The organism is [Clostridium] saccharolyticum WM1 (assembly GCF_000144625.1).
Taxonomy (GTDB): domain Bacteria; phylum Bacillota; class Clostridia; order Lachnospirales; family Lachnospiraceae; genus Lacrimispora; species Lacrimispora saccharolytica.
In genome coordinates this window covers 4,316,886-4,662,871 of the sequence record NC_014376.1, presented here as the reverse complement: position 1 = coordinate 4,662,871, position 345,986 = coordinate 4,316,886, and the positions used below count along the sequence as shown (strand labels likewise).

The window sequence follows — 345,986 nt, the reverse complement described above, 5'->3', positions numbered from 1 at the left end:
TTTCAATGATAATAGAAAAAAATTGTGGATAAGTATGTGCAGAGGATGTGTATTGCATGTGAATCATGTGTTGATAATCATCCGGAGAGAGAGTTGTCCACAAAAAAGGTTATTTTTATAAGTTTGGTTATTCACATCCCAGAAAAGTGGATTTATTTGGACTTTCAGGACAGGCCTGTGAATAAAACGACGTTTATCAAGATAATATCCATAGAGTTTTCCACAAGTTATCCCCATAATGTTGATAAGTTTATGTAAATTAACAAAATGGGCGTAAATTTCCTGACGCGGATTGACGGATCAAAGCTTTCTATAATATAATGCACATGTAACCAGATGCATTGTATCTTTATAAAAGAACAGTAGCACAGGAGGAAAAAAAATGAATATTGAAAACAAAACCCGTAGCCTGGTACTGGCAGCCGTATTTGTTGCCATTATCGTCATCCTGGCGTTTACGCCCTTAGGGTACATACCTTTGGGATTTATGAACGCCACCATCATTCACGTTCCGGTCATAATTGGAGCCATTATTCTTGGACCAAAATATGGCGGATTTTTGGGAATGGTATTCGGATTCACCAGTTTGTGGAAAAATACCAACATGCCCAATCCTACATCCTTTGTGTTTTCCCCGTTTATCAAAGTGGGAGAGTACGGAGGAAATATCGGAAGCCTGATCATTTGCATGGTACCCAGGATCCTTATCGGAATTGTGGCCTATTATGTATTTCGGGCGGTGTTAAAAGCTTTGGGTGGAAAAAGCGGTAAGAGGACCATTGCTTTGGCGGCTGCAGGGGTGGCCGGATCATTAACCAATACTCTTTTGGTAATGAATCTGATTTATTTATTTTTTGGTAAAGAATACGGTCAGGCGGCGAAAGGATTGACGGAAGGTATTTATTCCGTAATTATAGGAATTATATGCATCAACGGAATTCCTGAGGCCATTGTGGCTGGGATTCTTACGGTAGCGGTCACACAGGCTTTATTTAAGGCCATGAAAGGGTAATACTGGGCAGGGAAGCCTGTTATATCTCTGATCCGGTATCCGGAATGCTCCGCAAAAAAGCCGGGAGAGCATTGGTTTCAAAAGAAAAAATACAATTTTGTAGGTTTGTCAATCATGTGTTACACTCACCGCCAAATAATTCATGAGTACTTGCCGCGGAGTTTTCCATCCCAAAGGACGCATGGGAAAGCAGTTATAGCTCCTGCTGTTGTATAGCTTTAGTTGCTTAGCGAAATCTTGAAAGCTATAAAACGTATGGGTGGCATAGAAACGCTCATTGTCCTTGCGATGACTCCGTTCTACCTTGCCATTGTGCCGGGGAGTAAACGGCCGGATCAGCTTATGCTTTATGCCATACCGTTCCAGATGAACCTGAAATAGAGTTGGTTTCTCCCTGTGAGTGGTAAAGCGGTTCGTAAATTCCGTACCATTGTCAGTCTGAATGCATTCAATCTGAGCAGGGAAGGCCTTTACCAGATGATCCAGAAACTGGGCGGAGGAATAGGTGTTGTGTTCCTCAAAGGCTTCTACAAAACGCCACCTGGAATACTCATCAATGGCTGTATATTGAAAAAAATGCTTCCCAATAACCTGACTGTCTTTAAGCAGGCAGAGGGAACGAATTTTACATCTACTTGCAGCCGCTGGCCGGGATAATTCATTTGTTCGTACGGCTTTGGGATATACTTAGGGTTAGGAGGCTTAACAGCCATAATACCCTGCTTTTTGAGGAATCGGTATAAGCCTGGAATTGAGCGTGAATACCCCCGCTGCATAAGTTTCACCCAGAAAACAACCAGGCCAGCATGAGGATTGCGCTTACGCATATCCAGAATCAACTTGATTTCCTCAGAGGAATGCTGGTTGGGATGGTGAAGAGGTCGCCTGGATCGCTCCCTGAGGGATTCAATAGAGCCGTCAAAGCGCCGTTTCCAGCGGTAGATATACTGCCGGTTGGTCTTGTACTTGATGGCAGCTTTAGAGACACCATGTTTTTGGGCATAATTAAGGAGTGATAGACGAAACCTCATATCTTGTGTTATACTAGCCATGCGGAGATACCTCTTTCTGTTTGTGTTTTGGTTTGGCGATTAAAATATAACACAGAAATGGTATTTCCGTCTTTTTAATTATTCAGTTGTAACACATGTATTGTAATCCTACAGGTTTCAAAAGAAAAAATACAATTTTCCCTTGACGAACCATCTTTTGTTCTATATAATTGAAACGATGTTTAATTAAAATAGTCTCAATATGTTTCATCATATTGCCTATGATAAGCTATTGTAACAAGAGGAGGTGTCCGTAGATTATGAAGATGACGTTTCAGCCAAAGAAGAGACAGAGATCCAAAGTTCATGGTTTCAGAGCCAGAATGAGCACTCCAGGCGGAAGAAAAGTTTTAGCCGCAAGAAGAGCAAAAGGAAGAGCAAAATTATCAGCTTAATGGACCAGGCCGCAAGTAATTGTGGCCTTTTCTTTTCTCAAATTCCGGGAAACAGGAAAATACCTTTACACCCGGTAAGACGGTGTGGCTCTGTCCTAAAAACGTGGACAGGAGATAGGAAAAAAGTTTCATGAAACATTTTAATTCAATTAAAAAAAACAGGGATTTTCAGGAAGTTTATCAAAACGGAAGATCCCTTGCCAACAAGCTTCTTGTGATGTACATCAAAAAAACGGACCGGCCGGAAACCAGAATCGGGATATCCGTCAGCAGGAAGGTAGGCAACAGCGTTGTAAGACATCGCATAACCAGATTAATCAGAGAAAGCTTCAGGCTTCATGAGGACATGGTGGAGACGGGATTAGACATCGTAGTCGTTGTAAGAGCAGCGGCAAAGGAAGAAAATTACAAAACAATCGAAAGTGCATATCTGCACTTGTGCGGACTTCATAACATTTTAAAAAAAGAATCGAAGTGATCTTATGGTAAAGAAAGTCATGATATTGTTGATCAGAGGATATCAGAAATATCTTTCTCCTCTGAAAATAAGAACTCACTGCATTTACACGCCTACGTGTTCTCAATACGCCATTGAGGCACTTACAAAGTACGGTGTGTTGAAAGGTACATTTTTGGCTTGCAAAAGGATACTTCGGTGTAATCCATTTGCAAAAGGCGGTTATGATCCAGTTCCGTAACAGATGAGGAGGTAGTTCATTGGAATTCTTAGTACTGACTAAGGTAGGAGGCATCCTGGGGCCGTTTGCAACCGTTCTGGGTGTTATTATGGATTGGCTGTTTAAGCTGACCAGCACGTTCGGCATTCAGAATATTGGTTTATGTATTATTTTATTTACTCTTGTAACAAAGCTTCTTATGTTTCCGCTGACGTTAAAGCAGCAGAAGTCATCAAAGCTTATGAGCGTCATGCAGCCGGAAATTTCAGCGATCCAGGCGAAGTATAAAGGAAAAACTGACCAGGAATCCATGAGAAGGCAGAATGTGGAGGTTCAGGCAGTTTATGAGAAATACGGAACTTCCATGACAGGAGGCTGTGTGCAGCTTGTCATACAGATGCCGATTCTTTTTGCCCTGTATCAGGTCATTTATCATATTCCTGCCTATGTACAAAGTGTTAAGGCAGTATATGAAAATGTGGTGACTGCGATTAATTCCCTTGGGGTGGACCATGTGGGGATGCTGACACAGTTTGCCGCAGATAATAAAATCAATCTTTCAAGAATTGGAAGTCTTTCAAGCAGCAATGGGATGGTAGATTACCTTTATCAGTTAAATCCCAGCCAGTGGAGTTCTTTGCAGGTATTATTTCCTTCCATTAAGGAAACGATTGCTGTTAATGCAGCTCAGATCTCCCATATGAATTCGTTCCTGGGAATCAATCTGGCCTCTACGCCATCAAGCGTATTGTTTCCGCCGGGAGGAGGCTTCCATTTCAGCCTTGCCATTCTCATTCCAATTCTGGCCGGTCTCAGCCAGTGGTTCAGTACCAGGCTGATGACAGTGAATCAGCCGCAACATGGAAATGATGAGAATAATACTATGGCTCAATCCATGAAGAGCATGAATACGATCATGCCTCTGATGTCTGTATTTTTCTGTTTTACTTTTGCATCAGGTATTGGTATTTACTGGATTGCTTCCAGCGTGTTCCAGATCATCCAGCAGGTTGCTGTAAACCGTCATTTAAACCAGATTGATATGGATGAGATGATCAAAAAGAACGTGGAAAAAGCCAATAAAAAGCGTGCCAAGAAGGGACTTCCTCCTCAGCGAGTTGCCCAGAATGCCACAGCCAACTTAAAGAATCTTCAGGCTTCCAATGAAAAGGCGGAGGCTGAGATGAATGCCAAGGCTGAAAAGACAAAGGAACAGGTTAAGGCTTCCAACGATTATTATAACAACGGAACCTCAAATCCGGGCAGCATTGCATCAAAGGCGAGGATGGTTGAGAAGTACAACGAAAAGCACAATAATAAATAGGAGGGGTGACCTATGGATATGATTACAGTTTCAGCAAAAACCGTAGATGAAGCGATTACAAAGGCATTAATCGAATTAGGGACAACCAGTGATAAGCTGGAGTATGAGATTGTTGATAAGGGAAGTAATGGTATTCTGGGAATTATCGGTTCAAAACCGGCTATCATCCGTGCAAAGAAGAAAGAGACCTTGGAAGATAAGGCGGTGACATTTCTTTCCGATGTGTTCGGCGCTATGGATTTAGGGGTCCATATGGAAGCAGCCTATCATGAAAAGGAAAAAGAGCTATCCATTAACATGTCAGGAGATGACATGGGAATTTTAATAGGCAAGAGAGGACAGACCTTAGATTCTCTGCAGTATCTGGTCAGCCTTGTATTAAACAAGGAAAATGAAGATTATATCAGGGTAAAGCTTGATACGGAAAATTACAGGGAGCGGAGAAAAGAGACTCTGGAAACCCTGGCAAAAAACATTGCTTATAAGGTAAAGCGGACAAGACGTTCCGTTTCTCTGGAACCAATGAATCCTTATGAAAGAAGGATCATTCATTCCGCACTTCAGAATGATAAGTTTGTTGTTACTAGAAGTGACGGAGAAGAGCCATTCAGGCATGTTGTTATTTCCTTAAAAAAGGATTATTCCAAAAAGGACCGGAATCAGGATAAAGATAAATAAACAAACAATCATGAGGGGTTGGGGCTGTCGGAAGGCACCTCGCCCCTTTTCTTTAGAATGCGGCTATTTACGGATCGACGTTTGTATGATAGAAAAACGTCTTCCAATCTTTAATTTGTGAATCAACGGGAAATGCAGATATAACCGGATGATTCATTAGGAGACAAACAATGAAAATGAATACAATAGCGGCCATCGCCACGGCTATGTCCAGTTCCGGGATCGGGATCGTAAGGATCAGCGGCGAAGAGTCATTTCAAATAATAGATCGAATTTTTAAGGCAAAGGGAAATGGAGAGAAAAAGCTTTCCTTAGAGCCGTCTCACACCATTCATTACGGATGCATTTATGATGGGGATGAGATCATTGATGAGGTACTGGTTCTTATTATGAAAGGACCCCGCAGCTATACGGCAGAAGATACGGTTGAGATCGACTGCCATGGAGGAGTCCTTGTGACCAAAAGGATTCTGGAGACAGTGTTAAAATACGGAGCCAGGCCCGCAGAGCCTGGAGAATTTACCAAAAGGGCGTTTTTAAACGGCAGGGTGGATCTGTCTCAGGCAGAGGCCGTCATTGATGTCATCCATGCGAAAAACAATTATGCCTTAAAATCTTCGGTCAGTCAGCTGGAGGGAGCTGTATCCAGGAAAATAAAGGATATGAGAGAGAAAATCATCTATCAAATTGCCTTTATCGAATCTGCTCTTGATGATCCTGAGCACATTTCCCTGGATGGGTACCAGGAGCTTCTTTTGAAAACATTGGAACCTATTAAGGAGGAGCTGAACCTTCTTATTAAGTCCTCGGATAACGGAAGAGTTTTATCAGAGGGTATTGAAACTGTTATTTTAGGAAAGCCAAATGCGGGAAAATCTTCTCTTTTAAATGTTCTTGTGGGTGAGGAACGGGCGATTGTAACAGATATTGCTGGGACCACCAGAGATACTTTAAAGGAGCAGATCCGGCTGGAGGATCTAAGCCTTAATATCATAGATACGGCAGGAATCCGGGATACTCAGGATGTGGTAGAGAAAATCGGCGTTGAAAAGGCTAGAAGTGCAGCTCAGGAAGCAGATTTGATCATTTATGTGGTGGATGGTTCCTGTCCTCTTGATGAAAATGATGAGGAGATTTTAACATTCATAGAAAGCAGGAAAGCAGTGGTACTTTTAAATAAGACAGATCTTATTCCTGTGGTAACGGAGGATATGTTAAAAATGAGGACCAGACATCAGGTGATTCCTATTTCTGCAAAGGAACGGCTGGGGATCGGGAACCTGGAGAATGAGATTAAGGCCATGTTTTATCATGGTGAGATTGATTTTAATGATCAGGTTTATATCACCAATGTAAGACATAAAAATGCCCTTCTGGAAGCGCTTAAGAGTCTTTCCATGGTGGAACAAAGCGTAAGAAATGAGATGCCTGAGGATTTTTATTCCATTGATTTAATGGATGCCTATGAGCAGTTAGGAACCATCCTGGGAGAATCGGTGGAAGATGATCTGGTAAATGAAATATTCCGTAAGTTTTGTATGGGTAAATAAATATACGGGCTGAAATTCATACCTTACTGTCCGGAAAAGGGTGGACCAGGATGGATAAGGTCTAATAAGTATGCAGGAACGTTTAAAATACTGGCAGAAGATGTTCTGGATTAAGAGAACATGGGTGAAAATAGGAGAGGAGTACAAAATGCAGCATTTAGAAGAGTTTTATGATGTAGTCATAGTGGGTGCGGGCCATGCGGGCTGTGAAGCGGCTCTGGCCTGTGCAAGGCTGGGGCTTGAAACCATTATGTTTACTGTCAGCGTGGACAGCATAGCGCTGATGCCATGCAACCCCAATATAGGCGGAAGCTCCAAGGGCCATCTGGTAAGGGAACTGGATGCCTTAGGAGGGGAAATGGGAAAAAATATCGATAAAACCTTTATCCAGTCCAAAATGTTAAACCAGTCCAAAGGGCCGGCTGTTCATTCCTTAAGGGCTCAGGCGGACAAGCAGGAATATTCCAGAGCCATGAGAATGACTCTGGAGAATACAGACCATCTGACCATAAGGCAGGCAGAGGTTTCCGAAATCATAGTAGAGGATGGGACTCTTACGGGAGTTAAGACCATTTCCGGAGCAGTTTATCATTGCAAGGCGGCAGTTCTGGCAACAGGTACTTATTTAAAAGCAAGGTGCATTTACGGGGATGTAAGTGAGTATACAGGGCCTAACGGCCTTAAGGCAGCCAATCATCTCACGGATTCCTTAAAGGAACATGGGATCGAAATGCTGCGTTTTAAGACAGGAACTCCAGCCCGGGTGGACAAGAGAAGCATAGATTTTTCCAGGATGGAAGAGCAGTTTGGAGATGAGAAAGTGGTGCCCTTCTCCTTTTCCACAGACAGGAAAGCCTTGCAAAAAGATCAGGTTTCCTGCTGGCTTACTTATACCAATGAAAATACCCATCAGATCATTCGGGAAAATATAGACCGTTCACCCTTATATTCCGGAGCCATCGAAGGCACCGGGCCTAGATATTGTCCATCCATTGAAGATAAGGTCGTAAAATTTTCTGATAAGGAACGTCATCAGGTCTTTGTAGAGCCGGAGGGGCTTTTTACCAATGAAATGTATTTAGCCGGTATGTCCAGCTCCTTGCCTGAAGATGTCCAGTATGCCATGTACCGGACTGTTCCAGGGCTGGAGAATGTGAGGATTGTCAGAAATGCATATGCCATAGAATACGACTGCATCAATTCCAGACAACTGAAGTCAACCCTGGAACTTATGTCCATCAGAGGATTGTTTTGCGGCGGCCAGTTTAATGGAAGCTCGGGATATGAGGAGGCGGCGGTTCAGGGCTTTATGGCAGGAGTAAATGCTGCCATGAAATTATTGGGCAGAGAACAGGTGGTACTGGATCGTTCTCAGGCTTATATCGGCGTACTCATCGATGACCTTGTCACTAAGGAAAACCATGAGCCGTACCGTATGATGACCTCCAGAGCGGAATACAGACTTTTGCTGCGTCAGGATAATGCGGATCTCCGCTTGATGAAAATCGGTCATGATATTGGACTCATAAGCCATGAGCAATATGAAAAACTTCTGGAAAAGGAACGGTTGATTGAGGAAGAAATCCGGCGTCTGGAATCAACTAATATAGGAGCATCCAGAGAAGTCCAGGCGTTTTTGGAAGAAAACGGGAGCACTCCTCTTAAGACCGGAACGACCTTGGCAGAACTGGTAAGAAGACCGGAATTGGATTATATTATGTTAACTAATATTGACAATCAAAGACCTTTGCTTCCGGAAGATGTTATCGAGCAGGTCAATATTAACATTAAGTATGATGGATATATCCGCAGGCAGAAACAGCAGGTAATCCAGTACAAAAAGCTGGAGAATAAAAGGCTGGATGTGGAATTTGACTATTCTTCCGTAAAGGGCCTTAGAAGAGAAGCCATCCAGAAGCTGAATCTGTATAAGCCCATGTCCATTGGACAAGCATCCAGAATATCCGGCGTATCACCGGCAGATATATCTGTTTTACTTGTTTTTCTGGAGCAGCTTCGTTATCAGAAGAGTCTGGAAAAGAAAGAATGAGGAATCATGATGACAGGTGCATTTGAAGAAAAGTTTCAGAATGAATTGAATTTATTATCTATCGAATTAAAAAATTACCAAATAAATCAATTTTATGATTATTTCCAATTATTAATTGAATGGAATAAATTTATGAATTTAACTGCAATTACTGAAATGGATGAAGTGATCACAAAGCACTTTGTTGATAGCTTGTCCCTGGTAAAGGCAGTGAAAGAGATGAGAACAAAAAATTATAGGATCATTGATGTAGGAACAGGAGCAGGTTTTCCAGGAATCCCTTTAAAAATTGCATTTCCTGATTTAAAAATTACCTTGATGGATTCCTTAAATAAGAGAATCAATTTCTTAAATGAAGCAATTAACCGTCTGGAACTGAAAGAAATCGAAGCCATTCATGGAAGAGCAGAAGATCTTGGAAGAGATCCTCTTCACCGGGAACAGTATGATCTTTGTCTTTCCAGGGCGGTTGCAAACCTTAGTACATTATCTGAATATTGCATGCCATTTGTAAAACCAGGCGGTTATTTTATTCCATATAAATCCGGAAAGATAGAGGAAGAATTGGGAGCAGCAAAGCATGCCATCTTTTTACTGGGAGGAAATGTGGAAGAGGTAAAAACATTTTTACTTCCTGGAACAGAGGTTGAAAGATCCTTGGTAAAGATCGTTAAGAATCATGGCACTTCTAAAAAGTATCCAAGAAAAGCCGGATTGCCGTCAAAAGAACCATTAAAATAAAATGTTTCACGTGAAACATCCATCAGCTGTCAACTTAAACAAAATACAATGGATGTTTCACGTGAAACATTATTTTTACGACTATGAATATTTTTAAACAAAGAACATTTGAATGACATGATATAGTTCAGAAGGATTTTCTAATTGAGGAAGTAATTTGGAATTACTGATCAGGGAACTTTCTATGGCTGGATTGTAAATCTGATATTCACGAATCATTTCACTGATGTTTTCTATTTCACATCCCCCAATGATGTAAATGCTGTTGTTGATTTTCTTTAGAGCATTTACTATGTTACACTTGGTATAATTGCATTTTACACTGGCATATAAAGATTTAGGGGAATCTCCTAAATGGGCTGATTCATAGTATGCATCCACCAGAGAGGTTTTTACAGAATATGGATTGTAGTAATAATTAGTAGCAAATTCTTCCATAATTGCCTGTTTGCTGGTAGCAATATGGTAGAGCAGTGTTCCCAATACAGGTAAGTCCAAAATAAACTTGTAGACTTTTCCATGTTTATTTGGAATCTGGCTGCATGCAAGTAATGTGTCAGGGTTGATCAGCATCATTTGATCAAAAAGTTCCGGAGATTGATTGCAGGCCATGACAACCAGGGCGGAAGATGATCCTGATGCGATCACATTGGTTCGATGTCCTATTTCCGACTTAATAAAATCTGATATCATTTGAACATAGAGATAATTGGTATAGGTCAGATCCGGTTTTTCAGATCGTCCGCATCCCAGCAGATCCACCGTGTATACGGTATATTGTTCCTTTAAATGACTTATCATCTGATTCCATTCGTATCCGCTGGAACAGGTTGTCAAATCATGAATAAGTAAAAGTGGTTTTCCGGTACCTGCTTTTGTATAATGAATGTTACCGAAACGCCATTTATAACACAGAGATTTGGAATCTGATAATATGTTTTTCGATGTGGCGGAATATTTAATACATTTATTAATGACAGCAGTAGCAGCAGCTGTGCTGGCAGATAAAATAAGCAAGGTCAATAATTTGTTCTTTGTTTTCATACTCTACCTCCTGAAATAGGTTGATCTTTTCTTATTATAATATAATCAATATAGACTTACAACGCCTAACATATTAATTTATTCTTAAAACTTGGCCATATAAGATCGAAAGCCAGGGATGAGAACGAAAAAATGTTTCACGTGAAACATTTTTTGTAATTTATAGATTTTTTTTACAGGAAACCATAGGAAAAAAAAATAAAGTATGCTATACTCTACTTTGAACTGCAATTTCCGGATGTAGTAACAGGAGAAAACTAAAATGGGAAGAATCATTGCGATAGCAAACCAGAAAGGCGGAGTCGGTAAAACGACGACTGCAATCAATCTATCAGCTTGTCTTGCGGAATCAAGACAGCGGGTATTGGCTGTGGATTTTGATCCACAAGGAAACGAAACCAGCGGATTGGGGATCGAGAAGAGTTCCATTGAACGAACCGTATACGATCTGTTGGTAGGAGAGTGTGAAATTGAAGAATGTCTGATTACCAATGTTCAGGAAAATTTAGATTTGCTTCCATCTAATGTGGATTTGGCGGGCGCAGAGATAGAATTATTGGAAATCGAAAACAAGGAAACACTCCTCAAAACATATCTTGAAAAAATCAAGAAGCACTATGATTTTATTATCATAGATTGTCCTCCGTCATTGAATCTATTGACAATTAATGCCTTAACAGCTGCGAATACCGTATTAGTGCCAATTCAATGTGAATATTATGCGTTAGAAGGATTAAGTCAGGTATTAAAGACCGTAAATCTGGTGAAAAAGAAACTGAATCCTGCTCTTGAAATGGAGGGAGTGGTTTTCACCATGTACGATGCCAGGACAAATCTATCTCTGGAAGTTGTAGAAAGTGTAAAGAACAATTTAAACCAGAATATCTATAAAACCATTATACCCAGAAATGTCAGACTGGCAGAGGCTCCCAGCCATGGAATGCCGATTAATTTATATGATTCCAGATCAGCAGGAGCGGAAAGCTACCGGTTACTGGCGGCTGAAGTAATAAGCAGAGGAGAAGATTTATAATTATGGCAAAGAGAACGGGTTTAGGAAAAGGCCTTGGTGCAATATTCGGAGATGAAGTAATGGAATCTGTTGCAGAGGATCAGGAGCTGAAAAGCCATCCAAAGCAGGAACAAGCCGTGGTAAAAACAGTAAATGGAGAAGAGGAGCAGGAAACAGGAAAAGGACTGTTCCTTAAATTATCTTCCATTGAACCAAATCACCATCAGCCAAGAACAGAGTTTCGGGAGGAATCCCTCATGGAATTAGCAGAATCCATGAAGGAATATGGTGTTTTACAGCCTCTTTTGGTACAGAGAAAAGGAGATTTCTACGAAATTATAGCCGGAGAACGAAGATGGAGAGCAGCTAAGCTGGCAGGTCTGAAGGAAGTGCCTGTGGTGATCCGGGAATATACAAAGCAGCAGTCAATGGAAATTGCACTGATTGAAAATGTACAAAGAGAGGATCTAAATCCCATAGAAGAAGCCAAGGCATATCAGAGACTGATGCAGGAATTTGGATTAAAGCAGGAAGAAATCGCAGCAAGGGTGGCAAAAAACAGAGTAACCATCACGAACAGCATGCGTTTATTAAAGCTGGACAACAGAGTTCAGGATATGCTTATTGAAAACCAGATAACAGGTGGCCACGCAAGGGCTCTGCTGGCTGTTGATGAACCGGAGCTACAATTTCAGATCGCAGGAAAAATTGTTTCAGAAAATTTAAGCGTTCGTGAAGTGGAAAAATTAGTTAAGTCCATGTCAAAGAAAAGGGAACCAAAGGAAAAAAAGGATGAGGATGAGAGCATTTCCCTGATCTTCAGAGAATTGGAAGACCGGATGAAAACTGCTATGGGAACAAAGGTAAGCATAAACCGGAAGGATAGAAATAAAGGAAGAGTGGAAATTGAGTACTATTCTGAGGCAGAATTGGAAAGAATAGTAGAGTTGATAGAATCCATAAGATAACATCATGGAAGCGAGGACGAAAGAATGGACAACAGTATATTGAATCAGTTATCGGTTGATCCTGCTTTTTTAATCATTGGATTAGCCGTACTAACCATAATATTACTGATCGTCGTAATCATATGTCTGGTTCAGATGAGAAAGCTGTACCGCAGATACGACTATTTTATGAGGGGAAAAGATGCGGAAACCCTGGAAGAGATTATTATGGAGCAAATGGAGGATATTGCGGAATTAAAAGCAGAAGACCGGGCCAATAAGGATTCCCTTCGTAATACCAACAAAAATTACAGAAGCGCTTTCCAGAAGTTCGGACTTATAAAATATAATGCGTTCAAAGGGATGGGCGGAAATTTAAGCTTTGCTATGGCGATTCTTGATTATACAAATTCTGGTTTTGTTTTAAATTCCGTACACAGCAGGGAAGGCTGCTATGTTTATATTAAGGAAGTGGAACGAGGAGAAACAGATGTCCTGTTGGGAAGCGAGGAAAAAGATGCTTTGGAGCAGGCATTGGGATATCATTCATAAAAGGAAGGTGCAGCGTCTGCTGCACCTTCCTTTTATGAATTTAGTTTACAATAATTCTACGAAGGTGTGGCCTCCGGGGATGGAATCTGCCTCATTTCCATGTGTCGTTCCTCAGTTAGGGCAGCACCGATGGCAGTACCATATTCCGCATGGTCCGGTATGATAAAATGGACGTGGAACATGGTTTCCAAAGATTGGAATATTTCTTTGCACTGGGGGAACTTTGCAAGGTTTCCGGTCATGACAAAATTGGTGATATTGCTGTTCAGGGAAGATAAAATAGCAGATTTACCAATGACCTGAAGCACCATATTGATGATTCCCATGGCGATGTCCTCATCTGATACAAGGCTACGTACCTTGCCAAAGTTAGAGGCTGTAGCAGAAAGAGGGAGGCCGGGAAGAGGCGTTTTTGAGATATCCTGTATCTGCAAATCAATGTTACTTAAATTTCCTCGGCTTGCCAGCTCCATGATCTGAGAGATATCCTGGGTTTTCAGTAAAAGACTTGAAAGTCCAAGAATGGTTCCTCCCCCAATACCAATTCCTCCGGTATGAATGATTTTATCCCCGTTTACCTGCACCAGGGAGGTTCCGGTCCCCATGCTTACAACAATCAGGTCATTCAGACCCGTAAAGTATTGTCCCCCCAAACCGTTGCAGGTAAATTCATCTACCTTATAAGTAGGAATCCCGTACAAGGGCTGTTCTACGTAAGCGCTGCCTACCCCGGTGATCATGATTTTTTCAATTTCATTTAACTGGATGCTGTTTTCATAAATAAATTTTCCAAGAGCCCCAAAGAGAGAAGCAATGGGATTGTCAGCTTTGACAAAAGTAGGAATTTTTAATTTATTATCCTGAAATCCTACAATTTTCGTGGTACTCCCTCCAAGATCAATTCCAATGGTAATTTTCATCATTCCAAAATCCCCTTATCCTTTTATAAAAATAATCTCATCTGACCCATATAAGATGAGAATGAGGTAACATAATTTTATTTCCATCATAATCCTTTGATTCTAAGGCTTACTATATCATACATGATAAGGATTGCCAAGTTTTTAAATCCGATCAATGGACCTGTTAATACCGGAAGAAGAAAAGAATCCTTGTATTTATTTTAAAAATATGAGTTTTGAATAAAAAAAAACAGGAACCATGTATATTTTTGTGAAATATAATATTGACAAAAAAATAACAATAACATATAATGATATCACAGCAGATCGTTAAAAATATATCGATATAAAAATACCTATTTAACTTATTTAAAAATGGAGGAAAGTTATTATGGCAAAGAAAGAAGAACAGGTAAAGGTTCCCCAGATCATAGATAATGTAGATGCATTGATCGCCAAGATGGAAGCTATGAGGGAAGCCCAGAGAGTATTTGCTACCTTCACTCAGGAGCAGGTAGATAAGATTTTTTATGAAGCAGCAAGTGCTGCCAATAAACTGAGAATTCCTCTGGCAAAAATGGCTGTCCAGGAAACCGGCATGGGCGTAGTGGAGGACAAGGTTATTAAGAACAACTATGCGGCTGAATATATTTATAATACATTTAAGGATACTAAAACTTGCGGTGTGATTGAAGAAGATAAGGCATACGGTATTAAGAAGATTGCAGAGCCCATTGGTCTGGTTGCGGCGGTAATTCCAACCACCAATCCCACATCAACGGCTATTTTCAAAACTCTTATCAGCTTAAAGACCAGAAACGCCATTATGATCTCCCCCCATCCCCGTGCAAAGAATTCCACGATTGCGGCTGCAAAAGTAGTTCTCGATGCTGCAGTTAAAGCAGGTGCACCTGAGGGAATCATTGGCTGGATTGATGTACCGTCCCTGGAACTGACCAATGAGGTCATGAGAAGTGCGGATATTATCCTGGCGACCGGAGGCCCTGGAATGGTAAAGGCCGCTTATTCTTCCGGTAAACCTGCTCTTGGTGTTGGTGCAGGTAATACCCCTGTCATTATTGATGATACGGCGGATATAAAGATGGCTGTCAGCTCGATCATTCATTCCAAGACCTTTGATAATGGTATGATCTGCGCTTCTGAGCAGTCTGTGACAGTACTTGAAAGTATTTATGATGCGGTTAAAAAAGAATTCGGAGCCAGAGGTTGTTATTTCTTAAAGGGCAATGAGATTGATAAGGTTCGTAAGACCATTATCATCAATGGCGCCTTAAACGCCAAGATCGTAGGGCAGAAGGCCGCAACCATTGCAAAGCTTGCAGGGGTTGAAGTACCGGAAGACACAAAAATCCTGATCGGTGAGGTTGAGAGCGTTCATATTGAAGAAGAATTTGCACATGAAAAGCTGTCTCCGGTGCTGGCAATGTATAAGGCAAAGACATTTGATGAGGCCATTGAGAAGGCAGAACAGCTGGTTGCTGACGGCGGTTACGGACATACCTCTTCTCTCTATGTAAATGTAAATGAAAAAGAAAAAATGGAGAAGCACGCAGCGGCTATGAAAACCTGCCGTATTCTGGTGAACACTCCTTCTTCCCACGGCGGCATCGGTGATATTTATAACTTCAAGCTTCAGCCATCCCTGACCTTAGGCTGCGGTTCCTGGGGCGGAAACTCTGTTTCTGAAAACGTTGGGGTAAAGCATTTGCTGAATATTAAGACCGTTGCTGAGAGGAGAGAGAACATGCTGTGGTTCAGAAATCCGGAAAAGGTTTACTTTAAAAAAGGATGTATGCCTGTCGCACTTAGCGAATTAAAGGATGTCTATAATAAAAAGAGAGCATTCGTAGTAACTGACTCCTTCCTTTACATGAATGGCTATACAAAACCGATTACAGATAAATTAGATGAAATGGGCATCGTTTATACCGTATTTTCCGATGTTCAGCCTGATCCGACCCTGGCAAATGCCCAGGCAGGCGCGGCAGCCATGAAGGCATTCCAGCCGGATACCATTATCGCATTGGGAGGCGGTTCTGCCATGGACGCAGCCAAGATCATGTGGGTTATGTATGAACATCCGGAGGTGGATTTCCAGGATATGGCGATGCGTTTTATGGATATCCGTAAGAGAGTCTACACATTCCCAAAAATGGGAGAAAAAGCTTACTTTGTGGCCATCCCCACATCTTCCGGTACCGGCTCTGAGGTAACTTCCTTCGCGGTTATTACTGACCAGGAAACAGGAGTGAAATATCCTCTTGCAGATTATGAATTAATGCCGGATATGGCGATTGTTGATGCAGACAATATGATGAGCCAGCCCAGAGGTCTTACAAGCGCTTCCGGTATCGACGTTATGACTCATGCATTGGAGGCTTATGCATCTGTAATGGCTTCCGATTATACGGATGGCCTTGCACTGAAGGCAATGAAAAATGTATTTGACTACCTGCCCACAGCATACAAGGACGGAACCAACGTAGAAGCGAGATGTAAGATGGCAGATGCTTCCTGCATGGCAGGTATGGCATTTAACAATGCATTCTTAGGTGTATGCCATTCCATGGCTCATAAATTAGGTGCTTACCATCACCTTCCTCATGGTGTTGCAAATGCCTTGCTGATCACCTTGGTCATGGAGTTCAATGCTTGTGAAGTTCCGGCTAAAATGGGAACCTTCCCACAGTATGAGTATCCTCATACCCTTGCAAGATATGCTGAGTGTGCACGCTTCTGCGGCTTAGAAGGCAAGGATGATGCCGAACTGCTTAAGAAACTCATTGCAAAGATTGAAGAATTAAAGAAGGCAGTGGGGATCAAATCAAGCATTAAGGAATATGGCATTGATGAAAAGAACTTCCTGGATACTTTGGATGAAATGGTTGAAAATGCATTTGATGACCAGTGTACAGGAGCAAACCCAAGATATCCTCTCATGAGTGAGATCAAGGAAATGTATTTAAAAGCTTATTACGGTAAATAAGGATAAATAGGTGGCAAAAGGCCGCCCCCGAATCGCGGGGGCGGCCTTTTTTTATATCACTTTTCCGTGTTTGAAAAGAAGGATCATTTCATGGGTCAGGCTTAAATTGGTGAAATCATCAGGGATATCCTCAGGAGCCATCCAGTCGGCTGTGGATAACTCTGTTTCATCCAGCCGGACTTGTGGAGAACCATCCAGCTCGGCCCAGTATCCTACTAAAATAGAATCGCTGAAGCCCCAAGGCTGGTTTTTATAATAGCGGATGTTTTTGACCCGCAGTCCTACCTCTTCCATGACCTCCCTGTTTACTGTCTCCTCCAGAGTCTCACCGAATTCCGTATAACCGGCGATCAGGGCATACCGGGTGTATTCCCTTCCGGCATATTTGGTCAGAAGAAGCTTTCCATTGTGAATAACAGCTACAATGACAGCAGGAGAGATCCTGGGGTAAACGGTGTTTCCACAGGAAGTGCACACCATAGACCGTTCTTTTTTGCTTTTCATCATGGGAGAGCCGCAGCAGCCGCAATACCGGCTGGAGCTGTAGAATCTGTGAAGCTGCATGGCGGAAACGGCAGCAAAGGATACCCACATGGGTTTTAGATCTCTTATGATACCGGTTTGATAAAAAAACAGAGAATCTGTTTCTGTCAGGGAAATCCTGGTTTCATCTACAAGAAAAAAATCCATCTGATCAATGGAAAAAAGGTAGTCAGAGCTTGCCATGGCTTTCTCACCAAAGCCTTTTAAGGCTTCAAATTGAGGGATTTTTCTCGATTTTTTATGATCCAGAAGGAGGCGGCCATCCTGGAAGTATAGAAAATAGCTGTCTGGTTTCGGCGTTTTTATTTCAAATTCATTATGGAACACGTGTGGAAAAATATCCTGAATCATATGTGGAAAACCTTCTTTTTGATTATTTGATTACAGTCCCGCCATTCATAAGCTGTAACTTCATTGTTATTCATTTTAAATTCCAAAGGCTTTTCTGTCAAGCCATATGGAAAGGATTAAAAATAATACGGCCGGTGCTTATTAAAGCAACGGCCGGGAATGTTCTGTTATTGCCGGAAAACTGCTTTCCGGATGGGAATACCGGTGATGACTGCGATTACCGTAAGGATGATGTCCTTGGGCACGAATGCCACGATGGAATAGGAGAATACGCCGAGGACTGACATATCCCCGGATAATGCCGCCCATTGGAGTCCACCCATGGTTTCATCCAACAAGGTACCGAGAATGGGGAGCAGGAACATAAGAATTGTGTTTAAGAACTTATTGCCGGTTTTCGGCCTGATGCCACAGAGAAGGACCATAATGAGCCAACCCCATATATAACCGCCTGTAAGTCCCAGAAGGAATTGGAAGCCTCCCCGGAAGTTGGAAAAAACCGGCAGGCCCACGGCTCCTAAAAGGATATAAATAAAAGTAGCTAATAATCCAAGCCTCCAACCCAGTACAGTTCCTATCAGAGCGACTCCAAAGATCTGGATCGTAATGGGAACTCCGGTGGGCAAGGGGATGGATATTTGGGAAATCACGGCAAGGACAGCTGCAAACATTCCTGCCAGCACCAGATCCTTCGTTGAAATCCGCCGTTTGGCAGCGGATGAGGCCTTTGATTGAAAGGTATTTGCTGTATTCATAAGATCATGCTCCCTTTTAGTAAGATTCATTCTAATGGAATGGTAACACATGCAAAAATGATTGTCAACCAATAATTAATATGTAGTTAACAATTAGAAATTGGTTTCAAGACAAAATAGATAAATGTATGAAAAAATAACCAATCTGTAACCACCGGTATATATACTGAATTATAAGAAAATAAAGCTTTTTTGCTTATTAATGGATATAACCTTAAGATGGATTAAATAAAGGAGGATAAAGTATGAAAGGTGCAGTGAAGAAAGTGCATCGCTTAAGAAGGGCCATTGCCTGGTTATTGACGGCTGCAATCGTTGCAGGAAACCTATCACAGCTATCTGTAACCACCGCATATGCTTCAGAAACTGCAGGCAGCAGGAGCGAATCTTCTTCCAATGCTGGGAAGGCATCTCCGTCAGAGGCATCTCCGTCAGAGGCGTCTCCGACAGGGGCGGCGAGGATAATTGATGTTTATGTCACCCAGTCAGCCATAGAGAAGGTTCTTAAAAAGGATTCTGACAGCAGACCGGAATTAAATGAGGATCAGATTCCTTTTGAAGGGGATCAAAAGGATCTGGTCTTAGGAAAATTGTATGAGGAGCTGGAGGGAAAGACCCTGGTGATACAGAAGAAAGTGGGAAAAGCCATGTATCTGGTAGTGGTATCCGATACTTTGGCTGGAGAACCTTTTTTTGAAGCCGACCGGTCCGAGCGGATCATGCAGGAATCTGTTCTTAAAAATATCCAGGTCATAGGTGTCAATGGCTATAAGGATCGGGATTGTGAATTCCGGCTGCGGATCAAGGGCGATGATCTGATGATTACAGATGCCCATATGGAAGAATTTGCAGTTAAGGGTGAAAATTCTCAGGAAGAAAAAACGGTACCGCCATCCTCTGCCGGAAATCAATCCGGAAGTTCCGGAAGCTCCGGAACAGCCGGAAGTCAGCAATCAGCAGTTGCCACAGAAGAAGAAACCAAAATCCAGGAGACGGATGCCCAGGGGACGGATATGGAAGAAACCCAGGACCAGGATAACGGTGAGACTGATCCGAATCCTACAGAAACGGCAGATGGTATAGATAACCGTACAGGAGAAGAGACTGGGAATCAGAAGGATGAGAAATCCGGAGAAGCCGCGGAAGAATCAAAGGCCAAGGATGGGGAAGCGGAAAAAGAAGACCAGGATCATGGAGTCCGGGAGGAAAACAACGGGGATTCCGGTATTGATTCCGGAGAAGCCCTTTCTGTAAGCAGTTCCGGGAGTAACGGAATATCTGTAAGAAGACATGAGGTCCCGGTGCTTTTCAGTTCTGAGGATCCTTTGGCAACTGCTTCTGAGGCAGAGGACGGTTCCTTTGCAGAGGCCGTTTCTTTTGCAGGGGAGGAAGCAGATCTTGTTTCAATAGGAGATGCAAAGGTTCTCTCAGAGGAGGAACGGGCTGCCCTTATGGGAACGGATGTGGCTGCCCTGAGAGGAGAGGAGACAAAAACAAGTCTGTTTTCATTTCTCAGTCAGCCATCCTTTGGCATGGTGGTGCGCAGCTATGGAATGACTCTGTTAAATACAGAGGTGGACAGTGAAGGAAAGCTTTCTCCTTATGAGACAGCATTGACCTATTACGGAACTGATGCATCGGATGAGAAGGAAACGGCTGAAGTGAGTCTGTTTCAGAGCCAAACAGGTTCCATAAAGGCAGGAATTATATATAACTATACCATCACCTATACCATGCAGGCGTCTCCGCTTTACGAGTATGCTGCAGGCGGAAAGCTTTCTCTGTTTGACGAATATGAGAATGCGAAAATCCTTTTTACTGTCCCTGCCGGTATTGCCATAGAGGAGCAGCCAGGAAAGGTTAAACTGGTCTCCTCTGACGATGATGGCAAGGTTTATGAAATCAGGGTGGGAGATAAAAATAATGTGATCTGTCCGAGCAAATCAGACAGTATAACCATGAACGCCTATATTGACGGAAACGGAGAAAGAGCGGTGGGAGAGAGCTTTTCGCTGTCAAAGAACAGCATTGCTTTCTATGCCGATGTCAAAGTGGCGGATAAGACAGATAAGGATCATGTGACTTATCCGGGAAATATTAAAACAATTACATATGCACAACAACCGGAGGATACCACACTGACTCTGGTGTCTGATGATGCATGGCATATTAAAAAGCGGGTTTACCCAACGGATGATTCTTATACGGTGGTAAATGACAGTGCAGGAAATCCGGAGTTTGTGGACATTACCTATCTGATTGAAATGGGAATGTATGCAAGTTCAGGGGTCATATCCCGCCAGCCAAGCGGAACCATATACCAGACCTATGGAAGGACCGGATTTAAGGAGAATACCTTTAAAATTACAGACTCTCTTAAAATACTCACGGAAAATGCCCCTGAAGCCATGAAACCCATATCTGTAACGGCCAGATGGGAGGATGGACCCGCCATCCAGGTGACTCAAAAAGACGATCAATCCATAATTATTGATGAATTCAAGACGCAGGGTCAAAACGGGGCGGACCATATTTACGTATCGGATCAGGCGCCTACTTACAGTGCCTATCTGGTAACCGCCCGGTATCCATATGCCCCCTTTTTATTAAAATATAACGATGAACGTGCCGGGAAAAATGAAGTGTTCACGGTTCATAATAAGGCTCATCTGGAATATATAAAGCTGGGAACGAAACAGCTGGTGACAGAAGATTCTGAAGCAAATATAGCAATTCATCAGGTTAATCAGCCGGCAGTCATTAAGATCAGGAAGGAAATTGAGGAGGGCCTTGGAGTAACCCAAAAATATGGATTGACTATGGAAAAGGAATATCCTGGGATGGCCGGGTTTGAGATCTATTCCCTGGATGCAGACAACAAGCAGGTGCCCTATGACAATTATACGGTCATAGACAGTGCCGGACAAAAAATTAACTATAAAAACATTATAGTAAATCCCTCAAACAATGAGTCAGAAAGCGGATTCTATGAAACCGGGGATCATGGTTACATTCAAATTCAGGTTGATCCGGGAACCTATGTGATCAAGGAAACCATAAACCCAGTTGGGACCCAATTCAACTCCGCAAAGGTGGGAACTAATCCAGTTGCCATCGGGGATGATCTTAAGGTCACTGTAAAGGCAGGAGAGAATGCAGAAGTTACGGTAGTAAACGAAGTGATAGGAAAAGGAGCCATTGAGTTTTATAAAAAGGCCCGTACATGGAACACCGTAACCACTGCTGATGCAGATTTAAATGCACTGGAAGGTGCAGAGTTTACTCTTTATCAGAAGAAGGGTGATGGCAGTCTTACAGAGGTAAAAACTGTAACATCAGACAGCAAAGGATGTGTGCTGTTTAAGCCGCTTTCACCGGATCAATACGTTGTGAGAGAAAAAAGCGCCAATGGCTATATTCTAGACAATCATGATTATGAGGTAACCGTACGTGCGGATGTGACGTCCCCAATAAAAGCCGGGGATAACGTTCTTGTTAATAAGTTAAATGAAGCAAAAGTAAGTGTAATGAAGCTGATGCAGGATGATCAGGGCGGTTACAGGAAGGTCCCGGCAGCTTACAGAGATGATTTTAAAGAGAAATTCTGGATTGAAAAGAATGCAGGCGGTACCTGGATCAATGTGAGTGCTGTTCCTGAAGTTACTTACTCTCTGGACAGTGAAAGCCAGTTTACGGTGACACTTCCTGTTTATGACGGAAACAGCCAGAAGATCCAGTATCGGGTCGCCGAGGAAGTACCGGAAGGATATTCAGACGGAAATGGAAGCGAAGCCGGTTTTTCACAGGAAAAAAGGGGGAATAAGACTTACATTTATAAAACCTTTTCCCTGGAACCTTTAACAACCACTCAGGTTGAGTTAAAAAATAATAAGGGAGGCACCTTAAAGCTTCAAAAGGAAGCATGGTCCATCAGCAGCGGCAGTCTGAATAAAAATGCATCGAAAAGCGGGTATCAGTTTAAGCTTTATGAAAAGTCTGGGGATACCTATAACGAAGTATTGCCTGGAACCATATATACAACAGACAGCCGCGGAGAAATTGTGGCAAAAGGACTTGATGTAACAAGGGAATACTACTGGTCCGAGATCAACAGCACCGGAAGGCTGGAAGCAGAGGACTCCTCAAAGACGGTTGTTTTGGGAGATCAGGTGTTTATCGGTCCTTACAGAGTAAAGAGAGAAAGCGATGCTTGGGCAAAGGCCTATAACATTCCTCAAAAAATTCCTTACTGGCTATATAAGGTGGATATTACAGATAAAAGTAAGCCCTTATCAGCGAAGTTCCAGATAACAAAAGATAGGGGAACTACTGTAGTTTATGACAATTTAACCGTATCCAATACGGGAACCTTTGTGATTCTTGATCCCGGTACGGAATACACCATAAAAGAAACCATACCCCCATCCAAATATGAAAATGGCCCTGACATCACGGTTAAAACTCCGGATAAACCTGTGACAAAAACTCAGTTGGAAGATTGGTTTGCACCAAGCAGCACATGGAACCGTCTGACTTTTGAAAACAAGCCATATCAATCGGTTGCCATTCAAAAGACACAGTATGACGCGGACGGAAAAGCAAATACCGGCATCAATACAATCACATTTCGGGCTTATGCAAAGGAAGAAGGCCGTTTTAAAGAAAAAGGCATCTTAAAATCCAATACAGCCGCCCAGCTCGCTCCTAATACCTATTACTTTAAGGAAGATGTTCCAGGCGGAAATATTAAACCCTATTTCTTGCTTTCTGATGGGGACAGAACCCAGGGGGCCCATACTGGATACGAAGTCTCAGGAACCGATATCTATTACGGACCCATAGACATAACTGCAGCGTCATCCAGCAATGAAAAGAGCCGGGATCTCTTTCTGGCGGAATCTAAAACTCCCTTATTGAATTATAAGGATAATGGTAAAGTAACAGTAACCAAAAAGGATGCGTTGAGGGATACCACGGTAAACGGAGCAGTTTTCGGAATATTTAAAGCCAGCGAGTTTAATGTCAATGATTGGGCAGCAAGTATCGCCAAGCCCATTCAGAAGCTGACCACCAACAACAATGGCCAGGTAACCTTTAACAGCACAAACCTTAAGATTTTTGACTCCAATGGCAATAGGATTTCCTATGTCATTGCTGAAATAACACCTCCATCCAACTATCTGCCGTCTTATGAAATCCTGACCACCACATTAAAGGAAGGCAAGGTCATTACTACGGTCAATGGAGAGGAAAACGGAACCCCTCTTGTGATTAAGAATGAACCCAAACTGACCATCCGTACCCAGAAGGTTTGGAGAGATGAATGGAATGATCATTTTTATAAAGTGGATCATGTTCTTGGAAATGTAAAGCTGGCTCTCTATAAAGGAAATGCAGACGGCATAACGGCAGACTACGTAAAAACAGAAACCACCAATGCCTATGACGGAATTGCTACCTTCTATGAGATTGACCGGAGAGATACCTACTATGTGGTTGAGGTCCGGGTACCAACCAGGGAAGAAACCGGTTTTGGTTTTGACCTGAATATGAAGGATAAGACCCCTTTGGTTCAGGGGAACGAAGCACCTCCCAGTACCCTTTCCATCTCAGATTTAAGAGCCGGTAAGTACAATGCTGTGGAATATACGGGGAAGGATCTTCCTCAAAATGCGTCTTTATACCAGAATACCGGTGCTCTTTATAATTATAAGCCATGGGTTCAGTTTCATGTAATAAAAACCTGTGACGGGAAGGCATTAAATGGAGAGAGCCATCCCGAGGAAACTATCAATGGAGCAAAATTTACCCTTTACAAGATGAAGGGAGAAGAGAGGAACCTGTCAGGGATCCAGTTGTCAGACCTGGCTGATGAGGGCCGGTTTGAAAGGGTAGACGGCTATGAAAGCGGCACCCGGGTGGATCCAAAAACAGGAGGCAGGGCAAACGGGGAGTTTGATACCGCTATTCTGGAAACCGGTAAGGTATACTGGCTGGTGGAAGAAGAAGCGGCACCAGGGTATCAGCTTCCTGGCGGGCGCCAGATCGTAGCAGTATTTGTACCTGAAGAATCCGGGTACACTGGTTACGGTGATATGCTTCATCCCTATAAGAGCGGACGCAAAGAAGAGATCACGGTAGTGAAAAACCAGCATGGGGATGGCCCGGGAGGTCTTGATGCGTACTATTTCCAGATTAAATTAAACAAGTGGCTGAAGGATGCTGTAAGGCCAACGGCGGAGCCAACCCTTTTAGGGGGAGCGAAATTCCAGATTTGGCTGCTGGATCCGGACAGTGAAGAAAAACTGCTTCCGGTTGAAGTGGTGGAAACCGGTCTGGAATCTGATAACGACAACAAAACAGGATATGCCCTTTCCAAGATGATCAACATGGGTAAGCTTAAGGAGTCTCTTGCAGGCAAGGGATTTGAGGAAGCCAGCATAAACCGGATCCTTAAGCTTGAGAACGAAAATGTAACTGCTCTCTTTGGACTGGAAGAAGTATATGCGCCTTCCAAGGTTCAGATGGATCCCGCCCTTCACGTTCTGAAAGCAACGATTCCAAGAAACCAGGACTTCGTTCAAGATCAGTATTTCTGGGAACCGGGAGATCCTCAGAAGTACCGCCTGATGAATACGGTATTGGAGCAATATCCGGTCACACTTGCTAAATACGGATATATACCGGATTCCAGTACCTTTGATAAAACGGATGAGGAACTGGATGCCTTAAACATTAATAAAACTCCTTTAAGCGGCGTGAAGTTTGAAATCTACCAGAATCAGTGGGCAAATGGAACGTACAGTTATAAAAGCATCGGAACTTATACCACAGACAGCTATGGCCGGATTAAGTTGCCAATGGGCTTAAAAGCCGGGCGGTACCGGTTAAAGGAAACCCTGACAAGTGCCCAGCAGCAGAAATACATTACCATGTATAACGGGAAGGACGATCTTTGGAGATATTTTACCGTAGGAAGCTATCCATCCACTGTAAACGTATATAACCCGGAAAAGCCGGATCTGGTTATTGAGAAAACCACCTGGGCCGGAGTTCCTACCGTAAGTCTTGGGGGGATCACCTTTGCCATTCAGAAATCAGGAGGCAGCGAAATTTCGAAGGTTACTGCAAAACTGGAGGATGGCAGATACGCTGCCAGCTTTACGAATCTGGAAAGCGGAGTTTATACCGTAAAGGCGGAATCCTTAGGAAGCGAAGCAGCTAAAACAGTGACCAGCAGTTATTTTGAACCAACGGCAGTAAATGTAGGATATGAAGCCAAAGCCGTGGGAGAAAGAGTAACCCTGGTTCCTATAGGAAACGCAACAGGAAAGGTGGCAACTACCACAGTTAAAAACCCCCGTCTTGCGGATCTGGTGATTCATAAAGTGGATGCGGAAACCAAGGAAAGCGGTTCTAATATGGCAGGTGCGTCCTTTCAGGTAGAATACTTAAAGTTCCGTTCCGGCACGGATCTGATCGGAGGGGTCCTGCAGAATGTAACGGATGAAGGCTATACAAAACCGGAGCATGGCTTTACTGTCTCAGGAACACTGACGGATAACAAGGACGGCTCCTATGTGATGAAGAACTGTGAACCTGGCTGGTACCGGATCACGGAACAAAAAGCCCCGGCAGGCTATACCATTGATGCCCGGCCCATGATAGTGGCTGTGGCGGCAGATATGGCTGGAGAATACGAAGAGATCCATTCAGTGACCTTTGAAAACAGGAAGAAGGCGGAACTGACCGTAACCAAGAAGCTGTTCTTTGGCGATGGATTCATAAACGATGAAAACATTGCTGATAAGCTTCCGGCTGAAATCGTATTTGATATTTACACCTATTCCAATAATGCCTATAAGCAGGTATTAGATGAAGGCAGCAGGCCGGTACAGGTAAAAATCCGGAATTTTGAGGTTCAGGATGGGTATTATACAGCAGGCGGAACTGCTCTACTTCCTCAGATGCCGGAGGGCGGCGCCTATTATCTGAAGGAGCAGGAGAATCCGGATTGGATGCTTACGGCTTTCGGTGGGGAACAAAATGGGACCCTTCAGGAAGACGGATATATTAAGGTGGGCGGAGAGAATGACTTTAACTCACGAAACCCCGTATTCATTACGGTGAACAACCAATATGCGAAATCCAGAATCCGCCTGAACAAGATCGATGGAACGGATCATACGAAAAAGCTGACGGGAGCAGCCTTTAAGCTGTATTCCGATCCCCAATTGACCAAAGAGGTGGGAAATTTTACTGAAATCGGTCAGAGCGGTGTATATGATATCGTATTTTCCACCAAGATCAACAGTCCGGGAACCTACTATATCAAAGAAGTAAATGCTCCGGCAGGTTATATGGCAATTACAACGGCCATACCGGCGGAAGGCCTGACTGCAGAAACAGGAAAAACAACAGAAATTACCGTGGAGAATCAGGGCGGAATTGATTTACAGATTACCAAATACAGCGGAAACGGAAGTGCGGAATCTCTTAGATCAGGAATCTGCTTTGAGCTTTACAGAAGGTCACCGGGAGGTATCTGGAATTATGTAACAGAAGGTATCACCGATTCCCAGGGAAGTCTTTCCTTCCGGGGGCTGGAGCTTCCGGCAGGTGATTCCTATGGAGTTCATGAGGTGATGAAGACGGAAAACGGCTTTGATACATTCCGCATGGATTCCTTTAAAGGGGCCAAAGGGACCATTCTTCCCACAACAGCGGATGCAATCAAGAATGGAGAGACCAAATCCGGCATTGGCCTTTATGTACTGACTGGAAGCAATACTGTGACTCCGGGAGTTTATGGCTTTGAGGCCCACAACCAGGAAGCACTGCCTTTAAAACTCATTAAAAATGATGTGAACAAACAGGATAATCCAGGAAACTCCATTGCCGTTACCATGAAGATTATGAATAAGGAGACAGGAAGCCAGGTTGGTAATACGGTGACCGTACCATATGGGGAGGCCGGAACAACGGTGGCTCTGTTGCCAGGAATTTATGTCATTGAAGAGACGGCGGTGACCCGGAATAACCAGGGCTATGTTATCAATAAGGATGATTCCAGAACCGTTTACAGAAAAGAAGTGGAAGTTAAAAAGGGAGTGATTCCGGATCCCTGTGAGTTTACAAATGTAAAACAAAAGACAGGAGTGACCTTAAATAAGACTTCTGCCACAACCTCATTCAAGGACTTATGGTGGCATGAAGGTCAGACTGTGACCTATACGTTAACCCCTCAGGGGATCAACAGCATACCTCTGGATGGATTTGCAGTAACGGATACAGGATTAAGGATGCTGGATGCCGGAAAAAATCCCCTTTCAGAAGCAGAGTACACCAATGAAGCATACACCATTACCGGGGTGAAGCCAGGGAAAGCCACAGAGCAGAACCGCATACATGGTGCAAAAACCGGAACCATTATGGCAGATGTGACTTTCTACGATTTTAACGGCAGCCAGGCGGGAGAGGTGCAAAGCGTTGCAGTGTCTGGTGACGGGGAGATCGGAGCTGTAAAACCGGTGACCGGAATAATGGTGAAATCCTTCCGGATCAGCTATCGGGATGATACATTGAAAGCATCTACGGAAAACCGATATGTGCTTGGAAATGATTTTGTTCCGGGAAGCATAGATGTGACCGTAAAGCTGAACCGCCAGAATGCGAAGCTGCCCGACGGAAGCTTTAAGAAAGATATTAAGTTTATCCGCAATGAGGCCGAAGTGGTCATGGACTATAGAATGTGGGATATGAATGGAAACCTGGTTCCGGGCCAGGAAAAGAGCCAGGCAAAACAGGTATGTGATATTCCGGTGGTTCAAAGCCAGGCCCCCGCTATTTCGGTGAAAAAGGAAGTGGATCCCATAAATGGCATACAGCCACGCGATGTTCTGACATATTCCCTTTATGTAAAGAACGAAACCACAAACAATGATCCGGATATCGCAAAGCTGCAAAAGCCCATCCTCATTGATTATGTGCCTCTTGGCGTCACGGTGTCAGGGGAGTCCGACGGTGAAAGCCGCCTGTTAAAGGCAGTTACCTTAAAGGAAGCTCCCAAAGGCGTCGTCATAGAAAAAACCATAAAAAAGGTTGATCCGCAAACAGGACGGGAATCCCTGTTCATCCAGCTTAACGGAGCATTGGATCAGGGCGAATCCGTTACGGTTGAAGTCAAGGCGCAGATCGCCGGAAGCATTATTAATTACGGAAAGAACATTCTTAATGAACTTTATGTGACCAGTGATGTTTTGCAGCCTGCGTTTTCATTAAACCAGACGGGTGCTTCCTTTATGATCAAAACAGATTCGGGAAGCAAATGGCCCAGCGCAGATTTACCAAAGGATGTACAGCTGCCGGATGAAAAGTACCGTAGCTATGGATACGCTTCGGATTCTGCGCAAAATACCATGAGCACCGGATCCGGTCTGCTTCTCCATAAGGCGGTGAAAGGAAATCTGGACACCAGATTTGTTTCAGGAACAACGGTAGGAAAGGTGGCTAAGAGCGCGGAAGATACAGGCCTTACCAAACATGACGGCTCAGTTTTATACCGGCTTACGGTAAACAATGCTTCCGCCAACGATTATATCACCCAGCTGCAGTTAATGGATATCCTTCCGGCGCCAGGAGATTATAGCACTGGTAATTTTAACCGGATCAGTGATTACCGCCTGAAGTTTGAAGACATTGTATCCATTGTCATTGAGAACAGATCAGACAGCACAGTAGGCAGAAAAGTGGATAATTTCATTTATCAGGTGACCTATTCTGATGAGACGTTTCATAATAAAGCAACGGCTCAGCAGGGAAAAGAAGCTATGCTGAATGACAATCAGGATGGATTCTGGTCCGGAAGATCCAGTGATCCCACAGCTATCCGCATAAAGATCACGGACGATAAATTCTACTTAGCTCCGGGAGAAAACCTGGTGGTGACCTATAAGACCGTTGTACCTTATACCACCATGAAGGAGCTGGATGAAGTAGCTTATGGATATGCGGTCAATGATTTTGCAACCTCCTTCAGCTATAAGAAGAGCTTGACAGATACTTCTGAGATAAAGTTCACCCAGGCACAGACCAGCAATGCAGTTCAGGTAGTTCTGGTTCCGGGAAATGTAAAGGTATCAGGACGGGTATGGATTGATGATAACAACAATGGAATACAGGATGAGAGCATTGAACAGGATCATCTTTTAACGGATCTGCTTCCTGTGCTTCAGTCAGAGTATTTTAAGGCAAACCTGTTAAAGTACAGCAAGTACGGCGATGATGAGGTGTCAGGTACGGTGGGTCTAAGCGATGCCAGATTCCTGTTTGACGGACTGACCCCGGCAAAGCCCTTTGGAATCACAGGATCGGAATTTGCACCGGATCAGGAAAACGGCTGGTACACCAATCAGTCCCTGATCGTATCAAAGTTAAAAGGCGAAGATCCTGCTCACTACCGGATCATTGTAACAACAGGAACCATGCCCCAGGGCTATGAGGATCTGGTACTGAAGCTGGCGGAACCTACGATGCTTGTCTCAGGGGAGAATGCAGAAGCCGGTAGATCAAGGCTCCCTGGAACCCTGGCAGAGGGAGGAAGGAACTTCGGGGAGAGCCGTGACAGCAACTTTAAGGAGTCAAAGGGTGCATACGCATCGGAAGATTTCTTCTTATGGTCTGCAGGAGAGGATTATGACAAGACAAAAGATATTGGTTTTGTACCATTTAGAAATGTAACGATTAAGAAGATAAATGAAGCCGGAAATCCGGTGGAAGGCGCCCATTTCAGCGTATATGGTCCTTATACCAACGAAGAGATGGCAGCGTTCCGGCAAAACGGTATCAGGAGTCAGGCAGACCTTGGAAGCCCGGCTGCTCAGGGAAGAACGGCTCTGGCCGGCGATGAGGCTGTCTGGAATGCAGGAGAGCTGCTCTATTACCGGAATTATATTGTTATAGAGGATGAAGCGCCTGCGGGATATGAGATTGCCAATGCAAAGACCGGTGATATGGTTCCTATGGCTTCCTATAAGGGGAAGGGCCAAAAGGCCTGGGAGCTTCTCAGCAAGGAATTTAAGACCAATGGAAATCCCATTACAAGTGCCGTCACAGTTACAAACAGTTATGTAACAGGAAGTCTGGAATTCACAAAGCTGGACGGATTGACAAAAAAGGAGCTTGGCGGAGCAGCATTTAGGATTCAGAAAAAGGATGAAGTGGTAGAGGATGCCTGGAAGGCATTTACAGAGGCCATGAAGAAAGATCCGGTATCCATGGGAGTAACAAAGGTAATTGCAACAGATGATGAGGTAGAATTTGAAGTTGTATCCGGAAAAGCCGCCCTCACCGGAATCCCATATGGAACCTATACTCTGTCAGAGATCCGGGTTCCTGATGGATATGATATTACAAAGAAGCAGGGGGATGTGGAATTCCGGATCGAAACAAACGGGCAGAAGGCAGTGCTATCAGGCCTTGAAGGGAACCTCATTCAGAATTCCAGAACAGAATACAGCTTAAGCCTTAAGAAGACAGACAATGCCGGCAATGATAAGGTAGCAGGAATCCGTTTTGCCATAACCGGTCCGGGGAAATATGAAAGCAGTTCCTGGATCCCGTTCAGCAAAGCCAGCTTTAAGCAGAATGATCCGTCGGTAAGCGGTTATGAAGTAAAACAGACCGATGAAAACGGCCTTATTCAGTGGAACCTGCCTTATGGAGATTACAGGCTGGAGGAACTGGAGGGAGCTGGCTATGAACCGGTGGAGCCATTCTACGTAAGAATTTCCGGGAATGGAGCGGTTTCTCTTCTGAATGGAGAGGGGCGCAGTGAGCTTACCTTAAACAGCTCAGAGCAGAACCAGATAAATCTGATCATAAAGAATGTGATCAAAACAGGTTCCCTTACGGTAGAAAAGGTGGATGGAGAAACGAAAGAAGCCATCACAGGGGCGATGTTTGAGTTAAGCGGCACTTCTGTAATCAACGGGGCATTTGAAGCATACCAGAATCATGTGACAGGACTTGGCGTTTCCGGAGTATTAGCAGGAAACGAGGACGGAAGGCTGTGGATCAGATTCCAGGTGGACGGTACCGAAGCTTCCAAAACAGGTCTTTTGACACAGATCCCTTACGGAAGCTACACCTTAAAGGAGATCAAGGCACCGGATGGATATTTGTTTAGCAGCGGAAGGGAATGGACCAAAGATTTTACCATTAATAGTTCCGAAGGTGTGAGCCTGACAGGAGATCATGGAGTAGTTAATACGCCTCATGAGCTGAACATCGAAAAACGGGACCAGATAACAGATGAGGTACTGCCGGATGCGGTATTTATGCTTATGACCGCAGACGGAAAATACGTGTCCCTGGATGAAAATAACTCCTATACCGGATTAAAGCAAAGCCAGGAAGAAGGTTCCAGCTTTAGCACCGGCAGTGACGGAAGAGTATTTGTAAAGCGCCTTCCTGCAGGAAGTTATAGGTTAAAGGAAATCCAGGCACCCGCCAACTACGGCGTTGCCGCCGATACGGAAATAACGGTGCTTCAATCCGGCAATACAGAGACCGTTAAGGTATATGATGTGAGGAATAAGGCCAGAATACGTATTAACAAGGCTGCATCCCACAACCATGAGATGAGGCTTGACGGAGCTATATTTGAAATTTACTCCGACAAAGACTTAACAGCTCTTGCCGGTACCATGACAACTGGATATGACGGCATTGGGGAATCGGAAATGCTTCCTTTGGGAACCTATTATGTGAAGGAGCAGAAAGCCCCTGCCGGCTATGAATTAAGCGGCAGAGTATATGAAGTGACCCTATTAAATGAAAGAGAGTCCTATCCGGTCCTTGCGGACGGCAATGATTTTGTTACCAACGATTATGGAACCGGATATCTGGCATTTGACAAGGTTGACGGCTCAACGGGTGAGGACATTGCTTCCGCCCGGTTCTCCCTGACCAGGAAGGAAACCAGGGTCGACGGGGCCTTTGAACATTTTGCAGAGGCACTGGGGAATATGGGCCAGAGATCTCTGGAGGCAATGGGAATCAGCGATGTTGAGACAGAAAGCGGCATCATTCGCTTTACATCGGTAAACGGCCATGTTGATATGAAGGGAATCCCATACGGTACCTATACTCTTAAAGAAGAAATGGCACCAAAGGGCTATTTAAGCCTCAATGGAAAAGCGGAGTTTGAATTTACCGTGACGGAGGAACAAAGAGAAGCAGACCTTGGAAACAGCAATAAGGTAGTGAATGAGCGGGCACAGTTTGAGCTTCAGCTTAAAAAGGTGGATCATCTGGGAAACAGCGTCAGCGGCATACAATTTGAGATTTTAGGACCGGGGCGGTATGAAGAAAATGGAGTATTATCAATGTTTGGTGCAAACCGGTTTACCACTGACGCGGATTCTGATACAGGGTTGTTTACCACCGGAGATAACGGCATCATTTCCCTGGGTCTGAAACACGGAGATTACCGGATCAGGGAAATTGCCTCCCACCGGTACGATGCCATTGAACCCTTCTACATCAGAATCGACCGGGAAGGCAAGGGAAGCATCTTAAAGGATAACAGCAATGCAGCGGCCATTTCAAATGATGCCCTTGTGACCGTCACCGTGACCAATAAGGTCAGCACCGGATATCTGGAAATGGAAAAAGTAGACGGTGAAAACAATGGAAAGAGACTTGAGGGAGCAGAATTTGAGCTGACCAATCTTTCTACCCTGGTCCCGGGAGCCTGGGAAAGTTACCGCCATCAGGCGGCGGCAGAAGGTGCTTCCTGGACAGCAGATCAGGTGGTGGGAAATACCATAACCTTTGTGCTAAACGGGAAAGGGGCAATCACAAATCTGCCATACGGAACTTACCGCCTGACTGAGAAAAAGGCACCGGATGGATATCTCCTTGGAACGACACCATGGACCGCAGAATTTTCTGTCAATGACGCCAACAAGGAAATCCGGTATACCACTCCAGGGCTGTTTGAAAAAACCAAGGGTGCCATAGTGAATATGCCGTCGAAGATCCTTGTGGTAAAAACCAATGGGGTCTATGCGGATGTAAAGTTAAACGGTGCAGAGTTCATTTTAAAGGCTTCTGACGGACGTTATGTGAAACTGGATAACGGCTCCTTTGCCGGATATACGGACGACAAGGCGGCTGCAGGAACCTTTGTGACCGATAACGACGGACAGTTTGTATTAAAGAGGCTGCCAAAGGATACCTACACATTTCTAGAGACAAAGGCGCCAGCCGGGTATTATATCAACAATCATATTCCGCCGTTAACCCTGGATGGTGTCAACAGCTTTACCATTACCATTCAGGATGAAAGGATCAGAGGCGGGGGAGGCTCGTCAGGCGGACCTTCCGGAAGAGATAATCCAGGCGGTCCAGGTGCGGCGGTGACGATCCTGCCGGATCAGATCCCACTTGCCAACCTGCCGGCAGACGGATCCGTGGATCTGTTAACCATTGACGACGGAAACGTACCTCTTGCCAACCTGCCTAAAACCGGAGACCGGCAAAAAGCTGCCGGTAAGGTGATGGTGGCCCTGTCCGGATTCATGATGGCTCTTTATGCAGCATTTAGCAAAAAGAAAAAGGAAAATTAAGAAAATTAAGGAAATCTGTTTATTGACTTTATGAAATGAACTTGTTATAATTTTTTAGAAGTTATGACAAGGCAAAGGGGCCGGAACTCACAAAAAGTTCTGGCCCCTTTTTGCCCATTTTTAGGAACTTAGTTATGTATGGGAAGTATGTATAAACCAATCCAAGGAGGAAAAAATTATGTCATATGTGGATGAAGTCTATGACAGAGTAGTGAACCAGAACCCAGGGGAAGCCGAATTTCATCAGGCCGTAAAAGAGGTCCTTGATTCCTTAAGGCTTGTCATTGATGCCAATGAGGAGAAATACCGCAAGATGGGTCTTTTAGAGCGCCTTGTGGAGCCGGAGAGAATCATTTCCTTCCGTGTACCGTGGGTGGATGATAAAGGGCAGGTACAGGTGAACAAAGGATTCCGAGTGCAGTTTAACAGTGCCATCGGACCGTATAAGGGAGGTCTGCGCCTTCATCCTTCCGTAAACCAGGGAATATTAAAATTCCTGGGCTTTGAGCAGGTATTCAAAAATTCCCTCACAGGCCTTCCCATCGGAGGCGGTAAGGGAGGTTCCAACTTTGATCCCAAGGGAAAATCTGACAGAGAGGTCATGGCATTCTGCCAGAGCTTTATGACTGAGCTGTCCAAATACATTGGGGCCGACCAGGACGTTCCTGCCGGAGACATCGGGGTAGGAGCAAGGGAAATCGGGTTTTTATATGGCCAGTATAAGCGGCTGACCGGCTTATATGAGGGAGTTCTTACAGGAAAGGGCTTAACCTATGGAGGTTCCCTGGCACGTACCCAGGCTACCGGATATGGTCTTGTATATATTCTTGATGAGATGTTAAAGCATAACGGCAGGGCGCTGGCTGGTAAGAATGTGGTCATTTCCGGTTCCGGAAATGTTGCCATTTATGCCACAGAAAAGGTGCAGCAGTTAGGCGGTAAGGTCATTGCATTAAGTGATTCCAATGGTTATATTTATGATAAGGATGGAATTGATCTTTCCCTGGTTCAGGAAATCAAGGAAGTACGCCGTGGACGGATCAAAGAATATGCGGATGCTCATCCAACCGCCGTTTATACAGAAGGAAAAGGGATCTGGAGCATTCCATGTGACATTGCCCTTCCATGTGCAACACAGAACGAATTAAACCTGGATGATGCAAAAATGCTGAAAGCAAACGGCTGCTATGCTGTTGCCGAGGGCGCCAACATGCCATCTACCAGAGAAGCAACGGATTTCTTCTTAGCAAACGGAATGCTCTTTATGCCGGGTAAGGCAGCCAATGCAGGCGGGGTTGCAACTTCTGCACTGGAGATGAGCCAGAACAGCCAGAGGCTTTCCTGGACCTTTGAAGAGGTGGATAATAGGCTTCACAGGATCATGGTGGATATTTACGCAAAGACCGCTTCTGCAGCCGAGCGTTACGGCGTAAAGGGAAATTATGTGGCTGGTGCAAACATCGCCGGATTTGAAAAGGTGGTTGAAGCCATGACGGCACAGGGAATCGTATAGGTAAATCAGGGGTCTGTGCCTTTACAAAAAGGAACCGGCCCCATTATTTAATTTAAGAAAATTATACTGGCATTCTTATCATTTATGGTATATAATAATCGATAAGGCTTGAGGCGGAGTGTTCTTCGCCTTATTGTTTTCCTGAAAAACATCTAGAAAAACAGAAAGCAGGTGATGATCCTATGCATAAATTCTTAAGAACCATTGGTTTCAGCCTTTATCAAAAAGACAAGGAAATAGAAAAGTTATTGGATAAGCTCTGTGAAGATTTGTCCGGCATGAAACGGATTCAGATTGATGAGGAATCCAATCTTTGCGAGCTTCGCAGGGAAGTGGCTCCGGGTATGGGGATTGCGATTTTTGGAGAGATGGACCGGGAGGGAAACTTTCAAAGAAGCTATTATTATCCTTATATGAAGAGTAATGATATCACATCTGATGTAGCCTGTTCCATTCAGCGCCATACAGAACGTGAGACTTACGCCGGCCTAATGGATGAATTTAAGGTAGGGATCTCTCTCATCTTTTATATAGATAATTCTTTTGAATGCAGGGAACGGATCATTGACCACCATCCTGTGGAGACCAGGGATGTCTGCCTCACCGGTCTTGCAGTAAGCGGAAAGATCCTTCTTCCCATACAGAAAACAGAAATACAGAGGGAAAAGGCCAGAGTGGCGGCAAAAGACCGTAATACGCTTTTAGAGGCGGCAAAGAACGGCGATGAAGATGCTATGGAGACCCTTACCATTGAAGATATTGATTTATATTCCCAGGCTTCCAGAAGAGTGATGAAGGAGGATTTATACTCGATTATTGATTCCTGCTTTATGCCCTGCGGCGTGGAATGCGATCAGTATTCCATTATAGGAGAGATCTTAAAGATTGATGAAAAGAAAAACCAGATCACACAGGAAGAGGTTTACGATTTTACATTGGAGTGCAGTGATCTTATTTTCCATGTGGGAATTGCAAAAAAAGATCTCACGGGGACTCCGGAGATCGGGCGTAGATTTAAGGGTCAGATCTGGATGCAGGGAACTGTGAATTTTGCAGAGCAGGTGGAATAAGTATAAAATTGTCTTGACGAAACGTCGGAATATGAATATAATAGTAGACGGACCGTAAAGGAGAGCAGAAGAAAAACCCGATTCTGTTCGTTTCTTTGCAGTTTCATATAGGAGTTTCCGTAGCTCAGCAGGATAGAGCGTCCGCCTCCTAAGCGGAAGGCCAGCGGTTCAAATCCGCTCGGGAACATCATAAGAAATGGTAGTAGAAGATGTCATCGGCATAAATGCCGATGACATCGCCATTTATGTTTAAGCTACTTTACGGTGCCTTGAAAAAAAGGGCGCCACTCATAACAATCGAATATAATATAAGTAAGGCCCTGATTTCAATAATAAGAAATCAGGGCCTTTTTTGCGTTTTAGAAGAAAGGACGAAAAACAGATGAACGCACCATAAAACATTGCCATTTTAGTACCAACTACAAGTAGTGCCCTTTTTATTTGGTACATTTTTTAATAGTTTCAAAAGGACGCTACCTCTCTACAGAACAATTAAGGGGCTGTCGCAATTCACCGGCCGCATGTAAAAAATTCACCAGTTGATAGAACAATCCTTCAATGGCAGATAGGGCATAAATTGGCGGAAGCGATCGATTGTGGAAGGATCAGGAGCCTTAGCGTCGGCAAACCCGCCTTTTACTGTTTTTAGGCATAAAAATGGAGCCATTGCTCCATAACTGATACTCAGTTATTTTGCAACAGCCCCCTGTTCTTTCGATCAGATACCAAACAATTGCCCTTTGTTAAACAAAGCTGGTCAATATGGATACCGCTTGCCCTGACCATACCTCTCCAAATTTGTATCTCCAATACTATTCTTTTGTATACACCGTCATTGCTCCTTTGGCAGTAATATCCTAAAGCTTTATTTGACGTCAGAGATACTGCACATATTATTAATGCTGTATTTCTTCGTGATGTCATCGGATACCCCATTCATGTTAGTCAGGTTAAACTCCCTTTGCGTGTCATCGGATATCCCATTCATGTTGGTCAAGCTAAACTTCTTTTGCGTGTCATCGGATACCCCATTCATGTTGGTAATGCTTAAATTATTTGTCATCACAAAAACCTCCTTATTTAATTTGTGGATATATTGTTACTCCGCTTTAGGCAGAGGAAACCAATGAAACCACATAGAAAATAGTGCAGCAATTCCATATTTCCATATATGGTAAACGGCTTTATCAACCAGTTTGTTACCCAAGTTACAAACAGTCCTTTTGGGTTTTTGCTTACATTTTTATGCTTTGAAAATCGACCTTCATCATCATGGGGTAAATCATAAGCCAAATCAGAATTGCATCGTCTTTCATAACAGTCACCTCATTATTTATTTATTTTGCATCTGCATAGGTTAAGCTGCTTGCATTTCGTGTATTTTTCGCAGTCCGTTTGATAGCAGGGAATATTGGTTGGTTTTCTCTGCAAATAAGCATATAGCTCTGCATTTTCTTCTATAAACAGTGGGTTCATCTTGTAATATGCCCATTGCGCTGTTTTATAACTCTCCAAGACTCCTGCTTTTTTCAGAATGGTCAGATGCCTTGAGGCGTTTGACTGTGTGAGCCCCAAGCTGGCCTCAATTTACTTAAAATTGACTTCTGCTACCTCAAAGTGATATGCTATGAAAAATCAATTCATGCAAAATCAAATACCAATGTTACTACTAACATAGAGAATCGTGAACGGCCGAATAATTGATGGGTTTATCCATATAATGACCTCATTCTGATGATGAAAGGTTTTGAGTGTGTGATAGTTCAAATCCCCCTATAAAAATAGGCTCACATCTACAATTACCAGACCACTCAATAATAAAAGGAATTGTAGATATATTGGTTTCAAAGCCAGTAAATCTGTGCCTTTCGAGGGCTTCCACTGTGAAAAGTGGAAGCCTTTTTTTGCTTTATAGAAAAGTTCGATTTTAGTAGAACTCCTAAATAAAATAACCCGCACAGAGGCGGGCACAACAAATAGACGGTGGTTAAAATAGACCGATATAAGAGCCTTTTTCAAATTCATCGCCATCATAAGGAAAGAAAACTACGCACTGATTATATTTGGAATCTTTCTTTTGGTTAAGGAAGTTTTACTTCTGAAATAAGATTTACTCTTGTTCCGACGCAAATAGACAAACACAACGCTACAATCTTATTTTCGTGATAAATAAAAGTTGAAATTAATAAAAGATTGTCATCACTGGTAATTTGCAGCAGTTCTTTTATATGTTCATCAGGTAAATCCGCATCATCATAAATTCGGATAGTTTGACTAAAATATATATTTTCCGGTATATCTCTCGTATTCGGAAATTCCGGTAAAAGATTTTTCGAATCAGAGCTTTGGAATGTATACATTAGACTAATAGGCGTCTCATCTACAATCTCAGAGAATTGCCCGGTTATCATATCGTTCAGACAGATTGGTGCAAATATATTTTTTGCAATTATTAAAATTGGAGTAGGCATATAATCCACAGGCCCAAGGTAATAGTTTCGTTGTTGAAGGACTGTGTCTTTGTAAGGAAAACAATAGTGGATCAATTCCCGGTTCACTTTTGGTGGGCAGATATAATAGCCGCTTCCATGTACCCGAAGAACCATACCTTGACTAGTGAGGATTTCCAGCCCATGCCGCAATGTTACTCGAGTGACATTTAATGAAGCTGATAGTTCACGTTCAGAAGGGAGTTTGTCCCCAGGTTGAAGCTGATGTTGTTCTATATATTGTTCGAGATACTCAGCAATATCTAGGCTGAGTAAATTATACATTTTGGGCATAAGACGCCTGCTTTCATTCATTCATAGTATTTGTGAAGAAAGATGGAATTCTCCATGACGAACAACTCCATCCGTGTAATATTTAGCAAATTCAGGAACTACCATAACCTCTGTGTATTCTGCAATCTGTCCTTCCTTGGTAGAGGATGTGATTTGGATGGAAATAACAGGGCTAGCCTCCTGGCAGGAAAGTAATTTTGCGATGGTATTATGCACTTTGGTTGCAGAAAAAACATGTCGGATATCGTGAATCTTAATTTTATTAATTGTCAGCATATCATACAGTGAATACACTTGGAAATCTATCTTATCAATATCTTTGATGCTGTTAAAGGGCAAATAAGTATTTTCGATGGATATCGGTTGATCATTACCTTTCCGGAGACGAATAATCTGAAAAATATTATCTTCTTCTGGAACATGAAATATCTTTGAAAATTTATAGCCCGCATCTCGTGTTTGGGTTTTTAAAACTTTGGAAGTAGGCTCATATCCGGCTTCCTGTAAAAGTTCAGTCATACCTTTAAAGTGAATGGATGAATCATCAATGTCTGTTTTGATGATAAAAGTTCCCTTTCCATGTATACGCTTTACCAACTGCTCGTTCACAAGCTCTTTAATGGCCATTCGTATAATATTCCTATTTACAGCAAACATTTCTGCTAGTTCTCGTTCTGATGGAAGAGGATTCCTATAGTTATAGGTTTTGTTATATATTTTGTCTTTGATTTGCTTTGAAATTTGAAACGCATATTCTTCATTTGTCAATATCATCACCAACTCATACTTGTTTTTCTTATTATAGCAAATAAAAACAAAAAAATAAAGGCATAAAGTAAAATTGGTATAATAAAAACAAATAGAGGTTGACACAGAAAAAAGCAAGTGGTATATTAAAAATATAAAGTGGTTATCATCAATGCGCACAGAATAAAAAGCAGGAGGAAAGAAAGATGTATGGATTTGAAAATGAGACTTATTTAAAGGTATTACATGGAGCGGCAGACAATATTGAACAAATTAAGAGGATAGTAGCGGAGATTGAGGAAAAGGGTTATGACCATGTATTCCTTGTAGGAACCGGTGGAACTTACTCCATGGTAAGCCCTCTGGCTTATATGTTAAAAACTAATTCAACTTTGGAATGGTATTATGAAATTGCAGCTGAACTGGTAAGGGCAAAACCGAAGAAGCTTGGAAAAAAATCTATTCTGATAACAGCCTCTTTGACCGGTACAACAAAAGAAACAATAGAAGCCGCAGAATATGGGGCTAGTGTAGGAGCAACTGTTATATCTCTTGTTGGAGAAACAAACAGCCCCTTAGGAAAGGCATCTACATATGCGATTGGTAATGCAGCTTCCAATGATAACTTATGTGAAGAGATTTATCTTCAATTATTTGCTATTGGTGCACTTCTTATGAAGGGAAACGGAGAATTTCCGGAATGTGAACGCTTCCTTGATAATCTCCGCCGGATGCCAGAAGTCCTTCTGAAGGTTAGAGAAGAAAATGATGAAAAAGCCCTGGCATTTGCAGAGAAACATAAAGACACAAATTTTCATATGTGTATTGGCGCAGGCAATACATGGGGAGAAACATATTGCTTTGCCATGTGTGTACTTGAGGAAATGCAGTGGATTCCGACAAAATCGATCCATGCGGCTGAATTCTTCCATGGTACAATAGAAATGACAGAAAAAAATATGAGTTTTATGCTTTTTAAAGGAGAAGACGAGACCAGACCGCTGGTTGACAGAGTTGAAAAGTTCGTTAGAAAATATTCAGATGTTGTTCAGGTATGGGATACAAAGGATTATGCGCTGGAAGGAATTGATGAGGATATGAGAAAGCTTGTTGCCCCAATGGTAATGTCTTCCCAGCTGGAGCGTGTAAGTTCTCATTTTGAACATGTAAGAAATCATAATTTGGATATCAGAAGATATTACAGAACGGTAGAATATTAAAAGGAGGCACAAAAGTGAGAAAGATATTAGTCGCAACGCATGGGAGATTTGCAGAAGGTATTAAGGAGACACTGCAGTTTATCATGGGTGATAGTTGTAAAGTTGAGATAATTAGTGCATATGTGAGCAGTGATTTTGATATGGAAGGTGAGGCACGCAAGCGCATAGATGAGCTTGGTCAAGATGAGGAACTGATTGTTGCTGCAGACTTGTTTGGGGGAAGTGTGGCTAATATCTTTACTGAGTATGTGCAGACCGGTAAAGTTCATATTCTTACCGGTGTAAATTTACCTATGTTGATTGTACTGGCAACGTCCGCTGACTGTGAGTGCTCTACGGAAGAATTAATTCATAATGCTCAGCAGTCAGCAAAAGAAGGTATTATCTATATCAATCGGGTATTATCTGAAAGTGATGAAGCAGAAGAGGAGATTTTTTAATGGTTAAATTGATGAGAATAGATGAGCGGTTAATTCATGGACAGGTAGCATTTGCCTGGACTAATTCTTTATCAGCAGACTGCATTTTGGTTGTAAATGATGCGGTGGCAAAAGATAAATTACGTGCGACTTCTTTAAAACTTGCGGCACCGGCAGAAGTAAAATTCGTAGTCAAGTCAGTTTCAGATGCTATTACAGCACTCAATGGACATAAAACAGACAAGTACAAACTTTTTATTCTTGTTGACAATACAAAAGATGCATTGGCACTGGTATCGGCGGTGGAAGAGGTGAACCATGTAAACCTTGGAAATATGAAAGTAAAGGAAGGTACAAAGGTTCTTACAAATTCTATCGCTGTCACGGAGGATGATATAAATAATATTAAAGAAATGGTTGCGAAAGGTGCAGAAGTAGAGTGTCGTGCAGTACCGACAGATAAAAAGGTAATGGCAGAAACATTCGTATAATCTGATATTTATGATAAGAGAGGAGAATTTGATATGTTACAAGCATTATTAGTAGCAGCTGTAGCATTTCTTGCTTCAATTGATGAGCAGACGTTTGGGGCATCTATGATGTCAAGGCCGCTATTTACCGGCCCGATTATTGGTCTGATTATGGGGGATATGACGACAGGAATTATTATTGGTGCGTCTTTGGAAGCTATGTTTATGGGATCTATTATGGTAGGAAGTGCTGTTCCTCCAGAAGTTTATGCATCCAGCGTGCTGAGTATTGCAGTAGCGATACAGTCAGGAGCAGGAGTAGGAGCAGCAGTTGCATTGGCATTACCACTGTCAGTATTTCTGCAGATGTGGAGGAATTTCTGCTATGCAATTCCGGGAAGCTGGGCTGGAAAACAGATTGAAAAAGCACTGGAGCAGAGAAATCTTAAAAGAGCAAATTTATTACACCTGACAGTAGTGCCGCTGTCAATTGGAATTCCATCAGCGTTGCTTGTATTTATCGCCGTTGCCTTTGGCGCAAATACGATTAATACTGTTTTAAATGCAATTCCGTCGGTCGTTATGGATGGATTTAATGTTGCAGCAGGTGTGCTTTCTTGTGTGGGACTTGCGCTTTTAATTAAAATGATGGCAAACAAAAAAGTGATTCCATACCTGTTTCTGGGATTTATCTGTGTTACATATCTTCGAATGGATGTAATCGGAGTTGCGGTAGCAGGTCTTTGTATTGCATTTATTGCAGTAAACAGCATGAAATTTGATGTTGCAGAAGAGGAGGATTTCTAAGATGGGTAACAATGAGAATAGAGCAAAAGATGATGGAATTATGTCTGCAAAAGATTACAGAAGCATTTTCTGGCGATCTTTTACAATACAAAGCTCGTGGTCTTTTGATAAAATGATGGCATATGGGTATATGTATGCAATAGAAAGACCTCTTCGTAAAATATACCCCAATGACGATGATTTTTATGCAGCACTTAAACGTCATACGGAAACTTTTAACCTGACGCCACATGTATCACCTTTTGTGATGAGTCTTGGCGTTGCAATGGAAGAACAGAATGCAAAATCAGAAGAATTTGAAACGGATTCCATTAATAACGTAAAGGTCGGTTTGATGGGACCATTGTCAGGAATTGGTGATTCTTTCTTTTGGGGAACATTTCGTGTCATTACAGCAGGTATTGGCATTGGAATAGCACAGAGTGGCAATATTCTGGGGGCTATTATTTACTTCTTGCTTTATACTGCAATTCATTTTGTTACGAAAATACTTGCTGGAAAGTATGGATATAAACTGGGAACAAGCTTTCTGGAAAATACATCGGAAAACCATACAATGGAAAAGCTGTCATATGGTGCATCAATCTTAGGTATGACCGTAATCGGTGCAATGATTGCGACAATGGTATCATTACAAACTACCCTAAGTTTTACTTTGGCAGAGGCAGAAACAACCCTGCAATCAATCTTTGATCAGATTTTTCCGGGACTACTTCCACTTGGGGTGACGTTCCTATGTGTATGGTTATATCATAAAAATGTAAAAACAATCTATATTATATTAGGCATTTTTGTCGGATGTATTTTGGGGTGTTCAATTGGAATCTTCTAAACTTGTTATTTTTGATGTAGATGGTACCTTAAATCAGACAGAACGTTATGCCATAGATGCATATCGCAAAGCACTTACCGAAATCGGAAAAACGAACTATACAGATGCAGAATTAAGAGCAAGAATAGGGGCACCTTTTGAGGAAGATATCCTCTATTTTCTAGGGGATCAAAAAGAAACACTGGGAAATCAGTTCCTCGATAGTATTACAAAATACTGGATCGAAGGAATCAAAAGAAAAGCGACAACGTATCCGGGAGTCACGGTAATGCTGGAGACCTTGAAACAAAAAGGTTATCAGTTGGCAATTTGCTCCAATGCTTATCCACAGGAACTTGAGACAATACTAGATACTCTAAAGATTGGCGATCAGTTCTGTTATATTCAGGGGCTCACAGAGGAAGGAACAAAAAAAGACAGTTTACGGGTTCTTCTGAAAACCTGTAAACCTAAATGGGCGGTTATGGTAGGAGACCGAAACTATGACTGTGAAGCGGCAGAAGCAAATAATATTGGATTTATCGGTTGTCTATATGGATACTGTATGCCGGGAGAGTTGAATCATTGCAAATATTTGACTAGTTCAGCTTATGAAATTCCTGATTTAACAGTAAGACTTGAACAAAACGGTTAGGACATTGTATGTTGTCCTAACCGTTTTTCTTGTAGAATAGGAACGTTCGACCTTGGTTGAACTCCTAAATAAAATAGCCCGCACAGAGGCGGGCATAACAAATAGACGGTGGCTGGAACAGATCAATATAAAAACCTTCTTCAAACTCATCGACATCAAGATCATATCCTTGATAAGGAAGTAATGCATATCCAGCAAATCAGAGTCAGTCATGTTTTTGAAGAATAAGAGCCACATGCAGGAACTTTATGGAGTCGATATTTCAGACAGCACCATCAGCCGGATTACAGATAAAATACTCCCTATCGTAAAAGAATGGCAGGAACGGCCATTGGAAGAAATATATTAAAGCTGTCTTTCCGGAAGCGGAAATCCAGCAGGCCTCCTACTTCCCCTCACCCGCCTCCATAAATTTAGCAGGAGAGCAGCCGATATATTTCTTAAACACCTTAATAAAATACTTATATTCAGAAAATCCCACCATCTCTGCGATTTCATAAACCTTATACTGATCTGATTTTAAAAGCTCCACGGCCTTCTGCATCCGGTAGCGGTTTAAAAAATCATTGAAGGTGTAGCCGGTCTCGCCTTTGAATTTCGTATTCAGGTAGGTACAGGATAGTTTATATTTTTCGCTTAAATCAGTTAGGGAAAGGCGGGAAGAGTAATGGTCTTCTATGTATTTTATCATGGCGCTCACATATTTATTTTTGAAGGTGACTGTTTCAGAAATATCTGTTTCTAAAATGCCCAGCTTTTTCTTTTCCATATCAATTTGGCGGATATATCCTTTTATCCGTGTATTGGCCTCCAGCTTTTCGGTTATCTTGTGAATTGCGTCATAAAGTTCTGTAAAATCCACAGGTTTTAATAAATACTCTGTTACGCCAAGGCGAATCGCTTTTTTGGCAAATTCAAATTCCCCGTATCCGGACACGATAATGGCTTCATAGCCATATTCTTTTATGCTTTCTTCCAACATCTGCAGACCATTCATGATGGGCATGTTAATATCTACAATAACGATGTGGGGTTCTGTGTCTTTGATCTTTTGTATGCCATCGGCTCCGTCTATGGCTTCGCCTGCGACCACACAATTAAGCTCCTGCCAATTCACCATGAACATCAGCCCTTTTCTGATGATGTCTTCGTCTTCTACAAGTAAAACCTTATACATAATCCTCCTCCATATCTGCCGGCATGGTTACTATGACCCGCGTGCCGGAACCTGGCTGGCTTTCGATGGAAAGACCATATCCGGGACCATATAACAGCCGTACGACACGATGGGAATTGTAGAGACCGATATGCTCCTTATATTCATCCTCCGACTCCAGCCCGGCCCGCAGACTGGCAAGGCGTTCCCCATCAATGCCGCTTCCGTCATCCTCCACACACAGCTCCAGCAGCTCTTCATGCACACGACCGGTAATCGCAATGGAGATGGAGTGGGTGTTTTTCATACCGTGAACCAGGGAATTCTCTACAACCGGCTGAAGCAGCAGCTTGGGTATCCGGTATTCCAGCAGCTCCTCCGGAATATCAATATGATAGTTTAAACGCCGGTTATAGCGCATTTTTTGTAACAGAAGATAATCATTGATATATTCGATATCCGTTCTCAGTGAGACAATGGTGCTGCCATAATGGATGCTGTAGCGCATGAGGCTGGCGAAAGACTGAACCATATCAGAAGCTTTTGCTGCATCAATCATTATTTCATACCGGAGAGTCTCCATAACATTAAAAATAAAATGAGGGTTAAATTGCTCTTCTAGTTGTTTGATTTCCATGATCCGCTTACGTTCCGACAGTTCACTGTTATACGTCAGCAGCTCTTCCCGCTGCATTACCATGTGCCGGTATGCATCATCCAGCTTCTGGAATTCATCGAAAACCTGGGAACGGAGCCGGTAGTTCATATTGCCCTTTCCCATCTGTTCGATGGAGTTCTGCAGCTCGTTGATGGCCAGAAGGTTTTTCTGGGTAATGTGTTCGGTAACAGGCAGCGAAATGATCACCAGCAGAATTGCTACGGTAAGCATGAAGAAAAAGCCGTAAAACAGCAGATTCTTCTGATATTCCGTGGAAACCAGAGAATATAAGATCAGAGAACTCCCGGGAAGGGAACTTTTTTGAATGTGATAATGTTTTCCGTTGACCTTTACCACATTTCCTTCCTGCCAGTCCATGCGGTATTTTCCGGATGGGTATTTATCCATAGGGTCAGTCTGCTGGCGGCTGATAGAAAAAATGAGATTATCATATCGGTCTGTAATGATAACATCATCCAGCGGATATCTGCGGATGATTTCATAAAGATTGGAGTCCAGCAGGTCAAAAAACAGATAGCCGGCAGGGACGCCCTCCTTTACTACGGCTTTGCCAAGAATGAAATCTCCGGCCTGTCCATGGGCATAGTTTAGCCGGCTTGGCAGTGCGAAGATTTTTTCTGGCTGCTCCTGCATCTGACTGGTCATGCGGTGAAAGATATCGCTGTCAAGAAAAATTTCCTGGTTGCCGGCAAACAGATTGCTGCTGACTATGCGGCCATTCTGGTTCAAGAGTACAAAGGAGGAACGGATTGTCTGGGCATTGGCAAACTCATAAAGAAGCCGGTTGTTTGCAGTGATGACGGCAGAGTCTGTACTGTCCAGTGCGGTCAGAAGATCCGGACTTTGGGAAAGCTGAGTCAGGCCTTGTTGATAGAGAAGGAACTGTTGATCCAGGATACCGGATAACTGTATATGGTTTCTTTTATTAAAACCGGAGATCAGCCATTGTACATTGATCAATAGAAATAAGAGCACCAGCACAAACAGCAGTGAGATGATGGAAAGGGCGTATTTGATAAAGGATTTTTTGATGTAGTCCTTGTATTGGTTACTTTTCATAGGGGAGGCCTCCAATGGTATCGGTGTATGGCGAATCGCCGTTTGTGTTTATTATACCATAAGTCCGCTGATCAGCTTATAAAACCTGCGGTTTTATGAGCTGACGGGCATTCGCCTTATGAAATAAGTCATAAAGAGATTTTCTTATGTGCAGGCACAACAAAAATCTTTTTATGACTTATTTCCTACGGCTCATTGCTTCCGCTAAATGCTGATATCATTGCTGCCGGTTAGTTTGAAGAATAAAAGCAGCGATAGGATGCTGGTCAGGGTTAAGATGGCAGAATAAGCAGCTGCATTACCGAAGTTGCTTCTGATGACCTCCGCATAAATCGCTACGGTCAGTGTCTGGGTCTTGCTGGTATAGAGGATGATGGAAGAGCTCAGCTCACTGATTAAGGTGATCCAGCTCATAATGGCGCCGGATAATACACCGGACATCATCATGGGAACTGTAATTTTTGCAAATGATTTCGTCTCAGAACAGCCCAGACTGATGGCAGCCTCCTCCACACTGGGGCTGATCTGTCCAATGATGGCAGTACTGGAACGGATGGTGTAGGGCATGCGACGTATGGACAGTGAGATGACGATAATGAGGGCGGTGCCACTTAAGAGAAACGGTTTTGAATTAAAGGCATATAAAAATGAGATACCAAGAACAGAGCCTGGTATGATATAAGGGAACATGGTGACCGTATCAAGGATATTCGTTAAAATTGATTTTTTTCGTACCGTCAGATACGAGATCAGAACTCCCAGCACCACAACCACAGCTATGGCACAAAGACCGAATAAATAAGTGTTGAAAATAGCACCGTTGTTATTCTTTGAAAACAGTGTATTCCGATAGTTATCAAGTGAGAAACCGCCGGTATATACGCTTCCCCCTCCGGTAGCCAGGAAGGAAGTAAAAATAACGGTAAGCTGGGGCAAGATGGCGATGAGGACAACCAGGTATACAAATAAGTGGGATAATACATTCTTAAGGCCAGTACAATGTTCTGCTTCCATAGGCTTCAATGCGGTCATGGAATAGGTAAACCGGTTTCCCAGATAGCGCTGAAAGAAGAACAACACCAGGGTGATGCCGATGATAATGACACAGAGTGCAGCCGCAAAATGGTCATCCGTACTCACCTCACCCATAAACTGGCTGTACATCAATACCGGAAATGTCTTATAACCTTCGCCGATCAGCATGGGGGTACCAAAATCGGAGAACACTCTCATAAATACCAGTAAGGAGCTGGCAAGCATGGTGGGCATGACAAGCGGCACGATCACCTGAAACACTCTCTGTACGGCACTGCAGCCCAGGCTTTCGGCGGCTTCATTTAAGGAGTTATCCAGATTTTTAAGAGCACCTGAGATATACATATAAACCAGCGGAAAGGATTGCAATGAGAAGACCAGAACAATTCCGGCAAACCCATAAATGCCGTTTAGCTTCACTTGAAACAGGTTGTTTAAGATCCTGGTGATAAAGCCATTGCGCCCAAGCAACTGGATCCAGGCATAAGCTCCGATAAACGGAGGAGAAAGATAGGACATGACAATCAGGATATTTAAATACTTACTTCCTCTGATTCGTACACTTCGCAGAACATATGCCATAACCAGACCCAGAGCAGCCGCCAGCAGGGTGGAAACGATGGTGACTTTAAAACTGTTTACCAGAGTACTCCAGTAATATTTTCTGGCAAAGAATTTACCGAAATATGCAAGACTGAGGGAACCATCCTGGGTCAGTACACTCTTATATAGTATCAGAACTAAGGGATAGACGACAAAGATAAGAAAAAGGCTGAGAATCCCCAGTGCCATGGCGACCCAAATATTGCATTTCTTTTCACCGGCATATCTCATACCTGATCCCTCCTGACCACAAGATTTTTATTTCCGTCTTCTGTATAGATGTTGATCTTTTGAGGCTGCACAGCAAGACGGATGCCAGAGCCATCCGGGATGATATCCCAGATATCGGAATTCTGAATGACTTCGATTTCCTGACCGTCTGCCAGTGCAACAAAATAATGGGTGGTTATACCAAGAAATACGCTGCTTTTTACTGTTGCAGGGATGCCGGCACCATCTGCCTGGTTGATGATGAATTCTTCCGGTCGGATGGATACCTTGATCCTCTGTCCGTCCTTCACTTCCTGGCTTAACTGGCTCATGGGTACGGTATAATCCTGTATCTGAATGGAGGTCTCTCCGTTTTTCACCGATATTTTACCGGACAGGATATTGGACAAGCCGATAAAGGTGGATACAAATAAGTTTGCGGGACGCTGATAGATGTTCTTAGGCGTATCAATCTGTTGGATCACACCGCCGTTCATGACAGCGATCCGGTCTGATACGGCCAGGGCCTCTTCCTGGTCATGAGTTACATAAACGGTGGTAATTCCGATCTGCTGCTGGATCCGCTTAATGGCATTTCTCATCTCCACCCGGAGTTTCGCGTCCAGGTTTGACAGCGGTTCATCCATCAAAAGAACTTCGGGATGAATGACGATGGCCCGTGCCAGGGCAACACGCTGCTGCTGGCCGCCTGACAGTTTGGCTGGCATACGGTTTTTTAAATGGTCGATTTTGACGATCTTCAGGATTTCATCTACCTGGGCTTCGATTTGTGATGCAGGTATTTTCCTGTTTTTCAGCCCGAAAGCTACATTATCCCTGACTGACATATGAGGGAAAATGGCATAGTTCTGGAAGACCATACCCATGTTTCGCTTGTTGGTTGGGATGTTGTTGATTACTTTCTGGTCTACCTTGATTTCGCCGCCCTCAATGCTGTTAAAGCCGATGACCATTCGAAGCAGGGTTGTCTTGCCGCAGCCGGAGGGTCCCAGCAGGGTAAAGAACTCTCCAGGTTTAATATCCAGGGATAAACCATTGATAATGGTATCTTTACCAAAGCGTTTTACTGCGTTTTCTATACTGATTGCTACTCCCATTGTTCCTGTCTCCTAACATACTTCATAATTTTTTGTACAAAAAGACTGCCCCTGACTGAGTCTCAGGCAGTCTTTCTTTGAATGGATGCGGTTTATTAATCCATGGATGTTTCCAGGTGCTCACTGAACCGATTGGTGATTTCTAATTTGTGCTCTGCTACCCATCCCTCATCATAATTATCAAATAATTTAATCTCATTTTGAGGTTTCATATAATCAGCCAGAGTGGTGTCTTTCCTTAAAGGCCGTACGGTCAGTGTGGAACCGACAGCATTCTGGATCTTCTCTGACAGCATATAATCTACAAATTTCTTTGCATTTTCCGGGTGTTTGCAGTCTTTTAGAATCTGGACAGATTCTCCGGGGAAGATGGCTCCTTCCGCCGGGAATACAACTTCTACTGCGGCACCCTCCTTAACATAGTTGGCAGCAGGATCTTCCCAGGTTAAACCAACCACATATTCGCCCTCAGCCACGCCTTTATACACCTGGCTGGAGCTGTTGCACATTTTACCGTCTAAGTTGGCAATGAACTTGTCAACAAAAGCCCAAGCTTCGTCTGAAAGGGGATCCCCGTCTTTGCCCATGCCATAAAGCATAGCCAGCAATGACTGGAACGCGGAACTGGAGTTTACTGGATCGCCAAATGCGATTTTTCCCTTTAACTCCGGATTTAATAAATCCTCAAATCCATCGATCTTCGTATCGCCTTTTAAGTCTTTGTTTACGATCATAACCGTAGGATCTGCAAATGCAGGGGTAAAGTAACCGGTGGTATTCTTGAAGGCATCGATCATGTTGTCATTTTCAGAGGATACGTATTCCAGGAACAGGTCTTTGGATGCGGATAACATGGTCTGGTCAGCCACCCAGAAGATATCGCCAAGAGGATTGGCTTTTTCTGACTGAGCTCTTTTTAACAGCTCGCCGGTGCCGGCGACTACCACCTCGACTTTAATGCCGGTGTCCTTTTCAAATTCCGGAATCACGGCATTGTTTAAAGATTCGCCGCGGGCGGTATAGACTACCAAAACCGGATCTTCCTCTCCTGGTGTCTGAGCGGCAGCCTGAGTTTTTCCCGTGTCAGCCGCTGTGTTATTATCAGCCGGTTTTCCAGAGCTGCAGCCGGTGGCTGCCAGTGCCATGGCTAATAAGACTGCTGATATTTTTGCTGTTTTCTTCATGCGATTCTTTCCTCCCTATGGTTGTTTCACTGTTTATCTGATAGTACCATTTTAGCTGTGGGGACTGGAAATGTAAATCCGACAATATCACACAAAGGTGTAAAATACACAACATAAGTATTTTTGCCGGCAATCATATTACTTCAGAGTGGCCATACTTCTGGGAAGATCTCAATAAATCTGAAATATCTGGAAGAATTGATTGTACAGGAAAGGACTTAACTGATTCCATGGTCCGGATGTTAAGCACTGTATTAATGGATGCCAGAGAGATTGCATCTGGCATCGGAGAGATCCAGTCAGCCTCAGAGGAGCAAAGCCGTTCTGTCTCCCACATCACCGACAGTGTGGTGAAAATTACGGCAGTGGTGCAGTCCAATTCGGCTACCGCCCAGGCAAAGGTGCTCAGCACCCTGGCGAATCAGTTTACCTAAAAGAAAAACAGAATATAAACCGCTCCTGTCTCTATGGGTAAGCGGCAAAAGGCAAGGGGACTGGCATCTGCCAGTCCCCTTGCCTTTGATCTTATTCGCCCATCAAATTCATTCCCTGCAGTAGTGCTCTTTGATAGACCCGATCAGTAAGATCACCCGCTGGTCCTGAATGCTGTATACCACGTTCATACCCAGTTTTTCAGAAGACAGGATACCCGCTGTCTTCATTTGGTTCAAATGCTGTGAGAGCGCGGAAGAGGTAATGTTGGGAGTATATTTGTGGATTTCTCCTACCGCAAGGGGCCCTTGGATCAGTGCGCACAATATCAGCAGGCGGTGCTCATTGGCCAATATTTTAAGCAGCTCCGCTATCTTTTTTGCTTGTTCTTCCACAGTCGGTACCCTCCTTTCCCAGTTTCAGCCGGCAGATTCCCTGGGTCATGGTCCCCATGGGGCAGTAGACGCACCAGGAACGGGGACGGAACAGAACCATGGTACCAAGGCCCAGGATCGTGGAGGTCAGCATTACGCCGAAAAAGCCGAAGGCAAACTGCGCCACCCAGGGAGCTGTCATGGAGACGTCTGCCCATTGCCAGGGAAGCTTAAATACCCACAGAAGAGTTACTGCTTCTTTCAGTGGTGCGCCGGCAAAAACCTTATAAGTACTAAAAAGCATCAGGCTGAACATGGTCATAAAAAAAGCCAGAAACCCGTACCGGAACCAGCGGCTGCGCAAAAATTTGGGGGGCGGCACATTGCGGGAGAGCTTCCATCTGCCTCCCAGCAGGCCAAGTAATTGCCCCCGCCCGCAAAAATGGTTGCAATATATCTTGTTTCCTCCCATAATGGCAGCCAGCAGGGGAATAGTAAAAAACACCATGCCAAGCCATGCGAAGAGAATATTACACAGACCCAGGATGAAATAAATGAGTTCCACAATCCAGAGAAATTCATACCAATTCTTTTTCATACGGCGGCTCTCCGTTCTTCAATTGTGATTACATCAGCAGGACATATCCTGGCGCATTTGCCGCAGCCAATACACCTATCCTTGTCAATCCGGGCAGTAACGCCGGAAGCAATGGCGATGGCTCCCTTCGGGCAGGTTGTTACACAGCTCCCGCAGGCCACACATTCCTTGCCGATGCGGGCGATCCTTTTTGGTTTGTTCATAGACACCTCCAAATAAGTAATTAAGATATTACTAATATACTTTATTTAATTAGCATTGTCAAGGTGTCAATTTATTTTATAGCCAGGGAAGTTACCTTGCCCATTTGCACAATGCCCACTGAATCCCATCCAATGCCCAGAACAATGCTGCACCTACCACCGACATGACAACAATGCCTCCGTACATTTGAATATAATTGATTCTGGACCAGGCGTCCAGGATGTAGTAGCCCAGCCCCCATCGGGTTCCGTAAGCCTCCACAATCAAAAGAATGGCCAGGGAGGTTCCCATTCCGATCCGTATGCTGGTGAACAGCTCCGGAAGCACTGCCGGAAGAGTGATATCTTTTAGTATGTTTTTCTTATGGGCGCCGGCGCTTCTTGCCATATAGTAAATGTCTTCATCAATATGCTCTGCCGAATCCCGGACCGCCACTATGATCTGGAATACCGTAGTCAGGACGATGATGAGGATCTTAGATCCATTGCCTAGGCCTAAAAGAAGCATGGAGACCGGAAGGAGAGCTGTTTTGGGAACCGGATAGGAGAAATAGACCAGAGGGTGGAGAAGGCGGTTGGCCATAGGAGAAGAAGCCATGATAATTCCAGCAGGAATGCCTATGATAAGGGCAATGGACAAGCCCGCTCCAACACGGCCTAAGCTGGCTCCGATATGGAGCAATAGCTTTCCATTTGCCACCTGGTCAAATCTGCTGTAGACTGTAATCGGTCCAGGCAGCACCGAAGTTGCCATCAATTCGGCGAGCAGGAACCATAACAAATTCACAAGCAAAAATCCCTTTAAAAAGACCCATAATTTTTTCTTCATATTTTGTCTCCTAATGAATCAAACGTTTCTTTCCGCCCTCATCCGCCTTTATAACTTTTTCTGTTATCTGCTGTTCCAGCTCCCTGTATGCTGCTTCAAAAGGATGCGGTACTCCCTGCCAAGGGTTGCGGAAGGTATAAAGGCCCCCGCCCCGTTCCATAACCGCGATTTTGTGGGCAAGGGAAAGGGCATCTTCTACCCGGTGGGTCACAATGACTGTGGTGGGCTTTTTTTCGTTCCAGATCCTAAGAAATAAATCCCTTGCTGCCAATGCAGCTCCAATATCCAGGGCTGCGAAGGGTTCATCCATAAGAAGCAGTTCCGGATCCATAAGAAATGCTCTGGCTAGGGCGGCACGCTGTGCCTGGCCGCCGCTTAACGTACCAGGATAACGGTCCAAAAGACCATGAATCCCAAGTTCTCTGCAAAGGTTGGTAAGCCGTATTTCCAAATCCCCGGTATTTCCTCTGATCCTGGCGGCAAAAAGGCAGTTTTCTCTGACGGTTTTCCAGGGCAGAAGCCCGTAGTTCTGGGGGATCAGCCCGATGGAACATATTTCCGGTTTAAGCAAGGTTCCATCCAGGGTGATGGAACCCTTATAAGGAAGGAGTCCGGCCAGGGCGTGGATCATGGTGGATTTACCACAGCCGGAGGGACCGGCCAGGGCCAGGACCGTCCCTGTCTCCAGCTGCCAGGACATACGGTCAATGACCTTATGTATCCCGCCTTTTTCATATGTAACGGAAACGTCATTTACTTCCAGCATCTGGTTCCCTCCTTTCATCCTGATTTTTTATTTCAGTTTTCCCATCAATTCTTCGGGCTTTAAATCTGGGCTGCATAACCCTTTCTCTGATGCCCATTCCACGGCAGCCTGCAGGTCAGCAGTCTTTGGCAGCTCATTTTTCCGGAATACAGGAAGCTTGATGCTTCCGGTAAGTTCCTCCGGGTAACCTGCACCCTTGATGACAACGGCTTCATATTCCTTAAGAGGTGTGCTGTTAAGGTAGTCAACGGCTTCATCGTATGCCTGATACATCTTTTGAAGGGGGGCGGATTTTTCTTCAATGGCTTTCTGTGTGAATGCAGATACTGCGGGATACAGCCCGTCCGTGTTGGCGCTTCCCAGGATGACGGCGCCATCCTTAATGGCAAGAGTGGAAAAGGGCTCCGGCAGAAGAACCAGATCTACTTTGCCGTTTCGCAGCATTTCAAGTCTGTCAGGGATCCTCGGCACCACCTGCTTGTCCAGATATGTATCATCCAATCCGGCATTATTTAAAATATAATCAAGAGAATATTCAATCAGAGTATTTTCTGATATTGCAATGCTTTTTCCGGCTCCAGCTTCCAGAGAAGTGATCCCGGTATCTTTTCCGGCCAGCAGTACATAATCCCCATCCGTACATCCGGTAGCCTTTACGTCCAGTCCGGCATTCTGATACATGCACAGACCGATAAAATCAGTAAACACTCCGTCCAGCTTTCCGGCCTGAAGGGCCGCATCCCGGTCTTTGGCCGAAGAAAATACCTGCATATCCAGCTGAAACCCGTACTTTTTATCAAGTCCCTGTTCTGTAATGATGGTAAGGGGTACGATATCGGAAGAATACATGACTCCCAAATGAATAGTGGTATCCACCGGGGGAGCGGCCTTGCCGGTACAACCGCTTAAAAGGGCGGCCGCTGCGCCCCACAGCAGCAGAGGGAGGATTTTTCTGCCTCTTAAGAGGCGTTGTTTCATTGTTTTCTTTCCTGAATTTTCCATATATTTTCTTATAATCCTTTTTAGTTATTTGATATATATTATTTTATACTTCTTCTTTCCACCTGGCATACCGGTGGTTTTCCACTCCCAGGCAGTCCAATACCCGGCCTGCCATGAAATCTGCCATGTCATCAAGGCTTTTTGGCTTTTGATAGAAGGCGGGCATGGCGGGTACGATAAAGGCTCCGCACTCTGCCAGTGCCAGCATATTTTTCAGATGGATCTGGGACAGGGGGGTTTCCCTTGGCATCAGCACCAGAGGTCGGCGCTGCTTCAGTGCCACATCCGCAGCCCGTGTCATCAGATCCGGTGTAATGCCTGCCGAAATGTGGGCCAGTTTTGACATGGAGCAAGGGGCAATAATCATTCCATCCGCCAGATGGGAACCGCTGGCAGACGCAGAAAACAGATCACTGTTATCTTCCGGAATAAGCTGATCCGGGAATCGTTTCTTAAAGCCGGCGATCCACTCACCGGCTTCCTGTCCGGTCTCGTAGGCAACCACCTTTTCCCCGGTTCCGGTCAGTATGAGCCGCACTCTGGCTCCGGCCTCAAGCAGGGCCTCCGTTGTCCGCAGGCCGTAAATACTGCCGCTTGCGCCTGTTATTCCAACTACATATTGTTTCATTGTCCGTCTCTTTCCTTTGCTTTAAAAGTATACATCCAAAGTCCCGAAAACCAGAAGCACGATGCTGGTGATCTGGCTGATGCTGTATGATGCAATATTAACATTTTCCAGGTGGTCCGGTGATACCAGCCGGTGCTGGATCACCATCAGGACTGCAATGATTCCCAGACCTGTTCCGTAAAGCAAACCAAACTGAGGATAAAGTAGAACACCGGCAAAGCACAGGCAAAAAAGTGCCGCCCCATGGAACAGGGTGCTGATGATTAATCCGCCTTTTATGCCGTACCGGACCGGAATGGAATGAAGGCCGTTTGCCTTATCAAATTCATAATCCTGAGAGCCGTAGATAATATCAAATCCCCCGGTCCAGAGGCAGTTTGCCGCGCCAAAGAAAAGCGGTATCAGGGAGAAATGCCCCGTTACCGCCAGCCACGCCCCTACGGGAGCGCAGGCGCACGTAATTCCCAGAACCAGATGGCACATCCAGGTAAATCGCTTTGTGTAGGAGTAAATCGTCATCAGGAACAAAGCAATGGGAGACAGGAGGAGGCACAATAAGTTTAACCGGGAAGCGCTGAACACCATAACCAGAAAGCAGACAGCCACCAGGGCCAGGGTCTCCCTTATTCCAATATCCCCCCGGGGAATCTGGCGGCTGGCTGTCCTGGGGTTTTTTGCGTCGATCCTGGCATCCACCACCCGGTTTAGGGCATTGGCCCCTGTTCTGGCACTTAAAAAGGCAAGGGCAGCCCAGAACACCACCTTTGGATCCGGCCGGCCCCCGGAAGCTGCAAGGAGGGCTACCGCAGCGAAGGCCAGGGAAAAGATGGTATGGCTGAACATGACCAGTTTCCCGTATTCATTCAGTTTATTAACTATTTTTATCATGATCGATCCCATAAGTACTCCATTTCTCTGATACCTTTTTTCTGACCTCATCCGTCATCACAATGTCTTCGGGCCAGGGACGGGAAAGTCCTTCCTCCAGTCTTTTTCTTGTGGCGTCAAAAGCTGCCCGCCGGCCTGCAGTAAACATGTCTCTGGTAACGTCAATATTGTTGAACACCCGCCACATGACGGTGGAATGATCCGAGGGGTCCACATCCTCGTCTACAACTACTATGAGGGAAGCCTTTTTCTCTTCCAATAAAGCAAGGGCTTTTTGCCTTCCTTCCCAGGGCTGTTCCTTATGGAGGGGCAGAACGAAAATGGAGCCCTGGGGGAATGCTTCTTTCCCTTTGCTGGTGGCATCAATGCCAAGCCGTCCGCCGTACAAGGGGTAATCAGAGGAGTGATCTAAGGCATCCAATGGCCCTTTGCTGACCACAAAGTCCTCTCCGGGATGGGCATAGCGCAACACCTCCCGCCAGACTGCCGCCGTATCACTGGGATCAATGGTTTCATCAACTGCCACGATCATCTTGGCGGTCCTCATCTGTCCCATACCCCAGATAGCGTTCATAACGGTCCTGGCAGCGCCAGGATAGGAAGGTTTTACGGATACCACTGCGCAGTTATGGAAGACTCCTTCAAAGGGTAGATGGATATCCCGCAGCTCAGGAATTACCATTTTTAAAATAGGAAGGAAAATTCGTTCCGTAGCCTTTGCCATATAGCAGTCTTCCATAGGTGGCTTACCAACCACAGTGGCAGGATAAACCGGATGCTTTTTGCGGGTGATGGTTGTGACATGAAATTTAGGATACCAGTCCGCCAGGGAATAATAACCCGTATGATCCCCAAAAGGTCCTTCCCAAACCAGATCTTCCTGGGGATCCACATAGCCTTCCAGCACAAATTCCGCATCCTCAGGCACGTAGAGATCGTTGGTAATGCATTTTACCATTTTCACCGGCCGTTTCCTGAGAAATCCAGCCAGCATCATCTCATCCAGTTTTGGCGGAAGAGGTGCCGTGGAAGCATAGGTGATGGCCGGGTCCCCTCCCAGTACAACGGATACGGGCATTGGACAGCCTTTTTTACGGTATGCCTCGTAAATGCCGGCTCCGTCCTTGTGCTTCTGCCAGTGCATGGCCGTGGTCCTGGAATCCAGTACCTGCATCCGGTACATGCCGATGTTCTGAAGCTTTGTGTCAGGGTATTTTGTAAAGACAAGAGGAAGAGTAAAGAAACGGCCTCCGTCCAGTGGCCAGCACTGGAGTACCGGCAGTTTCCCCAGATCCGGTTCTCTCTCGATCACCTGCTGGCAGCTTGGACGCCGCAGGTGAATACTGCTTCGGATAGGGAAACAGCACAACAGGCGCAGCAGCTTTGGTGCAAAGGAAATCAGCTTTGAAACAGACGTATAGTTTCCAAAATCCAAATAGGCATCGATGTCTGCTGCAATATCCTCCAGGCTGTCTGCTCCAAGGGAAAGGGCCATTCTGCCATCCGTGCCGAAGGCGTTCATCAGCACCGGATAGGGGGAGCCTTCCACATGTTCAAAAAGAAGCGCTTTGCCGCCGGGATTTTCTGATTTGCAGACCCTGTCAGTGATCTCCGTTATTTCAAAGAGAGGGGATACCTTTGCCCTTACACGGGTCAGCTCCCCTCTCGTTTCCAATGTTTGAATAAAATCCTGCAGTCCTCTATATGACATATATCCACCTTTCCTCTAATCTGCCCATGATCTTCGGGCATCCAGGGATACCCGCAGGGTGCTTGTAAAATCAGCGGTCATGGCTGCGGTATGCCTCATAGCCGCTGCTTGTCCGGATGCTGTCATCCGGCATGACCCACATTGCTTCCACATCATCCATGCGTTCAACCAGCGCCAGCCCCTTTTCATAGGGAAGGTTAAATATGGCGGTAGAAAGGGCATCCGCCCAGCCGGAATCCCTGCAAACGATAGAGACCGCCCGGAAGTATGCCGCAGGCATCAGTGTATCTGCATCAATGATATGATGGTATTTTACCCCGTCTACCACATAGTATCTTTCATAATCACCGCTGCTGACAAGTGAAAGCCCGTCCAGACCCAACGTGTCGATGGCGGTTTTTTCGCTGTCAGTATCCGGGTTCTGAATATCCAGTTTCCAAGGCTTTCCGTCTGCACGCTTCCCAATGGCGCGGATATTGCCTCCTACGCTGAGAAGAATATGATCGGTCCCTTTTGCTTCCAGAAATTCTGCAACCTGCTCTGTGGCATAGCCTTTTGCTATGGATCCCACGTCCAGCCTCATATCAGGGTCTTCCAGATATACGGTAGAAGCTTCTTCATCGATAATTACCTTTGAAAAATCCGTATGCAGGGCGGCCGCTTTCAGCTCATCCATAGGGGGAACCTGAGCTGTTTCCGGAGTTTCTAAGCCTGCGGTACGGTAGTCATGCCAGATGGAAAGAACACTTCCCATGGCCACATTCACCTTACCGTCTGTTTTTTCATAGGCTTCCCTGGCCAGGCTCAGCATTTGTATGATCTTCGGGTCCACCTTTACAGGGCCTTTGCCGGCATTATCATTGATGGTCTTAATATTGGGTATCCCTTCATAATCATGATAGATGTCATACAGTTTGTGGTACGTTTCCAGCTCGTCATGTACTTCCGTAGCAAGTTCAGTAAATTCCTCTTTATTTTTGGCATATCCTACAATCTGTGTGACGGTATCGAAGAGATTCAAAAATTCGGCGTGGTATTTTTGTTCCTTTTTTGCTCCTATGGCGGCGGTATTCACCGCCGCCATAGTAAGCGCTGCCAGAGTTCCGGCAATTATAATAAATTTTGCTGCTTTTTTATTTTGCATTTGCTTCTGCCTTGGAGATACCAGTCTGGAAATCACCAATACCAACGGTAACGCTGGCCTTTAAATCGGCATCTGTTGGTGCACCTTCTTTTTCATCAATTGCAAGTCCTGTAATCTCACTGGCGGTCTTGCCAACTGCATAATCTGCGAAGCTGGCAGCCTGCTCATTCCATTCTTTTCCGATACCGGAAGCTTTTTTCATGCCATAGGCATCACCCAGCTGATCCTTGGTCTTAAAATCAGTGGACTTTAAGTCGCTGGTGATCTTGCCGGCAGCATTGAAGTTTACATTGACCTGAGAAGCGTCCAGAACACAGCTTGTGATTTTTCCGTCTGCGCCAAAGGTGGCAATGGTGTAGGTAGAATAAGCCTGTGCGACACCGTCAGCATCTGCGGCTGCATCTTTGGACTTTCTGATACCGGTTACGATGCCATAGCCCAGTTTGTCGCCTTCTGCAGCGCCAGCGCTCTTGGCATTAGCAACAGCCTGATCAACAACATTAATAAAGTCTCCGATATGAACGGTGATGGTAGCCTTTAAGTCTGCATCGTCTGCAAGGCCCTCAGAAGAAACAGCGATTCCCTTAACTTCATCAGCTGTTTTTCCGATGACATACTTGGCAAAGCCGGCAGCCTGCTCATTCCATTCCTTGCTGATACCGGAAGCTTTTTTCATGCCGTATTTCTCTCCCAGTTCATTTTTGGATTCAACGACAGTACCAAGATCTGTAAGTAGTTTCCCTTCCTTGGAGAAGTTTACCTTGGTCTGAATGGAATCAATCTTACAGTCTACGATCTTTCCGCTTTCGTCGACCAGTACGGCTGCAAACATGGTATCTACTTCAGCAAGGCCATCTTTTTCGCCTGCATCCGTAGATTTACCGATGGAAGAAAGTACTGCATAACCCGTAGACAGGGCGCCGCCTGCAGCCTCAGCCTTTGCAGCTTCTGTGGTGGTTTCTGCCTGAGTGTCCGGTGCGGCAGTAGTTGCAGCTTCTGTCGGTGCTGCAGTTGTCGGTGTCTGCTTTAAATTGGAAGAACACCCTGCCAGAATGGAGGCTGCTGCCATGAGGCCGCATCCTAAAGCTAATACTCGTTTTTTCATAGAAATTACTCCTCCTTATGTTGCTTTCTATTGTATTATTTTTTAATACCATAATAAGATTTATCCACCACGGTCATGATTCGAGCCTTTTTGGCTTCGGATAATCCCAGATTGCCGATGGTGTTTGAAGCTTTTCCATAGTATCTGCCGGCAACGGCTTTTGTATAAGCAGTTCCTCCGGCTTCTAAAACTTTGGTATAAAGCTCCTTGGCGGAAACAAGGCCATTTTTAACCTGGCCGGAAAAACTCTCATCCTGATTCATCGCATGGATGAGAGGAAGGGTAACGACTCCTTCTTCATAATCGGAGCGGACATTTTTCTTGGCTTCCGTCTCCTCCATCTCATAATCGATGCAGTCATCCATAAGCTGGAAAATCATGCCCACATCGTTTCCAGCCTTCCGGTACATGCGGAGTTTTCTCTCATCTTTTGTGGAAAGCATGGCGCCGCCGTGAAAAGAGGCTTCAAAAAGAGCCGCAGTCTTTCCCTTGATGATGCTTAAATACCGGTAAACCGACAAATCCAGGTTCCCGTTGTTAATTTCCTGACGTAGTTCACCCATGCAGATCCTGCACAGGTAATTTGGCATATCCAATGCCTCATATTGGTTTTTCTGAGGAATGGAAGACGCCAGTTTCAACGCCAGAGACAACAGGTAATCTCCGCAGATGACAGCAGCTTTTTTTCCGAATCTCTTTTGAAGCGTTTCAATTCCCCGCCTTGTATCAGCGTCATCGATCACATCGTCATGAACCAGGGTAGCCAGATGCAGCAGTTCTACCGCAGATGCCAAAGTGACGGCGTCCGCCGGGACTTTATCTTCCTCATCCATGGAACAGGCCATCAGACCGTAGGCACGGATGAATTTGCCTGTGGATTTCGCCAGATGGGCCGTGTAGTTCCTGATGACTGGAGGGGCGGAAGCTAAATGCTTCTCCACAGTCACTGCCATCAAATGAAATGCCTCTTCAAAATCATACCGCAGCCCGACGGAATCCTCCAACAATTCTCTATTAGTCATTGTATAAATACCACTTCCTTATAAAGGGAAGTTTTCTCCATTTTTTCTTAAGCCAGGGCATGACATAATAATCAAGACCAAAGGTTCTGCCGCCGCCGATTAAGACTGCAATGCCGGCGAAAATCATCCAGAACGTGTTTAAGTAAAGACCGGTGGTACAGACGAACATAAACTGAAGCACCAGGGACACACCGGAGGAAAGGAAATTGAATAAACCTGCCATCAAAGCAAGGCCGATGAGGATCTCTGCAATCACGATCCCCCGCTGCATGAAAAGCTGCAGTCCGCCGTTAGGCAGGATGACATTGTTTACAAACCAGTTCATAGGTGCAAAGTCCAGTTTAAAGGCATAATCAGACAAAGTAGCATGGGATAAGCCTACAGAGCTGACAAGGGTAGCGTCAATGATTCCTAAAATATGATAGGAGAAAACAGGCACACCCGCAGATACTGCACCGGCTGCAGCTCCGGTGGCACTGGAAACCGCGTCAGCCGCAGCAGAGGTTGCGCTGGCAACTGCATCTGCAGAAGGAGCAGCTCCGCCGATGCCTGTGATTCCGTAGGGAGCCAGGATGCTGTTGAAAAACTGATTGGCGCCTCCAAAGAATCCGCTGAGCATAGGCTGGCCCATCCAGCCTTCCACAATCTTCATAACACCTTCAAACACCCATACAGCACCCAGCCACACCCGAAGAGGGGCCAGCAGGAAGCTTGGGGTCCTGTTGGAGAAATGCCCGCCCAGAAAGCTTCTGCGGTTGCGAATGGTAAAGAATTCATGGCATACATAGCTCCAAACCTTATTCCAGCCCAGTACCTGGATAAAATAAACCACATTAATAAAATGCTTTGATAACATGGCAAAGAAGGAACAAAGATTGAACATATGGCTGGGAAGGCCTACCCTTGCGACTCCATAACGGCCGCCTACAGAAACCATAACACCGTGGAAGGATGGATGATACTCCTCCATAGCACCTGTACCCGTAATGGCGCATACCATATTGCGGGCAGCGGTATCCGCGCTCTGCTCACAGTTTTCCACCATCTGGGGAACAGGATCTTTCTCCCCCTGGGGAACATACATCATGTTGTCGCCTACCACATAAACTTCTTCATGATCCTTGGCCCGAAGGTAAGAATCAACCTGGATTCTTCCGCGTCCGACGGATTCCAGGGTTTTTGCCGCTTCCCCGGTGATATCTGCGCTTTCGATACCGGCTGTCCAGATCACCGTCCCGGCCGGATACTGGTTCTTCCTGCCGTTTTGATTCAACTCGATGTAATCCTTGCCAATAGCCGTCACGCCGGTTTCCATCATTACCGTTACGCCCATCTTTTCCAGGCGCCGTTCTACTTTACCGGACAGCTTCTCCGGAAGAATGGGTACTGTTCTCTTTAATATATCCACGTCATGCATGGAAACAAGAGACGGATCTATTTCATACTCTTCGCACAGGAAGGGTACATATTCTGCCAGTTCTCCCGCCATCTCCACACCGGTAAAACCGGCTCCAACTACATAAAAAGTCAAAAGGCGGCGTTTTTCCTTCTCATCCGGCTCACAGGCTGCGTTGCGGAACATTTCATGGATCCGTTCCTTTAATAACATAGCATCTTCATAGGACCAAAGCTTATAAGAATATTCCTCTGCGCCTTCCACACCGAAAAAGGTAGGTTTGGACCCGGCGGCCAGAACCAGATAGTCATAATCATATTCGCCCTGGCTTCCCGTCAGTTTTTTCTCCTCAATGGATATCTGGCTGATGGTGTCTGTGATGATCTCCACATTCCTGCCTGCAAATACTTTCTTTAAGCTGATGCGGATACTGTCTTCCTCAACTCTTCCAGCGGCCACCTCGTGAAGTTCAGTGAGCATGGTATGGAATGGATGCCTGTCGATGATGGAGATGCTTACTTCATGGTCCATCTTCAATTTACGGAATTTTTTTTCCAGTTTTTTGGCAGTTAAAATACCGGCATAACCGGCACCTAGCACTACTATTTTCTTCAAGTCTTCCCCTCCTTGTATGATAGCGGCTCACAAATTGCCACTTTGACATTATTATAACATATTAGCATTGTTTTTACCAGAATTTTATCTAAAAACGATAATTTTTCCTATTCTTAATAATTTTACCTATGAGTCTTCTAGGTTTTTCCATATTTTTCATATTTTCCTTTATTTCTGACCCGCATGAAAGCATATTCCTTATGAACATCTATTTCCAGTTTCTTATTTTATAAACAGGACCGCCATGTTATAATAAAGGTTCAGGAAACTTAAGAGAAATATGAGGTGGCGGAATTGGAACATTTAAAAAAATTAACTGTCAAGCAAAGAAGAGAGCTGATTCTCATTGCCGCTATCCTGGTGACGGCAGGTCTGCTTTCCGCAGTATTTTATGCCGGAAACAGAAAAGCACCGGAGCAGGTGGTGGTCACCGTAGACGGAAAGACTGTGGCAGCACTGGATCTTTATAAGGACACAGACATGATCATTGATGGGCTTGGGGGTACGGACCACCTGGTCATAAAGGATGGCTATGCCAGCATTACGGAGGCTTCCTGTCCGGATAAGGTATGTGTCCGCACTGGAAGGATCCATAAGAGCGGAGAACTGATTGTCTGCCTGCCAAACCGTGTGGTGGTGACAATCGAAGGCGGCGAATAAGAAAGCACAGAGAGGGTGGAATCCTTTTTGATTCTCTGAATATATTCCTTCATTTGGAGTATAATTATTCAATATCGGAACAAAATGTACCATTACTTGAAAAGTATTTGTATCATTCAAGAGTTATGCTATACTGTAGTCAGAAAAGGGGTTGATGGAACGATGGTTCAGAATACGGTTCGCATAAGTGAAATTGAATTAAGCGGATTTAAGAATACCCAATACGGAAAAATTGTAATGCCGTCTGCCGGAAAACGGGATTATTTTTCAAAAACTGCTGATATTCTGGGCATATATGGCCAGAATGGTTCGGGAAAAACAGCCGTGATCGAGGCAATGGGGTTAGTCCAGGTTTTGCTGACGGGGCGGCCTTTGTCACGGGAAGCGGTCCACTACATTTCCAAAGAGGCAGATGTCTGTACGATTATGGTCCGGTTTATTATCCAGACAGACAGCAAAAAGACCATGACAGAATATTCTGTTCAATTAAAGAGAGTGACCGGCACCGAGTTTGAAATTACCCGGGAGATCCTAAGGGGGGCCGCCTGGAACGGAGAAAAATTTGAAAGCAAAAAGACCTTGATCGATTATGAACTGCATTCTGAGGGGGGGATCTTTACTCCAAAATACCGGCTGGAAGATTTAATACGGGAAAATGATGAAAATAAGGTCAATTTGACCGTTGCAAAAAAGATGGCCCGGAAAGACCTGGTTTCTTTTATCTTCGGCCCGGAGGGCAGGGGGGTATTTCTGTCAGCCGCTAAGGGTGCATCGGAGGAATATGCCTTCCTCATTGAAGCGCTTCATCAATATGCAGGCATGAATTTATTTGTCATTTCCAATGCCCATGCCGGGGCAATCAGCATGAATTTCATGATCCCTTTTACTTTCCGCCTGGACCTTGGGGAAAGGGTTGCAAAGGGAGATTTGCTCATCAGGCTGGATGAGCCTTCCGTCATCAGCAAAGAGCATTTTACAATAGCCCGGCAGATCATTGAGGAAATGAATGTGGTCCTTGACACCATAATCCCCGGCCTTTCCATAGGGATCCATGATTTTGGAGAGCAGCTTTCTGAGCGGGGAGAAACCGGGTACAGAGTGGAATTGATTTCTAAGAGGGGAGAGACCATAATCCCCTTAAACTATGAGTCAGAAGGGATTCTTAAGATCATTTCTGTTTTAAATGCCCTTATGTGTGTTTATAACAACGCTTCCATGTGTCTGATTATTGATGAACTGGATTCGGGTGTTTATGAATACCTTTTAGGGGAACTTCTTTCCGTGTTTGAAAAAGGGGCAAGGGGACAGTTGATTTTCACATCACATAACCTGCGTGCGCTGGAAATGATCAACAAAAACAGCATTGTTTTTTCCACAGCCAATTCCTCCAACCGGTATATCCGTCTGCAGAATATAAAGAGCAATCATAATTTACGGGATATGTACCTTAGGAGCATCACTTTAGGAGGTCAGAAAGAAACTGTTTATGAGGAAACCGACAGCGTGGAAATCGGCCGGGCGTTCCGCCGTGCCGGAAAGGCGGTAAAGGATGGGAACCAAAACTAAAAAGGTAATCCTGTACCTTGTGGAAGGGCCTACGGATGAGGATGCATTAAGTCCGGTACTTAAAAAAGTATTTCATAGGGAAGAGGTCCGCTTCCATGTGGTTCATGGGGATATGACAAGCAACTGGCGGATATCAGGGGCCAATGCCGTTAAAACCGTTTATGAGCATATGGAGTTGGAAAGAAAACGGTATGGCTTTGAAAAAAGAGATATTATAAAGGTAATTCACCTTGTAGATATTGACGGAGCCTTTATACCGGAGGACCGGGTCCTAAAAGGCAGAGATAGAACCCTACGCTATTATGACGACAGGATTGAAGCACCAGATCCTGAAAGGATCATTGAACGGAACAGAAGAAAGTCTAAAATCCTGCAGCGGCTTTGTACGGCTGATGCGGTTGGTAAGGTACCTTACTTCGTTTATTATTTTTCACGGAATCTGGAGCATGTGCTTCATAATAATGAGGAAGACCTGTCCGATGATAAAAAAATCAGGTATGCAGATTCTTTTGCAGACAAGTATGGCCTGGATCAGAAGGGGTTCCAGGACTTTATGTCATCCGGGGATTTTGCTGTGCCAGGGGAATTTCATGAAACCTGGAACTTTATTATGCAGGACCTGAATTCATTGCACAGGCACTGCAATTTTCACCTTCTTTTTCAGAATAAAGAGCCGGAAGCTGCAGCAGGTAACAGGAGATAACAGGAGGAATCTTATGAGCGAATATGAAAAGGCAATGGAGGTTATGAATGAACTGTTTTCTAAGATTGTGCCTTTGCCCTTGCAACGGCAAAGGAAAACAGGCTTTTAAACATAATGATGATAATCATAAGGCCATGTGCTATGTGAAAATTGATGTGGAGAATGGTTTTTTCTATCAAGACGGTACTGGATATAAGGTTGATTATGTTAATCGGACGGCAGAGACGTTCCCTTTTGTTTTTGATATCGTGCTTCCCTAAAAACCAGCGGTCCCGGGCATAATGCTTTTGGTGATTTCAGGCGGTATCTGTTTCAAATATTTGGGCGGAACCCCTGCTTTAATGAAAAGATGGAATCATAGGCGGCAAGAAGGAATAGCATAGATTAAACATATTGTGCAGAGTGGGATCATGGGATACTATATAACCGTTGAAAAAAATGTAAACATATACGTTGAAGATCTGAATCCGGACTGCAAAAAGACAATTTTATTTCTTCACGGCTGGCCGGGAAGCCATAAGCTGTTTGAATATCAGTTTGATGTCCTTCCGAAAATGGGCTTTCGCTGCATTGGCATTGATACAAGGGGATTCGGGAATTCTGATAAGCCGTTTTACGGATATGATTATGACCGTCTGGCCGATGATGTGAGAGCGGTCATGAATGTGCTGAAGCTAAAGGATATTACTCTGGCAGGTCATTCTACGGGAGGGGCCATTGCCGTCAGATACATGGCAAGGCACAGAGGCTACGGGGTATCAAGGCTTGCTTTGTTTGCGGCAGCAGCGCCAAGCCTGATAAAGCGTCCCAATTTCCCTTATGGGCTTGACAAGGAGGCAGTGCTTCAGATCATTGACGGGACCTATGCCGACCGCCCAAACATGTTAAATGATTTTGGCAATATATTCTTCTTCCAGCATATTTCTGAGCCGTTTTCCCAATGGTTTCTCCAATTGGGTCTGCAGGCAGCAGGCTGGGCAACAGCGGCCATTGCAAATACCTGGATCCAGGAGGTATTGTTTTCCGATCTGGAATCAATCCAGGTTCCGACCCTGATCATCCACGGAATCCATGATAAGGTAGTGCCTTATCCTCTTGGAGAAATCCAGCATCAAAGCATCAGAAATTCCAGGCTGGTATCCTTGGAATTCAGCGGACATGGGGCTTTTTATGACCAAAAGGATGAATTCAATAAGGTTTTGGCTGAATTTGCCGGCGGAGGGTGTTAGAACCTAAGAAAAGGAGCTGCCCGGGACAGATAAACTGCATCTGTCCCGGGCAGCTCCTGATTATATCATGGCATATGTGCGTGCCTGTATGTTTCCCGGTGATTTTTAATATTTTTGACAGACAGGGTCTGTGCTGTCATCCTCATCGTATCTTTGCGTGTTTTGATCCGGTTCTCTTCCTGGTCTCTGTTCTGCTTCCAGGCGGAATTTACCAACCTCATCCCGAAGAGTATTGGCCTGGGCACTCATCTCCTCGCTGGAGGCTGAGTTCTCCTCCGCAGTAGCTGCATTCGCCTGAATGACTGCGGATACCTGCTCCAGTCCTAAACGGATCTGCTCAATGGAAGAGGCCTGTTCTGAGGCTGATCCATTGATTTTATTCACAATATCGTTAATATAGCCAGTGGTTTTATCAATATCCTCCAGGATCTGGGCGGTTTTCTGGGTGATTTGAGTGCCTTCCTGTACTGCATAAACGGAATTTTGTATAAGTTCTGCTGTCTGCTTTGCGGCTTCTGCGGATTTGGCAGCAAGGTTGCGGACCTCATCTGCTACAACGGAAAAGCCTTTTCCTGCGGTACCTGCCCGGGCAGCTTCAATGGCAGCGTTAAGGGATAGGATATTGGTCTGGAATGCAATGTCCTCAATAACCTTTGTGATATTGGTGATCTGATCGGAAAAGACGCCGATGTTGTCCATTGCTTTTGTAAGCTGCTTCATATGGGAGCCGCCGTTCTTCACATTATCGCTGGTCTGTTTCACATATTCCGTAGCCTTTGCAACATTTTTTGAATTCTCCTCAGCCTGTTCCGTGATGTTAGCAATCGAAGCGGACAGCTCTTCTACGGAAGCGGCCTGCTCTGTGGAACCGGCGGCCAGCTGCTGGGCGCCGGAAGAAACCTGCTCTGTCCCAGTATTTACCTGCTCTGCGGCGGCATCGATCATGATGAGGGTACGGTTTAAAGATGTTACCGTTTTAATGATTGCATTTTTGATGGCTTCAAAGTCTCCAATATAATCAAGATCCATGGAGAAGCGCATATCCCCCTGTGCCAGAAGATTCAGCTTTTCCGTAATGTCACGGATATAGGAGGTAATCGCGGCATTTGTATTTCTGATACTTTCCGCCATACTTCCAAGCTCATCCCGGCTTTCATAGGTAATCTGAGTCTGTAAATTACCCTTTGCCATTTCCTTGTAAACAAGCTCAATTTCCTTTACAGGAACCAGAATGGCCTTCCTGATAACGGCTGTAATGAAAAGGGAAAATAACAGGGAGATCAGCAGGGACAGAGAAAGGGTGAACCAGGCTGCTTTTATAATGGTTTTTGCTTCCTGCTGCTGGGAAGTGGCAAACTGAACCTGGATCTTTGAAAAATTTAACAGGATCTCTCCTGCCTGGTCAAGGGCGGGAGAGTAATTGTTTTTATAGGATTCATAGGCTTTGCTGGTGTTTCCGTGGGAGGAGGCAAGAAGAAGCCCGGAAATCTCTTCTCTGGCGGTTCCGGCTTTTGCCAGCAGATCATTCAGCTGGGCAATCTCTTGATCCCTTGCACTGGAAGACTGGTTTTTTGCAAAAGCTTCTAATGCGGCGGCAGCGCTTTCTTCCTGTTCCTGAGCCTTTGTCAGGTTTTCCTGTATGGCCTGGGCATCATCATCAAGAACTGCCTGTAAAAGGTATTTTTGTGCTGAGGCAAGGCCGGATCTCATGGTCCATGTGCTGTTGGTGTTTGGTACGGTGTAGCGGTAATAGCGTTTGACCTGGAACCCGAGATTTTTTGTGTTCAAAGCGGACAGGGCGGAGGATGCCATGATGATCAGCAGCATTACACCAAAACCTAAAATCAGCTTTTTGCTGATAGACAGGTTTTTGAGCAGAGAGCCCTTCTCTCTGAGGGTGCCTTCCACATTCGTATTTTGTTTTTTCATATTATTTTTCCTTTCCCGATTTTCGGCCTGAGGCGGCTGCAGGCCGAAACTGCTTGGTGTTCAAAAGATATATCGGAATTATTTGGCTGATGAATAAGAATTTTCCAGTTATTTTTTTAACTATCCAGACTACTTGGAATATTTTCTTCTCCAGAAGATCTATTTAAGAAAACGCTTCGTTTCCTATTTCAGCGGGACCAGTTTAAGGTATATAATACTTAAACAGTACTTAAATTTTAATTATTTAATAAAATATAATTATATTACTGACAATTCTTTGGATGTTCCATCATTATTAAATAATTATTCAAAAGAAAATGATTCTGTAAAGCTTAAATATTTCGGTATTCTTAACAAATTAAAAAATAAAATTGGTGCATTCTGCCTAAAATACGGGAGGTAAAAAATAATCCATTGACATTTCCGTGCAAATGGAATATTTTTAAATTACATACTTATTTCGGAGACCGAAAAAAGAAGGAGGATGCGGTAGAAACATGAAAAAAAGCGGTTTACAGGACATGAAAAGGGAAAATCTGCGGTTGATCATGAGCGTGATACTGGAAAAGGAATCGGTTTCCCGCATTGAATTATCGGAGATCATAGGGCTTTCCCCCAGCACGGTATCCTCTCTGACTTCAGAATTGATGGAAAAGGGCTGGATCGAAGAAAGCGGAATTGCCGTTTCTACGGGTGGCAGAAAGAGAACCGAACTGTCAATTAATAAAAACAAAGGGTATATTGCCGTTTTGGAAATCGGCTGGAGAAGGGCCGTGCTCCATTTTATGGATCTTTCCCTGGAAAAAGGCGACAGTGTGATCCTGTCGGATTATTATATCACAGGCAATGAGCTGCTGGAAAAGGTCATTCAGTATTTAAAAGAGGATGCAGAAAATCTATGCAATGGCCAGCTGGCCGGAATCGGCCTGCTTTTTCAGGAGGATATGAATCCCAGCGATTTTAATGTCATGTATTCCACATCCTTGTCTTCCGACACCATTTCTTTCTGTGAAGCGGTTAAGACCCAGTTTAAGGTGCCGGTCATAGAAGAATATTCCCAGGTCTATTCTTTCCGGCAGATACTGGAAAGAGAAGAGAGTGCCAACAGCGCCCATATTGAAATCGGAAAAAAGGTATTTGTATCCATAACCGCCAATGGGACGCTTCTTGATATGAGTTCGGGAAAAAAAGCGGATATGACTCCGTTTGTGGAAACAGAGGATAAAAAAATAACCAGTGACAGACTGACAGAAGGGATTGTCAATATACTGCAGATGATCTGCATGCTGTTTCCCATAGAAAATGTATACTTATCAGGCAGGCTGACAGAAGGAGAGGACTTGGCAAAACGAGTCAGCGGTCAGCTGCGGAAAAAACGTTTAATTAAACAAGCTGTTGAAATCAGGGCCGTAAAGCCCGTGATTAACCATATGGAAACAGATCTAGGCATGCGAGTGCTGAAAAAAGTGATTTATGAAATGTAGCTGCCGGACGGCCGCCGGCAAGCTGCCACCTGGAAAGGAGAAGTCAATGGATTTTAAGGCAATGGTAAAAGAAAACAAGTTCACTTTGGTTGTAAGCCTTCCGGAAAACAATCTGGAGCTGGCCAGGGCTGCGCTGGAGGGGGGAGCGCAGGCAATTAAGGTCCATGCAAATGTATGGCACCGCGCCAGCGGCCATACCTTTGGGACATATGAAGAAAACCGCCGGTTTTTAAAAGAACTGATAAAACTTTGCGGGGAGGTACCCGTTGGACTGGTACCTGGTGGGGAAGATGCGTTTATTACCAATGAGGAAAGGCTGGAGGCGGAAGAAATGGGCCTTCGTTTCTTTTCCTCTTACCTGCAGCATCTGCCATGTTATATGATGGAAAGCAGGAAACTGACTAAAATGGCGGCTATTGACTGTACATATAATCAAAATACCCTGGATGGGGTGCGTTTATCCGGCATTGATATACTGGAATGCAGCGTCCAGCCGGGAGAGCTTTACGGGACTCCGCTAAACTACGGTGATATACTCCGTTATACGGATATATCTGCCAAGGCAGGGAAGCCGACCCTGATTCCTACCCAGAAAAAGATCCGTCCTGAGGAAGTCAGACATCTTTATGAAGCCGGCTGCAAAGCCGTCATGATCGGAGCGGTGGTTATGGGAAAAGATCCGACAGCGGATCAGGTAAAAGCCGTAACCAGACAATTTAAACATGCAGTGGATCAATTATAATCTTAATAATGGGGAATATGGAGGAAAAAACGTATGTTACAGGGAACATTTATCATCATTGCTTTTCTTATAATCGCTGCATTTATGATGGCAAAAAAACTGCCCACCCTGCTGGCGCTGCCGCTATTGGCTGTTGTTATCTGCGTGATTGCAGGAGTTCCTGCCGTGGGAGTCAATGGGGAAGGAGCTCAGATCGGCTGGCTTTCCACTGTTTTGGAGGCCGGTACCGTACGTATGGGATCCGCCATTATGGCCGTTATTTTTGGCGCATGGCTGGGCCAGCTGATGAACAAGACGGGGGTAACTGAGAACATTATTAAAAAGAGTGCAGAACTGGGAGGCGACAGACCGCTGATTGTCACGCTGATCATGGTAACTGCGGTGGCTCTATTGTTTACGACCTTAAGCGGTCTTGGTTCCGTTATCATGGTAGGAACCATTGTTCTGCCTATTCTCATTTCCGTGGGTGTTCCTGCAGTCAGTGCAGCAAGTATATTTTTAATGGCATTTGCCGTAGGGCTCAGCTTTAACATAGCCAACTGGACCTCCTTTTCCAGCATATTCGGTCTGGAAATTGCCCAGATAAAAGGATTTGAGATCTATATGCTGGTACTTACCCTGGCAGCCACCATTGTACTGATCTTTGTTGAGTTTAAGAAAAACGGAGTCAAGTTTGCTTTTTCCGCACCTGTCTCTGACCAGGCCCAGACCAAGCAGCTTCGGGGCATGACCGGAGGGCTTGCGATGATCACGCCCCTTATCCCCATTGTTTTGGTGGCTTTCTTAAAGGTGCCTGTAGTTCCTTCCTTTCTGGCCGGTATCTTATGGATCCTGGTGTTTACCTCCAAGAGCTTTTCAAAGGCGATGAATCTTCTGGTAAAAACCTGCTATGATGGAATTACGGATGCAGCACCTGCAATCATTTTAATGATAGGCATTGGTATCTTATATCTTGCGGTAACTCATGCCATGGTAAAAGAAGTGCTGAATCCGTTCCTGATTGCGGTAATTCCCTCATCAAAAATCGGATACATCATCTTTTTCAGTGTCCTGGCCCCCTTATCCTTATACAGAGGTCCCATGAACTTATTCGGACTGGGGTCCGGTATCGCTGCTTTAGTCATTGGCCTTGGAACGCTGAATCCCCAGGCTGTTATGGGTGCGTTTTTGTCAGCGGAAAGGATACAGGGCTGCGGAGATCCGACCAATACCCAGAACGTCTGGACCGCAAATTTCGCCGAGGTGGATGTGAATACCATAACAAAAAAACTGCTTCCATACCTTTGGACGGTTTCGGTGATCGGAGTCATCATATCAGCATTTATATACTTCTAAGCATTCAGACAGGAGATTTTATTTTATGAAAGTACGTATCGGAATTGATGTCGGCGGCACATTTACGGATGCAGTTGCCATTGATAATGAAACTTTTGAGCTGGTCGGTGTTGTAAAAACGCCGACCACCCACAATTCTTCCAGAGGCGTGGCGGAAGGAATTGTACAGGCGCTGCAAAAAATCATGGAAGACTGCAGCATCAGCCCGGAGGACGTGGTTTTTATCGCACACGGCACGACCCAGGCAACCAATGCTCTTCTGGAAGGAGATGTGGCCTCAGTAGGCATTGTGACCCTTGGAAGCGGCTTGCAGGGAGTAAAGAGCAAATCAGATACAAACATCGGAAACATTGAACTGGCAGCCGGAAAATTTCTGGTGAGCCAGAATGTTTATGCGGATACTTCAGAGGCGGAAAAACTGGAAAGCACCATTGAAAACGCCATCCATTCCTTATTGGAGCGGGACGCTTCAAGTATCGTTGCGGCAGAAGCGTTCAGCGTGGATGATCCGGTCAATGAAAACATGGCTCTGGAGATGTGCAGGAAGATGGAGGTTCCGGGAACCGCTACCAATGAGATCTCCAAGCTGTACGGCTTAAAGATAAGAACCAGGACCGCCGTGGTGAATGCCAGCATTATGCCTAAAATGCTGGAAGCTGCCACCATGACGGAAAAAAGCATTAAGGACGCAGGGATCAAAAGCCCGCTTATGGTGATGCGGTGTGACGGCGGGGTCATGACCGTGGATGAGGTAAGAAACCGGCCTATTATGACCATTCTTTCAGGACCGGCTGCCGGAGTTGCCGGAGCGCTGATGTATGAAAAGCTGACGGATGGCCTGTTTTTTGAAGTCGGCGGTACATCAACGGATATCTCCTGTGTGAAGGATGGCAAGGTCATGATCCAGTACGCTGAGGTGGGAGGACATAAAACCTATTTAAACAGCCTGGATGTGAGGACCGTGGGAATCGGAGGCGGAAGCATGGTCCAGATAAGGGATGGAAAGGCGGTGGATATGGGGCCCAGAAGTGCCCATATCGCAGGACTGGATTATGAAGTCTATACGGATGCCGGCCTGATCCGGAATCCAAGGCTTGAGACGGTCAGGCCGGTGTCCACTGATCCGGATTACGCGGTAATCGTATGCGACAACGGAGTAAGGGTCACCCTGACCATGGCCGGGGCAGCCAACATTGCCGGTTATGTGAAGCCGGAGGATTACGCCTATGGGAATGTGGAGGCGGCCAGGAAGGCATGGAAGCCCCTGGCAGAAAACATGGGCTGCACCGTGGAGGAAGCTGCTAAAAAGGTAATGGCCTTTGCGGCAGCAAAAAATGCGAAAGTGGCAGAGCAGCTGATGAAGGATTATAAAATGCGGCCGGAGCAGACGGTTTTTGTAGGCGGAGGCGGCGGAGCGGCCAGCGTGGTGCCTCATCTGGCCGAAACCCTGAAGCATAAATGCCGGATCGCGGGCAATGCGGCGGTCATTTCTACCATTGGCGTGGCCCTGGCCATGGTCCGGGATATGGTGGAACGAACGGTGTCAAATCCCTCCCAGGAAGATATTTTAAGCATCCGCAGGGAGGCGGAGCAGAAAGCCATACAAAGCGGTGCCGCGCCCGGAACCATTGAGATTCATGTGGATGTTGATACCCAGAAAAATCTTGTAAGGGCGATTGCTGTTGGTGCTACGGAAATGAGAAGCAAAACCCTGGGCAGTGCAAAGCTGTCTGTGAAAGAGCTTATAAAGCTGTCTGCTGATAATCTGTCAGTAGCTCCGGAGGAACTGTCCGTTACGGCTGAGAACGGCCGTATGTATGCGGTTCAGTATAAGAAGGTGGAAAGAAAATTACTGGGTCTGGTGAAAACGACCACCACTCCCCTGCGCCTGATCGATGAAGAGGGGGTCATCCGGCTTCAGAAAAACAATGCTCTTGTTGCGGAGGCAAAGATAAAGGAATGGGAAGCAAAGGCTGACTGGTTTCTGGAAGAACTGACCGTGTTTAATGACGGAGGCGCCAATCTGCCTAATATTTATCTGGTATCAGGAAAACGTATCATTGATCTGTCAGGCCTTCAGAACCGGGAGCAGATCTGCGGCCTGGGTAATGCAGAGCTTACGGGCTTTGACAAAGAGGAAAAGATTTTGATTGTGGCAACGAAAAGGGCAGATTCATAAAGTTTGAGGAATATGAGGAAGAACGGACAGGCGGTGAAAAATCTTGAATAAAATTTCCATGCCGTTTCCCGGCAGGGAACTGGCTGACGAAGAGCTGAGCCGTGACATCTGTTACGGCAAGATTCCTGAATGCGACAGACCGGTCATCACAGAAAATGCCTGGATGAAAGGAATAAGGGCAGCAGAGCTGGTTTTTAAGCGTTACCGGGGAGAAAAGAATTTTATGAGAATCGTGAAAGAAAGCGGCCTCACCTGTGAAACGGTGGATACCGACTACGTCATGGGAAATCAGAGATACTTCAGTGATTATTTAACCGGGCAGAAGCTGATCCACCTCTATATGAAATCTATTTCTCTCTGGGCAGAGGAAAACGGGATGGAGACAGATGAGGCAGTAAACCTGATACTGAGCCATGAATACTATCATTTTCTGGAATGGAGTGAGCTGGGACTGACCAGTAAGGATTATCAGGTGCCGATTGTAAGGCTGGGCAGATTAAAAATAGGGCGGACGGGAATCCGGGCGCTGTCGGAAATCGGAGCTCATGGGTTTGCCTGCCGCTACCACCAGTTGGCAGCGGCTTCCCAAGAGCACCATCCTGCCCTCAATAACGGCCAGGAATAAGAAATGCCCTTGGTGGTATCCCTTTATGCCCATACCGGGCGGGAAAGAAAAAGGAGAAGGTATATGAAACAGGATTTGAATTATGATGTGGTTGTGATCGGCGGAGGACCGGCAGGAACATCAGCGGCCATTGCCAGCGCCAGAAACGGAGCCAGAACGCTTCTTGTGGAACAGAACGGATGTCTGGGAGGAATGCTGACCATGGCGGGCACTGGCCCCCAGATGACCTTTCATGCAGGCAGCACACAGGTTGTGCAGGGAATCGCTGAGGAAATCGTGGAGCGAATGGTGAACGAGGGATTTTCCCCTGGTCATATGGAGGATTTTGTAGGGTATGCCAGTTCCATAACACCCTTTGACGCGGAAGGAATGAAGCTGGTTCTGGAGACCATGGTCCGGGAATCGGGGGCTGATCTTTTGTATCACACCGTTTACACCGGCTGTGAACGGGAGGGGCGGAAAATCAGCAAAGTGCATCTGTATGGGAAACAGGGGTTCTTTGATGCAGCCGCATCGGTCTTTATTGACGCTTCGGCAGACGGGGATCTTGCAACTCACGCCGGAATTGAAAGCGTCTATGGAAGGGAAGAGGACCATCTTGCCCAGCCCATGACCATGAACCTTAAGGTGCGGAACGTAGATAGGGAAAGAGTCATGGAATATGTAAAAAGCCATTCGGATGATATGCTTTCTACCATTCCCTTTGACCGTCTGGAGCTGATTCCAAGAAGCGGAGTCCAGGGAGCGTATTCTATTATCAAAAAGGCCAGGGAAGCAGGGGAATTTCCCATTGACAGGGATATGGTGCTGTGCTTTGAAACCAATAATCTGGGAGAATATATCCTTAATATGTCCCGGATCGTGAAAAAAAGTGCGGTGGATTCCTTTGATCTGACCGAGGCGGAAATAGAGGGCAGAAGACAGGCTCATATCATTGTAAATTTCATGAAAAAATACATCCCGGGATTCGAACAGGCAGTGATTGTTTCCACAGGACCTCATATCGGAATCAGGGAAAGCCGCAAGATCAACGGCGCATATAAGCTGACGGCTGCGGACCTTCTTCAGAATAAGATGTTTGAGGATGCAATCGCCATGGGCGGCTATCCCATCGACATCCATTCACCCGACGGGGGGACCATGGAGCATCATTATTTAAAAAAGGGAAGCTGGTATTCCATTCCCTACCGCTGCTTATACACCAATGAGCTGGATAACTTACTGGTGACCGGGCGCTGCATGAGTGCAACTCACGAAGCCTGTGCGGCCGTTCGCGTAACTCCCATACTGATGGCCATCAGCCAAGGGGCCGGCACTGCGGCGGCTCTTGCAGCAGGCCAGGGGATCAGTGTGGCTGCCATTGATGTGGTTCAGCTCCGGGAAACCTTAAAGGCCGGCGGGGCGTTTCTTGAGCCTTATTGCTGAATCAGCCGTCTCATGCATGAAGCTTTAAACAAACAAAGGGGACTGTTGCACGGAATATGGTGCGACAGTCCCTTTTTTCTCTTATTTTGTGGAAGAATTGTAATTTGCAATGGCTGCATTCACTTTTTCAGCCAGGAAATCGATCGCCTGTTCCGGAGTATAAGTACCGTCATAGGTCTTTTCCATTGCTTCGTTAAAGAGCTTTCTGGACTCGGTAGCCACTCCTGATAATACGCCTGCGGTGTATCCGTTTACAGGAGTATCCTTAAGCTGGTTGATCGCAGTGGTAAAATTCGGATTCTGGGCAATGAAATCCTTCATGGCCGGAGTTTCATAAGCCTTGGGGTTAACTGCAAAATAGCCGGTGGACATGCTCCAGGTGGCCTGGGAATCCGGTGTGGTGGTAAATTCAATAAACTTCCAGGCAGCGTTCTTTTTTGCCTCATCCTTATTATCCATCATCCATAAGGAGGCGCCACCGATGATTACACCGCCGTCGGCAGCACTTGCATCAATCTTTGGAAGGTATCCGGTACCGATTTCAAAATCGCTGCTGGCCGTAGCATTTTTAAGGATTGCCGTGGATTCAATGATCATGGCAGTCTGACCAGAGAAGAATGCGGTCTGAGTATCTGCGGTGGTGCTTCCGTAGTTTGCCGCATATCCGGAATCCATGAGCTTTTTCCAGGTTTCAAAAATCTTTAATCCTGCTCCGTTGTTTAAGAAATCCACTTCCGTGGCAGGGGCTTTCCGCCCGTTTTCATTGTTTGCATAATATTTTCCCTGTCCGGCGATCTGCTGTTCAAAGAACCAGCCGTAAATGGCCTGGGCATAGCCTACCGGAGCAGCTTTGCTTTCCACAATTTTCTTGGAAAATTCCAAAACCTCATCAAATGTCTTGGGAGGAGTGTTGGGGTCTAAGCCTGCAGCCTTAAAAACGTCCTTGTTGTAGTACAGCATGGGGGTGGAGACGTTAAATGGCATGGACATTTGTTTTCCGTCTACCGTATAGTAGCTGGTGATGATGTTCATAACGGTGGAAGGATCAAAGTTTGTAGTGGCAAACATATCCTGCACCGGAATGGCATAACCGCTGTCGGTCATGAACTTTGTTCCGATGTCATACATCTGGCATACATCCGGCATGTTGCCGCTTTGCATGGCCGCTTTCAGTTTGGTGATTAAGTCATCATAGGTTCCCTGATATTCACTTTTCACTTCAATCTCATTCTGGGATTCGTTAAATGCCTTAACCAGAGCTTCGGTTGCTTCTCCGTTAACGCCTCCCATGGCATGCCATAAGGTGATGACTGTCTTTCCGCCTTCCGCAGGGGCCTTTGTGTCCGCTGCGGCTTTGGTGTCAGGGGCTTCTGTGGAGCCTGCCGCTGTGGTTTGCCCGGAAGTGGCAGCACCTCCTCCGCATGCTGCAAGAGTCATGGACATGACTGCAGCCATAATTGCCGCCAGCCATCTTTTTCTTCTTTTCATATAAATCCTCCTTTAATTATATAGATTTTATCTCTACACAGTCCCAATAGGCCTGCATAAAATACTTACCCTTTAACAGAACCTGAAGTGAGTCCGGAAATCAATTGCTTCTGTCCTAATACAAAAGCCAGGATGGAGGGGACCAGAATGATCATGGAGCCGGCCATGACCGGACGGAAGTCCGTGGATTCCGCACCCTGAAGCATGCCCAGACCGATCTGAACGGTTCTCATGTTTACGGAATCCGTTACAAGCAGGGGCCATAAATAGTGATTCCAGCTTTGAAGGAATATGTAGATGCCAAGTGCGCCCATAGACGGTTTTACAAGAGGCAGGGCGATGAAGCAGAAGAAACGGAAGTTGCTGCATCCGTCAATATCCGCAGCCTCTTTGATTTCCATGGGAAGCTGAAGGAATGCCTGTCTCATGTTAAACACCGCAAAGGCAGATGCAACATTTGGGAGGATCAGGGCGGTATAAGTATTCTTAAGCCCCAGGTCGCAGATGATTAAGTAGTTTGCTATGATGATTGCCTGACTTGGGATCATCATAGTAGCAAGCATAAGCAAAAACAGGGCGTTCCTGCCGCGGAATTTCATCATGGAAAAGGCATAGGCCGCCAAAGCTCCGGTGCCGATCTGCCCAAAAGTAACCGTACCGGATACGATCAAGGAGTTTTTGATAAAGGTAAAGAACGGGGCCAGCTGCAGGGCCTTTCTGTAATTATCCAAAATCAGCTGCCTTGGCCAGAAGCCGCCGGAAAATACTTCCTTCATGGTCATCATGCTGACGTTAAAGCAGTAGACAACAGGTGAGATGATGACGATTGCAAAAAGGATATTTAAGGTATAAAGCAAATATTTCACCAGTTTGTTTTTCATCAATAGGTCACCTTCTTTTCCAGTTTAAATTGAAGCAGAGTCAGAACCATCAGGATTATAAACAAAACGATGGATTCTGCGCAGGCCATGCCGAACCGGCTGTTGATAAAGGCTTCCTGATAGATTTGGTATACGATGACGTTGGTGCTTCCGGAAGGGCCGCCCTGGGTCATCATCTTAACCTGGGCGTAAGCCTGAAGGGCATTGATGACATTGATGATCAAAAGGAAAAACAGGGTAGGAGATATGCATGGAATGGTGATGTGCCTGTGCTTGGCATAAAATCCGGCTCCTTCAATGGCCGCGCATTCATATAAGTCCATGGGAACGCTTTGCAAGGCGGCGGTAAGAAATATAAAGTTTAACCCGATGTTCATCCATACGGTCACAAGGGTGACGGCACCAAGCGCATACCTAGGATCCGTCAGCCAGCCGATGTGGGTTCCAAGGACCTTGTTGATGATTCCCAGGCTGCTGTGGAAAATGAACATGAAAACAACGGAAGCAGCCGCGGCGGAAATGGCCATGGGCAGTGCATAAATGGTACGGAACAGGTTTTTTCCCTTAATTTCTTCATTGCTAATGATTGCCAGGATAAACCCTATGACAATGGAGCAGAACACGGTCATGACTGCATATTGAAAGGATACCAGAAGGCTGTTCTGGAAGGCCTGAGAGGTGAAGATGGATAAATAGTTCCCTAGGCCCACAAGGGAGGAAACCGCTCCAAGGGGAGTCGTCATGGCAAAACTGAGCCAAATGGTCTTCAGGAATGGCCAGAACAGGAATGCCGAGAAGAAAAACATGGCAGGCAATAAATACAGATAAGGCTCGATCACACGGAAAAACGGCTTCTTTTTCATGAAAAACTTATCCTCCTTTTCCTAAAAAGAAAAAGAGAACCGGCATTACATTCCGTCTTAGAGATAATGGCGGAAATGTAACGTCTGCTTTCTCTTTTTCTCTAGCAAATGTTTCATTGACGTTAGTTTATCATATTAATGGTCATAATGCAATATATTTCTGCGACAATCCGCTATAATTTTAGTTAATTTTTGATATATTATTAACAAGTGAGAAAATAAAGGAATCATTATCAATAAAAAAGAAATTAATCAATAAGTTAAAATATACTTAATGAACAACAAATCCCCGAAAAAGCGGTTTGCTCCAAAATAAAACCGGAAGATCCGCCGTTGTTCCGGCAGATGGCATCTGAACCATCATGGAAAGCTTAAGGAAACAAGAAAGGTTATTCACAAACGCCCTGAAATGGGTTATAATGGGTCTACTCAATGCAATATGAAATTTATGGAAGAAAGACGGGGAATGTTTATGAATGGTAAAAGAATCTTATCACTGGTGCTGACTGTAACGATGGCAGCAGGATTAAACTCCATGACGGCTATGGCAGCTGTCAGAAAGAAGATCACAACTGTGAACATAACCGTGACAGCCGATGTGGTTCCTGGCGGATCTGTTTCCGACCAGCAGGCGGAGGTGACGGTAAAAACCGGCAAGATCGATGTGGGAGAGTATGAATTTACCAACAGCGGATTTCAGTGGTATGAACAGGATGTACCCAGGATGGAAGTGAAGCTGTATGCTCAGGAAGGGTATTATTTTGCCGCTCCGGAATCAGGTTTCACCATTAATGGAGGAACTTATGTAAAGCAGGCAAAGGAAGATTTCAGCCAGACACTGACAGTGACCATTGACCTTCCCAGAGTGGGAGAGTCCTCCCAGGCCATAACAAGTGCGGAATGGGGATCTAAAACTCTGGCTATATGGAGTCCTTCCGCCGGGGCGGGGAGCTATGAAGTGAAGCTGTACCGTGACGGAAAGCATACAGGAGGGGTAAAGACCGCCACGGGGACCAGTCTGGATCTGTCAGAGTCCCTGGCAAAAGCGGGAACCTACACCTTTAAGGTGCGCCCGGTAAGCAGGCAGAATCCGGGAAATAAAGGCGACTGGGTAGAGTCTTCCGTCAACTATGTGGATGGGGCGGCTGCGGAGCAAAACCGTACTTCCTCCGGAAACAAAGGCGGTTGGAAGCAGGATGAAAACGGCTGGTGGTATGTGAACGCCGATGGAAGCTATCCGGCAGGTAACTGGCAGAATATTAACGGACAGTGGTATTTCTTCAATGAAAAGGGCTATATGGCCACCGGCTGGGTCCAGTGGAACGGGAAGCAGTTTTACTGTGATAGTACTGGCGGACATATGCTTACCAATACCACAACGCCAGATGGTTTTCGGGTGGGAGCTGACGGAGCAAAGCTTCCTTAAGGTTTAAAAGGAATTGGCGGGCTGCTTTTTGCAGCCCGCCTTTTTGACGGCACAGAAGGCCGCTGCCTTGGAAAAAAGCTTGTAGGATTAAGGATTCTATCATATAATAACAGGGCGGAGGCAGATGCAAATGGCAGAAAAATTTTATAAGCGGATACTGGCAGCAGCGGTTGTCCTCATCACCCTGTGCATGGCAGGGTGCGGACCGGCAGCGGTAAGATCCACCTCATTCCCAAAGGAACGTGAGAGATACGGGGCAGGTACGGATTTAAGAGTACATTTTATTGACGTGGGCCAGGGGGACAGCACTCTGATTGAAAAAGACGGACATTTTATGCTCATAGATGCAGGAGAAAGGGACCAGGGGGAAACGGTGGCTTCCTATTTGGAAAAGCAGGGAGTGAAGACCCTGGATTACGTGATCGGAACCCATCCCCATTCCGATCATATCGGCGGCATGGAGACCATCATCCGGAAGTTTGAAATCCAGAAGGTCTTTTTGCCGGAAAAGGAACATACCACCAAAGTTTATGAAGGCCTGTTGGATGCCATAGGGGAGAAACGGCTGAACGTCACCCTTCCAAAACCGGGTGATACTTATCCTCTGGGAGATGCGTCTTTCCAGATCATTGCTCCCGCCGGGGACTATGGAGATAATTTGAACAACTGGTCCGTTGGTATCCGTCTGGATTATGGAAATAACAGCTTTGTTCTATGCGGAGATGCGGAAAAGGAAGCGGAAGAGGATATGGCAGCCGGCGGCTTTTCTTTAAAGGCCGATGTGCTGAAACTATCCCATCATGGAAGTTCCACCTCGTCGTCTCCGGGCTTTCTGGACAGGGTCGATCCGGAGTTTGTGGTGATTTCCTGCGGAAAAAATAATGATTATGGGCATCCTCACAAGGAGATCCTGAATATGTTAAAGGAGAGGGGCATTAAGGCCTTGCGGACAGACCGGCTTGGTACCATTGTGGCGGTAAGCGACGGTACCAGGATCGCCTTTCCTGAAACCGGGGAATTCCCAGAAAAGGACAGAACTAAGGATACGCCAGACGCCCAGGGCTATGTTATAAATACCAATACCAAAAAGTTTCACCGGCCGGACTGTAAATCAGCGTCTTCCATAAAGGAAGAAAACCGGAAGACCTATCAGGGTTCCAGAGAGGAACTGATCAGGCAGGGGTATGAACCCTGCCAAAGCTGCAGCCCTTAGCCTGGCTGGGAAAGGAAAAGGAACGGTTATGAAGTATACCATAGACAGAATTGGAGAAACCATCGTTATCTGTGAGGATGAAAACGGAGACATGGTAAAGGTTCAGGCCTTGGAACTGCCGGAAGGAGTAAGGGAGGGGGATATCCTTACAAAGGCGGATGGGACTTGGACTCTTGAGAGGGAAGAGACGGAAAGGCGGAGGCAGAGGATTCGTAACAAGCTGAAAGGTCTGACAGAATAAAGGATGAAAGGGTGAAAAACAGAGAGCAGAATATGAAGGATTATATTGTACTGGATCTGGAATGGAACCAGAGTGCCGGAGGGAAGGATGAGGCTGTGGAGCACCTGCCCTTTGAAATCATTGAGATCGGAGCGGTAAAGCTCAATGAAGCAATGGAAGAGGTTGGAGAATTTAAGAGGCTGATCCGACCGCGGATCTATCCTGAGCTTCATGAAAAGATACTGGAAGTGACCCACATGGACGAAAAGACCCTGATCCAGGAAGGACGGAACTTTGAGGAAGCCGTAAAGGATTTTCTTACGTGGTGCGGGGAGGAAGCCGTGTTCTGCACCTGGGGATCCATGGACTTAACGGAGCTGCAGAGGAATATGGCTTATTATGGTATCTTAAATCCTTTTCCAAAGCCTTTTCTCTATTATGATGTGCAGAAACTTTACAGCCTGCTCTATGGGGACGGCAAGGATAGGCAGTCCCTTGACATAGCGGTTTTAGAGCAGCAGGTCATGGAAGACCGGCCTTTCCACCGGGCACTTGACGATGCCCATTACACCGGCCGCATACTGTATAAAATGGATTTTATGAAAGTCCGGGAATACTGGTCAACGGATTATTACCGTCTGCCGGAAAATAAGGATGAAGAGGTATATCTGGTTTTTCCAGGGTATTCCAAATACATTTCAAGGCCCTTTGAGACAAAGCAGGATGCCATAGGGGACAAAACCGTAACCGATCTGATCTGCTGCAAATGCAACCGGATGCTGAGAAAGAAGATCAGATGGTTTTCCGTGAACCAGAAGTTTTATACGGCCCTTGGCTGCTGCCCGGAACATGGGCACGTAAAAGGCAAGATCCGTATGAGGCGCTGCGATGACGGCCGTGTCTACGTGGTGAAGACCATGAGACTGGTGGGAGAGGAGGAAATCCCGGAGATTTACGAGAAAAAGGAAGAGACCAGAAAAAAACGGGTGGAAAAGACAAGGGTCCGGAAGATTAATAAAAAGAAGGGGGATTCCCCCCTTTCCTAAATCTCGCTTTCTTTCATTCGGTAACCGACTCCGATTTCCGTGAAAATATAGTTTGGCTCTGCCGGATTAATCTCTATCTTTCTGCGGATATGGGCCATATTGACCCGAAGGATCTGGTTGTTATTATCCGCGTAAGGTCCCCAGATATGGCTTATGATGTAGTCATAGGTCAGGACCTTGCCGGAATGAATGGCAAGAAGGGAGACCAGCTTGTATTCGATCTGGGTCAAATGAATTTTATGGCCCTCCAGTGTGACCAGACGCTTGGCGAAATCAATGACCAGACCGTCGCTCTTGTATGGCGTGGGGATGACAGAACCATCCACCGTACTGACCGTAGGCCTTCCATGGCGCAGGGCAGTGCGGATCCTGGCTAACAGCTCGCTGGTCCCAAAGGGCTTTGTAATATAATCATCGGCACCATAATCAAGAGCAGCCACCTTTTCATGCTCCTGGGTCCTGGCAGAGATAACAATAATGGGAATGGAAGTCCAGCTTCGGACACTTTTTATGATATCAATCCCGTCCAGGTCAGGAAGCCCAAGATCCAGTAGGATCACATCGGGGCAGAGGGAATTGATCAGGGCCAGCCCATCCCGGCCGTTATGGGCTGTATTCACTTTATAATCATGTCTTTCTAAAGCGCTTTCAATAAAGTTGCAGATATTCTTTTCGTCTTCAATCATGACTATTGTAAACTTATTCATAAGCATTCTCCCCTAATGGTAGTGTAAATGTAAAAACCGCGCCATGCTCCTCATTGGCTGCTTTGATGTTCCCGCCGTGAGCAGTGACAATGGCCTTACAGATAGAAAGCCCGATTCCCATTCCTTTATGGGAATCATAGCTGCTGTTAGGTGATGAGGTGAAGCCGTCAAATAAAGTATCCAGCCGTTCCGGGGAAATCCCCACGCCATGATCCCTCACTTCAAACCGGGCATACCCATCCTCCACGGAGATGGACAGGCGGATCGGTTCCGTTGAATTGGAATGATAGACAGCATTTTCCAGAAGATTGATGATCACCTGCTCGATCAATGTGGCATCCATGGGAACCATGACAAACTCATCCGGCACGGTTACACGTACAATGGAATCGGGAAGTCTTTTGCGAAACCGTTCTATGGATTCCGATGCCACCTCCTCCAATGGCTCCGGGCGTTTTAGAACGTGGGCACCGGTATCACGGATCCTGGTGACACTTAATAGGTTTTCCACCATATTTAAGAGCCAGTTGGCATCTTCCCGGATGTTGGTAACCAGGCTAGTTTTTTCTGACTCCGGCATATTGCCGAAGTTTTCCAGGTATGTGCTGCTGGCGCCGATAATTCCTGTGAGGGGCGTCCGCAGGTCATGGGAAATGGCTCGTAAAAGATTGGCTCTCAGGGCTTCCTTCTCTGCCTCCATCAACCGCTTTTCCCGTTCGTTCAGGATTCGGCTTTGTTCCTTCAGGTGAGTCGTAGTAGCGCTTGTAATAGTTGAAATGACCAGCAGTGCAATGAAGGTAACCGGATATCCTTCCATTGTAAAATTAAAAGCCATATATGGATAAGTAAACACAAAGTTTACACAGATCACGCTGATAAAGGAGGCAATGACTCCCGGTACGTAGCCGGTGGAATAGCGGGAGACCAATACCACTGCCATCATATAGATGATTCCTACATTATTCGTATACCCTCCCAGTATATGCATCATGTAGGAGAGAATGGTGGCCACCAGCAGGGAATGAAAGGTGATCAGAAAATTCCGAAGCAGGTCCCTTTTTGATAGTATTTGATGCATCTTCATATTTTGCCCCTTGGTATCTAGCGGAATTTGAAACGGCCGCCCCGCCGTCCTTTCCGCTTTGATGAATAGGAACTGCGCCTTTGTTCCATGATGCTGTTGAACTCATCGGCTGAAACACCGGAGTCCTGAAGTCGTTTCATGCGCTGTTCCCGCCTGATAAGAAAATCCTGTTCCTCCTTATGCTTCCGGTATAGAAAGAAGGCGACAGCCCCGCCGATGACTGCGGCGGCTCCCACACTTCCTAATATGAGCCATGCTGCCAATGGGATTTCAAAAGGCCGCAAAGCCTTTTCCCTGTAATCTTCTGCTTCTTTTTCCAGACTCTTTCTGGAAGGTGTTGTGGAAGTCTGGGCAGCAGACGGATCCGGAGCATCTCCGGATGCAGAGTAGGTTTCAGCCTGCAGATTGGTGGCTGTTTTTGTCTCCTGTGCCTTATTCTGGAATAAAGCATCATTTACCTCCAGGAAGGTACAGCCAACCACACGGTCGTTGTAACGGTAATTGATTTTAGCAATGGCATTTTCCGGGTCCCCGGATGAAATATCATAGCTGAGCTCCGGCTTTGCATCAGAAAAGCTTGCTGTTTTTGGCAGGATGATCCGGCTGTCCGGGTCAAGAATCAGGGCCTCCGGCTTCGTGATGGTCAATCCGCTGAAGCTTAAGTCGCTGGTAATGGAGCTGTAGGTTTTTTCATGATCTGCCGCCTTTAAGGACACAAAATTATCAAAACCGAAATTTAGAAGATTTTTAGTATCAGACCAATACTGGGGAGTTGATCCTTTTAAGATAATGGTGATCAGCTTTAACCCATTTCTTTCCGCGCAGGTGACCAAAGTATTGCCGGCCAGGGTGGTGTAGCCTGTTTTTCCGCCGACAATGCCCGGATAGTAGTAAGGGGTGCTTTTCCGCATCATCTTATGACCGGGATAGATGGTAAGCCCTTCCTTATTAATGGAGTTAGGCGGAAGTTTATAGTAGGTTGTAGAGTCGATTTCTCCAAATACCGGATTGTTAAATGCTGCCCTTGCTATGAGAGCCATGTCGTAAGGGGAAGTATAATGCTCCGGGTTATTTAAGCCGCTCGGATTGGAAAAATGGGTGTTTGTACATCCAAGCTCCTTTGCCCGGGTGTTCATCATATCGGCAAAGGCTTCGGTGCTTCCTGCCACATGCTCTGCAAGAGCGTTGGCCGATTCATTGGCTGATTTTAACAACAGGGCGTAGAGACAGTCTTTCACAGACAGCTTGTCCCCTTCATTGATTCCTGCGTTGCTGCTTCCTGACTCTACATTGTAAACGGCGTTATGGGAAAAAGTTACAGTTTCGTCCAGACTGCAGTTTTCTATGACCAGAAGTGCGGTCATGACCTTGGTTATGCTGGCGGGAAAATATTGGTTGTGTATATTCTGTCCCCACAGAACCGTACCGGTGTCCGCATCCATCAGAATAGCCCCCTGGGCCTGGACCGATATACCGGAAGGCCAGTCTTCAGCCGCCAGAGAAGTCTCTGTATTAGAGGAGACAAGAAAAAGCAGGCACAGAAAAAATATAGAAAACTTCTTTATAATTTGAGTCATATTGAGCAATCTCTCCATAATCGTTGGTTGGGTTTCAGACAATACTTCAACCTACAGTATAGGTTATTTGCCTTGACAAGTAAAGATTATTTGCTGTTTTTTCTGTATTTGCATGCCAAGGAAACCAGTGGATATGCCTGTATATCCGGTGGGTTTACATGCTTCCGGTTTGGGACTGTTTCCTTCCGGCCCTGCTCATAAGAAAGAGGCAGGCGGCGAAGATCATAAGGATGGAGAAAAGGTAGATGGAGCCGATGAGGAAAACTGTGTCCCTAAAAAAGCCTTCCGGTACGATGTTAATCAGCATATCCGTGGAAGGATCCAGCATCCATAAGTCATTTTTAAAAAAGATATGATGAAACAGGATAAAATACCTGGTGAAATCCGTAGAAATAATGATTGCTAAGACAGCAGACAGGAAAAAAAAGATTCCGGTTCCCGCACATACGGCCCTGGGAAATGTTCTCTTAAAGCTGGTTTTTAATAGAAGAAGGATCATGAGACATAAAGCCATGACCATGAGGCAGCCTCTCCGTATAGAAAGGGCACCTAAAAACAATCCCCGGACATCCTCCATATGAGCGATTTCCCTGGCATTAAAAAATTCCCGTTCTACGCCTCCCATGGTGGTTTCCACGTGAAGATCATCTCTCTTGCCCCGCAGATAGGACATCATTTCCCCGGTAACGTTAAGAAGATCCTCCATTGTCATGGAGACGGATTCGGTTACATTGTATTTGGCATATTCTTTTTCAAAGTATCCCGGCACCCAGTATACGGCGGCCTCCACGGAGGTAAATAACAGCACGGTCATGAGACAGAGGGAAAAAATGATTCCGGCAGTATATTGAAGAAAACGGTTCATTGGTGTCCTCCTTGAGGAATTTAGTTTTTTGTTGCTGTAGGCAGATTCCAGCAAAAGCGGGTCGCCAGAAGGCGGATCAGTATCACGGAACAGGCACCGATCACCATGGCGATATTGCCGTTCATGCAGTTCATAAGCTTTGCATAAAGGATAGCGCCTGCAATGGAAGCGCAGGCATAAATGTGTTTTCTAAGGACATAGGGAGTTTGTCCGGCCATAATGTCACGCAGTATGCCGCCTCCGACTCCGGTGATAACGCCTAAAAAGATAATGAGGAAATCATAATCCCCATAACCGGACAGAACTGCTGTATCAATCCCTACAACAGTAAAGGCACCAAGGCCGATGGCATCAAATATGTTCATGACCTTTTCATAGGTTTCTATGGAACGTCCTGCCAGGATCTCCTGATTCATCCTTACGATGATAAATAGAAGCATAACCGTTATAAAGGCCAGCAATACATAGACCGGGTCTTTAAAAAGGGCAGGGGGCACATTTCCTATTATAATATCCCTTAACATACCCCCTCCCACGGCAGTGGTGACACCAAGTACAATTACTCCAAGAAGATCCAGCCGTTTTTTAATGGCAACCATAGCTCCGGAAGAGGCAAAAGCAATGGTTCCAATGGCTTCTACAAAGAAAAACAGGGAAAGATCTATTTTCATGAAAACCTCCGATGTATTCCTCAAAAGGAAATTAAGGCAAGTATAAGATTTGGAGGGGAATTTGTCAATATATCCCGATGGCATAAAAGACAGGGCGGACAGTATGCTTAAAAATTACTTGCATTTTTAAAAAAAATTATATATTATATTGAAAAGTTCAAATGTGAATTTTTGGATCATTCAATAAGAACCGAAAGGGGTTGACGCAGGCATAGGGAGCCAATGGGAGGAAAGCAGTGAAACTTGACGACCTGATTTAAGAAAGAGGTGTGCATGATGAACCAGAAAGAATTTTTTAGAAATGTGGACGAGTGGTCCGATATCTGTTTAAATGACGAAAGGATCGACCTGGAAGCCTATGACAGATATGAAGTAAAGCGGGGACTCAGGGACAAAAGCGGAAGCGGCGTTGTGGCAGGCTTGACCAAGGTGTCGAAAATTCTGTCAAACAAGATCGTAGACGGAGAAAAGGTACCATGTGAAGGCCAGCTGTTTTACCGGGGATATAACATTCATGATCTGGTAAACGGTGTTGTGAGAGAATCACGTTTCGGTTTCGAGGAAATCGCCTATCTCCTTCTTTTCGGAGATCTGCCGGACAAGGATCAGCTGGAACGCTTTACCCGGACCCTGGGCTACAGCCGGACTCTGCCCACTAATTTTGTCAGAGATGTGGTCATGAAAGCACCCAGCCAGGATATGATGTCCTGCCTTGCCAGAAGCATCCTGACTCTGGCCTCTTACGATGATAAGGCCAGCGACATATCCGTACCGAATGTGCTCCGCCAAAGCTTGATGCTGATCAGTGTGATGCCCATGCTGGCAGTTTATGGATACCACTCATTCAACCACTATGAAAGAGGGGAAAGCATGTACATCCACAGGCCGGATGAGAAGCTGTCTACGGCGGAGAATATCTTAAGGCTTCTAAGGCCGGATATGAAGTATTCCAAAGTGGAAGCCCATGTTCTTGATCTGGCCCTCATCCTTCATATGGAGCATGGCGGCGGTAACAACTCTACCTTTACGACCCATGTGGTCACCTCTTCCGGTACTGACACATACAGCGTGGTTGCAGCTGCCCTTGCTTCTTTAAAAGGCCCTAAGCATGGCGGTGCCAACATCAAGGTGGTGGAAATGATGGAAGACTTACGAAAGGAGGTCCGGGACTGGAAAAATGAGGAGGAAGTGGAGAATTATTTAAGAAAGCTTCTCCATAAGGAAGCATTTGATAAAAAAGGCCTTATTTACGGTATGGGACATGCGGTTTATTCCAAATCCGATCCCCGTGCGGAAATATTCAAAGGTTTTGTGAAGCAGTTATCAGAGGAAAAAGGACGCCTGGAGGATTTTAACCTCTATTCCATGATCGAACGTCTTGCCCCCCAGGTGATTGCAGATGAGAGAAAGATCTACAAAGGCGTAAGCGCCAACGTGGACTTTTACAGTGGTTTTGTGTACAGCATGCTGGACATTCCCAATGAATTGTTCACCCCCATCTTTGCCATTGCAAGAATCGTAGGCTGGAGTGCCCACCGGATTGAAGAGCTGATCAACATGGATAAAATCATCCGTCCGGCTTACATCAGTGTAATGCAGGAAGAGGAATATAAGTCCCTGGGAGACAGGTAGGAAGCAGAATCACATACTAACCGGAGCCGGAATCAGAGAAGCGTTCCCTAAGGAAACCGGAGTAAATACAAAAATCAATATCATAAGTTTTCAGAAAGGCGGTGCTTCATATGGAAGGAAAAGGATTGCTCACAAGGTTTGTATCCGGCGGAGGCTGAGCGGCAAAATTAGGGCCGGGAGCTCTTTCAAATATCATTGGCGGTTTACCGAAGCTATCCGATCCGGCATTGATCGTTGGCTTTGATACTGCGGATGATGCCTGCGTTTATCAGATCAGTGAGGAAATGGCGATTATACAGACGGCGGATTTTTTTCCGCCCATGGTGGATGATCCTTATTTAATTTGAAGATATGCAGGCAGGACTCTGGAGTATAAAAAAGGAGTGGGCGGCCGGTGAAAGCAGATGATAGAAGGATGGTACTTGTCCTGTGGTATACTTGTGGTAGAATTGAAGATCAAAGCCAATGGAATGAAAGGAGGGCAGGGCATGGCCAAAAAAAATGTGCGGAATACCAGGGGAAAGATCGTGAATGCGGCCTGGAAATTATTCTATGAACAGGGATATGAGGATACCACGGTAGAAGAAATCATTGAACTGTCCCGGACATCCAAGGGGTCTTTTTATCATTATTTTGATGGTAAGGATGCCCTGCTAAGCACCTTGAGTGTTCTGTTTGACGATAAATATGAAGAACTGACCAATACCATTGATCCGGACATGCCTGCGATGGAAAAGCTCCTGTTTCTTAACAGCGAATTGTTTGGCATGATCGAAAACAGCATTTCCATTGATCTGCTGGCAAGACTTCTTTCCACTCAGCTTGTTACCAACGGAGAAAAGCATCTCCTTGACCATAACCGGACTTATTATCGGCTTCTTAGAAAGATCATTGCCCAGGGTCAGGAAAAGGGGCAGATCGGCACCCGTTTCAGTGTCAGTGAAATGGTTAAGCTTTATGCTTTATGCGAGAGGTCTCTCATGTATGACTGGTGTTTATGCGGCGGAGAATATTCGCTCCGACAGTACAGCGCTACGGTTCTGCCTTCCTTCTTAAGCGGTTTTCTTCCAGAATAATATTGGAAATAAAACTTGTCTTGTGCCTGTCATAAATTATCGTCTTGTATAAAACCCTTTTAAAATAAGGGGAAATGGAATTTAATTTAAAAAACGTCTAGTATATAGTCTATACTGAGTTCTGCGTTGCGTTCTATATTTACCCATGCTATAATACTCCTATTATGGCTTTTTGGTTTACGTAAAAAGCTGTATCAACTTTTTGACAACAGGAGGGAACGATGAGCATAGGGCAGGCAGGGATTTTATCCGCTATTATCATTTATCTGATCGGTATGGTCTACATAGGATTTTATTACAGCAAAAAGGGGGGCGGTGATTCTGCCGATGAGTTTTATCTGGGTGGAAGGAAGCTTGGTCCTCTGGTTACGGCCATGAGCGCAGAAGCCTCTGATATGAGCAGCTGGCTGCTTATGGGACTTCCCGGAGTTGCTTATTTAACCGGAATCGCAGATGCAGGTTGGACCGCCATTGGTCTGGCTGTGGGTACCTATTTAAACTGGCTGCTCGTTGCGAAACGGCTTCGCCGGTATTCGGTGGTGTGCAATGCCATTACCATTCCTGACTTTTTTTCAAGGCGTTACCGGGATGATAAAAACTTCCTGATGTGTATTTCTGCTGTCATTATTCTGATCTTTTTCATTCCATATACTGCATCCGGTTTCAAGGCCGTAGGCACGCTGTTTCACAGTCTGTTTCAGATTGATTACCATGGTGCCATGATTGCAGGAGCGGCCGTCATTGTGGGTTATACCGTGATGGGCGGATTTATGGCTGTATCGACCACAGATTTAATCCAAAGCATTGTCATGAGCATTTCACTGGTCATCATAGTTTTTTTCGGAATTTCCGCCTCCGGGGGCTGGAACAATGTTATGGAGAATGCCCGGTCTCTTGAGGGCTATTTAAGCATGACCCAGGTTCACGACATGTGGGAAGGCAGTGCTTCTCCATACGGTTTTCTATCTATTATCTCCACCATGGCCTGGGGGCTGGGGTATTTCGGAATGCCTCATATCCTGCTGCGCTTTATGGCTGTCAGTGATGAAGATATGCTTAAGACTTCCCGCCGAATTGCTTCGGTATGGGTGGTTATTTCCATGTTCGTTGCGATTCTCATTGGAATCATCGGATACAGTGTTTCCATTGCGGGCCATATTCCCATGCTGTCAACCGGGTCTGATGCAGAAACCGTTATCATCAGACTGGCAGATATTTTGGGGAGAAACGGGTTCTTATTAGCCATCGTTGCAGGCGTGGTTCTGGCGGGAATCCTGGCTTGTACCATGTCAACCGCGGATTCCCAGCTTTTAACTGCAGCTTCCGGTGTATCCCAGAATCTTTTGCAGGACTTTTTTAAGGTTAAAGTAAGCGCAAAAGCTTCTAAATTGGTTGCAAGGCTTACGGTGATTGGAGTGGCCCTGGTTGGTGTGATTCTGGCCTGGGATCCTGACAGCTCTGTGTTCACTATTGTTTCCTTTGCCTGGGCAGGCTTTGGTGCCTCCTTCGGACCGGTAATGCTTTTTGCTCTGTTCTGGAAGCGCAGCAATCTATGGGGCGCCATTGCCGGTATGGTATCAGGTGGTGTTATGGTGTTTATTTGGAAATATGCAGTACGTCCATTAGGCGGAATATGGAATATTTATGAACTTCTCCCGGCCTTTACTGCAGCATGCGCTGCTATCATTATCGTATCACTGGTTACAGCACCGCCTTCCAAAGAGATTTATCAGGAATTTGAATCAGTTGGTAAAACTACGGCTGAACAGTAACATGCGCTCCTATCAGAAGACCGCCTGCTGACCGGAAAGAACAGGATGCTTTGGAGGAAATATTTATGGAGCTTTATCCCCCTTCCCTGATAAAGAACCTGCAGCGGAATAACATGGCAGGTTTTCAGGTTCAGGATAAAAAAGAACTATTGGAACTATTGAGAACGCTTATTGCAGATGGAACTACCGTAGGCTGCGGGGATTCCGTTACCCTGGAACAAATGGAAGTGTTTGATGATTTGAGGAAAAGAAAGGTAAACTTTCTGGATAAGTTTGACCCTTCCCTTACAAAAGAAGGCAAAAGAGAGATATACTTGAAGAATTTTTCGGCTGATACCTTTCTTACGGGAGTTAATGCAGTTACTATGGATGGAACGCTTTTTAACATTGACGGCAACGGCAGCCGGGTGGCTCCCATGCTATACGGCCCGAAACAGGTCATCGTTGTTGCAGGAGTGAATAAAATTACGGAAGATGTGGATGCTGCGGTTAAACGAGCCAGGCAGATTGCAGCGCCCCTGGATGCCAAGCGTCTTAACAAGGCAACTCCCTGCGCAGCCCTTGGGCGCTGCGTAGACTGCAGACATAAGGAGAGAATCTGCAATGATTTTGTTCTGATTGCAGGCCAGTTTATAAAAGACAGGATCAAAGTGATCCTTGTAAATGAGGAACTGGGCTATTGAAAAGCCCGGTTCCTCTGCTATTATTATTTTCCTCAATGGCGCAGATCCCTCTTTTCATAAAGACCGGCGGCCATGATACACCCTGCCAGAGTGATCCCCATGGAAAGCAGGATATAAAAAGGATTCAACCCGTGTTCTGAAATGGATACCACATTAAAATAGCCAATCGGTGTCAGCACGTTTAGGAAATTTCTTATGCCGGCGTAATCAAGGGCAAAGCTGGCCCCATAAAATCCCGCAACCGCAAGCATTGTAAAAAGGCTTGCGGATTTATAGTTATTGGCAAGGCTGGAGATAAACAGTCCGGTGGTGAAAAGCACCGTTTGTATCAGAAACATTCCGGCGGTAGTGAGGATATGAATGCCGGTAAAGCTGGTATCTCCCAGCGGCAGGATGATGCACAAATACGACATGATCCCCATGGTAAGGGAAAACACCCCAAGATTTGTTACTGCCGCTCCGATTTTCGCCCAGATGATGGCGGAACGTTTATAAGGCTTTGTGAACAGGAACTCGCTGGTGCCAAACGTTTCTTCCCTGGAAACAGCAAATACCCCTGCAAATCCCGCATAAAAGAAGGCCAGTAAGCCGGTCCAGAATACCATGCACTGATAGGCCCCCAGGGGAGTGTCAATTTTTATCCCATTCAGTCCGAATAAAATCAATATGATCTTTGGGAAGTCTTCCGCCATTTTTGCGATTTCCCCCATAGCATCCTTTAGCACCACAAATTCTATTGCTGCAAATCCTGTCAGCATTATCACCAGCACCAGCCATATCATCAACAGCTTTCTTGTTAATTTCAGCTCTTTTAAATATATCGTCTTCATGTTCAGCCTCCAAATACAATATCTTTTTTCCGGTATGCACTGCTGCTGACATACAGCAGCCCCCCGGCCAGGATCACATACCACACCACGAAATTCCACTGGTAAAATCCGGTTTCAGCGATGCTTACAGGATCAAAGAATGCAAAAGGGGTGAAATATCCCAGCACCGGTACCTGGATCTTTTTTGACATGGAGCTTAAACAGAATAAGGCAAACATGACGCAGGAAGATAAAAGTACAGGAGTCCGCACATTGGGAAAAAACGTTCCTGCAGCTGTCCCCAAAACCACAAACATCAGCTCTACCAGCACAAGGGATTTTCCTATGAGAAGGAATGCCCTCCAATCAATGGAAATGCCTTTTACGGTAAGAAGGGCGAGTGCAGCTCCTATGATATAAGCGGTTCCCACAATCAGGCTGTCTGCTGTACAGGCAAGAAGCTTGCTAAAAAATACCCTGCTTCTGGAATGGGGCTTAGTCAGCAGAAATTCAGCTGATTTGTTTACAAATTCTTTGGTGTGGGAGGAAAAAGCAATGCTCATTCCGTGAATTGCCGCCGCTGTCATAGCAAAGAGGTTTAAAAAGCTGAACATGCCAAGGGGGGTCATTACAAAGGCAGCACTAACTCCTAAGGCTTCAAACATGGAGTTGTTATTTATGGCCCCCGCCATCATTTCATCTGCCCCAGAGATAAAACCAAGGTAAGTGGGAAGCATGAGAAAGATCAGACCGCCCATAGACAGGGACCAGATGATAATATTTTTCTTTAACTGTTTCAGTTCATATTTAAATACAGTCATCCCCGTCACCTCACCTGTAATAGTGCATAAAAATTTCTTCCAGCGCCGGTTCTTCGATAAAAAGGTCATGGACTTTTAATGCGGATAGTTTTGCCAGGATCTCTCCCATATTCCCCATAAACAGGAATGAGGCGCCATTGCCTTCCTGATGATAATTGGTAATCCCCCCAAGGTCAAAAAATCCTGCCGGTATTTCCTCTGCCGTAACGCTGATCTTTTTATGACTGTTGGCCCGAAGCTGGCTGATTTTCTGTACACCGATTATTTTTCCTTCCTTTAAAATGGCCACCCGGCCGCAGACTTTCTGCACTTCTGACAGGACGTGGGAAGAAAAGAAGATCGTTGCGCCACGTTTGTTTTCTTCTTTTAAAATCTCAAAAAACTCCTGCTGGACCAGGGGGTCTAAACCGCTGGTGGGTTCGTCTAATAGAATGAGCCTGGGAGAATGGAGCAAGGCACACAGGATTCCGGCTTTCTTTTTGTTGCCGAGGGATAAGTCGGCGATTTTCCGGGACAAATCCAGGTTTAAGCGCCTGGAAAGCTCTTTTATTTTATCATCGTTCTTTACGCCATATAAATCCGCCGCATACTTTACCAGCTCCCGGACCGTCATATTGTCATAATAGGCGGACTCTCCTGGCAGATATCCCACATCCTTTGCGATTTCTGCTGCCTGTCTGATACAGTCCCTGCCAAAGATCTCCGCACTGCCGGAGGTGGGACGGATCAGGGCCAGAAGCGTGCGGATGGTAGTGGATTTGCCTGCCCCATTTGGTCCGATAAATCCGAAAATCTCCCCCTCTTCAACGGAAAAGCTCACATCCTCAATGCCCCTGTGATCCCCATAGCTCTTGGTAAGGTTTTTAATATGAATTGCTTTCACTGGAGAGCCTCCTTTCTTAACTCCAAAAACTCTACATACCCCAGATTGCCGTTTACACGGATCCGGTCTCCATCCATTATTTGTTTTGTAGCATCGGTCACACCTACCACCGCGGGCAGGCCGTATTCCCGTGTGATAACCGCACCGTGGGTAGCCATTCCGCCTACCTCCGTAACAAGTCCGCTTACGGAGATAAAGGCTGGTGTCCAGCTGGGGTCAGTAAATTTGGTCACCAGAATATCGCCTTTTTCTATTTTTCCGGCCTCTGCGATGTCCAGGATGACCCTGGCCCGGCCCTCTGCCACACCTCCCGATACGGCAAGCCCGGGCAGTGCCCCATTCGGGACCTTGCGTTTGTATTCTCCTTCCACCACTTCCCCGTCGGAGAAGATTAAGCGGGGCGGAGTCAGGGAGGCGTACCTTTCATAATCTGCACGCATTGCATCAATTTTTATATAATCGGGTTTCCATTCTCCTGAAAATAAGCCGGCCAGCTCCGGAAGGCTTAAATAGAAAACATCCTCCACATTTCTCAGTCTGCCTTTTTCCACCAGCTTTTCAGATTCCCGGATGATCGCCTGTTTGTATTCCCAATAGCGTTTCATCCAGTAATATTTCGGGGATTCCCGCAGGCCTAAGAAATTCCGGTAAAAGGAAAGCTGTTTTGCCAGCTTCCTGGCTTTCCTGGCTCCCCATTTCTTTTTGGCAGCCAAAACCAAGGCCTTTCCCGCTTCCTCGCTTTCTCTCTGTCCCTGAAGGAGCCTTCGCTCTGCGTGGCCCTTGGGGAGCCTTACGTCGGCCAATACGGTGGGAAGGATTTTTCCAGGCGCTTCCGCAAACCGGGGTTTTGCGATGTCGATCTCTCCGGGACAGCGCATTCCATACCGTGAGAAGAATTCTTCAAAGGCTTTTGCGGCATCCTCTCCGCCCTGCTGTCTCTTTAAATCCTCAATCCGAAATTTATCTCCGGCTGTTTCAAGATATTTTAAAACTTCCGGATAATCTCTGGCTGCATCTGCAATACGGCTGACGGAAAAACCCATTTCCGAGGTGATGTTCCCCTTTACGGATTTAGATACATCAACGCTTATATGTTCCTTTCCAAGAAGGAGTTTTCCAGCCTTATCAATAGGCTTTGTAAGGAAGAACGTCACCATAAGCGGGCCAAAACCATCCGGGTCAAACAGGCTCTTCATGAGATTTTCCATATCGTTTATCATGTAATCGATCGCCGCTTTGCCGCTTCGGCCTGCAAGTTCATTTCTGGTTTTTTGGATTATTGCTTCCATACGGCGGTTGTAGCCGTCAATGATGGCCGGATTGTTTTTCCGGTAAATTTTCAATCCGGCAATGATACATTTGATCACATACTTTGGTATTGCAAACTCGCTTTTCTGACCTTTGGGAATGGATTTAATATAATCCTTTCTTTCCAGAACCTGATGAAATGCGTGGTTCATCAGCTCATCGGAATTGGAAAGCTTTTGCCTCACCAGAGCTTTGCCTGCCGGGCTATTCAGATTATGGGTGATCTCCATATAAGGCCGGCCGCCAATCTCCGTGATGTTTACAGTTTCTGACATCAATTTCCAAAAAGACATGCCAAGGGGCAGCATGGTGTCGGTCATCATCTGTAAATGTCCCACGGAGATAAAGCAGCGTTTAAAGCCATCGGGAGAGGAAGGGCAGGGAAAAAGGGTGGTGATTGCCCGGGACTGGACAATGTAAAACCTTTGTCCGTCAAAGCACCATTCAATGTCCTGGGGGCTGCCGAATTCCTTTTCGATCTTTTTCCCTATGGAAGAAAGAGCGGTTACCTGGGCTTCGGTAAGACATGACTCTGCGCCGTTTCTTTTCTTTGCGGTACCACCCTTGACCGTCCATGTAACCGGGGTCTTACGACCGGACACCAGTTCTTCCCCAAGTCCTTCCACTGCTTCAATGGCAGTTGTAAAACGGTCGGAGGTTATGGGATCGGCGGTAAACATAACCCCTGCCGCCTTTGCCACCACCATCTTTTGCACGACTACAGCCATTTGGACTTCACTTTCGTCAAACCCGTTTTTGGCCCGGTAAGAAACTGCTCTCTGGTTATACAGGGAGGCAAAGCAGTTGATGACGGCTTTTGTTACGGCTTGAAAACCGGAGACGTTTAAAAAAGTGTCCTGCTGGCCGGCAAAGGAAGCATCCGGCAGATCCTCCGCCGTGGCGGAGGAACGGACGGCAACGGAAATGTTCTCCCCAAGGTCTTCATAGGCGGATTGGATCAATTTTACTGCATCGGCGGGCAGCGTCAGTCCGGCAACCGCAGATTTTATATCATCCTGGACATGGATGACGGCAGGCTGGATATAGTATTTAAAAAATTCTGTTGTAATAATAAAACCATCCGGAACCTTTTCCGGGAACCGCTGGGTCAGCCTTGAAAGACTGGCTCCCTTGCCGCCGGATATCCTGATGGAACCGGCCTCTTTATCCTGAATTTTCAGTATATACTTCACAGGTATTCCTCCTTATATAGGTTGCTTTTCAGCATGTGCATGGTTTTTTCCAGTTCTTCCATGATTTTTAAAAGATCACACCGGCCGTTGGACATTTCATAGGCGTATCCTTCCGCCATCAGGAACATCAGGCGCATGACCGCATCAATGTCCACACCTTCCTTAAATTTAGCCGCGTCCTCCTTTTTCACCACCAGGTCATAGGAAAACCGCTGGGCTTCCGGCATAATCCTTTTTGTGATGTCAATGACCTCTTCATCCGTTTCTTCAACCATGCTGATGATAAATTTCAGTATGTGCGGATCTTTTTCCAGTATGCCCATTTTCATTCTTGAAGCTGCGGTGATGCGCTCAAACAAATCGCCGCATACGTCAATTTCATTTCGTTTGTATGCGTCAACCATAACATTTCTTACATATTCTGACAGGGAAAGGTATAAATCCTTTTTTGTGCCGAAATAATGGAACAGCATGGGCTTGGATATTCCGCTGCTTTTGGCAATGTCACCCATGGAGGCCTTTTTGTATCCATGCTTTCCGAAACACTTTAATGCAGCCTCTAGGATGGGCTGCCGCTTTTCTTCTGAGAGTTCTTTCAATTTTTCCATAATTTCACCTTCTGAAACCATATTGACCGAATCGGTTTATGATCTGATTATAACACCATGAACCGATTCGGTCAATATGAGAAATTGCATCTTATTTTGAATTATTTGTATCATCTTCCATAGGCTGGAAGTCCTAAAACGGCTCTGGTCTCTTACGGAACGGCAGGGTTCCCTTCGCTCAGCATATGGCCCTTTAAATATTCGGAAGGTGAGATTCCAGTACTTTTTAAGAAGACCTTGGTAAAGTACCGGGTGCTGAAATATCCTACCCGCTCAGCAGTGTCCCGTACTGTGGCAGTATGTCCCCCTGCCATAAGCTCCATTGCTTTTTTTATGCGGACGCCGGTTAAGTGGTCAACAAATTTTTCTCCGGTTTTCAATTTATAGATTTTACTTAAGTAATTGGGTGAAATATCTATCATATCTGCTATGGTATTGATTCCAATCTGGTCCATATAATGTTCCTCCATATAAACGTTGATTTTATCAATTAAGTCAATACTCTGGTTTTGAGAAGTCATCTGCCTTAAAAATTCCAAAAGCTGGCCATAGGAGAGAATGCTGGCGGGCGTACCGGATTCCATGGTCAGAATGCGGTTTAAGGAATCATCACAAAGTTCAAAAACCTCTTTTTCATAAGAAAAGTGAGAAAGTGTGTGAAGAAGATTCTGAAAACCTATCACATCATCTGTCTGGCGGGCAATCAAAAGCTTTTCCAGCAAATCCGAAAAAGGCAGCAGCAGAGAAAAAGTAAGCCGTTCTTTTTCTGATAAAACCGATCCAAGGCCAACGCAAAAGCGCAGGCTTTCTGCCTTTTGAACGGCCTCAAACTGGGCAAACAGCTGAGAAAGATCCCCGGCTGAAATGTGAAATCCGGTTGCAACACATCCGCTGGTCTTATGAAATAGTATCAGCTCTTTCTGAAACTCCTCAGGGGGAACCGCAGTGCTGGTAAGATAACAGATTTCCCCTGTAGGAAGAAACGTCAATGTAAACCTGGCACCGTGGCGGGAGGAGATAGCTGAGAGCATGGTATTTAATTCATCCAAGTCATTTTTAAAGGTTTCTTTGTGGTAATGGTCAATATAAAAAAGAACAGCCGTGTAAGGAGGAAGAACGTGCCTTGGAGTCTGTAAAAACCGGATGGATGTATAAAGGTCCAGAATTTTTTCAAATTCCAGCTCATAATCCTTTTTCAGCAAAAGCTCCCGCTCTCCAAAAAGAGATGCTGCCTTTTCCATGGTGGCCCGGACTTCGTAAAGACTAGCCGGTTTTAAAAGATAGTCAATGGCCCCGAGTCTTAAAGCTTCCTGTGCATAGGAAAACTCCGCATATCCGGTCAGCATGACCACCGGGATCTGCCGCTCATGAAACCGGGAAAATGCCTGCAGTCCAGTGAGCATTGGCATGTGGATATCCAGGAATATCAGGTCCGGCATATCCGTTTCCAGTTGTTCTAAAAGCTTTTCTCCGTTTTCCACTTCAAAAAACCGGTGTACGTTAGGATAAAGCTCCTCGATCATGCTTTTTAATCCCAGCCGGATCAGCCGTTCATCATCGGCTAATAGTATTTTCATAATGAGGTTTCTCCTTCCAGAGGTATTTTGATTGTCATAGAAGTAATGTTTCCAGTCAGATTGATTTCAAAGACTGCATGGGGGTGAAAGATTTTTATCCGGTTTTCCACATTTCTTATGCCAACCTTTCCATCAGAGTATACTTCCTGGATATGAATGGGTATTCCGTTGTTTTTTTCTTCCAGGATCAGGGTATGGTCCTTTATGGAGGCAGATATGGAGATGGTAATGGAAATGCCGTCCCCGTCCATTCCATGCTTTAAGGCATTCTCCACAAGGGGCTGGATAAGAAGTCTTGGAATGGAAATGTTCTTTGCCTCTTCCTCCATGGAGCTTATAAAGGTCAGCCGTTCATCATAGCGTATCTTAAGGAGATTGCAGTATTGGATGCAGAATTCAAATTCTTCCAAAACCGTGGTAAGCTTTGCATCGCTGCAGGTATAGCGGAATATTCTGGTGAGCTGGATAATACTGTCCTCCAGCTCTTTTTTCATTCCGATCCGGTTCATAGTGAGAAAGCAGTTTAGAGTATTGTAGAGAAAATGAGGGTTGATCTGGCTTTGAAGGGCCCGGTACTCTGCCTCCTGCCGGTCGATCTCATATTTATAGGACCGGTTGATGTAAAGCTCCAGCTTCTGGATCATCTCATTTAAATTTTCCGCAATCAGGGACAATTCCTCTGTGTTAAAGGAATCGTTCTGCAAAAGGTCTGTATCTGGGACAGAAGCCTCTAAGTCTCCCCGTGCTACCTTTTTCATGGTATTTAAAATGGAGTTTAAGGCAAGGGCAGTCTTTTTTGAGTTGGAACGGAAAATAGAGAAAGCAGCCAGAATGGAGAAAAGGCTTAAAATAGCAGCCAGGCTCCACACTATGGATACTTGCTTAAAAATATCTTTTTGGGAGGAGACAAAAATAAGCTGCCAGGGCATTCCTGAAATATCGCTTTTATACAGTAGGTACGTATCGGAGTCTGTCCGGATTTTATTTTCTCGGGAAGGGAGCGTTTCGAGGACGCCTTTCTCCACTTTTCCAACCTGGTAAACGGGAGTTCCATCCTGGCCTGCGATCACAAAGCCTGAATTTTCGCTTAGGCTTACGCTGCTGAAAATATCCTTGATGATCTTGTCGGAGGCATCAATACGGATGACGCCCAGCTTCCGTTTGGTGTATACGTTGCGGACCGTATGAAGGGCGGAGATGACCGTAGTCTCAGAGCGGATATAAGGAGGAGGTTCTGATACCATAAAGTAATAGGGATCCGTTGCATGTATAACCTGCTGATACCAGGGTTCCTGGGGATAGGGGCAGTCAGTGGTATTCATAAGGTCGCTGGTTTTTGTTGCAGTAACGATGATATTGTTATCCGGATTTAACGGCATGAAAGAAACTGCCAGGATATCTTCCCTGGCCGTGTTTAATATTCGCTGCATGGAAGTGGTATAATTTTGCCTGTGACGTTCAATCCGGTAGTCAAAGGAACCATCTTTTGTGTATTTCCCATTTTCAACGGCTGCATAAAAACTTAGAATATCATCATAAATATAAGGGGTCAGGGCCAGCCGTTTTAAGTCGGACACATAGGTGCTTAAGTTGGTTGAAATGGAATAGAGGGAGGTTGAAAAGTATTTTTCATTGTCCTGGTAAATCCTGTTTTGAAAGTAAAAGGCAAGAATGGTTGCCATGATGATAATGGGCATAACAATACTGATGAGAAACAGGGCCAAAAACCGGTTTTGAAAGCTTTGGCGTTTTTTCATGTTGAATCACCTCCTGGGCCTATATTGTATCCATATTATCTATGTTTTTCAATCCCCTGGGGGGAAAATGATGGAATTGAGCCTGAAAGTGTAGATTTGAGTATCTTACGAATCCCAAAGGACTGTGATAAACTAAGGATACAAAATAGCCGGCTAAAAACTATTATGAATGTAAGGGAGAATTGTTATGAAGAAGTTAGCACTTGCAGCAATGACAGGTTTCATTGCAGTCAGCGTATTGGGCTGCTCCAAGGCACCCCAGGAGCCTGTGGAGGCAACCATAACCACAACCGCACAAACAGCAAAAGAGACAGAAACCAAAGGAAGTACAGCAGCTTCCACAGGTGTTACCATTGAATTTTTATATAACCTAAACGGTGAATCTGTCAGCGATGCCATTCAGGATGTTTGCCGGCAGTTTACAGAGGAAACAGGAATCGGCGTGGAAGCGGTCATGCCGGGAAGTAATTTTTCCGACATTATGAAGACCAGAATGGCTTCCAACCAGCTTCCAGATGTGTGGACAACCCATGGCTGGGCAGTCGCAAGATATGCGGAATACTTATCTCCTTTAAATGATTTTAGCTTTGCATCTCACATTTCCCCAAGCATTAAGGAGCAGATCACGGATGAGGAAGGAACCCTTTATACTCTTCCTATTGACATGGATTTAACCGGAATGATTTATAACGAAAATGTTCTGGAAGAAGCCGGTGTCAATGTAGATGACATCAAAACCTGGTCTGATTTTGAGGCGGCCTGCGAGAAAATCAAGGCAGCAGGACTTACCCCCATCCAGCTTGGCGGAAAAGACAGTTATACCATGGGAAATATGATGGATTTCGTCGCCCCTACGTTGATCACCAATGAGGATGAAGCCAATCAGTCCGCCCTTTTAGACGGAAGCTTTGACTGGAGCAAGTGGAATGTGGTCGTAAACCAGATCGACTCCTGGAGACAAAAGGGATATTTTAATACAGATGCCGTTACCGCTGATTTCATGACCGGCATTAAGGCACTTGCAGCCGATAAGGCAGCGTTCATGTTTACCGCAGCAAGCGGAATCACAGAGACCTATGTTCAGAACGCAGATACGAAAATGGGCTTTATGCCTCTTCCTGCAAGAGAAGCAGGGCTGAAACGTTCCCTGATGACAGGAGAGCATTTTGCAGTGGGCATGTCAAAGACCACAAAGCATCCGGAGGAAGTAAAGCAGTTTATGGAATTCCTTGCCCGTGAAGATATTTGTTCTTACCTTGCAACCAAATGTGGTATGCCTTCCGGACTTGATAACGTGGTAAGTGATACGGGAAGACTGGCTCCCTTCTATGATAAGTATGCAAATGACAGTTCTATTTTAAACATTCCGTATTTTGACAGAAAATATCTTCCAAGCGGTATGTGGAACGACCTTTGTGTTACAGGAGCTGCCATTGTTTCCGGACAGGCAGATTCCCTCACCGTTGCAGTAGACCAGATGAAAACAAGCTATGAGGAAAAGAAAGCACAGGAGTAAACATGAAGATTCAAAAAAAGTCAGTGATCAATCTGTTTTATATTCCGGCAGTAATACTGTTTCTGGTTTTTGTAATTTATCCTTTTATCCAGGGGATCCGGCTGTCCTTTACCAACTGGAATGGGTATTCCCAGTCAATGAAATTTGTTGGAATTAAGAATTACGCCAGATTGTTTCAGGATGCAAATGTAAAGACAGCACTGGTCAATACCCTTATTTACGGTGTTATGAGTACCGTGATCCAGAACATCTTAGGTCTTGGCTACGCGTTATTTTTAAATACAAAGTTTAAGGGACGTTCCCTTGTCAGAACGATTATCTACATGCCGGTTATGATTGCTCCGCTGATTATGGGTTATATCATGTATTTCTTCTTTCAGTATGACGGAGGTGCGGTCAATGATATATTGACCGCCCTCCATATGGAGCCGGTGGATTTACTGGTCCATTCAGGGACTGCCATCCGGATCATCGTTTTCGTGAATTCCCTGCAGTTTGTGGGCGTAGCCATGGTCATTTACTTAGCTGGCCTTCAGAATGTTCCCAACATGTATTATGAGGCGGCCATGATCGACGGGGCTACCTTCTGGGAACGGTTTAAACACATTACCATCCCGCTGCTGATGCCGGCCATTTCTTCCTCAACCATCTTAAACCTGATCGGAGGATTAAAGCTCTTTGACCTGGTAATGGCCCTTACAAGCGGTGGACCGGGATTCAGCACCCATTCCCTGTCTACTCTTGTTACGAACCAGTATTTTTCGGCCCAGTCCGCAGGATATGCTTCTGCAATCGGGATTTTTTCATTCCTGCTGATTATGATTATCAGCAATGTGGTCATGGGGTATTTTGACAAAAAGGAGGTGGATGCGTAATGAAGGGATCTAGAGTTTCCAATGCCTGGAGATATGTCCTGGCTCTCATTATCATTGCAGTCCACTTTGTACCCATCTATATGGTGGCTGCCATTGCGTTTAAATCACCATTTGACCATTCCTCCAGGTGGGCCTTTCCGGGATACCTTTACTTAAAAAATATTTACACGGCCCTGGAGCGGGGAGGAATGCTTCTGGCCCTTAAAAATACGGTGATCATCAGCAGTATGTCAATCCTGTTCATTGTGGTTATAGGAGCTATGGCGGCTTATCCCCTTGCGAGAAACAAAAGCAGGCTTAACAATCTGGTGAAAGGGTTTATGATGGGGGTCATGATGATCCCGCCTTTAAGCATTCTGGTTCCTCTGTATTCCTTTATGGCAAAGATCCAGGGAATCAATTCCTACTGGGGCATGATCGTGACCCTGATCACCTTTCAGCTTCCCACCAGCATCTTTTTGTTTTCCAGCTTTATTTCCAGCATTCCTGTTGCCCTTGAGGAAGCGGCGGCAATTGACGGCTGCGGGCCGTTCCAGACATTTTTCCGGATCATCATGCCTCAGCTGAAGCCGGTAACAGCTTCAGTTATCATTATCACAGGCGTAAACTGCTGGAACAATTACCAGTTTGCCCTATACTTACTCCAGTCCCCCAGGATCAAGACCATTACCCTGGCCATTGCAGGATTCTTTTCTGCAGACTCGGCCAATGTCAACGGGGCGGCAGCGGCTGCCTTTATCGGGATTCTGCCCATGGTTGTGGTATTCCTGTTTTTGCAGAAATACTTTATCCAGGGTATGGTGGACAGCGCGGTCAAGTAATAGGAAAATAACTAAATAAGATTCAAAAGGAAAGCGGGAATCGGATGAGACTTCCGCTTTCTTTCTAAAATTTTTGAAAGATTGAGGTTAGTTATGAGTGTACGATATATTGAGGATAAAAAAGTATTCCTGCTGAACACGAAACATACAAGCTACCAGTTCCGGGTGGCGGAGTTTGGGTTTTTAGAACACTTATACTATGGAAGAAAAATTACCGATACAGCGGATTATCTCCCGGTGAGAATCCGCCATGGGTTCGAAGCCAATCCTTATGAGTCGGAAAAAGACAGGACCATCTGTTTGGATGTACTGGAACAGGAATACCCGGGATTTGGAGTTTCGGACTTCCGGGTTTCTGCTATCAGCGTGATCAACGGGGATGGTTCCAACTGCATGGATTTAAGATATGTATCCCATAAGGTGACCGACGGAAAATACCGCTTACATGGAATGCCTTCCCTGCGGGACAACGGCGGTACATGGCAGACTCTGGAGGTTCTGATGAGGGACCCTTATACCCAGGTGGAGGTGACTCTTGTTTACGGTGTGCTGGAGGAGTATGACATCATTACAAGATGTGCCAGGATTAAGAATGCAGGCGAACAGACTGTGTTTGTCAATGCAGCTCATTCCGCCTGTATTTCTTTCCCGACGGATCAGATGGATATGATCAGCTTCTATGGAAGCTGGGGCCATGAGCGGTGTGCGGAGAGAACTCCTGTGAGACACGGGAAGATTACGGTGGACAGTGCCAGAGGCATATCCAGCCATTACCAGAATCCTTCGGCCATTCTCTGCAGTCCGGATGCAACAGAGGATGGGGGAGATTGTTACGGAATCGCCCTGGTTTACAGCGGAAACTTTGCAATCACAACGGAGGTCAATGATTTTAAGCAGACCAGGCTGGTGGCTGGAGTGAACCCGGAGACGTTATACTGGGAGCTTACAAAGGGAAGTATATTTGAAACGCCGGAAGCAGTTATAACTTACAGCTTTCAGGGACTTTCCAAGATGAGCCAAAATTTCCACCGGACAGTGAAGCATCATCTGATTCCCCCTCAGTTTATCCATGAAAGATGCCCGGTTCTCATCAACAACTGGGAGGCAACCATGATTGATTTTGATGAAGAAATGCTGGTGAACATTGCAGGTAAGGCAAAGGAACTGGGGGTTGAGATGTTTGTCATGGACGACGGCTGGTTCGGAAGAAGGACCGATGAATACAGGGGGCTTGGAGACTGGCAGTGCAACCGGGAAAAACTGCCCAGCGGAATACCGGGGTTTTCCAAAAGAATTCATGATATGGGATTAAAATTCGGTATATGGATCGAGCCGGAAATGGTCAATGAGGATTCCCAGCTTTATGAGGAACATCCCGACTGGTGTATCCGCATTCCGGGAAGAAAACCTACCCGCCAAAGGTATCAGCTGATCCTGGATTTCAGCAGGGATGAAGTGGTGGAAGCCATTTTCCAGCAGCTTTATGAGGAATTTAAAGATGCTCAGATTGATTACATCAAGTGGGATATGAACCGGAGCATGACGGACCGTTTTTCTTCGGCACTTCCCGCTCACAGGCAGGGAGAGGTCTGCCACAGATATGTGCTGGGTCTTTATAAGCTGATGGAAAAAATGACAAAGGCGTTTCCCCATGTACGGTTTGAGGGCTGCAGCGGAGGCGGAGGAAGGTTTGATCTGGGCGTTCTTTACTACATGCCCCAGATCTGGTGTTCCGATGATACGGATGCGGTGGAACGGATCCACATACAGTACGGAACTTCCATGATCTACCCCCCCTTTGTCATGGGAGCCCATGTTTCCGAGTGTCCCAACCAGCAGACGGGAAGAACCGTTTCCATTGATACGAGAGCAGCCCTTGCCTATTTCGGGACCTTTGGATATGAGCTGGATTTAAATAAGATATCAGAGGAAGAGCAGAAAGCGGTCTCCAGGCAGGTAAAATACTATCAGGAGCATGGGCTGGTGTCGGCCCATGGTGACTACTACCGTCTGTCTGACCCGGAAACGGAACGGGAGTATGTTGCATTTATGTCGGTTTCCAATGATAAAAAAGAGGCAGTAGTAGGGTATGTACAGCGGGTTTCCGGTGCGAATAAAGGGATTATCTACTTAAGGCTTAAGGGGCTTGAGGAACAGGCGGTATATGAGATTCTGGAGCTTGGAATAAAGCTTTCCGGAGCGGCGCTGATGTATGCGGGACTGCCCATGCCGGTGATCAAGGCAGACAATGAAGCCAGGGTGTTCACTTTAATGGTACGGTGAGGAAAGGGACCATACGTTATTTGAATTTATAGTAAATATGAAAAAAGGACTGGAAACGGGAACACGGCTGCTGCTGTTCCCGTATTCCTCCTGAAATGTTGGTTGTTATCCTGGGCTTGTTGTGCTTTGCTGTTATTTCTTTAAGTATTAATTGTACCAATGGTATTGTAGTGATGGCCAGGCATTTTTCTTGAGATCATGGCATCTTTATGAACGGTAAGAGAATGTTTTTATATTGATTATATATTATTGACAAAATTACATAAAAATGCTATAATCCGATTGTGCTAATTTACTTGGCATTTTTTAATAATAATATATGTAAAGGTTTACACAAAATTACATAGAACCTCCCCCGCTTTCCGTGGGGGTAAGGCAGAGGGATAAAGAAATGGGAATTGGTATCAAAGAAGTTGCAAAAGAGGCGGGAGTGTCCATAGCAACCGTTTCAAGAGCGTTAAACAATGAGGGCTATGTAAGTGAAACTGCCTATAAGAAAGTGGTGGAGGCTGCAAAGCGGCTGAACTATGAACCTAATTATCTGGCACAAAGCTTGCTGAAGCAAAAAACCAACATCATCGGCGTTGTAGTTTCCGATATCGGCACCAGTTTCTTTTCGAAAATATTAAAAAGTATAGAGAACTGTGCATTTGAAAAAGACTATAGTATTATGATCTGTAATATCGAAGAGGATTTAGAAAAAGAGAAAAAGTATTTAAGTGTATTTAAGCGTATGTGTGTAGACGGTATTATTCTGACCAATGAACAGACCGACGAGGAATTGCTGGGACAGCTGGCTGCCATGCCTGAGATTCCTATGATTGCCTGTAGCTGTCATATCGATGGAATTTCATGTGCAAGTGTTAATATTGATGATTATAAGGCGGCGTATGATGCCATTTCCTATTTGTACCGGCTTGGGCATAGAAAAATAGCTTATTTCGGTGCCGGACTACAGGATTTTACAGTAGGCCGCCAACGGTATGAAGGGGTGAGGGACTCACTGGCAGACAAAGGCTGCCCCATGAAGGAACAATATGTCAGGCTTTCCGGCTTAAAGATTGAGCATGGTTATAAGATGATGAAAAACATGATTAATTCCTGTAAGGATGATTTGCCTACCGCCATATTTGCAGGAAGTGATGATGTGGCAGTAGGTATCATGAATTGTGCGTTTGATTTCGGATACCGTGTACCGGAGGATTTTTCAATCCTGGGTTTTGACAACAGTGAAATTTCTGCCAGTATGCGCCCGGCTATTTCTACGGTTCATCAGCCCATTGAAGAAATCGGATATGTTTCGGTGAACACCCTTATTGACCTGATTGAAAAGGAAGAACGGCAATATTCCAGCCTGGTACTTCCTCATAAGATTGTTGAGAGAGACAGCTGCATAAAAATTTTTCCCTGACAGGGAAAATTTTGCTTGATGTGTAAACCTTTACATATAAAAATACATTGTCACAGGAGCGGAAAAACCATGAAAGAAATAGATGTTCTTATCGCAGGTACGCCGAATATTGACCTGATTGTACCCCCGTATGACGCGCTGCCAGGCCCGGGTGAGGAAATACGGGTGGATAATATATATGTACTGTGCGGCGGCGGAGTGGCTATTACATCCATCGGACTCAGCAAGCTGGGAATGAAGACCATGATCTATGGTGCGGTGCATCATGATTTGTTTGGTGAATTTATCTTACAGGAAATGCAGAAATACGGAGTAAAAGTAAAGACCAGGCGTTCTGAAAAAAGTACAGGAATTTCAATTGCGCTGGATGTGGACAAGGACAGACGGTTTATTACCTATGACGGCTGTGTAAATGAGGTTACGCCAAAGGATATTCCTAAGGGACTGCTGGAAAAAACACGGCATACCCACCTGACTAATTACAGGGGACGCATTGATTTGGAAGAATATCTGCAATTTATTGAAGACGCCCATGGAGCCGGAGCTACGGTTTCCATGGATGTAGGCTGGGATGATACAGGATGCTGGGATGAATGTTTGTTTGAGATAACAAAGAAACTGGATGTGTTTTTCATCAATGATAAAGAATTAATGGAATATACCCGAGCCTCCACATTGGATGCGGGCATTGAAAAGCTATCCGGTTACTGCTCACATGCAGCCATTAAAATGGGAGCCCGGGGGTCCCGGCTGCTGAAAGACGGCGAGTCGGTTTACGGCAGAGCTTACTGCGTAAATTCTCTTGATACCACCGGTGCCGGAGATTCTTTTAATGCTGGATACCTGTATGGATTCTTAAATGGCTTATCTCCTGAGGAATGCTTAAAGGCTGCTAACTTTTGCGGGGCTTCCTCGGTTCAGGGATATGGCGGATATGTAAATGTTCCAAATCTAAAACAATTAAAGGAGGAGTTAAAATGAAACTAGTAATTCTGGGCGGAGCCGGAGTAAGAACCGTGTTTTTTACCAATGGCGTGGCTCAAAAGGCAGATTTAATGGGGATTACCGAGCTGGTTCTTTTTGATACGGATGAAAAAAAGCTGGCTATTATGGGAGCATTATCCAAATATGCGGCGCGGAAGGCAAATCCGGCTCTGATCGTAAGCACCTCTTTGGATATACGTGAAGCTGTTTCCGGAGCGGATTATGTAGTAACCACCATCCGGGTGGGCTATGACGAAGGCCGTGTAATTGATGAAGACATTGCCATGAAGCATGGTGTACTGGGGCAGGAAACCACGGGAATCGGCGGGTTTTCCATGGCTCTGAGGACCATTCCGGTGATGAAGGAGTATTGCAGGATTATAAAGGAGCTGGCACCCAGGGCATGGATATTTAACTTCACCAATCCCTCCGGCCTGGTAACCCAGGCTCTTCGGGACGCCGGCTATGACCGGGTACTTGGGATCTGTGATGCGCCCAGCGGCACTAAGATCAATATGGCGGAAGCTCTGGGGATTCCGGCCGGTGAATTGAAGGTACAGTTTGCAGGACTGAATCATTTGTCCTTTGTAACAAGTGTTATCCATCATGGGAAAGAATTATTGCCGGAGTTATTAAAGGATGATGATTTTTTAAAGAAAGTAAAAGAGTTTTCCATGTTTGAACCTGATGTGATCCGCACCATAGGACATTTGCCCAATGAATATCTGTACTATTTCTTTTACCGGAACAAAGCAAACCAAAACGTCAAAGGCAGTCAAAAGGCCCGGGGACGGGCTGTAATGGAAAACAATATTGAGATGTTTAAGGCCCTTTCCCAGATGAACCCGGAGACACAGATCGAGGAAATGCTGCAAACTTATTTACGGTTTATGTATAACAGGGAGTCTACCTATATGGTGAATGAAACCAATCAGGCGTTGGCTCATAAGCCTTTTGACGGGCAGATACCCAATGCGGAAGGGTATGCAGGGGTTATGATGAATTATCTTTTGACTATGGCTACCGGAGAAGAACGGGAAATGGTTCTTTCCATTCCGGATTCGGTAGGACATTTTGGATTGAAAGCCGGCGATGTAATGGAAATTACCTGCAGGATTACAAAAGAAGGCATCGTGGTGGAGGAAAGAGGGGAACTTTCTCCGGCAGCCCAGGCAGTCATTCAAAGTGTAAAGGCTTATGAAAATCTGACGGTAGAAGCAATCAACACTAAGTCAGTCCAAACGGCCCAGGCTGCTTTGATGGCACATCCTTTAATCGGCGATTATCCGCTGGCAAAAAAGCTGGTGGAAGATATATTAAGCGCACACAAAACTTATTTAGGAGAATGGAATTATTAAAAGGAGGAAATTATCATGAAAAGAATTTGGGGTTATGCAATGGCAGCTATCATGGGGGTCTCAGCTTTAACCGGATGTAGTTCAGGGCAGTCAGCTTCCACCACAGCTGCTACCACAGCGGCTGCAGCCGATCAGACAACAGCCGCAGACACATTAAAAGCAAAGGAACCGGCAGAAAGTCCCGCCGGCAAGGTTGTTATTTACACCGGCAGCGGCCCGGAGATTACGGAACCGATTTATGCTTTATGGAAGGAAAAGTATCCGGATATTGAAATTGAGGAGGTAAAGAGCGGAACCGGCGAATTGCTGGCAAGAATCAGTGCGGAAAAGGATAATCCAGGCGGTGATGTGCTTTGGGGCGGTGATACATTTTTGTATCTGTCCAACCCGGATCTGTTCGAAGCCTATGACTCCAAAGAAGATGCGGCTATGATTACCCGGGACCCGGACCACAAATGGCATTCCTACGTAATTATGCCTCAGACCATTATGGTTAATACCAAGCTGATAAAATCAGAAGCCGACTATCCGAAGACCTTAAAGGAATTAACAGACCCAAAATGGAAAAATGATAAGATCGCCCTGGCAGACCCCTCCAAATCAGGTACCGGTTTGTCTCTTGTAAAGGGAATGGCCTCTTTGTATGATTGGGATTATGTGCAGCAGCTGCTTTTAAACACGGAGGTGTACCCAAGCTCTGATGCTATGTTTGCTGCTGTGAAGGATGCAACGAATCCGGTAGGCTTTATCAATGAGGACTTAGGCTACAAATGGGAAATGAGCGGTGAGCCGGTTAAGATCATTTATCCGGAAGATGGAGTTACCTATAACGTGGAAGCGACCGGGATCATCAAGGGTGCCAAAAACATGGATAATGCCAAGCTGTTTCTGGACTTTATTTTAAGCAGGGATGTGCATAAAGTTTTACAGGATGTTGTAAAAAGACGTTCTGCACGTACGGATATGGCTCCGCCGGAAGGTTTAGAGGATTTAAGCTCTTATCAGCTGATTGAATCGAAATTTAATTCCAAGGATGAAGTTCTGGATAACTTTACAAAGGCACTGGATGCGGCCAGAAAATAAAAAGTAAGAGGTGACAGGTTGTATGAAACGTTTGAAAGACCCTTGGATATATCTTACGTCCCTTTTTGTTATCCTTAGCATCGTTGCAATCATCATTCCCATGTTTTGGATTTTTGCTTCCGCTGTGATGCCCAAAGAAGGCGGTATATCTCTCATAAACTTTGTTAAATTCTTTACCGAGCGTACCACAAAGAGCGCCTTTAAAAACAGTTTAATACTGACTGCGGTTATCACCCCTGTCACCGCTCTGATAGGTGTTCCCATCGCGTACTTTATGGCGCGGTATAAAATCAGGAATAAAAACCTGATAATTACATTAATTACCATGGCTTCCTGTGCCCCTCCCTTTTTGGGGGCACAGGCATGGGTAATCTTACTGAAACGATTTGGTTTTTTTAACTGGCTGATTCAACTGACAACAGGCATTGATGTACCGTTTCGCTTAAAGGGGATTCCCGGAATTGTATGGGTAAATATCTGGCCCCTTTCCGCCCTGGTATTTCTTACCTGCTATGAAGCCTTTATCGCTCAGGACCCTGCCCATAAGGAAGCCTCATTAATCCTTGGCGGCAATAAAATTGACACGCTGTTAAAAATTGAGCTGCCACTGGCTCTGCCGGGAATTCTTACCGGGCTTTTAATGGCGGGACTTGGCGCTTTCTCCGACTTTGGTGCGCCTTATATGCTTGGGGGCGAGTTTCCGGTTATGCCGGTTGTCATTTACAATGAATTTGTCAGTGAGATGGGAGGAAACTTGTCCAAAGCAGCAGCGGCAGGTATCATTATGTTGTTGATTGCCGGAGCATTTCTCACATTGCAGCGGATTATTCTGGCAGGAAAGGCGTATTCCTCTATCTCGGCGAAACGGTATGAGGAAAAAACACCGGGCAGGCTGCTTGGCTTTGTTATTACCTTTATTGTATTTCTCTATGTGATTATTTCATTTATGCCTCACATTACGCTGTTGGTATATTCCCTGTTCCGGTTTAAGAACGGAAAGCCTGTCATTGACTTTGCAGCAAATGGGCTGCCCATCATCAGGCTTACACTGGAAAACTATTATCATCTGTTTTCCCATTATTACCGCCCGATCTTAATGACTTTCTTCATGTGCGGTCTGGCTACTGTTTTAAATATTGTGGTGGGTGTGGGCATTGCATTTATTATTGTACGGAAGCGTTATAAATTGTTTTCTCCTTTTTTGAACTTCTCAGTTATTATTCCCTATGTTGTTCCTGGGATGACCATGGCCATCGGTTACATTGTTGTGTTTAATAAACCGCCGATTGTTCTGACTGGCACATGGATCATATTGGTATTGTCATATTTTATAAGGAAGCTGCAGTTTTCCGTGAAAAACGCAGAAGCAGCCTTGTATCAGGTCCATCCCTCCCTGGAAGAAGCCGCGTTAATGGTAGGGGCTAAGCCCGGCAGAGTGTTCATAGATGTTACCTTAAAACTCATGATGGGCGGGGTTTTAAGCGGCAGTGCCCTGGCCTTTACTCAGATCATGACTGAATTCAGTACCAATATTATGCTGTACAGGCCGCCGTGGGAGAACATGGTTGTAGTGATCTTTCAAAAGGCGATGTCGGCGAACACCGATTTTGGCATTGCATCCTCGATGGCTGTATTGTTGATGATTTTCGTATTTGTGCCTATGTATCTATTAAGCAGGATGGGGCGGGAAAATGTTAAGTTTCAGGAGAAAGGTTAAGGGGTGGAATTATGAATGACAACATATCGCTGAAACCAGCATCAATAAAAATTGATCATGTCATTAAGAAATTCGGTGAAGTTGAAGTATTAAAGGGAGTTGATATTAATATTCAGCCTGGAGAGTTTTTTACATTATTAGGGTCTTCCGGCTGCGGAAAAACTACCTTGCTGCGATTGATTGCCGGCTTTGAGGAACTGTCAGGAGGCCATATTTCTTTCGATGGAAAGGATATTTCCTCTTTAAATCCATGGGAACGGAATGTAGGGTTTGTATTCCAGAACTATGCGCTCTGGCCCCATATGTCCATTTATGATAATATTGCCTACGGACTGCGGATGAGAAAGCTTCCGCAAAAAGTCATTGATGATCGTGTGCGATGGGCTCTGTCAGTGGGAGGCCTGGAAGGAATGGAGAAACGTCATCCCGGCCAGCTTTCAGGCGGGCAGCAGCAGCGGGTGGCAATAGTCCGGGCCCTGGTTATTCAGCCCCAGGCTCTTTTGCTGGATGAGCCGCTTTCCAATCTGGACGTAAAGCTTCGTATTAAAATGCGTAAGGACATAAAGGATTTACAGCGGCAGGTAGGCATCACTGTAATCTATGTGACCCATGACCAGGAAGAAGCGCTGGAGATTTCCGATCGAATTGCGGTATTTGAAAAGGGAGTTGTACAGCAAATCGGAAAGCCTCAGGAAATTTATAAAAATCCGGCAAATCCTTTTGTCGCACAGTTTGTGGGCACCAGCAATTTTATAGAGGGAACTATTTCAAATGGAGAGTTCGTCACTCATTCAGGAAAGCCAATACCCCTACGACCAGGTATTCAGGAAGAGGGAAGGGTAAAGCTTTGTTTTCGCCCGGAGCATGTACGTCTTGGCCGCATTCAAGAAGAAGGAGCCTTTCCGGTCACAGTGATAAGCGGAGCGTACCGGGGCAACTGCGTAAACTGTGTGGCAGAGGTGGAACCGGGGCTGGAATTAACCATTCATACGGATGAAGAATTTGAATCCGGTGAAAAGCTGTGGTTAAGCATTCAAAAGTACTCTTATTTTAAATAACAATAATCATAATAAAAACGAAGGCTGCTCTTAGGTTTATATATTTGTATAGGAGATAAGAATGTGAACAAACAGATTGGAATTGGCCTGAATGCCGACTGGATAGACGGAGATGACAGTAAATTGAGGCATTGCCTGGATCTGGTCCGGGCTTCAGGGGGAAATTGCTGCGAATTGATTATGCATTCTATGGATGTACTTTTAAATGGCAGGCTTTTAAAGCAGCGGGTATCGGCTGTGAAGCAGATTTTAATGGATTATGATTTTACCTATTCCATTCATATGCCTTATCGTTTTCATCCTCATGCCATGGAAGAGGCGGAAAGTCTGGCGTTTTTTCAGTCCTGCATAGACTTTGCAAAACAAATCGGTGCCCCAAACATAACGGTCCATGCCAGTCCTCTGGCAGTGGATGATGAAGACGGTCTTTTAAAGGATATTGCCTATTATAAAACAATAGCACAGTATGCCGGAGGTGTCCGGATAGGGATAGAAAATCCGTACTATGCAGGGGATATTGAAAAATCCCGGATGATGCTGGGGGTAAATCCGAAGGATTTAGCAGCACATATCGGGAGGATAGGCTGTAATAATTGCGGGATTACGTTAGATTTCGGTCATGCTTATCTGTCAGCCCAAAACTATGACCGGGATTACATATCGGATATCCGTAATATGGCTCCTTTGGCCGTGCACCTCCATGTGCATGATAATTTCGGAAAGCATGGTGAAATGAAAAATTATATGGATAATTTTTCAAAAGGAATCGGTGATTTGCATCTGCCGCCTCAGTGGGGGGAGATCCCTTGGAACCAGGTGCTGCCTTTTTTTGAAGGTTTTAAAGGAATTTATATTCTGGAAATGGAATTCCGGCTTTATCATTATTTTCAGGAAGGCGTCGAATTTCTAAATAATGCATCAACAGCTCCCCAACTTAGCCGCCTGTAAACCAATGGCCAATGTCAGCAGGCCGGCTTGGAAACGGTTAAGGAAGAACCTGGAAGCAGGCAATATGCTTCCAGGTTCTTCCTCTTATAAAGTATCACAGACCCGCTGGGGCCATTATCTTCTGCTTTTATCTATGGAAATTTTACTTTGCGTCAATCACTTCCTTTGCCATAGCAAATAAATCGTCACAGCTTAAATCATCAGCGGAGCTGAGGGAATACACCATATTATTTTCACTCCAGCCCACATGACGGTATATCTTACGCTCTTCTTGGCTGCTTCCGTAGCTGATCATCAGCTTCCCTTCTTCTTCCAGCTTTAAGTCTTCCTCAGATGGTTTGGCATCCGGCGGCAGAAACAGATAGTTATATTCATAGGCTGATAAAGTGATATCCTTATAAACCTCTTGTTTTTTTGCATCGGAAGAATCCTGGGAAATCATGTCCTGGTGCTGGTAGACGTCAAGTGCAACACGGTTATTTTCCCCATAGCCGGCATAGAGTTCCGGGTAGGTGATCATTGGATTCTGGTTCTCATCTCTTCCTTCCACGTTTGTTATGATGCCTTCGTTAAAAGCAAGGCCGTTGGAAAAGGTATCTACCAGCTTTGGGACGGTTCCCATCTTGCTTTTGGCTGACTGGATCAGCGCATCCTTTGAATGTACCATTTCATTGCGGGATACAGAGCTCATAAGACTTGTAATTTTACCTCCTGCTATTGCTGTAACAGTTCCCATTACCGTTATAGTGCACATTGCAGCCAAAGCTGCCACCATTCTCTTTTTATTAAACTTCATATTTCTGCTCCTCATTTCTATTTTTTTATGAATTTCTCTAAGACAACGATCCTCTGCCCGGCCATCCGGCATTACCTGATCCAATTCAGCCTTTATGATTTGCTTTAATCTGTCATCTTTTCTGTCATCCATGACAAAATCCCCTTTCCATTTCTGTTTTTTCAGCGCCGTCAGCTTTTAATAAATCCTTAAGCAGTTTTCTTGCCTTATGCAGACGGGATTTTACCGTTCCTTCCATGGCTCCTGTAATTTGAGCAATCTCTCTGGTGCTTAATTCGTTGTAATAATACAGAAGTACCACTGTGCGGTATTTCATATCCAGATGGCTGAGTGCTGCCTGGATTTCCTTTGCTGTTTCTGCCTCTAAAACAGATTCCAATGGCCCGTCTGTTTGTTTATCCTCCCGGATGTGTTCCGCGCTCTTTTTATCCTCCTCATTTTCCAAAATGCCTTCGAAAGAGATCTCGGCTCTCCCTTTTTTCTTTCGTTCCAGCCTCCATGCGGTTCGGACCAGGATCTGATACATCCACGGCTCAAAACGTTCTGCTTGCTTTAATTTTGACTTGTAGAGATAGCATTTTACAAATGTCTCCTGCAAAATGTCCTCACTGTCACTTTGGTTGCCGGTAATAAAATACGCCATACGGTACAGCTTTCCGGAATAGGAACGGTATAGTTCGTCAAATGCTGCTTCGCTGCCATTGATCATGTTCTCTACCAAAGCCCTTTTTTCTTCCATCATAACCTGTTTCCTTTCCTTTTTAGATGCATCTGATAATAAGAGTCACCAAAGTCCCATTTGGTTCATTTTTTATAGGATAAATTTTAAAAAATATGAAAACAAAGGACCGGGGACGGGAAACTGACTGCTGAAGTTTCCTTCTCCGATCCTTATGGCTTATAAGCTTCTGATGTCAAATGCATTGTACGGCTCCTGATACCGGCCGCTAAATTCCATTCTTATTCCTCTTGATCACCTTAAGCCTAGTAAACTCCTCCCTGTCCTTTTCTTCCAGTGAATTGGTAATATTCTTTGTCAGGGTCTCATACCTGGGTATGGTAATGTTCTTTAAGGCATTGGCCCGTTTCTGCGTCCTTTTAATGCTGTTTGCCAGACGGTAGGCGGAGTTCTCTACCATGGAAAGCTTTACCGTCAGCTTCTTTACCTTTTCAAACTGGTAACGGGCTTCATCCAGGGATTCCCTGGTGCTGTAATAGGCATAGGTCAGGTTTAAGGGCATTTCATCATGCTCAACCAGAGGAATCTCTGTTCCCATGATGCTTCTGGTTTTGATGCGTACCGAATTGTCCACAGGAACAGCCAGGGCAATGTCCTGTACATAGTTGATTCCCAGCTCGATGTTGGCCTTTTGCAGGGCCTTGTAGGCGGAGGTAAAGGTGACGTCGATTTCCGACTGGATGCCCTTTGCTTCATCAATCAGGCTCATCAGCTCCTTGATGAGGATGTTCCTTTTTTTATCCATCAGCTCATAGCCCTGTCTGGCTAAGGCCAGAGAGCTTTTCGCGAGGATTAAATTCCCCTTGGTGGGAAATGTATTGGGATTCATGGATATCCCTCCTATTCTGACCATCCGCCAAGGGTGGTTGGCTTGTAATACTGGTCTAAGACCTTGGTGTCGATACGGTCCAGCTCGGCTCTTGGAAGAAGTCCTAAAAGCTCCCAGCCAATGGTAAGGGTTTCTATGATGTTCCGGTTGGCATGGTTTCCCTGTCCCACAAACCGGTTTTCAAATTCTTTTCCGAATATCAGATATTTTTTATCAATGGGAGACAGTTCATCCTCACCGATGACCGATGCCAGGGCTCTGGCGTCTCCAACCTTTGCGTAGCAGGAGAACAGCTGGTTTGCAAGCCCTTGATGATCGGCTCTTGTATAACCTTCTCCAATGCCGTCCTTCATCAGACGGCTTAAGGAAGGAAGGACGTTAATCGGCGGATAAACCGACTGGCCGTATAAACTGCGGTCCAGAACGATCTGGCCTTCCGTAATGTATCCCGTAAGGTCCGGAATGGGATGGGTGATGTCGTCGTTAGGCATAGTCAGAATGGGAATCTGGGTCACGGAACCATGGCGGTCCTTTACAATGCCGGCCCGTTCGTAAAGGGAAGCCAGCTCGCTGTATAAATAGCCGGGATAACCCTTTCTGGAAGGGATTTCACCCTTTGAAGAGGAAACCTCACGAAGAGCCTCCGCATAGGCGGTCATATCGGTCAAAATCACCAGTATGTGCATTCCCTTTTCAAAAGCCAAGTATTCTGCCAGGGTCAGGGCTACCTTAGGTGTAATCAGACGTTCCACTACCGGATCGTTAGCCAGATTGATGAACATGGCGACATGGTCGGAAACGCCGCTTTCCTCAAAGGTACGGCGGAAGAAGTCCGCCACATCGTATTTCACCCCCATGGCAGCAAATACCACAGCAAATTGTTCACTGGAAAGGGAATCATCCCCTAAGGAGGCCTGCTGTACGATCTGGGCAGCCAGTTCATCATGGGGAAGGCCGTTTCCTGAGAAGATAGGAAGCTTTTGTCCCCGGATCAGGGTCATCAGCCCGTCAATGGCTGAGATCCCGGTGCGGATATAATCCCTTGGGTATTCCCTGGTAACGGGATTTAAAGGCTTTCCGTTAATATCCAGACGGATGTCGGAGCTGATGTCTCCAAGTCCGTCTATGGGCTCACCGATGCCGTTAAAGGTACGTCCCAGCATGTCTTCCGACACGGCAAGTTCCATAGGATGTCCCGTAAGGCGGGTATGAACATTCCTTAAGGCCAGCCCATCAGTCCCCTCAAATACCTGGATGATGGCCTTATCCTCGTAAACTTCAATGATGCGTCCCAGTTTCTTTGTCTTTTTTTCTACGGTCATTTCCACGATTTCGTCGAAAGCAGCATTCTGGACGCCTTCCAAAACCACCAGGGGACCGTTGATTGCACTTAGTCCTAAATATTCGATAGCCATAGTCTGCCTCCTCCCTATGCGTTGCGTTCGATGACGGAATCATAGAAAGCATCTACCTGCTTTTTGTAGTCATCAAACATATCAAGTCTGTCGTTAGGTACATCATATTTAATGGAAATGATCTTATCGAAAATTGGATCTTCCTTTAATACAGACATAGGCATACCCATGGAAACCAGGGAACGGGATTTCTTGTATAAATAAAGGATTAAGTCCATCATACGAAACTGCTTTTCCATTGGAACGCAGGTATCTTCTTTATGGAATGCGTTCTGCTGCAAAAAACCGATCCGGATGACCTTGGAAATTTCCAGTATCAGCTTCTGGTCATCCGGCAGCATGTCTCCGCCGATAAGCTTTACGATCTCCATAAGGCTGCTTTCCTGGGTCAGAAGAAAGACAAGGCGGTTTCTGTAGTCTACAAATTTCTTATCCACGTTTTCCACATACCAGGGCGCTAGGTCCGTCAAATATTCAGAATAGCTGCTGAGCCAGTGGATGGCCGGGAAATGACGTTCGTTTGCCAAGTTCCGGTCCAGGCCCCAGAAGCAGCGCACAAAACGCTTGGTGTTCTGGGTCACAGGTTCAGAGAAATCGCCTCCCTGAGGAGATACGGCTCCGATGATAGTGACCGAGCCTTCGGTTCCGTTCATGTTCTGCATCATTCCGGCTCTTTCATAGAAAGCCGATAAACGGGAAGCCAGATAAGCCGGGAAGCCTTCCTCCGCAGGCATTTCTTCCAGACGTCCGGACAGCTCCCTTAAGGCTTCCGCCCAACGGGAGGTGGAGTCTGCCATGATTGCCACATGATATCCCATATCCCGGTAATATTCCGCCAGGGTCAGTCCCGAATAAAGACTGGCTTCCCGGGCGGCTACGGGCATGTTGGAGGTATTGGCGATGAGGGTGGTCCGGTCCATCAGTGGATTTCCGGAGCGGGGGTCAATGAGTTCAGAGAATTCCTCAAGCACCTGGGTCATCTCGTTGCCCCGTTCCCCGCATCCGATATAAATAATAATATCCGCATCAGACCATTTGGCGATCTGATGCTGGGTCATGGTTTTTCCTGTACCAAAGCCCCCGGGTATACAGGCGGTGCCTCCCTTTGCAAGCGGGAACAGGGTATCAATGATTCGCTGTCCGGTGATCAGTGGCTTTCCTGCCGGATATCTCTTTAATATGGGCCTCGGAACACGAATGGGCCATTTCTGGGTCATGGTGATCTTGGTTTCAGATCCGTCAGTCAGCTGGAGAGTCAGCAGGGGATCAGAAATGGTATAATCACCATCTTCCACAACATCAAGGACATAACCTTCCATATCGGGAGGAATCATGACCTTATGGACAATGGCAGGAGTTTCAGGAACCTCTGCAATGATAGCTCCGGGGAATAAGTGATCTCCCTTTTTTACGGTTATGTGGGTATTCCAGAGCTTTGCGTTGTCAAGGGAATCCACATGAATGCCCCGGTCAATGTATGCTCCTCCGGTCTTTGAAATCTCACTTAAAGGACGTTCGATCCCGTCAAAGATGTTATTTAAAATACCGGGAGCCAGTGTGACGGATACGGGAAAGCCGGAGGAAGTGACGGTTTCTCCCGGCTTTAGGCCGCTGGTTTCCTCATACACCTGGACAATGGTGCGGCGGTCCGTAAGGCCGATGACCTCACCTACCAGGTGGTCTCTGCCCACATAGACCATTTCATTCATTCGGAATCCGGAATCGCCCTTTAAATAGATCACAGGGCCGTTGATACCGGAAATAGTGCCTGTATTAGTCATTGTCCGTACCTCCCATCAGATCCTTTACATCAAAGCGGAAGTCCCGTTTTGCCTCCGCCAGCTTGGTTTGAAAGGAATTGTCTATTAAAATATGCCTGGAAGGGATAACGGCCCTGGTTCCGCCCAGAAAGGAATATTCACTTAACCGGATATCAGAGCCGCCTGTAATTGACAGTTCGTTGACCTTATCTTCATCCGCAGGATCCATATAAATCGTAATGAATTCTTTTCCTGCCAGTGCCTTGGCTTCCTTTATCTGTTTTTCCAAAAGCCTGGTATATTCCGGGGATTCCATAAATCTGGCCAGTTTGTCCCGCAGTTCTGAAAACAGCTTATCTTTCAGTTCATCCTGTTTCTTACCAAAGACCCGCTTCATGCCGATCTGTTCCAGTGAAAGCTTTTTATTGATTTCCCGTTCGATCCGTTCACTTTCCAGAGCCACTTCCCGGGCGGCCCGGCTTTTGGCATCCTCCTGATGCTCCGAAAAGGTCTGCTCTAAGGCTGCCGTATATTCATCAAGCATCTTTGCACTGCGGGTTCTGGCATCTTCCATACAAAATTCCAGGAAATGCTGTAATTTTTCCTCAGTTGTCAAGATGACCACCTCTTTCTTATAGTTTTAATCCGATGGCTTCATTCACGTAATCCGTGATAAAGTTGGGCTTGCGGCCGGTTCCATGGCGGTCAGGGATCTCTACAATCAATGGGAGCTTGCGGTTCAGCTTTACATCATTGATGATATCCGGAAACTCTTTTCCGAATTTCTCCGTCAAAAGAATGATCCCGATTTCCTTATCGGCCAGGACTTTATCCAGTTCGCGTTTCAGTTCCGCCTTTTCATGTACGACAGCACCCTCTACTCCGGCCAGCCTCATGCCGGTCCAGGTGTCCACGTTGTCGCTGATCAAATACATTTTCATTGGTTACAGCTTTCCTAAGATCATGAAAGAAATGATCAGACCATACAGACAAACACCTTCGGCGAGCCCAACGAAGATCAGTGATTTACCAAGTATGGATCCATCCTCGCTGATGGCACCCAAAGCAGCACTGGCAGCCGCGGAAACGGCAATACCCCCGCCGATGCAGGCAAGCCCTGTGGAAAGAGCGGCAGCCAGATATCCCATTCCTGCGATGCTTCCCGTACCTGCGGCGGCTGCTTCGGCAGCAGAAGCCTGGCCGTTAAACATAAATACACTGGAAATGATGACAGTTCCGAAAAATAACAGTGCGTTGATACCAAGTGCGGTTTTATACCGGCCTTTTGTTTTTTCGCCCATGGCAAAGGCTCCAAAGGGGACTGCGATACTTAAGGTTAAAGCGATGGCTAATGTAATTTTTACTAAGGTTGACATAATATTACCTCCGTTTTTGTTTTTAATTTTTCTTACCGTATGGTTTAAATGCGCGTCCGGTTCCCCGGTAAAAACGGCTGAATAATTCATAATATTCCAGACGCAGTACCTGGATTCCAACAATCAGGCCTTCCATGCCGCAGACGAATAGGTTACCGAGAATCACCACCAGCCAGTTGGGAGTTCCTGCTTCTGCGCCGGATAACATGAGTACTACCTCCATCATGGCTGCGTGACTGACGGCAAAGGCTCCAACACGGACAAAGGAAAGGGTGTTGGAAAAGTAGCTTAAAAGCACTTCAAACAGCTCGAAAAAGCCCTGGACCACAAACATGCCTTTTTCCTTAGGCATGATCTGGGCTTTCTTTTCCACCAGGTTGGTGAGGGGTTCCTTAAAGAACATGACAACCAGCGGGATGACAAACATGATTACCAGGAGCATGGCGGCGGGAATGGAGTTTCCTGTCATGTAAAGGACGATGGTGAGCACCAGGCTGGCATAAAATACAAGTCCGGCAGTGCCGTTTGTATCAAACAGGGTCCGTTCCGGGTCATGGAAGCGGATGCTGTTTATGATATTTAAAACCATGGTCATCAGGATAATTCCCATGCCGATGGAAACCGCTACGATAAATACGGTATTCAGTTTTCCGATAAAGGGCAGATTGGTCATGTGCTCCATAGGACGGAGCCATACGGCGTGAATGATATTTTCAAACCCGAAAAAGCTTCCGAACAGAAATCCGAAAATAGTTGAAAAAAAGCCGCAGCAGGATATAATGGCAGCCAGATTCATCTTTTTCAGCCGGTATAGGAGGAATCCTCCAAGGAGAAGGCACATCCCCTGCCCTACATCCCCGAACATAAAGCCAAAGAGGAAGGAATAGGTGATACCGATCAATATGGTGGGATCGATCTCATTGTATGCCGGCAGGCCATACATCTGTATGAACATCTCAAAGGGCTTAAATAGCTTCGGATTATGAAGCTTGGTAGGAGGCTTGCTCATAATGTTGTTATGGTCATCCTCCATAAAGCAGAAGGTTTTTTTATCATCAGAAATTTCCTTCTGAAAGGCCGCGGCATCCCGGTTGCTCATCCAGCCGCAGATAATATAAAAGGTGTTTACATTTTGCTTTGTACAGGCGGCCAGTTTCCTCACGTTAAAATTTGTGGAGAAAATTTCCAGCCTGTTTAATGCTCCTGATAAGTCATCCTGCCTTGCAGACAGCAGACCGGACATCTGCTTGCGGATGCTGTTTATATCTGCCTGGAGGGTATTGATTTTATCTTCCAGATAATGAATGGCATCCAAAGGCGTACCCTCATACTCATCCGGCAAAAAGAAGCGTTCAAAATGCATGGAAGCGTAAATCGCATCAATCTGGTTTGAGATGGTTTCCGGAGCAAAATAAACCAGCCAGACATACTGGTCATCTTCCCTGCATTTATAAAGGACGGTATCAATGGTATCATAGACGTAACTCTCAAATTTATTGTAATACTCATGTGTAATACGCCCAAAACGGAATTTAATGTACTTAAAATGAAGGATGGAGCTTAAATCATAATTAAGTCCTGTAAATGGAAGGATCCGGTCCAGGGACTGGCGGAAAGAGTTTTGCTCAGCCAAAAGGGCTTCCTCCTTAGCCGCAAGATCCTTTACCTTTTCTCCCACCTCTGCAACGATTCCAGCGGCCTTCTCAATAGAAAAATACTTCCTGTTGTTTGCCTGATTGCCCGGCGGAAGTAATTCCGCCAGTTCTGTGGCACGCTGGTATGCGTCCTTGTATGGATTGGTTTCAATATAAGGTCTTAAGTCCTTTACTGTTTTTAATTCCGACAGGGCATTTTCCAAATGGATTTCATATTTGGATAAATAGGTGTCGATGACCCGGTCAATATCCTCCTTGGGTCCGGTGATACTTAAGAATTTCATCTTTTCTATCACGGAAAAGCAACCCCCTTTATTTTTTTACCACATAGGAGATGATTTCATCCGGACTTACACGGTACCGGACGCTCTCTATGAGGGTGATAATCTTTTGAATTTCTTCCTCCTTAAAGTAAAGATAGGAATTGAGCGCAGCAATGGAATATGGATTCTGCCTGCTGGTGGAACGGTATATTTTGTCCAGTATTTCCTGAGTCAGACTTTCTAAGTCCGGCATGTCCGCGGCTTCCAGATCTGCTTTCCGTCCGTAAAAGGTGGTCCTAAGAACAGAATAGAACTCTTCCAGTGTGGCAGCCTCTGCCAATTTCGTAATCTGATCCTTATTCAAATGGTAATTAATAGGGATGAGAAGGGAATAAATATCGGCAGGAGGTAAATGGTAATATTTTTTGGAACGGTAGATCCACTGGACATTGAGCAGATCCAGCTTGCTTCCAAAGCAACGGGTAAGAAGCTCCTGTTCCTCCCGGGCAAGATATTTGCCCATGACCTTCCATATGGTTTTGAAGTATAGCAAATCCAGGTGAACCTCATAATCAAACAAGGAAGGCTGGTCGGCATCGTCTAAGTGTGCCAGAAGGTCATAATAGGCCGAACCTTCCAGGTTTGCGATAAACTCCTGCAGATCCCCGGCGGCCGACAGTTTTATTAAATCCAGCCGCGAATGCTTCTCAAAAAACTCCTGAAATACAGAGAGATCGATATCCAGTGGGTTCCGCCCCATTGCATTGCGGAAGCATTTCTTCAGGATACCGATTTCAAAGTGCATAAAATATAAGTCCAGAAATTTACGCTGGGTCAGATTGGCGAACCGGTAGAGCTTGGCAAAATCCTGATACAGAGAAAGGATCAGCCGCTGTTCAATGGCTCCCCTGTGAAGGGACACGCCCTCTAGGTTTGCAAACAGCCCCTCATAAGCAGTCAGATGCCTTAAATATTCCACTGCGTCAGATACGGTTTCTAGGGCTGCCATCTCGCGAAACTGGCTGCTGGTGATCAGATGGCTCTCCATGGCTCTTACCTTGGTTGTAATGCCGCTGTAGGATAGTAAGTCTCCCATAGGATCACTCCTTTATCATAGTATTGAATAATTCCTCCACATATTGTGTATGATGTTCTTCGTAACGCTGCTCCATGGCTTCCAGGATTCTTTGAGAATCCCGTCGCTGTTTTTCCAGGCGGTCATTCATACTGATTTCCATGTCAGCCTGGAGGTCTTTAATTCTTTTACTGGTTTCCTCTTCCAATTTGGCATCAAATGCGGCAGTTCGCTCTTCCATTTCTTTGGCAAAGGCCTTCTTGCGCTCATTGGCATCATTCATAATGGAGGCCGCAGCCGATTCGATTTCGGATATTTTCTCAATAACGGTATCCATACCGTCCCCTCCTTTTCGTTAGTTATCTCCTGATGAATCAAACGGATATGGTTCCTATCCAACTGATTCAAAAATTCAAAATAGAAAGATGTTTTTCTTTCTGCCTTGTTCATTGAAAAGCATAGTGCTTAATTTATAATGATACTACAATTTTAAAAAAATGCTATAGGCTGTTATAGAAAAATGACAATATAATTGAAATTTTATCATAAATATAAATTACGCTGCCGGAGCCAGGGTTATGCATCAACAATAGAAAAAGCGAAGTTCAGAGGAATGTTTCCTCTGGATTCTTCGCTTTTTTTAACACTTTCTTTACGGGCTGGCGGCTGTGGTTCCCTCGGCTGCAGTGGTGGATTCTCCTTTGCCGGTTTCAGCCCCGCCTTCCGATACGGTCAGGAATTCGGTGGCAACATAAGCTTCGGTTCCTTCAAACATGATGACCGTCCACTTGTCATCATAGGTTTTTACATAGTCCACGATTGTACCGGAAGCAAGACTTCCAAGCTTGGCTCCGGTGGTGGAAGGTTCGGAACGGACATTAAGTTTGCTCTTGGTAGTGTAAATCTTAGGCGCTTCTGTCTCCGGCTCTTGAGACGTAGTAGGTATTTCCGCACTTGTTGGAGCTTCAGTAGTGACCTCTGCAGAGGTAGCAGGTACGGTGGGATCCTTCTTTGAATCTTTTCCAGGAATCAGCTTCACAATGATCAGGACAAGCACCAGAAGGACCAGGAAAATAAGGGCCGGCTTCAGCAGCCCATAGGCGTCAAAGCCGTTCTTTTTGGAGCGCCGCCTGCTTCTGCTGTGGGAAGCAGGCCTTTGGCCGTTTCTGGAGACATTCCTCTGGGGCGGTCTTTGTCCAGGCCGTTGCCCAGGCCGCTGGCCTTCCGGTCTTGCCCCGTTATTTCTTGTTCCGCCGGCATGTTCCTGAGTTCTTAACGGCGCAGACCTTGCCCCGGTGCTTCTTATATTCCCTGTCCCATGGGATTCATTCCTTAAAGCATTGCTTCTCTGGGGATGATTCCTGGATGCAGGGGATACGGTCCTTGCGTCTGCTGGCCGCTTATGAATGGGGGTGTTCCCCTGGCTTCCTCTATTTGCAGAGTTTACAAAGGCATTGACTTCCTGAGACAGAAGCTGAACGGCTTCATTGGCATCATAAGGGCTGTCATCGCCTTCGTGAACTGCTTTATTTCCCAGTACCCGGATCCTGTGATAGTGGTCTTTGGCAGACTGGGAAATAAAGCGCCCTTCAAATAACTGGTCGATGCTGTCAGCCAGGTCGCCCTCCACAATCAAAGCCCTCTCTCCAAGATAATTTACCATATATTCCAGGGTCTGCCGGGCTTTGATCATAGCCATGTTATACTGCTTCTGGCTCATGAGCCTATCCGTTTCCCTTAGACCCTGCTGGATTCTGATCAAGAAACTGTTGTCTGTAGTTCCCATTTATTTCCTCCTTTGCAAAGACGGTTATATTCCAATATACAGATATTATACTAGATTATTGTAAATTGCGCACCTGTTATTTTGTCGATTTTTGATTTGTAAGAGAAAAGTAAAAAGTATGCGTTCCGTAATAAGATAAAAGGAAAATTCCATATCAATTAGCAGCGTAACATGACTGTGGCGAATGTCCTGTATGCGTATTGGATTTTATTGATAACTTAATATTGATAGTTAGTGAGCCGATATCCCTTTCAGGGAATATTATATGAGGAGAAAAAAATGGGATATTATACAGTTGTGTTGATGTGCGTAGTTGGACTTCTGGCATATCACGAAATTATTACATTGAAAAGAGTGATCCGAAACCAAGAGGAACGTCTAAGCCAATTAGAAAAATTGATGAAAAGCGACAGCCATTGCCAGGCCCAAGTCGCTTCTGCTCTCGCTGCCGGTGGCCATCATAATCAAGATCTGTGATTAATCATCAAAACTGATATTGAAACTTAAGTAGGATGGAGGAACGTAAGTATGTTTAATATTTTTGATAGAGTAAAAGTATTTGATGGTTCTATGAAATCAGTGGATGGATTGTGTTTGGCTAACAGTATAACACATCCGGTATATGGTCGTGGTTACGTGGTTTCGGGATATACAAAGTTTGTTCCAGAGAAACACATACATAGTTCAGTTTACAAACAGGGGTATAAGCAGGTAGAATTATATAAGAAGCTTCCAAAGCTTTTGCCTAATTCAAAACAAATAATTTCAGATTTGATTAACGTAGACAATGCCTCTGTTTTGATAAAGCAGACCTGTAAGTTATTGGTGGCTGGAATAGATGAAAATACTGTCATTAATGTAATTAAAGGATTGATAAGAATTGAGAACGTTAGTGATAAAGAGTTTTTACGAATAGCATCTATTTCTAAAATAATAACGGATTCTAGACACGACTTACTACTAAACGAATATTCTCAGTTAATTAATGAAAGTAGGGATATTAATGTATATACTGATAGGTGGCGGGTTGATAGATCTCTTGAACTGGGGGTATATCCACCTAAAGTGCTACATTTATTATCATTAGATGAAGAGACATTATCTGTAGAAATGTTTGATTCAATTACTTGGCTAATCAAATTACTTGGTGACGTTGATGTAAAGTTTAATGAAGAAATGGGTCTAGTTAATTATTTTGATTCTCTAGTTGCTGCAGTTTCTAAATTAAATGTAAACTATCTAAAAAGTTTGTTTGGAGTTTGCGATGATAACTTGTAGTTAGCTTATATTAATTAAAGCAGAGATAGTGTGTGATGAGTTTTTTAATCTCCTGTCTAGCGAAGGAGAAAAACTTTCCGGGTTTTATGAGTGGGAATTATATTGTATAAACTGATATTTAATGGAAAACAGATTAAAAGGTGCCATTGCTTTTAAGAAAAAAGCACTCCAAAAGTTATGGAGTGCAAAATGAAATGAGTCAATGGGGGATCTATATGTATTGAACTCTGCCAACATTAAAATACCAATTAGGTATAACGTCTTTTTTAGCCGGAACCGCTTTGTAACCTGCTTTTACCATGGCTTCCATGAAGCATTGTGAAGTAATTTGTTGCCCCATATCAGCCCCTGTTATGCGGTTGAAGCGCGCTATCAGACCATAAGCAGTCTGTTGATAATTAATGCTTGGAATCATCTTATAGTTAAAAATGATGTGATCAATCAGAATATCCTGATCAGGAAGAGATAAGTCTGAAAAATGATTAGCCTTTATCATGGAACGTCTCCTTTCGTCTATACTTAGTTCTGGTTTGAGCCTACAAATAAATTATATGAGAAATGTAAAAAGATATGTCAAAATTATAAAAAACTGCCACACGGCCCCTAATGTGGAATGCAATGCAGGCTTATCCATATACAATGTCCAGATCGGAGGCTTCAGGATCCGCTTACTCCAAATCAGGATGGAGGCTTTCAGGATCCGGGATTGGGGTATAGGGCCCCCAAGGAATTTGTAAGATATTATTAATAGTATACTCATAAGTTGGAACATATAATTATACTGGCAGGTACAAACTGCTGGCAATCGTGTATAGGATGGTAGGCCTCGATTCTACATAGAATGGAGGTGTTGCTCATGAAGTATTTTGACTTTAAGGACTTAATGTCTTTTGGCATGTTCTTTCTGGCACTGCTGACATTCGTCTTAATGACGTGTCGCTAAATACAAAAAGCCTTCCCTGTACTTTGGCCGGTTGGGAAGGTTTTTGCTTTTCTAATTAGCCAACCACCCTGTGGCGATTGCCTTTTTTATTATATTATACCTACTGTTAAAATATTACAAGTACAGAAATCTTTTATAAAAAATAAGGGTAATTATCAGTCTTTCCTTCCATAGATCTTAATACCTCTTCCCTTAATTCTTCCAATGTTTTATCCTGTATTGTCATAACAATACTGCGCCCCTAAAAGATTTATTAACAAAAATACAATATACAAATTAATTTCTTTGACACAAGCCCTGTTCCATGGCGTTGCAGGGATAGTGCAGGGAAGAAGGAGCCAATGGCGCAATTATCCAATGGTATGCTGTATTTTGGTAATTTTATATTGATCGTTTGGAAAAACCGCTGTATTCTATATCTATAATTTTAATAAAGGGGGTTTATTTATGAAGATTGAAACATGCACAAAGGAAACGTTTGCTGTCATTGGAAAAGAAGGTGCTACAAATGACGGAGAAGGGTTTATTCAAAAGCTTTGGGATGATGCCAACTCGCATTTTAATGAAATCGCACATTTGGCGAAAAGGGATGACAAAGGGAATCTTTTAGGAATTTGGGGTGCCATGTCCGATTTTTCCCGCTTATTTAACCCATGGGATCACTTCTCCCAAGGATTATATCTTGCCGGAGTTGAGTGCTCCGATGACGCGGAAGCACCGTATGGATGGACTAAATGGTTGGTTCCTGGTTATGAATATATTTATGTTGAGAATGAAAATAACAATACGTTTCCTGATGTTATTAAGTATCTGGAAGAAAACAATATTTCTCTTGCGGGCGCAGTAAATGATTTTATTTGTCCGGAAACAGGGAAAAATTATATGTTTTTCCCTGTTCGCAGACTGTAAGCAGAACCAGCTTATCAAACCGGATTTCGTGGAGGCAGATGTGGCTAAATTATAAAGCGTTGCCTCATATGAAAGAGCTGCTGATATACGTACATGATAATTTTGAAATTATCATCTTGGAAGGAATTCAGGCTGCTGATTGGTATGAGTCATAAATATTAATAATTTTGACAGGAGAATAGTGATGAGTATAAATATAAGCAAAGCGGCGGCCCTGTTCCATGGCTGGGATGAAGCATTAATTTGGTCCTGTCTGCAGGGACATATGGGAAATATGCTATTAGATCATGATGAAAATCCTGCTTCGGCAGTTATAGATATCGGCGACTTTTGCTTTTTCGCAGGCGAACCAAATTCTGAGCTGCTGGCTGCAGTGGGCGGTTCAAAGCTGCTGATCCCGAAAGACCAGCCTTGGGAGAAGCTGATAGAGGATTTTTATGGCGGCAAGGTGAATAAGACTTTTCGGTATGCAATAAAAAAAGAGCCGGATGTATTTGAGGATGAAAAGCTGAGGGCTTATATTGATGCACTGGATCAGAATTATGATCTAAGGCTATTTGACCAGGAAATTTATGAAATGGCACAAAAGGAAGCGTGGTCTGCAGATTTATGTTCTCAGTTTAAGAGCTTTCCGGATTACCAGAACAGAGCTATTGGTGCCGCAATTTTACATGAAGGCAAGCTTGTGGCAGGGGCATCTCCTTATGCCGTATATGATGGTGGTATTGAGATAGAGATAGATACAAAGCCTGATTATAGGGGCAAAGGCCTTGCAACTGTATGTGGGGCAAAGCTGATTTTAGAGTGTCTGGAAAGGAATATCTATCCCAGTTGGGATGCTCATGATTTACGCTCTGTAGCTTTAGCGGAAAAACTGGGATATCATCTGGACCGTCCATATGTAACATACGAACTGGCAGAAAAGTAAGAGATGAGCTTTAGGGGAAGTAAAAATGAATATAAAAAGAAAACTACTACCTATTTAACACCAAGGCAGTAGTTTTTTTGCAAATAATTCCCCGGAAAGGAGAGGTGCCGGCAGGATTGGAGGAATTCTGCCGGCAATATGAGAAAAATTTTATTTAAAAGGATATTACCAGTAACAAGTATTAATATAACGGAAGGTTATGTAGAAAAGTTGTGGAAGATGTGAATAATTTGTGAAGGAGAATGCTGCTGATTTATCACCTTGGCCAAGCCAGGCTCTATTGTGAAAAGGTAAAAGTGACATTACAGTAGGCCTTATTTAATCAGTATGCAGCCATAAAAAAATAAAAGGGCAAACTTGCGTACTCAGCACCATGTATGGTACAATCGTTCAGGCAGGAAACGTTTCATTAAGATGAATTTATTTGGAGGAATTATAATATGAGGTTACGTCATATACCTGGCTCGGAGGAGGAAATTGCTGGCAGCCCATATGTTGTTCACAGCCCTTTTGAGAAAAAAGGCTGCTGGAAGGAAGTGTTTGGCAATGAAAATCCCATAGAAATAGAAGTTGGCATGGGAAAGGGCCGTTTTATTATGGAACTGGCAGCCATTCATCCGGAAATCAATTATGTGGGCATAGAGAGGTATCCCAGCGTTCTTTTGCGGGGCTTGCAGAAGCGGGCTCTTCTGGAGCTTGATAATATATTTTTTATGTGTGTGGATGCAAAAAACTTAGCTGATATATTTGCTCCGGGGGAGGTTCAGAAGGTATATTTAAACTTTTCAGATCCATGGCCCAAGGATCGACATGCAAAGCGCAGACTCACATCAGAGGATTTTATGGCGGTTTATGACCAGATCCTGACCACTGACGGTACTGTGGAATTTAAAACCGACAATAAAGACCTGTTTGAATACTCCCTGGAATCCATCCCAAGAGCCGGATGGCTGGTTAAGGAATTTACCTATGACCTCCACCACAGCCAGATGGGCGAAGGGAATGTAATGACAGAGTATGAAGAGAAGTTTTCTTCCCAGGGAAACCCTATTTATAAGTTGATCGCTGAAAGAAAGTAATTTTTTTAATAACCGGCATTGGTTTCTATAACCGTAATGCCGGTTTTGCATATAATAAAACAAAAGCAGATGCGGGAGCGGCAGCTATGGGAATGAAAGACAAGGTCACAAGCAAGCTTCTACAGGCGACCAGCGATAAAACGGAATTAAATAAGAAAATGCTGACCTGGAACAAATCTTTTGTAGAAGTGAACAAAACTCTGGGGGGAAATGTACAAAAAAATAAGAAAAATAAATAAATTCGAAAAAGATGTAAATTATTTGTAAAAAAGGTGTTGACTTTTGCTGGATACGGTTATATAATTACACACGTGCTTGAGACGAAAGCACAGTGTTGAAAAACGAAAGACAAGCGCCTTTAGCTCAGTTGGTAGAGCAGTAGACTCTTAATCTATTTGTCCGGGGTTCGAGCCCCCGAAGGCGCATTCAAAAGTTCCGGTTTTGCAGACAGAGAGCTGCGGGGTTGGGGCTTTTACTTTGTCCGGAATTATGTAAAATTGCAAAAATATGTTTTGTTTCAATGGAATAGTCGGAAAAGCGGATACCTGTAGGGTGTTCGCTTTTTTGTTATTAAAAAATTCACAAAACGGGTGCGGATTTAGAATGGACAGAAGAATTAATAGAAATGGGTGTTGATCAACTTTCGGCTGTTGCAGTGTCGGAATAGTGTCATAAGGGCTAGACAGTATGTTATAACAGAATAGAATAAAAGAAAAGTGTCATTTGTTATAAAATAAATGACAAATTTAAATGATTTTTATGAAAAATATATAATAAACGAGTATGATGAAAGCGTGGAGATGAATCAGGCAATCTGAAAAGAGAATCTTAAAATTTTGCGGCAGACGAATCCTGCGCAGAGGGAGGTGAGAGAGATGGATAGAAAAGTTCTTCTGGCTTCTCATGGAAGACTGGCAGAAGGAATGGCAGATTCCCTCCAGTATATTATTGGAAAATTGGATAATGTGGACACAATGTGTGCCTATACAAATCCGGACTTTAACTTAGAAGAGGAGGTGAAGACGTTATTTAGAAGAAAGGAAGCAGAAAACTTTGAACTGATTGTATTTACTGATATTTATGGGGGGAGTGTGAACAACGAATTTATGAAGTTTCTTAGGAATGAAACCTTCTGTCTGGTATCAAATATGAATTTTGCCACGATTGTGGAGATTCTGCTGCACCAAGGGGAAATAAGCGCAGAATTCATCCGGTCCGTTGTTGACAAGCAAAGCAGCAGGCCGGTTTTCTGCAATGAGCTCTGGGAGATTGGAATCCAAGAAGATAGCTTGTAATGGCCGTGTCTGGTGTCTCCTGAAAAAACATTAGGCAGGAAGGGGGGGAATTATGATTAAATTAGCACGCATTGATCATCGTCTCGTACATGGACAGGTGGCCTTTGCATGGACCGGACACCTGAATATAACAAGGATCATTGTAATTGATGATGCTTCCGCCGGTGATGAACTGAAAAAAATGACAATTAACATGGCAAAGCCCGTGGGAGTTAAATTAAATATTTTTTCTATATCTGAGGCCATTGAAAGAATGCCCAAAATACTGGATTTGAAAGATTCCGTTATGATGGTTTTCGGGACGGTTCATGATGCAGCCGAAGTATTAAGCGGCCATCCGGTTGTAAAGGAATTAAATTTAGGCGGTATCATGAAGAAAGAAAAATCAGTGCAATACGGCTCTGCGGTATATCTGGATGAGACAGAAAAATCAGAGCTTAAAAAGCTGCAGGATAAAGGGATCAAGCTGTTTGTCCAGCAGGTCCCAAACGACCCGGTAAAAAATATTACGTTATAGGAGGAGAAGGGGATGTTACAGGCAATTTTGGTTGGTTTAGTGGCAGTTTTTATGATTCTGGATTCCAGGCTGTTAGGCCGGATGAATTTTGAGCAGCCGCTGATCACATGTACCCTGGTAGGCCTGGTCATGGGGAATGTTCAGGCGGGCCTGGCCGTAGGCGTAACCATGGAAATGATAACTTTAGGACTAATGAACGTAGGGGCATCGGGCGGCATGTCAATGGGAATGAATTTGGGATCCATTATTAGCTGTGCGTATGTCATAAAATCAGGGGTAAATGTAGAGATGGCACTTGCAATTGCCACCCCGATCGCGGTAATTACAGAGTTTCTTTTGACTCTATGGGGGATTATCGAAGTCTTTATGATCCATTTGTGTGATAAATACGTGGATGAGGGGAAGTTTGCCGCAGCCAGGCGGATGCATATAGTCTGGGGGCCTGTGGGATATTCGCTGGTTAATTTTATTCCTGCTTTTATAGCTGTTTATGCTGGTGGAGATGTAATTTCCCGGATTATTGAAAAAATACCTGGAGTAATATTATCCGGTTTTTCATTAGGGGCAAACATAATGGCTTTTTATGGATTTGCATTGCTGCTTTCCATTATGGTAACCAAAAAAACCGTTGTATTTTTTCTCATTGGCTTCATGGCTGTCGCTTATTCAGGCATAGGTTTAATTGCTGTTTCTATAATGGGTGCCTTGCTTGCTGTGGTTTTGTATTTATTAAAGTATGACCACAATGTTCAGGCTGAGGTTGCAGATGAACTGGATTGAGGGGAGAGAACAGTATGGACAATATGGATTCGTATAAGATCGATGAAAAGAGGAAAAAAGGGTGGTTTAAACATTTCTTCTTCGGGGCAATGGCGATGCAGGCACTTTGGAATGTTGAGCGCCAGATGAACACAGGATTTATGTATGGTATTTCAAAGACATTGGATGATATTTACCCATCGCCGGATGAAGTGGAAAGTAAAAAAACAGCATACCGCAGGAGTTTGCAGTTTTTTAACTGTACGCCCCAGCTGACTTCGTTTATCCTCGGTATGAGTGCTGCAGTAGAGGAAGAAGCGGCAAAAAACAAAGAAGGTATCAGCTCGGATATGATTGCAGGGATAAAAACTGCGCTGATGGGACCATTTTCCGGCGTGGGTGATTCATTCTTCCAGGGAATCGTACGGGTAATCGCATTTGGTATCGGCCTTGCTCTTGCAAAACAAGGAAGTATTTTAGGGCCTGTTATTGCTATGCTGATATCCATTGGGGTATCAGTGCCGATTACCTATTACGGAGGCAAATTGGGATATTTAAATGGAAAAAGAATATTGGTGGATTTAGAGAAAAACAATGTTATGGAGAAGATGATGTATCCGCTTAATGTTCTGGGACTGGTTGTCATAGGCGGGATGTCGGCAAGCCTGATTAATCTGACCACTCCCCTGGCTTATGGTGAAATTCTGCAGCTTCAGAGCATTCTTGACAGTATTATGCCTAAGATGATTCCGTTGGTTTTTACAGGATTTATGTATTGGAGAATAAAAAAAGGTGCAAAACCAATGCGTATGCTGCTCATTTGCCTGCTGCTGGGAGTGATATTCCAATATTTTGGAATATTCAGCGTGTTATAGTATTTGAATTTTAATAATTAACTAAAGGAGAGAACGATATGATAAAAGTAGAAGAAATAATCCGGGAAATTCTGGAAGCAAAAAGGGAGATTTACAACATCAGCTTTGTTGGCTGCGGCGGTTCCTTAGTTGGATTTTATCCGGCTTATTATTATGTGACCAAAGAGGCAAAAAAAATAGCGGCGTATTATATTTCATCCAATGAATTCGTCCATGATATGCCCAAAAGCGTGGGAGTAAATTCTATTGTCGTAGTGGCAACGCGCAGAGGCAATACTCCGGAAACGGTTGAGGCGGCAAGGCTTGCAAAAGAAGCCGGGGCATCTGTAATTGGTTTGGCTTTTGTAGAAGAATCAGAATTAAATACAGCCGTGGATTACTTAATTAAGTTTTATGATGTAGATCCGGATCCATTTGAAACGGGAAAAGGAGAACTTGGATTGAGAATTGCTGTAGAATTGCTTCATCAGTCGGAACAGTGTACCAATTACGACCAGATGATAGGCGGGTTTACAGCTGTAAACGGTTTGATCGCAGAAGCCAAAAAAAGAGCGGTCCCCCAAGCGATTAAATTTAGCCTGGACTGTAAGAATGACACGGTTATTTATACGATGGGCAGCGGAACGGCCTGGGGTTCGGCACATCAGGAATCTATCTGTATTTTTATGGAGATGCAATGGATTAATTCTTCGGTAATACATACGGGAGAATTTTTCCACGGGCCCTTTGAAATTACTGATCCAGACACTGCTTTTTTGCTGTTTAAGTCCACAGGGAAGACCAGAGAATTGGATGACAGAGTAATTAAATTCCTGGATCAATATAACAATCACACGATCATCTTGGATGCGAAAGAGTATGGAGTGGATCAGTTGGGGGAGGTATCTGAGTATTTTGATGCATTGTTCTATAATGCGATCATAGGTGTATATAACGATTTGCTTGCTGACATTCGGAATCACCCTTTAGATAAAAGAAAATATATGTGGAAATATAATTATTAATTTAAAAGTGAGTGCGAAGGGGCTGCCGATGCAAAAACATGGCAGCCCTGTTTGCCTTTCGTTATGTAACAAATCTCATGTTAGGCCTATAATAGAAAAGCATATGGGATTATTGTTGAGTTGCATTGATTTTATAATAACGGAGGTAGAAATGAACCCGACTGAAAAACAGATTTATAATTATCTTCAAAGCCTGATGCCTAAATTTTCAGAAGAAAATCTGGAATTATTCACTGCGAAGCATATCAGCGATTATTTACATATCAGCAGAAATTCTGCCAGCCAGTATTTAAATCGTTTTTTTCAAAGCGGAATCACTGTGAAGATAAATTCCCGACCAGTTTACTTTTTAGACAAATCGTACTTGGAAAAAAGCTATGGGGTCAGATTGAGCGATACGGAGTTTCTCAGCTTTGGAGAATTCATTCTAAATCTTAAGGAAAGCGGCCAGGGGGCAGAAACTTTTGAAAACGCAATCGGGAGCCGGTCTTATTTGGGCCATGTGATCCGGCAGATTAAGGCAGCACTTAATTATCCAGAAAGAGGACTGCCGATACTTGTATATGGAGAAACAGGAACAGGGAAAAGCTATCTTTTGTGGCTCGCATATAAATATGCATTGGATCAGGGCCTTATATCAGCTATGGGTAAAAATATAGTATTTCACTGCGCAGAATATGCTGGGAACAAGGAACGGGCTGCATTGGCCCTATTTGACGGAGGGGACAGCAGCTATCTGGCTATGGCAAGCGAAGGGGTTTTGGTCTTTGACGATATCGACAGACTTGATACAGAAGTTGTAGATAGACTTCTTCCCTTTATGGATATGGGTAAGTATCAGAGTGCTGATGGAAAATGGCATGAGTCAAATGTAAGGCTGTTGTTTATTACGAAGCAGGATCCTTCCGCATGTGTGATGAAAAGCCTTATAAGGAGGATCCCTGTTGTGGTATCAATGCCCAGGTTATGCGAAAGAACTATTGCAGAAAAAGAACAGTTTATCATATGTTTCTTAAAGAATGAGATTAAGAGAAACAGACGGCCGATTTTTATTTCAAGTAAAGCTTTTGATGCGCTTTTGAATTATACCTATCCGGAAAATTTAAATGGGATGAGCAAACAGATTCAACTGGCCTGTGCCTCTGCCGCTGCATCGGCAAACAAGGGGGAGCCATGCATCATTTATCTCTATCATTTACCGGATGCGATCATTGGTTCTGTACAGGTAAATAAGCAGTATGAGGATAATGAATCCGTTCTGATTGACGTCTTGAATTATAAGAACAAGGATGATTCTCATAAAATACTGGACTATTATAATGCTGTTACCGATTTATATGAGGACTGCAGCAATGGCAAAATTGATTTGAATAATTTCTGGATGAAAGCGGCAGAAGAAGCAAAGAGGTATTGTGAATACCTTATTTCCGAGAGAACCTATGAAAACAAAACAATTAAGGGGATTGAAACTATTGTAAATCAAATTATAGAACAGTTCCGTGAGGAATATGCCATATATATTCCTGCTAATATTGAGCGTATGCTGTCAAGAGAAGTGTATGTCAGAAGTGTACTGGGCCAGGCTGTAATAGCCTGGGATGAGAGACATGGCTGTCAGGTACAGCAAATACTTGATAGTGTCCTGGAAGAATATGAAAGACAGAAAAAAATATCAATCGTCATCAGCCAGAGAATAAATCAGGAACTTGAAATTGAAATAGGTAAAATCAGTATCTTATTTTTGCTGCTTCAGATCAGCTCATTCAATAAAAAGGTTACGGATAAACAAATGAGAGGCATCATCATATGCCACGGATATGCAACGGCAAAAAGCATAGCGGATACGGTAAACCGGACCCTGGGAAGAACTGTTTTTATGGCGTTTGACATGCCCTTTGATACAAGCGTCAATGAATTGAGTTTACGATTGGAAAATTACATGAAGCAGTTAATTGATTGTGAACATTTGGTTATATTAGTGGATTGTGGTTCAGTGGAGGAAATTGACAGTCTGATGAAGTTTGACAAAATGGATATTGGAATATTGGATAATGTATCCACGAAATTGGCCATGGAGGTTGGAAGAAGAATTTTAGATGGACAGGATATTGAAACGATTGCAAAAGAATCTTGTGACAGAATCCATAGTGAATACCGGCTGATTTTGAAAGAAAACAGACGGGAGGCCATTGCTTTTTTCAGTGAAAATGGAATCAATGTATCAAAGCGTTTTTCTAAGCTTTTTGCTAACAGTCTGGAGAAAAAGATTGAAATAGAATTAATACCATTGGACTGCGAATATGCCGATGATAAAATTTTAAAAGAACAGCTTATAAAAAATAATGAAGTGCTTATGTGTATTGGTACTATGAATCCGGAAATACCGGATGTTCCATTTTTGGCCATGCAGGATATTATTTCCTTTAAGCATATCCAGAAAGTACACACCATTCTAAATCCGTATTTAACAGCAGAAGAATTGGAGTTGTTTGATAAAAAGCTTTTGCAAAATTTTTCTCTGCAAAATGTTATCAGTAATTTAACGATACTGAATCCGGAACGGGTCATTAATATTGTGGGGGAGGGGCTGGAAAACCTGCAGGCAAATCTGGGAGTGAAATTTAAGGCGAAAACCATTATCGGATTAAATATACACCTATGCTGCTTACTGGAACGTCTGGTACTGAATCAGCCGATTGAAAATTACCGGGGAATTGATGTGTTTGAAAAAGAAGAAAAGGAATTCATACATTATGTTCAAAAAAGCTTTATCAGCGTAAAGGAATATTTTAGGGTGGAAATTCCAATTGCGGAAATCGCTTATATACATGACTTCTATATAAATGACAAAAATATGTGAATGTTAAATCCGGGAGGTTTCTACTATGGCTAAATCGAAATTAAAAAGGAGATGAGTAATGAACAAGTATTTTGCGAATAAAGGCTTTTATAGAAATGTCGGCAATGTAATGATTCCAATTGCGATACAGTCCTTTATCAATAGTTTAAGCGGATTAATCGATATTATAATGGCTTCAAGATTTCATGCAGTAAGCGCAGTGAGCACTGCATTGCAAATAGATGCGTTAGTACAAGGGATTGCGTTTGGTATAGCAGCCGGGATCAATATCTTTGTAGTCCAATATTATGGAGCTAAAGACTTCAAAAATATGAAAAAAAGTTTTGGCTTGAGTATGACTGCTGTTTCTTTTAATGCTCTGTTTTGGCTTGGTTTATCCTTGGGGATGAATACAAATTTGCTGAAGTTATTTATTGATAATGAAAGCGTTGTTGCTATGGCATATGATTATTTGAAATTTTCTTGTTTTGCTTTTATTTGTTCATCGGTCACGATGTCATTTAATTTTGCTTATCATAGTGTTCAAAAAGCATATATTCCTCTTATAATTAGCATTTTTGTGGTCGCTTCACATGTTGCTTTGAACTACTTTTTGATGATTTTCTTAAACCTGGGAGTCAGAGGTGCTGGAATTAGTATGCTTTTAACACAAGTGCTGAATGTATCGTCATATGCCATATATTCGTTTGCAACTCATCAGCCTTTTGTCGGACCATTGCCGGAAATGTTTTCCTTTGACCTGACGTTTGTAAAAAAGGTATTCAAAAGGGTGACCCCATTGGTGATTAATGAAACTTTTTTTGGTTTGGGTAACAGTTTATTTATTGTAGCCTATGGTTCGCTGGGAAAAGTTGTAATGGATTCGTATTACATAGGAAATCAGATTGTAAATGTTTTTTTTACAGTGGTCAATGCTATGAGTGATGCCGCCACATCAATGATTGGTTATGAATTAGGAAAGCATAACTATGAAGAAGCTGAAAACGAAGTAAATTACTTTTTAGGGATCGCTTTTATATTAGCTGTTGCAGTCATAGGCACTATTATGATGTTCGCTCCTAATATTGTTCAGCTGTTCCATGTGGAGTCAGAAAAAGCTTTCAATTTATCTGTTGATATTATTCGTGTCCTTTCGGTAAAAATTGCTTTTCGATTGTTTAATGTGATTGTTTTTGCATCCTTGAGAGCAGGTGGAGATTCTAAGTATCTAACTCTCCTGGACTCCAGTATTTTATGGGGTGTTGGATTATCATTAACGTACTTCATGATCTATCTGCTAGGAGTAAAAGATATAGTATTAGTCATTCTGTTAGGACAATCAGAACAGCTTGTACGTCTTTTTCTGGGAATTAAGCGTGTCAAATCCAAAAAATGGATTCGAAAGCTGGTGTAATAAATCAAGTAAGTTTAAAGTTATTTCTTTAATTTTCTCTGATAGAAAGAGGTGGCAGGAAAGCAGATGGCACCGCCTCAATAGCCCTCCAAACCAGTGAGTTTGGAGGGCGTTTTGTTCTTACCATGACGGAGCTGGAGGTACTTACAGGCTTATTGAAATGATTCCTTGACAAAGCATAAATAATTGTTATAATGTAAAAATAAAAATAAATTTCAATTTCAGATTTAGGAGCTGAGTATGGCTGAAAGAGGCAGATACAGAACAAAACAACAGGAAATCATTTTAGATTGCCTGAAAAAGCAAAAATCACGATTCCTTACGGTGGATCAGTTTATGGACTGTCTTAGAAAGGAAGGCGTGCAGGTCGGGCAGACAACGGTATACCGGGTCCTGGAACGTCTGGCCGAAGACGGGGAAATTATGAAGCTTCCCATGGAGGACGGCTCCAAGATACGGTATTGCTATGCTGACAAGGACGAATTGAACAAGCCGGGGAAATTAGTATGTATGCGGTGCGGCCGTTTCATCCCTCTTGAGTGTTCCAAAATGGCTGATTTTTTAGATCATATCTATGAGGAGCATGGTTTTGAAATGGATAACCAGCACACGGTCTTGTATGGCTATTGCGGGTGCAAAAAAAAGACAAACTCCGGGGAGTAAGGTGAGTTCTTATCTTTTTATCCGGCCGGACTTTATTTGTGCACGGTTTCATTAGTCAGCTTAAAAATCCGATTCGATGATTGAATCCTTTTTTTATGTCATTTATCCTATTGTCCATTAGACAGAGGATCCATCATTAAAAACACAAATTGGAGGATCATTTTATGAAAAAAAAATTAAGTACTACGTTGGGTGCACTGGCTGTGACGGCGTTTGTTTCGATTGCTATGCTTTCAGGCTGCTCCGGGACTGCATCCGGAACGGGAGAAGAAAATTCTGGAGGAAGAAAAGTGAAAGTTATGACCAGTTTTTATCCCATGTATGATTTTGCAGTCAAGATCGGGGGTGACAAGGCTGAAGTGTCCGAAATGGTTCCTCCCGGCACAGAACCTCACGACTGGGAACCGGCAGCAGCTGATCTAAAAAATATGGAGGAAGCGGATGTATTCGTCTACAGCGGTGCGGGAATGGAGCATTGGGTTGATGATATGCTGGCCAGCCTGGAAAATAAAAAACTGGTGTCTGTAGAGGCATCCCTGGGAATCACCCTGCGGGAAGGCCGTGAGGAAGAGGAGCAGGAAGAGGCAGAGGAAGACGGCCATGACCACGGTCCGTATGACCCCCATGTGTGGCTCAGCCCCATGAATGCAAAGAAGGAAATGGAAAATATCAAAAATGCTTTTATAAAAGCGGATCCGGATAATCAGGATTACTATGAATCCAACTATCATCTTTATGCGGCCAAGTTTGAGGAACTGGACCAGGAATTTAAAGATACACTGTCCGCCCTGCCAAACAAGGATATTGTAGTATCCCATGAGGCTTTTGGTTATCTTTGTGATGCTTACAGCTTAAATCAGATGGGGATCGAAGGGCTGTCTCCGGATTCTGAGCCAGATCCGGCAAGAATGGCGGAAATCATAGATTTTGTCAAGGCCAATCATGTGAAGGCTATTTTTTTTGAAGAGCTGGTAAGCCCGAAAGTTGCGGAAACCATTGCAAAGGAAACGGGAGCGGCAACCCGGGTTATAAATCCCCTGGAGGGCTTAAGCGATGAGCAGCTGAAAGGCGGCGCCGATTACTTCTCCGTGATGAGAGATAACTTAAAGCAGCTGGAAGCAGCACTGAAATAAAACAGACAGGAGGATTGAAGATGGATGCCATTGCAGTCAAGGAACTGGACTTCTCCTATGGAAGCACCCAGGTACTGAATCGTATTAATTTTACCGTTGCCGGGGGTAAGTTTGCCGTCCTGCTTGGGCAGAACGGAGCAGGAAAAAGCACACTGTTAAAACTCCTGCTGGGAGAACTTGCCCTTACCGGAGCAGACGGAAGTATCCAACTGTTAGGGAGGGATATCCGGCAGTTCAAAAGCTGGCAGGAGATCAGTTATGTCCCTCAAAGCGGAATGGCATCCTTTCAAAACTTTCCGGCCTCTGTGGAGGAAATTGTCCAGGCAAATTTATACGCCCGGATCGGGCGGTTCCGTTTTGCCGGGAAAAAAGAAAAAGAGATGGTCAAGGAGGCACTCGTACAGGTTGGGATGGAAAACTTTGCGAAACGGCTGATCAGCCGGCTGTCCGGCGGGCAGCAACAGAGAATCCTCTTGGCAAGAGCGCTGGTTAACCGGCCTCAGCTTTTGATTATGGATGAACCTACCACCGGTATGGACGAACAAAGTACGGAAGATTTCTACCGGCTCTTAAGAAAGATCAATCTGGAGCAGGGCGTAACCGTACTGATGGTCACTCATGACCGGAAACGGCTGGAACCATTCGCTGACCATATCTGGCTCCTGGAGGACGGAACCATGAAACAGATTCAGACAGGTCAGGAGGAAAATGGCAATGGAGATATTTAATTATGCGTTCATGCAGCGGGCCTTTATCGTGGGGATCCTGCTGGCAGCGGTCATTCCGTGTATCGGGATTGTGATTGTGTTCAAACGTATGTCCATGATTGGAGATGCGTTATCCCATACTTCCCTTGCCGGAGTTGCGGCAGGACTGGTCTTTGGAATGAATCCGGTTGCCGCAGCTGCGGCCGCCTGCGTGATTGCCTCTTTTGGGATCGAGTGGATTCGCAGGAAGCTGCCGAAGTTTTCGGAGATGTCAATTTCCATCATAATGTCTGCAGGAATTGGTCTGGCAGGCGTTTTATCAGGGTTTGTAAAGAATGCGGCCAACTTCAACAGCTTCTTATTCGGCAGTATTGTGGCAATCAGTGATACAGAACTGTACCTTGTGGTGGGGGTCAGTGTTATGGTGCTGCTTTTGTTCCTGCTGATGTACAAAGAATTATTTTACGTGTCACTGGATGAGCAGAGTGCCAGGCTGGCAGGAGTACCGGTCCGGACTGTGAATTTTATTTTCACAATTTTAATTGCAGTGACAGTTTCCGTGGCTGCCAGGACGGTGGGAGCACTGATTGTATCATCCATGATGGTGGTACCCGTGGCCTGTGCCATGCAGTTCGGAAAAAATTACCGCCAGACGCTTCTCTATGCGGTGGCTCTGGATGTCATATTTATGATCATCGGGCTGTTTGCCGCCTACTACTTAAGATTAAAACCTGGAGGTACCATTGTACTGGTAGGAGTGATTTTTTTGATCCTGGTATTTGCAGGAAAAAAGCTTTACCTGAAAAAAGAATAAGAATCATGGAAATCGTTCATTTCATTTATCCTGTTTTTCCCTTATACTAGAAGATAGTAACATCATTTATGAAATATATCACGGAAGAGGGAGAACGAGATGCCAAAGGAACAGTATTTTGAAAACCGGAACAATTTTATTGCCCTTGAGGACAAGGCCTGGGTCTCAGCGTTCTGTCAAAGGATCTGGCCGGAGGAAGTGAGCCATATCCTGCGCATTGCAGATGATGCGGCTGAGCATACATTTTTATTTGATCTGCGGTGGGATATGGAACGGACCTATGTGCCGGTTCATTTTGACGGGGAAGTGGCCTGGGATTACATGCCGGGAGATGATCCGGAATTTATCTTTCAGTTCAACCGCCACCAGTTTTTTATATGCCTGGGACAGGCATATGCCATAACCGGAGATGAAAAATATGCAAAGACTTTTGCAGAGCTGTTGGATTCCTGGATAAAAAACAACCCTCTGACAGAAGAGACCAAACAGACCACCTGGAGGAGCATTGAGGCTGGGATACGGGCTGAAACCTGGGTAAAGGCCATGGGCTATTTTAAGGACAGCCCCTCCGTGAGGGACCAGCTTGTAAAGGCATATATGGATTGTCTCACCGTTCATGGGGAATACTTGATGACGACCTACAAGCATTTTCAGATTAAGAGCAACTGGGGAGTCATAGAGAACCGGGGGCTGATGGAGATCGCTCTGGCCCTTCCCGTCTGTGACAGGACAAGAGAGTATCTGGATGCAGCGCTTATGCGCCTTAATGAAGAAATAGAGGTGCAGGTGACCGACGACGGCGTCCATTGGGAGCAATCTCCCATGTATCATAATGAAGTATTCCACTGCTATCTGGAAGTGATGCGTCTGGCCAGACGCTACGGCATTAAGCTTCCGGGGAAAATGAAAGAAAAAGTAAAGCAGATGGCTTATGCTAATATTGTATGGAAAAAGCCCAATCACTGCCAGCCCATGCAGGGAGACAGCGATGAAACCGATCTCAGGGATTTACTGGCTCAAAGCGCCTGGCTTTTTTCAGACCCGGTTCTGAAGTTCTGCGCCTATGAAAATATGGATTATGACGGAGCCTGGGACTTTCTAAAAGAGGGGATTGAGGGCTATGGAAAGCTGGAATCAAAGGAGCCGGACTTTTTAGACAAGGTTATGGAAAGCACCGGTAATCTTTATGTCCGATCCGGCTGGGATGAAAATGCAGATTATTTTCACTTCCGATGCGGATTTCTGGGTGGAGGCCACGGTCATTCTGACAAACTTCATGTGGATCTTGTGATTGGCGGAGAAGACATACTTATGGATACGGGGCGTTATCATTATGTGCCCGGAGAAGCGAGGACCTGGTTGAAAAGTGCCCTGGGCCACAACGTTCCCCTGGTAGACGGAAGTGACTACTTAACCTGCCGTGATGCCTGGGGGGTGGATCACATGTCCGCAGCGTATTTTGGAGATTATAGGAAAAAAGACGGATACCGGTATATCCAGGGTAGCCACGGCGGATATTTAAATGGAAAAAAGGGAAACGTATGGATTACCAGAAAAGTGCTGGTAATTGATACGGATCTTTATCTGATCGCCGATGAGTTTTTTTCCGGTGAAAAGCATACGTACCAGCAGCTTTTCCATTTTAATAACTTAGGGAAGGTCTCCTATTCCGGGTCTACGGTGCGCTATTCCGGCATAAATGTTGACGGAGAGTTGACGGTTCTCACGGAAGGGTGTGAGATGAATCTGTCAGAGGGGCGGATTTCCAGAAATTACAACCAGATAGAAACAGGAAAACAGCTTCTGGCAGGAAAGGAAACCGAAGGCTTTGCCTCTATGATTACCGTTGTATCAGGTGGTGATAAAAGGAACTACATAGCCCCGGAACTTTCTCTCCTTCCTGTATTCGGTACAGATCCAACCAATCCGGTCAATCCTTCTGAGGCAGAAGCAGTCTCCATTGTGTGGAAGGGAAAGAACTATGTGGTCATACTGGCCCACAGGGATATCGGTGATTCCTGTGACCTGCTTACTGCAGGAGGGGTGAAGGGCCTTGGAACAGTCATTGTCTTTGATACGGAGATACAAAAAGTGGGAGGTACGGTCCTTCACTGGTAAAGAGACTGAACGAAAAGAAAGAAAGCAGCGTTTGCCCCAGGGGAAAACGCTGCTTTTTGCATAACATTGATTATAAATGATGTGTGAGCCTCTTATCGGGAAATCCTAGCCTGAATCCAATGAAGGGCATCTTGAATGACCTCGTCCCTGCAATATTCATTAAAGATTTCATGGAACAATCCGCCGTAAATCTTCATCTGTTTATCCTTAGATGGGGCGGCAGCAAAAAAACCATAGGTATCCTGAACGCTTACCAACCCATCCTTTTCCCCGTGAAGCATGAGAATGGGGTATTCAAACCTTGCAGCTGCCTCTTCAAACCAGGTTAGACCCTGGCACAGTGCGTAACATAAGCCGGTGGTAAAGGTTTTGGAATTATAGGGATCCTTGCCGTACCATTCGGTAACCTCGGCTACGGAGCAAACACCTGCTCCCAGTTCGTTGGGAAGCTTTGTGTGGGGATCCAGACCTTTGGGAACACTGCTGATCAGCCCTATAGTATCCTTTGTTAATGCTCCGCTGGTGATGATGCCCCGGATCTTTTTATCTGTGTATTTTGCACCGTAAAGGGAAACGGTGAAGCCTCCCATGCTGTGGCCGATTAAAAATACCGGAATATCAGGGTTTTCCCTGATGGCCATGTCAACCACCACATTGGTATCATCAAGCAGTTCATTAAAATCTTCATAGTAAGTCCGTTCCCCTTCAGAACGCCCGTGCCCCCTGTGATCAAAGCGGTAGGTTGCAATCCCTGCTTCGTGGCACAGCTTTGCAACGTAATCATACCTGCCCTGATGCTCACATAGTCCATGGACGATGACAGCAGCTCCCCTGGCAGTCTCTGGTACCTCTCTGTTTAAAAACAGCCTGGTCCCGTCAAATGAAGAAATCATTTCTCCCATAGAAATACCTCCTTTAATACCTTTGATTTGTATTTCCTCTATTATATCAGAATCTTGTCTATTTTAATAGGAAGAAAGACACGAAAAGCCGGGAAAAAAGTTACCGTGGCATTTGTAAGATTTGATAGCCGGATCGTTGGACAAGGCTATCGGAGCATCCTTTTCTTCCATCAATTTCTTCCAAATTTTAATCGTGTTAGGTACTAATGACGGGGAATAAAAAAAACAGAAAAAATACATGGTGAAATTGCACAAATAATTAGAAAAAAATTCTACATAAAACCCAGAAAAATCTGGTGAAAATAAAATACTTAAGGATCCTGTGATATCTTGCCTTAAAAAATTAATAATTTTTTTAGAATTTCATAGGATAAAATTGTTTTAATTGTTCAAACAAGTGCACGCATTAATAGGATGTTACGAATTTTGCAAAACGTTGACAATTACCGAAGATGAAAGTATGATACACGGTATACCTCCTGCATGTTGTATATTTAGGAGTACAATTTACAAATCCGGTAATAGATAAGAGGAGGATGGTTTAAGAAAGGAAGTGAGCATTACGGAGGATTTGGCAGAGAAGTTATTAGAGGAACTGAACTGCGAAACGGTTTTTACCATTCCGGTATTCGGCGGGATTCCCATCGCTGAATCAGTGGTGGTCTCATGGATTATCATGGCAGCTCTGACGCTCCTCTCCATTATTCTGGTAAGAAATCTTAAGGTTGAGAATCCTGGGAAGAGACAGTTGGCGCTTGAAATGACAATCAGCGGAATTTACAATTTCTTTGAAGATCTGGTGGGAGAAGAGGGGAAGCGGTATATCCCTTATCTCATATCCGTGGCTATTTATATCGGAGTAGCCAATCTCATTGGCATGGTGGGATTCAAGCCTCCTACCAAGGATTTAAATACTACCGCAGCGCTTGCTATTATGAGCATTTTGCTGATAGAGTATTCAGGTTTTCACAAAAAAGGGATCAAGGGCTTTTTTAAGAGCTTCGGGGAGCCGTTACCGTTGCTTGCCCCCATGAATGTTCTGGAAATATTGATCCGGCCGCTTTCCTTATGCATGCGGTTATTCGGTAATGTTCTGGGATCATTCGTAGTAATGGAGCTGATTAAGCAGCTGGTTGGGCCAATTATCCCAATTCCGTTCACCTGTTATTTTGACATCTTTGACGGATTGATTCAGGCGTATGTATTTGTATTTTTAACTGCACTTTTTATCAGGGAAGCAGTGGAGTAAGTCATTAAAAATTAAAAGGAGAGAATTATTATGTTAATAGCAATCGGAGCAGGAATCGCAGTATTTACAGGGATTGGAGCAGGAATCGGTATCGGAATGGCAACTTCCAAGGCAGTGGATGCCATCGCAAGACAGCCAGAAGCAGACAGCAAGATCAGCAAGGCCCTGCTGTTGGGTTGTGCCCTTGCAGAGGCAACTGCCATCTATGGTTTCGTTATTGCCCTTCTCATTATTTTATTCCTCAAATAATTCTTACGATCAGGATTAAAGTGGATAATATAAGTGGATAATATAAAAAGAAAGGCAGGCGGTATAAAAGATGCTTAGACTGGATATGAACTTTGTGTGGAATATCGTAAATCTCATCGTCCTGTATCTGCTGCTTAAACATTTCCTCATAGGCCCGGTAATGGAAGTGATGAACAAACGGAAGGGAATGATCGAGCATAGCATTTCAGATGCAAGAAACAAGGAAGATCAGGCAGCAGAGCTTAAAAAACAGTATGAAGAAAAGCTGGCTGCCTCCTCGGAGGAGGGATCAAGGCTTATTGAAGAAGCGAGAATCCAGGCAAAGGCCCAGTATGACCGGATCTTAAAGGATGCACAGGAAGATGCAGACCGTCTGATGGCCGATGCCAGGAAGCAGGCGGAGGCGGATCAGGAAAAGGCGATGCGTGAGGCCAAGGCACAGATTGCGGGTTTAGTTATCGCAGCTGCGGCCAAGGTGGTTAATCAGGAGATAAGCGCCAGGGCAAATCAGGCGCTGTACGATTCATTTATAGCAGAAGCAGGTGATTTCCATGATGCAGGCAGCAATTAATTACGGACAGGTGCTTTATGAGCTTTCTGTTCCAGAAACGGCCATTGAGGATACGGCTCTGGCACTAAGATCTGTGCCGGAGCTGAAATGCGTTCTAAACAGCCCTGTAATTGCAGGGAGCAGCAAGCACAGGATCATTGACCGTGTATTTCCTTCCGAGATCAGGACTTTTTTAAAGGTTTTGGTGGACCGCCGGGATATGGATCTGGCAGATGATATTTTTAAGGCATGGCGTACCTGTGTCAGCAGACAGGAAGGGATCCTGGAGGCATCTCTTTTCTACGTAACGGAGCCTGAGGAAGAGCAGCTTCATGAGATCAAAGGGGTGCTGTGTAAAAAATATGATATAAAAGATGTAAGGCTTCGTCTGGTCCAGGATCCCGGTTTGATCGGTGGATTTATCATCCGTGTAGGAGATGTGGAGACGGACTGGAGCATAAAGGGACGTCTCAAAGAATTGGAACAAAAAATAATGCGGAGGTGAAAAACGTGGCTTCCATCAATTCAGATGAAATAATTTCTATATTGAGAAGTGAGATTGAAGATTATGACGCTCATGCCAGGGACCAGGAAGTGGGAACGGTGATAAGCGTTGGAGACGGCATTGCAACGGTTTATGGAATCGACCGTGCCATGTACGGAGAGATCGTTATTTTTGATAATGGAATCAAGGGAATGGTTCAGGACATTAGAAGAGAAGATATCGGCTGTATCCTGTTTGGCCCGGACCGGGATGTCAAGGAAGGCTCTAAGGTAACAAGAACAAAGAAGCGTGCAGGTATCCCCGTAGGCAACGGGTTTGTAGGAAGAGTGGTCAATGCTCTTGGTGCTCCCATAGACGGAAAGGGAGAGATTATCTCAGACGATTACCGTCCCATTGAACAGGAAGCACCTGGCATTATTGACCGCAAGAGCGTATCTGTGCCCATGGAAACAGGAATTCTTGCCATTGATTCCATGTTTCCCATCGGACGGGGGCAGAGGGAGCTGATTATCGGCGACCGCCAGACAGGGAAGACCTCCATTGCCATTGATGCCATCTTAAACCAGAAAGGGAAGGGTGTGATCTGCGTTTATGTAGCAGTGGGCCAGAAGGCTTCTACTGTGGCAAAGCTGGTGAATACCCTGACGCATTACGGAGCCATGGAATATACCATCGTGGTATCTTCTACAGCCAGTGAACCGGCGCCCTTACAGTTTATTGCCCCCTATGCAGGAACTGCACTGGCCGAGTATTTCATGTACAAGGGAACAGACGTGCTGATCGTTTATGATGATCTTTCAAAGCATGCAGTGGCATACCGTGCCCTGTCTCTGCTTTTGGAACGTTCTCCGGGCCGTGAGGCTTATCCTGGCGACGTGTTTTATCTCCACTCCAGACTTTTGGAACGTTCCAGCCGTTTGAGCGAGGAAGCCGGGGGCGGTTCCATTACCGCACTTCCCATCATTGAAACCCAGGCAGGAGATGTATCGGCCTACATTCCCACCAATGTCATTTCCATAACAGACGGACAGATATTCTTAGAAAGTGACCTGTTTTTCTCCGGTATGAGACCTGCGGTAAACGTTGGTCTTTCCGTATCCCGAGTGGGGGGAGCGGCGCAGACCAAGGCCATGAAAAAGGCAGCGGGCAGCCTCCGTATTGATCTGGCCCAGTGCCGGGAGATGGAGGTGTTTACCCAGTTCAGCTCGGATTTAGATCCGGCTACCAAGGAACAGATCCAATACGGAAAGGGGCTCACAGAATTGTTAAAACAGCCCTTATGCCATCCCTTAAGCCTCCATGCCCAGGTGATCAGCCTGGTAGTCGCCAATAACCGGCTGCTATTGGATGTGGAAGTTTCAAAGATTAAGGAGTTTCAGAGAGAAATGCTGGCTTTCTTTGATGAGCGACATCCGGAAATCGGGAAGGAAATCGAAGAGAGCAAGGCACTGTCTGATGAGCTGAAGCAGAAAATTCTTGATACGGCAGCCGAATTTAAACAGAAGCGGGTGTAGGATATGGCAAATGCGAGAGAGATACAAAGCAGGATGAACAGCATCAAAAGCACCATGAAGATAACCAATGCGATGTATACCATTTCCTCGTCAAAGCTGAAACGGGTAAGGAAAGCCCTGACGGATACGGAGCCTTATTTTTATGCGCTGCAAAGGACCATTGCCAGAATCATAAGGCATACGCCGGACATTGACGATCCCTATCTGGATACCAGGCCGCATATTAAAAAAGAAGACCGTAAGATCGGATATATCGTGGTAACGGCTGACAAGGGGCTTGCTGGTTCTTATAATCATAATATTTTTAAACTGGCTCAGGAGCAGATTGACAAGGGCGGGAATCCCATGCTGTTCGTAGTAGGCGAACTGGGACAGCAGTATTTTACCAAAAAGGGAATACCCGTGGAGCAGGATTTCCGGTATACCGTGCAGAAGCCCAATATGAGCCGGGCCAGGATCATTGAAGAAAAAATCGTGGATTACTTCCTGTCCGGAAAGCTGGATGAGGTGTATATGATTTACACAAGAATGGTGAATGCCATGAAAATGGAGGCTGAAATCGAGCAGCTACTTCCCCTCCCCAAGCACCGGATCAGCCAGAGCGTTCCGATTAACGTGCACCTGGAGGAGATCACCATGAAGCCGTCTCCTCAGGCAGTGATCGATGCTGTTGTACCTAATTACATTGCCGGCTTTATCTATGGAGGCCTGGTGGAATCCTATTCCAGCGAACAGAATTCCAGAATGATGGCAATGCAGGCCGCAACAAAGAGTGCCCAGGAAATGCTTGACGAACTGGCGATCACCTATAACAGGGTCCGTCAGGCGGCCATTACCCAGGAGATCACCGAGGTGATCAGCGGCGCAAAGGCCCAAAAGAAGAAAAGGAAAAAAGCGTAGGCGGAACGCTCCCCATGGAAGAGTAACGAGGCGGAATGCGAATGTGCCTGACCGGATGTTCGTATGACTTTAGAGAGGAGGAGTCCTCACGACTGTGAGTAACAGAATATGAATATAGGAAAGATCGTTCAGGTCCTAGGACCTGTAGTAGATGTTGAGTTTTTTGAGGGCAGCGACCTTCCGCGCATGAAGGATGCCCTTGAAGTGGATAATGACGGAAAACGCTGTGTCATGGAAGTTGCACAGCATATGGGAAACAGCACGGTCCGCTGTATCATGCTGGCCTCCAGTGAGGGGCTTTATAAAGGCATGGAGGTAATGGCCACCGGGGAAGGAATTAAGGTTCCTGTAGGTGAACAGACTTTAGGACGCCTTTTTAACGTCCTGGGTGAAACGATTGATCATGGGGGTGATTTAGAAGGCGGCCCTCAGTGGGTCATTCACAGAGATCCTCCGGCTTTTGAGGAGCAGAGTCCGGTGGCTGAGATCCTGGAAACAGGAATCAAGGTCATAGACCTTTTGGCCCCTTATGCAAAAGGCGGAAAAATCGGTCTGTTCGGCGGTGCAGGTGTGGGAAAAACAGTTCTGATCCAGGAGCTGATCCACAACATTGCCACAGAACATGGAGGATACTCTATTTTTACCGGTGTGGGAGAGCGTTCCCGAGAGGGAAACGATCTTTGGACTGAAATGGGAGAATCCGGGGTTATTTCAAAAACAGCTCTGGTCTTCGGGCAGATGAATGAGCCGCCGGGCGCACGTATGCGTGTGGCAGAAACAGGTCTTACCATGGCAGAATATTTCCGGGACGAAGAGCATAAAAATGTCCTTTTATTTATTGATAATATTTTCCGTTTCACCCAGGCAGGTTCTGAGGTATCGGCTCTTCTTGGACGTATGCCGTCAGCGGTCGGCTATCAGCCTACTCTGGCAACGGAAATGGGAGAGCTGCAGGAGAGGATCACTTCCACGAAAAATGGTTCCGTTACATCCGTTCAGGCAGTATATGTTCCTGCCGATGACTTGACGGACCCGGCGCCGGCAACCACCTTTGCCCATTTGGATGCAACCACGGTTTTATCAAGAAAGATCGTGGAACAGGGAATTTATCCGGCGGTTGATCCTCTTGCGTCGAACTCCCGGATCCTGGAACCGGATGTAGTGGGAGAAGAGCATTATGAGGTTGCCCGCAAGGTTCAGGAAATCCTTCAAAAGTACAAAGAGCTGCAGGATATTATTGCAATATTAGGAATGGAAGAGCTGGGGGATGAGGATAAGACCACGGTATACCGGGCAAGGAAAATCCAGAAATTCCTTTCCCAGCCATTTTCTGTGGCTGAGAACTTTACCGGAGTTGCAGGCAAATACGTTCCCCTGAAGGAAACGGTCCGGGGCTTTAAGGCGATTGTAGACGGTGATATGGACCAGTATCCGGAAGCCGCATTCTTTAACGTAGGAACCATTGATGAGGTGATTGAAAAGGCCGGAACATTAGAGGCTTAGGTTGGAGGTGCTGCCTGTGAGTACAAATATATTTTTCCTTCAGGTTCTTGCCAGCAACAAGATCTTTTATAAAGGCCGGTGCCAAAAGCTTATTATTCCCCTTGAGGATGGCGAGAAGGCGGTCCTTCCCCATCATGAGGATATGGTCATCGCAGTTTCCGTGGGGGAAATGCGCCTGATGGATGAAGACGGCCAGTGGATCCATGCAGTTGTGGGAAAAGGATTTATCCAGATCATTAACAACCGCGTAACACTTCTTGTGGATACTGCCGAGCATCCGGAGGAAATTGATGAGCGCCGTGCCGAGGAAGCCAGGGAAAGAGCGGCGGAACAGCTAAGGCAAAGTAAGAGCCTTCAGGAGCATTCTCATTTTGAGGCTTCTTTGGCAAGATCTCTGGCCAGGCTGCGAACAAAGCACAAACATGATGTTTGACAGGAAATTTGAATAGAAAAAAGGATATCCGAAAGGCAGGAAGCTGGCTCCCGGATATCCTTTTTTCTTATCCTAAAGCTACGTCTAATATCATCATGATCAGAAAGCCAACCATAACTCCAAGGGTTCCGGCATTGGAATGTTCTCCCAGGTGAGCCTCCGGAATCAGTTCTTCCACGACCACGTACATCATGGCGCCTGCTGCAAAGGACAAAAGCCATGGCATAAGAGGCTGAATGCTGCCGGCAACGATCACCGTAAGAATCCCAAATATAGGTTCAACGATACCGGACATGCTGCCTCTTATAAATGCCTTTCCAGTCGATAAGCCTTCCTGTCTGAGAGGAAGGGAAATAGCGGCGCCTTCAGGAAAGTTCTGAATGCCGATACCGATGGCAAGGGCCATGGCGGCGGTATATAGGGTCGGATCGCCTCCGTGCTGGGCGGCCAGGGCAAAGGCAAGACCTACGGCCATACCTTCCGGAATGTTGTGCAGGGTCACAGCCATGACCAGCAGTGTGGTCCGTTTCCAGGTGGAAGAGATTCCTTCCGCCTCATTCTTTCCATGACCGTTCATGCTGGGATGAAGGTGGGGAAGAAGCGTATCCAGAACAATGAGAAAAAGAACTCCCAGAATAAATCCTCCGGCAGCAGGCAGCCATCCAGGAATTCCGTTTGCTTCGGCTTCTTCGATCGCCGGAATGAGAAGCGACCATACTGAGGCCGCGATCATGACACCGGCAGCAAAGCCCAGGAAGATTCTTTGAACAGACTGGTTTACCTCTTTCCGGAAGAAGAATACTACGGAAGCTCCCAGGGTGGTCATGAGGAATGTAAAGCCAGTACCCCCGGCAGCCCACAAGATCGGTGACATAAAAATCCCTCCTTTTTTGTTTAAAGTCAGCGCTTCTGACTGTATTTCTCTCTGCTTTAACTATATCATAACCTCTGTTTGGGTGCAATGAGATAAATTCCCTTTCCCTTTCCGACAGATTTATGCTAAAATAGACCTGATTTTACATAATAATCTTCCTTCGGGTGTCTCTAATTCCGGAAGGTATGTCAAGGAACAGGAAAAGACTTAGGGGATCCTTTACGCCTCTAAGTTCCCCTTTTTGCCTAAAGTGCATGGGTAATGATTAGGAAAGGAATTTGATTTATGAATTTAAAAATAAAATGGAAAAGGCGTTCGGCCTATTCTTTATTTCTGGCGGCAGCATCAGCTTCCCTGCTGGCAGGATGCGGTAAAACAGAAACGGACACGGAACCTGGAAAGGATGCTACGCCATCCATGGCCATAGAAACGGAACAAAAATCGGAAATGCAGCCCATTGGTGTGCTCACTCCCGGTGGGGATTTGATGCCAAAGCTTTTAAAGGTGCCGGAACAAAAAGAGAATCCCATACCTGAATATCTGAGGAACGGAGTGGAGCATCCGGTGGTGGCCAGTTTACAGGAGCGTTTGATGGATCTGGGCTTTATGGATAATGATGAACCCACCCATTATTTTGGAAATGTGACAGAGGCTGCAGTAAAAACCTACCAGCGCCAGAACGGCCTGGTCCAGGATGGGATCGTGGGGCCTGAGACATTAAATTCTATTATGTCACCCTCCGCCAAATATTACGCCGTGTCAAAGGGCGTGGAAGGGGAGGACATATCACGGATCCAGAGCCGGCTTTATGAATTAGGGTATCTTGCCAGCGCTGGTCAGGTATCGGGAAGCTTTGGGGATGAAACTGAGGCGGCTGTGAAGAAGCTTCAGGAGGTCAACGGATTAAACATAGACGGTAAAGTCGGCCGTCAGACTATAAACCTTCTCTACAGCGAAGAGATCAAGCCCAATTTTCTTGCCTATGGGGAAAAAAGCGACGTGGTTTTAACCAGCCAGCAGCGGCTTAAGGAACTGGGATATCTGATCACTGCTCCGGACGGAGCTTACGGAGATGATACGGTTACTGCGGTGAAGCAGTTCCAGTCCAGGAATGACCTGGTTGTAGACGGATATTTAGGACCCTCAACCAGAATCACCTTAATGAGCGCCGAGGCGCAGCCTAACGGCCTAACCCTTGGTGAGCAGGGCGATTCTGTTACCAGGATTCAGCAGCTGCTAAATAAATACGGGTACTTAGCTTCTTCTAATGTGACAGGATATTACGGAGAGGTAACGGAGAAGGCAGTAAAAGCGTTTCAGAGCAACAATGGCCTGACTGCGGACGGTTCTGTTGGCCAGCTTACCATGGGTAAGCTGACGGGAAGCGGCATAAAATCCGCTAGTTCCTCCGGTTCCTCAGGCGGTTCCACCAAGGGCGGTCCCGTTAAGGGCGGATCCGGTGTAAGCGGTCTGCTTTCCATTGCCAGGTCCAAAGTAGGGCGCCCCTATGTATGGGGCTCTAAGGGGTCCGAGTCCTTTGACTGTTCGGGGTTTGTTTACTGGTCACTCAACCAGGCCGGAGTCAGACAAAGCTACTTAACATCCTCCGGCTGGAGAAATGTAGGGAAATATACGAAGATCACCAGTTTCGGAAGCCTGCAGGCCGGCGATATCATTGTGGTAAGCGGCCATGTGGGAATCGTAGCCGGGGGCGGAAATGTTATCGACGCTTCTTCCAGTAACGGGCGGGTGGTGGAACGTTCCTTAAGTTCCTGGTGGAAGAAGAATTTTATCTGTGGATGGCGTATATTTGGATAGGAGCGGTTTAGAATAATGAGTATGAAAACACAGAAAAAAGCAATTGATATGATAACAGATTCACCGGGAAGGGCCCTTTTGCTCTTTGCCCTTCCCATGATCCTTGGAAATTTATTTCAGCAGTTTTATAACATCATAGACTCTGTGGTTGTGGGGCGGTTTGTCGGGGAAGAGGCCCTGGCTTCGGTAGGGGCGTCCTATTCCATTACAAACGTGTTTATTGCCATTGCTGTTGGAGGCGGGATCGGCAGCTCTGTTGTGGTGTCCCAGTTTTTAGGCGCAAAACAAACTGGAAACATGAAAACCGCCATATCCACCACCCTGATTAACTTCCTGCTGATCGGTGCGGCATTAGGCGGCCTGGGTCTTCTGTTCAATCATCGTATTTTAAGCTTTATGAATACGCCGGAGAATGTGTTTGATAATGCTTCGGTATATCTTGGGATTTACTTTTTAGGACTGCCCTTCTTGTTTATGTATAATGTACAGGCCTCTGTTTTTCAGGCATTGGGAGACTCGAAAACCCCTTTATATCTTTTGGTTTTTTCTTCTCTTTTAAACGTTGTACTGGATTTGCTGTTTGTGACCCAGCTTTTTATGGGGGTAGCCGGTGTGGCTATCGCGACCCTGATTGCCCAGGGGCTATCTGCGGTCATATCCTTTCTCATACTGATAAAACGGCTGAAGGGATATGAAACATCGGAGGCATTCCGGTTCTATGACTGGGACATGATGCTTCATATGATGCGGGTTGCCATTCCTTCCACTCTACAGCAGTCCATCGTCCATATCGGAATGCTGCTGGTACAATCCGTGGTCAATGTATTTGGCTCTGCTGTTATGGCAGGGTTTGCCGCAGGGACCAGGATCGAATCCATCTGCATCGTGCCCATGCTTGCCCTGGGGAATGCCATGTCCACCTACACAGCCCAGAATATTGGTGCAGGAAGGACGGACCGGGTAAAAAAGGGCTACCGTTACTGTTATTTAATGGTTGGGATTTTTGCGGTCATCATCTGTATCATTATGGAGAACTGGGGAGACTGGTTCATTAGAAGTTTTCTAAACGAAGGAAGCGCGGAAACAGCATTTCAGACGGGCATGGATTATGTCCGGTTTATTTCATTCTTTTATGTCTGCATTGGATTAAAGGCAACTACAGACGGGCTTTTACGGGGCGCAGGAGATGTGGTGGTATTTACCGCAGCCAATCTGGTAAACCTGGCCATACGGGTATCGGTAGCGGCTCTGCTGGCTCCCGTTATTGGCGTCCAGGCCGTTTGGTTTGCGGTACCAATGGGCTGGACGGCCAATTATATTCTGTCATTCCTCCGGTATCTGACGGGAAAGTGGGAAAGGATACGGCTTATTTCTTAATGGGGAAGGCCACGCCTGCCTTAAATAAATCTCCGTCAATGTAAAGCCTTAGGTCTCCGCCCTGAAGCTCCGCCAGGCTTTTGGCGATGGAGATCCCAAGTCCGCTTCCCTCTGTTGTCCGGGCAACATCCCCCCGGACAAAGCGTTCGGTCAGCTCGTCAGCCCTGATGTTTAACGGGCTTTGGGAAATGTTCTTCATGGTAAAGACCGCCATATTCCCTTCCACGGTGATGTCTACGTATACCCGGCTGTGTTCCATGGCATATTTAAATGCATTGTTATAAAGGTTCTCAAGCACTCTCCACAGATACCGGCCGTCTGCCTCGATCAGGATGGATTCCGCCGGAAGGCTGGAGACCAGCTCCAAGTGGCGGAGAGCAAACTTTTCTTCAAATTCTCCATTGGTCTGATGGATGAGTTCTACAAAATCTATGCTGGTGATCTCCAGCTTCAAATTCCCTGAGCTTGCCTTCGAGGCTTCCACCAGATCCTCTGTCAAAGTTTTTAACCTTTGGGACTTCTGTTCCAGAACATCCAAATATCCCTGAATCTTCGGATCCTGAATTTTCTCCCTTTTAATAAGGTCCACATAGTTTATAATGGATGTCAGGGGCGTTTTGATATCATGGGACACATTGGTGATCAAATCCGCTTTCAGGCGTTCGCTCCGCACCTTTTCCTGCAGGGCCGTCTCAAGTCCTGTGCTGATGTGGTTGATATGTTCTGCCAGCTCCCGTTCTTTTCCGTTAAACGTCAAAGTGTCGATCTTATAGGTGGTGTCTCCCCTGGAAATATTTAGAAGAGCATCGTTGATCTGATCGGTTGCCCATGCATTTTTGTACATCTGATGGAATACCAGAAAATCCAGACAGAAAAACAACAGGACAACTGCCCCCATAAGGATACGGGATTCCAGGCTGCTGTAGGTAAACAGGAGAAAGGCAAAGGCCATTATCATGACAACATTAAAAACCAGGAACAGAATATAGGAAAGCATGATCCTGGTAGTGAAACGGTGATTTTTCACATACAGGGACAGGTTTTTCAGTCCCCGGCAGGTAAGGCTTCCGGACCAGAGATTTCCTTCTTTATACCGTTTTAAAAGGCTTAAGGAAGCAGATAATCCGGCTGCATAATAAATCAGGACCCGCAGCGCCAGCTCCCCGTAATCCCATTGCTCATCGGAAAGGAAAAGATGGATGATCTTATATGCCAGCCGATTTGCCAGAAACAGGGCCAGGAGGGCAGCAACGAAAAACAGAATCAGGCAGCTTTCCGCCGGCAGCCGGTGGATACGCTCCATGGGCCGGGAGACTTTTTTAGCATCCGGATGTCCGGTTAAGTTCACCAGAACGTACAGGGTTGCGGCGCATCCTAAAATTCCAAGGCACAAGCTGATCATTCCGGTAATAAACAACAAACGCATCCGGTCATAGGAAGCGGCAGCGTACGCGTAAGCGTCTTTATGGGGATAGGAAGTATCCACGGCTATGGTCATATGGTAATTGCCGTTGTTATAGGGATTCATCTGTTCCAACTGGGAGGAAATATTTTTCGGGACTGTGCTTAAATTGGAATCCACATATAAGGCTTCTCCCGTTACATACAGGTATTTTCCCATGGCTTTAAAGTCATTGACGTTTTTACCGGAAACATTGCTGTAAAGCTTATAATCCTCATCCGTGTTCCGGTAGAGGACTTCAAACTTTAAGTTGCCGGGATTCTGGATAAAGCGGTAATAAAAGGAATAGTAATTGCCCAGGTGGGTTAATACCTCTTGGGCCAGTTGGTTCATGGTTAGAAATGCATCCCCCGGTTCTGTAACCTTAAAATCCGGCTCATAGGCCCGGTAATCTACCCTCACATACGAATCCTCGTCACCGGAAGCCGGCTGTCCTCCGCTCACCTTAAACTGTTCGTTAAGATAATAACCAAGGGACTTTGCCCGCCGTATCATTTCATCCACCGTATATTCCGTGGTTGTCCCAGGGCCTTCCATGACCCGGACAATGGGTTTTGAATAATCAAGCTTTCCGTTGGTTTCAAATACTTCCTTATATTTTACATAGTTAAAAATATCATCGATGTCAGAATTAAGCTGGCGGGTGAAGTCTGGCGTATCCTCATAGGTTTCATGGGTGATCCAGTGGATGCCTTCTCCGTAGTGGGAATTGCTGTACATAATGGAGACGCCGATGACTACAAGAAGGGAGAAGAGCATGTGCAGAGAGGCCGCAAAATCTTTTCTTTTTTTCATAAACGCACCTATTGTTTCTCTATCTTATAGCCTACGCCCCATACCACCTTTAAATAGCGGGGTTCTCTTGGATTGATTTCAATTTTCTCCCGAATGTGCCTGATGTGCACGGCAACAGTGTTATCGGCACCGATGGCTTCTTCATTCCATATCTGTTCGTAGATCTCATCAATGGAAAAGACCTTTCCGGCGTTCCTTACTAAAAGAAGCAGAATGTTGTACTCAATGGGAGTCAGCTTGATCAGCTCTCCCTCCACAGTAACCTCCTTGTTGTCATCATTGATAGCCAGGCCTCCGCATTTATATACCTGCCCTGCGGGCTGCTGGTTCATGTTGCCAAGCTGTGTATAGCGGCGGAGCTGGGATTTTACCCTGGCTACCAGTTCCAGAGGATTAAAGGGCTTGGTAATATAATCGTCTGCCCCGATGTTTAGTCCCAGGATTTTATCCGTGTCCTCGGATTTGGCGGAAAGGATGATAATGGGAATGCTGCTTGTCTCACGGACCTTTAAGGTGGTCCGGATTCCGTCAAGCCCCGGCATCATCACATCCAGGATCATTAAATCCACTTCGTGATCTTCCAGAAGTTTCAGGGCGTCATAGCCGTCATAAGCTTTGATCACATGAAATCCTTCTCCTGTTAAATATATATCAATAGCTTCCACGATCTGTTTGTCATCATCACATACTAAAATATTCTGCATACGAAAACCTCCTTTTTCAATATTATACAACGAAGGCTGTAAAAAAGCATATTACTTTTTTCTGACTTTTCAAAACCCCTTATTTATTTATGATTATCGGCGTCTATCCCACCATTGAACTGCCTCTTTGACTGCAAGATCATATGACTCCAGTTTATCCAACTTTATTTCCGTGTATCCAAAATGAGTATCAGCTTCGGTAAGGCCGGATGTCTGAAACACAGAAACAAGAGATTTTTGTATGTAATAAATGAGTTAAATTGAAAGCCCATGAGCATGAAATGAAGTCCTTAAAACTTCGAAATGTCAGGAGGAACAGAGTAAGACCAAACAGGAATTAGTCCCGGCAGTATAAGACCTGCCGTCATATAAAAATCATGATTAAGGAGGACGGGATCAAGGGTACGGCTGGCAAAATTAGAGTCAGCACCCGTGGAAGCATATCATAATATAAAGCGTAACTTTATTAACGCTTTTATTGGAGCCATCCACGGGGCATTTGCTACTTGCCTGATTATTATGATAGCTCAAATATAAATTGGAGGACAAGATTATGAACAAAGACTACTTATTAAAGTGGGCGAAAGCAGCAGGCGTAAGAGCGGTAAAGACTATGGCACAGACGGCAGTTGCAGCCATCGGAACAACCATGGCTATGTCAGAGGTAAACTGGATATTCGTAGGATCAACGGCAGCTGTGGCCGGAATTCTTTCCATACTCACATCGGTAGCCGGCTTGCCGGAGCTGGCCGAGTAATCGGTTGAAAGTATTCGTTTTCGGTTGTAACATCACATTTTTTGGGCCTGGGATAATCCTGGGCCTTTTGGATAGGAGGAAATATAAAGATCGTAAGCACCTGCCATTGCATTGATAGAAGCTTTTTTAATGCTTTTCTATGTAATATTGAGTATTGATAATAAACCACATTTGAGTATCGAATTTCATAATGGTCCAAAGAGATAAGCCTTGGAGATTATATTCTGCAGCCAGCCTGGCCCGTGCATCAAAGCTTCTTGCATCTTTAAACCATACGACATGTAGAATCCCGTCACTATCCGTATAATAGTAAAAAGGTGATTGTGCTTCATCATTAAATTGTATAGGGATACCGTTATCCGCTGCAATATGTACTGCACTTTGATTGGTTATAACAGTAGCTCCTGTGACACCTGGTATATAGGGCAATGTCCAATCATATCCTAAAGTGGTAATCCCTAGAAAGATTTTTTCAGAAGGAATAATACGAACGGCATAATCCAGCAATTCTATTAAATAATTCACCGGGAAAATTGAAATTGGATAACCGTAAGTTCTTGCCCAATCATAAGAGGCAAATATAATTCCATCTACAAATTCACAAAGTCCTGAATAGTCTATTCGTTCAAAATTAACATTTGGGGTTTCAGTGTTCATAGCTGGCGTTATGGTAATCACGATTCTGTAGCCTTCAGAATGAAATCTCGCAGATGCTTTTTTTATATATTCTACAAAGCTATTTATATTGTCAAAGGTGACATTTTCGACATATATGTTTATGCCATAATAACCTTTCGCTTTCAGTGTTTGAAGCGTATTATCAATCAGGTGATCCTGTACGGACGGATTATTTAAAATATCATTGATCACTTCACGGCTAACGATTCCCTCTACGGAAATCGTGGAAACAAACATCATGGGAGCAACACCATAAGTTTTTGCCAGCTCAATAAGTTCCGTCTCATCAGCACTGGAGATAATTTCTCCTTCGCCTGTAGCCCTATAATTGAATATGGTCAAATAAGATAAAAAAGGAAGTGTTTTTATTAAGACAGATTTATCTATATAAGGAAAGGTATAACCACTGGTGGCAATCGTCCTTGTTTTATTTGTCTGATAGGTTATGACTATGGTTTCACCGACGTATAAGATTTCTCTATCGGAAAGATAGGGATTATTTCTTAACAAATCCATTGGTGAAACACCGTACTGCTCTGCGATACTCTCTAATGTATCACCCGCCCGAACGGTATAAAGTATATCGGGTTGTACTATTACAATTGTTTGGCCGATCGCCAGATTGTCTGGATTTGTGATTCCGTTTTCCAATATTAATCTGCCGGCAGGGATATTGTAATACTCTGATATTGAATTGATGGTTTCGCCAGGTTGAACAACGTGTATGTTCATAGCTTCCCTCATATGATCTTATTAATTCTATTATATGATACTCTTACCTGTTCATAACAACATGATATAAATAATTTATATCAATGATTATCGCAATAGCTGGTTTAGGAATTGTGACAGATGGTCAATTTGGATTGCAAGGGTTTGCGAATTCTTAATAAAAATGGCATAGACTTATTTCTGAAGATCTCTGAAAAAATGTCTGTTACTGTCATGTCAGGGAATTTTTCAACATATGCTTTACCAATTCTGGTATAAGGATGCTGCTATGAAAATATATGTGGTAAAGCAGGGGGACAGTGTGGACACCATTGCTGCTTCCCAGGGCATTCCGGTAGAAAACCTGTTATTTGATAACCAGATTGGTTATCCCTACCGCCTGGCTGTGGGCCAGGCACTTTACATTCGGGATGAGGTCCCTTTTGATGAAAGGATGCCTCTTTATGTATTCGGTTATGCATACCCCATCATCAGTCCGGATAATTTGGAAAATACCCTCCCGTATCTGACCGACCTTTATGTTTTTTCCTATGGATTTACCATGGAGGGAGACCTTGTACCGCCCATGAGTCCTGATGACTGGATGATAGAAAGAGCCTGGCAGCTTGGGGTACGCCCGGTTCTGACTCTTACACCTCTTGGTCCTGACGGCCATTTTAACAATAGCCTGGTCTCCTCGGTAGTACATAACAGGGAAGTCCAGCAGCGTCTGATCTGGAGCCTGGGACTTAAGATGATGGAAAAGGGGTTTGCAGGCCTGGATATTGATTTTGAATATATCATGGCGGCAGACCGCCTTGCTTATGCGGATTTTGTAAAACGGACTACCCAGATCATGAATCAGTTTGGCTATCAGGTTACGGTGGCTCTTGCCCCCAAAACATCAGCCGCCCAGAGCGGACTTTTGTATGAAGGCGTTGATTACAGGCTGTTAGGGGAAGCGGCCAACAGAGTGCTGCTTATGACATATGAGTGGGGTTATACATTCGGCCCCCCAATGGCCGTAGCCCCGATTAACATGGTCAGAAAAGTAGTAGATTACGCGATAACAGAGATCCCTAAGGAAAAGATCAGTCTTGGGATCCCCAACTACGGGTACGACTGGCCTCTTCCCTATGAGCGGGGAGTGACCAGGGCGAGAACCATAAACAACTTAGAGGCGGTCCAGATAGCGATTGACCATGGGGCGGAGATCCAGTTTGATGAGGTTGCCATGTCCCCGTTCTTCCGGTATTGGCAGTATGGAGTCCAGCATGAGGTGTGGTTTGAGGATGTGAGAAGCTATAAGGCCAAATTTGATCTGATACAGGAGTATGGCCTGACCGGAGCCGGATATTGGCAGATCATGCAGTTTTTCCGGGCAAACTGGCTGCTCATGGAGCAGATGTTTGATATAAAAAAATTTAGTGCCTGATTTTGTCCATTTATATGAAAAGTCCGTTGAACTTTTGCTATTGCCAATACATACCCATGGTACACTTTGTTTATGCGTGTTTCATGGGTATTACTTTTCTCTATGACTGTATTTTGACTGCATTATAATAAGCCTCTAATTTATCAACCTTTACATCTGCGTATCCGAAATGGGTGTAAGTATCTAAGTGGTTTTGTTATCATCATGTCCTAAAAGATATTGCGCTTGCTTGATATCTACTCCCGCCTTATATAAATCACTGGCATAAGTATGCCTAAACGTATGTGCGGTAATTTCGTCAGGGAGAGGCTTGTCACTAACAGTCTGGAGCTTATTACCCCGATATAGCTTCCATATTTTGATGGAAATAAGATCCCATCTTTATGGGAAACATAATCTTTCAAAATAGGGTATAAAGGCATTGGTATAGGCACCTGCCGCTTGCCAGCTTTGGTTTTTGGGTAGTCTTGCAAGCAATTAGTAACGGTATGGCAGCCATGCATACTGCACACTGTTTATCTTTCGCTGCTTTATAGCTTCCTTTGCTTTCAATCGTCACAAAGTCAGTGACATCCGCAAAGCCGATCTTTGACAGCTCTTTTAAAACCATATCCTGGGTGATCTCATTACGCTTTTCCTGGTCCATCATACGTTTTTCAACATGTGCTGCAACGTTAACATTGGTTAACCTTCTTCTTGCAGCCGCTTTAGCTGTTTCATCTTTTTGATCTTAGGATATGCGACCTTGTAAGCCTTGGTGGCATTAAGATCAATCAGGTACTCATCCGCAAATACTTTCTGCTTGGCTGTTTATACCATCAGTCTCACCTCAACTTCCAATCTGGCTGTTTATATATGTTAACACCATAGATTAAGATTGTATATTTTTTATTACCCCTAAACCGCCAAGCAATGATAATATTGAACCTAGAAATCTAAATTTTATAATTGACTGTTCCAAGTAAATCAAATATACATTCGTATCCATACTGCCGCCATTAATTTGCATAATGCTTGACATATTAATAGTACCCAGCTTGATACTACCAAGTAATATTACTATACCGATAACGAAAACGATTCCAAACCGTACTATTATTTTATTTTTCATAAATTCCTCCTATTTTTTCTTCTATCATATCATCGACAGGTATAAAAGAAAACACCCATCTACAGCAGCAGAAATATGTAAATGAGCTTTGTTCTAATACATTGAGAGATTATAACCTCGTTTTTTCTTTGATATCCTGACAGCTACCTTTCAAATTCATTATTCAATTCCTATTCTTTTACAAATTCTATTGAGACATTGCCCCCCCGGATCAGAACGGTGCATTGCAGTTTTCTGGATTAGTGAAATAGTTCTACTATAGTTTGGTAATTATTACAGTTAATTTGATTGATATAAGATGATAATATATTTAAGTATTCTGAGATGTAAAAAAATATAGCAAAGGAATTAGAAAAATATAATAGGTTATATAATTAAATCGTACTATTCGTGATTTGGTCTTACTTTTTTGCTGTATTATTTTTGTTTTTAGAATATTGGTTAATATACATAAAATAAATTTTGGAGGTAAATTAAATTGTATGAAAAATAAATTATTACTTAGAATAGCAACGGTTATTTGCTATGTATTGTTTTTAGTGCAAATTCCTGCTTATGCTGAAATAAATAATAAAAGTTTTAAGATTAATAACACAGTATTGGAATTTAAAGAAATAATTTATGTGGATGGATCTAATGGTGATGATATTATAGGTGACGGAAGCAAGAATAAACCTTTTAAAACAGTTGTTAAAGGCTTTGATTACATGAGTGTTAATTGTAGAGATGGAGGAGCTATTGTAATAAAAGATGGCACTTATGATATTGGGAATTTATTTAAAGGTACTCAGTATAATTTAAATAATAAATATAACGGCATGAAAATATCCATATTAGCTGAAACGATGGGAAAAGTACAATTTACAAATGTAGGCGAATGGATTGTTGTGGAAAATTCAGCTACATCACGAATCAAAATAAGTTTCTATGGGGTGATATTCAAAAGTATCACAACAATGGTATTGCTTAGGAGGTGATGACTGGACCAACGAATATTACAATTGCGTCTTTGTTGAAGGATATGGTGGTTGGAATTATATAGTTAAAAGTGCTAAAATAAAGGTAGAGAATTCCTTGTTTATAGGATCACCAGGATCATATTTCAGTTCAACGCCTCTTAGTGGCAGCGCATTTAATTGCGTATCAACAACTCAAAATTTGGATCCAGCTAATGGAACTAAATTAAATAATTTATATAATGCAACTATTGATTCTGAATATAACATAACAAGTACTGGCTGGAAAAATTCAGGAACAGGAACTAATCCGGATGGAACAGTTGCTCACGTAGGTGTATATGGCGGTTCTTTTGCGTGGGGATATAAGGGATCAGAAATAAAAAACATATTAAAGGTAGTTTTAGAAGTTAATGAAAGACTACAATTAAGCGTAGATAATGATTTAGGTGTAAATACAGAAATGTCCTGGACATCTTCAGATAATACAGTAGTTACTGTAAATGAGAATGGAGTTGTGTCAGCTTTGGCACCAGGAAATACGGTAATAACAGTTAAAAGTGTAGACGGTACATATACTGAGAATATTAATGTATTAGTTGTAGAGGATGCAAGCGATTACAGGTTGGCAGTTGACTTGAAAATTGGGCAATCCTGTAGATTGACTATTGATGATTTAACCGACACAATTAAAGCTACGTGGGCTTCAATGGACTCTTCAGTAGCTGATGTTTCCAGAAATGGGAAGGTTGCTACACTAAGTAAAGGGTTAGCATTAATTACTGCGAAAGATGAAACGGGAAATATTATTGGTAAGGTATATGTTAGAGTAAGAGAGTAGTATCTAAGGTTATAGATAGATAATATAGGATGATTTAAAGGCGGGTATCCGGTATTCCGGGCCCGTTTTTTACATAGGTGCTACGGCGGGCGCACGTTTCAACGGGTGCAAGTCCCGAATCCGCCCGGTAGTGGGAAGGATAAAGCCGAAGGCTAGGGTGTCCATCATGAGGTGGAATCTGAAGGAAACGGGATACTGGGAACATACTAATCAGTGGGCAAATTTCTGGTCTGACGAACAGAAATCATATCAAGCTATGCATGAGGGTAAGACTGTGCTACAAGTTGAAGCCCGATAACTACACAGAATCATGTATGGTAAATGTGGAAGATAGATGGAGAGTAGGAACGTATGAGTACACGGGGAGGTCTGCATGGCATGCTCTGAAAAGAGTAACTATAATCGTAAGGTAATACTGAACATGCAGAAGTCAGCAGATGTCATAATAGCTGAGAGGTGAAGGATCAAATCAATAGGAGTCCCAAGTATAACCGTGAAAGGAGGAGTGGCTGATGTAGGCAGAAAACTCTGAAAACAGAGACTGTCCGCAAAGAGATAGTGCGGAACATAAAGGGTATGCGGAAGTGCGGAGGTAAATCCGCTCGATATGGAAAGAAAAGGACAGTGCACAGCCGGAGCTCTTGGAGAAGATACTGTACAAAGATAATCTTAAAAGAGCTTTTAAGAGGGTAAAGGCAAAAAAAGGGAGCACCGGAAATCTTGGCTTTGTATTGGGAAGGAACGGAAATGGCATATATGTCAGTTTCGCCCAAAGTCATGGAAGAAGTTTTAGTCTAAACTGAGAGAACTTTCTTCCCGGAGGCCTGCTCAGAACATACGACTAGCATTGGATAAGGTAAAGGCATATGTAAGAGGCTGGCTTAACTATTATGAAATAGCAAGTATGAAGAACCCTATTAAGGATATCAACGGTTGGCTCTACCATTGAATACATATGTGTATTTGGAAACAATGGAAGAAGCCAAACGCAAAAAAGAAAACCTTGTAAACTTGGAGTATCCAAAGACTTGTCATTTAAAACGGCTAATAGCCGGAGAGGTTACTGGTTTGTGACAAATACAATGACGGTCAATATAACATTAATAAAAGAAAGACGGATACATAGTGGCTTTTATGATTTAGCCAATGCATATCAGTCTGTGCACATCAACTATTGAAAGCGCCGTGTACCGAATGGTATGCACGGTGCTGTGAGAGGACGGCGGTTAGTCACCACCTCCTACTCGATTAGAACATATCATTTACTGACTGCATTATACTGCAAGATACCCGGTTTTGACTACATTTAGGCGGTTATAGACGGTAATGCAAAAGTCTTAAGGATCTCGATTCTAAGCGTTAAAAGTACGGATTTTTGTGGGCGTATGGAAATTAAGAAATAAAACCCGTTGCATTTCTTCTGTTTTTCTGTTATATTGATTTGTTAAACGGTGAGTGGAGAGGACTTCAGGATGTTTTTATATCAGATTAAGGAAAACCATGTGAGGATACTGGGCTGCCGGGGATACGACGGGTCCATACGGATCCCGGAGAAGATCGGGGATATGCCGGTGACAGAGCTGGCGGCCTATGCATTTTCCAATGGCTGGGGAAAAGAGGAGATGCTGTCATCGGCAGGGAATGAGATATCCTTGTGTGATGAAGAAGGCAAACCTGAGGAAATAGATGAGAAAGATCTTCCGCCGGAAATAAGCTGTGACAGGCTGAAGGATATCTATTTGCCTCATACGATTAGAAAAATAGGAAACTATGCATTCTATAATTGTTATGAGTTAGGCCATGTGGAATGCTTCAGCTCTATTTTTGATGTGGGGTCCGGATTGTTTACCGGATGTTCGGGAATCCGGTTTTTGGATATTCATATCATGGATGGTGGGCGCTCCTGCATGAAAGAGCTGCTGGCAGAATTACGTCAGGAGCTCTATGTTAATTATTACTGTTCCAAAGGGGAGGCAAGGCTGGTATTCCCTGAAATGTTTGAGGAATCTGTGGAGCATACGCCGGCCAGGATCATTCTCCGGGAAATGCATGGGTGCGGCCATATGTACCGCTACTGCTTTGATCATACGGAGTTTCAGTTTCACAAATATGATGCCCTGTTTCCTCACATCCTGGTGCAGGAGCCGGAGCGGGTAACTGCGGCTCTGGTTCTTGGAAGGCTGTATACTCCTGTGGATCTTCTTAATAAGTACAGGCAGGGATACGAGGCATACTTAAAGGAGCATTTTAAGGGAGCGGCAAGGCTGGCACTAGAGGAAAGGGATCCGGCTCTTTTCCTTTGGCTTGCAGAAACCTACGGCCATAACCAGGAGGACTTTGACGGAATGGTGGATCTGGCAGGCAATGAGGACAGGCCGGAGGTCCTAAGTGTACTTATGAAGCTTCGCCGGAAGCGTTTTACCACAGGGAAACGGAGGTTTTCCCTTTAAAATAATCCTACGGAAGAAGGTGGAAACGTGATAGATCCGGTAAGACAAAGGCAGCTTGATGAACTGGCGGAGGTGGAACTGGGCCATGAGATACTCTCTAATGCCAGAAATGAACTATATTTAGGCTTCCGGTATCTGGATGTAGCCCTAAGCAGTCTCGGTTTTGAAGCCGATCATGCAGGACGGGGCGTGGGTACGGACGGGTTTTTGATCTATTATCAGCCGGAGCATTTGTTTTCCATATATAAAAGGAGCCGTATTCTGGTAAACAGGGCCTGCCTGCATATGCTGTTTCACTGCCTGTTCTGTCATTTAAGCGGCAGAGGAAAGCGGGATAAGAAATATTGGGATCTGGCCTGTGATATTACCATAGAGTCCATTCTGGATGGGTTATATGCAAAGTCTGTATACCGGCATCAGACCCCTTACCGCAGAGAGATATACGGCGGGCTTTCTAAAAAGCGAAGGGTCTTTACCGCGGAGGGAATATATCAGGACCTTCAGGATATGAACATGACCGCACAACAGTATGAACGGATGGCGGCGGAATTTTATGTGGACAACCATGACCGGTGGGAATCTGATGAAAGCCCCAGGTCCCAGATGGAACGCCAGAATAAATGGCAGGACATCCGGGAAAAGATGCAGACAGAAATGGAGTCTTTTGGGGAAAAGAAGGAGGAGTCGTCAAGAAATCTTCTGGAACAGATAAGGGTGGAAAACCGGGAAAAATATGATTATAAGAAGTTTTTGAGAAAGTTTGCGGTGTTAAGGGAGGAAGCGGAGGTCGATCCGGACTCCTTTGATCCTGTGTTTTATACCTACGGCTTGTCTCTTTACCGGAATATGCCTCTTATTGAGCCATTGGAAACAAAAGAGGTGTACAGGATCGAGGATTTTGTGATCGTGATTGATACATCCATGTCCGTATCAGGAGATTTGGTGCGGAATTTTCTTCAGGAAACCTATGGTGTTCTTGGGGAGTCGGAAAGTTATTTCAGGAAGATCAATATCCATATCATCCAATGCGACGAAGAAATCCGATCGGATGTGACCATCACAAGCAGGGAAGAAATGGAAGACTATATGGAGCATTTCACTTTATCCGGATTTGGAGGAACGGATTTTCGTCCAGCCTTTGAATATGTGAATGGTCTTTTGAACAAGGGAGCTTTTCAAAAACTCAGGGGCCTTTTGTATTTCACCGACGGAAAAGGGATATATCCCTTGAAAATGCCCCCCTATGATACGGCCTTTGTTTTTATGGAGGATCAGTATGAGGATATTTCTGTACCGGGCTGGGCCATGAAGGTGATCCTTCGGTCAGAAGATCTGGAAGTTACGTGACGGGAGATTTTAACATGAATATTAAACGAGCAAAAGAAGAAATTAAGAATACCATAGAAGCTTATCTGCTAAAGGATGCATACGGAGCCTATGAGATACCGGCGGTCCAGCAAAGACCGGTGTTTCTCATGGGCCCTCCCGGAGTGGGAAAGACTCAGATCATGGGACAGGTGGCCAGGGAATGCGGAATTGGTTTGGTAGCTTATACCATCACCCATCATACACGTCAGAGTGCGGTGGGACTCCCCTTTATCAATGAGAAGGAGTTTGGAGGAAATGTCTGCCGGGTAACGGAATACACCATGAGCGAGATCGTGGCGTCCATATACAATAAAATTGAAGATACCGGTCTGAAGGAAGGGATCCTGTTCATTGATGAGATCAACTGTGTTTCCGAAACTCTTGCACCCACCATGCTTCAGTTTCTCCAGTATAAGACCTTTGGTAACCACAGGATCCCTGACGGCTGGGTCCTTGTAACGGCCGGAAATCCGCCGGAATATAACAAGTCAGTCCGGGATTTTGATGTGGTGACCTTAGACCGTTTGAAGCTTATTCACGTGGAACCGGATTTTGAGGTTTGGAAGGCCTATGCCTATGAGCAGTCCATCCATCCGGCGGTCATATCTTATTTGAATGCCAGAACAGAATATTTCTGCAGGATCGAAACTACCGTGGATGGTAAATTTTTTGCCACACCCAGGGGCTGGGAAGACCTATCAAAATTCATTGAAATATATGAGCGTCTGGGGAAGAAGGCGGATCGGGATGTGGTGGGAGAGTATATCCAGTTTCCTGTGATAGCCAAGGACTTCGCCAATTATCTGGAGATCTATTATAAATACCGGGATGATTACCAGATCGATGAAATCCTGACGGGCATTATCCGGGAAAGCTTGTGCAACAGGCTGAAACGGGCGCCGTTTGACGAGAAATTAAACGTCATGGGTCTTTTGTTGTCCAGATTGGGGCAGAGCTTCCGGAGCGTATCCCATCAGGGAGACAAAACAGAACTTCTTCTGGAGGAGCTGAAGAAATTAAGTCCAAAAGCCGGCAGCAGCCAAGATGCCTCCATGGCAGACCGGCTGGAGGCCTTAAGGGTCCAATGGAACGGGGAATGGGAGAGAAAGCGGAGCGCAGGCCTGCTAAACAGGAGAGAGGATTATTTGCGCAGGGATGTGGAAGCCCTTCTTCTTCAGTATGAGGAAGTCCTTCGCAGAGATGAGAATCAGGAGAATGAGACGGCCTGGAACAGGATACGTGAGATGTTTGAAGAGGAAAAGGCCAGGTATGATTCCTTATCTGAAGAGGCAGGAAACGCATTGGAGCATGCCTTTGATTTTATGGAAGCTGCCTTTGGGGACGGTCAGGAAATGGTGGTGTTTTTAACGGAGCTAAATACCGGATTTTACAGCGTTAAATTTTTAAAGGAATACGATTGTGAACGGTATTACCAATACAATGAGCGGCTGTTGTTCAAAGACCGGGAGAATGAGATAAAGGCAAGGATTGATGGTTTAGGAAAATAATGTATAAAAACCAGAAAGCTACTCCATAATAAGAAAGAAAAGGAGGTAGTGCCATGAGAAATAATGCATTAAGTTACACAGCTCTGACCTTAGCCATTATTGGTGCGGTAAACTGGGGGCTGGTAGGTTTCTTTAATTTCAACCTGGTGTCATTTATTTTCGGCAGCATGACATGGATCACGAGAATCGTGTATGCCCTGGTAGGAATTTGCGGGTTATACCTGCTTACCTTTTATGGCCGTTCAGAAGCCGAAACAGAAAAATAGCTAATGATTTAAACAGGGGCATTGCAGCAGGTTGGTATTACTTACCGTGCTGCGGTGCCTTCCATCATTTCATGGGGCATTCTTGGAAGCAGAGTCCCCGTTTTACATACAGACTAGATGATCGCATATGCCCCGTATACAGACCGGGTATGAGTTGTCAGCCATATGGAATTGTGATAGAATTAACTAACCAAACATCCAATCACAGGAGGGAATTATGTTCTTTATATGCGGCATGAGTCAGGGAAAAAAACTGCTCGATTATACCAAAACAGTCATCTGCGGACTGTGCGGGGGTTACGGCAGATACCAGGTGTTTATGACCTTTCGTTATGTTAGTGTTTTTTTCATTCCCATCCTAAAATGGGACCGGCATTATTACGTTCAAATGTCCTGCTGTAATACCATTTATGAACTGAACCAGGAAAAGGGAAAAAAAGTAAGCCGTGGAGAGTCTGTGGACATCAGCGAACAGGATCTGTCTCTGGTGCAGTCCGGCCACCGGACTTCAGACTGGGGCAGAAAGCAATGCTCCCACTGCGGCTATGAAACCGCAGAGGATTTTGAATACTGTCCCAAATGCGGACAGAGATTTTAAATGGAGGAAAGGAAGTATGGAGATAAAAAAGATAACTTCCGTATCTGTTAGTACATGCTTCTCCTGTATGCACTGCATTTCCGTCTGTCCCGCGGGAGCCGGAAGCGTAGACCAGTTAAAGATATCCAAACTCTCTCGGGCACTGGCAGAAGAGTATAGAGAGGAAGGAAAGTGAACGGTTTCTATTTCGCTCTAAATGATGATATCGTTAAGGGTTCTTTTTGGTACATAATGGATCTGGTTTTCATCCCGGTAATAGCGGGTATCACCATTCTCCTTCACCGGTACCATAACCACCTCTTCCTTGGGCTTTCCAAGGGCAAGGACTAAATCGATGGAATACCTGGAAGGATCAATGGAAAGTGCTTCTGCCAGGTGCGGTCTTTGTACATTTGCCAATATACAGCCGCCGTATCCTTTTTCCGCCGCACCAAGCATGATGGTCTGCGCGGCGATCCCATCATCATACAGCTTGTTTTTTCCCAGGGATAAGTCGCATAAAATAATGATATAGGCAGAAGGGCGTTCCCCCTTTTCCGGTCCATTCCAGTCCGGCAGAGCACCTGCCCAGCCTAAGGCAGGAAATACCTTATCCGTTTCCTCTGGAGTGCTGCACAGCCGGAACTTCAGGGCCTGGGAATTGGCCGTTGACGCGGTAAGCCGGGCTAAATCCACCAGATCTCTTAAATCTGTCATGGAAATGGCTTCATCCTCATAAAATCGGCGGAAGGTGCGGCATTTGGAAACCAGTTCTTTTAACATTTTAATTCCTCCTTTTGTTTTTTATGTGTCAGCTTATCTTAAAAGTATAGCAGGTATTCACCCGGCCTGCAATGGACAGGAGGAAGGAAAGAACCACGGCGGGATCGTATCCGGTATAGAAAAAACAGGCTGGTATCTGCCCGGATCTTAAACAGAGAGGGACTGGCCTTTATTTGTTTAAAATGTGACTTTGGGAAGGGATATCAGGCAGAAGATAGGGGAAAGCTTTGATATGGCCGCATAATTGTCCTTTTTTGTCGAAAACACAGTGGTAAAATGTTACAAATATTTTTTGATTTTTCAGCCAATTATTGTCATATTTTTAGAGTGGACAAAATTGGAATCAATGGGATAAATAAAATACAAGAGCATAATTTCATAATTTATCTTCGGTCCTTCCCCGGTCGATTGTCATTTAGTTTTAAGATTTTGCTTATTTTTACGGTTGGAAAAAGGTGTAAAGGGACCATTGACTTTATTTTCTTAAGGTGCTAAACTTGGACTCGGCTTCAAGGACATAGGTCAACAGGAAGCCGCGGCAAACAAAGAACAATAACACCTATGTAGTCGCAAGGAGGAGAATTATTATGAAATTAACAGCAAAGAAACTGGTACTTACAGGAGCAGCCGTATTAACCATGGCATCCATCTCTGCATGTGGCAGCACCAAGACTGCTGAAACAACAGCAGCCACAGAAGCAGCCATCACAACGGAAGCTACCACAGAGGAAGCAACCACTGCAAATGAGTCTAAGGAAGTTGTAGAAGAATCCAAAACAGAAGAAGTTTCCTTAGAGGAATCTTCCGATGAGGAGAGCAGCGAAGAAGCTGATGCTGATGCAGCAGAATCAGAGTCTGCAGAAGCAGAATCCACAAAAGCAGCAAACTAATCGGCTGAATTATTAAATCGGTCAGGAATGTAAAATTTCCGGGGCGGGGACAATTGTTCCCGCCCTTTTTGCATCCGCCTGCTATGCAGAGTGATATCGGTTGTGATATAATTTTTTCAAACAGCCATAAAAGGAGGTCTTTTCCAATGAAAATCACCTATATCCATCACAGCGCATTTCTGGTGGAGCTTAAGACAGTGGCCCTGCTGTTTGATTACACAGAGGGTACCCTGCCAAAGATCAATGACAAGATGCCCCTTCTGGTATTTGCAAGCCACCGCCATGGGGACCATTTTTCTGAAAAAATATTTGGGCTTATGAAAGAGCATGAAAAAACCAGATACATCCTGTCGGATGATATCTCAAAGGGGCGGCTGCCTGCGGAGCTTTCCAGTGAGGCAGTTTTTATGAAGCCCGGAGAAAAGACCGGCTTCTGTATTTTTAAAGAGGGATTATCAGGCCCCGTCTCTGGAGACAAAAAGGGGGAAGTAAAAATTTTTACCCTTCGTTCCACAGATGAAGGCGTAGCATTTCTGGTAAAAGCGGAGGAAAGGGTCATTTACCATGGAGGGGATTTAAACAACTGGAGATGGGAAGGAGAACCCGATGACTGGAATGACCGTATGGCACAGCAGTATTCCGTGGAAGTAGACAAGCTGGATGGCATGGACATTGATGCGGCCTTTCTCCCTCTGGATCCCAGACAGGAGAAGGCTTTCTGCCTTGGTTTTGATGAATTCATGAGAAAGACCAGGGTAAACCATGTGTTTCCCATGCACTTCTGGGGAGATTTTTCCGTCATTGGCAGGCTGAAGGATTTGGAAATTTCTGCACCATACAGAGAAAGGATTGTAAATATCCGGGAAGACGGGGAATGCTTTGAAATCGGGCAGGAGATAAACTCTTATGGAAAATGAGATGGAACAGCCGGGGGATCTGACCGCGGAGGAACAGAGAGAGGTTTTGGAGGCAGCCATGCAGGCTGGGCATATCTTGTTGGAGAACGGAGCGGAGATCTTCCGTGTGGAGGAGACCATGGACCGTATCTGCCGCCACTATGGGATAAGGTCCGGGAATTCTTTTGTCCTCAGCAATGGGATTTTTACCACCTCCGGCAATGAAAGAGAAGAAATATTTGCAAAGGTCCAGCACATTCCGGTAAGCGGGACTCACTTGGATCGGGTGGCGGCGGTAAACCAGTTATCCAGGGAGATCGAAAAGGGCCGCCTAAGCCCCGGTGACGTAAGACAGCGGCTGGATCAGATCCGGATCATGCCGGGTAAATCAAAGATCATGCAGATCCTGGCCTCCGGCATTGGAAGTGCCTGTTTCTGCTATCTGTTTGGAGGTAATTTAAAAGACAGCTTTTCGGCATTTGGCTCAGGAATTCTTCTATATGTTTATGTAATCTTTGTAAGCAGCCCTCATCTTTCCAAGATCGTGGGAAACATCGGGGGAGGAGCCCTGGTGACCTTTATTTGTACGGTTCTGTATCTGCTTCATTTTGGAGAACATTTGAATTTCATGATCATCGGTTCCATCATGCCTCTGATCCCTGGGGTGGCATTTACCAATGCCATTCGGGATATTGCAGACGGTGATTATATCTCAGGCTCCGTTCGGATGCTGGATGCGCTGCTGGTATTTTTCTGCATAGCCATGGGCGTTGGGCTGGTTTTCAGCCTGTTTCACCGGCTGACAGGAGGTGTGCTTTTATGAGCGTGATTGCGGAAGCCGCCGCAGCAGTTACCGGAACGGTTGCGTTTTCCCTTTTATTCGGGGTGCCGGGAAGATTTTATCCTTATTGCGGCCTGATCGGCGGATCCGGCTGGCTTGTATATGCCGGGCTTATGAATGGAGTGACGGCTCCGTCAGCCGCGCTGGCAGCCACCATTGTCGTGATCCTTCTGTCCAGGACCTTTGCCGTAAGGGAGCGCTGTCCGGTGACTATTTTTTTAATATCCGGTATATTTCCCCTGGTGCCTGGGGCCGGAGTATACTGGACCGCTTATTATATCGTGACGAATGAACTGGAGCTTGCGGTTCGGACCGGTTTTCTTGCCCTTAAGGTGGCGGTTGCCATTGTTCTTGGCATAGTCTTTGTTTTTGAACTGCCTCAGGGTTTTTTTCGATTTGCTGCAAAGAAACAGGTGCAATCGGACGATATATGAAATGTCCCGTAATGTCCTGCAGGATACCGAATGAACATGCTTGCATGATTATTTGGAGGCTGCTGCGGCAACTACAGGAAATACGCGATGCAAGTTTCCTGTAGTTTACAGAATGAAAAGAGAAGGGAAGGAATAGAAGATGATTTGGATTAAAAATGCTCATGTGGTTGACCCTGGGAACCAGGTGGAAGGAAACATGGATATCTGTATTGCAGACGGAAAAATCGCAGGTGTGGGAGAACAGATAAAGCTGGATGCCTTTCCGGCCTCCAAAGAGGATGTGGTGATTGACGCTTCCGGTTTTATTGTTGCCCCAGGATTTGTTGATGTCCATGTCCATTTCCGGGATCCAGGGCTTACATATAAAGAGGATATTCAGACCGGAGCCAGAGCCGCAGCAAAAGGAGGGTTTACAGCGGTAGTCTGTATGGCCAATACCAAGCCTCCCGTTGACAACCTGGAGACCCTTCAATATGTGGAGCGGGAAGGGAAGAAAACAGGCATCCATGTTCTGCAGGCAGCGGCAGTATCCAAAGGGCTTCTAGGGAGAGAACTGACGGATATGGAGGAGTTAAAGGCCCATGGGGCCGTAGGATTTACCGATGACGGAATCCCTCTTCTTGATGAAAAGCTGGTAAAGGAGGCCATGGAACGGGCGGCTGAACTTAACGTTCCGCTGAGCTTTCACGAGGAGGACCCTGCATTTATCGAAAATAATGGGATCAACCACGGCAGGGTGTCCGATGTGCTAGGGATCTTTGGCTCTCCCGCCCTGGCGGAGGACTGCCTAGTTGCCAGGGACTGTATGATTGCCCTTCATACCGGTGCAGCGGTGGATATCCAGCATATCAGTTCCGCCGCTTCGGTAAAGATGGTGAAGCTTGCAAAGGAGCTGGGGGCACAGGTTTATGCGGAGGTAACGCCTCATCATTTCACCCTGACAGAGGACGCCGTCTTAACGCATGGAACCCTGGCGAAAATGAATCCCCCCCTTCGGACAGAAGAGGACAGAATGGCCATTATCCAGGGGCTAAAGGATGGAAGCATTGATATCATTGCAACGGATCACGCACCCCACAGCGCTGAGGAAAAAGCAAAGAAGCTGACGGAAGCGCCTAGCGGAATCATCGGTCTTGAAACGGCTTTGGGGCTGGGGGTGACTAATCTGGTCCGTCCCGGCCATCTGACCATGATGCAGCTGATGGAGAAAATGAGTTTAAATCCTTCCAGGCTGTACCGGCTGGATTTTGGCTTCATTAAAGAAGGAGGGGCCGCGGATCTGGTGATTTTCGACCCGAAGGAAGAATGGACCGTAGGAGAATATGTATCAAAATCCTCCAACTCTCCGTTTACAGGTGAAAGGCTGTTTGGAAGAGTAAAATATACCATTTGCAGCGGGAGGATCGTCTATCAGGATGAAAAGGACTGATTGCAGCTGGTTCAATAAGACTTTTCGTGAAAGGAGCCAAAAAGGGAAGAGGATATGGAGATAAAGGTACAGGAACCCACAGCCGCCGGGGCTCCCATTGGCGAGACTGGGGCTGGGGATATTCAAAGGGCTGTTGAGGAAGCGGACATAAGGGGAAAAATCGAAGCCGGAGAACGGTTTATGGAAGAGCTGAGCCGTAATGTTGAGGAAAGCCGTGAGAAAACCAGCCGGGAAAACAACGAGGATACCAGGGATACCAGAGAGGCCAGGCCGGGCAGGGATACGGATAAGGCATCCCTGTCGGAAGAAAGTGCATATTATAAGCTAAGTCCCGAGGAACTCACAGATCTTGATAAAATGTGGGGAAAGGAAAATGCGGATCTGGCGTGGGCGGATATCCTGGCCTGGAGTCCTTCTGCTGCAAAGAATTTTTCCGATGAACTGGCTGCTCTGGCAGGGATTTATAAGGAACTGCTCCGTGCCATACTTGCGAATACCATGGCAGGAGTACAGGAGGGTCAGCTTGCTGCACTGGATGCCGTCTTATCAGATATTCTTATGAAGGTACTGGAAGCCCGCATGGGGGAGTTGGGAACGCTTCTCGGAAAATATGGCTCCCAAAGCTCCATGATAGCCTTAAAAGCCGCACTTTACCGCAGCGTCACGGGAAATACCTTAAGCCCCGGAGAACTGGAATTGGTTTTTAAAGGTCAGCCGGGGAGTGCCGGGGATCTGACTTCATTCAATCCGGGCAGTATCAGAATTCCGGTCAACGAATCGGGAAATGACGGAGAACAGGGAATGATCTACCAGCCAGCCGGGGAGGGGCGGATCAAGAATGATCCCCAGTATGCCCAGCGTATGCGAAGGGAAGTACCCATATCCGTTCTGGATGGAATGGGAATTCCCGGAAGTAAGCCGGATAAGGCCCAGGGGGTTCAGACCTCTATTACCTCCATGGGGAAAAATCCGGTTTATTCTTCCGATGATCTTGAATCTGCGGAGCGTTTTGCAGGGTATATAAACCGCCGTGGAAATCTGTTAAAGGCCTCCGGCCTTTCCGGGGGAAGTGAGGAGCTTTATGGGTTTCTGGCGGCTGTGATGGCAATGAAATCCCAAACCTATGGGGCTTATTCCGGAATCAACAAAGGGCTGGCCGCGGATCTGCGGGAAGCCGTTGACCGGATGATCGACTACTATATACAGGATGCTTTTAAGCAGTCAGAGAGCATCATGAAAAGGTCTGGAAGCAGGAGTCCCCTTTTTCAGCCAAGGGCGGCCTATAAGGTCTACTATTACATGATGAACCTCTATCAGACCACCAGGGATTTGAGGGAGACTGTAAATAAGGGAATAAGACATGCTTATCAGCAGTTTCTGAAGAACAAGGAATGCCTGGAGGACAGGAAAGATTCCGGTTCCTTTTTTACCAGGGAGAAAAAAGATCCAAGGGAAGACTGGAAAGAGGGAAAAAAGATTGTGGAAAGGGACTGGAAGGAGTTTCTGTCCTTTATGGGAAGAGAGGATCTGGGCGGGATCCCCATTGGAATCATGGAACTCAGTCCATGGGGAATGCTTGCGGAGCCTGAGCCGCCTTCAGAACGAGGGGGACGTACAGCAACCCCGGTTTTCCTGGCTGGGGCTGGGATCGTCATTCTTATCCTGATTTTATTTTTCTCTTTTTTTTAAATAGCGGCAATCTAATTTTTATAACTGCAAATTTCTTCTTTACAGAAACTTCTTCTTTACAGAAACGCTTTACTGTGCTACCATGGTAGCACATGAAAAACAAGAGGAGGATGCAATTATGAAAAAAAAGATTTTATTAGCAGCAGTGTTTGGAGCAGCAGTCCTGGCCAGTGGTTGTTCCGGTCAAAAGAATGCGGTTACAGCTTCTGCGGCTTCCGATCCGGCAGCATCAACAACGAAGGAATCAGCAAATGAAACGGCAAAAGAAACAGAAGCAGGAAAAAAGGAAGAAGCCGGCACCGGCACCTTTACGGTTGGATTTGATCAGGATTTCCCGCCTATGGGCTTTGTAGGAGAAAACGGAGAATATACCGGTTTTGATCTGGAGCTGGCACAGGAGGTAGCAAACCGCCTTGGTAAGAAATTTGTTCCTCAGCCTATTGCCTGGGATGCCAAGGACATGGAGCTGGAATCCGGAAACATTGACTGTATCTGGAATGGCTTTACCATTACAGGGCGTGAAGAAGGCTATACCTGGACAAAGCCTTATATGGAAAACAGCCAGGTGTTTGTGGTGGGAAAGGATTCCAGCATCAAGACTCTGGCAGACTTATCAGGAAAGATCGTTGAAGTACAGGCGGATTCCTCTGCAGAAAAGGCATTGCAATCGGATGAAAAGCTGGCCGGTACCTTTGGTACTCTTCAGACAACACCGGATTACAATACAGCCTTTATGGATTTGGAAATGGGCGCAGTGGATGCCATTGCCATGGACGTGATCGTGGCGGCTTATCAGATTGAGCAGAGAAAAGCAGATTTTATTATATTGGATGAAGCGCTTGCCGCAGAGGAATACGGGGTAGGCTTTAAGAAAGGCAATGAAACATTAAGAGACCAGGTTCAGGAACAGCTGGAAGCTATGTCAGCGGATGGGACTCTTAAAAAGATCTCAGAAAAGTGGTTTGGCAAAGATGTAACAACGGTAAAATAAGAAAAAGAAAAAGGAGTTCCGGTCCCGGTTTTATGGGCCGGACTTCATTTGCGCCAGCAATGATTTGAGGAGATGTGCGTGCATATTCAGCCGGTCAATGCCGTGGCAATTAGAAAAACCGGAATAGCGTGTTTTTCTTAGTTTTTCAGAGAACATGGAGGAGAAATCATGACTTTAACGAAGATATTATTACAACTGGCCGGGGGGATGTGGGTCAGCATCCAGATCTTTGTGGTTACCCTGGTCTTTTCACTGCCCCTGGGGCTTTTGGTATCCTTTGGAAGGATGTCAAAAAACCCTGTTGTACAGGCCATTGTTAAATTTTATATTTCAGTCATGAGAGGAACTCCGCTGATGCTTCAGTTGATGGTGGTTTATTTTGGCCCCTATAATTTATTCGGTATGAAGGTGGGAAACGGGTACCGCCTCTGGGCCGCATTCATTGGTTTTGTTTTCAACTATGCAGCGTATTTTGCGGAAATATACCGAAGCGGGATCCAGTCCATGCCGGTAGGGCAGTATGAGGCCGCTAAGCTTTTGGGTTATTCAAAAACCCAGACCTTTTTCCGTATCATATTTCCCCAGGTGGTGAAACGGATCCTGCCGTCTGTGACCAATGAGGTCATTACTCTGGTGAAGGACACATCCCTGGCCTTTACCATCAGCGTTTTAGAGATGTTTGCAGTTGCCAAGGCCCTGGCTTCTTCCCAGACAAGTCTTATTCCCTTTGTGGCGGCAGGATTATTCTATTATATATTCAACCTTATCGTTGCGGTGGGGATGGAATACATAGAAAAACGGATGAACTATTATCAATAGGAGGATGAGAAGATGTACTTACTGGAAATGAACCATGTGAAAAAGGCATTTGATGGCCAGGGCGTGCTTCGGGATATCTCCCTGTCGGTAGAGGAAGGGGAGATCGTATCCATCATCGGTCCTTCCGGTTCGGGAAAATCCACCCTGCTTCGGTGCGCCACCATGTTGGAACAGATGGATGGAGGCGAGCTTAATTATTTGGGAGAAAAGGCCGCATGGAACGGGCCCGATGGAAAGGCTGTTTATGCCAAAGGGGAAAAGCGGAAAGAAATACAAAAAAATTACGGCCTGGTATTCCAGAACTTTCACCTATTTCCCCATATGACGGTTTTAAAAAACATTACGGATGCTCCCATTCATGTGCAGAAACGGGATAAGGAAGAGGTTCTTTCTGAAGCCATGGAGCTTCTTCGCAAGATGGGGCTGGAGGATAAAGCAGAAGCCTATCCCTGTCAGCTTTCCGGGGGACAATGCCAGCGTGTGGCCATAGCAAGGGCCCTGGCCTTGAATCCAAGGATCCTGTTTTTTGATGAACCCACCTCCGCTCTGGACCCGGAGCTGACGGGAGAAGTGTTAAAGGTCATCAAATCCCTGGCAGATATGCACATCACTATGGTCATTGTGACTCATGAAATGGCCTTTGCCAGGGATATATCAGACCGTGTCATTTTTATGGCGGACGGTGTGATCGTCGAGGAAGGAACACCGGAAAAAGTATTTTCCTCCGGCAACCAGCGTACTCAGAGTTTCTTGGGAAGGTATGGAGAAATTCTGTAGGAAATGGAATAGGCGGGTTGTATTTTATTGCTCAAAACGACAGTTATCCACAATAATGTGGAAATAATTGTGGATTGATTGTTAATGTCTGAAAACACGACAAAATATTACAAATCATTACAAGATATTCTTATTTTAAATATACAGATCTGAAGCAAAGTAAGTCTGACTCTTCCTTATTCCAAGTCAGGTATTAAGCAAAAGAGTGTTGGGCAATTATCACAAAAATGGCCGGAGCTTCGGGCTTCGGCCAGAGAATTAGACTTTAATTTAACATTAAAATTGTATAATTCAGAATAGCTGCAAATATGCACCATAAAAGGTATGGGATCTGTAGGTATGCTGCTACAGGATTTATTTTATAAAACTGCTGGATCATTAGAATGATTAGAATGATTAGTAATATTAACCATAAAAATGCAAGTAAATATTGAGAAAAGCCAAAGAAAATAATACTCCAGCAAAAGTTAACAAATAGTTGAATTCCATAAAGGATCAAGGCTTTCCCAGAGCTTGCATTTCCTGAGACAAAAATCAGGTATGATGATATTCCCATCAAAATATAAAGGAACGTCCATACAACAGAAAATATATAGGCCGGAGGGCTGAATGAAGGTTTATTCAGGGAAGAATACATGGACATATTCCCGCTGATAAGAGCAGATAAAGATCCGATCGCTAATGGAATAAGAATTGATATTATGAGAACACTTTTATTTTGCGGCTTCATATAACGCACCCCAGGGATATTTATGACAATATATGATATTACGTTAAATGATATGCCGAATAATTACTTTCCTTTCTTAAATTGTGATGCCGCTACTGGCTTGAGTATAAAATACGCCCAGCAGCCCGGTGCTGTCAGCACCGGGTGTTTTTGGTTCAAAGCTTAAGTGTGAGGGTGCTTACACTTTCCTGGCAAGGAAAGCAGGCGCTCTCTATAAAATAGCAGAAGCGAGAATTTTGTCAAATTCTCTAATGTCTACAGACTTATTTAAGTTGATCTTAATGTGCCCTGCACGCGTCCACAATTCTACTTCGGAGTTAATATCCAATAATTTGCCTGCATTTTCTGTTGAGTACATATTAATTGAGGAATATGGCAAGGAATAGATTTCAACTTTCTTCCCGGTGATCCCTTGCGCATCTCTTACTATAAGTCTCTTATTTGTAAAAATAGCAACATCCCGGATTGTTTTGTAGGCGTGCAAGGCGGTTTCTCCATCAATTAGCATACCTTGCACATCATTAGGGATCGGGCATTTTGAAGAGAACGTCCAAGTCATCATTGTTTGTAATTCATTTACAGCCATAATCATTTCACCTTTTCTTTCGTTTTATTAAAAATATAGAAGATTGAAAACCTTAAAACTGTTTCCGTTTTCTGATTGTTCATAACTTATAGTATAAGGAAAATTGGAAAAATTTACAAGTAGAGAATAGTAAATTCCAAGCTCGCTATTTTCGTGAGTGAATTATATCATTTTCTGCCTGCATTTTGACTGCATTTAGGTGGTAAAACCTGGTGAGACTGTAAGTCTCTAAAACCTCGATTTTAAGCGGAAAACTACCATTTTTAGGCAAATATTAAAATTACTTAAGAAAAAAGATAAAGATTTTTCACAAACGCATGATATACTAAATGTGGAATCATAGGTAATTTAGGAAAGAAAGAAGAGGATGCTTATGAAGAAAACATGGATGATAGTAATGGCTGTATGCGCGGCATTTTTATTTACAGCCTGTGGAAAATCAGAAAAGAATACGGAAAGTGTGGCCAATACGGGAACGGAAACCACGGCTCCCGCCACCGAAGCTACGGAAGCAGTCAGCCAGGAAGCTCCGGGCAATGGAGCAGAATTTAAGATTTTAACGGGTAAGGTGAGAGAGGTTGCGGATAATCTAGGGTCCATGACCATCCAAAGCGGAGACAAGGAATTGATTTTTGATTTAAGCGGTGCCGGTGTGGAAACTACTTTTGCGCTGGAACCGGAGGTGACCGTCACCGTCATTTATAAAGGCGAGATCTCTGGGTCCGATGCTGCCAATGCCAAGCCTGTTCTGATATTGGATGGACAGGAGAACATGAAGGTGCAGGAGTTGACAGGAAGTGTTGTGGACCAGGCCATGAGTACCTTTACCATTCAACCAGAATCCGGTACAGAGGTTGGTTTTATAAAAGACAACTGCGAAGGACTGGACTCTGATGTCCTTGGAACCGCTGCCAATGACAGTAACGGCAGCGGAGCAAAGGTGAAGGTGACCTATGTGACCGTGACTTATGATGCAGGGAGTATGTCCAATTTTCCCTTAAGGGTGGAAGCTGTAAAATAAAATCATGAACCCCCCGGGTTTGCAGGCATGATTTTCGTAATGGCGGCATATACGGCAGCCGGGATTTATGAAATCGGCCGTTGGGAAGCTCTAAGTTGATGGAACTTCATAAAAAGCTTGCAAATTCGGGATTTTCATGTACAATAATAGAGATGACAGAAGAAGGGGCCAATGGACCCCTATTTTGATGATTTTGGCTATCTGGAGGCGGACTGAAAACAGGAAGGTCAAGCTGCCGGAGGACATAGCGGACGATAACCAGATTGCAGAAAGGGAATTTAAGATGATCAGTGCACATAACGTAACATTAAGACTGGGGAAAAAGGCATTGTTTGAAGAGGTAAACATTAAGTTTACCGAAGGCAACTGCTATGGGATGATCGGCGCCAACGGTGCTGGAAAGTCCACGTTCCTTAAAATTCTTTCCGGTGAATTGGAGCCTACAAACGGCGATATCGTCATAACGCCGGGACAGAGACTTTCCTTTTTAAAACAGGACCACTTTAAATACGATGGCTTCCAGGTGCTTGATACCGTTATCATGGGGAATGCCAGACTTTATGAGATTATGAAAGAAAAAGATGCCATCTACATGAAAGAGGATTTCACTGATGAAGACGGCATAAAGGCAGCAGAGCTGGAAGGAGAATTTGCCACCATGAATGGCTGGGAGGCAGAATCCGATGCGGCGAATCTCTTAAACGGCCTTGGGATCGAGACCGATCTTCACTACAAATATATGAGTGAATTGGACGGCGGTTCAAAGGTGAAGGTACTCCTTGCCCAGGCATTGTTTGGAAACCCGGACATCCTGCTGCTTGACGAGCCCACCAACCACCTGGATTTAGATGCCATTGCATGGCTTGAGGAATTCCTCATTAACTTCGAAAATACAGTGATCGTGGTTTCCCACGACCGCTACTTCTTAAATAAGGTCTGCACCCATATCGCCGACATTGACTACGGAAAAATCCAGCTTTACGCAGGGAACTATGATTTCTGGTATGAATCCAGCCAGTTGATGGTAAAGCAGATGAAGGAAGCCAACCGGAAAAAAGAAGAAAAGATCAAGGAGCTGCAGGAGTTTATCCAGCGTTTCTCTGCCAATGCCTCTAAGTCCAAGCAGGCGACTTCCAGAAAACGGGCTCTGGAGAAGATTGAACTGGATGACATTAAGCCATCCAGCCGGAAATATCCTTATATTGATTTCCGTCCGGCACGTGAGATCGGAAATGAGGTGGTTACTGTTAATGGTTTATCAAAGACCATTGACGGAGTGAAGATTTTAGACAACATCTCCTTTACCTTAACCCGTGAGGATAAGGTTGCATTGGTGGGACCCAATGAGCTTGCAAAGACCATTCTTTTCAAGATTCTTTCAGGAGAAATGGAACCTGATGAGGGTGATTACAAGTGGGGCCTTACCACCAGCCAGTGCTATTTTCCAAAGGACAATTCAGCGGAATTTGACAACGATGATACCATCGTAGACTGGCTGACCCAGTATTCCCCGGAAAAGGAAGCCACCTATGTACGCGGATTCCTTGGCCGTATGCTGTTTGCCGGAGAGGATGGAGTAAAGAAGGTACGGGTATTGTCCGGTGGGGAAAAGGTGCGCTGTATGCTTTCCAAGCTGATGATTTCCGGAGCCAATGTTCTGCTTCTTGACGAGCCTACGGACCACTTGGATATGGAATCCATCACAGCCCTTAACAATGGTCTGGTTAAATTCCAGGGAGTTCTGATTTTCTCCTCCCGTGACCACCAGATCGTTGAGACCACGGCCAACCGCATCATGGAGATCGTAAACGGGCAGCTGATCGATAAGATCACAACCTATGACGAGTATCTGGCAAGTGATGAAATGGCTCGTAAGAGGCAGGTATTCACCTTGACCGAGGAGCAGGAAGAAGAGAATAAATAGATCGTGATTTAAAGGGTTCGCAGTCTGGCACTTAAATGGTCAGGCTGCTTCTTTTATTTAGGGAAGCAGAAAGTTTGCTGTTAAAAAAGAAGGATTTTCCACTTGATACTGTGCTGTGATTGCACAATGGCCTCCTATGGCGTATAATCTTTTTGACAAGGAGGTGAGAACTATTTATACCATTGACCATTATGCCTATCTTTCAAGGATGAGAAGCTGGAATCCCCAGTTTAAGGCAGCAGTTGCCATTGTCTCCCTGCTTTTTTGCATTGGGGCAGATCATGAGATGGTATCTGGACTGGTGTTTTTGACTATGGCTGCCATTACCATACTGGCAGGAGGATACCCCTGGAGGAATTATATCACGCTTCTTAGGATCCCCATTGTCTTTCTTCTTTTAGGGACAGCCGCCATTGTGACCGGCTTTTCGCCGGTACCTCATGGAAGGGCGTTTCTTTCCGTTGGCGGAGTTTCTCTGTACTTATCAGAAGGAGGCGCGGAGCTGGCCCGGGGGCTGATCTTAAAGGCTCTGGGGGCTTTAAGCGCCATGTACATGCTGGTGCTTTCCACTCCGGCCAGCGAGATCATCAGTGTGCTCCGAAGGCTTCATGTTCCTAAAATGATCTTAGAGCTGATGAACATGATCTACCGGTTTATTTTCGTTATGATGGACACCCAGTGCTGCATGAAGCAGGCGGCCGAATCAAGGCTCGGCTACTGCGATTTTAAAACATCCTGCCGGTCCTTTGGCAGAACGGCCGGTAATTTATTCGTAGTTTCTTTAAAAAAGGCCGGCGCCTATTATGATGCCCTGACCGCCCGCTGCTACGATGGAGAGCTTTTGTTCCTGGAAGAGGAAAAAAACGTAAAGGGGTGGCAGCTATGGACTGCAGCCGGTTATTTTCTGGTACTTTTCTTGGTACGTCTGCTGGCCTGACCAGTTTTACGGAAGATAAAACAGAGAAAGGGGGTATGGGAAGATGAAAGAAATTCTTTTGCAGGCGGAAAATCTATGCTATTCCTACGGGCAGGGGAACCAGGTGCTTAAAGGAATCAGCCTTACGGTGAAAGCAGGGGAGAAAATTGCAGTTCTTGGTTCTAACGGAGCGGGAAAATCCACCTGTTTTCTTAACTTAAACGGAGTGTACCGCCCGGATTCAGGAAGGATTCTTTATTGCGGGAAAGAAATAGGTAATAAGGAATTGAACGAGCTGAGAAAAAATGTTGGAATCGTTTTTCAGGATGCGGACCATCAGATCATTGCCTCAACGGTATATGCAGAGGTATCCTTTGGCCCTATGAATTTAAAGCTTTCCAAGGAGGAAGTGAAGAAGCGGGTGGAAGATGCCCTGGAATACATGAATTTAGGGCCGATGAAGGACCGGCCCCCTCACTATTTAAGCGGAGGGGAAAAAAAAAGGGTCAGCATAGCAGACATCATTGCAATGGAATCCCCGGTAATTATATTTGATGAGCCGACTGCTTCCCTGGATCCTGTGAATGTGGAAATGCTGGAGAATGTCCTGGATAAAATGAACAAAATGGGGAAAACTCTTCTGGTTTCCACCCATGATGTGGATTTCGCATACCGCTTTGCAGACCGGGCGGTGATCTTTTCCGGCGGATGCATCATTGCGGACGGGCCGGTAATGGAGGTATTTGAGGATGAACAGGTATTAAATCAGGCCAATTTGAAAAAACCGGTCCTTTTGGAGGTTTTTAACAGTCTGGTAAAGCACGGTGTTTTAAAAGAGGGAGGAAGCTGCCCCAGGAATGCCGGAGAGCTGGAAATGCTCTTAGAGGCAAAAAAAATTGACAGATAGGTTATAAACAGCTACAATACAATCGTATCATGTGAAAGGTGCCTGTGAAAATTCTCCGCAGGATAATAGGGAAAAGGGTGGAAATCCCTTACGGTCCCGCCGCTGTAAGTGGGGAGCAGAGCTCAATGAATCACTGGGAAACCGGGAAGAGGAGCTGCTGTGACGATACACGAGTCAGAAGACCTGCCTTTCGCTTTGCGACGCATCCGGTTACGAGCGATGACCGGATGCCGGGAAGTCTTTTTGTTGTACAAAGATTTTCCCTGTAGGCGCCGGTCTGATGAGTGGGAATCATCGGAATAAGGTGCTTATTTTATTTGGAACACCCCTGGGTATCCTTATATATCCAGCAAACCGGGTGGGAAAACAGAAAGGAGAATGAAAATGAGTAAGAAAGAAAAAAGAGTCATGAAGCTTGTCATTGCATTTGCCCTGGCCTTTGGAATTGTTCCAAGCGCTTATGGAATGCACATTATGGAGGGGTATCTCCCTGTGGGATACTGCATCGCCTGGGGAGCTGTTTGTTTGCCCTTTCTAACAGCGGGCTTTTTCTCCATCAGGAAGAGGCTTGAGGAAAACAGGAAGACCATAACCATACTGGCCATGTCGGGAGCCTTTATTTTTGTCATATCATCGTTAAAGATCCCGTCGGTTACAGGAAGCTGTTCCCATATGACAGGAACCGGCCTTGGAGCTATTTTGTTCGGGCCGTCTGCGGTCAGCATTCTGGGGATGATCGTGCTGGTATTTCAGGCCATTTTATTGGCTCACGGCGGCTTGACAACGCTGGGTGCCAATACCTTTTCCATGGCAATTGCAGGACCGTTTGTGTCTTTCGGAGTCTATCAATTATTGAAGAAGCTGAAGGTTCATAAGTTGGTCAGCATTTTCCTGGCAGCAATGATCGGTGACCTGTTTACATATTGTGTAACAAGCATTCAGCTTGCCCTGGCTTATCCGTCGGAGGTTGGCGGTGTCTCTGCTTCCGTCCTGAAATTTTTAGGAGTCTTTGCTCCGACCCAGCTTCCCCTTGCGGTTATTGAGGGGATCCTTACCACAGTGATCATCATGACTCTAGAGACCTATGCCCTTCCGGAGCTGAAGGCTGTTGGATTTTTAAAGGAGGTGCAGTAATATGGCTGTAAAAAATAAAAGGATCATAACCGTCCTCCTGGTGATTGCCTTCCTGATTGCAGCGGTACCTCTCTTTGCCCGAAAGGGAGCGGAATTCGGGGGTTCCGATGACGCAGGGAGCCAGATGATATCGGAAATCCAGGGAAGTGAATACGAGCCGTGGTTTACTCCGGTTATGGAAACCTTCATCCAGGGGGAACTGCCCGGAGAAGTGGAAAGCCTGCTCTTTTGTGTCCAGACCGGAATCGGAGTGGGAGTCCTGGCCTTTTTCCTGGGCCGATTTGTGGAACGGAAAAAATGGCAGGAAAAAGGGAAATAACCAGACAGGGATAAGAATCAGAACCTGATCAGAGGTGTCTGAAAGGACCTTTCAGACACCTTTTTGGAACGCTCTTTGCTGATTAAGATTCAATCATTTCATTTACGTTTATCATGGCACCTAATAAATTGGAATCATTGTTAAAATACATTTATCAATTCTGGTTGTAATAAATTTCCCATCTCCCCAATAGCTCTGACACGTGCTTATAAACTGTTTTCTGACAGCTTCAATAAACCAGGCCTCTTCCGATATTTCCCCCCCCCATACATATGATTTCCGGATTATAGAATACCGCTATTGCCAGCAGGTGAATGGATATATGGCCGATTCTCCTTCGATTATAGAATATCTCAAAATAATTGGATTCGTCAACGGTAATTACACCTTGGATAGCATGATCAGTATCAGAGAATAAAAATTCTTCCCTTTCCTAATCGCAGGGAAAATGATATACTGTTTTTATATTTGATCCGAGGTGAAAAACGATGAAAAAAATGATTTCCTGGAATGTAAACGGCCTTCGTGCCTGTGTGGAGAAGGGATTTTTGGATTATTTTAAAGAGATGGATGCAGATGTATTCTGTATCCAGGAAAGCAAACTCCAGGAGGGTCAGATTGATCTGACTCTTCCCGGATACCACCAGTATTGGAATTATGCAGAAAAGAAGGGATATTCCGGTACCGCATTGTTTACAAAGGAGAAGCCTTTGTCAGTGGCTTATGGGATCAACGCAGAGGAGCATGACAGGGAAGGCAGGGTAATCGCTGCCGAATATCCGGAATATTATGTGGTCACCTGTTATACCCCCAATTCCCAGAATGAGCTGGCCCGCCTGCCCTACCGGCTGACGTGGGAGGATGCGGTCCTGGCCTATTTAAAGAAGCTGGAGGAGAAAAAACCGGTGATTTTTTGTGGAGATCTTAATGTTGCCCATAAAGAAATTGATTTAAAGAATCCCAAGACCAACCGGAAAAATGCAGGTTTTACCGATGAAGAGAGAGAGAAATTCACCGTTCTTCTGGAGAGCGGCTTCATTGATACGTACCGCTATTTCTATCCGGAGCAGGAAGGCATCTATTCCTGGTGGTCCTACCGGTTCAGCGCCAGGAAGAAAAACGCAGGCTGGCGGATTGACTATTTCTGTGTTTCAGAAAGCTTAAAGGACAGGCTTGCCTCAGCGGCCATCCATACGGAGGTACTGGGCTCCGACCACTGTCCTGTTGAGCTTGTGATCTGCTAGAAAGAACCAGACAGGAGAAAACGATAAGAAATGAATTTACTGACGATTGAACATTTAACAAAATCATATACGGAACGGCTGCTGTTTGACGACACCAGCTTCAGCATCAATGAGGGGGATAAAATCGGACTGATCGGTATTAACGGAACCGGTAAATCCACATTGCTGCGGATGGTGTCAGGACTTGAGGAGCCGGATCAGGGAACTGTGGTAAAGGGCAGGAATTTAGACATCCGCTTTCTGTCCCAGAATCCTAGATTCTGGGAAGGGGATACCATATTGGAAAGCATTGTCAGGGACAATGAAGGGCATGACCATGTATGGGATTTAGAAAGTCAGGCAAAGGCCATGCTCACCAGGCTGGGGTTTACGGACTTTGATTCCAGGGTGGAGACCCTGTCCGGAGGACAGAGAAAAAGGGTGGCATTGGTCAGCGTACTTCTTGGGACCGCTGACTTACTGGTCCTTGATGAGCCTACCAATCATTTAGACAGCAGCATGGCAGACTGGCTGGAAGATTATCTGCGGCGTTTTAAGGGAGCACTTTTGATGGTGACCCATGACCGGTATTTTTTAGACAGTGTTACCAACCGGATCGTGGAGCTGGATAAGGGCAAGCTTTACAGCTATCAGGAAAACTATGAAGGGTATTTAAAACTGAAGGCAGAGCGAATGGATATGGAGGCGGCAACAGAACGGAAACGCCAGTCCATTCTTAAGGTGGAGCTGGAATGGATGCAGAGGGGGGCCAGAGCACGTTCCACCAAGCAGAAGGCCCATATTCAGCGTTATGAGACCCTTCGGGATCAAAAGGGGCCTGAGGCGGATCAGACCGTGGAACTGGATTCCATAGCAAGCCGTCTGGGGAGGACCACGGTGGAGCTTCAAGAGATTACAAAGGCCTTTGGGGAAAAGGTGCTGATGAAGAACTTCACCTATATATTCCTAAAAAATGACCGCATTGGTATCATAGGTCCCAACGGAAGCGGAAAGTCCACTTTCATGAAGATCATTGCCGGCTGGCTGACTCCTGATTCAGGTACAGTCACCATAGGGCAGACCGTAAAAATGGGTTATTTTTCCCAGGAAAGTGAGGACATGGATGAAAGCGTAAAGGTCATTGACTACATCCGGAATGTGGCGGAATTTGTGAAAACAAAGGAGGGAAGCGTCAGCGCTTCTCAGATGCTGGAACGCTTTTTGTTTCCGCCCAGTGTCCAGTACACCAACGTGGGAAAGCTGTCCGGAGGGGAAAAGAGAAGGCTTTATCTGCTCCGGATCCTGATGGAAGCACCCAATGTTCTTTTGCTAGACGAGCCAACCAATGACCTGGATATCCAGACTTTGACAATATTGGAGGACTATCTTGACAGCTTCCAGGGGATCGTTGTGGCGGTTTCCCATGACCGCTATTTTCTGGACCGTGTGGTTCGCCGGATCTTTGCCTTTGAAGGCCAGGGTCAGGTGACTCAGTATGAAGGTGGCTATACCGATTATCAGGCGGCCTTCCAGGAGAGATATCCCCAGAGTATACCCGGTCAGGCTGAGGGGAATGGAAAAGGTACCCAGGCAACGGAGAAAAAAAGCAGGGAAAAGCCAAAGGGAGAGCGGAAGTTTAAATTTTCCTTTAAAGAGCAGAGGGAATGGGATACCATTGAGGAAGATATGGCGGCCCTGGAAGAGAAGATCCAAGCTCTGGATAAGCAGATATTGGAAGCAGCCAGAGATTTCAGCAGGCTGAATGCACTGATGGAGGATAAGTCAGAACAGGAAAGGCTGCTGGAGGAAAAGATGGAGCGGTGGATGTATTTAAATGATCTTGCAGAAAAGATCCAGAACCAGTAAGACACAGAAACTGAAAATAAGAAGGAAGAATGTAGAACCAATCAGTAACATCAGCAGGAACTGTCCCGGAAACAGACCAGGAGACGGAGGAGATAATTGATATGGAACAGTATAAGATTGCAAAGCATGAAATGGTGGCTTATCCTATGGGGCTTTCTAAGGTATCCGGAGGGATCCGCTTTTGTGTGGCTGCAAAAGGGGAGAATTGCAAGGTCCATATTTTTAAGGCTGGGGCAGAAGAGCCGGACCAGACTCTTTCTTTTCCTGCAGAGTTTAGAAAGGGCGACGTATGGAACATGACCGTTCTGGGAAAGAATTTTGAAGGGCTGGAGTACTGCTTTGAAATCGATGGAAAGCTGTTTTCTGATCCTTATGGCAAATGCTTTACCGGACGGGAGACATGGGGGGATCTTGAACATGCTTCGGCTCTTTTAAGGACTCCCGTAAAGGGGACGGATTTTGACTGGGAAGGGGACAGATCTCCTCAGATTCCATATGAGGACAGCATCATATACCGGCTTCATAACCGGGGTTTTACAAAGCATGCCTCTTCCAAGGTAAAAAATAAAGGCACCTTTGATGCCATAGAGGAGAAGATCCCATACTTAAAAGAACTAGGCGTTACTGCTGTGGAACTGATGCCGGTCAATGAATTTTCCGAGGTCATCATGGTGGAATATGTGCATGGGGACCCTGCCGGTGTGGATAAGCCTTCGGGGAAATTAAATTACTGGGGATACACAGCAGGCTGTTATTTTGCTCCCAAGGCCTCCTATGCAGCAGGGAATGATCCTGTTCTGGAGTTTAAAAGCCTCGTGAAGGCTCTTCACAAGGAGGGCCTGGAAGTGATCGTGGAGCTTTACTTTACCGGAAAAGAACCTCCCTCTTTTGTTCTTGATGCAGTCCGTTTCTGGGCGGATGAATACCATGTGGATGGAATCCATCTGGTAGGAGAGATTCCCTTAGAGCTTCTTGGCAGAGATCCATATTTAAGCCGGATCAAGCTGCTTGCTGTCTCCTGGGAACCGGTCTCAGAAGGTACGGCCAGGCACTTGGGGGAGTATAACGACGGTTTTCTCATAGATATGCGCCGGGTATTGAAGGGAGATGAAGAGCAGATGAAAAATCTTGCCTTCCGTACCAGGAGAAATCCGGCCGGATACGGGATCATCAACTATATGGCCAATACCAACGGCTTTCCTATGATGGATATGGTGTCCTATGACACCAGGCACAATGAGGGGAACGGAGAGAATAACCAGGATGGCAATCCCTACAATTATTCCTGGAACTGCGGGGTGGAAGGTCCCACCAAGCGGAAAAAGGTGATGGAGCTTCGGAAGAAGCAGCTGCGAAATGCATTTCTCCTTTTATTTTTAAGCCAGGGAACTCCCCTGATCATGGCAGGAGATGAATTCGGCAATTCCCAGTCAGGGAATAATAATGCCTATTGCCAGGACAATGAGGTGTCGTGGCTTAATTGGAATCTTGTCAGGACCAATCAGGATATCCTGGATTTTGTAAAGGCTGTTATCGCCTTTCGTAAGGCACATCCTGTATTTCATATGCCTAAGGAGCCCAGGATCATGGATTATCTGGCCTGCGGCTTTCCGGATGTTTCTTACCATGGTGTAAAGGCATGGTGCCCGGAATTTGATAATTTCCGGCGCCAGCTTGGAATTTTTTATTGGGGAGAATATGGAAAGAAGCCGGATGGAACCCATGACAACAACTTTTTCGTGGCCTATAACATGCATTGGGAGCCCCATGAATTTGATCTGCCCAATCTTCCGAAGAAGGAGCGGTGGCATGTAGTCTTTCATACGGATAAAACGGTTGAAAACGGCATGTATCCCGAAGGGAAGGAGCCTGCGGCAGAAGGCAAGAGGTTTCTGGTTCCTTCCAGGTCCATTGTGGTGTTTATGGGAAAGAATAATTAGGCCATCTTTGTTTGACTGTAATTGCAGTGTAAAAAAATTATATACGGTTATGATATGTCTGAGGGCAATGAATCTGCATTGCTCTCATTTTTTTATGGGCGGCAAACAGACATGAGTCCATTTTTGTCTGATTTCAGGTGACAAATTTAGGTACCAATGAAAATGGTAAAATAATGCCTGATTCATTATAATAATTATAGGGAATCAGTGATATATTGCATAAAAAAGAGGTGGGACAATGCTAATTATTGAAAAGCGCGCGTTCAATTTATTGCAGTATTTGCTGAATGACAGGAATTTTTCCGTAAGCAAGGCCATGGATCTGCTGGGATGTACCAAAAGGCAGATTGAATATGATGTTGGCAAAATCAATGAGCTGCTGAAAGAAAATGAGATCGAGTTGATCAGATTGTCAAAAGGCAAATTTCTCATTCATAAGGAAACCATCAGCAAAGTATCCCGATTAAACCTGCCTCCCCAGAAATTTGCGGTCAATGGGGAAAATAAAATCTGGATTATCTGTATTCAGATTTTTTGTACAAGGGAGCCCTTGGGGCTGAATCATTTTATTATCAACCTGCAATCAAGCAAAAATACAATTTTATGTGATTTAAAAAAAATTGCAAAGATCGGCAGGCAGTATAAGGTGGAATTAAAGTACTCAAGAAAACAGGGGTATTACTTTGAAGGGGATCCTGTTAAAATCCGTTCTCTGGTGCTGCTTGCAATTATTAATTTAAAAGACAATTTTTTATGTAAGAAATTAATGTCACTGGCTGTTTCGGATGGGTCTTACGAAGCGGTCTTTGAGGAGGCAAAAGGCAAGACAGAGGCATTGATTAAGGAATTTAACCTGCCGGTTATGAAGGAGTATTTGATTCAGGTGATATATTTTATCAGCCTGCTTCCTTATCACTTCCGGTCCATTGCATACTTGCCTGTTTCTATACATGAGACTACGTGGAACCAACTTCCCCTTTATGCAGCCGTTACAGCTTTTTATGAATCACTGACATTTCATTTGCCGGAAGAAGAGGTTGACTATTTATTTGTTCTACTGTTAAGTACGGTTATAGGTGACAAAATGTATTCCCGGCTTTACAGCCAGGAAAGCGTGTTTTTGCAGGAACTGTGCCAGAGCCTGATTAACCGGTTTGAGGTCATCACAGGAACTGAGGTGCAGGCAAAGACTGGCATATCAGAAAATATGCTGATGCATTTGCATTTGGCCTGCTTTCGGCTGAAATATGGGATACCAGTGGTGAATCCGGCATTGAAGCAGGTTAAAAAAGAGTATGGAGAAGTGTTTGACATATGCAGATTGGTGCTGGAGCCTTTTGGGGACTATTTGGACTGCTTGATTCCCGAGGATGAGATTGCCTACATAGCCTTGTATTTCATGACGGTAATGGAGCTGCCGGATCAGGAAAAGATCAGGAAAAGAGCCATTATTGTATGCCAGAACGGGATTGCAAGCTCCGTCATGATGAAAAACCAGTTGAAAAAGATATTTCCTGAAATACATTTCGCGGACACTTGTAATGCAGAAGAATTTCAAGAGATTCCGCCGGAAACCTATGATATGGTTTTTTCCACTACGGAGGGAATTTGTGTGCCTGCAGAGAAGCATTTGTTCCTGTCCTCTCCCATCTTAACGGTAGAAGAGCGGATTGTCATCAGCGAAGCGGTTTATTCATCGGTATTTGGGATCAAGTCAGAGGCAGGGATCACCGTTCATTCAATCCTGGAAATCGTGGAAAAATACGCGGTGATCCATGACCAGAAGGGGTTATGGGGTGACTTAAAAAATCTCCTGCAGAAACGATATAAGAAAGAAGAAATCGGAAGGGAAGGATTACCTGTGATAAAAGACCTTCTTACGAAGGAAACCATACTATTTGCTTCCAGAGTAAATACCTGGGAGGAAGCCATCAGGCTGGGGGCAAAGCCTTTATTGGAGAATGGTTCCATAACAAATGAGTACATCAATGCAATGATTGGCAATGTGAAGGGTTTTGGTCCTTATATCGTAATCTGTCCCTATGTAGCAATTCCTCATGCGCAAAGTCAGGCAGGAGTCCATAGGCTGGGAATGAGTTTTTTAAAGCTGGAAGAAGAGGTCTGCGTGCTGGATAATCCCCAGAAGCCGGTGAAGGTCTTCATTACCCTGGCTGCCATTGATAATCACACACATTTAAGAGCCCTTGCTCAATTATCGAATATTTTAACCAATGAAGATACCAGGGAACAATTATTAGCCTGCAGTTCCGTAGAGGATGTGATGGAATTGATTGATATGGAAGAAGCATAAACAGACCAGGAGGAAATTATATGAAGATATTGGCGGTTTGCGGTTCGGGACTTGGAAGCAGCTTTATGGTGGAAATGAATATAAAAAATGTGTTAAAGGAAATCGGCGCTGCGGGGGTCGAGGTGGATCACAGTGATTTGGGAGGTGCCACACCGGGAGCAGCAGACCTTTTTATTGCAGGAAGAGATATCGCAATGGGAATGACCCATTTAAAAGGGGTGGTGGAGCTGGAGAACCTGCTGGATAAAAAAGAACTGAAGGAAAAATTGGAAGAGGCGTTAAGGAAGCGGAATGTAATCTGATTGTGCATTGAAAGGAGAAAGCCATGGCTGTTTTAAAAATCATTCAGGAAATTCTTTCAACCCCTGCAGTGTTAGTGGCATTCATTGCGTTCATTGGTTTGCTGCTGCAAAGAAAACCGGCAGCAGATACCATCAGGGGTACCATAAAATCATTTCTGGGTTTTATCGTACTATCGGCAGGAGCAGATGTGATCGTCGCATCCCTGGCTCCCTTTGGAGGAATGTTTCAGGAAGCATTTCATACGGCAGGGGTTGTGCCCAACAATGAGGCCATTATTGCGGTAGCATTAAAGGACTATGGCCAGGTCACTGCCTTGATTATGTTTTTCGGGATGTTTGCCAACATTATCATTGCCCGTATTACCAGGTTTAAATATGTCTTTCTCACAGGACACCATACTCTTTACATGGCATGCATGATCGGCGTTATCTTAATTACCATCGGCATGTCTACGGCGATGACCGTAGTGGTGGGCTCGGTTGCCCTTGGAATTGTTATGGTGTTATTCCCTGCCCTGGCTCAGCCGACCATGAAAAAGATAACCAAAACCGATGATGTGGCCTTCGGTCATTTCAGCACCATCGGATACTGGTCTTCCGCAATGATCGGTAAATTAGTAGGGAAAAATTCAAAATCAACGGAAGAGATAGATTTCCCGAAATCCCTTGCATTTTTAAGAGACAGTTCGGTTTCCATTTCCCTGACGATGGTTCTCTTTTATGTGGTTCTTGCGCTTTTTTGCGGACCGGACTATATTAAGAACAACTGGTCAGACGGAAAGAATTATATCATGTTTTCCATTACAAAAGGAATCCAATTTGCAGCAGGTGTAGTAATTATATTACAGGGAGTCCGTCTGATCCTTGCAGAAATCGTGCCTGCGTTCAAAGGCATTTCAGAAAAACTGATTCCCAATGCAAAGCCGGCCCTGGACTGTCCGATTGTTTATACCTTTGCGCCTAATGCTGTATTGATTGGTTTTTTCTCCAGTTTTGCCGGCGGGATTGTGGGTATGGCGATTCTGGTTCTTACCGGCGGAATCATTATATTGCCGGGTGTTGTGCCTCATTTCTTCTGCGGCGCAACGGCAGGAGTTTTCGGCAATGCCAACGGAGGGGTAAAAGGAGCGGTATTCGGTTCTTTTATAAACGGTTTGATGCTGACCTTTGCACCGCTTTTATTAATGCCCCTGCTGGGAGATCTGGGTTATCAGGGAACAACCTTTTCTGATCTGGATTTTATAGCTTCCGGATTTTTAATGGGGAAAGCCGGACAGTTAGGGCCTATGGCAGCTGCCATATTCGTTTTTGGGGTGCTGGCAGTCATGATCGCTGTCTCAGCTGTAAAGTCTGACAGGAAAGACGTTAAATAATGATACATGGGGAAGGCTGTAATGCCTGATGATATACAGGCATTACAGCGCTTTTTTTACCGGAAGACAGGGTTCGCTGTCAGATTGTTTAGAAAGAGGGATTGGGATGGAATATGAGGAGCTGAAATTAACAGCCAATGGTATCCGCAAGGGTATCATAGATGCCGTATATCATGCTGGCTGCGGACATCCGGGCGGTTCTTTATCCGCAGCGGAAATACTGGCTTACTTATTTTTTAAAGAAATGAATATTGACGAAAAAGATCCGGGGAAAGAAGACCGTGACCGGTTTGTCTTATCCAAGGGTCATGCAACACCGGGATATTATGCCGCTCTGGCTCAGCGGGGCTTTTTCCCTGCGTCTGAACTGACGACGTTCCGGAAATTAGGTTCCAGGCTGCAGGGGCATCCGGATATGAAAAAAACACCTGGCGTGGATATGTCCAGCGGTTCCTTGGGACAGGGGATTTCAGTTGCCGTGGGGATGGCATTGTCAGGAGCGCTGTCTTTGAAAAACTACCGGGTTTACGCCTTGGCAGGAGACGGGGAAATACAGGAAGGGCAGGTATGGGAAGCGGCGATGTTTGCAGCCCACAGGAAATTAGACCATCTGGTTGTGATTATAGATAATAACAATCTCCAGATCGACGGAACCGTTGAAGAAATCTGCTCTCCTTATCCGATTGATCAGAAGTTTGAAGCGTTTGGATTTCATGCGGTCACTGTGGATGGACATAGCTTTCAGGAGTTGGAAAAAGCCTTCTTGAAGGCTAGGGAGACAAAGGGGAAGCCAACGGTCATTATAGCAAAAACAGTGAAAGGAAAAGGAATTTCGTTTATGGAAAATAATCTGTCATGGCATAGCGGCGCTTTGAATGAGGAACAGTATCAGCTTGCCATGAAGGAATTGGAAAGGGAAAGGATTTTTTTATGTCAGAGATCATAAAGAAAGCAACCAGGGACAGCTACGGGGAAGCACTGGTAGAATTAGGCGGTATCCATGAAGACTTATATGTATTGGACGCTGACCTGGCTTCGGCAACTAAGACCGCATATTTTAGAAAGACATATCCAGACCGGCATATTGACTGCGGAATTGCTGAGTGCAATATGATGGGAGTTGCGGCCGGGCTGTCTTTAACAGGTAAAATTCCCTTTGCCAGTTCCTTTGCCATGTTTGCAGCAGGCCGTGCATTTGAGCAGATCCGTAATTCCATCGGATACCCTGGTTTAAATGTAAAAATAGGAGCCACTCACGGAGGAATCTCCGTTGGAGAGGATGGAGCCACTCATCAATGCAATGAGGATTTTGCACTTATAAGAACCATACCGGGAATGGTTGTCCTGTGTCCTTCGGATGATGTGGAAGCGAAAGCAGCGGTGAAAGCGGCTTATGAACACAAAGGGCCTGTTTATTTAAGGTTTGGAAGAGTTCCTGTTCCTTCCCTGAATCAGAAGGAGGGCTATCGGTTTCAGATGGGGAAAGGTGTGGTTTTAAAAGAGGGGACAGATATTACCATCATAGCAAATGGAATCCTGGTAAATGAGGTTCTGGAAGCAGAGAAGATGTTGGCAGAAAAAGGGCTTCAGGCTCAAATCATAAATATCCATACCATTAAGCCTCTGGATAAGGATCTGGTGATCCGGTCGGCAAAAAAAACGGGAAAGGTAGTGGTGGCGGAGGAACATTCCATTATCGGCGGATTGGGAAGCGCAGTGTGTGATGTCCTGTCTGAATATTATCCGGTTCCGGTATTAAAAATAGGTGTCAATGACGTCTACGGAAGATCAGGCTCTGCAAGGGAATTGCTGAGAGCATATGAATTAGATTCAGAAAGTCTGGCCGGACGTATCCTTCATTTTTATCATCAAGGATAATAAACTGCGTTTTTGCAGGAATATTGCCTTGTATTCTTATGATTTATGGGGCATGTGATACATAGAATAAAAAACAGCATCCTGCTTCCTTTTAATGGGCAGGATGCTGTTTTACGGAGTTATGATGCAATCTTTTCCACTTTTTAATGAATTTCATGCAAATCGATTTTTCTTTTCCATTGATGATTTAGTATTTCCCGGCCGGCTCTTGCTGGTATCCCAGTTGCTGACAAGCAGGCCCTGGCCTTTCCAGCCATCGCATAAAAGGATATAAGATAGGTTCTTGACAACTTCTTGACACTTCTCCTTTCCATCTTAACACTGTCTTGATTTTTTCTTTGCTATGATTGTGTGCATAAGGGAAAACGATTCCTTCTTCCGGCATCTGTTCTGGAAACAGCGGCTGGATGGATTCTGCCGTATGCCGTGGATTAGGCAGACAGCAGGAGAAAAATTAAATGATCAGGAGATGAAGTCATGGGAGTTATCTTAATGCTGGTAGGCATTATCGGCGTTTCACTGTTAATTTATTTATTTTACGTACTATTTCGAGGTGACCGTTTATGAGCGTTATGGTAATGCAGGATCTGATTTATATGGCAGTGTTAGTTGGATTGTCCATTCCCCTGGGAATCTATATATACAAGGTGATGACAGGGCAAAGGGTGTTTCTTACCCCTGTTTTAGCCCCTGTGGAACGGGTGATCTATAAGCTTATGGGTACTGCTGCCGGGGAAGAAATGAACGCGGGGAAATATGCGGTTTCTGTTTTGTTATTCAGTGGGGTTGGCTTTGTTTTTCTTTTTCTCTTGCTGATGCTCCAGGGGGCACTGCCCTTTAATCCGGAAAGGATGAAGGGTACCAGCTGGCACCTGGCCTTTAACACGGCCGCAAGCTTTACTACCAATACCAACTGGCAGGCATATTCAGGTGAATCCGACCTGTCGTATTTCACCCAGTTTACAGGCCTTGCCGTCCAGAACTTTGTATCGGCAGCAACGGGGATCGCAGTCCTTTTTGCCTTGATCAGAGGCTTGGTCCTGAGACAGAAAAAGACCATTGGAAATTTTTGGGCGGACTTGGTAAGAACCACGCTCTATCTTCTCATCCCACTTTCCTTTGTAGTGGCTCTGCTCCTTGTTTCCCAGGGGGTAGTGCAGACCTTTGGCCCTTACAAAGACGTAACCATGCTGGAAAGCGGGGCTTTGCAGACAATTCCCTTAGGTCCTGCAGCAAGCCAGATTGCCATCAAGCAGCTGGGAACAAACGGAGGCGGTTTCTTTGGAGTGAACTCTGCATTCCCTCTTGAGAATCCTACCGCCTTTTCCAACATGGTACAGTCCCTGTCCATTTTGCTGATTCCTGCGGCCCTTTGCGTAAGTTTTGGAGGGGCGGTAAAAGACAGCAGACAGGGCCGGTCCATCTACCTCACCATGTTAATTTTTTTTGGGGCGGCCCTGGCAGCAACAACTGCCAGCGAGCAGTTCGCCGGTCCTGTATTTGAACAGGTGGCAGCTTCCGGCAGCATGGAAGGCAAGGAGGTGATCCATGGTGTAGGCGCTTCATCCTTATGGGCTGTTGTAACTACGGCGGCATCAAACGGCTCTGTAAACGCCATGCACGACAGCCTGACTCCCCTTGGAGGAATGGTTCCCATGTTCCTCATGCAGCTTGGAGAAATTGTATTCGGCGGCGTGGGAAGCGGACTTTACGGAATGCTTGCCTTTGTGCTCCTCACCGTATTCATAGCAGGACTGATGGTTGGACGGACACCGGAGTACTTAGGGAAGAAGGTGGAGCCCTTTGATATGAAAATGGTATGCTTAATCGTCCTGGTACCTCCGCTCCTGACCCTGCTTGGCACTTCTGCCGCAGTTGCTGTGCCTGAGGCCCGGTCATGGCTGACCAATTCAGGAGCCCATGGATTTTCGGAGATTTTGTATGCCTTCTCCTCCATGGCAAACAACAACGGCAGTTCCTTTGCAGGTTTTCAGGCGAACACCGTATTTACCAATGTTTTAGGCGGTATTATTATGCTGCTGGTTCGCTTTATCCCCATGACCGCTGTCATTTTCCTTGCAGGGAATATGGCACAGAAAAAAGCAGTTGCTGTCAGCGAAGGGACTTTGTCCACCAGCAATACCGTATTTGTAGGGCTTCTGATTGGTGTGATCCTCATCATAGGCGCCCTGAGCTTTTTGCCGGCTCTTGCCCTAGGCCCAATCGCAGATTTTTTAACAACCCAGTGATAGAAGGTGATTGAAATGGAAAAAAAGAGTGTTGATAAAAGCATCTTTTATGATGCGCTGAAACAGTCCTTTGTAAAGCTTTCTCCCCGTGTGCAGGTGAAAAACCCTGTCATGCTGGTAGTATATATAGGAGCGGTCCTGACTGGAATCTTATTTTTTATTTCCTTTGCAGGACTTAAGGATGAAAATTCCGGTTATACCTTAACCATATCGTTGATTTTGTGGTTTACCGTGTTATTCGCCAACTTTGCAGAGGCCATTGCAGAGGGGAGGGGGCGGGCACAGGCAGACAGCCTGCGCAGCGCCAAAAAGGATGTAAAGGCTAAAAAGCTGAAATCCGCTGCCAATATTGATGAAAATACAGAAGTCCTTTCCAATGCATTGAAAAAAGGAGATATCGTGTACGTGAAGGCTGGAGAGCAGATCCCCATGGATGGAGAAGTGATCGACGGCGCCGCCTCTGTGGACGAAAGTGCCATTACCGGGGAATCGGCACCGGTCATCCGGGAATCAGGAGGAGACCGGAGCGCAGTCACCGGAGGAACCACCCTGGTGTCTGACTGGCTGATCATTGAAGTGACAGCGGAAGCGGGAGAAAGCTTTCTGGATAAAATGATTTCCATGGTAGAGGGGGCATCCAGAAAGAAGACCCCCAACGAAGTGGCCCTCCAGATTTTACTTATAACCCTTACCATCATCTTTTTGGTGGTCACGGCAGCCCTGCGGCCGTTTACCGGGTTTGCAAGCGTCCAGACCGGGGCAGGCTCCGCCATTTCCATAACCAATGTCATTGCTCTCTTGGTATGCCTTGCTCCTACCACCATCGGTGCCCTGCTTTCCTCCATCGGCATTGCAGGCATGAGCCGGTTAAACCAGGCCAATGTTCTGGCTATGAGCGGGCGCGCCATTGAGGCGGCCGGAGATGTGGATGTGCTTTTGCTTGATAAAACCGGGACCATAACTCTTGGAAACCGCCAGGCCAGCGAATTTCTTCCTGTGGGAAACATCACGGAACGGGAGCTTGCCGATGCAGCCCAGCTTTCCTCTCTTGCGGACCAGACGGCGGAAGGCAGAAGCATTGTGGTTCTGGCAAAGGAACGGTTTGGGATTCGCGGCAGGGAGCTTTCGGCCTTGGAAGCAAACTTTGTGGAATTTACGGCAAAGACCAGGATGAGCGGCATCAACTATCAGGGAAATGAGATCCGGAAGGGGGCTGCCGATACCATCAAAGCCTATGTACTGGAAAAGGGCGGCAGATATCCGGAGGAATGCGGGACCTTTGTTAAGCGTGTTGCCGAGGCGGGGGGGACTCCCCTTGTGGTGGCAAAGAATGATCAGGTAATGGGTGTGATCAATTTAAAGGACATCGTGAAAAACGGTGTGAAGGAACGGTTTGAGGACCTGCGCAAAATGGGCATCAAGACCGTTATGATCACCGGGGATAATCCCATGACGGCAGCGGCGATTGCCGCAGAAGCAGGCGTTGATGATTTCCTGGCAGAAGCAACGCCGGAAGCGAAGCTGGCTCTCATTCGTGACTACCAGGCCAAAGGCCATCTGGTGGCCATGACGGGAGACGGCACAAATGACGCGCCTGCCCTGGCTCAGGCAGATGTTGCGGTTGCCATGAATACGGGAACCCAGGCGGCCAAGGAGGCAGGAAACATGGTGGATTTAGATTCCAGCCCCACCAAGCTCATTGATATTGTCAGGATCGGAAAACAGCTTTTAATGACAAGGGGCTCCTTAACCACCTTCAGCGTTGCAAACGATGTGGCAAAGTATTTCGCTATTATTCCGGTACTGTTTTTCGGTATTTACCCCCAGCTTGCCGCCTTAAATTTCATGGGGCTGACCAGCGCTTCAAGTGCCATGCTTTCGGCAATCATTTATAACGCACTGATCATTATTGCCCTGATCCCCTTGGCCTTAAAAGGGGTAAAATACCGGGAACTGCCTGCTGAGAGGCTGCTGAAGAGAAACCTGCTGGTCTATGGCCTGGGGGGGATCTGTGCGCCGTTTGCTGCGATTAAGCTGATTGACATGATTCTGACCGGATGCGGTCTTGCTTAAGGAGATGGATAGAATGAAAGCCATGAAATCATTTAGAGCCGCGGCCATATGCTTCGGCATCATGACCATATTGTGCGGCATTGTTTATACGGCAGCCGTTACGGGAGCAGCCCAATTATTATTTCCGGATCAGGCCAACGGCACCATAATAACAGCTGCGCAAAGGGATGGAACCCAAAAGGAATATGGGTCCCAATGGATTGCCCAGGAATTTACAAAACCCCAGTACCTGATCGGAAGGCCTTTCAAGGTGTCAAATCTCTCTCCGGCAGGCAAGGAGCAGCAAATCCTTGTTTCAGAACGGGTGAACTGGTGGCATTCCTTTGACCCGGACAATAAGGCCGATATCCCCATGGACTTAGTTACGGCCTCAGGCAGCGGCGTTGACCCTCATATTTCCCCTGAGGCGGCGGAATACCAGGTGGCAAGGATCGCAGCTGCCAGAAATATGACGGAGGACCAGGTGAGAAGTATTATCAGGTCTTATACCAGGGACCGTTTCCTGGGATTCATAGGCCAGCCGGCGGTCAATGTTTTAGAAGTAAATTTAGCGCTGGATGGTTTGCTCCAGCCGGAAAACGTGGTATGATAGGTGAATATAAAGGTGGTGGATTGTGGATGGAACCATTGGATCACAGGCCTGACCCTGATGTGATTTTAGAAGATATACAGGCGCACCGGGACCATAGGACGGGAAGATTAAAAATATTTTTCGGATATGCCGCCGGAGTGGGAAAGACCTATGCAATGCTTGACGATGCCCAGGACCGTTTAAAAAGCGGGATCAACGTTCTGGTTGGCTATATTGAACCACATACCCGCCCTGAGACCATGCAGAAGCTGCATGGTCTTCCGGTGCTTCCTCCCAAAACAGTGTCATACCGCACCATGGAGCTAAAGGAGTTTGACTTGGACAAAGCCCTGGAGCAAAAGCCGGAACTGATCCTTGTGGATGAGCTGGCTCACACCAACGCCCAGGGAGGGCGGAATAAAAAGCGTTATCAGGACATTGAAGAGCTTTTGGGGGCAGGAATCGATGTTTATACAACGGTAAATGTCCAGCATATGGAAAGCCTCAACGATGTGATCGAGAACATCACGAAGGTCAGGGTCCGGGAAACCGTACCGGATTACATTTTTGACCGTGCCGAGAAAATCGAGCTGGTGGATATTGCGCCGGACGAGCTGCTGCGCCGTCTGGAAGAGGGAAAGATATACCGGTCTGACCGGGCGGAGACTGCCGTTCAGAACTTTTTCACCCAGGAAAACCTGCGGCTTCTGCGGGAAATTGCACTTCGCTGTGCTGCGGACAAAATCAGCCTGGAGAATCAGAATGAGCGGAGCCTGTCTGATAAAATGGCAAATACCAAGCTGCTTGTCTGCATCGGGACTTCCCCTTCGTCGGCAAAATGCATCCGGTGGACGGCCCGGGCGGCGGAAGCCTTCCATGCAAGCTGGACTGCATTGTACGTGGAAGATATGGGGAATGAGGATTTCACCCCGGAACAGCAGAAAACCCTTCGGTCCAATTTAGACCTTTCGGAAAAACTGGGGGCAGAGATCGTCAACCTGACCGGCCATGATATCGCCGCCACCGTTGCGGAATATGCAAAGCTTTCCGGAATTACGAATATTGTGGTTGGCAAAAGCAGAAATAAAAGAACCCTTAAAAACCTGTTTGACATGGACTTTGAAGATAAACTCATCTCTCTTTTGCCTAGCATTGAGATTCATATCATACCGGGGAATACAGGAAAGCGGAGTTATAAGAAGCCTAAAAAAAGGGTGAAGCATGATTCGTTTCATTTTTCCTGGACGGATGCCATGAAAACCTTCACCATTCTGGTGGCAGCCACCCTGCTGTCCCATGGGATCCGCAGGCTTGACATTATGAACCAGAATATTATCATGGTTTATATTTTTTCCGTTTTGCTGGTTTCCCGCATGACAGAAGGGTATTAGTACGGGATCTTCGCTTCTGTTATCAGCGTGCTGACCTTTAACTTTTTTTTCACGGAACCCTATTTCACCTTAAATGCCATTCAGGCCGGTTATCCCCTGACCTTTGTGATCATGCTTTTGGTGGCTCTGATCACCAGCACCCTGACTGTGCGCATCAAGGCGGAAGCACGGCTGGCGGTAAAGAGGGAACACCGTACGGAGATCCTGTATGAGATCAATAAAAAGCTTCTTGCTACAAGGGGGCTTGACCGGATCGTTGCCCTTACGAACGATTATGTTGTCAAGCTGTTTGAACGTTCCATCGTATTTTTTACCATGGATCCGGAACAGGGAGCGGATGGGGAGGTGGCCCAGGCCCCGGATGACATCGGGGCCTCTGTTTTAAACTCATCCGATGAAAAGGCAGTTGCCCATTGGGTGTTCTTAAACCAAAAGCGGGCTGGAGCAGGAACTGATACACTGATGGGGGCTGCGGCGCTTTATATGCCGGTGGTTTCCCAGGGAAAGGTTCTTGCCGTCTGGGGGATTTCCTGCGGGAAAGGAACCCTTGACCACAACACCCGCCTGTTTCTGCGCATGATCGCTTCCCAGGTGGCAATGGCTCTGGAGCGACAGCAGCTTTCTGATGAGCAGCGCAACATCATGGTAGAATCAGAAAAAGAAAAGATGCGGAGCACTCTTTTGCGGGCCATATCCCATGACCTGCGTACGCCTCTTGCAAGCATCCTGGGAGCCAGCTCCGTGATCCGTGAAAACGGGGAAATGCTTGATTATAATACACGGAACAGTCTGGTGGCCAACATACAGGAGGAATCCCAGTGGCTCATTCGCATGGTGGAAAACCTCCTTTCCGTAACAAGAATCAATGAAAATGCCTCCAATCTGGCCAAAAGCCCGGAGGCGGGGGAGGAAGTCATCGGAGAGGCAGTCAGCCGCGTCAAACGAAGATTTCCTCAGCGGAAAATCCTTGTCCAAGTCCCGGAGGAATTCTTAGAGGTACCAATGGACGGGACCCTGATTGTTCAGGTGTTAATAAATCTTCTTGAAAATGCCATCAAATATTCTCCGGAAGATTCTCCGGTTGAGGTCCGTCTGGACAGGGAAGGAACATGGGCCAGGTTCCAGGTGCTGGACAGGGGGAGGGGGATTCCCAATGAAGATTTTCCCTATCTGTTTACCGGATATAAGCCCGGTGAAAGCAAAAGCGCTGATTCCTCCAGAGGGATGGGAATCGGCCTGACCATCTGCAAAACCATCATAAATGCCCATCAGGGCAGTCTGGAAGCGGAAAACAGAAAGGACGGGGGGACGGTATTCCGCTTTGCCCTGCCCTTGAAAGGAAGTGAATAAAGATGGAAATCAAGCCAACGGTATTGATCATTGAAGATGAGGATGCGATCTGCAATTTTATATCTGCCATTCTGTCCTCAAACGGTTATCAGGTGGTGAAGGCTAAAACAGGGAAGGAAGGGCTTTCCCTGTTCACTTCCCATGTTCCCGATCTCATCCTTCTGGACCTGGGCCTGCCGGACATTGACGGCATAGAGATACTGAAAAATTTACGCCAATGGTCAAAAACACCTGTGATCGTTGTCTCCGCCAGGGGCTATGAGCGTGAAAAGGTGGCGGCCCTGGATTTTGGGGCGGATGATTACATTGTGAAACCCTTCGGTACTTCGGAACTGCTGGCCCGGATACGGACGGCCATGCGTCACAGCCCCCAGGCAGCAGGAACGGAAGTGTGGGGAGAAGAAAAAGTAACCATTGGAAAACTTGCGATTGATTACGGCAAACGGACGGTATACAAAGCCGGGGAAAAGATCCATTTAACCCCAATAGAATATAAGCTGCTGGTCCTCCTGTCTAAAAATGCAGGCAAGGTCCTTACCCATGACTTTATCATACGGGAGATATGGGGGGTTTATACCGAAGAAAGCCATACCCTCCGTGTGAATATGGCAAACATCCGAAGAAAGATAGAAGCAAACCCCGGAGCGCCCCAGTATATCCTTACAGAAATGGGCGTTGGATACCGGATGGCGGAAGAAGTAACGGAAGGATAAGCAGATTTACTAAGCGGTCTCTCATTTCTCCAGGAACCGGAGAGAGATGAGAATGTCTCTGTCAGTCCTGGGGATAAATAAGCTGGTCGTCATCAATACCGTACAGCACAGTATGAAGGAATTTTTCAGCCAGATATTTTGCCATTCCCAAATTCATGTCAAGGTAATTGCCGCAGTCCCTTGCAGAGGCGCCAGGAACTTCTTCTTCGAAATCCCGGATGAATTCATACATCTCCGTGATCAATGGAACAATGTCCCTGGACTTGTAATCGCCGGACAGGAGCAGATAAAAGCCGGTGCGGCAGCCCATGGGACCAAAGTATAGAACCCGGGATGCAAAGGTTTCATGGTTGCGCAGGAAGGTGGCTCCCAGATGTTCGATGGTGTGGATTTCCGCCGTATTCATGACAGGCTCAAAGTTGGGGCGGGTCATACGGAGATCAAAGGTTGTGATGACAGAGTCCCCGGCCTGATCCTTGCGGGAGACGTAGATGCCTGGAAGAAGTTTTAAATGGTTGATGGTAAAGCTTGCTATTTTTTCCATGGATATCATATCCTTTCTTATCATGGCTGCTTACGGTTTACGGGTTGCTCATCCCTTAAAGAAATTATAATAATAAATCTGGTCCACTGCAATAGGCAATCCACATAAAATTCTTTCGCCATTGACAGCGGTCCTTCTTGCTGATAAAATGATAATATGGTAATACCTTATGAAAGCGAGTGAGAATATGGAACTTCATCCAATGATTAAACCCAATTTGAGCAGTTCGGTTAAGAACTATCTTTATAAGTACATCCGAAGTCTTGATTTAAGGGGAAATACCAAGCTTCCGCCGGAAAGTGAACTGTCGGTGAACCTTGGAGTGAGCAGGGTAACCGTGCGCCGGGCATTGGATGAACTGGAGAAGGAGGGGATCGTTCTAAGAATTCATGGAAGAGGAACATTTGTCAATCCGGAAGCTGTAAACATCCAAGTGAATCTTATGCCGGGAGAAGAATTTTCAAGGTTGATTGAATCCTGTGGTTATAAGGCAGCTTTTGAAGTTGCAGATGTCAGGAAACGGAAAGCCGGGGAGGAGGTTAGGCGGATTCTTCAGCTGGAGTCCGGGGAAGAAATCTATGAAGTTGAAAAGGTTTTTTTAGCGGATGGGCATCCGGCCATTATCAGCATCGACCGTTTTGCGTGCAGCCTGGTAGGAAATGCTTTGAAACGAGAGGATGTGGAAAAAAAATCCACCTTTGATATCCTAAGAAGACTTGGAGGATGCTTTATTGTCAGAGACAAAATCCGGATCGAAACCATGAACCGCGGGGAAATGGAGCATGAAACCGTTTGGGGGAAGAAGATGGAGTGTGACAGTGTTCTGGTATTTCATGGTATCAATTACAATCAGGATAATAGACCGGTTATTTACGATACTGAGCTTTATGATACAAAATACATAAAATTCAGCCTGTTACGAGTTAAGAATGTTTATGAAGATGGGATTTAGGGAAGGAATAAAGTGCTGTAAAGTACTTTATTTTTACAAAACAATAAGGTAATACCATATTATCATAATAACAAACAAGGGGTATGAAATTATGGGAGAAAAATTGAATCAGTTTTTTCATCTTACGGAGAGAGGGACAAATATAAGGACTGAGTTTTTAGCAGGGATTACAACATTTTTAACCTGTGTTTACATTGTAGCAGTAAACCCGGGAATCTTATCGGCAGCAGGAATGGACACGAAAGCGGTTTTCTGGGCAACGGCTGTGGCATCTGCCATTGCCTGCATCTGGATCGGAGTCTGGGCGAATCTGCCGTTTGCCCTTGCTCCTGCCATGGGGTTGAACGCCTATTTTACCTATTATGTGTGTAACACGCTGGGGCTTCCATGGCAGAATGCCCTGGCCTGCGTGGCCATATCCGGAATTACATTTGTACTTTTAAGCCTATTTAAGGTACAGCAGAAAATTGTGGATGCCATGCCGGACTGCATCAAACATTCCGTGGGTTCGGGGATTGGGTTCTTCATCGCATTTACCGGACTTATGCAGGCGGGAATCATTAAATCTTCTCCGGATACTTTACTGACGCTGGGAGATCTGGCAAATCCGGGAGCGCTGCTTGCACTCTTTGGGATATTCCTCACTGCAATCCTGGTGATCAGGCGGGTCAGAGGGGGGATACTCATTGGGATCCTGGCTGTGACTGCGTTGGGAATCCTGGTAAAAGATCCAGTGACAGGTATTGCTTATACGGTAATTCCGGACCGCATCATTTCCTTTGATAATCCCATAACGGCTATGGCACCTACATTTGGTAAGCTGACAATCAAGGGGATGTTTTCGGGAACACCGGAAATGGTTCTGGGAGTGATCTTCGCTATTGTCAGTTTCCTGTTTGTGGATTTGTTTGACAGCATCGGTGTTCTTTTGGGTGTTTCCTCCAAGGCCGGCCTGGTGGATGAGAAGGGAAATATTCCCTGCGCCGGTAAGGCACTGCTTGTTAGTGCCGGCGGAGCGGCTGTTGGGGCATTGCTTGGAACAAACACTGTGACGATTTACGGGGCTGAAAGTGCAACCGGGATTAACGAAGGCGGAAGAACCGGCCTTACCGCCTGTGTGACAGGTGTGCTGTTTTTATTTACGCTGTTTTTATCACCGTTGTTTCTTATGATTCCATCAATCGCTACAGCGCCGGCCCTGGTGATGGTAGGGATATTTATGATAGAGCCATTAAGAAAGCTGCCGCTGGATGATGTGACCATCGCACTGCCGGTGTTTCTTACGGTAGCGCTCATGCCGTTTACCTATAATATTGCTTATGGAATCCTGTTTGGTTTGATTGGATATACCATAGGGCAGATTGCCGCAGGCAAGGCCAGGGAAATGACCAGGACGGTGTGGCTGTTAACGGTGATCTTTATTGTGTATCTGGCACTGGATATTATTTTGTAGAAGGGGAAAGTATATGAGAACATTTGAGGAAATAAAGAATACCATTGAGACAGGTCTGGGAATGCATCCCTGCGATTTGAAGCTGGAACATGTAAATCTTGTAAATGTATTTTCCGGTGAGGTGTATCCCACCAATATTTTTATTAAAAACAAAAGAATTGTATCCATTGATCCTGACGCGGCTCTGGAGGCAGACCGTGTACTGGATTGCAAAGGACAGTATGCGGTGCCGGGACTGATTGACGCCCATATGCATTTTGAATCCACCATGCTTTCCCCGGAAGCGCTGGCTTCCGTAGTGGTACCCCAGGGAACGACCACATTGTGTGCAGATTTGATGGAAATTGCAAATGTGGCAGGAGAACAGGGGTTAAGGGCTATGCTTCAGTCTATGAACCGTCTCCCTTACAGAATGCTGATTGAAGTCTCCTCCCGTGTTCCCACCGCACCGGGGCTTGAGACAACGGGTGCTGTACTGGGAGCAAAGGAAGTGGCAGAGATTATGGATTGGGAAGAAAGCGTCAGTCTGGGAGAACTGGACCCATCTAAGATTCTTTTTGTAAAGGATGAGTATCTCCATAAGATAGCAGATACCCTTTCACGGAGAAAGCTGGTAAATGGTCATGCCATAGGACGCCTGGGTCAGGAACTGAATGTATATGCTTCTTCGGGGATATCCGATGACCATGAATGCGTAAATACCAATGAGATGCTGGAACGACTTAAAGTGGGAATGAAGGTGTTTATCCGTGAAGGAAGCAGCGAACGGAATGTGGATGAGCTGGTAAAGGGAATTGTAGACAACCGGCTGGATACCTCAAATATCATGTTCTGCACGGATGATAAGCATGCACGGGAAATACAGGTGGAAGGTCATATTAACTACAATGTGTCAAGAGCTGTGGAACTGGGACTGGACCCGATGGAAGCAATACAGATGGCAACGGTGAACACAGCAAAGCATTTCCGGCTGGAAGACGAGATCGGAAGCATTACTCCCGGACGGTTGGCGGACATCCTGCTTGTGGAAGACTGGCGTATTATAAAACCCACTATGGTAATTTTTGAGGGAACGGTGGTGGCGGCAGAGGGGGAACTTCTCAAAGAGTGTAAGGTGAGTGATTATCCCCAATGGATTAAAAATACGGTAATCCTGAAACATAAGATTACCTCTGATTCCTTCCGGGCAGCATCTAAGAAAACAAATGGAACAACAGACATTCACGTGATTGATATGATTCCAAGGCAGATCATCAACCGTCATATCGTAAAAAAGATGGAGGTAAGGGACAGTGCCATTTTAACGGATGTGAAGCAGGATATTCTGAAGCTTGCAGTGGTGGAACGGTATGGAAAAAACGGCAATGTAGGAATTGGATTTGTCCATGGATTCCAACTGAAGAAAGGAGCACTGGCGTATTCCATGTCTCATGACCACCATAACATCGTGGCAGTAGGAACGAATGATGAGGACATGGCTGCAGCAGTAAATGAAGTTGCCAGACGGAACGGAGGTCTGGCGGTAGCTTGTGACGGCAGAATCTTAAACAGCATGGAACTGCCCATTGGAGGCTTAATGAGTGAAAAATCAGCGGAAGAAGTGATGGCCCAGCTTGATATTCTGAATGAGGATGCAAAAAGGCTGGGCTGCGGGATGGAGGCTCCGTTTATGTCCCTGAGTTTTATTTCTCTTCCCACGGTTCCGGATCTGGGGCTTACGGATAAAGGGCTGGTGGATGTGCTTAAGCATAAACTGATTGAACTGGAGGTGGAGTAGGAAAAAACCATATCACGCTGTTTTTTATGACACCCAGTCCGGCTCATGCCAATAGCAAGCTAAAATCATTCATGAAATTCCCTTCCTGTCTCATACCATAGTATGAGAAACGGGAAGGAGCGTCAGAATGGAAGAATGGTTTCGTTTATCAGAGGATGAGGCCCTTGCAAAGCTTGGCGCAGGCAGGAACGGACTGGATTCCAGGGAAGTCCTTAAGCGCAGACAGTTATATGGCCCGAATACACTTAAGAAGGCGGAACGTAAAAACGCTTTTCAGGTATTTCTGGACCAGTTTAAAGACCTGTTGGTCATCATTCTTATTATAGCAGCAGTGATCTCCATGATATCCGGTGACGTGGAAAGCACGGGGGTGATCTTTGCGGTGCTTCTGCTGAATGCGGTGCTGGGGACCGTAGAACACCAGAAAGCGGAAAAATCCCTAGACAGCCTTATGGCCCTGTCATCACCGGTTGCAAAGGTCATAAGGGAAGGCAGGAAGCAGGAAATCCTGTCTTCTGAAATCGTACCAGGAGATATTCTGCTCTTGGAAGCAGGGGATATGGTAGCGGCGGACAGCCGGATCCTTGAAAATTACTCCTTGCTGGTCAATGAAAGCTCTCTGACCGGAGAATCCGTTAATGTGGAGAAACGGACGGGGAGGATCAGGGAAAATAAGGTGCCTTTGGCAGAACAGGCAAATATGGTTTTTTCCGGCTCTCTGGTAGCGGCAGGCAGGGCCATAGCCCTGGTGACTGGGACCGGTATGGATACGGAAATAGGCAGGATCGCTTCCCTCATGAATGACACCGGGGAAAAAAAGACACCTCTCCAAGTGAGCCTGGACCAGTTCGGAAGCAGGCTGGCAGCAGGCATCCTGTTTATCTGTGCGGTAATTTTCGGTCTCAGCATTTACCGGAGGATGCCGGTACTGGATTCCCTGATGTTTGCGGTAGCCCTGGCAGTTGCAGCAATTCCGGAGGCCTTAAGCTCCATTGTCACCATTGTTCAGGCAATGGGTACACAGAAAATGGCCGGGGAAAATGCCATCATAAAGGATTTGAAGGCAGTGGAAAGCCTTGGCTGTGTTTCGGTCATCTGTTCCGATAAAACAGGAACCTTAACCCAAAACCGCATGACCGTACAGCAGATCTACGTAAATAGCCGCCTTTATCCCCCGGAGCTTTTAAATAAGGAGGTTCCTGTACATAAATATCTGCTTTATGATGCAGTTTTAAATAATGATTCGGCTTATATAGAAGGAAAGCTGATTGGAGACCCAACGGAGGCGGCCCTGGTACAGATGGCGGAGCGGGCCGGCATGGAAGAGGAGGCTTTGAAATCCTATTACCCCAGGGCCGGAGAAGTCCCCTTTGATTCCCAGAGAAAGCTTATGAGTACGATGCACCGGATCGAGGGAAAGCGGATCCTGTTCACCAAGGGAGCAGTGGATGTGCTGCTTCCCAGGATCAGCCATATCTGGACAGGAGAAGGAGTCCGCCCTATTAAGGATGGAGACCGGCAGGCCCTGATGGAGCAGAACATGGAGTTTTCCAAACAGGGGCTAAGGGTCCTGACCTTTGCCTGCCGGGAAATGGATGAGGATGAAAATCTCACAGAGAAGTCAGAATCAGGCTGTATCTTTCTGGGGATGACTGCAATGATGGATCCCCCCCGCCCGGAAACAAGAAATGCCGTGCTGAATGCCAGGAGAGCAGGCATACGGCCGGTGATGATCACAGGAGACCATAAGATCACCGCATCAGCCATTGCGGAGAAAATCGGCATTCTGGGAGAGGATGATCTGGCGGTCAGCGGGCCGGAGCTTGATGACATGCCGGAGGAAGAGTTAAGCCGCAGACTGGAGCGTATCAGCGTTTACGCCCGGGTCTCGCCGGAGCATAAGATACGGATTGTCCGTTCCTGGCAGAAAAAGGGCCATATCGTAGCGATGACAGGAGACGGGGTCAATGATGCCCCTGCCTTGAAACAGGCCGACATTGGAGTGGCCATGGGAAAAATGGGGACAGAAGTGTCTAAAGATGCCTCTGCCATGATCCTTACCGATGATAATTTTGCCACCATCATTAAGGCGGTTGCCAATGGGCGCAATGTTTACCGGAACATCCGCAATGCCATTAAATTTCTCTTATCAGGAAATATGGCCGGGATCCTTTGTGTATTGTATACATCACTTCTGGCTCTCCCGACACCCTTTGCACCGGTGCATCTGCTGTTTATCAACCTTTTGACCGACTCCCTTCCGGCCATTGCCATTGGCATGGAAAAGGCGGAAGCAGACCTTCTGGCCCAGAAGCCCAGAAACCCCAAGGAAGGGATCTTAACAAAGCGTTTTGTCTTTCAGATCCTTCTTCAGGGGGCTCTTATCGCAGTCTGTACCATGACCTCCTATCACACCGGCCTGGTGACCGGAAGCGAGGCGGCAGCCAGTACCATGGCATTTTCCACCCTGACCCTGGCAAGGCTGTTCCACGGCTTTAACTGCAGAAGCGGCCATTCGATCCTGAAGATAGGCTTTCAAAGCAATTTGTGGAGCATTATGGCCTTTGAGGCAGGCGCTGTGCTTTTAGGAGCCGTGCTGTTTATCCCTGGACTTCATACCTTTTTTTATGTGGCAGATTTGACGGTGAGGCAGCTTATTACCATCTTCATTTTTGCAATCATACCGACCCTTGTAATCCAGGCATTTAAGACAGTCAGAGAGAGCCTGCATTAAGAAAATAATCCCCTTAAATCTTGACATACTTTTTGGTACATGGTACTATAAAGTATACATAAATAGATAGCCTAAGAGATGACAGAGCCAGGTGATGAGTGCGGGTAACCGTTCATTTCCAAGGCTCTTTCTTTATTCCTTGAGAAATATTTAACAAGGAATGTAATCCGGGGGCGATTACTGGAAGGGGAAGGAAATTATGGGAAGATATGTCATTGCCCTGGATCAGGGCACGACAAGTTCCAGGTGCATCCTGTTCGATGAACAGGGAAACATCTGCAGTGCAGCACAAAAGGAGTTTACTCAGATTTTTCCGCAGCCTGGGTGGGTGGAGCATGACCCCATGGAGATATGGTCTTCACAGCTGTCTGTGACCATGGAGGCCATGGGAAAGATCGGGGCCCATTACAGTGACATTGCTGCCATCGGGATCACCAACCAAAGGGAAACTACGGTGGTCTGGGATAAAGAGACAGGGGAGCCGGTTTACCACGCCATCGTATGGCAATGCCGCAGGACTTCCGACAGGATCGAAAAACTGAAGCAGGATGGGCTGGAAGAAATGGTGATTGACAGGACAGGACTCATCCCCGATGCCTATTTTTCAGGAAGCAAGATCGAATGGATCCTGGATAATGTAAAAGGGGCAAGAGAACGGGCAGAACGGGGGGAGTTGCTGTTTGGAACGGTGGATACCTGGCTGATCTGGAACTTAACCAAGGGCTGTATCCATGTAACGGATTATACCAATGCTTCCAGGACCATGCTTTTTGACATTCACAGGAAATGCTGGGATGAAGAGATCCTTAACTATTTCAGGATCCCGAAGTGCATGCTGCCGGAAGTGAAACCCTCAAGCTGTATATACGGCTACACCTCATCCGATGTAATGGGAGGAAAGATCCCTATTGCAGGAGCAGCAGGAGACCAGCAGGCGGCGTTATTCGGCCAGTGCTGCTTTGAAGCGGGAGAGGTGAAGAACACCTATGGAACCGGCTGTTTCCTTCTTATGAATACAGGAGAAAAGGCGGTGAAGTCCGGGCACGGGCTGCTGACTACCATAGCAGCCAGCGATCAGGGAAGCATCCAGTATGCCCTGGAAGGGAGCGTATTTGTGGCGGGCGCTGCTGTACAGTGGTTAAGGGATGAGATGCGGATGGTCCGTTCCGCCTCCCAGACGGAGGAATACTGCAAGGCTGTGGAAGATACCGGGGGTGTTTACATAGTACCGGCCTTTGCTGGGCTTGGGGGCCCTTATTGGGACCAGTATGCAAGGGGAACCATTGTAGGGGTGACAAGGGGGACCAGCAAGGAGCAGTTTATCAGGGCCACGGTGGAATCCATGGCTTATCAGGTTTACGATCTTATTGAAGCCATGGAGCAGGATTCGGATATCCATTTAAAGCAGTTAAAGGTGGATGGGGGCGCATGTGCCAACAATTTTCTTATGCAGTTCCAGTCTGACTTGCTGAATACGGAGCTTGTAAGACCGGAATGCATTGAAACCACGGCCCTGGGAGCCGCATACTTAGCCGGGCTTGCGGTGGGCTACTGGAAAAACCGGGAAGAGATCAAGGCCAACTGGAAGGCATCCAGGTCCTTTGGCAGCCAGATGGAGGAAGAATACCGGAAAAAGCTGGTAAAGGGCTGGAAGAGAGCGGTAAAATGTGCCCTTTGCTGGTCGGAAGACGAGAAGTAGAACGTGGAGGGGCAGGATTTGGAGGGGACATATTTATTGTTTGGGGGAATTACCTTATCGTATGTGATGATCCAGCTGGAATATATGCTGCGCATCATAGCAGCCGGTCTATTAGGGTTTTTGATAGGCAGTGAAAGAAAAAACCGGAACAAATCGGCTGGAATCCGGACCCACGCCATTGTTGCCATCGGCTCATCTCTTATGATGGTGGTATCGAAATATGGGTTTTCGGACATCCCTGCCAGCGATGGAGCCAGGATTGCGGCCCAGGTGGTAAGCGGCGTGGGATTTTTAGGTGCAGGGGTTATTTTTGTGAGGAATAATCTGGTAAACGGTCTGACAACAGCAGCCGGAATATGGGCTACCGCCGGGGTGGGGCTGGCTCTTGGGGCGGGCCAGTACATTGTAGGCATATTGTCTGCAGTACTCATCATCGTCATGCAGACTCTGACACACAGGATCAGTTATTTTGCCCAGGTGGCTTCCTGCGGCTGCCTGCGGATGACCATTGCCCAAAAAAACGGGGCGGTGAAAAACATGGAAGAGTTTCTGGAAAAGGAAAAGGTAGAGATCGCTTCCGTAAAAATCAATAAGAATAAAAAGGATGAAATCAAGCTGGAATTTGAGGTCATTTATCCTCCCGGCTTTGATAAGGGAGCCTTGTTATCCAAGCTGGCAGAGGAAAACACGGTTATGGCAGTCAGCGAATAGGAAGCTTTGGCAGAAAAATCTTGACAATTCTACCCTGGCTGTGCTAGCATTAAGACAATCAAATAAAAAACCTTTGAGATGAAAGAGTAAGGGAATAATGCGGAGAAATCCGTGTATTTTCCTTACTCTTTTTTATTTGGTTTCTACCATAAGGGAGACCATAAGGGATATGGAGGAAAAAAACATGAAGGTATTGAATTACGATGCAGCGATCATCGGCAGCGGCGTAATCGGCTGTGCGGTAGCAAGGGAGCTTGCCCGCTATGACTTAAGCATCTGTGTCATTGAGAAGGAGGAGGATGTCTGTTCCGGTACGTCAAAGTCCAACAGTGCCATTGTCCATGCAGGACACGATGCGGTGCCTGGTTCCTTAAAGGCCAGATTCAATGTAGAGGGCAACCGTATGATGGGGGAGCTTTCAAAGGAGCTGGATTTCTCATTGATCCGGAACGGCTCACTGGTGCTTTGCTTTTCAGAAGAGGATATGCCGGCTCTTAAGAAGCTTTATGAAAAGGGCGTGAAAAACGGAGTTCCCGGTTTGGCCATCCTTACCGGTGACGAGGTAAGGGCAATGGAACCCAATGTGACGGAGACGGTTGTGGCGGCATTATATGCACCCAGCGGCGGGATCGTCTGCCCCTTTGGACTGACCATCGCACTGGCGGAAAACGCCTGTGACAATGGGGTGGAATTTTTATTTAATACCGAAGTAAAGGAAATTGAAAAGACGGAAAAGGGCTTTGACTTAAAAACCGGGGAGGGGATCATCCATGCAGCTTATGTGGTCAATGCAGCCGGGGTTTATGCTGACCGAATCCATAACATGGTGAGTGAGGAAAAGATCCGCATCAAAGCAAGAAAAGGGGATTACTGCCTGCTGGATAAGGAGGCAGGGAACCATGTATCCCATACCATCTTCCAGCTTCCCGGCAAGATGGGGAAAGGCGTACTGGTGACCCCTACGGTCCACGGCAATTTGCTGACCGGTCCAACGGCAACGGATGTGGAGGATAAGGAATGGGTCGGGACAACGGCTAAGGAGCTGTCGGATATTATGGAGAAGGCGGCCTGGGGAGTAAAGAACATCCCCTTCCGTCAGATCATCACCTCCTTTTCTGGTCTTCGTGCCCATGAGTCTGGGGATGACTTTATCCTGGGAGAGGTTTCCGGTGCCCCTGGTTTCTTTGATGCAGCAGGCATCGAATCACCGGGCCTTACCAGTGCCCCTGCCATTGGCGTTTACATTGCAGAACTGGTTGCCAGGAAAGCGGAGGCTTCCAAAAAGGAGAATTATAAGGGAACCCGGAAAGGGATCCTGGATCCTCAGAAGCTGTCTTTCGATGAAAGAGCGGAACTGATTAAGAAGAACCCTCAATACGGAACGATCATCTGCCGCTGTGAGGGAGTCAGTGAAGGAGAGATTGTGGATGCCATTACCCGGACCCTGGGTGCGGTCTCCTTGGATGGGATCAAGCGCCGTGTACGTGCCGGCATGGGCCGGTGCCAGGCCGGCTTCTGTGCTCCTAAGACCATGGAGATCCTGGCAAGGGAAACCGGCAGGGAGATGGAGGATATCTGCAAGAACAGGCCCGGCTCCAACATAGTAACCGGCCATAAATAAGGAGGACAGTGACATGACAGAGCATGATATAGTAATCATAGGCGGCGGTCCAGCCGGTCTGGCTGCGGCAGTGGCAGCAAAAAAGGCAGGCATTACGGATATAATGATCCTGGAAAGGGAGTCCTGCCTTGGAGGTATTTTAAACCAGTGCATCCATAACGGTTTTGGACTCCATACCTTTCAGGAGGAATTAACAGGCCCGGAATATGCTGCCCGTTATATTGAAATGGCAGATTCGGAGAACATACCGTATAAACTAAATACCATGGTCCTTTCCGTAAATGAAGACAAAGAAGTGACAGTCATCAATAAGGAGGAGGGACTGACAACCATAAAAGCCAGGGCCATTATCCTGGCAATGGGATGCAGGGAGCGTCCCAGAGGTGCCCTTAACATACCGGGCTTCCGGCCGGCAGGAATCTATTCCGCAGGCACTGCCCAGAGGCTGATGAATATTGAAGGCTTCTGCGTGGGAAAGGAAGTGGTGATCTTAGGCTCCGGAGACATCGGCCTTATTATGGCAAGGCGCATGACCCTGGAAGGGGCAAAGGTAAAGGTGGTGGCAGAGCTTATGCCCTATTCCGGCGGCTTAAAGAGAAATATCGTGCAATGCCTGGACGATTATGGGATTCCCCTAAAGCTCAGCCATACGGTGGTAAATATAGAGGGTAAGGATCGGGTGACAGGAGTTACTCTTGCAGAGGTAGATGAAAATCGCAGACCCATTCCAGGTACAGAGGAATATTACGGCTGCGATACCCTTCTCCTTTCCGTGGGCCTGATTCCGGAAAATGAGCTTTCCAGGGAAGCAGGCGTCCGGATGAGCCAGGTAACTTCAGGCCCAGTGGTAGGTGACCAGCTGGAAACCAACCGGCCAGGCATCTTTGCCTGCGGAAATGTGCTTCATGTTCATGACCTGGTGGATTATGTATCCGAGGAAGCGGCTCTTGCAGGAGCAGGCGCTGCTGCTTACGTGAAAGCGGATATGGAAAAAGAGGCGCCTCATGCTGTGGAGCTGGCAGCAGAAAATGGAGTCCGCTATACGGTACCGCAGATGATCGATGTAAAGAACATGAAGGATAAGGTCACGGTCCGTTTCCGGGTATCAGATGTATACAAAGGCCGTTTTATCAGCGTTTATTATGATAATGTAAGGGTTTCCCACAAAAAGAAAATGATCCTGGCTCCCGGCGAGATGGAACAGGTTATATTAAAGAAAGACAGCTTTAAAGATTATCCGGAGCTTAAAAGAATCGTTGTCTGTACGGAGGTGGAATAATATGGAGGCAAGAGAACTGATCTGCATCCGCTGCCCATTGGGCTGCCCGTTGACGGTGCGAATCGAAGGAGACCAGGTGGAGGTGTCAGGAAATTCCTGCAGCCGCGGAGAAGAATACGGCAGGAAAGAGGTTTTAAGCCCCACCAGGGTAGTGACCTCTTCGGTCCGCGTCATAGGCGGTGCCCTGGCAATGGTACCTGTAAAGACAAAGGAAGATATTCCAAAAGACAAGATATTTGCCTGCATGGAGGAAATCCGGAAAATGGAAATATCCGCACCTGTTTCCATAGGAGAGGTTATCATCCCTGACTGTGCCGGTACCGGCGTTTCCATCGTTGCCACAAGGAGCGTTGAAAAGATGTAAATTATTTTTATAGAATAGCCTCGTAAACCATCAGGCTGTCCGGGTTTCTTCAGGCAGCCTTCCGGTTTACGGGGCTGTTTTGCATAAAAACAGGGGAACCTGTGGTAAATTTATCCGGGAAATGGTATACTGGTAAGAGATTTTGGAGAAAGGGTCAAATCCCTTGGGAGGCTGCCGGGTATTTGGCTCTTGCAGCATCTGGCAGAAGCAGGAATGGGGTTATACCTGCCTATGGCTTATTGCTTGCAGATATAAGAAGAAAGAGGGGGTTACATGAAGGTATTTGCACACAGAGGTTACAGCGGAAGGTATCCGGAAAATACCATGCTGGCGTTTCGGAAGGCGGCAGAGACAGGCTGTGACGGGATCGAGCTGGATGTACAGCTTACAAAGGATGGAACGGTGGTGGTGATCCACGATGAAAGCATTGACCGGACCACGGATGGCACCGGTTTTGTGAAGGATCTTACGTATGAGGAGCTGAGAAAATACAATGGGGATGCCGTCTGCGGAGGGATCCATGGATTTGAGCCTGTTCCGTCCTTTGAAGAATACTGCATATGGGCAAAGGATCAGGACCTAATTACTAATATTGAGATCAAGACAGGCGTATATTATTATGAGGGCCTGGAAGAGAAGACCCTGGAGCTTGTTGGCAGATACGGGCTTGAGGATAAGGTCATTTTTTCCTCCTTTAACCATACTTCCATCAGCCGGTTAAAGGAGCTGGCTCCCCAAATCCGGTGCGGCGCGCTTCTTGACCACCCCGGCCTTGGTAATGCAGGATATTACTGTGACAAGTATGATTTCCAATGCTACCATCCGGGAGTAAAGGGATTGACAAAAGATGCTGTGGACAACTGCAGGAGATATGGAATTCAGGTGAATGTGTGGACGGTCAATGACATGGCTGCACTGGAGCAGGTCTATGAATGGGGCTGCGACGGAGTCATCACCAACTTTCCGGAAGTCTGTAAGCGGTGGGTGCAGAGCAAAGAACTGTAGATAATCGATGGCAGGGGTAAGGCCTCCGTTTTTCGGAGACCGCAGCTCCTGCTATCTTGTATGGAAAAAAGAACGTTAAGATTCGCTTTACTTTCTCAGGAAAAGCCGGAAAGGGCAAAAATTGCCTTGACGGTGGGGAAAAGGATTGATAAAGTAGAACGAGATCCATATTTTGTGGGTGCGGAGGAATAGGAATGAAGGCGATTGAACTGCTGGAGTCATCTCCAGTAATTGCAGCGATTAAGGATGATAATGGGTTAAAGCGAAGCTTTGAGTCGGAATGTCAGGTAGTGTTCATTCTGTATGGCAATATCTGCAACATCAGCAGCATAGTGAAGCAAATAAAGGATCATGGAAAAAATGCCATCGTCCATGCGGATCTGGCACAGGGCTTAAGCTCCAGGGAAATTGCGGTTGATTTTATTAAGCAGAATACTTATGCAGATGGAATTATCAGCACGAAGCCGCTTCTTGTAAAACGGGCGGTTGAATTGGGATTGGTTGGAGTTCAGAGAACCTTTATTATTGATTCCCTTGCTATGAGTACGACAAAAAAGCAGATTGATACCTATCATCCGGATCTGGTTGAGATCATGCCCGGGGTCATGCCCAGAGTGCTGAAAGAGATTCGGGCTTATACGGATATTCCTATTATTGCAGGCGGACTGATATCGGATAAAAAGGATATTATGGCGGCTTTTGGCGCAGGTGCGGATGCGATCTCCACCACAAAGGAAGAGCTATGGTTCATGTAAAAGGAGGATGTTATGAAATTAGTTACATACGAGGTTGACCGGAGAAAAGATATTGGGGTAGTGAGTAAGGACGAGATGTGGGTCTTTCCTCTCAGGGCATTTGGTATGGAGTACAAGGAGATGCTGGAGGTTATCAAGGGACTCAGCCAGTCTGAGCTTGATCTTCTGGAGCATGCTTCCGGCCTTGATCCTTATAAAAGCAACATCGTTGGGGCTGCCATGATGAAAGAGGTCAGGCTTTTGGCACCAATCCGGACACCGGAACAGGACATCATCTGTCTGGGGCTTAATTACATGGAACATGCCGAGGAGTCTGCCCGCTTTAAAAAAGAGGAATTTGACGGAAAGCGCCCCAATGCTGTTTATTTTTCCAAGAGAGTGAATGAGGCGGTGAATCCATACGGAGAGATCTTAAGTCACAGCGATATGGTGGACAGCCTGGATTATGAAGCAGAGCTGGGAGTCATCATAGGAAAGGATGCAAAGGATGTGTCACCGGAACGGGCCAAGGAATATATTTTCGGATACACCATCATCAATGACGTCAGCGCCCGCAACGTACAGAATGCCCATAAGCAGTGGTATTTTGGCAAGAGCCTTGACGGTTTTACTCCCATGGGTCCCTGTATTCTGACCGCTAACTCCATATCCTATCCCCCGGAGCTTGGCATTCAGTCCAAGGTAAACGGAGAACTGAGGCAGGACAGCAATACCCGTCTTATGATTTTTAACATTGACCATATTGTCAGCGAACTGTCCAAAGGGATGACCCTCAGGGCAGGAACCATCATTTCCACCGGTACCCCGAAGGGGGTTGGAATGGGGTTTGAACCGCCGAAGTTTCTGGCGGCAGGAGATGAAGTGGAATGCCTGATCGAGGGGATTGGGGCCATTAAAAATAAGGTCGTGTAAGATAATAAATGTATTGGATTTTAAATGCTGCTCCTTCATGGGGCAGCATTTTTTGCAGGTGCGCCCGGCGGGCGTACGTTCCAACGGGTGCAGGTCCCGAATCCGCCCGGCAGTGGAAAGGACACAGGCTGTCTGCTGATGATCACCCGAGTAGGCGGAGAAGGAGCGGATCTTCCAACGGATGTCAGCACCGTGACCTATACGGATAATTCCGGGGAATATAAATTTCCCTTATCCGTGTGTCGGATCAACGGCAGGAAGGGCGGAACCAAAAGATCCCGCCCTTCCTGCCGTAACAGATGGTATTAATAATTTTCCGCTTTTCGTTCAAAATATGCCTTAGGATGAGCACAGGTTGGACAGATTTCCGGAGCCTCCGGTCCTTCATGGATGTAACCGCAGTTGCGGCACTTCCAGCCAAGAGGGGCATCTCCTTTAAAGGTCTTGTCGTTCTTTAAGCTGTCAAGTAGCTTTAAGTAACGTTTTTCATGAGCAGCTTCTACTTTTCCTACGAATTCAAATTTAAGAGCCAGTTCCAAAAAACCTTCTGCCCTGGCATCCTCAGCCATCTTCTTATACATATCGGTCCACTCGTAGTTTTCACCGGCAGCTGCATCTGCTAAGTTTTCTTCCATGGAACCAATGCCATGCAATTCCTTGAACCACATCTTAGCATGCTCTTTTTCCTGGTCGGCTGTTTCCAAGTAAAGGGCGGCCATTTGTTCATAACCGGCCTTTTTGGCTGCAGAGGCATAATATGTATACTTATTTCTTGCCATGGACTCGCCTGCAAAAGCGTCTTTTAAGTTCTGCTCTGTTTTTGTTCCTGCGTATTTGGACATCGTATAAACCCTCCTGATTTGAATTGTGAATGATCTGTACCTTGCAAACAGGGAGCGGAAGAATGGTTCTGCCGCCCCCAATGGATGTATTAACCGAAATATCTTTCCAGTAAGCCCTTGAATGCTTTGCCGTGACGTGCTTCATCCTTTGCCATTTCATGTACGGTGTCATGGATTGCATCTAAGTTTAATGCTTTTGCACGCTTTGCAAGGTCAAATTTACCGGCAGTAGCGCCATTTTCAGCAGCAACCCTTAATTCCAGGTTCTTCTTTGTGCTGGAGGATACGCATTCGCCTAACAGCTCTGCAAATTTTGATGCGTGTTCCGCCTCTTCGAAGGCAGCTTTCTCATAGTACAAGCCGATCTCAGGATAGCCTTCTCTGTGAGCAGCTCTTGACATTGCAAGATACATGCCAACTTCGGTGCATTCGCCTTCAAAGTTAGCTCTTAAATCCATCATAATGTCTTCCGGAGAACCCTGTGCTACCCCAATTTCATGCTCGCAGGCCCAGGACATGCTTTCATCCTGTAACTTGAACTTTTCAGAACCTGCCTTACAGACTGGACAGAACTCCGGAGCTGTCTCCCCTTCGTGAACGTAACCGCATACAGTACAAACCCATTTCTTCATGATCTCATGTCTCCTTTTTATTTTCTAATTTTTTGTTGTTGTTATTTATGGCAATCAATAATAGTAATGATTACTGATATTAATTTAGCACATCTTTCTCCTGGTGTCAAGAGTTATCGATAATTATTTTCAAAACAGCTTTTGCAAGTCCCGTAGAAGTAAATCGTGTGACTGTCCACTGTGCCGGCCGCGTGCTCCTGTGCCAGTTGGTTGATGTTCTCCAAATGGTCAAGAGCCAGGTCGCTGACCTTCCCGCACTTTTTACAAACAAAATGGTAATGGGGTGAGGTATCCGCATCAAAGCGGTCTGCGCCATCTCCGCATGTCAGCTTTTGGATCTCCCCCAGCTCAACCAAAAGGTTTAAATTCCGGTAAACGGTACCAAGGCTGATATTGGGGTATTCTTCGCGGATCAGTGTGTATAGGGCATCTGCAGTGGGATGATCGTGCCTTGCCATTAGACAGGCTTTAATGGATTCCCGTTGACGGCTATACTTTAATGTTTTCATGGCCGCTCCTTTTCTAAAATAATAATTATATTAGTAATTGTTACTATTTAATAATATAAGATTTCCGGCCTTTTGTCAATCCGTAGTTAATATTTGACAGCATATCCATATGTCTTTCGGAATGGTGTTGAATCCTCCAAATGATATACGGTATGTCTTTCTGTAACAAACTATTTATATGCTTTCCCTTGCGATCCGTATGAATTCTTCCGTAGCCCGGGACAGATATCTTCCTTTGTGCCGGCCGAATGCCAGGACGCCGTGGCTGCGCCTGTAATTTAAGGAAAAGTAATGAAGACCAGTTTTTTTTATTGGGGTATCGCCGTTGCTGCCGTTTCCGGACATAAACATTTTAGGGTAAAAAGTGATTCCCATGCCTTTGGCAGCAAGGGCAAGTACGGTTTCAATGTTTTCTGTCTCCAGCAGGATGGAGGGGGTAAGCTGTGCTTCCTCGAAAATCTCATCGGCAATGGTACGCACCCGGTTTCCCTTGTTGATCAGAAGGTAGGGACAATCCTTTAAAAGCTGCACATCTGCATTTTCCCCCAGCACCTTTATCATCTCCTCCTGCCGTCCAGGAAAATACCGGTCCAGGATCTGGTCAGGAACTACAAGAAGGATCTCCTCATCACAGATGGGTACGGTTTCCACATGATCGGCCTTAAAGGGCAGCAGATCAATCATCAGATCAATGGTTCCATGAATCAGGGCAGTGCTTAATTCGGAAGAGTTCCCTTCCACCAGATGGATCTCAATGTTTGGAAACTTTTCCCGGTAGGCGGGAAGGATGGCGGGGAGAAGGAAACGTCCCCTGGTATGGGAGATTCCGATTGATAGCTGTCCAGTGGTAAAATCTTTGATATCGGCCAGCTCCCGGTAAGTTTCATCCTTTAGGTCCAGCATCTGCTTTGCCCGGACCTTTAAGGCACGTCCGGCGTAGGTCAGGGTGAGGGGCATGGTGCGGTTGAAAAGCTGGACATCAAACTCCTTCTCCAAATTGGAAATGTGACTGCTTAAGGACTGCTGGGAGATGTAGAGCCGTTTGGCGGCACGGGTAATATTAAGCTCCTCTGCAACCGCCAGAAAATATTCCAGGTTCAGGAAGTTTATCATAAATAAGCCTCCAGCTTAGGAATATATGGGAGGAGCTTTTGAATGGAACTGTTTACAATAAGCTCTTCCGGAAAATCCACTTCTTTTAGAAGCTCCAAGGCTCTTGTATGGTTCCCCACATCCGCCTCTGTGTGGGCATCGCTGTTAATGATGACGGAGGCCTGGTAGTGCCTGCACAGCTCCAGCATGGTCCTGTAGTTTTCCGCCGCATTGATTCTGGCGCTTAATGGATGAAGGGAACTGGAATTGACCTCCAGAAGGGTATGATTTTCGGCAGCAGCAGAAACAAGGGTGTCGTAATCCACCGGGAAGCGGCTGTCATCAGGGTGGCCGATGATGGGGATTAAGGGATTTTCAATGGCTCCTAAGTAAGCCCTTGTATTTTCTGCGGAAGTTCCGCTTTTGTAGCATGGTTCATGGAGGCTGGCAATGGAGTAGTCCATCTTTTCCAAAAGACCTTTTCTTAAGTCAACCCGTCCCGTGAAATCCAAAATATTAAGTTCCACGCCCATAAGAATAGTTGTACCGTAGATATTACGGGGGATCACCTTAAAATTTATAAAGTAAAACTCGTGGCATGTCCCTGGCATTTTTGGTGCGTGATCCGTAGAGCCCATAAGGGCAATGCCCTTATCAGAGGCAGATCGGGCCATTTCATATAAGGTGTTGTATGCATGTCCGCTGGCTACGGTGTGGGTATGCAGGTCCATTATGTCGTTCATGATTCTTGTCCTTTCTTATCAGCAACTGGTGGATTGCTCCTCCAATGGTAAATATTTCATAGTAAGGAATGTTTTTGTTCCTATTAATATAAATATAACATATTTTTACTTAGAAAACTATAGTAATATCAGGCGGGATGTGATAAATATATAGTTAGATTTTATGCAGAACCAAGTACTTTATGAGTGGAGGAAATTTCAATGAGCGAAGAGATGAAAGCTGCAGATGGAACAGCAGAAGTAATGGAAACCATGGAAGACTATGCCGCAGAGCTGGAAGCATCCTTTAAAAGGGTAAAAGAGGGAGATGTTCTTACCGGGACCGTTATCAGTGTAAACGAGGATATGGTTACGCTGGATTTAAAATATTATGCGGAAGGGGTCATCAGCAAAGAGAATTTAAGCAATGATCCGGAATTTAACCTGTTAAGGGAAATCCAGCCTGGTGATGAGATTACGGCTACAGTCGTAAGCGCCGATGATGGGGAAGGGAATATCGTTCTTTCCAGAAAGCTGGCCAATGACCGGCTGGCATGGGAAAAGCTTGGCTCCATGCTAAGTGACCGAACCATTGCCAGGGTTAAAATCGAAGAGATCGTTAAGGGCGGAGCCGTTGCCTATCTGGAGGGAATCCGGGGATTTATACCGGCATCCAAGCTGGCAGGGGAATATGTAGAGGACTTAGATGAATATAATGGAAAGGTCATTGAAGTCACGGTCATCACCGCAGACGAGGAAAATAAGAAGCTGGTGCTCTCAGGCAGGGAGCCGGCTCTCATGAAGCAAAAGGAAGAAACAAGCAAAAAGATCGAAAAATGCCAGGTAGGGACTGTTATGGAAGGAACCGTGGACAGCTTAAAGGATTACGGCGCATTTATTAACCTGGAAAACGGGCTTTCCGGACTTCTTCACATTTCACAGATCAGCAGCCAGAGGATCAAGCATCCAGGCGTTGTGTTAAAGGAGGGACAGACCGTTAAGGTGAAGATCATATCCATAGCGGATCATAAGATAAGCTTAAGCATGAAGGCTGTCCAGGAGGAAGAGGAAGCTGAGGCTGAGGTCTATGATTACAAGGAGGAAGGTTCTGCTTTTACAGGGCTTTCAGCCCTCTTAAAGGGGTTGAAAATTTAGAAAGTCAGGAAAAGGGATATAAAATGTCAGGTTTCTATGGTATACTATTCCCTGGAAGCAGGGGCTGCCGGGCGATGGGGCTGCCCCTGTCTCACTGACTTGTGCGGAAAATGAGCCGGATGAATATGCCTGCATATTCATAGGGGAGGCCGCAGCAACCGGAAAAAGCCTGCAAAGTGTGTTTTTCCTGGTTGGAGTACGGAGGCGAGAGAGAGGGGGAATGTGGAATGAATATTCCCAAATCATTTAACCAGGTTGATCAGTGGAAATCTGTGATGTTTTTGTATGACTCGGCATTAAAGGAAATCAGTACAAAAATTGAAATACTTAATAATGAGTTTGTGCATATCTACAATTACAACCCCATTGAACACATCAAGTCAAGGCTTAAGACGCCGGACAGCATTGTAAAAAAGCTGAAACGGTATGGCTATGACGTGACGATCGACAATATGGTGGAAAAGTTAAATGATATTGCAGGGATACGGATTATCTGTTCTTTTACATCGGATATTTACCAGATTGCGGAGATGATTACAAAGCAAAGCGATGTTACGGTTCTTTATGTGAAGGATTATATTAAGTATCCAAAACCCAACGGTTATAAAAGCTATCATATGGTGGTTACCATTCCCATCTATCTGACGGATGGGCCGGTGGACACAAAAGTGGAGATTCAGATCAGGACGATTGCCATGGATTTCTGGGCAAGCCTGGAGCATAAGATATATTATAAGTTTGAAGGCAATGCCCCGGCGTATTTGCAGCAGGAGCTGAAGGCTTGCGCTGATGTGGTAAATATGCTGGATGGGAAGATGTTTTCCTTAAACCAGGCGATTCTGGAATTAAGTGAGGCACAGCAGCGGGAGACAGCAGGAGAGGACTTGATGGATGAGGGAGATTTGATTTAATAGATGCAGCCTCAACGTTCCCCTCGCTGAGGCTGCGTTTTCTAATCCTCTTGGCAAAAAGAAGGTTACGACATGGGTACATTAACAAAAGACACCTGGAAGCTCATAAAGCTCAATCAAAAAAATGCGTTTGTTTTCGAATTGCTGTTTCGGCTGGTCACCACGACCCTGTATCTGCTGCTCTTAAACAAAGGCCTTTTATTTGCGTTGAGGATGGCCGGATACAGTTATCTGACTGCCGCCAACATCGGCTATTTCCTGGTAAAGCCATGGACGGTCCTTGTGATGGCAGTCATGGCGGTGGTGGGGATTCTGATCCTTACCCTTGAGACCGGCTGCCTTCTGACCTTGTATGAGGGGGCCTACTACTCCCGGAGGCTGAAGCCCTGGGAGATCCTGGCAGGAGGCTTTTTAAAGCTTGTCCTGGAGATCCGCAGAAAAAATTGGCGGTTAGGGCTTCTGGTTCTGGCAGATTACGTGCTTGTGAATCTGTATCTCATATATCAGATGCTGACCCATGTTAAGCCCCTTAATTTTGTTATATCCGAGATATTAAAAAAGCCTGCGGGAAAGCTGTCCGTTATGCTCCTTCTGTTGCTTTTGCTGGCGGCTGTTATTCCGGGAGTCTATACCTTTCATGGCTGTATGGTGGAACAGAAAAGTTTCAGGGATGGTTATTTCAGAAGCCTGTGGCTGTTAAGGCGCCGGATTTTTAAAGTGGTGGTCCTGTTGTCCGTCTATTATGCGGCAGCTGTGGCAGGACTTTGGCTGGTTTATGCATTCTGCGTGCTGATTGCTGCTGTTGGAGTGACCCTGTTTACCGACAATAACCTGGCCCTGGCTATCCTTCCTGCGGCATGTGACCGGATTGAACTGGTACTGATCTTTTTAACCAGTATGCTCCTGACTCTGGGAAACTACGGGGCATTAAGCGTCCAGTATTTCAGGTTCACCAGCAAGCTTGTAAAAAAATCCAGGATCAGCGATTATTCCGGAGGCAAGTATGGGGACAGGAGGCTGGCAGCCCTGTTTATGGCAGCAGCGGCGGTATTCAGCCTGCTTTCTCTTTTTGGAGTGGTGCGGAACGGTTCTGCAATTACGGCTGATATGCTGAGCATGATTCAGATCACCGCCCACCGGGGCAGCTCCGGTAAAGCTCCTGAAAACACCATGGCAGCCATGGCAAAAGCATTGGATGACCTGGCAGATTATGTAGAAATCGATGTTCAGGAGACAAAGGATGGCGTGGTGGTCCTGGGGCATGATGACAGCTTAAAAAGAGTATCAGGCATCAACCGGCCAATCAGCTTTTATACCTTTGAGGAATTGCAGAAGATTGATGTGGGAACATGGTTTTCCGCCGACTTCCAGGGGGAGCGGATCCCGTCCTTAGAGGAAACCATGGAATTTTGCAAGGGCCGGATCAACATAAACATTGAGATCAAGGACTTGGGAAGCGGCAGCAGGCTGCCGGATAAGGTGGCGGAGCTCATTGATAAACACCAGATGAGGGAACAGTGCGTGGTGACCTCTGTCCGGTTTTCCTATCTGGCCAGAATCAAGGAGCTGGACCCTGAGATCCGTACCGGTTATATCATTTCAGCCGCCTATGGAGACTATTATTCCAGTGATGATATCGACTTCATCAGCCTCCGGTCCAGTTTTGTAAGCGAGCGGCTGGTTGAGGCTGCCCATGAAAAGGGGAAAGCAGTCCATGCATGGACCGTGAACAGCAAAAGTGAGATGGAGCGGATGAAGATGCTTGGAGTTGATAATATTATCACGGACTATCCGGTGATAGCCAGAGAGATCCTCTACCGGGAAGCAGCCACTGAGAGCCTTTTGGAATACTTAAGACTTGTATTAAAATAGCAGACAGGAGAATGGATATGAAGATCGTGTTACAGCGGGTTGCCCATGCGAAAGTCACGGTTTCTGAGCAGCAGACCGGCGCCATTGAAAATGGCTTCCTGCTCCTTCTTGGAGTTTCTGAGACGGATACGGAAGCCATTGCGGATAAAATGGCGGATAAAATATGCAAGCTGAGGATCTTTCCCGATGAAAACGGGAAGACCAACCTTTCCTTAAAGGAGGTTGGCGGAGAGATCCTGGTGGTCAGCCAGTTCACCCTTTATGCGGACTGCAAAAAAGGCAACCGGCCAAGCTTTACGAAGGCGGGGAACCCTCAGCTTGCCAACCATCTTTATGAATACATCGTGAAGCGGTTAAAGTCCTATGGCAACCGGGTTGAGCATGGCAGCTTCGGAGCGGATATGAAGGTAGAGCTTTTAAACGACGGACCGTTCACCCTGGTCCTTGACAGCGAAGAAATCTGTGAAACAACGAATAGAGTAAATTTGGGCAAATGCCCTTAAGTAAATGATGGAGGAATTATAACAATGGAAAAAACAAAAGGACAACAACTGCAGGAAGAACTGACATTTAAATTTCCGCATATCGCCAAGGAGGCACCTTCTCAGCGTGAAGAAGCGGAGATGTTCTGTGAGGGCTATAAAAGGTTCCTGGACAACGGAAAGACCGAGCGGGAATGTGTGAGAGAAGCTGTGGCAATGCTTGAGATGCAGGGATATCGTCCCTTTGAAGAAGGAAAGGACTATCAGGCAGGCAACAAGGTATATTATGTAAACCGCGGCAAGTCTATCATCGCCACTACGTTCGGCAAGGCGGGATTGGAACAGGGAGTGCGCATCAACGGCGCCCACATCGATTCTCCCAGGCTTGACTTAAAACCCAACCCTGCATATGAAAAAAGCGACCTGGCTTATTTTAAGACACATTATTACGGCGGCATCCGCAAATACCAGTGGGGAACGGTACCCTTAGCCATTCACGGGGTGGTAGTAAAGAAAAACGGAGAGATCGTGGAGGTGAATATCGGGGAAAAAGAAGGCGATCCCGTATTCTGCGTGACAGATCTTCTTCCCCATCTGTCAGCGGAGCAGAATGACAGAAAATTAAGGGATGGGTTAAAAGGAGAGGAGCTGAATGTACTCATAGGATCCATTCCGTTTATTGACGAAGCAGAACTTAAAGACCCTGTGAAGCTACTGGCCCTAAAGCTGCTGAACGAGCGCTACGGGATCACAGAGGCAGATTTTTTCCGTGCCGAGATCGAGATGGTACCTGCCCAGAAGGCCTGTGACGTAGGACTGGACCGCAGCATGATCGGCGCTTACGGACAGGATGACAGAGTATGCGCCTATACGGCCCTGATGGCTGAGATCGATGCCAACATGCCGGAATATACCACGGTCACTGTTCTTGCGGATAAAGAGGAAGTGGGCTCCGAGGGAAATACCGGCCTGGATTCGGATTTTGTCCTTCATTACATGGAAGACCTGGCTGCCATGGCCCGTGTTGATGTAAGAAAGGTACTTAGAAACTCCATCTGCTTATCCTCTGATGTAAACGCGGCTTATGATCCCACCTTTGCCCAGGTATACGAGGAGCGTAATTCCTGCTTCTTAAATAAGGGCTGCGTATTGACCAAGTACACCGGCGTCCGGGGAAAATCCGGTTCCAATGATGCAAGCGCGGAGCTGATGGCAAAGGTCATCGCCATGATGGAGCAGGAAGGCGTTTACTGGCAGATCGGAGAGCTTGGGGCCGTGGATCAGGGCGGCGGCGGTACCATTGCCAAATATGTAGCTCATATGGATGTGGATGTAGTGGATTTAGGTGTGCCCATTCTATCCATGCATTCCCCCTTCGAGCTTTCGGCCAAGCTTGATGTATACAATACATACAAAGCATTCCGCGCATTTTACAAATAATGGGGTTGAAGATCCATGGAATTTTTGCTGATAAAAAGCATGCTCCCAAACCATTAAGGAATTTTGAAATTTTTGTTAATTTCGGTAAAAGGCTTTTTTTACCTTGTCCGATATGGTATAACTGACTGGAAGCAATTTTATTATCAACGATTAAAAATAGAAAGAAAAAGGATTGTATGATGAAGAAAATTTTTAAAATTTGTATGTGCGGTATGCTTGCCGCCGCCCTTATTTCCGGTTGTGGTAAAAAGCCTGCAGCAAAGCCGGCTGAGACAGGGACGGAAGCGGCAGAAGCAACCGAATCAGCGGCACAGGAAACTCTGGCTGTGGAGGATCTGACGGGAATGGATAACGGAACCGTCACCCTTGGAGAATACAAGGGAATTGAAGTGTCCAAGGATTCCGTGGAGGTCACCGATGACGAAGTGAACCAGGCGGTTCAGAGCGATTTATCCGCTCATGCAAAGGATGCAGAGGTAGACCGGGCGGTCCAGAATGGTGACGTAGTCAACATTGACTATGTAGGTACAAAGGATGGCGTTGCATTTGACGGCGGCACTGCTCAGGGCTATGACTTGACCATTGGCTCCGGCCAGTTTATCGAAGGCTTTGAGGAAGGTCTTGTTGGAGCAAAAAAGGGGGACAAGAAGACCTTAAATCTTACCTTTCCGGAAGGCTACCAGAATGCAGACCTGGCAGGAAAAGCGGTTGTATTTGACGTTACAGTCAATGCCGTTAAGGAAGAGCAGGTCCCGGAATTAAACGATGCATTTGTTCAGGAAAATACGTCCTTTAAGACCGTAGCTGAATACAAAGAAGATAAAATGCAGACTCTTTTAAAGAATAAGAGTGATGAAGCAGAGCAGAAGATGAAGAGTGATATTTATACAGCCATTTTAAATGCTTCCAAGGTAGAACCGAAGCAGGAGGCCGTCGATGCCAACTTCAACAACTTGATTGCCAGATATTCAAACCAGGCAGCCGCTTACGGAATGGATTTTAAAACCTTTGTGGGGGCTTTTTCCGGAATGGGAGAGGAAGAATTTAAAGAAATCTTAAAGACCCAGGCAGAAGCCACCGTAGAGCAGAGACTGGTGGTCAGTGCAATTGCGGAGAAAGAGGGAATCCAGATTACCGATGAGGACCGCAAGGAAGTAGCAGACCAGATGGGCTATGAGAGCGTAGATAAAATGATTGAGACCGCAGGCCAGTTTGATGTGGATGATTATATTATGAACAATAAGGTAATGGATTTCCTAACAGAAAAAGCAGTTATTAAATAAATTTCACGAAAGCAAAGAGCAGTGCGAAACAGGGCATCAATCCATTTGCGTCGTGCTTGCACGTAAGCGAATGGGTTAATGTCCTGTTTCATAGGGCGGATGCCCGTGACCGGTAAAGCGGTAAGCTTCGCCGGCTGCACTGCGGATTCTATGAGGAGGAGGAACCTTTATGCAGCTTTTAAAGGACAGAATACGGAAGGATGGAAAGATTAAGTCCGGTGATGTACTGAAAGTGGACAGCTTTTTGAATCACCAGATGGATATTAAGCTGTTCGTAGAGATCGGAAAGGAGTTTAAGAGACGCTTTGCCGATTATGAAGTCAATAAGATCCTGACAATTGAGGCTTCCGGCATTGGAATTGCCTGTATCGTGGCTCAATATTTCAACGTTCCTGTGGTATTTGCAAAGAAATCCAAGACTAAGAACATAGCAGGCGACGTTTATACTACCCCGGTGGAGTCCTTTACCCACGGAAGGACCTATGACATCATGGTTTCCAAGGAGTTTCTGGGAGCCGGTGACAAGGTATTGCTTATTGATGATTTCCTGGCCAACGGAAAAGCCCTGGAAGGCCTGGCTGCCATTGTAAAGGATTCCGGTGCTAAGCTGGTGGGCGCGGGAATTGTGATCGAAAAAGGCTTCCAGCCCGGAGGGGACCGGTTAAGGGCAGAAGGAATCCGTGTGGAATCCCTGGCGATTGTGGAAAGTATGGACGAAACCACAGGAACTATTTGCTTTCGGGGTGACCAATGAGTGAAGGAAGAAAGGCCCTGTTTTTCGACATTGACGGTACCCTCTTTTCCGAGGTAAACCGGAATGTGCCGGAAAGTGCCATTCAGGCAGTTGAACGGGCACGGAAAAACGGCCATCTGGTATTTATTAATTCCGGAAGAACCCATTGTCTCATCGGACCCATTGAACCGCTCATTGCAGTGGATGGCTACTGCTGCGGATGCGGTACCCGTATCGTTATAGGCGATAAGGTCCTTTTCTCCGCTGCGATCCCCCATGAACGTGGAATCGAGATCAAAAGAATCATTCGGGATCATGATCTTGATGGGGTATTAGAGGGAACCGAAAGCTGCTATTTCAGAAAAGAAACCTCCCGCTTTCCCCAGTTGGAAGAACTGAAAAAAATCGTAGAACAGGAAGGTAATCTTTCTCCATATGGCTGGGAAGAGGATTGCTACGACTATGATAAGTTCTGCGTATTTGCAGATGAAAAAAGCGATTTAAAAGGCTTTTCCCAAGCCCTGGGTCTGGACTTTGAGATCATTGACCGGGGCAGCGGATTTTATGAATGCATTCCCTCCGGATATTCCAAGGCAACGGCCATTGAGATGATTTTGGAACATTACGGCATTGCCCTTAAGGATGCCTATGTGTTCGGTGACAGCACCAATGACTTATCCATGTTTGAATATGCCAAGAACTGTATTCTTATGGGGCATCATAGTGTGGAGCTGGAGCCTTATGCGACTTTTTATACGAAAAATGTAGAGGATGACGGGGTGGCTTATGCCATGAAAAAGCTGGGACTGATATAATTTCCGGAATCTGAGAAGCCTTTGTCAAGAATCCTGCAATAAGGAAACAGACAGATAGGGAGTACCGTCAGGGACTCCCTATCTGTCTGTTTATCTTGCTTTTGAAAATTAACTTATTTTTCGTTCATGGCGGTCAGAATGCTTCTTGCCACGCTCAGCCCGTTGGCAGACGCCTGTTGAAGTCCCCTTGTTACGGAAGCACCGTCACCGATGGCGCGAAGGCCTTCCACGCTGGTCTCAAAATCAGTATTGACTACCACCTTATTGGAGTAGAACTTCACCTCTACACCATACAACAGGGTCTCATCACTGGCAATACCCGGAGTCACCTTGTCCAGGGCGAGAAGCATTTCCTTTATGTCAACCATAATGCGGTGAGGGAATACAAGAGATAAATCGCCTGGAACTGCATCCTTTAAGGTGGGAATCAGATTGTTGCGGCATAAACGCTCCTCTGTGGTACGTCTGCCTCTCTGGAAGTCGCCGAAGGTCTGTACCAGGATCTTGCCGTCACAGAGCATGTTGCTTAGCTGGGCGATCTGTTTGCCGTATTCGATAGGCGTCTTAAAGGGTTTTGTGAAGTTTTTGGATACCAGGATGGCAAAATTGGTGTTGTTTGTCTTATATTCCTGGGATTTGTAAGCATGACCGTTAACCACTGCCAGACCGTTCTCATAGTACTCTGTGGCGACCTCACCGGAAGGGTTGGTACAGAAGGTACGTACTTTATCGTCAAAAGTAGGAGTATGGTAAACAAGCTTGGCCTCATAAAGATTTTTATTTAAAAACTCCATGACCTCATCCCGGACCTCAACCCGGACTCCGATGTCCACGGTTCCTACTTTTGTCTCGATCCCGTGGTTTTTACAGATGTGGCTGAACCAGTCAGAGCCTTCCCGGCCGATGGCAGACACGATTTCCGGCGCATAACAGACTTCTTCCTTGTCCGTGATGACGCCTTTTGCTCTATTATCTTCGATGATGATATCTTTTACCATCGTATGAAACGCCATTTCAACCCCCTGCTCCAATAAATGCTCCTGGAGGCGGGTGTAGATTTTATAGCCTTCTTCCGTTCCCAAATGGCGGATGGGGCATTCGATCAGCTTTAAGTTGGCTCCAATGGCCTTACGGCGGATCTCCTGGATCTCCTTCTGCTTATCAATGCCGTAAACATTGGTATCTGCGCCGAATTTCAAATAAATGTTGTCTGATTCCTTTAACAGCTCCACAGTCTTATCATATCCAAGTATTTCAGGAAGATTTCCGCCGACGTCGGGAGATAAGGATAATTTTCCGTCGGAAAATGCCCCGGCTCCGGCAAAGCCTGTGGTGATGGAGCATGGTTTGCAGCCTACGCATGTTTTTGTGGTTCTCTTGGGACAGGTCCGGTTTTCAATCCGGCGGCCCTTTTCGATCATAAGGATCTTAAGGTCCGGTTTTTTCTCGATCAGCTCATAGGCACAGAAAATGCCGGAGGGGCCTGCACCGATGATGATTACATCATAATTTTTTGAAACATCCTTCATGAACATCACTCCTTTTTCCTTTTAACCCTTATAGTCAACTATTATGGTAGTTGGTAGAAACGCTCAACCGATTATGAACTTATATAAGCGCAACAGCTTTATTCTATCATAGTGAATATGGAAATGACAAGAGATATCCATGCTTCGGATGAACTTTTTATATGTATTTTTTAATCATCCGGTTGATCTTATTTCTTACGCCTAGAAAGTAGGCGCTTGATTTTGGATAGATGCTGAAGGTGATGGGATGGGATAAATCCTCTTCCAAAAGCCTGATGACAGCTTCTTTTCCAATATGTGATTCCAGCAGCTTTAGTGCCCTGTGATCCTGCTTGGCCTCGCAAAGGACCATAAGGCGTATGGATTCCTCCGGAATGCCATCAGAACCGGGATAAACCAGGAAAGCATCGCCGGAAGGGAAGCTGCCTTCACAATCCGTCACCTCATATGGATTTATGTGGTGACGGGAATGTTCGGAATTATAAAAGTTGAAACCCCAGTGTAGGATTCCCTCCATTCCATATTTATATACCTGCAGGCCGTAAGCCCGGTTTCTGGCTGAGGGCATGGCCATGAAGCGGTTGGATACATCCACGCATTGAGCGGTGCAGTAGTAGCTCCATAGATGTGGAACTTTATGGTCCAGGAAGGGCTCTATATGGTCGGTAGCACAGACCGGGCGTTCGACGATGCCCATTTCATAGAAGGAATAGTCGGACAGGGCATCTAAAAGTTTGCAGTCCTTTAAATGGGGCATAACAGATTCCCTGGCAAGGGCATATGATTCCAGATGATCTTTTTCCGGCTCGTCGGAAATATGGAAAAAAGTATTTTCAAGAATCCCAAGACGATCCAATTCCTCCTTTAAGGCAGGAAGGAACTGATCCAGGAATGCGGTGTATGCCCCGGTGGAAGGAGTATCCCATCCAAAGAGCCTGATTTCTTCTCCGCCCCGTGTGACCATGATCTTGGGAGCGTGGTAAGCACCCCACTGGGTAAATAAGTGGGCCATTTCGAAATACCGGATCCCTGCCATTTTGCAGATCTTAACCCAACGTTCCAGGCGGGAGAAGTCAAAGAGATACCGTTCTCTTTCCTGACGGATGGAGACAAGCTGGATGGTGGTGCGTTCCCCGCCTACCGCAGTATCCAGGGGCGGTGTGAAAATGGGGGTGAGAATCATATTCATTCCCCTGTTTCCATAAAGGAAAATAAATTTTTCCAGAATACTCCAATGCATCTCGGAGAAGATAGGAACCTTGTAATAATCCGCAAGACAGTCTCCGTGAAACCATTCCGTATGTAAAAGGTCCTGAGCCGGAAGGGGGACGGGGATCACTTCCATATCAGTGCTGACTAAGGCGGCTTCCCTGCTGCGGCTGTCCATCAGGGAGATGGTGACCGGATAGGTTCCTCCAGGAATAAAATCAGGAATGGCGACATCGATCCACAGGCTCTGCCAGTGGCCGGGGACCAGAACCAGACTGTTATCCTCAAGATCCCTAAGAAGGTCCGGATAAAGTCCCGGGGCATGGCTTATGTAATTGCTGTCCCGCTTTTCATGGGCAGGGTAAGAGGAGGGTACGTTAAGCACCTGACGGATCCGGATGCTTTCTTTTAAATCCGAGGTTACCTGAACCCGAAAGGTTTCCTTTCTCAGACCTCTCAAACAGCAGGCAGCCTGAAAGGAGACGACTTCTCCGTAAAGGCCGCTGAAGCGGCAGCACTCCGGTGAGAATACAGGCTCCACATGGGGAAAAACCTTTTCCAGGGAGCTTAATACGATCATTTGGCAAGTACCGGAACATGGTTCCATAAGATTCTCCTTTCCGTTATCAACCCTTCACGCCGCTTAAGGCAATGCCTTCCACAAATTGTTTCTGTAAGAACACATACAGAATAAACGGGAAGAGAAAGGTCAAGGTAGAGCCGGCCATAACCAGGCCGTAATTGGTGCTGAAATGACCTTTTAACAGGGACAGGGCCAGGGTCAAAGTCTGCATTTCGGAAGAAGTGGCAATGACCAGGGGCCAAATAAAGTCATTCCAGGAGGAAATGAAGGTGAATACCACCAGGGAAATGAGCACCGGCTTGATTAAGGGAATGACGATCCCTGTAAAGATCCACAGCTCGGGGCACCCATCCACCTTGGCGGCCTCTATGAGCTCATCGGGCACGCCTTTCATGAACTGGCGGATCAGGAACACGCCGAAAGCGTTAATGATAACCACGATCAGGGCAAAATAGGTGTTTAAAAGCCCAAGCTGTTTCATGATGATAAAGACCGGTATCAAAGTCACCTGCCCGGGAACCATGAGAGTAGCCAGATACAGGCTGAAAATCTTTTCCTTTCCCGGAAACTCCTTTTTTTCAAAACCATAAGCCGCCATGGAGGAGATCAGGCAGTTAAACATGCAGGAAAGACCGGAAACAAGAATGCTGTTTCTTAAAGCAGAAAAGAAATTGGTATTGGAAAACACCCTGCGGTAATTGGTAAAATCCAGGCTTATCTCTGATAAGGAAAAGGTCAGGCTTTTGGATTGGGTAAAGGACAGCAGCGCCATATAAAGGAAAGGGAATACCGCTGTAAGGGCGAACAGGCCCAATACCGCTGCAAGTACTATGGTACAGAGCGTAACGTTTTGATTTTTCATGCCAAATTCTCCTTTTCTGCAAATAACCGTTTCTGGACCGCTGAAAGCAGGATGACAATGAGAAACAGGAGGAAGGCAGCGGAGCTGGCGTAGCCCATGCTGTATTCTTTAAAAGCCGCATTGTATATGGTCAGCACCAGGGTCACCGTAGAACGGCCCGGGCCGCCGCCGGTCATAGCGTATACAATATCAAATACCTGGAACGACCAGATGGTCCCCAAAGTCACCACCAGATAGATGATGGGCTTTAATCCCGGAACTGTGATAAATAAAAACTGCTGGATCCTGGTGGCGCCATCCACCTCCGCAGCCTCATAAAGAGAACCGGAGATATCCATAATACCTGCATAAAAGATCACCATAAAATAGCCAACGTTCTTCCAGACAGAGACCGCACACACGCTGAGCAGTGCAGTCTGTGTGGTGCCCAGCCAGTTGACGGCAGGGATCTTAATCAAGGCCAGGATCTGATTGATAATGCCGCTGTCCGTGGATAACAGGAAGGACCATAAGGTTCCCACCAGGATGGCCGATGAAATGACCGGAATGAACATGGCACTGCGCAGCAGCCCGCCGTACCGCAAAAAGCGGCGGCGGAAGCATGCTGCGATTACAGCAGCAATTCCCATGGACAGAAGAGTCTGTACAGGAACGACAACAAAGGTATAGACCAGGGTATTTTTAAGGGAGGACCGGACAAAAGGGTCCTGGGCCAGCCTGAAATAATTTTTAAGGCCGGTAAATTCCGGTGCCTGAAGAATGTTATATTTGGTAAAGCTGAAATACAGGCACATGAAAATCGGTATGACCGAGAAAACCATGAGAAGGATAAAGCTCGGCAGTATGTACAGATAGCCCTGCAAAGCTTCTTTTGTTTTACTCTTCATATCAGGCTCCTTACTGGTCTAAGATGGTTTCCGCATAAGTTGAGGTATCTTTCAGTGCCTCTTCCGGACTTAATTCATCAAGCATCATCAGCTGCAGATTCTTATACAAAGTGTCATAAATCTTAAAGGAGCCGGCGACTACGGGAAGTGTATGGAAATAGGCGGTATCGTTTTTATACATATCTTCAAATTTGGGGTTGTCATTATATGCCTCATCCTTTGTAATCGGCGGCATGCTGTACAGCTTGGTATGGAACTGCTCCATGACCTTTGCGCTGGTCATCAGCTTCATGGCCCTTGCAGCAAGCTCCTTATTCTGGCTGCTGCTTAAAAGTACCAGTGCATCGGCTGCACAGAAGGTGCCTCCTGTTTTATTTACAAGAGAGGTGCTGTAATCCCAATTTATCCCTGCCTTGTCCAGGTCGCTGCTTAAGGTGCTTCCAATAGCGGCCATGGCAACCTTGCCCGCGATGAAGGCATCCTTTACATCGGATTCGGTCATGGAAGTTGAGGAATCAGGAAGAATGCCGTACTTGAATTTTAAGTCATATAAAAACTGGGCGGCCTCCAGCGCCTCAGGCGTATCCAGGGTCAGGGTCTTGCCGTCCTCAGAGAAGATGCTGCCGCCGCTCTGCCACAGATAAGGATAGAAGATGGAGTTCAGGCCTCCGATGGAGGTTTCCGCCCACTGCTGCTGAAAGGGCTGCACGTCCGGAGAATCGTTTTTGATCTTTGTGGCATACTGGATGAATTCATCCCAGGTCTTTGGCGGTGCGGTAAAGCCGGAAGCGTTCAAAATATCCATATTACAGAATAAAACGCTTGGATTGCCAACAACAATGGGAAGGGTATATTGTACGCCGTTAATGGTTCCCTTATCAAAATAAATATAGTTTTCCTTTTCCGCATCCGTAAAGTAATTGGTCAGCGGCTCTAAAGCGCCCATGTCAATAAAATCGCTGAGCATTTCCGAATACATGTATCCAATGTCCGGTCCCTGCCCGGCGGTGATGGCAGTCAGGTATTTTTCTTCATAATTGCTCCATGGAACAACTTCAATTTCAATCTTTGCACCGGTTTCTTCCGTTAAGGGCTTTAACTGCTCTTCCCAGAAAGCCTGGTCGGAAATATCCTCTGTGCCAAAGGGGGGCATCCAGATTTTTAAGGTCTTCCCGGAAGCGGATTCCTGATTTTTAGCAGAACCGGGATTGGATGTGCCGCATCCGGTGACCGCTGCCGCTGCAAGAAGGGTGGATAGAAGCAGTGCGCATACGTTTCTTTTTTTCATAAGACTCTCTCCTTTTTTGGGGGTGTTGTGCAAAAGGGCACTAAGATTATTTATCTCAGCCCCCTTGCGGTTAGTGTTATGATAATGAATAAAAAAGAAAAAGTCAATACAACTTGCACAAAAAAATCAATAAAAAACATCTTAAATTTAGATATATTAACTATTTTTGCGCTTCCGAGGATAAAATTAACTTTTTTTGCATTCCTAATCGGCGGTAAATTTCCCCGGAGTCACGTTTTCATATTTTTTAAATACCCGGATAAAGCTGATATCGCTTGAAAAGCCCACTTTAATGGCAACGCCTTTAATGTTTAAGCTGTCGGTCTGCAACATTTTCTTCGCCTCCTCGATCCGGAAGCGGTTGATATATTCCACAATGCCCATCTGGCATTCCCTCTTAAACAGCCTGGAAACATAAGAATTGGATAATCCGAGTTCATTGGCAATGGTATTCAGACTTAAGGTAGGATCGCTGTAATTCTTTTCAATAAAGGATTTGATCCGTGGGATGGAAAAGGCCTTATCCTGGTCCGGCGTTTCCTTTCCGTCGATCAGACGGCTTAATAAATCCAGGATAATGGTCCTGTAATCCCTGGATATACTGGTATCAGAATAATAATTGGATTCCCCCTCCTGCCCTTCCTGCTTTAAGGCATCCAAAAGCTGGTTTAAGATTCCGTAAATCCGGTATTTTAAAGTCACCGGGTCGGCCTTGCCAAGGTACTGGTCAAAGAGCAGATCCGTCATATTCAAAGCACTGCTGTAATCCTTTGAAAGAATATTCTTCTGAAATTCGGACATGATTTTACTGTTTTCTTCATACAGGATCAAATCCCGGTCTTCTCCGGCTGCCAGGGCTTCCCGGTAGCTGTAGAGAATCTTTGACGGGTTGTCATAGAATGTTCCGGCAGTGCAGGTAAGGCCCCCGGTTTCCAGGTTACTTGGAGAAGTCAGCAGTTCCAGGATGCGCCCGATAGATTCCTGCATTCCGGTTTCCGTTCCCTCCATGTTCAGAATAACGTGGAGTTTGTCCTGAAAATAAGAATGATACACGGCGCAATCCGGTGATTTAACAGATTCCAGAACATTTTCCAGGCTCTTCAGGGCGTTTTCCCCAATGCCGTCTCTGCCTGATATTACAATGACGCAGAACCATGGATTTTCAAAGGTGATTCCATAGACGTCAGCCATAATGCCCACGGTCTGCTCATCCGGGTAACCGCAGGAGAGGAGATTTTTTACAAAGGAGGATTTGATAATACGCATCTGCCCGTCCAAAAGCTCCATGGAGCTTTCATTCTGTTCCATTAACTCATCAATCCGTTTTCGGATAAAGGCATAAACATCGGTTTCCTCCGAGGCACCATTTTCCTTTAAGTGCCGCAGCAGGCTTAACATGGGGCGGCTGTTTCTGGATGCAAGATATAGAGAAGCAAGAGTTCCGCCTGCCAGGCAGAGGAAGAGGGTAATCAAAAGGATCCGATTGATCACGTTTAAGATGCCCAGCACTTCGGCCTTGTCCATAATAAGCAGGTAATGATAGCCTGTGGGTTGGGAAGAACGGGCCACTAAGTAGCGGCTTCCCTCAAAATATCCGTTTTTTAACTGTTCCAGGGGGCGGGAAAAAGCCAGCTCCACCAGACATTCATTTCCGGAGAAGGTATATAGCTTTCCGCTTTCGGTTAGAATAGCGGCCAGCTGATGCCGGTCCTTGTTGGCCCGTTTTAGAATGGCCTGCATTTCGTTCCGGTCAATGGTAATGATCAGGTATATTTCCTTGTTTTTCTGTTCCTGGTAAAGAGTCTTGATATAAAATAAATCCTCTTCCCCGTGAAGGTTTGCTGTAAAGAATCCCTGCTTGTTGGGAGGTGTTACGGCGTTCAGCCAGTCTGAAAAACCGCTTTTATCCAGGTGGTTGCCTAAGAGGTAGTAGAGGCCGGCCGGATAGCTTCCTCTTGTACCTACGATATAGCCTCTGTCCGGATAATAGACGCATAGATCCTTGATGACCGCGTTGGCTGTTTTTAAGGACTTCATATTATCTACGAATTCATAAGCAGAATGGGACTTAAAGGCCTGCCGGTTATCAAGGGAATCAAGGGGAAGCTTTAAATTTGCCCTGTAAATAAAATCGGATGCCAGCTTTTGAATGGAAGTCAGATCGCTGTCAAGAGTCTGGCCAAGGAAATCAATGGAATAATTGCTGCTGCGGGCGGCTTCTTTTTTAATGGTTACACTGATCCAGTATAAAAACGGGGCTTCTATCAAGAGGAGAAGCAGGATCAGTATAAGGAATGATTTCAGCCAGATATATTGCAGATTATTATACTTTTTCACGGTATCCCTCTTTCCAATACAAAATTATCCTTATTATAACTGGAAGCATTTTTCTTTTCAACTGTTTAAAAAACAAAAAAGGCAGTGTTTGTAGGATTACAATACATGTGTTACAACTGAATAATTAAAAAGACGGAAATACCATTTCTGTGTTATATTTTAATCGCCAAACCAAAACACAAACAGAAAGAGGTATCTCCGCATGGCTAGTATAACACAAGATATGAGGTTTCGTCTATCACTCCTTAATTATGCCCAAAAACATGGTGTCTCTAAAGCTGCCATCAAGTACAAGACCAACCGGCAGTATATCTACCGCTGGAAACGGCGCTTTGACGGCTCTATTGAATCCCTCAGGGAGCGATCCAGGCGACCTCTTCACCATCCCAACCAGCATTCCTCTGAGGAAATCAAGTTGATTCTGGATATGCGTAAGCGCAATCCTCATGCTGGCCTGGTTGTTTTCTGGGTGAAACTTATGCAGCGGGGGTATTCACGCTCAATTCCAGGCTTATACCGATTCCTCAAAAAGCAGGGTATTATGGCTGTTAAGCCTCCTAACCCTAAGTATATCCCAAAGCCGTACGAACAAATGAATTATCCCGGCCAGCGGCTGCAAGTAGATGTAAAATTCGTTCCCTCTGCCTGCTTAAAGAACAGTCAGGTTATTGGGAAGCATTTTTTTCAATATACAGCCATTGATGAGTATTCCAGGTGGCGTTTTGTAGAAGCCTTTGAGGAACACAACACCTATTCCTCCGCCCAGTTTCTGGATCATCTGGTAAAGGCCTTCCCTGCTCAGATTGAATGCATTCAGACTGACAATGGTACGGAATTTACGAACCGCTTTACCACTCACAGGGAGAAACCAACTCTATTTCAGGTTCATCTGGAACGGTATGGCATAAAGCATAAGCTGATCCGGCCGTTTACTCCCCGGCACAATGGCAAGGTAGAACGGAGTCATCGCAAGGACAATGAGCGTTTCTATGCCACCCATACGTTTTATAGCTTTCAAGATTTCGCTAAGCAACTAAAGCTATACAACAGCAGGAGCTATAACTGCTTTCCCATGCGTCCTTTGGGATGGAAAACTCCGCGGCAAGTACTCATGAATTATTTGGCGGTGAGTGTAACACATGATTGACAAACCTACATTAAAAAACAAAAAAGGCAGTGTTTGCCTTTACATCTTAAGATTGAACTGATAAAATGTAAAGCAGCGTTAGACCCCCGGCATTGGGAAATCTAACGCTTTTCGGGCGTTTGAAACCTCTAAAAAGTCATGAATCGGAACTGTAATTAATATAGACAATAATAAGGAGAATCATCATGTATATCATCGCAGGATTAGGAAACCCCACAAGGGAATATGAAAAGACCAGGCACAATGTAGGGTTTGAGGCTGTGGATATTCTGGCGGACAAACTGGGAGCCAGGGTGACGGAAAAAAAGCACAGGGCATTTTGCGGAACCGGAAGAATCGGACCGGAAAAAGTTATTTTATCAAAACCCCAGACTTTTATGAATTTAAGCGGCGAAAGCATCCGGGCTATGGCGGATTTTTATAAGGTGGAGCCGGACCACATCATCATTATCTGCGATGACATCAACTTAGCAGAGGGCCAGCTAAGGATCCGGACCAAGGGAAGCGCAGGAGGTCACAACGGCTTAAAGAACATCATAAACCATCTGGGAACCCAGGAATTTTCAAGGATCCGGGTGGGAGTGGGAGAAAAACCAAAGGAAATGGATCTGGCGGACTATGTTCTGGGCCGTTTCCCCAGGGAGCAGGAAGGGGTTATGGACCAGGCCTATCAGGATGCGGCAGAGGCTGCCATCATGATGGTCACAGAAGGAGCGGAAGCAGCAATGAATTTTTTTAACAGAAAGAAATAAGGAGATTTCATGAGTGATCTATTTGAAAAACCATTAAGGGAATTAAAGGATTTTGAGGATCTTTCCAGCGATCTGTTAAAAAAGGCCGGCCCTGTTATGGCAAGCGGCTGCATGGATTCCCAGAAAGTCCACCTGATGTATGAAGCGGCAAAGCAGGAAGGCTTTAGGCTGGTGGTCACCTATGACGATACAAGGGCAAGGGAGATCTATGAGGATCTTCGGTTCTTTGAACCGGATGTGTGGCTGTACCCGGCAAGAGATCTTCTGTTTTTCAGTGCAGATATCCATGGAAATTTGCTGACCAAACAGCGGATGACCGTATTCCGGCAGTTAATGGAAAAAACCTCCGGCTGGGTGGTCACCACCTTTGACGGACTTATGGACCACCTTCTCCCGCTTAAGTATTTAAAGGAGCAGGTGCTGTCTGTGGAAGGCGGTCAGACCATTGATGTGGAAGAGTGGAAAAAGCGTCTTATTGAGCTGGGGTATGAACGCATGGGACAGGTGGATGGCATGGGACAGTTCTCCATCCGGGGAGGGATCATTGATGTGTTCCCCTTAACAGAGGAGCTGCCTGTGCGCATAGAGCTGTGGGATGATGAGGTGGACTCTATCAGGACCTTTGATATCGAGAGTCAGAGATCCATAGAGCAGCTGGAAAGCATACGGATCTATCCGGCTACGGAGATGGCTCTGACAGGAGCTCAGATCGAGGAAGGGATCCGTGTTCTTGAAAAGGAAGCCAAAAAATATGAAAAGGATTTACGGGCCCAGTCAAAGATCCAGGAGTCTTCCAGGATCCGTTCCATTGTCTCTGAATTTTTAGAGGGGCTGAAAGATGGATTCAGACAGCATGGACTGGACGGTTATATCCATTATTTCTGCCAGGAGAGCGTGTCTTTTCTGGAGTATTTTCATGGAGAAAATTCTGTGGTATTCCTGGATGAGCCGGAGCGGCTTCGGGAAAAAGGGGAAACTGTAGAAATGGAGTTTCGGGAAAGCATGATCCACCGTCTGGAAAACGGTTACCTTCTTCCGGGACAGACCGGACTTCTTTTCTCCGCGAAGGAAATGCTTGCAAGGGTCCAGACAAAATCTACGGTATATTTGACCGGTCTGGAACAGAAGCTTTCCGGCTTTACGGTAAAGAACCGTTACAGCTTTCAGGTGAAAAATGTAAATACCTATCAAAATGGATTTGAGCTTCTAATAAAGGATTTAACCAGATGGAAAAAGGAAGGATACCGGGTGATCCTTTTATCCGCTTCCAGAACCAGGGCCAGCCGTCTGGCAGGGGATTTAAGGGAATATGATCTGCGGGCTTACTGCCCTGATGAGGGAGGAGAAAGCCAGGAGGTGAAACCAGGAGAAATTCTGGTCACCTTCGGAAACCTTCACCGGGGATTTGAATATTCCATGATAAAATTTATCGTCATCACGGAAGGCGATATGTTCGGAATGGAAAAAAAGAGGCGGAAAAGGAAAAAGTCCTCCTATGAAGGGACTAAAATCCAGAACTTTTCCGATCTTTCCATTGGTGATTACGTGGTTCATGAGGACCATGGTCTTGGAATTTACCGGGGCATTGAAAAAATTGAGCAGGATGGCATCATCAAGGATTACTTAAAAGTGGAGTATGCGGATAACGGAAACTTATATCTTCCTGCCACAAGACTTGACGGAATCCAGAAATACGCCGGTGCGGATGCGAAAAAGCCAAAGCTGAACCGGCTGGGAGGAGAGCAGTGGAACAGAACCAAGACCAGGGTAAAGGGGGCTGTGAAAGAGATTGCGAAGGAGCTGGTGCAGCTCTATGCGGCCAGACAGCAGACCCACGGCTTCCAGTACGGAGAAGATACGGTATGGCAGAAGGAATTTGAAGAGATGTTTCCTTATGAGGAGACGGAGGACCAATGGGATGCCATAGAGTCCACCAAATCAGATATGGAGAGCCGGAAGATCATGGATCGTCTGATCTGCGGTGACGTGGGATACGGAAAGACGGAGATTGCTTTAAGAGCTGCCTTTAAGGCGGTCCAGGATGGAAAGCAGGTGGTCTACCTGGTCCCTACTACCATTCTTGCCCAGCAGCATTATAATACCTTTGCCCAGCGGATGAAGGATTTTCCAGTCCGGGTGGACTTGATGTCCCGTTTCCGAACACCCGGCCAGATGAAAAAAACCCTGGAGGATTTAAAGCGCGGCATGGTGGATATTGTGATCGGAACCCACCGGGTCCTGTCAAAGGATGTGCAGTTTAAGGATCTGGGACTGCTTATCATAGATGAGGAACAGCGTTTCGGCGTGGCTCATAAGGAAAAGATCAAGCAGCTGAAGGAAAATGTGGATGTGCTCACCTTAACGGCAACTCCCATTCCCAGGACCCTGCATATGAGCCTGGTAGGGATCCGGGACATGAGCGTTCTGGAAGAACCTCCCGTGGACCGTATGCCGATACAGACCTATGTCATGGAATATAACGATGAAATGGTGCGGGAGGCCATTCACCGGGAGCTTTCCAGGGGAGGACAGGTTTATTATGTATACAACCGGGTAAGCAACATAGACGAGGTGGCAAACCATATATCCGGACTGGTTCCGGAAGCAGCGGTTACCTTTGCCCACGGGCAGATGCATGAGCATGAGCTGGAACGGATCATGTTTGACTTTGTAAACGGGGAAATCGACGTTCTGGTCTGCACTACCATCATTGAAACCGGCCTAGACATTCCCAATGCCAATACCATGATCATACAGGATGCGGACCACATGGGTCTTTCCCAGCTATACCAGCTTCGGGGGCGGGTGGGCCGCTCCAGCCGCACCTCCTATGCGTTTCTTATGTATAAGAGGGATAAGCTGCTGAAGGAGGAAGCAGAAAAGCGCCTTCAGGCTATCCGGGAATTTACAGAGCTGGGCTCAGGGATCAAAATCGCCATGCGGGATTTAGAGATCCGGGGAGCGGGAAATGTTCTGGGAGCGGAACAGCACGGACATATGGAAGCGGTGGGATATGACCTTTACTGCAAGCTCTTAAATCAGGCCGTTTTAGAGCTGAAAGGACAGAGGAAAGAAGAGGAAAGCTATGAGACCGTGGTGGACTGTGATATAGACGCTTACATCCCCACTTCCTATATTAAGAATGAATATCAGAAGCTTGACATTTACAAACGGATTTCCGGCATTGAGAATGAAGATGAATATATGGATATGCAGGATGAGCTCATGGATCGATTTGGGGATATTCCAAAGCCGGTGGATAACCTGTTAAAGGTAGCCAGCTTAAAAGCCCTGGCCCAAAGTGCCTATGTAACCGAAGTGAACATTAACCGCCAGGAGATCCGCCTGACCATGTATAAGAATGCAAAGCTGAAGGTGGAAGGAATCCCCACGATTATTGACCGGTATAAGGGAGATTTAAAGTTCCAGATGGGAGAAGAACCCAGGTTTTCGTATCTTGACCGGAAGAAGAATCCATCCACCGATGCCATGATCAGCCAGGCAGAGGTGATATTGAAGCAAATGTTGGAGTTGTCTGAAAAAAATTAATAAATGTAAAAATTAACACTTAAAACACAAATAATCCAGTTGATTTTTGTCTATTTTATGATATAATAGTAGTAGAAGAAGGGATTAAGTCCCAGATGCTTTCTTTCCTGCAAATTTTATAGTTCGGAGAAAGGTGGTAGCTATGGACGTTTTAGGTATGTATCTTCTACAGAGAGTATCAAATGAATTGACGATTCAAAAGTATGGTTCTTTTGAAAACCATTTTGTAACACCCATTCCAGATAACGCGGCTGCAAAGGCGGCCCATGAAGGCTATTTATCATCCTCTAAGGAAGTACAACAGCGTGTCAGGCAGGGGGACTTTTAATCTGGACTGCATTGATCCTTGCTTCTTCAAGGAATAAACTAAGAATGATTTAGAAAATCAGGGTTCGACTTTTTTTTAACAGTCGGCCCTGATTTTAAATTTTGGGAAAAATGGCAGACTTAAGTATAATCTGGTGCTTTCGTAGCAAAATAATATCAGTGATATTAAAACGCACAAGATGGAGGAATTTTAATTATGAAAGCAACTGGTATTGTAAGAAGAATTGACGACCTGGGACGCGTGGTGATACCAAAAGAGATCAGAAGGACGCTCCGGTTAAGAGAAGGGACTCCGCTTGAAATATTTACAGACAGGGAAGGAGAAATCATCCTAAAGAAATATTCTCCGATGGTAGAACTTACTGCTTTTGCTTCCCAATATGCAGAAGCCATGGCTCAGACTACCGGACTTACCGTATGTATCAGCGACAGGGATCAGATCATTGCAGTGGCAGGAGGGTCTAAAAAGGAACTTCTCCAGAAAACCATCAGCAAGCAATTAGAGAACCTCATTAACGAGCGCACGGTTGTGGTGGCCGGAAAAGACGATAAGGGCTTTATTCCCCTGTCAGGAGAAACCCTGGAAGGGATAACGGCACAGGTGGTGGCCCCCATTATCTGTGAAGGTGATGCCATCGGGGCTGTGGCCTTATTAAGCAGAGAGCCAAGAGCGCGTTTTGGAGATATGGAAACAAAGCTGGCAACAACGGCAGCAGGATTTTTAGGCCGTCAGATGGAAGGGTAACTGCCGGCCGGCATACATGAATCAGGAGGTGAACAAATATGAAGGTTTTTGTACCAGAGGAAGATGACTACAGCGATGGGGATATCCCGGAAATTGATACGGAGCCATACAAGGATGGATTCTACGTTGAACCACTGCCGGAATCGGAGCGGCCCAGACGGGACGGCCCCGGAGGAAATTAACCAGGTGCTTCTGTAATAATCCAAAAAGATAGGGCTGGGAAAACACGTTTTACTGTTTTTCCCAGTTGCTGCAGCAGGCGCCCATTGATTGTAAAGATATTCTGTTGGGCGTATTGCCCCATAAAAAGAAACGGCAGGAACACTGGTTTTGTGTTCGGGTGCCGTTTCTTTTTTCGAAGGGATCCGTTAATAGATGATCTGGTCTCCGTCCTTGATGCTGTAATTTACTTTAACCCCCAGCTCTTCCATCCATTTCCTGGTCTCCAGGGTTTTCCAGTCTCCGCTTCCGATGCCGCCGCCGTTATCGTTGTTCCACAGCCAGAGGGGACAGGGCCATAGGGCGATCTGAGGTTTTATCATGGCATATACTTCCTTGTTGACGCCGTACTGGCCGTGATGGGACATCTGGACAATGTCGCTTTTTAAATCCTCTGCACTGCGCTGTGCTGCCAGCAGTTCACCGGCTTCCGGTCCCATATCGCCCAGTACCAGGATGCTTACGTTATTTAAGAAAAATTTATAAGCAACAGAGCTGTTATTTACGGAGGTGGCATCCAGAAGATAAGGGTCGTTTAAAACCTTGGCCTTGATCTGCCCCAGCTGGATCTCCTGGTCCTTCTGCACAGTGCGGAGCTTTTCAGCGGGAAGAGCTGCAAAGGCTGATATCAGGCTGTGTACCATATCGTTCCGGGAAGGCTCCACTTTTTCATACCAGGATAAGTCCGCCAGGGAATAATAGATATGATCAATGGTAATCTGGCTGTCCGGGTTTTTCAGAATCTGAACAAGAGCCCCCACATGGTCAGAGTGAGGATGAGTAATAAACCATCCGGATACGTGCCCGCCTTTGGAACGGAGTACTTCCGTTAAGTGGGCGGCATCAATATCCCAGCCGCCGTCAATGACCACAAGGGTTCCGTCCTTGTCCTGCAAAATCATGGAAAGCATCTGCCGGTTGTCGTAATCCGCAAGCAGAGATAAACTGCCGCCGTTAAATATTTTGCTTCCAGGTCCGATATTAAGGGACGGACCAAAGCTCATGCCCCGCATGGTTAAGTCCCCGGCCGAGGGGGCGGGAGTCAGAAGCTCTGTGGTAAATGCTGTAAATACGATGTTTAAAAACAGCACGCAAGCTGCTATTTTTTTCCATATGCTAAAATGTTTCATGGCTACCTCCGGTTTCATTTTAAGTCCCCCTTATTATAATGGAACAAGCTTTTTTTTAACAGGGGGGACAAGCAATTGTCAGAAAATCTTCAGAATTAAAAAAGAAAGTATTCCCATGGTACAGCCAGGATATGGTATAATGAGCGCAGGAGAATGAAGATGAGATTGCCGGCCGGTGTTACAATCATCCCAAAAGGAGGAGAGTCATGTATACTTTCGAGGATTTAGTAAATATTACAAATAAACTGCGGTCCCATGAAGGCTGTCCCTGGGACAGGGAACAGACTTATGAAAGTTTGAAAAAATGCCTGAAAGAGGAAAGCGGAGAGGTTCTGGAAGCCATTGATCATAAGGATATGGAAAATCTTTGTGAAGAGCTGGGGGATGTCCTGTTTCTGGTCATGCTGTACAGCCGGATTGCAAAGGAAGCAGGTGATTTTTCCATAGAGGATGTGGTGAATGGAATCTGTGAAAAAATGATACGCAGGCACCCCCATGTTTTTGGCGAAAAAAAGGATCATTTGCAGCAGGAGGGACAGGCTCTTTGGGATGCAATAAAAAAGCAGGAGAAAGCCCTTCAAAAGTGCGAAAAACCTTGACAAAAACGGGAGAAACAGCTATAAATGATATAGTAATCGTGTTATGCGAAAAATCGTAGCCTGGTGCTACATTCTAGGAGGAAGATATCAATGAACAAAGCAGAGTTAATCGCAGCAGTCGCAGAAAAAGCAGAACTGTCCAAAAAGGATGCGGAGAAGGCAGTAAAGGCTTTGACAGATGTAATATCTGAGGAACTGGTTAAAGGCGAGAAGATCCAGTTGGTTGGTTTTGGTACATTTGAGGTATCTGAAAGAGCGGCTAGAGAAGGAAGGAATCCAAAGAGCGGTGAAGTTATGAACATTCCTGCTTCTAAGACACCAAAATTTAAAGCTGGAAAGGCTTTAAAGGATATGGTGAACGCTTAATTCATGAGGCTGGATAAGTTTCTTAAGGTTTCCCGTCTGATCAAGAGAAGAACAGTAGCGAACGAAGCCTGTGATGCAGGCCGTGTACTTGTCAATGATAAACCTGCGAAAGCTTCCTTAACCATTAAGGAAGGCGATATAATAGAGATCCATTTTGGGACAAGCTCGGTAAAGGTGGAAGTTCTTGATGTGGCGGAAACAGTTAAAAAGGATGAAGCAAAGGAGCTTTACCGATATCTCTAGCTTACAGATTGGATACGTACGATAAATTTCAGTAATATTGGAGCGTGCCTCCTAATATACTTTAGACAGGTATATTAGGAGGTTTTTGTATGGAAGAAAAGATGAATATATGCCCTCATAGGCTGACAATAGAAAACAGGGGCTCCGGTACGATGACAGGAATACGGGAAGTGGTATCCTTTGATGAAAATCAGGTGGTCCTGGATACCGACATGGGGCTTTTGACCCTGAAAGGAAAGGATCTTCACGTCAGCCGCCTGACCCTTGAAAAAGGGGAAGTGGATTTAAACGGCAATATTGAGAGTATTACCTATTCCTCCAATGAAGCACTGCGCAGGTCAGGGGAATCCCTGATTTCCAGGCTGTTTAAATAAAACGGGAAGTCCGGTTCGCCTGAGGGTCACGGGAGGGCTGATTGGTAGCCCGGCTGGCACCTCGCTTAATGACCCTAAGAAAATAATGCCACAGAAGGAGTCATATGAGCGTTCATATTGTTTATGAAGTAAAACTTCTGCTCTACAGCTTTTTAACAGGCGCAGGGCTAATGATCACATATGACCTGTTGCGTATTTTCCGTATTTTTATTCCTCACTCCTATGTGTTTATAGGAATCGAGGACATGATATACTGGGTTTATGCTGCTCTGGTCACGTTTTCCCTGCTGTATGAACAGAATGATGGAGGATTAAGAGGATACGCCGTTGCCGGAGTATTTATAGGAATGTTTTTGTATGATAAAATAATTAGCAGACATTTCCTAAAACTCTTGAAACATTTTCGAAAATATCTTAAAATAAAAATGGATAGCTGTAACCAAAGAAAGAAGCGGCGTCAGAGGTGATTGTATGAACAAAATGGGAAAATCAAGAAGAAAGAGAAAAGATAAATGGGGAAACCGGATGGCTCTTATTGGTATAACCTTTGTTGTGTTCAGCCTTGCCGTGATTGTTACGATTAAAGGAGCCGGATTAAAGGAAAGGGAGCGGGAATATGAGCTCCGTCTGGAGAATCTTCAGGCCCAGGTGGACAAGGAAGAGGAACGTTCCAAGAAATTAGAGGAATACCGGGTCTATGTCCAAACAAAGCAATATATTGAAGAGGTCGCAAAGCAGAAGCTGGGACTGGTGAATCCTGATGAGATTCTTCTGAAGCCGTCGCGGAGACAGTAATTTTCTTCGGGTATCCCTCTATGTCCAGAGAACATGGACAAAAAAGAAGAAAGCTGTCGTACGATTTTTGGTCAGGAGACAGCCATTTTGACAAATATTTCCCTTCGGCCTGTATATAATGTGGTTTAAACCATGATACAGGCAGGAGGGATTTTTGTGTTCAGACGTAAGGCGGCACATCACGATATGGCTGATGTGAATGTATATACAGCAAAGAGATTAAACGACATGGCAAACTCTTTGGGAGAGCTAGCCAGAGCTTGTACAGATGACTTGTCGGCAGAACAGGGACTTACTAAGGAAGACGGCATTGCGGCCCTTCAGACGGCGGCGGCTATGGTATGCGCAGGCTGCAACAAATGCATTGTGTATTCCGGGAAAGAACAGGACAATCAATATTATCTGCAATATCTGGTTCGTGCATTTGAACAAAAAGGGAGTGTGGACTACGGGGACATGCCCCGTTTTTTTCTTGAAACCTGTAAGAGGAAGGATGAGTACATGGCCCATTTAAACAGGGGCCTGGGAAGGGCCACCATGAATCTGGCATGGAAAAACCGTTTTTTGGAAAGCCGTGATGCAGTTATCGTCCAGTTTAAGGAGCTGGCTGTGATCCTGGAGGAATTTTCTCATCAGGTAGAGCATTCCATCGACATCACTCCGGATTGGGAGGATGAAATTAAGCGTGCATTCCGCCGCAACCATATCATCGTAGAAAAAATGCTTATTTTAGAATATGAAAATCATCAGAGAGAAGCATTCCTGACCATGAGAACCTTAAACGGCCGGTGTGTGACCGTAAAGGAAGCTGCGGAGATCCTGGAAAATGCCATAGAGGAAGGGGAATGGACGGTGGCCCCCGACGGCAGGAATTTAGTGACAAAGCAGGCCGACACCATACGGTTTGTTGAAAAGGGAGAATACCGGGTCCTTTACGGAGTAGCCAAGGCGGTGAAAAGCGGAGAAGAGGTATCCGGAGATAATTACACCTTTGGACAAGTTCAGCCCGGACAAGTCATTATGAGCCTGTCAGACGGCATGGGAAGCGGCAGGATTGCCGAAGAGGAGAGCAGGCAGGTCATCGAACTGACCCAAAGGCTTTTGGAAGCCGGCTTTTCAGCCAGGGCGGCTTTAAAGATGGTCAACACGGTCCTTCTTCTGACCGGAATTGCCCAGCATCCGGCAACCCTGGATTTGTGCTGCATTGATTTGAAGACAGGGATCCTGGAAGCCATGAAGCTGGGGGCTGCAGCCACTTATATCCTTAGTGAAAAGGGGGTGGAGCTTTTGGAAGCAGGCGAGGTTCCTATGGGGATCCTGAACCCGGTGGAGCCGGTTCTTCTGTCTAAGAAGCTATGGGATGATAACCGGATCATTATGGTAAGTGACGGAGTGCTGGATGCCCTTCCTGGGGATGATAAGGAGCTGATGCTAAAGGAGTTCATAGCCGGGATGCCGGTTAAAAATCCCCAGGATATGGCAGACAGGGTCCTTTTGTTCGCAAGATCCTTTACCGATCGGGCGGCCGATGACATGACGGTTCTCACTGCCGGGATCTGGAAAAGAAAATAATAATTGCAACAGACATGTTTTATGGGTATATTTATAATATGGAGGGGAGAAAATCAACTAAGGAAGGTGGCTGAATGTACAGAACGATATTGGATTATATCAGACGGAACCGGCTGTTTGCTCCGGGGGACCGCGTCATCGTGGCGCTTTCCGGAGGAGCCGATTCGGTCTGTCTTCTTGTAGTTTTAAATGAACTTAAGGAAGAACTGGGGCTGGAACTGAAGGCGGTCCATGTCCATCACGGCCTAAGAGGGAAAGAGGCGGACCGGGACAGGGATTACTCCAGGGATTTATCGGCAAGGCTGGGAGTGTCTTTTTCCTGCGTTCAGGTAGATGCTGCCCTTTATGCCGGGGAGCATGGAATGTCGGTAGAAGAAGCCGGAAGGCATCTCCGTTACCAGATCTTTGAAAAAGAGAGACTGGATTTTTCCGGAACGAAAATAGCGGTGGCCCATCACAGGGATGACCAGGCGGAGACCATTCTATATAACCTGTTCCGGGGAACCGGGTTAAAGGGGCTTGGAGGAATGCGCCCGCTGCGGGACAGAATTGTCCGTCCCCTGCTGTGTGTTGGAAGAGAGGAAATTCTTGCATATCTGGAGGAAAAAAGGATATCTTATTGTGAGGACTCCACCAACGCCCAGACGGACTATGTGAGAAACCGCATACGGCGCCGGATCCTGCCGGAAATCAGGGAAGAAGTCAACAGGCGGGCAGGAGAAAATATCCTGCATGCGGGGGAAATGGCCGCACAGGCCGATGCATATCTGGAAAAACAAGCCGAAAAAATATTAAAGGCCCGGGGAGTGGGAGAAATGGAAGCGTCCGGCTTAAGGCCAGCCTGTGGTATTGATGCAGCGGTTCTTTTGGCAGAAGATAACATTATAAGAAACTATGTGATCCGGAGGATGATCCGGTCTGTCAATGAATCCATGAAGGATATTACCATGACTCACGTGGAAAGCGCGGCAGCGCTTCTTTTTGGTTCTGACCGCAGACAGGTGGATCTGCCCTGCGGCCTTATTGCTGTGCGTACCAACGGGGAATTGTGGATAAAAAGAAAGGAACAGGAAGAGCCTGTGGATAAGGAACGGGATTTTCTTCTCCCTGAACTGGATTTTAAAACTTTTCCCTACAAAAAAGGCCAGGAAATTCCTAAAAACGGGTATACGAAATGGTTTGATTATGATAAAATCAAATGTGCACTCTCTGTGAGGTATCGGAAAACCGGAGATTACATGACACTGGCCGGAGGCGGCAGAAAAACCATTAAATCATTTATGATTGATGAAAAAATTCCCAAAGACGAACGGGAAAAAATTCCCCTTGTAGCGGAAGGTTCCCATGTCCTCTGGGTCATCGGATACCGGATCAGTGAATACTATAAGATAACAGATGATACCCATACAGTAATACAAATACAGTTTAACGGAGGAAGAAACGATGGATGATAAGATACGTATATTGTTATCAGAAGAAGAGGTGGCAAAAAGAGTAAAAGAAGTCGCAGACCAAATCAGCAGAGATTATAAGGGAAAACCTCTTCACCTGATCTGTATTTTAAAGGGAGGCGTTTTCTTTACCTGTGAGCTTGCTAAGAGGATCGAACTGCCCCTTACCATGGATTTCATGTCCGTATCCAGCTACGGTGCCGGAACGGTATCCAGCGGAATCGTCAAGATCATCAAGGATCTTGATGATCCTATCGAAGGAAAGGATGTATTGATTGTGGAAGATATCATTGATTCCGGCAATACCCTGGCCTATCTGATCGAAGTGTTAAAGCAGAGGAACCCAAACAGCATTGAACTTTGTACCCTTCTTGATAAACCGGAGCGCCGGGTGAAGGATCAGGTCAAGGTAAAATATACCTGTTTTACCGTACCGGATCAGTTTATCATCGGATATGGCCTGGACTTCGATCAGTTATACAGGAATTTACCATATATTGGAGTTATAGAACAGCAATAAGGAGGCAGCATGTTGAAACAACAGCAACCATTCAGAGGTTTGGGATTTTTGCTCCTTCTGGTCATCATGCTTATATTTGCCAGTAGACTGCCCCAAAAGAGTGGGATCATTACCAACCAGGAGCTGATGCAGGCGATTGATAATGGGACCATTACCTCAGCAACCATCAGGCAGAACGACCCGCCCCCAACAGGAAGGATCGAGATGGCCATGACTGACGGTTCATCAAAACAGGCCAATGTGTCTAATGTCATTGAAATTCAGGATCGTTTGGACCGAAATGGAATCACCTATACGGTGGATGCAGTACAAAAGGAGAATTTATTTCTGACCATTACGCTTCCGTTGATCCTGACGGCAGTAGTTTTAGTTTTTTTGTTTATGCTGATGAATGCCAGAGCAGGGGCAGGAAGCGCCAATGCCAAAATGATGAATTTTGGAAGAAGCCGGGCTCATCTTGCAAAAGATGCCAATAAGGTGAACTTCGGTAAGGTAGCAGGGCTGGAAGAGGAAAAAGAGGAGCTGGAAGAAGTGGTCGACTTCTTAAAGAATCCTCAGAAGTATACCAGTGTGGGAGCCCGGATTCCAAAGGGGATCCTTCTTGTGGGACCTCCCGGAACAGGAAAGACCCTTCTTGCCAAGGCAGTGGCAGGAGAGGCAGGAGTGCCGTTTTTCTCCATTTCCGGTTCCGATTTTGTGGAAATGTTTGTAGGTGTGGGTGCATCCCGCGTGAGAGATTTGTTTGAAGAAGGCAAAAAGCATGCCCCATGTATCATATTCATCGATGAGATAGATGCCGTAGCCCGCCGCAGAGGAACGGGTATGGGCGGCGGTCACGATGAGAGAGAGCAGACCTTAAACCAGCTTCTTGTCGAGATGGATGGCTTCGGGATCAATGAAGGTATCATCGTTATGGCGGCTACAAACCGGGTGGATATCCTGGACCCGGCGATCCTGCGTCCCGGTCGTTTTGACCGGAAGGTTGGAGTCGGCAGGCCTGATGTTAAAGGAAGAGAGGAAATCCTTAAAGTCCACTCCAAGGAAAAACCATTGGGAGAAGATGTGGATTTAAGGAGAATTGCACAGACAACGGCTGGATTCACCGGTGCGGATTTAGAGAACCTTATGAATGAGGCCGCTATTTATGCAGCCAGAAACAGTAAGAAATTCATTAACCAGGCGGATGTTGATAAGGCCTTTGTAAAGGTGGGGATCGGAGCTGAAAAAAAGAGCAAGGTAATAACCGAGAAGGAAAAGAGGATCACCGCTTACCACGAAGCAGGCCATGCAATTTTATTCCATCTGCTTCCTGACGAAGGACCGGTGCATACCATTTCCATTATTCCTACGGGTGTGGGAGCAGCCGGATATACCATGCCATTGCCTGAAAATGACCATATGTTCAACACCAGAGGCAAGATGCTTCAGGACATCATGGTGGATTTAGGCGGAAGGATCGCTGAGGAGCTTATATTCGGTGATATCACTACCGGAGCCTCCCAGGATATCAAGCAGGCCACAGCCACGGCCAGAGCCATGGTGACTCAGTATGGAATGTCCGATAAGGTGGGCATGATTAATTATGACAACGATGGTGATGAGGTCTTTATCGGCAGGGATCTGGCTCATGCAAAGAGCTATGGCGGCCAGGTAGCCAATACCATTGACAACGAAGTAAAACGAATCATTGATGAGTGTTATGATAAGGCAAAGGAAATCATCTTAAAGCATGAGGAGATTCTCCATGCCTGCTGTAAGCTGCTCATGGAAAAAGAAAAGATTGGCCAGCAGGAATTCGAAAATCTGTTCTCTGCAGCTGCAGAAGGCTAAAAGCCTTCTGCCGGCTTCAATTGGATAGAAGCGCAGAATCCGGGAAAATATCTAAGTTTTTCTCTGGAATCTGCGCTTTTTTGTGTTTAGTGCGGAGGCAGAGAAAAAATGCATAAAAAATTATAAGTAAAAAAATGATGTTTGTGCACACTTATTTTCTCTGCCGTGGTATAGTAATAATCGTAAACCCCCCCAATACATTATATAGTTTTTGCTACACCCCATAAGAAACGAAATACCTTCTCCGAAAAACGGTCAGCTGCCCCGCTGGCCGTTTTTTCTGCCTTTGTCATAGAAAGGCAGGGTTGTATATTTTGATTCAATCGGATAAAATAGAATGTGTAGACCACGAGAAAGGAAATGAAAATGATATGTGCTTCCAGGCTGAGGCGTTAAATAGAGATGCGTTATTTACCGATGAGACAGAAAGTTTCCGATTCCCGGCAGAACCCGGTATGGGGGATGATGTGATCCTATTTTTTCGGACGGCAAAGGATGATGTGGACCAGGTCTGTTATATTCAGGCAGGATTATGCGGAGAAACAGCCATGGAAAAGGCAGAGTCCGACGGGCTGTTTGATTATTATAAATATAGATTAACGGCAGTGTATGAGAAAATCAGTTATTGCTTTAAGGTGGTGAAGGGCCAGGAGGTCTGTTACTATAACCGTCTGGGCATTTCCGGGGAGAATCAGGAAGGGTTTAATTTTCGTATAGTTCCTGGTTTTTCTACCCCTGACTGGGCAAAGGGAGCCGTTATGTATCAGATCTATGTAGACCGGTTCTGCAACGGAGACAGGACCAATGATGTGGTGGACAGGGAATATGTATACATTGGCCGGCCTGTGTCCCGTGTGGAGGACTGGGAGAAATATCCCAACCAGATGGATGTGGGGTATTTTTACGGCGGTGATCTGCAGGGGGTATGGGATAAGCTGGATTACTTAAAGAACCTGGGAGTCGATGTAATTTATTTTAATCCCATATTTGTATCTCCCTCCAATCATAAGTATGATTGTCAGGACTACGACCACATTGATCCCCATTATGGGGTGATCCTAAAGGATGGAGGGCAGCCGGTGGCACCTGATGCAGAGGATAACCGGTCTGCCACGAAATACATGATCCGGACAACGGATAAGGAGAATTTAGAAGCCAGCAATGATTTTTTTGCCCGGTTTGTGGAAGAAGTACACAAGCGGGGGATGAAAGTGATCCTGGATGGGGTATTTAATCATTGCGGTTCTTTTAATAAATGGCTGGATGGAGAGCGTATTTATGAAATGTCAGGGAGGTACGAGCCGGGAGCCTATGTATCAAAGGACAGTCCTTACCGGACGTTTTTTAAATTTTACGACGGGGAAGCATGGCCCTATAACGGTTCCTATGACGGCTGGTGGGGACATTCCACACTTCCAAAGCTTAATTATGAGGATTCACAGACCCTGTATGAATACATCCTGCGGATCGCCCGGAAATGGGTCTCCCCGCCTTACAAGGTAGACGGATGGCGCCTTGACGTGGCGGCTGATTTAGGCCACAGCAGCGATTACAACCATAAGTTCTGGAGAGATTTCAGAAATGCGGTAAAGGAGGCCAATCCGGAGGCCCTTGTGCTGGCGGAGCACTATGGGGATCCATCCGGCTGGCTTCAGGGGGACCAGTGGGATACGGTTATGAATTACGATGCATTTATGGAGCCGGTGACCTGGTTTCTTACAGGTATGGAAAAGCACAGCGATGAAAGCAACCCCAGTCTGTTTGGAGACGGAGAAAGCTTTTTTAAATCCATGAATTATCATATGAGCCGTATGATGACGGGCTCCATCCAGGCTGCCATGAATGAGCTGTCAAACCATGACCATTCCCGATTTATGACAAGGACCAACCAAAGAGTAGGGAGGACCTCCACGCTGGGCCCGGAGGCTGCTTCCCAGGGCATCCATAATGGGATTTTCCGGGAGGCGGTGATGATCCAGATGACCTGGCCCGGCGCTCCCACCATTTATTATGGGGATGAGGCAGGGGTCTGCGGCTGGACGGACCCGGATAACCGGAGGACTTATCCATGGGGCAGAGAGGATCTGGAACTGATCGAATTTCACCGGTACATGACAGGCCTTCACCATAGCATACCGGCTCTGCGCCTTGGGTCTTTGAAACGGCTTCTGGCCGGGAAGCATCTGATTTCCTATGGGCGTTTTTTGGGTGACAGTATTTGCGTGGTTGCGGTCAATAATTTGACCGAAGAGCGGCAGGTCATGATCCCGGTATGGCAGTTGGGGATGAGGGATGGAGAAACCATGTCCCGTTACATGCTGACCTATGAAAATGGGTATAATGTGGGCAGAATTCCCTATGGAGTAAAGGATGGCCAGGTGCTTGTCTCCATGCCGGGAACCAGCTCCCTTTTACTGGTGGCGGACCGGGATTAGAAATTATATTTTTTATAAAAAAACCTTGATTTTTTAATGCCTCTATGATAAAATAACACTCGCTTGCTTATAAAAAGCATGGGTGGGTTCCCGAGCGGCCAAAGGGGGCAGACTGTAAATCTGTTGTCGACGACTTCGAAGGTTCGAATCCTTCTCCACCCATTTAATACCGTTCGTAAGAAGTGGAACGGTATCAGAGAATGCCGGCGTGGCGGAACTGGCAGACGCACAGGACTTAAAATCCTGCGGGACTTACCTCCCGTACCGGTTCGATTCCGGTCGCCGGCATGATAAAAAGCTGTTGCATGAAGATGCGGCAGCTCTTTTTTAATTCCATAGAAGAAAGAAACAGGGGGCTCCCACTTAGAAACAGGTTACTGGCCACTTGTTCTTCTCTGTTTGTAAAAAATTGCACAAGTTATTGTAAAAAATAGGTAAATACTATATAGTTATCTGAATATTGTCCGATATACCCATTGAACCGCTGTGAGAAGGACCTGCAGGGTATCATTCGGATATGGGAGGATAACTAAATATGAAAAGAAACAATAGGGGAATAAAAAAAGAGCTGGTGACCTTTACAATGGCTTGTATCATTTCCATTGTATTCGTGCTGTCTGCAGGCTCTATTTATCTGACATACGATACCACCAGAAAATCCCTGGCAAAAAGCCTGAAGGAAACTTCGGAGCTGGTTTCAGAAAAAATCACCCAGCAGCTAAAGGAGTATTCCATCATAGCCGAATCCATAGCCCTTTACATGAAAGGTAATTTACAAAAAGATGGAAATATCAACATATTTTTAAGGATCTCATGTTCCCAGTATGGCCTTAATAATATCGATATTATATCCGCTGACGGGCTGTCCATTGTCAATGGAAAATCCTATAAACAGGAAAATACCTATGTGCAGGCAAAAAAGGGGACCCCTTTTCTGTCAGATCCAATGATTCATAAGGACTCCGTTTCCTATGAATATGCGTACCCTTATGATGACCTGGTGATTATTCTGGAATTCCCATATTCTGTTTTTGAGACAATGATCGCTGATACAAAGCTTGGAGATACGGGGAGTACTTATATTATAAACCGGGATGGAACAAAAGTGGCATATGAAGATTTTTCCCAGGTATTGTCACGGCAAAATAATACGGAGGCTGCAAAAAGCAATCAGGCCGTATACGGAGAGATTGCAAAGCTGGAGGCTGCAATGACCAGAGGGGAAACCGGTTTTGGTTTCTACCAATGGAACGGAGAAAAAAAGTTCGGTTCCTACACTCCCGTAAAAGGTACCAATGGCTGGTCCGTAAATGTAACGGCCTCAGAATCGGAATTTATGTCCGGCGTCATGACTTCCATGTTAAATGCAGTCATTCTGGGTATTGTGTCTTTGATATTAGCAGTCTTTGCCATGCTTCGGATCACCAACCGGATCACAAGACCCATGGGACGGGTAGTTGATGCCATTGACAGGCTGTCTGCCGGAGATCTGGGTGTCGAGCTTAGCCTGGAACGCAGGGATGAAATTGGCAGAATCGGGGAAAAGGTCAATGAAATGGCAGGAACGTACAGAAATATTATCTATGATATATCCCGGTTTTTACAGGAGATTTCCTATGGGAACTTATCCGTCCGAAGCAGCTGCAGATATCCCGGAGAATTTAACGGCATACGCAGTTCCATGGAAATGATCGCAGCCCGCTTAAATGATACCATGATAACGATCCGTTCCTCATCCGAGGAAGTCAATTATAGGGCCGGGCAGGTTTCCGATGTTTCACAGGCCCTTGCTTCCGGGGCAGCCGTACAGGCAGAAACCGTGGAGGAATTAAATGCATCCATTGCAAATGTTTCTGGAAAGGCCGTAAATAATGCGGATCATGTGAAGAAAGCCTGGGATTATGTCAATCAATCCGCATCAATGGTCAAATCAGGAAACCGGCATATGGAGAGTCTTCATGCGACCATGAAAGAAATAAGCCTGTTTTCTGAAAAGATATCCGGGATTACGAAAATGATTGAGGATATTGCGTTCCAGACCAATATTTTAGCCTTAAATGCTGCTGTGGAAGCAGCCCGTGCCGGAGATGCGGGACGGGGATTTGCAGTAGTTGCGGAAGAGGTAAGAAACTTATCGGCCAAATCCGCGGAAGCGGCAAAACAGACGGCCCAGTTGATCGGCCGTACGGGAAAGGCGGTATCCGAGGGAAAGCAGCAGACGGATGAGACGGCGGAAGTCCTTAAGAAGATCTCCGGAAAATCCGCACTTCTGGAACAGGTAATCCAAGAGATCCAAGCCGCTTCCCAGGAGCAGGCCCGGACCATGGAACAGATCAGGGAAGGGCTGTATCAGGTATCGGCTGTCGTTCAGGCGAATGCTGCAACCGCCCAGGAAAGCTCCTCCTCCAGTGAAGAGCTGGCAGCACAGGCCGGAATTTTAAAACAGGAGGTTTCGAAATTCATAATAAACGGGAACCAAAGAACAGATTAGTAAAGTTTTCGTGTCAGCGAGTTGACACCAGGTGGCGGATGACTTAAGATTTAATTAGATATCATTGGAAATAAAATCTACAGGAAAAGGAATATCTGCCATGAGTCCGGAAAATCAAAGACCCCGCGAAGAAGCGATGGAAAAGATAGAAAATCATATTATTGAAAAAAAGTTAAAGCCAGATGATAAACTGCCTTCAGAGCGAGCCATGTGCACCATGTGGAATCTTAACAGGACGACCCTCAGGAGTGCTATCAGGCAGTTGGTCCTGGAAGGAAAGATCTACAGCAAAAATGGTTCCGGGACCTATGTGTCAAGGAAAAAGCTTATGAAAAATCTTCAGGATGTGGAGGGCTTTTATGAGACTGCCTGGAAAGCAGGCAGGGAAGTTTCAACAAAAGTGGTTGCAGTGGAACTATATGAAACAACAAAATCCATCGGGAAAAAGATGGAGCTTCCCCTTGGTCACAAGCTATTGCGCGTGGCCCGCATCCGGCTTCTGGAAGGCCGTCCCGTCATGTATGAGACATCCTATCTGGATTACCAGCGTTTCCCAAAGCTTGAAATGCATATTACAGAAAATGCATCCCTGTATGAAATTCTAAAAAAGGAATATGGCCTGGATATTACAGGAGGCAGGGAGGTGCTGAGCATCGCTTACTGCGATGAAAAGGAAGCACAGGATTTAAGTGTCAGCAAGGGAGAGCCGGTGATCAGCCAATCAGGAGTTGCTGTTGATGAAAACGGAAAAGTATTTGAATACTTTAAATCCATTACCCGCTCAGAATACGTCTGTTTTGCCAGTGAGTTACAACGGCTCTGATATGTTCGGCTTGGAGGTCATGCCAAGGAATTGACCATTGTTACCCTGGGAGAACCGGGTTATATACTGGGAAAGGGTTTTTTTAGTATGGAATGATTCCCTGTAGGGCAGAGGATGCCATGGGATCAGGAGACGGCGGCATCCCAGGTTTTTTAAAGGGTCTTCTGGAGGGAACAGAGATGATAGAACGCTTGAAATGGGTCAACCAATTCCCGTATTATGCTGGAATGCAGGGGAGCCTGGTAAGGAAGGAGATTTTACGTTGAAGAAGCCGACTGAAATAGATTATCAATCGTCCATTTACTTACAGTTAAGGGAAGTGGTCAGAAATAAAATCGAAGAGGGAGAATACCTTCCGGGAACAGCGATACCGTCTGAGAATGCCCTGGCGGAAATGTACGGCATCAACAGGCTGACCGTGCGAAGTGCCATTGATGAGCTGGTAAAGGAAGGTCTTTTGAAACGAGTCCAGGGGAAGGGCGTTTATGTCATGGCACCCATTGAACGGGATCTGGAGGTCCTGGGTGGATTTTCCCAGACAATGGATGATAAAAAAATTCAGCCAAAGAAAAAGATATTACAGAGAGGCCAGCGGCCAGCAGGCCCCAAATATGGGGAAATGTTTCATATGGGCGAAGAGGAAAGCCTGTATTATATTAAACGGCTAGATTTTGCAAACGGAGAGCCTATTGCCATGCAGGAGATTTATATTCCCTATGATCTGGTTCCCAAGGTAGAAGGCATTGATCTTTCGGTATTCAGCATGTTTGAAATTTATAAATTCTATGGCATAAATCCGGTAAGGGCATGGCAGACCCTGGATCTGGTCCAGCTTACCCAGGCGGATGCAAGGCTTCTGGATATTTCCAAAGACCAGACAGTATTCCTTTTTTCCTGCACCACCTATGATGAGGATGAAAGGGTCATAGAGTATTCCAGATCCTATACAAGAGGGGACAAGTGTAATTTTACGGTACATTTTCATAAATAGAAGTGGTGTGCATTTAGCCTATTGAGTTCTCACAGCAGACTTTATGGATATGGTGTCGGATGCCTTATTTCTAAGGCCAGGCAGTGATAGCACATGAAGAAGGGACCGTTTGGGGATGCCCTGTCAGGGTGCCATATAGACGATGTCAGCATATTAAAATAAAAAAAGCCAATCCCGGTTTGGGAAGGCTTTTTTTGTTATGCCTCTGTTTTCCAGAATCCATGAAGATTGCAGTAAGCAAAAGCTGCCTTTGGAGTATCACCTTTTTCCAGTGTAAAGCATGCCATTGGCTGACAATTCGGACTTAAGCTTACCCTCATGACAGTTCCTGCCGTTGTCTGCAAACAGATCCAGGCAATGCTGTGATCCTCAGTCATGGGGTGGAATATGCTGCCGACCTTTATTGTCACATGGTTTCCCTCTGATTCAATAACGGGGACATGCTTTTCTGCAGCGCCGTCTGAAGTATTGGGTTCCAAAACTTCAAATGGTTTTAAGCTGTCCGGAAGTGCGGCATTGGGAGTTCCGGTAATGGATTCCAGAATGATGTTATGGTTTTTGTCAGTTAAGAATACGGGTTCGTTCTTCATGGTGATCCTCCGATCATAAATGATTTCAATTAAAAAACTGCTTCATTTCATTAAACAGAATTCCCAGATGGGCGCCGAAACATGTTGCCAAGTTTTTCCAGCCGTATGCCATGATTTTTGTTTTACAAAGTCCTTCTATTTACGGCACGAATTAACTTAAAATCAAAGATTATAGCAGGATATGGTTGAAGCCGGCCCTTTGACGGCGTATAATGGCTTTACGAAGAAGAGAAAGGAGAGGGACGGTATGATACTCAGTGTCAGCAGGCGGACGGATATTCCGCAGTTTTATCCGGATTGGTTTTTTAACAGACGGAAGGAAGGATACCTTTATGTAAGAAATCCAAGGAACAGCCGTCAGATCAGCCGCATCGACCTTTCTCCGGATCAGGTGGAGTTAATCGTATTCTGGACGAAAAACCCGGAGCCAATGATGAAACGGATCCGGGAGCTGGGAGACACTCCTTTTTACATCCAATTCACGCTGACTGGATATGGGGAGGATGTGGAGCCCGGGCTGCCGGATAAAAGACGAATGATCAATGTGTTCAATAAGACGGCGGAACAGGTGGGAAAGGACCGTATGGTATGGCGTTATGATCCCATATTTCTTAACAGCCGATACAATGAGGAATACCATTTGCGGGCCTTTGAGAAGATCGCCGGGAGTGTATGGGGGTCGGCGGAAAAGGTCGTGATCAGTTTTCTGGACAAGTATGGGAAAACAGAACGAAACATGAGTGGTATCCCGGTAAATGAGTTGAGTGAAGAAGGGATGAAGAAGCTGGGGGGAGGGCTGGCCAGGATTGCAGACGCCTACGGTCTCAGGATTGAGGCATGTGCAGAAAAGATTGATTTAAGTTCTGTGGGAGTGTCCAGGGGAAGCTGCATTGATCCTTTGATGGCAGAACATCTGTTAGGCGGCCCGGTATGCCGGAGAAAGGATAAAAATCAGAGAATGGAATGCGGCTGCCTGGAAAGCATTGAGGTGGGAGCCTATGATACCTGCCTGGCCGGGTGCAGGTACTGCTATGCCAATGACAGCGCGGAAGCAGTGAAGAGGATGTCTGCATTATATAATGCAAATAGTCCCCTGCTTTGCGGAAAGGTGGAAGAGAGAGATAAAATTACGCTGCGGAAAGGAAGGTCCATCCGGGAGTATCCCACACTCCCTTTTCTGTGACCTGGATTATTCTTTATCCTGCTAATGTTTCTATTAATGCCGGAGATCGCGGCGCCGGCCAAATTTTTGAAGCCGGCAGACTGAATGGATAACAAGCTATTTGATATTCATGGGATTGGAGGGTTCTCAATGTACGAATTACATCAGGTAGGTGCTAATAGTTATTATGTTCAAAGTCCGGCAAAGATTGGTATTGTAAAGCTGAACCATACGGAGGTATGTCTTATTGACAGCGGGAGCGATAAGGATGCGGGACGAAAAGTCCGGCAGATATTGGATGCCAATGAATGGCGGCTGACGGCGATTTTTAATACGCATTCCAATGCCGATCATATCGGCGGCAATAAGTATCTGCAAAGCAAGACCGGATGCAGAATTTATGCTCCGGGTATTGAATGTGACTTTACAAATCATACCATCCTGGAACCGTCCTTTTTATACGGCGGATTTCCGCCGACGGACTTGCGGCGCAAATTTCTTATGGCCCAGGAAAGCAGTGCAGAATATCTTACAGAGGCAGTTCTTCCCAAAGGCATGAGCGTTATTCCTCTGCCGGGCCATTTTTTTGATATGGCAGGTTTCCGGGATATGGATGACGTGGTTTATCTGGCGGACTGCTTATCAAGCAAAGAAACACTGGAAAAGTATCAAATCGGGTTCATTTATGATGTATCCTCTTATTTAGAGACCCTGGAAATGGTTAAGAATCTAAAAGCAAAAATTTTTGTGCCTGCTCATGCAGAAGCCACAGACAACATAGCACCATTGGCTCAGACTAACATAGATAAGGTTCATGAAATAGCAGACAGAATACTTGGAATTTGTGAAAACCCTATAAATTTTGAGACGGTCTTACAGCAGCTTTTCAACCATTATGGCCTGGAAATGAACTTTGAACAGTATGCACTTGTGGGGAGTACTGTTCGTTCTTACCTCTCCTGGCTAAAGGATTCGGGGCGGATGGCTGTAATTTTCCATAGCGGACAGCTGCTTTGGAAAACAATCCGGTAAGCCAACTTGGGTTTTTTAACATATTTTAGAAAACTTGTCTTGACAAGAGGAAAGAAATCTTGTAAAATTATCCGTGTTGCAGATGGTTATGCCCAGATAGCTCAGTTGGTAGAGCAGAGGACTGAAAATCCTCGTGTCGCTGGTTCGATTCCGGCTTTGGGCATTGTGCTTTTCAAAGCACTTTTGAAATCTTTTTTGAAATTCCTTGCGGGTGTAGTTCAATGGTAGAACACTAGCCTTCCAAGCTAGATACGTGGGTTCGATTCCCATCACCCGCTTTAAGAGTCTGATTGCGGTCATTGTCTGCTAGAGGCTCTTTTTTTGTATAGTCATTTTGTTTTTATGTTTGGCTCACAGGAAAATGCTAAGACGAAATCATGTCACATTGGGTGGGGCGAATAAAAACGACGATCTTCACAGATTTAAAATATTCTGTTCCCATGGAAGTGCATTTGAAAATTCATGATTCTTTGATTCTCTTGGTCCCCAGACAGCCGGGAGAACCGGCATTTATAACAGAAGCATATCATTTTCATCAAAGCTGAAATCAGGGCCGTAGGCCACCTCCCAGTAATATCCGTCCAGGTCGGAAAAATAGGCGTGATAACCGCCCCAGAACACTTCCTGGGGTTCTTTTTCAACCTTTGCACCTGCCTTTTTGGCAAGTTCCATGATTTGATGTACTTCTTCCCTGCTCTTTGCGTTATAGGCAAGGGTGATTCCGCTAAAGCCGGTTCCAACAGGGGGCGGGTTATGGCTGTTAATATCTTTAGCCAACAAATCCAGCGGAAAAAGCTCAAGCTTTATACCGGCAGACGTATTGAAAAAAATGACTGGGGGCGTATAGCTTGTCTCTTTCGTTTGAAATCCCAGGCCATCCTTATAAAACCTGATAGCCCTTTCCATATCCTTAACACCTAAACAAACAACATTCAACCGATTCATCGTTTTCCTCCTTGTATTTGTATATTGATATGATACCACTTGAAACAGGACATCAGTATGTCATGTTATGGCGGGGAGTCATGGAACCCGGAGGAATTCAAAATCCGCCACTTACAACATGACATACTCTTAAAATGAAAATTGTCAGGGAATAAAAGCAGATTGCTGTTTGCAGATTTTTCATATATAATCGAAGGGGAAAGCGTTTGGGGAGGTGATATTAAGCCTATGGATCAGGATTTTAACGTTAATGAGGCGGAGACCGTAATTACGCCCATAAGATGGTGCCGCTATCTAGTTAATGCCGGTTATGCCACGGTCGCTATGATCATATTGGCGCATATAGTCTGGTACTATGCAGCGAAGAATATTCTTACCGGTCCTCCGGATGTTTATCTTCGCAATTATATTGTGCTGCCTGCCATCGGACTACCGGCTTTGAACCTGCTTGTGGACTACCTTGTCCGTTTGCCCCGTATTCCTCTTTTGTTCAAGGAATACCTGGTGTTGCTTCTTTATACGGCCCTTTCCTTTTATCTTTCTTCCACCCACAGGATTGCCACTGTTTTGCTTGGAACATTCTCCATGTCGGTATTTGCCTCTACAATTTTTGCTGATATTAAAATGACAAGGCGGATCTTTCTGATCAACAGTGCTGCTCTGGTTCTCAGCGGGATCATACTGCTAAAAGGTGGAAATGATAACAGCGGCGTGCTTATGGCAGTATTCGTTTCGTGGGATATTTTATTTTGCTCCTATCTGCTGGCTAAAATTATGATACGGAATGGTCATAATCAATTAAATTCGTTAATGCATTTATACGATCTGAAGGAAAATATGCAGGAACAGTTAAAGCTTGATCCATTTACAGGTCTGTATAACCGGGGAACCTTTGATGCCTGTTTGACCGGAATGGTGGAAGAATGCAGATATGAAAATAGCTGTCTTACCCTTGCGGTTATTGATGTTGATAAATTCAAACGTGTTAATGACGTTTACGGCCATGCCGCTGGCGACCGGGTGCTGCTTCATCTGTCGCAAATTCTCAAAAGCAACCAGACGGAGGATATTAAAGCCTTCCGAATCGGAGGGGAAGAGTTCGCAATCCTGTTGAAAGGCTATCATGTAAAGGAAGCGTATAGGATCTGTGATGAAATGCGGACGATAATGGAATCCTCTTCCCTCAACCAAATTGATAGAAGAATCATCACCTTTAGCTGCGGACTTGCTTGTACGGATATACAGCCCGCCGGTCCTGAGGCGCTTTTAAGAGCCGCCGATGTGGCACTGTATGAAGCCAAGAATAACGGCAGGAACTGCATTGTGATTTATGCCGGCCCATAGGCTTCTGAAATCAGAATAAAACCCATTAGAATTGGGAACCAAAGGCACGTGACTCTGGACCTGGCTTTTAACTGGTTCAGGGTCATTTTTGCTGCTCTAACATGTATTTTGGAAAAGCAGGAGGGGATTGGTTGATCGAAAAACAGGAAATTGACCCTTTGCGTAACAATGTCACTGATAGATTTCCATAAATCCGGTATACTTACTTCAGAGCCAAAAGGAGTCTCAAGGCCCAACTGCCGGGTTAATACCAGGATCGGGATGGGCAGAACGAATATCAAACGTATGGAAAGGAGATAGTGAAATGAGTATATTTGGTTTTTTAACAAACCGATCGGATTTTGCTGTGGGAATGGAACAGGCAAGGAACACCCCCAATGCGGTGCTCCTTGATGTACGTACGGCACAGGAATATACAGGAGGTCATGTTCCTGGCAGCATGAATCTGCCTTTGGATTGTTTGGAATCCATTAAAATTGATAAAAATAATCCTGTTTTTGTCTATTGCCAAAGCGGAGCCCGCAGCGGGCAGGCCTGCCGTTACTTACGGGCCAAAGGCTATACCGTTACAAATATTGGGGGTATCGCTGACTACCGCGGTGCACTGGAAAAAGGGTAAAAAGAGAGATATGCAGCCAAATTAAGAATGCCAGGTATATAAGCCTAATTTCAAAGGTTATCAGGCTTTTGGCTTATAAAATGGTGGATATATTGGGATTATGGACAGGAATGAAAAGGAACATTCTGCAGGGATATAAAGTAATGGAAGAATGGAATAAAAAAAGTGGTGGATATTTCTGCAGTAACTGGTATATCCAGAAAGGCTTGAACCAGTAAACAGATTTGGTCTTGAATTGCACAAAAAAATCAAAAAATTAGTTGCATCCTCTTGCATTTATTTATGACATATGATATAATGCCAGTGTTGTAAGAAATGAATAAAAAATTGTTTTATGCGCGAGTGGCTCAGTTGGTGGAGTACGACCTTGCCAAGGTCGGGGTCGCGGGTTCGAGTCCCGTCTCGCGCTCTTTTTAATAAGTAGCTGGAACCTTGATTTTACAAGGGATTCAAGCTTTTTTTGTTTTATAAAAATGTCTTTTTGGGGGGTAGACCGGGGTAGACATTAAACCGCTAAAGCTTTTTCCATATCGGATTCATTTTCAACACTGGTTTTCCGGTTGAAGCAGTAGTTTTTCAGAGTGGTGCGCTCGTCCTCATGACCGACCTGTTTTCGTATCTCATTGATGTTAATACCGCCATCAAGAAGAGAAGAAATATAGGTTTTCCGTATCTTATGAGTGCTTTTACTGGATATATTGATATGATCGCAGTATTTACGGATACGGGTATCAACGGCTCTTGGATTGATTCGCTTTCCATCATGGATAAACAGGAAGTCATTATCATAGAAACCGTTTTCCTTGTTGGATTCAAGAATCACTTTGATGATACGTCTTGCTTCCTCGGTCAGATAAATCGTGCGGTCACCAGCGGAGGATTTTGTATGCTCCACGGCTTCCCATCTGGCAGGATACCATGACCCGTCTGGACGTTGTCGTTCCTGTTTCTGAACCATTCGCTGAATATGTAGATACTTTCCATCTGAGGAAATATCGGTTTCTTTGATTGCGATAAGTTCCCCTAAGCGTACACCTAATTGAAATGCAAGCGGAATGGCTAAAGCAGAAGTGCAATTTTTTTCCTCAAAGTCTGACCATGCTTCACACTGAATCAATGGACGCTCATTGGTAAGAAATACTTGTGTCCCATCTTCCGGCTGTTTTACTTTCTTTAACAGCTTTTTATCTACAGTGAATTGATTGTAAGGATTAAGAGGAATCAGTTCATGGTCAACGGCATAATCAAGGCACTGACGGATAATCATGGACATGTTATAATATTGGGTTTTAGTCAGCCCCTTATCCCTTACTTTATTCAATGCCCATTCCTTTAAAATAGCTTTTGTAAAGGTTCGGATATCCAGATCAAAGATAGGGTCAGTAGAATAATAAGCGTTCCAGTCATTATCAATTCTTCGGATATAGCTGGTAGCCTTGGTTTCCAGACCTTTAATATTCAGCCATAAAGGATAAATGCTTCTTATGGTGGATAACCGTTCCTGTTCCTTCTGATTTTTTTCGTTCTGTTCCAGTTCCAGATAAAAGTCAATGATTTTACGTTCCAGCTTTTCTTTTGTGGTAGCAGTAACGGGCTTTCGTCCTTTTGGTTTTGTGGAATCAGGTAGATAGGAGAGAAAGGTTCCTTTGTCGTTTGTCCAGATATGGTAAAAGTTTTCAAGGTGCCCTTGTAGTATGGCATTCTCTTTTTTTTGCTGTTTTTTCATGTTATATAATTCGAGAAGCTCTTCTGTATCTAAGTCCATTATATCACATTTAGACAAAAATGTCCATTTGTTTCTAGTTGTATTGCAAGAATCATTGTTAAAATTACACAAAAAATGTACCATCCTTTCGAGATGATACAGCTTGCAGAAGTTTGTTTTTTCGTGTGATTTTTAATAGGTATTTTTAGATGGTAGTCATTCAATGGTTTGTTTTTTCGTATTATGATATATTTGTACATTTATTTTCGTTGCAAGTGTATCAAGAATCATTGTCAATATAGTAAGTTACCGGGATTTTCATTCCCTCCTCCGTTTTAACATAAGGGATTTGTTTCTGCCTGATTGCTTCAAACAAGCTGGATAGTGAAATCCCTCTTACGGCTGCCAATTCTGACGGGGTGAAATATATAATAACTTTTTGCATAAGGTTCCTTTCGTGTCCCCTGACTTTATAATGGAGGAAGCTCCAACTGAATGGGAATAGGGGAAGTGTTTTTAAATGGGGTAGAATCAGGATTGCAGGATTCAAATTCTTTCAGGTGGGGATTCTGCTCCGTGGTAAGATATTCTTCTACGGTGTAATCCTTGTATTGCCCGATCTCATAATAATGCCTTACATGGTTGATACGGGCAAGAAAGGCATTCCATGATTACGGTTCTTCCCTTTGGATATTGGGATATTGTTCCAGTAATGAAATATTGGAAACGATATACACGGTTTCATGGAGACAGACCCGGTTGGCATACCGGCAATTTAGAGTTAAAGGCTGTCCATCACAGAGGGCCAGAATCAGGGAAAAGGGGAGTGCGCTCCGGTATTCATCAAGTAAAAGAACTCTGGTTCTAGCCGTATCATATTTATCCCATATGCCATTCCCTTTATAATCCACAACGGAATAGATTTCACTGGAATGGTGGGATTGGTAAACATATGAAGTCTTTCCTGTCCGGGTTTTTCCATATATATACCAAATATCCATATGACGGTATCCTCTTCCCTTTTCTTCCCAATAGGCTTGGCGGTATTGTTCAATAGCCGGGATACGTAGAGCCATTGAGGAAACAGCTTGAACCACTTCCATGTTAGAAGCTCCGTCCTGTACGAGGGAAATCATTAAATCAATATCATTTCTATGTCCCTGATTTTCCTTTCCATCAATGGGACATTCACAGGATTCATAAAAAGTTTCTATGTGATTCGTAGTTTTCTTTTCGGAATCAAGGTAGGCTCCTTCCTTACGAATGTAGTCTCTGTTATCAATCGAGCTTGAATTGCGAATTACCTCGATATGAGCATTTCCAAAAGTTTTGGAGATTGTATCTGTAATCTGAGCGTGACAAAACTTGGTATACAGGTGGAAATGATGAGTTCCGGATTCTCCGGTCTCATAGCAGAAGCAATAATATTCAGTTTTCCATCTTTGCATAATTTCTTTAATCTTTTCAGAAGTGAACCCCTTGTCAAGTGGGTTGTTACAGGTGATTTGCATACGCCTTGAACGGGTTGACATAATGGCGTTTATTCCTTTCTTCCTTATTTAGTGTATTAAAGTGTTAAAACACATGACACATATGTGCCTAAAGGTTAATACTACACCTTCAGGCATTCAGGGCTTGCCCGCCACGCTCCGCATGGCGGACGCCCTGAAGCAATTCTATCTGTTGACTGCGTTCCATAAGTCCCTATGCATAGCGTCTATATTTTTGGGAAAAGGAACTCTTATTTTTGTCAAGTCAGAATCATTAACAGTAACATAACCGACACCTGTAGGGCAAGTCTCTATGATATCCTTAAAATTTGGCATGAGCATACCTACTGTTTCCTTGCTTGGTGCCTGTAAAAGAACATTATGTGAAAAGCTCTCACGACTGCCGGAACTAAACAAATCTGCCAATGGCTTTTGACATGAAACACAGATATGAATTTGTTTTGCCCTGCTTAAATTTAAAAGTCTAGCCATTTTTAACATAAATTCTTTCTGTACTTTGGACGGTAGGCTTAATAACCATGATGGATATTCGTCTATGTATAGAATTAGCCAGGGATAAGTAGCATTGCACGATAAACGTGTTTCAAAGATGTCGTAAAATTCAAGAAAGCCATCTGTACTGGAATCATGTTTAAAGTAACGTTTGGCTCCCTCTAAGTAGGAGAAGTCAATATTTTTATAATCTAAAATATATATCTGGCATCTTGGTAAATGACGTGCCAACCTGCTTAATAAACCTTGTGCAAGGGTAGTTTTTCCAGATCCTGACGGGCCTGATAATAAGAAACGATATCCGTCTTTCATCATATCCCATTCAATCCAACTGGTAGCTCCGTACTGCCAAAATGTTTCATCTACAAACGGTCGAATGATTCCATTACCGTTATTCATGGTAATCATAATCAACTAACGAGCGCTCTACTGTACTAGTATTAAGTGAATCAATTATTGCACGATCATAGGCAGCCTGCTCTGCATAAATCCTGATGGCTCATATCTGGTGGATACTTGGTATCAGTCGAAAGAAAGCGGTCGATGGTATTATATGGGGAGTGATGGATATATGATTGTAAATACAATAACACCTGATGGATATGCAGTAGGTGCAGACGGTGCTTGGATACAGTGAAAAGCATTAGAATTGACATATAAAATTAAGGGACTTTTCCCTTGAAATAGATTGATCTGAAATTCTATTAATGATTAAATAATTTGAAGAATAAGGGAAATTATAGATGAAGAAATCTATCATGGTTTTATTATTAGCTTTGACATTAACAGTACCCACGATAACTTCCTATGCTGGGGGATGGAACCCATTTGTCAATAGCGCTTTTGAACATAAGAAACATAAAGTGGATACGAACACGTTACCTGGCGGAAAAGATAACCCATGGGCAGAAGATGATTTTTATCAATTTCACAAATATCCGGGGAGAATCGAAGGTACGTGGCAGAAGAGGCAAGATGACTATTACTATGTATTGCCTGATGGCACAGACCTGAAGAATGCTTATGTAGATTACAGATACTTAAGTTGGTCCGGAAAGATGTCAAACGCATTAGAGCCTCGTGCCGTTTTAGCCCTATACAACTACACCGGAGGACAGATGCCATTTATCGACCGCCTGGGATACGACGGACGGACATACAGAGGAGGAGAATTTGCGTGCGATTATATAACTGACATGTATATTGGAAAAGTGAAGAGCAATTACCCAAAAGGGGACGCTATTTTATCTATTTTCGCATGGATGGACTCTGAAATGCCTAGACTGATGCAGTTACCCGAGCGGGACAGAGCTATAGAGATTGCAAAAATGGTATCTTCCAAGATTAATTGCGAGGAAAATGGAACCGATAGCTACCTAAATACATTCTGGTTCGGATTTGAGAATCGGAACATTCACATATTGCTTAGGTTATTCTTAGATAGGGCAGGATTAGTTCATAACAGTTATGAATTATTAGATTTATCAGCTAATAACAATACTTTTATTATCGAGACAGTAATTGATGGTGTAAAATACTACACTGATATTAAAGAATTTCAGTTGACCGGAGACCCCAAGTATTTACTATCAGACTCTTTATGGCCTGAATATGTTGCAAAGCAAGAAGCGTATGAAGAAGCAAGGCGTATCGAAATGGAGAAGTCCAGGAGATACAATGCTATGCTTGATGATTTCCACAAGGCCCACCCTGAGTACGATGGTGGTATTCCTATAGCAAAGCTAAAAGATGATGAGTACATGGCTGAATATAATAAAGCATTTGATGAATTTAAAGCCGAATGGGAAAGAACTCACTAAGATGTGTAATTACAGTAAACAAAAGATTAATGGCAAGCATATTAACAATCGTATTAGCACTTAGCACACTAACAGCACTGGAGAAGAGATCGTGCTAAAATTGAAAGAAATGTAATCAAGCTAGGGGTTTCCGCTATTTTTGTGTGTCTGTCAGCCTGTAGACAGCTTACAAAGCTTTTGATATGAGGTCGTAAGTAAAGGACTGGTGAGTTTAGCCAGTCCTTTACTTTAGAAATGATATGTATACAAAATGCATGTAATCAAGCTGGACAAGGGGAAAACATCTTGTCCAGGCATTACTATTTTGGGGATGGTTTCATTTCTGCTCCAAGCCATCAAGGGCAAGCGTTGTTCCTGCGGAACCCTTGACAGCTTTCCTTTTTAAAGTCTAAATATTAGGGGAGGAGACAGATGTACAGACAGTTTATAAAGTCCATTTTAATTACATATTTTTGGATAAAATAATAGAATAGATGATTTCATAAAAGATGTTATAAAACGTTGATTTTTATTTTTTCCTGCTTTTTGTAAAGTATTACATGAACTTTTATAAAAGTATAGATAATCACCTATAAGTGTGATAAAATCTTTATAAGATTTTAAGCTTTAATCTATTTATAGAAAAATGGGGAATTGGAATGAGCTCTAGTCTTAACTATAATGCAAAAGCTGTAATGAACTATAGGGCTTAGTATACTATTTAAGATTATCAATAATAAGTGAAAATTAAATCAGTTAAGGAGAAATGAATATGAAATCCAGTCAAGAAGAACTACTGTCCTCAATTGAGGAAGGTAGAAATACTCTGCAAACAGACAAATTAGATATGTCGTTTGGTGAGATAATGAGTATGTATGAAAAAGAAGAAATAATTATTAACCCCAGTTTTCAAAGACTATACCGATGGTCAGATTATCAAAAAGCAAGGTTTTTAGAATCAATAATTATTGGAATCCCTATACCCCCAATATTTGTGGCAGAAGATGAAAATGGCCGCTGGGAATTGGTAGATGGTTTACAAAGACTATCCACTATATTGTCTTTTTTTGGTGTATTAAAAACTATGCCTGAAAAAAACAATTGGGTTTTATGTGATGGTGATCTGATAAAAGAATTAGAAGGGTATCATTGTTCTGATCTGCCATATAAAATTCAATTAAATATCAAAAGAGCTTCATGCCGTGTAGAAATTATAAAGTGGAATAGTAAATATGATTTGCGTTTTGAACTATTCAATCGTTTAAACACAGGAGGAGCTCCGTTAACAAATCAAGAGATAAGGAATTCACTATTTAGAGAAACTTCTTCTGTTTTTAATGATTTCTTAAAAGAGCTTGCTTCCAACGAAAGATTTATAAGTATTGTTGATATTACTCAACAACAAAAAAATGAGCTTTATTTGGAAGAATTGGTATTGAGGTTTATGTCTCTTTATGGAGAAGTTTCTGTTCATAAGAGCATCGCTCAGCATATGACAGATTTTATGAAATCAGCAGCAGAAAACAGTAACTTTGATTATGATACTTATCGAAAGATATTTACAAGAACGGTTGATGTTTTGGCACCATTAGGCAAACAAACATTCAAGTATAGTAACAGCCTACTGTTTTCTACGGCCGTTTATGATACTACAATGATAGGAATAGCAGAAAATATAGATTTATATACAGAAGTAGAAACTAGTTCAATCAAAGAAAAAATCAATCAAATAAAAACAAATGATGTTTATCGTAGATTGACAAGATCTGGAGGGAACAACTCTGTTGATAGAGTAAAAAAACGCATTCAGTATTCGAAGCAACTATTTGGAAAGGCTTAAAATAATGTCATTCATTGATGAGATAAATAATGATATAAATTGGAGAATGTCCGAGCTTGCAAGTTTGAAAACAATTCCTTTGCGGTATCGTTTGCCTACAGAACATAAGCAATTATTAATTAAGTATTCTATACCTTCAATGTATGCGTTGTGGGAAGGATTTGTGAAAAGAGCTTTTGGGCTTTATATTAAAGAGATTAATAGCTTAGCAATTCCAATAAATGATGTGGATATTAATTTGTTGACGCATGCTTTATCAAGTATTGACAAATTGAAGTTGGAAAATCCAAGAACAAATTATAAAACAAAGAAAGAGTTTATATCCCTTTATCAAAACACAATATGCCAGCCATTAGTAATTACTGATAAGTTGCCCACAAAGTCGAATATTGATTTTTCTGTGATGAATGAAATATTACAATATTTTAATCTTGAACAATTACCAGATTCATTTAAAACAGGTTTAGGTAAATTTTTAAAATTTAGAAATAGTATTTCACACGGTGATGATTCAATACCCATAACAGTAAAAGACATTGAATTTTTTTCAAAACTTATCATTGATTTGATGACAGAAATCTTACTTATTATCGAAACTGGATATACTCATCAAACATATTTAAAGACCGCGCTATAAAGAATCAAGTAAAAGTAGATGTTTAGCTCCATTTTGCTTAAGTAGAGTTGTGAGACACGTGAATTATAATACAGAATATTGCATAAACAAAAGGGGAATCTGAATCAATTTTGTGTTATCCATAAGATATTATTCTTATGTCAGCAAAATTGAATTACTCATTATGTATATTTAGGAAATATATTAATAAGGGGAAAGTATCTTACTTAAGCGTTTCCGTTTTTGGAATAACTAGAATTTTTTCGGATAGGTCAAGGGCAAGCACTGTTCCTGCGAAACCCTTGACAGCTTTCCTTTTTAAAGTCTAAATATGGGGGTAGAGTATGGGGTAGAGTACAGAAGAGCAACTCTCAAACCTCCTGTATTTACGATGTTTTTAGGGTATTGATAGGGTTCGAGTCCCGTCTCGCGCTCTTAAGAAGACGTAGCATTTATGAGGGTTTCCGGGTTTCGGGAATCCTCATTTAATTTACATAAATAAAAGTACTTAAAGTTTAGCCGTTTGTGGGATATAATTATGGAGCCGGGAATTGGGAAAGAGTGGAACAGGCTAAAAGGTTTGCATTGAAACTGACAAGCGGCTTTTGCGCCTTTGTTACCATAGAAATTATTGTTTTCTCAAGGAATATCATTGAGCTGTTTAGTAAGAATGATGCCTTTGTTATGAAAGTAGGCCAAGAAGCACTTATATTAAATAGTATTGTATTTGTGACATTAGGCTTTCAGTTGGTTTATGGCACCTTCTTTCTGGCGTTGGGAAAATCAAAACAGGGAGGTATTTTAAGCATATGCCGCCAGGGCGTGTTCTTTATCCCCCTCGTCCTTATTTTATCAAGAATCTTCGGTGTTCAGGGTGTGTTATTTGCACAACCTATTGCTGATATTGCAAATGTTCTTCTAACAGGATCTTTTGCTTATGGGATCAATTACAGAATGCAGGTTAATTAGAATTGCTATCATATTTCAAACGATATTCCATGATGAGAGCAATTATATTGGAATTATAAGCGAAAGAACTGAATGTAAGTTATTATTAAAAGCAGACGGGACAGATGAAATGGAGTGCAGCCATTCCATCTGTCCCGCCTGCTTTACCGCCCATAAGATTCATCATGAAAGTGGTTTATATCCAGCTGCTTTTTTATTTCAGCCGTTCCAGTATCTCCAACACCTCCCCAAGACCAGGAATGTGATAATCCGCAAGACTCTGGTCAAAACCGAACCTTTCATCAATAAGGGAAGCCACGGTCATTCCCGCCCCATGTGCCGCCATGATCCCATAGGTGGAATCCTCAACCACCAGGCACTCCCCGGGGGTGCACTGGAGGGCATCGGCTGTGTGGAGATAAATTTCAGGATTAGGCTTGCTTTCCTTAAATTCTTCGCCGCTTACAAGATAGTTAAAATATTCCGTTAACCCGCAGGTGGTTAGCACCTCTTCGATCCCTGCCCGGCTGGTAGAGGATGCCAGTGCCACCAGATAGCCCCTGCTTTGAATCTCCTTTAAGAGCTCGGGGACTTCTTTTCTTAAGATGGAAGGGTAATCCGGCCGGCAATCGACCCATATTCCGGCATACAATTCCTGAAACTCCTGGGAATTAGCATCTTCCCCGATCACTCCGCTGAGTATTTCCTTGGTTCTTTTGGCAGTGGCTCCCACGACAGCAAACAACGCGTCCCTTCTGATATCAGGGTACTTCAGCTTCAGCTTCTCATGCATGTGATTTAAGTACACAATCTCGCTGTCGATTAAAACTCCATCCATGTCAAATATGACTGCTTTTATCATTGGTCAAATTCCTTCCTCTGATTCTTCGGATATATTTACCGGTTCATACCGGTATCTTCCGATCTGTGTTTTTCCGATTTCTATAAGCTCCTCCACCAGTGCGTCAGCTTCCGGTAACTGTCCTGTCATACAGCGCATAGCCAGCTCCACGGCCATGCCTAAGTTTATTCCGTAAAGGACTTTGATCCGTTCGTCTCCAAAGCTTAAGAGCACTGCATTTTTAAATGGTGAGCCTCCCAGGATATCGCACAGCACCAGAATCTGCCCGCAATCCCGGAAACGCTGGAAGGCAGTTTTTAAATTCTCCTTAAGCTGTTCCTCACTGTGATCCTCCTTAAAATCTATAGCAGCTATAAAATCCTGATGGCCTGTAAGAAGTTCCAGTGCGCTTGATATGCCGGTTGCAAATGTTCCATGACCCGTAATAATAATTCCAATCATAATTTCCTCTTTCCTGCCCACGCTTTCTGGGCATAAAGGTATGCCTTTGGCGTTCCTCTTTCCTGCCCACGCTTTCTGGGCATAAAGGTATGCCTTTGGCGTTCCTCTTTCCTGCCCACGCTTTCTGGGCATAAAGGTATGCCTTTGGCGTTCCTCTTTCCTGCCCACGCTTTCCGGGCATAAAGGTATGCCTTTGGCGTTCCTGCATCCATATTTTAATCTCTGTATACAACAAAGTCAAACCGGTGTGTGTTACCTGGATATGTTTCTATGCTGTAGTCTATGGGGCGGTCATACTGGTCGTAAGCGATGCTTTCCAGCATGTGGACCGGAGATCCTCTCTCAATGTGAAACAGCCGTGCCTGAGCGGGATCGATGATTTCCGCCCGTATGGATCTCACCGCCTTTACCGGATAAATGCCATACCCATCCTTCATAATATGATAAAGAGATTCTGTCCCATAATCATGGTTTTCAATTCCAGGGAACAGGTCCATGGGAACAAAATTTTCAATATAGGTAAAAGGGCGTTTGTCCGCATAGCGCATGCGCTCCAGATGAAGGCAGTGCTGCTGAGGCTCTAAACGGAGTTTTTCGTATATCTGTGCATGATAGGGAGCCACTTCCTTCTTTTTTAAATCAGTTCCGGCCTTCATGCCAATCATAGCCAGCTCCTCACTGTAGCTGACAAGCTGCATCAAAAATACTCCCCGGTCTGTATTTGACTTTACAAAGCTTCCGGAGCCCCGTTTCCTCTCCAGCAGCCCAAGTTTGTCCAGTTCCCCGTAAGCCTGCCGGACCACAGGACGGGATATGCTGAATTTGCGGCATATTTCATCTTCCGTGGGCAGCTTTTGTCCGGGAGTCAGGGTTCCGTTTCGGATGGCCTTGATCAGGCAGGCTTTTAGCTGCTCGTACAATGGAACCGGACTGTATTTATCAATTTGTATAAATCCAAACTTCATGATACACCTCCATGGCAGGGAAATCCCATTTGTACAGTATACCATTGGGTGATTTTACCTGCAACGTTATTTTGACGGATATCGTGATGGATATCCGCGGTGCTTGAAACGGCATCAGAAGCCGCCATTTACCATGCAGTTTTCTGCCGCGTAGCGGGCGCCGTCTTCCAGGGCCTTTTTTAAGGATTGTTTCCCCATCCGGCTGCCTTTTTTCCAGCCCTGGCCTGCAAGGCTTATGAGAAAGGCAGTGAGAAAGGCATCACCGGCTCCCATGGTGTCCACCGGCTCCACATGAAAGGCATCCCCTTTTACCATGATCTCCCCATTGGATACAAAGGAGCCTGCCTGGCTCATAGTGAGAAGGACATGCTTTGCGCCCCGGCCGTGGATTTTCCGGCAGAAATGAAAGGCATCCTTTTCCTCCATGGGATGGCAGGAAAACAGGGCAAGGTCCAACCAGGGACATACAAGGGCCAGATACTCATCCGTCCTGTATGTTTCCTTTACAGAAAAATCATAGGTAAGCAAAGCCGGAAGGCGGCCGGCCTTGGAGATTTCAGACTCCATTTTTGCGTTGCAGCAGCTGTGGATGATATGAAAAGCTTCCATATAATTAAGATGGTGGGTGTCCAGAGTCATAGGGCCGGACCAGTTTTCCCCAAGCCTGATTCCGGCAAAGTGATGTTCTCCGCCGGTCACGGTGTAATCACAGCATTTAGTAGTGCTTCCTTTTACTGTTGTGCAGTGGGAAAAATCTACCTTATTCTCCTTAAGTGCCTTGCGGACCACATCTGACAGTTTATCATCAGCCAGATTGCCCAGATAAGCGGACTCAGCGCCCAGCCTGGACGCATGAACGGCTGTATTGACCGCATTTCCGCCGGGATGCATGTCCCTGGTGTTTACGTAATAATCAATTACGTTATCGCCTAAACCGAGAAATTTCATTTCGTTGACTCCTTCCTGTTAATAGCCGCCTTTCCTGTAATACCGTCTGATATCCAGGGAATGGCCGGTAACTGCTTCCATATTTTTACTCACCCGCTGGAGCACGGCTGCCATGATCACGGGGGAAAGCAGGCTTCGGAAGGAAGCACTGATTCCCGGAAGGGCGTAATCTCCTGCGTCAAAGCAGGTTAATTTGTGTGTGTGCTGTCTGGCAAATGCCTTTACCTTTTCATCCAGAAACCTGGTAGGCCCTTCTGTGACCAGAAGTGTTACGCATACATCATCCTCCAATAGCTCAAGGGTACCATGGAAAAATTCCGGCGAGCTTACGGACTTTGTTTTAAGCCACAGGGATTCCTCCAGGGTACACATGGAATAAGAGTATGCCATGGGCCAGAGATCCCCGGAGCCGATCCAGATATGATACGGCTCCCTGCAATATTTTTTTGCATATTCCAGACAGAATGGATCTGCCTGTTTCCGGACCTCCACAAGGGCGGCTGCCAGGTGTTTCAGTTCTTCTGCAAACCTAGGATAGTCCGGGAACGCCCCCTGGTTCCAAAGGAGGCGGCCTATGAGCAGATAAAAAACCAGCTCCTGAGGGCGTCCCTCTCCATAAGTGATGTTAAAATCCGAGAGCTTCTCAAGAGGGGAGTCCGGGACGCCGGTCACAGATACCAGCCGCACTCCTCTCTGCTTTAAGAAACGGGCGGCTTCTACCGTATCCGGAGTATCCCCGGATTTTGAGGTAAGGAATGCAACGGTTTTGTCCGTGATCCGGTTACACCCCATGGCTGTGAAATCCGCTGAGATCATAGAGCCTGTGGGTATGGCGGATTTCTGGTTGATCCACATTTCAAAGGGCTGCATCATGGCCATGGACCCGCCGGAGGAGGTGAAGAATAAAAGGTCAAATCCTTCTTTTGCCAGGGTATCTGAGATTTTTTCGATGGATTCTCTTTGCCTGTATATGATTTCTCCGTTTTTTATCATCTGTTCTTCATTAAAATTAATCATTGCTGATTTCCCTTTCAAATGCGCAGGGGCCATACAGGAGATGGTTGATTCTTCCAGATCTTCCTGTACGGCCCCCGGCAGAATTCTATGTGATTCCTTCCGTGAGTTACATGATTTTAAAGAAAGACAATACGATTGATACCAGAATGATGAATATAATCAGCATCAGCGTATTTACATGCTTTTTCTTAAACAGCCAGTATAGGGTAAATACAAACCCAAGAGGCAGTATGTTGGGCATAATGGAATCGAAGATCGCCTGTATGGATACGCCGCCGGGAGCAACCAGCGTTTCAGCAAAATGAAGAGATACGTAGCTTGGTATCAGACCACCTACTACCATCATACCCAGAATACCGGCGGCCTTTGTAATGGCACTGGCGTTGGAGCTGATTAAATCAACGGCTCCCACACCCATGTTATATCCCATACGGCCGAACCACAGTCTTGATATGGCACCTAAAAACCAGATGGCAATATAAAGGATGGGACCCAGTACAGAGCCTCCGCTGGCAAGGGAACAGCAGATCGCCGCCGATATAGGAAGCAGGGTGAACCAGAAGATAGCGTCTCCCAGCCCTGCAAGAGGACCGAACAAACCGGTTTTAATATTTTTGATCAGGGCTCTGTCCTGGCCGTTTTCTTCCAGGGAAAGGACGAGACCCTGAAGGAAGGTGGCCATATGGGGCTCGGTGTTAATAAAGTCCATGTTGTTTTTCATGGCATCCGCGATTTCTTCCTTCTGGCTGCCGTAAATCTTCTTTAATCCGGGAAGCAATCCAAGGCAGAAGCCTGGAGCCTGCATGCGCTCAAAGCTGAAGCAGGACTGTTCCAGTATGGAAAGCAGGCTCATCTGGTTGATATCTTTTTTTGTTAATTTATTTCTAGATACCGTCATCGTCAGCACCTCCTACCGTTACGGCATTCTTTTTGATGGTTTCATCATTGAGATAACCAATGAATGCAACAGCGATTCCTGCGATAGCTACCGGAAGGATATTGCCCAGCTTTAAGAATGTCATCATTAAAAAGCCAATAAAAAGATATGCCACGTTCTGCTTTTTCAGCATGACAACGAGTAGCAGGGTAAGACCGACTGCAGGAAGCAGGCCGCCGGATATCTCGAACCCGTGAATCAGCCATTCCGGGAACATGTTGACAAATCCTGCGATCTGGGTCTGGAGAGCAAAGGCAGACAGAAATGTGATTAAAGCGTAGATTCCCGCTTTTATTACAATTCCCAGGATAACGATCTGTGTAAATTTCTTCGTATCTGCGTTCTCGCAAGCACGATCCAGAGGACGTAAAAAACCTGCGAACGTGGTGTTGCAGACAATTCCTACCCACTGCGCCAGCAAAGCGAAGGGCAATGACAGACCCAGAGCCGTTTCTGCACTCTGGCCGGTGGTGAATGCGATGACCGTTGTCATCATACCTGCCATAAGGGGATCAGGGGGAACCGTACCGCCTACGGTCAGCAGTCCCAGATAAGAAAGTTCTGCAACAGCACCGGCGGCTAAGCCAACCTGCACATCGCCCAGGATAATTCCGGCGAAAAATGCGACAACGATGGGGCGGAACCAGAAAAAGGCTTCCCAGCAGGCATCACAGGCACAGATAAAGGCCAGTAAGGCCAGCAAAATCCCCTGGATTAAAGTGATTTGCATAAAAAACCCTCCTTTTTATTATGAACCGCAGATGAAACCTGCGGTTTTCATCATCATTGCTGTGGGTTACGAGGCATAAAGCTATGCACACAGAGTTTGGGGTCTGATACTTCTCCATCTCCATGACCCTTAACAAGTGCTTTTACTTTACCTCAAAATCATGCTTCTTATCTCCAGGTGCAATCTGGATATACACATCGATCCCTTTCCCGCGGATCATTCTCAAATCCTCTAAATCCTGTTCGCCCAAATAAACATGAGGCTCATTGGACATCTTTTTCCCCGGTGCCACATGCATATTGCCGATGCAGAGCTTATCAATGGGAACCCCGCCTTCTACCAGTACTCTTGCAGCCTGAGGATTTCGCACTACAATAAATATCTTCTGGCTTGGGGCTGCCTTATGGATGACCTCAATGGTCTTTTGAAGGGTAAAGAACCGGATCCCTACTCCGGTAGAATCTGCGGTCATCTTCATCAGAGATTGCTGAACCGGATCACCGGCAGCTTCATCATCTGCTACTACGATCAGGTTACATCCAATGGCTCCTACCCAGGAGCATCCCACCTGGCCATGTACCAGCCGGTTATCAATCCTTGTTAATAGAATGTTGGGCATACGATTGTCACTCCTTTTAAAATTTTGTCCCCTCTGAAATGTTGTGCTTTTTTTGAAATTCTCACTCAATATTATAAAAAAAATATAAACAATGTATAAATAAATCATAGTCTCAGGAAGAAAGTTTGTCAATATGTAATTACAAATTTTTGTATGTTTTTAATACATTATTGACTATGCTATCAGATATGATATAATTATTGCACAAAATGTCTTCTGTCTCATTTTTACTAAAACAAAAAAGGAGCGGTAACAAAATGAATGAAAAAATCAAAGAAACGATGATGACGTATGTGGAGGAGTCCCCTGAGGTAATGCTTAGAAACATTAAAAACCGGAAAGAGCTGACGGCCCCCCTGATTGCAGAATATGAAAAGGGGGATTACGAAAGCATCTGGATCGTGGCTTCCGGCTCATCCTATAATGGTTCCTACTGCGCCCGCCAGTTTATGAGGAAATATTTAAAATCGGAAGTAAAGATTATATCACCCTTTACCTTTCTTTGCAGTGAACATGACTTTACGGACAGGGATTTTGTTTTTGTTGTTTCCCAAAGCGGATACAGCACCAATTCCATTGATGCCCTGAAGATGATCCGCAAACAGGGACGTGCTTCCATAGGGATAACGGGAAATACCTCCAGTGATATGAAGGATTATGCGGATGTGTTGATTGATTATGGGGTAGGAGTGGAGACCGTAGGATATGTGACAAAGGGTGTGACCTCCTTTGCATTGTTTCTGATGCTGTTTACCCTTGAGGCTGCCGCAAGAAAGGGACTGATGAATGAGAAAGAGGCAGATGCGGTGTGCCGGGAGATGGAGAAGGCCGCCGAGATCCATGAAACAGTCCAAAAGGAAACCATGAAATTTATCCGGGATCATTATAAGGAATTCACCTCCATGACAAACGCTTATGTGTGCGGCTGCGGAGCCAATTACGGTACGGCACTGGAAGGAGCTTTAAAGATTGGTGAAACCGTAAAAATTCCCTCCGTTGCTTATGAATCTGAGGAATTCCTTCATGGACCCAATCTTCAGATGACACCTGGCTACACGGTATTTCTCATTGATGGAGGAAACAGCAGCGGCCGGATCCAGACCATCTTTGAAGCATGCCGGGAGGTAACCGGCAGATCGTTCTTAATAACGAATCAGCCTGGCTGTACCGGGGAAGGGATCTTAAATCTCTCCTTTAAGCTTCCGGAGCTGCTGACTCCGCTGTGCTATCTGCCGTTTTTCCAGATCCTTGCCTATGAAGCCACCACAGCCTTAAACCGTTGGAAGCAGCATCCGTTGTTAAAGAAAATGAAAGATACTGCTGCATGTAAGACAGAAAATTATGAGAGTCCGGATGAGGAATAGTAAAAGCGGCAAAGGAGGCTGTTATGGAAAATACGAACATTAGCCAGAAGGAACTGGCCGCATATTTTGACCATACCCAGCTGAGAGCCTGGGCATCCCATGAAGATTTTGTAAAGCTTTGTGAGGAAAGTATGGAATATGGCTTCCAAATGGTTGCCATTAATCCGGCTCAGGTGGTACGCTGCCGGAAACTGTTAAATGGAAGCCCGGTTCATGTGGGGGCTGCCATAGGATTTCCTTTGGGGCAGACGACCATTGAAGATAAGGTCAACGAAACAAAAACCGCTATTTTAAACGGATCCCATGAGATTGACTATGTGATCAACATTACGGAGCTGAAAGAAAAAAATTACGGTTTTATTGAAAAGGAAATGGCAGAGATCACGGAAGTGTGCAGAAAAAGCAAGGTAATATCAAAAGTGATTTTTGAAAACTGCTATTTGACAGATCAGGAGAAGGAGGAGCTGTGCCGGATCGCACGGAACGTACGTCCCGATTTTATCAAGACATCCACTGGCTTCGGAACCGGCGGAGCTACCTTTGAAGATGTGATGCTGATGAAGCGGCTGGTGGGCGATGAAATCAAAATTAAGGCGGCAGGAGGAGTAAGAACCCTTGATATGGCTTTAAAGATGATAGAGCTTGGAGTCAGCAGGATCGGTTCCACGGCTAGCGTTTCCATTGTGGAAGAGCTTAAAAACCGCATGTAGATCCGGAAGTCCCTTATAAAGTATTTATTCTATTTATGTGGAAAGCTGTTAAGTGAAGGTATCTATCCTTAGTTCCTTAACAGCTTTTTTGCGCTCTTTGATAAAGATATTGAAAACCAGGCATTGCAATTAACGCTGGAAAATATTATAATACGGAAATGCAAAATTCGAAAGCCGATATACCAAGGAGGCACACATGGTACCTGTTAAAAACATATTGAAAATATTTACCGGTGATTTAAAGCGCATAGCGCTTAATCCGGTGGCCGTTATTATCTCACTGGGCCTTATGCTGATTCCGGCCTTATACGCATGGTTTAACATTGCTGCAAGCTGGGATCCCTATGCAAATACAAAGGGACTTAAGGTCGCGGTTGTAAATCAGGATAAAGGAGCTTCCATTGACAATTTATTTGACACGGATATTGATGATTCTTCCTTTAATATCGGTGAAATGATACTTGATGAGCTGAGAAAGAACGAGCAGATCGGCTGGCAGTTCGTCAATAAGGAGGAAGCCATAGATGGGGTGGAAGCCGGGAAATATTATGCGGCAGTCATTGTTCCGGAAGATTTCAGCCAGAAAATTTCAAGCGTTCTTACCTCTCACATTGAGCGCCCAATGCTTCAGTATTATGTAAACGAGAAGAAGAATGCCATTGCCACTAAAATTACCGGCAAAGGGGTGGAGAGCGTTCAGCAGCAGATCAACGAGACATTTATTAATTCCACCTCAAGGGTGGTTGGGAAAATCCTGAACAAATATTCCGATGGCTGGGATACAAATAAGGAAACAGACAGAAACGATGCCGTCAGTTCGCTTACGGATGTAAAGGCGGATTTGAATCAGCTTGTGGATACCATTACCATGCTTCAGTCCACCCTTCGCACCGTCAACAGCTTAAATGACGGAATGAAGGGAACTCTTCCTGATGTAAGCAAACTGATTGATTCAGGAGGGAAATCCGCTGAAAGCGCAAAAACCCTCATCGATTCCTCCAGAGGCTTTTCCGATACAATGACCGGAGGCCTTAAGGATACTTTGGATCAAATTATGCAGATAGAGGAATCGGTGTACGAATCCTTCCAGGTGATCGGCAGGCTTACGGATGCATCCGCAGACGGGGGATTGGATGCATTAAAAGCCATGGAAAATCTGGTCTCGGGGAGCATCAGCCAGTGCAGCAGTGTAAACAGAATGTTAGGAGAGATCAACCAGAAGCTGCCCGTTCCCTTAAAGGAGGTAACAGACCTTCAGCAGCAGCTTACCAATACTGTTAAACAGCAGCAGGATCTGGCCAGGAAGCTGCAGTCTGCCCAGCAGACCGTGAAGCAGACGAAAAGACTGCCGGATAACATGAAGGAAGACATCGGCAATTCTCTTGATACCGCTTACAATTCCATATCAGACATACTTGATTTTTATAACGGTAAGGTGGAGATCCCCCTAAAGGACGGCCTTGATAAGACTTATGATACTTTGGGAGCCACTTCGGGGGCTTTGGACAGCATTGGAAGCATGGTGGGCCAGATGGATACCACCCTTACCAGCGTAACGGCTTCATCCCAGAGTCTGATTGAGGCTTTGGACAGCGCTGTCAGCCTGATGAACAGGAGTCAGGACCGGGTGGATGATATGATTGACGGTGTGAATAAGCTGGCGGATAATAAGCAGTTAAACAAAATCATGGAAATCATGAAAAATGACCCGGAGCAGCTCAGTGATTTCCTTAAGATGCCCACGGATATGGTTACCAACAAGATTTACCCGGTAGAAAATTATGGTTCTGCCATGGCTCCCTTCTATACGATTCTGGCCATCTGGGTGGGAGGACTTATTTTGGCGGCACTGGTAAAGAGCAAGGTGGAAGTAAGCAGATCCCAGGGGCTTAAGCTGTATGAAACCTATTTTGGAAGGTATCTAACCTTTATGCTGTTTGGAATCGCCCAGGCCCTGGTAGTATCCCTGGGAGATTTGTATATGCTGAAGATCCAGTGCCTTTACCCGGGGAAATTCGTGTTGGCAGCCGTTGCTGCCAGCATTGTATTCACCAATATCATTTATGCCATGACAGTTTCCTTTGGAGACGTGGGCAAGGCCATTGTGGTTGTTTTCATGGTTATTCAGGTGGCAGGTTCCGGCGGTACCTTCCCCATACAGGTGACACCACGGTTTTTCCAGCTGGTGAACCCTTTGCTTCCCTTTACCCATCTCATAAATGCCATGAGAGAGTGTGTGGGCGGAATCTATGGGAATGCCTATTGGAGAGATATTGGAAACGTGCTGGTCTATATTCCCCTATCACTGCTGATTGGAATCGTATTGCGGAAGAAGGTGCTGAAACTAAATGAATTTTTTGAAGAAAAACTCAGCCAGACAGGAATTATGTAAGAAGAGACAGGAAAAGAAGCTGCCGGATATGAAACGGCGGCTGGCGTGGTTGGGTGCTTTGGCACTGGCATTCATTGTTCTGGGGGCATTGGCATGGCACTTTCTTCCTATGCATTATGCCAGATTTTATCTGACCCGATCAGCTCTGCAGACCAGGGGATGTCTGATGGATTTATGGGGCAAGGAACTGAAAGAGGAAGGGACTGATGAAACTGTCTTAAAGCTGGTGGCGGATGAAGTGGAATGGAATGGTCATTCGGTTCTGGTACTGCCGGGTGGGTTCGGTATCTCCTGGGAGGAACAAAGGAATGAGGAAAATACCTTTGCCCAGGGAAGCCTTGACGTATATTTTCTTGGAGCCATAAGAGATGGGATCCATTACTGGGCGGATCAGGAAAATGCGGTAATTTCCGTACCGGGAATCACAGGAGCAGCCATAAGGACCAGCCAGGAGGCGTTGAAAAAGAACATAGGTTTTTCCATTGCTCCGGAAGACCGGATTAAGTTAAAAGACCGGATGAAGACCTTAAAAAACGATACGGTCCATATGATGAACCAAAGCCGGATGGAATTTGCGGGAAGGAATGAGAATAACGTAACCATTCAGGCGTTGGTACCCTCCGCCCTTTTTGATGCTTACCTGGACCAAATCGCAGATCTTCTGGAAGATGGTCCTGGAAAGGATACGAAAGAATGGGCGGAGATGCTGAGGGAACGGAAAACCCAGGGAGATACCCAGGAGATTTTGTTTACCATTGACAAACAGTTACATATAACGGAGATCCGCATAGAGGGCCTGGCTGATATGAGCCTGCTGCTGGAACCTCATGACGGGCTTTCCATGAAAAGCCGGGTAAGCCTTGATGGTAGGGAGCTTGATGTTAATGCAAGAATCTATTCCGGCAATGGCCAGGCAGGGAAAAGGACTTTTCAGATACCGGAGCTTGCCATCACTTACCATAATGAAAGGTTCCGCCTGAGATTGAAGCTGAGCGGAGGCTATGAAGGCGGTAAACGTTCTTCTGAGGTGCTGGATTATGGAAAGCTGTCCGAAAACGGAGAAAATTCAGACGGTGAAGTACTGCAGCAGCAAAAGGATGAATTTCTTAAAAGAGCCGGACAGCTGGGACTGGACTTTTATAAGTAAATAAAAAAATCTATTGACAAATACAACTGTAACTTTTATAATAACAGTAAAGGTACTGAAACTTATAAGGTTACAGTTTTCCCACAGGCAATAATCCAAAAAACGGGGATATTTCATGCAATAATGATAAAACTATCAATAAAGGTCCGTTAGCCGGAACCCTTTCATGGACGGTTATGATATGATGCATCGGCATATCCGGGATGCAGGGAATTGCTGTGAATAATGAATAAAGGCGCTTTTTGCAGATACACAAAAAGCAGGTTAAGAAGGAGGAACATGATATGGCAGTAATTACATTGACACAGGAGAATTTTGAATCGGAAGTAGTAAAGAGCAGCGGCATTGCGCTGGTGGATTTCTGGGCGACCTGGTGCGGCCCCTGTAAGATGTTTGCACCTGTAATCGAAGAAATTGCAGAAGGAAATTTTCCGGACGTAAAGGTAGGAAAAGTAGACGTGGACCAGCAGCCGGATCTGGCAGGGCAGTTTAAGGTCATGAGCATTCCGACTCTTGTACTTTTCAAGGATGGAAAGGCAGCAGCTACATCCGTAGGAGTGAAATCCAAAAAAGAAGTTCTGGAAATGATTGAGAAGTTAAGATAAATATACAGGAATGGACCACGGGTTATCCGGATTCTCGGATGGCCGGTGGTCTCTTTTTTTGTGAATCATGAGCCAAACGGGTATGTCTGAATATTCATGCCGGGAATGCAGATTCTATGTTCCAGCTTTTTACTGCTTTCGGATGCTGCCATTTTCGTATATTATAGATTACATAAGTTGTTGTTGACATTCCCCTATACAGGAAGGATTATACTAAGTTCATCGGTACAAGAAAGCTCTTAAATGTAACATTTATCGAACAATGGACACTTAGACAAAGGCATATGCTAATGGGGGGGTTCTATGGAAGAAAAGAAATTATACTCAATCGGGGAAGTGAGTAAGATATGCAATATTTCAACAAAAGCCCTGCGGTTTTATGATAAAATCGGGATCATATCTCCTGATATGATCTGCAAGGAAAACAGTTACCGGTATTATAACAAGGAAACGCTTCTCACAGTTCCGGTGGTGAAATATTACAAACAAATGGGGTTTAAGCTGGAAGAAATGCAGGGCCTGGTGGAAGGCAATACTTATTATTATCTGGAACAGAATTTCCGCAACAAGATCGACCAGCTGCGCCTTCAGGAGCAACAGATTCATAACAGTTATATTGCAGTGAAAGACTGGTATGAGCTGATACAGGAAGCCAGGCTGGTGCTCCAGAATGATGTTCATGATGTTGCGGTAAAATATATACAGCCTGCTACATTTTGTGGCATGGACCAGGAGTTTGATTATAATTATATGGAATCCATCATTAATATCCAATGGACCAACCACTTAGAATCCGTGGGGAATGAGATTACAGGACCGGTAATTTTAAAGTTCGAATCATTTGAAGATAAAATGGCAGGAAGATGCCGCCGTGTCAGGATCATGCAGCAGGCCATCCATCCTTGCAGGGACTGTTTAAACAGGCAGACCTATGGAGGGTTTATGGCAGCATCGGTGTATCATATCGGAAAGCATGAGACCATTGATGAAGAGTATGAGAAAGTACTTAACTGGGCGGCAAAAAAAGGCTATCAATGCGGAAAAGAAAGCTTTGAACGGTATGTGGTGGATTACTGGACCACCCGAAGTCCCGATGAGTTTGTTTCAGAAATCATTATTCCTATATACAGAGAATAAGGGAGCATGTTGAATCGGCGGGCCTCCCTGGTACATCAGCCTTACGGGATGCTGTACCAGGGGGCCTTTTTTGCTTCCGGTTTTACGGCTAATATGATGCAAAATGCAAAAATCAGTAAAACTATACTTAATCCGGTTATCTGCTCCCAATATTTGGAGCATAAAAAAGATTAAAAACCGATTGACATTCCCCATAGGGGGAAGACCTATACTAAATGCATAGAAAAACACAAACCGATTCAGCAAAATTAGTAACATTAACTGTCGCGATGTGTTTTCTAGCGTTTTCAGCTGAACGTAAAGAAAAAAGCAGAGAAACAGGCCAACATGAATTTTGTGCAGTATTCAAATGGGGAAGGAAAACTTAATGACGGAAGCACGTAAAAAATTTAAAGCAATTGGCATATCAACAGGCCTGGTGTCCGGACTGATGTATGGGTTATATACCACATTCGTTTTGATCGCCGGATATTACAAGCCGCTTGCCGGGGCAGTGGGATTGTTTGCTGCTCCCTATGTAACCTCAGGCCTGAATGATTTATTTGCAGGTCTATGGCTGACCGCTTATAACGTAAAGACCGGAAGGATCCGGGAAATCGGAAGAAGCATAAGCCTGTTCCCGGGAAAAATTATCCTGATCGGCTCTCTGGTGGGCGGACCCATAGCAAGCGGTGCTTATCTCATGGGACTTGCCATGGCAGGAGCCTATGCCATACCCATCTCCGCCATGTACATTCTCTTTGGAGCATTGTTTGCAAGGATTTTCTTGAAACAGAAAATCGTTCCCAGAGTCGGCATTGGAATGGTGATCTGTGTGGTGGGAGCCATTGTCATTAACTGGGTAAAGCCGGAAGGCAGCACGAATTTTACCCTTGGGATCATCTGCGCGTTTGTTGCAGCCATCGGGTGGGCTTTGGAAGGCGTGTTTGCGGCTTACGGAAGCGCCATGCTGGATACCGATGTGGTGATCAACATCCGCCAGCTTTTATCCGGTATTGTAGATTTGTTTGTTATTTTGCCGATAGCAGGAGGCATGGGACTTTTAAAAGGCACTCTTTTTTCCCTGCCGCCGGTTATGTGGCTGGCGGTTGCCGGATTTTGCGCCGCAGTATCCTATTTGTGCTGGTATAAATCCAACAGCACGGTGGGCTGTGCCATGGGTATGTCATTGAATATTACCTACGCATTCTGGGGGGTGCTGTTTTGTATTCTGTTTTTGAAACAGCCTGTGACTCCCACCATAATCATTGGTTCCATTATTATCATACTGGGTGCGGTTTTAGTATCCGTAGACCCATTTGAACTGCTCATGAAAAAGGAGGAAGTAAACAATGAAATTTGATGCATTAGGAATGATTGAAACAAAGGGCCTGATCGGTTCTATCGAAGCTGCAGATGCAATGGTAAAGGCAGCAAACGTAACTCTGGTAGGAAAAGAATTTGTAGGCGGCGGTCTTGTTACCGTTATGGTAAGAGGCGACGTAGGTGCTGTAAAGGCAGCTACTGATGCAGGCGCGGCAGCAGCCCAGAGAGTTGGAGAACTGGTTTCCGTTCACGTAATCCCTCGTCCTCACGCAGAGGTTGAAATCATTCTTCCAAAAGACAAGAAGGAGAGTAAATAATGAGTAACCTAGGAATGACATCTGCATCTGCGGATGGACAAATGGCGGCAATCAACAAAAAATTCAGGACAACCGGAATGACAACCGGTGCATTATCCGGACTTACCTACGGGATCTATACCGTTCTTGTGCTGGTAGCAGGGTATTATGAACCTCTTGTCAGTGCGGCAGGACTTTTGGCAGGACCATACGTGTGCTCCGGCTTAAATGATCTTTTCGCTGGAATCTGGCTGACTGCTTATAATGCAAAGAGCGGCCGTATCCGTGAGATGGGAAGAAGTCTTAACACATTCCCTGGTAAAATGATCGTCGTCGGATCTCTTCTGGGCGGTCCCATAGCGAATGGCGCATATCTGGTAGGCCTGGCCATGGCCGGTGCCTATGCGATTCCGATTTCCGCATTGTGCAGTTTGTTCGGAGCTATTTTTGCATGGATCTTCTTAAAACAGAAAATTACCAAGAGAGTCATGATGGGAATGCTGGTATGCGTAGCCGGTGCCATCATCATCAACTGGACAAAGCCGGAAGGCAGTGACAACTTTACCCTTGGAATTATTTTCTCCTTTATTGCGGCAATCTGCTGGGCTTTGGAAGGTGTATTTGCCACTTACGGCGGAGCCATGATCGATACGGATGTGGCAGTAAACTTACGCCAGCTGATTTCCGGTGTTGTGGATTTATTCGTAATCCTGCCTATCGTCGGCGGCATGGGTCTTCTGGGCGGAACCCTTTTTGCAGGAATTCCGGCAATCTGGCTTGCAGTATCCGGCTTAAGTGCCGCAGTGTCATTCCTCTGCTGGTATAAGAGCAACTCTACGGTGGGCTGTGCCGTGGGAATGTCCTTAAATGTAACCTATGCGTTCTGGGGAGTTTTCTTCTGTATCCTGTTTTTGGGACAGGCAGTAACCCCTACGATTGTAATCGGCTCTATTGTAATCGTGTTCGGTGCGATTCTGGTAACCATGAATCCGCTGGATTTATTCAGGAAAGGGGAATAAAGAAATGCTATTACCTGCAAGAACAGCAGTCTTAAATTATTTATACGGGGTGAAAAATGCGGATATCAGCCAGATCATGGAGGCTTTAAAGCCCCTTTACGGCAAAGAACGGCAGTTTACCAAGGATCGTTATCTGGATCATGTCATGTCTTTGGAAGCAAACGGCATGGTCAGCTTATGTGGCTATGATCTGGACCAAAATGGGGAACTGCGCATGTGTTATGAAATTAACGATGACGGAAGAAGCGCAGTTGACAAATACGTGGATAAGAAATACCGCAAATAAAAAAGTGGAGGTTTACAACGGTGAGATATTACGGAGATGAAGCGTTAGGGCTTGTAGAGACAGTCGGACTGGTTCCGGCACTGGAAGCGGCAGACAAAATGCTTAAGGCAGCGGATGTAGAATTGATTTCCTATGAAAACGTAGGTTCCACCCTGGTGACCATCATGGTAAAGGGTGATGTGGCAGCGGTACGTTCCTCTGTGGATGCAGGCGCAGAAGCAGCAGCAGCCATCGGCAAGATGACCGCAAAGAACGTGATGCCCAGACCGATCAAAGAGGTCGGAGACATTGTGTCCGTGCACGATATTGACGCATAGAGAAAGGAAAACAGGATATGGAAAGATATGAAGCCATAGGTGCGATAGAAACATTTGGTCTGGTATTTGTTCTCGAAGCGGCTGATGCAATGTGCAAAGCGGCAGATGTGGAACTGGTGGGTTATGAAAATGTAGCTTCCGGTTATATTTCTGTTCTGGTAAGGGGGGACGTAGGAGCCTGCAAGACGGCAGTGGAAGCCGGAATCAAGGCAGTAAAGGATATGGGAACGGAAGTTTACAGCTCCGTTGTCATTCCAAGACCTCATCCCCATCTTGAAAAAATCATCAGACGCTATGCCTTAATCACTGCTCCTGTACAGGAATAGCAGGCATCCCGGATGAAGGGAGAATCAAAAATGAGTTTTGTAGATAAAGACCTGCTCTCTATCCAGGAGGCAAGGATTTTAATGGAAGGTGCACGGGAAGCCAGAAAGACCATGCTTACCTTTCCACAGAAAACGCTTGATTCCATTACCTGCACCCTTGCGGCAGCGGCAAAGGGAATGGCAGAGGAGCTGGCAGTCATGTCCGCAGAAGAAACCGGATATGGACGTTACCAGGATAAGTACGTGAAAAACACCTTTATCTGCAATTTCCTGCTAAAACGGTTAAAGGATATGAGGTGCATCGGAATCCTGGAAGAAGACTCCCGGTCAAAGACCATGAAGGTGGGCGTTCCTGTGGGGGTGATTGCTGCCCTGACTCCGGCAGTCAGCCCGGTTTCCACCGCAATTTATAACGTGCTGCTTGCCGTCAAATCCGGCAATCCCATCGTGATCGCGCCTCATGAAAGGGCGGCGAAGGTAACTGGCAGGCTCCTTGAACGGCTTATGGAAGAAGGAAAATCCTGCGGTCTTCCGGAAGGAGCCATCGGATATTTAAAGACAGTGACAAAGGCAGGAACCCTGGAGCTGATCCGTCACCCGGCAGCCGCTATGGTGGTCAACACCGGAGTTCCTGAGCTGAACCGGGAGGCAGCAGAAAGCGGAAAACCTTATATTTACGGCGGTACAGGAAACGGACCGGTCTTTGTGGAACGGACTGCCGATGTAAGACAGGCAGTAGAGGATATCATTGCCAGCCGCACCTTTGATTGCGGAATCGTGTCTGGGGCCGAACAGTATATGGTAGTGGATAGCCTCATTGCAGCAGAAGTAAAAGCCGAGATGCTTAAGAACGGCGCCTATTTTATGAATGGGGAAGAGGAGAAAAAGCTGATGGAACTCCTCTGCCTGGAAAGCGGGAAGGCGGATACGGAGATTATGGGAAGACCGGCAGCAGAGCTTGCGGACCGGGCAGGATTTTCAGTGCCTGGGACAACGACTGTGCTGGTTTCTGAGCAGAAGTATATTTCTGAGAAGAATCCCTTTGCAAAAGAGCTTTTGTGTCCCGTTTTGGCTTATTACATCGAAAATGACTGGATGCACGCCTGTGAAAAATGCATGAGCCTTCTGGTAAATGAAAGCCATGGACATACCCTGGTGATCCATTCCAGGGATGAAGAAGTCATACGCCAGTTTGCCTTAAAGAAGCCGGTGGGCAGAGTTCTTGTTAATACCCCTGCCACTTTGGGCAGCATGGGAGCTACCACCAACCTGTTTCCGGCCATGACCTTAGGGAGCATTACGGCCGGCGCCGGAATTACGGCAGATAACGTTTCCCCCATGAACTTTATTTACATACGGAACGTGGGATATGGCGTCCGGGGAGCCAGAGAGTTCCTTGGGGCAGCAGAGAAAGCTTCGGGCGGATATGGGAAAGCCCCGGATCCGAAGGGACACTGCGAAGATGCCAAAACGCTCCTGAAACAGATTTTGGAAGTCTTATCCAAAGAGCTGGATGATAAGTGTTGAAAGAAATGCGTCTTTCAACCTAGATTTTGTGAATCAACTGGATATGCAAGCATATCCCCTTGATTCATTAGGCGGCAAATAATTGAAAGAGAGGGAAATCAGATTGGATATTCGTGAATTTTCAAATAAATTTGTGGAAGCAACGAAGAACATGACACCGGAAGAAAGAGCTTCCCTGATGAAAATGTTTGAAACTGTTTCCGATGAAATCAACAAAAAAGAGTCTTCATCTCAGGCTGCAGCATGCTGTGAGGGAGGTACAGAGGTACCGGAAGGGATCACTCCAAGACTTCAGAAATTAAAAGATAATTACTTAACCCATAAGCCATCCATTACAACCTACCGCGCGCGGGCCATTACCAAGATCGCAAAAGAAAATCCTGGTATGCCTAAGATCATGCTTCGTGCAAAATGCTTCCGTTACTGCTGTGAAACAGCACCCCTGGTCATTCAGGACAACGAGCTTATCGTAGGCGCACCCTGCGGCGCTCCCCGTGCAGGTGCATTCTCCCCGGATATCGCCTGGAGATGGATGGTAGATGAAATCGATACCATCGGAACCCGTCCTCAGGATCCGTTCTATATTTCCGAAGAAGACAAGAAAATCATGAAAGAAGAGCTGTTCCCATACTGGGCAGGAAAATCGGTTGATGAATATTGTGAGGACCAGTACCGGGAAGCCGGGGTATGGGAATTATCCGGGGAATCCTTTGTATCTGACTGCTCCTACCATGCCATCAACGGCGGCGGTGACTCCAACCCGGGCTATGATGTGATTCTTATGAAGAAGGGCATGCTGGACATTCAGCAGGAAGCCAAGGATCATTTAAAAGAACTGGATTATGAGAATCCGGATGATATTGAAAAGATTTATTTTTACAAATCCATTATCGATACCACAGAAGGCGTTATGATCTATGCAAAAAGGCTTTCTGAGTATGCAGCGGAGCTTGCGGCAAAGGAAACCAATCCAAAGCGTAAGGAAGAGCTGTTAAAGATCTCAGAAGTAAATGCTTACGTTCCTGCTCACAAGCCCAGAACCTTCTGGGAAGCGATCCAGGCCGTATGGACCATTGAATCCCTCCTTGTAGTGGAAGAGAACCAGACCGGTATGTCCATCGGACGTGTGGATCAGTATATGTATCCATTCTACAAAGACGATATCGAATCCGGCCGGATGAATGATTACCAGGCATTTGAGCTTGCCGGCTGCATGCTGATCAAAATGTCTGAGATGATGTGGATCACCAGCGAAGGCGGTTCCAAATTCTTTGCAGGCTACCAGCCGTTCGTAAACATGTGCGTAGGCGGTGTGACCCGCAGCGGACATGATGCCACCAATGATTTAACTTACTTGCTTATGGATGCCGTCCGTCATGTAAAGATTTACCAGCCGTCTCTTGCATGCCGTATCCACAACAAGTCCCCGAAAAAGTACATGAAAAAGATCGTGGATGTGGTTCGTTCCGGTATGGGATTCCCGGCTTGCCATTTTGACGACGCCCACATCAAGATGATGCTTGCAAAAGGCGTATCCATTGAAGATGCACGTGATTACTGCCTCATGGGCTGCGTAGAGCCTCAGAAGTCCGGCCGACTGTATCAGTGGACCTCCACTGCTTATACCCAGTGGCCCATCTGCATCGAGCTTGTTTTAAACCACGGCGCTCCTTTATGGTATGGCAAGCAGGTTTGCCCGGATATGGGTGACTTAAGCAATTTCAAAACTTATGAAGAGTTTGAAGCTGCCGTAAAAGAAGAGATCAAATACATTACAAAGTGGACCGATGTTGCCACCGTAATTTCCCAGCGGGTTCACAGAGACTTAGCTCCAAAGCCGCTCATGTCCATTATGTACGAAGGCTGTATGGAAAAGGCAAAGGATGTATCTGCAGGCGGCGCCATGTACAACTTCGGACCTGGTGTGGTATGGTCTGGTCTTGCTACCTATGCAGACTCCATGGCAGCCATCAAGAAGCTTGTATTCGAAGAGAAAAAATATACACTGGAGCAGTTAAACCAGGCTTTAAAGGCTGACTTTGTGGGATATGACCAGATCCGCACCGATTGCCTCAATGCTCCGAAATACGGAAATGATGATGATTATGCAGATTTAATTGCTGCTGACCTGGTTGACTTTACAGAGCATGAACACAGGAAATATAAAACCTTATACTCTGTATTAAGCCATGGTACCTTATCCATTTCCAATAACACTCCATTCGGACAGATGACAGGCGCCTCTGCCAACGGCCGTAACGCATGGCTGCCTCTTTCCGACGGAATCAGCCCGACCCAGGGTGCAGATTTCAAGGGTCCTACTGCAATCATCAAGTCCGTATCCAAGATGTCCAATGACAGCATGAACATTGGTATGGTTCATAACTTTAAGATCATGGCAGGACTTTTAGATACTCCGGAAGGGGAAGAAAGCCTGATCACCCTCCTTCGTACGGCCTGTATGTTTGGAAACGGCGAGATGCAGTTTAACTATCTGGACAACGATACCTTAGTTGAGGCCCAGAAGCATCCGGAGCTGTACCGCGACTTAATCGTCCGTGTAGCCGGCTATAGTGCATTCTTTGTCGAGTTATGCAAGGATGTACAGGATGAGATCATAAGCAGAACCATGCTGACACATTTCTAAAAGAAAACGGAGAACAATCACAATGGACCATGGAACTACAGGAGAGATCGAACGGAAAGCGTTTATCTTTAACGTGCAGAAGTACAACATGTATGACGGGCCGGGAATCAGAACCCTGGTATTCTTTAAAGGCTGTCCCCTCCGGTGTAAATGGTGCTCCAATCCAGAAGGAATGGTACGGAAATTCCAGGTGATGTATAAGCAGAATTCCTGTGTAAGCTGCGGGGCGTGCGCCGATGTGTGCCCCGTAGGAATCCATGTGATATCCAAAGTGACGGGAAAACATGAAATCCAGCGGGAAAAGGACTGCATCGGATGCATGAAGTGCAAGAATGTCTGCCCCAATGCAGCGCTGACCATTGCCGGAGAAGTTAAGACCATTTCAGAACTGCTTAAAATTGTGGAAGAGGATGCTGCCTTTTATGACATTTCAGGCGGCGGCGTGACTCTTGGCGGGGGTGAAGTGACCGCCCAGCCGGAAGCAGCTTTAAATCTGTTAATGGCCTGCAAGAAAGAAGGAATCAATACAGCGATTGAGACCTGCGGTTATACCAATACGGAAACCATTTTAAGAATTGGGGAGTATGTGGACTTATTTCTGTTTGATATCAAGCATATGGACCCCGTCCGCCACAATGAACTGGTGGGCGTGAACAATGAGCAGATTCTTACCAACTTAAAGGAACTGCTTCACCGCCGTTTCAATGTGAAGGTCCGCATGCCTATGCTGAAGGGGATCAATGACAGCCGGGAAGAGATCGATGAGGTCATTAAATTCCTGATGCCCTTCCGTGATTATAAGAACTTTAAGGGAATTGACTTACTTCCGTACCATAAGCTGGGCGTGAACAAATACAATCAGCTTGATATGAAATACCCCATTGAAGGTGATCCAAGCTTAAGCATGGAGGATTTAGACCGGATTGAAGGGTGGATGAAGGATTATCAGTTCCCGGTCACTGTGGTGAAGCACTGAGAAAGGGGAAGAGGCCATGATTGAGACGCAGCGTGTCATAGAGGAATCCGTCCCGGGCAAGCAGGTGACCATCGCCCACGTGATCGCATCTCCCATACCGGAGGTGTATGAATGCCTTGGCATCGATAAAATGGGAGCCATCGGAATTCTCACTCTGTCCCCGTTTGAGACCTCCATCCTTGCAGCGGATATTGCGGCAAAGGCGGCAGACGTGGAAATCGGTTTTTTAGACCGTTTTACAGGCTCTGTGATCATCACAGGGGATGTGGACAGCGTGGAAACTGCCTTGTCAGCGGTATGTGATACCTTAAAGCGGGGGCTGGGTTATATGGTGCCCCCGGTAACAAAAACATGAGAAAAAAGCGGATCATGATCATCGGTCCCGGCGGCAGCGGGAAAACCTCCCTGGCCAACGTTATAAACGGTCTCGCCGGTCCGGCCAGAAGAACCCAGAACATGGTATATGGGGAAAAAACTCTGGATGTGCCGGGGGTTTATTTAGAGAGTCCCTGGATGCACAAGCATATTATAGCGGCGGCACAGGATGCCTCTCATGTGCTGATGCTGGTAGACCAGTCATCATGCCGGGAAAGTTATCCTCCTGGATTTGCAAAAGTCTTCCGGGTCCCGGTGATCGGCGTGATTACGGGAAACGGAGAAAAACCGGAACATGATGGCTGGTGTATCCGTCAGCTGAAAAAAACCGGGGCAAAGGAGCCTTATTACCATATTAATCTGTCTGAAGGGACCGGAATTCTTGAATTATTGGAAGAATTAAAATAAAAGGAAACACCCTGCGGGTATACCTTTATGCCCAAAAAGCATGGGCAAAATAAGAGGAAACACCCTGCGGGTATACCTTTATGCCCAAAAAGCATGGGCAAAATAAGAGGAAAGGAGGGAAATGTAACGTGGAGCAATTTGTAATGAATACAAAGATATATATGGGATCATCCTGTCTGGATAAAATGAAGGAACTTCCTGTGACCAAGGCTTATATTATCTGTGACCCCTTTATGGCCCAGTCCGGTAAGGTGGACATGATCACAGAGCTTTTGAAGGAAAAGGGGAGCAGCTATGAAGTGTTTTCTGATGTAGTGCCGGATCCGACCATTGAAGTGGTCTCAAAGGCCATCGGCGGAATGAAGTGTTTTGGCCCGGATGCAATCATCGCCTTTGGCGGCGGTTCTGCCATTGATACGGCCAAGGCGGCAAGCCATATTTACAGCCAGATGGGAAATGGAAAGCTATTTTTGATCGCAGTTCCCACAACCAGTGGTACCGGAAGTGAAGTGACCAGTTTTTCCGTGATCTCCGATCCCCAGGCCCAGGCAAAATATCCTCTGCGATCTGACAGCATGGTGCCGGATGCGGCGTTCCTTGATCCCCGGTTTACGGTGTCGGTTCCGCCTCATATTACAGCGGATACGGGAATGGATGTTCTGACTCATGCCCTGGAGGCCTATGTTTCTACCAATGCAGGTGATTTTACCGATGCCTGCGGGGAAAAGGCGGTAAGGCTGGTGTGGAACTACCTGTCACGTACCGTGGAGGACGGAAGCGACATGGAAGCCAGAACTCACATGCACAATGCATCCTGTCTGGCCGGAGTTGCCTTTAACGGAGCTTCCTTAGGGCTTTGCCACAGCATGGCCCATGCTCTTGGCGCACGGTTCCACATTCCTCACGGAAGAAGCAATGCCATCCTGCTTCCCCATGTCATCAGCTACAATGCCGGACTGGAAGACGGGAGTGAACAGAACGCCTGCGCCAGGTATGTGGCAATCGCCAATATGCTTGGAATCGCGGCCGGAACAGATAAGGCCACGGTACACGGCCTGGTGCGTCACATTAAGAATCTGATGAACAAGATCAAAATACCTCAGCAGATTACGGAATTAAACGTTGACAGAAACGAATTTGAGCAGGCCGTTGGGGATATGGCGAAAAAAGCCCTGGCTGACAACTGTACATTAACCAACCCAAGAGTGCCTGCGGCAGAAGAGATTGAAGCCATTTACCGGAAACTGTGTAAGGGGGGCTATTAATGAAATTCATCACGGAAGATGATTTGAGGATTTTATTGAAAAAAGAACCCTTTACCGTCTATGACCTTCCTGGAGGGACCAGACTGACACCAGGAGCCCGCCAGTTTCTGGTGGATAAGAAGATTCCCATAACGGACGATCCCATGATGGCAAAGCCAAAAGGTATAAAACCTGCAGAAAAAAAAGAAGAGGTACAGGAAATAGAAATCTGCCGGGATCATTTCCTCTTAAGAAAGAAAACGCTTCAGGCACAGTTTTTGGAAGTGGGCCTTGAACTGTTAAGCCGGGACGTTCTTCTGGCAGAACAGGTATTTGATCTGGAACGAATGCTTTCCAACCTAAAAAAAGAGGGCAGGGAAGAGGAAACCGGATGGAAACCCTGCACAGGATTTCATGAGGATAACTTACAGGAACCCTTTGAGGATTGCTTTGAAATCACAGGTTTTCATGCACAGTCAGAAAAAGGGAAAGAAATCCTTCTTCTGCACCGTCTGCGCTGCAGTACAAGAGAGCTGGGGGCTGAAGCAGGAGGCGAAAACTTAAACCCGGTCATTAACCGCTTATCGCAGATGATATGTCTGGAATATGGAGGAAAAACATGTCAAAGGAAGAAATAACATTTGATGGCTGCAATGAACTGGTAAGCCGGTTTGAGGCAGTTGTTAAGCAGCCTGTAACGGGTGGCTCCTCTGTTTACTATACCGGAGTTGATCTGGGAACGGCGTGCGTGGTGCTGGTTGTTTTAGATGAACATTACAAACCTGTGGCAGGCGCTTACCGGTATGCAGATGTGGTCCGGGATGGAATGGTAGTGGACTATATCGGTGCCATAAGGATCGTACGGGAGCTGAAGGAAGAGCTGGAGGAAAAGCTGGGCACGGAACTGTATTTTGCAGCAGCAGCCATTCCTCCGGGTACCGACTCCTTAGACGGAGGAGCCATCAAAAACGTGGTCCAGGGAGCCGGATTTGAGATCACAGAGCTTCTGGATGAGCCTACGGCAGCAAACGCTGTTTTAAAAATAAAGAATGGTGCAGTCGTTGACATCGGAGGCGGCACCACCGGGATTTCCATTCTAAAGGATGGAAAAGTGGTGTATGTAGCAGATGAACCGACAGGAGGAACTCATTTTTCCCTGGTGATCTCCGGTGCTTACCAAATGTCCTTTCAGGAGGCAGAGGTTTATAAGCGGAAAGAAGAAAACCATAAAGAACTGCTTCCGGTTTTAAAACCGGTTGTGGAGAAGGTGGCCTCCATCATAAGCCGCCATATCAAAGGACATGATGTACAGGAAATCTATCTGGTAGGCGGTACCTGCTGCCTGACCGGAATCGAGGCAATCATCGAAAAACAGACGGGAATCAGAACACGGAAACCTGAGAACCCAATGTTTGTAACTCCTCTTGGAATCGCATTTTCCTGCACCCGAAAAGAGCTGGCATAAAGGATGTGGACAATATGGAATACCGTATCATTAAATCACCGTCACAGGGAACCATTGATATCTTAAACCGCAGGAAGGGCTCCGGCACCTCCTCCCCCATAGGACCGGTGGACGCAGTAGGACTGATACAGGGCAGGATCATTGAAATGGTTTGTGCTGCTGATGTGGCAGAAAAGGCAGTAGGTGTTACGGTAGAAGATATCAGAGGAAGCTGCCCCCAGAACATGATCATGCTGGCGATTTTTGGCGATACGGCATCAGTAGAGGCAGCTCTGGACGAAATTAAACAAAGAGAAAAGAGAGGGGTGGAAGAATGGTAGCGGCCAGACTGATTGATAACATATGGGCAACCAGAAAAGCGGAGTCCTTAAACGGATATAAATTCATGCTCGCCGAGATCATTGGAGGCACACGGGAAGGGGAACGGCTGATCGTAGCGGATATTATCAGCGCGGGAATCGGTGACCGTGTAATTGTTTCCACCGGATCTTCTGCCAGACGGATGCTGGGAAGCGATGAGGTTCCCGTAGATGCCGTAGTGATCGGGATCATTGATGAGGATTGCCAATTTATATAGAAGGGAAGTGATCATATGAAGCAGTTGATTTGTGCAAAGGATGTAGAAAAGTTAAACGCTGAGGGAAAAAAGGTATTTTACATGGAAAGCGGAAGCATCATCACTCCGTCTGCAAAGGATGCAGCGGATGCCTTTGGTATTAAATTCTGTGATAAGGCAGAGGAGCAGACACTGGCCCCGGCCCCGGCGGCTTTTGCAGGATTGGATATGGACAGCGAGAAAATTTATATGGTACTGAAGACTTTAATGGAAAAGGGATTGTTAAATGACATGTTTAAGCCCTATGATTCAGAGAGCCATGGAAACGGTCTGAAAGTAGTCCGCGGAAGTTCTGTAAAAATGGACGTATTTGATACGGGCGATCCATCCGTCAAAGCTTACTATCAGGAACTGGTAAGCAAGGACGAGTCCCATATCAGTGCAGGTTTCCTTGTAATCGACCATTCCAGCTTTGAATGGGAATTGACCTATGAAGAGATCGATTATGTAATTGAAGGAACCTTAACCGTTACCATTGACGGAAAGACCTACACGGCAAAAGCCGGTGATGTGCTCTTCGTACCGTCCGGTTCCAAAGTAATCTGGGGTTCTCCGGACAAGGCGAGAGTATTTTATGCAACGTATCCGGCAAACTGGGCGGACTTGGTTTAAGGAGGTAAACAATGCAGGCACTTGGCTTTATAGAAACAAAAGGCGTGCTGGCAGCCATTGAGGCGGCAGATGCCATGTTAAAGGCGGCGGACGTGTCTCTTCTGGAAAGGGCCAAAGTCGGCGGAGGTCTCGTAGCTGTTACGGTGACCGGGGATGTGGCGGCAGTGAAGGCAGCAGTGGACGCCGGTGCAGCGGCGGTAGAACGGATAAATAACGCTGTACTAGTAACACGCCATGTGATTGCCAGGCCTCATGAGGAGCTGACGGCTGTGGCCGGCGGAGAAACTCCGGATGAACCGGAAAAGGCATTGGTCCCGGAAATGAAAGAAGAACCGACTGTCATGGAACCGGAAGAGCTTCAGGCAAAGGAGACGGTTTCAGAACCCTCCAATGAACCGGAAGCGGCGGACACCATAAAGCGGGAAACCATAGACTTATGGATGAAGCAGGATGGTCTGGAAGTAACCATGAAGATACTTGAAGACAGGAAGGTAACAGAGCTTAGAACCCTTGCCCGTGAATATCCGGAATTTACCATAGCGGGGCGGGAAATTTCAAAGGCAAATAAAACCCTGCTGCTGGAAGAATTCGGGAAGTATTATGGACAGAATCATTAATGTCAGCAGCCGCGCTCCGGCGCGTGGGTCTGCAAGGCAGACTCTATATTTAAGCGAGCAACGAGCCGAGTGAACATGCTTGCATGATCATTGGGCCACCGCCGCGATAACGAGCGAAACTCGCGGAGCGTGTTTCGTCTCTTTGAAAGGAGAACGGGAACATGGAAAATTTTGATTATGATTTGCGTTCCATCCAGGAAGCAAGGGATTTAGCAAGATGCGGCGAAGCAGCCGCAAAAAAGATTGCCGGATATACGGCAGAACAGATTGACACCATTCTTAAAAGCATGGCAAAGGCAGGAGAAGAACACGCTCTTTGCCTGGCGGAAATGGCTGTGGAAGAGACCGGTTTTGGAAAGGCTATGGACAAGGCATATAAGAATCACGCCGCCTCCACTCTTTTATATGAAGAAATCAAGAATATGAAGACAAGAGGGATTCTTGAGGAGGATACGGTGAATAAAACCATTGATGTGGCAGAGCCGGTCGGACTTGTTATGGGAATCGTTCCCTCCACCAACCCCACCTCCACCGTATTTTTTAAATCCATGATTGCCATTAAATCCGGAAATGCCATTGTCTTTTCGCCTCATCCTTCTGCTGCAAAATGCACCTTAAAGGCGGCAGAGGTCATGCGTGACGCCGCAATGGCAGCAGGCGCACCGGAGGGGATCATCGGCTGTGTAACCATGCCATCCATGGGCTCTACCAACGAGCTGATGAAGTGCAAGGAGGTTTCCGTTATCATTGCAACCGGAGGTCCGGGCATGGTGAAAGCGGCATACAGTGCTGGAAAGCCGGCCATTGGCGTAGGTGCAGGAAACTCCCCGGCTTACATAGAAAAAACGGCTGATGTAAAGCAGGCGGTAAAGACAATCCTTGCAAGCAAGACCTTTGACTATGGTACCATCTGTGCATCCGAGCAGTCCATCATCTGCGAGGAAAGCAACCACGCAGAAGTGGTGGCGGAGTTGAAAAGCCAGGGCGGTTACTTTATGTCAAAGGAAGAAACAGACAAAGTATGCGATCTGTTATTTAAAAACGGCCATAACATGAATGCCAAATTTGTGGGCCGCTCTCCCCAGGTGATTGCACAGGCAGCAGGCATCCAGATCCCGGAGGGAACCAAAGTCCTTATCGGCAAGCAGGAGGGCGTTGGAGAAGGATATCCGTTATCCTATGAAAAGCTGACAACTGTTCTTGGTTTTTACACCGTAAAGAACTGGGAAGAGGCCTGCGGCTTAAGCATCCGTCTGTTACAGAATGGAATCGGGCATACCATGAGCATTCATACCCAGGACAGGGATATGGTTCTTAAATTTGCGGCAAAGCCGGCTTCCAGGATCCTTGTAAACACCGGAGGAAGCCAGGGCGGAACCGGAATCAGCACAGGCCTTCCCATTTCCTTTACATTAGGCTGCGGAACCTGCGGCGGCAGCTCTGTTTCTGAAAACGTAAGCCCGAAGCATCTCCTCAATGTGAAAAAGGTAGCTTTTGGCTTAAAGGATTGTTCCGCCATTGCAGAAGAGGATCCTGCCTTTCTATGGAAGGAAAAATCCCAGGGCGCATCCTTAAGCCCTGCTGAATTTGCCGCTTCCTTTGATAAAAAAGAAGGTTCTCCGGCGGCTTCCGTTCTGGGAGGCTGTGATGACAATGAGAAGCTGGCTGCTCTTGTTAAGGAGATCATACTGGCTATGAAAAGTCAGTAAAGCGCACCAGGAAAGGAGATCAGGAATGGATCAGTATGAAGCGGTAATCAAACTCTTAATGGAAGCCGTAAAAGCGGAATCAGGAACCCATGAGTTCCGCATACCCGTCGGCGTTTCCAACCGCCATGTGCATCTGTCCCAGGAAGACTTGGATACCCTTTTCGGCCAGGGTTACCAATTGACCAAAATGAAGGAACTATCCCAGCCGGGACAGTATGCATGCAAGGAAACAGTCACCGTATGCGGCCCAAAGGGAGCCATTGAAAAGGTCCGTATATTAGGTCCGGTCAGAAAACAGACGCAGGTCGAGGTTCTGGCGGCAGACTGTTTTAAGCTTGGAACAAATTCTCAGCCAAGGATGTCCGGTGAATTAACCGGTACACCGGGGATTACCCTGGTAGGGCCCAAGGGCTCTGTTCAGACCAGGGAAGGCTTAATCATCGCACAGAGACACATTCACATGACACCTCAGGATGCCTTAAATTTCGGTGTCCATGACGGACAGACGGTAAGCATTCAGACAGAAGGGATCCGGGGCGGTATCTTTCATCATACGGCAATCCGCGTAACCGATACATCCAGTCTGGAATGCCATCTGGATACGGAAGAAGCAAATGCCATGGGACTTGGCAGTTCATCATGGGTTACCATTGTAAAATAAGGGAACTATTAAAAATTAATGATATAACAGGAGGATTTTAAAATGAAATACGATGCATTAGGAATGATTGAAACAAAAGGTCTGATTGGATCCATCGAAGCAGCAGATGCTATGGTAAAGGCAGCAAACGTTACCCTCATCGGTAAGGAGTTTGTCGGCGGCGGTCTTGTTACTGTTATGGTAAGAGGTGACGTAGGAGCTGTTAAGGCAGCTACCGATGCGGGTGCAGCAGCAGCTCAGCGTGTAGGCGAGCTGGTATCTGTGCATGTAATTCCACGTCCCCATGCAGAAGTTGAAACAATTCTTCCGGGAACAAGAGAAGCGTAAATAGAATTTGAAAAAGGTCTGGTTTTTACGGGTCACTCGTAAAAACCAGAATTTTTTTTAGGTATTTTTTGTCTAAGTCTTGAAAAACTCTGGAGTTTTTTGGCGTGTCAAGAATTTTTTAATGATTGGTTTCTCAAGAATATACAATTTTTGGTATTATATACATCATCCATAAAAACCCAGATAAATTTCCGTATATAATAGACAAAATAAAAATTTTTAGGTATAATATCAAGTATATGTGCAGGATGCAGAAAGCAGGTGGAAGAATGCGCCATAATAAAAGCGTAATGAGAAGTCTCATGATGGTGACCCAACTGGGGTTAAGCGTCATGGCCCCTGTATTTTTTTGTATTCTTGCCGGTTACTACATTGACCGGTATGCGGGAACAAAGCTGACGTTATTATTTCTGTTTCTTGGATTTCTGGCAGGAGGGTTAAATGCCTATAAGCTGGCAAAGTCCACCCTTGCCATGAATGAAAGGGAAGAACGGGCAGAGGATCAGAAGGCGCACATGGAGCGGCAGGAGGAAGTAAGACCCAAAGTGCATAAGCCGAAGCAGCCGAGCCGGGTGAAGGGACATGACGATGAGAAACTATCGTAGACAGGAGGATTTGTAATGGGGAAGGAAACAAAGAATCTGATGCTTGAGGTTTCAGCCGGAATTGTATTTTTCACTGTGGCAGCTATGGTTGCGGCATGCTTTATGTATCCCAATCGTGCTGTTTTTGCGGGATTGCTTTTGGGAATGGTGATAGCCATGGCCATGTTTTTATCCATGGCTTTGGTCCTTGAACGCTCTATGAAGACGGAGGATCCAAAGACTGTTCAGAAAAGAAGTGTGATCAGCGCAGTTATCCGCTATTTACTGCTTATTGTTATACTGGTAACAGTGATTATCCGGTTTTCCGGCTGGTTCAATCCGGTCGCAGTAGTAATCGGAGTCCTCGGACTCAAGGCTGGAGCATTTTTACAGCCTGCCATCCACAAGATCGCTGTCCGCAGGACAAAGGGAGAGTAATCTCCTTTGCGGTCAAGTGGGATCTCTTAAGAAAGGAGGATTAAGCGTATGGTCGTTGCGAGTGCCAATAATGTGGACTTTATGATCAAAGGCGTTACTAAGTTTCAGGCCTTTGGACAGGAGCTTTGGGTTACAACCACAGAAATAGGCCTTAGCATTGTAACAATCGTAATTTTAATAATAGCTGTGATGGCCAATCGGAAAATGAAACAGGCGACTGAAGTGCCTGGCACCTTCCAGAATATTGTGGAACTTGCCGTGGAGGCGCTTGACAACCTGGTAAACGGTACGATGGGTCACAATGCAAAGAAGTTTGTTAATTATATTGGAACGATATTTATCTTCATATTGTTCTGCAATATTGGCGGCTTATTTGGTCTTAGAACGCCAACAGGTGACTTTGGTGTTACATTCATGCTTGGTGTTTTCACATTCTGCATCGTGCAATACCAGGGAATCAAGAATCATGGAATCGGACATCTGACAAGCATGTTTAAGCCGTTTCCTGTTTTGTTCCCGATTAACTTAATCGGTGAAATTACAAACCCATTATCCCAGGCGCTCCGTTTATTCGGCAACATGATGTCAGGTGTTGTTATTATGGGATTGTGGTATGGGATGATGCCAATTTTTGTAAAGATCGGTATCCCATCATTTTTACATGTATATTGTGACGTATTCTCAGGCTGTATTCAGACCTATGTGTTCTGTATGCTGACTATGGTTTATGTCAATGATAAGATGGATTAAACTTCAATAATATTAAATTCAGGAGGAATTTTTCTATGAACGGTTTTTCAGGACAGGATTTTATCTTAGGCTGCTCAGCAATCGGTGCAGGTCTTGCGATGATCGCAGGTATCGGACCTGGTATTGGACAGGGTATCGCGGCAGGACATGCGGCTGCTGCAGTTGGACGCAACCCTGGTGCAAAATCTGATATTACATCTACCATGCTTTTAGGACAGGCCGTTGCTGAGACAACAGGTCTTTATGGTTTCGCTGTTGCTGCTATCCTTATGTTCTTAAAGCCATTCAGCTAAAGAATGGAATGGCGGGAGACGGATGTCATCCCTCAGAACGGGGAAAGAATAAAGAGCGAGAGGAGGCGAAACCTTGGAACGATTATTGGGATTTGACCCACAGCTGCTTTTCGATTCATTTATAACAGGAGTCAACATATTCATCCTGTTTTTCGCGTTATCCTATATGCTGTTCAATCCGGTACGGGAAGCCCTGGAAAGAAGAAAACAGAAGATTGCGGGAGAATTAAAAAGTGCTGCCGACGATAAGGAAGCTGCACATGCAATGAAGGAAGAATATGAAGCCAGACTTCAGGAAGTGAAGAAAGAGGCAGAAGCAATCTTAGAGGATGCCAGAAAAAGAGCCAAGCAGCGTGAGGCAGAGATTATTGCAGAAGCCAGGGAAGAAGCGGACCGCATTGTAATCCGGGGCAACCGTGAGGTGGAACTGGAAAGAAAGAAAGCGCTTGATGATATGAAGGATCAGATCATATCCATCGCTTCTCTTATGGCCGGTAAGGTCGTGGCTGCTTCCATTGACACTACGGTGCAGAATGCCCTGATTGACGAGACTTTGAAAGAGATGGGTGAGAGCACATGGCAAAGCTAGTATCAAAAGTATACGGCGATGCATTGTTTGAGGAAGCTCTGAATAAGCAGGAAGTAGACGCTTTGTTCGAGGAAGTGAAAGGCCTGCAGATGATTTTGCGCGGGAATCAGTCTTTGACTGAGCTTCTTGATAATCCGAAGATTGTAAAAGAAGAGAAAATCGGCATTATTAAGAATATTTTCGATGGACGCGTATCGGATGATCTGATGGGCTTTCTGGCAGTCATTGTCGACAAAGGCAGACAGAAGGAGATTCCGGCAATCTGTGAATACTTCGTGAATGCTGTCAAGGAATATAAGAAAATCGGCGTGGCCCATGTGACCAGCGCTGTTGAGTTGAACGAGGGGCAGAAGGCCCGTCTCGTGGAAAAATTGCTGAATACCACCCAATATGTGGAATTTGAGATGAATTATCAGGTAGACCCGTCAATTATTGGCGGTATGGTAATCAGAATCGGAGACCGGGTGGTGGATTCCAGCATTAAGACGCAGATTTATGAACTGCGCCGCAGCTTATTGAAGCTGCAGCTGACATGATTTCCCTTTCCCTAATTTTTTAAGAATCGGATATCGTGAATAATCTTAGAAAGAAGGTGCAAACCTTAATGAATTTAAGACCAGAAGAGATCAGTTCTGTCATCAAGGAACAGATTCAAAGATATTCAACGAAACTGGATGTCTCTGATGTCGGTACAGTCATTCAGGTGGCAGACGGTATTGCCCGTATCCATGGCCTTGAAAATGCCATGCAGGGAGAGCTCCTTGAGTTTCCAGGAGATATCTATGGCATGGTGCTCAACCTGGAGGAAGATAACGTAGGTGCGGTTTTACTTGGTACCAGCGCGATCAGCGAGGGTGATACGGTAAAGACTACCGGACGAGTGGTGGAAGTACCTGTAGGCGATGCATTAACAGGCCGTGTTGTAAATGCGTTAGGACAGCCTATTGATGGAAAAGGACCGATCCAGACAGAAAAGTTCCGCAAAATCGAGCGCGTAGCTCACGGAGTTATTGACAGAAAATCAGTAGATACCCCTCTCCAGACCGGTATTAAGGCCATTGATGCCATGATCCCTATCGGAAGAGGACAGCGTGAGCTGATCATCGGTGACCGCCAGACCGGTAAAACGGCGATTGCCCTTGATACCATTATTAACCAGAAGGGCCAGGGGGTCCATTGTATTTATGTGGCCATCGGCCAGAAGGCATCAACGGTTGCTACCATTGTTAAGACACTGGAAGAGTACGGCGCCATGGATTATACCACCATTGTGGTATCCACAGCTTCCGATTTAGCTCCGCTTCAGTATATTGCCCCCTATTCCGGGTGTGCCATTGGAGAAGAGTGGATGGAGAACGGCGATGACGTGCTGGTAGTTTACGATGACTTAAGTAAACATGCTGCCGCATACCGTACCCTGTCTCTGTTACTAAAGAGACCGCCGGGCCGTGAGGCTTACCCTGGCGATGTTTTCTATCTCCATTCCAGGCTTTTGGAGAGAGCATCCAGGCTTTCGGAAGAACTGGGAGGCGGTTCTTTGACGGCACTCCCCATTATTGAGACACAGGCAGGTGACGTATCTGCTTATATTCCAACGAATGTAATTTCCATTACAGACGGACAGATTTATCTGGAAACAGAGATGTTTAACTCCGGTTTCCGTCCTGCCATCAATGCAGGCCTTTCCGTATCCCGTGTAGGCGGCTCTGCTCAGATCAAGGCAATGAAAAAGATCGCTGCTCCTATCCGTGTGGAACTGGCGCAGTACCGTGAGCTTGCAAGCTTTGCTCAGTTTGGTTCTGAGCTTGATAAGGAGACCGCAGAGCAGCTTGCCCAGGGCGAGAGGATCAGAGAGGTATTAAAGCAGGGCCAGTATCAGCCGATTCCGGTTGAATATCAGATCATCATTATCTTTGCTGCCACCAAAAAGCTTCTCCTGGATATTCCTACCGGAAAAATCCTTGATTTTGAAAAGGCTTTGACCAGCTTCATTGACAGCAAATACTCTGAAATTCCTGCAAGTATCCGGGAGACGAAGCAGATCACGCCTGAGACAGAGGAATTGCTGGTAAAGGCAATTAACGAATGCAAAGCAGGAGTTTTTTAAAGGCAGGTGAACAATCATGGCATCCATTAGGGATATCAAACGAAGAAGAGACAGTATTTCCAGTACCGAACAGATTACGAAGGCCATGAAGCTCATATCTACTGTTAAGCTGCAGAAGTCCAAAGCAAAGGCAGAGGAATCCAAACCCTATTACGACATGATGTATGATACCATTGGTTCCATGCTGCGCAAATCCGGCAGCATTGAGCATAAGTATTTAAAAGCAGGCGATTCTAAGAGGAAGGCAGTCATTGTCATTACCTCCAACCGCGGGCTGGCAGGTGGCTATAACAACAACATTGCCAAGCTGGTGAATGGAGATGAAAGGCTTACGCCGGAACTCACAGATATCTACGCCATCGGGCGGAAGGGGAAGGAGTCACTGGCGAGAAAAGGATATACCATTGTACAGGATTATTCCGAGGTGATCAATGAGCCCATCTACAGAGATGCGGCCGATATTACCATGGAGCTTCTGGACGCCTTTGGACAGAACCGGATAGGTGAAATATATCTGGCTTATACTTCTTTTAAGAATACTGTAACCCAAATACCAACTCTTAAAAAGCTTCTCCCTGTTGAATTAAAAGAGGGAAGTGAAAAGACGGATCTGACTTTAATGAATTACGAGCCCAATGAGGATGAGGTATTGGATTCCATTATTCCAAAGTATATGAGCAGCCTGATTTATGGCGCACTGCTGGAGGCCGTTGCAAGTGAAAACGGAGCCAGAATGACAGCCATGGATTCTGCGACCAACAATGCGGAAGAGATGATAGAAGAACTTGGACTGGCTTATAACCGGGCAAGACAGGGTTCCATAACCCAGGAGCTTACCGAGATCATAGCCGGAGCCAATGCAATTTCGTAGGCATATTTTTCTTAATGAAAGCAAGCGGGAGCGCAGCTTGAATTTAGAAAAATAGCCGTTCGCTGAGCCGCAGGGCGAAGCGAACTTCCATGGCAGACTTCTTAATGAAAGCAAGCGGGAGCAAGCGGGAACGCAGCTTAAATTTGGAAAAGAGAGAAATATAAAAAGAAGGAGAAACAAGATGGCAGGACAAAATATTGGTAAGATCACCCAGATCATCGGTGCCGTACTGGATATCAAGTTCAGCCAGGGCAAGCTGCCGGATATCAATGAGGCGATTGATATCACAACTAAGGATGGCGGCAGACTGGTTGTCGAAGTATCCCAGCATATTGGCGATGATACAGTAAGATGTATCGCCATGGGGACCACCGATGGACTGGTACGTGGTATGGACGCTGTAGCTACCGGCGCTCCGATTACTGTACCGGTTGGAGAGGAGACTCTGGGACGTATCTTTAACGTTCTGGGTGATCCAATCGATAATAAACCGGCACCGGAAGTAAAAGAGCATTTTCCGATTCACAGACCGGCTCCTAACTTTGAGGAGCAGTCAACGGAAACGGAGGTTCTGGAAACCGGAATCAAGGTTGTCGACCTTCTCTGCCCTTATCAAAAGGGTGGTAAGATCGGCCTTTTCGGTGGTGCAGGTGTAGGTAAAACCGTATTAATTCAGGAGCTGATCCGTAACATCGCCACAGAACACGGCGGATATTCCGTATTTACCGGCGTTGGCGAGCGCACCCGTGAAGGAAATGACCTTTATCACGAGATGCAGGAATCAGGCGTTATCAATAAAACAACCATGGTATTCGGTCAGATGAACGAGCCGCCGGGAGCCCGTATGAGAGTGGGGCTTACAGGCCTTACCATGGCTGAGTATTTCCGTGACCAGGGTGGTAAGGATGTGCTGTTGTTCATTGACAACATTTTCCGTTTTACACAGGCAGGTTCCGAGGTTTCCGCTTTGCTTGGACGTATGCCCTCAGCAGTAGGCTATCAGCCGACCCTTCAGACCGAAATGGGCGCTCTTCAGGAAAGAATCACTTCCACGAAGAACGGATCCATCACATCGGTTCAGGCAGTTTACGTTCCGGCTGATGACCTTACGGACCCGGCTCCGGCCAACACATTCGCCCATCTGGATGCGACCACGGTTCTTGACCGTTCCATCGTGGAGCTGGGTATTTATCCGGCGGTTGATCCCCTTGGATCTACATCGAGAATCCTTGATCCCCGTATCGTAGGTGAGGAACATTACCGTGTTGCGCGAGGGGTTCAGGAAGTGCTTCAAAAGTATAAAGAGCTTCAGGATATCATTGCCATGTTAGGTATGGATGAACTTTCTGAGGAAGATAAAATCACGGTAGCCCGCGCAAGAAAGATCCAAAGGTTCCTGTCTCAGCCGTTCTTCGTTGCAGGACAGTTTACCGGACTGGAAGGCCGTTATGTGCCGCTTTCTGATACCATTCAGGGCTTTAAGGAGATACTGGAAGGAAAGCATGATGATATTCCGGAAAGCTATTTCTTGAATGCAGGCAGCATTGAGGACGTTCTTGCCCGTGTGAAAAAATAGGGGGTGGGAATATGGCTGATTTATTCAAACTGCATATCATCACTCCGGAACGGAAGTTTTACGAGGGTGAGGCTTCCATGGTGGAGCTTACTACCACGGAAGGGGATATCGGTGTATACCGGAATCACATCCCAATAACCGCCATTGTTGCTCCTGGAGTTTTAAAGATCCACCAGGAGGACGGAGTGAAGGAAGCAGCCCTGATGTCTGGTTTTATTGAGGTTTTACCGGAAAAGATCGTCATAATGGCGGAAGTTGTGGAATGGCCCGGAGAAATCGATGTAAACCGTGCAGAGGAGGCTAAAATCCGTGCAGAACGCCGCTTGAAAGAGCAGAGCGGAGAGATCGATATCATAAGAGCAGAAACAGCTTTAAAAAAGGCTCTTATAAGGCTTTCACTTACAAAGTAAGGAAAAAGGGATTTGGACCATATCTAACAGGTTCAGGTCTCTTTTTTATTTCCGGTACATAATGCTGTGAAAGGCAGGAGAATCATGGAGACTGACAGGGGCGGAAGATAAAGTTTATTATTAATCTCCGGCGGGCTTTTGAATGGAGGACAAATTCCTGAATCTATGGATTAAGCCTATCTTTTGTGATATACTATTAGTCAGATAAAACGAACAGGGAGATAGTGTAATGAAAAAGACATCATTAGTAATTATGGCAGCAGGCATTGGAAGCCGGTTCGGCGGAGGAATCAAGCAGCTGGAGCCTGTAGGACCAAGCGGTGAGATTATTATGGACTATTCTATTTATGATGCTCTGAAAGCCGGATTTGACAAAGTTGTATTCATCATAAGAAAGGATCTGGAGCAGGATTTTAAAGAAATCATCGGAAAGAGAATCGAGAAGATTGTTCCTGTAGAGTACGCTTTTCAGGAGCTTGATGACCTGCCGGCAAGTTATACAAAGCCGGAAGCCAGAACCAAGCCCTGGGGAACCGGACAGGCTCTGTTATGTGCAAAAGATGTGATCCATGAACCGTTTGCAGTGATCAATGCAGATGACTATTATGGAAAAGAAGGCTTTATAAAGATCCATGAGTATCTGGTAAATGAGATGGACCCAGGGGCAAAGCCTTTTGATATTTGTATGGGAGGATTTATTCTGGGCAACACCTTAAGTGAAAATGGAGGCGTAACCCGTGGCGTTTGCCGGGTGGATGAAAATGGGATACTTATAGGGGTAACAGAAACCTATGAGATCCGGCAGCAGGAAGACCGGGCAGAAGGCCGCAGTGAGGAAGGCGGGGAAGTGGTGATTCCTTTGAACCAGAATGTGTCCATGAATATGTGGGGGCTGTCCCCGGCGTTTCTTGAGGAACTGGAGAGAGGTTTTCCGGAGTTTTTAGACAGTATAAAAGAAGGGGATGTGAAAACAGAATACCTGCTTCCTAAGATTATAGATCAGCTTGTCCATTCCCAAAAAGCACAGGTAAGAGTCCTTGAAACAAAGGACCGGTGGTTTGGCGTAACATATAAAGAAGACAAGCCTGCTGTTGCGGCGGCAATCAGGAAGCTGGTTTCAGAAGGAGTGTATCCGGAGCGCCTTTTCCATATCGATTCATAAGGATCAGCGGTTTTCTGACCGGCATGCCATCAGAAAGCCGTTTTTTCCTTTCATGGGTTCCTGCACATTTTCTGTATTTTTGCATAAAATGGTTTTGTATAAGCAAAAAAGCAGGGAGTGATAACGACCGTGCCGATGAACCCGGACAATACTTATGGAAACAGCTATCAGGAACTGAAGCCATATATGCTTTATGGTGACAGGAGTGCTGCAGGGCGTCCCTTGGAAAGAAAGGATCTTATTGTACAGGATCTGGAATATCTGCAGGGAATGTACCCGGGACATATGAAACGTTTGCAGGAATATGTAGTTTCTGCGTGTGATCATCTGGATTATAAAAACAGTCCCATGTATGATGAATATCCGGACCGTATGATGATCAACCAGATTTGCGATTCCATATGCGACCAGATACACAGAGATGGGATTCTTGCAGATGAAATGACAGCAGAAACAGAAGGCGCAGAGCAGTCGAACGTAGAGGGGACGGAAACACCGGACTGGGAGGCTGAGGAAACAGATGAGTCAGATCTTCTGATACAGGGCAGAGGGTCTACATGGGACCCGCCTCCATGGGGTCCTCCGGGCCGAAGAGGGCCATGGGGTCCGCCGGACTCAAAAGGGCCATGGGGCCCACCGGGACGAAGAGAGCCATGGGGTCCCCATGGGCCGAAAGGGCCGTGGGGTCCACCGGGACGAAGAGGACCATGGGACGCGCCGTGGGGTCCACCGGGACGAAGAGGACCATGGGACCCGCCGTGCTGTCCGCCGGGACAGAAAGGGCCGTGGGGTCCATGGGGTCCGCGTTATAATGATGGCTGGCTGAACGGTGTTATCAATGTACTTCTACTCAATGAGATGCACCGCAGGAGGTGCCGCAGCGGACATTGCAAATAGGAAAAAGGAAAGCAGCTATTCCCCGATCTTTGGCGGATAGCTGCTTTTTATTGTATTGCGGTATCCGTTAATCCAAGTCTGCTTAACGAATGTTTAAGAAAGTTTTCGTTGTAGTTTTGGATATTATTGTATACAATAAAGGAGATAAGGCTGAGAGAGAAAGATCTCTCCCCCTCCTGTTTATGAATCAGCCGGATATGGGTTCATATCCATGATCATTAGTATATAAAATGCGGAAGCAGAGGAAGTTTTGGATGAATCGATTAATGAAAAAAATAGGGATATTATCTGCGGTTTTTGTTACGGCAATCGCAGTTTATTTTGTGTGGAACCAGAAAAATACAGAAAAAAGTGATGTTATGGTTTATACCTCCATGGATGAAGCCTCTCTGCCCGTAGTTTATTCGGATATGTACGGCAGAAAAATGAACCTTCTTCATGGGTATACCCAGGATATGAAGCAGACGGTTTCCAGGGAAGCCCTTACGGTCCTTCCTCCGAACAGATCCATGAATATTCAGATATCAGATTATAAAGGCAGCATACAGGGCATAGAATATGAGGTTCGAAGCATGGATCTGGGACGTCTGGTGGAGCGGACAACCATTGATCAATGGGACCAGGGAGAGGAAGGTGTAACGGCAACCCTTCCCATCCAGAACCTTTTGGCAAAGGATAAGGAATACCTGCTCATCCTGTCCCTGGATACGTCCGGGAACGGGAAACTGCTTTACTATACCCGCATTGTGTGGACGGACAGTACCAATGCAAAGGATATGATTGATTTTGCGGTGGATTTCACAACCAAAACCTTTGACTATGACCAGGCCCGGCAGCTTACCACCTATCTGGAGACCAGTGAAGGAGAAGACAACAGTTCCCTGGGCCATGTGACGATTCGCTCCAGTTTTACCCAGCTTACATGGGGCGGGCTTTCCGTGAAACCCGTGGGCGATATCAGGGTAACGTTAAAGGATTTAAACGGAATTATGTGCAGTGTCAGGCTGGATTATGAGGTGTCAAGGGACGGTGAAGGCGATATTCAGGAGCTGTATGAGGTAGAGGACAGCTTTACCATGAAGTGGGACAGCAGGCGCATTTACCTTATGGACTTTGAACGGGATACAAATCAGATTTTTTCTGGTCAGAAGGGTCTGTTTTCTGGAAAAAGGATCATGCTGGGTATTTCCAACCAGGATGAAATACGGACGGCAAAAAGCCCGTCTGGTGATTTCCTGGCTTATGCGGTAAACCGGGATCTGTGGACCTATGACCAGAGCAGGGAGCACGCAGTAAAAGTATTCTCCTTCCGAAGCGGGGAAGATGATGGGCTTCGCAGCGGCTACGATCAGCATGATATCAAGATCCTTTCGGTCAAGGATAACGGAGATGTGGATTTCCTGGTCTACGGATATATGAACCGGGGAATTCATGAAGGCGGACTGGGTGTTGCCATGTATCAATACAGCAGCCAGGATAACGCTACCACGGAACGTTTTTTCACTCCTGTGACACGTTCCTTTGATATGCTTAAGGAAGACATCGGCCAGCTGGCTCATGTGGGGTCCAACGGAATGCTTTATCTCATGGCGGACCGGGCGGTTTACGGCATTGATCTAAACAGCAATGAATACATGGTTCTGGCGGATTCCCTGGTGGTAGGAGGATATGCAGTCAGCAGCTCAGAGCGCCGTTTTGCCTGGCAGGAAAGCAGTGACTTTTATGGAGCCGGAGTGGTTCACCTCATGGATCTGGATACCGGAGTGAAGCGGGAGATAACCGGCGGGGAGGATAATATTTACAGGCCACTTGGATTCGTCGGAGATGATTTCATATACGGAATCGCCCGAAAAGGCGATGTGTGGGTGCAGAATGGAAGAACAAAGGATGCTCCCATGTACCGGATCGAGATCATGGACCAAGGTGGTAATATCGTTAAGGAATATGAGAATGAGAATGTTTACATTGCGGATGTATCCGTGGATGCCAGCCGGATCCATTTGACTCAGGTGGTTAAATCAGGAGACCAGTCCTATGTGTCCTCCAAGCAGGATACCATTGTCTGCAATCAGGAGCTTACAGGCGGAGAGATGGAAGGCATTGGCTGGTATGCCTCAGAGGACCGGAGAAAGCTTTATTTTGTTCAGCTGGAAAAAGAAGCAGCGAGCAAGGACGTAAGGATTACCGTTCCTAAAAAGGTTGCTTATGAAACCACGGAGGTGGTAGAATTAAAGAGCAATGGAAGAACCCAGGAAAACAGGTTTTATGCTTATGGGGGTGGCTGTTACCTTGGAAGCAGCCGCAGTTTTACAGATGCCCTTGCCCTTGCTTACGATAAAATGGGAGTTGTGACAGACAAAAACCAGGAGATTGTATGGAACCGGGTAAACCGTCCGCCGTCACGCAATATGAAGGAACCGTTGAAAACGGGAGCCGCCTTTTTAAGGAATCTGGAAGGGTTCACAGAAAACGGCATTACCGGGGACGGAGTCCTCATGCTGGATGCCAGAGGCTGCACCTTAAACCAGGTGCTTTATTTCATCGGCCATGGCTGCCCGGTGGCCGCCTATAACCTTCAGGGCGGCTATCTGCTCCTTTCCGGTTATGATTCCTATAATGTGACTGTCTATAACCCGGTATCAGGAGAGAGCCAGAAGATGGGCTTAAACGATGCCTCTGCATACTTTGCAGGTCAGGGAAATGATTTTGTCTGCGGAGTATTTATGGAATAAGAAAGTGCGTTCTCTTTACAAATTCATAAGATATGTTATAATCATTAAAGGCTAATGGATAAAATTTAAGAATTTTGTAATAGATAACAAGATAATCAGAGGTGTGAAATGGAGCAGTATATTATGAAAGGCGGAAATCCACTGGTGGGTGAAGTGACCATCGGCGGAGCTAAGAATGCCGCTTTGGGAATTCTGGCAGCAGCGATCATGACGGATGAGGATGTTCTGATCGATAATCTGCCTGATGTCAGAGATATAAATGTGTTGCTGGAGGCAATAGAGGAGATCGGTGCAAGGGTAGAGAGAATCGACAGGCATACGGTCCGCATCAACGGAAAGACCATCCGTGAGGTTTCGGTGGATGATGATTATATCCGAAAGATCAGGGCTTCCTATTATTTTATCGGAGCCATGCTTGGCAAATATAAAAGCGCCCAGGTTCCCCTTCCGGGAGGCTGCAACATTGGAAGCAGGCCTATTGACCAGCACCTCAAGGGATTTCGTGCTCTAGGAGCCGACGTAAGAATTGAACGGGGGGCGGTGATTGCCCATGCCATTGATCTGGTGGCAAGCCATATCTATCTGGACGTTGTAAGCGTAGGGGCCACCATTAACGTTATGATGGCGGCGACCCTTGCCGAGGGTCAGACGATTCTGGAAAACGTGGCAAAAGAGCCTCATGTAGTCGACGTGGCAAACTTTTTAAACAGCATGGGTGCCAATATCAAAGGAGCCGGTACGGATACCATCCGGATCCGGGGCGTTAGAAAGCTTCATGGTACCGAGTATTCCATCATCCCGGACCAGATCGAAGCCGGTACTTTTATGTGCGCGGCGGCCATCACCAAGGGAGATGTTATGGTGAAAAACGTGATCCCTAAGCACTTGGAGGCGATTTCTGCAAAGCTTCTGGAGATGGGATGCGAGGTGGTGGAGTTCGATGATGCAGTCCGCGTGGTAGGCAAATCCAACCAGAGGCATACAGACATCAAGACCCTTCCCTATCCGGGATTTCCTACCGATATGCAGCCCCAGATGACGGTGACCCTGGCCCTTGCAAAAGGCACCAGTGTGGTTACAGAAAGCATTTTTGAGAACCGTTTCCGCTATGTGGATGAGTTATCCCGCATGGGTGCGAATGTGAAGGTGGAAGGAAATGTGGCGGTGATTGATGGGGTAGGCGGTTTTACCGGTGCGTTTGTTAACGCTCCAGATCTTCGTGCGGGTGCGGCTTTAGTGATTGCCGGACTGGCTGCTGACGGTTATACGGTGGTGGATGAGATCGGGTACATCCAGAGAGGCTATGAATGCTTTGAAGAAAAGCTTCAGGGCCTTGGTGCCGTGATCGAAAAGGTGGATTCTGAAAGTGAAGTAAGGAAATTCAAATTAAAGGTTGGCTAGGCGGGGGAAATTCCCGCCTTTTCCTATCTGCTCAAACGGCAAGCCGGGCTAAGGCTTTTCAGAGCCTTTTTCCGAAAGGGAACGGATGGAGGTGGCATATTCCGACGGTGTCATCCCGGTCAGCTTTTTAAACTGCCTGGAAAAATAGTGGACGGAGCTGTAGCCCAGGCGGTCGGCAATTTCAGTAAAGTTCAGCTGGTTGCTGCGAATCAGGTGCTTGGCGGCATCGATCTTCATGTCCGTAAAAAAATCGATGACCCCGCAGCCGTAGGCCTTATGGAAAATTTTCTGAAGCTGGGACCGCCCGGTCAGATTATCCCGGCATATGGATTCAATGGTAAGGTGTTCCCCGATGTGCTCTTCCAGATAGCGGACGATCCGGTTATGGGCATCTCCGTGTTTGGAACTTCCTGTGGTGCGTCTGGTGGAGATCTGCTCCGGATTTAAAAAATACCTGCGGTAAAGATGAATGATCAGTTCCTCCAGATAATTCCCGATCAGCTGCTCTGCACCAAAGGACAGGGGATGCTGCCTTCGGACCAGTTCCTCCTGGTACGGGTCATCAAGCCGTCCTGAAAATGCATTCCGCGCCTCAATGATGATCTGAGCCAGCAAAGCCATTTCTGTCTCCTGTACGGACAGGATCTCCCCTTCAAATGCCTTCATAAAGGGAGAGCTGCACTCAAAGCTTACCACCACCAGATTGGGGGCGATGGTTCCGTTCGTCAGTATGTTATGGAACTCTCCTGGCTTGTGGAAGATGATGTTTCCCCTTTTTAAAGGGATCCGCTTCTCCCCTGCCATTACATCGATGACTCCCTTGTCAACGCAGACAAATTCCCAGAAATCATGACTTTCCCCTGAAAAGGAGAAATCGCTCATATATTCGAAGTAATGAATGGTTATGACTTTTTTCACAACGGCAGAAGATCGCAGCAGAGTGCTTTTGTAAGCCATGGAAACCTCCTTTCCGTAGGCATGATCGTAGTTAAGGACATACCATAAAAGCAGTGAGCCAGACACTGCGCAGCAGCATTTGGCGAATGCAAACACCATCATGATTGGATCGCAATCATTATACCACATTCCGTGGAAAATGTGGAGAAGAGTACGATAGTGCAAATTAAATAATAAATAGTGCAAATATCTTTTAATGCTCATTTATTATACTGAGGTTAATAGAAATAAGGAGGTAACAGCTATGAACAAGAAACCGGTTCTGGTAATCATGGCAGCAGGCATGGGAAGCCGCTACGGAGGCTTAAAGCAGATCGATCCAGTGGATGCCTATGGAAACAAGATCATTGATTTCTCTATCTATGATGCAATTTGCGCTGGATTTGATAAGGTTGTTTTTATTATTAAAAAGGGTATTGAGAAGGAATTTAAGGAAAACATCGGAGACCGCATGGCGGCTCATGTACAGGTGGAATACGTATATCAGGAGCTTGCTATGCTTCCTGAGGGGTACCAGGTGCCGGAAGGAAGAGTAAAGCCCTGGGGAACAGCCCATGCGGTTTTATGCTGCAGGGACGTGGTAGACGGACCCTTTGCAGTCATTAATGCAGACGATTATTATGGCAGAAGTGCCTTTGTATCTATTTATGACCAGCTTAACACAGTTACAGACGGAGAGAAGTACCAGTATACCATGGTGGGCTACAAGCTTTACAACACCTTAACGGAAAACGGACATGTGGCAAGAGGAGTGTGCAGCACCGATGTGGCTGGAAAGCTGATTGACATTCACGAGCGGACCAGAATCGAAAAGCACGGGGACAATGCGGAGTTTACCGAGGATGACGGAAAAACCTGGACCGGGCTGGGAGAGGACACCATCGTTTCCATGAATATGTGGGGCTTTACGAGCAGCGTATTAAAGGAGCTTGAGGAACGGTTTGCCGCATTTTTAGACAGGGAGCTTCCGGTAAATCCGGTGAAATGCGAATACTTCCTTCCCTTTGTGGTTGATGAGCTGTTAAAGGAAGGAAAGGCTGAGGTTTCCGTATTAAAGAGCGTGGACCGCTGGTACGGAGTCACTTACAAGGAAGATAAAGAGACCGTGGTAAATGCCATCAAAGGACTGAAAGAAGCAGGCCTGTATCCGGATAAGCTATGGGAGGAAAAGTAATGGGAGATGCACAGTGCGGAAAAATTAAAGAGGCCATTGGACTTCTGGCCTTTGAAGGAGAGCCGGTTTCCTGGAAACGCTATGGAAGCGGCCACATAAATGACACCTTTCGCCTGATTTGCAAGACAGAGGAAGGGGAAAAACACTACATCATTCAGCGGATCAACCATGAGGTCTTTAAGAATCCGGTTTCCCTTATGAAGAACATTGCAGGTGTTACTTCCTTCCTGAGGGAACGGATCCAGGCTCAGGGAGGAGATCCTGCCAGGGAGACTCTTAATATCATTAAAGCAAGGGATGGGAAGGATTATTGCCAGGACAGTGACGGAAATTACTGGAGAGGCTATCTTTTTATTGAAAGGGCTACCACCTATGATAAGGTGAGAAATCCCGAAGATTTTTACCAGAGCGGCAAGGCATTTGGGCGGTTTAAACGCCAGCTGGCGGAATATCCCGCCGGTGAGCTGGCAGAAACCATACCTGACTTCCACAACACACCGGTGCGCCTGGAAGCCTTTAAGGCCGCTGTAAAGGCTGATGCCTGGGGCCGTGCCCATCTGGTTCAGAAAGAAATAACGTTCGTCCTTGACCGGGAGAAGGAAGCGTCCATAGCCATGGATATGTTAAAAGATGGCAGACTTCCTCTCTGTGTTACCCACAACGATACCAAGCTTAATAATATCATGATCGATGATGCTACGGGAGAAGCGCTGTGCATCATTGACCTGGATACCATTATGCCTGGCTTGTCCATCTTTGATTTTGGGGATTCCATCCGCTTCGGAGCCAACACGGCGGAAGAGGATGAGCCTGATGTGAGCAAGGTATCCTTGTCCCTGCCCCTGTTTGAGACCTATACCAAAGGATATTTAGAGGGCTGCAACGGAAGTCTGACGCCGGAGGAAAAGAAGATGCTTCCTATGGGAGCAAAGCTCATGACCTATGAATGCGGCGTGCGTTTTTTAACGGATTTCCTACAGGGGGACACCTATTTCCATACCAGCCGCGATAACCATAATCTGGATCGGGCCAGGACCCAGTTTGAGCTTGTTTCCGACATGGAGAAGAAGTGGGAAGAAATGGAAGCGGTTGTCCGCAGGAGTGAAATATAATTTTTCCTCTTGTATTTAAGGGTCAGGCAGAAGGGCAAGAATTCTGCGCCCCGCTTTATCGGGCGTGATGGGATATGACTTTATGTCCGCTTGCTTCATTTGTATTAAAAAAAAATAGGAAAGAGGAGATAACATGAGAATACTGGTAACAGGAGGCGCCGGATATATCGGCAGCCATACATGTATTGAGCTTTTGGAACAGGGCCATGAGGTAGTCGTGGTAGATAATCTTTGCAATTCTTCCAAGGTTTCGTTAGAACGGGTAGAAGCTATTACCGGAAAAACGGTGGCATTCTATGAAGCGGATCTTTTGGATCGTGAAGCATTGGAAAAGATATTTGCCAAAGAGGCGATTGATGCGGTTATCCATTTCGCCGGGCTAAAGGCGGTGGGAGAATCCGTTGCAAAACCGCTGGAGTATTATCACAATAACATCACAGGGACATTGATTCTGTGCGATGTTATGAGAGCCCATCATGTAAAGAATATCATATTCAGTTCATCCGCTACCGTATACGGGGATCCGGCCTTTGTACCCATTACCGAGGATTGTCCAAAGGGAAAGATTACCAACCCCTACGGACAGACAAAGAGCATGCTGGAACAGATTCTTACAGACCTTCATACCGCAGATCCGGAATGGAGCGTAATTCTTCTGCGCTATTTTAATCCTGTAGGAGCTCATAAGAGCGGCCTCATTGGTGAGGACCCTGCGGGAATCCCTAATAACCTGACTCCTTATATCACCCAGGTGGCTGTGGGCAAACTAAAGGAAGTGGGCGTATTTGGCGATGATTATGATACGCCGGATGGAACCGGGGTGCGTGATTACATTCATGTGGTGGATCTGGCCCTTGGCCATGTAAAAGCTCTTGAAAAGATTGCTTCTTCAGGTCCTGAAGTGCGGATCTATAACCTGGGAACCGGACAGGGCTTCAGTGTTCTTCAGATGATTGAAGCATTCTCAAAGGCATGCGGGAAGTCCATCCCATATTCCATCAAACCCCGCCGTCCAGGGGATATTGCTGCCTGCTATGCCGATGTGTCCCTGGCAAAAAAGGAACTTGGCTGGGAAGCGGCCAGAGGAATTGATGAAATGTGTGAGGATTCCTGGAGATGGCAGTCCGGTAATCCAAACGGCTACAAATAAAGACTTAAGGCCTGCGCCTGGAAGCCTGTCCCGGATGATCTTCATATCAGCCGGGACAGATTAACTATATTAAACGGAAGCATTTGTTTATCGAGTGTCTGTTCTTAGGATCATCAATATCTGGACAGATACTTTTTTATTGGATAACAGACTGTATTTCGATATTTTAATGGAGTAAAAAGGACTGAGCCCACTTAATATCGGAGAAAGGAGAGTATGTTTCTATTCAGCATACATAGAAGAAATGCAAATTATAGAAAAATTTATTGAGTCAAAGTATGGTAACAATGCTTTGTGCGAAGATGGATTATTTATCAATGAAAAATTTATTGCAGTTATGGATGGAGTCACTGCCAAAGGAAAAATTTTATGGAATAATAAAACCAGCGGGTTTCATGCAAAAGAAATTCTGATGGATGCAATGGAAGATTTTAATGGAGATGAGAATGCATTCCAGGTATTAAAGTATTTGAATATGCAGCTTCATAAGCAATATCATGGAAATGATGAATATTTTATTAAAAACACAGCGGAGAGATTACGTTCTACCATTGTAATTTACAGTCAAATGCATAAACAGATTTGGAGTTTTGGAGATTGTCAATTTAGCATTAACGGGCAGGCGGCTAAAAAAGAAATGGAAATTGATTTGCTATTGGCAGAAGTAAGATCTGCTTATCTTCATTCGGAACTTATCAGTGGGAAATCAGTAGAAGAGCTTTGTCTCTCGGATCCATCCCAGGAAGTTATTTTTCCTTTCATTAAAAACCAGTTGTATTTTTCCAATTGTGATAAAGGAGGCAAATACGAATTCAGCGTATTAGATGGTTTTTGTAATGAATTCTCAAAAGCAATTATATGTGATGTCAAAAAAGGAGATACTGTTATTCTGGCATCTGATGGGTATCCAAGATTAGAATCATCATTAGCTGAAAGTGAGCTGTTTATAAAAGAGTTGAAGGAAAAAGATCCTTTATGCATTGATTACTATAAAGCGGTGTCTGGTTTTACAAACAAAAAAAGTTCAATTGATGACAGGACGTATATAAAATTTGTAGTGTAAGAAAGAAACGAAAGTATCCTTAAGAAGAACAAATAAAAGTCTTTTGTATTCATTTTGCGGCAGTTACCTTGAGATAGGCAAGGCAAAGAAAAGACTTTACTGGAAAGTAGCAAAGTCTTTTCTTTCTTATAAGTCCGGTATCCATCAGTACATTTTTTCAGACAGCTTCTTAATGGATGTGGCATATTCGGAAGGAGTCATTCCGGTCAGATGCTTAAACTGCCTGGAAAAATAGTGAACCGAGGTATAGCCCAGGTAATTGGCGATCTGGGTAAAATTAAGCTGCCGGTTCCTTATGAGCTGCTTTGCTGCATCTATTTTCATTCCGTTAAAATATTCGATGACGCCGGTATTTCCCTTTTCGCAGAAAAGCTTTTTTAACTGAGATGTGCTGATTAGATTATCCCGGCTGATCTGGTCAATGGTAAGCTGGGTGCAGATGTTCTTTTCAAAATATTCCAGGATGGTTTCATAGATATCTTCTGCGGAAGGAGTTTCCTTATGAAGTATGGGGGCCTGGCGTGCAAGGAGAGAGCGGCGGTACATCTGTATCAGGAACTGTTCCAGATAGATTTTTATCATCTGCTCTCCTGCAAAGGACTTCTGGTCCTTTCTCACCAGCACCTCCTGATAAGGGTTATCAAGCCTTCCCTCAAAGCAGAGGCGTGCTTCGGCTATGATGTGTGCCAGCAGTTCCTGTTCTTCCTGTCCTACCTTCAGGATCTGCTCCTTGAAAAAGGCCATGGAGGGTGACTGGCAGTCAAACCCGATGACAACAAGGTTGGGGGCGATGATCCCATTGGCCAGGACCCGGTGAAACTCATTTGGCTGATGGAAAATCACCTCTCCCTTGTGGAGGGTCAGCCGCTCATGATCGGCCACTACATCCACTTCTCCTTTATCTACACAAAGCAATTCCCAAAAGTTATGGGATTCCCCTGCAAAGGTGAAATCACTCATGTATTCAAAATAATGAATGCTGATGATCCGGTGGATGATAATCTCTTCTCTCAGTTCTGTATACTTATATTTCATATCTTTCTCCCTGGTTATATATTGTAAAATACCCTTGAAGCTCAATAAAGATGTTGTGCATAACGCATAGAATTTATTCCTATTTTAACTTCTAATTATGAAAAAAGCAAATGATAAAAAACTAAAATGTTAAAAATGATGACTTTTTGTACAAAGCTTTTTGTTCAAAAGTATAATAATATAGAGTCACCAAGAACATCTGACAGTAAAGTCGGATAACAAAGGGAGGTAAAATTATGAAAAAACGTTTTATTGGTGTTATGCTGAGCACAGCTATGGCAGCCGGCCTTCTGGCAGGATGCGCAGGAGGAAATTCCACAGCTACTACAGCAGCTACAACGGCTGCCGGGGCTGCCACTGAGGCACCCAAGGAAACAACTGCAGGCGGCGGAGAAGGGCTCCTCTACTGGACCATGTGGGAGGCAACGGAGCCTCAGGGCCAGGCGATCCAGATGGCTGTTGACAAATTTACGGCAGATACAGGAATCAAAGTAGACGTTCAGTTTAAGGGGCGTACAGGAATCCGGGAAGGCTTGCAGCCTGCTTTGGATGCAGGAACCAACATTGACTTGTTTGACGAGGATATTGACCGAGTGAATACCACATGGGGCCAGTACCTGATGGATCTGGAAGAACTGGTAAAGGCTTCCGGATATGAAGCCAATGCCAATGCAGGCTTAATGTCGGCCTGCAGGGAAGTGGGAAAGGGTACCTTAAAATCCATTCCTTACCAGCCCAACGTATTTGCATTTTTCTATAATCAGGCCATCTTTGATGAAGCAGGAATCAAGGAAGTGCCAAAGACCTGGGAAGAGCTGGATGCTGCATGCCAGAAAATCAAGGATGCAGGTTATACCCCCATTACCTGTGATGACGCTTACATTACAGCAATGTTTGGCTATCACATGGCCAGACTTTTAGGCGAACCGGAAACGGAAGCCATTGTTAAAGAAGGCAAATGGGATGACCCGGCAGTCCTTAAGACGGCTCAGGCTTATGAAGACTTTGCAAAGAAGGGATATTTTTCTGAGACCATTGCATCTAACGTATGGCCTGCAGGACAAAACCAGGAGCTTGCCATGGGAACAGCTGCTATGTACTTAAACGGTTCCTGGCTTCCCAATGAAGTGAAGGATATGGCAGGAGAAGACTTTAAGTGGGGCTGCTTCAGCTACCCTGCTCTGGATGGGGGAAAAGATGGAACCAATGCCTCCAACTACGGCGCTCAGGTTCTGGCCATCAATAAGAATTCCAAGAATGCTGATAATGCATTTAAGCTGATTCAGTACATCACCCAGGGGGAATTTGACAAGAAGATGTCCGAAATGTCAATGGGCATCCCGGCAGATTCCAGAAATGCAGAATGGCCGGCACAGCTTGCCAGCGTGAAACCTGTGATGGAAAGCCTTACCGTTCGGTATCCATGGGCAGCCGGAGCGGAAGCCAATGCAGACTTAACACCAATTATCAAGGAGAACTTTATGAAGCTTTGCGGCGGTTCCATTACGGCAGCAGAATACGTAGACGCTCTTAAGGCAGCAGGTAAATAATCCGGATCAGTAAGAATTTAGGGTGACACCGCTTTGGCGGTGTCACCACGTGATTAAGGAAGCCGGGGAGGTATTTAACGTGAAGAAGAATAAGACCATGATTGCCGTATTTCTAACACCGGCGATTCTAATGTTTGTCCTTGTATTCCTTTATCCCATTTTCAGGACGATTTTAATGAGCTTTTTTAAGATCGAAGGAATCACGGATTCAATGACCAAGTGGCAGTTTACAGGACTGGCCAATTACAGCAAGCTGGCGGGAACCAGTCTGTTCCGCATATCCATGTGGAATCTGTTCCGCATCTGGCTGATCGGCGGATTGATCGTCATGTCCCTGGCCCTTTTGTTTGCAGTTATCATCACCAGCGGGATACGTTTTAAAAGCTTTTTCAGGGCAATGATTTATCTTCCCAATGTAGTCAGCGCAGTGGCCCTGGCGACCATGTGGCTTCAGTATGTATACAGTCCCAAATTCGGTCTCCTTAAAAATGTGTTTTCATCCATAGGGCTTACGTATTTGTCCAAGGTCCAGTGGCTTGATAATGACCACAAATTCATGGCCCTGCTGATCGCTTACTGCTTTGGTATGGTGGGATACCACATGCTGATTTTTGCAAGCGGGATCGAGCGGATCGGAGAGGACTACTATGAAGCAGCCACTCTGGATGGGGCAAATAAAATAAACCAGTTCCGATACATTACCTTTCCTCTGTTAAAAGGGGTGTTTAAAACCAATATCACCATGTGGAGTGTCACCTCTGTGGGCTTTTTTGTCTGGTCCCAGTTGTTTTCAACGGTTACAGCGGATACCCAGACCATTACTCCCATGGTTTATATGTACATGATGATCTTTGGAGCGGGCAACAGCATGACAGAACGAAATGCAGGCCTGGGAGCGTCAATCGGCGTTCTGTTAAGCATCTGTGTTGTGGCAGTCTTTCTCATTTGCAATAAACTGATAAAAGATGATGATCTGGAATTCTAAGGAGGAGAATCTATGGCTAAAAAAAGAACGCTTATGGAGCCATTTAACTGGAAAAGAGAGCTTAAGCTATTTCCAGGATATCTGCTCCTGACTATTTGGATATTATTTACGGTTGTACTGCTGGGCTGGGTGGTGGCCGCCAGCTTTTCCACCACAAAGGCCATTTTTTCAGGCCATGTCTTGTCCCAGGGAATCCATTTTGAGAATTATGTAAAGGCATGGACCAATTCCAATGTTTCCTCCATCTTCTTTAACTCCCTGATGTATTCCGTTGTTTCCTGTACCCTTCTGGTCCTGATCTGCGCGCCGGCTGCCTACGTGCTGTCCCGGTTTCACTTTGCAGGCAATAAGATGATCCAGACCAGTCTTGTATCGGCGATGGGAGTGCCTGTGGTCATGATTGTTCTTCCTCTGTTCAGCCTTATCGCCGGAATGAACGTGCTGAACAACTATGTTGCAAATAAAGGGGTACTGATTTTCCTTTATGTGGGGATTAATGTTCCTTATACGACTATTTTTCTCCTCACTTTCTTTGCTAATATTTCCAGGGCTTACGAGGAAGCAGCTGCTATCGACGGCTGTCCTCCCATGAGGGCATTCTGGCTGATCATGTTTCCCATGGCCCAGTCAGGGATCATAACCGTAACTATTTTTAATTTTATAAATATCTGGAACGAGTATTTCATCTCCCTGATCTTTGCCAATTCCGACAGGGTGCGTCCGGTTGCAGTGGGACTGTATTCCATGATTAATTCCATGAAATATACAGGAGACTGGTCAGGCATGTTTGCATCCGTTATCATTGTATTTCTGCCTACCTTTATCCTTTATATCTTTTTGTCGGAAAAGATCATTGCCGGTATTACCGGGGGCGGAGTCAAGGGATAACGTTCATTAAGAGCCAGAGGAGGAGCGGAATGGAACCGCAATTAACATTTTCTGAAATCAGTATGGAGGTCAGCGATTTAGGACCGGATTCCGCATTGCCGGATATTTTGGGAGAACTCAACATACAGAATAAAGTGAAATCAATTCTCAATGAATATGAAGAAATCTATGAAGGCTATGGCCAGCTTCAAAGTGTTTATCCATACCGCCTGCAAAATACGTATAACCGCAAACTGAAACCGGAGAAGGTTCCTGTTGCCGTCCTGGAAAATGAATATTTAAAGGCGACCTTTCTTCCAACCTATGGCGGAAGGCTCTGGAGTTTCATTGATAAGCAGACCGGAACAAACTTATTATATACCAATGATGTCATCCGTCCAAGCAATCTTGCGCTGCGAAATGCATGGTTCAGCGGAGGAGTGGAATGGAATATCGGAATGATCGGCCATCATCCTTTCACTATGTCCCAGGTATTTACCGCGGAACTGAGCCTGGAGGATGGGACCACACCTGTGTTACGGTTCTATGAGTTTGAAAGAATCCGAAAGACAGCATATCAGATTGATTTCTGGCTGGAGAAAGAGAGCAGGTACCTAAACTGCAGAATGCGCATTCATAACCAGAATGAACAGGTTGTTCCCATGTACTGGTGGAGCAATATGGCAGTTCCGGAGTATCCGGGCGGGAGAGTGATTGTCCCTGCTCAGGAGGCTTATACAAATACAAACGGCATCATTGAGAAGGTATCCATACCTTATGTCCGGGAAACCGATGTGACAGCCTATGGGAACATCGAGACTCAGGTAGATTATTTCTTTGATATTCCGGAGAAAGAGTTAAAATTCATTGCAAATGTAAATCAAGAGGGCTATGGACTGGTCCAGATGTCCACAAACCGCCTTCGAGGACGCAAGCTTTTCTGCTGGGGGAAGAATGAGGGGTCTGACCGGTGGCAGGAGTTCCTGACAAAAGAGGCAGGAAGATACGTAGAGATTCAGGCCGGCCTTGGCAAAACCCAATATGGATGTATTCCTATGGCTCCCAATACTGCCTGGGAATGGATTGAGCAGTATGGTCCGGTACGGATATCAAAGGATACTCTGCAGGATTTCTCATCAGCACAGAAAGCGGTTGGTTCTTATATAAGGGAGCTGGCTGAATTTAATACTTTGGAAGAGAAACTTATAAAAACCCGTCAACTGGCAAAAACAGAAGGAACCGTTATCTATAGAGGAAGCGGATATGGTAGACTGGAAAACCGGCTGCGGGAAGAGCGCCATCTTCCTCCTCTTGCTCCCCAACTGGATTTCAGCAGTCCTGATACCAGGCAAAAAGAATGGGAAGACTTTTTACAGTGGGGAAAGCTTTCTTCTCCCGATCCGATGCAGGTACCAGAAGATTATATTCTGGATGATTATCTTTACCAAAGATTAAGTGATTATGTTAGGGAACAAGATTCCCATAATTGGTATGCCTGGCTGCATCTTGGCTTTCATGCCTATTATTCCAGGGATTTTTCAAAAGCAAAGAAAAATTTCCTGAATTCAGATAACTGTTCTGAAAATCCATGGGCCAAACTGGGGTTAGCTGCGGTTTACAGGTTAGAGGAGGATAGGCAGAATGCCGTGTCTTTTGCATTAGAAGGCATGAAACTATGCCGTAACAGCCTGTCTTATGCAAAAGATGTATTTAAACTATTAAATAATTGTGGCGCATACGGTGAGATGAAAGAGTTATACTTGGGTCTTCCGGATCCCATTGTGCGGGAAGGCAGAATAAGGTTATACTATATCATTGCTTTAAAGGAGCTTGAAGAATTTGATCAAGCGTATGAGCTGTTAATGGAGAATGGCGGTCTGATCGTAGAGGATATTCGGGAGGGGGAGGATTCAATAGGAACTTTGTGGCAGGAGATTTACCGGCAACTCTACCCGGAGGGCCAGGAAAAATTACCTCATGTATTTTGCTTTAAATCTTTTAGCTAAATAAATAAAAAGTGCCTCAAAAAATAATGTCCGGCAATACCTGCTTCGTCGCGGTTGCTTTGATATTATTTTTTGAGGCATTTTTTTACTTATCAATAACCGGAATGGGTGTCTCATCCCTTTCATCCAGGTGACTTAGATAATACCTGGTATCCTTGGCTACCACACCTGACAGAAGCAGCACAGCCACCAGGTTGGGGATTGCCATCAGAGCGTTGAGAATGTCTGAAATCGTCCATACCAGATCCAGGGACAGCACAGGGCCTACAACGACGATTGCAACGAAGATGATCTTATAGGGCAGCATACCCTTGACGCCGAATAAGTACTCACAGCACCGTTCCCCGTAATAAGACCAGCCAAGAATGGTGGAATAGGCAAAGGTAATGATGCCGATTACCAAAATCCCCGGCCCAAGGACTGGGATCTGGCTGAAAGCGGCAGTGGTCATCTGACCGCCGTTTTGGATCATATCCATATTGATATCAGGGTTTTTCATTACAGTCGTGACCAGAACCAGACCGGTCATAAGACAGACCACAACCGTATCCCAGAAGGTGCCGGTTGAGGACACCAGGGCCTGGCGCACCGGATTTCGTGTCTGTGCAGCCGATGCCACCAAAGGTGCAGAACCCATACCTGACTCATTGGAAAACAGTCCCCGGGCGATTCCATACTGCATGGCCAGCATGATGCCGCGGCCCACCAGCCCCCCTGCTACCGCACCGGGCTGGAAGGCCAGGGTAATAATTGCCTTTAAGGCAGGAAGGATGAAGTCAGCGTTTATAACAAGAATGATCAGACAGCCGGTCACATAGAAAAACGCCATAAAGGGTACAAGCTTTTCGCACACGGTTGCTATGGACTTGATCCCTCCGATAATGACAACCGCGGTGATCACCCCGAAGACAAGGCCTATTGCAATGCGGGGAATGGGCAGGGGAACGTTGTTTTCAATGATTTCAGCAATGGCGTTGATCTGTGTGCCGCTTCCAATTCCAAAGGAAGCAAACAAAGCAAACAAGGCAAAGAGAATGCCCAGCCACTTCAGACCCAGTGCCCGCTCCAGTACATACATGGCACCGCCCTGCATACGGCCATCCCTTGTCTGCACCCGGTATTTGACTGCAATCAGGGATTCCGCATATTTGGTAGCAATGCCGAATACGCCGGTCAGCCAGCACCAGAGAACTGCCCCGGGGCCGCCTAAAAATACCGCCGTACCGACACCTACTATATTGCCTGTGCCGATGGTGGAGGCAAGCGCAGTAGTCAGGGCCTGAAACTGGCTGACCTCACCTGGTGAATCTGGATCTTTTGTTACAGACAGCTTGATGGCTGTAAAGGTTTTGCGCTGAACAAAGCCTGTGCGCACGGTCATGAACAGGTGGGTGCCAAAAAGCAGTACGATCATGGGCATCCCCCATATTGCCGAGTCCAGTTTGTTAAAAAATTCAACAATTACCTGCATTGATTTTCTACTTCCCTTCCTTCATAATTTTTTGAAAAAAAAGAGTGGGATAGACTCCCACTCACAAAAAAACAGAGATTATGCGATATTCTCCCCCAAAAAGGGAAAAACCGCCTCTGTCCTTTTGCCTGAGAGTTTCGCGCCGAAACGCTTGCCCCTTCGGCCCCTGCATATGCAGATGTCTCCAGAGTGCCATCCGCCCACGGTCTGTGCTGTGCCCATTCCATGGATTTCATATGGCGATCATTTAAAGAATAGCGTCATTATACAATAGTGGCCCGGTTTTTGCAAGAAATTTATTCATCACTGGGATGTAATAGAATTTTCTTGACAGCTGATTTCAAATACGTTAAAATAGATATGCGTTAAACTTACAATTGAATAACAAATGAAAAGTACGTAATATCCCTTATTCAGAGTGATGGAGATACAAAGGATCTGTGAAGTCACGGCAACCCCGACCGGAAATGATGGCGTTTCGCCAGAAGGAGCGGCTGGAAGGTGCCAACCTGAGCGAGAAATCGAGCAATAAGAGGATTTGATACATTGTTGAATCAAGTCCGCGTTGCTGCGGACTTTTCTTTTTGTTATTCCCCCATGTGATATCAAGGAGGAACGCCCTGCAGGCATACCTGTTTTCCGGTAAAACGATGGGCTTTGCCTAATGAGCGTAGCAAGAAGGAGGAAATGACAACATGGAAAAATTATTGTTTACATCCGAGTCCGTTACAGAAGGACATCCGGATAAAATGTGCGACCAGATCTCTGATGCGATTCTGGACGAGATGTTAAAGCAGGATCCCATGAGCCGTGTGGCCTGTGAAACCTGCTGTACGACAGGTCTTGTTATGGTCATGGGAGAAATCACCACCCATGCATACGTAGACATACAG

The 345,986-nt window shown here is 45.5% G+C and carries 318 protein-coding genes, 7 tRNA genes, 4 pseudogenes and 4 riboswitches (1 of these 333 only partly in view); of the genes and pseudogenes, 231 read left to right on the top strand and 98 right to left on the bottom strand.

The window, feature by feature from the left end; all coding sequences use genetic code 11:
• The first annotated feature begins 382 nt into the window (after positions 1–382).
• Complete coding sequence (locus CLOSA_RS21565) at positions 383–1,012, top strand: ECF transporter S component (protein WP_013274849.1); 630 nt, start codon at positions 383–385, stop codon at positions 1,010–1,012.
• 108 nt (positions 1,013–1,120) lie between these two features.
• On the opposite strand, the pseudogene CLOSA_RS23805 reads toward CLOSA_RS21565, so the two are convergent.
• A pseudogene (locus tag CLOSA_RS23805) lies at positions 1,121–2,064 on the bottom strand (DDE-type integrase/transposase/recombinase).
• Between the two features lie 260 nt (positions 2,065–2,324).
• Between CLOSA_RS23805 and rpmH the strand changes: the two are divergent.
• The 8 genes from rpmH to rsmG all read left to right on the top strand — a co-directional run bounded on the left by rpmH (position 2,325) and on the right by rsmG (position 9,479).
• On the top strand, positions 2,325–2,459 hold the full coding sequence (rpmH, locus tag CLOSA_RS21555) for a 50S ribosomal protein L34 (RefSeq protein ID WP_013274848.1): 135 nt from the start codon (positions 2,325–2,327) through the stop codon (positions 2,457–2,459).
• A 130-nt stretch (positions 2,460–2,589) separates the two neighbouring features.
• Positions 2,590–2,937: a ribonuclease P protein component gene (gene rnpA, locus CLOSA_RS21550; RefSeq protein WP_013274847.1), complete on the top strand. Its 348-nt coding sequence runs from the start codon at positions 2,590–2,592 to the stop codon at positions 2,935–2,937.
• A 4-nt stretch (positions 2,938–2,941) separates the two neighbouring features.
• On the top strand, positions 2,942–3,157 hold the full coding sequence (gene yidD / locus CLOSA_RS22395; protein ID WP_013274846.1) for a membrane protein insertion efficiency factor YidD: 216 nt from the start codon (positions 2,942–2,944) through the stop codon (positions 3,155–3,157).
• Between the two features lie 19 nt (positions 3,158–3,176).
• Positions 3,177–4,460, top strand: coding sequence for a YidC/Oxa1 family membrane protein insertase (locus CLOSA_RS21545; RefSeq protein WP_013274845.1), 1,284 nt, complete (start codon positions 3,177–3,179; stop codon positions 4,458–4,460).
• A gap of 12 nt (positions 4,461–4,472) precedes the next feature.
• Positions 4,473–5,138 (top strand): RNA-binding cell elongation regulator Jag/EloR, encoded by a 666-nt coding sequence (gene jag, locus CLOSA_RS21540; RefSeq protein ID WP_013274844.1) that lies wholly within the window; start codon positions 4,473–4,475, stop codon positions 5,136–5,138.
• A 170-nt stretch (positions 5,139–5,308) separates the two neighbouring features.
• The gene (gene mnmE / locus CLOSA_RS21535) at positions 5,309–6,688 is read left to right on the top strand and encodes a tRNA uridine-5-carboxymethylaminomethyl(34) synthesis GTPase MnmE (RefSeq protein WP_013274843.1); all 1,380 of its coding nucleotides are present in this window, start codon (positions 5,309–5,311) and stop codon (positions 6,686–6,688) included.
• Between the two features lie 148 nt (positions 6,689–6,836).
• A complete protein-coding gene (gene mnmG, locus CLOSA_RS21530) occupies positions 6,837–8,738 on the top strand; it encodes a tRNA uridine-5-carboxymethylaminomethyl(34) synthesis enzyme MnmG (RefSeq protein WP_013274842.1) in 1,902 nt (633 codons plus the stop codon).
• 9 nt (positions 8,739–8,747) lie between these two features.
• Positions 8,748–9,479 carry a 16S rRNA (guanine(527)-N(7))-methyltransferase RsmG gene (rsmG, locus tag CLOSA_RS21525; protein ID WP_013274841.1) on the top strand — a complete coding sequence of 244 codons (732 nt, stop codon included), beginning with the start codon at positions 8,748–8,750 and terminating at the stop codon, positions 9,477–9,479.
• Between the two features lie 93 nt (positions 9,480–9,572).
• Here the strand turns inward: rsmG and CLOSA_RS21520 are convergent, their stop codons facing one another.
• Positions 9,573–10,523, bottom strand: a complete 951-nt coding sequence (locus CLOSA_RS21520; protein WP_013274840.1) for an alpha/beta fold hydrolase — start codon at positions 10,521–10,523, stop codon at positions 9,573–9,575.
• A gap of 262 nt (positions 10,524–10,785) precedes the next feature.
• Here CLOSA_RS21520 and CLOSA_RS21515 point away from each other — a divergent pair, with 262 nt between their 5' ends.
• From CLOSA_RS21515 to CLOSA_RS21505, 3 genes are read left to right on the top strand one after another with little or no spacing between them, the layout of a single operon-like run.
• On the top strand, positions 10,786–11,556 hold the full coding sequence (locus tag CLOSA_RS21515; RefSeq protein WP_013274839.1) for a ParA family protein: 771 nt from the start codon (positions 10,786–10,788) through the stop codon (positions 11,554–11,556).
• A 2-nt stretch (positions 11,557–11,558) separates the two neighbouring features.
• Complete coding sequence (locus CLOSA_RS21510; protein ID WP_013274838.1) at positions 11,559–12,503, top strand: ParB/RepB/Spo0J family partition protein; 945 nt, start codon at positions 11,559–11,561, stop codon at positions 12,501–12,503.
• A 24-nt stretch (positions 12,504–12,527) separates the two neighbouring features.
• Entirely contained in the window at positions 12,528–13,034 is a 507-nt protein-coding gene (locus tag CLOSA_RS21505) for a DUF4446 family protein (protein ID WP_013274837.1), read from the top strand.
• A 56-nt stretch (positions 13,035–13,090) separates the two neighbouring features.
• Here CLOSA_RS21505 and coaW read toward each other — a convergent pair whose 3' ends face one another.
• Positions 13,091–13,957 (bottom strand): type II pantothenate kinase, encoded by an 867-nt coding sequence (gene coaW, locus CLOSA_RS21500; protein WP_242647770.1) that lies wholly within the window; start codon positions 13,955–13,957, stop codon positions 13,091–13,093.
• A 370-nt stretch (positions 13,958–14,327) separates the two neighbouring features.
• Between coaW and adhE the strand changes: the two genes are divergently transcribed.
• Positions 14,328–16,943, top strand: a complete 2,616-nt coding sequence (gene adhE / locus CLOSA_RS21495) for a bifunctional acetaldehyde-CoA/alcohol dehydrogenase (protein WP_013274835.1) — start codon at positions 14,328–14,330, stop codon at positions 16,941–16,943.
• A gap of 51 nt (positions 16,944–16,994) precedes the next feature.
• Here the strand turns inward: adhE and nudC are convergent, their stop codons facing one another.
• Positions 16,995–17,837, bottom strand: coding sequence for an NAD(+) diphosphatase (gene nudC, locus CLOSA_RS21490; protein ID WP_013274834.1), 843 nt, complete (start codon positions 17,835–17,837; stop codon positions 16,995–16,997).
• Positions 17,838–18,004: 167 nt separating this feature from the next.
• Positions 18,005–18,592, bottom strand: coding sequence for a biotin transporter BioY (locus tag CLOSA_RS21485; RefSeq protein ID WP_013274833.1), 588 nt, complete (start codon positions 18,590–18,592; stop codon positions 18,005–18,007).
• Between the two features lie 245 nt (positions 18,593–18,837).
• Between CLOSA_RS21485 and CLOSA_RS21480 the strand changes: the two genes are divergently transcribed.
• From CLOSA_RS21480 to CLOSA_RS21465, 4 genes are all read left to right on the top strand, one after another.
• Positions 18,838–34,224: a doubled motif LPXTG anchor domain-containing protein gene (locus CLOSA_RS21480; protein WP_013274832.1), complete on the top strand. Its 15,387-nt coding sequence runs from the start codon at positions 18,838–18,840 to the stop codon at positions 34,222–34,224.
• A gap of 178 nt (positions 34,225–34,402) precedes the next feature.
• The gene (gene gdhA, locus CLOSA_RS21475; RefSeq protein WP_013274831.1) at positions 34,403–35,737 is read left to right on the top strand and encodes an NADP-specific glutamate dehydrogenase; all 1,335 of its coding nucleotides are present in this window, start codon (positions 34,403–34,405) and stop codon (positions 35,735–35,737) included.
• 182 nt (positions 35,738–35,919) lie between these two features.
• Positions 35,920–36,807 carry a DUF3881 family protein gene (locus tag CLOSA_RS21470; RefSeq protein WP_013274830.1) on the top strand — a complete coding sequence of 296 codons (888 nt, stop codon included), beginning with the start codon at positions 35,920–35,922 and terminating at the stop codon, positions 36,805–36,807.
• Between the two features lie 113 nt (positions 36,808–36,920).
• Positions 36,921–36,994 (top strand) — tRNA-Arg (locus CLOSA_RS21465).
• A gap of 678 nt (positions 36,995–37,672) precedes the next feature.
• Here CLOSA_RS21465 and CLOSA_RS21460 read toward each other — a convergent pair.
• The 4 genes from CLOSA_RS21460 to CLOSA_RS21450 all read right to left on the bottom strand — a co-directional run bounded on the left by CLOSA_RS21460 (position 37,673) and on the right by CLOSA_RS21450 (position 40,364).
• Entirely contained in the window at positions 37,673–37,870 is a 198-nt protein-coding gene (locus CLOSA_RS21460; protein WP_013274829.1) for a hypothetical protein, read from the bottom strand.
• Between the two features lie 266 nt (positions 37,871–38,136).
• Complete coding sequence (locus CLOSA_RS23755) at positions 38,137–38,382, bottom strand: ArsR family transcriptional regulator (protein ID WP_157669050.1); 246 nt, start codon at positions 38,380–38,382, stop codon at positions 38,137–38,139.
• A 506-nt stretch (positions 38,383–38,888) separates the two neighbouring features.
• Positions 38,889–39,590, bottom strand: coding sequence for a GntR family transcriptional regulator (locus tag CLOSA_RS21455; RefSeq protein ID WP_013274828.1), 702 nt, complete (start codon positions 39,588–39,590; stop codon positions 38,889–38,891).
• Positions 39,591–39,611: 21 nt separating this feature from the next.
• On the bottom strand, positions 39,612–40,364 hold the full coding sequence (locus tag CLOSA_RS21450; RefSeq protein ID WP_013274827.1) for a GntR family transcriptional regulator: 753 nt from the start codon (positions 40,362–40,364) through the stop codon (positions 39,612–39,614).
• A gap of 179 nt (positions 40,365–40,543) precedes the next feature.
• Between CLOSA_RS21450 and CLOSA_RS21445 the strand changes: the two genes are divergently transcribed.
• The 7 genes and pseudogenes from CLOSA_RS21445 to CLOSA_RS22495 form a co-directional block, all read left to right on the top strand.
• Positions 40,544–41,557, top strand: a complete 1,014-nt coding sequence (locus CLOSA_RS21445; protein ID WP_013274826.1) for an SIS domain-containing protein — start codon at positions 40,544–40,546, stop codon at positions 41,555–41,557.
• Positions 41,558–41,571: 14 nt separating this feature from the next.
• Complete coding sequence (locus tag CLOSA_RS21440) at positions 41,572–41,997, top strand: PTS sugar transporter subunit IIA (RefSeq protein ID WP_013274825.1); 426 nt, start codon at positions 41,572–41,574, stop codon at positions 41,995–41,997.
• A complete protein-coding gene (locus CLOSA_RS21435; protein WP_013274824.1) occupies positions 41,997–42,467 on the top strand; it encodes a PTS sugar transporter subunit IIB in 471 nt (156 codons plus the stop codon). Before CLOSA_RS21440 ends, CLOSA_RS21435 begins: the two co-directional genes overlap by 1 nt.
• A 33-nt stretch (positions 42,468–42,500) precedes the next feature.
• The gene (locus CLOSA_RS21430) at positions 42,501–43,253 is read left to right on the top strand and encodes a PTS mannose/fructose/sorbose/N-acetylgalactosamine transporter subunit IIC (protein ID WP_013274823.1); all 753 of its coding nucleotides are present in this window, start codon (positions 42,501–42,503) and stop codon (positions 43,251–43,253) included.
• A 1-nt stretch (position 43,254) separates the two neighbouring features.
• Entirely contained in the window at positions 43,255–44,085 is an 831-nt protein-coding gene (locus CLOSA_RS21425) for a PTS system mannose/fructose/sorbose family transporter subunit IID (RefSeq protein ID WP_013274822.1), read from the top strand.
• The gene (locus CLOSA_RS21420) at positions 44,072–44,719 is read left to right on the top strand and encodes an HAD family hydrolase (RefSeq protein ID WP_013274821.1); all 648 of its coding nucleotides are present in this window, start codon (positions 44,072–44,074) and stop codon (positions 44,717–44,719) included. Before CLOSA_RS21425 ends, CLOSA_RS21420 begins: the two co-directional genes overlap by 14 nt.
• Before the next feature lie 232 nt (positions 44,720–44,951).
• Positions 44,952–45,065 (top strand): annotated as a pseudogene (locus CLOSA_RS22495) (transposase); the annotation flags it as partial.
• 39 nt (positions 45,066–45,104) lie between these two features.
• Here CLOSA_RS22495 and CLOSA_RS21415 read toward each other — a convergent pair.
• The 5 genes from CLOSA_RS21415 to CLOSA_RS21395 all read right to left on the bottom strand — a co-directional run bounded on the left by CLOSA_RS21415 (position 45,105) and on the right by CLOSA_RS21395 (position 51,763).
• The gene (locus tag CLOSA_RS21415; protein WP_013274820.1) at positions 45,105–45,896 is read right to left on the bottom strand and encodes a response regulator transcription factor; all 792 of its coding nucleotides are present in this window, start codon (positions 45,894–45,896) and stop codon (positions 45,105–45,107) included.
• Positions 45,889–47,613 carry a sensor histidine kinase gene (locus CLOSA_RS21410; RefSeq protein ID WP_013274819.1) on the bottom strand — a complete coding sequence of 575 codons (1,725 nt, stop codon included), beginning with the start codon at positions 47,611–47,613 and terminating at the stop codon, positions 45,889–45,891. Before CLOSA_RS21410 ends, CLOSA_RS21415 begins: the two co-directional genes overlap by 8 nt.
• 204 nt (positions 47,614–47,817) lie before the next feature.
• Positions 47,818–49,482: an ABC transporter permease gene (locus CLOSA_RS21405; protein WP_013274818.1), complete on the bottom strand. Its 1,665-nt coding sequence runs from the start codon at positions 49,480–49,482 to the stop codon at positions 47,818–47,820.
• A complete protein-coding gene (locus CLOSA_RS21400) occupies positions 49,479–50,579 on the bottom strand; it encodes an ABC transporter ATP-binding protein (RefSeq protein WP_013274817.1) in 1,101 nt (366 codons plus the stop codon). Before CLOSA_RS21400 ends, CLOSA_RS21405 begins: the two co-directional genes overlap by 4 nt.
• 95 nt (positions 50,580–50,674) lie before the next feature.
• Positions 50,675–51,763: an extracellular solute-binding protein gene (locus tag CLOSA_RS21395; RefSeq protein ID WP_013274816.1), complete on the bottom strand. Its 1,089-nt coding sequence runs from the start codon at positions 51,761–51,763 to the stop codon at positions 50,675–50,677.
• 230 nt (positions 51,764–51,993) lie between these two features.
• On the opposite strand from CLOSA_RS21395, the gene CLOSA_RS21390 reads away from it, so the two are divergent.
• Positions 51,994–52,197, top strand: a complete 204-nt coding sequence (locus CLOSA_RS21390) for a hypothetical protein (protein ID WP_041708739.1) — start codon at positions 51,994–51,996, stop codon at positions 52,195–52,197.
• Between the two features lie 108 nt (positions 52,198–52,305).
• Here the strand turns inward: CLOSA_RS21390 and CLOSA_RS21385 are convergent, their stop codons facing one another.
• The 13 genes from CLOSA_RS21385 to CLOSA_RS21325 form a co-directional block, all read right to left on the bottom strand.
• Positions 52,306–52,590 (bottom strand): ArsR/SmtB family transcription factor, encoded by a 285-nt coding sequence (locus tag CLOSA_RS21385; RefSeq protein WP_013274815.1) that lies wholly within the window; start codon positions 52,588–52,590, stop codon positions 52,306–52,308.
• Positions 52,553–53,167 (bottom strand): 4Fe-4S binding protein, encoded by a 615-nt coding sequence (locus CLOSA_RS21380; RefSeq protein ID WP_013274814.1) that lies wholly within the window; start codon positions 53,165–53,167, stop codon positions 52,553–52,555. The genes CLOSA_RS21385 and CLOSA_RS21380 overlap by 38 nt, the downstream gene beginning before the upstream one ends.
• Positions 53,164–53,370 carry an ATP-binding protein gene (locus CLOSA_RS21375; RefSeq protein WP_013274813.1) on the bottom strand — a complete coding sequence of 69 codons (207 nt, stop codon included), beginning with the start codon at positions 53,368–53,370 and terminating at the stop codon, positions 53,164–53,166. Before CLOSA_RS21375 ends, CLOSA_RS21380 begins: the two co-directional genes overlap by 4 nt.
• Before the next feature lie 91 nt (positions 53,371–53,461).
• Entirely contained in the window at positions 53,462–54,199 is a 738-nt protein-coding gene (locus CLOSA_RS21370; RefSeq protein ID WP_013274812.1) for an ABC transporter permease, read from the bottom strand.
• A gap of 10 nt (positions 54,200–54,209) precedes the next feature.
• The gene (locus CLOSA_RS21365; RefSeq protein WP_013274811.1) at positions 54,210–54,965 is read right to left on the bottom strand and encodes an ATP-binding cassette domain-containing protein; all 756 of its coding nucleotides are present in this window, start codon (positions 54,963–54,965) and stop codon (positions 54,210–54,212) included.
• Between the two features lie 27 nt (positions 54,966–54,992).
• Complete coding sequence (locus CLOSA_RS21360; RefSeq protein WP_013274810.1) at positions 54,993–55,943, bottom strand: ABC transporter substrate-binding protein; 951 nt, start codon at positions 55,941–55,943, stop codon at positions 54,993–54,995.
• Positions 55,944–56,010: 67 nt separating this feature from the next.
• Positions 56,011–56,595, bottom strand: coding sequence for a UbiX family flavin prenyltransferase (locus CLOSA_RS21355; protein WP_013274809.1), 585 nt, complete (start codon positions 56,593–56,595; stop codon positions 56,011–56,013).
• Between the two features lie 21 nt (positions 56,596–56,616).
• Complete coding sequence (locus CLOSA_RS21350) at positions 56,617–57,483, bottom strand: 4-hydroxybenzoate octaprenyltransferase (RefSeq protein ID WP_157669049.1); 867 nt, start codon at positions 57,481–57,483, stop codon at positions 56,617–56,619.
• Complete coding sequence (locus tag CLOSA_RS21345; RefSeq protein ID WP_013274807.1) at positions 57,467–59,194, bottom strand: menaquinone biosynthesis decarboxylase; 1,728 nt, start codon at positions 59,192–59,194, stop codon at positions 57,467–57,469. The genes CLOSA_RS21350 and CLOSA_RS21345 overlap by 17 nt, the downstream gene beginning before the upstream one ends.
• A 70-nt stretch (positions 59,195–59,264) precedes the next feature.
• Positions 59,265–60,338, bottom strand: coding sequence for an FAD:protein FMN transferase (locus CLOSA_RS21340; RefSeq protein WP_013274806.1), 1,074 nt, complete (start codon positions 60,336–60,338; stop codon positions 59,265–59,267).
• Positions 60,328–61,443, bottom strand: a complete 1,116-nt coding sequence (locus tag CLOSA_RS21335; protein ID WP_013274805.1) for a hypothetical protein — start codon at positions 61,441–61,443, stop codon at positions 60,328–60,330. The genes CLOSA_RS21340 and CLOSA_RS21335 overlap by 11 nt, the downstream gene beginning before the upstream one ends.
• Before the next feature lie 35 nt (positions 61,444–61,478).
• Complete coding sequence (locus tag CLOSA_RS21330; RefSeq protein WP_013274804.1) at positions 61,479–62,465, bottom strand: polyprenyl synthetase family protein; 987 nt, start codon at positions 62,463–62,465, stop codon at positions 61,479–61,481.
• Positions 62,458–64,476, bottom strand: coding sequence for an NAD(P)/FAD-dependent oxidoreductase (locus tag CLOSA_RS21325; protein WP_013274803.1), 2,019 nt, complete (start codon positions 64,474–64,476; stop codon positions 62,458–62,460). The genes CLOSA_RS21330 and CLOSA_RS21325 overlap by 8 nt, the downstream gene beginning before the upstream one ends.
• A gap of 294 nt (positions 64,477–64,770) precedes the next feature.
• On the opposite strand from CLOSA_RS21325, the gene CLOSA_RS21320 reads away from it, so the two are divergent.
• The 5 genes from CLOSA_RS21320 (at position 64,771) to CLOSA_RS21300 (ending at position 68,634) form a co-directional block, all read left to right on the top strand.
• Positions 64,771–65,136 (top strand): NusG domain II-containing protein, encoded by a 366-nt coding sequence (locus CLOSA_RS21320; protein ID WP_013274802.1) that lies wholly within the window; start codon positions 64,771–64,773, stop codon positions 65,134–65,136.
• A gap of 162 nt (positions 65,137–65,298) precedes the next feature.
• Entirely contained in the window at positions 65,299–66,702 is a 1,404-nt protein-coding gene (locus tag CLOSA_RS21315; protein WP_013274801.1) for an AAA family ATPase, read from the top strand.
• Complete coding sequence (locus CLOSA_RS21310) at positions 66,686–67,405, top strand: hypothetical protein (protein WP_013274800.1); 720 nt, start codon at positions 66,686–66,688, stop codon at positions 67,403–67,405. The genes CLOSA_RS21315 and CLOSA_RS21310 overlap by 17 nt, the downstream gene beginning before the upstream one ends.
• Positions 67,406–67,452: 47 nt before the next feature.
• Complete coding sequence (locus tag CLOSA_RS21305; protein ID WP_013274799.1) at positions 67,453–67,665, top strand: hypothetical protein; 213 nt, start codon at positions 67,453–67,455, stop codon at positions 67,663–67,665.
• Positions 67,666–67,815: 150 nt separating this feature from the next.
• Entirely contained in the window at positions 67,816–68,634 is an 819-nt protein-coding gene (locus tag CLOSA_RS21300; protein ID WP_013274798.1) for an alpha/beta fold hydrolase, read from the top strand.
• Between the two features lie 105 nt (positions 68,635–68,739).
• Here the strand turns inward: CLOSA_RS21300 and CLOSA_RS21295 are convergent, their stop codons facing one another.
• On the bottom strand, positions 68,740–70,563 hold the full coding sequence (locus CLOSA_RS21295) for a methyl-accepting chemotaxis protein (RefSeq protein ID WP_013274797.1): 1,824 nt from the start codon (positions 70,561–70,563) through the stop codon (positions 68,740–68,742).
• 497 nt (positions 70,564–71,060) lie between these two features.
• Here CLOSA_RS21295 and CLOSA_RS21285 point away from each other — a divergent pair, with 497 nt between their 5' ends.
• The 6 genes from CLOSA_RS21285 (at position 71,061) to CLOSA_RS21260 (ending at position 78,353) form a co-directional block, all read left to right on the top strand.
• Entirely contained in the window at positions 71,061–72,047 is a 987-nt protein-coding gene (locus tag CLOSA_RS21285) for a winged helix-turn-helix transcriptional regulator (RefSeq protein WP_013274796.1), read from the top strand.
• A gap of 46 nt (positions 72,048–72,093) precedes the next feature.
• Positions 72,094–72,789, top strand: a complete 696-nt coding sequence (locus tag CLOSA_RS21280; RefSeq protein WP_013274795.1) for a hypothetical protein — start codon at positions 72,094–72,096, stop codon at positions 72,787–72,789.
• A gap of 33 nt (positions 72,790–72,822) precedes the next feature.
• Positions 72,823–74,124, top strand: a complete 1,302-nt coding sequence (locus tag CLOSA_RS21275; RefSeq protein ID WP_013274794.1) for a hypothetical protein — start codon at positions 72,823–72,825, stop codon at positions 74,122–74,124.
• Positions 74,125–74,149: 25 nt separating this feature from the next.
• Positions 74,150–76,303, top strand: coding sequence for a hydantoinase/oxoprolinase family protein (locus tag CLOSA_RS21270; RefSeq protein ID WP_013274793.1), 2,154 nt, complete (start codon positions 74,150–74,152; stop codon positions 76,301–76,303).
• Positions 76,304–76,346: 43 nt separating this feature from the next.
• Complete coding sequence (locus CLOSA_RS21265; RefSeq protein WP_013274792.1) at positions 76,347–76,928, top strand: hypothetical protein; 582 nt, start codon at positions 76,347–76,349, stop codon at positions 76,926–76,928.
• Positions 76,929–76,991: 63 nt separating this feature from the next.
• Positions 76,992–78,353 carry an FAD-dependent oxidoreductase gene (locus CLOSA_RS21260; RefSeq protein ID WP_013274791.1) on the top strand — a complete coding sequence of 454 codons (1,362 nt, stop codon included), beginning with the start codon at positions 76,992–76,994 and terminating at the stop codon, positions 78,351–78,353.
• An 81-nt stretch (positions 78,354–78,434) separates the two neighbouring features.
• Here the strand turns inward: CLOSA_RS21260 and CLOSA_RS21255 are convergent, their stop codons facing one another.
• From CLOSA_RS21255 to CLOSA_RS21245, 3 genes are all read right to left on the bottom strand, one after another.
• Positions 78,435–79,841, bottom strand: coding sequence for an ABC transporter substrate-binding protein (locus CLOSA_RS21255; RefSeq protein WP_013274790.1), 1,407 nt, complete (start codon positions 79,839–79,841; stop codon positions 78,435–78,437).
• A 65-nt stretch (positions 79,842–79,906) separates the two neighbouring features.
• The gene (locus CLOSA_RS21250) at positions 79,907–80,722 is read right to left on the bottom strand and encodes a carbohydrate ABC transporter permease (RefSeq protein WP_013274789.1); all 816 of its coding nucleotides are present in this window, start codon (positions 80,720–80,722) and stop codon (positions 79,907–79,909) included.
• Positions 80,722–81,585: a carbohydrate ABC transporter permease gene (locus tag CLOSA_RS21245; RefSeq protein ID WP_013274788.1), complete on the bottom strand. Its 864-nt coding sequence runs from the start codon at positions 81,583–81,585 to the stop codon at positions 80,722–80,724. Before CLOSA_RS21245 ends, CLOSA_RS21250 begins: the two co-directional genes overlap by 1 nt.
• Positions 81,586–82,057: 472 nt before the next feature.
• Between CLOSA_RS21245 and CLOSA_RS21240 the strand changes: the two genes are divergently transcribed.
• From CLOSA_RS21240 to CLOSA_RS21225, 4 genes are all read left to right on the top strand, one after another.
• Positions 82,058–83,011 carry a cell wall-binding protein gene (locus CLOSA_RS21240; RefSeq protein ID WP_013274787.1) on the top strand — a complete coding sequence of 318 codons (954 nt, stop codon included), beginning with the start codon at positions 82,058–82,060 and terminating at the stop codon, positions 83,009–83,011.
• 130 nt (positions 83,012–83,141) lie between these two features.
• On the top strand, positions 83,142–84,224 hold the full coding sequence (locus CLOSA_RS21235) for a ComEC/Rec2 family competence protein (protein WP_013274786.1): 1,083 nt from the start codon (positions 83,142–83,144) through the stop codon (positions 84,222–84,224).
• Between the two features lie 28 nt (positions 84,225–84,252).
• Positions 84,253–84,465 (top strand): DUF3006 domain-containing protein, encoded by a 213-nt coding sequence (locus tag CLOSA_RS21230; RefSeq protein WP_041709559.1) that lies wholly within the window; start codon positions 84,253–84,255, stop codon positions 84,463–84,465.
• Positions 84,466–84,497: 32 nt separating this feature from the next.
• Positions 84,498–85,490 carry a 3'-5' exonuclease gene (locus tag CLOSA_RS21225; protein WP_013274784.1) on the top strand — a complete coding sequence of 331 codons (993 nt, stop codon included), beginning with the start codon at positions 84,498–84,500 and terminating at the stop codon, positions 85,488–85,490.
• Here CLOSA_RS21225 and CLOSA_RS21220 read toward each other — a convergent pair.
• From CLOSA_RS21220 to CLOSA_RS21200, 5 genes are all read right to left on the bottom strand, one after another.
• Entirely contained in the window at positions 85,487–86,197 is a 711-nt protein-coding gene (locus CLOSA_RS21220) for a response regulator (protein ID WP_013274783.1), read from the bottom strand. The two genes, CLOSA_RS21225 and CLOSA_RS21220, sit on opposite strands and share 4 nt — an antisense overlap.
• Entirely contained in the window at positions 86,190–87,281 is a 1,092-nt protein-coding gene (locus tag CLOSA_RS21215; protein ID WP_013274782.1) for a sensor histidine kinase, read from the bottom strand. Before CLOSA_RS21215 ends, CLOSA_RS21220 begins: the two co-directional genes overlap by 8 nt.
• A gap of 17 nt (positions 87,282–87,298) precedes the next feature.
• Positions 87,299–88,858 carry a D-alanyl-D-alanine carboxypeptidase family protein gene (locus CLOSA_RS21210; RefSeq protein WP_013274781.1) on the bottom strand — a complete coding sequence of 520 codons (1,560 nt, stop codon included), beginning with the start codon at positions 88,856–88,858 and terminating at the stop codon, positions 87,299–87,301.
• Positions 88,859–89,012: 154 nt separating this feature from the next.
• Positions 89,013–89,723 (bottom strand): TIGR01906 family membrane protein, encoded by a 711-nt coding sequence (locus tag CLOSA_RS21205; RefSeq protein WP_013274780.1) that lies wholly within the window; start codon positions 89,721–89,723, stop codon positions 89,013–89,015.
• A 20-nt stretch (positions 89,724–89,743) separates the two neighbouring features.
• Positions 89,744–90,394 carry a trimeric intracellular cation channel family protein gene (locus CLOSA_RS21200; protein ID WP_013274779.1) on the bottom strand — a complete coding sequence of 217 codons (651 nt, stop codon included), beginning with the start codon at positions 90,392–90,394 and terminating at the stop codon, positions 89,744–89,746.
• Between the two features lie 273 nt (positions 90,395–90,667).
• On the opposite strand from CLOSA_RS21200, the gene CLOSA_RS21195 reads away from it, so the two are divergent.
• From CLOSA_RS21195 to CLOSA_RS21180, 4 genes are all read left to right on the top strand, one after another.
• Positions 90,668–92,026 carry a citrate/2-methylcitrate synthase gene (locus tag CLOSA_RS21195; protein ID WP_041708736.1) on the top strand — a complete coding sequence of 453 codons (1,359 nt, stop codon included), beginning with the start codon at positions 90,668–90,670 and terminating at the stop codon, positions 92,024–92,026.
• A 488-nt stretch (positions 92,027–92,514) separates the two neighbouring features.
• Positions 92,515–93,102: a TetR/AcrR family transcriptional regulator gene (locus CLOSA_RS21190; protein WP_013274777.1), complete on the top strand. Its 588-nt coding sequence runs from the start codon at positions 92,515–92,517 to the stop codon at positions 93,100–93,102.
• Positions 93,103–93,323: 221 nt separating this feature from the next.
• Entirely contained in the window at positions 93,324–94,874 is a 1,551-nt protein-coding gene (locus CLOSA_RS21185; protein ID WP_013274776.1) for a sodium/proline symporter, read from the top strand.
• A gap of 65 nt (positions 94,875–94,939) precedes the next feature.
• Positions 94,940–95,557, top strand: a complete 618-nt coding sequence (locus tag CLOSA_RS21180; protein WP_013274775.1) for a lactate utilization protein — start codon at positions 94,940–94,942, stop codon at positions 95,555–95,557.
• A 32-nt stretch (positions 95,558–95,589) separates the two neighbouring features.
• Here CLOSA_RS21180 and CLOSA_RS21175 read toward each other — a convergent pair whose 3' ends face one another.
• From CLOSA_RS21175 to CLOSA_RS21145, 7 genes are all read right to left on the bottom strand, one after another.
• Positions 95,590–96,387 carry an ABC transporter permease subunit gene (locus tag CLOSA_RS21175; protein WP_013274774.1) on the bottom strand — a complete coding sequence of 266 codons (798 nt, stop codon included), beginning with the start codon at positions 96,385–96,387 and terminating at the stop codon, positions 95,590–95,592.
• A 2-nt stretch (positions 96,388–96,389) separates the two neighbouring features.
• Positions 96,390–97,187 carry an ABC transporter permease subunit gene (locus tag CLOSA_RS21170; protein WP_013274773.1) on the bottom strand — a complete coding sequence of 266 codons (798 nt, stop codon included), beginning with the start codon at positions 97,185–97,187 and terminating at the stop codon, positions 96,390–96,392.
• A gap of 10 nt (positions 97,188–97,197) precedes the next feature.
• On the bottom strand, positions 97,198–98,070 hold the full coding sequence (locus CLOSA_RS21165; protein WP_013274772.1) for an ABC transporter ATP-binding protein: 873 nt from the start codon (positions 98,068–98,070) through the stop codon (positions 97,198–97,200).
• Positions 98,067–100,571 carry a phosphoenolpyruvate synthase gene (locus CLOSA_RS21160; RefSeq protein ID WP_013274771.1) on the bottom strand — a complete coding sequence of 835 codons (2,505 nt, stop codon included), beginning with the start codon at positions 100,569–100,571 and terminating at the stop codon, positions 98,067–98,069. The genes CLOSA_RS21165 and CLOSA_RS21160 overlap by 4 nt, the downstream gene beginning before the upstream one ends.
• Positions 100,568–101,179: a TetR/AcrR family transcriptional regulator gene (locus CLOSA_RS21155; protein WP_013274770.1), complete on the bottom strand. Its 612-nt coding sequence runs from the start codon at positions 101,177–101,179 to the stop codon at positions 100,568–100,570. Before CLOSA_RS21155 ends, CLOSA_RS21160 begins: the two co-directional genes overlap by 4 nt.
• Before the next feature lie 152 nt (positions 101,180–101,331).
• Positions 101,332–102,756: a response regulator gene (locus CLOSA_RS21150; protein WP_013274769.1), complete on the bottom strand. Its 1,425-nt coding sequence runs from the start codon at positions 102,754–102,756 to the stop codon at positions 101,332–101,334.
• A complete protein-coding gene (locus CLOSA_RS21145; RefSeq protein ID WP_013274768.1) occupies positions 102,753–104,513 on the bottom strand; it encodes a cache domain-containing sensor histidine kinase in 1,761 nt (586 codons plus the stop codon). The genes CLOSA_RS21150 and CLOSA_RS21145 overlap by 4 nt, the downstream gene beginning before the upstream one ends.
• A 187-nt stretch (positions 104,514–104,700) precedes the next feature.
• On the opposite strand from CLOSA_RS21145, the gene CLOSA_RS21140 reads away from it, so the two are divergent.
• The 11 genes from CLOSA_RS21140 to CLOSA_RS21090 all read left to right on the top strand — a co-directional run bounded on the left by CLOSA_RS21140 (position 104,701) and on the right by CLOSA_RS21090 (position 118,567).
• A complete protein-coding gene (locus tag CLOSA_RS21140) occupies positions 104,701–106,029 on the top strand; it encodes an ABC transporter substrate-binding protein (RefSeq protein ID WP_013274767.1) in 1,329 nt (442 codons plus the stop codon).
• Between the two features lie 2 nt (positions 106,030–106,031).
• On the top strand, positions 106,032–106,904 hold the full coding sequence (locus CLOSA_RS21135; RefSeq protein ID WP_013274766.1) for a carbohydrate ABC transporter permease: 873 nt from the start codon (positions 106,032–106,034) through the stop codon (positions 106,902–106,904).
• Positions 106,904–107,725: a carbohydrate ABC transporter permease gene (locus tag CLOSA_RS21130; protein WP_013274765.1), complete on the top strand. Its 822-nt coding sequence runs from the start codon at positions 106,904–106,906 to the stop codon at positions 107,723–107,725. The genes CLOSA_RS21135 and CLOSA_RS21130 overlap by 1 nt, the downstream gene beginning before the upstream one ends.
• Before the next feature lie 93 nt (positions 107,726–107,818).
• On the top strand, positions 107,819–110,008 hold the full coding sequence (locus CLOSA_RS21125) for an alpha-galactosidase (RefSeq protein ID WP_013274764.1): 2,190 nt from the start codon (positions 107,819–107,821) through the stop codon (positions 110,006–110,008).
• Positions 110,009–110,399: 391 nt separating this feature from the next.
• Positions 110,400–111,419 (top strand): LacI family DNA-binding transcriptional regulator, encoded by a 1,020-nt coding sequence (locus tag CLOSA_RS21120; RefSeq protein WP_013274763.1) that lies wholly within the window; start codon positions 110,400–110,402, stop codon positions 111,417–111,419.
• A gap of 69 nt (positions 111,420–111,488) precedes the next feature.
• Complete coding sequence (locus CLOSA_RS21115) at positions 111,489–112,400, top strand: carbohydrate kinase family protein (RefSeq protein WP_013274762.1); 912 nt, start codon at positions 111,489–111,491, stop codon at positions 112,398–112,400.
• Positions 112,397–113,761 (top strand): family 4 glycosyl hydrolase, encoded by a 1,365-nt coding sequence (locus tag CLOSA_RS21110; protein WP_013274761.1) that lies wholly within the window; start codon positions 112,397–112,399, stop codon positions 113,759–113,761. The genes CLOSA_RS21115 and CLOSA_RS21110 overlap by 4 nt, the downstream gene beginning before the upstream one ends.
• Before the next feature lie 15 nt (positions 113,762–113,776).
• Positions 113,777–114,844 carry an ABC transporter substrate-binding protein gene (locus CLOSA_RS21105; protein WP_013274760.1) on the top strand — a complete coding sequence of 356 codons (1,068 nt, stop codon included), beginning with the start codon at positions 113,777–113,779 and terminating at the stop codon, positions 114,842–114,844.
• A gap of 22 nt (positions 114,845–114,866) precedes the next feature.
• On the top strand, positions 114,867–116,561 hold the full coding sequence (locus CLOSA_RS21100; RefSeq protein ID WP_013274759.1) for an ABC transporter permease: 1,695 nt from the start codon (positions 114,867–114,869) through the stop codon (positions 116,559–116,561).
• Between the two features lie 11 nt (positions 116,562–116,572).
• A complete protein-coding gene (locus CLOSA_RS21095; protein WP_013274758.1) occupies positions 116,573–117,619 on the top strand; it encodes an ABC transporter ATP-binding protein in 1,047 nt (348 codons plus the stop codon).
• Between the two features lie 63 nt (positions 117,620–117,682).
• Complete coding sequence (locus CLOSA_RS21090; RefSeq protein WP_013274757.1) at positions 117,683–118,567, top strand: sugar phosphate isomerase/epimerase family protein; 885 nt, start codon at positions 117,683–117,685, stop codon at positions 118,565–118,567.
• Positions 118,568–118,709: 142 nt separating this feature from the next.
• Here CLOSA_RS21090 and CLOSA_RS21085 read toward each other — a convergent pair whose 3' ends face one another.
• The 12 genes from CLOSA_RS21085 to CLOSA_RS21030 all read right to left on the bottom strand — a co-directional run bounded on the left by CLOSA_RS21085 (position 118,710) and on the right by CLOSA_RS21030 (position 130,261).
• Positions 118,710–119,495 (bottom strand): hypothetical protein, encoded by a 786-nt coding sequence (locus CLOSA_RS21085; protein ID WP_013274756.1) that lies wholly within the window; start codon positions 119,493–119,495, stop codon positions 118,710–118,712.
• Positions 119,488–120,105, bottom strand: a complete 618-nt coding sequence (locus CLOSA_RS21080) for an RNA polymerase sigma factor (protein ID WP_013274755.1) — start codon at positions 120,103–120,105, stop codon at positions 119,488–119,490. The genes CLOSA_RS21085 and CLOSA_RS21080 overlap by 8 nt, the downstream gene beginning before the upstream one ends.
• Positions 120,106–120,310: 205 nt before the next feature.
• Entirely contained in the window at positions 120,311–120,931 is a 621-nt protein-coding gene (locus CLOSA_RS21075; protein ID WP_013274754.1) for a V-type ATP synthase subunit D, read from the bottom strand.
• A gap of 11 nt (positions 120,932–120,942) precedes the next feature.
• Positions 120,943–122,346: a V-type ATP synthase subunit B gene (locus CLOSA_RS21070; protein ID WP_013274753.1), complete on the bottom strand. Its 1,404-nt coding sequence runs from the start codon at positions 122,344–122,346 to the stop codon at positions 120,943–120,945.
• Between the two features lie 14 nt (positions 122,347–122,360).
• A complete protein-coding gene (locus CLOSA_RS21065; protein WP_013274752.1) occupies positions 122,361–124,127 on the bottom strand; it encodes a V-type ATP synthase subunit A in 1,767 nt (588 codons plus the stop codon).
• Entirely contained in the window at positions 124,120–124,722 is a 603-nt protein-coding gene (locus tag CLOSA_RS21060) for a V-type ATP synthase subunit E (protein WP_013274751.1), read from the bottom strand. Before CLOSA_RS21060 ends, CLOSA_RS21065 begins: the two co-directional genes overlap by 8 nt.
• Positions 124,723–124,738: 16 nt before the next feature.
• Positions 124,739–125,047, bottom strand: coding sequence for a V-type ATP synthase subunit F (locus tag CLOSA_RS21055; RefSeq protein ID WP_013274750.1), 309 nt, complete (start codon positions 125,045–125,047; stop codon positions 124,739–124,741).
• A gap of 3 nt (positions 125,048–125,050) precedes the next feature.
• A complete protein-coding gene (locus CLOSA_RS21050; protein ID WP_013274749.1) occupies positions 125,051–125,482 on the bottom strand; it encodes an ATP synthase subunit C in 432 nt (143 codons plus the stop codon).
• Positions 125,483–125,504: 22 nt separating this feature from the next.
• Positions 125,505–127,433, bottom strand: a complete 1,929-nt coding sequence (locus tag CLOSA_RS21045) for a V-type ATP synthase subunit I (protein ID WP_013274748.1) — start codon at positions 127,431–127,433, stop codon at positions 125,505–125,507.
• 16 nt (positions 127,434–127,449) lie between these two features.
• The gene (locus CLOSA_RS21040) at positions 127,450–128,496 is read right to left on the bottom strand and encodes a V0D/AC39 family V-type ATPase subunit (RefSeq protein ID WP_013274747.1); all 1,047 of its coding nucleotides are present in this window, start codon (positions 128,494–128,496) and stop codon (positions 127,450–127,452) included.
• A 4-nt stretch (positions 128,497–128,500) separates the two neighbouring features.
• Positions 128,501–128,812: a hypothetical protein gene (locus CLOSA_RS21035; RefSeq protein ID WP_013274746.1), complete on the bottom strand. Its 312-nt coding sequence runs from the start codon at positions 128,810–128,812 to the stop codon at positions 128,501–128,503.
• Positions 128,813–129,127: 315 nt separating this feature from the next.
• Positions 129,128–130,261, bottom strand: coding sequence for an SH3 domain-containing protein (locus CLOSA_RS21030; protein WP_013274745.1), 1,134 nt, complete (start codon positions 130,259–130,261; stop codon positions 129,128–129,130).
• Between the two features lie 279 nt (positions 130,262–130,540).
• Between CLOSA_RS21030 and CLOSA_RS22000 the strand changes: the two genes are divergently transcribed.
• Together CLOSA_RS22000 and CLOSA_RS21020 are read left to right on the top strand one after the other, a co-directional pair.
• Complete coding sequence (locus CLOSA_RS22000; protein WP_013274744.1) at positions 130,541–130,738, top strand: hypothetical protein; 198 nt, start codon at positions 130,541–130,543, stop codon at positions 130,736–130,738.
• Positions 130,739–130,789: 51 nt separating this feature from the next.
• A complete protein-coding gene (locus CLOSA_RS21020; RefSeq protein ID WP_013274743.1) occupies positions 130,790–131,539 on the top strand; it encodes a hypothetical protein in 750 nt (249 codons plus the stop codon).
• Between the two features lie 211 nt (positions 131,540–131,750).
• Here the strand turns inward: CLOSA_RS21020 and CLOSA_RS21015 are convergent, their stop codons facing one another.
• A complete protein-coding gene (locus tag CLOSA_RS21015; RefSeq protein ID WP_013274742.1) occupies positions 131,751–132,035 on the bottom strand; it encodes a hypothetical protein in 285 nt (94 codons plus the stop codon).
• A gap of 894 nt (positions 132,036–132,929) precedes the next feature.
• Here CLOSA_RS21015 and CLOSA_RS21005 point away from each other — a divergent pair.
• From CLOSA_RS21005 to CLOSA_RS20930, 17 genes are all read left to right on the top strand, one after another.
• Positions 132,930–133,391 (top strand): GyrI-like domain-containing protein, encoded by a 462-nt coding sequence (locus CLOSA_RS21005; RefSeq protein WP_013274741.1) that lies wholly within the window; start codon positions 132,930–132,932, stop codon positions 133,389–133,391.
• A 184-nt stretch (positions 133,392–133,575) separates the two neighbouring features.
• The gene (locus CLOSA_RS21000; RefSeq protein WP_013274740.1) at positions 133,576–134,319 is read left to right on the top strand and encodes a GNAT family N-acetyltransferase; all 744 of its coding nucleotides are present in this window, start codon (positions 133,576–133,578) and stop codon (positions 134,317–134,319) included.
• A 440-nt stretch (positions 134,320–134,759) separates the two neighbouring features.
• On the top strand, positions 134,760–135,398 hold the full coding sequence (trmB, locus tag CLOSA_RS20995) for a tRNA (guanosine(46)-N7)-methyltransferase TrmB (protein WP_013274739.1): 639 nt from the start codon (positions 134,760–134,762) through the stop codon (positions 135,396–135,398).
• 86 nt (positions 135,399–135,484) lie between these two features.
• Complete coding sequence (locus tag CLOSA_RS23030) at positions 135,485–135,637, top strand: hypothetical protein (RefSeq protein WP_013274738.1); 153 nt, start codon at positions 135,485–135,487, stop codon at positions 135,635–135,637.
• 113 nt (positions 135,638–135,750) lie between these two features.
• Positions 135,751–135,823 (top strand) — tRNA-Lys (locus CLOSA_RS20990).
• Between the two features lie 450 nt (positions 135,824–136,273).
• Positions 136,274–136,693, top strand: a complete 420-nt coding sequence (locus tag CLOSA_RS20985) for a PTS sugar transporter subunit IIA (protein WP_013274737.1) — start codon at positions 136,274–136,276, stop codon at positions 136,691–136,693.
• A 52-nt stretch (positions 136,694–136,745) separates the two neighbouring features.
• On the top strand, positions 136,746–137,210 hold the full coding sequence (locus CLOSA_RS20980; RefSeq protein WP_013274736.1) for a PTS sugar transporter subunit IIB: 465 nt from the start codon (positions 136,746–136,748) through the stop codon (positions 137,208–137,210).
• A gap of 12 nt (positions 137,211–137,222) precedes the next feature.
• Positions 137,223–137,990: a PTS sugar transporter subunit IIC gene (locus CLOSA_RS20975; protein WP_013274735.1), complete on the top strand. Its 768-nt coding sequence runs from the start codon at positions 137,223–137,225 to the stop codon at positions 137,988–137,990.
• Positions 137,991–138,004: 14 nt separating this feature from the next.
• Positions 138,005–138,844, top strand: a complete 840-nt coding sequence (locus CLOSA_RS20970; protein ID WP_013274734.1) for a PTS system mannose/fructose/sorbose family transporter subunit IID — start codon at positions 138,005–138,007, stop codon at positions 138,842–138,844.
• 38 nt (positions 138,845–138,882) lie between these two features.
• On the top strand, positions 138,883–139,848 hold the full coding sequence (locus tag CLOSA_RS20965) for an SIS domain-containing protein (protein WP_013274733.1): 966 nt from the start codon (positions 138,883–138,885) through the stop codon (positions 139,846–139,848).
• Positions 139,849–139,999: 151 nt separating this feature from the next.
• Positions 140,000–142,708, top strand: a complete 2,709-nt coding sequence (locus CLOSA_RS20960) for a PRD domain-containing protein (RefSeq protein ID WP_013274732.1) — start codon at positions 140,000–140,002, stop codon at positions 142,706–142,708.
• Positions 142,709–142,766: 58 nt separating this feature from the next.
• On the top strand, positions 142,767–144,101 hold the full coding sequence (locus tag CLOSA_RS20955) for an MATE family efflux transporter (RefSeq protein ID WP_013274731.1): 1,335 nt from the start codon (positions 142,767–142,769) through the stop codon (positions 144,099–144,101).
• Between the two features lie 240 nt (positions 144,102–144,341).
• Positions 144,342–144,764, top strand: coding sequence for a Fur family transcriptional regulator (locus CLOSA_RS20950; RefSeq protein ID WP_013274730.1), 423 nt, complete (start codon positions 144,342–144,344; stop codon positions 144,762–144,764).
• 164 nt (positions 144,765–144,928) lie between these two features.
• Complete coding sequence (locus tag CLOSA_RS20945) at positions 144,929–145,897, top strand: metal ABC transporter substrate-binding protein (RefSeq protein WP_013274729.1); 969 nt, start codon at positions 144,929–144,931, stop codon at positions 145,895–145,897.
• A 20-nt stretch (positions 145,898–145,917) separates the two neighbouring features.
• Complete coding sequence (locus CLOSA_RS20940; protein WP_013274728.1) at positions 145,918–146,625, top strand: metal ABC transporter ATP-binding protein; 708 nt, start codon at positions 145,918–145,920, stop codon at positions 146,623–146,625.
• Positions 146,612–147,418, top strand: a complete 807-nt coding sequence (locus CLOSA_RS20935; RefSeq protein WP_013274727.1) for a metal ABC transporter permease — start codon at positions 146,612–146,614, stop codon at positions 147,416–147,418. Before CLOSA_RS20940 ends, CLOSA_RS20935 begins: the two co-directional genes overlap by 14 nt.
• 99 nt (positions 147,419–147,517) lie before the next feature.
• A complete protein-coding gene (locus CLOSA_RS20930) occupies positions 147,518–149,536 on the top strand; it encodes an alginate lyase family protein (protein ID WP_013274726.1) in 2,019 nt (672 codons plus the stop codon).
• Between the two features lie 92 nt (positions 149,537–149,628).
• Here CLOSA_RS20930 and CLOSA_RS20925 read toward each other — a convergent pair whose 3' ends face one another.
• The gene (locus tag CLOSA_RS20925) at positions 149,629–150,438 is read right to left on the bottom strand and encodes an alpha/beta hydrolase (RefSeq protein WP_013274725.1); all 810 of its coding nucleotides are present in this window, start codon (positions 150,436–150,438) and stop codon (positions 149,629–149,631) included.
• 553 nt (positions 150,439–150,991) lie between these two features.
• Here CLOSA_RS20925 and CLOSA_RS20920 point away from each other — a divergent pair.
• From CLOSA_RS20920 to atpC (CLOSA_RS20885), 8 genes are all read left to right on the top strand, one after another.
• A complete protein-coding gene (locus CLOSA_RS20920) occupies positions 150,992–151,687 on the top strand; it encodes a F0F1 ATP synthase subunit A (protein WP_013274724.1) in 696 nt (231 codons plus the stop codon).
• 24 nt (positions 151,688–151,711) lie between these two features.
• Positions 151,712–151,936, top strand: coding sequence for an ATP synthase F0 subunit C (atpE, locus tag CLOSA_RS20915; protein ID WP_204593087.1), 225 nt, complete (start codon positions 151,712–151,714; stop codon positions 151,934–151,936).
• A gap of 70 nt (positions 151,937–152,006) precedes the next feature.
• Complete coding sequence (gene atpF, locus CLOSA_RS20910) at positions 152,007–152,507, top strand: F0F1 ATP synthase subunit B (RefSeq protein ID WP_013274722.1); 501 nt, start codon at positions 152,007–152,009, stop codon at positions 152,505–152,507.
• The gene (gene atpH / locus CLOSA_RS20905) at positions 152,488–152,991 is read left to right on the top strand and encodes an ATP synthase F1 subunit delta (protein WP_013274721.1); all 504 of its coding nucleotides are present in this window, start codon (positions 152,488–152,490) and stop codon (positions 152,989–152,991) included. Before atpF (CLOSA_RS20910) ends, atpH (CLOSA_RS20905) begins: the two co-directional genes overlap by 20 nt.
• Complete coding sequence (atpA, locus tag CLOSA_RS20900) at positions 152,988–154,505, top strand: F0F1 ATP synthase subunit alpha (RefSeq protein WP_041708734.1); 1,518 nt, start codon at positions 152,988–152,990, stop codon at positions 154,503–154,505. The genes atpH (CLOSA_RS20905) and atpA (CLOSA_RS20900) overlap by 4 nt, the downstream gene beginning before the upstream one ends.
• A gap of 3 nt (positions 154,506–154,508) precedes the next feature.
• On the top strand, positions 154,509–155,405 hold the full coding sequence (atpG, locus tag CLOSA_RS20895; protein WP_013274719.1) for an ATP synthase F1 subunit gamma: 897 nt from the start codon (positions 154,509–154,511) through the stop codon (positions 155,403–155,405).
• A gap of 108 nt (positions 155,406–155,513) precedes the next feature.
• Entirely contained in the window at positions 155,514–156,908 is a 1,395-nt protein-coding gene (gene atpD / locus CLOSA_RS20890) for a F0F1 ATP synthase subunit beta (RefSeq protein WP_013274718.1), read from the top strand.
• Positions 156,909–156,924: 16 nt separating this feature from the next.
• A complete protein-coding gene (gene atpC / locus CLOSA_RS20885) occupies positions 156,925–157,341 on the top strand; it encodes an ATP synthase F1 subunit epsilon (protein WP_013274717.1) in 417 nt (138 codons plus the stop codon).
• 67 nt (positions 157,342–157,408) lie between these two features.
• Here atpC (CLOSA_RS20885) and CLOSA_RS20880 read toward each other — a convergent pair whose 3' ends face one another.
• Complete coding sequence (locus CLOSA_RS20880; RefSeq protein ID WP_013274716.1) at positions 157,409–158,215, bottom strand: ZIP family metal transporter; 807 nt, start codon at positions 158,213–158,215, stop codon at positions 157,409–157,411.
• A gap of 285 nt (positions 158,216–158,500) precedes the next feature.
• Between CLOSA_RS20880 and CLOSA_RS20875 the strand changes: the two genes are divergently transcribed.
• Together CLOSA_RS20875 and CLOSA_RS20870 are read left to right on the top strand one after the other, a co-directional pair.
• Positions 158,501–160,033, top strand: coding sequence for a C40 family peptidase (locus CLOSA_RS20875; protein ID WP_013274715.1), 1,533 nt, complete (start codon positions 158,501–158,503; stop codon positions 160,031–160,033).
• 15 nt (positions 160,034–160,048) lie between these two features.
• Positions 160,049–161,410, top strand: a complete 1,362-nt coding sequence (locus CLOSA_RS20870) for an MATE family efflux transporter (RefSeq protein ID WP_013274714.1) — start codon at positions 160,049–160,051, stop codon at positions 161,408–161,410.
• Here the strand turns inward: CLOSA_RS20870 and CLOSA_RS20865 are convergent.
• Together CLOSA_RS20865 and CLOSA_RS20860 are read right to left on the bottom strand one after the other, a co-directional pair.
• Positions 161,400–163,667, bottom strand: coding sequence for a sensor histidine kinase (locus CLOSA_RS20865; protein WP_013274713.1), 2,268 nt, complete (start codon positions 163,665–163,667; stop codon positions 161,400–161,402). The two genes, CLOSA_RS20870 and CLOSA_RS20865, sit on opposite strands and share 11 nt — an antisense overlap.
• A gap of 8 nt (positions 163,668–163,675) precedes the next feature.
• A complete protein-coding gene (locus CLOSA_RS20860) occupies positions 163,676–164,371 on the bottom strand; it encodes a response regulator transcription factor (RefSeq protein ID WP_013274712.1) in 696 nt (231 codons plus the stop codon).
• A gap of 553 nt (positions 164,372–164,924) precedes the next feature.
• On the opposite strand from CLOSA_RS20860, the gene CLOSA_RS20855 reads away from it, so the two are divergent.
• Positions 164,925–165,128: a holin gene (locus CLOSA_RS20855; protein ID WP_013274711.1), complete on the top strand. Its 204-nt coding sequence runs from the start codon at positions 164,925–164,927 to the stop codon at positions 165,126–165,128.
• Between the two features lie 126 nt (positions 165,129–165,254).
• On the opposite strand, the gene CLOSA_RS20850 is transcribed toward CLOSA_RS20855, so the two are convergent.
• Positions 165,255–166,538 carry a LysM peptidoglycan-binding domain-containing protein gene (locus CLOSA_RS20850; RefSeq protein ID WP_013274710.1) on the bottom strand — a complete coding sequence of 428 codons (1,284 nt, stop codon included), beginning with the start codon at positions 166,536–166,538 and terminating at the stop codon, positions 165,255–165,257.
• A gap of 268 nt (positions 166,539–166,806) precedes the next feature.
• Here CLOSA_RS20850 and CLOSA_RS20845 point away from each other — a divergent pair, with 268 nt between their 5' ends.
• A complete protein-coding gene (locus tag CLOSA_RS20845; protein ID WP_013274709.1) occupies positions 166,807–167,952 on the top strand; it encodes a glycosyl hydrolase family 18 protein in 1,146 nt (381 codons plus the stop codon).
• 183 nt (positions 167,953–168,135) lie between these two features.
• Here the strand turns inward: CLOSA_RS20845 and CLOSA_RS23750 are convergent, their stop codons facing one another.
• The 4 genes and pseudogenes from CLOSA_RS23750 to CLOSA_RS20835 form a co-directional block, all read right to left on the bottom strand.
• Positions 168,136–168,309 carry a tyrosine-type recombinase/integrase gene (locus CLOSA_RS23750; protein ID WP_408643014.1) on the bottom strand — a complete coding sequence of 58 codons (174 nt, stop codon included), beginning with the start codon at positions 168,307–168,309 and terminating at the stop codon, positions 168,136–168,138.
• 43 nt (positions 168,310–168,352) lie between these two features.
• Positions 168,353–168,616, bottom strand: a pseudogene (locus CLOSA_RS22375) (terminase small subunit); the annotation flags it as partial.
• 20 nt (positions 168,617–168,636) lie between these two features.
• The gene (locus CLOSA_RS23635) at positions 168,637–168,726 is read right to left on the bottom strand and encodes a hypothetical protein (protein WP_243429485.1); all 90 of its coding nucleotides are present in this window, start codon (positions 168,724–168,726) and stop codon (positions 168,637–168,639) included.
• A gap of 97 nt (positions 168,727–168,823) precedes the next feature.
• Positions 168,824–169,063 carry a hypothetical protein gene (locus CLOSA_RS20835; RefSeq protein WP_013274708.1) on the bottom strand — a complete coding sequence of 80 codons (240 nt, stop codon included), beginning with the start codon at positions 169,061–169,063 and terminating at the stop codon, positions 168,824–168,826.
• Positions 169,064–169,545: 482 nt separating this feature from the next.
• Between CLOSA_RS20835 and CLOSA_RS21990 the strand changes: the two genes are divergently transcribed.
• The 9 genes and pseudogenes from CLOSA_RS21990 (at position 169,546) to CLOSA_RS22795 (ending at position 177,225) form a co-directional block, all read left to right on the top strand.
• Positions 169,546–170,040: a hypothetical protein gene (locus tag CLOSA_RS21990; protein ID WP_013274707.1), complete on the top strand. Its 495-nt coding sequence runs from the start codon at positions 169,546–169,548 to the stop codon at positions 170,038–170,040.
• A gap of 97 nt (positions 170,041–170,137) precedes the next feature.
• Positions 170,138–170,860: an Ig-like domain-containing protein gene (locus CLOSA_RS21985; RefSeq protein WP_013274706.1), complete on the top strand. Its 723-nt coding sequence runs from the start codon at positions 170,138–170,140 to the stop codon at positions 170,858–170,860.
• 719 nt (positions 170,861–171,579) lie between these two features.
• Positions 171,580–172,038, top strand: a pseudogene (locus CLOSA_RS23745) (group II intron maturase-specific domain-containing protein); the annotation flags it as partial.
• 294 nt (positions 172,039–172,332) lie between these two features.
• The gene (locus CLOSA_RS20825) at positions 172,333–173,310 is read left to right on the top strand and encodes a leucine-rich repeat protein (protein WP_013274705.1); all 978 of its coding nucleotides are present in this window, start codon (positions 172,333–172,335) and stop codon (positions 173,308–173,310) included.
• Positions 173,311–173,337: 27 nt separating this feature from the next.
• Complete coding sequence (locus CLOSA_RS20820; RefSeq protein ID WP_013274704.1) at positions 173,338–174,657, top strand: vWA domain-containing protein; 1,320 nt, start codon at positions 173,338–173,340, stop codon at positions 174,655–174,657.
• A gap of 14 nt (positions 174,658–174,671) precedes the next feature.
• Complete coding sequence (locus CLOSA_RS20815) at positions 174,672–176,186, top strand: ATP-binding protein (protein WP_013274703.1); 1,515 nt, start codon at positions 174,672–174,674, stop codon at positions 176,184–176,186.
• 53 nt (positions 176,187–176,239) lie between these two features.
• Positions 176,240–176,452, top strand: coding sequence for a DUF378 domain-containing protein (locus CLOSA_RS20810; RefSeq protein ID WP_013274702.1), 213 nt, complete (start codon positions 176,240–176,242; stop codon positions 176,450–176,452).
• 217 nt (positions 176,453–176,669) lie between these two features.
• Positions 176,670–177,050 carry a zinc ribbon domain-containing protein gene (locus tag CLOSA_RS20805; protein ID WP_013274701.1) on the top strand — a complete coding sequence of 127 codons (381 nt, stop codon included), beginning with the start codon at positions 176,670–176,672 and terminating at the stop codon, positions 177,048–177,050.
• 16 nt (positions 177,051–177,066) lie between these two features.
• Positions 177,067–177,225: a hypothetical protein gene (locus CLOSA_RS22795; RefSeq protein WP_013274700.1), complete on the top strand. Its 159-nt coding sequence runs from the start codon at positions 177,067–177,069 to the stop codon at positions 177,223–177,225.
• A 17-nt stretch (positions 177,226–177,242) separates the two neighbouring features.
• Here CLOSA_RS22795 and CLOSA_RS20800 read toward each other — a convergent pair whose 3' ends face one another.
• Positions 177,243–177,812, bottom strand: a complete 570-nt coding sequence (locus tag CLOSA_RS20800) for a nitroreductase family protein (RefSeq protein WP_013274699.1) — start codon at positions 177,810–177,812, stop codon at positions 177,243–177,245.
• Between the two features lie 587 nt (positions 177,813–178,399).
• Here CLOSA_RS20800 and CLOSA_RS20795 point away from each other — a divergent pair.
• The 9 genes from CLOSA_RS20795 (at position 178,400) to CLOSA_RS20755 (ending at position 186,578) form a co-directional block, all read left to right on the top strand.
• Positions 178,400–178,702, top strand: coding sequence for a hypothetical protein (locus CLOSA_RS20795; protein ID WP_013274698.1), 303 nt, complete (start codon positions 178,400–178,402; stop codon positions 178,700–178,702).
• A gap of 146 nt (positions 178,703–178,848) precedes the next feature.
• Positions 178,849–179,619 carry an MBL fold metallo-hydrolase gene (locus tag CLOSA_RS20790; RefSeq protein WP_013274697.1) on the top strand — a complete coding sequence of 257 codons (771 nt, stop codon included), beginning with the start codon at positions 178,849–178,851 and terminating at the stop codon, positions 179,617–179,619.
• Entirely contained in the window at positions 179,609–180,421 is an 813-nt protein-coding gene (locus tag CLOSA_RS20785) for a threonine/serine exporter family protein (protein WP_013274696.1), read from the top strand. The genes CLOSA_RS20790 and CLOSA_RS20785 overlap by 11 nt, the downstream gene beginning before the upstream one ends.
• Positions 180,418–180,873: a threonine/serine exporter family protein gene (locus tag CLOSA_RS20780; RefSeq protein WP_013274695.1), complete on the top strand. Its 456-nt coding sequence runs from the start codon at positions 180,418–180,420 to the stop codon at positions 180,871–180,873. Before CLOSA_RS20785 ends, CLOSA_RS20780 begins: the two co-directional genes overlap by 4 nt.
• Positions 180,874–181,012: 139 nt before the next feature.
• Positions 181,013–182,302, top strand: a complete 1,290-nt coding sequence (locus CLOSA_RS20775; RefSeq protein WP_013274694.1) for a dihydroorotase — start codon at positions 181,013–181,015, stop codon at positions 182,300–182,302.
• A gap of 54 nt (positions 182,303–182,356) precedes the next feature.
• The gene (locus CLOSA_RS20770) at positions 182,357–183,991 is read left to right on the top strand and encodes a flagellar protein FliT (protein WP_013274693.1); all 1,635 of its coding nucleotides are present in this window, start codon (positions 182,357–182,359) and stop codon (positions 183,989–183,991) included.
• Positions 183,992–184,109: 118 nt separating this feature from the next.
• Positions 184,110–184,982 carry an amino acid ABC transporter substrate-binding protein gene (locus tag CLOSA_RS20765; RefSeq protein ID WP_013274692.1) on the top strand — a complete coding sequence of 291 codons (873 nt, stop codon included), beginning with the start codon at positions 184,110–184,112 and terminating at the stop codon, positions 184,980–184,982.
• Positions 184,983–185,150: 168 nt separating this feature from the next.
• Positions 185,151–185,801 carry an amino acid ABC transporter permease gene (locus tag CLOSA_RS20760; protein ID WP_013274691.1) on the top strand — a complete coding sequence of 217 codons (651 nt, stop codon included), beginning with the start codon at positions 185,151–185,153 and terminating at the stop codon, positions 185,799–185,801.
• Between the two features lie 12 nt (positions 185,802–185,813).
• The gene (locus CLOSA_RS20755) at positions 185,814–186,578 is read left to right on the top strand and encodes an amino acid ABC transporter ATP-binding protein (protein ID WP_013274690.1); all 765 of its coding nucleotides are present in this window, start codon (positions 185,814–185,816) and stop codon (positions 186,576–186,578) included.
• A gap of 265 nt (positions 186,579–186,843) precedes the next feature.
• On the opposite strand, the gene CLOSA_RS23625 is transcribed toward CLOSA_RS20755, so the two are convergent.
• Positions 186,844–187,308 (bottom strand): TspO/MBR family protein, encoded by a 465-nt coding sequence (locus tag CLOSA_RS23625; protein ID WP_041708733.1) that lies wholly within the window; start codon positions 187,306–187,308, stop codon positions 186,844–186,846.
• 211 nt (positions 187,309–187,519) lie between these two features.
• Complete coding sequence (locus tag CLOSA_RS20745) at positions 187,520–187,894, bottom strand: PH domain-containing protein (RefSeq protein ID WP_013274688.1); 375 nt, start codon at positions 187,892–187,894, stop codon at positions 187,520–187,522.
• Positions 187,895–188,267: 373 nt separating this feature from the next.
• Here CLOSA_RS20745 and CLOSA_RS20740 point away from each other — a divergent pair, with 373 nt between their 5' ends.
• From CLOSA_RS20740 to CLOSA_RS20645, 21 genes are all read left to right on the top strand, one after another.
• Positions 188,268–188,915 (top strand): hypothetical protein, encoded by a 648-nt coding sequence (locus CLOSA_RS20740; protein ID WP_013274687.1) that lies wholly within the window; start codon positions 188,268–188,270, stop codon positions 188,913–188,915.
• Between the two features lie 283 nt (positions 188,916–189,198).
• A complete protein-coding gene (locus CLOSA_RS20735; protein WP_041709544.1) occupies positions 189,199–190,839 on the top strand; it encodes an ABC-F family ATP-binding cassette domain-containing protein in 1,641 nt (546 codons plus the stop codon).
• Positions 190,840–190,975: 136 nt separating this feature from the next.
• Complete coding sequence (gene cbiQ, locus CLOSA_RS20730; protein WP_013274685.1) at positions 190,976–191,776, top strand: cobalt ECF transporter T component CbiQ; 801 nt, start codon at positions 190,976–190,978, stop codon at positions 191,774–191,776.
• 43 nt (positions 191,777–191,819) lie between these two features.
• The gene (locus tag CLOSA_RS20725) at positions 191,820–192,662 is read left to right on the top strand and encodes an energy-coupling factor ABC transporter ATP-binding protein (protein WP_013274684.1); all 843 of its coding nucleotides are present in this window, start codon (positions 191,820–191,822) and stop codon (positions 192,660–192,662) included.
• A 19-nt stretch (positions 192,663–192,681) separates the two neighbouring features.
• Positions 192,682–192,867: riboswitch (cobalamin riboswitch) on the top strand.
• Between the two features lie 179 nt (positions 192,868–193,046).
• Positions 193,047–193,796, top strand: coding sequence for an energy-coupling factor ABC transporter permease (locus tag CLOSA_RS20720; RefSeq protein ID WP_013274683.1), 750 nt, complete (start codon positions 193,047–193,049; stop codon positions 193,794–193,796).
• 1 nt (position 193,797) lies between these two features.
• Positions 193,798–194,115, top strand: coding sequence for an energy-coupling factor ABC transporter substrate-binding protein (locus CLOSA_RS20715; RefSeq protein ID WP_013274682.1), 318 nt, complete (start codon positions 193,798–193,800; stop codon positions 194,113–194,115).
• A gap of 488 nt (positions 194,116–194,603) precedes the next feature.
• Positions 194,604–195,359, top strand: a complete 756-nt coding sequence (locus tag CLOSA_RS20710; protein WP_013274681.1) for an exodeoxyribonuclease III — start codon at positions 194,604–194,606, stop codon at positions 195,357–195,359.
• A 30-nt stretch (positions 195,360–195,389) separates the two neighbouring features.
• Entirely contained in the window at positions 195,390–197,204 is a 1,815-nt protein-coding gene (locus CLOSA_RS20705; protein WP_013274680.1) for an ABC-F family ATP-binding cassette domain-containing protein, read from the top strand.
• Positions 197,205–197,305: 101 nt separating this feature from the next.
• Positions 197,306–199,144 (top strand): alpha-amylase family glycosyl hydrolase, encoded by a 1,839-nt coding sequence (locus tag CLOSA_RS20700; RefSeq protein WP_013274679.1) that lies wholly within the window; start codon positions 197,306–197,308, stop codon positions 199,142–199,144.
• Between the two features lie 238 nt (positions 199,145–199,382).
• The gene (locus CLOSA_RS20695) at positions 199,383–201,455 is read left to right on the top strand and encodes a BglG family transcription antiterminator (RefSeq protein WP_013274678.1); all 2,073 of its coding nucleotides are present in this window, start codon (positions 199,383–199,385) and stop codon (positions 201,453–201,455) included.
• A gap of 20 nt (positions 201,456–201,475) precedes the next feature.
• Positions 201,476–201,757: a PTS sugar transporter subunit IIB gene (locus CLOSA_RS20690; protein WP_013274677.1), complete on the top strand. Its 282-nt coding sequence runs from the start codon at positions 201,476–201,478 to the stop codon at positions 201,755–201,757.
• A gap of 23 nt (positions 201,758–201,780) precedes the next feature.
• Positions 201,781–203,130: a PTS ascorbate transporter subunit IIC gene (locus CLOSA_RS20685; RefSeq protein ID WP_013274676.1), complete on the top strand. Its 1,350-nt coding sequence runs from the start codon at positions 201,781–201,783 to the stop codon at positions 203,128–203,130.
• Positions 203,131–203,236: 106 nt separating this feature from the next.
• Positions 203,237–204,076, top strand: a complete 840-nt coding sequence (locus CLOSA_RS20680) for a transketolase (protein WP_013274675.1) — start codon at positions 203,237–203,239, stop codon at positions 204,074–204,076.
• The gene (locus tag CLOSA_RS20675; protein WP_013274674.1) at positions 204,061–205,008 is read left to right on the top strand and encodes a transketolase family protein; all 948 of its coding nucleotides are present in this window, start codon (positions 204,061–204,063) and stop codon (positions 205,006–205,008) included. The genes CLOSA_RS20680 and CLOSA_RS20675 overlap by 16 nt, the downstream gene beginning before the upstream one ends.
• 477 nt (positions 205,009–205,485) lie before the next feature.
• Positions 205,486–205,575 (top strand): potassium-transporting ATPase subunit F, encoded by a 90-nt coding sequence (locus tag CLOSA_RS23740; protein ID WP_041708732.1) that lies wholly within the window; start codon positions 205,486–205,488, stop codon positions 205,573–205,575.
• Positions 205,572–207,257, top strand: a complete 1,686-nt coding sequence (gene kdpA / locus CLOSA_RS20665) for a potassium-transporting ATPase subunit KdpA (RefSeq protein ID WP_013274673.1) — start codon at positions 205,572–205,574, stop codon at positions 207,255–207,257. The genes CLOSA_RS23740 and kdpA overlap by 4 nt, the downstream gene beginning before the upstream one ends.
• A gap of 15 nt (positions 207,258–207,272) precedes the next feature.
• On the top strand, positions 207,273–209,330 hold the full coding sequence (gene kdpB / locus CLOSA_RS20660) for a potassium-transporting ATPase subunit KdpB (RefSeq protein WP_013274672.1): 2,058 nt from the start codon (positions 207,273–207,275) through the stop codon (positions 209,328–209,330).
• 13 nt (positions 209,331–209,343) lie between these two features.
• The gene (gene kdpC / locus CLOSA_RS20655; RefSeq protein WP_013274671.1) at positions 209,344–209,919 is read left to right on the top strand and encodes a K(+)-transporting ATPase subunit C; all 576 of its coding nucleotides are present in this window, start codon (positions 209,344–209,346) and stop codon (positions 209,917–209,919) included.
• Positions 209,920–209,948: 29 nt separating this feature from the next.
• On the top strand, positions 209,949–211,292 hold the full coding sequence (locus tag CLOSA_RS23525) for a sensor histidine kinase (RefSeq protein WP_330362168.1): 1,344 nt from the start codon (positions 209,949–209,951) through the stop codon (positions 211,290–211,292).
• 6 nt (positions 211,293–211,298) lie between these two features.
• On the top strand, positions 211,299–212,642 hold the full coding sequence (locus CLOSA_RS23520; protein WP_330362231.1) for an ATP-binding protein: 1,344 nt from the start codon (positions 211,299–211,301) through the stop codon (positions 212,640–212,642).
• A 2-nt stretch (positions 212,643–212,644) separates the two neighbouring features.
• Entirely contained in the window at positions 212,645–213,355 is a 711-nt protein-coding gene (locus tag CLOSA_RS20645; RefSeq protein ID WP_013274670.1) for a response regulator, read from the top strand.
• 61 nt (positions 213,356–213,416) lie between these two features.
• Here the strand turns inward: CLOSA_RS20645 and CLOSA_RS20640 are convergent, their stop codons facing one another.
• Positions 213,417–213,899, bottom strand: coding sequence for an S-ribosylhomocysteine lyase (locus CLOSA_RS20640; protein ID WP_013274669.1), 483 nt, complete (start codon positions 213,897–213,899; stop codon positions 213,417–213,419).
• A gap of 202 nt (positions 213,900–214,101) precedes the next feature.
• On the opposite strand from CLOSA_RS20640, the gene CLOSA_RS20635 reads away from it, so the two are divergent.
• From CLOSA_RS20635 to CLOSA_RS22790, 13 genes are all read left to right on the top strand, one after another.
• Complete coding sequence (locus CLOSA_RS20635; protein ID WP_242647768.1) at positions 214,102–214,851, top strand: GntR family transcriptional regulator; 750 nt, start codon at positions 214,102–214,104, stop codon at positions 214,849–214,851.
• A gap of 91 nt (positions 214,852–214,942) precedes the next feature.
• Entirely contained in the window at positions 214,943–216,304 is a 1,362-nt protein-coding gene (locus CLOSA_RS20630; RefSeq protein WP_013274667.1) for an NCS2 family permease, read from the top strand.
• 13 nt (positions 216,305–216,317) lie between these two features.
• A complete protein-coding gene (ade, locus tag CLOSA_RS20625) occupies positions 216,318–218,081 on the top strand; it encodes an adenine deaminase (RefSeq protein WP_013274666.1) in 1,764 nt (587 codons plus the stop codon).
• 127 nt (positions 218,082–218,208) lie between these two features.
• Positions 218,209–220,815: a cation-translocating P-type ATPase gene (locus CLOSA_RS20620; RefSeq protein WP_013274665.1), complete on the top strand. Its 2,607-nt coding sequence runs from the start codon at positions 218,209–218,211 to the stop codon at positions 220,813–220,815.
• Positions 220,816–221,014: 199 nt separating this feature from the next.
• Positions 221,015–222,514, top strand: coding sequence for a glycerol kinase GlpK (gene glpK, locus CLOSA_RS20615; protein ID WP_013274664.1), 1,500 nt, complete (start codon positions 221,015–221,017; stop codon positions 222,512–222,514).
• An 18-nt stretch (positions 222,515–222,532) separates the two neighbouring features.
• Entirely contained in the window at positions 222,533–223,225 is a 693-nt protein-coding gene (locus tag CLOSA_RS20610) for an MgtC/SapB family protein (protein WP_013274663.1), read from the top strand.
• A gap of 184 nt (positions 223,226–223,409) precedes the next feature.
• On the top strand, positions 223,410–224,846 hold the full coding sequence (locus CLOSA_RS20605) for an NAD(P)/FAD-dependent oxidoreductase (RefSeq protein ID WP_013274662.1): 1,437 nt from the start codon (positions 223,410–223,412) through the stop codon (positions 224,844–224,846).
• A gap of 13 nt (positions 224,847–224,859) precedes the next feature.
• Positions 224,860–226,125: an NAD(P)/FAD-dependent oxidoreductase gene (locus CLOSA_RS20600; RefSeq protein WP_013274661.1), complete on the top strand. Its 1,266-nt coding sequence runs from the start codon at positions 224,860–224,862 to the stop codon at positions 226,123–226,125.
• A gap of 1 nt (position 226,126) precedes the next feature.
• The gene (locus CLOSA_RS20595; protein WP_013274660.1) at positions 226,127–226,489 is read left to right on the top strand and encodes a DUF1667 domain-containing protein; all 363 of its coding nucleotides are present in this window, start codon (positions 226,127–226,129) and stop codon (positions 226,487–226,489) included.
• A gap of 273 nt (positions 226,490–226,762) precedes the next feature.
• Positions 226,763–227,494 (top strand): glycerophosphodiester phosphodiesterase, encoded by a 732-nt coding sequence (locus CLOSA_RS20590; RefSeq protein WP_013274659.1) that lies wholly within the window; start codon positions 226,763–226,765, stop codon positions 227,492–227,494.
• Positions 227,495–227,688: 194 nt separating this feature from the next.
• On the top strand, positions 227,689–228,249 hold the full coding sequence (locus tag CLOSA_RS20585; protein WP_013274658.1) for a glycerol-3-phosphate responsive antiterminator: 561 nt from the start codon (positions 227,689–227,691) through the stop codon (positions 228,247–228,249).
• 12 nt (positions 228,250–228,261) lie between these two features.
• Positions 228,262–229,161, top strand: a complete 900-nt coding sequence (locus CLOSA_RS20580) for a fumarylacetoacetate hydrolase family protein (protein ID WP_013274657.1) — start codon at positions 228,262–228,264, stop codon at positions 229,159–229,161.
• A 138-nt stretch (positions 229,162–229,299) separates the two neighbouring features.
• Complete coding sequence (locus CLOSA_RS22790) at positions 229,300–229,470, top strand: hypothetical protein (protein ID WP_157669047.1); 171 nt, start codon at positions 229,300–229,302, stop codon at positions 229,468–229,470.
• Here the strand turns inward: CLOSA_RS22790 and rbr are convergent.
• From rbr to CLOSA_RS20550, 5 genes are all read right to left on the bottom strand, one after another.
• Positions 229,467–230,003, bottom strand: a complete 537-nt coding sequence (rbr, locus tag CLOSA_RS20570) for a rubrerythrin (RefSeq protein ID WP_013274656.1) — start codon at positions 230,001–230,003, stop codon at positions 229,467–229,469. The two genes, CLOSA_RS22790 and rbr, sit on opposite strands and share 4 nt — an antisense overlap.
• Before the next feature lie 89 nt (positions 230,004–230,092).
• On the bottom strand, positions 230,093–230,635 hold the full coding sequence (locus tag CLOSA_RS20565; protein WP_013274655.1) for an NADH peroxidase: 543 nt from the start codon (positions 230,633–230,635) through the stop codon (positions 230,093–230,095).
• Positions 230,636–230,748: 113 nt separating this feature from the next.
• A complete protein-coding gene (locus tag CLOSA_RS20560; RefSeq protein WP_013274654.1) occupies positions 230,749–231,144 on the bottom strand; it encodes a Fur family transcriptional regulator in 396 nt (131 codons plus the stop codon).
• A gap of 174 nt (positions 231,145–231,318) precedes the next feature.
• Positions 231,319–232,257, bottom strand: a complete 939-nt coding sequence (locus CLOSA_RS20555; RefSeq protein ID WP_013274653.1) for a LysR family transcriptional regulator — start codon at positions 232,255–232,257, stop codon at positions 231,319–231,321.
• Entirely contained in the window at positions 232,254–232,979 is a 726-nt protein-coding gene (locus CLOSA_RS20550) for a phosphatase (protein ID WP_013274652.1), read from the bottom strand. The genes CLOSA_RS20555 and CLOSA_RS20550 overlap by 4 nt, the downstream gene beginning before the upstream one ends.
• Before the next feature lie 201 nt (positions 232,980–233,180).
• On the opposite strand from CLOSA_RS20550, the gene CLOSA_RS20545 reads away from it, so the two are divergent.
• The 8 genes from CLOSA_RS20545 (at position 233,181) to CLOSA_RS20510 (ending at position 241,649) form a co-directional block, all read left to right on the top strand.
• A complete protein-coding gene (locus CLOSA_RS20545) occupies positions 233,181–234,113 on the top strand; it encodes a S1 RNA-binding domain-containing protein (RefSeq protein ID WP_013274651.1) in 933 nt (310 codons plus the stop codon).
• Between the two features lie 227 nt (positions 234,114–234,340).
• The gene (locus CLOSA_RS20540; protein ID WP_013274650.1) at positions 234,341–235,024 is read left to right on the top strand and encodes a GTP pyrophosphokinase; all 684 of its coding nucleotides are present in this window, start codon (positions 234,341–234,343) and stop codon (positions 235,022–235,024) included.
• Positions 235,025–235,096: 72 nt separating this feature from the next.
• Positions 235,097–236,896: a glycerophosphodiester phosphodiesterase gene (locus tag CLOSA_RS20535; RefSeq protein WP_013274649.1), complete on the top strand. Its 1,800-nt coding sequence runs from the start codon at positions 235,097–235,099 to the stop codon at positions 236,894–236,896.
• Between the two features lie 17 nt (positions 236,897–236,913).
• Positions 236,914–237,399 carry a D-aminoacyl-tRNA deacylase gene (dtd, locus tag CLOSA_RS20530; RefSeq protein WP_013274648.1) on the top strand — a complete coding sequence of 162 codons (486 nt, stop codon included), beginning with the start codon at positions 236,914–236,916 and terminating at the stop codon, positions 237,397–237,399.
• A gap of 24 nt (positions 237,400–237,423) precedes the next feature.
• On the top strand, positions 237,424–238,818 hold the full coding sequence (locus CLOSA_RS20525; protein ID WP_013274647.1) for an aminopeptidase: 1,395 nt from the start codon (positions 237,424–237,426) through the stop codon (positions 238,816–238,818).
• A 176-nt stretch (positions 238,819–238,994) separates the two neighbouring features.
• Positions 238,995–240,101 (top strand): trigger factor, encoded by a 1,107-nt coding sequence (tig, locus tag CLOSA_RS20520; protein ID WP_242647767.1) that lies wholly within the window; start codon positions 238,995–238,997, stop codon positions 240,099–240,101.
• Positions 240,102–240,270: 169 nt separating this feature from the next.
• Positions 240,271–240,855, top strand: coding sequence for a xanthine phosphoribosyltransferase (locus CLOSA_RS20515; RefSeq protein ID WP_013274645.1), 585 nt, complete (start codon positions 240,271–240,273; stop codon positions 240,853–240,855).
• Positions 240,852–241,649, top strand: a complete 798-nt coding sequence (locus tag CLOSA_RS20510; RefSeq protein WP_013274644.1) for a Cof-type HAD-IIB family hydrolase — start codon at positions 240,852–240,854, stop codon at positions 241,647–241,649. Before CLOSA_RS20515 ends, CLOSA_RS20510 begins: the two co-directional genes overlap by 4 nt.
• Positions 241,650–241,762: 113 nt before the next feature.
• Here the strand turns inward: CLOSA_RS20510 and CLOSA_RS20505 are convergent, their stop codons facing one another.
• From CLOSA_RS20505 to CLOSA_RS20480, 6 genes are all read right to left on the bottom strand, one after another.
• Positions 241,763–243,178 (bottom strand): NAD(P)/FAD-dependent oxidoreductase, encoded by a 1,416-nt coding sequence (locus tag CLOSA_RS20505; protein ID WP_013274643.1) that lies wholly within the window; start codon positions 243,176–243,178, stop codon positions 241,763–241,765.
• Between the two features lie 11 nt (positions 243,179–243,189).
• Positions 243,190–243,285: riboswitch (purine riboswitch) on the bottom strand.
• Between the two features lie 50 nt (positions 243,286–243,335).
• A complete protein-coding gene (locus CLOSA_RS20500) occupies positions 243,336–244,994 on the bottom strand; it encodes a DUF4091 domain-containing protein (protein ID WP_013274642.1) in 1,659 nt (552 codons plus the stop codon).
• Between the two features lie 19 nt (positions 244,995–245,013).
• Entirely contained in the window at positions 245,014–245,832 is an 819-nt protein-coding gene (locus CLOSA_RS20495; RefSeq protein WP_013274641.1) for a carbohydrate ABC transporter permease, read from the bottom strand.
• On the bottom strand, positions 245,829–246,719 hold the full coding sequence (locus CLOSA_RS20490) for a carbohydrate ABC transporter permease (RefSeq protein ID WP_013274640.1): 891 nt from the start codon (positions 246,717–246,719) through the stop codon (positions 245,829–245,831). The genes CLOSA_RS20495 and CLOSA_RS20490 overlap by 4 nt, the downstream gene beginning before the upstream one ends.
• A gap of 10 nt (positions 246,720–246,729) precedes the next feature.
• Positions 246,730–248,007, bottom strand: a complete 1,278-nt coding sequence (locus tag CLOSA_RS20485; protein WP_013274639.1) for an ABC transporter substrate-binding protein — start codon at positions 248,005–248,007, stop codon at positions 246,730–246,732.
• A 204-nt stretch (positions 248,008–248,211) separates the two neighbouring features.
• A complete protein-coding gene (locus CLOSA_RS20480) occupies positions 248,212–250,344 on the bottom strand; it encodes a helix-turn-helix domain-containing protein (protein WP_013274638.1) in 2,133 nt (710 codons plus the stop codon).
• Positions 250,345–250,546: 202 nt separating this feature from the next.
• On the opposite strand from CLOSA_RS20480, the gene CLOSA_RS20475 reads away from it, so the two are divergent.
• From CLOSA_RS20475 to CLOSA_RS20450, 6 genes are all read left to right on the top strand, one after another.
• Positions 250,547–251,491 (top strand): DDE-type integrase/transposase/recombinase, encoded by a 945-nt coding sequence (locus CLOSA_RS20475; protein ID WP_013274637.1) that lies wholly within the window; start codon positions 250,547–250,549, stop codon positions 251,489–251,491.
• 185 nt (positions 251,492–251,676) lie between these two features.
• On the top strand, positions 251,677–252,243 hold the full coding sequence (pth, locus tag CLOSA_RS20470; protein WP_013274636.1) for an aminoacyl-tRNA hydrolase: 567 nt from the start codon (positions 251,677–251,679) through the stop codon (positions 252,241–252,243).
• A 9-nt stretch (positions 252,244–252,252) separates the two neighbouring features.
• Positions 252,253–255,792 (top strand): transcription-repair coupling factor, encoded by a 3,540-nt coding sequence (gene mfd / locus CLOSA_RS20465; RefSeq protein WP_013274635.1) that lies wholly within the window; start codon positions 252,253–252,255, stop codon positions 255,790–255,792.
• A 142-nt stretch (positions 255,793–255,934) separates the two neighbouring features.
• Entirely contained in the window at positions 255,935–256,120 is a 186-nt protein-coding gene (locus CLOSA_RS20460; protein WP_013274634.1) for a hypothetical protein, read from the top strand.
• Between the two features lie 195 nt (positions 256,121–256,315).
• Complete coding sequence (gene spoVT / locus CLOSA_RS20455; RefSeq protein ID WP_013274633.1) at positions 256,316–256,864, top strand: stage V sporulation protein T; 549 nt, start codon at positions 256,316–256,318, stop codon at positions 256,862–256,864.
• Between the two features lie 38 nt (positions 256,865–256,902).
• On the top strand, positions 256,903–257,046 hold the full coding sequence (locus tag CLOSA_RS20450) for a hypothetical protein (protein WP_013274632.1): 144 nt from the start codon (positions 256,903–256,905) through the stop codon (positions 257,044–257,046).
• 186 nt (positions 257,047–257,232) lie between these two features.
• On the opposite strand, the gene CLOSA_RS20445 is transcribed toward CLOSA_RS20450, so the two are convergent.
• The gene (locus CLOSA_RS20445; protein WP_013274631.1) at positions 257,233–258,231 is read right to left on the bottom strand and encodes a ComEC/Rec2 family competence protein; all 999 of its coding nucleotides are present in this window, start codon (positions 258,229–258,231) and stop codon (positions 257,233–257,235) included.
• 188 nt (positions 258,232–258,419) lie between these two features.
• On the opposite strand from CLOSA_RS20445, the gene CLOSA_RS20440 reads away from it, so the two are divergent.
• From CLOSA_RS20440 to CLOSA_RS20365, 17 genes are all read left to right on the top strand, one after another.
• Complete coding sequence (locus tag CLOSA_RS20440; protein WP_013274630.1) at positions 258,420–258,812, top strand: MazG nucleotide pyrophosphohydrolase domain-containing protein; 393 nt, start codon at positions 258,420–258,422, stop codon at positions 258,810–258,812.
• A gap of 63 nt (positions 258,813–258,875) precedes the next feature.
• Positions 258,876–259,178, top strand: coding sequence for an HU family DNA-binding protein (locus CLOSA_RS20435; protein ID WP_268875600.1), 303 nt, complete (start codon positions 258,876–258,878; stop codon positions 259,176–259,178).
• 3 nt (positions 259,179–259,181) lie between these two features.
• Positions 259,182–259,421 carry an RNA-binding S4 domain-containing protein gene (locus tag CLOSA_RS20430; protein ID WP_013274628.1) on the top strand — a complete coding sequence of 80 codons (240 nt, stop codon included), beginning with the start codon at positions 259,182–259,184 and terminating at the stop codon, positions 259,419–259,421.
• An 89-nt stretch (positions 259,422–259,510) separates the two neighbouring features.
• Positions 259,511–259,795 (top strand): sporulation protein YabP, encoded by a 285-nt coding sequence (gene yabP, locus CLOSA_RS20425; protein WP_013274627.1) that lies wholly within the window; start codon positions 259,511–259,513, stop codon positions 259,793–259,795.
• A gap of 104 nt (positions 259,796–259,899) precedes the next feature.
• Positions 259,900–260,262 (top strand): spore cortex biosynthesis protein YabQ, encoded by a 363-nt coding sequence (gene yabQ / locus CLOSA_RS23620; protein WP_013274626.1) that lies wholly within the window; start codon positions 259,900–259,902, stop codon positions 260,260–260,262.
• Between the two features lie 4 nt (positions 260,263–260,266).
• A complete protein-coding gene (locus CLOSA_RS20415; protein WP_013274625.1) occupies positions 260,267–260,590 on the top strand; it encodes an FtsB family cell division protein in 324 nt (107 codons plus the stop codon).
• A 156-nt stretch (positions 260,591–260,746) separates the two neighbouring features.
• On the top strand, positions 260,747–262,162 hold the full coding sequence (locus CLOSA_RS20410; protein WP_013274624.1) for a SpoIIE family protein phosphatase: 1,416 nt from the start codon (positions 260,747–260,749) through the stop codon (positions 262,160–262,162).
• A 74-nt stretch (positions 262,163–262,236) separates the two neighbouring features.
• Positions 262,237–263,613 (top strand): tRNA lysidine(34) synthetase TilS, encoded by a 1,377-nt coding sequence (gene tilS / locus CLOSA_RS20405; protein WP_013274623.1) that lies wholly within the window; start codon positions 262,237–262,239, stop codon positions 263,611–263,613.
• Positions 263,606–264,133: a hypoxanthine phosphoribosyltransferase gene (gene hpt / locus CLOSA_RS20400; RefSeq protein ID WP_013274622.1), complete on the top strand. Its 528-nt coding sequence runs from the start codon at positions 263,606–263,608 to the stop codon at positions 264,131–264,133. Before tilS ends, hpt begins: the two co-directional genes overlap by 8 nt.
• Positions 264,134–264,145: 12 nt before the next feature.
• Positions 264,146–265,963 carry an ATP-dependent zinc metalloprotease FtsH gene (ftsH, locus tag CLOSA_RS20395; protein ID WP_041709535.1) on the top strand — a complete coding sequence of 606 codons (1,818 nt, stop codon included), beginning with the start codon at positions 264,146–264,148 and terminating at the stop codon, positions 265,961–265,963.
• Positions 265,964–266,334: 371 nt separating this feature from the next.
• Complete coding sequence (locus tag CLOSA_RS20390; RefSeq protein ID WP_013274620.1) at positions 266,335–268,398, top strand: glycoside hydrolase family 13 protein; 2,064 nt, start codon at positions 266,335–266,337, stop codon at positions 268,396–268,398.
• Between the two features lie 80 nt (positions 268,399–268,478).
• A tRNA-Tyr gene (locus CLOSA_RS20385) sits at positions 268,479–268,560 on the top strand.
• 40 nt (positions 268,561–268,600) lie between these two features.
• Positions 268,601–268,686 (top strand) — tRNA-Leu (locus CLOSA_RS20380).
• 247 nt (positions 268,687–268,933) lie between these two features.
• Positions 268,934–270,889 carry a methyl-accepting chemotaxis protein gene (locus CLOSA_RS20375; protein ID WP_013274619.1) on the top strand — a complete coding sequence of 652 codons (1,956 nt, stop codon included), beginning with the start codon at positions 268,934–268,936 and terminating at the stop codon, positions 270,887–270,889.
• A gap of 100 nt (positions 270,890–270,989) precedes the next feature.
• Entirely contained in the window at positions 270,990–271,712 is a 723-nt protein-coding gene (locus CLOSA_RS20370) for a GntR family transcriptional regulator (RefSeq protein WP_013274618.1), read from the top strand.
• A 119-nt stretch (positions 271,713–271,831) separates the two neighbouring features.
• Entirely contained in the window at positions 271,832–271,978 is a 147-nt protein-coding gene (locus tag CLOSA_RS22785) for a hypothetical protein (RefSeq protein WP_013274617.1), read from the top strand.
• Positions 271,975–272,703: a GntR family transcriptional regulator gene (locus tag CLOSA_RS20365; protein ID WP_013274616.1), complete on the top strand. Its 729-nt coding sequence runs from the start codon at positions 271,975–271,977 to the stop codon at positions 272,701–272,703. Before CLOSA_RS22785 ends, CLOSA_RS20365 begins: the two co-directional genes overlap by 4 nt.
• A 197-nt stretch (positions 272,704–272,900) precedes the next feature.
• Here CLOSA_RS20365 and CLOSA_RS20360 read toward each other — a convergent pair whose 3' ends face one another.
• Positions 272,901–273,293, bottom strand: a complete 393-nt coding sequence (locus CLOSA_RS20360; protein ID WP_013274615.1) for a desulfoferrodoxin family protein — start codon at positions 273,291–273,293, stop codon at positions 272,901–272,903.
• Between the two features lie 247 nt (positions 273,294–273,540).
• Here CLOSA_RS20360 and CLOSA_RS20355 point away from each other — a divergent pair, with 247 nt between their 5' ends.
• The 4 genes from CLOSA_RS20355 to CLOSA_RS20340 all read left to right on the top strand — a co-directional run bounded on the left by CLOSA_RS20355 (position 273,541) and on the right by CLOSA_RS20340 (position 275,765).
• A complete protein-coding gene (locus CLOSA_RS20355) occupies positions 273,541–274,476 on the top strand; it encodes a DUF1848 domain-containing protein (RefSeq protein WP_013274614.1) in 936 nt (311 codons plus the stop codon).
• 129 nt (positions 274,477–274,605) lie between these two features.
• Positions 274,606–275,487 (top strand): MBL fold metallo-hydrolase, encoded by an 882-nt coding sequence (locus tag CLOSA_RS20350; RefSeq protein ID WP_013274613.1) that lies wholly within the window; start codon positions 274,606–274,608, stop codon positions 275,485–275,487.
• A gap of 90 nt (positions 275,488–275,577) precedes the next feature.
• Positions 275,578–275,650, top strand: a tRNA-Phe gene (locus CLOSA_RS20345).
• A gap of 44 nt (positions 275,651–275,694) precedes the next feature.
• Positions 275,695–275,765 (top strand) — tRNA-Gly (locus CLOSA_RS20340).
• Between the two features lie 232 nt (positions 275,766–275,997).
• Here CLOSA_RS20340 and CLOSA_RS20335 read toward each other — a convergent pair.
• The gene (locus tag CLOSA_RS20335; RefSeq protein ID WP_013274612.1) at positions 275,998–276,432 is read right to left on the bottom strand and encodes a VOC family protein; all 435 of its coding nucleotides are present in this window, start codon (positions 276,430–276,432) and stop codon (positions 275,998–276,000) included.
• A gap of 228 nt (positions 276,433–276,660) precedes the next feature.
• Here CLOSA_RS20335 and CLOSA_RS21980 point away from each other — a divergent pair, with 228 nt between their 5' ends.
• From CLOSA_RS21980 to CLOSA_RS20315, 3 genes are all read left to right on the top strand, one after another.
• Complete coding sequence (locus CLOSA_RS21980; RefSeq protein WP_013274611.1) at positions 276,661–277,776, top strand: GGDEF domain-containing protein; 1,116 nt, start codon at positions 276,661–276,663, stop codon at positions 277,774–277,776.
• Between the two features lie 304 nt (positions 277,777–278,080).
• Positions 278,081–278,395: a rhodanese-like domain-containing protein gene (locus CLOSA_RS20320; RefSeq protein ID WP_013274610.1), complete on the top strand. Its 315-nt coding sequence runs from the start codon at positions 278,081–278,083 to the stop codon at positions 278,393–278,395.
• Positions 278,396–278,731: 336 nt separating this feature from the next.
• Positions 278,732–278,804, top strand: a tRNA-Gly gene (locus CLOSA_RS20315).
• 96 nt (positions 278,805–278,900) lie between these two features.
• Here the strand turns inward: CLOSA_RS20315 and CLOSA_RS20310 are convergent.
• From CLOSA_RS20310 to CLOSA_RS20300, 3 genes are all read right to left on the bottom strand, one after another.
• Positions 278,901–280,160: a site-specific integrase gene (locus CLOSA_RS20310; RefSeq protein WP_041708730.1), complete on the bottom strand. Its 1,260-nt coding sequence runs from the start codon at positions 280,158–280,160 to the stop codon at positions 278,901–278,903.
• Positions 280,161–280,771: 611 nt separating this feature from the next.
• Entirely contained in the window at positions 280,772–281,548 is a 777-nt protein-coding gene (locus CLOSA_RS20305; RefSeq protein ID WP_157669046.1) for a hypothetical protein, read from the bottom strand.
• Between the two features lie 228 nt (positions 281,549–281,776).
• Positions 281,777–282,511, bottom strand: a complete 735-nt coding sequence (locus CLOSA_RS20300) for an ATP-binding protein (RefSeq protein ID WP_242647824.1) — start codon at positions 282,509–282,511, stop codon at positions 281,777–281,779.
• Between the two features lie 100 nt (positions 282,512–282,611).
• On the opposite strand from CLOSA_RS20300, the gene CLOSA_RS23615 reads away from it, so the two are divergent.
• The 5 genes from CLOSA_RS23615 (at position 282,612) to CLOSA_RS20280 (ending at position 287,327) form a co-directional block, all read left to right on the top strand.
• Positions 282,612–282,740, top strand: coding sequence for a hypothetical protein (locus CLOSA_RS23615; protein ID WP_278144947.1), 129 nt, complete (start codon positions 282,612–282,614; stop codon positions 282,738–282,740).
• Between the two features lie 106 nt (positions 282,741–282,846).
• Positions 282,847–283,923, top strand: a complete 1,077-nt coding sequence (locus CLOSA_RS20295) for a hypothetical protein (protein ID WP_013274606.1) — start codon at positions 282,847–282,849, stop codon at positions 283,921–283,923.
• A gap of 751 nt (positions 283,924–284,674) precedes the next feature.
• A complete protein-coding gene (locus tag CLOSA_RS20290; RefSeq protein WP_013274605.1) occupies positions 284,675–285,742 on the top strand; it encodes a DUF262 domain-containing protein in 1,068 nt (355 codons plus the stop codon).
• Between the two features lie 4 nt (positions 285,743–285,746).
• Positions 285,747–286,379, top strand: coding sequence for an MAE_28990/MAE_18760 family HEPN-like nuclease (locus tag CLOSA_RS20285; RefSeq protein ID WP_013274604.1), 633 nt, complete (start codon positions 285,747–285,749; stop codon positions 286,377–286,379).
• Between the two features lie 504 nt (positions 286,380–286,883).
• Positions 286,884–287,327: an MATE family efflux transporter gene (locus CLOSA_RS20280; RefSeq protein WP_081443066.1), complete on the top strand. Its 444-nt coding sequence runs from the start codon at positions 286,884–286,886 to the stop codon at positions 287,325–287,327.
• A gap of 193 nt (positions 287,328–287,520) precedes the next feature.
• Here CLOSA_RS20280 and CLOSA_RS20275 read toward each other — a convergent pair whose 3' ends face one another.
• From CLOSA_RS20275 to agaB, 9 genes are all read right to left on the bottom strand, one after another.
• Complete coding sequence (locus CLOSA_RS20275; RefSeq protein WP_013274603.1) at positions 287,521–288,168, bottom strand: HAD family hydrolase; 648 nt, start codon at positions 288,166–288,168, stop codon at positions 287,521–287,523.
• A 3-nt stretch (positions 288,169–288,171) separates the two neighbouring features.
• Entirely contained in the window at positions 288,172–288,609 is a 438-nt protein-coding gene (locus CLOSA_RS20270) for a PTS sugar transporter subunit IIA (protein WP_041708729.1), read from the bottom strand.
• Complete coding sequence (locus CLOSA_RS22780; RefSeq protein WP_041708728.1) at positions 288,606–288,821, bottom strand: hypothetical protein; 216 nt, start codon at positions 288,819–288,821, stop codon at positions 288,606–288,608. Before CLOSA_RS22780 ends, CLOSA_RS20270 begins: the two co-directional genes overlap by 4 nt.
• A gap of 3 nt (positions 288,822–288,824) precedes the next feature.
• A complete protein-coding gene (locus CLOSA_RS20260) occupies positions 288,825–289,574 on the bottom strand; it encodes a GntR family transcriptional regulator (RefSeq protein ID WP_013274601.1) in 750 nt (249 codons plus the stop codon).
• A gap of 114 nt (positions 289,575–289,688) precedes the next feature.
• A complete protein-coding gene (locus CLOSA_RS20255) occupies positions 289,689–290,522 on the bottom strand; it encodes a PfkB family carbohydrate kinase (protein WP_013274600.1) in 834 nt (277 codons plus the stop codon).
• A gap of 18 nt (positions 290,523–290,540) precedes the next feature.
• The gene (locus CLOSA_RS20250; protein ID WP_013274599.1) at positions 290,541–291,539 is read right to left on the bottom strand and encodes an SIS domain-containing protein; all 999 of its coding nucleotides are present in this window, start codon (positions 291,537–291,539) and stop codon (positions 290,541–290,543) included.
• A gap of 106 nt (positions 291,540–291,645) precedes the next feature.
• Complete coding sequence (locus CLOSA_RS20245; RefSeq protein WP_013274598.1) at positions 291,646–292,437, bottom strand: PTS system mannose/fructose/sorbose family transporter subunit IID; 792 nt, start codon at positions 292,435–292,437, stop codon at positions 291,646–291,648.
• Entirely contained in the window at positions 292,424–293,206 is a 783-nt protein-coding gene (locus CLOSA_RS20240; protein ID WP_013274597.1) for a PTS mannose/fructose/sorbose/N-acetylgalactosamine transporter subunit IIC, read from the bottom strand. The genes CLOSA_RS20245 and CLOSA_RS20240 overlap by 14 nt, the downstream gene beginning before the upstream one ends.
• A 142-nt stretch (positions 293,207–293,348) precedes the next feature.
• Complete coding sequence (agaB, locus tag CLOSA_RS20235; protein WP_013274596.1) at positions 293,349–293,825, bottom strand: PTS galactosamine transporter subunit IIB; 477 nt, start codon at positions 293,823–293,825, stop codon at positions 293,349–293,351.
• Between the two features lie 257 nt (positions 293,826–294,082).
• Here agaB and CLOSA_RS20230 point away from each other — a divergent pair, with 257 nt between their 5' ends.
• The 41 genes from CLOSA_RS20230 to CLOSA_RS20025 all read left to right on the top strand — a co-directional run bounded on the left by CLOSA_RS20230 (position 294,083) and on the right by CLOSA_RS20025 (position 331,723).
• Complete coding sequence (locus CLOSA_RS20230) at positions 294,083–295,189, top strand: SIS domain-containing protein (RefSeq protein WP_013274595.1); 1,107 nt, start codon at positions 294,083–294,085, stop codon at positions 295,187–295,189.
• Positions 295,190–295,212: 23 nt separating this feature from the next.
• Positions 295,213–295,899 carry a deoxyribose-phosphate aldolase gene (deoC, locus tag CLOSA_RS20225; RefSeq protein WP_013274594.1) on the top strand — a complete coding sequence of 229 codons (687 nt, stop codon included), beginning with the start codon at positions 295,213–295,215 and terminating at the stop codon, positions 295,897–295,899.
• Positions 295,900–296,095: 196 nt separating this feature from the next.
• Complete coding sequence (locus tag CLOSA_RS20220) at positions 296,096–298,291, top strand: YhgE/Pip family protein (RefSeq protein ID WP_013274593.1); 2,196 nt, start codon at positions 296,096–296,098, stop codon at positions 298,289–298,291.
• The gene (locus CLOSA_RS20215; RefSeq protein WP_013274592.1) at positions 298,248–299,438 is read left to right on the top strand and encodes a hypothetical protein; all 1,191 of its coding nucleotides are present in this window, start codon (positions 298,248–298,250) and stop codon (positions 299,436–299,438) included. The genes CLOSA_RS20220 and CLOSA_RS20215 overlap by 44 nt, the downstream gene beginning before the upstream one ends.
• 284 nt (positions 299,439–299,722) lie before the next feature.
• Entirely contained in the window at positions 299,723–300,043 is a 321-nt protein-coding gene (gene trxA, locus CLOSA_RS20210) for a thioredoxin (protein ID WP_013274591.1), read from the top strand.
• A 303-nt stretch (positions 300,044–300,346) separates the two neighbouring features.
• Positions 300,347–301,180 carry a MerR family transcriptional regulator gene (locus tag CLOSA_RS20205; protein ID WP_013274590.1) on the top strand — a complete coding sequence of 278 codons (834 nt, stop codon included), beginning with the start codon at positions 300,347–300,349 and terminating at the stop codon, positions 301,178–301,180.
• A 367-nt stretch (positions 301,181–301,547) separates the two neighbouring features.
• Complete coding sequence (locus CLOSA_RS20200; RefSeq protein ID WP_013274589.1) at positions 301,548–302,522, top strand: DMT family transporter; 975 nt, start codon at positions 301,548–301,550, stop codon at positions 302,520–302,522.
• A complete protein-coding gene (gene eutM, locus CLOSA_RS20195) occupies positions 302,512–302,802 on the top strand; it encodes an ethanolamine utilization microcompartment protein EutM (RefSeq protein ID WP_013274588.1) in 291 nt (96 codons plus the stop codon). The genes CLOSA_RS20200 and eutM (CLOSA_RS20195) overlap by 11 nt, the downstream gene beginning before the upstream one ends.
• The gene (locus CLOSA_RS20190; protein WP_013274587.1) at positions 302,802–303,800 is read left to right on the top strand and encodes a DMT family transporter; all 999 of its coding nucleotides are present in this window, start codon (positions 302,802–302,804) and stop codon (positions 303,798–303,800) included. The genes eutM (CLOSA_RS20195) and CLOSA_RS20190 overlap by 1 nt, the downstream gene beginning before the upstream one ends.
• A gap of 4 nt (positions 303,801–303,804) precedes the next feature.
• A complete protein-coding gene (locus CLOSA_RS20185) occupies positions 303,805–304,086 on the top strand; it encodes a hypothetical protein (RefSeq protein ID WP_013274586.1) in 282 nt (93 codons plus the stop codon).
• A 20-nt stretch (positions 304,087–304,106) separates the two neighbouring features.
• Positions 304,107–304,403: a BMC domain-containing protein gene (locus CLOSA_RS20180; protein ID WP_013274585.1), complete on the top strand. Its 297-nt coding sequence runs from the start codon at positions 304,107–304,109 to the stop codon at positions 304,401–304,403.
• A 17-nt stretch (positions 304,404–304,420) separates the two neighbouring features.
• The gene (locus CLOSA_RS20175; RefSeq protein WP_013274584.1) at positions 304,421–304,729 is read left to right on the top strand and encodes a BMC domain-containing protein; all 309 of its coding nucleotides are present in this window, start codon (positions 304,421–304,423) and stop codon (positions 304,727–304,729) included.
• 30 nt (positions 304,730–304,759) lie between these two features.
• A complete protein-coding gene (locus tag CLOSA_RS20170) occupies positions 304,760–306,256 on the top strand; it encodes an aldehyde dehydrogenase family protein (protein WP_157669045.1) in 1,497 nt (498 codons plus the stop codon).
• A gap of 82 nt (positions 306,257–306,338) precedes the next feature.
• Positions 306,339–308,903, top strand: a complete 2,565-nt coding sequence (gene cutC, locus CLOSA_RS20165) for a choline trimethylamine-lyase (protein WP_330362166.1) — start codon at positions 306,339–306,341, stop codon at positions 308,901–308,903.
• Positions 308,904–308,925: 22 nt separating this feature from the next.
• Complete coding sequence (gene cutD / locus CLOSA_RS20160; RefSeq protein ID WP_013274581.1) at positions 308,926–309,879, top strand: choline TMA-lyase-activating enzyme; 954 nt, start codon at positions 308,926–308,928, stop codon at positions 309,877–309,879.
• A 16-nt stretch (positions 309,880–309,895) separates the two neighbouring features.
• Positions 309,896–310,234 (top strand): BMC domain-containing protein, encoded by a 339-nt coding sequence (locus tag CLOSA_RS20155; RefSeq protein ID WP_013274580.1) that lies wholly within the window; start codon positions 309,896–309,898, stop codon positions 310,232–310,234.
• Positions 310,231–310,662, top strand: coding sequence for a EutP/PduV family microcompartment system protein (locus CLOSA_RS20150; protein ID WP_013274579.1), 432 nt, complete (start codon positions 310,231–310,233; stop codon positions 310,660–310,662). Before CLOSA_RS20155 ends, CLOSA_RS20150 begins: the two co-directional genes overlap by 4 nt.
• 143 nt (positions 310,663–310,805) lie before the next feature.
• On the top strand, positions 310,806–311,927 hold the full coding sequence (locus tag CLOSA_RS20145) for a 1-propanol dehydrogenase PduQ (protein WP_013274578.1): 1,122 nt from the start codon (positions 310,806–310,808) through the stop codon (positions 311,925–311,927).
• On the top strand, positions 311,927–312,544 hold the full coding sequence (locus tag CLOSA_RS20140; protein ID WP_013274577.1) for a hypothetical protein: 618 nt from the start codon (positions 311,927–311,929) through the stop codon (positions 312,542–312,544). Before CLOSA_RS20145 ends, CLOSA_RS20140 begins: the two co-directional genes overlap by 1 nt.
• Positions 312,526–313,371 (top strand): ethanolamine utilization protein EutJ, encoded by an 846-nt coding sequence (gene eutJ / locus CLOSA_RS20135; protein ID WP_013274576.1) that lies wholly within the window; start codon positions 312,526–312,528, stop codon positions 313,369–313,371. Before CLOSA_RS20140 ends, eutJ begins: the two co-directional genes overlap by 19 nt.
• 14 nt (positions 313,372–313,385) lie before the next feature.
• Positions 313,386–313,691 carry a BMC domain-containing protein gene (locus CLOSA_RS20130; RefSeq protein ID WP_013274575.1) on the top strand — a complete coding sequence of 102 codons (306 nt, stop codon included), beginning with the start codon at positions 313,386–313,388 and terminating at the stop codon, positions 313,689–313,691.
• Positions 313,685–313,948, top strand: a complete 264-nt coding sequence (locus CLOSA_RS20125; protein ID WP_013274574.1) for a EutN/CcmL family microcompartment protein — start codon at positions 313,685–313,687, stop codon at positions 313,946–313,948. Before CLOSA_RS20130 ends, CLOSA_RS20125 begins: the two co-directional genes overlap by 7 nt.
• A gap of 15 nt (positions 313,949–313,963) precedes the next feature.
• Entirely contained in the window at positions 313,964–314,599 is a 636-nt protein-coding gene (locus tag CLOSA_RS20120; RefSeq protein ID WP_013274573.1) for a cupin domain-containing protein, read from the top strand.
• An 11-nt stretch (positions 314,600–314,610) separates the two neighbouring features.
• Complete coding sequence (locus tag CLOSA_RS20115; RefSeq protein ID WP_013274572.1) at positions 314,611–315,216, top strand: BMC domain-containing protein; 606 nt, start codon at positions 314,611–314,613, stop codon at positions 315,214–315,216.
• A gap of 161 nt (positions 315,217–315,377) precedes the next feature.
• The gene (locus CLOSA_RS20110; protein WP_013274571.1) at positions 315,378–316,925 is read left to right on the top strand and encodes an acetaldehyde dehydrogenase (acetylating); all 1,548 of its coding nucleotides are present in this window, start codon (positions 315,378–315,380) and stop codon (positions 316,923–316,925) included.
• A 25-nt stretch (positions 316,926–316,950) separates the two neighbouring features.
• Positions 316,951–317,586: a phosphate propanoyltransferase gene (locus tag CLOSA_RS20105; RefSeq protein WP_013274570.1), complete on the top strand. Its 636-nt coding sequence runs from the start codon at positions 316,951–316,953 to the stop codon at positions 317,584–317,586.
• A 42-nt stretch (positions 317,587–317,628) separates the two neighbouring features.
• A complete protein-coding gene (gene eutM, locus CLOSA_RS20100; RefSeq protein ID WP_013274569.1) occupies positions 317,629–317,913 on the top strand; it encodes an ethanolamine utilization microcompartment protein EutM in 285 nt (94 codons plus the stop codon).
• 269 nt (positions 317,914–318,182) lie between these two features.
• Positions 318,183–318,518 (top strand): AtpZ/AtpI family protein, encoded by a 336-nt coding sequence (locus CLOSA_RS20095; protein ID WP_013274568.1) that lies wholly within the window; start codon positions 318,183–318,185, stop codon positions 318,516–318,518.
• Positions 318,519–318,533: 15 nt separating this feature from the next.
• Complete coding sequence (locus CLOSA_RS20090; protein ID WP_013274567.1) at positions 318,534–318,935, top strand: ATP synthase subunit I; 402 nt, start codon at positions 318,534–318,536, stop codon at positions 318,933–318,935.
• Between the two features lie 48 nt (positions 318,936–318,983).
• Entirely contained in the window at positions 318,984–319,685 is a 702-nt protein-coding gene (atpB, locus tag CLOSA_RS20085) for a F0F1 ATP synthase subunit A (RefSeq protein ID WP_013274566.1), read from the top strand.
• A 35-nt stretch (positions 319,686–319,720) separates the two neighbouring features.
• The gene (gene atpE, locus CLOSA_RS20080) at positions 319,721–319,978 is read left to right on the top strand and encodes an ATP synthase F0 subunit C (protein WP_013274565.1); all 258 of its coding nucleotides are present in this window, start codon (positions 319,721–319,723) and stop codon (positions 319,976–319,978) included.
• 73 nt (positions 319,979–320,051) lie between these two features.
• Positions 320,052–320,567 (top strand): F0F1 ATP synthase subunit B, encoded by a 516-nt coding sequence (gene atpF, locus CLOSA_RS20075; protein WP_013274564.1) that lies wholly within the window; start codon positions 320,052–320,054, stop codon positions 320,565–320,567.
• Complete coding sequence (atpH, locus tag CLOSA_RS20070) at positions 320,555–321,103, top strand: ATP synthase F1 subunit delta (RefSeq protein ID WP_013274563.1); 549 nt, start codon at positions 320,555–320,557, stop codon at positions 321,101–321,103. The genes atpF (CLOSA_RS20075) and atpH (CLOSA_RS20070) overlap by 13 nt, the downstream gene beginning before the upstream one ends.
• Before the next feature lie 68 nt (positions 321,104–321,171).
• Positions 321,172–322,674, top strand: coding sequence for a F0F1 ATP synthase subunit alpha (gene atpA / locus CLOSA_RS20065; protein WP_013274562.1), 1,503 nt, complete (start codon positions 321,172–321,174; stop codon positions 322,672–322,674).
• A 16-nt stretch (positions 322,675–322,690) separates the two neighbouring features.
• Positions 322,691–323,545, top strand: coding sequence for an ATP synthase F1 subunit gamma (atpG, locus tag CLOSA_RS20060; RefSeq protein ID WP_013274561.1), 855 nt, complete (start codon positions 322,691–322,693; stop codon positions 323,543–323,545).
• Positions 323,546–323,726: 181 nt separating this feature from the next.
• Positions 323,727–325,121: a F0F1 ATP synthase subunit beta gene (atpD, locus tag CLOSA_RS20055; protein ID WP_013274560.1), complete on the top strand. Its 1,395-nt coding sequence runs from the start codon at positions 323,727–323,729 to the stop codon at positions 325,119–325,121.
• Positions 325,122–325,132: 11 nt separating this feature from the next.
• Complete coding sequence (gene atpC, locus CLOSA_RS20050; RefSeq protein ID WP_013274559.1) at positions 325,133–325,531, top strand: ATP synthase F1 subunit epsilon; 399 nt, start codon at positions 325,133–325,135, stop codon at positions 325,529–325,531.
• A 229-nt stretch (positions 325,532–325,760) separates the two neighbouring features.
• Complete coding sequence (locus CLOSA_RS20045) at positions 325,761–326,693, top strand: nucleotidyltransferase family protein (protein WP_013274558.1); 933 nt, start codon at positions 325,761–325,763, stop codon at positions 326,691–326,693.
• A gap of 129 nt (positions 326,694–326,822) precedes the next feature.
• Complete coding sequence (locus tag CLOSA_RS22775; RefSeq protein ID WP_013274557.1) at positions 326,823–327,590, top strand: hypothetical protein; 768 nt, start codon at positions 326,823–326,825, stop codon at positions 327,588–327,590.
• A gap of 254 nt (positions 327,591–327,844) precedes the next feature.
• Positions 327,845–330,322, top strand: coding sequence for a hypothetical protein (locus tag CLOSA_RS20030; RefSeq protein ID WP_013274556.1), 2,478 nt, complete (start codon positions 327,845–327,847; stop codon positions 330,320–330,322).
• A gap of 108 nt (positions 330,323–330,430) precedes the next feature.
• Positions 330,431–331,723, top strand: a complete 1,293-nt coding sequence (locus CLOSA_RS20025; RefSeq protein WP_013274555.1) for a UDP-N-acetylglucosamine 1-carboxyvinyltransferase — start codon at positions 330,431–330,433, stop codon at positions 331,721–331,723.
• A gap of 48 nt (positions 331,724–331,771) precedes the next feature.
• Here the strand turns inward: CLOSA_RS20025 and CLOSA_RS20020 are convergent, their stop codons facing one another.
• Positions 331,772–332,680 (bottom strand): AraC family transcriptional regulator, encoded by a 909-nt coding sequence (locus tag CLOSA_RS20020; protein ID WP_013274554.1) that lies wholly within the window; start codon positions 332,678–332,680, stop codon positions 331,772–331,774.
• Between the two features lie 244 nt (positions 332,681–332,924).
• Between CLOSA_RS20020 and CLOSA_RS20015 the strand changes: the two genes are divergently transcribed.
• The 4 genes from CLOSA_RS20015 to CLOSA_RS20000 all read left to right on the top strand — a co-directional run bounded on the left by CLOSA_RS20015 (position 332,925) and on the right by CLOSA_RS20000 (position 337,179).
• The gene (locus CLOSA_RS20015; protein ID WP_013274553.1) at positions 332,925–333,854 is read left to right on the top strand and encodes a nucleotidyltransferase family protein; all 930 of its coding nucleotides are present in this window, start codon (positions 332,925–332,927) and stop codon (positions 333,852–333,854) included.
• Positions 333,854–334,966 (top strand): phosphotransferase enzyme family protein, encoded by a 1,113-nt coding sequence (locus tag CLOSA_RS20010; protein WP_013274552.1) that lies wholly within the window; start codon positions 333,854–333,856, stop codon positions 334,964–334,966. Before CLOSA_RS20015 ends, CLOSA_RS20010 begins: the two co-directional genes overlap by 1 nt.
• 133 nt (positions 334,967–335,099) lie before the next feature.
• On the top strand, positions 335,100–336,116 hold the full coding sequence (gene galE / locus CLOSA_RS20005) for a UDP-glucose 4-epimerase GalE (protein ID WP_013274551.1): 1,017 nt from the start codon (positions 335,100–335,102) through the stop codon (positions 336,114–336,116).
• A 244-nt stretch (positions 336,117–336,360) separates the two neighbouring features.
• A complete protein-coding gene (locus CLOSA_RS20000; protein ID WP_013274550.1) occupies positions 336,361–337,179 on the top strand; it encodes a hypothetical protein in 819 nt (272 codons plus the stop codon).
• Between the two features lie 144 nt (positions 337,180–337,323).
• On the opposite strand, the gene CLOSA_RS19995 is transcribed toward CLOSA_RS20000, so the two are convergent.
• A complete protein-coding gene (locus tag CLOSA_RS19995) occupies positions 337,324–338,214 on the bottom strand; it encodes an AraC family transcriptional regulator (RefSeq protein ID WP_013274549.1) in 891 nt (296 codons plus the stop codon).
• A 236-nt stretch (positions 338,215–338,450) separates the two neighbouring features.
• On the opposite strand from CLOSA_RS19995, the gene CLOSA_RS19990 reads away from it, so the two are divergent.
• The 4 genes from CLOSA_RS19990 (at position 338,451) to CLOSA_RS19975 (ending at position 343,622) form a co-directional block, all read left to right on the top strand.
• Positions 338,451–339,764 carry an ABC transporter substrate-binding protein gene (locus CLOSA_RS19990; protein WP_013274548.1) on the top strand — a complete coding sequence of 438 codons (1,314 nt, stop codon included), beginning with the start codon at positions 338,451–338,453 and terminating at the stop codon, positions 339,762–339,764.
• A 79-nt stretch (positions 339,765–339,843) separates the two neighbouring features.
• Positions 339,844–340,749, top strand: a complete 906-nt coding sequence (locus CLOSA_RS19985) for a carbohydrate ABC transporter permease (RefSeq protein WP_041709526.1) — start codon at positions 339,844–339,846, stop codon at positions 340,747–340,749.
• Between the two features lie 12 nt (positions 340,750–340,761).
• Positions 340,762–341,637, top strand: a complete 876-nt coding sequence (locus CLOSA_RS19980; protein WP_013274546.1) for a carbohydrate ABC transporter permease — start codon at positions 340,762–340,764, stop codon at positions 341,635–341,637.
• A 29-nt stretch (positions 341,638–341,666) separates the two neighbouring features.
• Positions 341,667–343,622, top strand: coding sequence for a DUF5107 domain-containing protein (locus CLOSA_RS19975; RefSeq protein ID WP_013274545.1), 1,956 nt, complete (start codon positions 341,667–341,669; stop codon positions 343,620–343,622).
• Between the two features lie 85 nt (positions 343,623–343,707).
• Here the strand turns inward: CLOSA_RS19975 and CLOSA_RS19970 are convergent, their stop codons facing one another.
• Complete coding sequence (locus tag CLOSA_RS19970) at positions 343,708–345,093, bottom strand: alanine/glycine:cation symporter family protein (protein WP_013274544.1); 1,386 nt, start codon at positions 345,091–345,093, stop codon at positions 343,708–343,710.
• A gap of 106 nt (positions 345,094–345,199) precedes the next feature.
• Positions 345,200–345,291: riboswitch (glycine riboswitch) on the bottom strand.
• A 208-nt stretch (positions 345,292–345,499) separates the two neighbouring features.
• Positions 345,500–345,628, top strand: a riboswitch (SAM riboswitch).
• 160 nt (positions 345,629–345,788) lie between these two features.
• On the opposite strand from CLOSA_RS19970, the gene metK reads away from it, so the two are divergent.
• Positions 345,789–345,986, top strand: the start of a protein-coding gene (metK, locus tag CLOSA_RS19965) for a methionine adenosyltransferase (protein ID WP_013274543.1). 990 nt of this gene lie beyond the right edge of the window; the window shows 198 of its 1,188 coding nt (coding positions 1–198); it begins with the start codon at positions 345,789–345,791; its stop codon lies beyond the right edge, outside the window.

What these genes read in the sequence shown, in the direction of transcription:
- CLOSA_RS20115 (WP_013274572.1), top strand. Translation starts at nt 314,611, where the DNA reads ATGCAGGCACTTGGCTTTATAGAAACAAAAGGCGTGCTGGCAGCCATT.
- mnmG (WP_013274842.1), top strand. Translation starts at nt 6,837, where the DNA reads ATGCAGCATTTAGAAGAGTTTTATGATGTAGTCATAGTGGGTGCGGGC.
- CLOSA_RS20500 (WP_013274642.1), bottom strand. Translation starts at nt 244,994, where the DNA reads ATGGAACCATGTTCCGGTACTTGCCAAATGATCGTATTAAGCTCCCTG.
- CLOSA_RS21425 (WP_013274822.1), top strand. Translation starts at nt 43,255, where the DNA reads ATGGGTAACAATGAGAATAGAGCAAAAGATGATGGAATTATGTCTGCA.
- CLOSA_RS20000 (WP_013274550.1), top strand. Translation starts at nt 336,361, where the DNA reads ATGCAAATTATAGAAAAATTTATTGAGTCAAAGTATGGTAACAATGCT.
- CLOSA_RS21200 (WP_013274779.1), bottom strand. Translation starts at nt 90,394, where the DNA reads ATGAAAATAGATCTTTCCCTGTTTTTCTTTGTAGAAGCCATTGGAACC.
- atpG (WP_013274719.1), top strand. Translation starts at nt 154,509, where the DNA reads ATGGCAAATGCGAGAGAGATACAAAGCAGGATGAACAGCATCAAAAGC.
- jag (WP_013274844.1), top strand. Translation starts at nt 4,473, where the DNA reads ATGGATATGATTACAGTTTCAGCAAAAACCGTAGATGAAGCGATTACA.
- CLOSA_RS20605 (WP_013274662.1), top strand. Translation starts at nt 223,410, where the DNA reads ATGAAGGTATTGAATTACGATGCAGCGATCATCGGCAGCGGCGTAATC.
- CLOSA_RS20260 (WP_013274601.1), bottom strand. Translation starts at nt 289,574, where the DNA reads ATGAAGTTTGGATTTATACAAATTGATAAATACAGTCCGGTTCCATTG.
- pth (WP_013274636.1), top strand. Translation starts at nt 251,677, where the DNA reads ATGTATATCATCGCAGGATTAGGAAACCCCACAAGGGAATATGAAAAG.
- CLOSA_RS19975 (WP_013274545.1), top strand. Translation starts at nt 341,667, where the DNA reads ATGGAACCGCAATTAACATTTTCTGAAATCAGTATGGAGGTCAGCGAT.
- CLOSA_RS20250 (WP_013274599.1), bottom strand. Translation starts at nt 291,539, where the DNA reads ATGATTAATTTTAATGAAGAACAGATGATAAAAAACGGAGAAATCATA.
- atpB (WP_013274566.1), top strand. Translation starts at nt 318,984, where the DNA reads ATGGTCGTTGCGAGTGCCAATAATGTGGACTTTATGATCAAAGGCGTT.
- CLOSA_RS23740 (WP_041708732.1), top strand. Translation starts at nt 205,486, where the DNA reads ATGGGAGTTATCTTAATGCTGGTAGGCATTATCGGCGTTTCACTGTTA.
- CLOSA_RS21365 (WP_013274811.1), bottom strand. Translation starts at nt 54,965, where the DNA reads ATGCTGGAAGTAAATGACGTTTCCGTTACATATGAAAAAGGCGGGATA.
- CLOSA_RS21170 (WP_013274773.1), bottom strand. Translation starts at nt 97,187, where the DNA reads ATGACTGTATTTAAATATGAACTGAAACAGTTAAAGAAAAATATTATC.
- CLOSA_RS20430 (WP_013274628.1), top strand. Translation starts at nt 259,182, where the DNA reads ATGAGGCTGGATAAGTTTCTTAAGGTTTCCCGTCTGATCAAGAGAAGA.
- kdpA (WP_013274673.1), top strand. Translation starts at nt 205,572, where the DNA reads ATGAGCGTTATGGTAATGCAGGATCTGATTTATATGGCAGTGTTAGTT.
- CLOSA_RS20095 (WP_013274568.1), top strand. Translation starts at nt 318,183, where the DNA reads ATGCGCCATAATAAAAGCGTAATGAGAAGTCTCATGATGGTGACCCAA.
- CLOSA_RS21390 (WP_041708739.1), top strand. Translation starts at nt 51,994, where the DNA reads ATGGTCCGGATGTTAAGCACTGTATTAATGGATGCCAGAGAGATTGCA.
- CLOSA_RS20950 (WP_013274730.1), top strand. Translation starts at nt 144,342, where the DNA reads ATGGCTGAAAGAGGCAGATACAGAACAAAACAACAGGAAATCATTTTA.
- CLOSA_RS20850 (WP_013274710.1), bottom strand. Translation starts at nt 166,538, where the DNA reads ATGAACATACACGTTGTTCAACCTGGCGAAACCATCAATTCAATATCA.
- CLOSA_RS21330 (WP_013274804.1), bottom strand. Translation starts at nt 62,465, where the DNA reads ATGACTAATAGAGAATTGTTGGAGGATTCCGTCGGGCTGCGGTATGAT.
- CLOSA_RS21140 (WP_013274767.1), top strand. Translation starts at nt 104,701, where the DNA reads ATGAAGAAGTTAGCACTTGCAGCAATGACAGGTTTCATTGCAGTCAGC.
- CLOSA_RS21335 (WP_013274805.1), bottom strand. Translation starts at nt 61,443, where the DNA reads ATGAAAAAACGAGTATTAGCTTTAGGATGCGGCCTCATGGCAGCAGCC.
- CLOSA_RS21205 (WP_013274780.1), bottom strand. Translation starts at nt 89,723, where the DNA reads ATGAACCGTTTTCTTCAATATACTGCCGGAATCATTTTTTCCCTCTGT.
- gdhA (WP_013274831.1), top strand. Translation starts at nt 34,403, where the DNA reads ATGTCATATGTGGATGAAGTCTATGACAGAGTAGTGAACCAGAACCCA.
- CLOSA_RS21395 (WP_013274816.1), bottom strand. Translation starts at nt 51,763, where the DNA reads ATGAAGAAAACAGCAAAAATATCAGCAGTCTTATTAGCCATGGCACTG.
- CLOSA_RS20980 (WP_013274736.1), top strand. Translation starts at nt 136,746, where the DNA reads ATGATTAAATTAGCACGCATTGATCATCGTCTCGTACATGGACAGGTG.
- CLOSA_RS21485 (WP_013274833.1), bottom strand. Translation starts at nt 18,592, where the DNA reads ATGAATACAGCAAATACCTTTCAATCAAAGGCCTCATCCGCTGCCAAA.
- CLOSA_RS20230 (WP_013274595.1), top strand. Translation starts at nt 294,083, where the DNA reads ATGAATGAAAAAATCAAAGAAACGATGATGACGTATGTGGAGGAGTCC.
- cbiQ (WP_013274685.1), top strand. Translation starts at nt 190,976, where the DNA reads ATGGCGTATAATCTTTTTGACAAGGAGGTGAGAACTATTTATACCATT.
- CLOSA_RS20955 (WP_013274731.1), top strand. Translation starts at nt 142,767, where the DNA reads ATGAACAAGTATTTTGCGAATAAAGGCTTTTATAGAAATGTCGGCAAT.
- CLOSA_RS20390 (WP_013274620.1), top strand. Translation starts at nt 266,335, where the DNA reads ATGTGCTTCCAGGCTGAGGCGTTAAATAGAGATGCGTTATTTACCGAT.
- hpt (WP_013274622.1), top strand. Translation starts at nt 263,606, where the DNA reads ATGGATGATAAGATACGTATATTGTTATCAGAAGAAGAGGTGGCAAAA.
- CLOSA_RS21295 (WP_013274797.1), bottom strand. Translation starts at nt 70,563, where the DNA reads ATGAAAAAACAAAATACGAATGTGGAAGGCACCCTCAGAGAGAAGGGC.
- CLOSA_RS20515 (WP_013274645.1), top strand. Translation starts at nt 240,271, where the DNA reads ATGCAGCTTTTAAAGGACAGAATACGGAAGGATGGAAAGATTAAGTCC.
- deoC (WP_013274594.1), top strand. Translation starts at nt 295,213, where the DNA reads ATGGAAAATACGAACATTAGCCAGAAGGAACTGGCCGCATATTTTGAC.
- atpE (WP_013274565.1), top strand. Translation starts at nt 319,721, where the DNA reads ATGAACGGTTTTTCAGGACAGGATTTTATCTTAGGCTGCTCAGCAATC.
- CLOSA_RS22795 (WP_013274700.1), top strand. Translation starts at nt 177,067, where the DNA reads ATGGAGATAAAAAAGATAACTTCCGTATCTGTTAGTACATGCTTCTCC.
- CLOSA_RS21220 (WP_013274783.1), bottom strand. Translation starts at nt 86,197, where the DNA reads ATGAATAAGTTTACAATAGTCATGATTGAAGACGAAAAGAATATCTGC.
- atpH (WP_013274721.1), top strand. Translation starts at nt 152,488, where the DNA reads ATGATGCAGGCAGCAATTAATTACGGACAGGTGCTTTATGAGCTTTCT.
- CLOSA_RS20705 (WP_013274680.1), top strand. Translation starts at nt 195,390, where the DNA reads ATGAATTTACTGACGATTGAACATTTAACAAAATCATATACGGAACGG.
- CLOSA_RS21210 (WP_013274781.1), bottom strand. Translation starts at nt 88,858, where the DNA reads ATGACTCAAATTATAAAGAAGTTTTCTATATTTTTTCTGTGCCTGCTT.
- CLOSA_RS20880 (WP_013274716.1), bottom strand. Translation starts at nt 158,215, where the DNA reads ATGTCACCGATCTTGTGGGCTGCCGGGGGTACTGGCTTTACATTCCTC.
- CLOSA_RS20805 (WP_013274701.1), top strand. Translation starts at nt 176,670, where the DNA reads ATGTTCTTTATATGCGGCATGAGTCAGGGAAAAAAACTGCTCGATTAT.
- CLOSA_RS21400 (WP_013274817.1), bottom strand. Translation starts at nt 50,579, where the DNA reads ATGGGAGTAGCAATCAGTATAGAAAACGCAGTAAAACGCTTTGGTAAA.
- CLOSA_RS20320 (WP_013274610.1), top strand. Translation starts at nt 278,081, where the DNA reads ATGAGTATATTTGGTTTTTTAACAAACCGATCGGATTTTGCTGTGGGA.
- ade (WP_013274666.1), top strand. Translation starts at nt 216,318, where the DNA reads ATGAGAACATTTGAGGAAATAAAGAATACCATTGAGACAGGTCTGGGA.
- CLOSA_RS20925 (WP_013274725.1), bottom strand. Translation starts at nt 150,438, where the DNA reads ATGGGAGAAATGATTTCTTCATTTGACGGGACCAGGCTGTTTTTAAAC.
- yabP (WP_013274627.1), top strand. Translation starts at nt 259,511, where the DNA reads ATGGAAGAAAAGATGAATATATGCCCTCATAGGCTGACAATAGAAAAC.
- CLOSA_RS20970 (WP_013274734.1), top strand. Translation starts at nt 138,005, where the DNA reads ATGGACAATATGGATTCGTATAAGATCGATGAAAAGAGGAAAAAAGGG.
- CLOSA_RS21230 (WP_041709559.1), top strand. Translation starts at nt 84,253, where the DNA reads ATGAAGTATACCATAGACAGAATTGGAGAAACCATCGTTATCTGTGAG.
- CLOSA_RS22790 (WP_157669047.1), top strand. Translation starts at nt 229,300, where the DNA reads ATGATCACCCGAGTAGGCGGAGAAGGAGCGGATCTTCCAACGGATGTC.
- CLOSA_RS21990 (WP_013274707.1), top strand. Translation starts at nt 169,546, where the DNA reads ATGAAAAATAAATTATTACTTAGAATAGCAACGGTTATTTGCTATGTA.
- CLOSA_RS20010 (WP_013274552.1), top strand. Translation starts at nt 333,854, where the DNA reads ATGGGAGATGCACAGTGCGGAAAAATTAAAGAGGCCATTGGACTTCTG.
- galE (WP_013274551.1), top strand. Translation starts at nt 335,100, where the DNA reads ATGAGAATACTGGTAACAGGAGGCGCCGGATATATCGGCAGCCATACA.
- kdpC (WP_013274671.1), top strand. Translation starts at nt 209,344, where the DNA reads ATGAAAGCCATGAAATCATTTAGAGCCGCGGCCATATGCTTCGGCATC.
- rnpA (WP_013274847.1), top strand. Translation starts at nt 2,590, where the DNA reads ATGAAACATTTTAATTCAATTAAAAAAAACAGGGATTTTCAGGAAGTT.
- CLOSA_RS19970 (WP_013274544.1), bottom strand. Translation starts at nt 345,093, where the DNA reads ATGCAGGTAATTGTTGAATTTTTTAACAAACTGGACTCGGCAATATGG.
- CLOSA_RS20205 (WP_013274590.1), top strand. Translation starts at nt 300,347, where the DNA reads ATGGAAGAAAAGAAATTATACTCAATCGGGGAAGTGAGTAAGATATGC.
- CLOSA_RS20565 (WP_013274655.1), bottom strand. Translation starts at nt 230,635, where the DNA reads ATGAAGAAATGGGTTTGTACTGTATGCGGTTACGTTCACGAAGGGGAG.
- CLOSA_RS22000 (WP_013274744.1), top strand. Translation starts at nt 130,541, where the DNA reads ATGGGATATTATACAGTTGTGTTGATGTGCGTAGTTGGACTTCTGGCA.
- glpK (WP_013274664.1), top strand. Translation starts at nt 221,015, where the DNA reads ATGGGAAGATATGTCATTGCCCTGGATCAGGGCACGACAAGTTCCAGG.
- CLOSA_RS19995 (WP_013274549.1), bottom strand. Translation starts at nt 338,214, where the DNA reads ATGAAATATAAGTATACAGAACTGAGAGAAGAGATTATCATCCACCGG.
- CLOSA_RS20815 (WP_013274703.1), top strand. Translation starts at nt 174,672, where the DNA reads ATGAATATTAAACGAGCAAAAGAAGAAATTAAGAATACCATAGAAGCT.
- CLOSA_RS20275 (WP_013274603.1), bottom strand. Translation starts at nt 288,168, where the DNA reads ATGATAAAAGCAGTCATATTTGACATGGATGGAGTTTTAATCGACAGC.
- CLOSA_RS21225 (WP_013274784.1), top strand. Translation starts at nt 84,498, where the DNA reads ATGAAGGATTATATTGTACTGGATCTGGAATGGAACCAGAGTGCCGGA.
- CLOSA_RS20150 (WP_013274579.1), top strand. Translation starts at nt 310,231, where the DNA reads ATGAGAAAAAAGCGGATCATGATCATCGGTCCCGGCGGCAGCGGGAAA.
- CLOSA_RS21435 (WP_013274824.1), top strand. Translation starts at nt 41,997, where the DNA reads ATGGTTAAATTGATGAGAATAGATGAGCGGTTAATTCATGGACAGGTA.
- CLOSA_RS21980 (WP_013274611.1), top strand. Translation starts at nt 276,661, where the DNA reads ATGGATCAGGATTTTAACGTTAATGAGGCGGAGACCGTAATTACGCCC.
- CLOSA_RS21215 (WP_013274782.1), bottom strand. Translation starts at nt 87,281, where the DNA reads ATGAAGATGCATCAAATACTATCAAAAAGGGACCTGCTTCGGAATTTT.
- CLOSA_RS20460 (WP_013274634.1), top strand. Translation starts at nt 255,935, where the DNA reads ATGGACGTTTTAGGTATGTATCTTCTACAGAGAGTATCAAATGAATTG.
- CLOSA_RS20700 (WP_013274679.1), top strand. Translation starts at nt 197,306, where the DNA reads ATGGAACAGTATAAGATTGCAAAGCATGAAATGGTGGCTTATCCTATG.
- CLOSA_RS19990 (WP_013274548.1), top strand. Translation starts at nt 338,451, where the DNA reads ATGAAAAAACGTTTTATTGGTGTTATGCTGAGCACAGCTATGGCAGCC.
- CLOSA_RS21105 (WP_013274760.1), top strand. Translation starts at nt 113,777, where the DNA reads ATGAAAAGAATTTGGGGTTATGCAATGGCAGCTATCATGGGGGTCTCA.
- CLOSA_RS20335 (WP_013274612.1), bottom strand. Translation starts at nt 276,432, where the DNA reads ATGAATCGGTTGAATGTTGTTTGTTTAGGTGTTAAGGATATGGAAAGG.
- CLOSA_RS20015 (WP_013274553.1), top strand. Translation starts at nt 332,925, where the DNA reads ATGAACAAGAAACCGGTTCTGGTAATCATGGCAGCAGGCATGGGAAGC.
- CLOSA_RS21005 (WP_013274741.1), top strand. Translation starts at nt 132,930, where the DNA reads ATGAAGATTGAAACATGCACAAAGGAAACGTTTGCTGTCATTGGAAAA.
- rpmH (WP_013274848.1), top strand. Translation starts at nt 2,325, where the DNA reads ATGAAGATGACGTTTCAGCCAAAGAAGAGACAGAGATCCAAAGTTCAT.
- CLOSA_RS20780 (WP_013274695.1), top strand. Translation starts at nt 180,418, where the DNA reads ATGAGCGTGATTGCGGAAGCCGCCGCAGCAGTTACCGGAACGGTTGCG.
- CLOSA_RS21065 (WP_013274752.1), bottom strand. Translation starts at nt 124,127, where the DNA reads ATGACTAATACAGGCACTATTTCCGGTATCAACGGCCCTGTGATCTAT.
- CLOSA_RS20370 (WP_013274618.1), top strand. Translation starts at nt 270,990, where the DNA reads ATGAGTCCGGAAAATCAAAGACCCCGCGAAGAAGCGATGGAAAAGATA.
- eutJ (WP_013274576.1), top strand. Translation starts at nt 312,526, where the DNA reads ATGTCAAAGGAAGAAATAACATTTGATGGCTGCAATGAACTGGTAAGC.
- CLOSA_RS20445 (WP_013274631.1), bottom strand. Translation starts at nt 258,231, where the DNA reads ATGAAACCGGAGGTAGCCATGAAACATTTTAGCATATGGAAAAAAATA.
- CLOSA_RS21015 (WP_013274742.1), bottom strand. Translation starts at nt 132,035, where the DNA reads ATGATAAAGGCTAATCATTTTTCAGACTTATCTCTTCCTGATCAGGAT.
- CLOSA_RS21125 (WP_013274764.1), top strand. Translation starts at nt 107,819, where the DNA reads ATGAGTGTACGATATATTGAGGATAAAAAAGTATTCCTGCTGAACACG.
- CLOSA_RS20945 (WP_013274729.1), top strand. Translation starts at nt 144,929, where the DNA reads ATGAAAAAAAAATTAAGTACTACGTTGGGTGCACTGGCTGTGACGGCG.
- CLOSA_RS21235 (WP_013274786.1), top strand. Translation starts at nt 83,142, where the DNA reads ATGGCAGAAAAATTTTATAAGCGGATACTGGCAGCAGCGGTTGTCCTC.
- CLOSA_RS20450 (WP_013274632.1), top strand. Translation starts at nt 256,903, where the DNA reads ATGAAGGTTTTTGTACCAGAGGAAGATGACTACAGCGATGGGGATATC.
- CLOSA_RS22785 (WP_013274617.1), top strand. Translation starts at nt 271,832, where the DNA reads ATGGGATCAGGAGACGGCGGCATCCCAGGTTTTTTAAAGGGTCTTCTG.
- CLOSA_RS20710 (WP_013274681.1), top strand. Translation starts at nt 194,604, where the DNA reads ATGAAAAAAATGATTTCCTGGAATGTAAACGGCCTTCGTGCCTGTGTG.
- CLOSA_RS20555 (WP_013274653.1), bottom strand. Translation starts at nt 232,257, where the DNA reads ATGATAAACTTCCTGAACCTGGAATATTTTCTGGCGGTTGCAGAGGAG.
- nudC (WP_013274834.1), bottom strand. Translation starts at nt 17,837, where the DNA reads ATGATTCAGGATATTTTTCCACACGTGTTCCATAATGAATTTGAAATA.
- CLOSA_RS21135 (WP_013274766.1), top strand. Translation starts at nt 106,032, where the DNA reads ATGAAGATTCAAAAAAAGTCAGTGATCAATCTGTTTTATATTCCGGCA.
- CLOSA_RS20140 (WP_013274577.1), top strand. Translation starts at nt 311,927, where the DNA reads ATGAAATTCATCACGGAAGATGATTTGAGGATTTTATTGAAAAAAGAA.
- CLOSA_RS20855 (WP_013274711.1), top strand. Translation starts at nt 164,925, where the DNA reads ATGAACAAAGACTACTTATTAAAGTGGGCGAAAGCAGCAGGCGTAAGA.
- CLOSA_RS20375 (WP_013274619.1), top strand. Translation starts at nt 268,934, where the DNA reads ATGAAAAGAAACAATAGGGGAATAAAAAAAGAGCTGGTGACCTTTACA.
- CLOSA_RS20600 (WP_013274661.1), top strand. Translation starts at nt 224,860, where the DNA reads ATGACAGAGCATGATATAGTAATCATAGGCGGCGGTCCAGCCGGTCTG.
- CLOSA_RS20255 (WP_013274600.1), bottom strand. Translation starts at nt 290,522, where the DNA reads ATGAAATTTCTCGGTTTAGGCGATAACGTAATTGATTATTACGTAAAC.
- CLOSA_RS20975 (WP_013274735.1), top strand. Translation starts at nt 137,223, where the DNA reads ATGTTACAGGCAATTTTGGTTGGTTTAGTGGCAGTTTTTATGATTCTG.
- CLOSA_RS20215 (WP_013274592.1), top strand. Translation starts at nt 298,248, where the DNA reads ATGAATTTTTTGAAGAAAAACTCAGCCAGACAGGAATTATGTAAGAAG.
- mnmE (WP_013274843.1), top strand. Translation starts at nt 5,309, where the DNA reads ATGAAAATGAATACAATAGCGGCCATCGCCACGGCTATGTCCAGTTCC.
- CLOSA_RS20770 (WP_013274693.1), top strand. Translation starts at nt 182,357, where the DNA reads ATGGAGATAAAGGTACAGGAACCCACAGCCGCCGGGGCTCCCATTGGC.
- CLOSA_RS21080 (WP_013274755.1), bottom strand. Translation starts at nt 120,105, where the DNA reads ATGATGGAAGAAAAAAGGGCTTTGGTAGAGAACATGATCAATGGCAGC.
- CLOSA_RS21190 (WP_013274777.1), top strand. Translation starts at nt 92,515, where the DNA reads ATGGCCAAAAAAAATGTGCGGAATACCAGGGGAAAGATCGTGAATGCG.
- CLOSA_RS20535 (WP_013274649.1), top strand. Translation starts at nt 235,097, where the DNA reads ATGGGTACATTAACAAAAGACACCTGGAAGCTCATAAAGCTCAATCAA.
- CLOSA_RS20295 (WP_013274606.1), top strand. Translation starts at nt 282,847, where the DNA reads ATGAAGAAATCTATCATGGTTTTATTATTAGCTTTGACATTAACAGTA.
- CLOSA_RS20440 (WP_013274630.1), top strand. Translation starts at nt 258,420, where the DNA reads ATGTATACTTTCGAGGATTTAGTAAATATTACAAATAAACTGCGGTCC.
- mfd (WP_013274635.1), top strand. Translation starts at nt 252,253, where the DNA reads ATGAGTGATCTATTTGAAAAACCATTAAGGGAATTAAAGGATTTTGAG.
- CLOSA_RS21310 (WP_013274800.1), top strand. Translation starts at nt 66,686, where the DNA reads ATGGGAACCAAAACTAAAAAGGTAATCCTGTACCTTGTGGAAGGGCCT.
- CLOSA_RS23625 (WP_041708733.1), bottom strand. Translation starts at nt 187,308, where the DNA reads ATGAAGCCGCAAAATAAAAGTGTTCTCATAATATCAATTCTTATTCCA.
- CLOSA_RS21110 (WP_013274761.1), top strand. Translation starts at nt 112,397, where the DNA reads ATGAAACTAGTAATTCTGGGCGGAGCCGGAGTAAGAACCGTGTTTTTT.
- CLOSA_RS20810 (WP_013274702.1), top strand. Translation starts at nt 176,240, where the DNA reads ATGAGAAATAATGCATTAAGTTACACAGCTCTGACCTTAGCCATTATT.
- CLOSA_RS21115 (WP_013274762.1), top strand. Translation starts at nt 111,489, where the DNA reads ATGAAAGAAATAGATGTTCTTATCGCAGGTACGCCGAATATTGACCTG.
- CLOSA_RS20175 (WP_013274584.1), top strand. Translation starts at nt 304,421, where the DNA reads ATGGAAAGATATGAAGCCATAGGTGCGATAGAAACATTTGGTCTGGTA.
- CLOSA_RS21275 (WP_013274794.1), top strand. Translation starts at nt 72,823, where the DNA reads ATGTTACAGGGAACATTTATCATCATTGCTTTTCTTATAATCGCTGCA.
- CLOSA_RS20865 (WP_013274713.1), bottom strand. Translation starts at nt 163,667, where the DNA reads ATGAAAAAAAGAAAAGATTTTGCGGCCTCTCTGCACATGCTCTTCTCC.
- CLOSA_RS20935 (WP_013274727.1), top strand. Translation starts at nt 146,612, where the DNA reads ATGGAGATATTTAATTATGCGTTCATGCAGCGGGCCTTTATCGTGGGG.
- CLOSA_RS21470 (WP_013274830.1), top strand. Translation starts at nt 35,920, where the DNA reads ATGCATAAATTCTTAAGAACCATTGGTTTCAGCCTTTATCAAAAAGAC.
- tilS (WP_013274623.1), top strand. Translation starts at nt 262,237, where the DNA reads ATGTACAGAACGATATTGGATTATATCAGACGGAACCGGCTGTTTGCT.
- atpA (WP_013274562.1), top strand. Translation starts at nt 321,172, where the DNA reads ATGAATTTAAGACCAGAAGAGATCAGTTCTGTCATCAAGGAACAGATT.
- CLOSA_RS21410 (WP_013274819.1), bottom strand. Translation starts at nt 47,613, where the DNA reads ATGAAAAGTAACCAATACAAGGACTACATCAAAAAATCCTTTATCAAA.
- CLOSA_RS20640 (WP_013274669.1), bottom strand. Translation starts at nt 213,899, where the DNA reads ATGGAAAAAATAGCAAGCTTTACCATCAACCATTTAAAACTTCTTCCA.
- tig (WP_242647767.1), top strand. Translation starts at nt 238,995, where the DNA reads ATGATGAAGAAAATTTTTAAAATTTGTATGTGCGGTATGCTTGCCGCC.
- CLOSA_RS20635 (WP_242647768.1), top strand. Translation starts at nt 214,102, where the DNA reads ATGATTAAACCCAATTTGAGCAGTTCGGTTAAGAACTATCTTTATAAG.
- CLOSA_RS20585 (WP_013274658.1), top strand. Translation starts at nt 227,689, where the DNA reads ATGAAGGCGATTGAACTGCTGGAGTCATCTCCAGTAATTGCAGCGATT.
- CLOSA_RS20790 (WP_013274697.1), top strand. Translation starts at nt 178,849, where the DNA reads ATGAAAATCACCTATATCCATCACAGCGCATTTCTGGTGGAGCTTAAG.
- CLOSA_RS21245 (WP_013274788.1), bottom strand. Translation starts at nt 81,585, where the DNA reads ATGAAAAAGAAGCCGTTTTTCCGTGTGATCGAGCCTTATCTGTATTTA.
- trmB (WP_013274739.1), top strand. Translation starts at nt 134,760, where the DNA reads ATGAGGTTACGTCATATACCTGGCTCGGAGGAGGAAATTGCTGGCAGC.
- CLOSA_RS23030 (WP_013274738.1), top strand. Translation starts at nt 135,485, where the DNA reads ATGGGAATGAAAGACAAGGTCACAAGCAAGCTTCTACAGGCGACCAGC.
- CLOSA_RS20825 (WP_013274705.1), top strand. Translation starts at nt 172,333, where the DNA reads ATGTTTTTATATCAGATTAAGGAAAACCATGTGAGGATACTGGGCTGC.
- CLOSA_RS20675 (WP_013274674.1), top strand. Translation starts at nt 204,061, where the DNA reads ATGTCAGAGATCATAAAGAAAGCAACCAGGGACAGCTACGGGGAAGCA.
- CLOSA_RS20755 (WP_013274690.1), top strand. Translation starts at nt 185,814, where the DNA reads ATGTACTTACTGGAAATGAACCATGTGAAAAAGGCATTTGATGGCCAG.
- CLOSA_RS20930 (WP_013274726.1), top strand. Translation starts at nt 147,518, where the DNA reads ATGCCAAAGGAACAGTATTTTGAAAACCGGAACAATTTTATTGCCCTT.
- CLOSA_RS21380 (WP_013274814.1), bottom strand. Translation starts at nt 53,167, where the DNA reads ATGAAAAAGAATTGGTATGAATTTCTCTGGATTGTGGAACTCATTTAT.
- CLOSA_RS20025 (WP_013274555.1), top strand. Translation starts at nt 330,431, where the DNA reads ATGGAGCAGTATATTATGAAAGGCGGAAATCCACTGGTGGGTGAAGTG.
- CLOSA_RS22780 (WP_041708728.1), bottom strand. Translation starts at nt 288,821, where the DNA reads ATGGATGCAGGAACGCCAAAGGCATACCTTTATGCCCGGAAAGCGTGG.
- CLOSA_RS21450 (WP_013274827.1), bottom strand. Translation starts at nt 40,364, where the DNA reads ATGATATTGACAAATGAAGAATATGCGTTTCAAATTTCAAAGCAAATC.
- eutM (WP_013274588.1), top strand. Translation starts at nt 302,512, where the DNA reads ATGAAATTTGATGCATTAGGAATGATTGAAACAAAGGGCCTGATCGGT.
- CLOSA_RS21345 (WP_013274807.1), bottom strand. Translation starts at nt 59,194, where the DNA reads ATGTCATATAGAGGACTGCAGGATTTTATTCAAACATTGGAAACGAGA.
- kdpB (WP_013274672.1), top strand. Translation starts at nt 207,273, where the DNA reads ATGGAAAAAAAGAGTGTTGATAAAAGCATCTTTTATGATGCGCTGAAA.
- CLOSA_RS20765 (WP_013274692.1), top strand. Translation starts at nt 184,110, where the DNA reads ATGAAAAAAAAGATTTTATTAGCAGCAGTGTTTGGAGCAGCAGTCCTG.
- CLOSA_RS20155 (WP_013274580.1), top strand. Translation starts at nt 309,896, where the DNA reads ATGATTGAGACGCAGCGTGTCATAGAGGAATCCGTCCCGGGCAAGCAG.
- CLOSA_RS20290 (WP_013274605.1), top strand. Translation starts at nt 284,675, where the DNA reads ATGAAATCCAGTCAAGAAGAACTACTGTCCTCAATTGAGGAAGGTAGA.
- CLOSA_RS20505 (WP_013274643.1), bottom strand. Translation starts at nt 243,178, where the DNA reads ATGAAGGATGTTTCAAAAAATTATGATGTAATCATCATCGGTGCAGGC.
- CLOSA_RS20240 (WP_013274597.1), bottom strand. Translation starts at nt 293,206, where the DNA reads ATGCAAATCACTTTAATCCAGGGGATTTTGCTGGCCTTACTGGCCTTT.
- CLOSA_RS21430 (WP_013274823.1), top strand. Translation starts at nt 42,501, where the DNA reads ATGTTACAAGCATTATTAGTAGCAGCTGTAGCATTTCTTGCTTCAATT.
- adhE (WP_013274835.1), top strand. Translation starts at nt 14,328, where the DNA reads ATGGCAAAGAAAGAAGAACAGGTAAAGGTTCCCCAGATCATAGATAAT.
- CLOSA_RS20415 (WP_013274625.1), top strand. Translation starts at nt 260,267, where the DNA reads ATGAACAAAATGGGAAAATCAAGAAGAAAGAGAAAAGATAAATGGGGA.
- CLOSA_RS20545 (WP_013274651.1), top strand. Translation starts at nt 233,181, where the DNA reads ATGAGCGAAGAGATGAAAGCTGCAGATGGAACAGCAGAAGTAATGGAA.
- CLOSA_RS20185 (WP_013274586.1), top strand. Translation starts at nt 303,805, where the DNA reads ATGCTATTACCTGCAAGAACAGCAGTCTTAAATTATTTATACGGGGTG.
- CLOSA_RS20725 (WP_013274684.1), top strand. Translation starts at nt 191,820, where the DNA reads ATGAAAGAAATTCTTTTGCAGGCGGAAAATCTATGCTATTCCTACGGG.
- CLOSA_RS21195 (WP_041708736.1), top strand. Translation starts at nt 90,668, where the DNA reads ATGATGAACCAGAAAGAATTTTTTAGAAATGTGGACGAGTGGTCCGAT.
- CLOSA_RS21040 (WP_013274747.1), bottom strand. Translation starts at nt 128,496, where the DNA reads ATGGGAGACTTACTATCCTACAGCGGCATTACAACCAAGGTAAGAGCC.
- CLOSA_RS20800 (WP_013274699.1), bottom strand. Translation starts at nt 177,812, where the DNA reads ATGTTAAAAGAACTGGTTTCCAAATGCCGCACCTTCCGCCGATTTTAT.
- CLOSA_RS20130 (WP_013274575.1), top strand. Translation starts at nt 313,386, where the DNA reads ATGGAATACCGTATCATTAAATCACCGTCACAGGGAACCATTGATATC.
- CLOSA_RS20245 (WP_013274598.1), bottom strand. Translation starts at nt 292,437, where the DNA reads ATGACGGTATCTAGAAATAAATTAACAAAAAAAGATATCAACCAGATG.
- atpD (WP_013274560.1), top strand. Translation starts at nt 323,727, where the DNA reads ATGGCAGGACAAAATATTGGTAAGATCACCCAGATCATCGGTGCCGTA.
- CLOSA_RS20300 (WP_242647824.1), bottom strand. Translation starts at nt 282,511, where the DNA reads ATGATTACCATGAATAACGGTAATGGAATCATTCGACCGTTTGTAGAT.
- CLOSA_RS21240 (WP_013274787.1), top strand. Translation starts at nt 82,058, where the DNA reads ATGAATGGTAAAAGAATCTTATCACTGGTGCTGACTGTAACGATGGCA.
- CLOSA_RS21300 (WP_013274798.1), top strand. Translation starts at nt 67,816, where the DNA reads ATGGGATACTATATAACCGTTGAAAAAAATGTAAACATATACGTTGAA.
- CLOSA_RS20510 (WP_013274644.1), top strand. Translation starts at nt 240,852, where the DNA reads ATGAGTGAAGGAAGAAAGGCCCTGTTTTTCGACATTGACGGTACCCTC.
- CLOSA_RS21350 (WP_157669049.1), bottom strand. Translation starts at nt 57,483, where the DNA reads ATGATAAAAATAGTTAATAAACTGAATGAATACGGGAAACTGGTCATG.
- trxA (WP_013274591.1), top strand. Translation starts at nt 299,723, where the DNA reads ATGGCAGTAATTACATTGACACAGGAGAATTTTGAATCGGAAGTAGTA.
- CLOSA_RS21460 (WP_013274829.1), bottom strand. Translation starts at nt 37,870, where the DNA reads ATGACAAATAATTTAAGCATTACCAACATGAATGGGGTATCCGATGAC.
- CLOSA_RS21405 (WP_013274818.1), bottom strand. Translation starts at nt 49,482, where the DNA reads ATGAGATATGCCGGTGAAAAGAAATGCAATATTTGGGTCGCCATGGCA.
- CLOSA_RS20550 (WP_013274652.1), bottom strand. Translation starts at nt 232,979, where the DNA reads ATGAACGACATAATGGACCTGCATACCCACACCGTAGCCAGCGGACAT.
- dtd (WP_013274648.1), top strand. Translation starts at nt 236,914, where the DNA reads ATGAAGATCGTGTTACAGCGGGTTGCCCATGCGAAAGTCACGGTTTCT.
- atpC (WP_013274559.1), top strand. Translation starts at nt 325,133, where the DNA reads ATGGCTGATTTATTCAAACTGCATATCATCACTCCGGAACGGAAGTTT.
- CLOSA_RS20715 (WP_013274682.1), top strand. Translation starts at nt 193,798, where the DNA reads ATGGCTGTAAAAAATAAAAGGATCATAACCGTCCTCCTGGTGATTGCC.
- yabQ (WP_013274626.1), top strand. Translation starts at nt 259,900, where the DNA reads ATGAGCGTTCATATTGTTTATGAAGTAAAACTTCTGCTCTACAGCTTT.
- CLOSA_RS20835 (WP_013274708.1), bottom strand. Translation starts at nt 169,063, where the DNA reads ATGAAAAATAAAATAATAGTACGGTTTGGAATCGTTTTCGTTATCGGT.
- CLOSA_RS20630 (WP_013274667.1), top strand. Translation starts at nt 214,943, where the DNA reads ATGGGAGAAAAATTGAATCAGTTTTTTCATCTTACGGAGAGAGGGACA.
- CLOSA_RS21100 (WP_013274759.1), top strand. Translation starts at nt 114,867, where the DNA reads ATGAAACGTTTGAAAGACCCTTGGATATATCTTACGTCCCTTTTTGTT.
- atpG (WP_013274561.1), top strand. Translation starts at nt 322,691, where the DNA reads ATGGCATCCATTAGGGATATCAAACGAAGAAGAGACAGTATTTCCAGT.
- CLOSA_RS20190 (WP_013274587.1), top strand. Translation starts at nt 302,802, where the DNA reads ATGAGTAACCTAGGAATGACATCTGCATCTGCGGATGGACAAATGGCG.
- CLOSA_RS20695 (WP_013274678.1), top strand. Translation starts at nt 199,383, where the DNA reads ATGCTAATTATTGAAAAGCGCGCGTTCAATTTATTGCAGTATTTGCTG.
- CLOSA_RS20360 (WP_013274615.1), bottom strand. Translation starts at nt 273,293, where the DNA reads ATGAAGAACGAACCCGTATTCTTAACTGACAAAAACCATAACATCATT.
- CLOSA_RS20785 (WP_013274696.1), top strand. Translation starts at nt 179,609, where the DNA reads ATGGAAAATGAGATGGAACAGCCGGGGGATCTGACCGCGGAGGAACAG.
- CLOSA_RS20740 (WP_013274687.1), top strand. Translation starts at nt 188,268, where the DNA reads ATGAAGAAAACATGGATGATAGTAATGGCTGTATGCGCGGCATTTTTA.
- CLOSA_RS21145 (WP_013274768.1), bottom strand. Translation starts at nt 104,513, where the DNA reads ATGAAAAAACGCCAAAGCTTTCAAAACCGGTTTTTGGCCCTGTTTCTC.
- atpD (WP_013274718.1), top strand. Translation starts at nt 155,514, where the DNA reads ATGAATATAGGAAAGATCGTTCAGGTCCTAGGACCTGTAGTAGATGTT.
- CLOSA_RS20170 (WP_157669045.1), top strand. Translation starts at nt 304,760, where the DNA reads ATGAGTTTTGTAGATAAAGACCTGCTCTCTATCCAGGAGGCAAGGATT.
- CLOSA_RS21455 (WP_013274828.1), bottom strand. Translation starts at nt 39,590, where the DNA reads ATGCCCAAAATGTATAATTTACTCAGCCTAGATATTGCTGAGTATCTC.
- CLOSA_RS21095 (WP_013274758.1), top strand. Translation starts at nt 116,573, where the DNA reads ATGAATGACAACATATCGCTGAAACCAGCATCAATAAAAATTGATCAT.
- CLOSA_RS20940 (WP_013274728.1), top strand. Translation starts at nt 145,918, where the DNA reads ATGGATGCCATTGCAGTCAAGGAACTGGACTTCTCCTATGGAAGCACC.
- CLOSA_RS21305 (WP_013274799.1), top strand. Translation starts at nt 67,453, where the DNA reads ATGAACTGTTTTCTAAGATTGTGCCTTTGCCCTTGCAACGGCAAAGGA.
- CLOSA_RS21515 (WP_013274839.1), top strand. Translation starts at nt 10,786, where the DNA reads ATGGGAAGAATCATTGCGATAGCAAACCAGAAAGGCGGAGTCGGTAAA.
- CLOSA_RS20985 (WP_013274737.1), top strand. Translation starts at nt 136,274, where the DNA reads ATGGATAGAAAAGTTCTTCTGGCTTCTCATGGAAGACTGGCAGAAGGA.
- CLOSA_RS20525 (WP_013274647.1), top strand. Translation starts at nt 237,424, where the DNA reads ATGGAAAAAACAAAAGGACAACAACTGCAGGAAGAACTGACATTTAAA.
- CLOSA_RS20145 (WP_013274578.1), top strand. Translation starts at nt 310,806, where the DNA reads ATGAATACAAAGATATATATGGGATCATCCTGTCTGGATAAAATGAAG.
- CLOSA_RS21565 (WP_013274849.1), top strand. Translation starts at nt 383, where the DNA reads ATGAATATTGAAAACAAAACCCGTAGCCTGGTACTGGCAGCCGTATTT.
- CLOSA_RS21480 (WP_013274832.1), top strand. Translation starts at nt 18,838, where the DNA reads ATGAAAGGTGCAGTGAAGAAAGTGCATCGCTTAAGAAGGGCCATTGCC.
- CLOSA_RS20350 (WP_013274613.1), top strand. Translation starts at nt 274,606, where the DNA reads ATGTACGAATTACATCAGGTAGGTGCTAATAGTTATTATGTTCAAAGT.
- atpF (WP_013274722.1), top strand. Translation starts at nt 152,007, where the DNA reads ATGCTTAGACTGGATATGAACTTTGTGTGGAATATCGTAAATCTCATC.
- CLOSA_RS20795 (WP_013274698.1), top strand. Translation starts at nt 178,400, where the DNA reads ATGAAATTAACAGCAAAGAAACTGGTACTTACAGGAGCAGCCGTATTA.
- CLOSA_RS21250 (WP_013274789.1), bottom strand. Translation starts at nt 80,722, where the DNA reads ATGAAAAACAAACTGGTGAAATATTTGCTTTATACCTTAAATATCCTT.
- CLOSA_RS20120 (WP_013274573.1), top strand. Translation starts at nt 313,964, where the DNA reads ATGAAGCAGTTGATTTGTGCAAAGGATGTAGAAAAGTTAAACGCTGAG.
- spoVT (WP_013274633.1), top strand. Translation starts at nt 256,316, where the DNA reads ATGAAAGCAACTGGTATTGTAAGAAGAATTGACGACCTGGGACGCGTG.
- CLOSA_RS20775 (WP_013274694.1), top strand. Translation starts at nt 181,013, where the DNA reads ATGATTTGGATTAAAAATGCTCATGTGGTTGACCCTGGGAACCAGGTG.
- CLOSA_RS20310 (WP_041708730.1), bottom strand. Translation starts at nt 280,160, where the DNA reads ATGGACTTAGATACAGAAGAGCTTCTCGAATTATATAACATGAAAAAA.
- CLOSA_RS21120 (WP_013274763.1), top strand. Translation starts at nt 110,400, where the DNA reads ATGGGAATTGGTATCAAAGAAGTTGCAAAAGAGGCGGGAGTGTCCATA.
- CLOSA_RS21000 (WP_013274740.1), top strand. Translation starts at nt 133,576, where the DNA reads ATGAGTATAAATATAAGCAAAGCGGCGGCCCTGTTCCATGGCTGGGAT.
- CLOSA_RS21355 (WP_013274809.1), bottom strand. Translation starts at nt 56,595, where the DNA reads ATGAAACAATATGTAGTTGGAATAACAGGCGCAAGCGGCAGTATTTAC.
- CLOSA_RS20110 (WP_013274571.1), top strand. Translation starts at nt 315,378, where the DNA reads ATGGAAAATTTTGATTATGATTTGCGTTCCATCCAGGAAGCAAGGGAT.
- CLOSA_RS20960 (WP_013274732.1), top strand. Translation starts at nt 140,000, where the DNA reads ATGAACCCGACTGAAAAACAGATTTATAATTATCTTCAAAGCCTGATG.
- CLOSA_RS21185 (WP_013274776.1), top strand. Translation starts at nt 93,324, where the DNA reads ATGAGCATAGGGCAGGCAGGGATTTTATCCGCTATTATCATTTATCTG.
- CLOSA_RS20735 (WP_041709544.1), top strand. Translation starts at nt 189,199, where the DNA reads ATGATCAGTGCACATAACGTAACATTAAGACTGGGGAAAAAGGCATTG.
- CLOSA_RS20105 (WP_013274570.1), top strand. Translation starts at nt 316,951, where the DNA reads ATGGATCAGTATGAAGCGGTAATCAAACTCTTAATGGAAGCCGTAAAA.
- CLOSA_RS20680 (WP_013274675.1), top strand. Translation starts at nt 203,237, where the DNA reads ATGGAATATGAGGAGCTGAAATTAACAGCCAATGGTATCCGCAAGGGT.
- agaB (WP_013274596.1), bottom strand. Translation starts at nt 293,825, where the DNA reads ATGCCCAACATTCTATTAACAAGGATTGATAACCGGCTGGTACATGGC.
- yidD (WP_013274846.1), top strand. Translation starts at nt 2,942, where the DNA reads ATGGTAAAGAAAGTCATGATATTGTTGATCAGAGGATATCAGAAATAT.
- rsmG (WP_013274841.1), top strand. Translation starts at nt 8,748, where the DNA reads ATGACAGGTGCATTTGAAGAAAAGTTTCAGAATGAATTGAATTTATTA.
- CLOSA_RS20870 (WP_013274714.1), top strand. Translation starts at nt 160,049, where the DNA reads ATGAGTATGAAAACACAGAAAAAAGCAATTGATATGATAACAGATTCA.
- CLOSA_RS20090 (WP_013274567.1), top strand. Translation starts at nt 318,534, where the DNA reads ATGGGGAAGGAAACAAAGAATCTGATGCTTGAGGTTTCAGCCGGAATT.
- CLOSA_RS20475 (WP_013274637.1), top strand. Translation starts at nt 250,547, where the DNA reads ATGGCTAGTATAACACAAGATATGAGGTTTCGTCTATCACTCCTTAAT.
- CLOSA_RS21260 (WP_013274791.1), top strand. Translation starts at nt 76,992, where the DNA reads ATGAAACAGGATTTGAATTATGATGTGGTTGTGATCGGCGGAGGACCG.
- CLOSA_RS20125 (WP_013274574.1), top strand. Translation starts at nt 313,685, where the DNA reads ATGGTAGCGGCCAGACTGATTGATAACATATGGGCAACCAGAAAAGCG.
- CLOSA_RS20875 (WP_013274715.1), top strand. Translation starts at nt 158,501, where the DNA reads ATGAATTTAAAAATAAAATGGAAAAGGCGTTCGGCCTATTCTTTATTT.
- CLOSA_RS21270 (WP_013274793.1), top strand. Translation starts at nt 74,150, where the DNA reads ATGAAAGTACGTATCGGAATTGATGTCGGCGGCACATTTACGGATGCA.
- CLOSA_RS20020 (WP_013274554.1), bottom strand. Translation starts at nt 332,680, where the DNA reads ATGGCTTACAAAAGCACTCTGCTGCGATCTTCTGCCGTTGTGAAAAAA.
- CLOSA_RS21280 (WP_013274795.1), top strand. Translation starts at nt 72,094, where the DNA reads ATGGATTTTAAGGCAATGGTAAAAGAAAACAAGTTCACTTTGGTTGTA.
- CLOSA_RS21075 (WP_013274754.1), bottom strand. Translation starts at nt 120,931, where the DNA reads ATGAATCCCAATACATTTCCCACCAAGGGGAATTTAATCCTCGCGAAA.
- CLOSA_RS20860 (WP_013274712.1), bottom strand. Translation starts at nt 164,371, where the DNA reads ATGCAGAATATTTTAGTATGTGATGATGACAAACAGATCGTGGAAGCT.
- CLOSA_RS20685 (WP_013274676.1), top strand. Translation starts at nt 201,781, where the DNA reads ATGGCTGTTTTAAAAATCATTCAGGAAATTCTTTCAACCCCTGCAGTG.
- CLOSA_RS21375 (WP_013274813.1), bottom strand. Translation starts at nt 53,370, where the DNA reads ATGAACAAACCAAAAAGGATCGCCCGCATCGGCAAGGAATGTGTGGCC.
- CLOSA_RS19980 (WP_013274546.1), top strand. Translation starts at nt 340,762, where the DNA reads ATGGCTAAAAAAAGAACGCTTATGGAGCCATTTAACTGGAAAAGAGAG.
- CLOSA_RS21020 (WP_013274743.1), top strand. Translation starts at nt 130,790, where the DNA reads ATGTTTAATATTTTTGATAGAGTAAAAGTATTTGATGGTTCTATGAAA.
- CLOSA_RS20540 (WP_013274650.1), top strand. Translation starts at nt 234,341, where the DNA reads ATGAATATTCCCAAATCATTTAACCAGGTTGATCAGTGGAAATCTGTG.
- CLOSA_RS20760 (WP_013274691.1), top strand. Translation starts at nt 185,151, where the DNA reads ATGACTTTAACGAAGATATTATTACAACTGGCCGGGGGGATGTGGGTC.
- CLOSA_RS21050 (WP_013274749.1), bottom strand. Translation starts at nt 125,482, where the DNA reads ATGTCAACCTTAGTAAAAATTACATTAGCCATCGCTTTAACCTTAAGT.
- CLOSA_RS21035 (WP_013274746.1), bottom strand. Translation starts at nt 128,812, where the DNA reads ATGGATACCGTTATTGAGAAAATATCCGAAATCGAATCGGCTGCGGCC.
- CLOSA_RS21155 (WP_013274770.1), bottom strand. Translation starts at nt 101,179, where the DNA reads ATGGAAAAATTGAAAGAACTCTCAGAAGAAAAGCGGCAGCCCATCCTA.
- rbr (WP_013274656.1), bottom strand. Translation starts at nt 230,003, where the DNA reads ATGTCCAAATACGCAGGAACAAAAACAGAGCAGAACTTAAAAGACGCT.
- CLOSA_RS21340 (WP_013274806.1), bottom strand. Translation starts at nt 60,338, where the DNA reads ATGCAAAATAAAAAAGCAGCAAAATTTATTATAATTGCCGGAACTCTG.
- cutD (WP_013274581.1), top strand. Translation starts at nt 308,926, where the DNA reads ATGGACCATGGAACTACAGGAGAGATCGAACGGAAAGCGTTTATCTTT.
- CLOSA_RS20490 (WP_013274640.1), bottom strand. Translation starts at nt 246,719, where the DNA reads ATGAAGAGTAAAACAAAAGAAGCTTTGCAGGGCTATCTGTACATACTG.
- CLOSA_RS21360 (WP_013274810.1), bottom strand. Translation starts at nt 55,943, where the DNA reads ATGAAACAACGCCTCTTAAGAGGCAGAAAAATCCTCCCTCTGCTGCTG.
- CLOSA_RS20030 (WP_013274556.1), top strand. Translation starts at nt 327,845, where the DNA reads ATGAATCGATTAATGAAAAAAATAGGGATATTATCTGCGGTTTTTGTT.
- CLOSA_RS21315 (WP_013274801.1), top strand. Translation starts at nt 65,299, where the DNA reads ATGGTTCAGAATACGGTTCGCATAAGTGAAATTGAATTAAGCGGATTT.
- CLOSA_RS21150 (WP_013274769.1), bottom strand. Translation starts at nt 102,756, where the DNA reads ATGAAAATACTATTAGCCGATGATGAACGGCTGATCCGGCTGGGATTA.
- CLOSA_RS21085 (WP_013274756.1), bottom strand. Translation starts at nt 119,495, where the DNA reads ATGGATGACAGAAAAGATGACAGATTAAAGCAAATCATAAAGGCTGAA.
- CLOSA_RS21255 (WP_013274790.1), bottom strand. Translation starts at nt 79,841, where the DNA reads ATGAAAAGAAGAAAAAGATGGCTGGCGGCAATTATGGCTGCAGTCATG.
- CLOSA_RS20645 (WP_013274670.1), top strand. Translation starts at nt 212,645, where the DNA reads ATGGAAATCAAGCCAACGGTATTGATCATTGAAGATGAGGATGCGATC.
- CLOSA_RS21130 (WP_013274765.1), top strand. Translation starts at nt 106,904, where the DNA reads ATGAAGGGATCTAGAGTTTCCAATGCCTGGAGATATGTCCTGGCTCTC.
- CLOSA_RS20355 (WP_013274614.1), top strand. Translation starts at nt 273,541, where the DNA reads ATGATACTCAGTGTCAGCAGGCGGACGGATATTCCGCAGTTTTATCCG.
- eutM (WP_013274569.1), top strand. Translation starts at nt 317,629, where the DNA reads ATGAAATACGATGCATTAGGAATGATTGAAACAAAAGGTCTGATTGGA.
- CLOSA_RS20200 (WP_013274589.1), top strand. Translation starts at nt 301,548, where the DNA reads ATGACGGAAGCACGTAAAAAATTTAAAGCAATTGGCATATCAACAGGC.
- CLOSA_RS21055 (WP_013274750.1), bottom strand. Translation starts at nt 125,047, where the DNA reads ATGAAAATGTATTTGATCAGCGACAACGTGGACACCTGGACCGGCATG.
- CLOSA_RS20590 (WP_013274659.1), top strand. Translation starts at nt 226,763, where the DNA reads ATGAAGGTATTTGCACACAGAGGTTACAGCGGAAGGTATCCGGAAAAT.
- CLOSA_RS20045 (WP_013274558.1), top strand. Translation starts at nt 325,761, where the DNA reads ATGAAAAAGACATCATTAGTAATTATGGCAGCAGGCATTGGAAGCCGG.
- CLOSA_RS21370 (WP_013274812.1), bottom strand. Translation starts at nt 54,199, where the DNA reads ATGAAGAAAAAATTATGGGTCTTTTTAAAGGGATTTTTGCTTGTGAAT.
- coaW (WP_242647770.1), bottom strand. Translation starts at nt 13,957, where the DNA reads ATGATGAAAATTACCATTGGAATTGATCTTGGAGGGAGTACCACGAAA.
- CLOSA_RS20270 (WP_041708729.1), bottom strand. Translation starts at nt 288,609, where the DNA reads ATGATTGGAATTATTATTACGGGTCATGGAACATTTGCAACCGGCATA.
- CLOSA_RS21285 (WP_013274796.1), top strand. Translation starts at nt 71,061, where the DNA reads ATGAAAAAAAGCGGTTTACAGGACATGAAAAGGGAAAATCTGCGGTTG.
- CLOSA_RS21180 (WP_013274775.1), top strand. Translation starts at nt 94,940, where the DNA reads ATGGAGCTTTATCCCCCTTCCCTGATAAAGAACCTGCAGCGGAATAAC.
- CLOSA_RS20580 (WP_013274657.1), top strand. Translation starts at nt 228,262, where the DNA reads ATGAAATTAGTTACATACGAGGTTGACCGGAGAAAAGATATTGGGGTA.
- CLOSA_RS20595 (WP_013274660.1), top strand. Translation starts at nt 226,127, where the DNA reads ATGGAGGCAAGAGAACTGATCTGCATCCGCTGCCCATTGGGCTGCCCG.
- CLOSA_RS20745 (WP_013274688.1), bottom strand. Translation starts at nt 187,894, where the DNA reads ATGGCTGTAAATGAATTACAAACAATGATGACTTGGACGTTCTCTTCA.
- CLOSA_RS20560 (WP_013274654.1), bottom strand. Translation starts at nt 231,144, where the DNA reads ATGAAAACATTAAAGTATAGCCGTCAACGGGAATCCATTAAAGCCTGT.
- CLOSA_RS20495 (WP_013274641.1), bottom strand. Translation starts at nt 245,832, where the DNA reads ATGAAAAATCAAAACGTTACGCTCTGTACCATAGTACTTGCAGCGGTA.
- CLOSA_RS20690 (WP_013274677.1), top strand. Translation starts at nt 201,476, where the DNA reads ATGAAGATATTGGCGGTTTGCGGTTCGGGACTTGGAAGCAGCTTTATG.
- CLOSA_RS20720 (WP_013274683.1), top strand. Translation starts at nt 193,047, where the DNA reads ATGAGTAAGAAAGAAAAAAGAGTCATGAAGCTTGTCATTGCATTTGCC.
- CLOSA_RS21415 (WP_013274820.1), bottom strand. Translation starts at nt 45,896, where the DNA reads ATGTATAAGGTTTTACTTGTAGAAGACGAAGACATCATCAGAAAAGGG.
- CLOSA_RS21510 (WP_013274838.1), top strand. Translation starts at nt 11,559, where the DNA reads ATGGCAAAGAGAACGGGTTTAGGAAAAGGCCTTGGTGCAATATTCGGA.
- CLOSA_RS21445 (WP_013274826.1), top strand. Translation starts at nt 40,544, where the DNA reads ATGTATGGATTTGAAAATGAGACTTATTTAAAGGTATTACATGGAGCG.
- CLOSA_RS21030 (WP_013274745.1), bottom strand. Translation starts at nt 130,261, where the DNA reads ATGGGAACTACAGACAACAGTTTCTTGATCAGAATCCAGCAGGGTCTA.
- CLOSA_RS21520 (WP_013274840.1), bottom strand. Translation starts at nt 10,523, where the DNA reads ATGAAAACAAAGAACAAATTATTGACCTTGCTTATTTTATCTGCCAGC.
- CLOSA_RS20965 (WP_013274733.1), top strand. Translation starts at nt 138,883, where the DNA reads ATGATAAAAGTAGAAGAAATAATCCGGGAAATTCTGGAAGCAAAAAGG.
- CLOSA_RS21070 (WP_013274753.1), bottom strand. Translation starts at nt 122,346, where the DNA reads ATGGCTATCGAATATTTAGGACTAAGTGCAATCAACGGTCCCCTGGTG.
- CLOSA_RS23525 (WP_330362168.1), top strand. Translation starts at nt 209,949, where the DNA reads ATGGAACCATTGGATCACAGGCCTGACCCTGATGTGATTTTAGAAGAT.
- CLOSA_RS21175 (WP_013274774.1), bottom strand. Translation starts at nt 96,387, where the DNA reads ATGAAGACGATATATTTAAAAGAGCTGAAATTAACAAGAAAGCTGTTG.
- CLOSA_RS20485 (WP_013274639.1), bottom strand. Translation starts at nt 248,007, where the DNA reads ATGAAAAAAAGAAACGTATGCGCACTGCTTCTATCCACCCTTCTTGCA.
- CLOSA_RS20845 (WP_013274709.1), top strand. Translation starts at nt 166,807, where the DNA reads ATGAAAATATATGTGGTAAAGCAGGGGGACAGTGTGGACACCATTGCT.
- CLOSA_RS20305 (WP_157669046.1), bottom strand. Translation starts at nt 281,548, where the DNA reads ATGCAAAGATGGAAAACTGAATATTATTGCTTCTGCTATGAGACCGGA.
- CLOSA_RS20285 (WP_013274604.1), top strand. Translation starts at nt 285,747, where the DNA reads ATGTCATTCATTGATGAGATAAATAATGATATAAATTGGAGAATGTCC.
- CLOSA_RS20620 (WP_013274665.1), top strand. Translation starts at nt 218,209, where the DNA reads ATGGAAGAATGGTTTCGTTTATCAGAGGATGAGGCCCTTGCAAAGCTT.
- CLOSA_RS21505 (WP_013274837.1), top strand. Translation starts at nt 12,528, where the DNA reads ATGGACAACAGTATATTGAATCAGTTATCGGTTGATCCTGCTTTTTTA.
- atpH (WP_013274563.1), top strand. Translation starts at nt 320,555, where the DNA reads ATGGCAAAGCTAGTATCAAAAGTATACGGCGATGCATTGTTTGAGGAA.
- CLOSA_RS20220 (WP_013274593.1), top strand. Translation starts at nt 296,096, where the DNA reads ATGGTACCTGTTAAAAACATATTGAAAATATTTACCGGTGATTTAAAG.